This is a genomic window from Streptomyces rubrogriseus, assembly GCF_027947575.1.
Lineage (GTDB): Bacteria > Actinomycetota > Actinomycetes > Streptomycetales > Streptomycetaceae > Streptomyces > Streptomyces rubrogriseus.
Window position 1 is genome coordinate 683,164 of the sequence record NZ_CP116256.1, and the last position, 458,866, is coordinate 1,142,029.

Annotated in this window: 387 protein-coding genes, 8 tRNA genes, 3 rRNA genes, 1 other RNA gene, 9 pseudogenes and 2 riboswitches (2 of these 410 running past the window's edge); of the genes and pseudogenes, 221 read left to right on the forward strand and 187 right to left on the reverse strand. The window is 71.8% G+C overall.

Features of this window, described 5'->3' with window-relative positions; genetic code table 11:
* From Sru02f_RS02980 to Sru02f_RS02990, 3 genes are all read left to right on the forward strand, one after another.
* A protein-coding gene (locus Sru02f_RS02980) for an outer membrane protein assembly factor BamB family protein (protein ID WP_109034715.1) crosses the window boundary here: on the forward strand, positions 1–1,164 show its 3' portion. It extends 621 nt beyond the left edge of the window; the window shows 1,164 of its 1,785 coding nt (coding positions 622–1,785); its start codon lies off the left edge, out of view; the stop codon is at positions 1,162–1,164.
* Positions 1,165–1,592: 428 nt separating this feature from the next.
* Positions 1,593–3,080, forward strand: a complete 1,488-nt coding sequence (locus Sru02f_RS02985; protein WP_373103378.1) for an outer membrane protein assembly factor BamB family protein — start codon at positions 1,593–1,595, stop codon at positions 3,078–3,080.
* A 216-nt stretch (positions 3,081–3,296) separates the two neighbouring features.
* Positions 3,297–3,971, forward strand: coding sequence for a helix-turn-helix transcriptional regulator (locus tag Sru02f_RS02990; protein ID WP_109034711.1), 675 nt, complete (start codon positions 3,297–3,299; stop codon positions 3,969–3,971).
* Between the two features lie 395 nt (positions 3,972–4,366).
* Here the strand turns inward: Sru02f_RS02990 and Sru02f_RS02995 are convergent, their stop codons facing one another.
* Both Sru02f_RS02995 and Sru02f_RS03000 read right to left on the reverse strand, forming a co-directional pair.
* On the reverse strand, positions 4,367–4,675 hold the full coding sequence (locus tag Sru02f_RS02995; protein ID WP_109034709.1) for a hypothetical protein: 309 nt from the start codon (positions 4,673–4,675) through the stop codon (positions 4,367–4,369).
* Between the two features lie 21 nt (positions 4,676–4,696).
* On the reverse strand, positions 4,697–6,385 hold the full coding sequence (locus Sru02f_RS03000) for a sodium:solute symporter family protein (RefSeq protein ID WP_109034706.1): 1,689 nt from the start codon (positions 6,383–6,385) through the stop codon (positions 4,697–4,699).
* Between the two features lie 201 nt (positions 6,386–6,586).
* Here Sru02f_RS03000 and galT point away from each other — a divergent pair, with 201 nt between their 5' ends.
* The 3 genes from galT to galK are packed head-to-tail and all read left to right on the forward strand — an operon-like array spanning position 6,587 to position 9,809.
* Positions 6,587–7,648 carry a galactose-1-phosphate uridylyltransferase gene (gene galT / locus Sru02f_RS03005; protein WP_109034704.1) on the forward strand — a complete coding sequence of 354 codons (1,062 nt, stop codon included), beginning with the start codon at positions 6,587–6,589 and terminating at the stop codon, positions 7,646–7,648.
* Complete coding sequence (gene galE / locus Sru02f_RS03010; RefSeq protein ID WP_109034702.1) at positions 7,645–8,613, forward strand: UDP-glucose 4-epimerase GalE; 969 nt, start codon at positions 7,645–7,647, stop codon at positions 8,611–8,613. The genes galT and galE (Sru02f_RS03010) overlap by 4 nt, the downstream gene beginning before the upstream one ends.
* 32 nt (positions 8,614–8,645) lie before the next feature.
* Positions 8,646–9,809 carry a galactokinase gene (gene galK, locus Sru02f_RS03015; RefSeq protein WP_109034700.1) on the forward strand — a complete coding sequence of 388 codons (1,164 nt, stop codon included), beginning with the start codon at positions 8,646–8,648 and terminating at the stop codon, positions 9,807–9,809.
* A gap of 3 nt (positions 9,810–9,812) precedes the next feature.
* Here the strand turns inward: galK and Sru02f_RS03020 are convergent, their stop codons facing one another.
* Positions 9,813–10,268, reverse strand: a complete 456-nt coding sequence (locus tag Sru02f_RS03020; RefSeq protein WP_003975678.1) for a GNAT family N-acetyltransferase — start codon at positions 10,266–10,268, stop codon at positions 9,813–9,815.
* Positions 10,269–10,507: 239 nt separating this feature from the next.
* Here Sru02f_RS03020 and Sru02f_RS03025 point away from each other — a divergent pair, with 239 nt between their 5' ends.
* The gene (locus Sru02f_RS03025) at positions 10,508–11,287 is read left to right on the forward strand and encodes a response regulator transcription factor (protein ID WP_164277117.1); all 780 of its coding nucleotides are present in this window, start codon (positions 10,508–10,510) and stop codon (positions 11,285–11,287) included.
* Here the strand turns inward: Sru02f_RS03025 and tamR are convergent.
* On the reverse strand, positions 11,246–11,743 hold the full coding sequence (gene tamR, locus Sru02f_RS03030; protein WP_003975680.1) for a MarR family transcriptional regulator TamR: 498 nt from the start codon (positions 11,741–11,743) through the stop codon (positions 11,246–11,248). The two genes, Sru02f_RS03025 and tamR, sit on opposite strands and share 42 nt — an antisense overlap.
* Before the next feature lie 164 nt (positions 11,744–11,907).
* Between tamR and Sru02f_RS03035 the strand changes: the two genes are divergently transcribed.
* Positions 11,908–12,792 carry a trans-aconitate 2-methyltransferase gene (locus tag Sru02f_RS03035; protein ID WP_109034696.1) on the forward strand — a complete coding sequence of 295 codons (885 nt, stop codon included), beginning with the start codon at positions 11,908–11,910 and terminating at the stop codon, positions 12,790–12,792.
* Positions 12,789–13,166, forward strand: coding sequence for a VOC family protein (locus tag Sru02f_RS03040; protein WP_109034694.1), 378 nt, complete (start codon positions 12,789–12,791; stop codon positions 13,164–13,166). Before Sru02f_RS03035 ends, Sru02f_RS03040 begins: the two co-directional genes overlap by 4 nt.
* A gap of 12 nt (positions 13,167–13,178) precedes the next feature.
* On the opposite strand, the gene Sru02f_RS03045 is transcribed toward Sru02f_RS03040, so the two are convergent.
* Genes Sru02f_RS03045 through Sru02f_RS03055 form a run of 3 tightly spaced genes read right to left on the reverse strand, consistent with a single transcriptional unit; the run spans position 13,179 to position 16,078 of the window.
* Entirely contained in the window at positions 13,179–14,354 is a 1,176-nt protein-coding gene (locus Sru02f_RS03045; protein WP_109034692.1) for a CaiB/BaiF CoA transferase family protein, read from the reverse strand.
* Positions 14,355–14,393: 39 nt separating this feature from the next.
* A complete protein-coding gene (locus Sru02f_RS03050) occupies positions 14,394–15,071 on the reverse strand; it encodes a TetR/AcrR family transcriptional regulator (protein WP_109034690.1) in 678 nt (225 codons plus the stop codon).
* A complete protein-coding gene (locus tag Sru02f_RS03055) occupies positions 15,068–16,078 on the reverse strand; it encodes an acyl-CoA desaturase (RefSeq protein WP_109034688.1) in 1,011 nt (336 codons plus the stop codon). Before Sru02f_RS03055 ends, Sru02f_RS03050 begins: the two co-directional genes overlap by 4 nt.
* Before the next feature lie 305 nt (positions 16,079–16,383).
* On the opposite strand from Sru02f_RS03055, the gene ppc reads away from it, so the two are divergent.
* Positions 16,384–19,119, forward strand: coding sequence for a phosphoenolpyruvate carboxylase (gene ppc, locus Sru02f_RS03060; RefSeq protein ID WP_109034686.1), 2,736 nt, complete (start codon positions 16,384–16,386; stop codon positions 19,117–19,119).
* Between the two features lie 175 nt (positions 19,120–19,294).
* Here ppc and Sru02f_RS03065 read toward each other — a convergent pair whose 3' ends face one another.
* The 5 genes from Sru02f_RS03065 to glmU form a co-directional block, all read right to left on the reverse strand.
* Positions 19,295–19,801, reverse strand: a complete 507-nt coding sequence (locus Sru02f_RS03065; protein ID WP_109034684.1) for a hypothetical protein — start codon at positions 19,799–19,801, stop codon at positions 19,295–19,297.
* A gap of 52 nt (positions 19,802–19,853) precedes the next feature.
* The gene (gene pth, locus Sru02f_RS03070) at positions 19,854–20,456 is read right to left on the reverse strand and encodes an aminoacyl-tRNA hydrolase (protein WP_109034682.1); all 603 of its coding nucleotides are present in this window, start codon (positions 20,454–20,456) and stop codon (positions 19,854–19,856) included.
* A 106-nt stretch (positions 20,457–20,562) separates the two neighbouring features.
* Positions 20,563–21,159 (reverse strand): 50S ribosomal protein L25/general stress protein Ctc, encoded by a 597-nt coding sequence (locus tag Sru02f_RS03075; protein WP_109034680.1) that lies wholly within the window; start codon positions 21,157–21,159, stop codon positions 20,563–20,565.
* Between the two features lie 213 nt (positions 21,160–21,372).
* On the reverse strand, positions 21,373–22,347 hold the full coding sequence (locus Sru02f_RS03080) for a ribose-phosphate diphosphokinase (RefSeq protein WP_003975691.1): 975 nt from the start codon (positions 22,345–22,347) through the stop codon (positions 21,373–21,375).
* 131 nt (positions 22,348–22,478) lie between these two features.
* Positions 22,479–23,927: a bifunctional UDP-N-acetylglucosamine diphosphorylase/glucosamine-1-phosphate N-acetyltransferase GlmU gene (gene glmU / locus Sru02f_RS03085; RefSeq protein WP_109034678.1), complete on the reverse strand. Its 1,449-nt coding sequence runs from the start codon at positions 23,925–23,927 to the stop codon at positions 22,479–22,481.
* 398 nt (positions 23,928–24,325) lie between these two features.
* On the opposite strand from glmU, the gene Sru02f_RS03090 reads away from it, so the two are divergent.
* Positions 24,326–25,642 carry a sensor histidine kinase gene (locus Sru02f_RS03090; RefSeq protein WP_109034676.1) on the forward strand — a complete coding sequence of 439 codons (1,317 nt, stop codon included), beginning with the start codon at positions 24,326–24,328 and terminating at the stop codon, positions 25,640–25,642.
* Positions 25,643–25,656: 14 nt separating this feature from the next.
* Here Sru02f_RS03090 and Sru02f_RS03095 read toward each other — a convergent pair whose 3' ends face one another.
* Both Sru02f_RS03095 and Sru02f_RS03100 read right to left on the reverse strand, forming a co-directional pair.
* Entirely contained in the window at positions 25,657–26,151 is a 495-nt protein-coding gene (locus Sru02f_RS03095; RefSeq protein WP_109034675.1) for an SUKH-3 domain-containing protein, read from the reverse strand.
* A gap of 65 nt (positions 26,152–26,216) precedes the next feature.
* Entirely contained in the window at positions 26,217–26,747 is a 531-nt protein-coding gene (locus tag Sru02f_RS03100; RefSeq protein WP_109034672.1) for a YwqJ-related putative deaminase, read from the reverse strand.
* Positions 26,748–27,040: 293 nt separating this feature from the next.
* Here Sru02f_RS03100 and Sru02f_RS03105 point away from each other — a divergent pair, with 293 nt between their 5' ends.
* From Sru02f_RS03105 to Sru02f_RS03115, 3 genes and pseudogenes are all read left to right on the forward strand, one after another.
* Positions 27,041–28,039, forward strand: a complete 999-nt coding sequence (locus tag Sru02f_RS03105) for an SMI1/KNR4 family protein (protein WP_109034670.1) — start codon at positions 27,041–27,043, stop codon at positions 28,037–28,039.
* A 7-nt stretch (positions 28,040–28,046) separates the two neighbouring features.
* Positions 28,047–30,759: pseudogene (locus Sru02f_RS03110) on the forward strand (SUKH-4 family immunity protein).
* Between the two features lie 201 nt (positions 30,760–30,960).
* Positions 30,961–31,857, forward strand: coding sequence for a coiled-coil domain-containing protein (locus Sru02f_RS03115; protein WP_109035012.1), 897 nt, complete (start codon positions 30,961–30,963; stop codon positions 31,855–31,857).
* A gap of 131 nt (positions 31,858–31,988) precedes the next feature.
* Here Sru02f_RS03115 and Sru02f_RS03120 read toward each other — a convergent pair whose 3' ends face one another.
* Both Sru02f_RS03120 and Sru02f_RS03125 read right to left on the reverse strand, forming a co-directional pair.
* Positions 31,989–33,569, reverse strand: a complete 1,581-nt coding sequence (locus Sru02f_RS03120; RefSeq protein WP_109035010.1) for a sodium/solute symporter — start codon at positions 33,567–33,569, stop codon at positions 31,989–31,991.
* Between the two features lie 26 nt (positions 33,570–33,595).
* Positions 33,596–34,015, reverse strand: coding sequence for a DUF485 domain-containing protein (locus Sru02f_RS03125; protein WP_109034666.1), 420 nt, complete (start codon positions 34,013–34,015; stop codon positions 33,596–33,598).
* Positions 34,016–34,496: 481 nt separating this feature from the next.
* Between Sru02f_RS03125 and Sru02f_RS03130 the strand changes: the two genes are divergently transcribed.
* From Sru02f_RS03130 to mfd, 3 genes are all read left to right on the forward strand, one after another.
* Positions 34,497–35,285: an ABC transporter ATP-binding protein gene (locus Sru02f_RS03130; RefSeq protein WP_109034664.1), complete on the forward strand. Its 789-nt coding sequence runs from the start codon at positions 34,497–34,499 to the stop codon at positions 35,283–35,285.
* Positions 35,282–37,846: an ABC transporter permease gene (locus Sru02f_RS03135; RefSeq protein ID WP_109034662.1), complete on the forward strand. Its 2,565-nt coding sequence runs from the start codon at positions 35,282–35,284 to the stop codon at positions 37,844–37,846. Before Sru02f_RS03130 ends, Sru02f_RS03135 begins: the two co-directional genes overlap by 4 nt.
* 651 nt (positions 37,847–38,497) lie before the next feature.
* On the forward strand, positions 38,498–42,031 hold the full coding sequence (gene mfd, locus Sru02f_RS03140; RefSeq protein ID WP_109034659.1) for a transcription-repair coupling factor: 3,534 nt from the start codon (positions 38,498–38,500) through the stop codon (positions 42,029–42,031).
* 88 nt (positions 42,032–42,119) lie between these two features.
* Here the strand turns inward: mfd and Sru02f_RS03145 are convergent, their stop codons facing one another.
* On the reverse strand, positions 42,120–42,317 hold the full coding sequence (locus Sru02f_RS03145) for an antitoxin (protein ID WP_109034657.1): 198 nt from the start codon (positions 42,315–42,317) through the stop codon (positions 42,120–42,122).
* A 146-nt stretch (positions 42,318–42,463) separates the two neighbouring features.
* Between Sru02f_RS03145 and Sru02f_RS03150 the strand changes: the two genes are divergently transcribed.
* A complete protein-coding gene (locus Sru02f_RS03150) occupies positions 42,464–43,237 on the forward strand; it encodes an HNH endonuclease family protein (RefSeq protein WP_109034655.1) in 774 nt (257 codons plus the stop codon).
* A gap of 5 nt (positions 43,238–43,242) precedes the next feature.
* Here the strand turns inward: Sru02f_RS03150 and Sru02f_RS03155 are convergent, their stop codons facing one another.
* The 3 genes from Sru02f_RS03155 to Sru02f_RS03165 all read right to left on the reverse strand — a co-directional run bounded on the left by Sru02f_RS03155 (position 43,243) and on the right by Sru02f_RS03165 (position 44,880).
* On the reverse strand, positions 43,243–43,371 hold the full coding sequence (locus Sru02f_RS03155; protein WP_280524908.1) for a hypothetical protein: 129 nt from the start codon (positions 43,369–43,371) through the stop codon (positions 43,243–43,245).
* A 62-nt stretch (positions 43,372–43,433) separates the two neighbouring features.
* Positions 43,434–44,333, reverse strand: a complete 900-nt coding sequence (locus Sru02f_RS03160) for a hypothetical protein (RefSeq protein ID WP_109034653.1) — start codon at positions 44,331–44,333, stop codon at positions 43,434–43,436.
* Positions 44,334–44,382: 49 nt separating this feature from the next.
* Complete coding sequence (locus tag Sru02f_RS03165; protein WP_164279448.1) at positions 44,383–44,880, reverse strand: hypothetical protein; 498 nt, start codon at positions 44,878–44,880, stop codon at positions 44,383–44,385.
* Positions 44,881–45,084: 204 nt separating this feature from the next.
* Here Sru02f_RS03165 and Sru02f_RS03170 point away from each other — a divergent pair, with 204 nt between their 5' ends.
* The 14 genes and pseudogenes from Sru02f_RS03170 (at position 45,085) to Sru02f_RS03235 (ending at position 61,962) form a co-directional block, all read left to right on the forward strand.
* Entirely contained in the window at positions 45,085–47,124 is a 2,040-nt protein-coding gene (locus Sru02f_RS03170) for an N-6 DNA methylase (RefSeq protein ID WP_109034649.1), read from the forward strand.
* A gap of 138 nt (positions 47,125–47,262) precedes the next feature.
* Entirely contained in the window at positions 47,263–47,880 is a 618-nt protein-coding gene (locus Sru02f_RS03175; protein ID WP_109034647.1) for a hypothetical protein, read from the forward strand.
* 65 nt (positions 47,881–47,945) lie between these two features.
* Positions 47,946–49,408, forward strand: a pseudogene (gene pkaE / locus Sru02f_RS03180) (serine/threonine protein kinase PkaE).
* A 151-nt stretch (positions 49,409–49,559) separates the two neighbouring features.
* Positions 49,560–50,213 carry a SurA N-terminal domain-containing protein gene (locus Sru02f_RS03185; protein WP_109034643.1) on the forward strand — a complete coding sequence of 218 codons (654 nt, stop codon included), beginning with the start codon at positions 49,560–49,562 and terminating at the stop codon, positions 50,211–50,213.
* Positions 50,214–50,289: 76 nt separating this feature from the next.
* Positions 50,290–51,267 (forward strand): nucleoside triphosphate pyrophosphohydrolase, encoded by a 978-nt coding sequence (locus Sru02f_RS03190; protein ID WP_109034641.1) that lies wholly within the window; start codon positions 50,290–50,292, stop codon positions 51,265–51,267.
* Positions 51,264–52,565: a cytochrome P450 family protein gene (locus Sru02f_RS03195; RefSeq protein WP_109034639.1), complete on the forward strand. Its 1,302-nt coding sequence runs from the start codon at positions 51,264–51,266 to the stop codon at positions 52,563–52,565. Before Sru02f_RS03190 ends, Sru02f_RS03195 begins: the two co-directional genes overlap by 4 nt.
* A 143-nt stretch (positions 52,566–52,708) precedes the next feature.
* The gene (gene rpfC / locus Sru02f_RS03200) at positions 52,709–53,737 is read left to right on the forward strand and encodes a resuscitation-promoting factor protein RpfC (protein WP_109034637.1); all 1,029 of its coding nucleotides are present in this window, start codon (positions 52,709–52,711) and stop codon (positions 53,735–53,737) included.
* Between the two features lie 183 nt (positions 53,738–53,920).
* A riboswitch (cyclic di-AMP (ydaO/yuaA leader) is annotated at positions 53,921–54,087 on the forward strand.
* A gap of 3 nt (positions 54,088–54,090) precedes the next feature.
* Positions 54,091–54,819 (forward strand): resuscitation-promoting factor protein RpfA, encoded by a 729-nt coding sequence (gene rpfA / locus Sru02f_RS03205; protein WP_109034635.1) that lies wholly within the window; start codon positions 54,091–54,093, stop codon positions 54,817–54,819.
* 248 nt (positions 54,820–55,067) lie between these two features.
* Positions 55,068–56,348, forward strand: a complete 1,281-nt coding sequence (eno, locus tag Sru02f_RS03210) for a phosphopyruvate hydratase (protein WP_109035008.1) — start codon at positions 55,068–55,070, stop codon at positions 56,346–56,348.
* Between the two features lie 95 nt (positions 56,349–56,443).
* A complete protein-coding gene (gene divIC / locus Sru02f_RS03215; protein WP_003975716.1) occupies positions 56,444–56,926 on the forward strand; it encodes a cell division protein DivIC in 483 nt (160 codons plus the stop codon).
* Positions 56,927–57,002: 76 nt separating this feature from the next.
* On the forward strand, positions 57,003–57,599 hold the full coding sequence (locus Sru02f_RS03220; RefSeq protein WP_244941926.1) for a DUF501 domain-containing protein: 597 nt from the start codon (positions 57,003–57,005) through the stop codon (positions 57,597–57,599).
* The gene (locus Sru02f_RS03225; RefSeq protein ID WP_109034633.1) at positions 57,596–58,537 is read left to right on the forward strand and encodes a Ppx/GppA phosphatase family protein; all 942 of its coding nucleotides are present in this window, start codon (positions 57,596–57,598) and stop codon (positions 58,535–58,537) included. Before Sru02f_RS03220 ends, Sru02f_RS03225 begins: the two co-directional genes overlap by 4 nt.
* 454 nt (positions 58,538–58,991) lie before the next feature.
* On the forward strand, positions 58,992–60,407 hold the full coding sequence (locus Sru02f_RS03230; protein ID WP_109034631.1) for an NAD(P)/FAD-dependent oxidoreductase: 1,416 nt from the start codon (positions 58,992–58,994) through the stop codon (positions 60,405–60,407).
* A gap of 238 nt (positions 60,408–60,645) precedes the next feature.
* A complete protein-coding gene (locus Sru02f_RS03235; protein WP_109034629.1) occupies positions 60,646–61,962 on the forward strand; it encodes an SAM-dependent methyltransferase in 1,317 nt (438 codons plus the stop codon).
* A 73-nt stretch (positions 61,963–62,035) separates the two neighbouring features.
* Here Sru02f_RS03235 and Sru02f_RS03240 read toward each other — a convergent pair whose 3' ends face one another.
* Together Sru02f_RS03240 and Sru02f_RS03245 are read right to left on the reverse strand one after the other, a co-directional pair.
* Positions 62,036–64,567: an ABC transporter permease gene (locus Sru02f_RS03240; RefSeq protein ID WP_109034627.1), complete on the reverse strand. Its 2,532-nt coding sequence runs from the start codon at positions 64,565–64,567 to the stop codon at positions 62,036–62,038.
* 108 nt (positions 64,568–64,675) lie between these two features.
* Positions 64,676–65,446 (reverse strand): ABC transporter ATP-binding protein, encoded by a 771-nt coding sequence (locus tag Sru02f_RS03245; RefSeq protein ID WP_087790666.1) that lies wholly within the window; start codon positions 65,444–65,446, stop codon positions 64,676–64,678.
* A gap of 459 nt (positions 65,447–65,905) precedes the next feature.
* On the opposite strand from Sru02f_RS03245, the gene Sru02f_RS03250 reads away from it, so the two are divergent.
* The 3 genes from Sru02f_RS03250 to Sru02f_RS03260 all read left to right on the forward strand — a co-directional run bounded on the left by Sru02f_RS03250 (position 65,906) and on the right by Sru02f_RS03260 (position 68,449).
* Positions 65,906–65,992: transfer RNA gene (locus Sru02f_RS03250), tRNA-Leu, on the forward strand.
* A gap of 198 nt (positions 65,993–66,190) precedes the next feature.
* Positions 66,191–67,357: a 4-hydroxybenzoate 3-monooxygenase gene (locus tag Sru02f_RS03255; protein WP_109034623.1), complete on the forward strand. Its 1,167-nt coding sequence runs from the start codon at positions 66,191–66,193 to the stop codon at positions 67,355–67,357.
* Between the two features lie 168 nt (positions 67,358–67,525).
* Positions 67,526–68,449 (forward strand): Bax inhibitor-1/YccA family protein, encoded by a 924-nt coding sequence (locus Sru02f_RS03260; RefSeq protein ID WP_109034621.1) that lies wholly within the window; start codon positions 67,526–67,528, stop codon positions 68,447–68,449.
* 71 nt (positions 68,450–68,520) lie between these two features.
* Here Sru02f_RS03260 and Sru02f_RS03265 read toward each other — a convergent pair whose 3' ends face one another.
* Positions 68,521–68,751: a DUF4287 domain-containing protein gene (locus tag Sru02f_RS03265; protein WP_109034619.1), complete on the reverse strand. Its 231-nt coding sequence runs from the start codon at positions 68,749–68,751 to the stop codon at positions 68,521–68,523.
* A gap of 133 nt (positions 68,752–68,884) precedes the next feature.
* On the opposite strand from Sru02f_RS03265, the gene Sru02f_RS03270 reads away from it, so the two are divergent.
* Positions 68,885–69,166: a hypothetical protein gene (locus Sru02f_RS03270; RefSeq protein WP_016326412.1), complete on the forward strand. Its 282-nt coding sequence runs from the start codon at positions 68,885–68,887 to the stop codon at positions 69,164–69,166.
* 50 nt (positions 69,167–69,216) lie between these two features.
* Here the strand turns inward: Sru02f_RS03270 and Sru02f_RS03275 are convergent, their stop codons facing one another.
* The 3 genes from Sru02f_RS03275 to Sru02f_RS03285 form a co-directional block, all read right to left on the reverse strand.
* Complete coding sequence (locus tag Sru02f_RS03275; RefSeq protein WP_109034617.1) at positions 69,217–70,026, reverse strand: hypothetical protein; 810 nt, start codon at positions 70,024–70,026, stop codon at positions 69,217–69,219.
* 294 nt (positions 70,027–70,320) lie between these two features.
* Complete coding sequence (locus tag Sru02f_RS03280) at positions 70,321–71,541, reverse strand: acetyl-CoA C-acetyltransferase (RefSeq protein ID WP_109034615.1); 1,221 nt, start codon at positions 71,539–71,541, stop codon at positions 70,321–70,323.
* 220 nt (positions 71,542–71,761) lie between these two features.
* Positions 71,762–72,784, reverse strand: coding sequence for an SGNH/GDSL hydrolase family protein (locus tag Sru02f_RS03285; RefSeq protein ID WP_109034613.1), 1,023 nt, complete (start codon positions 72,782–72,784; stop codon positions 71,762–71,764).
* A 167-nt stretch (positions 72,785–72,951) separates the two neighbouring features.
* Here Sru02f_RS03285 and Sru02f_RS03290 point away from each other — a divergent pair, with 167 nt between their 5' ends.
* Positions 72,952–74,337 carry a cystathionine beta-synthase gene (locus Sru02f_RS03290; RefSeq protein WP_109034611.1) on the forward strand — a complete coding sequence of 462 codons (1,386 nt, stop codon included), beginning with the start codon at positions 72,952–72,954 and terminating at the stop codon, positions 74,335–74,337.
* Between the two features lie 451 nt (positions 74,338–74,788).
* On the opposite strand, the gene Sru02f_RS03295 is transcribed toward Sru02f_RS03290, so the two are convergent.
* Positions 74,789–75,223, reverse strand: coding sequence for a hypothetical protein (locus tag Sru02f_RS03295; protein WP_167469765.1), 435 nt, complete (start codon positions 75,221–75,223; stop codon positions 74,789–74,791).
* Positions 75,224–75,401: 178 nt separating this feature from the next.
* Here Sru02f_RS03295 and Sru02f_RS03300 point away from each other — a divergent pair, with 178 nt between their 5' ends.
* The 7 genes from Sru02f_RS03300 (at position 75,402) to Sru02f_RS03330 (ending at position 83,065) form a co-directional block, all read left to right on the forward strand.
* Positions 75,402–76,271 carry a MurR/RpiR family transcriptional regulator gene (locus Sru02f_RS03300; protein WP_109034607.1) on the forward strand — a complete coding sequence of 290 codons (870 nt, stop codon included), beginning with the start codon at positions 75,402–75,404 and terminating at the stop codon, positions 76,269–76,271.
* A gap of 170 nt (positions 76,272–76,441) precedes the next feature.
* Positions 76,442–77,029: a hypothetical protein gene (locus Sru02f_RS03305; protein ID WP_109034605.1), complete on the forward strand. Its 588-nt coding sequence runs from the start codon at positions 76,442–76,444 to the stop codon at positions 77,027–77,029.
* Between the two features lie 161 nt (positions 77,030–77,190).
* Positions 77,191–78,900, forward strand: coding sequence for a urocanate hydratase (gene hutU, locus Sru02f_RS03310; RefSeq protein ID WP_109034602.1), 1,710 nt, complete (start codon positions 77,191–77,193; stop codon positions 78,898–78,900).
* Positions 78,897–80,114, forward strand: coding sequence for an allantoate amidohydrolase (locus Sru02f_RS03315; protein ID WP_109034600.1), 1,218 nt, complete (start codon positions 78,897–78,899; stop codon positions 80,112–80,114). Before hutU ends, Sru02f_RS03315 begins: the two co-directional genes overlap by 4 nt.
* Positions 80,111–81,460, forward strand: a complete 1,350-nt coding sequence (locus tag Sru02f_RS03320) for a formimidoylglutamate deiminase (protein WP_109034598.1) — start codon at positions 80,111–80,113, stop codon at positions 81,458–81,460. Before Sru02f_RS03315 ends, Sru02f_RS03320 begins: the two co-directional genes overlap by 4 nt.
* 56 nt (positions 81,461–81,516) lie before the next feature.
* Positions 81,517–82,692 carry an imidazolonepropionase gene (gene hutI, locus Sru02f_RS03325; protein ID WP_109034595.1) on the forward strand — a complete coding sequence of 392 codons (1,176 nt, stop codon included), beginning with the start codon at positions 81,517–81,519 and terminating at the stop codon, positions 82,690–82,692.
* Between the two features lie 37 nt (positions 82,693–82,729).
* Positions 82,730–83,065: a hypothetical protein gene (locus Sru02f_RS03330; RefSeq protein WP_109034593.1), complete on the forward strand. Its 336-nt coding sequence runs from the start codon at positions 82,730–82,732 to the stop codon at positions 83,063–83,065.
* Positions 83,066–83,140: 75 nt separating this feature from the next.
* Here Sru02f_RS03330 and Sru02f_RS03335 read toward each other — a convergent pair whose 3' ends face one another.
* On the reverse strand, positions 83,141–84,052 hold the full coding sequence (locus tag Sru02f_RS03335; RefSeq protein WP_109035006.1) for an RNA polymerase sigma factor SigF: 912 nt from the start codon (positions 84,050–84,052) through the stop codon (positions 83,141–83,143).
* A 252-nt stretch (positions 84,053–84,304) separates the two neighbouring features.
* Between Sru02f_RS03335 and Sru02f_RS03340 the strand changes: the two genes are divergently transcribed.
* Both Sru02f_RS03340 and Sru02f_RS03345 read left to right on the forward strand, forming a co-directional pair.
* On the forward strand, positions 84,305–84,682 hold the full coding sequence (locus Sru02f_RS03340) for an STAS domain-containing protein (protein ID WP_109034591.1): 378 nt from the start codon (positions 84,305–84,307) through the stop codon (positions 84,680–84,682).
* 196 nt (positions 84,683–84,878) lie between these two features.
* Positions 84,879–85,385 carry an ATP-binding protein gene (locus Sru02f_RS03345; RefSeq protein WP_109034589.1) on the forward strand — a complete coding sequence of 169 codons (507 nt, stop codon included), beginning with the start codon at positions 84,879–84,881 and terminating at the stop codon, positions 85,383–85,385.
* Positions 85,386–85,856: 471 nt separating this feature from the next.
* Here the strand turns inward: Sru02f_RS03345 and Sru02f_RS03350 are convergent, their stop codons facing one another.
* On the reverse strand, positions 85,857–87,353 hold the full coding sequence (locus tag Sru02f_RS03350; protein WP_109034587.1) for an MFS transporter: 1,497 nt from the start codon (positions 87,351–87,353) through the stop codon (positions 85,857–85,859).
* A gap of 494 nt (positions 87,354–87,847) precedes the next feature.
* Here Sru02f_RS03350 and Sru02f_RS03355 point away from each other — a divergent pair, with 494 nt between their 5' ends.
* Entirely contained in the window at positions 87,848–88,525 is a 678-nt protein-coding gene (locus Sru02f_RS03355) for a response regulator transcription factor (RefSeq protein ID WP_109034585.1), read from the forward strand.
* A gap of 34 nt (positions 88,526–88,559) precedes the next feature.
* Positions 88,560–89,834 carry a two-component system sensor histidine kinase DraK gene (gene draK, locus Sru02f_RS03360; protein WP_109034583.1) on the forward strand — a complete coding sequence of 425 codons (1,275 nt, stop codon included), beginning with the start codon at positions 88,560–88,562 and terminating at the stop codon, positions 89,832–89,834.
* Positions 89,835–89,859: 25 nt separating this feature from the next.
* On the opposite strand, the gene Sru02f_RS03365 is transcribed toward draK, so the two are convergent.
* A complete protein-coding gene (locus Sru02f_RS03365) occupies positions 89,860–90,432 on the reverse strand; it encodes a GtrA family protein (protein ID WP_109034581.1) in 573 nt (190 codons plus the stop codon).
* Between the two features lie 84 nt (positions 90,433–90,516).
* On the opposite strand from Sru02f_RS03365, the gene Sru02f_RS03370 reads away from it, so the two are divergent.
* The 4 genes from Sru02f_RS03370 (at position 90,517) to Sru02f_RS03385 (ending at position 94,757) form a co-directional block, all read left to right on the forward strand.
* Positions 90,517–91,752: a 5-(carboxyamino)imidazole ribonucleotide synthase gene (locus tag Sru02f_RS03370; protein WP_109034579.1), complete on the forward strand. Its 1,236-nt coding sequence runs from the start codon at positions 90,517–90,519 to the stop codon at positions 91,750–91,752.
* On the forward strand, positions 91,749–92,291 hold the full coding sequence (gene purE, locus Sru02f_RS03375) for a 5-(carboxyamino)imidazole ribonucleotide mutase (RefSeq protein ID WP_109034577.1): 543 nt from the start codon (positions 91,749–91,751) through the stop codon (positions 92,289–92,291). The genes Sru02f_RS03370 and purE overlap by 4 nt, the downstream gene beginning before the upstream one ends.
* Before the next feature lie 14 nt (positions 92,292–92,305).
* Positions 92,306–93,508 carry a dipeptidase gene (locus Sru02f_RS03380; protein WP_109034575.1) on the forward strand — a complete coding sequence of 401 codons (1,203 nt, stop codon included), beginning with the start codon at positions 92,306–92,308 and terminating at the stop codon, positions 93,506–93,508.
* 118 nt (positions 93,509–93,626) lie between these two features.
* Positions 93,627–94,757 carry a dipeptidase gene (locus Sru02f_RS03385; RefSeq protein ID WP_109034573.1) on the forward strand — a complete coding sequence of 377 codons (1,131 nt, stop codon included), beginning with the start codon at positions 93,627–93,629 and terminating at the stop codon, positions 94,755–94,757.
* A 12-nt stretch (positions 94,758–94,769) separates the two neighbouring features.
* Here Sru02f_RS03385 and Sru02f_RS03390 read toward each other — a convergent pair whose 3' ends face one another.
* Both Sru02f_RS03390 and Sru02f_RS03395 read right to left on the reverse strand, forming a co-directional pair.
* Positions 94,770–95,162 carry a VOC family protein gene (locus Sru02f_RS03390; RefSeq protein ID WP_109034571.1) on the reverse strand — a complete coding sequence of 131 codons (393 nt, stop codon included), beginning with the start codon at positions 95,160–95,162 and terminating at the stop codon, positions 94,770–94,772.
* A gap of 30 nt (positions 95,163–95,192) precedes the next feature.
* Complete coding sequence (locus Sru02f_RS03395; protein WP_109034569.1) at positions 95,193–95,552, reverse strand: VOC family protein; 360 nt, start codon at positions 95,550–95,552, stop codon at positions 95,193–95,195.
* A gap of 111 nt (positions 95,553–95,663) precedes the next feature.
* On the opposite strand from Sru02f_RS03395, the gene Sru02f_RS03400 reads away from it, so the two are divergent.
* A complete protein-coding gene (locus Sru02f_RS03400; RefSeq protein WP_109034567.1) occupies positions 95,664–96,170 on the forward strand; it encodes a CGNR zinc finger domain-containing protein in 507 nt (168 codons plus the stop codon).
* Positions 96,171–96,276: 106 nt separating this feature from the next.
* On the opposite strand, the gene Sru02f_RS03405 is transcribed toward Sru02f_RS03400, so the two are convergent.
* On the reverse strand, positions 96,277–97,620 hold the full coding sequence (locus tag Sru02f_RS03405) for a UDP-glucose dehydrogenase family protein (protein ID WP_109034565.1): 1,344 nt from the start codon (positions 97,618–97,620) through the stop codon (positions 96,277–96,279).
* Positions 97,621–97,812: 192 nt separating this feature from the next.
* On the opposite strand from Sru02f_RS03405, the gene Sru02f_RS03410 reads away from it, so the two are divergent.
* Positions 97,813–98,970, forward strand: coding sequence for an acyl-CoA dehydrogenase (locus tag Sru02f_RS03410; RefSeq protein WP_109034564.1), 1,158 nt, complete (start codon positions 97,813–97,815; stop codon positions 98,968–98,970).
* 141 nt (positions 98,971–99,111) lie between these two features.
* Positions 99,112–100,152, forward strand: a complete 1,041-nt coding sequence (locus Sru02f_RS03415) for a vWA domain-containing protein (RefSeq protein WP_109034562.1) — start codon at positions 99,112–99,114, stop codon at positions 100,150–100,152.
* 44 nt (positions 100,153–100,196) lie between these two features.
* Here Sru02f_RS03415 and Sru02f_RS03420 read toward each other — a convergent pair whose 3' ends face one another.
* Positions 100,197–100,763, reverse strand: coding sequence for an acyl-CoA thioesterase (locus Sru02f_RS03420; protein WP_030873063.1), 567 nt, complete (start codon positions 100,761–100,763; stop codon positions 100,197–100,199).
* Between the two features lie 119 nt (positions 100,764–100,882).
* Between Sru02f_RS03420 and Sru02f_RS03425 the strand changes: the two genes are divergently transcribed.
* Positions 100,883–102,163 (forward strand): LCP family protein, encoded by a 1,281-nt coding sequence (locus Sru02f_RS03425; RefSeq protein ID WP_174855190.1) that lies wholly within the window; start codon positions 100,883–100,885, stop codon positions 102,161–102,163.
* Between the two features lie 29 nt (positions 102,164–102,192).
* On the opposite strand, the gene Sru02f_RS03430 is transcribed toward Sru02f_RS03425, so the two are convergent.
* From Sru02f_RS03430 to Sru02f_RS03460, 7 genes are all read right to left on the reverse strand, one after another.
* Positions 102,193–103,704, reverse strand: coding sequence for an LCP family protein (locus Sru02f_RS03430; protein WP_455431901.1), 1,512 nt, complete (start codon positions 103,702–103,704; stop codon positions 102,193–102,195).
* Positions 103,705–103,902: 198 nt separating this feature from the next.
* Positions 103,903–105,558, reverse strand: a complete 1,656-nt coding sequence (locus Sru02f_RS03435) for an LCP family protein (protein ID WP_109034556.1) — start codon at positions 105,556–105,558, stop codon at positions 103,903–103,905.
* A 77-nt stretch (positions 105,559–105,635) separates the two neighbouring features.
* On the reverse strand, positions 105,636–107,342 hold the full coding sequence (locus Sru02f_RS03440; protein WP_174855188.1) for an LCP family protein: 1,707 nt from the start codon (positions 107,340–107,342) through the stop codon (positions 105,636–105,638).
* Positions 107,343–107,548: 206 nt separating this feature from the next.
* On the reverse strand, positions 107,549–109,273 hold the full coding sequence (locus Sru02f_RS03445) for an LCP family protein (RefSeq protein ID WP_174855187.1): 1,725 nt from the start codon (positions 109,271–109,273) through the stop codon (positions 107,549–107,551).
* A gap of 167 nt (positions 109,274–109,440) precedes the next feature.
* Complete coding sequence (locus Sru02f_RS03450) at positions 109,441–111,171, reverse strand: LCP family protein (RefSeq protein WP_109034552.1); 1,731 nt, start codon at positions 111,169–111,171, stop codon at positions 109,441–109,443.
* Positions 111,172–111,437: 266 nt separating this feature from the next.
* Positions 111,438–112,628: an LCP family protein gene (locus tag Sru02f_RS03455; protein ID WP_109034550.1), complete on the reverse strand. Its 1,191-nt coding sequence runs from the start codon at positions 112,626–112,628 to the stop codon at positions 111,438–111,440.
* Between the two features lie 303 nt (positions 112,629–112,931).
* Positions 112,932–113,696, reverse strand: coding sequence for a TIGR03089 family protein (locus Sru02f_RS03460; protein WP_167469764.1), 765 nt, complete (start codon positions 113,694–113,696; stop codon positions 112,932–112,934).
* Positions 113,697–113,835: 139 nt separating this feature from the next.
* On the opposite strand from Sru02f_RS03460, the gene Sru02f_RS03465 reads away from it, so the two are divergent.
* Together Sru02f_RS03465 and manB are read left to right on the forward strand one after the other, a co-directional pair.
* Positions 113,836–115,086, forward strand: a complete 1,251-nt coding sequence (locus Sru02f_RS03465; RefSeq protein ID WP_109034546.1) for a peptidoglycan recognition protein family protein — start codon at positions 113,836–113,838, stop codon at positions 115,084–115,086.
* Between the two features lie 103 nt (positions 115,087–115,189).
* Positions 115,190–116,272, forward strand: a complete 1,083-nt coding sequence (gene manB, locus Sru02f_RS03470) for a mannose-1-phosphate guanylyltransferase (RefSeq protein ID WP_109034545.1) — start codon at positions 115,190–115,192, stop codon at positions 116,270–116,272.
* Between the two features lie 198 nt (positions 116,273–116,470).
* Here manB and Sru02f_RS03475 read toward each other — a convergent pair whose 3' ends face one another.
* From Sru02f_RS03475 to Sru02f_RS03490, 4 genes are all read right to left on the reverse strand, one after another.
* Complete coding sequence (locus tag Sru02f_RS03475) at positions 116,471–117,451, reverse strand: DNA-3-methyladenine glycosylase family protein (RefSeq protein ID WP_109034543.1); 981 nt, start codon at positions 117,449–117,451, stop codon at positions 116,471–116,473.
* Between the two features lie 98 nt (positions 117,452–117,549).
* On the reverse strand, positions 117,550–118,893 hold the full coding sequence (locus Sru02f_RS03480; RefSeq protein ID WP_109034542.1) for a coenzyme F420-0:L-glutamate ligase: 1,344 nt from the start codon (positions 118,891–118,893) through the stop codon (positions 117,550–117,552).
* Positions 118,890–119,849 (reverse strand): 2-phospho-L-lactate transferase, encoded by a 960-nt coding sequence (gene cofD / locus Sru02f_RS03485; protein ID WP_003975775.1) that lies wholly within the window; start codon positions 119,847–119,849, stop codon positions 118,890–118,892. Before cofD ends, Sru02f_RS03480 begins: the two co-directional genes overlap by 4 nt.
* 71 nt (positions 119,850–119,920) lie before the next feature.
* Positions 119,921–120,415, reverse strand: coding sequence for a cysteine dioxygenase (locus Sru02f_RS03490; protein ID WP_109034540.1), 495 nt, complete (start codon positions 120,413–120,415; stop codon positions 119,921–119,923).
* Between the two features lie 687 nt (positions 120,416–121,102).
* On the opposite strand from Sru02f_RS03490, the gene Sru02f_RS03495 reads away from it, so the two are divergent.
* The 3 genes from Sru02f_RS03495 (at position 121,103) to Sru02f_RS03505 (ending at position 126,875) form a co-directional block, all read left to right on the forward strand.
* Entirely contained in the window at positions 121,103–121,366 is a 264-nt protein-coding gene (locus Sru02f_RS03495) for a WhiB family transcriptional regulator (protein WP_003975777.1), read from the forward strand.
* Between the two features lie 188 nt (positions 121,367–121,554).
* A complete protein-coding gene (locus tag Sru02f_RS03500) occupies positions 121,555–125,370 on the forward strand; it encodes a glycosyltransferase (RefSeq protein ID WP_109034539.1) in 3,816 nt (1,271 codons plus the stop codon).
* The gene (locus Sru02f_RS03505) at positions 125,367–126,875 is read left to right on the forward strand and encodes a DUF5719 family protein (protein WP_109034537.1); all 1,509 of its coding nucleotides are present in this window, start codon (positions 125,367–125,369) and stop codon (positions 126,873–126,875) included. The genes Sru02f_RS03500 and Sru02f_RS03505 overlap by 4 nt, the downstream gene beginning before the upstream one ends.
* Before the next feature lie 28 nt (positions 126,876–126,903).
* Here Sru02f_RS03505 and Sru02f_RS03510 read toward each other — a convergent pair whose 3' ends face one another.
* Complete coding sequence (locus Sru02f_RS03510) at positions 126,904–127,356, reverse strand: metallopeptidase family protein (protein ID WP_063628643.1); 453 nt, start codon at positions 127,354–127,356, stop codon at positions 126,904–126,906.
* 294 nt (positions 127,357–127,650) lie between these two features.
* On the opposite strand from Sru02f_RS03510, the gene Sru02f_RS03515 reads away from it, so the two are divergent.
* From Sru02f_RS03515 to Sru02f_RS03555, 9 genes are all read left to right on the forward strand, one after another.
* Positions 127,651–128,073 (forward strand): DUF3499 domain-containing protein, encoded by a 423-nt coding sequence (locus Sru02f_RS03515; RefSeq protein WP_109034535.1) that lies wholly within the window; start codon positions 127,651–127,653, stop codon positions 128,071–128,073.
* A 149-nt stretch (positions 128,074–128,222) separates the two neighbouring features.
* Positions 128,223–129,839, forward strand: coding sequence for an L-lactate permease (locus Sru02f_RS03520; RefSeq protein WP_109035000.1), 1,617 nt, complete (start codon positions 128,223–128,225; stop codon positions 129,837–129,839).
* Positions 129,840–129,930: 91 nt separating this feature from the next.
* Entirely contained in the window at positions 129,931–131,295 is a 1,365-nt protein-coding gene (locus tag Sru02f_RS03525; RefSeq protein WP_109034533.1) for a phosphomannomutase/phosphoglucomutase, read from the forward strand.
* Between the two features lie 256 nt (positions 131,296–131,551).
* Positions 131,552–131,722: a Trm112 family protein gene (locus Sru02f_RS03530; RefSeq protein ID WP_061444380.1), complete on the forward strand. Its 171-nt coding sequence runs from the start codon at positions 131,552–131,554 to the stop codon at positions 131,720–131,722.
* An 87-nt stretch (positions 131,723–131,809) separates the two neighbouring features.
* The gene (locus Sru02f_RS03535) at positions 131,810–132,937 is read left to right on the forward strand and encodes an SIS domain-containing protein (RefSeq protein WP_109034532.1); all 1,128 of its coding nucleotides are present in this window, start codon (positions 131,810–131,812) and stop codon (positions 132,935–132,937) included.
* 50 nt (positions 132,938–132,987) lie between these two features.
* Complete coding sequence (gene manA, locus Sru02f_RS03540) at positions 132,988–134,139, forward strand: mannose-6-phosphate isomerase, class I (RefSeq protein ID WP_109034530.1); 1,152 nt, start codon at positions 132,988–132,990, stop codon at positions 134,137–134,139.
* A gap of 125 nt (positions 134,140–134,264) precedes the next feature.
* On the forward strand, positions 134,265–135,245 hold the full coding sequence (locus Sru02f_RS03545; protein ID WP_109034528.1) for a cation diffusion facilitator family transporter: 981 nt from the start codon (positions 134,265–134,267) through the stop codon (positions 135,243–135,245).
* Positions 135,246–135,525: 280 nt separating this feature from the next.
* Entirely contained in the window at positions 135,526–136,983 is a 1,458-nt protein-coding gene (ahcY, locus tag Sru02f_RS03550) for an adenosylhomocysteinase (protein WP_003975788.1), read from the forward strand.
* Positions 136,984–137,093: 110 nt separating this feature from the next.
* Positions 137,094–137,708, forward strand: coding sequence for a hypothetical protein (locus tag Sru02f_RS03555; protein WP_109034527.1), 615 nt, complete (start codon positions 137,094–137,096; stop codon positions 137,706–137,708).
* A gap of 20 nt (positions 137,709–137,728) precedes the next feature.
* Here Sru02f_RS03555 and Sru02f_RS03560 read toward each other — a convergent pair whose 3' ends face one another.
* A complete protein-coding gene (locus tag Sru02f_RS03560; protein WP_109034525.1) occupies positions 137,729–138,682 on the reverse strand; it encodes an RDD family protein in 954 nt (317 codons plus the stop codon).
* Between the two features lie 126 nt (positions 138,683–138,808).
* Between Sru02f_RS03560 and Sru02f_RS03565 the strand changes: the two genes are divergently transcribed.
* From Sru02f_RS03565 to rrf, 4 genes are all read left to right on the forward strand, one after another.
* Positions 138,809–139,816, forward strand: coding sequence for a stage II sporulation protein M (locus Sru02f_RS03565; RefSeq protein ID WP_109034523.1), 1,008 nt, complete (start codon positions 138,809–138,811; stop codon positions 139,814–139,816).
* Positions 139,817–140,375: 559 nt separating this feature from the next.
* Positions 140,376–141,903: ribosomal RNA gene (locus Sru02f_RS03570) — 16S ribosomal RNA — on the forward strand.
* A 274-nt stretch (positions 141,904–142,177) separates the two neighbouring features.
* Positions 142,178–145,297, forward strand: a 23S ribosomal RNA gene (locus Sru02f_RS03575).
* Between the two features lie 84 nt (positions 145,298–145,381).
* Positions 145,382–145,498, forward strand: a 5S ribosomal RNA gene (gene rrf, locus Sru02f_RS03580).
* The 16S, 23S and 5S rRNA genes sit together here, the layout of an rRNA operon.
* A gap of 104 nt (positions 145,499–145,602) precedes the next feature.
* On the opposite strand, the gene Sru02f_RS03585 is transcribed toward rrf, so the two are convergent.
* The 5 genes and pseudogenes from Sru02f_RS03585 to Sru02f_RS03605 form a co-directional block, all read right to left on the reverse strand.
* Positions 145,603–146,913: a DUF58 domain-containing protein gene (locus Sru02f_RS03585; RefSeq protein WP_109032598.1), complete on the reverse strand. Its 1,311-nt coding sequence runs from the start codon at positions 146,911–146,913 to the stop codon at positions 145,603–145,605.
* Positions 146,913–147,905, reverse strand: a complete 993-nt coding sequence (locus Sru02f_RS03590; protein ID WP_174855115.1) for an AAA family ATPase — start codon at positions 147,903–147,905, stop codon at positions 146,913–146,915. The genes Sru02f_RS03585 and Sru02f_RS03590 overlap by 1 nt, the downstream gene beginning before the upstream one ends.
* Entirely contained in the window at positions 147,902–149,119 is a 1,218-nt protein-coding gene (locus Sru02f_RS03595) for a DUF4350 domain-containing protein (RefSeq protein WP_167469613.1), read from the reverse strand. The genes Sru02f_RS03590 and Sru02f_RS03595 overlap by 4 nt, the downstream gene beginning before the upstream one ends.
* Positions 149,116–149,838: a DUF4129 domain-containing protein gene (locus tag Sru02f_RS03600; RefSeq protein WP_164279198.1), complete on the reverse strand. Its 723-nt coding sequence runs from the start codon at positions 149,836–149,838 to the stop codon at positions 149,116–149,118. Before Sru02f_RS03600 ends, Sru02f_RS03595 begins: the two co-directional genes overlap by 4 nt.
* A 34-nt stretch (positions 149,839–149,872) precedes the next feature.
* Positions 149,873–151,252: pseudogene (locus tag Sru02f_RS03605) on the reverse strand (glycerophosphoryl diester phosphodiesterase membrane domain-containing protein).
* A 140-nt stretch (positions 151,253–151,392) separates the two neighbouring features.
* Here Sru02f_RS03605 and mtnA point away from each other — a divergent pair.
* The 7 genes and pseudogenes from mtnA to Sru02f_RS03640 all read left to right on the forward strand — a co-directional run bounded on the left by mtnA (position 151,393) and on the right by Sru02f_RS03640 (position 160,316).
* Positions 151,393–152,535 (forward strand): S-methyl-5-thioribose-1-phosphate isomerase, encoded by a 1,143-nt coding sequence (gene mtnA / locus Sru02f_RS03610; protein WP_109032601.1) that lies wholly within the window; start codon positions 151,393–151,395, stop codon positions 152,533–152,535.
* A 4-nt stretch (positions 152,536–152,539) separates the two neighbouring features.
* On the forward strand, positions 152,540–153,229 hold the full coding sequence (gene mtrA, locus Sru02f_RS03615) for a two-component system response regulator MtrA (RefSeq protein ID WP_003975799.1): 690 nt from the start codon (positions 152,540–152,542) through the stop codon (positions 153,227–153,229).
* Position 153,230: 1 nt separating this feature from the next.
* The gene (gene mtrB / locus Sru02f_RS03620; RefSeq protein WP_109032602.1) at positions 153,231–155,306 is read left to right on the forward strand and encodes a two-component system sensor histidine kinase MtrB; all 2,076 of its coding nucleotides are present in this window, start codon (positions 153,231–153,233) and stop codon (positions 155,304–155,306) included.
* On the forward strand, positions 155,296–157,143 hold the full coding sequence (locus Sru02f_RS03625; protein WP_109032603.1) for an LpqB family beta-propeller domain-containing protein: 1,848 nt from the start codon (positions 155,296–155,298) through the stop codon (positions 157,141–157,143). Before mtrB ends, Sru02f_RS03625 begins: the two co-directional genes overlap by 11 nt.
* A gap of 218 nt (positions 157,144–157,361) precedes the next feature.
* Positions 157,362–158,323: pseudogene (locus Sru02f_RS03630) on the forward strand (ComF family protein).
* A gap of 313 nt (positions 158,324–158,636) precedes the next feature.
* Complete coding sequence (hpf, locus tag Sru02f_RS03635) at positions 158,637–159,329, forward strand: ribosome hibernation-promoting factor, HPF/YfiA family (RefSeq protein WP_016326377.1); 693 nt, start codon at positions 158,637–158,639, stop codon at positions 159,327–159,329.
* Positions 159,330–159,557: 228 nt separating this feature from the next.
* Positions 159,558–160,316, forward strand: coding sequence for a response regulator (locus Sru02f_RS03640; protein WP_109032606.1), 759 nt, complete (start codon positions 159,558–159,560; stop codon positions 160,314–160,316).
* A gap of 26 nt (positions 160,317–160,342) precedes the next feature.
* Here Sru02f_RS03640 and Sru02f_RS03645 read toward each other — a convergent pair whose 3' ends face one another.
* Both Sru02f_RS03645 and Sru02f_RS03650 read right to left on the reverse strand, forming a co-directional pair.
* A complete protein-coding gene (locus Sru02f_RS03645) occupies positions 160,343–161,518 on the reverse strand; it encodes a winged helix-turn-helix domain-containing protein (RefSeq protein WP_109032607.1) in 1,176 nt (391 codons plus the stop codon).
* Between the two features lie 86 nt (positions 161,519–161,604).
* Positions 161,605–162,180, reverse strand: a complete 576-nt coding sequence (locus Sru02f_RS03650) for a GNAT family N-acetyltransferase (protein WP_109032608.1) — start codon at positions 162,178–162,180, stop codon at positions 161,605–161,607.
* 280 nt (positions 162,181–162,460) lie between these two features.
* Between Sru02f_RS03650 and secA the strand changes: the two genes are divergently transcribed.
* Entirely contained in the window at positions 162,461–165,304 is a 2,844-nt protein-coding gene (gene secA, locus Sru02f_RS03655) for a preprotein translocase subunit SecA (protein WP_109032609.1), read from the forward strand.
* A gap of 127 nt (positions 165,305–165,431) precedes the next feature.
* Here secA and Sru02f_RS03660 read toward each other — a convergent pair whose 3' ends face one another.
* Entirely contained in the window at positions 165,432–165,701 is a 270-nt protein-coding gene (locus Sru02f_RS03660; protein WP_003975808.1) for an Rv3235 family protein, read from the reverse strand.
* Positions 165,702–166,890: 1,189 nt separating this feature from the next.
* On the opposite strand from Sru02f_RS03660, the gene Sru02f_RS03665 reads away from it, so the two are divergent.
* The 3 genes from Sru02f_RS03665 (at position 166,891) to Sru02f_RS03675 (ending at position 173,589) form a co-directional block, all read left to right on the forward strand.
* Entirely contained in the window at positions 166,891–167,394 is a 504-nt protein-coding gene (locus Sru02f_RS03665) for a DUF6912 family protein (protein WP_109032612.1), read from the forward strand.
* Between the two features lie 58 nt (positions 167,395–167,452).
* Positions 167,453–168,124: an HAD family hydrolase gene (locus Sru02f_RS03670; RefSeq protein WP_109032613.1), complete on the forward strand. Its 672-nt coding sequence runs from the start codon at positions 167,453–167,455 to the stop codon at positions 168,122–168,124.
* A 503-nt stretch (positions 168,125–168,627) separates the two neighbouring features.
* A complete protein-coding gene (locus tag Sru02f_RS03675; RefSeq protein WP_109032614.1) occupies positions 168,628–173,589 on the forward strand; it encodes an NAD-glutamate dehydrogenase in 4,962 nt (1,653 codons plus the stop codon).
* 210 nt (positions 173,590–173,799) lie between these two features.
* On the opposite strand, the gene Sru02f_RS03680 is transcribed toward Sru02f_RS03675, so the two are convergent.
* From Sru02f_RS03680 to Sru02f_RS03695, 4 genes are all read right to left on the reverse strand, one after another.
* On the reverse strand, positions 173,800–175,515 hold the full coding sequence (locus tag Sru02f_RS03680; RefSeq protein WP_109032615.1) for a glycosyltransferase family 2 protein: 1,716 nt from the start codon (positions 175,513–175,515) through the stop codon (positions 173,800–173,802).
* A complete protein-coding gene (locus Sru02f_RS03685; RefSeq protein WP_109032616.1) occupies positions 175,512–177,752 on the reverse strand; it encodes a CDP-glycerol glycerophosphotransferase family protein in 2,241 nt (746 codons plus the stop codon). The genes Sru02f_RS03680 and Sru02f_RS03685 overlap by 4 nt, the downstream gene beginning before the upstream one ends.
* Positions 177,753–177,883: 131 nt before the next feature.
* Entirely contained in the window at positions 177,884–178,774 is an 891-nt protein-coding gene (locus Sru02f_RS03690) for an ABC transporter ATP-binding protein (RefSeq protein WP_167469615.1), read from the reverse strand.
* Positions 178,767–179,723 carry an ABC transporter permease gene (locus tag Sru02f_RS03695; RefSeq protein ID WP_109032617.1) on the reverse strand — a complete coding sequence of 319 codons (957 nt, stop codon included), beginning with the start codon at positions 179,721–179,723 and terminating at the stop codon, positions 178,767–178,769. The genes Sru02f_RS03690 and Sru02f_RS03695 overlap by 8 nt, the downstream gene beginning before the upstream one ends.
* A gap of 172 nt (positions 179,724–179,895) precedes the next feature.
* On the opposite strand from Sru02f_RS03695, the gene Sru02f_RS03700 reads away from it, so the two are divergent.
* Positions 179,896–180,528 (forward strand): TetR/AcrR family transcriptional regulator, encoded by a 633-nt coding sequence (locus tag Sru02f_RS03700; protein ID WP_109032618.1) that lies wholly within the window; start codon positions 179,896–179,898, stop codon positions 180,526–180,528.
* Positions 180,529–180,568: 40 nt separating this feature from the next.
* Here the strand turns inward: Sru02f_RS03700 and Sru02f_RS03705 are convergent, their stop codons facing one another.
* Complete coding sequence (locus Sru02f_RS03705) at positions 180,569–181,105, reverse strand: nucleoside/nucleotide kinase family protein (protein WP_164272276.1); 537 nt, start codon at positions 181,103–181,105, stop codon at positions 180,569–180,571.
* 114 nt (positions 181,106–181,219) lie between these two features.
* Here Sru02f_RS03705 and Sru02f_RS03710 point away from each other — a divergent pair, with 114 nt between their 5' ends.
* The 4 genes from Sru02f_RS03710 to Sru02f_RS03725 all read left to right on the forward strand — a co-directional run bounded on the left by Sru02f_RS03710 (position 181,220) and on the right by Sru02f_RS03725 (position 183,484).
* Positions 181,220–181,615: a GNAT family N-acetyltransferase gene (locus Sru02f_RS03710; RefSeq protein WP_109032620.1), complete on the forward strand. Its 396-nt coding sequence runs from the start codon at positions 181,220–181,222 to the stop codon at positions 181,613–181,615.
* A gap of 22 nt (positions 181,616–181,637) precedes the next feature.
* Entirely contained in the window at positions 181,638–182,360 is a 723-nt protein-coding gene (locus Sru02f_RS03715) for a hypothetical protein (RefSeq protein WP_109032621.1), read from the forward strand.
* A gap of 78 nt (positions 182,361–182,438) precedes the next feature.
* The gene (locus tag Sru02f_RS03720; RefSeq protein WP_109032622.1) at positions 182,439–183,050 is read left to right on the forward strand and encodes a DinB family protein; all 612 of its coding nucleotides are present in this window, start codon (positions 182,439–182,441) and stop codon (positions 183,048–183,050) included.
* A complete protein-coding gene (locus tag Sru02f_RS03725) occupies positions 183,047–183,484 on the forward strand; it encodes a glutaredoxin domain-containing protein (protein ID WP_109032623.1) in 438 nt (145 codons plus the stop codon). The genes Sru02f_RS03720 and Sru02f_RS03725 overlap by 4 nt, the downstream gene beginning before the upstream one ends.
* 23 nt (positions 183,485–183,507) lie before the next feature.
* On the opposite strand, the gene galE (Sru02f_RS03730) is transcribed toward Sru02f_RS03725, so the two are convergent.
* Positions 183,508–184,488 (reverse strand): UDP-glucose 4-epimerase GalE, encoded by a 981-nt coding sequence (galE, locus tag Sru02f_RS03730; protein WP_109032624.1) that lies wholly within the window; start codon positions 184,486–184,488, stop codon positions 183,508–183,510.
* A 77-nt stretch (positions 184,489–184,565) separates the two neighbouring features.
* A complete protein-coding gene (locus Sru02f_RS03735) occupies positions 184,566–185,048 on the reverse strand; it encodes a MarR family winged helix-turn-helix transcriptional regulator (RefSeq protein WP_109032625.1) in 483 nt (160 codons plus the stop codon).
* Between the two features lie 139 nt (positions 185,049–185,187).
* Here Sru02f_RS03735 and Sru02f_RS03740 point away from each other — a divergent pair, with 139 nt between their 5' ends.
* Entirely contained in the window at positions 185,188–185,601 is a 414-nt protein-coding gene (locus Sru02f_RS03740; protein WP_003975825.1) for an organic hydroperoxide resistance protein, read from the forward strand.
* 38 nt (positions 185,602–185,639) lie between these two features.
* On the opposite strand, the gene Sru02f_RS03745 is transcribed toward Sru02f_RS03740, so the two are convergent.
* The 9 genes from Sru02f_RS03745 to Sru02f_RS03785 form a co-directional block, all read right to left on the reverse strand.
* Positions 185,640–187,193, reverse strand: a complete 1,554-nt coding sequence (locus tag Sru02f_RS03745) for a hypothetical protein (protein WP_109032626.1) — start codon at positions 187,191–187,193, stop codon at positions 185,640–185,642.
* A gap of 112 nt (positions 187,194–187,305) precedes the next feature.
* Positions 187,306–188,637 (reverse strand): hypothetical protein, encoded by a 1,332-nt coding sequence (locus Sru02f_RS03750; RefSeq protein ID WP_109032627.1) that lies wholly within the window; start codon positions 188,635–188,637, stop codon positions 187,306–187,308.
* Positions 188,634–190,871, reverse strand: coding sequence for a bifunctional glycosyltransferase/CDP-glycerol:glycerophosphate glycerophosphotransferase (locus Sru02f_RS03755; protein WP_109032628.1), 2,238 nt, complete (start codon positions 190,869–190,871; stop codon positions 188,634–188,636). Before Sru02f_RS03755 ends, Sru02f_RS03750 begins: the two co-directional genes overlap by 4 nt.
* Positions 190,872–190,878: 7 nt before the next feature.
* The gene (locus Sru02f_RS03760; RefSeq protein WP_109032629.1) at positions 190,879–193,089 is read right to left on the reverse strand and encodes a bifunctional glycosyltransferase/CDP-glycerol:glycerophosphate glycerophosphotransferase; all 2,211 of its coding nucleotides are present in this window, start codon (positions 193,087–193,089) and stop codon (positions 190,879–190,881) included.
* Positions 193,090–193,108: 19 nt separating this feature from the next.
* Entirely contained in the window at positions 193,109–195,394 is a 2,286-nt protein-coding gene (locus tag Sru02f_RS03765) for a bifunctional glycosyltransferase/CDP-glycerol:glycerophosphate glycerophosphotransferase (protein WP_174855117.1), read from the reverse strand.
* Positions 195,395–195,558: 164 nt separating this feature from the next.
* A complete protein-coding gene (locus Sru02f_RS03770; protein WP_109032631.1) occupies positions 195,559–196,476 on the reverse strand; it encodes a carbohydrate ABC transporter permease in 918 nt (305 codons plus the stop codon).
* Positions 196,473–197,828 carry a carbohydrate ABC transporter permease gene (locus tag Sru02f_RS03775; protein ID WP_167469616.1) on the reverse strand — a complete coding sequence of 452 codons (1,356 nt, stop codon included), beginning with the start codon at positions 197,826–197,828 and terminating at the stop codon, positions 196,473–196,475. Before Sru02f_RS03775 ends, Sru02f_RS03770 begins: the two co-directional genes overlap by 4 nt.
* Before the next feature lie 4 nt (positions 197,829–197,832).
* Positions 197,833–199,227, reverse strand: a complete 1,395-nt coding sequence (locus Sru02f_RS03780; RefSeq protein WP_109032632.1) for an ABC transporter substrate-binding protein — start codon at positions 199,225–199,227, stop codon at positions 197,833–197,835.
* Positions 199,228–199,420: 193 nt separating this feature from the next.
* On the reverse strand, positions 199,421–200,515 hold the full coding sequence (locus tag Sru02f_RS03785) for a hypothetical protein (protein ID WP_239106672.1): 1,095 nt from the start codon (positions 200,513–200,515) through the stop codon (positions 199,421–199,423).
* Between the two features lie 337 nt (positions 200,516–200,852).
* Here Sru02f_RS03785 and Sru02f_RS03790 point away from each other — a divergent pair, with 337 nt between their 5' ends.
* Positions 200,853–201,338: a hypothetical protein gene (locus tag Sru02f_RS03790; RefSeq protein WP_244941880.1), complete on the forward strand. Its 486-nt coding sequence runs from the start codon at positions 200,853–200,855 to the stop codon at positions 201,336–201,338.
* 40 nt (positions 201,339–201,378) lie between these two features.
* On the opposite strand, the pseudogene Sru02f_RS03795 reads toward Sru02f_RS03790, so the two are convergent.
* Positions 201,379–205,316: pseudogene (locus tag Sru02f_RS03795) on the reverse strand (FHA domain-containing protein).
* Between the two features lie 397 nt (positions 205,317–205,713).
* On the opposite strand from Sru02f_RS03795, the gene Sru02f_RS03800 reads away from it, so the two are divergent.
* The 4 genes from Sru02f_RS03800 to Sru02f_RS03815 all read left to right on the forward strand — a co-directional run bounded on the left by Sru02f_RS03800 (position 205,714) and on the right by Sru02f_RS03815 (position 211,075).
* The gene (locus Sru02f_RS03800) at positions 205,714–207,342 is read left to right on the forward strand and encodes a serine/threonine-protein kinase (RefSeq protein ID WP_109032636.1); all 1,629 of its coding nucleotides are present in this window, start codon (positions 205,714–205,716) and stop codon (positions 207,340–207,342) included.
* Positions 207,343–207,447: 105 nt separating this feature from the next.
* Positions 207,448–208,701 (forward strand): serine/threonine-protein kinase, encoded by a 1,254-nt coding sequence (locus Sru02f_RS03805; RefSeq protein WP_373103380.1) that lies wholly within the window; start codon positions 207,448–207,450, stop codon positions 208,699–208,701.
* Positions 208,702–208,778: 77 nt separating this feature from the next.
* Complete coding sequence (gene prfB, locus Sru02f_RS03810) at positions 208,779–209,885, forward strand: peptide chain release factor 2 (RefSeq protein WP_109032638.1); 1,107 nt, start codon at positions 208,779–208,781, stop codon at positions 209,883–209,885.
* 326 nt (positions 209,886–210,211) lie between these two features.
* Entirely contained in the window at positions 210,212–211,075 is an 864-nt protein-coding gene (locus Sru02f_RS03815) for a hypothetical protein (protein ID WP_109032639.1), read from the forward strand.
* A gap of 137 nt (positions 211,076–211,212) precedes the next feature.
* Here the strand turns inward: Sru02f_RS03815 and Sru02f_RS03820 are convergent, their stop codons facing one another.
* Positions 211,213–211,407 (reverse strand): hypothetical protein, encoded by a 195-nt coding sequence (locus tag Sru02f_RS03820; protein WP_109032640.1) that lies wholly within the window; start codon positions 211,405–211,407, stop codon positions 211,213–211,215.
* A 213-nt stretch (positions 211,408–211,620) separates the two neighbouring features.
* Between Sru02f_RS03820 and ftsE the strand changes: the two genes are divergently transcribed.
* The 5 genes from ftsE (at position 211,621) to ssrA (ending at position 215,564) form a co-directional block, all read left to right on the forward strand.
* On the forward strand, positions 211,621–212,310 hold the full coding sequence (ftsE, locus tag Sru02f_RS03825; protein WP_003975843.1) for a cell division ATP-binding protein FtsE: 690 nt from the start codon (positions 211,621–211,623) through the stop codon (positions 212,308–212,310).
* Between the two features lie 42 nt (positions 212,311–212,352).
* Positions 212,353–213,270, forward strand: a complete 918-nt coding sequence (gene ftsX, locus Sru02f_RS03830; protein WP_003975844.1) for a permease-like cell division protein FtsX — start codon at positions 212,353–212,355, stop codon at positions 213,268–213,270.
* A gap of 68 nt (positions 213,271–213,338) precedes the next feature.
* Positions 213,339–214,526: a S41 family peptidase gene (locus Sru02f_RS03835; RefSeq protein WP_174855118.1), complete on the forward strand. Its 1,188-nt coding sequence runs from the start codon at positions 213,339–213,341 to the stop codon at positions 214,524–214,526.
* Positions 214,527–214,572: 46 nt separating this feature from the next.
* On the forward strand, positions 214,573–215,052 hold the full coding sequence (gene smpB / locus Sru02f_RS03840) for an SsrA-binding protein SmpB (protein ID WP_007450171.1): 480 nt from the start codon (positions 214,573–214,575) through the stop codon (positions 215,050–215,052).
* Between the two features lie 113 nt (positions 215,053–215,165).
* Positions 215,166–215,564: a transfer-messenger RNA gene (ssrA, locus tag Sru02f_RS03845) on the forward strand.
* Between the two features lie 103 nt (positions 215,565–215,667).
* On the opposite strand, the gene Sru02f_RS03850 is transcribed toward ssrA, so the two are convergent.
* Positions 215,668–216,963, reverse strand: a complete 1,296-nt coding sequence (locus Sru02f_RS03850; protein WP_109032642.1) for an MFS transporter — start codon at positions 216,961–216,963, stop codon at positions 215,668–215,670.
* A gap of 83 nt (positions 216,964–217,046) precedes the next feature.
* Here Sru02f_RS03850 and stgR point away from each other — a divergent pair, with 83 nt between their 5' ends.
* From stgR to Sru02f_RS03885, 7 genes are all read left to right on the forward strand, one after another.
* Positions 217,047–218,018 carry a LysR family transcriptional regulator StgR gene (gene stgR / locus Sru02f_RS03855; RefSeq protein ID WP_109032643.1) on the forward strand — a complete coding sequence of 324 codons (972 nt, stop codon included), beginning with the start codon at positions 217,047–217,049 and terminating at the stop codon, positions 218,016–218,018.
* Between the two features lie 807 nt (positions 218,019–218,825).
* A complete protein-coding gene (locus Sru02f_RS03860) occupies positions 218,826–219,572 on the forward strand; it encodes a hypothetical protein (protein WP_373103382.1) in 747 nt (248 codons plus the stop codon).
* Complete coding sequence (locus tag Sru02f_RS03865) at positions 219,572–221,776, forward strand: polysaccharide deacetylase family protein (RefSeq protein ID WP_109032645.1); 2,205 nt, start codon at positions 219,572–219,574, stop codon at positions 221,774–221,776. Before Sru02f_RS03860 ends, Sru02f_RS03865 begins: the two co-directional genes overlap by 1 nt.
* A gap of 110 nt (positions 221,777–221,886) precedes the next feature.
* The gene (locus tag Sru02f_RS03870) at positions 221,887–223,119 is read left to right on the forward strand and encodes an acyltransferase family protein (protein WP_203695915.1); all 1,233 of its coding nucleotides are present in this window, start codon (positions 221,887–221,889) and stop codon (positions 223,117–223,119) included.
* Between the two features lie 81 nt (positions 223,120–223,200).
* The gene (locus Sru02f_RS03875; protein ID WP_109032646.1) at positions 223,201–224,166 is read left to right on the forward strand and encodes a hypothetical protein; all 966 of its coding nucleotides are present in this window, start codon (positions 223,201–223,203) and stop codon (positions 224,164–224,166) included.
* A 132-nt stretch (positions 224,167–224,298) separates the two neighbouring features.
* Entirely contained in the window at positions 224,299–225,657 is a 1,359-nt protein-coding gene (locus Sru02f_RS03880) for an MFS transporter (RefSeq protein ID WP_109032647.1), read from the forward strand.
* A 108-nt stretch (positions 225,658–225,765) separates the two neighbouring features.
* Entirely contained in the window at positions 225,766–226,962 is a 1,197-nt protein-coding gene (locus Sru02f_RS03885; RefSeq protein WP_109032648.1) for a uroporphyrinogen-III synthase, read from the forward strand.
* Between the two features lie 276 nt (positions 226,963–227,238).
* Here the strand turns inward: Sru02f_RS03885 and Sru02f_RS03890 are convergent, their stop codons facing one another.
* Positions 227,239–227,784 carry an anthrone oxygenase family protein gene (locus tag Sru02f_RS03890; protein WP_109032649.1) on the reverse strand — a complete coding sequence of 182 codons (546 nt, stop codon included), beginning with the start codon at positions 227,782–227,784 and terminating at the stop codon, positions 227,239–227,241.
* 215 nt (positions 227,785–227,999) lie between these two features.
* Between Sru02f_RS03890 and Sru02f_RS03895 the strand changes: the two genes are divergently transcribed.
* The 6 genes from Sru02f_RS03895 to Sru02f_RS03920 all read left to right on the forward strand — a co-directional run bounded on the left by Sru02f_RS03895 (position 228,000) and on the right by Sru02f_RS03920 (position 235,050).
* The gene (locus Sru02f_RS03895; protein WP_109032650.1) at positions 228,000–228,590 is read left to right on the forward strand and encodes a CGNR zinc finger domain-containing protein; all 591 of its coding nucleotides are present in this window, start codon (positions 228,000–228,002) and stop codon (positions 228,588–228,590) included.
* 184 nt (positions 228,591–228,774) lie between these two features.
* Positions 228,775–229,299: a sigma-70 family RNA polymerase sigma factor gene (locus Sru02f_RS03900; RefSeq protein ID WP_007450155.1), complete on the forward strand. Its 525-nt coding sequence runs from the start codon at positions 228,775–228,777 to the stop codon at positions 229,297–229,299.
* Between the two features lie 59 nt (positions 229,300–229,358).
* Positions 229,359–230,147, forward strand: coding sequence for an anti-sigma U factor RsuA (rsuA, locus tag Sru02f_RS03905; protein ID WP_109032651.1), 789 nt, complete (start codon positions 229,359–229,361; stop codon positions 230,145–230,147).
* 82 nt (positions 230,148–230,229) lie between these two features.
* On the forward strand, positions 230,230–232,566 hold the full coding sequence (locus Sru02f_RS03910) for a HelD family protein (RefSeq protein WP_164278492.1): 2,337 nt from the start codon (positions 230,230–230,232) through the stop codon (positions 232,564–232,566).
* Positions 232,567–233,000: 434 nt separating this feature from the next.
* A complete protein-coding gene (locus Sru02f_RS03915) occupies positions 233,001–234,416 on the forward strand; it encodes an NAD-dependent malic enzyme (RefSeq protein WP_109032652.1) in 1,416 nt (471 codons plus the stop codon).
* 352 nt (positions 234,417–234,768) lie between these two features.
* On the forward strand, positions 234,769–235,050 hold the full coding sequence (locus Sru02f_RS03920; protein ID WP_003950507.1) for an HU family DNA-binding protein: 282 nt from the start codon (positions 234,769–234,771) through the stop codon (positions 235,048–235,050).
* Positions 235,051–235,233: 183 nt separating this feature from the next.
* Here the strand turns inward: Sru02f_RS03920 and murA are convergent, their stop codons facing one another.
* A complete protein-coding gene (gene murA, locus Sru02f_RS03925; RefSeq protein WP_109032653.1) occupies positions 235,234–236,580 on the reverse strand; it encodes a UDP-N-acetylglucosamine 1-carboxyvinyltransferase in 1,347 nt (448 codons plus the stop codon).
* A 233-nt stretch (positions 236,581–236,813) separates the two neighbouring features.
* Here murA and Sru02f_RS03930 point away from each other — a divergent pair, with 233 nt between their 5' ends.
* From Sru02f_RS03930 to Sru02f_RS03975, 10 genes are all read left to right on the forward strand, one after another.
* Positions 236,814–237,386 carry a YqgE/AlgH family protein gene (locus Sru02f_RS03930; protein ID WP_042826249.1) on the forward strand — a complete coding sequence of 191 codons (573 nt, stop codon included), beginning with the start codon at positions 236,814–236,816 and terminating at the stop codon, positions 237,384–237,386.
* A 30-nt stretch (positions 237,387–237,416) separates the two neighbouring features.
* Entirely contained in the window at positions 237,417–237,701 is a 285-nt protein-coding gene (locus Sru02f_RS03935; RefSeq protein ID WP_030402030.1) for a DUF3039 domain-containing protein, read from the forward strand.
* Between the two features lie 242 nt (positions 237,702–237,943).
* Positions 237,944–239,242, forward strand: coding sequence for an extracellular solute-binding protein (locus Sru02f_RS03940; protein ID WP_109032654.1), 1,299 nt, complete (start codon positions 237,944–237,946; stop codon positions 239,240–239,242).
* Positions 239,239–240,204: a carbohydrate ABC transporter permease gene (locus Sru02f_RS03945; protein ID WP_164278494.1), complete on the forward strand. Its 966-nt coding sequence runs from the start codon at positions 239,239–239,241 to the stop codon at positions 240,202–240,204. The genes Sru02f_RS03940 and Sru02f_RS03945 overlap by 4 nt, the downstream gene beginning before the upstream one ends.
* Positions 240,201–241,046: a carbohydrate ABC transporter permease gene (locus Sru02f_RS03950; protein WP_109032656.1), complete on the forward strand. Its 846-nt coding sequence runs from the start codon at positions 240,201–240,203 to the stop codon at positions 241,044–241,046. Before Sru02f_RS03945 ends, Sru02f_RS03950 begins: the two co-directional genes overlap by 4 nt.
* A 4-nt stretch (positions 241,047–241,050) precedes the next feature.
* Positions 241,051–242,688, forward strand: coding sequence for a beta-N-acetylhexosaminidase (locus Sru02f_RS03955; protein WP_109032657.1), 1,638 nt, complete (start codon positions 241,051–241,053; stop codon positions 242,686–242,688).
* A gap of 242 nt (positions 242,689–242,930) precedes the next feature.
* On the forward strand, positions 242,931–243,824 hold the full coding sequence (locus tag Sru02f_RS03960) for an FAD binding domain-containing protein (protein ID WP_052841719.1): 894 nt from the start codon (positions 242,931–242,933) through the stop codon (positions 243,822–243,824).
* Positions 243,821–246,118, forward strand: coding sequence for a (2Fe-2S)-binding protein (locus tag Sru02f_RS03965; RefSeq protein ID WP_109032658.1), 2,298 nt, complete (start codon positions 243,821–243,823; stop codon positions 246,116–246,118). Before Sru02f_RS03960 ends, Sru02f_RS03965 begins: the two co-directional genes overlap by 4 nt.
* Positions 246,115–248,436 carry a xanthine dehydrogenase family protein molybdopterin-binding subunit gene (locus tag Sru02f_RS03970; protein ID WP_109032659.1) on the forward strand — a complete coding sequence of 774 codons (2,322 nt, stop codon included), beginning with the start codon at positions 246,115–246,117 and terminating at the stop codon, positions 248,434–248,436. The genes Sru02f_RS03965 and Sru02f_RS03970 overlap by 4 nt, the downstream gene beginning before the upstream one ends.
* 171 nt (positions 248,437–248,607) lie before the next feature.
* Positions 248,608–249,333 (forward strand): SUKH-4 family immunity protein, encoded by a 726-nt coding sequence (locus Sru02f_RS03975; RefSeq protein ID WP_280524900.1) that lies wholly within the window; start codon positions 248,608–248,610, stop codon positions 249,331–249,333.
* Here Sru02f_RS03975 and Sru02f_RS03980 read toward each other — a convergent pair.
* Positions 249,323–249,943 (reverse strand): hypothetical protein, encoded by a 621-nt coding sequence (locus Sru02f_RS03980; protein ID WP_244941881.1) that lies wholly within the window; start codon positions 249,941–249,943, stop codon positions 249,323–249,325. The genes Sru02f_RS03975 and Sru02f_RS03980 overlap by 11 nt on opposite strands.
* 188 nt (positions 249,944–250,131) lie before the next feature.
* On the opposite strand from Sru02f_RS03980, the pseudogene Sru02f_RS03985 reads away from it, so the two are divergent.
* Positions 250,132–250,596: pseudogene (locus Sru02f_RS03985) on the forward strand (VOC family protein).
* A gap of 33 nt (positions 250,597–250,629) precedes the next feature.
* Here Sru02f_RS03985 and Sru02f_RS03990 read toward each other — a convergent pair.
* From Sru02f_RS03990 to Sru02f_RS04000, 3 genes are all read right to left on the reverse strand, one after another.
* Positions 250,630–250,704, reverse strand: a tRNA-Cys gene (locus tag Sru02f_RS03990).
* Between the two features lie 154 nt (positions 250,705–250,858).
* Positions 250,859–251,245: an ATP-binding protein gene (locus tag Sru02f_RS03995; protein ID WP_109032661.1), complete on the reverse strand. Its 387-nt coding sequence runs from the start codon at positions 251,243–251,245 to the stop codon at positions 250,859–250,861.
* Positions 251,242–251,682, reverse strand: coding sequence for a hypothetical protein (locus tag Sru02f_RS04000; protein ID WP_244941882.1), 441 nt, complete (start codon positions 251,680–251,682; stop codon positions 251,242–251,244). Before Sru02f_RS04000 ends, Sru02f_RS03995 begins: the two co-directional genes overlap by 4 nt.
* Before the next feature lie 154 nt (positions 251,683–251,836).
* Between Sru02f_RS04000 and Sru02f_RS04005 the strand changes: the two genes are divergently transcribed.
* The 3 genes from Sru02f_RS04005 to Sru02f_RS04015 all read left to right on the forward strand — a co-directional run bounded on the left by Sru02f_RS04005 (position 251,837) and on the right by Sru02f_RS04015 (position 254,202).
* On the forward strand, positions 251,837–252,937 hold the full coding sequence (locus Sru02f_RS04005) for a helix-turn-helix domain-containing protein (RefSeq protein ID WP_109032662.1): 1,101 nt from the start codon (positions 251,837–251,839) through the stop codon (positions 252,935–252,937).
* 14 nt (positions 252,938–252,951) lie between these two features.
* Positions 252,952–253,620, forward strand: coding sequence for a YdcF family protein (locus Sru02f_RS04010; RefSeq protein ID WP_109032663.1), 669 nt, complete (start codon positions 252,952–252,954; stop codon positions 253,618–253,620).
* A 108-nt stretch (positions 253,621–253,728) separates the two neighbouring features.
* Complete coding sequence (locus tag Sru02f_RS04015; RefSeq protein WP_109032664.1) at positions 253,729–254,202, forward strand: WbqC family protein; 474 nt, start codon at positions 253,729–253,731, stop codon at positions 254,200–254,202.
* Here the strand turns inward: Sru02f_RS04015 and Sru02f_RS04020 are convergent.
* Positions 254,171–254,271, reverse strand: a tRNA-OTHER gene (locus Sru02f_RS04020). The two genes, Sru02f_RS04015 and Sru02f_RS04020, sit on opposite strands and share 32 nt — an antisense overlap.
* A gap of 195 nt (positions 254,272–254,466) precedes the next feature.
* On the opposite strand from Sru02f_RS04020, the gene Sru02f_RS04025 reads away from it, so the two are divergent.
* The 4 genes from Sru02f_RS04025 to Sru02f_RS04040 all read left to right on the forward strand — a co-directional run bounded on the left by Sru02f_RS04025 (position 254,467) and on the right by Sru02f_RS04040 (position 259,661).
* Positions 254,467–255,918 (forward strand): MFS transporter, encoded by a 1,452-nt coding sequence (locus tag Sru02f_RS04025; protein WP_109032665.1) that lies wholly within the window; start codon positions 254,467–254,469, stop codon positions 255,916–255,918.
* Positions 255,919–256,062: 144 nt separating this feature from the next.
* Positions 256,063–257,859 (forward strand): DEAD/DEAH box helicase, encoded by a 1,797-nt coding sequence (locus Sru02f_RS04030; protein WP_109032666.1) that lies wholly within the window; start codon positions 256,063–256,065, stop codon positions 257,857–257,859.
* Between the two features lie 301 nt (positions 257,860–258,160).
* The gene (locus Sru02f_RS04035; protein WP_109032667.1) at positions 258,161–258,823 is read left to right on the forward strand and encodes an IclR family transcriptional regulator; all 663 of its coding nucleotides are present in this window, start codon (positions 258,161–258,163) and stop codon (positions 258,821–258,823) included.
* Between the two features lie 58 nt (positions 258,824–258,881).
* The gene (locus Sru02f_RS04040) at positions 258,882–259,661 is read left to right on the forward strand and encodes a S16 family serine protease (protein ID WP_109032668.1); all 780 of its coding nucleotides are present in this window, start codon (positions 258,882–258,884) and stop codon (positions 259,659–259,661) included.
* Positions 259,662–259,687: 26 nt separating this feature from the next.
* Here the strand turns inward: Sru02f_RS04040 and Sru02f_RS04045 are convergent, their stop codons facing one another.
* The 5 genes from Sru02f_RS04045 to Sru02f_RS04065 are packed head-to-tail and all read right to left on the reverse strand — an operon-like array spanning position 259,688 to position 263,976.
* The gene (locus tag Sru02f_RS04045) at positions 259,688–260,656 is read right to left on the reverse strand and encodes a glycine betaine ABC transporter substrate-binding protein (protein ID WP_109032669.1); all 969 of its coding nucleotides are present in this window, start codon (positions 260,654–260,656) and stop codon (positions 259,688–259,690) included.
* Positions 260,653–261,525: an ABC transporter permease gene (locus Sru02f_RS04050; protein WP_109032670.1), complete on the reverse strand. Its 873-nt coding sequence runs from the start codon at positions 261,523–261,525 to the stop codon at positions 260,653–260,655. The genes Sru02f_RS04045 and Sru02f_RS04050 overlap by 4 nt, the downstream gene beginning before the upstream one ends.
* A complete protein-coding gene (locus tag Sru02f_RS04055; RefSeq protein ID WP_109032671.1) occupies positions 261,522–262,796 on the reverse strand; it encodes a betaine/proline/choline family ABC transporter ATP-binding protein in 1,275 nt (424 codons plus the stop codon). The genes Sru02f_RS04050 and Sru02f_RS04055 overlap by 4 nt, the downstream gene beginning before the upstream one ends.
* A 7-nt stretch (positions 262,797–262,803) precedes the next feature.
* On the reverse strand, positions 262,804–263,451 hold the full coding sequence (locus Sru02f_RS04060) for an ABC transporter permease (protein ID WP_003975880.1): 648 nt from the start codon (positions 263,449–263,451) through the stop codon (positions 262,804–262,806).
* A gap of 33 nt (positions 263,452–263,484) precedes the next feature.
* Positions 263,485–263,976: an Lrp/AsnC family transcriptional regulator gene (locus Sru02f_RS04065; RefSeq protein WP_109032672.1), complete on the reverse strand. Its 492-nt coding sequence runs from the start codon at positions 263,974–263,976 to the stop codon at positions 263,485–263,487.
* A 124-nt stretch (positions 263,977–264,100) separates the two neighbouring features.
* Here Sru02f_RS04065 and hppD point away from each other — a divergent pair, with 124 nt between their 5' ends.
* Entirely contained in the window at positions 264,101–265,246 is a 1,146-nt protein-coding gene (hppD, locus tag Sru02f_RS04070; RefSeq protein ID WP_102930144.1) for a 4-hydroxyphenylpyruvate dioxygenase, read from the forward strand.
* A 12-nt stretch (positions 265,247–265,258) separates the two neighbouring features.
* Here hppD and Sru02f_RS04075 read toward each other — a convergent pair whose 3' ends face one another.
* A complete protein-coding gene (locus Sru02f_RS04075) occupies positions 265,259–266,695 on the reverse strand; it encodes a tetratricopeptide repeat protein (protein ID WP_174855120.1) in 1,437 nt (478 codons plus the stop codon).
* Positions 266,696–266,786: 91 nt separating this feature from the next.
* On the opposite strand from Sru02f_RS04075, the gene Sru02f_RS04080 reads away from it, so the two are divergent.
* On the forward strand, positions 266,787–268,253 hold the full coding sequence (locus Sru02f_RS04080; RefSeq protein ID WP_109032673.1) for an FAD-binding oxidoreductase: 1,467 nt from the start codon (positions 266,787–266,789) through the stop codon (positions 268,251–268,253).
* Positions 268,254–268,266: 13 nt separating this feature from the next.
* Here Sru02f_RS04080 and Sru02f_RS04085 read toward each other — a convergent pair whose 3' ends face one another.
* On the reverse strand, positions 268,267–268,695 hold the full coding sequence (locus Sru02f_RS04085) for an SsgA family sporulation/cell division regulator (RefSeq protein ID WP_109032674.1): 429 nt from the start codon (positions 268,693–268,695) through the stop codon (positions 268,267–268,269).
* A 294-nt stretch (positions 268,696–268,989) separates the two neighbouring features.
* On the opposite strand from Sru02f_RS04085, the pseudogene Sru02f_RS04090 reads away from it, so the two are divergent.
* Positions 268,990–270,579: pseudogene (locus Sru02f_RS04090) on the forward strand (RDD family protein); the annotation flags it as partial.
* A gap of 257 nt (positions 270,580–270,836) precedes the next feature.
* On the forward strand, positions 270,837–271,517 hold the full coding sequence (locus Sru02f_RS04095) for an RDD family protein (RefSeq protein ID WP_164279138.1): 681 nt from the start codon (positions 270,837–270,839) through the stop codon (positions 271,515–271,517).
* A 13-nt stretch (positions 271,518–271,530) separates the two neighbouring features.
* Here Sru02f_RS04095 and Sru02f_RS04100 read toward each other — a convergent pair whose 3' ends face one another.
* The gene (locus tag Sru02f_RS04100; protein WP_239106797.1) at positions 271,531–271,824 is read right to left on the reverse strand and encodes a hypothetical protein; all 294 of its coding nucleotides are present in this window, start codon (positions 271,822–271,824) and stop codon (positions 271,531–271,533) included.
* Between the two features lie 437 nt (positions 271,825–272,261).
* On the opposite strand from Sru02f_RS04100, the gene Sru02f_RS04105 reads away from it, so the two are divergent.
* On the forward strand, positions 272,262–274,607 hold the full coding sequence (locus tag Sru02f_RS04105) for an immune inhibitor A domain-containing protein (protein ID WP_109032677.1): 2,346 nt from the start codon (positions 272,262–272,264) through the stop codon (positions 274,605–274,607).
* Between the two features lie 146 nt (positions 274,608–274,753).
* Positions 274,754–275,098: a hypothetical protein gene (locus Sru02f_RS04110; RefSeq protein WP_003975892.1), complete on the forward strand. Its 345-nt coding sequence runs from the start codon at positions 274,754–274,756 to the stop codon at positions 275,096–275,098.
* Positions 275,099–275,108: 10 nt separating this feature from the next.
* Here the strand turns inward: Sru02f_RS04110 and Sru02f_RS04115 are convergent, their stop codons facing one another.
* Positions 275,109–275,696 (reverse strand): nicotinamidase, encoded by a 588-nt coding sequence (locus Sru02f_RS04115; RefSeq protein ID WP_003975893.1) that lies wholly within the window; start codon positions 275,694–275,696, stop codon positions 275,109–275,111.
* 126 nt (positions 275,697–275,822) lie between these two features.
* Positions 275,823–277,169 carry a nicotinate phosphoribosyltransferase gene (locus Sru02f_RS04120; RefSeq protein ID WP_109032678.1) on the reverse strand — a complete coding sequence of 449 codons (1,347 nt, stop codon included), beginning with the start codon at positions 277,167–277,169 and terminating at the stop codon, positions 275,823–275,825.
* 109 nt (positions 277,170–277,278) lie between these two features.
* Here Sru02f_RS04120 and clpS point away from each other — a divergent pair, with 109 nt between their 5' ends.
* The 7 genes from clpS to Sru02f_RS04155 all read left to right on the forward strand — a co-directional run bounded on the left by clpS (position 277,279) and on the right by Sru02f_RS04155 (position 282,123).
* Positions 277,279–277,596, forward strand: a complete 318-nt coding sequence (clpS, locus tag Sru02f_RS04125; protein ID WP_003975895.1) for an ATP-dependent Clp protease adapter ClpS — start codon at positions 277,279–277,281, stop codon at positions 277,594–277,596.
* Between the two features lie 53 nt (positions 277,597–277,649).
* Positions 277,650–278,258 carry a DUF2017 domain-containing protein gene (locus Sru02f_RS04130; protein ID WP_007388576.1) on the forward strand — a complete coding sequence of 203 codons (609 nt, stop codon included), beginning with the start codon at positions 277,650–277,652 and terminating at the stop codon, positions 278,256–278,258.
* A gap of 351 nt (positions 278,259–278,609) precedes the next feature.
* Positions 278,610–280,046: an amino acid permease gene (locus Sru02f_RS04135; RefSeq protein ID WP_109032679.1), complete on the forward strand. Its 1,437-nt coding sequence runs from the start codon at positions 278,610–278,612 to the stop codon at positions 280,044–280,046.
* Between the two features lie 144 nt (positions 280,047–280,190).
* A complete protein-coding gene (locus tag Sru02f_RS04140; protein WP_109032680.1) occupies positions 280,191–280,613 on the forward strand; it encodes a M67 family metallopeptidase in 423 nt (140 codons plus the stop codon).
* A 79-nt stretch (positions 280,614–280,692) separates the two neighbouring features.
* Positions 280,693–280,788, forward strand: a complete 96-nt coding sequence (locus Sru02f_RS04145; protein ID WP_309546867.1) for a putative leader peptide — start codon at positions 280,693–280,695, stop codon at positions 280,786–280,788.
* Positions 280,789–280,887: 99 nt separating this feature from the next.
* Positions 280,888–281,166: a MoaD/ThiS family protein gene (locus tag Sru02f_RS04150; RefSeq protein WP_109032681.1), complete on the forward strand. Its 279-nt coding sequence runs from the start codon at positions 280,888–280,890 to the stop codon at positions 281,164–281,166.
* A gap of 6 nt (positions 281,167–281,172) precedes the next feature.
* Positions 281,173–282,123: a PLP-dependent cysteine synthase family protein gene (locus Sru02f_RS04155; RefSeq protein ID WP_102930555.1), complete on the forward strand. Its 951-nt coding sequence runs from the start codon at positions 281,173–281,175 to the stop codon at positions 282,121–282,123.
* A 48-nt stretch (positions 282,124–282,171) separates the two neighbouring features.
* On the opposite strand, the gene Sru02f_RS04160 is transcribed toward Sru02f_RS04155, so the two are convergent.
* A complete protein-coding gene (locus tag Sru02f_RS04160; RefSeq protein WP_109032682.1) occupies positions 282,172–282,333 on the reverse strand; it encodes a hypothetical protein in 162 nt (53 codons plus the stop codon).
* A gap of 204 nt (positions 282,334–282,537) precedes the next feature.
* On the opposite strand from Sru02f_RS04160, the gene Sru02f_RS04165 reads away from it, so the two are divergent.
* Positions 282,538–283,290 (forward strand): MBL fold metallo-hydrolase, encoded by a 753-nt coding sequence (locus Sru02f_RS04165; RefSeq protein WP_109032683.1) that lies wholly within the window; start codon positions 282,538–282,540, stop codon positions 283,288–283,290.
* Between the two features lie 86 nt (positions 283,291–283,376).
* On the opposite strand, the gene Sru02f_RS04170 is transcribed toward Sru02f_RS04165, so the two are convergent.
* Positions 283,377–284,627, reverse strand: coding sequence for a PTS transporter subunit EIIC (locus Sru02f_RS04170; protein WP_109032684.1), 1,251 nt, complete (start codon positions 284,625–284,627; stop codon positions 283,377–283,379).
* Positions 284,628–284,854: 227 nt separating this feature from the next.
* Complete coding sequence (locus Sru02f_RS04175) at positions 284,855–286,150, reverse strand: PTS transporter subunit EIIC (RefSeq protein WP_109032685.1); 1,296 nt, start codon at positions 286,148–286,150, stop codon at positions 284,855–284,857.
* A 158-nt stretch (positions 286,151–286,308) separates the two neighbouring features.
* On the opposite strand from Sru02f_RS04175, the gene Sru02f_RS04180 reads away from it, so the two are divergent.
* From Sru02f_RS04180 to rdgB, 4 genes are all read left to right on the forward strand, one after another.
* A complete protein-coding gene (locus tag Sru02f_RS04180) occupies positions 286,309–286,542 on the forward strand; it encodes a glucose PTS transporter subunit EIIB (RefSeq protein ID WP_109032686.1) in 234 nt (77 codons plus the stop codon).
* A 76-nt stretch (positions 286,543–286,618) separates the two neighbouring features.
* Complete coding sequence (rph, locus tag Sru02f_RS04185) at positions 286,619–287,356, forward strand: ribonuclease PH (RefSeq protein ID WP_109032687.1); 738 nt, start codon at positions 286,619–286,621, stop codon at positions 287,354–287,356.
* Between the two features lie 157 nt (positions 287,357–287,513).
* Positions 287,514–287,918: a hypothetical protein gene (locus Sru02f_RS04190; RefSeq protein WP_109032688.1), complete on the forward strand. Its 405-nt coding sequence runs from the start codon at positions 287,514–287,516 to the stop codon at positions 287,916–287,918.
* A gap of 46 nt (positions 287,919–287,964) precedes the next feature.
* Positions 287,965–288,567, forward strand: a complete 603-nt coding sequence (rdgB, locus tag Sru02f_RS04195; RefSeq protein ID WP_109032689.1) for an RdgB/HAM1 family non-canonical purine NTP pyrophosphatase — start codon at positions 287,965–287,967, stop codon at positions 288,565–288,567.
* Between the two features lie 55 nt (positions 288,568–288,622).
* On the opposite strand, the gene Sru02f_RS04200 is transcribed toward rdgB, so the two are convergent.
* From Sru02f_RS04200 to bcp, 4 genes are all read right to left on the reverse strand, one after another.
* Positions 288,623–288,698 (reverse strand) — tRNA-Leu (locus tag Sru02f_RS04200).
* A 15-nt stretch (positions 288,699–288,713) separates the two neighbouring features.
* Entirely contained in the window at positions 288,714–289,385 is a 672-nt protein-coding gene (locus Sru02f_RS04205; protein WP_167469620.1) for an HNH endonuclease signature motif containing protein, read from the reverse strand.
* Positions 289,382–290,032: an HNH endonuclease signature motif containing protein gene (locus Sru02f_RS04210; protein ID WP_109032690.1), complete on the reverse strand. Its 651-nt coding sequence runs from the start codon at positions 290,030–290,032 to the stop codon at positions 289,382–289,384. The genes Sru02f_RS04205 and Sru02f_RS04210 overlap by 4 nt, the downstream gene beginning before the upstream one ends.
* Before the next feature lie 132 nt (positions 290,033–290,164).
* Positions 290,165–290,632, reverse strand: a complete 468-nt coding sequence (gene bcp, locus Sru02f_RS04215) for a thioredoxin-dependent thiol peroxidase (RefSeq protein ID WP_109032691.1) — start codon at positions 290,630–290,632, stop codon at positions 290,165–290,167.
* 94 nt (positions 290,633–290,726) lie between these two features.
* On the opposite strand from bcp, the gene Sru02f_RS04220 reads away from it, so the two are divergent.
* From Sru02f_RS04220 to Sru02f_RS04230, 3 genes are all read left to right on the forward strand, one after another.
* Positions 290,727–291,059, forward strand: coding sequence for a DUF3618 domain-containing protein (locus tag Sru02f_RS04220; protein ID WP_109032692.1), 333 nt, complete (start codon positions 290,727–290,729; stop codon positions 291,057–291,059).
* 23 nt (positions 291,060–291,082) lie between these two features.
* Positions 291,083–291,439: a GroES family chaperonin gene (locus Sru02f_RS04225; RefSeq protein ID WP_003975911.1), complete on the forward strand. Its 357-nt coding sequence runs from the start codon at positions 291,083–291,085 to the stop codon at positions 291,437–291,439.
* Positions 291,440–291,500: 61 nt separating this feature from the next.
* A riboswitch (guanidine-III (ykkC-III) riboswitch) is annotated at positions 291,501–291,568 on the forward strand.
* A 31-nt stretch (positions 291,569–291,599) separates the two neighbouring features.
* Positions 291,600–291,920 (forward strand): DMT family transporter, encoded by a 321-nt coding sequence (locus Sru02f_RS04230; RefSeq protein ID WP_003975912.1) that lies wholly within the window; start codon positions 291,600–291,602, stop codon positions 291,918–291,920.
* Here Sru02f_RS04230 and Sru02f_RS04235 read toward each other — a convergent pair.
* Positions 291,914–294,382, reverse strand: coding sequence for a transglycosylase domain-containing protein (locus Sru02f_RS04235; protein WP_174855121.1), 2,469 nt, complete (start codon positions 294,380–294,382; stop codon positions 291,914–291,916). The genes Sru02f_RS04230 and Sru02f_RS04235 overlap by 7 nt on opposite strands.
* A gap of 194 nt (positions 294,383–294,576) precedes the next feature.
* On the opposite strand from Sru02f_RS04235, the gene Sru02f_RS04240 reads away from it, so the two are divergent.
* From Sru02f_RS04240 to Sru02f_RS04255, 4 genes are read left to right on the forward strand one after another with little or no spacing between them, the layout of a single operon-like run.
* On the forward strand, positions 294,577–295,383 hold the full coding sequence (locus Sru02f_RS04240) for an ABC transporter permease (RefSeq protein ID WP_109032693.1): 807 nt from the start codon (positions 294,577–294,579) through the stop codon (positions 295,381–295,383).
* A 1-nt stretch (position 295,384) separates the two neighbouring features.
* Positions 295,385–296,236, forward strand: a complete 852-nt coding sequence (locus tag Sru02f_RS04245; RefSeq protein WP_244941895.1) for an ABC transporter permease — start codon at positions 295,385–295,387, stop codon at positions 296,234–296,236.
* Between the two features lie 23 nt (positions 296,237–296,259).
* Entirely contained in the window at positions 296,260–297,312 is a 1,053-nt protein-coding gene (locus Sru02f_RS04250; protein WP_244941883.1) for an ABC transporter ATP-binding protein, read from the forward strand.
* A gap of 33 nt (positions 297,313–297,345) precedes the next feature.
* Positions 297,346–298,173, forward strand: coding sequence for a DUF1707 SHOCT-like domain-containing protein (locus Sru02f_RS04255; RefSeq protein WP_109032696.1), 828 nt, complete (start codon positions 297,346–297,348; stop codon positions 298,171–298,173).
* Positions 298,174–298,200: 27 nt separating this feature from the next.
* On the opposite strand, the gene Sru02f_RS04260 is transcribed toward Sru02f_RS04255, so the two are convergent.
* Positions 298,201–299,565, reverse strand: coding sequence for an SGNH/GDSL hydrolase family protein (locus Sru02f_RS04260; RefSeq protein ID WP_109032697.1), 1,365 nt, complete (start codon positions 299,563–299,565; stop codon positions 298,201–298,203).
* Positions 299,566–299,763: 198 nt separating this feature from the next.
* Here Sru02f_RS04260 and Sru02f_RS04265 point away from each other — a divergent pair, with 198 nt between their 5' ends.
* The 3 genes from Sru02f_RS04265 (at position 299,764) to Sru02f_RS04275 (ending at position 303,182) form a co-directional block, all read left to right on the forward strand.
* A complete protein-coding gene (locus Sru02f_RS04265) occupies positions 299,764–301,155 on the forward strand; it encodes a DUF445 domain-containing protein (protein ID WP_109032698.1) in 1,392 nt (463 codons plus the stop codon).
* 106 nt (positions 301,156–301,261) lie between these two features.
* Positions 301,262–302,776: an MFS transporter gene (locus Sru02f_RS04270; protein ID WP_109032699.1), complete on the forward strand. Its 1,515-nt coding sequence runs from the start codon at positions 301,262–301,264 to the stop codon at positions 302,774–302,776.
* A gap of 46 nt (positions 302,777–302,822) precedes the next feature.
* The gene (locus Sru02f_RS04275) at positions 302,823–303,182 is read left to right on the forward strand and encodes a VOC family protein (RefSeq protein WP_003975921.1); all 360 of its coding nucleotides are present in this window, start codon (positions 302,823–302,825) and stop codon (positions 303,180–303,182) included.
* Positions 303,183–303,197: 15 nt separating this feature from the next.
* Here the strand turns inward: Sru02f_RS04275 and Sru02f_RS04280 are convergent, their stop codons facing one another.
* A complete protein-coding gene (locus tag Sru02f_RS04280) occupies positions 303,198–303,500 on the reverse strand; it encodes a hypothetical protein (RefSeq protein WP_109032700.1) in 303 nt (100 codons plus the stop codon).
* 158 nt (positions 303,501–303,658) lie between these two features.
* On the opposite strand from Sru02f_RS04280, the gene Sru02f_RS04285 reads away from it, so the two are divergent.
* Entirely contained in the window at positions 303,659–304,543 is an 885-nt protein-coding gene (locus Sru02f_RS04285) for an alpha/beta fold hydrolase (protein ID WP_109032701.1), read from the forward strand.
* Between the two features lie 102 nt (positions 304,544–304,645).
* Positions 304,646–305,119, forward strand: coding sequence for a carboxymuconolactone decarboxylase family protein (locus tag Sru02f_RS04290; protein WP_109032702.1), 474 nt, complete (start codon positions 304,646–304,648; stop codon positions 305,117–305,119).
* Positions 305,120–305,185: 66 nt separating this feature from the next.
* Here the strand turns inward: Sru02f_RS04290 and Sru02f_RS04295 are convergent, their stop codons facing one another.
* The 7 genes from Sru02f_RS04295 to Sru02f_RS04325 all read right to left on the reverse strand — a co-directional run bounded on the left by Sru02f_RS04295 (position 305,186) and on the right by Sru02f_RS04325 (position 311,963).
* The gene (locus Sru02f_RS04295) at positions 305,186–306,412 is read right to left on the reverse strand and encodes a cytochrome P450 family protein (protein ID WP_109032703.1); all 1,227 of its coding nucleotides are present in this window, start codon (positions 306,410–306,412) and stop codon (positions 305,186–305,188) included.
* A gap of 11 nt (positions 306,413–306,423) precedes the next feature.
* On the reverse strand, positions 306,424–307,668 hold the full coding sequence (locus Sru02f_RS04300; RefSeq protein WP_109032704.1) for a cytochrome P450: 1,245 nt from the start codon (positions 307,666–307,668) through the stop codon (positions 306,424–306,426).
* A complete protein-coding gene (locus Sru02f_RS04305) occupies positions 307,665–308,213 on the reverse strand; it encodes a GTP-binding protein (RefSeq protein WP_109033076.1) in 549 nt (182 codons plus the stop codon). The genes Sru02f_RS04300 and Sru02f_RS04305 overlap by 4 nt, the downstream gene beginning before the upstream one ends.
* A gap of 112 nt (positions 308,214–308,325) precedes the next feature.
* The gene (locus tag Sru02f_RS04310; RefSeq protein WP_087809117.1) at positions 308,326–308,679 is read right to left on the reverse strand and encodes a DUF742 domain-containing protein; all 354 of its coding nucleotides are present in this window, start codon (positions 308,677–308,679) and stop codon (positions 308,326–308,328) included.
* Positions 308,676–309,098 carry a roadblock/LC7 domain-containing protein gene (locus tag Sru02f_RS04315; RefSeq protein WP_011028644.1) on the reverse strand — a complete coding sequence of 141 codons (423 nt, stop codon included), beginning with the start codon at positions 309,096–309,098 and terminating at the stop codon, positions 308,676–308,678. Before Sru02f_RS04315 ends, Sru02f_RS04310 begins: the two co-directional genes overlap by 4 nt.
* Before the next feature lie 241 nt (positions 309,099–309,339).
* Complete coding sequence (locus Sru02f_RS04320) at positions 309,340–310,785, reverse strand: ATP-binding protein (RefSeq protein WP_373103385.1); 1,446 nt, start codon at positions 310,783–310,785, stop codon at positions 309,340–309,342.
* Positions 310,786–311,270: 485 nt separating this feature from the next.
* A complete protein-coding gene (locus Sru02f_RS04325; protein ID WP_109032706.1) occupies positions 311,271–311,963 on the reverse strand; it encodes a TetR/AcrR family transcriptional regulator in 693 nt (230 codons plus the stop codon).
* A 125-nt stretch (positions 311,964–312,088) separates the two neighbouring features.
* On the opposite strand from Sru02f_RS04325, the gene Sru02f_RS04330 reads away from it, so the two are divergent.
* Entirely contained in the window at positions 312,089–312,982 is an 894-nt protein-coding gene (locus tag Sru02f_RS04330) for an SDR family oxidoreductase (protein WP_109032707.1), read from the forward strand.
* Positions 312,983–313,071: 89 nt separating this feature from the next.
* Here Sru02f_RS04330 and Sru02f_RS04335 read toward each other — a convergent pair whose 3' ends face one another.
* Positions 313,072–315,747, reverse strand: a complete 2,676-nt coding sequence (locus tag Sru02f_RS04335; RefSeq protein WP_244941885.1) for a hypothetical protein — start codon at positions 315,745–315,747, stop codon at positions 313,072–313,074.
* 170 nt (positions 315,748–315,917) lie between these two features.
* Entirely contained in the window at positions 315,918–316,304 is a 387-nt protein-coding gene (locus Sru02f_RS04340; RefSeq protein ID WP_109032709.1) for a winged helix-turn-helix transcriptional regulator, read from the reverse strand.
* Between the two features lie 106 nt (positions 316,305–316,410).
* Here Sru02f_RS04340 and Sru02f_RS04345 point away from each other — a divergent pair, with 106 nt between their 5' ends.
* On the forward strand, positions 316,411–317,250 hold the full coding sequence (locus Sru02f_RS04345) for an enoyl-CoA hydratase/isomerase family protein (RefSeq protein ID WP_109032710.1): 840 nt from the start codon (positions 316,411–316,413) through the stop codon (positions 317,248–317,250).
* 40 nt (positions 317,251–317,290) lie between these two features.
* Here Sru02f_RS04345 and Sru02f_RS04350 read toward each other — a convergent pair whose 3' ends face one another.
* On the reverse strand, positions 317,291–317,863 hold the full coding sequence (locus Sru02f_RS04350; RefSeq protein WP_174855122.1) for a GNAT family N-acetyltransferase: 573 nt from the start codon (positions 317,861–317,863) through the stop codon (positions 317,291–317,293).
* 92 nt (positions 317,864–317,955) lie between these two features.
* Entirely contained in the window at positions 317,956–318,387 is a 432-nt protein-coding gene (locus tag Sru02f_RS04355; protein WP_218030718.1) for a MerR family transcriptional regulator, read from the reverse strand.
* Positions 318,388–318,442: 55 nt separating this feature from the next.
* Between Sru02f_RS04355 and Sru02f_RS04360 the strand changes: the two genes are divergently transcribed.
* On the forward strand, positions 318,443–319,414 hold the full coding sequence (locus Sru02f_RS04360) for an SDR family NAD(P)-dependent oxidoreductase (protein ID WP_109032713.1): 972 nt from the start codon (positions 318,443–318,445) through the stop codon (positions 319,412–319,414).
* Between the two features lie 284 nt (positions 319,415–319,698).
* Entirely contained in the window at positions 319,699–320,208 is a 510-nt protein-coding gene (locus tag Sru02f_RS04365; protein ID WP_109032714.1) for a GNAT family N-acetyltransferase, read from the forward strand.
* Between the two features lie 48 nt (positions 320,209–320,256).
* On the opposite strand, the pseudogene Sru02f_RS04370 reads toward Sru02f_RS04365, so the two are convergent.
* A pseudogene (locus tag Sru02f_RS04370) lies at positions 320,257–320,730 on the reverse strand (ATP-grasp peptide maturase system methyltransferase); the annotation flags it as partial.
* Between Sru02f_RS04370 and Sru02f_RS04375 the strand changes: the two are divergent.
* The gene (locus Sru02f_RS04375) at positions 320,680–321,081 is read left to right on the forward strand and encodes a cyclic nucleotide-binding domain-containing protein (protein ID WP_167469612.1); all 402 of its coding nucleotides are present in this window, start codon (positions 320,680–320,682) and stop codon (positions 321,079–321,081) included. The pseudogene Sru02f_RS04370 and the gene Sru02f_RS04375 sit on opposite strands and share 51 nt — an antisense overlap.
* Before the next feature lie 496 nt (positions 321,082–321,577).
* Here Sru02f_RS04375 and Sru02f_RS04380 read toward each other — a convergent pair whose 3' ends face one another.
* Together Sru02f_RS04380 and Sru02f_RS04385 are read right to left on the reverse strand one after the other, a co-directional pair.
* Complete coding sequence (locus Sru02f_RS04380) at positions 321,578–321,793, reverse strand: DUF397 domain-containing protein (RefSeq protein ID WP_109032716.1); 216 nt, start codon at positions 321,791–321,793, stop codon at positions 321,578–321,580.
* Positions 321,794–322,639, reverse strand: coding sequence for a helix-turn-helix domain-containing protein (locus Sru02f_RS04385; RefSeq protein ID WP_109032717.1), 846 nt, complete (start codon positions 322,637–322,639; stop codon positions 321,794–321,796).
* A 215-nt stretch (positions 322,640–322,854) separates the two neighbouring features.
* Here Sru02f_RS04385 and Sru02f_RS04390 point away from each other — a divergent pair, with 215 nt between their 5' ends.
* Positions 322,855–323,478 carry an ATP-binding protein gene (locus tag Sru02f_RS04390; RefSeq protein ID WP_109032718.1) on the forward strand — a complete coding sequence of 208 codons (624 nt, stop codon included), beginning with the start codon at positions 322,855–322,857 and terminating at the stop codon, positions 323,476–323,478.
* Here Sru02f_RS04390 and Sru02f_RS04395 read toward each other — a convergent pair.
* The gene (locus Sru02f_RS04395) at positions 323,475–324,227 is read right to left on the reverse strand and encodes an HNH endonuclease (RefSeq protein WP_109032719.1); all 753 of its coding nucleotides are present in this window, start codon (positions 324,225–324,227) and stop codon (positions 323,475–323,477) included. The genes Sru02f_RS04390 and Sru02f_RS04395 overlap by 4 nt on opposite strands.
* Before the next feature lie 164 nt (positions 324,228–324,391).
* Between Sru02f_RS04395 and Sru02f_RS04400 the strand changes: the two genes are divergently transcribed.
* Positions 324,392–325,609, forward strand: coding sequence for a DNA cytosine methyltransferase (locus tag Sru02f_RS04400; RefSeq protein ID WP_109032720.1), 1,218 nt, complete (start codon positions 324,392–324,394; stop codon positions 325,607–325,609).
* On the opposite strand, the gene Sru02f_RS04405 is transcribed toward Sru02f_RS04400, so the two are convergent.
* The 5 genes from Sru02f_RS04405 to Sru02f_RS04425 form a co-directional block, all read right to left on the reverse strand.
* Positions 325,610–326,137: a very short patch repair endonuclease gene (locus tag Sru02f_RS04405; protein ID WP_280524901.1), complete on the reverse strand. Its 528-nt coding sequence runs from the start codon at positions 326,135–326,137 to the stop codon at positions 325,610–325,612. It lies immediately after the preceding gene.
* Positions 326,121–327,143, reverse strand: a complete 1,023-nt coding sequence (locus tag Sru02f_RS04410) for a NaeI family type II restriction endonuclease (protein ID WP_244941886.1) — start codon at positions 327,141–327,143, stop codon at positions 326,121–326,123. The genes Sru02f_RS04405 and Sru02f_RS04410 overlap by 17 nt, the downstream gene beginning before the upstream one ends.
* Positions 327,144–327,229: 86 nt before the next feature.
* The gene (locus Sru02f_RS04415; protein ID WP_109032723.1) at positions 327,230–330,208 is read right to left on the reverse strand and encodes a Z1 domain-containing protein; all 2,979 of its coding nucleotides are present in this window, start codon (positions 330,206–330,208) and stop codon (positions 327,230–327,232) included.
* Between the two features lie 52 nt (positions 330,209–330,260).
* Entirely contained in the window at positions 330,261–331,814 is a 1,554-nt protein-coding gene (locus Sru02f_RS04420) for an ATP-binding protein (protein ID WP_109032724.1), read from the reverse strand.
* A gap of 693 nt (positions 331,815–332,507) precedes the next feature.
* The gene (locus tag Sru02f_RS04425; protein ID WP_239106863.1) at positions 332,508–333,062 is read right to left on the reverse strand and encodes a hypothetical protein; all 555 of its coding nucleotides are present in this window, start codon (positions 333,060–333,062) and stop codon (positions 332,508–332,510) included.
* A 394-nt stretch (positions 333,063–333,456) separates the two neighbouring features.
* Here Sru02f_RS04425 and arr point away from each other — a divergent pair, with 394 nt between their 5' ends.
* Positions 333,457–333,867, forward strand: coding sequence for an NAD(+)--rifampin ADP-ribosyltransferase (gene arr, locus Sru02f_RS04430; RefSeq protein ID WP_109032725.1), 411 nt, complete (start codon positions 333,457–333,459; stop codon positions 333,865–333,867).
* 162 nt (positions 333,868–334,029) lie between these two features.
* On the opposite strand, the gene Sru02f_RS04435 is transcribed toward arr, so the two are convergent.
* The 3 genes from Sru02f_RS04435 to Sru02f_RS04445 form a co-directional block, all read right to left on the reverse strand.
* Positions 334,030–334,488: an SRPBCC family protein gene (locus Sru02f_RS04435; protein ID WP_109032726.1), complete on the reverse strand. Its 459-nt coding sequence runs from the start codon at positions 334,486–334,488 to the stop codon at positions 334,030–334,032.
* A 105-nt stretch (positions 334,489–334,593) separates the two neighbouring features.
* Positions 334,594–335,610, reverse strand: a complete 1,017-nt coding sequence (locus Sru02f_RS04440; protein ID WP_109032727.1) for an SEC-C domain-containing protein — start codon at positions 335,608–335,610, stop codon at positions 334,594–334,596.
* Between the two features lie 146 nt (positions 335,611–335,756).
* Positions 335,757–337,199, reverse strand: coding sequence for an MFS transporter (locus Sru02f_RS04445; RefSeq protein WP_109032728.1), 1,443 nt, complete (start codon positions 337,197–337,199; stop codon positions 335,757–335,759).
* 134 nt (positions 337,200–337,333) lie between these two features.
* On the opposite strand from Sru02f_RS04445, the gene Sru02f_RS04450 reads away from it, so the two are divergent.
* From Sru02f_RS04450 to Sru02f_RS04470, 5 genes are all read left to right on the forward strand, one after another.
* A complete protein-coding gene (locus Sru02f_RS04450; protein WP_167469622.1) occupies positions 337,334–337,870 on the forward strand; it encodes a winged helix-turn-helix transcriptional regulator in 537 nt (178 codons plus the stop codon).
* A 135-nt stretch (positions 337,871–338,005) separates the two neighbouring features.
* Positions 338,006–338,317 carry a DUF6412 domain-containing protein gene (locus Sru02f_RS04455; protein ID WP_109032730.1) on the forward strand — a complete coding sequence of 104 codons (312 nt, stop codon included), beginning with the start codon at positions 338,006–338,008 and terminating at the stop codon, positions 338,315–338,317.
* A 106-nt stretch (positions 338,318–338,423) separates the two neighbouring features.
* Positions 338,424–339,137, forward strand: a complete 714-nt coding sequence (locus tag Sru02f_RS04460; protein ID WP_109032731.1) for a YidC/Oxa1 family membrane protein insertase — start codon at positions 338,424–338,426, stop codon at positions 339,135–339,137.
* A 167-nt stretch (positions 339,138–339,304) separates the two neighbouring features.
* Positions 339,305–340,162: a fumarylacetoacetate hydrolase family protein gene (locus Sru02f_RS04465; protein ID WP_109032732.1), complete on the forward strand. Its 858-nt coding sequence runs from the start codon at positions 339,305–339,307 to the stop codon at positions 340,160–340,162.
* A gap of 161 nt (positions 340,163–340,323) precedes the next feature.
* Positions 340,324–342,930 (forward strand): SpaA isopeptide-forming pilin-related protein, encoded by a 2,607-nt coding sequence (locus Sru02f_RS04470; protein WP_159107549.1) that lies wholly within the window; start codon positions 340,324–340,326, stop codon positions 342,928–342,930.
* Positions 342,931–343,032: 102 nt separating this feature from the next.
* Here Sru02f_RS04470 and Sru02f_RS04475 read toward each other — a convergent pair whose 3' ends face one another.
* From Sru02f_RS04475 to Sru02f_RS04485, 3 genes are all read right to left on the reverse strand, one after another.
* Positions 343,033–343,905, reverse strand: a complete 873-nt coding sequence (locus tag Sru02f_RS04475; protein WP_109032733.1) for an LLM class F420-dependent oxidoreductase — start codon at positions 343,903–343,905, stop codon at positions 343,033–343,035.
* Between the two features lie 106 nt (positions 343,906–344,011).
* Positions 344,012–344,488, reverse strand: a complete 477-nt coding sequence (locus tag Sru02f_RS04480) for a heme-degrading domain-containing protein (protein WP_109032734.1) — start codon at positions 344,486–344,488, stop codon at positions 344,012–344,014.
* A complete protein-coding gene (locus tag Sru02f_RS04485; RefSeq protein ID WP_109032735.1) occupies positions 344,485–345,567 on the reverse strand; it encodes a Gfo/Idh/MocA family oxidoreductase in 1,083 nt (360 codons plus the stop codon). Before Sru02f_RS04485 ends, Sru02f_RS04480 begins: the two co-directional genes overlap by 4 nt.
* Positions 345,568–345,623: 56 nt before the next feature.
* On the opposite strand from Sru02f_RS04485, the pseudogene Sru02f_RS04490 reads away from it, so the two are divergent.
* Positions 345,624–346,795 (forward strand): annotated as a pseudogene (locus Sru02f_RS04490) (ROK family transcriptional regulator); the annotation flags it as partial.
* A gap of 215 nt (positions 346,796–347,010) precedes the next feature.
* On the opposite strand, the gene Sru02f_RS04495 reads toward Sru02f_RS04490, so the two are convergent.
* The gene (locus tag Sru02f_RS04495; protein ID WP_109032738.1) at positions 347,011–347,703 is read right to left on the reverse strand and encodes an SDR family oxidoreductase; all 693 of its coding nucleotides are present in this window, start codon (positions 347,701–347,703) and stop codon (positions 347,011–347,013) included.
* Positions 347,704–347,850: 147 nt separating this feature from the next.
* Between Sru02f_RS04495 and Sru02f_RS04500 the strand changes: the two genes are divergently transcribed.
* From Sru02f_RS04500 to Sru02f_RS04515, 4 genes are all read left to right on the forward strand, one after another.
* Positions 347,851–348,777 (forward strand): helix-turn-helix transcriptional regulator, encoded by a 927-nt coding sequence (locus Sru02f_RS04500; RefSeq protein WP_109032739.1) that lies wholly within the window; start codon positions 347,851–347,853, stop codon positions 348,775–348,777.
* Positions 348,778–348,852: 75 nt separating this feature from the next.
* Positions 348,853–349,632 carry an HAD-IIA family hydrolase gene (locus tag Sru02f_RS04505; protein WP_061444532.1) on the forward strand — a complete coding sequence of 260 codons (780 nt, stop codon included), beginning with the start codon at positions 348,853–348,855 and terminating at the stop codon, positions 349,630–349,632.
* A gap of 103 nt (positions 349,633–349,735) precedes the next feature.
* Positions 349,736–350,290 (forward strand): hypothetical protein, encoded by a 555-nt coding sequence (locus Sru02f_RS04510; RefSeq protein WP_109032740.1) that lies wholly within the window; start codon positions 349,736–349,738, stop codon positions 350,288–350,290.
* Between the two features lie 2 nt (positions 350,291–350,292).
* Positions 350,293–351,045 carry a class F sortase gene (locus Sru02f_RS04515; RefSeq protein WP_109032741.1) on the forward strand — a complete coding sequence of 251 codons (753 nt, stop codon included), beginning with the start codon at positions 350,293–350,295 and terminating at the stop codon, positions 351,043–351,045.
* On the opposite strand, the gene Sru02f_RS04520 is transcribed toward Sru02f_RS04515, so the two are convergent.
* Positions 351,035–351,928, reverse strand: coding sequence for a LysR family transcriptional regulator (locus Sru02f_RS04520; protein WP_109032742.1), 894 nt, complete (start codon positions 351,926–351,928; stop codon positions 351,035–351,037). The genes Sru02f_RS04515 and Sru02f_RS04520 overlap by 11 nt on opposite strands.
* Positions 351,929–352,044: 116 nt before the next feature.
* Between Sru02f_RS04520 and Sru02f_RS04525 the strand changes: the two genes are divergently transcribed.
* A complete protein-coding gene (locus tag Sru02f_RS04525) occupies positions 352,045–352,629 on the forward strand; it encodes a hypothetical protein (RefSeq protein WP_109032743.1) in 585 nt (194 codons plus the stop codon).
* An 81-nt stretch (positions 352,630–352,710) separates the two neighbouring features.
* Positions 352,711–353,736, forward strand: a complete 1,026-nt coding sequence (locus Sru02f_RS04530) for a glycoside hydrolase family 6 protein (RefSeq protein ID WP_164276904.1) — start codon at positions 352,711–352,713, stop codon at positions 353,734–353,736.
* Between the two features lie 75 nt (positions 353,737–353,811).
* Here Sru02f_RS04530 and glxA read toward each other — a convergent pair whose 3' ends face one another.
* From glxA to Sru02f_RS04545, 3 genes are all read right to left on the reverse strand, one after another.
* Positions 353,812–355,749 (reverse strand): radical copper oxidase GlxA, encoded by a 1,938-nt coding sequence (glxA, locus tag Sru02f_RS04535; protein ID WP_109032744.1) that lies wholly within the window; start codon positions 355,747–355,749, stop codon positions 353,812–353,814.
* Positions 355,746–357,707, reverse strand: a complete 1,962-nt coding sequence (locus Sru02f_RS04540; protein WP_109032745.1) for a glycosyltransferase family 2 protein — start codon at positions 357,705–357,707, stop codon at positions 355,746–355,748. Before Sru02f_RS04540 ends, glxA begins: the two co-directional genes overlap by 4 nt.
* Positions 357,708–357,999: 292 nt before the next feature.
* A tRNA-Lys gene (locus tag Sru02f_RS04545) sits at positions 358,000–358,073 on the reverse strand.
* Between the two features lie 197 nt (positions 358,074–358,270).
* Between Sru02f_RS04545 and Sru02f_RS04550 the strand changes: the two genes are divergently transcribed.
* From Sru02f_RS04550 to Sru02f_RS04560, 3 genes are all read left to right on the forward strand, one after another.
* A complete protein-coding gene (locus tag Sru02f_RS04550; RefSeq protein WP_109032746.1) occupies positions 358,271–359,332 on the forward strand; it encodes a peptidoglycan-binding protein in 1,062 nt (353 codons plus the stop codon).
* Between the two features lie 56 nt (positions 359,333–359,388).
* Positions 359,389–360,540: an SPFH domain-containing protein gene (locus Sru02f_RS04555; RefSeq protein ID WP_109032747.1), complete on the forward strand. Its 1,152-nt coding sequence runs from the start codon at positions 359,389–359,391 to the stop codon at positions 360,538–360,540.
* A 120-nt stretch (positions 360,541–360,660) separates the two neighbouring features.
* The gene (locus Sru02f_RS04560) at positions 360,661–361,266 is read left to right on the forward strand and encodes a lytic polysaccharide monooxygenase auxiliary activity family 9 protein (RefSeq protein WP_109032748.1); all 606 of its coding nucleotides are present in this window, start codon (positions 360,661–360,663) and stop codon (positions 361,264–361,266) included.
* 45 nt (positions 361,267–361,311) lie between these two features.
* On the opposite strand, the gene Sru02f_RS04565 is transcribed toward Sru02f_RS04560, so the two are convergent.
* From Sru02f_RS04565 to ehuB, 6 genes are all read right to left on the reverse strand, one after another.
* A tRNA-Lys gene (locus Sru02f_RS04565) sits at positions 361,312–361,385 on the reverse strand.
* Positions 361,386–361,488: 103 nt separating this feature from the next.
* Positions 361,489–362,247: an IclR family transcriptional regulator gene (locus Sru02f_RS04570; RefSeq protein WP_164277632.1), complete on the reverse strand. Its 759-nt coding sequence runs from the start codon at positions 362,245–362,247 to the stop codon at positions 361,489–361,491.
* A 181-nt stretch (positions 362,248–362,428) separates the two neighbouring features.
* Positions 362,429–363,214, reverse strand: coding sequence for an ectoine/hydroxyectoine ABC transporter ATP-binding protein EhuA (gene ehuA, locus Sru02f_RS04575; protein ID WP_059300561.1), 786 nt, complete (start codon positions 363,212–363,214; stop codon positions 362,429–362,431).
* Positions 363,204–363,854: an ectoine/hydroxyectoine ABC transporter permease subunit EhuD gene (ehuD, locus tag Sru02f_RS04580; RefSeq protein ID WP_109032750.1), complete on the reverse strand. Its 651-nt coding sequence runs from the start codon at positions 363,852–363,854 to the stop codon at positions 363,204–363,206. The genes ehuA and ehuD overlap by 11 nt, the downstream gene beginning before the upstream one ends.
* The gene (gene ehuC / locus Sru02f_RS04585; protein WP_109032751.1) at positions 363,851–364,552 is read right to left on the reverse strand and encodes an ectoine/hydroxyectoine ABC transporter permease subunit EhuC; all 702 of its coding nucleotides are present in this window, start codon (positions 364,550–364,552) and stop codon (positions 363,851–363,853) included. Before ehuC ends, ehuD begins: the two co-directional genes overlap by 4 nt.
* A complete protein-coding gene (gene ehuB, locus Sru02f_RS04590; protein ID WP_109032752.1) occupies positions 364,549–365,478 on the reverse strand; it encodes an ectoine/hydroxyectoine ABC transporter substrate-binding protein EhuB in 930 nt (309 codons plus the stop codon). The genes ehuC and ehuB overlap by 4 nt, the downstream gene beginning before the upstream one ends.
* 107 nt (positions 365,479–365,585) lie before the next feature.
* Between ehuB and Sru02f_RS04595 the strand changes: the two genes are divergently transcribed.
* Entirely contained in the window at positions 365,586–366,080 is a 495-nt protein-coding gene (locus tag Sru02f_RS04595; RefSeq protein WP_167469623.1) for a DUF3830 family protein, read from the forward strand.
* Here Sru02f_RS04595 and Sru02f_RS04600 read toward each other — a convergent pair.
* The 3 genes from Sru02f_RS04600 to Sru02f_RS04610 are packed head-to-tail and all read right to left on the reverse strand — an operon-like array spanning position 366,061 to position 369,004.
* On the reverse strand, positions 366,061–366,564 hold the full coding sequence (locus Sru02f_RS04600; protein WP_174855123.1) for a hypothetical protein: 504 nt from the start codon (positions 366,562–366,564) through the stop codon (positions 366,061–366,063). The genes Sru02f_RS04595 and Sru02f_RS04600 overlap by 20 nt on opposite strands.
* A 37-nt stretch (positions 366,565–366,601) precedes the next feature.
* Entirely contained in the window at positions 366,602–367,984 is a 1,383-nt protein-coding gene (locus Sru02f_RS04605) for an amidase (protein WP_109032754.1), read from the reverse strand.
* A gap of 36 nt (positions 367,985–368,020) precedes the next feature.
* Positions 368,021–369,004, reverse strand: a complete 984-nt coding sequence (locus tag Sru02f_RS04610; RefSeq protein ID WP_109032755.1) for a D-2-hydroxyacid dehydrogenase — start codon at positions 369,002–369,004, stop codon at positions 368,021–368,023.
* A 187-nt stretch (positions 369,005–369,191) separates the two neighbouring features.
* Here Sru02f_RS04610 and Sru02f_RS04615 point away from each other — a divergent pair, with 187 nt between their 5' ends.
* The 6 genes from Sru02f_RS04615 to Sru02f_RS04640 all read left to right on the forward strand — a co-directional run bounded on the left by Sru02f_RS04615 (position 369,192) and on the right by Sru02f_RS04640 (position 374,124).
* A complete protein-coding gene (locus Sru02f_RS04615) occupies positions 369,192–370,094 on the forward strand; it encodes a maleate cis-trans isomerase family protein (protein ID WP_109032756.1) in 903 nt (300 codons plus the stop codon).
* Positions 370,091–370,822 (forward strand): maleate cis-trans isomerase family protein, encoded by a 732-nt coding sequence (locus Sru02f_RS04620; RefSeq protein ID WP_109032757.1) that lies wholly within the window; start codon positions 370,091–370,093, stop codon positions 370,820–370,822. The genes Sru02f_RS04615 and Sru02f_RS04620 overlap by 4 nt, the downstream gene beginning before the upstream one ends.
* Before the next feature lie 415 nt (positions 370,823–371,237).
* Positions 371,238–372,803, forward strand: coding sequence for a pectate lyase family protein (locus Sru02f_RS04625; protein ID WP_109032758.1), 1,566 nt, complete (start codon positions 371,238–371,240; stop codon positions 372,801–372,803).
* Between the two features lie 150 nt (positions 372,804–372,953).
* A complete protein-coding gene (locus Sru02f_RS04630; RefSeq protein WP_109032759.1) occupies positions 372,954–373,301 on the forward strand; it encodes a hypothetical protein in 348 nt (115 codons plus the stop codon).
* Between the two features lie 147 nt (positions 373,302–373,448).
* Positions 373,449–374,060: a bifunctional DNA primase/polymerase gene (locus tag Sru02f_RS04635; RefSeq protein ID WP_109032760.1), complete on the forward strand. Its 612-nt coding sequence runs from the start codon at positions 373,449–373,451 to the stop codon at positions 374,058–374,060.
* A tRNA-Lys gene (locus tag Sru02f_RS04640) sits at positions 374,051–374,124 on the forward strand. Before Sru02f_RS04635 ends, Sru02f_RS04640 begins: the two co-directional genes overlap by 10 nt.
* Before the next feature lie 166 nt (positions 374,125–374,290).
* On the opposite strand, the gene Sru02f_RS04645 is transcribed toward Sru02f_RS04640, so the two are convergent.
* A complete protein-coding gene (locus Sru02f_RS04645; RefSeq protein WP_109032761.1) occupies positions 374,291–375,601 on the reverse strand; it encodes a M6 family metalloprotease domain-containing protein in 1,311 nt (436 codons plus the stop codon).
* Positions 375,602–375,885: 284 nt separating this feature from the next.
* Between Sru02f_RS04645 and Sru02f_RS04650 the strand changes: the two genes are divergently transcribed.
* Positions 375,886–377,778: a putative bifunctional diguanylate cyclase/phosphodiesterase gene (locus Sru02f_RS04650; RefSeq protein WP_109032762.1), complete on the forward strand. Its 1,893-nt coding sequence runs from the start codon at positions 375,886–375,888 to the stop codon at positions 377,776–377,778.
* On the opposite strand, the gene Sru02f_RS04655 is transcribed toward Sru02f_RS04650, so the two are convergent.
* Together Sru02f_RS04655 and Sru02f_RS04660 are read right to left on the reverse strand one after the other, a co-directional pair.
* Entirely contained in the window at positions 377,754–378,854 is a 1,101-nt protein-coding gene (locus tag Sru02f_RS04655; RefSeq protein WP_109032763.1) for an LLM class flavin-dependent oxidoreductase, read from the reverse strand. The two genes, Sru02f_RS04650 and Sru02f_RS04655, sit on opposite strands and share 25 nt — an antisense overlap.
* 98 nt (positions 378,855–378,952) lie before the next feature.
* Positions 378,953–379,546 carry a TetR/AcrR family transcriptional regulator gene (locus Sru02f_RS04660; protein WP_167469624.1) on the reverse strand — a complete coding sequence of 198 codons (594 nt, stop codon included), beginning with the start codon at positions 379,544–379,546 and terminating at the stop codon, positions 378,953–378,955.
* Between the two features lie 138 nt (positions 379,547–379,684).
* On the opposite strand from Sru02f_RS04660, the gene Sru02f_RS04665 reads away from it, so the two are divergent.
* Complete coding sequence (locus tag Sru02f_RS04665; RefSeq protein ID WP_109032764.1) at positions 379,685–380,539, forward strand: class I SAM-dependent methyltransferase; 855 nt, start codon at positions 379,685–379,687, stop codon at positions 380,537–380,539.
* A gap of 20 nt (positions 380,540–380,559) precedes the next feature.
* Here Sru02f_RS04665 and Sru02f_RS04670 read toward each other — a convergent pair whose 3' ends face one another.
* A complete protein-coding gene (locus Sru02f_RS04670) occupies positions 380,560–381,144 on the reverse strand; it encodes a dihydrofolate reductase family protein (RefSeq protein ID WP_109032765.1) in 585 nt (194 codons plus the stop codon).
* A gap of 62 nt (positions 381,145–381,206) precedes the next feature.
* Positions 381,207–382,457: an MFS transporter gene (locus Sru02f_RS04675; protein WP_109032766.1), complete on the reverse strand. Its 1,251-nt coding sequence runs from the start codon at positions 382,455–382,457 to the stop codon at positions 381,207–381,209.
* Between the two features lie 91 nt (positions 382,458–382,548).
* On the opposite strand from Sru02f_RS04675, the gene Sru02f_RS04680 reads away from it, so the two are divergent.
* Positions 382,549–382,875: an ArsR/SmtB family transcription factor gene (locus Sru02f_RS04680; RefSeq protein WP_109032767.1), complete on the forward strand. Its 327-nt coding sequence runs from the start codon at positions 382,549–382,551 to the stop codon at positions 382,873–382,875.
* 32 nt (positions 382,876–382,907) lie between these two features.
* Here the strand turns inward: Sru02f_RS04680 and Sru02f_RS04685 are convergent, their stop codons facing one another.
* A complete protein-coding gene (locus Sru02f_RS04685; protein ID WP_109032768.1) occupies positions 382,908–383,786 on the reverse strand; it encodes a helix-turn-helix transcriptional regulator in 879 nt (292 codons plus the stop codon).
* Positions 383,787–383,983: 197 nt separating this feature from the next.
* Here Sru02f_RS04685 and Sru02f_RS04690 point away from each other — a divergent pair, with 197 nt between their 5' ends.
* Positions 383,984–384,877 (forward strand): SDR family oxidoreductase, encoded by an 894-nt coding sequence (locus tag Sru02f_RS04690; protein ID WP_109032769.1) that lies wholly within the window; start codon positions 383,984–383,986, stop codon positions 384,875–384,877.
* Between the two features lie 12 nt (positions 384,878–384,889).
* Here the strand turns inward: Sru02f_RS04690 and Sru02f_RS04695 are convergent, their stop codons facing one another.
* A complete protein-coding gene (locus Sru02f_RS04695) occupies positions 384,890–385,744 on the reverse strand; it encodes an NmrA family NAD(P)-binding protein (RefSeq protein ID WP_109032770.1) in 855 nt (284 codons plus the stop codon).
* Positions 385,745–385,872: 128 nt separating this feature from the next.
* Here Sru02f_RS04695 and Sru02f_RS04700 point away from each other — a divergent pair, with 128 nt between their 5' ends.
* Positions 385,873–386,460: a TetR/AcrR family transcriptional regulator gene (locus Sru02f_RS04700; protein WP_109032771.1), complete on the forward strand. Its 588-nt coding sequence runs from the start codon at positions 385,873–385,875 to the stop codon at positions 386,458–386,460.
* On the opposite strand, the gene Sru02f_RS04705 is transcribed toward Sru02f_RS04700, so the two are convergent.
* The 5 genes from Sru02f_RS04705 to Sru02f_RS04725 form a co-directional block, all read right to left on the reverse strand.
* Complete coding sequence (locus Sru02f_RS04705; RefSeq protein WP_109032772.1) at positions 386,441–387,469, reverse strand: S66 family peptidase; 1,029 nt, start codon at positions 387,467–387,469, stop codon at positions 386,441–386,443. The two genes, Sru02f_RS04700 and Sru02f_RS04705, sit on opposite strands and share 20 nt — an antisense overlap.
* A 238-nt stretch (positions 387,470–387,707) precedes the next feature.
* Positions 387,708–389,069, reverse strand: coding sequence for an AAA family ATPase (locus tag Sru02f_RS04710; RefSeq protein WP_109032773.1), 1,362 nt, complete (start codon positions 389,067–389,069; stop codon positions 387,708–387,710).
* Positions 389,066–390,742, reverse strand: coding sequence for a hypothetical protein (locus Sru02f_RS04715; RefSeq protein ID WP_167469626.1), 1,677 nt, complete (start codon positions 390,740–390,742; stop codon positions 389,066–389,068). The genes Sru02f_RS04710 and Sru02f_RS04715 overlap by 4 nt, the downstream gene beginning before the upstream one ends.
* Entirely contained in the window at positions 390,733–391,986 is a 1,254-nt protein-coding gene (locus Sru02f_RS04720; RefSeq protein ID WP_373103388.1) for a hypothetical protein, read from the reverse strand. The genes Sru02f_RS04715 and Sru02f_RS04720 overlap by 10 nt, the downstream gene beginning before the upstream one ends.
* Complete coding sequence (locus tag Sru02f_RS04725; RefSeq protein WP_109032774.1) at positions 391,883–392,872, reverse strand: phosphatase PAP2 family protein; 990 nt, start codon at positions 392,870–392,872, stop codon at positions 391,883–391,885. Before Sru02f_RS04725 ends, Sru02f_RS04720 begins: the two co-directional genes overlap by 104 nt.
* A gap of 231 nt (positions 392,873–393,103) precedes the next feature.
* Between Sru02f_RS04725 and Sru02f_RS04730 the strand changes: the two genes are divergently transcribed.
* Positions 393,104–393,700, forward strand: coding sequence for a histidine phosphatase family protein (locus Sru02f_RS04730; RefSeq protein ID WP_109032775.1), 597 nt, complete (start codon positions 393,104–393,106; stop codon positions 393,698–393,700).
* Between the two features lie 321 nt (positions 393,701–394,021).
* On the opposite strand, the gene Sru02f_RS04735 is transcribed toward Sru02f_RS04730, so the two are convergent.
* Positions 394,022–395,461, reverse strand: coding sequence for a hypothetical protein (locus Sru02f_RS04735; RefSeq protein ID WP_109032776.1), 1,440 nt, complete (start codon positions 395,459–395,461; stop codon positions 394,022–394,024).
* A gap of 283 nt (positions 395,462–395,744) precedes the next feature.
* On the opposite strand from Sru02f_RS04735, the gene Sru02f_RS04740 reads away from it, so the two are divergent.
* Positions 395,745–396,125, forward strand: coding sequence for a hypothetical protein (locus Sru02f_RS04740; protein WP_164275947.1), 381 nt, complete (start codon positions 395,745–395,747; stop codon positions 396,123–396,125).
* Between the two features lie 48 nt (positions 396,126–396,173).
* Positions 396,174–397,043 carry a spermidine synthase gene (locus Sru02f_RS04745; protein WP_109032778.1) on the forward strand — a complete coding sequence of 290 codons (870 nt, stop codon included), beginning with the start codon at positions 396,174–396,176 and terminating at the stop codon, positions 397,041–397,043.
* Positions 397,044–397,065: 22 nt separating this feature from the next.
* On the opposite strand, the gene Sru02f_RS04750 is transcribed toward Sru02f_RS04745, so the two are convergent.
* Complete coding sequence (locus tag Sru02f_RS04750) at positions 397,066–397,638, reverse strand: hypothetical protein (protein WP_167469627.1); 573 nt, start codon at positions 397,636–397,638, stop codon at positions 397,066–397,068.
* 120 nt (positions 397,639–397,758) lie between these two features.
* Between Sru02f_RS04750 and Sru02f_RS04755 the strand changes: the two genes are divergently transcribed.
* From Sru02f_RS04755 to Sru02f_RS04765, 3 genes are all read left to right on the forward strand, one after another.
* Complete coding sequence (locus Sru02f_RS04755; RefSeq protein WP_164276689.1) at positions 397,759–398,463, forward strand: response regulator transcription factor; 705 nt, start codon at positions 397,759–397,761, stop codon at positions 398,461–398,463.
* Positions 398,460–399,878, forward strand: a complete 1,419-nt coding sequence (locus Sru02f_RS04760) for a sensor histidine kinase (RefSeq protein WP_109032781.1) — start codon at positions 398,460–398,462, stop codon at positions 399,876–399,878. Before Sru02f_RS04755 ends, Sru02f_RS04760 begins: the two co-directional genes overlap by 4 nt.
* Positions 399,879–400,038: 160 nt before the next feature.
* Positions 400,039–401,508 carry a glycoside hydrolase family 18 protein gene (locus Sru02f_RS04765; protein WP_109032782.1) on the forward strand — a complete coding sequence of 490 codons (1,470 nt, stop codon included), beginning with the start codon at positions 400,039–400,041 and terminating at the stop codon, positions 401,506–401,508.
* 114 nt (positions 401,509–401,622) lie between these two features.
* Here Sru02f_RS04765 and Sru02f_RS04770 read toward each other — a convergent pair whose 3' ends face one another.
* From Sru02f_RS04770 to Sru02f_RS04785, 4 genes are all read right to left on the reverse strand, one after another.
* Complete coding sequence (locus Sru02f_RS04770; RefSeq protein ID WP_109032783.1) at positions 401,623–403,062, reverse strand: GH1 family beta-glucosidase; 1,440 nt, start codon at positions 403,060–403,062, stop codon at positions 401,623–401,625.
* A 143-nt stretch (positions 403,063–403,205) separates the two neighbouring features.
* Positions 403,206–404,117 (reverse strand): carbohydrate ABC transporter permease, encoded by a 912-nt coding sequence (locus tag Sru02f_RS04775; protein ID WP_109032784.1) that lies wholly within the window; start codon positions 404,115–404,117, stop codon positions 403,206–403,208.
* A 12-nt stretch (positions 404,118–404,129) separates the two neighbouring features.
* Complete coding sequence (locus Sru02f_RS04780; RefSeq protein WP_003976004.1) at positions 404,130–405,143, reverse strand: carbohydrate ABC transporter permease; 1,014 nt, start codon at positions 405,141–405,143, stop codon at positions 404,130–404,132.
* Positions 405,144–405,148: 5 nt separating this feature from the next.
* The gene (locus tag Sru02f_RS04785; RefSeq protein WP_109032785.1) at positions 405,149–406,474 is read right to left on the reverse strand and encodes an ABC transporter substrate-binding protein; all 1,326 of its coding nucleotides are present in this window, start codon (positions 406,472–406,474) and stop codon (positions 405,149–405,151) included.
* Between the two features lie 365 nt (positions 406,475–406,839).
* Here Sru02f_RS04785 and Sru02f_RS04790 point away from each other — a divergent pair, with 365 nt between their 5' ends.
* The gene (locus Sru02f_RS04790; protein ID WP_109032786.1) at positions 406,840–407,895 is read left to right on the forward strand and encodes a LacI family DNA-binding transcriptional regulator; all 1,056 of its coding nucleotides are present in this window, start codon (positions 406,840–406,842) and stop codon (positions 407,893–407,895) included.
* 292 nt (positions 407,896–408,187) lie between these two features.
* Here Sru02f_RS04790 and Sru02f_RS04795 read toward each other — a convergent pair.
* From Sru02f_RS04795 to Sru02f_RS04810, 4 genes are all read right to left on the reverse strand, one after another.
* A tRNA-His gene (locus Sru02f_RS04795) sits at positions 408,188–408,260 on the reverse strand.
* A gap of 121 nt (positions 408,261–408,381) precedes the next feature.
* Positions 408,382–408,984 (reverse strand): oligoribonuclease, encoded by a 603-nt coding sequence (orn, locus tag Sru02f_RS04800; protein ID WP_059300531.1) that lies wholly within the window; start codon positions 408,982–408,984, stop codon positions 408,382–408,384.
* Positions 408,985–409,238: 254 nt separating this feature from the next.
* A complete protein-coding gene (locus Sru02f_RS04805; RefSeq protein WP_109032787.1) occupies positions 409,239–410,429 on the reverse strand; it encodes a helix-turn-helix domain-containing protein in 1,191 nt (396 codons plus the stop codon).
* Between the two features lie 386 nt (positions 410,430–410,815).
* Positions 410,816–411,115, reverse strand: coding sequence for a hypothetical protein (locus Sru02f_RS04810; RefSeq protein WP_164277231.1), 300 nt, complete (start codon positions 411,113–411,115; stop codon positions 410,816–410,818).
* Between the two features lie 303 nt (positions 411,116–411,418).
* On the opposite strand from Sru02f_RS04810, the gene Sru02f_RS04815 reads away from it, so the two are divergent.
* Complete coding sequence (locus Sru02f_RS04815; RefSeq protein ID WP_003976010.1) at positions 411,419–411,946, forward strand: universal stress protein; 528 nt, start codon at positions 411,419–411,421, stop codon at positions 411,944–411,946.
* Positions 411,947–411,961: 15 nt separating this feature from the next.
* Here Sru02f_RS04815 and glmS read toward each other — a convergent pair whose 3' ends face one another.
* The 3 genes from glmS to Sru02f_RS04830 all read right to left on the reverse strand — a co-directional run bounded on the left by glmS (position 411,962) and on the right by Sru02f_RS04830 (position 415,070).
* Positions 411,962–413,779 carry a glutamine--fructose-6-phosphate transaminase (isomerizing) gene (glmS, locus tag Sru02f_RS04820; RefSeq protein WP_109032789.1) on the reverse strand — a complete coding sequence of 606 codons (1,818 nt, stop codon included), beginning with the start codon at positions 413,777–413,779 and terminating at the stop codon, positions 411,962–411,964.
* Positions 413,780–413,830: 51 nt separating this feature from the next.
* Complete coding sequence (locus Sru02f_RS04825) at positions 413,831–414,088, reverse strand: hypothetical protein (RefSeq protein ID WP_003976012.1); 258 nt, start codon at positions 414,086–414,088, stop codon at positions 413,831–413,833.
* An 88-nt stretch (positions 414,089–414,176) separates the two neighbouring features.
* Positions 414,177–415,070: a DUF4429 domain-containing protein gene (locus Sru02f_RS04830; protein ID WP_109032790.1), complete on the reverse strand. Its 894-nt coding sequence runs from the start codon at positions 415,068–415,070 to the stop codon at positions 414,177–414,179.
* Positions 415,071–415,184: 114 nt separating this feature from the next.
* Between Sru02f_RS04830 and Sru02f_RS04835 the strand changes: the two genes are divergently transcribed.
* Positions 415,185–416,792 (forward strand): beta-N-acetylhexosaminidase, encoded by a 1,608-nt coding sequence (locus Sru02f_RS04835; RefSeq protein ID WP_109032791.1) that lies wholly within the window; start codon positions 415,185–415,187, stop codon positions 416,790–416,792.
* 75 nt (positions 416,793–416,867) lie between these two features.
* Here the strand turns inward: Sru02f_RS04835 and desD are convergent, their stop codons facing one another.
* From desD to Sru02f_RS04885, 10 genes are all read right to left on the reverse strand, one after another.
* Positions 416,868–418,646 carry a desferrioxamine E synthetase DesD gene (gene desD / locus Sru02f_RS04840; protein ID WP_109032792.1) on the reverse strand — a complete coding sequence of 593 codons (1,779 nt, stop codon included), beginning with the start codon at positions 418,644–418,646 and terminating at the stop codon, positions 416,868–416,870.
* The gene (locus Sru02f_RS04845) at positions 418,643–419,203 is read right to left on the reverse strand and encodes a GNAT family N-acetyltransferase (RefSeq protein WP_109032793.1); all 561 of its coding nucleotides are present in this window, start codon (positions 419,201–419,203) and stop codon (positions 418,643–418,645) included. Before Sru02f_RS04845 ends, desD begins: the two co-directional genes overlap by 4 nt.
* Complete coding sequence (locus tag Sru02f_RS04850) at positions 419,200–420,483, reverse strand: lysine N(6)-hydroxylase/L-ornithine N(5)-oxygenase family protein (protein ID WP_167469628.1); 1,284 nt, start codon at positions 420,481–420,483, stop codon at positions 419,200–419,202. The genes Sru02f_RS04845 and Sru02f_RS04850 overlap by 4 nt, the downstream gene beginning before the upstream one ends.
* Complete coding sequence (desA, locus tag Sru02f_RS04855; RefSeq protein WP_109032794.1) at positions 420,467–421,909, reverse strand: lysine decarboxylase DesA; 1,443 nt, start codon at positions 421,907–421,909, stop codon at positions 420,467–420,469. Before desA ends, Sru02f_RS04850 begins: the two co-directional genes overlap by 17 nt.
* A gap of 164 nt (positions 421,910–422,073) precedes the next feature.
* Positions 422,074–422,934, reverse strand: a complete 861-nt coding sequence (locus Sru02f_RS04860) for a siderophore-interacting protein (RefSeq protein ID WP_109032795.1) — start codon at positions 422,932–422,934, stop codon at positions 422,074–422,076.
* Between the two features lie 26 nt (positions 422,935–422,960).
* Positions 422,961–424,010: a siderophore-binding protein DesE gene (desE, locus tag Sru02f_RS04865; protein ID WP_109032796.1), complete on the reverse strand. Its 1,050-nt coding sequence runs from the start codon at positions 424,008–424,010 to the stop codon at positions 422,961–422,963.
* A gap of 129 nt (positions 424,011–424,139) precedes the next feature.
* Complete coding sequence (locus tag Sru02f_RS04870; protein ID WP_109033083.1) at positions 424,140–425,300, reverse strand: acyl-CoA dehydrogenase family protein; 1,161 nt, start codon at positions 425,298–425,300, stop codon at positions 424,140–424,142.
* Between the two features lie 5 nt (positions 425,301–425,305).
* A complete protein-coding gene (locus tag Sru02f_RS04875; protein ID WP_109032797.1) occupies positions 425,306–426,259 on the reverse strand; it encodes a hydroxymethylglutaryl-CoA lyase in 954 nt (317 codons plus the stop codon).
* Positions 426,256–428,202, reverse strand: coding sequence for an acetyl/propionyl/methylcrotonyl-CoA carboxylase subunit alpha (locus Sru02f_RS04880; RefSeq protein ID WP_109033084.1), 1,947 nt, complete (start codon positions 428,200–428,202; stop codon positions 426,256–426,258). Before Sru02f_RS04880 ends, Sru02f_RS04875 begins: the two co-directional genes overlap by 4 nt.
* 38 nt (positions 428,203–428,240) lie before the next feature.
* Positions 428,241–429,857 carry a carboxyl transferase domain-containing protein gene (locus tag Sru02f_RS04885; RefSeq protein WP_109032798.1) on the reverse strand — a complete coding sequence of 539 codons (1,617 nt, stop codon included), beginning with the start codon at positions 429,855–429,857 and terminating at the stop codon, positions 428,241–428,243.
* 97 nt (positions 429,858–429,954) lie between these two features.
* On the opposite strand from Sru02f_RS04885, the gene Sru02f_RS04890 reads away from it, so the two are divergent.
* The 4 genes from Sru02f_RS04890 to Sru02f_RS04905 all read left to right on the forward strand — a co-directional run bounded on the left by Sru02f_RS04890 (position 429,955) and on the right by Sru02f_RS04905 (position 433,706).
* A complete protein-coding gene (locus Sru02f_RS04890; protein WP_109032799.1) occupies positions 429,955–430,551 on the forward strand; it encodes an SACE_7040 family transcriptional regulator in 597 nt (198 codons plus the stop codon).
* Between the two features lie 128 nt (positions 430,552–430,679).
* Positions 430,680–431,837: an acyl-CoA dehydrogenase family protein gene (locus tag Sru02f_RS04895; RefSeq protein WP_102932860.1), complete on the forward strand. Its 1,158-nt coding sequence runs from the start codon at positions 430,680–430,682 to the stop codon at positions 431,835–431,837.
* A 10-nt stretch (positions 431,838–431,847) separates the two neighbouring features.
* On the forward strand, positions 431,848–432,720 hold the full coding sequence (locus tag Sru02f_RS04900) for an acyl-CoA thioesterase (protein ID WP_007449782.1): 873 nt from the start codon (positions 431,848–431,850) through the stop codon (positions 432,718–432,720).
* A gap of 5 nt (positions 432,721–432,725) precedes the next feature.
* Entirely contained in the window at positions 432,726–433,706 is a 981-nt protein-coding gene (locus tag Sru02f_RS04905; RefSeq protein WP_109032800.1) for a cation diffusion facilitator family transporter, read from the forward strand.
* 21 nt (positions 433,707–433,727) lie between these two features.
* On the opposite strand, the gene Sru02f_RS04910 is transcribed toward Sru02f_RS04905, so the two are convergent.
* A complete protein-coding gene (locus Sru02f_RS04910) occupies positions 433,728–434,516 on the reverse strand; it encodes a phosphatase (protein ID WP_109032801.1) in 789 nt (262 codons plus the stop codon).
* A 209-nt stretch (positions 434,517–434,725) separates the two neighbouring features.
* Between Sru02f_RS04910 and speB the strand changes: the two genes are divergently transcribed.
* Both speB and Sru02f_RS04920 read left to right on the forward strand, forming a co-directional pair.
* Positions 434,726–435,694, forward strand: a complete 969-nt coding sequence (gene speB / locus Sru02f_RS04915) for an agmatinase (RefSeq protein ID WP_109032802.1) — start codon at positions 434,726–434,728, stop codon at positions 435,692–435,694.
* Positions 435,691–437,382 (forward strand): thiamine pyrophosphate-binding protein, encoded by a 1,692-nt coding sequence (locus Sru02f_RS04920; RefSeq protein WP_109032803.1) that lies wholly within the window; start codon positions 435,691–435,693, stop codon positions 437,380–437,382. Before speB ends, Sru02f_RS04920 begins: the two co-directional genes overlap by 4 nt.
* A 13-nt stretch (positions 437,383–437,395) precedes the next feature.
* On the opposite strand, the gene Sru02f_RS04925 is transcribed toward Sru02f_RS04920, so the two are convergent.
* Positions 437,396–438,241, reverse strand: coding sequence for a helix-turn-helix domain-containing protein (locus tag Sru02f_RS04925; RefSeq protein ID WP_109032804.1), 846 nt, complete (start codon positions 438,239–438,241; stop codon positions 437,396–437,398).
* 111 nt (positions 438,242–438,352) lie between these two features.
* Between Sru02f_RS04925 and Sru02f_RS04930 the strand changes: the two genes are divergently transcribed.
* The gene (locus tag Sru02f_RS04930) at positions 438,353–438,949 is read left to right on the forward strand and encodes an NADPH-dependent FMN reductase (protein ID WP_109033085.1); all 597 of its coding nucleotides are present in this window, start codon (positions 438,353–438,355) and stop codon (positions 438,947–438,949) included.
* 6 nt (positions 438,950–438,955) lie between these two features.
* On the opposite strand, the gene Sru02f_RS04935 is transcribed toward Sru02f_RS04930, so the two are convergent.
* Together Sru02f_RS04935 and Sru02f_RS04940 are read right to left on the reverse strand one after the other, a co-directional pair.
* The gene (locus tag Sru02f_RS04935; protein ID WP_109032805.1) at positions 438,956–439,780 is read right to left on the reverse strand and encodes an endonuclease I family protein; all 825 of its coding nucleotides are present in this window, start codon (positions 439,778–439,780) and stop codon (positions 438,956–438,958) included.
* Between the two features lie 126 nt (positions 439,781–439,906).
* Complete coding sequence (locus Sru02f_RS04940; RefSeq protein WP_109032806.1) at positions 439,907–440,278, reverse strand: hypothetical protein; 372 nt, start codon at positions 440,276–440,278, stop codon at positions 439,907–439,909.
* Positions 440,279–440,368: 90 nt separating this feature from the next.
* Between Sru02f_RS04940 and Sru02f_RS04945 the strand changes: the two genes are divergently transcribed.
* The 4 genes from Sru02f_RS04945 (at position 440,369) to Sru02f_RS04960 (ending at position 447,202) form a co-directional block, all read left to right on the forward strand.
* Positions 440,369–441,367, forward strand: a complete 999-nt coding sequence (locus Sru02f_RS04945; RefSeq protein WP_167469629.1) for an esterase-like activity of phytase family protein — start codon at positions 440,369–440,371, stop codon at positions 441,365–441,367.
* 100 nt (positions 441,368–441,467) lie between these two features.
* Positions 441,468–445,199, forward strand: coding sequence for an ABC transporter ATP-binding protein (locus Sru02f_RS04950; RefSeq protein ID WP_109032808.1), 3,732 nt, complete (start codon positions 441,468–441,470; stop codon positions 445,197–445,199).
* 122 nt (positions 445,200–445,321) lie between these two features.
* Positions 445,322–445,714, forward strand: a complete 393-nt coding sequence (locus Sru02f_RS04955; RefSeq protein ID WP_109032809.1) for a hypothetical protein — start codon at positions 445,322–445,324, stop codon at positions 445,712–445,714.
* 63 nt (positions 445,715–445,777) lie between these two features.
* Entirely contained in the window at positions 445,778–447,202 is a 1,425-nt protein-coding gene (locus Sru02f_RS04960; RefSeq protein WP_109032810.1) for a S28 family serine protease, read from the forward strand.
* 37 nt (positions 447,203–447,239) lie between these two features.
* Here Sru02f_RS04960 and Sru02f_RS04965 read toward each other — a convergent pair whose 3' ends face one another.
* The 3 genes from Sru02f_RS04965 to Sru02f_RS04975 all read right to left on the reverse strand — a co-directional run bounded on the left by Sru02f_RS04965 (position 447,240) and on the right by Sru02f_RS04975 (position 450,990).
* Entirely contained in the window at positions 447,240–447,890 is a 651-nt protein-coding gene (locus Sru02f_RS04965) for a hypothetical protein (protein ID WP_109032811.1), read from the reverse strand.
* 115 nt (positions 447,891–448,005) lie between these two features.
* On the reverse strand, positions 448,006–449,853 hold the full coding sequence (locus Sru02f_RS04970; protein WP_109032812.1) for a glycoside hydrolase family 3 protein: 1,848 nt from the start codon (positions 449,851–449,853) through the stop codon (positions 448,006–448,008).
* Positions 449,854–450,048: 195 nt separating this feature from the next.
* Positions 450,049–450,990, reverse strand: a complete 942-nt coding sequence (locus Sru02f_RS04975) for a LysR family transcriptional regulator (protein WP_109032813.1) — start codon at positions 450,988–450,990, stop codon at positions 450,049–450,051.
* Between the two features lie 138 nt (positions 450,991–451,128).
* On the opposite strand from Sru02f_RS04975, the gene Sru02f_RS04980 reads away from it, so the two are divergent.
* A complete protein-coding gene (locus Sru02f_RS04980) occupies positions 451,129–452,097 on the forward strand; it encodes an EamA family transporter (RefSeq protein WP_109032814.1) in 969 nt (322 codons plus the stop codon).
* Here Sru02f_RS04980 and Sru02f_RS04985 read toward each other — a convergent pair.
* Together Sru02f_RS04985 and Sru02f_RS04990 are read right to left on the reverse strand one after the other, a co-directional pair.
* Positions 452,081–452,881, reverse strand: coding sequence for a sugar phosphate isomerase/epimerase family protein (locus tag Sru02f_RS04985; RefSeq protein WP_174855124.1), 801 nt, complete (start codon positions 452,879–452,881; stop codon positions 452,081–452,083). The two genes, Sru02f_RS04980 and Sru02f_RS04985, sit on opposite strands and share 17 nt — an antisense overlap.
* Before the next feature lie 169 nt (positions 452,882–453,050).
* On the reverse strand, positions 453,051–454,097 hold the full coding sequence (locus Sru02f_RS04990; protein WP_109032816.1) for a LacI family DNA-binding transcriptional regulator: 1,047 nt from the start codon (positions 454,095–454,097) through the stop codon (positions 453,051–453,053).
* A gap of 215 nt (positions 454,098–454,312) precedes the next feature.
* Here Sru02f_RS04990 and Sru02f_RS04995 point away from each other — a divergent pair, with 215 nt between their 5' ends.
* From Sru02f_RS04995 to Sru02f_RS05005, 3 genes are read left to right on the forward strand one after another with little or no spacing between them, the layout of a single operon-like run.
* On the forward strand, positions 454,313–455,464 hold the full coding sequence (locus Sru02f_RS04995) for a Gfo/Idh/MocA family protein (protein ID WP_164275044.1): 1,152 nt from the start codon (positions 454,313–454,315) through the stop codon (positions 455,462–455,464).
* A complete protein-coding gene (locus Sru02f_RS05000) occupies positions 455,461–456,654 on the forward strand; it encodes a dihydrodipicolinate synthase family protein (protein WP_109032817.1) in 1,194 nt (397 codons plus the stop codon). The genes Sru02f_RS04995 and Sru02f_RS05000 overlap by 4 nt, the downstream gene beginning before the upstream one ends.
* The gene (locus tag Sru02f_RS05005; protein WP_109032818.1) at positions 456,651–457,514 is read left to right on the forward strand and encodes a sugar phosphate isomerase/epimerase family protein; all 864 of its coding nucleotides are present in this window, start codon (positions 456,651–456,653) and stop codon (positions 457,512–457,514) included. The genes Sru02f_RS05000 and Sru02f_RS05005 overlap by 4 nt, the downstream gene beginning before the upstream one ends.
* Positions 457,515–457,688: 174 nt before the next feature.
* On the opposite strand, the gene rbsD is transcribed toward Sru02f_RS05005, so the two are convergent.
* Positions 457,689–458,078 carry a D-ribose pyranase gene (gene rbsD, locus Sru02f_RS05010; protein ID WP_109032819.1) on the reverse strand — a complete coding sequence of 130 codons (390 nt, stop codon included), beginning with the start codon at positions 458,076–458,078 and terminating at the stop codon, positions 457,689–457,691.
* Positions 458,075–458,866, reverse strand: the 3' portion of a protein-coding gene (locus Sru02f_RS05015) for a ribokinase (RefSeq protein WP_109032820.1). Its footprint extends 129 nt past the window's final position; only the last 792 of its 921 coding nucleotides appear in the window; its start codon lies off the right edge, out of view — the gene reads right to left on this strand; it ends in the stop codon at positions 458,075–458,077. The genes rbsD and Sru02f_RS05015 overlap by 4 nt, the downstream gene beginning before the upstream one ends.

Sequence of the window (458,866 nt, forward strand, 5' to 3'; positions counted from 1 at the left end):
CCCGACGCCCCCGGTTCCGGCGCCGACGCCAACGGCATGTGGATCACCGGCAAGGCAGCGGTGAAGGCGGCGTACAAGCAGGTCTTCGCCTACAACGTCGGCGACGGCAAGCCCACCTGGGACCCGATCGCCTTCCCGGAGAAGATCTGCGCGGTCACCCCGGAGAAGACGGCCGACGACAAGATCGTCGTCGCCTACATGAGCGGCTCCAGCGACCGCGCCAAGTGCAACAAGCTCCAGGAGATCGACCTCGCCACCGGCCAGAAGGGCTGGTCCGAGGAGGTCGCCGACGGCGACCTGTTCGACTCCACGCTCTCCCTCGAACTCTCGCTCAGCGGCAACACCATGATGGTCGGCCGCTCCCAGTCGGGCACCGCCTACGACGTCAAGAGCGGCAAGAAGCTGTACGAGAAGAAGAAGTACGGCGACGCCTGCTTCCCCGCCGGGTTCGCGGGCAGCGCGAACAAGCTCGTCCAGGTCGCCTCCTGCGGCGCCGGCGGCAACAACGCGCACGACGAGCTCCAGGGCCTCGACCCGAAGACCGGCAAGGTCCTGTGGACCTACAAGTACGAGAAGGGCTGGCGGATCGCCCGCGCCTACTCCGTCGACCCGCTGGTCGTCTACGCCACCAACGAGGACAAGAAGGTCTGGAACATCTCCAGCTTCACCTCCGGCGGCAAGGTCCAGGAACAGGTCGGCGTCGACGAGGACTTCGCCCCCGAGTGCGGCTGGGCCATCCTCGAACGCGACCTCCAGGGCTGCACGGGCGTGGCCGTCGCCGCGGGCACGCTCTACCTGCCGACCGAGGCGACCAGCGGCGCCAACGAGATCGTCGCGATCGACCTCGCCACCGGCAAGGAGAAGTGGCGCACCAAGTCCCCCGCGGACGAGTCGATGATGCCGCTGAAGGTCGAGGGCGACCAGCTCATCGCGTACGTCCAGCCGTCCTACGACGCGGGCGGTCAGATTGTGTCCATCCCGACCGGGGGCGGCAGCCACCAGCCCGCCAAGCTGCTGCAGAACCCGCAGGGCGTCGCGGACATCGAGAACAGCTTCTACTCCAAGGACATCGACTGGGTCGACGGGCGGTTCTTCATCTCCAGCACCCGCCTGACCGGGAACGACGAGTCGAAGGAGAAGTTGATGCTCGCCTACGGCAAGTGACCTCTTCTTCCTCCGCCTTCTCCGCCCTTTCTTCTGCCGTCGTCGTTTCGCGGCTCGTTCCGTCTCCGTCGTCTCCGCTCTCCGAGGTACTCACGCCATGACCCAGCCGCCTCCCCCGCCGCCCCACCAGCCCCCGCAGGGGGGCGGGTTCGGCCCGCCGCAGAACCAGCCGCCGCAGCCGCCCGCGCCGCAGACCCCGCCGCAGGCGCCCGCGGCTCCGGCCACCCCTGCCGGCGGGGCCGCCGCCGCAGCAGCCGGGGTACGGGTATCCGCAGACGCCGCCGCAGCCCCAGCCGGCCCAGCCGGGGTACGGGTATCCGGGGCAGCCCGGTCAGCCCGGTCAGCCCGGGGCGTATGGGCAGCCGACGCCGGTTTACGGGCAGCCCGGCCAGCCCGGTTACGGCTATCCGCAGCCGGCCACCATGCCCATGCAGCCGCAGGCCGCGGGAGGGGGCCGGAAGATCAACGCGCAGGTCGCGATCATCGTGTCCGCCGTCGTCGCGATCGCCCTGATCATCGGCGGCGGGGTCTGGTACGCCGGTTCCTCCGACGACGGGGGCAAGGACGACACCGCCGGCTCCAGTGGCGGTACGGGCGGCGACGGCGGTACGGACCAGAAGGGCGGCGACGGCGGCAAGGCCTCCGGCGCCGAGGAGAAGGCGCCCTCCGACCCGGCCGCCAAGGTGCTCTTCCAGGTCCCGATGCCCGCGGTGAGCAAGGAGGACGACAGCGTCGTCGTCTCCGGCTCGTGGCTCACCGACAAGGTGTACGCCAAGAGCGGCATCGCCGAGGTCAACGGGTACGACCCGGCCAAGGGCAGCAAGAAGTGGACGATCAAGCTGGACGGCCCCGTGTGCGCCGTCACCCGGCACGTCACCGACGACGACAAGACGGTGATCATCCACCAGCCCGCCATGCCGACCAAGGCCGAGCCCTCGCACGGCTGCACCCAGGTCGCGGTCCTCGACCTGGACGCCGGGAAGAAGGTGTGGACGAAGTCGGCCGGCGAGGGACCGATCTCCTTCGACAACGTCACGATCAGCGGTGACACCGTCGCCGCGGGCAGCAGCGACGGCGGCGTCGCCTTCGACATCGCCAAGGGCGACATCCTCTGGTCCCCGAAGACGACCGACACCTGCTACGACGCGGGCTACGGCGGCGGCGAGAAGCTGGTCGCGGTACGCAAGTGCGGCTCGTACGACGCCCGCCAGCTGAACATCCAGACCATCGACCCCAAGAGCGGGAAGGTGATCACCGAGTACAAGATGGCCAAGGGCATCGAGTACGCGGGCGTCGTGTCGACGAACCCGCTGGTCGTGGCCGCCGACGTCGGTGACTCCGCCGGGGACGGCAGCGGCATCTCGGACTTCTTCTCCATCGACAACAAGACCGGCAAGCTGCTCACCCGCATCTCGGCACCCGGCGACCAGTTCGCGGCCCGCTGCGACAGCATCACCAAGACCGAGAGCTGCAACGGGCTCGCGGCCGGCAACGGCAAGCTGTACATCGCGACCGAGGAGCACGAGAGCGGCGGCGAGTCGTACAGCCGGGTCAACGAGGTCGTCGCCTTCGACCTGACCACCGGGAAGCAGACCGGTCAGCGCGCGGACTCGGGCGAGGAGTACACGATCACCCCGCTGCGCATGGACGGCGGCAACGTGATCGCCTACAAGCGCCCGCCGTACGACAAGGGCGGCCAGGTCGTGAGCATCGACGGAGCGACGTTCAAGCAGACCACGCTGCTGGAGAACCCGGCGACGGAGGCGGTGCGGGACGTGGAGTCCAGCATGTCGCCGGACTACTCCGAGCTGATCTACTCGCAGGGGCGCCTGTTCATGTCGCAGGTGTACGCCAGCGAGCCGACGAGCGCGGACGAGAAGGAGTACCTGGCGATCGGGTTCGGCACCAGCGGGTGACGCCGTCGGTGTCCCCCGGGTGACCGTTCCGGCCCCGTCCCTGTCGCAGGGGCGGGGCCGGCCGCATTGCCGGGGATTTCGGCACTCCGGGGCGGTTCTCACCGGTAGGGGCAGCGCGAGGGCTGGCTAGCGTGTAGCTTCCGGGGGACATGCCGGGGGGTATGCCGGGGACCGGTGAACGGGCGAACGGGTGAATGGTGACTGGGGGGTTGCCGCATGGGAGTACGGCTCATGGTGGTCGACGATCACCGATTGCTCGCCGAGGCGCTGGCCTCGGCGCTGAAGCTGCGGGGGCACCGGGTGCTGGCCGCGGCGGCGCCGGCCGCGGGGGCGGCGGAGCTGGTGATCAGCCGGGCGCCGGAGGTGTGCCTGCTGGGGACGGCGACACCGGCGGAGCCGGGGAACTTCGATCCGGTGGTACGGATCAAGCGGGAGCGTCCGCAGGTGGCGGTGCTGGTGCTGGGCCCGGTGCCGAGCCCTCGCGGCATCGCGGCGGCGTTCGCGGCGGGGGCGTCGGGGTACGTGCGGCACGACGAGCGCATAGAGGGCGTCGAGCGGGCCATCATGAAGGCGCGGGCGGGGGAGGCGGCGGTGGCGCCGGCCTTGTTGCAGGGGGCGTTCGGTGAGCTGCTGAATCCCGTGGCCCAGCCCGACGACGAGGGGCAGCGGCTGTTGCAGATGCTCACGCCGCGGGAGGTGGAGGTGCTGGTGCGGGTCGCGGACGGCGAGGACACGCGGCTGATCGCGGCGGGGATGGGGATCGCTCCCTCGACGGCGCGCACGCATGTCCAGCGGGTGCTGATGAAGCTGGGCGTGGGGTCGCGGCTGGAGGCCGCGGCGTTGGCGGCGCGGACGGGGTTGCTGGACCGGGCGGGGGCCTCCGGCGGTTGAGCGGGGTGCCTGCGGCGGCCTGTGCGGGTTCGGTGGGGGTGCGCGTTGCGCGGTGTGTGCGGTGGGTGGGTCGGGGTCGCGCCGGGGGTGTCCGTCCTCGGAACGGCGCGGAATGGGTCACTTGAAGAGGCTCGGCGCGTTGACGCGCCAACCGCTGCGGGCGGACACCCCCCGACACGCCCCCTTCTCGCCGTACGCGGCTCTCCCGCCGCTCCGCCGTAGCTGCGGGCAGTCGTGCCGCTGGGGCGGCACGGGTGGGCGGTGGGGGTACCTCCCAGGCCGTTCAGGCACTGGGGGAGGCACCCCGCTACGCCGGGCCGCGTGCTCCTCGCGCCCGCACACACCCGGGGTGCCGGCCGCGCGCCGGTGTGCTCGGCGGCGTCACGGAGACACCGTCACTCCTTGCCGGCCTCCTCCAGCGGCGGCGTCGGCGGCGCCGTGGGCCTCAGCTTCAGCCAGGCCAGGAAGAAGAGCCCCAGGACCAGCATCCCGATCCCGGTCCAGAGGTTGATGTTCACCCCCTGCGCCTTGTCGATGTCGTCGTCGGACGCCACGAAGCCCGCGATCGTCACGATGACGCCGTAGATCACGAACAGCCCGCCGATGATCCGCCGGATGTCGAACAGCCGCGCGGCGGTGACGGACTTGGTCTCCAGCTCGGAGACCTCGTCCTGCAGGTTCTTGTCGGAGTAGGAATCAGACATGTTCTCTCAATCCTCCCGCGATCAGAACGAGAACGGGATGTAGCAGGCGGCGGCCAGGACGACCGCCCCCCAGCCCAGCAGCGCCGGCTTGCGGTACCACGCGTCGTCGCCCTTGGCGGGCGCCTCCGCCATGCCCGGGGAGGTGGTGCCGTACACCAGGCCCTGGAGGTCGGCGGTGGGCTTCGGCGCGGTGAACAGGGACACCGCGACCATGACCACCGCGCCGGCGACGAAGCCCGCGATCGCGGAGACGAAGTTGGCGCCCTGGTCGGAGGGGATGTCGATGATGCCCTGCTTGTAGATGACGAAGTAGTTCACCATCGCCGCGGTCGTGCCCGCGATCAGGCCCCAGAAGCCGGACTTCATCGACGCTCGCTTCCAGAACATGCCGATGATGAAGACCACGAACATCGGCACGTTGAAGAAGGAGAAGAGCGTCTGGAGGTAGCTCATGATGTTGGAGAAGGAGGAGGCCAGGAACGCCGTGCCGATGGAGGCGAGGACGCCGATCACCGTGATGAGGCGGCCGAAGCGGACGTAGTAGCCGTCCTCGCGGTCCTTCACCACGTACTTCTGCCAGATGTCGGTGGTGAAGACGGTGTTGAAGGAGGAGATGTTGGCCGCCATGCCGGCCATGAAGGCGGCCAGCAGGCCCGTCACCGCGATGCCGAGGACACCGTTGGGCAGCAGTTGCTGCATCAGGTACGGGATCGCGTCGTTGTACTGGAGGTCCGAGCCGGGGGTGCCGATCTTCGGGACCAGGACGGCGGCGACCAGGCCCGGGATCATGACGACGAAGACGATGAAGATCTTCGGGAAGGCCGCGATCAGGGGCGTGCGCTGGGCCGCCGAGAGGTTCTTCGCCGACAGGGCGCGCTGGACCTCGGCGAAGTTCGTCGTCCAGTAGCCGAAGGAGAGGACGAAGCCGAGGCCCAGGACGATGGTCAGCCAGTTGGCGCCCAGCGGGTTCTCGCTGCCGATGCCCGTGCCGCCCCACGCCGCCATGAAGTCGGAGCCGTGGGACTTGGAGAGGGAGTCGGACAGGCCGTCCCAGCCGCCGACCTTCTTCAGGCCCAGGATGGTGATCGGGATGAGGCCGGCCAGGATCACGAAGAACTGGAGGACCTCGTTGTAGATCGCCGAGGACAGGCCGCCCAGGGTGATGTACGCCAGGACGAAGAAGCCGGCCACCACGATGGCCACCCACTCCGGCCAGCCCAGCAGTGCCTCGACGACGATCGCGAGGGCGTAGAGGTTCACGCCGGCGATCAGGATGGCGGCGATGGCGAACAGGGCCGAACTGAGGAGGTGGGAGGCCTTGTCGAAGCGCAGGAGGAGGAACTCCGGGACCGAGCGGACCTTCGAGCCGTAGTAGAACGGCATCATCACCAGGCCGAGGAAGACCATCGCCGGGATGGCGCCGATCCAGTACCAGTGGGTCGTGTAGACGCCGTACTGGGCGCTGTTGGCGGCCATGCCGAGGATCTCGGTGGCACCCAGGTTGGCGGCGACGAAGGCGAGTCCGGTGACCCAGGCGGGCAGGGAACGGCCTGACAGGAAGAAGTCCAGGCTGGTCTTGACCGAACGCCGGGCGGCGAAGCCGATGCCCAGGACGACCACGAAGTAGATCCCGAGGATCGTGTAGTCGAGCCAGTTGGTGGGGAGTCGAAGCTCTGCGGCTAGGTATGTGGGGCTTGTGGGGGTTTGCATTAAGCACTCGCTTCGTTCGCGAACTGATCCGGAGCGGAACCTACGCCTCCGCGTTCAGTAATTGAACACTTTTGGTGATGAACTTTGTTTGATTGTGATGTGGCGCGGGGGTGGTGGGTTGTGATGTGTTATGTTTGATTGTGTTGGATGACTGACGGGCGTTCTGGTGACTGTCATGGGTGGGTGCAGAGGAGTGCGGCAGTGAAGAAGACCTCGACCCGGCTGGCCGACGGCCGCGAGCTGGTCTACTACGACCTGCGTGACGACACCGTGCGCGACGCCGTGGACCGCCGTCCGCTGGAGCGGACCGTCACCACGTCCGAGGTGCGTCGCGACCCGCTGCTCGGCGACTCCGTGGCCGTCGCCTCGCACCGGCAGGGGCGCACCTACCATCCGCCGGCCGACCAGTGCCCGCTGTGCCCGTCGGACGGGGAGCGGCTGAGCGAGATCCCTGACTCGGCCTATGACGTGGTGGTCTTCGAGAATCGCTTTCCCTCGCTGGCCGGTGACTCCGGGCGCTGCGAGGTCGTCTGCTTCACCTCCGACCACGACGCCTCCTTCGCCGACCTGAGCGAGGAGCAGGCCCGGCTGGTGCTGGACGCCTGGACGGACCGCACCTCCGAGCTGTCCCATCTGCCCTCCGTTGAACAGGTGTTCTGCTTCGAGAACCGGGGCGCCGAGATCGGGGTGACGCTGGGTCACCCGCACGGGCAGATCTACGCCTACCCGTTCACCACCCCCCGCACCGCCCTGATGCTCCGTTCACTCGCCGCCCACAAGGACGCGACGGGCGGGGGGAACCTGTTCGACGCCGTGCTGGAGGAGGAGCTGGCCGGTGAGCGGGTCGTCCTGGAGGGGGAACACTGGGCCGCCTTCGTGCCGTACGCGGCGCACTGGCCCTACGAGGTGCACCTCTACCCGAAGCGGCGGGTGCCCGATCTGCTCGGGCTCGACGAGGCGGCTCGCACAGAATTCCCCAAGGTCTACCTGGAGCTGCTGAGGCGCTTCGACCGGATCTTCGGCGCGGGCGAACCCCCGACCCCCTACATCGCGGCCTGGCACCAGGCGCCGTTCGGGCAGCTGGAGGAGTTCGAGGGTGTGACGCGCGACGACTTCGCGCTCCACCTGGAACTTTTCACTATCCGTCGTACGTCCGGCAAGCTGAAGTTCCTCGCGGGCTCCGAATCCGGCATGAACGTGTTCATCAACGACGTACCCCCGGAGCGCGCGGCCGAGCGACTGCGAGAGGTAGCGAGTTCATGAGCGGGAAGTACCTGGTGACAGGTGGTGCGGGATACGTCGGCAGCGTCGTCGCCCAGCACCTGGTGGAGGCGGGGCACGAGGTCGTCGTGCTCGACAATCTGTCGACCGGCTTCCGTGAGGGTGTGCCGGCGGGTGCCTCGTTCGTCGAGGGCGACATCCGCGACGCCGCCAAGTGGCTGGACGGCTCGTTCGACGGCGTGCTGCACTTCGCCGCCTTCTCCCAGGTCGGCGAGTCGGTCGTGAAGCCCGAGAAGTACTGGGACAACAACGTCGGTGGCACCATGGCGCTGCTGGAGGCCATGCGGGGCGCGGGTGTGCGGCGGCTCGTCTTCTCCTCCACGGCCGCCACGTACGGCGAGCCCGAGCAGGTTCCCATCGTCGAGTCCGCGCCGACGAAGCCCACCAACCCGTACGGCGCCTCGAAGCTGGCCGTCGACCACATGATCACCGGCGAGGCGGCGGCCCACGGGCTGGGCGCGGTCTCGCTGCGCTACTTCAACGTCGCGGGCGCGTACGGGGAGTACGGCGAGCGCCACGACCCCGAGTCGCATCTCATTCCGCTGGTCCTCCAGGTGGCGCAGGGCAGGCGGGAGGCCATCTCCGTCTACGGCGACGACTACCCGACGCCGGACGGGACCTGCGTGCGCGACTACATCCACGTCGCCGACCTCGCCGAGGCCCACCTGCTGGCCGTGGCGGCCGCCACCCCCGGCGAGCACCTCATCTGCAACCTGGGCAACGGGAACGGCTTCTCCGTCCGCGAGGTCGTCGAGACCGTGCGGCGGGTGACGGGCCACCCGATCCCCGAGGTCACGGCCCCGCGCCGGGGCGGCGACCCGGCGGTCCTGGTCGCGTCGGCCGGTACCGCCCGCGAGAAGCTGGGCTGGAACCCGTCCCGCGCGGACCTCGCGGGCATCGTGTCGGACGCGTGGGAGTTCGCGCAGCGGCGCGCGGGCCAGTACTAACCGCAGTCACCGGAAGGGCTAGGGGTCAGGGCATGGGCGAGGCTGTCGCGGGAACCGTCGGCGAGCGGTTCCGGGAGCTGTACGGGGCGGAGCCGGAGGGGGTGTGGGCGGCGCCGGGCCGGGTGAACCTCATCGGGGAGCACACCGACTACAACGACGGCTTCGTCATGCCCTTCGCCCTGCCGCACCAGGCCGTCGCCGCCGTCTCCCGGCGCGACGACGGCGTCCTGCGCCTGCACTCGGCCGACGTCGACGCCGGCCCGGTCGAGCTGCGCGTCGCCGACCTGACCCCCGGCTCGGACAAGTCCTGGACGGCGTACCCCTCGGGCGTCGTGTGGGCGCTGCGCGAGGCCGGACACGAGCTGACCGGTGCCGACGTCCACCTGGCCTCGACGGTCCCGTCGGGCGCGGGGCTCTCGTCCTCGGCGGCCCTGGAGGTCGTGCTGGCACTGGCGTTGAACGACCTGTACTCCCTCGGCCTGCGCGGCTGGCAGCTGGCCAGGCTGTGCCAGCGTGCGGAGAACGTCTACGTCGGCGCCCCCGTCGGCATCATGGACCAGACGGCCTCCGCCTGCTGCGAGGCGGGGCACGCCCTCTTCCTCGACACCCGCGACCTCTCCCAGCGGCAGATCCCCTTCGACCTCGCCGCCGAGGGCATGCGCCTGCTGGTCGTCGACACCCGGGTCAAGCACTCCCACAGCGAGGGCGAGTACGGCAAGCGCCGCGCGGGCTGCGAGAAGGGCGCCGCGCTGCTGGGCGTCGACGCGCTGCGCGACGTGCCGTACGCCGACCTGGACGCGGCGCTGGAGCGGCTGGGCGACGAGGAGGAGGTGCGCCGCCTGGTCCGGCACGTGGTGACCGAGGACGAGCGCGTCGAACGGGTGGTCGCGCTGCTGGAGTCCGGCGACACCCGGGCCATCGGACCCGTCCTGGTCGAGGGCCACGCCTCGCTGCGCGACGACTTCCGCATCTCCTGCCCCGAGCTCGACCTGGTCGTCGACACGGCCCTGGCCTCCGGCGCCCTCGGCGCCCGGATGACCGGCGGCGGCTTCGGCGGCTCGGCGATCGTCCTGGTGGAGGCCGCCGACGTGGACGCCGTCACCAAGGCGGTCGAGGACGCCTTCGCCGCGGCGGGCCTCAAGGGTCCGCGGGTCTTCGAGGCGGTGCCCTCGGCGGGGGCGCGGCGCCTGGTCTGACGGTCAGCCGAGCCGCTTCACCAGCGTGTACTCCGTGATCCCCGGCGGGTAGTCGGGGATCACGCACATGACGTCGTAGCCGCGTTTCGTGTAGAAGCCCGGGGCCTGGAAGTCCCAGGTCTCCACCCGGGCGGCGGCGCAGCCCCGTTCGGTGCGGGCGGTGCGCTCCGCCTCGTCGAGGAGGGCGGAGCCGAGGCCCGCGCCGCGGTGGCCGCCGTCCACCCACAGGTAGGTCACGTGGAGCCAGGTCGCCCAGGTGTGCCCGACCAGGCCGCCCGCCAGGCCACCGGTGGCGTCCAGCACCCACACGTGCAACGGGAATTCGCGTTCGTGAGGGGTTCCGCGCAGCGAACGCAGCACGGAGGAGGCCGCTGTGTTCGTCTCCCGCAGGCGGGTGCGCAGCAGATCGCGCCGTTCCCTGTCGACTTCTGTCACAAGACGAAACATGCGGCTCACCATAAACGTGCCGCGGAGTCAGTTCTGCAAAGAGCCTTCCCCTCCCGGCCCCCGCCCGTACTCTGATGAGCAGCACCGGTGGGGGCCGGTGCCGTTCAGGGGGCGAGACAGCCGGGTTCGACGCCCGGGAACAGCACAGCTGGACGCGGGCCCCGGCGTTCACCCGTGCCGGTGCCGTCGTCCGAGGACGGACAGACGATGGGTATCCCCTGCTCCTGGCGGAGCTCGGGGGAGGGGGTTTCGTGGTTCGTATCCGAGTCCTGGTCGTCGACGACCATCGCATCTTCGCCGAGTCGCTCGCGGCCGCCCTGGCCGCCGAGCCCGACGTCGACGTCTCCGCGGCCGGCAGCGGTCCGGCCGCACTGCGCTGCCTGGAGCGGGCCGCGTCCGAGGGGCGGCGGTTCGACGTGCTGCTCGTCGACGCCGACCTGGGCGGCCACCTGCCCGGCGTCCGGCCCGCCGTGCCCGTGCGGGACGGCAACGAGGACGGGCTGGTGGACGGGATCTCGCTGGTCGCCGGGGTGCGTTCGGGCCAGCCGGGCGTACGGACCGTCGTGCTCGCCGAGAAGGACGACCCGCGGCGGGCGGCCCTCGCGCTGGGGGCCGGGGCCTCGGGGTGGGTGGCCAAGGACTGCTCCCTGTCGCGGCTGCTCAGCGTCATCCGGGGCGTCCTGCGCGACGAGACGCATCTGCCGCCCGCCCTGCTCACCGGCGTCCTGCGCGAGCTGACCGCGGCCCGCAAGCACCGCACCGAGAGCGAGCTGCTGGTGGAGTCGCTGACCCCGCGCGAGCGCGAGGTGCTGCGCTGCATGGTCGCCGGGCTGGGCCGCAAGGCGGTCGCGGAGCGGCTGTACCTGTCTCCGCACACGGTCCGCACCCACATGCAGAACGTGCTGGGCAAGCTGGGCGTCCACTCCACCCTGGCCGCCGTGGCGCTGGCCCGCAGGGCCGGAGTGGGGCCGGCGGACCTGGACGGGCCCTCAGCCGGGGATGTTGTCGAACGGGGCGGTCAGCTGGCGTAGCAGCGCCGCCAGTTCGGTGCGCTGGGCGCGGGAGAGTTCGCCCAGGATCGCGCGCTCCTGGGCCAGCAGGCCGGCCAGCGACTGGTCGGCGCGGTCCCGGCCCTCGTCCGTGAGCCGGACCAGGACGCCGCGCCGGTCGCTGGGGTCGGGCAGGCGCTCCACCAGGCCCTTCTTCGCCAGCCGGTCGATCCGGTTGGTCATCGTGCCCGACGTGACCAGGGTCTGGGTGAGGAGCTGCCCCGGTGAGAGCTGGTAGGGGGTGCCCGCGCGGCGCAGGGCCGTCAGTACGTCGAACTCCCACGGCTCGAGATTGTGTTCGGAGAAGGCCAGCCGGCGTGCGCGGTCCAGGTGCCGGGCCAGCCTGCTGACGCGGCTCAGCACCTCGAGCGGTTCCACGTCGAGGTCCGGGCGCTCCCGGCGCCATGCTGCGACCAGCCGATCGACCTCGTCCTCCATGACGATCAGTGTAGTGGTTGTGTCGATGTGAAGTCTCTTGATGTCGACTCTCTCGATGTCAACTGTCTTGGCGGCTACTGTCTTGATGTCGACTGTCTTGACGTCGAGAGACTTTGCGGGTGACGCTGGGTACCCGTCCCGCACGGACACCCTCTGGAGGCTCCATGCCCGCCACCGCCCCCACCTGGGACCCCGCCCAGTACCTGCGCCACGCCGGCCACCGCGCCCGCCCCTTCACCGACCTCCTCGCCCGGATCCCGGACCTCCCCGCGGACCCGCCCCGCATCGCCGACCTCGGCTGCGGCCCCGGCAACGTCACCGTGCTGCTCGCCGACCGCTGGCCCACCGCCCGCATCACCGGCTACGACAACTCGCCCCGGATGCTCGAACGCGCCCGGCAGTACGCCGGCCCCACCTCCGGCGGCGGCCACCTCGACTTCGCCCCGGCCGACGCCCGCTCCTGGACCCCCGACGAGCCCTGCGACCTCCTCGTCAGCAACGCCACCCTCCAGTGGGTCCCCGGCCACGCCGACCTCTTCCCCGGCTGGATCGACCGACTCGCCCCCGGCGGCACCCTCGCCCTCCAGGTGCCCGGCAACTTCGACGCCCCCAGCCACCGCCTGATGCGCGAACTCGCCGACTCCCGGCGCTGGCGGGAGCGTCTGGCCGGTGTCCTGCGCCACGACGACGCCGTCCTCACCCCCGAGGGCTACCTGGCCCACCTGACCGCCGCCGGTTGCACCGCCGACGTGTGGGAGACGACGTACGTCCACCTGCTGCCCGGCGACGACGCCGTCCTCGACTGGGTCAAGGGGACGGGGCTGCGGCCCGTACTGGACGCCCTCGACGACGACCCGGCCGCCCGCGACGCCTTCGTCGACGAGTACCGGGCCGTCCTGCGCGCCGCCTACCCCGCCCAGGCGCACGGCACCCCCTTCCCCTTCCGCCGCGTCTTCGCCGTCGCACGGAAGCCCGCGGGGTCCGTGGGGTCCGTTGGGCCTGCGGGATCCGTGGGATCCGTGGGGCCCGCTCGGGAGGCAGGCCGATGATCACCGGTCTCGACCACGTGCAGCTCGCCGTGCCGCCCGGCGCGGAGGAGCCGCTGCGCGCCTTCTACACCGGCGTCCTCGGCATGACCGAGGTCCCCAAGCCGCCCGTGCTCGCCGCTCACGGCGGCTGCTGGTTCCAGGCCGGCGCCGTCCACCTCCACCTGGGCGTCGAGACGGCCGGCTTCCGGCCCGCCCGCAAGGCCCACCCCGGGCTGCGGGTCACCGGGATCGACGCGTACGCCGCCCGCCTGGAGGCCCACGGCACGCCCGTCACCTGGGACCACGACCTCCCCGGACACCGGCGCTTCTACTGCGCCGATCCCGTCGGCAACCGCCTGGAGTTCCTGGAACCGGACGGCCCCGCCCGCCCCTGACCCGGGCCGGGCTCACACCACGCCGTCCGCGGCGAGCGCGTCGATGTCCTCCTGCGACAGCCCGAGACCGCCGAGTACGGCGCGGGTGTGCTCGCCCAGCGCCGGGACCGCCTCCATGCGGGGCGCGTCCCCGGTCCATCCCGGCGGTGCCAGTGCCGGGACCGGGCCGGCCGGGGTGGGCACCTCGTGCAGGCGTCCGCGTGCGGCCAGCTGCGGGTGGTCCCACACCTCGGCGAGCGTGTTCACCCGCGCGTTGGCGAGGGGCACCGCGTCGAGCAGCTCGACCGCCTCGGCGGCGGTCAGCTGCGCGAACCGGGCCGCGATCAGCGCGCCCAGCTCCTCCCGGTGCGCGTTTCGGTCCGCGTTGGTGGCGTAGTGCGGATGCCCGGCCAGCTCCGGACGGTCCAGGAAGCCCGCGCAGAAGCCCTGCCACTCGCGCTCGTTCTGCACCGCCGTCATCACGACCTTCCCGTCGCCCGCCGTGAACGGGCCGTACGGATAGATCGTCGCGTGCGAGGCGCCCGCCCGCGGCGGCGGCCGGCCGCCCTCGAAGGCGTAGTACAGGGGAAAGCCCAGCCACTCCACGGTGGCCTCCAGCATCGACACGTCCAGGTGCGTGCCCCGTCCCGTCCGGCCGCGTTCGAGGAGCGCGGCGAGGACAGAGCTGTACGCGTACATCCCGGCGGCGACGTCCGACACCGGAATGCCCGCCTTGGCCATGTCGTCCGGCGTGCCGGTGACCGACAGCAGCCCCGACTCGGACTGCACCAGCAGGTCGTACGCCTTGCGGTCCGCGTAGGGGCCCGGCGCGCCGTAGCCGGAGATGTCGCACACGATCAGCTCCGGATGCGCGGCACGCAGCTCCCGCGCGCCCAGTCCGGCCCGCGCGGCCGCGCCCGGCGCCAGGTTCTGCAGGAAGACGTCCGCGTCCGCGATCAGCCTGCGCAGCAGCTCCAGGCCGCGCGGATCCTTGAAGTCCAGGGTGAGGGACTCCTTGTTGCGGTTGACCCACACGAAGTGCGAGCTGAGCCCCCGCACCCGGGTGTCGTACGCCCGCGCGAAGTCCCCCGTCCCCGGGCGCTCCACCTTGATCACCCGGGCGCCGAGGTCGGCGAGCTGACGGCTGGCGTAGGGCGCGGCGATCGCCTGCTCCAGCGCGACGACGGTGACTCCGCGCAGCGGTTGCATGCCCTCAGCCCTCAGTTCTCCGCCTCCAGTTCTCCGCCCTCAGCTCTTGCGGTGCCCTATCAGCCGCGGCTTCGGCTCCAGTCCGTCCAGGCCGTGCCACGCCAGGTTCACCAGGTGCGCCGCCACCTCCGCCTTCTTCGGGCGGCGCACGTCCAGCCACCACTGGCCGGTCAGCGCCACCATGCCGACCAGCGCCTGCGCGTAAAGCGGGGCCAGCTTGGCGTCGAAGCCGCGGCTCTTGAACTCGCGGCCCAGGATGTCCTCCACCTGGGTGGCGATGTCCGAGATGAGGGAGGCGAAGGTACCGGTCGACTGCGGGATGGGGGAGTCGCGGACCAGGATGCGGAAGCCGTCCGTGTACTCCTCGATGTAGTCCAGGAGCGCGAAGGCGGCCTGCTCGCACAGCTCACGCGGGTGACCGGCGGTCAGCGAGCCGGTCACCATGTCGAGCAGCCGCCGCATCTCGCGGTCCACGACGACCGCGTACAGGCCCTCCTTGCCGCCGAAGTGCTCGTAGACCACCGGCTTGGAGACCCCGGCCTTCGCCGCGATCTCCTCCACGGACGTGCCCTCGAAACCCTTCGCCGCGAAGAGGGTGCGGCCGATCTCCAGCAACTGCTGGCGTCGCTCGGCACCGGTCATCCGGGTGCGACGCGCTCGCCGCGGCTTCTCGTTGCCTGGGGTGCTGCTGGAGTCGGTCGCCACGGCGTCAATCATGCCGCCTTCGCCGTCTCCTTCCGGCGGCGGGCGCCGTCTTGATCCGTGTTGCGGCGCGAATCGATACGCGAGCGTGACGGCCAGCGCACGTCGTACGCCCACCCCAGCTGCTCGAACCAGCGGATCAGCCGGGCACTCGAATCGAGCTGCCCGCGCATCACCCCGTGCCGCGCCGAGGTCGGGTCCGCGTGGTGCAGGTTGTGCCAGGACTCGCCGCAGGACAGGATCGCCAGCCACCAGACGTTGCCCGAGCGGTCCCGGGACTTGAAGGGACGCTTGCCCACGGCGTGGCAGATCGAGTTGATCGACCAGGTCACGTGGTGCAGCAACGCCACCCGCACGAGTGAACCCCAGAAGAACCCGGTGAACGCGCCCCACCAGGACATCGTCACCAGTCCGCCGATCAGCGCGGGCAGCGCCAGGGACACCACGGTCCACAGGACGAACTGGCGGGAGACCGCCCGCAGCGCGGGGTCCTTGATCAGGTCCGGCGCGTACTTCTCCTGCGGCGTCTGCTCCTCGTCGAACATCCAGGCGATGTGGGCCCACCACAGGCCCTTGATCAGGGCGGGCACCGTCTCGCCGTACCGCCACGGCGAATGCGGGTCGCCCTCGTCGTCGGAGAACTTGTGGTGCTTGCGGTGGTCGGCCACCCAGCGGACCAGCGGCCCCTCGACGGCCATCGAGCCGGCGATCGCCAACGCGATCTTCAACGGCCGCTTCGCCTTGAAGGAACCGTGGGTGAAGTGGCGGTGGAACCCGATGGTGATGCCGTGGCAGCCCAGGAAGTAGAAGAAGACCAGCAGCCCCAGGTCCAGCCAGCTCACGCCCCAGCCCCACGCCAGTGGCACCGCCGCCACCAGCGCGAGGAACGGAAGGGTGATGAACAGCAGCAGCGTGATCTGCTCGATCGACCGCTTCTGCTCACCGCCCAGCGTGGCGGAGGGCGCCGCGGCGTCGCCTGCGGGCTGCGGAGCGTCTGGGATCACATCGGAACTCGTGGTCATGCGCGTCCCCTGTGGGGTCGAGGGTGGGGTCGTGTGGTGTGGCCGGTGCCGGGCTGCGGGAACCATGCACGGTTTTCCTACGGTTCCGTAACCTACGGCGACGTAAGTATGGCAGTGCGTGGCCGCGCGGCAAGAGCCCCAGAGCCTGCGCGTCCTGGCCGACACCTATCCTGGGAGTCGGTCGGACAGCGCGGTCCGCTCTGATTACTTCCCGGACGTCCGGCCCGGTAAGCGGCGCCCGCCGCGCGAGACGGCCGTCCGGGTTCCCTCCCAGACGAGCTTCAACACTGCAAGGAGCCGCACCTGTGAGCAGTGCCGACGACCAGACCACCACGACGACCAGCAGTGAACTGCGCGCCGACATCCGCCGGCTGGGTGATCTCCTCGGGGAGACCCTGGTCCGGCAGGAGGGCCCCGAGCTGCTGGAACTCGTCGAGAAGGTACGCCGACTCACCCGAGAGGACGGCGAGGCCGCCGCCGAACTGCTGCGCGGCACCGAACTGGAGACCGCCGCCAAGCTCGTCCGCGCCTTCTCCACCTACTTCCACCTCGCCAACGTCACCGAGCAGGTCCACCGGGGCCGCGAGCTGGGCGCCAAGCGCGCCGCCGAGGGCGGACTGCTCGCCCGTACGGCCGACCGGCTGAAGGACGCCGACCCCGAGCACCTGCGCGAGACGGTCCGCAACCTCAACGTGCGCCCCGTGTTCACCGCGCACCCCACCGAGGCCGCCCGCCGCTCCGTCCTCAACAAGCTGCGCCGCATCGCCGCCCTCCTGGACACCCCGGTCAACGAGGCCGACCGGCGCCGCCTCGACACCCGCCTCGCCGAGAACATCGACCTCGTCTGGCAGACCGACGAACTGCGCGTCGTACGCCCCGAGCCCGCCGACGAGGCCCGCAACGCCATCTACTACCTCGACGAGCTGCACCTCGGCGCCGTCGGCGACGTCCTGGAGGACCTGACGGCGGAGCTGGAGCGGGCCGGCGTCAAGCTCCCCGACGACACCCGCCCCCTCACCTTCGGCACCTGGATCGGCGGCGACCGCGACGGCAACCCCAACGTCACCCCCCAGGTGACCTGGGACGTCCTCATCCTCCAGCACGAACACGGCATCAACGACGCCCTGGAGATGATCGACGAGCTGCGCGGCTTCCTCTCCAACTCCATCCGGTACGCCGGTGCCACGGAGGAACTGCTCGCCTCGCTCCAGACCGACCTGGAGCGGCTCCCCGAGATCAGCCCCCGCTACAAGCGGCTGAACGCCGAGGAGCCCTACCGGCTCAAGGCCACCTGCATCCGCCAGAAGCTGGAGAACACCAAGCAGCGCCTCGCCAAGGGCACCCCCCACGAGGACGGCCGCGACTACCTGGGCACCGCCCAGCTCATCGACGACCTGCGCATCGTCCAGACCTCGCTGCGCGAACACCGCGGCGGCCTCTTCGCCGACGGGCGCCTCGCCCGCACCATCCGCACCCTGGCCGCCTTCGGCCTCCAGCTCGCCACCATGGACGTTCGCGAGCACGCCGACGCCCACCACCACGCCCTCGGCCAGCTCTTCGACCGGCTCGGCGAGGAGTCCTGGCGCTACGCCGACATGCCCCGCGAGTACCGCACCAAGCTCCTCGCCAAGGAACTGCGCTCCCGCAGGCCGCTGGCCCCCACCCCGGCGCCCGTCGACGCACCGGGCGAGAAGACCCTCGGCGTCTTCCAGACCGTCCGCCGCGCCCTGGAGGTCTTCGGCCCCGAGGTCATCGAGTCCTACATCATCTCCATGTGCCAGGGCGCCGACGACGTCTTCGCCGCGGCGGTGCTGGCCCGCGAGGCCGGGCTGATCGACCTGCACGCCGGCTGGGCGAAGATCGGCATCGTGCCGCTCCTGGAGACCACCGACGAGCTGAAGGCCGCCGACACCATCCTGGAGGACCTGCTCGCCGACCCCTCCTACCGGCGCCTGGTCGCGCTGCGCGGCGACGTCCAGGAGGTCATGCTCGGCTACTCCGACTCCTCCAAGTTCGGCGGCATCACCACCAGCCAGTGGGAGATCCACCGCGCCCAGCGCCGCCTGCGCGACGTCGCCCACCGCTACGGCGTACGGCTGCGCCTCTTCCACGGCCGCGGCGGCACCGTCGGCCGCGGCGGCGGCCCCACCCACGACGCGATCCTCGCCCAGCCCTGGGGCACCCTGGAGGGCGAGATCAAGGTCACCGAGCAGGGCGAGGTCATCTCCGACAAGTACCTCATCCCGGCCCTCGCCCGGGAGAACCTGGAGCTGACCGTCGCGGCCACCCTCCAGGCCTCCGCCCTGCACACCGCGCCCCGCCAGTCCGACGAGGCCCTCGCCCGCTGGGACGCCGCGATGGACGTCGTCTCCGACGCCGCCCACACCGCCTACCGGCACCTCGTCGAGGACCCCGACCTGCCGACCTACTTCCTGGCCTCCACCCCGGTCGACCAGCTCGCCGACCTGCACCTGGGCTCGCGGCCCTCCCGCCGCCCCGGCTCCGGCGTCTCGCTCGACGGACTGCGTGCCATCCCCTGGGTGTTCGGCTGGACCCAGTCCCGGCAGATCGTCCCCGGCTGGTACGGCGTCGGCTCCGGCCTCAAGGCGCTGCGCGAGGCCGGCCTGGACACCGTGCTCGACGAGATGCACCAGCAGTGGCACTTCTTCCGCAACTTCATCTCCAACGTCGAGATGACCCTCGCCAAGACCGACCTGCGCATCGCCCAGCACTACGTCGACACCCTCGTCCCGGACGAGCTCAAGCACGTCTTCGACACCATCAAGGCCGAGCACGAGCTGACCGTCGCCGAGGTCCTGCGCGTCACCGGCGAGAGTGAACTGCTGGACGCCGACCCGGTCCTCAAGCAGACCTTCGCCATCCGCGACGCCTACCTCGACCCCATCTCCTACCTCCAGGTCGCCCTCCTCGGCCGCCAGCGCGAGGAGGCAACCGCGGGCGCCGACCCCGACCCGCTCCTCGCCCGAGCCCTCCTCCTCACCGTCAACGGCGTAGCAGCGGGCCTCCGCAACACGGGCTGACAACAACTGCGGGCAGTCGTGCCGCTGGGGCGGCACGGGTGGGCGCAGGCGGCGCCCCTCAAGCGCCGGGCTGCGCGACTCACCCCGCGCCCACCCCCGGCGCCCCGCACGGGAAAACACCGGTGCCCCGAGCTCGTACAGAGCCCGGGGCACCCCCACGTCGTACGCCAAAACCTCACACCGCGAGGAACGCCGCCGTCAGCAGCCCAACCCCCACCCCCGCCATCCCCCAGGCCACCCGAGTCCGCCGCAACCCCCCGGCCACGACCACCGACGCAAGCAACAAAGCCCCACCCAACGGCACCCACGCGTACAGCACCCCGGCCGGCCCCGACCGCACCACCTCGTCACCGCCGGGCTTCACCACCACCGAATACGTCCGCCCCTTCGACACGGCGACCGAGTCCTCGATGACGACCCGCTCCCGCGGCTGCGACCCCGCCGACACCGGCGAGTATGGCCCGCTGCACGAACCGTCGGCGCAGCGCGTCACCTCGACCGTGCCCCGCTCCCGCCCCTTGGTCAGCAACACGTGCTGCGCGGTCCCCCAGGACGCCCACACACCCGCGATCAGGATCAGCGCCGCGACCGTACCCATCGACGCGACCCGGCCGAACCGCAGCACTGCGGACGAGGCCTGACGGGGACGGGCGGCGGCGGAGGCAGGCATGGCCGGGATCATTGGCCATACCTACGCGCCCGGTCAACTCACCCGTGCACCATCGACGGACAAGTCAGGAGTTGTACGCGCTCTGCGCCCGCTCGAGCCCCTCGATCACCAGGGCCTCCACCGCGTCCGCCGCCCGGTCCACGAAGTAGTCCAGCTCCTTGCGCTCCGTCGACGAGAAGTCCCGCAGCACGAAATCCGCCACCGGCATCCGCCCCGGCGGCCGCCCGATCCCGAACCGCACCCGGTGGTAGTCCGGGCCCAGCGACTTCGTGATCGACTTCAGGCCGTTGTGCCCGTTGTCCCCGCCGCCCAGCTTCAGCCGCAGCACGCCGTAGTCGATGTCCAGCTCGTCGTGCACCGCCACGATGTTGCCGACCGGGACCTTGTAGAAGTCCCGCAGCGCCGTCACCGGACCGCCCGACACGTTCATGAACGACATCGGCTTCGCCAGGATCACCCGCCGGTTGGCCGGCCCCGGCGGACCGATCCGCCCCTCGACCACCTGGGCCTGCGCCTTGCCGTGCCGCTTGAAGCGCGCCCCCATCCGCTCCGCCAGCAGGTCCGCCACCATGAAACCGACGTTGTGCCGGTTCGAGGCGTACTCGGGGCCCGGATTGCCGAGGCCGGCCACCAGCCACGGAGCGCCCGCGTCCGTCGTCACGTCCATGTCTCCTTCGTGTCCCTCGTACCCGTCCGTACCCGTCCACACATACGCGTCGGCCGCTGCCCCGCACGGGAACAGCGGCCGACCACACGATGACCTTCGGGGAGGATCAGGCCTCCGCGGCAGCCTCGCCCTCGCCCTCACCCTCGGCCGGGGCCTCCTCCGCCTGCGCGGACAGGACCTGCAGCACCACGGTGTCGCCGTCCACGTCCAGCTTCACGCCCGACGGCAGCGCGATGTCCTTGGCGTGGATCGAGGCACCGGCCTCCAGACCCGCCACCGACACGGTGACCTGCTGCGGGATGTGCGTGGCCTCGGCCTCGACCGGCAGCGCGTCCAGGACGTACTCCAGCAGGAACCCGCCCGGGGCCAGCTCGCCCTCGGCCTGCACCGGGATCTCGACCGACACGGTCTCGCCGCGCTTCACCAGCTGCAGGTCGACGTGCTCCAGGAAGCCCTTGATCGGGTCACGCTGGACCGACTTCGGGATCGCCAGCTCGTTGGTCTTGCCGTCGATGTCCAGCGCGATCAGCACGTTCGACGTACGCAGCGCCATCAGCAGCTCGTGACCCGGCAGGGTCAGGTGCAGCGGGTCCGAACCGTGGCCGTACAGAACGCCGGGGACCTTGTTGTCACGACGGATACGACGCGCGGCGCCCTTGCCGAACTCGGTACGGGACTCGGCGGTGAGCTTCACCTCGGCCATGATCACTCCTCGTAGAAAGACAGAAACGGACGTGGTCACCCGGCCACGAACGGCCTGCTACGAAGAGCGCGTCGATAACGGACAGCCACACCCGCGAACACGGGTACGGCCTCCCTCGCCGAGCAACTTCAGCAGTCTACTCGGAGAGGAAGGCCGTACCCAAAACGATCAACAGGCGGTACCGGAGCCTGCAGAACGGTTACTGCACAATGCTCACTGCTCGTCGAACAGGCTCGTCACCGAACCGTCCTCGAACACCTCACGCACCGCGCGCGCGATCGTCGGCGCGATCGACAGCACCGTGATCTTGTCCAGCTCCAGCTCGCTCGCCGACGGCAGCGTGTTCGTGAACACGAACTCGCTCACCTTCGAGTTCTTCAAACGGTCCGCCGCCGGACCCGACAGCACACCGTGCGTCGCCGTCACGATGACGTCCTCCGCACCGTGGGCGAACAGCGCGTCCGCCGCCGCACAGATCGTGCCACCCGTGTCGATCATGTCGTCCACCAGGACGCAGATGCGGCCCTTCACGTCACCCACGACCTCGTGCACCGTGACCTGGTTCGCCACGTCCTTGTCGCGCCGCTTGTGCACGATCGCCAACGGCGCGCCCAGACGGTCGCACCAGCGGTCCGCGACCCGCACCCGGCCCGCGTCCGGCGAGACCACCGTCAGCTTCGAACGGTCCACCTTCGCACCCACGTAGTCCGCCAGCAGCGGCAGCGCGAACAGGTGGTCCACCGGACCGTCGAAGAAGCCCTGGATCTGGTCCGTGTGCAGGTCCACGGCCAGGATTCGGTCGGCACCCGCGGTCTTCATCAGATCCGCGATCAGACGCGCCGAGATCGGTTCACGTCCACGGTGCTTCTTGTCCTGCCGCGCGTAACCGTAGAACGGCACGATGACGGTGATGGAGCGGGCCGACGCGCGCTTCAACGCGTCGATCATGATCAGCTGCTCCATGACCCACTTGTTGATCGGAGCCGTGTGGCTCTGGATCAGGAAACAGTCCGCACCACGCGCCGACTCCTGATACCGCACATAGATCTCACCGTTGGCGAAGTCGAAGGCCTTCGTCGGGACGACCCCGACACCCAGCTGCTGGGCGACCTCCTCGGCAAGCTCGGGGTGTGCGCGGCCGGAGAAGAACATCATCTTCTTCTCGCCGGTCGTCTTGATCCCGGTCACAGCACTTTCTCCTCAGAGGTTCGCAGCTGAGCTCATGGGCGCTCTCCCGACTGGCCGCGGGGGCGTCTCAGCTGGTGGGGTGCGGATGTGCACTTATCACGGTACGCCGTGTTCGACGCGCCGGTTTCCGGTCAGTCTTCGCCGCCCGCCTCGCGGGACACCGCCTCGGCCGCCTTCGCCGCCGCGCTCCCCGGACGCTTCCGGGCCACCCAACCCTCGATATTCCGCTGCTGGCCACGGGCCACGGCCAGCGAACCGGGCGGCACGTCCTTCGTGATCACCGAGCCGGCGGCGGTGTAGGCACCGTCCCCGACCGTGACAGGAGCCACAAACATGTTGTCCGAACCCGTACGGCAGTGCGAGCCGATCGTCGTGTGGTGCTTGTCCTGACCGTCGTAGTTCACGAACACACTCGCGGCACCGATGTTCGTGAAGTCCCCGACGGTCGCGTCACCCATGTAGGAGAGGTGCGGAACCTTCGTCCCCTCACCGATCGACGAGTTCTTCGCCTCGACGAACGTACCGATCTTCGACTTCAGCCCGAGCCGGGTACCCGGCCGCAGATACGCGTACGGACCCACGGACGCCTGCGGACCCACATGGGCACCGTTGGCCACCGTGTTGTCCACCCGCGCCCCGGCCTCCACCCGCGTGTCCGTGAGCCGCGTGTTCGGCCCGACCTCGCACCCCTCGGCGAGATGCGTGGCGCCGTGCAGCTGCGTACCCGGGTGCACGACCACGTCCTGCTCGAACGTCACCGTCACGTCCACCCACGTCGTCGCCGGATCCACCACCGTCACGCCGGCCAGCATCGCCCCGGTCAGCAGCCGGTCGTTGAGGATCCGGCGCGCCTCGGCGAGCTGCACACGGTTGTTGATCCCCGCGATCTCCCGGTGGTCCCCGGCCACCGACGCGCCCACCCGGTGCCCCGCCTCGCGCAGGATCCCGAGCACGTCCGTGAGGTACTCCTCGCCCTGGCTGTTGTCCGTCCGCACCTTGCCCAGCGCGTCCGCGAGCAACTGCCCGTCGAAGGCGAACACACCCGAGTTGATCTCCCGGATCGCCCGCTGCGACTCCGAGGCGTCCTTGTGCTCCACGATCGCCGTGACGGCACCCGAGGCACCGTCCCGCACGATCCGCCCGTACCCCGTCGCGTCCGGCACCTCGGCCGTCAGCACCGTCACGGCGTTCCCGTCGGAGGTGTGCGTGGCGGCGAGCGCCCTGAGCGTCTCGCCGGTCAGCAGCGGAGTGTCACCGCAGACCACCACCACGGTGCCGTCCACGGCACCGCCCAGCGCCTCCAGGCCCATCCGCACGGCGTGCCCGGTGCCGTTCTGCTGCTCCTGGACGGCGGTGCGTACGTCGGGGGCGACCTCGGCGAGGTGCGCGGTGACCTTCTCGCGGGCGTGCCCGACGACGGCGACCAGGTTCTCGGGGTCCAGCTCACCGGCGGCGGCGAGCACGTGCCCCACGAGGGACCGGCCGCACAGCTCGTGCAGGACCTTGGGTGTGGCCGACTTCATACGGGTGCCCTCACCCGCTGCGAGAACGACGACGGCTGCCGGGCGAATGGCGCTCACGGGATGCCCTTCGGCTGTTGAGGAGGTGGGGACATCCGCAGGATACCGGGGCGGTTTGTGGGGGACATGAGTGCGGGCCCCGACAGTGATGTCAGGGCCCGGAGGCAACAGCTCCCCCATCAGGATTTGAACCTGAACTTAAGGGACCAAAACCCTCAGTGCTGCCTGATTACACCATGGGGGATGGAACTCGGTCGAACCGGACATTCCGTCAGCTCGCCGAGGCGGCACCCCACACTATGCCGTACCGAATGCCTTCCGTGCGACGGTACAACTCGCCGTCCGGATCCCCTCGTCCACCGATCGGCGGCGAAGCTCGGGGCCTCGCGGGATATCGCGTCGTATCGTTTGTCGAAAGTCACCGGAAATGGGGCGCCCGGCGCCCGTAGGCTGGAGGCATGACCACGACGGGGGAAGACCACGTACCGGCCCGGGGTGGGCCTTGGTGGTGGGACAGGCGGCGCGGCGCGGTGCTCGATGTGAGCCTCGGGGTCGCGTCCGCGCTGGAGTGCGCGGCGGAGGGGGTTCCGTTCGCGCGGGACGCCGGGATTCCGTTGGCGATGGGGGTGGTGTTCGGGCTGCTGGCCGGTTCGGTGCTGGTGGTGCGGCGGAAGTGGCCGATCGCGGTGGTGCTGGTGGCTCTCGCCATCACGCCGGCCGAGATGGGTTTCCTGATGGGGGTCGTCGGTCTGTACACGCTGGCGGCGTGCGAGTTGCCGCGGCGGATCATCGGGGCCCTGGCCGGGATGTCGTTCGCGGGGACGTTGATCGTGACGTTCGTGCGGTTGCGGCAGGACATGGCCGGGGACGGCGTGGACCTGGGGAACTGGTTCTTCGCGTTCGCGGCGATCGGGTCGTCGCTGGGTCTGACCGCGCCGCCTTTGCTGCTGGGGTTGTACGTGGGGCAGCGGCGTCGGCTGATGGAGAGTCTGCGGGAGCGGGCGGACAGCCTGGAGCGTGAGTTGCAGTTGCTCGCGGAGCGGGCGGAGGAGCGCGCGGAGTGGGCGCGTGGTGAGGAGCGGACGCGGATCGCGCGGGAGATGCACGACGTGGTGGCGCACCGGGTGAGTCTGATGGTGGTGCACGCGGCGGCGTTGCAGGCGGTGGCGCGGAAGGATCCGGAGAAGGCGGTGAAGAACGCGGCCCTGGTGGGGGACATGGGGCGGCAGGCGCTGACGGAGCTGCGGGAGATGCTCGGGGTGCTGCGCAGTGGCGGGGTCGGTGCGCGGGCGGAGCGGGCGTCGGTGCCGTTGGCGGCGGTCGGGGTGGCTGCGGCTGCGGCGGCTTCGCGGGCGGCGGAGGACGGGGAGTCGTCGGACGGGCCGTGTCTGTCGGAGTTGGACGAGTTGATCGGGCAGTCGGAGGCGGCCGGGATGGCTGTGGATCTGTCGGTGGAGGGGGAGGTGCGGTTGTATGCGGCGGAGGTGGAGTCGACGGCGTTCCGGGTGGTGCAGGAGGCGTTGACGAACGTGCACAAGCACGCGGCGGGCGCGAAGACGTATGTGCGGTTGGCGCACCGGGTGTCGGAGATCGCGATGCAGGTGGAGAACGAGCCGCCGCCGGAGGTCTCGGCGGCGTCGTCGGCGCGGTTGCCGTCGGGTGGCAATGGGCTGGTGGGGATGAAGGAGCGGGTGGCCGCGTTGGGCGGGGTGTTCGTGTCGGGGCCGACGGATGCGGGGGGTTTCCGGGTGTCGGCGGTGATTCCGGCGTCGTAGCCGTGGGCCGGGCGTCAGTTCGCGGTGAGGCGGGTGGGCTGGGTGCCGGCGACGAGGGTGGCGAGGGCGGTGTCGATGGTGGGGCCGAGGTACCAGTCGCCGGTGTGGTCCAGGGCGTAGACGCGGCCTTCGGCGTCGATGGCGACGAGGGCCTGGCTGTCGGTCTCGGTGCCGAGGGGGCAGGTCTGGGTGCCGAGGGCGCGGCCGAGGTCGCCGAGGGTGCGGGCCATGTGGAGGCCGTGCAGGGGGTCCAGGTGCAGGGTGGCGGGGGCGATCTGGCGGCCGGGTCCGGTGGGTGCGATGTGCAGACCGCCGAATTCGGCCCAGGCCTCGACTGCGGCGGGGAAGACGGTGTGGCGGTGTCCTGCGGGTGAGGTGTGTTCGCGCAGGGTGTCGGCCCAGATCTCGGCCTGCTTGATGTCCCAGCGTCCGGGTTGCCAGCCGGCGTCGCGCAGTGCGGCGTCGACGGGGACGGGGAAGCGGGTGGTGGAGGTGCGGTCGGCTTGCATCGGCCCTTGGTTCGTTTCGGTCGGCTGGTTCGGCGCGATCTGAGTGATCTGCTCGATCTGCTCGGTCAGTCCTTCTCCGTCGCGGGGTCGACGACGCGGACGCCGAAGTGTGCGCTGAGGGCGGTGCAGGCGCGGCAGGGTGCGGCGAAGGCGCCGTGGAGGGGGTCGCCGTCCTCGCGGATGCGGCGGGTGGTGAGCTTGGCGTGTTTGAGTGCTTTGCGGGCTTCGCCGTTGGTCATGGGTTTTCGTGCGGCGCGTTTGCTGCGGGCGGCGTCGGCGGTGGCCAGGTGCCGTGAGATGAGGATCGTCTCGGCGCAGCGGCCGGTGTAACGGTCTCGTTGGCCGCTGGTGAGGGTGTCGAGGAAGTCCTGCACGAGGTGGTGCAGGGCGGGTGGCGTGTCGGCGCGCGTGGCGGTGCCGGTGAGGGTGGTGCCGCGTACGGAGAGGGCGGCGGCGACGGTCGGGAGTATGCCGTCGCGGCGGTGCCGGAGGGTGGGGGTCCGGAGGGTGTCGGTGCTGCTCCAGCCGATGCGTGGGTCGCCGCCGCGGGGGTCGTCGGACCGCCCGGTGTCGGGTCCCGTCTGTGTCGCACTCATGATCGTCTTCCCCTCCTGAGCATCCCCCCGAAGGTCACAGAGTGCCAAATCCCGGGGCTGCTGTGGAAGCTGGGGCGGGGTGACACGCCCGGGTATGGGCGGTGTGTCACGGGAGGGTGACGGCTGGTCACGGAAGTGGTGGTGTCGCGTGCCGGGTGCGGGGTCCGGCGCCGGTGACCCCTCTCGCCGTACCGCATAGGCTGTCGGCACCGCGCTCGCACGCGGTGAATCCAGACAGTGCAGGCAGATCAGACGGATCTGGCAGCAGACAGACGCCGCAGGGGGCAACCGCCATGACGACAGGTCGGCTCGGGCAAGCAGCCGCGCCGCCGAACGCGGCCTATGCCGGGCAGGTCGTGCATTTCCCGGATCCGGTGCGTGCGGCCCGTCACCCGAGAGGGGTACGGGTGGACGCGGGTGGTTACCCCGAGTTCTCGCCGTACGCGCGTGCGGTCGCGGAGATCGCGGATCCGCCGGAGGGGTTCGGGGTCGACGAGTTGCGGCTGACGGACTACGTGTCGGCGAACGCGGCCCTGTCGGCCTCGGGGCACGAGCTGTGGGACACGGTGCCCGCGGTGGCGACGCCGCACGGCTGGACGTGGCACCACGTGGCGGGTTCGCGGCGCATGGAGCTGGTTCCGGTCGAGGTGAAGGCGTTGCTGCGGCACCACGGCGGGATCTCGACGGCGGTGGTGGACCAGGGCAAGCGCGGCACGCGGCCGTTGCAGGAGACGCGTCCGGTGCACTTCGGTCTGCCGAAGTCGGGTGTGGCGGTCACGGAGCAGCAGGTGCAGGGCGTCGAGGAGGACCTCGGGTATCGGCTGCCGGGCGCCTACCGGTCGTTCCTGAAGGCGGCGGGCGGTTGTGCGCCGGTGGGTACGGCGCTCGACGCGGAGCTGGGGCTGCTGGTGGACCAGCCGTTCTTCACGGTGCGTGAGGAGGCGGCGGTCAACGACCTGGTCTATGTGAACAAGTGTCTGCGGGACCATCTGACGAAGGACTACCTGGGCGTCGCCTTCGTGCAGGGCGGTCTGCTCGCGGTGAAGGTGAAGGGCGAGCGGATCGGTTCGGTGTGGTTCTGCGCCTACGACGACGTGCGGGACGTGGATCCGTCGTGGCCGCCGGCGGATCGGGTGGAGCGGCTGCTGCTGCCCTGCGGTGAGGACTTCGACGCGTTCCTGTCCCGGCTGGCGGGTTCCCCGCCGGAGCTGGAGACGGTGGCGAACCTGATGGTGGACGGCGGTTTCGCGCGTGCGGTGCCCGTGACGGCGGCGTCTTCGGTGGGGGAGTGAGCTGACGATGGTGACGTTCGCGCAGGCGCAGGAGCGCGCGGAGGAGTGGGTCAACGGCGAGCTGCCGGCGTACCAGCACCGCGAGGTGCGGGTGCGGGAGTTCGACCTCGGGTTCGTGGTGTGGGCCGAGGACCGTGCGGACGGTCCCCGTTCGGACGGCGGCGCGCAGCGGCTGGTGATCGCCCGGGACAGTGGCGAGGCGACGCTGTGGCCGTCGCTTCCGGTGGGCGAGGTGATCCGCCGGTACGAGGAGGAGTACGGCCGTCCCGAGGAGGCGCAGGCGCCGGTCGCGGCGCCGGCGGCACGGGTGGACCTGAATCAGACGTCCTTCTTGTTGAGTCCGCCGGAGTGGTTGCAGGAGGCGGCGGACCGGATCGGTATTCCGGATCGCCGGCGGGGTGACGGCGAGGGTGGTGAGACCGGAGGTGCGGGCGGTTCCGGTGGTGCGCTTCCGCAGACGCAGGCCGGGGTGTCCTCGGCTCCGGCGGCGTCGGGGCCGTCTCCCGCGGAGGGTTCGTCCGGGAGTGGTGCGGGGTGGCCGGCGGCGAGCTCCGGGGCGTCTGCCGGGGGCTCCGGCGCGGGTGCGGGCGCGTCCGGTGCGCCGTATGCGCCGGGTGCCCCGAGTGCGCCGGGTGTGCCCGCCGGGGCGACGCCCTGGGCCGGGACGGACACCAACGCGGACGCCGGTGAGGACCGTTCGGTGCCGCTGCCGCAGACCGTGTTCGCGCCGCCGTTGAGCGGTGTCGACGACGACACGCCGCCGCCCTCGACGACGTCGGACGCCAAGACGGCCCTGATGTCGGGCGGCAGCGGGCTTCCGCCGACGGCGCTCTCGCCGGCGATCGGCGACCCGAACGCGCCGGGCGCGCCCGGCGGGGCGGGTACGCCGCCGCCCGTGGCCCCGACTCCGCCCCCGGCCCAGCCGCCCGCCGGTCCTGGGTCGCCCGCCACGCCGCCCCGGCCGCCCGCGCCGGACGCCGGGGACATCGCCGACGCCGCGACCAGCAAGGCGACGCCTCCGCCGCGCCGTGGCGGTGGTTCGTCCACGCCGCCGCCGAGTGCCCCGGGGTGCCGGGCGCGCGTCCGGGGAGCACGCCGGCGTCGGCGGGGACGCCCGCGCCGGGTGCCCCGGCGGGCGGCTACGTGCCGACGCAGCTGGTGTCGTCGCTCGGTCCCGAGGGCCCGGGCGGCCCGGGTACGCCGCCTCCGCCCAGTGCTCCTGGCACGCCGCCCGCGCCGGGTGCGACGCCTCCGCCGGGCGCTCCGGGGACCCCGCCTCCGCCGAGCGCGCCGAGCGCGCCGGGTGGGACGCCGCCGGGCGGGATGCACCACGCCGCCACGATGCTGGCCGACCCGGGCCGGACGGGCGGCGGTGCGCCTCAGCCCCCGGTCCCCCGGGACCGCCCAACCCCCTGGCCCGCCCGGGCCTCCCGGTGCCCCCGCCGCTCCAGCGGCGCCGGGCGCTCCGGGTGCGCCGGGCGTGCCTTCCGGTCCCGGCATGCCGCCGCCTCCCCGGCCGCTCCGGGTACGCCCGGCGCGCAGGGTTCCGCGGGGGCGCGGGCGGTGCCGTGCACCACGCGCAGACCGTGCTGGCCGCGCCCTCCCTGGGCGGTCCCGGCGGCATCGGCGCACCGCCGCCCCCGCCCGGCGCCGTACCCGCCCCGCCGGGTGCCGTACCGCCGCCGCCCGGGCAGCCCGTGCCGGGTCAGCCCCCGGCGTACGGCTACCCGCCGCAGCCCACCGGTCAGCCGACCGTCGGGCCCGGCTACCAGGCCGTGCTGCGCTACCGCGCCCAGGACGGCTCCGAGCAGCAGCTGATCCGGCGTTCCGCGCCGGGTACGCCGCACCCGGAGTGGCAGATGTTCCACGAGCTGCGCTCCATGAACGTGCCGCCGGACCAGGTCCTCGAACTCCACACCGAGCTGGAGTCGTGCGAGCTGCCGGGCGCGTACTGCGCGCGGATGATCCGGGAGCAGTGGCCGCAGGCGCGGATCACCTCGATCGCGCCGTACGGACTGGACCACGCGAGCCGGCAGCAGGGGATGCAGCAGCTGCTGGCGCACCAGGGCGAGCTGCACCAGGTGGCCGACGGACCGGCGCGTCCGACGCCGGTGCGCGCTCCGCTGCCGCAGGTGCAGCCCGCGCCGCCGGTTCCGCCGGAGGCCGTCGGGCAGGAGCTGGCCGGCGCGTTCGGCCCGGGGGTCTTCCGGTTCGAGCAGGCCGCGGTGTCCCGGCAGGGGGTGCCGCCGGTCGTGGCGCACACGCTGGTGGCCGCGGGTCTGCCGATGGACATGGGGCCGTTCTTCTGGGCGCAGGCCCAGCCGGGGCGGCCGGTGCCGACGTTGGCGGAGCTGGCGGCCGAGCGTGGTGTGCAGCCGGCCTCGGACGCGGGTTCGTACCTCGTCGTGGGCAGCGACTTCGGCCGGGCGATCTGCGTGCAGTACGGCACGGCGGCCATCGTGGCGGTGCCGGTGGAGGCCGGTCCGGGCGGTGCGCCCGTGCCGCCGCAGTTCGTGAACACGGGGCTGCCCGAGTTCGCGCGCTGCCTGGCGCTGCTGGGCCGGATGTGGCGGCTCAGGTTCGGGCTGAACCAGGAGCAGGCGGGTCGCTGGACGGTGGACTTCCAGGCGCAGTTGGCCGCGCTGGACCCGGCGGCGCTCGGCTCGCCGGAGAGCTGGTGGTCCGTGCTGCTGGAGCAGATGTGGGACGGGCTGCTGTGAGGCGTCCGCGCCGCTGACGTACCCGACGGGCGGGGCCCGGTCGACCTGTGAGTCGACCGGGCCCCGCCCTTTTGTGCGCGGTGTGTCGGATTATGTGGGCTTACGTCTGGTCCATAAAGTCGGTCAGGTCCGTGTAGGTCCCTGTGATGCGGCAGGTTTCACCACAAGCGGGACGCACAGGGTGATTGAGGGGTGATGGGCATGAGCGGTGCATCGGCGTCTCCCCACGGTTTCGCGACCGTGCGCGGGCGTGAGCGCGGTTACCGTCCGGAGCAGGTCGAGGCGTGCGTCGCGGCCCTCTCCGAGGAGCGCGACGCGGCCTGGGAGCGGGCCGCCCGGCTCACCGTGCTGGCCAGGGAGATGGAAGAGGACCTGGGAGACCTGGAGGAGGTGGTCGCGCAGCTCACCTCGCAGGACTACGAGGTGCTGGGGGAGCGGGCGCGAGAGCTGTTCCGGCTCGGTGAGGAGGAGGCCGCGGCGGTGCGCGAGCGGGCGCGCGGTGCCGCGCGGGAGCTGGTGGAGGAGGCGCGGGCGTACGCGGACGGCGTGCGGGAGGCGGCCCGGGCGCACGCCGATGCCGTACGGGCCGAGGCCGACGAACGGGCCCGGCAACTGCTGCTCGCGGCGCGCGCGGAGGCGGACGAGGCGCGCATCGGGGCGCGGCGCGAGGTGAAGGAGGGGCGCGCGGAGGCGTTGTCCGCGCTGCGCGAGATGCGCAGGCGCACCGCCGGGACGGCCGCCGAGCAGAGCAGGGAACTGGCCGAGCGCTGGGCCGCCGCGGAGCGGACCGAGGAGGAGCGCGCGCGGGCCCTGGACGCCCACCACGCGGAGCTGGTGGAGCGCGCGGAGCAGGGAGTGCGCGAGGCGGAGCAGGAACTGGCCGACGCCGGGGAGGCGGCCGCGCGGCGGCAGGAGGAGGCCCGGGACCGGGCGGCCGAGGTGGTCGCCGAGGCCCGGGCACGTCGTGAGCGCATCGCCCGCGACACGGAACGGGTGCTGCGTGAACACGGGGAGCGGTGGGACGAGTTGCAGGCCCACATGGCCTCCGTACGCAGCAGCCTTCATGCGCTGACGGGGCGTGCGGTGGAGGTGGAGTGACGCCCGCGCCGTGAGCCGGCCCGCTGCGTACGGCGCGCCGGGTGCCCCTCACTACGGCGCACCGGGTGCCCCTGGGTACGGCGCGCCGAGTCCCCGTGACTACGGCGCGCCGGGTGCCCATTGCCGTGCCGTCAGTCCCCCCTGCGTACCGCGCCCGCCAGGATCCAGCCCTCCACCGCCTCGTAGTGCCGGCGCTGCTCCTGCGCCTTGCGCCGGCCGGAGAGCATCGTGCCGAGCCAGCCGCAGGCGAAGCCCAGCGGGATGGAGACCAGGCCCGTCGTGGTGAACGGGAACCAGTTGAAGTCGGCCTCGGGGAAGGCGGACACCGGCGAGCCGGAGACCAGGTTGGTGCCCGGCATCAGCAGCAGCACGGCCAGCGAGCCCCCGATCAGGGTGCAGAGCAGTCCGGTCCGCGTGTAGCGGCGCCAGAAGAGGCCGTATACCAGGGCGGGTGCGATGGCCGAGGCGCCCAGGCAGAAGGACAGGGTCACCAGCGGCTGGAGGCTGCGGTGCTGGACGAGGGTGGCCAGGACGATCGCGGGGATGCCGACGGCCAGGGCGGAGACACGGGCGAGGGTCATCTCGCGGCGCGGTGACATCTCCCGCACCCGGGCGGCGAAGACGTCGTGGGCCAGCGAGTTGGCGCAGGCGAGGATCATGCCGCCGACGGAGGCGAGGAGGGTGAGGAAGACGGCCGTGGTGACGGTGGTGAAGAGGAACGTTTCCGCGGTGGAGACCTGCGCGCCGAAGGCCGCCTGGGAGCCCAGCAGGTAGGCGGTGTTGCCCTGCGGGTCGATCCCGGCGACGGCCGCCCGCCCCACCAGGGCCGTCGCACCGAAGCCGATCACCGTGACGACCAGCACGAACAGCGCCACGCCGGACACCGCCCAGGACATCGAGCGGCGCACCTGGCGGGCGGAGGAGGCGGTGTACATGCGCATGGTGACGTGGGGCAGGCAGGCGCCGCCGAGGACGACGGTGAGCTGCGAGGAGATCATGTCCGCGTCCGGGTGGGGGCCGCCCGCGAACTGGAGGCCGGAGTTCAGGAACGCCGACCCCACGCCGCTGTTGTCCGCGGCCGCGTCGAACAGTGCGGCGGGGTCCCAGTCGAAGCGGTGCAGGATCAGCGCGGCGACCACCAGGCCCGAGCCGAGCAGCATCACGATCTTGAGGATCTGGATGAGGGCGGTGCCCTTCATCCCGCCGATCGCCGCGTAACTGATCATCAGCGCGCCCAGGCCGATGATGCAGCCGGTCTGCAGGGACGCGCCGGAGAAGCCGAGGACGAAGGCGAGCAGTTGGCCGGTGCCCGCGAGCTGCACCAGCATCAGCGGCAGCAGCGCGGCGAGGGTCACGGCGCAGGCCGTCATGCGGACGGCGCGGCCCGGCATCCGGCGGGCGAGCGCGTCGCCCATGGTGAACCGGCCCGCGTTGCGCAGGGGTTCGGCCAGCAGGAACATCAGCAGCATCAGGGACAGCGCGGTGCTCAGCGCCAGGACGACCCCGTCGTGGCCGAAGAGGGCGACGACGCCGCCCGTGCCGAGCACGGACGCCGCCGAGATGTAGTCGCCGGCGATCGCGAGGCCGTTGCGCATGGGCGACAGGGAGCCGTACCCGGTGTAGAACTCGTCGAGGTCGTCCCGGTCCGGGCCGGTCATCACGCACAGGAGCAGCGTGACGGTGGCGACGGCCGTGAAGCCGACCAGGGACATCGTCTGGGCGTTGCCGCTGAACTCCGTCACCGTCCCGCCCCCCGCCGTGCGTCCAGCTCGGCCTCCTTGCGGATCCGGTCCGCGAGCGGGTCGACGCGGCGCCGTGCGGTGTGCTCGTACAGCGCGATCGCCAGCCAGGTGACGGGGAGCTGGGCCAGGGCGAGCAGCAGTCCGGTGGGCAGTCCGCCGGCGGCGGTGCCGGTCATCAGCCCGGGCGCGTACGCGGACAGCAGCAGGAAGAGGGTGAAGTAGCCGAGCGCGGCGAGCGTGGCGGTGCGCCGCTGCCGGCGGTAGGCGCTGCGCAGGATCCGCAGGTCGCTGTGGCGGCCCAACGGGTCGCGGCGGGAGGCGCGGTGGGCGTGGGACGTCGGGGCGTACGAGGGCGGGGGCGGGGGCGGGGGTGGTGGCGGGCGGTGCGGGTACGACGGGGACGGGTCGTGGGACATCCCGATTCTCCTTGCGCGGCTAGGGTCCGAGCGGTGGACCGCAGGAGGTGGGGGGCGGGAGCCAGGCACGTTACTCGCGGGTTGGGAAGCACGCTGCGTTTTGGCCGAACTGATCGGTCGGTATGTGCGCGGGTGGACGCACGATGCGTCTCAGGGTGGAGGGCGACCCCTAGACGCACTCCACCGAAGGGTGGACTGCCCTTAGGGGTACCTCCGTACTACGGGTCGGGGAGGGTTCGTACCGACGGAGGACGAGACGGGACCGGTGGCGTCCTTAATCTGGCTTTACGCCGCTGGGGGGCGGTGAACCGGACCCGCGGGGGTGGGGTTTTCCTCAGTAAAAGACTGCGCTGAACACCAGCGCGGACGGCCCCCGGTTCCGGACAGACTCTTCGAGACAGCAGCGAGACACCTGCGCGGCGGTACGACCGCCGCGCCGGGCACCGGCGGCTCACTCGATGACCGACATAGGAGACTTGACATGACATCGGCCGTAAGTATTCCCACGCACGGGAGCACTGGAGGGCGTACGGCCGTTGCCGCGCGAGCGCGGCAGGTCGTGAAGGCCTATGGATCGGGCGAGACCCGGGTGGTCGCCCTCGACCACGTGGACGTGGACATCGCACGCGGCCAGTTCACCGCGATCATGGGCCCCTCGGGGTCCGGCAAGTCCACGCTGATGCACTGCCTGGCCGGCCTGGACACCGTCACCGGCGGGCAGATCTACCTCGACGAGACCGAGATCACCGGCCTGAAGGACAAGAAGCTCACGCAGCTGCGCCGGGACCGGATCGGCTTCATCTTCCAGGCGTTCAACCTGCTCCCGACGCTCAACGCGATCGAGAACATCACGCTGCCCATGGACATCGCCGGCCGCAAGTACGACCGTGCGTGGCTGGACCGCGTCGTGGAGACCGTGGGGCTCGCCGGGCGGCTCAAGCACCGGCCCACCCAGCTCTCCGGCGGCCAGCAGCAGCGGGTCGCGGTGGCCCGGGCCCTGGCCGCCCAGCCCGAGATCATCTTCGGTGACGAGCCGACCGGAAACCTGGACTCGCGCGCCGGTGCCGAAGTCCTCGGCTTCCTGCGCCGGTCGGTCACCGAGCTGGGCCAGACCATCGTGATGGTCACCCACGACCCGGTGGCCGCCAGCTACGCGGACCGGGTGCTGTACCTCGCCGACGGCCGCATCGTGGACGAGATGTACAAGCCCACCGCGGAGGCCGTGCTGGACCGCATGAAGGACTTCGACGCCCGGGGGCGCACGTCATGACCGTCGTGAAGACCTCGATGCGCAACTTCTTCGCGCACAAGGGCCGCATGGCGCTCTCGGCGGTGGCGGTGCTGCTGTCGGTGGCGTTCGTGTGCGGCACCCTGGTGTTCACCGACACGATGAACACCACCTTCGACAAGCTCTTCGCGGTCACCTCCTCGGACGTGTCGGTGGCCCCGAAGGACGTCAAGGCCGAGGACACTCCGCAGAACGGGGTGCCCGAGTCGCTGCCGGCGTCAACGCTGGAGAAGATCCGTTCGGTCGACGGCGTGGAGTCCGTCGAGGGCGCGGTCGTCTCGATGAACGTGACCGTCGTCAACTCCGACAACGACAACGTCGGGGCCACCAGCGGCGCTCCCACCCTCGCCGGGAACTGGACCAAGAACGACCTGCGGTCCATGGAGATCACCTCGGGCCACGCCCCGCGCGGCCCGACCGAGACGATGGTCGACTCCGACACCGCCGACAAGCACGACCTGAAGATCGGCGACGAGCTGCGCACCATCGCGCAGACCGGCGACTTCAAGGCGAAGATCGTCGGCATCGCCTCCTTCACCGTGACCAACCCCGGTGCCGCGGTCGTCTACTTCGACACCGCCACCGCCCAGCGTGAACTGCTCGGCGGCGCGGACCGGTTCAGCCAGTTCAACGTCACCGCCGCCGCCGGTGTCACCGACGCGCAGCTCAAGCAGAACGTGTCCGGCGCCCTGGGGGACACGTTCAAGATCCAGACGGCCAAGGAGGCGTCCGACGAAGGACGCGAGGACGTCGGCGAGTTCATGGACGTCATCAAGTACGCCATGCTCGGCTTCGCCGGGATCGCGTTCCTGGTCGGCATCTTCCTGATCATCAACACCTTCTCCATGCTGGTCGCCCAGCGCACCCGCGAGATCGGCCTGATGCGGGCCATCGGCTCCTCCCGCCGGCAGGTCAACCGCTCGGTGCTGGTCGAGGCGCTCCTGCTCGGCGTGGTCGGCTCGATCCTCGGTGTCGCGGCGGGTGTCGGCATCGCCATCGGCCTGATGAAGCTGATGTCGGCGGCGGGCATGAACCTGTCCACCGACGACCTCACCATCAAGACGGCGACCCCCGTGACCGGCCTGATCCTCGGCGTCGTCGTCACCGTCCTGGCCGCCTACCTGCCGGCCCGCCGGGCCGGGAAGATCTCCCCGATGGCGGCCCTGCGCGACGCCGGCACCCCGGCCGACGTCAAGGCGGGCTGGATACGCGGCCTGATCGGCCTGGTACTCACCGGCTCCGGCGTCGCCGCCCTGCTCACGGCCGCCTCCGCCGACAAGGCGAGCGACGGCTCGATGATGCTCGGCGCGGGCATCGTGCTCTCCCTCATCGGCTTCGTCGTCATCGGCCCGCTGCTGGCCGGGTTCGTGGTGCGGGTGATCAGCGCGGTGCTGCTGCGGGCCTTCGGTCCCGTGGGCCGCCTGGCCGAGCGCAACGCCCTGCGCAACCCGCGCCGCACCGGTGCCACCGGCGCCGCCCTGATGATCGGCCTCGCACTGGTCGCCTGCCTCTCCGTCGTCGGCTCCTCCATGGTCGCCTCGGCCACCAGCGAGCTGGACAAGACGGTCGGCGCGGACTTCATCGTCCAGGGCAACCAGCGGATCGTGCCGCAGGCCGAGAAGGCCATGACCGGCACCCCCGGCCTGGAGCACGTCACCCGCTACAAGGTGCTCGACGCCACGCTGACCTCGCCCGACGGCAAGACGGACGACGACGGCGTCACCGCCGCCGACCCCACCTACGCCGAGGACGTGCGCCGCGCGACGACCGAGGGCAAGCTCTCCGCCGCCTACGGCACCGACGCCATGTCGGTCGGCTCGGACTACGCCGCCAAGCACGGCGTGCACGTCGGCGACACCCTCTCCGTCGCCTTCGAGGGCGGCGAGACCGCGAAGCTCAAGGTCGCCGCGATCACCAGCGACGACGTGGCCATCGACCAGGGCGCCCGGTACATCAGCATCGAGACGATGAAGAAGTACCTGCCGGCCGAGAACGTCCCGCCGAACATGATCATGTTCGCCAAGGCGAAGGACGGCCAGGCCGACCAGGCGTACGCCGCGCTGAAGAAGTCGCTGGACGCCTACCCGCAGTACCAGGTGGCCGACCAGACCGACTACAAGCAGGAGCTGAAGGACCAGATCGGCCAGCTGCTGAACATGGTCTACGGCCTGCTCGCCCTGGCGATCATCGTCGCCGTCCTCGGTGTGGTGAACACCCTGGCGCTGTCGGTGGTCGAGCGGACCCGGGAGATCGGCCTGATGCGGGCCATCGGCCTCTCCCGCCGCCAGCTGCGCCGCATGATCCGCATGGAGTCCGTGGTCATCGCCCTCTTCGGTGCCCTGCTCGGCCTCGGCCTGGGCATGGGCTGGGGTGCCACGGCCCAGAGGCTGCTCGCCCTGGAGGGCCTGAACGTCCTGGACATCCCCTGGCCGACGATCATCGGGGTCTTCATCGGCTCGGCCTTCGTGGGCCTGTTCGCCGCACTGGTCCCGGCCTTCCGGGCCGGCCGGATGAACGTCCTGAACGCCATCGCGACGGAGTAGCACCCGACCCGACAGCCACCGCACACGGGGGTTGCGGAGGAGGGCCCGGCGCCGACGTCCCACGGGACGAAGGCGCCGGGCCTTTTGCGATGCGGGGCCGGACTGCGACCTTCCATGCCCGGCGAGCCTCTCCTGCCCCGCGAGCCTGTGCTCTCCGCGAGCCTGTGCTCTCCGCGAGCCTGTGCTCTCCGCGAGCCTGCGCTCGTTCCGGAGCCTGTGCTCCCCGCGATCCTCCGCTCCCCGCAAGGCTCCGCTCGTCCCGGAGCCTCCGCCCCCGCGAGCCTCCTTTGCCGCGCGATCCTGCGCTCGTCCCGGAGCCTCTGCCCCGCGAGCCCTCCGCCCCGCCCGGCCCCTCCGCCCTTCGGAGCCCCCGCCCCCCCCGAGCCCTCCGAAGCTCCCCGAGCCCCCGAGTCGTCCGTCACCCTGGCGTTCGCCTTTCAGCCCACCGAGTCGGGTGGTGGGTGGGCGCAGGCCCGGGGGTCCAGGGGGCGGAGCCCCTGGTACGGCCACCGCGGCGCCGGCCACCACGCCCCCGGCGTCGTCCACAGCCCCCGACGCCCGCGCATGCGGAGACGTACGCTGGAGACACCCCGGCCCGCAGCGCGCGTCGGGCCCGTGGTGTTGTACACCCCCGCACGGAAAGCGCCCCGAATGAGCCTGCACGGTCTGCTCGACGCCGTAGTCAAGGACACCGCCCTCGCGGAAGCGATCACGGCGGCCGCAGACGGCAACCGCATGCACGTCGACCTGGTCGGCCCGCCCGCGGCCCGCCCCTTCGCGATCGCCGCCCTGGCCCGCGAGACGGGCCGCCCGGTGCTGGCGGTGACGGCGACGGGACGCGAGGCGGAGGACCTGGCGGCAGCCCTGCGCTCCCTGCTGCCCCCCGAGGGCATCGTGGAGTACCCGTCCTGGGAGACCCTCCCGCACGAGCGGCTCAGCCCCCGCAGCGACACCGTCGGCCGCCGCCTCGCCGTCCTGCGGCGCCTGGCCCACCCCCGCCCCGACGACCCCGAGACCGGCCCGGTCTCCGTCGTCGTCGCACCCGTACGCTCCGTGCTCCAGCCGCAGGTCAAGGGCCTGGGCGACCTGGAGCCCGTGGCGCTGCGCACCGGTCAGAGCGCCGACCTGGAAGAGATCGTCCAGGCCCTGGCGGCAGCGGCGTACGCGCGCGTCGAGCTGGTGGAGAAGCGCGGCGAGTTCGCCGTGCGCGGCGGCATCCTGGACGTCTTCCCGCCGACCGAGGAGCACCCGCTCCGGGTCGAGTTCTGGGGCGACGACGTCGAGGAGATCCGCTACTTCAAGGTCGCCGACCAGCGCTCCCTGGAGGTCGCCGAGCACGGTCTGTGGGCCCCGCCCTGCCGCGAGCTGCTGCTCACCGACGACGTGCGCGAGCGTGCCCGCGTCCTCGCCGAGGACCACCCCGAGCTGGGCGAGCTGCTGGGGAAGATCGCCGAGGGCATCGCGGTGGAGGGCATGGAGTCCCTGGCGCCCGTCCTCGTCGACGACATGGAACTGCTCCTCGACGTGCTGCCCAAGGGTTCGATGGCGCTGGTCTGCGACCCCGAGCGGGTCCGCACGCGGGCCGCCGACCTGGTGGCGACCTCGCAGGAGTTCCTCCAGGCGTCCTGGGCGGCCACCGCGGGCGGCGGCGAGGCCCCGATCGACGTGGACGCGGCCTCCCTGTGGTCCATCGCCGACGTCCGGGAACGGGCCCGCGAGCTGGACATGATGTGGTGGTCGGTCTCGCCGTTCGCCGCCGACGACGCGTTCGACGAGGCCGACACCCTCAAGCTCGGCATGCACGCCCCCGAGACCTACCGCGGCGACACCGCGAAGGCGCTGGCCGACACCAAGGGCTGGCTAGCCGACGGCTGGCGCGCGGTCTACCTCACCGAGGGCCACGGCCCCGCCTCCCGCACCGTCGAGGTCCTCGGCGGCGAGGGCATCGCCGCCCGCCTCGACAACGACCTCGAAGCCCTCAGCCCCTCCGTCGTGCACGTCTCCTGCGGCTCGATCGACCACGGCTTCGTCGACCCGGCGCTCAAGCTGGCGGTGCTCACCGAGACCGACCTGACCGGCCAGAAGGCCGCCGGGCGCGAGGGCGCGCGGATGCCGGCCCGGCGCCGCAAGACCATCGACCCGCTCACCCTGGAAACGGGCGACTACATCGTCCACGAGCAGCACGGCGTCGGCCGCTACATCGAGATGGTGCAGCGCACCGTCCAGGGCGCCACCCGCGAGTACCTGGTCGTGGAGTACGCGCCCGCCAAGCGCGGCCAGCCCGGCGACCGGCTGTACATCCCCACCGACCAGCTGGAGCAGATCACCAAGTACGTCGGTGGCGAGGCCCCCACCCTGCACCGCCTGGGCGGCGCCGACTGGACCAAGACCAAGGCTCGCGCCAAGAAGGCGGTCAAGGAGATCGCCGCCGACCTGATCAAGCTCTACAGCGCGCGGATGGCGGCGCCCGGTCACGCGTTCGGCTCGGACACCCCCTGGCAGCGCGAGCTGGAGGACGCCTTCCCCTACGCGGAGACGCCGGACCAGCTCACCACCATCGCCGAGGTCAAGGACGACATGGAGAAGACGGTCCCGATGGACCGCCTGATCTGCGGCGACGTCGGCTACGGCAAGACGGAGATCGCGGTCCGAGCGGCGTTCAAGGCGGTCCAGGACGGCAAGCAGGTCGCCGTGCTGGTCCCCACCACCCTGCTGGTGCAGCAGCACTTCGGGACCTTCAGCGAGCGCTACGCCCAGTTCCCCGTGAACGTGCGGGCGCTGTCCCGCTTCCAGAGCGACACCGAGTCGAAGGCGACCCTGGAGGGGCTGCGCGAGGGCTCGGTGGACATCGTCATCGGCACCCACCGCCTGTTCTCCTCGGAGACGAAGTTCAAGGACCTCGGCCTGGTCATCGTCGACGAGGAGCAGCGCTTCGGCGTCGAGCACAAGGAGCAGCTGAAGAAGCTGCGCGCCAACGTCGACGTGCTCACCATGTCCGCGACCCCCATCCCGCGCACCCTGGAGATGGCGGTCACCGGCATCCGTGAGATGTCCACGATCACCACCCCGCCGGAGGAGCGGCACCCGGTGCTGACCTTCGTCGGCCCCTACGAGCACAAGCAGATCGGCGCCGCGATCCGCCGCGAGCTGCTGCGCGAGGGCCAGGTCTTCTACATCCACAACCGGGTCGAGTCCATCGACCGCGCGGCGGCCAAACTGCGCGAGATCGTCCCCGAGGCCCGGATCGCCACCGCCCACGGCCAGATGTCGGAGCAGGCGCTGGAGCAGGTCGTCGTCGACTTCTGGGAGAAGAAGTTCGACGTGCTGGTCTCCACCACCATCGTCGAGTCCGGCATCGACATCTCCAACGCCAACACCCTCATCGTCGAGCGCGGCGACAACTTCGGCCTCAGCCAGCTCCACCAGCTGCGCGGCCGGGTCGGCCGTGGCCGCGAGCGCGGGTACGCCTACTTCCTGTACCCGCCGGAGAAGCCCCTGACGGAGACGGCGCACGAGCGGCTCGCCACCATCGCCCAGCACACCGAGATGGGCGCGGGCATGTACGTGGCGATGAAGGACCTGGAGATCCGCGGCGCGGGCAACCTGCTCGGCGGCGAGCAGTCCGGCCACATCGCCGGCGTCGGCTTCGACCTGTACGTGCGGATGGTCGGCGAGGCCGTGGCCGACTACCGGGCCTCCCTGGAGGGCGGCGTCGAGGAGGAGCCGCCGCTCGAGGTCAAGATCGAGCTGCCCGTCGACGCGCACGTCCCGCACGACTACGCGCCCGGCGAGCGGCTGCGCCTCCAGGCCTACCGGTCCATCGCCTCCGCCAACAGCGAGGAGGACGTCAAGGCCGTACGCGAGGAGCTGGTCGACCGCTACGGCAAGCTGCCGGAGCCGGTGGAGAACCTGCTGCTGGTCGCCGGTCTGCGCATGCTCGCGCGGGCGTGCGCCGTCGGCGAGATCGTGCTCCAGGGCAACAACATCCGCTTCGCGCCGGTTCAGTTGCGCGAGTCCCAGGAGCTGAGGCTCAAGCGGCTCTACCCCGGCAGTGTCATCAAGTCGGGTACGCACCAGGTGCTCGTGCCGCGCCCGAAGACCGCGAAGGTGGGCGGCAAGCCGCTGGTCGGGCGGGAACTGCTCGGCTGGGTGGGCGAGTTCCTGACCTCGATCCTCGGGTCGTAACCCGAGGTCCGGGCCGGCGCACGTCGAAGCCGTCCACGGGGACAGTTCCGTGGACGGCTTCGACGTGTCCGGGTACGGGGAGTGGCTTCTACTGCCGCTCCCGGCCGCCGCCCTGCTCGCGTCCGAAGCCGAGTTTGCCCTCGGCCTGCTGCTGCGCGGCGTCGACCTGCTTCTCGTACTTGCCGCCGGTCCGCTGGTTGACCTGGCGTTCGGCGGCGTCGGACATCTTCCTTGACTTGTCCTTGTCCTTGCCGGCCATGCTCTTCATCTTGTCGAGGATGCCCATGCAGAGCTCCTTCCGAGGCGTGACTCACTGTCGAAGGTACGACAGATATGTCTCGTGTGCCCACTAACGCCTACTTAAGGCCCCCTATGGGCCGGGCCGCTGCCTCGCTACGGTGGTGGCTGCGAACGGCAAGGGGAGGGGCGCACATGAGGCGGCACAGCAGGACCCGTACCGGTTGGGCCGCGGGGGCGGCCCTCGCCCTGGCCCTGGTGACCGGCTGCGAAGGCCTGGAGGCCGACGACGACGCCCCGGCCTCGGGCGGCGGCGCCGAGGCCCCCGCCGCGGGCCACGCCGTCAGCCCGCTGGACAACCCGGACGGCACCGAGCCGGGCCTCGCCCCGGTCGCGGGCGACAGCCCGCAGGCGGCCGCCCGCAAGCTGATCGACGGTCTGCGGACCAAGGGGCGCGGCCCGAAGACCGGGTACGACCGGGACGAGTTCGGCTACGCCTGGATGGACACCGCCGACGGCGTCCCACTCGCCCGCAACGGCTGCGACACCCGCAACGACCTGCTCAAACGCGACGGCCAGGAGGTCCGCTTCAAGTCCGGCTCGGACTGTGTGGTCATCGCGATGACGCTGGACGATCCGTACACCGGGACGAGCATCGAGTGGCGCAAGCAGAAGGCGAGCGAGGTCCAGATCGACCACGTCGTGCCGCTGTCCTACAGCTGGCAGATGGGCTCCTCGCGCTGGCCGGAGAACAAGCGCGAGCAGCTGGCCAACGACCCGCTCAACCTGCTCCCCGTCGAGGGCCGCGCCAACTCCGCCAAGCGCGACTCCGGCCCGGCCTCCTGGCTGCCGCCCGACAGGTCGATCCGGTGCGCGTACGCCGTCCGCTTCGCCCAGGTCGCGGTCAAGTACGAGCTGGCGGTGACGGAGGCGGACCGGGCGATGATGTCGAAGCAGTGCCAGGGCTGACGCGGCTACGGCGCCGGTGTGGTCAGCGCCGCGAGGGCGGGGCGGAGCAGCGCCGCGATCCGGTCGCCCGAGGCGTCCCGCGGGGGTGACGGACCGAGCAGCTGGTGCGACTGCTCGGACGGCTTCGGGGTCACGCGGCCCGGCGTGAGGGGCCCGGCTCCCGCAGCCCCGGGGTGAGGGACCCGGCTCCCGCGGCTCAGGCGCTCGTCCCGTCCAGGCCGTCCAGGTCGAGGACCTCTCCTGCGGGGGACTCGGCGGGCACCGGCTCGTCGTACCCGGTGAAGGACAGGGCGCCGGGCTCCTGCTTCGAGCCGCTCTCGAAGCGCAGCAGGTACGGCTTGCCCTCGGTGGCGACGTACACCGTGTTGCGCGTGGAGCCGTCCGTCTCGTACAGGGTGAACGCGGGCTTGCCGTCGACGGTGGTGGCCCTGCCGCGGGTCACCTTCGTCGGGGCGTCGTCGCCGCTGCCCCCGGCGTCCTCCAGCAGCTTGTCCAGGTCGCAGAAGCCGGCCATCTCCTTCGCGTCCGCGCCGTCGGCGGACATGCTGGTCCACCGTCCGGCCAGCAGCGACACGAGGGCCTCGGTGTCGGCCTGCGGCTCGCCCTTGCTCTGGGCCCGCAGGAACCGCTCGTCGTACTTCAGGTAGACCGTGTCGCCGGTCTTGATCAACTCGGCCTTGCCCTGGCCGTCCATGCCCATCGTCCCGGCGCAGTCGCCCCGCCGGTCCAGGGCGAGGTCGATCTCTATGGTGCCGCCGCTCTCGTCGTCGGGGACGCTGCCGGTCATGCGCAGCGAGCGCGCCCCGGTGGTGGCCTTCAGCGCCCGCTCGGATATCTCGGCGCCGGTCAGCCCGGCGAACGGCTCGTCCGGCGACGGTCCGGAGGCGGACGCGGACGCCTCTGCCGGCGCCGCGGTCGAGCCGGGTGCGCTGGCGGACGGCGACGCGGCCGAGGATCCGCCGGACGCGGTGGACCGGGCGGCCCCGTCGGACGTGCCGTCGCCGTCCTGGCCGGACTGGCAGCCGGTCAGGCAGGCGGTGGCGCCGGCGGCGAGGAGAAGAGCGGTGAGTGCGGTGCGGCGCGCGCGACGGCGCATGGTGGATCCCCCCAGGGATTCTCGGTGAACGGGGAGCGCGGTCCGGCGCTCAGAACTGGCCGTTGCCGAGCAGTTCGCCGTCGGCATCGTAGATCGTGACGAGGCCGTTCTCGCTGTCCTTCCAGTCGGCGAACGCGGAGGCGATGAGCTTGGCCGGACCGGTGCCGGAGCCCATGATGCCGCCGGTGAAGTCGGTGTAGACGTCGGCGGCGTCGAGGATGTCGTTCTGCTCGTCGGCGCCCTGCACCTTGGTGACGTGGGAGACGGCGTCCTTCTCCTTGGGCGTCCCGTTCTTCTGCACGAACGCCTTGAACTGCTCGGCCTGGGAGGCCTTCTCGACGGCCTTGTCCTCGGCGGGCTTCGCCTCGGAGGAGCCGTCCGTCTTCGCGCCGTCCGCGCCCGCGCCGTCCTGCTTCTCGCCCGCGCTCGCCGAGGTCCGGTCGTCGCTCTTGGCGTCGCCGTCCCCGTCGCCCGCGTTCGCCGACAGCGCGCCGATGACGGCGATCCCCACCACGGCGCCCAGCGCGATCTTGGTCTTCATGCCCATGACGTCAGTCCTCTCCCCAGAGACGATCGGTCGGCCGTGAACCGAAGCTTGCCGCTTCGGCCGGCCCGATGGGTCAATCAGACCAGAGCTTGTGAACCGAGTCAACACGGTTCACGAGGTCGTGCGAGTACACGATGTGAACGGAGTCGGATCGCGTTCATCGGTAGGATCGGCCCCACACACCAGGACGAGGGGGCCCCGAGCGTGCAGGAAAACGGGACAGAGGTGACCGCCGCCGGTATCGCGCGGCTCGCCGGCGTCGGCCGCGCCGCCGTCAGCAACTGGCGCCGTCGGCACGCGGACTTCCCCAGACCGGTCGGCGGCACCGAGACCAGCCCGTCCTTCGCCCTCGCCGACGTCGAGGCATGGCTGCGCGCCCAGGGCAAACTCGCCGAGGTCCCCCCGCGCGAACGTGTCTGGCAGCAACTGGCCGGCCACCCCGAGGGCCCGGTCGCCGCCCTGGTGCAGGCCGGCTGCGTCCTCCTGCTGATCCACGACCGCCCCACCCTCTGGCTGGACGCGAGCGCCGGCTCCGACGAACGCCTCGCCGACCTGCTGCCCGCCGCCCTCGACGAGGTGCTCGACGCCCGCTTCGGCACCGGCCCCCAGCGCGCCGTCACCACCCCGGCCGGCCCCCGGCTGCTCCCCTCCGCACCGCTCCTGCGCGGCGCCGCCGAACTCGCCGCCGGACCGGGCGCCCGCAAGGCGTACGAGTTCCTGCTCGGCCGGCACCTCGACGCCAATCCGCGGCAGTACACGCTCACCCCGGACCCGCTCGCCGACCTGATGGCCGAACTCGCCGGTCCCGCCCGCACGGTGCTCGACCCCGCCTGCGGCACCGGCTCCCTGCTCCGCGCCGCTGCCGCCACCACCCGGCCCGGGCAGGAGCTGTGCGGCCAGGACAGCGACCCCGCGCTGGCCGCCCTGACCGCACTGCGGCTCGCCCTGAGCACGGACGCCGCCGTGCGCATCGCCGCCGGTGACAGCCTGCGCGCCGACGCCCGCAGCGGCCTGCGCGCCGACGCCGCGCTGTGCCACCCGCCGTTCAACGAGCGCAACTGGGGCCACGACGAACTCGCCTACGACCCCCGCTGGGAGTACGGCTTCCCGGCCCGCACCGAGTCCGAGCTGGCCTGGGTGCAGCACGCCCTGGCCCGGGTCAGGGACGGCGGCACCGTCGTCGTCCTGATGCCGCCCGCCGCGGCCTCCCGCCGCTCCGGCCGCCGGGTCCGCGCCGACCTGCTGCGCCGGGGCGCGCTGCACGCCGTGATCGCCCTGCCGGCCGGCGCGGCACCGCCGTACAACCTCCCCCTGCACCTGTGGGTGCTGCGCCGGCCCGAGCGGGCGCCCGCGCAGCCCGGGGTGCTGCTCGCCGACACGGGGCAGTTCGCCGGAGAGGGACGCGGCGGGCCGGACTGGCGGTCCGTGCGGGACGCCGTACTCGACGCCTGGACCGCGTTCGACCGCACCGGCCGGCTCGACGACCGGCCGGGCCTCGCCCGCTGCCTGCCCGTCATCGAACTCCTCGACGACGACGTCGACCTGGCCCCCGCCCGCCACCTGCCGCCCCCCACCGCCACCGGCGGCACCGAACGGCTCACGGACGTACGCGAGCGCCTCGACGAGACCCTGCGCCTGACCGCGGAGCTGACCCCCGCGGCCCCCGGCACCGGACGCGCCGCACCGCGCAGGCCGCTCACCACCGTCGGTGAACTCGCCCGCGGCGGCGCCCTCGTGCTGCGCACCGGCACGAACGGCGGCCACGCGCGCGTGCCCCTGCTCACCGACCACGACGTCCTCACCGGCACCGGCCCCTCGGGCACCCTCCCGGAGGGCGACGAGGAACCCGTCCTGACCGAACCCGGTGACGTCGTCGTGCCCGTCCTCGGCGGCGGCTCCGTCGCGCGCGTGATCGACGCGGACACGGCCGGCGCCGCCCTCGGGCGCAACCTCGTGCTCCTGCGCCCCGACCCCGCCGCCCTCGACCCCTGGTTCCTCGCCGGGTTCCTGCGCGGCACCGCCAACCACCGGCAGGCCAGCAGCTACGCCTCCACCGCCACCCGCCTCGACGTACGCCGCCTCCAACTGCCCCGGCTGCCCCTCGACGCCCAGCGCGGCTACGGCGACCGCTTCCGCGCCCTCGACGAGTTCGAGCGCGCACTGCGCCTCGCGGGCCGCCTGGGGGAGCAACTGGTACGGGGCATGTACGACGGACTCACGGACGGCACGGTCGCCCCCGACTGAGCCGCCCGCGCGGGCCGAGTGACCAGGACGACAACGGTTCGGTACAACCCGGGGCCGCTCGTCCGTGTCGGCCTATACGCTCGACTCCGCACCGGTCGCCCGGCGCACGTCCCTCTCATCAGGTCTCCAGGAGAAGTCATGCACGGCCACGGCTATGCGCCGCCACCGCCGCCGCGCCGCCCCAGGACCGCGGTGCTGGTCCTGTCGCGCGTCTTCTTCGTGGCCCTGGCCCTGTTGAGCATCGGGTTCCTCGCCTGGATATCGACGCTGTACGCGGCCATCGTGAGCCGCCGGCCGCGCGACTGGTGGGTCTTCGCCGGGACCGCCGTCGCCCTGGTGGTCAGTTTCTGCTTCCTGGCCACCGACGACACCGACGACTTCAGCACCCCGGCCGGCACCACCGGCATGATCATCCTGCTGCTCAACGCCTGCGTCTGCGCCGGGTACTTCCTCTACGCCGACATCAGCCACCACCGGCGGCCGCCCCACCCCGGCCACGTCGTTGCGATGCCGCCGCCCCCGGCGGCCGGGTACGGGCACCCGCAGCCCTCGTACCCCTACGCTCCGCCGCCCGTTGCCGCCCCCGTGCAGACGCCGGTCCCGCCCTACCAGGCCTCGCCGCCGCAGCACCCCGCGGCGCCCGCCCGCATCGACCAGGTCCGCGCCGAACTCGACGAACTCAGCGACTACCTGCGCAACCACGACGGCCGCGGCGGCAGCGACGGCCGCGACGGCGGCCACCGGGGCGGAAGGTGACCGTGGCGGCCGGACGCGTCGTCGCCGGCCGGTACGAGCTGTCCACGCTCATCGGCCAGGGCGGCATGGGACAGGTCTGGACGGCCTACGACCGGCGCCTGGACCGGCGCGTGGCGGTGAAGCTGCTGCGCCCCGACAAGGTCGCCGGGGCGGAGGCCGACGAACTGCGCCGCCGGTTCGTGCGCGAGTGCCGCATCACCGCGCAGGTCGACCACCCCGGCCTGGTCACGGTGCACGACGCGGGCAGCGAGGGCGAGGAGCTGTTCCTCGTCATGCAGTACGTGGACGGCGCCGACCTCTCCGACCACCTCGCCGAGCACGACCCCTACCCGTGGCAGTGGGCCGTCGCGGTCGCCGCCCAGCTGTGCGCCGTCCTCAGCGCCGTGCACGCCGTGCCGATCGTCCACCGCGACCTCAAGCCGCGCAACGTCATGGTCAAGCAGGACGGCACCGTCACCGTCCTCGACCTCGGCGTCGCCTCCGTCATGGACGCCGACACCACCCGCCTCACCCACACCGGCACCCCCATCGGCTCGCCCGCCTACATGGCGCCCGAGCAGGCCATGGGCGGCGCCGTCGGCCCGTACACCGACCTGTACGCACTCGGCGTACTGCTGCACGAACTGCTCAGCGGCGACGTCCCGTTCGCGGGTTCCACGGCGCTCGGCGTACTGCACCGGCACCTGTACGAGCCCCCGCTGCCGGTGCGCCGCGTCCGCCCCGAGGTCCCGGAGGCGCTGGAAGCCCTGGTCCTGCGCCTGCTCGCCAAGGACCCGCAGCACCGCCCCGACTCCGCGCAGGAGGTCTACGAGCACCTCGCGCTGCTGCTGCCGGCGCTCGGCGTGCCCACCGGCGGCCCCCTGGACCCCACCCGCCCCTTCGTGCGCCCGCACGCCCCTGGCCCGACCGCGCCCGCACCCCCGCGCCGCAACCGGCCCCCGTAGCGCCCGCCGCCGAGGCCGCCAAGCCGGACGTCGCCCGCGCCGTCGACGACGTCAAGCGCCTCCTCGGCGAGGGCCGCATCACCCAGGCCGTCGACGTCCTCGGCGCGATCCTGCCCGCCGCCGCCGAACAGCACGGCGAACGCTCCCCGGTCGTGCGCACCCTGCGCAGGCAGTACGCGGCGACCCTCATGGACGACGGCCAGTACCGGCGCGCCCTGCCCGAACTGCGCCGCCTCGCCGACGAACGCGCCGCCGAGGCCGGCCAGGCCGACCCGCAGTGCCTGCGCCACCGCTACGACGCGGCCCAGTGCCTGGAACAGCTCGGCGAACCGGCCGCCGCCCTCGCCGAGTACCGGGCGCTGCTGCCGTACTACGAGAACCAGTACGTGGCCGGCGACCCCGACCTGGCCCACGACGTCCGCCGCCGCATCGGCCACCTCCTGCTCGCCCTCGGCGACCGCGCCGCCGCCCACGACACGCTGGCCCGGCTGCTGCACGACGTGGAGCGCGTCCACGGCCCGGGCCATCCGCTCGCGGCCGACGTCCGGCGCACGCTCCAGTGGCTGGGCCGGATGCACGGCTGACCCCCGCCGCCAAGCGGACCGGGCCCGAGGCGGTGCCCGAAGTCCTGATGAATCGTTGGTCCAATGGGTTGGCCAGAGCCGGGCCACTGCCTAACATCGATCATCGCAAGACTTTGTGCACCGTCGCACAATCTCCAAACGGGAGGTTCCCTTGCACCGCCGCAGCCGCCGTCGCCCCGCGCTTCTCCTCACCGCCGCGATCGCCGCAGCGGCCCCCCTGCTCGCCGCCTGCGGCAACGACGCGCATCCGGGCGCGGCGGCCGTCGTCGGCGACCAGCGGATCACCGTCGCCCAGCTGGAGAGCCGCGTCGACGAGGTGCGCGAGGCACAGCGCGCCGCCGTCCCGGACGACACCCAGTACCAGCAGGTCGTCGCCCGGACCGGCACCCTCACCCGCGACACCCTGCACGGCATGGTCCTCGACCGGGTCCTGCACCGCGCCGCCCAGGACGCCGGGGTGAGCGTCAGCCGCAAGGAAGTGCAGGACATGCGAGGCGAGCTGGAGAAGCAGGCCGGCGGTCCCGAGCAGCTGGAGACGGTCTGGCTCCAGCAGTACGGCGTCGCCCCCGACCGCCTCGACGACAACCTCCTCGTCCAGATCGAGGCCCAGAAGCTCGCCCAGAGCCTCGGCACCGACACCAGCCGCCCCGAGTTCTGGCAGGCCCTGTCCGAGGCCTCCAAGAAGCTCGACGTCGACCTCAACCCGCGCTACGGCGCCTGGGACGTCCAGAAGAGCAGCCGCGTCGACACCCGGACACCGTGGGTGCGGGAGATCACGGCCGCGGGGTCCCAGCAGCCGGCTTAGCGCCCCTGAGCAGCGGCGATACGGCCCCCTGTGGACAACTCGGGGGGCCGTCGGCGGCGTGCGTTAGGTTCGAGGAGTGAACGCAACCACCGCCGGCCCGACCACCCCCGACCAGGGCCGCATCGTCCTGCTCACCACCAGCCACCGCGTCGCCCCCGGCCTGCTGTCCTGGCCCGCCTGGCAGGCCCTGCGCACCGCCGACCGCGTCCTGTGTGCCGACGGAGCCCACCCCCAGCTGCCCTACCTGCGCGAGGCGGGGATACGGGTCGAGGAGACGGCCCCGACCGCCGAGGAACTGGTGGACGACTGCGCCGGCGGCCGTACCGCGGTGGTCGTCGCGACCGGCGAGGGCGAGCCCGCGCTCACCGACTCACTGGCCCGTCTCGCCGGCTCCGGACGGGTCCGGATGCCCGACCTCGAGCTGCTCCCCGCCTCCTACGACCTCCCGGGCGCCCGCCTCCTCGACCTCGTCCAGGTCATGGACCGCATCCGCCTCGAATGCCCCTGGTCCTCGCAGCGCACCCACAAGGGGCTGGCCAAGTACGCCATCGAGGAGGCGTACGAACTCGTCGAGGCCATCGAGGACGGCGACCGCGACGAGCTGCGGGAGGAGCTGGGAGACGTGCTCCTCCAGGTCGTCTTCCACGCCCGCATCGCCGAGGAGGACCCCGACGCCCCGTTCTCCGTGGACGACGTGGCCGGCACCATCGTCGACAAGCTCGTCCACCGCCACCCGCACGTCTTCGGCGACGAGACGGCCGACACCCCCGAGGAGGTCCGCGCCCACTGGCTGCGCACCAAGGCCGCCGAGAAGCAGCGCACCTCGGTCACCGAGGGCGTCCCCCTCGGCCAGCCCGGCCTGGCCCTCGCCGCCAAGCTCCACTCCCGGGTCCGCACCGCGGGCCTCGACGTCCCGCTGCCGACCGGCGAGGGCATCGGCTACGACCTGCTCGCCCTCGCCGCCCGCGCCGAGTCCGAGGGCACCGACCCCGAGGCGGCCCTGAGAGCGGCAGCCCGCGCCTACCGGGACGCGATCCGGGCGGTCGAGGGATGACCGGCAGCTCTTCCGCCCCGGTCCCCGAGCTGTTCAGCTGGGAGTTCGCGAGCGACCCTTACCCCGCCTACGCCTGGCTGCGCGAGCACGCCCCCGTGCACCGCACCCGGCTGCCCAGCGGAGTGGAGGCGTGGTTGGTCACCCGGTACGCCGACGCGAAAGAGGCGCTCGCCGACCCGCGGCTGTCCAAGAACCCGGCGCACCACGACGAGCCCGCGCACGCCAAGGGCAAGACCGGCATCCCGGGGGAGCGCAAGGCCGAGCTGATGACCCATCTGCTCAACATCGACCCGCCCGACCACACCAGGCTGCGACGACTGGTCAGCAAGGCGTTCACGCCCCGCCGCGTGGCCGAGTTCGCGCCCCGGGTGCAGGAGCTGGCCGACGGTCTCATCGACCGGTTCGCGGCCACCGGCTCCGCCGACCTGATCCACGATTTCGCCTTCCCGCTGCCCATCTACGCCATCTGCGACCTGCTCGGCGTCCCCCGCGAGGACCAGGACGACTTCCGGGACTGGGCGGGCATGATGATCCGTCACCAAGGGGGCCCGCGGGGCGGCGTCGCCCGGTCGGTGAAGAAGATGCGCGGCTACCTCGCCGACCTCATCCACCGCAAGCGCGCCGCGCTGCCGCCCGAGCCCGCCCCCGGCGAGGACCTCATCTCCGGTCTGATCCGCGCCTCCGACCACGGCGAGCACCTCACCGAGAACGAGGCCGCGGCCATGGCCTTCATCCTGCTCTTCGCGGGATTCGAAACCACCGTCAACCTGATCGGCAACGGCACCTACGCGCTGCTCACCCACCCCGGGCAGCGGGAGCGGCTGCAGACCTCGCTGGCCGCGGGGGAGCGCGGCCTGCTGGAGACCGGCGTCGAGGAACTTCTGCGCTACGACGGCCCGGTGGAGCTGGCCACCTGGCGCTTCGCCACCCGGCAGCTGACCATCGGCGGCCAGGACGTCGCGGCCGGCGACCCGGTCCTCGTCGTCCTGGCCGCCGCCGACCGGGACCCGGAGCGGTTCACCGACCCGGACACCCTGGACCTCGCCCGCCGCGACAGCCAGCACCTCGGGTACGGCCACGGCATCCACTACTGCCTCGGCGCCCCGCTCGCCCGGCTGGAGGGCCAGACGGCGCTGGCCACGCTGCTGACCCGGCTGCCGGACCTCCGTCTCGCCGCCGACCCGGCCGAACTCCGGTGGCGCGGCGGCCTCATCATGCGAGGTCTGCGCACCTTGCCCGTCTCGTTCACGCCGCCCGCGTCATCGGCCGGCAACGGTCCGTCGCCGACGCAAAAGTGACACGCGCTCACCTCTGTGATCTTCACGTGATCTGCGCGGCATGAACTTGTGACAAGCGATGATCTCCCTATACGTTCACGGATCAGCGTGGTGTCGAGCGTCATCCGCCGCGCGGTCCCCGTCGTCTCGTGAAAGGTCGTCGCATGCTCTCCGGGAACGGTCGTCACCGCCGCCCCCGCCAGGCACCCGCACTGGTCGTCGCCGCCGGAGTGACCGGCTCCGCCATCGCGATCCCGCTGCTCGGCGCCACCGGCGCGCACGCGGCCGACTCGGCGAACTGGGACCAGGTCGCCGAGTGCGAGACCGGCGGCGCCTGGAGCCAGAACAGCGGCAACGGCTACTACGGCGGCCTGCAGCTGTCCCAGGAGTCCTGGGAGCAGTACGGCGGTCTGGACTACGCCCCCAGCGCCGACCAGGCCAGTCGCTCCCAGCAGATAAGAATCGCCGAGAAGATACACGCGGCCCAGGGCATCGCCGCCTGGCCGACCTGCGGTCTGCTCGCCGGCCTGGGCAGCGGCTCCGGGGGCACGGGCGACGGCTCCGGCACGGCCGGTGACGGGGCGTCGGAAGGTTCGGACGCCTCGGGGGAGCAGGACACCACCAAGTCGTCCGAATCGCCCGCGACCACCGAAACGCCCGAGTCGTCCCAGTCATCCGAGTCGTCCGGCTCGTCCGAGGCGCCGGAGTCGACGTCCGGGGCGTCCTCTTCGTCCCCCTCGCCCTCTTCTTCGCCGTCTTCGTCGTCTGACACCCCGTCCGACGGTTCGAGCGGGGCGTCGGGCGACTCGTCCGACGGTGCGGACCAATCCGCCAAGCCGGACACTTCCGCCGAATCCGACCCCTCCGGCAGTGCCGAACGGCAGGGCACCGAGGGCTCGTCCGGCTCCGGCAAGCACCGCGGCGGCAGCGCGGACGAGGGTGCGACGGGAGAGGGCCGTACGGACCCGACGTCGGGCCGGCACGCCTCGCGCGACGGTGGCGAGCGAGAGGCCGGGGACGGGCGTTACGTCGTCCGCACCGGCGACAGCCTCTGGGCCATCGCCGACTCCCTTGACGTCGACGGCGGGTGGCACGCGCTCTACGCCGACAACGAGGCCGTCGTCGGCGCCGACCCCGACCACATCCTGCCCGGTCAGACGCTCACGGTCACGGGCGAATCGGGCGAAAAGTAGGGGGAGTTCGCGTCACGGTTAGAGACCGTATGTCCCTTTTGGATCTCGTGAGAGATAGGTCTCAGAAGCCGTGATCGTCTTTGAAAATCCGCGGAGCGCGTGTCTACGGTCATGACCGCTCGCCACCGCGGGCCCCGACAGCCGCAACGCCGAATCCTGCCAGCGGCCGTACGGGAACAGTCGTCGCGTCAAGCGCCGCAGGCAGGAGCGGGGGACCCAAGGTAAGCGCCGCACCGGGCAGTTGAGCCGGAGCGGCTAGGGGTGAAGCCGAGTTCCGGGAGGAACCCGGCCGGGCAACTCAACCGGCCCGAACCCGACAGCTCACCTCGCAGGCGTCGGTGAGGGGATCAACCATGCTGTTTTCCGGCAAGGGCAAGCACCGTCGCCCGTCCAAGGCCACCCGTGTCATCGCCGTCGCCGGCGTCACCGGTGCCGCCGTCGCCGCCCCGCTGATGGCGGCCGGCAACGCCTCCGCCGCCACCGCGTCCGAGTGGGACGCCGTCGCCCAGTGCGAGTCCGGCGGCAACTGGTCCATCAACACCGGCAACGGTTACTACGGCGGTCTGCAGTTCTCCGCCTCCACCTGGGCCGCCTACGGCGGTACGCAGTACGCCTCCACCGCCGACCAGGCGAGCAAGTCCCAGCAGATCCAGATCGCCGAGAAGGTGCTCGCCGGCCAGGGCAAGGGTGCCTGGCCGGTCTGCGGCACCGGCCTGTCGGGCGCCGCCTACACCGGTGGCGGCTCCGAGGACAGCGGCTCCGGCAGCTCCGAGGGCTCGCAGAGCCAGAGCAGCGGCTCCACCGCCGAGCGCTCCACCGAGCAGAAGGCCTCCCGCTCCGCCGAGCGCCCGGCCGCCGAGCCGAAGGCCGAGAAGCCCGCCAAGAAGACCGTCACCACCCCGACCGGCAAGAAGGTCGAGAAGGGCGACGGCGAGTACAAGGTCGTCAAGGGCGACACCCTCAGCTCGATCGCCGAGGAGCACGACGTCAAGGGCGGCTGGGCGAAGCTGTTCAAGCTGAACGACGACATCGTCGACGACGCCGACCTGATCTACCCGGGCCAGCAGCTGCACCTGAAGTAAGCGGCGGCGGTCCCGCGACTCCCGCCCCGGTGCGTGTTCCCCCGTACGCACCGGGGCGGGACTTTTCATGTTCCGCCTTTGTTCCGTTCTGAAACAATTTACTCTCGGTTCTGTCCAGCGGGTGGGCGATCGGCTGGCCGATCGCCCGGAGCCGGTTAGGCTCGGTCCCGCAGAGCCGTCGCGGTCCCGCGGGACCGCGACGGACCGAAGCGCCACAGTGAAGCGTCACATTGAAGAAGGAGATGCTCGTGCCGTCCATCGACGTCGTCGTAGCCCGGGAAATCCTGGACTCCCGAGGCAACCCCACGGTCGAGGTCGAGGTCGGCCTCGACGACGGCAGCACGGGTCGTGCCGCCGTTCCGTCCGGCGCCTCCACCGGTGCCTTCGAGGCCATCGAACTGCGTGACGGCGACCCGAGCCGTTACCTCGGCAAGGGCGTCGAGAAGGCCGTGCTGGCCGTCATCGAGCAGATCGGCCCGGAGCTGGTCGGCTACGACGCCACCGAGCAGCGCCTGATCGACCAGGCCATGTTCGACCTGGACGCCACCGACAACAAGGGCTCGCTCGGCGCCAACGCCATCCTCGGCGTCTCCCTCGCCGTCGCCCACGCCGCCTCCGAGGCCAGCGACCTGCCGCTCTTCCGCTACCTGGGCGGCCCGAACGCGCACCTGCTGCCGGTGCCGATGATGAACATCCTGAACGGCGGCTCGCACGCCGACTCCAACGTGGACATCCAGGAGTTCATGATCGCCCCGATCGGCGCGGAGTCCTTCTCCGAGGCGCTGCGCTGGGGTGCCGAGGTCTACCACACCCTCAAGAAGGTCCTGAAGAACAAGGGCCTGGCCACCGGCCTCGGCGACGAGGGCGGCTTCGCCCCGAACCTGGGCTCCAACCGCGAGGCCCTCGACCTCATCCTCGAGGCGATCAAGGAGGCCGGCTACACCCCCGGCGAGCAGATCGCCCTCGCGCTCGACGTCGCCGCGTCCGAGTTCTACAAGGACGGCTCCTACTCCTTCGAGGGCAAGGAGCGCACCGCCGCCGAGATGACCGAGTACTACGCCGAGCTGGTCGAGGCGTACCCGCTGGTCTCCATCGAGGACCCGCTGTTCGAGGACGACTGGGACGGCTGGAACACCATCACCGCCAAGCTCGGCGACAAGGTGCAGCTGGTCGGCGACGACCTGTTCGTCACCAACCCGGAGCGCCTGGCCCGCGGCATCGAGGAGAACTCGGCCAACGCCCTGCTCGTCAAGGTCAACCAGATCGGTTCGCTGACCGAGACCCTGGACGCCGTCGAGCTGGCCCAGCGCAACGGCTTCAAGTGCATGATGTCCCACCGCTCCGGCGAGACCGAGGACGTCACCATCGCCGACCTGGCCGTCGCCACCAACTGCGGCCAGATCAAGACCGGCGCCCCGGCCCGCTCCGAGCGCGTCGCCAAGTACAACCAGCTGCTGCGCATCGAGGAGATCCTCGACGACGCCGCGGTGTACGCCGGCCGCAGCGCCTTCCCGCGTTTCAAGGGCTGACGGCCCGGTAGAAGGCAGCGTCGTACGTACGTCCCCGTATCCGGTCCCGTACCGTGTGCGGGGACGTACGCGCGTGCACGGGAGGCGGAGACCAGATGGCCGTGAAGGACCGGGACCGTTTCTCCACCGCGACCAGGATCCGGATCATCGGGGAACAGACCGCGGCCCGGGTCTACCGCTCGCAGACCAAGCGCCAGGCCCGGCGCTCCCGGCTGACCGGCCGGGCCGCGCTGCTCGCGATGGTGCTCTGCTCGCTCGTCGTGGCGCTCGCCTACCCGATCCGGCAGTACGTCGCCCAGCGCGCCGAGATCGCCGATCTCCAGCGGGAGCAGCGGGAGACCCGGCAGCGGGTCGAGGACCTGCGCGACCTCAAGGCCCGCTGGCAGGACGACGCCTACGCCGAGCAGCAGGTCCGGCTGCGGCTGCACTACGTGATGCCGGGGGAGACGGGGTTCGTCGTCGTCGACCCGGAGGCGGCCGAGCAGACCCGCGCCCGGGCCGGCGCCGCCGACCGCCCCTGGTACCAGAACGTGTGGGACGGGGTCGACAAGGCCGACGCCGTCGCCCGCCGGCAGTGAACCCACCGCTCCGGCCGCTCCGACCGCTCCGACCGCTCCGGCAGTGACTCAACAGGAAGACCAGCAGAAGACAGTCATGCAGACTCCCCCGCCGACCACCCCGCGCACCGAGCCGACCGACGCGGACGTGGCGGCCTTCAAGCAGCAGCTCGGACGTCCGCCGCGCGGACTGCGGGCCATCGCGCACCGCTGCCCGTGCGGACAGCCCGACGTGGTGGAGACGGCACCGCGGCTGCCCGACGGCACGCCCTTCCCCACGCTGTACTACCTGACGTGTCCGAAGGCGGCCTCCGCCATCGGCACGCTGGAGGCGAACGGGGTGATGAAGGAGATGACCGAGCGGCTGGCCACCGACCCGGAGCTGGCCGCCGCCTACCGCGCCGCGCACGAGGACTACATCCGGCGCCGCGACGAGATCGAGGAGCTGACCGGCTTCCCGAGCGCGGGCGGCATGCCGGACCGGGTGAAGTGCCTGCACGTGCTGGTCGCCCACTCGCTGGCCGCCGGCCCCGGCGTCAACCCGCTGGGCGACGAGGCGATCGCGATGCTGCCCGAGTGGTGGCGCAAGGGCCCGTGCGTGACGCCCACCGAGCAGACCGACGAGACCGGCCGGACTGACCGGGCCGAGCAGACCGACGAGTCCGGCCGGACCGGCCAGGAGGACGCCCAGTGACCCGTGTCGCCGCCGTCGACTGCGGTACGAACTCCATCCGGCTGCTGGTGGCCGACGCCGACCCGGCCACGGGCGAGCTGACCGACCTGGACCGCCGCATGACCATCGTTCGGCTCGGCCAGGACGTCGACCGCACCGGTCGGCTCGCGCCCGAGGCACTGGAGCGGACCTTCGCCGCCTGCCGCGAGTACGCCGAGGTCGTCAAGGCGCACGGCGCCGAGCGGCTGCGCTTCGTCGCCACCTCCGCCTCCCGCGACGCGGAGAACCGGGACGACTTCGTGCGCGGCGTGCTGGACATCCTGGGCGTCGAGCCCGAGGTCATCTCGGGCGACCAGGAGGCCGAGTTCTCCTTCACCGGGGCGACGAAGGAGCTGACCGGCCGGGCCGACCTCGACAAGCCCTACCTGGTCGTCGACATCGGCGGCGGCTCCACCGAGTTCGTCGTGGGCGACGACCACGTGCGCGCCGCCCGCTCCGTGGACGTCGGCTGCGTCCGGATGACCGAGCGGCACCTGGTGCGCGACGGCGCGGTGACCGATCCGCCCACCGCGGAGCAGGTCGCCGCGATGCGGGCCGACATCGAGGCCGCCCTGGACCTGGCCGGGCGGACGGTGCCATTGGGGGAGGCGCGCACGCTGGTGGGTCTGGCCGGGTCGGTGACGACGGTGTCCGCGATCGCGCAGGAGCTGCCGGAGTACGACTCGGCCGCCATCCACCACTCCCGCGTCTCCCGCGACCGGGTCCGGGAGATCACCGACTGGCTGCTGGCCTCCACCCACGCCGAGCGCGCGGCGGTCCCGTCCATGCATCCGGGCCGGGTCGACGTGATCGCGGCCGGGTCACTCGTACTGCTGGCGATCATGGAGCGTACGGGCGCGGAGGAGGTCGTCGTGAGCGAGCACGACATCCTCGACGGCATCGCGTGGTCGATCGCGTAGGGCCCCTCCCCGGGGCGCTCGCGGTGGCGCCGCGGTGGCGGTACCGTCGGCGGTCTGAGCAGGACGGACGACGATTGAGCGGGTCCGGGGGGCCTTTCGGGGTCCCTCGGTGACGTCCCGTCGGGAAAGTTCGTGAAGTTCTTCACAAGGAATTGGGCCCCGTCGGACGACGAAAGCGCGCGCGTTGACCCTTTTGGGGTTTCAACTGCCCTTTGAACGTGTTCAGGTCGGTGTCGCGGAGGGGTCCCACGGGGTCCTCGCGGGAGGGTGGTCCACCGCTTCCGAAGCGCGGAGGTGCAGCTCACGCGGCATTGACAACGGGGTCCCCTGCGCGCTGGTTCCTTCGCCCACCATGATCTCCGTCACGTGGGTGGCGGATGGTAGCACAGCACCCACCGAAGCTTGTGAAGGGGCGCACGATCCACCCCCCTCAACCGGGTGGATACTCGATGGCATGAGCACCACGGAGCGTCCCAGGATCCTCGTAGTAGGCGGTGGGTACGTAGGCCTGTACGCAGCTCGACGCATCCAGAAGAAGATGCGTTACGGCGAGGCGACCGTCACCGTCGTCGACCCGCGGTCGTACATGACCTACCAGCCCTTCCTCCCCGAAGCCGCTGCCGGCAGCATCTCCCCGCGGCACGTCGTCGTCCCCCTGCGGCGCGTGCTTCCGAAGGCGGAGGTCCTCACCGGCCGGGTCACCACCATCGACCAGGACCGCAAGGTCGCCACCGTCGCGCCGCTGGTCGGCGAGGCGTACGAGCTGCCCTTCGACTACCTGGTCATCGCGATGGGCGCGGTCTCCCGCACCTTCCCGATCCCCGGCCTCGCCGAGCAGGGCATCGGCATGAAGGGCATCGAGGAGTCCATCGGCCTGCGCAACCACGTCCTGGAGCAGCTGGACAAGGCCGACTCCACCACCGACGAGGAGATCCGCCGCAAGGCGCTCACCTTCGTCTTCGTCGGCGGCGGCTTCGCCGGCGCGGAGACCATCGGTGAGGTCGAGGACATGGCCCGGGACGCGGCCAAGTACTACAACAACGTCTCCCGCGAGGACATGCGCTTCATCCTCGTGGACGCCGCCGACAAGATCCTCCCCGAGGTCGGCCCCAAGCTCGGCCAGTACGGCAAGGAGCACCTCGAGGGCCGCGGCGTCGAGGTCTACCTGTCCACCTCCATGGACTCCTGCGTCGACGGCCACGTGGTGCTGAAGAACGGGCTCGAGGTCGACTCCAACACCATCGTGTGGACGGCCGGCGTCAAGCCCAACCCGGCGCTGGCCCGCTTCGGCCTGCCGCTCGGCCCCCGCGGTCACGTCGACACCCAGGCGACCCTCCAGGTCCAGGGGACCGACTACATCTGGGCCGCGGGCGACAACGCCCAGGTGCCGGACCTCGTCGGCCGCAAGGCGGGCAACGAGAACGCCTGGTGCCCGCCGAACGCCCAGCACGCGCTGCGCCAGGCCAAGGTCCTCGGCGACAACGTGATCTCCGGCATGCGGGGCTTCCCGCAGAAGGAGTACAGCCACGCCAACAAGGGCGCGGTGGCGGGCCTCGGTCTGCACAAGGGCGTCGCGATGATCGTCATGGGCAAGATGAAGATCAAGCTCAAGGGCCGTCTCGCCTGGTACATGCACCGCGGCTACCACGGCATGGCCATGCCGACCTTCAACCGCAAGATCCGCGTCTTCGCGGACTGGACGCTCGGCATGTTCCTCAAGCGCGAGGTCGTCTCCCTCGGCGCGATGGAGACCCCGCGCGAGGAGTTCTACGAGGCCGCCAAGCCGGCCCCGAAGCCCGCCGCGGCGAAGGCCGCCGACGCCAAGCCGGCCGAGAAGGCGGCGGAGAAGACCGAGGCCAAGGCCTCCTGACCCCCGGTCGCTCCCGGCAGTACGCGCAGCAGTAGCAGTCCCTCGAAGGGGCCGTCCGCCATCCGTGGTGCGGACGGCCCCTTCGCGCTGCGCGCGTGCCGCACCCTCGGGGCGACAAATCCGTTGGTGTGTACAGCTATTTTGCCGAGTCGTAACGCGCGCCGGGGACTGTACGGCGGGCTCCCAGGTGTTTACGTGGTGTTGGACATTCCGGGATCGCTCGTCACGGAGGTACGCCATGGCTGACGCCGCGCTGCGGCTGCAGAACCTCTTCGAACAGTTGCTGGGAGCACCACTTCCGGTGCGCATCCGCGCCTGGGACGGTTCGCAGGCGGGGCCGCCGGGCGCGCCGACCCTCGTCGTCCGCAACCGCAGGGCCCTGCGCCGCCTGCTGTTCAAACCGGGTGAACTGGGCCTGGCCCGCGCCTGGGTGGCCGGCGACATCGACATCGACGGAGACCTCTACACCGCCCTCGGGCTGATGGCCGGCCTGATCTGGGAGCGCGGCGAGGACGCCCGCGGCCTGGTCGAGGCGCTCCGCGACCCGGAGGTCAGGGCCGCCGTACGCGGACTGGTGAAGCTCGCCGGGCCGCCGCTGCCGCCCGCCCCGCCGCCCGAGGAGGTCCGCCGGGCCCGCGGCCACCTGCACACCAAGCGCACCGACAAGCGGGCCATCAGCCACCACTACGACGTCGGCAACGACTTCTACGAACTCGTCCTCGGCCCCTCCATGGTCTACTCCTGCGCCTACTGGCCCGCCCCGCCGGCCGAGGGCGGCACCCTGGAGGACGCCCAGCGCGACAAGCTCGAACTCGTCAGCCGCAAGCTGGACCTGAGCCCCGGCCGGCGTCTTCTCGACGTCGGCTGCGGCTGGGGCTCGATGGCGATCCACGCGGCCCGCGAGCACGGGGTGAGCGTCGTCGGCGTGACCCTCTCCCAGGAACAGGCCGCCTACGCCCGCAAGCGCGTCGCCGACGAGGGGCTCACCGACCGGGTGGAGATCCGCGTCCAGGACTACCGGGACGTCGCGGACGGGCCGTACGACGCCATCTCCTCCATCGGCATGGCCGAGCACGTCGGCGCCGAGCGCTACCTGGAGTACGCCACCGACCTGCACAAGCTGCTCAAGCCCGGCGGCCGGCTGCTGAACCACCAGATCGCCCGCCGCCCGCAGCGGGACGAGTCCTCCTACAACGTCGACGAGTTCATCGACGCCTACGTCTTCCCCGACGGCGAACTGGCCCCCGTCGGCACCACCGTCACCCAACTGGAGCGCGCCGGGTTCGAGGTCCGCGACGTGGAGTCGATCCGCGAGCACTACGCGCTCACCCTGCGCCGCTGGGTCGCCAACCTGGAGTCCGACTGGGCGACCGCCGTCCGCCTCGTCAGCCCCGGCCGCGCCCGCGTCTGGCAGCTGTACATGGCCGCCTCCGCGCTCGCCTTCGAACGCAACCGGATCGGCGTCAACCAGGTCCTCGCGGTGAAGACGCCCGACTCGGGCGCCTCCGGACTGCCGCTGCGGGCCCGCGTGTGGGGCGCGCCCGGCCGGGCCTGACCCGCACACAGCCCAAAGGGCCGGGCCCCCGCGCGGGGAGCCCGGCCCTCGGTGTTCCGCGTCGCCGGCGAGATCACTCGGCCTTGATCGCGTTCAGCATGTTCAGCCGGGCGGCGTTGCGGGCCGGCCACAGGGCGGCCAGGACGCCCACCAGACCGGCCAGCACCACGAAGATCCCGATCCGGTCCCAGGGCAGGACCAGCGCGTACCCCGGGATGCTGTCCGCGACGGTCTCGCCGATCGCCCAGCCGAGGAAGGTGCCGAGTGCGATGCCGACCACCGCGCCGAACACCGAGATGACGACGGCCTCCAGCCGCACCATCCGCTTCACCCGGCGCCGGTCCAGACCGATCGCGCGCAGCATGCCGATCTCCTGCTGCCGTTCGAAGACGGACATCGCGAGGGTGTTGACGACGCCGAGGACCGCGATGATCAGGGCCATCGCCAGCAGGCCGTACATGACGTTCAGCAGGGTGTTGATGGCGCCGCCGAACTCGTCGCGGATGTCCTGCCGGTCCATCACGGTGATCGCGGGGTTGTCGCCGAGCGCGTCGACGAGGACCTTCTCGTTCGCCGCGGACTGGCCGCCGTCGACCTTCACGAAGATCTCCCGGATGGACGGCTTCGCCTCGTGCGGGGCCACCACCTTCCGGTCGACGAGGACGGGGGAGAGGAACTCGCTGTCCTTGTAGACGGCGCCGACCGTCAGCGTGGCCTTCTCGTCGTCGTCGAAGGTGACGGGGACGGTGTCGCCGGGCTTCCAGCCCCTGTTCTCGGCCGTCTTCTCGGCGACCGCGATCCGGCCCTGGGCCAGCGAGCCCGCGTCGCCGCTGACGACGTCGACGGTCAGGACCTTCTCGATGTCACCGGGGGTGACCGCCGAGGCGGACACGTAGTCGCCGTCGACCCGGAAGTAGGCGTCCTGCTGCGGCGACACCGCGGACACGCCGTCGGCCTTCTCCAGGGCCGTCAGCGCGGTCCGGTCGAGGTCGCCCCCGTTGGCCATCGAGACCATGTAGTCGGCCCTGATGTTGTCCGTGGTCATCTTGTCGATGGCCGCGCCGACCGTGACACCGAGCACCGACAGACCGGTCACCAGCGTCAGTCCGATCGCCAGCGCCGAGGCGGTGGCGCCGGTGCGGCGCGGGTTGCGGACCGCGTTCTGGCCGGCCAGCTTGCCCGCCACCCCGAAGGGGCCGACGAGCAGCGGACGGACGAGCGCGATCACGGGCCGGGACAGCAGCGGGATGAGGACGATCACGCCGATCAGCGCGAAGAACGCGCCCGCGCCGATGTACATCCGGCCGTCGTCGCCGCCGGCCGAGGCGCCGGCGACGATCCCCGCCGCACCGAGGGCGGTGATGGCGGCGCCGATGGAGTTGCGCACCACCAGCGACTTGGTGGTGGCCACCGCGTGGACGCTGTTCATGGCCGCCACCGGCGGGATCTTCGCGGCCCGGCGGCCGGGCAGCCAGGCGGCGAACACCGTGATCAGCACGCCCACCGCGAACGCCGCGACCACCGGCGTGGCGGACAGCACCAGCGGACCGGCCGGCATCTTCATGTCGAACGCGGCCATGCCGGAGCGCAGTCCGACGGCCAGACCGACGCCGAGGGCGAAGCCGACGGCCGAGGCCACCAGGCCCACCAGCGCGGCCTCGGCGAGCACCGAGCGGGTGATCTGCCTGCGGGACGCGCCGACGGCGCGCATCAGGGCGATCTCCTTGGTGCGCTGGGCGACCAGCATCGTGAAGGTGTTGGAGATCAGGAAGATCCCGACGAAGAGCGCGATGCCCGCGAAGCCGAGCAGGACCTGCTTGAGGTTGCCCATGCCCTGTTCGATCTGGTCGGCCTGCTCGTCGGCGAGTGCCCGGCCGGTCTGGGCCTCGGCGGTGTCCGGCAGCAGCGGCTCGACCGCCTTCAGGATCCGCGCGTCGTCGGCGCCGGGGGCGGCGGCGACGGTGGCGCTCTCGAAGTAGCCGGGCCGCAGGTACTGCTTCTGGGCGACGGCGGTGTCGAAGAGGACGAGGCTGCCGCCCGCGTTGACGGCGCCGTCCTCGGTGGTGAAGACACCGCTGAGGGTGTACTCCTTCACCGGGCCGTTGGTCGCGACGCGCACCCGGTCGCCGACCTCGTACTCGCCCTTGCCGGCGGACTCCTCGTCCAGGGCGATCTGGTCGTCCTGCACCGGGCCGGAGCCGTCGGTGAACGTGTACGCGGCGTCCTTGCCGTCCTTGCCGGGGGCGAAGTTGGAGCCCTTGTTGGACCAGCCGACGCCGATGAGCTTCCCGTCGGGGCCGGCGACCCCGGCGAAGCCCTCCACGCGGCCGTACACCCCGGCGACGCCGTCCACGGCGGAGATCTTGTCGAGGACCTCGTCGGAGAGGGCGTACTCCTCCTTGGGGTTGTCCGAGTCGGCGTACGAGGTGACGGCGACGGCGACGTCCTGGTAGCTCTTCGCCGACTGGTTGCGGAAGGCGTTGGAGAGGGTGTCGGCGAAGACCAGGGTGCCCGACACGAACGCCACGCCGAGCATCACGGCGAGCACGGTCATCAACAGCCTGGCCTTGTGCGCGAAGACGTTGCGCAAGGCGGTACGGAACATGGGGGTCTTCTCTGTCCAGACGTACGGGCGTACGGGGTACGGGGCGGGGGCGGGCCGACGGGGTCGGACGGGAGTGAACGGAAGCGGACGGGGAGCGGACCGGGAGCGTCAGCTGGTGCGGCCCTTGGCGTCGAACCGCTTCATGCGGTCGAGCACCGAGTCGGCCGTCGGCCCGTACAGTTCGTCGACGATGCGTCCGTCCGCGAGGAAGACCACCCGGTCCGCGTAGGCGGCGGCCACCGGGTCGTGGGTCACCATCACCACGGTCTGGCCCAGCTCCCGCACCGAGTTGCGCAGGAAGCCCAGCACCTCGGCGCCGGAACGGGAGTCGAGGTTGCCGGTCGGCTCGTCGCCGAAGATGATCTCCGGGCGGGAGGCCAGCGCCCGTGCCACGGCGACCCGCTGCTGCTGCCCGCCGGAGAGCTGGGCGGGCCGGTGCCCGAGGCGTCCGGACAGCCCGACCATCTGGATCACGGAGTCCACCCACTGCTTGTCCGGCTTGCGGCCCGCGATGTCCATCGGAAGGGTGATGTTCTCCAGCGCCGTCAGCGTCGGCAGCAGGTTGAACGCCTGGAAGATGAAGCCGATCTTGTCCCGGCGCAACTTGGTGAGCTGCTTGTCCTTGAGCGAGCCCAGCTCGGTCTCGCCGATGCGCACCGAGCCGGACGAGAAGGTGTCCAGGCCCGCGACGCAGTGCATCAGCGTGGACTTGCCGGAGCCGGAGGGGCCCATGATCGCGGTGAGCTCGGCCTGCCGGAAGTCGATGGAGACCCGGTCCAGGGCGACCACCTGGGTCTCGCCCTGGCCGTAGATCTTGGAAAGCTCCGTGGCGCGCGCGGCCACGAGGGTGGACCGGTCGGCGATGGGTGCGGTGGTCACGGGAAGGGCGCTCCTGTCGGTACGGCGTGTGCGGTCGGCACGGTGTGTGCCGGGCACGGTGTGTGCCGGGCACGGGGTGTGCGGTCGGCACCGTGTGTGCTCGGGGACGTAGTCCATCGTCCCGGCCGTACGGCGCCCTGTAGTCAGCCGCTGTTCCGGTTCAGGGGGGCGACTTCGGTCGGACGGGCCGGGCCGGTGTCATACCTGCGGATGACGGCCGACCCCGACGGCGGGGCGGGCGAGAACGGGGCGGGCGCCCTTGTCGAGACGGTGAAATCCCGTCATTCCGCATACAGCGCGGGCGGTCGCACGCAAGGCTGTTGGCATGTGCTGTTGGCCTGACCCGGTAACTGATGCTCCCTCAGGCGCCAATAAAATAAGACAACATCGGCCGTCCCGCCCGAGGCCGGGAGGAGCGTCCCGATAGGGTCAAGGCGCGCGAAGCGGAGCCCATGGCCTGCCCGGATGGTGGAATGCAGACACGGCGAGCTTAAACCTCGCTGCCCCTTCGAGGGCGTGCCGGTTCAAGTCCGGCTCCGGGCACCACCACCGACCGCCGCCGTACGCGAGCGTCGGCTGCTCCCGCGTTGATCCCGCCTCCAGTACCCCTCCGCGGACCGTTGACAGCGGTGCGCGTCGGACTGGAAACTCGGCAAGTACTGGTGAAGGAATTTTCACCACGCGAACATTGGCCTCTGCCGCTTGTTCGCGCAAGGCAACGACGCCGATCGAAGGGAACGACCGATGCGCACCACCGTCGGCATCATCGGGGCAGGCCCAGCCGGGCTCCTGCTGGCCCGGCTGCTGCACAACGCCGGGATCGACTCGGTCGTCCTGGAGAGCCGCGACCGTGCCTACGTCGAGCGCAGGCAGCGCGCCGGGATCCTGGAGCAGGGCACGGTGGACGTGCTGCGCGAGGCCGGGGCCGGGGAGCGGATGGACCGGGAGGGACTGCGCCACGACGGCATCGAGCTGAGGTTCGACCGCCGCCGCCACCGCGTCGACTTCCCGGCACTCACCGGCGGCAGGTCCGTCATGGTCTACGCCCAGACCGAGGTCTGCAAGGACCTCATCGCCCTCCAGCTCAAGGAGGGCGGCCCGCTGCTGTTCGAGACCGAGGCGCTGGCGGTGGAGGGCGCCGACACGGACCGGCCGCGCGTCCGCTTCCGGCGCGAGGGCGCCGAGGACGTGCTGGAGTGCGACTACGTCGTCGGCTGCGACGGCTTCTGGGGAGTGGCCCGGAGCGCGGTCCCGGACGGGCGCACCTTCGAGCGGACGTACCCCTTCTCCTGGCTCGGCATCCTCGCCGACGTCGCCCCCTCGCACGACGAACTGGTCTACGCCCGGCACGACCGCGGCTTCGCCCTGCTGTCCATGCGCTCCCCGTCCGTCTCCCGCCTCTACCTCCAGGTCCCCGCGGACACGGACGCCGACGGCTGGAGCGACGAGGAGATCTGGGACGAGCTGGAGCGCCGCTTCGAGACCGACGACTGGAGCCTCCGACGGGGCCCCATCACCCAGAAGTCGGTCACACCGATGCGCTCCTACGTCCACGAGCCCATGCGGCACGGCCGCCTCTTCCTGGCCGGCGACGCCGCGCACATCGTGCCGCCCACCGGAGCCAAGGGCCTCAACCTGGCCGTCGGCGACGTGGTGACCTTCGCGCGTGCGCTGGCCCACCGCACCGCGACCGGCTCCGACGAACTGCTCGACGCCTACTCCGCGACCTGTCTGCGCCGGGTCTGGCAGGCCGAGCGGTTCTCGTACGACATGACGACGCTGCTGCACACCGCCCCGGACGCCACGCCCTTCGAGGACCGGCTCCAGCTGGCCCGCCTCGACCGGATCGCCTCCTCCCGCGCCGCCGAGACCGACCTCGCCGAGGCCTACACCGGGTTCCCGATCGGGTGAGCGCCGCCCGGCGGCCCGCGCGACCCCGGCCGTGAGGGGAATCACTGATCGGCGTAGCGTGTTGAGTCGCAAGGCGAGGGAAAGATCCTCCCCAAGCAGTAGGGTCATTCCTTTGCCGTTCTATTACTCTTGAGCCAAGGCTGCGCCGTGTGGCCATGGAGGAGTGAAATGAGGAGCAGAAACCCGGTCTTCTCGCGACGGGGGTTCAGCCGCGACAACGGCTACGCGGGCTTCAACGCCGCGCCGCAGGCCGGGGGACCCGCCGTCGCCACGCAGGCCAACCCGTACGCGCAGGGCACCCAGGGCAACCCGTACGCCCAGCCGGCCGCCGGCAACCCGTACGCGCAGAACCCGTACGCCCAGCCGGACCAGCAGTTCGGCGCGCCGCCGCAGGCGCCCGCCACCACCGGCCGGATGACGATGGACGACGTCGTCATCCGCACGGCGAGCACGCTCGGCGTGCTCGTGGTGACGGCCGCGCTCGCGTGGGCGCTGCTGCCGGTGGACGACGCCAACATCAGCCGCTCGTACGGCATCGGTATCGGTGCCGCGCTGATCGGCATGGTCCTGGCGCTCGTCCAGTCCTTCAAGCGCAAGCCCACCCCGGCGCTGATCCTGTCCTACGCGGCGTTCGAGGGTGTCTTCCTCGGCGTCGTCTCCAGCGTCGTCGACAACCGCATCGCGGACGGCGCGGCCATGCAGGCCGTGATCGGCACGATGGCGGTCTTCGCCGGTGTGCTGATCGCCTACAAGGCGGGCTGGATCCGCGTCAACCGGCGCTTCTACGGCTTCGTGATGGCGGCCGCGCTCGGCTTCGTCTTCCTGATGATGGTGAACCTGCTGTTCGCCGTCTTCGGCGGCGGTGACGGCCTCGGCTTCCGCAGCGGCGCGCTCGGTGTCGTCTTCGGCATCGTCGGCATCATCCTCGGCGCGTGCTTCCTGGCCCTCGACTTCAAGCAGGTCGAGGACGGGCTCGCCTACGGCGCCCCGCGCGAGGAGGCCTGGTTCGCCGCCTTCGGCCTCACGCTGACGCTGGTCTGGATCTACCTGGAGTTCCTGCGCCTCATCGCGATCCTGAACAGCAACGACTAGCAGGACCGCACAGACGGAAGGGCCCCGGGCTTCGTGCCCGGGGCCCTTCGTCGTCGTCGGGCCGGCGCCGCTCAGCGCAGCTTGCGTGCGGCCCTTCTCAGGTCGTACTCGTGGACGATCGCCTTCGCGTGGCCGTAGGCGAGGTTGTGTTCGTGGCGGAGCCAGCTGACCTTCTCCTCGAAGCGGAAGAGGGCGGGGCCGTCCTCGACGGCGCGCAGCCAGTCGGAGATCTCACGGCCGGTGCACTGGGGGATACGGGCGAGCAGGTTGCGGTGGGTCTCCTCGGAGAAGACTTGGGACATCGGCGCCTCCGGGCGAAAGGGGATGTGAGCCGGTCCTTCAGGTCACCGTGCCTGAGCGTTCGCCCGTTGGCAACAGTCCCGGACGGCCGCGTACGCTCGCGCCGTGGTTGATACGACGCCTTTGACTCGTGCCGTGGACGACTTCGCCGACCGTCTGCGGGCCGCCCCGCAGAGCAGGCTGCAACGCGGCGCCGCCGCCGAGGCGCTCGGCCTGGCCAGGGAGTTGGCCCGGCGCGCCCAGCTCGTGGAGGAACCCGGGGCCGAGCCCCGTGAGATGCCGGACGCGGGCATGTTCGCCGCCGCCGACCAGATCGCCGTCGCCGCACACGACCTGGCCCTCGTCCTGGAGGACGAGGGCCAGGTGGAAGAAGCGGCGGCGCTGGTCGAGGAGGCCCGCAAGCGGGCCGGGGTCTGACGCGACCGGCGGGGCCGGGTCGACCGGCGTGACCGGCTCGACCGGCGCGACTACAGGGACGCGATGACGCGGTCCGCCAGGATGTACACGTTCTCCTCGCCGCACGCGAAGGTCAGCGTGTAGGCACCGGAGATGCCGGAGCCGCCGAGGAGGTACGGCGTCTGGCCCGAGCCGAGCGCCGCGGCCAGGCGCTCCGCGGTCTCGCGGTGGCCCGGGGTCATGCACAGGGTGGTGCCGTCGGCGAAGACGTACACGTCGAGGGTGCCCAGCGGACCCGGACGGACGTCGGCCAGCGCGACGCTCGACTCGGCCAGCCCCTCCAGGGTCGCCACGGTGCGGTCGTGGTCGTTCACGGCCGGGGACGGGTTCGGCACGAAGTCCGGGTGCGAGGGGTGCCGGCGGCGGGCGGCGGCCAGCTCGGCGGACTCCCTGGGACCGGCGTGACCCGCGTCCTGCGCGGACGGCTCGTCGGCGTCCGCGGCCGGCTCGGTCACCGGCTCCAGGCCCACGAGGTCCGCCTGGCGGGGCAGGAACAGCTCACTGTCGGACAGGCCGAGCAGCAGGGGCGCGTCGGACGCGTCCCGGGTCTCCTGGGCGGCCCAGAAGGCGCGCGCCTCGGCGAGCTCCCGCTCGCGCTCCTCGGCGAGCGCCTCCGCGACGGCGGCGCGTATCTCCTCCGCGTCGGCGGTGGTGCGGGCGGCGGGCACCCGGCCCCGCGTGGCGGTGGCCCGGCTCTCGGCCAGCTCGGCGCGCAAGGCGGTCACCTGGCGGCGCAGCACCAGGATGCTGCGCAGGACGGCGACGCCCACGGCGCCGGTGGCGGCCGTGGTGAGCAGCAGGGCGATCGGCATGGCGCTCACTGACGTACTCCCGGTTCAAAGTCGACCCCCGACTTCCTACATCAGCTTGAAGGGAGGACTAACCGTCTGTCAGTGCGTAACGTCACGAAACGGACAGGGCTTTGGGCCCGCGAGGTAGGGGTGGGGTTGGTCTGACCTGCGTAAATCCATGGGGCGGGAGAGGTAGGTCACATCCTGGGGGAGTTTGGGTCACAAAACGGCCCAGAACCCTGGGGTGAACGGGGTTCCGGGCCGAGTCGTCACACTGGGTCCGTGAGGCGCTACTGACGGTCCCTCAGTGCCCTTCGGCGGGGGTCAGCTCAGGCGCTCGATCACCATGGCCATGCCCTGGCCGCCGCCGACGCACATGGTCTCCAGGCCGAACTGCTTGTCGTGCGTCCGGAGGGAGTTGATCAGCGTGCCGGTGATGCGGGCGCCGGTCATGCCGAAGGGGTGGCCGACGGCGATGGCGCCGCCGTTGACGTTCAGCTTCTCCAGCGGGATGCCGAGGTCGCGGTAGGAGGGGATGACCTGCGCGGCGAACGCCTCGTTGATCTCGACCAGGTCGATGTCACCGACGGTCAGTCCGGCGCGGGACAGGGCCTGCTTGCTGGCCTCGACCGGGCCCAGGCCCATGATCTCGGGGGAGAGGCCGGAGACACCGGTGGAGACGATGCGGGCCAGCGGGGTCAGACCCAGCTCGCGGGCCTTGGTGTCGCTCATGATCACGAGGGCGGCGGCGCCGTCGTTGAGCGGGCAGCAGTTGCCGGCGGTGACCAGGCCGTCGGGGCGGAAGACCGGCTTGAGGCCCTGGACGCCCTCCAGGGTGACGCCGGCCCGGGGGCCGTCGTCCTTGCTGACGACCGTGCCGTCGGGCAGGGTCACCGGGGTGATCTCGCGCTCCCAGAAGCCGTTCTTGATGGCTTCCTCGGCGAGGTTCTGGGACCGGACGCCGAACTCGTCCATGTCCTGCCGGGTGATGCCCTTGGCGCGGGCGAGGTTCTCCGCGGTCTGGCCCATCGCGATGTACGGGTCGGGGACGAGGCCGTCCTCGCGCGGGTCGTGCCAGGTGGTGCCCTCCTGCTGGGCGACCTCCGCGGTGCGGGCCTCGGCCTCGGCGAAGAGCGGGTTGCGGGTGTCCGGGAGGCTGTCGGAGTTGCCCTTGGCGAACCGGGAGACCATCTCGACGCCGGCCGAGATGAAGACGTCGCCCTCACCGGCCTTGATGGCGTGCAGGGCCATGCGGGAGGTCTGCAGGGACGAGGAGCAGTACCGGGTGACGGTGCAGCCCGGCAGGTGGTCCATGCCCATCTCGACGGCGACGATCCGGCCGAGGTTGTTGCCCTGCTCGCCGCCGGGCAGGCCGCAGCCGAGCATCAGGTCGTCGATGTCCCGCGGGTCCAGCTCGGGGACCTTGGCGAGGGCCGCCTGGATGATCGTGGCGGCCAGGTCGTCGGGGCGCAGGTCCTTCAGGGAGCCCTTGAAGGCACGGCCGATGGGGGAACGGGCGGCAGAGACGATCACGGCTTCGGGCATCACGGCTCCAGTGGCGAGGCGAGGTAATCAGGCGGCTGCTGGGGAAGTTACCCGGCCGTATGGCCCGGGTCACGGCTATGGGCATGTGACATGGACCGCAACTGTCTAAGCGCTTGCTTTTGCCTCTGGCGGTCAGGCGGCGTACTCGTGCCGGGTGCTGTGGCGGGCGTACCAGGGGGCTGCGCCCCCCAGAACCCCCTCGGCCTGGGCGGACTCGTCCTCAGACGCCGGACGGGCTGGACGGTTCCGCCTCCGACACCCGGCGCCGCCTCCGGCGCTTCAGCAGTGCCCAGGGCCCGCGCGACCCCGTGGGCATCGCGGCAGCCACCTCCGTACCCGCCTCGGACGCCGCCTCCGCCGCCGCGCGCGCCACCGGCAGGAAGCCCTCGCGGCGCAGCGCGTCCGGGTGCTCCTCCTCGGCCGGCCACAGGCCGAGCGCGGCGCACACCGACGGCAGTACCGCCATCGCGGCGGTGGCGTACCCCTCGGCGGAGGGGTGGTAGTTGTCGGGGCCGAAGAGCTCCCGCGGGTTCTGCGCGAACTCCGGGCCCAGCAGGTCGCCCAGCGACACCGTGCGCCCGCCCTGCTCGACGGCGCCGATGGTCTGTGCCGCCGCGAGCTGCCGCGAGGCCCGCCGGGCCAGCCAGCGCAACGGCTGCCGCACCCGCTCGATCGTGCCCAGGTCCGGACAGGTGCCGACCACCACCTCCGCACCGGCCGTGCGCAGCCGCCGTACCGCCGAGGACAGGTGCCGCACCGAGCGGGTCGCCGGCATCCGGTGGGTGACGTCGTTGGCGCCGACCATGATCACGCAGATGTCGGGCACCCGGTCCGGATCCGCGAGCACCAGCGCCACCTGCCGGTCCAGGTCGTCGGAGCAGGCCCCCGGCTGGGCGACCGACCCCAGCCGCACCGGCCGCTCCGCCACCGCCGCGAGCCCGGACGCCAGCAGCGCGCCCGGTGTCTGCCCGGCCCGGTGCACGCCCTGCCCGGCGGCCGTGGAGTCGCCCAGCATCATCAGCCGCAGCGGCGGGTCGCCGGCCGTGGGCAGGGTGCCGCCGTACAGTCCCTGCGCGTTCGGCACCCGGGTCGGCGTGCCCACCCCCACCCGGCGTCTGGCCAGCTGCACCTCCGCCACCACCAGACCGACCGCCGCCGCTCCCGCCAGGCCGATGCCGCCGCCGCCGTACGCCGCGCCGGCCGCGATCCGCCGGGCCACCCGCGCCCTCGACATGCTCGTCATGCGTAGCCGCCACCTCCTCCAACCCGTACACCCACTCCTTGCCCCGTACGGACGGTCGCCCAATCCCAACGCAGGGTGAACGACCGTCACGGGGCACCCGCGGGCCCGCAGGCCATAGGCTGGCCGGACCGATATCGACCCTTCATTTGCGGCATCCGGAGACCACGGTGCAATTCCACGACTCGATGATCAGCCTCGTCGGCAACACCCCGCTGGTGCGGCTCAACAGCGTGACCAAGGGGATCAGGGCGACCGTCCTGGCCAAGGTGGAGTACTTCAACCCGGGCGGCTCGGTGAAGGACCGCATCGCCCTGCGCATGATCGAGGCTGCGGAGAAGAGCGGTGAGCTGCAGCCGGGCGGCACGATCGTCGAGCCGACCAGCGGCAACACCGGCGTCGGCCTCGCCATCGTGGCCCAGCAGAAGGGCTACAAGTGCATCTTCGTCTGCCCCGACAAGGTGTCCACCGACAAGATCAACGTGCTGCGCGCGTACGGCGCCGAGGTCGTCGTCTGCCCGACCGCCGTCGACCCCGAGCACCCCGACTCCTACTACAACGTCTCCGACCGGCTGGTCCGTGAGACCCCGGGCGCCTGGAAGCCGGACCAGTACTCCAACCCGAACAACCCGCTCTCCCACTACCACTCCACGGGCCCCGAGCTGTGGGAGCAGACCGAGGGGAGGATCACCCACTTCGTGGCCGGGGTCGGCACCGGCGGCACCATCTCCGGCACCGGCCGGTACCTGAAGGACGCCAGTGACGGCGCGGTCAAGGTGATCGGCGCCGACCCCGAGGGCTCCGTCTACTCCGGCGGCTCCGGGCGCCCCTACCTGGTCGAGGGCGTCGGCGAGGACTTCTGGCCGACGGCGTACGACCGCGAGGTCGCCGACGAGATCGTCGCCGTCTCCGACAAGGACTCCTTCCAGATGACCCGCCGCCTCGCCAAGGAGGAGGGCCTGCTGGTGGGCGGCTCCTGCGGCATGGCGGTCGTCGCGGCGCTGGAGGTGGCGGCGCGGCTCGGCGAGGACGACGTGGTGGTCGTCCTGCTGCCGGACAGCGGACGCGGCTACCTCAGCAAGATCTTCAACGACGAGTGGATGGCCGACTACGGCTTCCTGGAGGACGCGGGACCCAGCGCCCGCGTCGCGGAGGTCCTGAACCACAAGGAGGGCGGCCACATCCCCTCCCTCGTCCACATGCACCCGGACGAGACCGTCGGCCAGGCCATCGAGGTGCTGCGCGAGTACGGCGTCTCGCAGATGCCGATCGTCAAGCCCGGCGCCGGTCACCCGGACGTGATGGCCGCCGAGGTCGTCGGCTCGGTGGTGGAGCGCGAGCTGCTGGACGCGCTGTTCGCCAAGCGCGCCTCGCTGGAGGACCCGCTGGAGAAGCACATGTCCGCCCCGCTGCCCCAGGTCGGCTCCGGAGAGCCGGTCGCGGACCTGATGTCGGTGCTCGGCGGCGCCGACGCGGCGATCGTCCTCGTCGAGGGCAAGCCGACCGGTGTGGTGAGCCGGCAGGACCTGCTGTCCTTCCTCGCCAAGGGCAAGTAGGACGAGCAGGGCGCAGGACGGGCAGGGCACAGGACGGGCAGGGCACAGGACGGGCAGCGCCTGGGACGAGCAGGGCGGACGGGATCCGTGGTCGGCCGGTGATCTTCGTGGACTTCGCGGAAGTGGTACGCGCGCGTCATGTGCGCGCAGCAGTCGCTTAACACGGGACCGGCAGAGTAAGGGGCGTCGGCAGGGACTGGCGGAGGTACCTCCCAGGCGTTCAGCCCTGGGGGAGGCTCCCCGGTTCCGCCGGCGCCGAACGGCGTCACGGACCTTCCGGAGCGGCTCCCGGACCTCCAACGACGCCACGGACGCGCCGCCCCGGTCGTGAGGCCCGGCACCGCGCGCGTCCCCCGCGGGGACCGCCGTCGTCCCGCCCCCCAGCGATGGGGGTGCGGCGGTCCCCGCGCAGTCTTCCCCCGCTCCTGCCCGCCCTGCCGGGCGTCTTCTCTCAGTCCTCCCAGGCGTCGCCGCGTCCGGCGCGGCGGCGGTGCCCGAACAGGCCCGGGTTGGTGCGGGCGACCTGGACCACGTTGACCCCGACGATGCCCGCCCAGGCGACCAGCATCCCGGGCAGGTTCGCCACACCGCCGCCGATCGCGGACAGCGGGACCGCCAGCACCAGCGAGACGATGCCGAAGCCGAAGCGCTCGCCGAAGGTGTCCGTGGGCTTCGGCGACCGGCTGTCCCGGGCCGCCGTCATCTGCTGCTCGGCGAGCTGCCGGCGCACCCGGCGCTCCACCGCTCCGTCGATGCGCTGGTCGACCTTCTCCAGGAACGAGTCGACCAGTGCGGACTCGTACTCCTCGCCCAGCTCCCTGCGGGTCCGCAGGGTGGCGTCGAGTTCCTTCTTCAGGTCGGCGTCGCGTGCGTCCATTCCCGTCATGGATTCCACGGTAGGCAGCGGGGGCGCCGTCGGCACTGGGGACAACCCCCCGTTCTCGGCGGGGGCGGGCCGGTACGGGTCGGCGCCGCGGACCGGTACGGGTCGGCCCGCGGCGCCGCCTCGCTGTATAACGGTATGCAGAAGTCGGGGAGCGTGAATAGGTCGAGGGGGCCACGTCATGAACGGGACCGGCGGGACCAGCGGGGCGAGCGGGACCGACAGTCCGGCCGCGCGGCTGCAGACGCTCTTCGAGGGGCACCGGCTGACGCCGACCCAGCGGCGCATCGCGCACAGCATGGTGCGCCGCGCCTCCGACGTGCCCTTCCTGTCGAGCGTGGAGCTGGCCGAGCTGGCCGGGGTCAGCCAGCCGTCCGTGACCCGCTTCGCCGTCGCCCTCGGCTTCGACGGCTACCCGGCGCTGCGCCGGCACCTGCGCGAGGTCGCCCCCGCGGAACCGGTCGCGGACACCGGCGCCGTCAACGAGTACCAGCAGGCCGTGGCGGCCGAGATCGAGAACCTGCGGCATCTCGCCGAGGTGCTTGCCGACCCGGGGCCCGTGCGGGAGGCGGGCCGCCTGCTCGCCGCGAGTCGGCCGCTGCCGGTGCTCGGACTGCGGGCCGCCGCCGCCCAGGCACACGGCTTCGCCTACTTCGCCGCCAAGGTCCACCCGGACGTCCGGCTCCTCGGCGAGGGCGGCACGATGCTGCGCGACCGCATCGACGCCGCCGTCCGGGCCGGGGCGGGCACGCTGCTCTGCTTCGCCCTGCCCCGGCACCCGCGCGAGGTCGTCGAGGCGCTCGCGCACGCCAAGGAGGCCGGGCTCACGGTGGTGACCGTCGCCGACTCCGCCTTCGCGCCGGTCGCCAAGGTGTCCGACCTGCTGCTGCCCGCCGCCGTCGGCACCGGCCTCGCCTTCGACACCGCCTGCGCGCCGATGCTGCTCGGCCGGGTGCTCCTCGAGGCGATGTGCGACGACCTGCCGGACGCGCAGGCCCGGCTGGAGGAGTTCGACACCAAGGCCGCGGCGCGGGGACTCTTCGTGGACTGACCCGGCTGACCCGGCTGACCCGACTGGCCCGACTGACCCGGGAGCACCGCCGAGGTGGCCCGGACGGCGGACGGGTTCTCAGATTCGTCTCAGCTTGCCCCGTTACAGTGCGGCGCCTGACACACCCTTCAGACGCATCGCACAGGCAGGAACGGGACAGGAGGCAGGACGTGGCGCGCGGAGGACAGGTGGGACTGGCTCGGGTCGCCGTCGTCGTACGGGCGGGCGCCGCACCACTGTGGTGGCTGGGCGTCTTCGCGGCGGGCATCGGCGTGCTGGTGCCGGGGCTCACCGGACGCCGGATCGGTGTGCTGGCGGGCGCCGCCCTCTTCATCGTCGCCACGGCCGTCGTGGCGTGGGCGCGCCGGCGGCGCTACACGGCCCTGGCCGGTTCGGCGGTCCGCGCGGGCAAGCACGACGTGCTCCAGGACCGCGGGGTCACCGTACGCGACTGGCGCCGCGGCCACCGCTGGTGGCTGCTCCTGGCCTTCCTCGCCGCCCTCGGCAGCGCCTTCGCCCTGCCCGCCGCGGGCGGGCTGCTGCTGGCCGGCTGCGGTGCCGGGCTGTGGCTCAAGTCCGCCTGGATCGGCCGCCTCGAACAGGCCGGGGACGTCCTGCTGTGGGTCCGCGTGGACTGGCTCGCCGACAACGCGGGCCGCCCCGCGGGCAAGGCGGTCAAGGCCTATCGCAGCACCGGCATCGCGGCGGGCGACGCGGCACCGGGTGGAGCGAGGCGGAAGACGCCCGCGGCGGTCTGAGCGACGTCCGGCAGTTCGAGCGCGGGGCCCCCGACCGGGGGCCCCGCGCTCGTTTGCGGGCGGCGCGGGCCCGACCCTGTTGACTAGCTCTATTCAGGAGGCGAGGATATGAATATCCGTAGCAACAATCCGCCGGGAGCACAGCCACCAGGAGGCAGACCATGTCCGGACCTCGTCCCGTCCGAGCGCCACGCGGTACCGAGCCGAGCGCCCTGGGCTGGCAGCAGGAGGCCGCCCTGCGGATGCTGCAGAACAACCTCGACCCGGAGGTCGCCGAGCACCCCGACAAGCTCGTCGTCTACGGCGGCACGGGCAAGGCGGCCCGCGACTGGCGCTCCTTCGACGCGATGGTGCGGACCCTGCGCACCCTCAAGCAGGACGAGACGATGCTCGTCCAGTCCGGCCGCCCGGTCGGCGTCATGCAGACCCACGAGTGGGCCCCGCGCGTCCTCATCGCCAACTCCAACCTCGTCGGCGACTGGGCCAACTGGGAGGAGTTCCGCCGCCTGGAGGCCCTCGGCCTGACCATGTACGGGCAGATGACGGCCGGCTCCTGGATCTACATCGGCACCCAGGGCATCCTCCAGGGCACCTACGAGACCTTCGCCGCCGTCGCCGCCAAGAAGTTCGGCGGCACCCTGGCCGGGACCATCACCCTCACCGCAGGACTCGGCGGCATGGGCGGCGCCCAGCCCCTCGCGGTCACCATGAACGACGGCGTCGTGATCTGCGTCGACTGCGACCCGCGCGCCATCGACCGCCGCATCGAGCACCGCTACCTCGACGTGAAGGCCGACTCCCTCGACCACGCCCTCCAGCTGGCCACCGAGGCCCGCGACCGGCGCAAGCCGCTGTCCATCGGCGTCCTCGGCAACGCCGCCGAGCTGGTCCCGCAGCTCCTCGCCATGGGCGCCCCGATCGACATCGTCACCGACCAGACCTCGGCCCACGACCCGCTGGCCTACCTGCCCACCGGCATCGCCTTCGAGGACATGGCCGACGCCGCCGCCAAGGACCCGGCCGGCTTCACCACCCGGGCCCGCGAGTCCATGGCCCGGCACGTCGAGGCGATGGTCGGCTTCCAGGACGCCGGTGCCGAGGTCTTCGACTACGGCAACTCCATCCGCGGCGAGGCCCAGCTCGCCGGATACGACCGGGCCTTCGCCTTCCCCGGCTTCGTCCCCGCCTACATCCGCCCGCTGTTCTGCGAGGGCAAGGGCCCCTTCCGCTGGGCCGCCCTGTCCGGCGACCCCGCCGACATCGCCAAGACCGACAAGGCGATCCTCGACCTCTTCCCGGAGAACGAGTCGCTGGCCCGCTGGATCAAGATGGCGGGGGAGCGGGTCCACTTCCAGGGCCTGCCCGCCCGCATCTGCTGGCTCGGCTACGGCGAGCGCGACAAGGCCGGTGAGCGGTTCAACGACATGGTGGCGAGCGGTGAGCTGGCCGCCCCGATCGTCATCGGCCGCGACCACCTCGACTGCGGCTCCGTCGCCTCCCCGTACCGCGAGACCGAGGCGATGCTCGACGGCTCCGACGCCATCGCCGACTGGCCGCTGCTCAACGCCATGGTCAACGTGGCCTCCGGCGCCTCCTGGGTCTCCCTCCACCACGGCGGCGGCGTCGGCATGGGCCGCTCGATCCACGCCGGGCAGGTCACCGTCGCCGACGGCACCCCGCTCGCCGGGGAGAAGATCCGCCGGGTGCTCACCAACGACCCCGGCATGGGCGTCATCCGGCACGTCGACGCCGGGTACGACATCGCCGAGTCGGTGGCGGCCGAGCGCGCCGTGCGGGTACCGATGCGCGAAGGCCGCGAGGGTGCGGAGACGCCCGAGAGCGACACGGCGCGCGAGGGTGACGGCGCGTGAGCTTCCACAGCATGTGGGCGGAGCTGCTGCCGGTCGGCCGCAGCTCCGCCTCCGGCGGCTACCGCCGCTCCGCCTGGACCGGCGCCGACGCCGACTGCCGGACCTGGTTCCAGGAGCAGGCCGAGGCCCGCGGCCTGACCTACGAGACCGACCGCAACGGCAACCAGTGGGCCTGGCTCGGCGACCCGGCGGCCGGGAACGCCGTCGTCACCGGGTCCCACCTGGACTCCGTGCCCGACGGCGGCGCCTTCGACGGCCCCCTCGGCGTGGTCTCCGCCTTCGCCGCCCTGGACGAACTGCGCGGGCGGGGAGCGCGGTTCACCAGGCCGCTCGGCATCGTCAACTTCGGCGACGAGGAGGGCGCCCGCTTCGGCCTGGCCTGCGTCGGCTCCCGGCTGACCGCGGGCGCGCTCACCGTCGAGCAGGCGCACCGCCTCACCGACGGCGACGGCATCACCCTCCCGCGGGCCATGGAGTCCGCCGGGTACGACCCGGACTCCCTCGGGCCCGACCCCGAGCGGCTCGCCCGCATCGGCGCCTTCGTCGAACTCCACGTCGAGCAGGGCCGCGCCCTCGACCTGTCCGGCGACCGCATCGGCATCGCCTCCGCCATCTGGCCGCACGGCCGCTGGCGGTTCGACTTCCGGGGCGAGGCCAACCACGCCGGCACCACCCGTCTCACCGACCGGCACGACCCGATGCTGCCGTACGCCGAGACCGTCCTCGCCGCCCGCCGCGAGGCCGAACTCGCCGGTGCCGTCGCCACCTTCGGCAAGATCGGCGTGGAGCCCAACGGCGTCAACGCCGTCCCCTCCCTGGTACGCGGCTGGCTCGACTCCCGCGCCGCCGACCAGGAGAGCCTGGACACCGTGGTCACCGGCGTCGAGAAGGCCGCCCGCGAGTACGCCGCGGCCCAGGGCGTGGACCTCGACGTGGTCCGCGAGTCCTTCACGCCCGTCGTCGAGTTCGACCACGCCCTGCGCGACGAACTGGCCCGCATCCTCGGCACCGGGACGGAGCTGAAGGTGCCCGTCCTCGGCACCGGCGCCGGACACGACGCCGGAATCCTCTCCGACCGCATCCCGACCGCCATGCTGTTCGTACGCAACCCCACCGGCGTCTCGCACTCCCCGGCCGAGTACGCCGCCGAGGACGACTGCGTGGCCGGGGTGAACGCACTCGCCGACGTACTGGAAGGGCTGGCCTGCACGTGACCTCCTCCGAGCGGACCCGCACGTACTGGCTGGAGCACGCCTGGCTCGGCACCCATGTCGAGCCGGGCGTCGCCGTGGACGTGAGCGACGGCCGCATCGCCGCCGTTCACCAGGGCGTCGCCACCCCGCCGCCCGGCGCCGAGATCCTGCGCGGACTGACCCTGCCGGGACTGGCGAACGCGCACTCGCACGCCTTCCACCGCGCCCTGCGCGGCACCGTCCAGGTCGGCTCCGGAACCTTCTGGACCTGGCGCGAGGTCATGTACTCCGTCGCCGACCGGCTGACCCCGGACACCTACCACGCCCTCGCCCGCGCCGTGTACGCCGAGATGGCGCTGGCCGGCATCACCGCCGTCGGCGAGTTCCACTACGTGCACCACGCGCCCGGGGGCACCCCCTACGCCGACCCCAACGCGATGGGCGAGGCCCTGATCGAGGCCGCCGCCGAAGCCGGTGTCCGCATCACCCTCCTCGACACCTGCTACCTGTCCTCCGGCTTCGGCGAACCCCCCAACACCCACCAGCAACGCTTCTCCGACGGCACGGCGGAGTCCTGGGCCGAACGCTGTTCAGTTCTCAAGGAACGGGATCACGCACGGATCGGGGCCGCGATCCACTCCGTGCGGGCCGTGCCCGCGGACCAGTTGGCGACCGTGGCGCAGTGGGCCGAGACGCGGCGGGCCCCGCTGCATGTGCACCTGTCCGAGCAGACCGCCGAGAACGACGCCTGCCGCCAGGCCCACGGCCGCACCCCGACCCGCCTCCTCGCCGACCACGGCGTGCTCGGCCCCCGCACCACCGGCGTCCACAACACCCACCTCACCGACGAGGACATCGCGCTGCTCGGCGGCAGCCGCACCGGCACCTGCATGTGCCCCACCACGGAACGGGACCTGGCCGACGGCATCGGCCCCGCGGCCGCACTCCAGCGGGCGGGCTCGCCGCTCTCCCTCGGCTCCGACAGCCACGCCGTCGTCGACCTGCTGGAAGAGGCGCGCGCCATGGAGCTGAACGAACGCCTGCGCACCCGCGCCCGCGGCCACTGGACCGCCGCGGCCCTGCTGCGCGCCGCCACCGCCGACGGGCACGCCGCCCTCGGTTGGGACGACACCGGTCGCATCGAGGCCGGGGCCCGCGCCGACCTCGCGACGGTCGCGCTGGACTCGGTCAGGACAGCGGGGCCGCTGCCCAGGCTCGGCGCCGAGACGGCCGTATTCGCCGCGACGGCAGCGGACGTACGGCACACGGTCGTGGGCGGGCGGCACGTCGTACGCGACGGGGCGCACGCCCTCGTACCGGACGTGCCGCAGGCCCTCGCGCGGGCCGTCGAAGCCCTGCGCGCCTGACCACCGGCGCCCGCCCACGCCGCAGCCCCCGCCCCCACGAGGACACCAGGGACCCCATGAGCAGCAGCACCGTCATCACCAACATCGCCGCACTCGTCACCAACGACCCCTCCCTCGGCGACCACTCCCCGCTCGGTCTGGTCCGGGACGCGGCCGTCGTCATCGAAGGCGAACGGGTCGCGTGGACCGGTGAATCAAGCAAAGCACCCGCCACTGACAACCGGGTCGACGCCGAGGGCCGGGCGGTCCTTCCCGGCTTCGTGGACTCCCACTCCCACCTGCTCTTCGCGGGCGACCGCACCGAGGAGTTCAACGCCCGCATGTCCGGCCGCCCCTACAGCGCGGGCGGCATCCGCACCACCGTCGCCGCCACCCGCGCCGCGAGCGACGCGGAACTGGAGGCCGGTCTCACCCGTTACCTCGCCGAGGCCCTGCGCCAGGGCACCACGACCTTCGAGACCAAGTCCGGCTACGGCCTGACCACCGCCGACGAGTCCCGCGCCCTGCGCGTCGCCGCCCGCCACACCGACGAGGTCACCTTCCTCGGCGCCCACATCGTCGCCCCCGAACTCGCCGACGACCCCGCCGCCTACGTCGACCTGGTCACCGGCGAGATGCTCGACGCCTGCGCCCCGCACGCCCGCTGGATCGACGTGTTCTGCGAGCAGGGCGCCTTCGACGGCGACCAGGCCCGCGCCATCCTCACCGCGGGCAGGGCCAGGGGCCTGCACCCCCGCATCCACGCCAACCAGCTCTCCTACGGCCCCGGCGTCCAGCTCGCCGTCGAACTCGACGCCGCCAGCGCCGACCACTGCACCCACCTCACCGACGCCGACGTGGACGCACTCGCGAACAGCCGTACGGTCGCGACCCTGCTCCCCGGCGCCGAGTTCTCCACCCGCGCCCAGTGGCCGGACGCCCGGCGCCTGATCGACGCGGGTGCCACGGTGGCCCTCTCCACCGACTGCAACCCCGGCTCCTCCTTCACCTCCTCCGTCCCCTTCTGCGTCGCGCTCGCGGTGCGGGACATGGGGATGACGCCGGACGAGGCGGTCTGGTCGGCCACCGCGGGCGGCGCCGCGGCCCTGCGCCGCGAGGACGTCGGCCGCCTCGTCCCGGGGGCGTACGCCGACCTGACGCTGCTTGACGCCCCGAGCCACGTCCACCTGGCCTACCGGCCGGGGGTGCCGCTGGTCGCGGGAGTGTGGCGGCGGGGCGTACGTAAGGTGTGAGCGTACGAGCGTCGGTGGGAGCGGGGGGACGGGGCGGATGGCGAGGCACTGGCGGGCCTGGGGGGCGCCGTTCCTGGTGAACCTGCTGCTCGGCGTCCCGGCCGTGGTACCGATCTGGCTCGTCTGGTACGTGCTGGCGAACGGGCCGCTGGCCGAGTACGGCGGGCCCATGCGCAACCCGACGGAGAACGACGGCCTGCTGCCCATGCTGGTGGTCGTCGTCCCGGTGGTCGTGCTGTTCGGCCTCATCTGGTGGCTGGCCAACCAACCCCTACGACGCAGGACGACCCTCGCCCCGGGCTCCTTCTGGCTGCTGTGCGTCCTCGTGCCGTTCCTGCCGATGACGGCCGGGCTCATCGCCAGCCCTCCATGAACAGCCCGAAGGGGGGCGGCCCGGCTTCGGACCACCCCCCTGGAGGGCAAGCGACACCCGGTCAGGGTCCGAGGACTACTCCTCGACCGTGAGCCCCTTGCGCAGCCGTACGAGGGTCCGCGACAGCAGACGCGAGACGTGCATCTGGGAGATGCCCAGCTCCTCGCCGATCTCCGACTGGGTCATGCCGGCGACGAAACGCAGGGAGAGGATCTTCCGGTCCCGGGAAGGCAGCTCGGCGATCAGCGGCTTCAGCGACTCGACGTACTCGATGCCCTCGAGCCCGTGGTCCTCGTAGCCGATGCGGTCGGCGAGCGCGCCCTCCGCGTCGTCCTCCTCCGGCTGGGCGTCCAGCGAGGAGGCGGTGTAGGCGTTGGACGCCGCCATGCCCTCGACGACCTCGTCCTTGGACAGGCCGAGGTGCTCGGCCAACTCGGTCACCGTGGGGGCCCGGTCGAGGCGCTGGGCCAGCTCGTCGCCGGCCTTCGCCAGGTCGAGCCGCAGCTCCTGGAGGCGGCGCGGAACGCGCACGGACCACGAGGTGTCACGGAAGAAGCGCTTGATCTCGCCGATGATGGTCGGCATCGCGAACGTGGGGAACTCCACACCGCGCGACAGCTCGAAGCGGTCGATCGCCTTGATCAGGCCGATGGTGCCGACCTGGATGATGTCCTCCATCGGCTCGCTGCGCGAGCGGAAGCGGGAGGCGGCGAACTTGACCAGCGCGAGGTTCAGCTCGACGAGCGTGTTGCGTACGTACGCGTGCTCGTGGGTGCCTTCCTCCAGCGACTCCAGCCGCTCGAAGAGGGTCTTGGACAGGGCCCTGGCGTCCGCCGGAGCGACCTCGTCGTACGCGGGGATGTCCGGAAGCCCGGCGAGTGCGTCGTGGTCGACGACTGCGTCGTGGTGCTCGATGGGATCCAGATGTTCCGGAGGGAGTGTCGACGTCGCTTGGTGGGTACGCGATCCGTCGAGCCGGGGTGACATGATGTCCTCCATCGTTCTCGGCATACGGCTGCCGAAGCCAAATACGTGCACTGCGGTGTGCGGCGCCTCCAAAGCCGGCCGTGTCGGTTTACGTGTCCTACTAGCCCTACCGGGTTTACCGAGCCGACCGCAAGTGTGTTCTGTGCGGGTATGTCCGTTTGTGTGCGGTTGTTCGGGTGTCGGAGTGCGGTGGGAGGGCGTAGTGTTCGAGTGCGTCAGCAAGCAGTCACGACCTCGGGAGAGAGAAACGGCATGGACCGCGGGACGGTCGGCAGTGCCCAGTCGGGCCGGCTTCTGGTCGAGGTACGGGAAGAGGGACCCAGCGCCGTCGTGACCCCGGCGGGTGAGCTGGATCACCACACCGCCGATCTGTTGCGCGAGCCGCTGGAGGAATGTCTCGACAAGGGATTCAACCGGCTCGTCGTGGACTGCTCACGGCTGGAGTTCTGCGACTCCACGGGGCTCAACGTCCTGCTCGGCGCTCGGTTGAAAGCGGAAGCCGCGGGGGGCGGAGTGCATTTGGTGGCCATGCAGCCGGTAGTGGCGCGCGTGTTCGAGATCACGGGGGCCGAAGCGGTCTTCACCCTTCATGACACGCTTGCGGCCGCCCTGGCCGACGCGTCCGACTGAGCCCTCCTTGTCCGGCCGACGGAGGGGTGCGTGTGCTTCCCGGAGCGGGTGTTTTCACCCCGCGCCGGGTTTCGTGCGCAATACAGGGGTGTTCGTGCGATCCGGTCGGGCAGGAGACACCCTGAACCAGCTGTGTACGACATGGCTGTCTACGACTTTGAAACGTGAACTGGTGAATCGGTGAGGTGAAGCGCTGATGAGCACCACCCGGCCCTATCCGCCGGGCGACCGCGGCCCGGAGCCCGGCGGCGCTTCCGGGACGGCGTCCGCGCCCGCGTCCGGGGAGGGCGGCGGGCGGCAGTCCCGCAGGCTGAGCTTCGAGGACGCGAGCGGGGTCGTCCCGCTGGCCCGTGACTTCACCCGCGAGGCGCTGTACGCCTGGGGCTGGCTGCCCTCCGCCACCGCGGACCAGCGTGCCGCCGCGGAGGACGTCCTGCTCGTGGTCTCCGAGCTGGTCACCAACGCGTGTCTGCATGCCGAGGGTCCGGACGAGCTGTCGATCACCTGCGAGAAGAAGGTGATCCGGCTGGAGGTCTCCGACCGCGGTACGGGTCAGCCGGCGCCGCGGACCCCGCACCGCGCGGGGCGCCCCGGCGGGCACGGCATGTTCATCGTGCAGCGGCTCTGCCTGGACTGGGGCGTCGTACGGACGCCGGGCGTCGCGGGCAAGCGGGTGTGGGCGGAGCTGGGCGCCCCGGCGTAGGCCCGCGGCGCTCGGGCGGGTACCGCCCGTCCGCCCACCCGTCTCGGTCGGCCAGAAGGTCGCCGTCCCCGGGGCCGCGCTCCGGCCCGCGGAGCGGACTGCGCGCCTGCTCTCCGCGGACACAGCCGTCAGGCCAGACAGAATTCGTTGCCTTCCGGGTCCGACAGGTACGCCCCGTCGTCCCACTCGTCCTCCGGAACCTCGTGGTGGGCGGAACCGCTCCTCCCGGCTCCCGAACCCCGGGGGTGCGGGCTTCTCCGCACAGCCCAGCGCCGGCGCCCAGAACGCCGCCAGGCTCGCCGGGTTCGCGCAGTCGCTCGTCAAGCTCCACCTGGTCGCCATGAGTCCTTCCCCGGTCGGAGGACCGGACTGTTCCCCGCACCGCCGACGACCCCGCCCCAACGCCCGGAGGGCCACCCCATCCGCCGGATGAGGTGGCCCTCCGAAAAGAAGCGGGCGTGCCCGCAGGGCTCAGCGGACGTCGCCCATGAGTTCCTTGACGCGCTTGCGGTACATCCAGATCGCGACGCCCGCGACCACCGCGAGGGTGGCCTCCGCGGCGACGATGCCCGTCTTGTTGAGGTCGACGCCCGCGATGGAGAGCAGGCCGGTCGTGGCGTCACCGGCGGTGACGGCCAGGAACCAGACGCCCATCATCTGCGAGGCGTACTTCACCGGCGCCATCTTCGTCGTCACCGACAGGCCGACCGGGGAGAGCATCAGCTCGCCGCAGGTCTGGACGAAGTAGATCGCCACCAGCCACATGGCCGCGGCCTTGTGGCCGCCCTCGGCGATGCCCAGCGGGGCCAGGAAGAGGAAGAAGGACGCGCCGACCAGGACCAGACCGCCGCAGAACTTGACGACCGTGCTGGGCTCCTTGCCCCGGCGGTTGAGCGCCAGCCACACCGTGGCGAAGACCGGGGCCAGGGCCATGATGATGACCGGGTTGACCGACTGGTACCAGGAGACCGGGAAGCTCCAGCCGAAGACGCTGTTGTCGGCCGAGGAGTCGGCGAACAGCGACAGGGTCGAGCCGCCCTGGTCGTAGATCATCCAGAACACGGCGGCGGCGACGAAGAACCAGATGTACGCCGACATCTTGGACTGCTCGGCGCGGTCCAGGGACTTGTCGCGCTTGATGTTGGTCAGCACCAGCACCGGGATGATCACGCCGAGCAGGGTCAGCGGGACCAGGATCCAGTTCAGGGTGTAGTGGCCGGAGAAGCCGACGATCGCGTAGAAGACGACGGCCAGCGCGGCCCAGAAGGCGGCCTTGCGCAGCGTCGAGGTCTTCTCCTCGACGGACAGCGGCTTCGGGACCACGCTGGAGTGCGGGGCCAGGTGGCGGCTGCCGATCAGGAACTGGAGCACGCCCAGGCCCATGCCGACCGCGGCGAGCGCGAAGCCCAGGTGCCAGTTGACGTTCTCGCCGATGGTGCCGATGGTCAGCGGCGCGGCGAAGGCACCGAGGTTGATGCCCATGTAGAAGACGGTGAAGCCACCGTCGCGGCGCGGGTCGTCGGGGCCGTCGTAGAGCTGGCCGACCATCGTGGAGATGTTGGCCTTCAGCAGACCGGAGCCGATGGCGACCAGGCCGAGGCCCGCGTAGAAGGTGCCGGAGGACGGCAGCGCCAGCGTCAGGTGGCCCAGCATGATCACGCCGCCGGCGATGGCGACGGTCTTGCGGGGACCCCAGACGCGGTCGCCGAACCAGCCGCCCGGCATCGTGAGCAGGTACACCAGCGAGAGGTACACCGAGTAGATCGCGGTCGCGGTGCCGGCGCCGAGGCCGAGGCCACCCGGGGCGACGAGGTACAGCGGGAGCAGAGCCCTCATGCCGTAGTAGGAGAACCTCTCCCACATCTCGGTCATGAAGAGTGTGGCCAGTCCGCGGGGGTGGCCGAAGAAGGTCTTCTCGGTGCCGGGGGTGCCCGGGGTGACCGAGTCCTTCGTCAGGCTGGACGCCATGGTCGATCCTTGCTGGTCGGGACGCGCTCATGAGGCGATGCGCGCCCGGTGGGGGGCGGCCGGCACCGGCGGCCTTGCCCGCCCGTCCCACGCCTGAGGGATCCGCTCCGGATTGCGAAGCGGTGGGCGGCGGCCACCGGGATCCACGCCTCTGCGCGCGTCACTGCACGCGGTGAGGCCCGGCCACAGGTCATTCCTTTCAAGGCCGACGGTGGGGGTCGGCCCGCACACAAAAGAGACCTTCAGCGTCGAACTGTCGCCAAAGGTCCGCTGGGTGCTACAGGCGCTGATTCACCATACGGCAGGACACCGCCCGGTATGGAAGGACTTGAGACGCGGATCACAGGTAATAGTGGAACCGTGAACGATCTTTCGAAGGTTTCCTACAGGATGGCACCCCACAGCCGCAGGTCCGGACGCGGGGGCGGCGGGGCGGGGCGGTCCGCGGGGCGATCTTGCCCCGGGCGTTGCTCCGAGCGGTCTACCATCAGCCCATGACCCGTGTACTGCTCGCCGAGGACGACGCGTCCATCTCGGAGCCGCTGGCCCGCGCACTGCGCAGGGAAGGGTACGAGGTCGAGGTGCGTGAGGACGGACCCACCGCAGTCGACGCGGGGTTGCAGGGCGGCATCGACCTGGTGGTGCTGGACCTGGGCCTGCCGGGCATGGACGGACTCGAGGTCGCCCGCCGGCTGCGGTCCGAGGGCCACACCGTGCCGATCCTGATCCTGACCGCGCGCGCCGACGAGGTGGACACCGTCGTAGGCCTGGACGCGGGCGCCGACGACTACGTCACCAAGCCCTTCCGCCTCGCCGAGCTGCTCGCCCGGGTCCGGGCCCTGCTGCGGCGCGGTGCCGCCGAGCCGCCGCAGCCGCCCGCCACCCACGGTGTGCGCATCGACGTCGAGTCGCACCGGGCCTGGATGGGCGAGGAGGAGCTCCAGCTCACCGCGAAGGAGTTCGACCTGCTGCGGGTCCTGGTGCGCGACGCGGGCCGGGTCGTCACCCGCGACCAGCTGATGCGCGAGGTCTGGGACACCACCTGGTGGTCGTCGACCAAGACCCTCGACATGCACATCTCCTGGCTGCGCAAGAAGCTGGGCGACGACGCGGCCAACCCGCGCTACATCGCCACCGTGCGCGGCGTGGGCTTCCGTTTCGAGAAGAACTGAACGAGCCCCGAGAGGGCCTTGCGGGTAAGAGGACATGCGCCGTCGACTGATCCAGTCCACGCTCGCCGTGGTGCTCGTGGTGATCGCCGTCTTCGGCGTCTCGCTCGTCATCGTCGAGACCCGGACCATCAGCAGCACGGCCCAGGAACGGGTCGACCTGGAAGCGGTGCGGCTGGCCAGCATCGTCGACAGCCGGCTCATCGGCACCGGTTCCGTCGACGAGGACTTCCTGCGGGAGCAGATCCGCGACGCCCGGTACGCCGTGATCCGCATCCCCGGCGAGCCGGTCGTCGAGGTCGGCAGCGAGCCGACCGGCGACGTCCTCCAGGGCAGGGCCACCGGCGAGGAGGGCGAGACGGTCCTCGTCGAGGAGCCCAGCTCCTCCGTCACCCGGGAGGTCGGGCGGACCCTGCTGATCATCGGCCTGGTGGCGCTGCTCGCGGTGATCGCCGCCGTACTGCTGGCGATCCGGCAGGCCAACCGCCTCGCCTCCCCGCTCACCGACCTCGCCGAGACCGCCGAGCGCCTCGGCTCCGGCGACCCGCGCCCCCGGCACAAGCGGTACGGCGTCCCCGAGCTGGACCGGGTCGCGGACGTCCTGGACTCCTCCGCCGAGCGCATCGCCCGGATGCTCACCGCCGAGCGCCGACTGGCCGCCGACGCCTCCCACCAGCTGCGCACGCCGCTGACCGCGCTGTCGATGCGGCTGGAGGAGATCACCCTGACCGACGAGCCGGAGACGGTGAAGGAGGAGGCGACGATCGCGCTGTCCCAGGTGGAACGGCTGACGGACGTCGTGGACCGGCTGCTCACCAACTCCCGCGACCCGCGCAGCGGCTCCGCCGTCACCTTCGAGCTGGACGACGTCATCCAGCAGCAGATCGCCGAATGGCGCCCGGCCTACCGCGGCGAGGGGCGGGCCATCGTCAGCTCCGGCAAGCGCCATCTGACGGCCGTGGGCACCCCGGGCGCCGTGGCGCAGGTGCTGGCCGCGCTGATCGAGAACTCCCTGATGCACGGCGGCGGCACGGTGGCCCTGCGGACCCGGGTGACCGGCAACCAGGCCGTGGTCGAGGTCACCGACGAGGGCCCCGGCGTCCCGGGCGACCTGGGGGCGCGGATCTTCGAGCGCGCGATCAGCGGGCGCAACTCCACCGGCATCGGCCTCGCCGTCGCCCGCGACCTCGCGGAGGCGGACGGCGGCCGCCTGGAGCTGCTCCAGGGGCGTCCGCCGGTCTTCGGGCTGTTCCTGTCCCGCACGCCGCCGTCGAAGAAGTCCCCGGGGGACGGCGACCAGACGGTGCGCTGAGCGCGCCGGAGGAGGGGGAAGCGGGTCAGCGGTGGCCGGCGGGGGCGCCGTCCGGGCGGGGGAGCGCGGCCGGGTGCTCGTGCTCCAGGAAGGTCTCCGCCCGCGTCACCGGCTCCCGGGCGGGCAGCGCGCGGAAGACCCAGCTGCGGTACGACCAGAAGCGGAACAGCGTGCCGATCCCGATGCCGAGGAACTTGAAGATGTTGCTCTGCAACGGGCTGTCCCAGCCGAACCCGTACGTCGCCGTGTAGAGCACGCCGTTCTCGATGACCAGGCCGATGGCGCTGAACAGCAGGAACAGCGACATCTCGCGGGTCCGGCCGCTCTTGTCGCGGTCGCGGTAGGTGAAGTACCGGAAGCCCACGTAGTTGAAGGCGATCGCGACGACCGTGGCGACGATGCTGGCCCGCACCACCTGGAGGTCGGTGGTGTGCCGTACGAAGTTGAAGACGAGGAGGTTCACCAGCACCCCCGCGCCGCCCACGGCGCCGAACTTCACGACCTCGCGCACGAGCCGGTCGACCCGTTCCCGCATTCCGGCGCGCGGCGCCGCAGGAGTGGCGGGAGCAGTCTGAGCACCCGAGGAACCATGTTCCATGGTCGTGCAGGCCCCCGTCCGTCGGTTGGCGTCAATCCGTTCATGCTAACCACCCGGACGCGCGATCTTCCTGCGGACGGACCCATGGGCCGCGGAACGGGCGGCCACAGGGGCCGGAAACGGCGGGTAAACAGGTGGGCTCCGCGCGGCCGATACGCTAGGGGTGTGACGTTCCCCGTAGTCGGCATGGTCGGCGGTGGCCAGCTCGCTCGTATGACACACGAGGCGGGCATCCCGCTCGGCATCAGGTTCAAGCTTCTCAGTGACACTCCCCAGGACTCTGCGGCGCAGGTCGTGAACGAAGTCGTCGTCGGCGACTATCGCGATCTGGACACGTTGCGCGAGTTCGCGCGCGGCTGTGACGTGATCACCTTCGATCACGAGCATGTGCCGACCGAGCACCTCAAGGCCCTGGAGGCGGACGGCATCCCCGTCCGCCCCGGTCCCGAGGCGCTCGTGCACGCCCAGGACAAGGGCGTGATGCGCGCGAAGCTCGTCGCGATCGGCGTGCCCTGCCCGCGGCACCGGATCGTGCGCGATCCGGCCGACGTGGCCGCCTTCGCGGCGGAGGGCGCCGTCGACGGCGGCGACGGCTTCCCCGTCGTCCTCAAGACGGTCCGCGGCGGGTACGACGGCAAGGGCGTGTGGGTCGTGGACTCGGTGGCGGAGGCGGCCGAGCCCTTCCGCGCCGGGGTGCCCGTGCTGGCGGAGGAGAAGGTCGACTTCGTCCGCGAGCTGGCCGCCAACGTGGTCCGCTCCCCGCACGGCCAGGCGGTGGCCTACCCCGTCGTCGAGTCCCAGCAGGTCAACGGCGTATGCGACACGGTGATCGCCCCGGCGCCCGACCTCGACGAGGCACTGGCCCTGCGCGCCGAGGAGATGGCGCTCGGCATCGCCAAGGAGCTGGGCGTCGTCGGCCACCTCGCCGTCGAGCTGTTCCAGACCCGCGACGGCCGCGTCCTCGTCAACGAACTGGCGATGCGCCCGCACAACTCCGGCCACTGGACCATGGACGGCGCGATCACCTCGCAGTTCGCCAACCACGTCCGCGCGGTCCTCGACCTCCCGCTCGGCGACCCGCGCCCGCGCGCCAAGTGGACGGTGATGGTCAACGTCCTGGGCGGCGACTACCCGGACATGTACTCCGCGTACCTGCACTGCATGGCCCGCGACCCGCAGCTCAAGATCCACATGTACGGCAAGGACGTGAAGCCCGGCCGCAAGGTCGGCCACGTCAACACCTACGGCGACGACCTGGACGACGTGCTGGAGCGCGCCCGTCACGCTGCCGGCTACCTGAGAGGCACGATCACCGAATGAGCCAGCCCAGCCCGGTGAGCCCGGTCGTCGGCATCGTCATGGGGTCGGACTCCGACTGGCCCGTCATGGAGGCCGCCGCCAAGGCCCTCGACGAGTTCGAGGTCCCCTACGAGGTCGACGTCGTCTCCGCGCACCGCATGCCGCACGAGATGATCGCGTACGGCGAGCAGGCCGCCGGACGCGGCCTCAAGGCGATCATCGCCGGGGCCGGGGGCGCCGCCCACCTGCCCGGCATGCTCGCCTCGGTCACACCGCTGCCGGTCATCGGCGTCCCGGTGCCGCTGAAGTACCTGGACGGCATGGACAGCCTGCTCTCCATCGTGCAGATGCCGGCCGGCGTCCCGGTGGCCACGGTCTCCGTCGGCGGCGCCCGCAACGCCGGTCTGCTGGCCGCCCGTATCCTCGCCGCCCACGACGAGGAACTGCTCGGCCGGATGCGCGAGTTCCAGCAGGACCTCAACGACCAGGCCACCGAGAAGGGCAAGCGGCTGCGCACCAAGGTCGAGGGCTCCGCGGCCGGCTTCGGATTCGGAAAGTGACGGAAGGGACGCGGATGACATCGCTGGAGAAGGCCCGGGAACTGCTGCGCGAGTTCCCCGTCGTCGACGGGCACAACGACCTGCCCTGGGCCCTGCGCGAGCAGGTCCGCTACGACCTCGACGCCCGGGACATCGCCGCCGACCAGTCCGCCCACCTGCACACCGACCTGGCCCGGCTGCGCGCCGGCGGCGTCGGCGCGCAGTACTGGTCGGTGTACGTCCGCTCCGACCTGCCCGGCGCGGTGACGGCGACGCTGGAGCAGATCGACTGCGTACGGCGGCTGATCGACCGCCACCCCGGGGAGCTGCGGGCCGCGCTGACCGCCGCCGACATGGAGGCGGCCCGCGCCGAGGGCCGTATCGCCTCCCTCATGGGCGCCGAGGGCGGCCACTCCATCGACGACTCACTGGCCACGCTGCGCGCCCTGTACGCGCTCGGCGTGCGCTACATGACGCTCACCCACAACGACAACGTCGCGTGGGCGGACTCGGCGACCGACGAGCCCGGCGTCGGCGGACTGTCGGCCTTCGGCCGCGAGGTCGTGCGGGAGATGAACCGCGAGGGCATGCTGGTCGACCTCTCGCACGTCGCGGCGACGACGATGCGCGACGCGCTGGACACCTCCACCGCGCCGGTGATCTTCTCGCACTCGTCCTCCCGCGCGGTGTGCGACCACCCGCGCAACATCCCGGACGACGTCCTGGAGCGGCTGTCCGCCAACGGCGGCATGGCGATGGTGACGTTCGTGCCGAAGTTCGTGCTCCAGGCCGCGGTCGACTGGACCGCCGAGGCCGACGACAACATGCGCGCGCACGGCTTCCACCACCTCGACTCCAGTCCCGAGGCGATGAAGGTGCACGCCGCCTTCGAGGAGCGCCTCCCGCGCCCCGTCGCCACGGTGTCGACGGTCGCCGACCACCTCGACCACATGCGCGAGGTCGCCGGCGTCGACCACCTCGGCATCGGCGGCGACTACGACGGCACGCCCTTCACCCCGGACGGCCTCGGCGACGTCTCCGGCTACCCGAACCTGATCGCCGAGCTGCTCGACCGCGGCTGGTCCCAGTCCGACCTGGCCAAGCTGACCTGGAAGAACGCCGTCCGGGTACTCGACGCCGCCGAGGACGTGGCCCGGGGGCTTCAGGCGACGCGGGGGCCGTCCAACGCCACCATCGAGCAGCTGGACGGCACGGCCGCCGAGCAGCCGGGAGGCTGAGCCGCCCCGCTTCCGGCCGGGTGGGGCGCGCGTACCCCCGAACGCCCCACCCACCAGGAAGCCCTTTCCGCTCCGTGCGACGGTGGCCGTACCTCACGACGACCGTACGGAGCCCGTCATGGCAGACCTCCAGGACGACCTGCACACCGGTACCGAGTCCGGTGGGCTCGACGACCTGCCCGTGCCGCTCGCCGCGGAGGCCTTTCCGCCGGAGCCCTACGCTCCGGTGTCCGATCCCGACGACGAGCCGCTGACCCGGGCGCACGCCGTGCTGGCCGCCCATCCGGTCGCCGACGGCTGCAACGGGCTGCCCTGGGCGCTCAGGCACCTGCCCTGGTACGACCTGGAGCTGGGCGAGAGCGCCGTCGACACCGACGTGCCGCGGCTGCGCGAGGGACACGTGGGAGCGCTGCTGTGGTCGCTGCACCTGCCCGAGTCCCTCGACGGGGACCGTGCGGTCGGCGCCACGCTGGAACAGCTCGACCTGGTCAAGACGGTCGTGCGGGCCCACCCGGAGGGGCTGCGCCTGGCGTACGACGCGGGGCAGGCCATCGACGCCCGCAACTGCGGCCGGGTCGCCGTGCTGCCCGGTCCCGCGGGCGCCGCCGCCCTCGGCGACCGCCTCGGCATCCTGCGCTCCCTGCACGCCCTCGGCCTGCGCGTCCTGACGCTGTCCGGGGTGAGCTGGGCGAGCGAGGCGGGGCTGACCCGGTTCGGCGAGGAGGTCGTCCGGGAGATGAACCGGCTCGGTGTCGTCGCCGACCTCTCCGGCGCCTGTGCGGAGACCATCCGGCGTACCTTCGCGGTGTCCAAGGCGCCGGCGCTGTGCACCCGGTCCGCCGCCCGTGCGCTGCGCCCGCACCCCGCGAACCTCCCCGACGACCTGCTGGTGGAGCTGGGCGCGGCCGGCGGCCTGTGCATGGTGCCGCTGACCGCCGAGCAGACCGGTCCGACGGTCCGGGACGTCGCCGACCACCTCGACCACGTCCGCACGGTGGCCGGGCCGCAGAGCGTCGGCCTGTCCGGCACCTACGACACCGGCACCGCGCACCCGCTGGAGCTGGGCGACCCCTCCTGCTACCCCCGGCTGGTCGCCGAACTGCTCAGGCGTGGCTGGGACGAGGCGGACGTGGCCCTGCTGACCTGGGGCAACGTCCAGCGGGTCCTGCGTGCCGCGGCCTTCACCGCGAAGGCGGCCCAGCTGCGCCGGGAGCCGTCCACGGCGACCATCGCCGACCTGGACGGATAGTCCGCGCGAGCGTCACGTGTGCTCGATCCGGCAGAGGCAGAACGGATGCCCCGCCGGATCGGCGTACACCATGAAGTCCTTCTCCTCCCGGTCCTCCAGGTCCAGCGGCCGGGCACCCAGTGCGAGCACCCGCTCGTGCGCGGCGTCCATCTCGGCCCAGGTCGCCCCGCCGTCGAAGTCGAGGTGGAACTGCTGGGCGTTGCGGTCGGAGCGCGGCCACTCGGGCGGGGTGAGGTCCGAGGCCCGCTGGAAGGACAGGCGGGGTCCGCCGGGAACCTGGAGGACCACCCAGTCCGGGTCCGCCTCGTCGGGCGTGCCGCCCCCGACCGCCGCGTAGAAGCGGGCCAGCTCACGGGGGTCGGGACAGTCGACGACGACGGAACGGAAACGTGCCGCGGGTGCCATGGAGGTCCTCCGAGTGCTCGTGGGCCGGGCTCAGCAGGCGCAGAGGCAGAACGGGTGCCCGGCCGGGTCGGCGTAAACCCGGAAGGTACGGGTGCGGTCCTCCGCGTCCAGCGGACGCGCGCCCAGCTCCAGCACCGCCTTCTCGGCCGCGTCCAGGTCCTTCACGTCGAGGTCGAGGTGGAACTGCTGCGAGTCGTCGGGCGCGGGCCACTTCGGCGGCACGAACCCGGGGGCCGCCTGGAAGGCCAGCGCCCTTCCGCCCGGCAGCTTCAGGTCGACCCAGTCGCCCTCGCCCTCGACGGTGCCGCCGAGCACGCCGGCGTAGAAGCGGGCCAGTGCACGGGGCTCGGGACAGTCCAGGACGACGGGACCCAGTTCGGCGACAGCCATGACTTCCTCCTTGAAGTACGCGGTCTTCGGTCACCGGCACGGTTACCGGCACTATGCGGGTAACCGGTAACGGTTACTGCATGCTGCCGCATTGGCGGTAACGTCGCAAGCATGAGTGAGAGATCGCCCGCACCGGGCGGCCTGGGCCTGGTCGAGACCCTGGTGAACACGCTGGACCTCGAGACGGGCGCCGACTCGCTGGACACCGGGGAGGGCCGGGCGCGGCTCGGCCTGACGCAGGACGACGTACCCGCGGCCCGTGAGCTTCGCGAGTCCCTGCGCGCGACCCTGCTCGCCCACGCCGGCCACCCGCCGCACCGCGCGGTGACCCCGCTGGGGGAGCTGCTGGCGGCCGCCCCGCTGGTCGTCGCCGTCGACCCGGCCGACGGCTCCGCCGCCCTCGCCCCGGCCGGGGAGGGCTCCCTGACCGCCTGCGTCGCCGCCGCCGTCGCCCAGGCACTGGTGGCCGGCACCTGGAGCCGCTTCAAGGCGTGCGAGGCCGCCGACTGCCACTGGGCGTACTACGACCGCAGCCCGGCGGGACGCGGCCGCTGGTGTTCCATGCAGGTGTGCGGGGCCCGCGCCAAGATGCGCCGGTACCGGGCCAAGGAGTCGTAAACACCGCCCGCTTCACCGGCCGGCCGGCCGCGCCCTGGGGCACAATGCGACCGACGCCGGTTCGGCCGACTGAGCCTCGGCCGAACCGGCGTCGTCCGTGCCGTCGTCAGGCGGTCGGGCGGCCCATCGCGCGGTACGTCCAGCCGGCCTTCCGCCACAGTGCGGGGTCCAGGGCGTTGCGCCCGTCCAGGATCACCCGGGCCGCCGCCGCCTCGCCCAGCACCTCGGGGTCCAGCTCGCGGAACTCCCGCCACTCGGTGAGGTGCAGGACCACGTCCGCACCCCGCACCGCCTCCAGCGCCGTGTCGGCGTAGCCGAGGGTCGGGAAGAGCCGCCGGGCGTTGTCCATGCCCTTGGGGTCGTACACCGTCACCTGGGCGCCCTGGAGGTGCACCTGCCCGGCGACGTTCAGCGCGGGGGAGTCCCGCACGTCGTCCGAGTCGGGCTTGAAGGTGGCGCCGAGCACCGCGACGCGCTTGCCGAGGAAGGGGCCGCCGCCCAGCGCCTGCCGGGTCAGCTCCACCATCTGGCCGCGCTGGCGCATGTTGATGGAGTCGATCTCGCGCAGGAAGGTCAGCGCCTGGTCGGCGCCCAGCTCACCGGCGCGTGCCATGAACGCCCGGATGTCCTTCGGCAGACAGCCGCCGCCGAAGCCGATCCCGGCCCGCAGGAACTTCTTCCCGATCCGGTCGTCGTACCCGATCGCCTCCGCCAGCTTGGCGACGTCGCCGCCCGCCGCCTCGCAGACCTCCGCCATCGCGTTGATGAAGGAGATCTTGGTGGCGAGGAAGGAGTTCGCGGCGGTCTTCACCAGCTCGGCCGTCGGGAAGTCCGTGACGACGAACGGCGAGCCCTCCTCGATCGGCGTCGCGTACACCTCGCGCAGCAGCCGCTCGGCCCGCTCGCTGCGCACGCCGACCACCAGGCGGTCGGGGTGCAGGGTGTCCTCGACGGCGAAGCCCTCGCGCAGGAACTCCGGGTTCCAGGCCAGCTCGGCCCCGTCGCCGGCCGGCGCGTGCTCGGCCAGGTAGGCCGCCAGCCGGTCGGCGGAGCCCACCGGCACGGTCGACTTGCCGACGACCAGCGCGGGGCCGGTCAGGTGCGGCGCCAGGGAGGCCAGCGCGGAGTCGACGTACGACATGTCGCAGGCGTACTCGCCGTGCTTCTGCGGGGTGTTCACGCACAGGAAGTGCACGTCGCCGAAGGCCGCGACCTCGGCGAAGTCGGTGGTGAAGCGCAGCCGCCCGCTGGAGCCCTCGATCCCGGCGACGTGCTTGCCCAGCAGCTCCCGCAGACCGGGCTCGTACATCGGGACCTCGCCCCGCTGGAGCATCTCGATCTTCTCGGGCACCACGTCGAGACCCAGCACCTCGAAACCGAGCTCGGCCATGGCCGCCGCGTGGGTGGCGCCGAGATAGCCGGTACCGATCACGGTGATCTTCAGGGCCATGGATGCGCTCCAGAGGTGTACGGCACGGTTGCGCGCCCGAGCATATCCGGGGCGCCGGAAAAGCCTTTCGAGGGCTTTGGTCCGGCTGTCGTCAAGCTCACCTATCCACGGACCGGCCGGGGCTCTAAAATTTGGGTTACTTAACGGTAGTTAGCGTGCCCAGCATCACAGCGTTTTGGAGCGTGAGACACCTTGGCCGGATCGGCTGACTTCGACCTGTACCGCACGTCCGAGGAGCACGACATGCTCCGGGACGCCGTCCGCTCGCTGGCCGAGGCGAAGATCGCGCCGTACGCCGCCGCCGTGGACGAGGAGGCGCGCTTCCCGCAGGAGGCCCTGGACGCCCTCACCGCGAACGACCTGCACGCGGTGCACGTCCCCGAGGAGTACGGCGGCGCGGGCGCCGACGCCCTCGCCACGGTCATCGTGATCGAGGAGGTGGCCCGCGCCTGCGCGTCCTCCTCCCTCATCCCGGCCGTGAACAAGCTCGGCTCGCTCCCGGTGATCCTCTCCGGCTCCGAGGAGCTGAAGAAGAAGTACATGACCCCGCTCGCCAAGGGCGACGGCATGTTCTCCTACTGCCTCTCCGAGCCCGACGCGGGCTCGGACGCGGCCGGCATGAAGACCAAGGCCGTCCGCGACGGCGACTTCTGGGTGCTCAACGGCGTCAAGCGCTGGATCACCAACGCCGGCGTCAGCGAGTACTACACCGTCATGGCGGTCACCGACCCGAGCAAGCGCTCCAAGGGCATCTCCGCCTTCGTGGTCGAGAAGTCCGACGAGGGCGTCTCCTTCGGCGCCCCGGAGAAGAAGCTCGGCATCAAGGGCTCCCCGACCCGCGAGGTCTACCTCGACAACGTCCGCATCCCCGCCGACCGCATGATCGGCGCGGAGGGCACCGGCTTCGCCACCGCGATGAAGACGCTGGACCACACCCGCATCACCATCGCCGCCCAGGCCCTCGGCATCGCCCAGGGCGCCCTCGACTACGCCAAGGGCTACGTCAAGGAGCGCAAGCAGTTCGGCAAGCCGATCGCCGACTTCCAGGGCATCCAGTTCATGCTCGCCGACATGGCCATGAAGATCGAGGCCGCCCGCCAGCTCACCTACGCGGCGGCCGCCAAGTCGCAGCGCGGCGACAGCGACCTCACCTTCCAGGGCGCCGCCGCCAAGTGCTTCGCCTCCGACGTGGCCATGGAGGTCACCACGGACGCCGTCCAGCTGCTCGGCGGCTACGGCTACACCCGGGACTACCCGGTGGAGCGCATGATGCGCGACGCCAAGATCACGCAGATCTACGAGGGCACCAACCAGGTCCAGCGCATCGTCATGGCGCGCAACCTGCCGTAGCGGCAGGGGTCTTGTCAGCGAGGGGCGTCCGCCGGCCGGGCGCCCCTCGCTCGTCGTGACCCGTTGTCAGTGGTGGGTGAGACGGTGGATCCATCGAGTCGGGAAGCCGCCGAGCGGCAATCGGTAAGAGGGGGAGCCGCCATGCCCAGGAGCCAGAACTACATCAACCACGTCGCTCTCGTGCTGGACGCCAGTTCGTCCATGCGGCGCCTCAGTCACAAGGTGGTCGAGGTCGCCGACCAGCAGATCGCCTACCTGGCCCGCCGGTCGCAGGAGCTGGACCAGGAGACCCGCGTCACGGTGTACGTCTTCGCCGACCAGGTGGAGTGCGTCATCTACGACAAGGACGTGCTGCGGATGCCGTCGCTGAAGCAGATGTACCGGGTCGGCGGCATGACGGCGCTGCTGGCGGCCACGCTCAAGTCGCAGCGGGAGCTGGCGCAGACGGCCCAGCTGTACGGCGACCACAGCTTCCTGACCTTCGTCCTCACGGACGGACAGGAGAACGTGAGCCACCGCTGCCCGGACGCCCCCGCCAGGGACCCGCGCGCACTGGTCGAGGCCGTGTCCCGGATGATCGAGACCCAGGCGGACAACTGGACGCTGGCCGTCCTCGTGCCGGACCAGATGGGCAAGCGCGAGGCCATGCAGTACGGGTTCCCGAAGGACAACATCGCCATCTGGGACGCCACGAGCACCCAGGGTCTCGAGGAGGCCGGGCAGGTCATCCAGGAGGCCACCGAGAAGTTCATGGTGGGGCGCACCAAGGGCATCCGCGGGTCGCGGGCCGTGTTCTCCACGGGCGGGGACGCGGTCAACAAGGACACCATCAGGGCGGCCGGCCTCACGCCGGTGGAGTCGTCGAAGTACCAGCTGATCGACGTCACCCGGGACGTGGCGATCCGCGACTGGGTCGTCGAGCGCGGGCACACCTACCGCACCGGTGGTGCCTTCTACCAGCTGAGCAAGTCGGAGAAGGTCCAGCCGAAGAAGCAGATATCGGTGCTGGAGAAGAAGACGGACCGGGTGTACACGGGGCCCGAGGCCCGCGCCCTGCTCGGCCTGCCGGACGTGGAGGTCCGCATCAAGCCCGACCACAACGACGAATTCACGATCTTCGTGCAGAGCACGAGCGTGAACCGGAAGCTCGTACCGAACACGCGGCTCCTGCTCATGCTCTGACGCCGCCGGCGCCGTGGATGTCCAGGTGGCGCCCCGGGCGGAGGTCAGTCCTCGTACCCCTCCGCCACCCGCCGCTCCCGCAGTTCCATGATCGCCCGGCGGCGGGCCAGGCGGTGGGTGCGGCGGATCTGGGCCTCCTGGTAGCGCCGCTTGTCCTTCTCGGTCTCGGGCAGCACCGGCGGCACCGTGCGCGGCTTGCCGTCGGCGTCCACGGCCGCGAAGACCAGGTAGGCCGAGCCGACCTGGGTGGCCGGGGTGGACTCGTTCCAGCGCTCGGCCAGGACCCGGACGCCCACCTCCATGGAACTGCGGCCGGTCCAGTTGACCTGGGCCTTCACATGGACGAGGTCGCCGACGCGGACCGGTTCGAGGAACGCCATCTCGTCCATGGACGCGGTGACGGCGGGTCCGCCGGAGTGCCGTCCGGCCACGGCGCCCGCCGCGTCGTCGACGAGCTTCATGATCACACCGCCGTGCACCGTGCCCAGAAGGTTGGTGTCGCTGTGCGTCATGATGTGACTGAGGGTGGTGCGGGACGCCGAGGTCGGCTTGCCCGGGATCTCCGGGGCCGTCGACTGCGCGGCCGAGGCCTGTTCTGCCTGGTCTGTCATGGCCTCCACCTTATGCCGGGACCACAGCGGCGTGATTTTGTGTCGGGTTCGCAACAGCACTGCCCTGATTTTCCGACATACCTTGTAACGCCCACAGGGCGGCCCGGCACACTGGGCGCATGAATGATTGGCCCGAGGGATGGTCCGGTGACAACCGCGGCAGCGGATACGGACGCGGCAGCGCGAGCGCGCGGCCCGAGAGCGCACGTGTGATGCGTCAGGTCCGCCGTGGCGCGACGCCGCCGCCCGGCCCGGGCCCGTCGGCCCCGCCGTACGGCGCCGGGGTGCCCCAGCAGCCGTCGTACACCGACGGCCAGGGGTACGGCGGCGACGGGTACGACAGCGGCTACAACACCGGCCAGGTCTACGGCGGCGGTGGCGGCGGCCAGGGCCCCGGCCGCCAGGTCCGGGACCGGCCCGCGCCGGACTGGCGCCGCCGGATCAAGTGGACCGCGATCACGGTGGTGACCGTGCTGGTCGTCACCACCGTCGGCACCTACTTCTGGGCCGACTCCAAGCTCAACCGCGAGGTCGACCTGTCCAAGGTCATCGAGCGGCCCGAGGCGGGCGAGGGCACGAACTACCTGATCGTCGGCTCCGACAGCCGCGAGGGCATGACCGCCGACCAGAAGAAGGACCTGCACACCGGCTCCGCCGAGGGCAAACGCACCGACTCGATGATGATCCTGCACACCGGGGACAACGGGTCGACGCTGATCTCCCTGCCCCGCGACTCGGACGTGGAGATCCCGAGCTTCGTCGGCTCCGAGTCCGGCAAGGAGTACCCGGGCACCGGCCGGCACACCAAGCTGAACGCCGCCTACGCCGAGGACGGCCCCGAGCTGCTCGTGCGCACCATCGAGCACAACACCGGGCTGCGCCTGGACCACTACGTGGAGATCGGCTTCGCCGGCTTCGCCAACATCGTGGACGCGGTCGGCGGCGTCGAGATGGACATCCCGCAGGACATCAAGGACAAGAAGTCCGGTGCCGACTTCAAGAAGGGCAAGCAGACCCTGAACGGCGAGGAGGCCCTCGCCTTCGTCCGCACCCGGTACGCGCTGGCCGGCTCCGACCTGGACCGCACCAAGAACCAGCAGAAGTTCCTGTCGGCGCTGGCGAGCCAGGTGGCCACCCCGTCGACGGTCCTCAACCCGTTCAAGCTCTACCCGACCATGGGCGCCGGCCTGGACTCCCTGATCGTCGACAAGGACATGGGCCTGTTCGACCTGGCGAGCATGTTCTGGGCGATGAAGAGCGTCAGCGGCGGCGAGGGCACCTCGATGAACATGCCGATCTCGGGCAGCGTCGGCGGCAACCTGAAGTGGGACGACGCCAAGGTGAAGAAGCTCGTCGAGGAGCTGAAGAACGACGAGAAGGTCACCGTCTCCGGGAACTGAGCGGGCGCGCGCCGGGGGCCCGGCGTGCCTCACTCCTTGCCGCAGACCACCTCGTCGCCCCGCACCACCGTTCCCGACTCCTGCGGCGGGTCGGCCGGCCGTACCTTCGCCACCTTCCCGAAGTCGGCGCCCGCGATCACCTTCAGCGTGGCGCCCTGCCCCTTGACCGGCTTCAGCTCGCTGCCGGGCAGCGCGGCGGCCAGTGACTTCGCCGACTGGTCCCAGCGCGGGTCGTAGGCGACGACGGTCCGCTCGACCGCCCGGTCCGCGGCGTTCCTCGGTGCCTTGGTGGTACGGAACCCGGTCGCGGCCAGCGCGTCGTCCACCCGCTTGCCGAGCCCGGAGGTGCGGGTGCCGTTCTCCACCTGGACGCGGATCTGCTTCGGGTCCACCGGGACCCGCACCGGCGCCGGGCCCTTCGGCCTCGGTTTCGGCGCGGCCAGCGGCTTGTCCTCGCGCAGGGCGTCGAAGAGCCGTTCCGACTTGGCCGGGTCCCACTTCAGCGTCGAACCGACGCCCTTGACGGCGTATCCCATCTGTCCGATCGGCACGGTGGTGAACTCGGAGGACGACGGCGAGAAGTTCCGCATCGCCCGCCCGAGCGTCAGCAGCTCGTCGGTGCCGAAGCCCTGGTCGGCCCGGACCGAGCCGAGCACGGCCCGGGTGACGTCGCGGAACTTCAGCGGGTTCAGCAGGATCCCCGAGGAGGTCGCCCGGTCGATCAGGGCGGCCAGGAAGCGCTGCTGGCGCTTCATCCGGCTCAGGTCCGAGGCGCCGTCGAGGTGGCGGGCCCGCACGTACTGCAGCGCCTGCCCGCCCATCAGGGTGTGGGAGCCCGCCGGCAGGTCGAGTCCCGTGTAGCTGTCCTTGAGCGGCTGGACCGTGCAGATCCGCACCCCGCCGAGGACGTCCACGGTCTTCATGAAGCTGGTGAAGTCGACCTCCAGATAGTGGTCGATCTTCACCCGGGTCATGTTCTCCACGGTGCGGATCGTCAGCTGCGGGCCGCCCTCGGCATAGGCCGCGTTCAGCTTGATCGGGTGTCCCTTGTGGTGCTCACCGGTGGTGCGGTCGGTGTGGCCGGGCGTCTCGGCGTACGAGTCGCGCGGCAGGCTGACCACGCTCGCGCGCTCCCGGTCCTCCGAGATGTGCACGATCATGATCGTGTCGGTGCAGTGGCAGGGGGCGCCGCCCAGCCGGTACTTGCGCCGCTCCTCGTCGGTGATCTCGTCCCGGCCGTCGGTGCCGACCATCAGGACGTTCATGCCGTCGCCCGCCCGCGGCCGGTTCTTCATGTCCTTGAACGCGTCGAACCGCGAGATGTCCGAGTCCAGACTCGAGAGCACCGCGTGCCCGATGCCGGCGGAGGCGAGCACCACCACCGACAGCGCGGTCACCGCCCGCATGGCCCAGCGCGGCTTCTTCCGCCGTACGGGGGGCCTCGGCGGCCGCCCGGACGGCCGGGGCCCGCCGCGCTGCGGCGGGGGCCCGCCCCGGTCGGTCGAGGCCGGGACCCGGGACGAGCGGGGCGGCGTGGGCAAGGGGAACACCTCCGCGGGGACGGGGCCCTGGGCGTGGAGCGTGAGGCCGTACGTGGGATTCGTGAGCACCGTAGGCCCATACGATCTCCTGCCCGGGGCGGTGGCCCCGCGGCGCGCACCCGTGTCCCCCGTTCGCGGTAACGGCAGCGCCGGTGAAGGCCGGGGTACCGGCGACGGCCCCGTCCGCGGTGACGGCGGTCAGGACCAGGTGAACGCCGGGTTCACATGCATGCAGGCGCTGTCGTCCGCGCCGTTGAGGGCCTCGGCCGACTCGGGGGTCCGGTCGTCGCTCTGCGGCGCCCGGTACGCCGTGTCCTCGCGCCAGTCGGCGCCCACGACGAGCGTGACGCCGGAGACGTCCGTCGACCGCTTCACCGAACTCGCCGGGAGGCCGAGGGACTTGGCGACGCGGCGGGCGTCGCCCTCCAGGTCGGCGCTCGGGTAGCGGATCACCGTACGGTCCTCGCTCGGCAGCACCGACGGGTCCGCGACCGCCTTCGTGAAGCCCCGTTCCACCAGGAGCCCGGTGACGGTGTTCGCGCGTCCGGGGGCCGTGCCCAGTTCGTCGGTGCGGGTGCCGTTGCGGACCTGCACCGCGATCTCGTCGTCGGGTGCGGCCGGGTCGGCCGGGAGCTCCGGCTCCGCGTCGGGCTTCTTCTTCGCGTCCTTGCCGTCCAGCGCGATGTCCTCGCGCACCAGCCGGAACAACTGCTCCGCGTCCTCGGTCGGCTCCACGCGGGCGCCCACGTACCGGTTGGGCATCGTGGTCATGGTGATGCGCTCGGGCTTCACCTTCCGCAGCTCGTTGCTGAGGTCGTACAGCTTCTTGACGGAGTCCAGGTCCGGGTCGACGGTGAGTGCCTCGGTGGCCTCCTCGGCGAGCCTGCGCAGCCTGTTCGGGCTGCTGAGGGTCGCGTTCTCGCGCAGCACCCGGACCATCGAGTTCAGGTACATGTGCTGGGCCTTGGCGCGCGCCAGGTCGCTGCCGTCCTCGAAGCCGTACCGGGTGCGCAGCCACTGCAGGGCCTGCTCGCCCTTGACCGGGTGCGTGCCCTTCTCCAGCTTCAGACCGGAGCCGTGGCCCCCGGCGTCGCGCGAGTGGATGTTGGCGTCCACGCAGACCGGGACGCCGCCGACGGCGTCCGCCATCGAGACGACGCCCGCGAAGTCGACCATCACGAAGTGGTCGATGTGGATGCCGGTCAGCTCCTGCCAGGTGGCCACCGTGCAGCCGGGACCGCCGTGGCCGAGGCTCTGGTTGGTCATCACCCGGCCCTCGCTCGCCGGATAGACCTCGCCGTCGTCCGGGTCGGTGCACTTGGGTATCTCGAGCAGGGTGTCGCGCGGCATGCTGACCACCGACATGTTGCTGCGGTCCGCGGACAGGTGCACCAGCATCTGCACGTCCGCCAGCGGCGTGGAGCCGAACGTCTCGCGGGCGCCGCCGAGTTGCTGGTTCTCCTCGCTGTCCCGGGCGTCCGAGCCGATGACGAGGATGTTCAGCGGGGTCTGCCCGGCCGCGTTCGGCGTCGGCTTGGCGACCTTGTTGTCGCCCAGGTTCAGGGCGTCCTGCTTGATGTTGTCGTTGAGGTGCTCGTAGTAGAGGTAACCCGCTCCGGCCGTGCCGGCCAGGACCACGGCGAGCACCACCGCGGTCCAGCGCAGGACCCGCCGTCGCCGGCGCCGACCGGGGGCGCCGGGCTCGCTCCCGGTGCCGTCCTCGGTGCCGTCCTCGGTGTCGTCCTTGGCATCGTCGACACCGTTGTCGCCGTCCCCCCGGACGGTGTCCGCACGTTCGGGGGCGTCTGCCGCGCCCTCGTCCGTGTCCTCCCCCTGCACACTGCTCCGCGTCACTTCCGCGTCCCTCCCCGCCCCCGGGCCACCGCGTGGGCCCGTCGCCGCCCTGTCAGACGTACGACAGGCCCCTCAGGTCAACTGGCGCACAGCTTCTGGTCGGCCGTGGACTCGGTGTCCAGGTCCGGCTTCTTGACGGAGCCGTCGAGTTTGACGCCGGCGCCCTTGAAGTCCTTGCCGAGGGTGAGGGTCATGGTGGGCAGGCCCTGGGAGTTGGTGACGCTCTCGCCGGGCTTCATGGCGGCGCCGGACAGACCGAGGATCTCGGCGAGGGCGCGGGCCTGGTCGGCCTGGTCGGGGGCGTACTCCAGGGTGGTCTTCGCGATGTCGGCGGGGGCGTTGCCCGCGTTCTCGGACTTGGAGACCCCGGCCTGGGTCTGCAGGTAGGCCAGTTCCTGCTGGGCGCTGCCGGCGGGGGCGCCGCCGTTCATGACGCGGACCCGGACCTCACCGGGCTCGGACTTCTCGCCCTTGAGCCGGGCGGCGACCGCGGCCTTCTCCTTCTTTTCCTTCTGCTCGACCTCGGTGAAGGAGATGTCGTTCTTGATCATGTCGAAGACCTGGGGGCCCTTCGCCTCGTTCACGACCACCGTCGCCTTGACCTTCTCGGCGGGGTTGTCGATCACCGGCACCGTGGTGAACGTGATGTTCTTCGTCGGCACCTTCTTCAGCTCCAGGGCGATGTCCTTGAGCGTGCCCACCTTGCCGATGGCGCTGTCCACGGTGAGGGCCTTGGTCGCGGCCTCGGCGAGTTTCACCAGCTTGGTGGGGCTGGTGAGGGTGTCGCCGGAGGCCATCTTGCGCATGAGCGAGCCCAGGAACTGCTGCTGCACCTTGATGCGGTCCAGGTCTCCCTCGTTGCCGAAGGCGTGCCGGGTGCGGACGAAGGCCAGGGCCTGCTCGCCCTCGACCTTGGACTCGCCCGCGGGCAGCTTGAGATGGGACTTCGGATCGTCCACGGCGTGCTCCACGCACACGTCGACCCCGTCGACCGCCGTGGTCAGCGTCTTGACCGCGTTGAAGTCGGCCATCATGAAGTGGTCCGGCTTGATGCCGGTCGTCTCCGCCACCGTGCGCATCGTGCAGCCCGCGTCCCGGCCGAAGTCGCCGAGGCTCTGGTTGAAGCGGACGCCGGAGGTACCGGGGATGACCTTCTTCGTCCCGTCCTCCTGCGTCGTCTCGCAGTCGGGGATGTCGACGATCAGGTCGCGGGGGATGCTGAGCGCCGTGGCGTTGGAGCGGTCCTCGGCGACGTGCAGCAGGATGTTGGTGTCCGCGTGCCCGGCGCTGCCCTTGTCGCCGTAGCCCTCGTTGCCCTCACCGGTGCGCTTGTCGGTGCCGATGATGAGGATGTTGAAGGCCTCGTCCTTCTTGAAGCTGCTGCTTCCGGCGGTGCCCACGTCCGTCGTCGAGACGTTCCCCTCGAGGTGCTTGAGGTAGACGTAGCCGCCCACGCCGGCCACCAGGACGACGAAGGCCATGCTGCCGCCGGTCCACAGCAGGACCCGCTTGCCCCTGGACTTCTTCTTCTCCGGCCGGCGTCCGCGCCGTCCGGGCGCCGGCGCCTCGGGCTCCGGACGGCGCCGCCGCTGGGGCGGCACCTCACGGCCCGGAGCGGTCGTACGGCGCCCCGTCGCGCGGGGTCCGTCCGTGCGGGGCCCCGGGACGGGCGACTCCGGTGCGGAGGGGGACAGTCGCAGTTCGTATTCACCGGTCCGCGGATTCAGCACCCACTGGTCTGCGGGATCGACGTCGTCTGCCCGCCCACGTCCTTGCGCGTCCACGGTCTCCCAATCCTCCGTCGGGGGCCACGCGGCACCTTCCTCTGAAGGTGCCCGGTAAAGAGTCAACAAGTGCACGACGCCAGGGCGGACCTCGCGGCAGGGGGCACCGGAGCGCTCACACTATCCGCCCGGTTCGGCGTCGAACGACTCTGGTGTCACGATCGTCACCCCTACAACAGGGCATTCCCTCCTATTTTCGTGAACTCCTACCATCGGTAGGGCTTGTAGACGTCCATGCACTTGCTGGTGTCCGAGCCGTTGATGGCGTCGCTGGTCTCCGGCAGGTCTCCTGCCTCGGGCGTCTTCTGCTTCGGGTAGGACGTCCCCTCGCGCCAGTCAGCTCCCACGACGAGAGTGATCCCGGACACGTCGGTGGACTTGCGCACCGCGTTCGCGGGGATCCCCAGCGCCTCGGCGACGCGCCGCGCGTCGCCCGCCAACTCGTCGCTCGGGTACCGGACTACGGTCCGCTCCTCGGAGAGCGCCGCCGAGGTGTCCTTGACCGCCTTGGCGAAGCCCTTGTCCACCAGCGTCCCGGCGATGTCGCCGGCCCGGCCGGTGACCGGGCCGAGGGTGGCCGAGCGGGTGGCGTTCCGGACGAGGACGCCGATCTCGGAGTCGGCGGCGGGCTCGTCGGAGGGCTGCCCGGCGTCGCCCGGCGCGGCGGCGCCGTCTCCGGCGGCGTCCTTGCCGTCGGCCGTGCCCGAGCCCTTCTTCTCCTTCGTGCCCTTGTCGTCGAAGGACACGTCGTCGCGGAGCATCGCCCACATCTTGTCGGCGTCGGGGGCCGGAAGCAGGTGGTTCTCGTCCTCGGGGTCCTCGACGGTGGGGATCGTCGTCATGGTGAGGCGGTCCGTGGGCACCGTCTTGAGCTGCATGCCCAGGTCGTACAGCTTCTTCACGGTGCCGATCTCCTCGGAGACCGTCAGCGACTTCGTCGCGGCCTCGGCCAGGTCCATCAGCCTGCCCGCGTCCGTGAAGACGTTCTGGCTCTTCAGCGTGCGGATCATCGAGTTCATGTACATGTGCTGGGCCCGGGCCCGCAGCGGGTCGCTGCCCCAGGCGTGCCGGGTGCGCAGCCACTGCAACGCCTGCTCGCCCTCGACCTTCTTCCGGCCGGCCGTCATCTTCAGGCCGGAGCCGCCGGGCACGCCGGGCAGCGGGCGGTCCCACACGTTCTGGTTCACGCACACCTCGACCCCGCCGATGGCGTCCGCCATCGACACCACGCCCGCGAAGTCGATCGTCATCCAGTGGTCGATGTAGACCCCGGTGAGGTTCTCCCAGGTGGCCAGGGTGCAGCCGGCGCCGCCACGGGCCAGCGAGGTGTTGATGATGGCGTTGGTCGCCGGGAACCTCTCCCCGCTGTCGGGGTCCTTGCAGGCCGGGATGTCGACCCGGGTGTCCCGGGGGATGCTCACCACCGAGGCGCTCTTGCGGTCGGCGGACAGGTGGATCAGCATCTGCACGTCGGCCAGCGGCGGGTTGTCGCGGTGGTTCTTGCCGCCGCCCAGCGCCACGTTGGCGGCGGAGGCGCGGCTGTCGGAGCCGAGCAGCAGGATGTTCATCGGCGTCTGTCCGGCCGCGTTCGGCTCGGCCTTGTGCGCCTTGGAGTCGCCGCTGCTGCGCTCGCCCTTGTCGATGTTGCCGTTCAGGTGCTGGTAGTAGAGGTATCCGGCGCCGGCCGTGCCGAGTATCAGCACCGCGAGGGTCGTCGCGGACCATCGCAACGCCCGGTGCCGGCGCCCTCCCGCGCGCCGCCGCCCGGAGCGTCCGCCGTTGCCGCTGCTGCCGCTGGTGCCGTCCGAGCCGCCGTGCCCGGCCGTTCCCGTGCCGCCTTCGTCACGGCCGCGGTGTCCGGCTCGCCTGCCGCGGGCGTGCCGGACCGTGTCGGGTCGCGTTCCCTCCCCGCGCACACTGCTCTGCGTCATGCCTCTCCCACCCTCGGACCCGCGAACGTGCTCCCGCACGCGACCTGTTCGCACAGTTGGACGTACGAAGCCTCGCGTTGGCTGTACGACGCCCGGTGGTTTGTTCGCGGTTGGACCGGTCGACCGCTGGACTGTCGTACTGTCAGACGCGCGCGGGGCCCCTCAGGTCACTTCGCGCACTCGACCTTGTCCGCCGTGGACTTCTGGAGGTCCTCCGGTGCCTTCGCGGAGGTGGCGTCGAGCTTGACCCCGGCGCCCTTGAAGTCCTTGCCGAGGGTGAGGGTCATGGCGGGCAGGCCCTGGGAGTTGGTGACGCTCTCGCCGGGCTTCATGGCGGCGCCGGACAGACCGAGGATCTCGGCGAGGGCGCGGGCCTGGTCGGCCTGGTCGGGGGCGTACTCCAGGGTGGTCTTCGCGATGTCGGCGGGGGCGTTGCCCGCGTTCTCGGACTTGGTGACGCCCGCCTCGTTCTGGAGGTAGGTCAGCTCCCGCCCCGCGCTGCCGGACGAGGCGCCGCCGTTGAGGACGCGGACGCGGACCTCGGAGGGCTCGGACTTCTCGCCCTCCAGGCGGGCGGCGACCGCGGCCTCCTCCTTGTCCTTCTTCTCCTTCTCCTGCTTCTTGACCTCGGTGAAGGAGACGTCGTTCTTGACCATGTCGAAGACCTGCTGGGCGGGGCCGTCCTTGAGGACGACGGTCACCGGCGTCTTCTCGGCCGGGTTGTCCTTCACCGGGACCGTGGCGAAGGTGAGGTTCTTGGTGTCGAGCTTGCCCAGCTCCAGACCTAGGTCCTTCAGCTTGCCGATGCTCTTCAGCTTGGCGTCGACGGTCAGCGCGTCGGTGCCCGCCTCGGCCAGCTTCACCATCTTCGTCGGGCTGGTGAGCGTGTCGTTGGACTTCAGCTTGCGCATCAGCGAGCTGAGGAACTGCTGCTGGAGCTCGATACGGCTCAGGTCGCCGCCGAATCCGACGGAGTGCCGGGTGCGGACGAAAGCGAGCGCCTCCTCCCCTTCGACGGTGTGCTTGCCCGCCGAGAGGTTCAGATGCGAGTCGGGGTCGTCGATGTCCTTCGCCAGACAGACCTCGACCCCGCCGACCGCCGAGGAGAGGGTCTTGACCGCGTTGAAGTCGGCCACCATGAAGTTGTCGGGCGTGACGCCGGTCAGCTCGGTGACGGTCCGCATGGTGCAGCTGGGCGTACGGCCGCTCTGGCCGAGGCTGGTGTTGAAGCGGACGCTCGTGGAGCCCGGGATGACCTTCGTGCTCCCGTCCTCCTGCGTGGTCGGGCAGTCGGGGACGTCGACGATCAGGTCGCGCGGGATGCTGAGGGCGGTCGCGTTGGAGCGGTCCTTGGAGACGTGCAGCAGGAGCGTGGTGTCGGCGTGGCCCGCGCTGCCCTTGTCGCCGTAGCCGTCGTTGCCGGAACCGGTGCGCTTGTCCGTGCCGATCAGCAGGATGTTGATCGCCTGGTCCTTCTGGAACCCGCCGGTGCTCGCGCCGTCGTCGGGGAGGGCCTCGATGTTGTCGTTGAGGTGTTGCAGGTAGAGGTATCCGGCGGCGCCGACGGCGAGGACGACGAACGCCATCGTGCCGCCGGTCCACAGCAGGATCTTCTTGCCCCTCGACTTCTTCTTCGCCGGACGCCGACGATCGCGCCGGCCGGGGGGCGGTTCCTCGCCACCGCGCCGGCCGGGCGGCGGCTCCTCGGGCGTCGCGCGGCGTCTGCGGGGCGCGGGAACCTCGGGGGCCGGTGCGGAGGTGGCCCGGCGGGGCCTGGGGACGGGTGACTGCGGTGCGGAAGGGGGCAGTCGCAGTTCGTAGTCACCGGTGTCCGGATTGAGTACCCACTGGTCTGCGGGGTCGATGTCCTCCGCCCGCCCACGGCCTTGCGCGTCCACGGTTGTCCGAATCCTCCGTCGGGGCCACGCGGCGCCCTCCCCTCCGGGCGCCCGGTCTCGCTCACGTCAGTTCAGTGCGTGGCCGGGGCAGAAGTCCGCGGCCGGGTACACCGGATCGCTCACACTAACCGCCCTCTTCGGCGTAGGGCGACGGCAGTGACGCATTCCACGAACCTTACAACTGGGCAATCCGGCGCATTTCTCGGACAATTGTCCGCGCGTTCGTGTCCGCCTTGCGTGCGAGTGGCTCCTTCTTGGAATGCGCTTTACTCGCAGACGTCGTCGTCGGCGGTGTTCCCGCTGAACGTGGGCGCCGGGGAATCGGTGGCACGGGGTTCACCGGAATTCTCCGTACCGCCCGTCGAGTCCCGTCGGGAAGCCGTGACCGTCACGGGCTCGTCCGTGCGCAGGCGGGTGAACAGCTTCTCCGCGGCGGGCTGCACCAGCTGGTCCCGATTGGCGTCGCCCGAGTAGGACTCCCGGGGGACGGTCAGGAATTGCACACGCTCGGTGGGAATCCCGCGCAGCCCGCGCACAAGGTCGTACAGATCGCGCAGACTCGCCAGACCCGGATCCGTGGTGAGCGACGACGTGGCGGCGTCCAGAACGGGGTACAGCTTCACCGGATTCAGCAGCACGTCATTGCTCTGCACCTTGCTCACGAGCGCTCCCAGAAAACGCTGCTGCCGGTCCATCCGGTCGGTGTCGCTGCCGTCGCCGAGCGACTTCCGCGCCCGGACGTACCCGAGCGCCTGCTCCCCGTCGAGCGTTACCCGGCCCGCGGGCAGTTTCAGCTTGGCGTCCTTGTCGTCGACCGGCTTTCGCAGGCACACCTCGACGCCGTCGAGCGCGTCGACCATCTCCTTGAAACCCTCGAAGTCGACGACGACGTGGTGGTCGATCCGGATGCCGGTCAGCTTCTCCACCGTACGGATCGAGCATGCCGAACCGCCCGCGGCGAAGGCGTAGTTGAACTGCTGGAGCGCCGGTTCGGTGAGTGACCCGTCCGGCCGGTGGCAGCCGGGGACCTGCACCATCAGGTCGCGGGGGAGGGAGACTGCGGTGACGCTGTCCCGGCCCGCGGCCAGGTGCAGCAGGATGGTGGTGTCCGACCGCTCGGTCCCGGAGTCCCGCCCGTAGCGGGCGTTGCCGTCCCCGGCCCGCGAGTCCGACCCGATCAGCAGGACGTTCTGCGCGCCGCGCACCAGCGAGGTGGGCCGCTCCTTCTCGTACCGGGCGAGTTCGGCCGCGGCCGCCTCGTCCGCGGTGATGTTGCCGCTCAGCTTGGCGTACACCGCCCACCCGACGCCCACCGCGCCCCCGGCCAGCACGACGACCACGATCCCGGCGATCCCCATCCGCCGCCTGCGTCGCCGCCGCTTCAGCCCGGCCCCGCTCGCGGACGCCCCGTCCCCCGGGCCGCCGCCGGAGCCCGCCGTGCCCGCGTCATCGCCCACACCTGCCTCCGTCCACACCCGCACGCTGCTACGACCATGCCCCGAGCAGCCCCGAAGGACAGAACGCAGGTAGGCCGAACGGGCGGCCCCCTCCCCGCAACCTGCGGGCACGCAAGGCGCTCCGCCCCCAAGCTGCGGGCATTCGTGCCGCCTGGGGCGGCACGGGTGGGCGCAGGCGGCGCCCCGTCAGCGCCGGGCCGCGCACCCCACCCCGCGCCGCCACCGACGCCGGGCACCGGCCGGTACCGGTCACCGACTCGCCGGCGTCACCTCAACGCCGGTTCACCAGCCACCCGGCAAAACTCACCGCGCCGTCGCCGAAACCCGCTCCGCCTCGATCCGCTGATCCACCACACCCGCCCCCGCCAGCTCCAGATGCCGGCACAGCACCACCGACCCCCCACTCGCCAGCGGCCCGTACAACCCCGCGCTCAACCCCTCCCACGTGTCGTACGGCAACCCCGACAGAATCCGCACCCCCGGCCCGGTGAGCCCCAGCCCCGACGCCTCCGCCCGAGCCCGCTCCACGACCTCCGCCCCGCTGAACTCCCGCCCGGCCACGATCAGCGCCGGCGCCTCCGGGTCCACCGGCGCGTACGGCACGAACCGGTCCCCCTGCCCCGGCACCTCCACCGCGTAATCGGCGAAGCCCTCCGGCGGGGCCGGCGCGAACCGACCCCCCAGCGGCCGCAGCGCCAGCGCGATCCGCGCGCCCGAGCACGCCCGCGCCGCCTCCAGCGACTCCGGCTCCGGCCCGCTCACGACCACGTCCGCCGCCCCCGGATCACCCGCCACGTCGGCGACGACACCCACCGACGCGCACGCCAGCAGCCACACCGCCGTCTGCCAGTGCGCGGGCAGCAGCAGCGCCACCCGGTCGCATGGTTCGACGGAGAGTTCGTCCTGGAGCAGGTTGGCGGTCTTGGCCACCCAATTGGCGAAGGTGGCCACGGACAGTTCGACGCGTTCGCCCGTGGCGTCGTCGTAGAAGGTCACCAGGGGGCGTCCCGGGTCCGCGGCGAGCGCGGAACTCAGCAGGTCGGCAGGGGTGCGGTCGGTCGCGTTCACCCGCGCAAGCGTACGCGGGACGGTCAACGCGCACCGAGCGCACGGCGGACCGGGCCACCACCGGATCGGACCAGGACACCCTACGACCCGTCAGATTCCAAATGGACATATTTGTAAGACCATGTCCAATATCAGGGGCATGCGTGGATTCCTAGCTTCCTCGACCGGTGTCACGTGCGCGGCGGCCCTGGCCCTCCCGCTCGCCCCGCCCGCGGCAGCCGCCACCTCCTCGGCCCCACCCGCGACGAGTTCGACCGCACGGCCCGGCGCGTACGCCCCCGGCGGCACCCAGTCCCTCCCCCTCGCCCCCTTCGCCCGCGACCGTGCGCCCGGCGCACCCGGTGCGGCCGAACAGGGCCTGCGGCGCTCGGACGTACGGCGCTTCTCGCTCGTCGGCGTCGTCTGGGACAGCCCCGGGACCGAACTCCACGGTCGCGTCGAGGTCCGTACCCGTGCCACCGCCACCGGCGCCTGGTCCGGCTGGCAGGAACTGGAGACCCACAACGCCGACCACGCCGCCGACCCGGGCACCCCGGAGAGCGCATCGGGCCAGGTCCGCGGCGCCACCGCACCGCTGTGGGTGGGCGAGTCCGACGGCGTCGAGGTCCGGGTGCGGGCCGGGCACAAGCCCGGTGCCGCCCGGTCCGCCGCGCCACTACCCGCCGGTCTGCGCCTCGAACTCGTCGACCCCGGCAGGGACGCCCCGCCACCGACGAACCGTGCGCAAACCCGGACGGAACCCGCCGTACTCCCCGCGCTTCCCGCGCGACGGAAGGCCGGGCCGCACATCGGGCCCCGCCCGGCCATCACCACACGCCGCGGCTGGGGCGCCGACGAGAAGCTGCGCGAGAAGGGGTTCGTGTACACGAAGAAGGTCAAGACGGCCTTCGTGCACCACTCGGCCACCGGCAACAACTACCGCTGCTCGCAGGCACCGTCGGTCATCCGCGGCATCTACCGCTACCACGTGCGCAGCATGGGCTGGCGCGACCTCGGCTACAACTTCCTCGTCGACAAGTGCGGACACGTCTACGAGGGCCGGGCGGGCGGCGTGTCCAAGCCGGTGCTGGGCGCCCACACCCTGGGGTTCAACTCCAACAGCATGGGAATCGCCGTGCTCGGCACGTACGGCTCCAAGAAGCCGTCGTCGGCCGCGCTGAAGGCGATCGCCCGGCTCACCGCGTGGAAGGTCGGGCTCTACGGCATGAATCCGCGCGGGAAGACATACCTGAAGTCCGGGGGTGGCAACCTCTATCGAAAGGGCAAGAAAGTACGACTGAACGTCATCTCCGGTCACCGCGACGGCTTCGCGACGAACTGCCCCGGCACGAAGCTCTACGCCAGGCTCGGCACCGCCCGTTCGAAGGCGGCGCAGTACCAGGGCCGCTGAGGGCGGGCACCGCGCGGTCGTCGAAGGCACCGTGGAACGGTCTGCATACACTGGCCCGCCGAAAGACAGTTCGGCCGGTCCCGGCAGGAAGCAGAGACGACAGGTGACAGAAGCGATCCTCCTGGTCGGCGGCAAGGGCACGCGGCTGCGGCCGCTCACGGTGAACACGCCCAAACCCATGGTCCGGGCCGCCGGGGTGCCGTTCCTCACGCACCAGCTGGCGCGGGCCAAAGCGGCCGGCGTCGAACACATCGTGCTCGCGACGAGCTACCTGGCCGAGGTCTTCGAGCCGTACTTCGGTGACGGCTCGGCACTGGGCCTGCACCTCGAGTACGTCACGGAGGAGGAGCCGCTCGGCACCGGTGGTGCGATCCGCAACGTGGCGTCCCGGCTGCACTCGGGCCCCGACGAGCCGGTGCTGATCTTCAACGGCGACATCCTGACGGGCCTGGACATCGGGGCGCTGGTCCGCACCCACGAGACGACGGGCGCGGACGTCTCCCTGCACCTGACGCAGGTGACCGACCCGAGGGCGTACGGGCTGGTCCCCACGGACGACACGGGCCGGGTGCTCGCCTTCCTGGAGAAGCCCCAGACCCCCGAGGAGATCGTCACCGACCAGATCAACGCGGGGGCGTACGTCTTCCGCCGCTCCGTCATCGACACGATCCCGGCGGGCCGCCCGGTCTCGGTCGAACGCGAGACCTTCCCGGAACTCCTCGCCACCGGCGCGCACCTCCAGGGCATGGTCGACTCCACGTACTGGCTGGACCTGGGCACCCCGGCGGCCTTCGTCCGCGGCTCGGCCGACCTGGTCCTGGGCCGCGCCCCGTCCCCGGCCGTACCGGGGCGCTGCGGCGACCGCCTCGTGCTGCCGACGGCACAGGTCGCGCCCGACGCCAAGCTGACCGGCGGCACGGTGGTCGGCGAGGGCGCCTTCGTGGCGGAGGGGGCGCGCGTCTTCGGCAGCACGATCCTGCCGGGCGCCGTCATCGAGCCGGGGGCCGTCATCACCGACTCCCTCATCGGCACCCGCGCCCGCGTCGGCACCCGGTCGGTCCTCGCCGACACGGTCATCGGCGACGGCGCGGTCATCGGCGCCGACAACGAACTCCGCTCCGGCGCCCGAATCTGGTGCGACGCCCACATCCCCCCGGCATCCCTCCGCTTCTCACCGGACACGTGATCTCCCCGGTGCCGCCGTAGCTGGGGACAGTCGCGTGCCGCCATAGCTGCGGGCAATCGTGCCGCTGGGGCGGCACGGGTGGGCGATGGGGGTACCTCCCAGGCCGTTCAGGCACTGGGGGAGGCACCCCGCCACGCCGGGCTGCGCACCCACCCGCCGTCCACACCCACCCAGGGTGCGACGGGAACGCCGGACCAGCTACAACCGCTCGATCCCCCGCGGAGCCATCCGCGGCGCCCGCCTCCCCGGCACCCGCCCACTCAGCAACACCAACCGAGCCGCCCGATGCCGCTGCCCCGCATACGGCTCGAGCAGCCGCAGCATCTCCGCGTCGTCCGCATACCGGTCCCCACCCAGCGCGAACCCCACGATCCCCGGCAGATGCAGATCCCCCACCGTCACCGCGTCCGGCGCCCCATGACTGCGCTGCACGGTCTCCGCCGACGTCCACGGCCCCACCCCCGGAACGAGCTCCAGCCGCTCCCGCGCCGCCGCCGGCTCCATCCCCGCCGCCTCCTCCAGCCGCGCGGCGACCCGCACGGCCCGCAGGATCGTCGACGCCCGCTTGTCGTCCACCCCGGCCAGATGCCACTCCCAGGACGGGATCAGCGCCCACGTCCGCGCCGCCGGCATCACACACATCCGCCCGGGCGCGGGCCCCGGCGCCGGCTCGCCGAACTTCCGTACCAGCAGCCGCCACGCCTGGTACGCCTCCAGCGTCGTGACCTTCTGCTCCAGGATCGACGGGATCAACGACTCCAGCACCAGCCCGGTCCGCGTCAGCCGCAGCCCCGGCCGCCGATGGGCCGTGACCGCCAGCAGCCGGTGCCGAGGCACGAACGCGGACGGGTCGTCCTCGGCGCCCAGCATCAGCGGCAGGCGCTCCAGCAGCCACTCGGCCCCGGGCCCCCAGGCCTCGCCCCGTACCTCGCCGCCGCGCGCGGTGACCCGCAGCGTGCCCGGCCCGGCGGGCGTCCGGCCGGTCCGCCACACCGACCCGTCCGGCATCGTCCGGAACGTCGGATCGCCCGGCCCGCGCCGCAGCGGACCGAGCACCAGCCCCAGGTCCAGCGGCCCGTCCGGCGCCCACACCCGTACCCGGCCCGGCGCGAGCGCCTGCCGGGGTATCCCGTCGCGCACGACGGCGCGCGGGGGCCGGGGAGCGAAACGTCCTGCCACGAGTGAGGTCCTTGGGCGAATGGGGAAGAGGAGACGAGGAGAGAGGAGAGCTGAGACGAGGAGAAACGGAGAAGGGAGCCCCTACGAGGGTAGAGGGCTCACCGCACCTCGATGAACGCCTCCGCGTCCCGCTCCGGCCTTGCCTTCGGCTCCTCGGCGGGATGGCCGACCGCCACCGCCCCCATCGGGTCCCAGTCGCCCGGCAGCCCCAGCACCTCCCGCACGACGTCCCGGCAGAACATCGTCGAGGACACCCACGCGGAGCCCAGCCGCTCCCCGGCGAGCGCGACGAGCAGGTTCTGCACCCCTGCGCCGGTGGCGACCACGAACATCTCCCGCTCGGCCGCGTCGCGGCGCACGTCCCCGTAGGTGTGCGAGCCGTCCATGACCAGGCAGGGGACGACGAGGTAGGGCGCGTTGCGCAGGACGTCGCCGCGCCGCACGCGCTTGGCGACGGACTCCTCGCTCTTGCCGTCGCGCCGCAGGTCCGCGATCCAGGCGTCGCGCATCGCGTCGAGGAGCCGGGTGCGGGCCTCCCCGGACTCCAGGAGCACGAACCGCCACGGCGTCGTGTGGTGCGGCGCCGGCGCGGTCACCGCCGCGGCCACCGCCCGCCGTACGGCGCCGGGATCGACCGGCTCGTCCGTGAAGGCCCGCACCGTACGACGCTGGGTGACCGCCTGGCGCACCGCCTCCGAGGTGCCGAGGCGGAACATGTCGTCGCGCGCGCCGCGCACCATCGCCCGCGCGCCCTCGCCGTCGTCCTCGGCGACCACCTGCGGCAGCCCGCGCAGGACGGCGACGGGCAGGCCCGCGGCCTTGCCCTTGACCAGGTCGCCCGCGGCGGCCAGCTCGTCCGCGGTGGCGACGACGGTGGCGCCGAGCGGATTGCCGTACGCGTCCGTGCCGCCGCGCAGGTCGTCCAGGACGCGGACGCCCGCGGCACCGATCGCCACGTCCGTGAGCCCGGCCCGCCAGGGGCGCCCGAAGGTGTCGGTGACGATGACGCCGACGTCCACACCGAGCGTGTCGCGGAGTCCCTCGCGGATGCCGCGCGCGGAGGCGTCGGGGTCCTCGGGGAGCAGCAGTACGGTCCCGGCCGGGGTGTTGGAGGCGTCGACGCCCGCCGCCGCCATGACCAGGCCCTGGCGGTTCTCGACGATGCGCAGCGGGCCGCGCCGGGCCACCACCCGGACGGTCTCCGCGTCGATCGCGGCCTCCCGGTCGGCGGCCTCGACGACCCGGCCCTCGGCCTTGGACACGATCTTGGACGTGACGAGCAGCACGTCCCCGTCGGCCAGCGCGGGCTCGGCGGCCGCGATCAGCTTGGCCAGGTCGTCGCCGGGCCGCACCTCGGGCAGCCCGGGCAGCGCCCACACCCGGTAGCCGTCCCGGTCGGCGCCCCGGCGGCCGGGAGCGGCGTCGCGCGTCCCGTCGCTCATGCCTCCCGCACCTCCTCCGCCAGCGTCAGCGCCTCCCGGGCCATCTGCGCCGTCGCGTCGAGGTCGGTCATCATCAGCGGTACGGCGCGGCAGAGGACGCCGGCCGCCCTGACCCGGGTGACGGCGTCCGCGTCGACCGTGTCGACCAGCCAGCCGTCGAGCAGGCCCGAGCCGTAGTGCTCGGCGACCGCGGCGGCCGTGGACTCCACGCCGACCGCGGCGAGCACCTTGTCGGCCATCCCGCGCACGGGCGCGTCGCCGACGATGGGGGAGAGGCCCACCACCGGCACCCCGGCGTCGGCGATCGCCTCGCGGATGCCGGGCACGGCGAGGATCGTGCCGATGGAGACGACCGGGTTGGAGGGCGGGAAGAGGATCACGTCCGCCTCCCCGATGGCCTCCAGGACACCGGGGGCCGGCTTGGCCTGCTCGGCGCCGACCGGCACGACCGCCTCGGCGGGCACGGAGGCGCGCAGCCGCACCCAGTACTCCTGGAAGTGGACCGCCTTGCGCTCCCCGTCCAGCTCGACCGCGACATGCGTCTCCACGCGGTCGTCGGTCATCGGGATCAGGCGCACACCGGGCTTCCAGCGGTCGCACAGCGCCTCGGTCACCGCGCTCAGCGGAAAGCCCGCGGTGATCATCTGCGTCCGCACGATGTGCGTGGCGAAGTCGCGGTCGCCGAGGCCGAACCACTCGGGGCCGACGCCGTACGCCGCCAGTTCCTCCTTGAGGTGGAAGGTCTCGTCGGCCCGCCCCCAGCCCTGCTCCTCGTTGATGCCGCCGCCGAGCGTGTACATCACCGTGTCGAGGTCCGGGCAGACCTTCAGCCCGAAGAGGTGGATGTCGTCCCCGGTGTTGCCGATGACCGTGATGTCCGCGTCCGGCGCGGCCTGCCTGAGACCACGCAGGAACCGGGCACCACCGATGCCGCCTGCCAGAACCACAATGCGCATGGCCCCAGTCTTGCAGGCGGGTACGACAGTGCGTCAGCCAGTCGTCACCGCGTCAGCCAGTCGTCACCGCGTCAGCCGGTCGTGACCGCGGCGGCCGAGCACTGCGGGGAGTGCATGGGCATCTCGGTCAGGCCCGGGTAGTAGACGTGCAGGCTGACCGCCGGCTCCAGCGCGTCGTTGACCACCTCGTGCACGTACCCCGGCGCGAACACGCGCTGCGTACCGGCGTCCAACGCGCGCGTGCCGCGCTCCGTGCGCTCGGTGAGGGTGCCCTCCAGGACCGTCCACACGCCGGAGGAGGGGCCGTGGTCGTGGCGTCCGCTGCCCTGTCCCGGCAGCCAGGACAGCAGCCAGACCTCGTACCCGGGGCCGGTGCGCAGCCGGTGGTACCAGCGGGTCGTCGCGTCGTACCGGACGAGGTGGCCCCACTCGGAGCGGTCGGCGGCGACGGAGCGGAGCAGACCGGCGAACTCGGCGACGGTGGCCGGGTGCTCGCGCGGAGCCTGCAGCAGGTGGGGGACTTCGAGGATGTCGCCGGCGATCTGGAGGTCGCTGTCGCTGTTCATGGGTGCGGTGGTTCCTCAACGGAAGAGTGCGGCTGAGCGGAGCGAATGACGAAGCACGCCCTGGTGGGGCGGGAACGGAGCAGTCGAGTCGCGTGGACTCGGGGACAGCCGGAGCGCGGTTGGCTCAACAGCTGGAACAGCGGCAACAGCTACAGCGAGCGCGGGCAGCACCGTGGGACCCGGCGATGCGGGTCGAGGCGAGCACCAAGTTCGCGAGCATGCCCCCAAGGACAGCGGTTCACACAGGCACTGTCAACTCGATGACCGTTATGTGGGACATGTTTCACCTCATCCGGTTGATCGTCCTGCCGAAAGGTTTGCTCAGACGGCTTCCGGGACACATGGCGCACAAGCCGGGCGCACAACCCCCGTTGCGATCCCGTGATCCGAATGTGATCAGGTTCGCTTCGGCGCGTGTATCGGAACGGGATCGAACGCCGGGTCGTCCTTCCTGGTGCGGGCGCGAATCGGGGCGGGTGTCCCGGTGGACCTCATTGGTATGTCGAGGTTTATGGCGATTTGAACACTTACTGCATGGGCTTGGTTCCGCAGAGTGAATAAGGGGCCCAATAGCAGATCTCGGCTTGACTCGCCCGGAGCAGCACACTTGTAATTTCACTCGTGTCGTTCAGCCGGAATCGGTAACGGCTAGATCACGGGGACGCGAAAGACAGACGAGGGGCGCACATGACCGAGCTGGTGCAGCAACTGCTGGTCGACGACGCGGACGAGGAACTCGGCTGGCAGGAGCGCGCACTGTGCGCCCAGACCGACCCCGAGTCCTTCTTCCCCGAGAAGGGCGGCTCCACCCGCGAGGCCAAGAAGGTCTGCCTGGCCTGTGAGGTCCGCTCCGAATGCCTCGAGTACGCCCTTGCCAACGACGAGCGCTTCGGCATCTGGGGCGGCCTGTCCGAGAGGGAACGCCGCCGTCTCAAGAAGGCCGCGGTCTGAAAGCGCCGCCCGACGCGGCGGCGGAAACGGCCCGAACAGCGAGAACGGCCCGTCGCGGGTGGGTTGTCCACAGGCGGCGGGCCCTCTTGCTGCCCAGCCGATAGTGTGGGCGCTCGTCCGAGACGCCCCGCCACCCTCAACGGGCACGGGCGTCCACCGCAGTCCACCGAACCGGGGCCCGTACCTCGATGTCCGTGCAGAGTCACCCGGCAGCCCAGCAAGACCTCGCTGCCGCACCTGAGTTCCCGCGTCACGTGGTGACCGCGGTCCTCGTCGCCCACGACGGAGCCCGCTGGCTGCCCGACGCGCTCGCCGGGCTGCTGGGCCAGGAGCGCCCCGTCCAGTACGCCGTGGCCGCCGACACCGGCAGCGCCGACGACTCCTCCCGGCTGGTCGCCGAAGCCCTCGGCGACGACCGAGTGCTCCACCTCGCCCGGCGCACCGGCTTCGGCCAGGCCGTGGAGGAGGCCGCCCGCACCGCCCCCGTCCTCACCCCCGAGGACCTCCCGTACCTGAGGCGGCCCAGCGGCTGGGACCCCGTCACCCGCTCCTGGCGCGACGACGCCTACGACATGCCGGAGCTTCCCCACGGGGAACCGGTCCAGTGGCTGTGGCTGCTGCACGACGACTGCGCCCCCGAACCCGAGGCCCTCGCCCAGCTGCTGCGCGTCGTGGACACCGAGTACGAACTCGGCCGCGACGACGTCGCCGTCGTCGGCCCCAAACTGCGCGGCTGGTACGACCGCAGGCAGTTGCTGGAGGTCGGCGTCTCCATCGCCAACTCCGGCCGCCGCTGGACCGGCCTGGACCGCCGCGAGCAGGACCAGGGCCAGCACGACCACGTCAGGACCGTGCTGTCGGTGTCCACCGCCGGCATGCTGATCCGGCGCGACGTCTTCGAGCGGCTCGGCGGATTCGACCGCAGGCTGCCCCTGATGCGCGACGACGTCGACCTGTGCTGGCGCGCGCACGCCGCCGGACTGCGCGTCCTCGTCGCCCCGGAGGCGGTCGTCCGCCACGCCGAGGCGGCCTCGCGCGAACGCCGCGCCGTCGACTGCGCGGGGCGCACCACCGCCTCACCGCACAAGGTGGACAAGGCCGGCGCCGTCCACACCCTTTTGGTCAACGTCCGCACCGCCGTCCTGCCGTGGGTGCTGCTGCGCGTCGTCCTCGGCACGCTGCTGCGCACCGTCGCCTACCTCGTCGGCAAGGTTCCCGGTCAGGCCCTCGACGAGATCCGGGGCCTGCTGGGCGTCCTGCTGCGGCCCGAGCGGATCATCGCGGGCCGTCGCGAACGCGGCCGCCCGCAGGTCGAGAAGGACGAACTGCGGCCCCTGTTCCCGCCCCCGGGCGCGACCGTCCGGGCCACCGTCGAGCAGGTCGCGGGCGACCTCTTCGGCAGCTCGGACGCCGAGGCCGCCGCGGGCGCCGGACGGCACGGCGGGGGCATCGAGTCCGGACCGGGCGGCGACGACGCCGACTTCCTGGAGATCGAGCAGTTCGCCCGCCTCAAGCGCATCGCCCGCAAGCCCGGCCCGGTGCTCTTCCTGGTGCTGCTGCTCGTCTCGCTGGCCGCCTGCCGGGCGCTCCTCGGCGGCGGTGCCCTGGCGGGCGGCGCGCTGCTGCCCGCACCGGCCGGCGCCGGTGAGCTGTGGTCGCGGTACGTGGACGGCTGGCACACGGTCGGCGCCGGCGGCACCGCCTCCGCACCGCCCTACCTGGCGATCGTCGCCACCGTCGCCTCCCTGCTGCTCGGTTCCACCGGACTCGCCGTCACCCTGCTGATGGTCTGCTCGGTGCCGCTGGCCGGTGCCACCGCGTACTTCGCCTCCCGCCCGCTGGTCCCCTCCCGGCTGCTGCGCGCCTGGGCCGCCGTCGCCTACGCCTTCCTGCCCGCCGCCACCGGCGCGCTCGCCGGCGGCCGCATCGGCACCGCCGTCCTCGCCGTACTGCTGCCGCTCATCGCGCGCGCGGGCGTCGCGGCGGCCGGCCTGTCGGGCTCCTCCGGCGCCCGCGGCAGCTGGCGCGCCACCTGGGCGTACGCACTGCTCCTCACCGTCACCACCGCCTTCACGCCCGTGGTGTGGCCCGTGGCGCTGGTCCTCGGCATCGGGGTGCTCGCCCTGCGCCGCGGCGAGATCACGGCGTACGGGCCGCGCTTCCTCGCCCAGCTCGGCACCCCGCTGCTGCTGCTCGCCCCCTGGTCGTTGTCGCTGCTGCCGTTCGGCTTCTTCGACGAGGCCGGGCTCGAGTACGGCTCCTCGGCCGCCTCCGCCCTCGACCTGCTCGGCGCCAGCCCCGGCGGCCCCGGCACGGTGGGCGGGCTGCTCCTCCTCGGCATCGTGCTGGCCGCGCTGGCCGCCCTGCTGCGCTCCGAGCGGCAGTTGGGCGTCCGGACGGCCTGGGCCGTCGCCCTGGTGGCTCTGGTCTTCTCGGTGCTGTCCAACCGCTCGGCCTGGGCCGGCCCCGCCACCCTCGTCTACGGCATCGCCCTGCTGTCCGCCGCGACCCTCGGCGCCGACGGGGCGCGTTTCCGCGTGGCCGAGCAGAGCTTCGGCTGGCGCCAGCCGGTCGCCGCCCTGATCGCCCTCGCCTCGGCCCTCGGCCCGCTGATCGCCGCCGCCGGCTGGATGTTCGGCGGCGCCGACGGCCCCGTGGAGCGCCGCGATCCGGTGCAGGTGCCCGCGTTCGTCGCCGAGGAGAGCCACACCCGCGACCAGGCCCGCACCCTCGTCCTCGACAGCGACTCCGCCGCGCACGTGGGCTACATGCTGGTCCGCGGCTCCGGCGCCCGCCTCGGCGACGGCGAACTGGCCTCCGGCGACGGCGGGAACAGCACGCTGGACAAGGTCGTCGCCAACCTCGTGGCCGGCTCCGGCGCCGACCAGGCCGACCAGCTCGGCGGGTTCGCCGTGCGCTACGTGCTCGTGCACAAGGGCGCTCCCCGCGAGGTCATGCGCGTCCTGGACGCCACGCCCGGACTGAGCAGGCTCAGCCAGCAGGACGGCAGCGGACTGTGGCGGGTGGACCGGGAGGTCGCGCGCGCGACCATCGTCTCCGGCGACAAGGCCGCAGCCGGGAAATCCGGTGGCGGCGAGCCCGAGCCCGTGGCGGCCGGACCGGTGGAGATCCACACCGACATCAAGGGCGGCCCCGAGGGCCGTGTGCTGCGCCTCGCGGACACCGCCGCCGAGGGCTGGACCGCCACCCTGGACGGCAAGCCGCTCACCCGCACCACGGTCGACGGCTGGGCCCAGGGCTTCCAACTCCCCGCCTCCGGCGGTCGGCTGGACGTCACCTACGACGACCCGTTCACGCACACGGCCTGGCTGTGGGCGCAGGGACTCCTCGCCGTCGTCCTGGTCGTCCTCGCCCTGCCCGGCAGGCGCCGTGACGTCGACGACGACCTGCCCGACGAGCCGCTCGTCCCCGCCCAGCCCGTCGAGGGCGAAGGACGCCGGGCCCGGCGGCTGCGGGCCCAGGCCGAGGCGGAGGCCGAAGCCGAGGCCGGGGCCTTCGCGGAGGCGGACCCGGGCCCCGAGGCAGCGGGTGACGCCGCCGAGGTACCCGAAACACCGGTGCAGGCCCCCGTGCCGGTCCCGCAGCAGCAGGCGTACGGCGAATGGGACGCGACGGGCTACACCGGCGCCGGTTACGGCTCCTACGACGGCGGCTACGGCGGTGAGCAGTACCAGGGCGCCCAGCAGTACGACCCGGGCGCGTACGGACAGCAGCCGTACCAGGCGGCGGACCCGTACCAGGCGGACGCCTACCAGGGCGGTCACGGCGGCGAGGGCGGTCAGGGCGCGCAGTACGGGGCGGGGCAGTACGACCCCTACGCCTACGGCGACCCGGCGCAGGCTCAGGAGGGCGGGTACGACCCCGCCTACGACCAGTCGTACGGACAGGGCGGATACGACACGCCGTACGACCCTTCCCAGCCCCAGCAGCCCCAGCAGCCGCACGGCACGGGCAGTGAGCGTCCCGACGGGAGCCAGCAGTGAAGCGCACGACCCTGTCCCTGATCGCCTGTGCGACGGCGCTCGCCGCCGTCACCGGGTTCGCGGCGGTGTCCTCCCCGGAGGACTCCGGCACGGACACCGCCGCACCGGCCGCCCGGCTGCCCGTGGAGCGCACCAGTCTGCTGTGCCCGGCGCCCAGCACCTCCGACCTCGCCGAGACCGCGTACACGTCCTTCACGCCCGTCACGCAGGGCGCCGACGAGAAGGGCAGCGCCGCCCTCGTGGCGGCGGAGTCGGCCGACGCCAAGGACGGCGGAAAGTCCGACGAGAAGGGCGGGAAGGACGGCCGGCAGGAGAAGCCGGTCCTCCAGCCCAAGGCGCCCGGCACTCCCGTCGCCGGGAAGGCCACCGGCGCCGACACCCCCGCGTTCATCGGCACCGCCGAGGGAAGCAGCGCGCCCGGCTGGACGGTCCAGCAGACGACGGAGGTCGCCGCCGGGACGGGCCGGGGCCTACAGGGCGTCAACTGCACCGCGCCGGACACGGAGTTCTGGTTCCCGGGCGCCAGCACGGCGGCCGGCCGCACCGACTACGTGCACCTGACGAACCCCGACGACTCGGCGGCCGTCGTCGACATCGAGCTGTACGGCAAGGACGGAGTCCTCAAGTCCACGGTGGGGGAGGGCGTCACGGTGCCGCCGCACGGCAGCGAGTCCCTCCTGCTGTCCACGCTCAGCGACGTGAAGCAGACCGACCTGACCGTGCACGTCGGCGTGCGCAGCGGACGGCTCGGCGCCGCGGTGCAGGCCCTGGACGACAAGACCGGCGGCGACTGGCTGACCGCGGCCGCGGACCCGGCGGGCGACCTCGTACTGCCGGGCATCCCGAAGGACGCCACCGCCGTCCGCCTGGTGCTGTTCACGCCCGGCGGCACGGACGCCGACCTGAAGGTGCGGCTCGCCTCGCCGTCCGGGCTGATCACGCCCGCCGGTCATGAGACGGTGCACGTCAAGGCGGGCATGACCACCGGCGTCGACCTCGGTGAGGTCACCCGCGGCGAGGCGGGTTCGCTGGTGCTGACGCCGACGGACCGGTCCGTGCCGGTCGTGGCCGCGGTCCGGGTGGTGCGGGGCAAGGGCGACGAGCAGGAGTCCGCGTTCATCCCGGCCTCCGACCCGGTCGGTGCGCGCGCGACCGTCGCGGACAACCGCGCCAAGAGCACCACGCTGGCCCTCTCCGCGCCCGGCAAGGAGGCGCAGGTCAAGGTCACGGCGTCGGCGGGCACCGAGGGCGGCACGACGGCGACCAAGACGTACACGGTCAAGGCGGGCACCACCCAGAACGTCGACGCACCGGTTCCCGCGGGGCTCAAGGGCTCCTACGCGCTGACCGTCGAGACCGTCTCGGGCGGCCCGGTCCACGCGTCCCGCATCCTGACGGGTTCGGACGACGACGTGGCGGCGTTCACCGTCCAGACCCTCCCCGACGACCGGGGCACGGTCTCGGTGCCGAACGCGGACGAGGACCTGTCGGTGTTGCAGAAGTAGCGGCGGCGGGGCCGGGGCCCTCCGCCGCTCAGTCCTCCCCGTACCGCGGATCCACCGTCTCCGGCGTCAGCCCCAGCAGCTCCGCGACCTGCTCGACGACGACCTCGTGCACCAGCAGCGCCCGCTCGTCCCGCCCCTTGGTCCGGATCTCCACGGGTCGCCGGTAGACGACCACCCGCCCCCGCCGCCCGTCCCGCGAGGGCACCATGCCCCCGAGCGGGACCGCCTCGTCGTTCCAGGCCTCCCCGGCCTCGGCCGGGCGCGGCACGTCGAGGACGAGGAAGTCGATGTCGGCGAGCTGCGGCCAGCGCCGCTCCAGGCGCTCCACGGAGTCCTGCACCAGGTCCGCGAACACCTCGCCACGGCTCGCCGCGAGCGGCACCTGCGGGGGTGCGACCGGGCCGCGCATGCCCCGACCGTGGCGATCACGACGGCGGGGTCCTGGGCGGCCGGCATCACGGGGCGTCACGGGGTTGTCCATCACTGGTGAAGGGTAGTCCCCGCCGAGGGCGCGCGCCCGACCGCACACGCGCCGCGGGCGGCGTGGCAGCGGTGCGTTCCGCTTGTCGCCGGATGACCATTCCAGCCAAGGTTGGGCGCGATTCCGCATCTCTCCGCGACCGTGGAACTCAAGGTAAATGTCGTTGTTTGTATCGGGTCATGACCGCTTCCCGGGCCGCGCCGGGCCCCCCGAACCGGGGTCCGCGCAGGTCGAAGTGGCCTGTTCGGCAGGGTTCGTAGCACGTTTCACGCCACGACACGGGGGTGTGACCCGGTGGGGAGTCGTCGCGGCCCGCTCAAGAGTGCGGTACCGTCCAACATCGTGAGCCCTGTACGTCGCTGTTCGCGCACCGCCTGCGGCCGTCCCGCCGTCGCGACGCTGACGTACGTCTACGCCGACTCGACCGCGGTCCTCGGCCCGCTCGCCACCTACGCCGAACCCCACTGCTACGACCTGTGCGCCGAGCACTCCGAGCGCCTCACCGCCCCGCGCGGCTGGGAGGTCGTCCGCCTGCTCGACGGATCCGCCCCGGCCCGCCCCAGCGGTGACGACCTGGAAGCGCTTGCCAACGCGGTGCGCGAGGCGGCCCGGCCCCAGGAACGGGCGGCCGAGGCCGGCGGCGGCGCACGCACGGCCGACCCGATGGAGGTCGCGCGCCGCGGCCACCTGCGCGTGCTGCGCTCGCCGGACAACTGAGCCCCGTTCGAGGCACCCGCACCTTTCACTCGCAGTGGCCTCGGTCACATCCGTTGCTGCACACCCATTGACGCCTCCTTGTCGCGGACACGACCATTCCGGAAGCCGCGAGGAATCGCTTTCGCATGGCGGAATCCGGGGAGGCGTCCGTGTACGTGCAGGAACTGGAACCCGTCGCCGGTTCGCTCGGCCTGTCCGCCCTGGTGGCGGCCCTGCCACTGGTGATCGTCCTCGTGCTGCTGGGCGGCGTCCGCATGAAGGCGCACCTGGCGGGCCTCATCGGCCTCCTGGCCGCCGTACTGGTCGCCTGGCTCGCCTACGGCATGCCGCTCGACCAGACGGCCTCCAGCGCCGTCCAGGGAGCGGTTTTCGGCCTCTTCCCCATCCTGTGGATCGTCGTGAACGCCCTGTGGGTCTACCGGATGACCGTCCGCACCCGGCACTTCGACATCCTGCGCCGCTCCTTCGGCCGGCTGTCCGACGACCCCCGCATCCAGGCCCTCGTCGTCGCCTTCTGCTTCGGCGCCCTCCTGGAGGCCCTCGCCGGCTTCGGGGCGCCCGTCGCGATCTGCTCGGTCATGCTCGTCGCCCTCGGCTTCGACCCCGTACGCGCCGCCGTCGTCTCGCTGGTCGCCAACACCGCACCGGTCGCCTTCGGCGCGATGGGCACCCCGGTGGTGACGCTGGCCCAGGTCACCGGGCTGCCCCTGGACGACGTCGCCTCCGTGGTGGGCCGCCAGACGCCGCTGCTGGCCCTCGTCGTACCGCTGCTCCTGGTCGCCCTGGTGGACGGGCGGCGCGGACTGCGCGAGACCTGGATCCCCGCGCTGGCCTGCGGGGTCGCCTTCGCCGTCGCCCAGTTCGTCGCCTCCAACTACGTCTCCGCCCAGCTCGCCGACATCGCCGCCGCCCTGATCGGCGCCGGTGCGCTGGTCGCCGTACCGCACTCCCGCCGGCCCGCCGCCGAGCCCGTACGGGCGTCCGTGCTGACCGGCGCGCGCAGCGAGGAACTGGACGAGCGGGACCCCGCCCGCGAGGTCGTACGGGCGTATGCGCCGTACGCGCTGATCGTCGCCGTGTTCTCCGTGGCGCAGATCCCGGCGGTCAAGGACTGGCTGGCCAAGGCCACGCAGTCCTACGACTGGCCGTTCCTGGACGTGCTCGACCCCGAGGGCAAGCCGGTCGGCGGCAACGTCTTCTCCTGGCCGATCGTCTCCACCGGCGGCACGCTCGTGCTCTTCGCCGGGCTGGCCACCGCCGTCGTCCTCGGCGTGCACGCGCGCGTGGCGGTCAAGGAGTGGCTCGCGACCGTGCACGAACTGCGGTTCGCGATCCTCACCGTCACCTCGGTCCTCGCCCTCGCCTACGTCATGAACCTCTCCGGGCAGGCCGCCACCATCGGCCACTTCGTCGCCGCGGCCGGTGCCGGACTCGCCTTCCTCTCCCCGGTCCTCGGCTGGTTCGGCGTCGCCGTCTCCGGCTCCGACACCTCCGCCAACGCGCTCTTCGGCGCGCTCCAGGTGACCGCCGCGCGGGAGTCCGGCCTCTCGCCCGAGCTGCTGGCCGCCGCCAACAGCTCCGGCGGCGTCCTCGGCAAGATGATCTCCCCGCAGAACCTCACCATCGCCTGCGCCGCCGTCGGGCTCGCGGGCCGCGAGGGAGACCTGCTGCGCAAGGTGCTCCCCTGGAGCCTCGGCCTGTTGCTGGTCATGTGCCTGATCGTGGTCGGGCAGTCCACGGCGGTCCTCGGCTGGATGCTGCCCTGACGCTGCCCGGCCTCAGGGAACCGCCCGGGCGGTCCGCCGGTCCTTACGGGGTAGTTTGTGGGCTCCGACAGGACTTTCAGGAAGGTTGGCCGTGGCTGCTGATCTGTCGCAGATCGTGAAGGCGTACGACGTGCGCGGTGTCGTCCCGGACCAGTGGGACGAGTCGCTGGCCGAGCTGTTCGGCGCGGCCTTCGTCGAACTGACCGGCGCGGACGCCATCGTGGTCGGCCACGACATGCGGCCCTCGTCCCCCGGCCTGTCCGGCGCCTTCGCGCGCGGCGCGGCGGCCCGCGGCGCCGACGTGACCGGGATCGGCCTGTGCTCCACCGACCAGCTGTACTACGCCTCAGGCGCGCTCGGCCTGCCGGGCGCCATGTTCACGGCCTCGCACAACCCCGCCCGGTACAACGGCATCAAGCTGTGCCGCGCGGGCGCCGCCCCGGTCGGCCAGGACACCGGCCTCGCCGAGATCCGCGCCCTGGTGGAACGCTGGAGCGAGGTGGGCGCCCCGGAGCCGTCCGCCCGCCCCGGCACGGTGACCCGGCGCGACACCCTCGCCGACTACGCGGCCCACCTGCGCTCCCTGGTCGACCTCACCGGCATCCGGCCCCTCAAGGTCGTCGTCGACGCGGGCAACGGCATGGGCGGCCACACCGTCCCCACGGTCTTCGCCGGCCTGCCCCTCGACCTGGTGCCGATGTACTTCGAACTGGACGGCACCTTCCCCAACCACGAGGCCAACCCGCTCGACCCGGCCAACCTCGTCGACCTCCAGCGGCGCGTCCGCGAGGAGGGCGCCGACCTCGGTCTCGCCTTCGACGGCGACGCCGACCGCTGCTTCGTCGTCGACCAGGACGGCGAGCCGGTCTCCCCGTCCGCCGTCACCGCCCTCGTGGCCGCCCGCGAGCTGGCCCGCAACGGCGGCAAGGGCACGGTCATCCACAACCTGATCACCTCCTGGTCCGTCCCCGAGGTCGTACGGGAGAACGGCGGCACACCGGAACGCACGCGCGTGGGCCACTCCTTCATCAAGGCCGAGATGGCCAGGACCGGCGCCATCTTCGGCGGCGAGCACTCCGCGCACTACTACTTCCGGGACTTCTGGAACGCCGACACCGGCATGCTGGCCGCCCTCCACGTCCTCGCCGCCCTCGGCGAGCAGGACCGCCCGCTGTCCGCCCTGGTCGCCGCCTACGACCGCTACACCGGCTCCGGCGAGATCAACTCCACCGTCGATGACCAGCAGGCCCGCCTCGCCGCGATCCGGGCCGCCTACGAGGGCCGCGACGACGTCACCGTGGACGACCTGGACGGCCTCACCGTCCAGGCGCCCGACTGGTGGTTCAACGTCCGCCCCTCCAACACCGAGCCGCTGCTCCGCCTGAACGCGGAGGCCCGCGACGAGGCGACGATGACGAAGGTCAGGGACGAGGCCTTGGCGATCATCCGCGCCTAGCCGCAGCCGCGGACCTCGTGCAACTCCCCGGCCGCCGCTGCGGGCAGTCGTGCCGCTGGGGCGGCACGGGTGGGCGGTGGGGGTACCTCCCAGGCCGTTCAGGCACTGGGGGAGGCACCCCGCGAGCGCCGGGCCACGCGACCGCCTCCCCAGCACCAACGCCGGGTTCAAGATGGGCCACCCGCACGAGCCCCGCCCCGGCGGTACCCTGACCAGCACATCCACACAAGCCCCACCGCCCCCGAAGGGAACCCCCATGCCGCTCGAAGCCGGCCTCCTGGAGATCCTCGCCTGCCCCGCCTGCCACGCCCCCCTCGAGGAGCAGGACGCGGAGCTGATCTGCACCGGCCAGGACTGCGGCCTGGCCTACCCGGTGCGCGACGGCATCCCGGTCCTTCTCGTCGACGAGGCCCGCCGCCCCGAGTAACCGCCGGCCAGGCGACCGGCAACCCGGCGACGCCCCCGCGCACCCGCGCACTCGAACGAACGCCCCGGCGATCGGAGACCTGCCGCCATGCTCGACGAATCGCTCCTCGACGCCCCGGAGCGCCTCACCGAGGCCGACCACCGCGGCCTGCTCCGCGGCGCCGCCGAGGCCGGTGCCCGCGTCCGCACCGCCGCCCGGCACGCCGCCGAAGCCGGCGTCGGCAACCTCAAGCCGGACGGCCGCCCCCGCGCCGTACTGATCGCAGGGCCCGGCGCCGCCGCCACCCACGCCGCCGACCTCCTCGGCACCCTCGCAGGGGCGGGCAGCCCCGTCACCCGCCTCGCCCCCACCGGCGTCGCCCCCGCCGCGGGCGCCCTGCGCTGGGAACTGCCCGGCTGGGCCGGTTCCGTGGACCTCCTGCTGATCGCCACCCCCGACGGCGCCGAGCCAGGCCTGTCCCTCCTCGCCGAACAGGCCTACCGCAGGGGCTGCACGGTCGTCGCCGTAGCTCCCGCCCGCTCCCCGCTCAACGACGCGGTGAGCGCCTCCCGCGGCCTGTTCATCCCGATGGCGACCGCCCCCTACGACCACGACGAGCCCCTCGCCGGCGCCGCCCCCGGCGTGCTGTGGGCGCTGCTCACGCCACTCCTCGCCCTGCTGGACCGCACCGGCCTGCTCGAGGCGCCGCCCGAAGCCATCGACAAGGTCGCCGACCGCCTCGACCGGATCGCCGAACGCTGCGGGCCCGCCATCGTGACCTACAGCAACCCCGCCAAGACGCTGGCGTCCGAACTGGCCGAGTCCCTCCCCGTCGTCTGGACCGAGGGCACCTCCGCCGGACCCGCGGGCCGCCGCTTCGCGGCCGCCCTCGCCGAACTGTCCGGCACCCCCGCGGTCGTCGCCGACCTGCCCGAGGCGCTCGCCGCGCACAACGCACTGCTCTCCGGCCGGCTCGCCGCCGGCGCCGACCCCGACGACTTCTTCCGCGACCGCGTCGAGGAACCGCCCGCCCTCCACGCGCGCGTGGTCCTTCTGCGCGACCGCCCCAGCGGCGGCCTCACCGCCGCCCCCAACGCCCGTGACCTGGCCCTCGGCCACGACACACCGATCAGCGAACTGGAACCGGAAGAGGGCGGCGAACTGGAGACCCTCGCCGAACTGATCGCCATCACGGATTTCGCCGCCGTTTACCTGGCGCTCGCCTCGGGAGCCTGACCCAGGCGCAGCATCGCCCACGCACCAGCACGCACCGGCAGAGAGAGCCCATGGACCGCCTCGACAACACCGTCCGCCCCTACGCCTGGGGTTCCACCACCGCGATCCCGACCCTGCTCGGGACCGAGCCGACCGGCGAACCGCAGGCGGAGATGTGGATGGGCGCCCACCCCGGCGCCCCCTCCCGCACCGGCCGGGGCACCCTCGCCGAGGTCGTCGACGCCGACCCCGAGAAGGAACTGGGCACCGCCTCCGTGGCCAGGTTCGGCCCCCGACTGCCCTTCCTCCTCAAGCTCCTCGCCGCCGGCGCCCCGCTCTCCCTCCAGGTCCACCCCGACCTCGCCCAGGCCAGGGCCGGTTACGAGGACGAGGAGCGCCGGGGCGTCCCCCTGGACGCCCCGCACCGCAACTACAAGGACGCCAACCACAAGCCCGAACTGGTCTGCGCCCTCACCGACTTCGACGGCCTGTGCGGCTTCCGCGCCCCGGCCGAGACCGCCGACCTGCTCGACGGGCTCGGCGTCGCCTCCCTCAAGCCGTACGTCGACCTGCTGCGCGCCAACCCCGAGGACGCCGCCCTGCGCGAGGTCCTCACCGCGATCCTCACCGCCGACCCCGAGGAGATGTCCCGGACGGTCACCGAGACCGCGGCCGCCTGCGACCGCCTCGGCGGCGCCTACCGGCCGTACGCCGACATCGCCCACCACTACCCGGGCGACCCCGGCGTCCTCGCCGCGATGCTGCTCAACCACGTCCGGCTCCAGCCCGGCGAGGCCCTGTACCTCGGCGCCGGCATCCCGCACGCCTACCTCAACGGCCTCGGCGTCGAGATCATGGCCAACTCCGACAACGTCCTGCGCTGCGGCCTCACCCCCAAGCACGTCGACGTCCCCGAACTCCTGCGCATCGTCCGCTTCGAGGCCGGCGACCCCGGCATCCTGCGCCCGGAGGCGTCCCCCGACGGCGAAGAGGTCTACGACACCCCGATCGACGAGTTCCGCCTGAGCCGCTACGTCCTGCCCGAGGGCTCCGGCGCCCACGACCTCACCCTGCCCACCCCGCAGATCCTGCTCTGCACGGCGGGCACCGTACGGGCGGGCGAGCACGAACTGGCCCCCGGCCGCTCCGTCTTCGTCCCGGCGCACGAAAAGGCCGAAGTGTCCGGAACCGGCACGCTCTTCCGGGCCACCGTGCGCGTCTGACCCGGGTCTGAGGGACGTACGACGGGGCATCCGGCACGTCGGGGCCCGCGCGGGCTGCAACAATGGCGCACCGCAAAGGCGGGGCAAAGCCGGCCACAGTTGAAGTCGAAGGGACAACGCGACACATGAGCGCGTCAGGCGGTACCAAGGCGATCGTGGCGGCACTGCTCGCCAACCTCTCGATCGCGGTGGCGAAATTCGTGGCGTTCCTCTTCAGCGGATCGTCGTCGATGCTCGCCGAGTCCGTGCACTCCCTCGCCGACTCCGGCAACCAGGGCCTGCTGCTCCTGGGCGGCAAGCGCGCCCAGCGCGAGGCCACCCCGCAACACCCCTTCGGCTTCGGCCGCGAGCGCTACATCTACGCCTTCCTCGTCTCCATCGTGCTCTTCTCCGTCGGCGGCATGTTCGCCCTCTACGAGGGCTACGAGAAGATCAAGCACCCGCACGAACTGGAGCACTGGTACTGGCCGGTGGGCGTCCTGGTCTTCGCGATCATCGCCGAGGGCTTCTCCTTCCGGACCGCCATCAAGGAGTCCAACCCGCTGCGCGGCAAGAAGTCCTGGAAGGAGTTCATCCGCCACGCCAAGGCCCCGGAGCTGCCGGTCGTCCTCCTGGAGGACCTCGGCGCCCTGGTCGGCCTGATCCTCGCCCTCGGCGGCGTCGGTCTCGCCCTGCTCACCGGCGACGGCGTCTGGGACGGCATCGGCACCCTCTGCATCGGCATCCTGCTCATCCTGATCGCGCTGGTCCTCGCCGCCGAGACCAAGTCCCTGCTGCTCGGCGAGGCCGCAGGCGTCGAGGTGGTCCAGCAGATCGAGGCCGCGGTCGTCGCCGGCGACACCGTCACCGGCATCATCCACATGCGCACCCTCCACCTCGGCCCCGAGGAACTGCTCGTCGCCGCCAAGATCGCCGTCCGGCACGACGGCACGGCCACGGAGATCGCCTCCGCGATCGACGCCGCCGAGTCCCGTATCCGCGAGGCGGTCCCGATCGCCCGCGTCATCTACCTGGAACCGGACATCTACAGCGAGGCCGAGGCCACCAAGGGCCCCGACCCCGAGGCGACCCCCGGCGGCCCGACCGCCCCGCCCGCAGCCCACTGACCGCCGCCCGGCGCCCGTCATCACCCTGCGTGAACGTCCGGAAGTGTTCGGAGGCGGACTGGGGACGGCGGGCGCCCGCGGTGTAGCTTGGGACGGAGCCAGACGTCGCTGCTGATGGCGGTCGGGCGGTCCAGGACGGGCCGGCCGAGGGAGAGAGGGCCTCCGACGGACTGCGCTGCGCGTACGCGGGCATGCCTGTGTCCTCTTCCGGGCACCCCTGTGTCCGCCGCCGCGCAGGTCAGCCGTACCCACCTCGACCCAACCCGAGGAGCAGCCCGTAATGACGACTGTCGACAACCGACAGGACTTCAAGGTCGCCGACCTCTCCCTGGCCGCGTTCGGCCGCAAGGAGATCACCCTCGCCGAGCACGAGATGCCGGGCCTGATGGCGATCCGCAAGGAGTACGCCGAGGCCCAGCCGCTCGCCGGCGCCCGCGTCACCGGCTCCCTGCACATGACCGTGCAGACCGCCGTGCTCATCGAGACCCTCGTCGCCCTCGGCGCCGAGGTCCGCTGGGCCTCCTGCAACATCTTCTCCACCCAGGACCACGCGGCCGCCGCCATCGCCGTCGGCCCGAACGGCACGCCCGACAACCCGCAGGGCGTCCCCGTCTTCGCCTGGAAGGGCGAGACCCTCGAGGAGTACTGGTGGTGCACGGAGCAGGCGCTGACGTGGCCGAACACCCCCACCGGCGGCCCGAACATGATCCTGGACGACGGCGGTGACGCCACCCTCCTCGTCCACAAGGGCGTCGAGTACGAGAAGGACGGCAAGGTCCCCTCGGTCGACACCGCCGAGTCCGACGAGCACCGCGTCATCCTCGAACTGCTCACCCGCACGGTCGGCGAGAGCCCGCAGAAGTGGACCCAGCTGGCGTCCGAGATCCGCGGCGTGACCGAGGAGACCACGACCGGCGTCCACCGCCTGTACGAGATGCACCGCGACGGCACCCTGCTGTTCCCGGCGATCAACGTCAACGACGCGGTGACCAAGTCGAAGTTCGACAACAAGTACGGCTGCCGCCACTCCCTGATCGACGGCATCAACCGCGCCACCGACGTCCTGATCGGCGGCAAGACCGCCGTCGTCTGCGGCTACGGCGACGTCGGCAAGGGCTGCGCGGAGTCCCTGCGCGGCCAGGGCGCCCGGGTGATCATCACCGAGATCGACCCGATCTGCGCCCTGCAGGCGGCGATGGACGGCTTCCAGGTCACCACGCTGGACGAGGTCGTCGACAAGGCCGACATCTTCGTCACCACGACCGGCAACAAGGACATCATCATGGCCAAGGACATGGCCAAGATGAAGCACCAGGCCATCGTCGGCAACATCGGCCACTTCGACAACGAGATCGACATGGCCGGCCTCGCCCAGACCCCCGGCATCGTCAAGGACGAGGTCAAGCCGCAGGTCCACACCTGGACCTACCCCGACGGCAAGGTGCTGATCGTCCTGTCCGAGGGACGCCTGCTGAACCTGGGCAACGCCACCGGCCACCCGTCGTTCGTGATGTCCAACTCCTTCGCGGACCAGACCCTGGCCCAGATCGAGCTGTTCACCAAGCCCGACGAGTACCCGACCGACGTCTACGTGCTGCCCAAGCACCTGGACGAGAAGGTCGCCCGGCTCCACCTCGACTCCCTCGGCGTCAAGCTGACCACGCTCCGCCCGGAGCAGGCCGACTACATCGGCGTCAAGGTCGAGGGCCCCTACAAGGCGGACCACTACCGCTACTGAGTCACCGGTTCCTCCGAGGCAGGCCCCCGCACCCCCGTGCCGGGGGCCTGCCCCATTGGCGCCGCGGCCGCATCAGCGGCCCGACCAGCCCGTCACCACCCAGGACACCCATGCCCCGCGGCCGTTATTCGCTCCACGATCCGCACGACCACACCCCCCTCGCGGAAGAACACTTCCAATGCGCCCCCGGCCCCTCCGGCTGGCGCTACGTCTCCCGGCTGACCACGCCCACCGGGAACCACCAGGGCTCGGTCGACCTCGCCCTCGACGAACTCGGCCGCCCCATCCGCCTCGAACTGCACGCCGCCGACTGGCAGGTCCGCGGTGCCGCCATCGACGGCGTCACCTGGGTCCGGACCGACCCCACCGGAATCCACGCCACCGAAGGCAATGCGCGCGCCCACGCCTTCACCGGCACCTCCCCGGCCTTCCTCGTCGCCGTCGCCCGTCTCCTGCGCCTCACCCCCTCGGAATCAGCCACCCGCGTACGCCTCGTCGCCCTCACCGATCCGGTCCTCGCCCCCCGCACCGTGGACCAGTCCTGGGCCTTGCTGAACAGAGAAGCACACGCCACTGACAACGGCCCCCTCACCGTGGACGAATACCAGGTCACAGCCCTGGACACGGGCGAGCAGCACGCCGTGCACATCGCAGGCGACGTCGTGCTCGCGGCCCCCGGGATCGAACTGGAGGACCTGGAGACACCACCGTCGGTGTTCCCGTGAGCGGCCCCGGGCGGCCCTGCCTACGCCGGCGGCACGAACCCGGTACCCGGGCGACGGTCCGACGGCACATCCCGCGGCACCTCGAGGCCGCCACCGGGTGACGGCGTGGGCGACGGGGCAGCCGGCGGAGCGGTCGGCACAGGTGTCGGGGTTGTCGGTACAGCCGGCCGGGCGGACGGCGCGGGAGCCACGGGCACCGGCCCGGCAGCCCTCCCCTCCGCCGAAGCGCCGCCGAACGCCCGCCGGCCCTCCCGCGCCTGCCGTTCCTGCAGCACCGCCGCCAGGTAAGCGGGCGGCGGCACCTCCTGTGGCACCGGAGCCCCCGTACGCGCCGCCACGTCCGCGGCGAGCCGCTCGGCCATGGCCCAGCCGACCCGCGGATCCAGCTGCCCCATCCGTGCCAGGTACTGACGGACGGCAAGCCACAGATCGTCGGGCACCGCGGACAGGTCGAGCCCCGAGAACCGCCCCGCCAGCCAGGGTGGAGGCGGCGGCATGAAGCCCGCCGACGAGAACGGCACCCTCTCCCGCACGACGAGCGTGCCCGCGAACACGTCGCCGAGCCGCCGTCCCCGCGCCGACACCAGCGAGGCGACACAAGCGATGACGCCGAGCGTCATGAGGATCTCGATCACCCCGATCAAGCCCCGCACCAACGAGTGCCGGAACCGGATCGGCCCGCCGTCGTCCCGCACCACCCGCAGCCCGCACGCCATCTTCCCGAGCGACCGCCCGTGGCTCAGCGTCTCGACGGCGATCGGCCCGCCCACCAGTACGAGGACGAAGGTCGCGATCGACAGCGCGGTCTGGGCGGCCACGTCCAAGGACGCGGTGGCCACCATCAGGGCGACGGTCACCGCCACGTAGACGGCCACGGCCACCGCCAGATCGAGCAGGACGGCCAGTGCCCTGCTGGGCAGCCTCGCGGGGCGCAGCTCCAGCGCCACGGCCTCGCCCGTCACCAGCTCGCTCACGCCCGCCGTCCTTCCCCTGACTGCCCCCGTCCCCGCCAGTCTGCCAAGCTGAGGACGCACCGCGCCGCAGTACGACAAGCTGATCCACGACGAGCCGCCGACGATAGCCGAGGAGCAGGCACACCCATGGACCTCGACGTCTTCGTCTCCGCCCACCGCGCGGAGTGGGACCGCCTCGATGCCCTCCTCCGGCGCCGACGCCGGCTGACCGGTCCGGAGACGGACGAACTCGTCGCCCTCTACCAGCGCACGGCCACCCACCTGTCCCTGATCCAGTCCAGCGCGCCCGATCCCCAGCTGACCGGACGTCTCAGCCAACTGGTGGCTCGCGCGCGCAGTGTCGTGACAGGCACCCGACGCGCCTCCTGGCGCGACGTCACCCGGTTCCTGACCCAGCAGTTCCCGGCGGCCGTCTACCGCGCCCGCCACTGGTGGGTCCCCACCGCCCTCCTGTCGACCGCCGTCGCGGCCCTCCTGGGCTGGTGGATCGGGACCCACCCGGAGGTGCAGTCCACCATCGCCGCCCCGAGTGAACTGCGCGAGCTCACCCGCCCCGGCGGCCAGTACGAGACGTACTACTCGAGCAACCCGGCGGCCTCGTTCGCGGCACAGGTGTGGACGAACAACGCCTGGGCCGCCGCGCTCTGCCTCATCCTGGGCGTCTTCCTGGGGCTGCCCGTCATCTGGATCCTCTTCCAGAACATGCTCAACCTCGGTGTCGGCTTCGGTCTGATGTCGTCGGCCGGCCGCCTCGACACCTTCCTCGGCCTGGTCCTCCCGCACGGTCTGCTCGAACTGACGGCGGTGTTCGTCGCCGCGGGCACCGGCATGCGCCTGGGCTGGACCCTGATCGACCCGGGTCCTCGTACACGGCGCATCGCCCTCGCCGAGGAGGGCCGGGCCGCCCTCGGCATGGCGGTCGGCCTGGCCCTGGTCCTTTTCGTGTCCGGCGCCATCGAAGGTTTCGTCACCCCGTCCGGCCTGCCCACCTGGGCCCGCATCACCATCGGAGTCGTCGCCGAGCTGGCCTTCCTGGCCTACGTCTACGTTCTGGGCGGCCGTGCCGTGCGCGGCGGCGACACGGGTGACGTCGAGCCCGCCGAACGCAGCGCCACGGTGCCCACGGCCGCCTGATGTGCATCCACCCCTGGCGAGCTGCTAGTGTCCTCTTCGTTCCCGCAAGAGCCGTTGACACGGAGCGAGCGGGGAGGTAGATTCGAACAGTTGCCTGGAGACGGGTTCACCCCAGAGGGCAGCAGCGAACATCTACCAGCTTCTCCGAATCAACGAATTCGACGAAGCACTCTCCCGATGAATCGGAAACGAAGGCCGGTAAGACCGGCTCGGAAGTTCTGATAAAGTCGGAACCGCCGGAAAGGGAAACGCGAAAGCGGGAACCTGGAAAGCACCGAGGAAATCGGATCGGAAAGATCTGATAGAGTCGGAAACGCAAGACCGAAGGGAAGCGCCCGGAGGAAAGCCCGAGAGGGTGAGTACAAAGGCAGCGTCCGTTCCTTGAGAACTCAACAGCGTGCCAAAAGTCAACGCCAGATATGTTGATACCCCGACCTGATCGGATTCCTGATCGGGTTGAGGTTCCTTTGAAGTAACACAACAGCGAGGACGCTGTGAACCGTTGGATTATTCCTCCGACTGTTCCGCTCTCGTGGTGTCACCCGATTACGGGTAAACATTCACGGAGAGTTTGATCCTGGCTCAGGACGAACGCTGGCGGCGTGCTTAACACATGCAAGTCGAACGATGAACCACTTCGGTGGGGATTAGTGGCGAACGGGTGAGTAACACGTGGGCAATCTGCCCTGCACTCTGGGACAAGCCCTGGAAACGGGGTCTAATACCGGATACTGACCCTCGCAGGCATCTGCGAGGTTCGAAAGCTCCGGCGGTGCAGGATGAGCCCGCGGCCTATCAGCTTGTTGGTGAGGTAATGGCTCACCAAGGCGACGACGGGTAGCCGGCCTGAGAGGGCGACCGGCCACACTGGGACTGAGACACGGCCCAGACTCCTACGGGAGGCAGCAGTGGGGAATATTGCACAATGGGCGAAAGCCTGATGCAGCGACGCCGCGTGAGGGATGACGGCCTTCGGGTTGTAAACCTCTTTCAGCAGGGAAGAAGCGAAAGTGACGGTACCTGCAGAAGAAGCGCTTAGCTAACTACGTGCCAGCAGCCGCGGTAATACGTAGGGCGCAAGCGTTGTCCGGAATTATTGGGCGTAAAGAGCTCGTAGGCGGCTTGTCACGTCGGTTGTGAAAGCCCGGGGCTTAACCCCGGGTCTGCAGTCGATACGGGCAGGCTAGAGTTCGGTAGGGGAGATCGGAATTCCTGGTGTAGCGGTGAAATGCGCAGATATCAGGAGGAACACCGGTGGCGAAGGCGGATCTCTGGGCCGATACTGACGCTGAGGAGCGAAAGCGTGGGGAGCGAACAGGATTAGATACCCTGGTAGTCCACGCCGTAAACGGTGGGCACTAGGTGTGGGCAACATTCCACGTTGTCCGTGCCGCAGCTAACGCATTAAGTGCCCCGCCTGGGGAGTACGGCCGCAAGGCTAAAACTCAAAGGAATTGACGGGGGCCCGCACAAGCGGCGGAGCATGTGGCTTAATTCGACGCAACGCGAAGAACCTTACCAAGGCTTGACATACACCGGAAAGCATCAGAGATGGTGCCCCCCTTGTGGTCGGTGTACAGGTGGTGCATGGCTGTCGTCAGCTCGTGTCGTGAGATGTTGGGTTAAGTCCCGCAACGAGCGCAACCCTTGTCCCGTGTTGCCAGCAAGCCCTTCGGGGTGTTGGGGACTCACGGGAGACCGCCGGGGTCAACTCGGAGGAAGGTGGGGACGACGTCAAGTCATCATGCCCCTTATGTCTTGGGCTGCACACGTGCTACAATGGCCGGTACAATGAGCTGCGATACCGCAAGGTGGAGCGAATCTCAAAAAGCCGGTCTCAGTTCGGATTGGGGTCTGCAACTCGACCCCATGAAGTCGGAGTCGCTAGTAATCGCAGATCAGCATTGCTGCGGTGAATACGTTCCCGGGCCTTGTACACACCGCCCGTCACGTCACGAAAGTCGGTAACACCCGAAGCCGGTGGCCCAACCCCTTGTGGGAGGGAGCTGTCGAAGGTGGGACTGGCGATTGGGACGAAGTCGTAACAAGGTAGCCGTACCGGAAGGTGCGGCTGGATCACCTCCTTTCTAAGGAGCACATAGCCGACTGCAGGCAAATGTCCTGCACGGTTGCTCATGGGTGGAACGTTGACTACTCGGCACACTTGATCCTGATCTTCTCGTCAGTACTGCTTCGGCGTGGAACACGAGTGAGGGAAGGCAAGGGTGTCGGGCACGCTGTTGGGTATCTGAGGGAATGAATTTCCTTCAGTGCCGGCCCCAGTGCACTCGGGATGTAGGTTCCGGGGTGATGGGTGGTTGGTCGTTGTTTGAGAACTGCACAGTGGACGCGAGCATCTGTGGCCAAGTTTTTAAGGGCGCACGGTGGATGCCTTGGCACCAGGAACCGATGAAGGACGTGGGAGGCCACGATAGGCCCCGGGGAGTCGTCAACCAGGCTTTGATCCGGGGTGTCCGAATGGGGAAACCCGGCAGTCGTCATGGGCTGTCACCCGCTGCTGAACACATAGGCAGTGTGGAGGGAACGCGGGGAAGTGAAACATCTCAGTACCCGCAGGAAGAGAAAACAACCGTGATTCCGGGAGTAGTGGCGAGCGAAACCGGATGAGGCTAAACCGTATACGTGTGAGACCCGGCAGGGGTTGCGTGTGCGGGGTTGTGGGATCTCTCTTCTGTTGTCTGCCGGCAACAGGACGAGTCAGAAACCGTTGATGTAGGCGAAGGACATGCGAAAGGTCCGGCGTAGAGGGTAAGACCCCCGTAGTCGAAACGTCAGCGGCTCGTTTGAGAGACACCCAAGTAGCACGGGGCCCGAGAAATCCCGTGTGAATCTGGCGGGACCACCCGCTAAGCCTAAATATTCCCTGGTGACCGATAGCGGATAGTACCGTGAGGGAATGGTGAAAAGTACCGCGGGAGCGGAGTGAAATAGTACCTGAAACCGTGTGCCTACAAGCCGTGGGAGCGTCGGATACGTGCTTGCACGTATCTCGTGACTGCGTGCCTTTTGAAGAATGAGCCTGCGAGTTTGCGGTGTGTTGCGAGGTTAACCCGGGTGGGGAAGCCGTAGCGAAAGCGAGTCCGAACAGGGCGGTTCAGTAGCACGCTCAAGACCCGAAGCGGAGTGATCTAGCCATGGGCAGGTTGAAGCGGCTGTAAGAGGTCGTGGAGGACCGAACCCACCAGGGTTGAAAACCTGGGGGATGACCTGTGGTTAGGGGTGAAAGGCCAATCAAACTCCGTGATAGCTGGTTCTCCCCGAAATGCATTTAGGTGCAGCGTCGTGTGTTTCTTGCCGGAGGTAGAGCACTGGATAGGCGATGGGCCCTACCGGGTTACTGACCTTAGCCAAACTCCGAATGCCGGTAAGTGAGAGCGCGGCAGTGAGACTGTGGGGGATAAGCTCCATGGTCGAGAGGGAAACAGCCCAGAGCATCGACTAAGGCCCCTAAGCGTACGCTAAGTGGGAAAGGATGTGGAGTCGCACAGACAACCAGGAGGTTGGCTTAGAAGCAGCCACCCTTGAAAGAGTGCGTAATAGCTCACTGGTCTAGTGATTCCGCGCCGACAATGTAGCGGGGCTCAAGCGTACCGCCGAAGTCGTGTCATTGCAGCAATACGGCCAACGCTAGCTGTGATGGGTAGGGGAGCGTCGTGTGCCGGGTGAAGCAGCCGCGGAAGCGAGTTGTGGACGGTTCACGAGTGAGAATGCAGGCATGAGTAGCGATACAAACGTGAGAAACGTTTGCGCCGATTGACTAAGGGTTCCTGGGTCAAGCTGATCTGCCCAGGGTAAGTCGGGACCTAAGGCGAGGCCGACAGGCGTAGTCGATGGATAACCGGTTGATATTCCGGTACCCGCTGTGAAGCGTCAAACATCGAGCATCGTGATGCTAAGGCCGTGAAGCCGCCCTGATCTCTTCGGAGTTGAGGGGAGTGGTGGAGCCGCCGAACCAAGCGGTTAGTAGGTGAGTGATGGGGTGACGCAGGAAGGTAGTCCATCCCGGGCGGTGGTTGTCCCGGGGTAAGGGTGTAGGCCGTGCGGTAGGTAAATCCGTCGCACACGAGGCTGAGACCTGATGCCGAGCCGATTGTGGTGAAGTGGATGATCCTATGCTGTCGAGAAAAGCCTCTAGCGAGTTTCATGGCGGCCCGTACCCTAAACCGACTCAGGTGGTCAGGTAGAGAATACCGAGGCGTTCGGGTGAACTATGGTTAAGGAACTCGGCAAAATGCCCCCGTAACTTCGGGAGAAGGGGGGCCACACCCGGTGACCGGATTTACTCCGTGAGCTGGGGGTGGCCGCAGAGACCAGCGAGAAGCGACTGTTTACTAAAAACACAGGTCCGTGCGAAGCCGTAAGGCGATGTATACGGACTGACGCCTGCCCGGTGCTGGAACGTTAAGGGGACCGGTTAGCTCCATTTCGGTGGGGCGAAGCTGAGAACTTAAGCGCCAGTAAACGGCGGTGGTAACTATAACCATCCTAAGGTAGCGAAATTCCTTGTCGGGTAAGTTCCGACCTGCACGAATGGCGTAACGACTTCTCGACTGTCTCAACCATAGGCCCGGTGAAATTGCACTACGAGTAAAGATGCTCGTTTCGCGCAGCAGGACGGAAAGACCCCGGGACCTTTACTACAGTTTGATATTGGTGTTCGGTTCGGCTTGTGTAGGATAGCTGGGAGACTTTGAAGCTCGCACGCCAGTGTGGGTGGAGTCGTCGTTGAAATACCAGTCTGGTCGTGCTGGATGTCTAACCTGGGTCCGTGATCCGGATCAGGGACAGTGTCTGATGGGTAGTTTAACTGGGGCGGTTGCCTCCTAAAGAGTAACGGAGGCGCCCAAAGGTTCCCTCAGCCTGGTTGGCAATCAGGTGTTGAGTGTAAGTGCACAAGGGAGCTTGACTGTGAGACCGACGGGTCGAGCAGGGACGAAAGTCGGGACTAGTGATCCGGCGGTGGCTTGTGGAAGCGCCGTCGCTCAACGGATAAAAGGTACCCCGGGGATAACAGGCTGATCTTCCCCAAGAGTCCATATCGACGGGATGGTTTGGCACCTCGATGTCGGCTCGTCGCATCCTGGGGCTGGAGTCGGTCCCAAGGGTTGGGCTGTTCGCCCATTAAAGCGGTACGCGAGCTGGGTTTAGAACGTCGTGAGACAGTTCGGTCCCTATCCGCTGTGCGCGTAGGAGTCTTGAGAAGGGCTGTCCCTAGTACGAGAGGACCGGGACGGACGAACCTCTGGTGTGCCAGTTGTTCTGCCAAGGGCATGGCTGGTTGGCTACGTTCGGGAGGGATAACCGCTGAAAGCATCTAAGCGGGAAGCCTGCTTCGAGATGAGGACTCCCACCCCCTTGAGGGGTTAAGGCTCCCAGTAGACGACTGGGTTGATAGGCCGGATCTGGAAGCACCGTGAGGTGTGGAGGTGACCGGTACTAATAGGCCGAGGGCTTGTCCTCAGTTGCTCGCGTCCACTGTGTTGGTTCTGAAACCACGAACAACCCCACGTCCACAGCGTGGTGCGGTTGAGAGTTTCATAGTGTTTCGGTGGTCATAGCGTAGGGGAAACGCCCGGTTACATTTCGAACCCGGAAGCTAAGCCTTACAGCGCCGATGGTACTGCAGGGGGGACCCTGTGGGAGAGTAGGACGCCGCCGAACAATCATTGCGAGGAGACCCCGCACCGGGAACGGTGCGGGGTTTCCTGCGTTCAAGGGTCTTTGAACGGGACTAACAGGGCGGGGCCACAAGGCCCCGCCTTTTTCTATAGGCGGCCTGCGGCCTTGAGCTCCAGGTAGGCGTCCGCGAGTGCCGGAGGAAGCTCGTCCGGGGTCGCGTCGACGACCGTGACGCCGTGCCGGCGGAGCTGGTCGGCGATGTGGCGGCGCTCGGACTGAGCCTGTGCGGCCGCCGCGGCCTCGTACACGGCATCGGTGTGGCCGCGGGCTTCGGCCATGGCGGAGATGTGCGGGTCGGCCACCGAGGCCACGAGTACCGTGTGGCGCTGGGTCAGCTGTGGCAGGACGGGGAGCAGTCCCTCTTCGATCGGGGCCGCGTCGAGAGTCGTGAACAGGACGATCAGGGACCGGCGGGGGGCCGACCGCAGAGCGGTGGCGGTGAGGCCACGCGCATCGGTCTCCACCAGCTCCGGCTCCACGGTCGCCAGGGCGTTGACCAGGGAGGGAAGGAGGTCGCCCGCGGTGCGGCCCTGGAGGAGGGCGCGTACCCGGCGGTCGTAGGCGAGGAGGTCGACGCGGTCGCCCGCGCGGGAGGCCAGGGCGCCCAGGAGCAGGGCGGCGTCCATGCAGGCATCCAGGCGCGGCGCGTCTCCCACGCGACCGGCCGACGTACGGCCGGTGTCGAGTACGAGCAGGATGTGCCGGTCGCGTTCAGGGCGCCAGGTGCGTACGGCGACGGCGGAGTGGCGGGCCGTCGCGCGCCAGTCGATGGAACGGGTGTCGTCGCCCGGGACGTACTCGCGCAGGCTGTCGAACTCCGTGCCCTCGCCGCGGGTGAGGACGCTGGTGCGGCCGTCGAGTTCGCGGAGCCGGGACAGCTTGGAGGGGAGGTGCTTGCGGCTGGTGAACGGGGGGAGGACGCGGACGGTCCAGGGGACCCGATGGGTGCCCTGGCGGGTGAGGAGGCCCAGGGGGCCGTACGACCGGATCGTGACGCGGTCCGCGTGGCGGTCGCCGCGGCGGGTGGGGCGCAGGCGGGTGGTCACGCGGCGGCGTTCGCCGGCGGGCACGGTCAGGCTGTGACGGGAGGCCGCCGTCTCGGTGCCGGGCTGCCAGCTGCTGGGCGGCCAGGCGTCGCGCAGGCGGGCCCGGAGCGGGCGGCCCGAGGGGTTGGTGACCGTCAGGGTCACGTCGGCGGTGTCGCCCAGACGGGCGGAGGTGTCGCCGGAGCGGCTGAGACCGAGGCGGCGTACGGGGGCGGCCAGGGCGAAGTCGCAGGCGCAGGCCGCCGCCAGCGGGGCGTTGACGGCGAGGATGCCCGTCCAGCTGGGGTCCCAGATGCCGACGGGGACGGAGGCCAGGGCCGCGATGAGCGCGGCGCGTCCGGTGAGTGCCATCAACGGGGAACGGGGACGTGGGCGAGGATCGCGTTGATGACCGAGTCCGCGGTCACCCCCTCCATCTCGGCCTCCGGGCGGAGCTGGACGCGGTGCCGGAGGGTTGGGAGGGCCAGGGCCTTCACGTCGTCGGGGGTGACGTAGTCGCGGCCCGTGAGCCAGGCCCACGCGCGGGCGGTCGACAGCAGTGCCGTGGCGCCGCGCGGGGAGACGCCGAGAGTGAGCGACGGCGACTCACGGGTGGCACGGCAGATGTCGACGACGTAGGCGGTGATCTCCGGGGAGACGGTCGTCCTGGCGGCCTCCGCGCGGGCGGCCTCCAGGTCGGCGGCGCTCGCGACGGGGCGTACGCCGGCGGCGCGCAGGTCGCGCGGATCGAAGCCGGCCGCATGCCGGGCGAGGACGTCGATCTCGTCCTGGCGGGTGGGCAGGGGGACGGTGAGTTTGAGGAGGAAGCGGTCCAGCTGGGCTTCCGGGAGGGGGTAGGTGCCCTCGTACTCGACCGGGTTCTGGGTGGCCGCGACGAGGAAGGGCTCGGGGAGCGGGCGGGGCGTGCCGTCCACCGTGACCTGGCGTTCCTCCATGGCTTCGAGGAGGGAGGACTGGGTCTTCGGGGGCGTGCGGTTGATCTCGTCGGCGAGGAGGAGGTTGGTGAAGACCGGGCCCGGCTGGAAGGAGAACTCGGTGGTGCGGGCGTCGTAGATCAGGGATCCGGTGACGTCGCTCGGCATCAGGTCGGGGGTGAACTGGACGCGTTTGGTGTCGAGTTCGGTGGCCGCGGCGAGGGTGCGGACGAGCAGTGTCTTGGCGACCCCGGGGACGCCTTCGAGGAGGACGTGACCGCGGCAGAGCAGGGCTACGACGAGACCGGTCACGGCGGCGTCCTGGCCGACCACGGCCTTGGCGATCTCGGCGCGCAGGGCTTCGAGGGCGGCGCGGGCGTTGCCCGGGGCCGCGCTCTGCCCGGCGTTGTCAGTGGTCGGGTCCATCATGGACGGCGTACCTCTCTTTCGAGGGCGTCGAGTTGGTCGGCGAGTGCGATGAGGGCCGCGTCGTCGCCGGGCGGCGGGCCGAAGAGGAGGGTGTGCAGGGTCTGTCCGTCGCCGTGCGCGCCGTGGAGGTGGGCGGACAGGGCGGGGAGCAGGGACTCGGGCGAGTCTGCCTGGGCGACGGGGACGCCTACGAGAGGGGCGAGGCGGGTGCGGGTGGCGGAGCGAAGAGCGGTGGCGGCGCGGTCGCGGGCGTTCGCCTTGCGGTAGAGGCGGGCGCGGCCTTCGACGGTTTCGGAGGCGCGGATCGCGACGGGGAGTTTTTCGGGCACCAGGGGGCCGAGTCGGCGTGCCCGCCACAGGGCGGCGAGGGCGGCGGCGATGAAGAGTTGGAGGGTGCCCCAGAGCCAGCCGGACGGGAGCAGGTCGAAGAAGCCGCGCTCGTCGTCCGGGTCCGGGAGGTCGGAGAGGGAGGGGAGGTACCAGACCAGGTGGTCGCGGGAGCCGAGGAGTTGGAGGGCGAGCGAGGCGTTGCCGTGCTCGTCGAGGTGGTTGTTGAAGAGGATGTCGCGAGCGCCGAGGACGACGGTGTCGCCCGGGGGGCCCTCCGCGGACGCCTTCGCGGACGGGTCGGGGATGCGCAGGAGGGTGGCCAGGCGTCGGCTGGGGTAGCAGGCGTCGCCTTCGAGGTGGGTGCTGTAGCGGATGTCGCCCGTGTCGGCGCTGCCCGCGCGCCGTGCGGCGGGCAGGTCGCAGGCGGGGGCCAGCGTCGAGTCGACGCTGAGCGCGGGGTCGGCGGTGACGCCGGGGGCGAGGCGTTCGACGGCAGCGCCGCCGGGGGCGACCAGGACGGTGCGGCCACCGGAGCCGGTCGTCGCCGAGTGCAGTCCCGTCTGCTGGCGTTCCGTCAGGAGGTCGGGCACGGCGACCAGCAGGGTGGTGTCCGGGCCGGTCGCGGCCCGTGCTTCGGCCAGGGTGGTGACCACGCGCGTGGAGACCCCCCGGTCGGCGAGGAGTTCGGCGACGGCGCGGCTGCCGTAGGGGTCGGCGGAGCGCGGGTCGAGTTCTCCGTGCCGGGCGTCGGAGCGGACGACCGCGATGGCGACGGCGCCGACGAGCAGCAGGACGAGGGCGAGTGCGATGCCCCGCGCGCGGGTCCACACCTGGCGGGCGGTGGGCGAGGCCGCGGTGGTGGGGAGCGTGGCCTCGGTGGTCATTCGGCGGCTCCCCGGCGGGTGTCCCGGTCCGTGGCATCGCCTGTGCGGCTGCCGGCCGTGCTGCTCGCCAGGTGCGGCTTGCTGCGGTCCAGGTCGTGGTCGAGTTCGGTGAGGTGCCGGTACGACTCTTCGCTGCCGGGCCGGCCGCCGTACGCGACGTCGTCGAAGTCCCGGGCGGCGGTGCGCAGCCGGTCCCTGTGCGCGGGCAGGGCGTGGCCCGCCTCGGTGGCCGCCTCGTCGGCGGTGCGGCCGGGGCGGATGTCGAGCAGGGCGCGTTCCTCGAGGGCGCGGACGACGGCCCGCATGCGTTCCTGGACGGCCTGGCTCCAGTGTCCTTGGGCGGCGTGTGCCTGGGCGGCGGCGCGGTGGTCGGCGGAGCTGCGGGGGCGGTCGTCGAAGAGGGCGGGGGTGGAGACGGGTCCGCGGCGCGGGGTGCCCAGGCGCCACCAGAGGGCGCCCAGCGCCGCCAGGACGGCCACGACGACGACCACCAAGCCCAGCGTGCCCCCGGGTGTCGCGGTGGACGCCTTGCTGAACAGCTCCTCGATCCAGTCCCAGAAGGCGTTCAGGGCCCGCTGGAACCAGCTGGGGTCGTTCTCGTGGTACATCCGCTTGGACAGCTCGCGCCGCGCGGCGTCCCGCGCGGGGTCGCGCGGGATCGTCACCGGCGGTTCGTCGCCGGAGCGCGACACCGTTCGTGCGGCGGTGCGTGCCAGCACCTCCGTGAGAACTCCCCCCGCCGGACTCACCCCGTCAGCTCCCCGGGACGGCGCCGGAGGCACCGGAGCCCCGCGGGCCGGAGCCCTGGGTTCCGGCGGCGCGGGCCAGTTCGAGGTCGAGGGCCTCGCGGCGGATGCGCTGGTCGATGTAGAGCAGCACGGTCACGCCCGCCGTGATCGGGAAGGTGATCATGGAGCCGATCACCGAGCCGATACCGCTGACGACGAGGAACGTCCAGCCGAGGTCGCCGGTGCCGTCCAGGAAGCCGCCGACGCCGTCGCCGCCGAGGGTCGCGGCGAGGAAGGCGAAGGGGATCACGATGATCGACGCGACGACGTTGGCGATGACCGTGGCGAGCAGCTGGATACCGAAGACGCGCCACCAGGAGCCGCGCACCAGCTTCACCGAGCGGCCCATCGCCTTCTTGATGCCCTGCTTCTCCAGCATCAGCGCGGGGGACGCCAGCGAGAAGCGGACCATGAGCCAGACCGCGACGACGCCGCCCGCCACGAAGCCCAGGGCGGTCAGGGCCACTCCGGCCTCGCCGCCCGCGGTGGCGGTGACGAGGAGACCGGGTGTCATACCGGCCGTGACGAGTCCGGCGACGATGAGGAGCAGCAGGAGGATCAGGCCGAAAAGCTTCAGCACCTGCGGGCGGGCGTCGCGCCAGGCCTCGCCGGTGGTCACCGGCTTGCCGAGTACGGCGCGACTGGTGACGGTGGTGAGCAGGGCCGTGGCCAGTACGGTGCCGATCAGGGAGATCAGGAATATGACCCCCGAGTTGATCGTGGTCTCGGCCAGCGCGTCGCCGAGTTCGCTCAGGGTGGCGTCGGGGTCGTTGAGGGCCTCGCTGCCGGTGTCGTCCAGGACGAGGCCCTGGAGCAGCACGACGATGACCTCGGTGAAGATGGCGACGGTCAGGGAGATGCCGAGGACGGTGCGCCAGTAGGTGCGCATGGTGGAGACGGCGCCGTCGAGGATCTCGCCGACGCCGAGCGGGCGGAGCGGGATCACGCCGGGCTTGGCGGCGGGCGGTGGACCGCCCCAGCCGCCTCCCCAGCCACCGGGTCCACCGGGGGTGCCGTAGCCGCCGTAGCCCCTGCCCGGGCCGCCGTAGCCGCCTCCGGGGGGTCCGGGCGGTGGCGGGTGCCCCAGCCCGGGCCGGGCGGTGGGGAGGCGGGGCCTGGCCGCGGTCCGCGGGGCCGGTGGGAGCGGACCACTGGCCGGGGGCGGCTGCTCCTTGGACCACTTCGTGCCGGGGCTCGTCGGTTCCGCATCCGGCCGGTCCGCGGGCGGCGCGGGCTGGTCGGGGCCGGCGGGGCGGTCGGCGGGTTCGGCGGGGCCGGACGCGCCGGGCTCGTGCCCGTCGGACGGGGCGGATCCGGGCGATGCCCAGCCCGGAGTGTCGTTCATCGTCGCTCCTTCACGGTGCGCGTCCGCGGTCGCGGCGGCGGGTTGGCAGCCATCGTGCCATGGGGGCGTCGGGTGCGGACCGGGCACGGTAGGGGCTGCGCACCTTCAATTGTCCGTCGTACAGGGGGCAGACTGACCGCATGGCTGATCAGGACGCGCGAAACGGCGAGGACAAGCGGCCGACCGGGATACCGGCCCTTCGCTGGGAGGAACCCCCCGAGGGCCCGGTGCTGGTGCTGCTGGACCAGACCAGGCTGCCGGCCGAGGAGGTCGAGCTGGTCTGCACGGACCCGGCCGCGCTGGTGGAGGCGATCCGCTCGCTCGCCGTGCGCGGGGCGCCGCTGCTGGGCATCGCGGGCGGCTACGGCGTCGCGCTCGCCGCCGTACGGGGCTTCGAGGTCGAGGAGGCCGCGGCGGCGCTGGCGGGGGCGCGCCCGACCGCGGTGAACCTCGCCGTCGGGGTGCGCCGGGCGCAGGCCGCGCACCGGGAGGCGCTCGCCAGGACCGGTGACACCCGGCAGGCCGCTCAGGCGGCGCTGTCCGCGGCAAGGGCGCTGCACCGGGAGGACACCGAGGCCAGTGCCAGGATGGCCGCGCACGGACTCGCGCTGCTCGACGAGCTGCTGCCCGCCGGAGGACACCGGGTCCTCACGCACTGCAACACCGGTTCGCTGGTGTCGGGCGGTGAGGGGACCGCCTTCGCGGTGGCGCTCGCGGCACACCGGTCGGGACGGCTGCGACGCCTGTGGGTGGACGAAACGCGTCCCTTGCTGCAAGGTGCTCGCCTGACGGCATACGAGGCGGCCCGCAACGACATGGCGTACACCTTGCTCACCGACAACGCGGCGGGTTCGCTGTTCGCGGCGGGTGAGGTGGACGCGGTACTGATCGGCGCGGACCGCATCGCGGCCGACGGTTCGGTGGCGAACAAGGTGGGGAGCTATCCGCTCGCGGTGCTCGCGCGGTACCACCATGTGCCGTTCGTCGTGGTGGCTCCGGTCACGACGGTGGATCCGGACACGCCGGACGGGGCGTCCATCGAAGTGGAGCAGCGCCCCGGATATGAAGTGACCGAGGTCACAGCACCTCAGGTGCCGGTGGCGGGAGCGGGAGGCGGGATTCCGGTGGCACCCCTGGGGACCCAGGCGTACAACCCGGCGTTCGATGTGACTCCGCCCGAACTGGTGACGGCGATCGTCACCGAGGAGGGTGTGGTTTCGCCCGTGACGACCGAGGCCCTGGCCTCGCTGTGTGCCAGGTCACGCCAGGTAACGATTAGCTAATGGGATGATGTCGTTTATGAAGGGACGAGTCCTTGTCGTCGACGACGACACCGCACTGGCCGAGATGCTCGGCATTGTGCTGCGTGGTGAGGGTTTTGAGCCGTCTTTCGTAGCCGACGGCGACAAGGCGCTGGCCGCCTTCCGGGAGACCAAGCCGGACCTGGTGCTGCTCGACCTGATGCTGCCCGGCCGGGACGGCATCGAGGTGTGCCGCCTGATCAGGGCCGAGTCGGGGGTGCCGATCGTGATGCTGACGGCGAAGAGCGACACCGTCGACGTCGTGGTGGGTCTGGAGTCGGGCGCCGACGACTACATCGTGAAGCCGTTCAAGCCGAAGGAGCTGGTGGCCCGGATCCGGGCGCGGCTGCGGAGGTCTGAGGAACCGGCGCCGGAGCAGCTCGCCATAGGCGACCTGGTCATCGACGTGGCCGGTCACTCCGTGAAGCGGGACGGGCAGTCGATCGCGCTGACGCCGCTGGAGTTCGACCTGCTGGTGGCGCTGGCCCGCAAGCCGTGGCAGGTGTTCACGCGCGAGGTGCTCCTCGAGCAGGTCTGGGGCTACCGGCATGCCGCCGACACCCGCCTGGTCAACGTGCACGTCCAGCGGCTGCGCTCCAAGGTCGAGAAGGACCCGGAGAAGCCGGAGATCGTGGTGACCGTCCGCGGCGTCGGCTACAAGGCCGGACCGAGCTGACATGGACAGGGACAGTGCCGCTTCGGCGCCCGGGTCCGGGGCCCGCGCCGGACGGCCTGTCGGCCACCGGAGCGTCGGCTCCCGTCTCTTCGGCCGTGTGCTGGAGGGCGGGCTGCTCCACGGCGGGGTGCAGGGCAGCCCGGTGCTCCGCCTGTTCATGCGCTGGGTGCGCCGCCCCCTGCTGCCGGTCATGCGGCTGTGGCGGCGCAACATCCAGCTCAAGGTCGTCGCCACCACCCTGCTGATGTCGCTGGGCGTGGTGCTGCTGCTCGGCTTCGTGGTGATCGGGCAGGTCCGCAACGGGCTGCTGGACGCCAAGGTGAAGGCCTCCCAGAGCCAGGCCACCGGTGGTTTCACGGCGGCCAAGCAGAAGGCCGAGGAGGCGGCGAGCACCAACGGCGACGACGGCACCCCCGCGGACGGGCGTCCCTCGCAGAACGTCATCCAGTGGATGAGCGAGTTGGTGAAGTCGCTCTCCAGCGGTGGCCAGAGCGCTTTCGACGTGGTCACCCTCCCCATGGGCGGGGAGAGCGGCAGCGGACGCGGTCCGCGCGCCTCCGGATCGGTCGACTGGGCGGTGAGCGTCCCCGAGGCCCTGCGGGAGCGGATCGACGGCGACACCACGGCCGCCCAGAGCTACACCCGGATCGTCTACAACTCCGACCAGCCGTCCCAGCCGGGACTGGTCATCGGCAAGCAGGTCAACGACCCGAACGGCGAGCCGTACCAGCTGTACTACCTCTTCCCGCTCACCCAGGAGGAGAAGTCGCTCAGCCTGGTCAGGGGCACGCTGGCGACCGCCGGGCTCTTCGTGGTCGTGCTGCTCGGGGCCATCGCCTGGCTCGTGGTGCGCCAGGTCGTCACGCCGGTACGGATGGCGGCGAGCATCGCCGAGCGGCTGTCCGCGGGGCGTCTGCAGGAACGGATGAAGGTCACCGGCGAGGACGACATCGCCCGGCTCGGCGAGGCCTTCAACAAGATGGCGCAGAACCTCCAGCTCAAGATCAGCCAGCTGGAGGACCTGTCGCGGATGCAGCGGCGGTTCGTCTCCGACGTGTCGCACGAGCTGCGCACGCCGCTGACGACCGTGCGGATGGCGGCCGACGTCATTCACGACGCGCGCGTGGACTTCGATCCGGTGACCGCGCGGTCGGCCGAACTGCTCGCCGACCAGCTGGACCGGTTCGAGACGCTGCTCGCCGACCTGCTGGAGATCAGCCGCTTCGACGCGGGCGCCGCCGCGCTGGAGGCGGAGCCGATAGACCTCAGGGAGGTCGTACGGCGCGTCGTCAGCGGCGCGGAGCCGCTAGCCGAGCGCAAGGGCACGGGGATACGCGTGGTCGGCGACCAGCAGCCCGTCGTCGCCGAGGCGGACGCCCGGCGGGTCGAGCGCGTGCTGCGCAACCTCGTCGTCAACGCCGTCGAGCACGGCGAGGGCCGGGACGTCGTCGTCAAGCTCGCCGCGGCCGGGGGCGCCGTCGCCGTCGCGGTGCGCGACTACGGCGTCGGACTCAAGCCGGGCGAGGCCACCCGGGTCTTCAGCCGCTTCTGGCGGGCCGACCCGGCACGCGCGCGTACCACCGGCGGTACGGGGCTGGGGCTGTCGATCGCCCTGGAGGACGCGCGGCTGCACGGTGGCTGGCTGCAGGCCTGGGGCGAGCCCGGCGGTGGCTCGCAGTTCCGGCTGACGCTGCCCCGGACGGCGGACGAGCCGCTCAGGGGGTCGCCGATACCGCTGGAGCCGACGGACTCGCGCCGCAACCGCGGGCTCAACGACGCGGGCCTCGCCGACCCGGCGTCGGCGCGCGACGCGGACAAGTCGGTCGGCGTCCCGGCGCAGGTGCCGGCCGGGCAGGTCTCCGCGGTGTCCGCGCGGGGGCCGATAACGCCGCGGCAGGCCACGGTGGCACCCACGGCGGATCCGACGGCACTGCCGGGCAACGGCGCGCGCGTGGTGCCCAGGCCCGTGTCGGGGGCGCGGAGACAGGACGGTGGGCCGGCACCGGAGGCGGCGGGCCGCCAGGACGCCGGCCCCGAGGACTCGAGCAGGCAGGGGGAGGCATCTCGTGGGCGCTGACCGCGGGAGGGGCGGTCGGCGGAGGCCGGCACGCGTGGTGGCGTACGCCGTCGGCGGTGTCGTACTGCTGGCCGGATGCGCGGCCATGCCCGACAGCGGGGACCTCAGGGGCGTGGAGTCCACGCCCCGGCAGGACCCGCAGGTGCGGGTGTTCGCGATGCCGCCGCGGGAGGACGCCCCGCCCGCCGACATCGTGCAGGGCTTCCTGGAGGCGCTGACCAGCGACGATCCGCACTACGAGACGGCGCGCAAGTACCTGACCGGCGACGCCGCGAAAAACTGGCGGCCGGACGAGTCGGCGACGGTGCTCGCCGGCGGGCCGGGCACGGAGTCCGACCACTCGGGCAACCGCGAGGACGCCAACGACTACTCGGTCACCCTGACCGGCACCAGGGTCGCCACGGTCGACGCGCAGCAGTCGTACGCGCCGGCCGACGGCGTGTACCGCGAGTCGGTGCACCTCACCCGGGACGGCAAGTCCAAGCAGTGGCGTATCGATTCGCTGCCGCCGGGCGTCGTCATGGGCAAGTCGGACTTCCAGCGCAACTACATGTCGGTCAACCGGTACTACTTCGCCTCGAACACCCCGGTGCGGGCGGACGCCGAGACGGGACCGGTGCGGGAGCCGGCGGCCGTCGCCGACCCCGTCTACGTGCGCCGGCGCGTGGACCCGATGACCCAGGTGGTGCGTTCCCTGCTGAGCGGGCCGACGAGCCTGCTGGGCCCGGTGGTCAGGTCCAGCTTCCCGACCGGGACGGCACTGGCGAAGAACGCCGGCTCGCTGACCCCCGACGACCGCAGCAAGCTGACCGTTCCGCTGAACGACAAGGCGGCGCGGGCCGGCGCGGACAAGTGCGACGAGATGGCCGCGCAGCTCCTGTTCACGCTGCAGAACCTCACCCCGGCGGTGCAGGAGGTCGAGCTGCGCTCGGGCGGTGAGCAGTTGTGCTCGCTCTCCGAGGACCGCGCAGAGACGGTCGCTACGCGCGGCTCCGCGCAGCGGCCCGACTACCTGTACTTCGTCGACGACCAGGACCGCCTGGTACGGATCGCGGCCGGCAGCAACGGGACCCGGGCCGAACCCGTGCCCGGCCCGCTGGGCGAGGGTCAGCAGGCCCTTCGGTCGGTGGCGGTGTCGCGCGACGAGCACAGCGCGGCCGGGATCGGCCTCGACAACAAGTTGCTGTACGTCGGCTCGCTGGTGTCGGGAGGTTCGCTCGGCGACCCCGTGCTGGCAAGCCAGGGCAAGAAGGAGTCGGACCGGCTGACCCCGCCCAGCTGGGATGCGCAGGGCGACCTGTGGATCGCCGACCGCGACCCGGCCGACCCGCGGTTGCTGCTGCTGAAGGAGGGCGCGGGCGATCCGGTGGAGGTGCGGACCCCGGGCCTCGACGGGCGCGTCCAGGCCGTGCGGGTGGCCGCCGACGGGGTGCGGATCGCGCTCGTGGTGGAGAAGGACGGCAAGCGGTCGCTGCTCATCGGGCGGATCGAACGGGACGGGAAGGCGGGCGACGTGCCCGCGGTCACCGTGCTCGAACTGCGGTCCGCGACCCCCGAGCTGGAGGAGGTCACGGCCATGTCCTGGGCCGGGGACGCCCGGCTCGTCGTGGTGGGGCGCGAGCGCGGGGGCGTCCAGCAGATCGGGTACGTCCAGGTCGACGGCTCGACGCCGGAGGCATCGGTGCCCGCGGCCCTGACCGGCGTCAAGGAGATCGCCGCCACCGAGGACGAGCGGCTGCCGCTGGTGGCGTATTCGGAGGACCTCATCGTGCGGCTGCCGTCCGGGTTGCAGTGGCAGAAGGTGACGGAGGGGACCGCGCCGGTCTATCCGGGGTGAGGCGGTCCCGTCCGGCCGGGTGAGGCAGTCCCGTCCAGCGGGGTGGAGCGGTGTCGCCCAGCGGGGTGGAGCGGTTCCGCCCAGCGGGGTGGAGCGGTTCCGCCCAGCGGGGCTGAGGCGTCCGCCGTCTCGTGGCCCGGCGGGGTTTTCCACAGGGGGTCGGCCGACGTTTTCCACAGGCCTGGCGGGGTTTCGCAGGCAGGGGCACAGTGGTGGCCATGCGCGGATTGCGGACATGCCTGACACGGCGGACATGGCGACGGGGGTGGGCGGACCTCACGGACCTGGTGCTGCCCGCCGAGTGCGGGGGGTGCGGCACGGCTCGGGCGGTGCTGTGTCCCCGGTGCCGTACGGCGCTGAGCGGAGCCCCGCCACGCCGCGTGCGTCCGGAGCCGGAGCCTCCAGGCCTGCCCGCGGTTCACGCGGCGGCGCCGTACGCGGACGAGGTGCGGGCGGCGTTGCTGGCCCACAAGGAGCGGGGCGTGCTCGCCCTCACGGCACCGCTCGGAGTGGCTTTGGCGCAAGCGGTGCGGGCGGGTCTCCGGGAGGCGTGGACGGACGCGGGTGACGTGCGGACCGGTGCGGTGGGGGCCGGAGCGGCGAGGGCCGGAGCGGCGGGTCCCGCGCGGGGCAGGGGGCCGGTGCTGCTCGTGCCCGTGCCGTCGGCGCGCAGGGCGGTGCGGACGCGGGGGCACGATCCGGCGCGGCGGATCGCCCTCGCGGCGGCGGGGAGTTGCGGCGCACCGGGACGTCCGCCCGGGTGCTCGCCGTGCTGCGGCAGCGGTACGCCGTGGCCGACCAGTCGGGGCTCGACGCCCGGCGGCGGCTGGACAACCTCGCCGGCGCGCTGGCGGTGGTTCCGGGCGGTGCGGGGCCGCTGCGGGAGGGCGGGACGGTCGTCCTGGTCGACGACCTGATGACGACGGGGGCGTCGCTGGCCGAGGCGGCCCGTGCGGTGTGCGCCGCGACGGCCGCCGCCGTTGAGTCGCGGGCGGGGTCGGCTGCGTACGGGACGGCGAGATCGGCTGTGTATCCGGCCGCGGCAGGGGAAGGCAGAGAGGAACGGAAGACCGGGCCCCGAATGGCGGGTCCGTACGGAGGCGGTGGCGTGATCCGTGAAGCGATCTGCGCGGCAGTGGTCGCAGCTTCACCAGATTCTTTCGAAATAAACCGGAACTGACTGAGAACTTACGTCGTTGCAGGTAATGAGGGAGTCAATTCACCGGAACGGAGGTACGCCGCGGTAGAGGGTGACGACATCCGTCCGGGCGAGATATGTTCGGTTGTGAGGCAAAGCCGCAGGCCACACCTCTCAAATCCGAATGCCGTGCTGCGGGTTTTACCGTCATCACCCGCACCGGTGGAGTGGAGATCTCGCCCGCGGGGGAGGAGGTGGACGTCACCGAGTCCGAGGTTCCGGGATGGACCGGAACCTGGTGCAAAAGGGAGATGCTCCGCCGTCGAAGCGGAGCGATCCGGGAACGGAGTTCTGCGTGGACATCGTCGTCAAGGGCCGCAAGACCGAGGTGCCCGAGCGGTTCCGGAAGCACGTGGCCGAGAAGCTGAAGCTGGAGAAGATCCAGAAGCTCGATGGCAAGGTGATCAGCCTCGACGTCGAGGTGTCCAAGGAGCCGAACCCCCGGCAGGCCGACCGCTGCGACCGGGTGGAGATCACGCTCCGCTCCCGCGGTCCGGTGATCCGGGCGGAGGCGGCGGCGAGCGACCCCTACGCGGCGCTCGACCTGGCGGCGGAGAAGCTCGGCGCACGACTGCGCAAGCAGCACGACAAGCGCTTCTCGCGCCGCGGCGCACGCCGGATCTCGGCGGCCGAGGTCGCCGACCACGTACCCGGCGCGGCGACGCTCAACGGGAACGGCGACGTCGTCCCGACGGAGAAGCAGGACGGCGTACCCACCAAGAAGATCGGCTCGCTGGAGGTCCAGGGCGACGGTCCGCTCGTCGTCCGGGAGAAGACCCACGTGGCCGCACCCATGTCCCTCGACCAGGCGCTCTACGAGATGGAGCTGGTCGGGCACGACTTCTACCTGTTCGTCGACTCCGAGACGAAGGAGCCCAGCGTCGTCTACCGGCGGCACGCCTACGACTACGGCGTGATCCACCTGACCACGGACACGATGGTCACTCAGGCGCACGCCCCCGACGCGGGCGATGCGCTCGGCGGTTGACACACGCCGCCGGGTGACAGCGGTTCGGTGCCCCTGGAGCGCGTGTGCGCCCCCAGGGGCACCGGTGTGCGACGGTGCGCGAGGGTGTGCGACCCCAGAGCTGCCCGTTCGGTCACCCCGCTGTCCGCCGGGCATGGAATCATGGCGGCAACGGCCCAACCGGTGGGTCGTTGCTCTGGGTTGGCGGTGGCTCAGGACCACGTGCCACAGCCTTCAGGGGGAGGAACGATGGCGGACAGTTTCGGACCGATGCGGGGCGCGGGCGTCGACCACGGGATCGACGACGGGGTCGCCGGCATGGGCCCGGACGCGGGCTCCGCACGCGAGGAGCCGATCAGGGTGCTGGTCGTGGACGACCACGCCCTCTTCCGCCGCGGCCTGGAGATCGTGCTCGCGGCCGAGGAGGACATCCACGTCGTCGGAGAGGCCGGTGACGGCGCCGAGGCCGTGGAGAAGGCGGCCGACCTGCTGCCGGACATCGTCCTGATGGATGTGCGGATGCCCAAGCGGGGCGGTATCGAGGCCTGCACCTCCATCAAGGAGGTGGCCCCCAGTGCCAAGATCATCATGCTGACGATCAGCGACGAGGAGGCCGACCTCTACGACGCGATCAAGGCGGGCGCGACCGGTTATCTCCTCAAGGAGATCTCGACGGACGAGGTGGCCACCGCCATTCGCGCGGTGGCCGACGGACAGTCCCAGATCAGTCCGTCCATGGCCTCGAAACTGCTGACCGAGTTCAAGTCGATGATCCAGCGCACCGACGAACGCCGGCTGGTGCCCGCGCCGCGGCTCACGGATCGCGAGCTGGAGGTCCTCAAGCTCGTCGCCACGGGAATGAACAACCGGGACATCGCCAAGGAACTGTTCATTTCCGAGAACACCGTGAAGAACCACGTGCGCAACATCCTGGAGAAACTCCAGCTGCACTCCAGGATGGAGGCCGTGGTCTACGCGATGCGGGAGAAGATTCTCGAGATCCGGTGAGTCGGTGACCCGGTGAGCCGTTCCGGTCAGTCGAGCAGCCGGGCCAGCTCCCGGATGAGGGGTTCACGCAGATCGGGAGTCTCGACCCGCTCCACGCGTACGTTCGTGCAGTCCACCCAGCTCGCCGCCTCCACCAGTGCCTGGGCCACCGCCGGGGCCGCCTTCGGGCCGTCCAGCGTGACCTGCTTGGCGACCAGGGTGCGCCCCTCGCGGGCCGGGTCCACCCGGCCGACGAGCCGGCCGCCGGCCAGGACCGGCATCGCGAAGTAACCGTGCACCCGCTTCTGCCGGGGCACGTAGGCCTCCAGCCGGTGGGTGAAGCCGAAGATCCGCTCCGTGCGCGCCCGCTCCCAGATCAGCGAGTCGAAGGGGGAGAGCAGCGTCGTGCGGTGACGGCCGCGCGGGACCGTCTCCAGGGCCGCGGGGTCCGCCCAGGCAGGCCGGCCCCAGCCCGCCACCGTGACCGGCACCAGGCCCGAGTCGGCGATCACCGCGTCGACCTGCTCGGCCTTGAGACGGTGGTAGTCCGCGATGTCCGCGCGCGTGCCGACGCCCAGGGACTGGCCGGCCAGGCGGACCAGGCGGCGCAGGCACTCGGTGTCGTCCAGGTCGTCGTGCAGCAGCGCGGCCGGGACGGCGCGCTCGGCCAGGTCGTACACCCGCTTCCAGCCGCGGCGCTCCACGCACACCACCTCGCCGTACATGAGCGCGCGCTCGACGGCGACCTTCGTGCCCGACCAGTCCCACCACTCACTGGTCCTCTTAGCGCCGCCCAGGTCCGTCGCGGTGAGGGGGCCCTCCTCACGCAGCTGCTTCACCACGCGCTCGTAGTCGCCCTCGGGGAGGTGGTGGTTCCAGTGCGGGCGATTGCGGTACGCGCGGCGGCGGAAGGCGAAGTGCGGCCACTCCTCGATCGGGAGGATGCAGGCGGCGTGGGACCAGTACTCGAAGGCGTGGGTGTCCGTCCAGTAGGCGTCGTCGACGGTCCGGCGGCCGACCGCGCCGAGGCGGGCGTAGGGGATCAGCTCGTGGGAGCGGGCCAGGACCGAGATCGTGTCGAGCTGCACCGCGCCCAGGTGACGGAGGACGCCGCGGACGCCCGCGCGGCGGTCGGGGGCGCCGAGGAAACCCTGCGCGCGGAGGGCGAGGCGGCGGGCCTCGTCTGCGGACAGTTCCGTGGCGGGGGGCGGGAGGGTCGTCATACGTCCGCACGATAGGGGGTGGGTCTGACAGTGGGGAGCGCGGAGCCGGCCGCGGGTGCGGGGAGGTGGGCGCGGTGGCCCGGGGTTCAGGCGGCGTCGGGTGTCGGGAGGTACGGGGACGTGGACGGGAGGGCGAGGTCGCAGGGGAGGAGGGAGCCGATCCAGCAGTCGCGGCGGACGCCCTTGTTGTTGATCGCGGAGCGCAACGTGCCCTCCATGGCGAAGCCCGCGCGTTGGGCCACCGCGCGGGAGGCAGTGTTGCCGACCTCGGCGCGCCACTCCAGGCGGTCCACGGCCCGCTCGGTGAAGGCCCAGCGGGCGGCGGCGACGGCGGACTCGGTGACGTAGCCCCGGCCGCGGTGCTCCTTGGTGCCCCAGAACCCGATCTCACCGGTGCCCAGCGAGATCATCGTGACGGCGAGCATGCCCACCAGGTCCCCGGCCGGGAGGAAGAGGCCGAAGGTGAACATCGAGTCGTTCGCCCAGCCGTCGGGGACGATCTGCTCAGTGAAGCCCCGCGCATGCTCCGGGAGGTAGGGCGAGGGGATCGTCGTCCAGCGCTGGATGTCGGGATCCTGGGCGGCGGCGTGCACGGCCTCGGCGTCCCGGGGGCCGACCGTGCGCAGGACGAGGCGGTCGGTGGTGAGCGTGACGGGTTCCATCGGCCGATTCTGCGCGGCGGCCCCCACAGGCGCCAATATTTTTGCCGTGCGTGAACATCCGGTCACCTCTCGTGCGATTCGCGGGAAGGTGCGGCACCATCCGCGGGGCCCGGACGTTGAAAGGGGTGACAGCAGACAGGAATGCTGGACGCAAGGAGCGGACGGTCCTCGTCGCAGCAGGCCTCCCGGGGCAGCGGGGTCCTCGCATACGATGGCCGTTGCCCGATCCGTCACAGGAAACCGACCGTCCCAGGCCCGACCGGCAAGGAGACCAACCCCCGTGTCCGTCCTCTCGAAGCTCATGCGTGCAGGCGAAGGCAAGATCCTGCGCAAGCTGCACCGCATCGCGGACCAGGTCAACTCCATCGAAGAGGACTTCGCTGACCTCTCCGACGCCGAGCTGCGGGCCCTCACCGACGAGTACAAGCAGCGCTACGCCGACGGTGAGAGCCTTGACGACCTGCTGCCCGAAGCCTTCGCCACCGTCCGCGAGGCCGCCAAGCGCGTGCTGGGCCAGCGCCACTACGACGTGCAGATCATGGGCGGCGCCGCCCTCCACATGGGATACGTCGCGGAGATGAAGACCGGTGAGGGCAAGACCCTCGTCGGCACGCTGCCCGCCTATCTCAACGCCCTGTCCGGCGAGGGCGTGCACATCGTCACGGTCAACGACTACCTGGCCGAGCGCGACTCCGAGATGATGGGCCGCGTCCACAAGTTCCTCGGTCTGAACGTCGGCTGCATCCTCGCCAACCAGACGCCGGCCCAGCGCCGCGAGATGTACGGCTGCGACATCACCTACGGCACGAACAACGAGTTCGGCTTCGACTACCTGCGCGACAACATGGCGTGGTCCAAGGACGAGCTCGTCCAGCGCGGCCACAACTTCGCCATCGTCGACGAGGTCGACTCCATCCTCGTCGACGAGGCCCGGACGCCGCTGATCATCTCCGGCCCGGCCGACCAGGCCACCAAGTGGTACGGCGACTTCGCCAAGCTGGTGACCCGCCTGAAGAAGGGCGAGGCCGGCAACACCCTCAAGGGCATCGAGGAGACCGGCGACTACGAGGTCGACGAGAAGAAGCGCACCGTCGCCATCCACGAGTCGGGCGTGTCCAAGGTCGAGGACTGGCTGGGCATCGACAACCTCTACGAGTCGGTGAACACCCCGCTGGTCGGCTATCTGAACAACGCCATCAAGGCCAAGGAACTGTTCAAGAAGGACAAGGACTACGTCGTCCTCGACGGCGAAGTCATGATCGTCGACGAGCACACGGGCCGTATCCTCGCCGGCCGCCGCTACAACGAGGGCATGCACCAGGCGATCGAGGCGAAGGAAGGGGTGGACATCAAGGACGAGAACCAGACGCTCGCCACGATCACCCTCCAGAACTTCTTCCGCCTCTACAAGCGCCACGACCACGACGGCAAGGAACAGCCCGGCCTGTCCGGCATGACCGGTACGGCGATGACCGAGGCCGCCGAGTTCCACCAGATCTACAAGCTCGGTGTGGTGCCCATCCCGACCAACCGGCCGATGGTGCGCAAGGACCAGTCGGACCTGATCTACCGCACCGAGGTCGCCAAGTTCGAGGCCGTCGTCGACGACATCGAGGAGAAGCACCGCAAGGGCCAGCCGATCCTCGTCGGCACCACCTCGGTCGAGAAGTCCGAGTACCTCTCGCAGCAGCTCAGCAAGCGCGGCGTCCAGCACGAGGTGCTCAACGCCAAGCAGCACGACCGGGAGGCGACGATCGTCGCCCAGGCGGGCCGCAAGGGCTCCGTGACGGTGGCCACGAACATGGCCGGCCGCGGTACGGACATCAAGCTCGGCGGCAACCCCGAGGACCTCGCCGAGGCCGAGCTGCGCCAGCGCGGCCTCGACCCCGAGGAGCACATCGAGGAGTGGGCCGCGGCGCTGCCCGCCGCGCTGGAGCGGGCCGAGCAGGCGGTCAAGGCCGAGTTCGAAGAGGTCAAGGAGCTGGGCGGCCTCTACGTCCTGGGCACCGAGCGGCACGAGTCGCGGCGCATCGACAACCAGCTGCGCGGTCGCTCCGGCCGTCAGGGCGACCCGGGCGAGTCCCGCTTCTACCTCTCGCTGGGCGACGACCTGATGCGGCTGTTCAAGGCCCAGATGGTCGAGCGCGTGATGTCCATGGCGAACGTGCCGGACGACGTGCCGATCGAGAACAAGATGGTGACGCGTGCGATCGCGTCCGCCCAGTCGCAGGTCGAGACGCAGAACTTCGAGACCCGCAAGAACGTCCTGAAGTACGACGAGGTCCTCAACCGCCAGCGCGAGGTCATCTACGGCGAGCGTCGCCGCGTCCTGGAGGGCGAGGACCTGCAGGAGCAGATCCAGCACTTCACGAACGACACGATCGACGCCTACGTACAGGCCGAGACCGCCGAGGGCTTCCCCGAGGACTGGGACCTCGACCGGCTGTGGGGCGCCTTCAAGCAGCTCTACCCGGTGAAGGTCACCGTCGAGGAGCTGGAGGAGGCGGCGGGCGACCGGGCCGGACTGACCGCCGACTACATCGCGGAGTCCATCAAGGACGACGTCCAGGAGCAGTACGAGGCGCGGGAGAAGCAGCTCGGCTCCGAGATCATGCGCGAGCTGGAGCGCCGGGTCGTCCTGTCGGTCCTGGACCGCAAGTGGCGCGAGCACCTCTACGAGATGGACTACCTCCAGGAGGGCATCGGCCTGCGCGCGATGGCGCAGAAGGACCCGCTGGTCGAGTACCAGCGCGAGGGCTTCGACATGTTCCAGGCCATGATGGAGGGCATCAAGGAGGAGTCCGTCGGCTACCTGTTCAACCTGGAGGTCCAGGTCGAGCAGCAGGTCGAGGAGGTTCCGGTCGAGGACGCGGCGCCGTCGCTCGACAAGGGCGCGCAGGACGCGGTTCCGGCCCAGGCGGGCGCCCGTCCGGAGATCCGGGCCAAGGGCCTCGACGCGCCGCAGCGCCGTGACCTCCACTTCTCCGCGCCCACCGTGGACGGCGAGGGCGGTGTCGTCGAGGGCGAGTTCACCGACGGCGAGCCCGCCCAGGCCCAGTCCGACGGACTCACGCGCGCGGAGCGCCGCAAGCAGGCCAAGGGCGGGCGGCGCCGCAAGAAGTAACGGCGCGGTGCCCGTGGGCGCCGTGGCGGTGGGAAGGGCCGGTCACCCGGGGTGACCGGCCCTTCGGCCTGTCCTGGCGGCGGTCGGGTCCCCGGGCGGCCTTGGGCCGGCAGGCCGGCCGGGACGGTCAGTCGTCGTCCGCGCGGGTCCTGCGGGGGCCGCCCACTTCCACCGCCGTGCAGCGCCAGCGCAGGTCCCGGCCCCGCTCCAGGCGGAACGCCATGGCCCGCAGCCGGTCGCCCGCGCCGATGCGCGCGAAGACCTCCAGGGCGCCCGGCCGCGGCTCGAAGTACCCGATGTCGCGGACGACGGGGGAGGTGCCGCGGGTGCGCAGCGGGCCGCGTTCGGCGAGGTGGGCCAGGTCGTCGTAGGCCCGGCCGACGGTATGGCGGAGCATCGAGTGGACGGGGCGCCGACCGCTGAGGACGCCCAGCAGCAGCTCGGCGAAGTGGTCGGTGGGCCGCAGCTGTGGGACGGGCCGGCGAGGCGTCTGAGCGGGGACGACGGGCGCCGTGGAGGGCCGGGCGCTTCGGTGGCTCCCGGGCGCGATCCGCCCCCGGGAGGGGGCCGCGACAGGGGCCGAGGCGGCGCTCGCGGTACGGGCGGCGGCGGAGGCCGTGCCCGGACGGCCGTCGACGGTAGCCGTGGTCGGGCCGCCGGGGGCGAAGGCCGTGGTCGGCTCCGGCGCCGGACCCGTGGCGGGGGCGCCCGGGGTCCCGCGACCGGGGCGGGCCCAGCGCCCCGGCCGGGTCCGGCCGTGGGCGGGCGGGTGTCCGGCTGGCCGCGTCCGTGACCGCTGGGACCGGCCCGGAGACCCCGGCGGGCGCCCACCGGACGCCGCAGCACGCGCCCCGCGCGCCCCGGCCTGCGAGGCGGCACACCGCCCGGCGCACGGGTCGGGGCACCCCGGGTCCGCCGGACAGGGTGCCGCCGGGCCCGCTGGACGGGACGCCGCCGGGTCCGCCGGACCCGTGGAGGTCGCTGCCGCTGGGGCTACGGAGCGGAGCGCCGCCGGTCCCGCCGGGCGGCGTGGCCGCCGGGGCGTACGAGGGCGTCGCCCCCGGCCCGTACGACGACGTGGCCGCCGGCCCGTACGACGGCGAGGCTCCCGGGGCGTAGGAGGGCGTGGCACCTGGGGAGTGGACGGGCGTGGCACCGGGGGAGTGGACGGACGTGGCACCTGGGCCGCCGTAGGGCGGCGGCGGTGACGTGGGAGGGGATGCGGGAGCGGTGGGGCGGGGCTGGGTTCGGGTCATGACCTTGCGCATGGGGGTCCCCGTTCGGCGGCCCGGGTGATACCGGGCGGTAACTTCGCGGTCGGTGATCTTGTACGGGGTGGAGGGGCGGCGCGGCAAGGACGCGGGCGGTCGGGTCGAGGGGGTCGGGAGGTTCACCTATCAGAGTGATGCGGGGGAGCGGAGCGGCCGGGACCGCGGGGTGGGGAGGGTGAATTCCGGGACCGGGGTGGACGTGTCGGAGGCCACGGGTGGGGACTCGAAAGGGGACACCCGCACGTATCCTGAAAGCTCTTCCGCCGGGCCGCCGAGCGCTCCGGCGGTGTCCCCGACCACGAAAGCGGCAGACTCATGCGCGTCTACGTCCCCCTGACCCTGTCCGGCCTCGCCGAGGCGCACCGGGCGGGAGAACTGGGGACCGGGCCGCTCGTCGCCTACGCCGTCACACCGGCGCTGCGCGAGTGGTACCTGTCGGACGACATCGAGGAGCTGGAGTACGCCGCCCTCAACCGGGCCGCCCTGGCCTCGCTGCGCCTGCTGGCGGCCGACCCGGCCGGGGCGCGGCGCCGGGTCGTGGTCGCCGCGGACGTCCCCGACGGCGCCGCCGTGGCCGACCCGGACCGGGGGCTCGATCCGGCGGGGCTGGGCGAGGTCCGCCTCGCCGGACCGCTGCCGCTGGCCAAGGCGGCCGCGGTGCACGTCGACTCCGCCGACGCCGAGGCGGACGTGCGCGCCGCGGCCGAGGCCCTGGCCGCGGCGGACGGCGGGGACGACGACGCCCAGTTCGTCGTGGACGGCGCGGAGGACCACGAGCTGCTCTGGTACGCGACCCAGGAGCTCCCGAACCTGGTCTGAGCAGGAAGAACGTGCCGTGGTGTCCCGATTGTCAGTGGCGCCGGGTACGTTTTCGGGCATGGGGATGCAGACGGGCGCACACATCGTGTGGGACTGGAACGGCACGCTGTTCCACGACAACGACGCGATCATCGGAGCGACGAACGCGGCGTTCGCCGAGCTGGGGCTGGCGCCGATCACGCTGGAGCGTTACCGGGCGCTGTACTGCGTGCCGGTGCCGAAGTTCTACGAGCGGCTGCTGGGGCGGCTGCCCACCGACGCCGAGTGGGAGGTCATGGACGCGGCCTTCCAGCGCCACTACAGCATGCAGCGGAGCCGGTGCACGCTCGCGGACGGTGTCACGGAGCTGCTCGTCCGGTGGCGTTCGGCGGGTCGCAGCCAGTCGATCCTCAGCATGTACGGACACGACGAGCTGGTGCCGCTGGTCAAGGGCCTCGGGATCGAGACGCACTTCATACGCGTCGACGGCCGGACCGGGCCGTCCGGGGGCAGCAAGGCCGAGCACATGGTGCGGCACCTCGCGCAGCTGGCGCTGTCCGGAGTGGAGCCCGCTCGCACGGTGGTGATCGGGGACGCCGCCGACGACGCGGTGGCGGCGAGCCACGTGGGCGCCGGGGCGGTGCTCTACACCGGGGGGTCGCACAGCCGGGCCAGCCTCGAGGGGGTCGGGGTGCCGGTGGTGGACACGCTGGGAGAGGCCGTGGCGGTGGCGGAGCGGCTGGCGGGCTGACCCCGCCGTCCGGCAGCGGGGGCGTACCGGCACCTGGGCGTACCGGTCACCGGGGCGCGCCCGGCGCCGCGTCGTACCTGTGCGGAACGTCCAAGTTGTGGGCCCGGTTTTGTACACATGCGGCTCATGACGGGGAGCCCGTGCGGGGCGATAGCCTTGTGGCGTGATCAGCGCGATAGCTCGCGGGGGCACTGGTGCCCCTGCCCTGCGCCCGGCACTCACGGACGACATCCGTGGCCGGGCGGCGGTCGCTGATCCTCGCGGGCGGGACGGGGCATCGAAGACCCCCGGTACGGCGCCGCGCACTCCCCGGACGGTGACGGCGAGAGCGAAGTCACACCCGGTGGAAGCGGCGACATTGGCTGATATGCCCCCGCTCCTCTCACCTTGCGGCATAGCGTCGGAGCAGACCGGACACCCCGTGTCCCGACGTCATGCCGGAAGGCAGGAGACCGTACTTCCTTCTACGTCACGCAACGGCGCGCGACAGGAGTCAGAGGACAATGCAGACCAAGCTGGACGAAGCCAAGGCCGAGCTGCTCGAAAGGGCTGCGCGGGTAGCTGAGAACAGCCCGGTCGGGGGGCACCTACCGACCGGGACGACGGGCGAGGGAACTCCGGGCACCCCGGACGGCCCGGACGGCGCCCCGGACTACGCATCCGTGTTCGCGTTCCTCCAGCGCTACTACCGGCACACCGCCCCGGAGGACCTCGCCGACCGCGACCCGGTCGACATCTTCGGGGCCGCCGTCTCGCACTACCGGCTGGCCGAGAACCGCCCGCAGGGCACGGCGAACGTCCGGGTGCACACCCCGACGGTCGAGGAGAACGGCTGGACGTGCAGCCACTCCGTCGTCGAGGTGGTCACCGACGACATGCCCTTCCTCGTCGACTCCGTGACCAACGAGCTGACCCGCCAGGGCCGCGGCATCCACGTCGTCGTCCACCCGCAGATCGTGGTGCGGCGCGACATCGCCGGCAAGCTCGTCGAGGTGCTCGCCGGCCCGCCCGCCGCCGACCTGCCGCACGACGCGCACGTCGAGTCCTGGATCCACGTCGAGATCGACCGCGAGACCGACCGCGGCGACCTGAAGCAGATCACCGCCGACCTGCTGCGCGTCCTGAACGACGTCCGCGAGACCGTCGAGGACTGGGGCAAGATGCGGGACGCGGCCGTCCGCATCGCGGACCAGCTGTCGACCGAGGCCACCCCCGAGGACCTCCCCGCGCGCGAGCTGGAGGAGGCCCGCGAACTGCTGCGCTGGCTGGCCGACGACCACTTCACCTTCCTCGGCTACCGCGAGTACCAGCTGCGCGAGGACGACTCCCTCGCCGCCGTCGCCGGTACCGGCCTCGGCATCCTGCGCTCCGACCCGCACCACGCGGCCGACGAGAGCCACCCCGTCAGCCCGTCCTTCGAGCGGCTGCCCGCCGACGCCCGGGCCAAGGCCCGCGAGCACCGGCTGCTGGTGCTGACCAAGGCGAACAGCCGGGCCACCGTGCACCGGCCGTCGTACCTCGACTACGTCGGGGTCAAGAAGTTCGACGAGAACGGCAACGTCGTCGGCGAGCGGCGCTTCCTCGGACTCTTCTCCTCCGCCGCCTACACCGAGTCCGTCCGCCGGGTGCCGGTGGTGCGGCGCAAGGTGGAGGAGGTGCTGGAGCGGGCCGGCTTCTCGCCCAACAGCCATGACGGACGGGACCTGCTGCAGATCCTGGAGACGTACCCGCGCGACGAGATGTTCCAGACCTCCGTCGAGGAGCTGGAGCCGATCGTCACCTCCGTGCTCTACCTCCAGGAGCGGCGCCGCCTGCGCCTCTACCTGCGCCAGGACGAGTACGGCCGCTACTACTCGGCCCTCGTCTACCTCCCCCGCGACCGCTACACCACCGGTGTCCGGCTGCGGATCATCGACATCCTCAAGGAGGAGCTCGGCGGCACCAGCGTCGACTTCACGGCCTGGAACACCGAGTCGATCCTGTCCCGGCTGCACTTCGTGGTCCGGGTCCCGCAGGGCACCGAGCTGCCGCACCTGTCGGACTCCGACAAGGAGCGCGTCGAGGCCCGGCTCGTCGAGGCCGCCCGCTCCTGGGCCGATGGGTTCGGCGAGGCGCTGACCGCCGAGTTCGGCGAGGAACGCGCCGCGGAGCTGCTGCGCCACTACGGGTCAGCCTTCCCCGAGGGCTACAAGGCCGACCACGGCCCGCGCTCCGCCGTCGCCGACCTCGGCCACCTGGAGCAGCTCGACGAGGAGAAGACCTTCGCGCTGAGCCTGTACGAGCCGGTCGGCGCCGCGCCCGAGGAGCGGCGCTTCAAGATCTACCAGAAGGGCGGCTCGGTCTCCCTGTCCGCCGTGCTGCCGGTGCTCAGCCGGCTCGGCGTCGAGGTCACCGACGAGCGCCCCTACGAGCTGCGCTGCGCGGACCGCACCACGGCCTGGATCTACGACTTCGGCCTGCGGATGCCCAAGGCCCCGTCCGGCGGCGCCGACTACCTCGGCGACGACGCCCGCGAGCGCGTCCAGGACGCCTTCGCCGCCACCTGGACCGGCAAGGCGGAGAACGACGGCTTCAACGCCCTCGTGCTCAGCGCCGGACTGACCTGGCGCGAGGCGATGGTGCTGCGGGCGTACGCCAAGTACCTGCGGCAGGCCGGTTCGACGTTCAGCCAGGACTACATGGAGGACACCCTCCGCAACAACGTCCACACCACGCGCCTGCTCATCAACCTGTTCGAGGCGCGGATGGCGCCGGAGCGGCAGCGCGCCGGGCGGGAGATCGTCGACGCCCTGCTCGAAGAGGTCGATGCGGCCCTCGACCAGGTCGCCAGCCTCGACGAGGACCGGATCCTGCGGTCCTTCCTCACCGTCATCAAGGCGACGCTGCGGACGAACTTCTTCCAGGAGGCGGCGGGCGGCAAGCCGCACGACTACGTCTCCATGAAGTTCGACCCGCAGGCCATCCCCGACCTGCCCGCGCCGCGCCCGGCGTTCGAGATCTGGGTGTACTCGCCGCGCGTCGAGGGCGTGCACCTGCGCTTCGGCAAGGTCGCCCGCGGTGGTCTGCGCTGGTCGGACCGCCGCGAGGACTTCCGCACCGAGATCCTCGGCCTGGTCAAGGCGCAGATGGTGAAGAACACCGTCATCGTGCCGGTCGGCGCCAAGGGCGGCTTCGTCGCCAAGCAGCTGCCCGACCCGGGCGTCGACCGCGACGCGTGGATGGCGGAGGGCATCGCCAGCTACAAGACGTTCATCTCGGCGCTGCTCGACATCACCGACAACATGGTGGCCGGCGAGGTCGTGCACCCCGCCGACGTCGTCCGGCACGACGAGGACGACACCTACCTCGTGGTCGCCGCCGACAAGGGCACCGCGAAGTTCTCCGACATCGCCAACGAGGTCGCCGAGTCCTACAACTTCTGGCTGGGCGACGCCTTCGCCTCCGGCGGCAGCGCGGGCTACGACCACAAGGGCATGGGCATCACCGCCCGCGGCGCCTGGGAGTCCGTCAAGCGGCACTTCCGGGAGCTGGGCGTGGACACCCAGACCCAGGACTTCACGGTCGTCGGCATCGGCGACATGTCCGGTGACGTCTTCGGCAACGGCATGCTGCTCAGCGAGCACATCCGCCTGGTCGCCGCCTTCGACCACCGGCACATCTTCATCGACCCGACGCCGGACGCGGCCACCTCCTACGCCGAGCGCCGCCGGCTGTTCGAGCTGCCCCGCTCGTCCTGGGAGGACTACAACACCGAGCTGCTCTCGGCGGGCGGCGGGATCTTCCCGCGCACGGCCAAGTCCATCCCGGTCAACGCGCACGTCCGGGAGGCCCTCGGCATCGAGGCGGGCGTCACCAAGATGACCCCGGCCGAGCTGATGAAGGCGATCCTCAGCTCCCCGGTGGACCTGCTGTGGAACGGCGGCATCGGCACGTACGTCAAGGCGTCCACCGAGTCCAACGCGGACGTCGGCGACAAGGGCAACGACGCCATCCGCGTCGACGGCAAGGACCTGCGCGTCCAGGTCGTCGGCGAGGGCGGCAACCTGGGCCTGACCCAGCTGGGCCGGATCGAGTTCGCGCTCCAGGGCGGCCGGATCAACACCGACGCCATCGACAACAGCGCGGGCGTGGACACCTCCGACCACGAGGTGAACATCAAGATCCTGCTCAACGGTCTCGTCAAGGACGGCGACATGACCGTCAAGCAGCGCAACAAGCTGCTCGCCCAGATGACCGACGAGGTCGGCGCGCTGGTCCTGCGCAACAACTACGCGCAGAACACGGCGATCGCCAACGCGCTCGCGCAGTCCAAGGACATGCTCCACGCCCAGCAGCGCTTCATGCGGCACCTGGTCAGGGAGGGCCACCTCAACCGGGCGCTGGAGTTCCTGCCCACCGACCGCCAGATCCGCGAGCGGCTGAGCAGCGGACACGGTCTGACCGGCCCGGAGACGGCCGTGCTGCTGGCGTACACGAAGATCACGGTCGCCGAGGAGCTGCTGCACACCTCGCTGCCGGACGACCCGTACCTCAAGGGTCTGCTGCACGCCTACTTCCCGACGGCGCTGCGCGAGCAGTTCGCCGAGCAGGTCGACGGCCACCCGCTGCGCCGCGAGATCACGACGACCGTCCTGGTCAACGACACGGTCAACACGGGCGGTACGACGTATCTGCACCGGATGCGCGAGGAGACCGGCGCGTCGCTCGAGGAGATCGTGCGGGCGCAGACCGTGGCGCGGGCGATCTTCCGCTCCTCCCCGGTCTGGGACGCGGTGGAGGAGCTGGACACCAAGGTCGACGCCGCCGTCCAGACCCGGATCCGGCTGCACTCGCGCCGCCTGGTCGAGCGCGGCACGCGCTGGCTGCTCAACAACCGGCCGCAGCCGCTGGAGCTGGCCGAGACGGTGGACTTCTTCGCCGAGCGGGTCGAGCAGGTGTGGTCGCAGCTGCCGAAGCTGCTGCGCGGTGCGGACGCGGAGTGGTACCAGCACATCTACGACGAGCTGACCGGCGCCGGAGTCCCGGACGAGCCGGCGACGCGGGTGGCCGGGTTCTCCTCGGTCTTCGCGGCGCTGGACATCGTGTCGGTGGCCGACCGCATGGGCAAGGAGCCGCTGGACGTCGCGGAGGTGTACTACGACCTCGCCGACCGGCTGGGCGTCACCCAGCTGATGGACCGGATCAGTGACCTGCCGCGGGACGACCGCTGGCAGTCCATGGCCCGTGCGGCGATCCGCGAGGACCTGTACGCGGCGCACGCGGCGCTGACCGCGGACGTCCTGGCGGTGGGCAACGGGTCGTCGACGCCGGAGCAGCGGTTCAAGGCGTGGGAGGAGAAGAACGCGGCGATTCTCGGGCGGGCGCGGACCACGCTGGAGGAGATCCGGGGGTCGGACGCGTTTGATCTGTCCAACCTTTCGGTGGCCATGCGGACGATGCGGACGTTGCTGCGCACGCATTCGTAGGCGGGGCGGCGTTTTCGTCGTTGCTGTGAGAGGCGCCCTGGGCCGGGTTCGGTCCGGGGCGCCTTTCCGTCGCGCCCGGGGTGGGCGTGGACGCGGGGTGGGGGCGCAGCCCGGCGCTTACGGGGTGCCGCTGCGCCCACCCGTGCCGCCCCAGCGGCACGACTGCCCGCAGTTAGGGCGGCTACGACTGCCCGCAGGTACGGGGCCGGGTCAACGGAGGACGTTGGACACCAGGCGAGCTGCTCTTCGGGTTCTCGGGGTGGAGAGGCGGCGCGCGGCAGGGCGGAGGATCCTGGCCGTCGTGCCCACCGGCTGCCAGGTGATCTGGAGGCGGCCCGGGTTGTGGCCCTCCGGGCGGAGGGTGACGCGGTGCGGGGTGATGCCGGTGCGGTAGGGGACGCGGGCCGTGAGGGGCGGGAAGGCCAGTGGCGCCAGGAGGATGCCCGTGTGGGTGCGGCCGCGATGGCGCAGGCGGAGCACGGGATGGCGGGTGCCCGCGAAGCCGTGCGGGGGGAGACGGGCCGCCGCCAGGTCCAGGCGGACGCGGCCCTCGAAGAGCCCGGGGCGGACGGGCGAGAGGCGGAAGGGCACCGTGAGGCGCCTGCGGCCGGGGGAGAGGTGGAGCACCGCGCGCTGGGGGCCGACGGGGAGGCGCAGGGCCGGGTCGTAGGTGCGGACGGTGAGGTCGACCGAGGCACCGGGGCCACGCGTGATCTCCGTGATCTCGTGCCGGAGCAGGGCGGTGAAGAACGGACGGGTGTCCAGTTCCAGGTCGGTCAGGTCCAGCTCGCGCCGGGACTCGGGGGAGGCCGGGACCTCCTCGCCCCAGTACACGCGGCCGCTCTCCTCGTCCGGCGTCACCCGGCGCGGTGCCACGTCGTGGCCGAGGCCGCGGGCCGCCGTGCGCAGGTCGGACAGGCGCCGGTCGCGCAGCAGCCGCAGGACGACCCGTTCGGCGCGGGGCAGCCGGGCGCAGGCCCCCTCGGCGAGCGTGTCGAGGTAGGGGTTCATCAGGTCCGCGAAGGAGGCCAGCCAGGTGTCGTCCCGGTAGGGGAGGTCACCGGCGTACATCCGGAAGTCGTGCTTGAGGAACTTGAAGTCCTTGTCCTCGCGCAGCGCCTCGTGCCCGCTCTCGGCCAGGAACGCGTCGATGAGGCGCTGCACGTGGACGCGGTCGCGGACGTTGGTGAGCTTGTGCCGCTGGTTGGAGATGGAGGCGGAGTCGGCGGCCGCGTACGGGGCGATGTACCAGCGGTAGACCGGCTCGGGCACGACGGTGAACGTCTTGGCCAGGCAGTACGCCTGGGCCGAGAAGAGCTGGTCCTCGTAGTGGATGCCCTCGGGGAAGCGCAGGCCGTGCCGGTCGAGGAAGGCACGGGCGTACATCTTGCTGGTGGAGAGGTGCTCGAAGAACAGGCGCGGGTCGGCCTCGATGCCGTCCAGGGTGCGGCGTTCGGCGACCAGGTGCGGCATCCAGGTCGTGCGGCGTCCGCCGTCCACGCGGATGCGGTGCACGGCGCCCATGGCGAAGTCCAGGTCGCGTTCGCGGTGGGCGGCGAGCAGGACCTCGACGGCGCGTTCGGGGAGTTCGTCGTCGCTGTCCAGGAACATCAGGTACGGCGCCCGCGCGATCTCCAGGGCGCGGTTACGGGGGGCGCTGCACCCGCCGCTGTTCTCCGGCAGCCGGAGGTAGACGACCCGCGGATCGTGGGCGGCCAGTTCGCGGGCCACCTCCTCGGTCGCGTCGGTCGAGTGGTCGTCGCTGATGACGACCTCGATGTTCGCGTGGGTCTGGCGCAGCGCGGACGCGACCGCGCGGGGCAGGCGCTGGGCGTCGTTGTAGACGATGACCGTGACGGTGACGTCCGGGATCTCCGAAGGGAGGAGCGTGCCCGCGGCCGGGCTCGTGCTCGTGGCTGTCCTCATGACGAGGTCGCCTCCTCGGGGCTCGGGGCCGGGGTGCGGTCCTCGACCGGCAGGACCGGGGGCAGCGTCCGCTCGTCCTCGCCGAGGAAGACCCGGCGCACGACGCGTTCGGCGGCGCGGCCGTCGTCGTACTCGCAGAACCGGCGCCGGAAGGCGGTCCGGGCCTTCGTCGCGCGCTCGTCGTGCCAGGCGTCGGAGGTGAGGATCTCGGTCAGCTCCGCCTGGGTGCGGGCGACCGGTCCGGGGGCCTCGGCCATCAGGTCGAAGTAGACGCCGCGGGTGGTGCGGTAGGTCTCCCAGTCGTCGGCGTGGATGACGATCGGGCGGTCGAGGTTGGCGTAGTCGAACATGATCGACGAGTAGTCGGTGACCAGTGCGTCGGCGGCCAGGCACAGCTCCTCGACGGGTTCGTAGGAGGAGACGTCGACGAGGCGGCCGGTGCGGCGCAGGCCCGCGAGCGGGGCCGAGGGGGCGGCGGCGCTGTCGTAGAAGTAGTGCGCGCGCACCAGCAGAACCGTTTCTTCACCGAGCCGGTCGGCGAGGGCCGCGAGGTCCAGGCGCGGGGTCCAGCCGGCCTCGTAGTCGCGGTGGGTGGGCGCGTAGAGGACCGCGCGGCGGCCGGGTGCGATGCCGAGGCGCTCACGGGCCGCGCGGACCTCGGCGGGTCCGGCGGTGTAGTACACGTCGTTGCGCGGGTAGCCGTGGTCGAGGGAGAGGTGGCGGGACGGGTAGGCCCGCTGCCACATGCGGGTGGAGTGGCTGTTGGCGGAGACGCTGAAGTCCCACTTGTCGACGCGCTCGAGCAGCGCCTGGAAGTCCAGGCCGTGGGCGGCGGCCGGGTACGGCAGCTGGTCCACGCCCATGCGTTTGAGCGGGGTCCCGTGGTGGGTCTGGAGGTGGACGCTGCCGGGGCGTTTGACCACCGCGTCCGGGAAGTTGACGTTGTTGACCAGGTACTTGGCGCGGGCCAGCACCTCCCAGTAGCGGCGGGTGCCGGGCACCACGTGGTCGGTGCCGGGCGGCAGCAGGGCCGCGCCCTGCGCCGTGACCACCCACACCGGGTGGACGCCCGGGGCGAGTTCGGCGAGCTTGGCGGCGATCGCGGCCGGGTTGCAGGCCACCCCGCGGTTCCAGTACGCCGAGAAGACGGCGAGGTGCGGGTCGAGGGGGCGGGCCAGGGCGGCCCGGTACTGGACGGTGCGCAGCCGGGTGCCAGCCCGGCGTCTGCCGGTGCGCGCGGCGGAGCGCACCCCGCGGCGGGCGTGGCTGGCGGTCTGGAGGGCGCGGTACCTGCCGTAGGCGCCCTCCTCGAGCAGCGACCGGCGTACCCCCTCCAGCCCGGCCGGGCGCCGCAGGCCCTCGGGGCGGTGGCGACGGGCGGTCACCGACGCCCGGTGGAAGAACTCCCGCGCCACGTCGTCCGGCATTCCGGCGCGGGCGAAGGTGTGCAGGCAGTCGCGGATCATCAGGTCGTACAGGACGCCGTGGACGGCGGGCCGGTCGGCGGTGAGGCCCAGGAGCGCCTCGTAGCGGTCGACCAGTGCGTACCGCTGCGCCGCTGTGGGCGGGGGGAGGCTCTCGGGTCGCAGCCTGCGGTCCTCGTAGGCCGGGTGGGGCAGGCAGGCGACGCGGTCGGCGAGCAGCAGCGCGGCGTACGCGGCGAAGGGCTCGTCCTCGGTGGTCAGGAGCCGTTCGTGGGCCCGCCAGAAGCCGGCGCGCACGGCGCGGTTGCCGAGCAGCGGGGTGAGGCGGAGCAGCCCCGCGCGGTCGTCGAGGGCGAGGCCCTCCCCGGCGCGGCCCGCGCGGGCGAGGCGGGGTCCGTCGGGGGAGGGCAGACCCGAGGCCCGCCAGGAGCTGCGGACGTGGTCCAGGAGCAGGACCTCCACGGCGTCGGGGAGGGCACCGGCGCGCTCGGCGACGGCGGGCGGGGCGCCGACGGGCAGCCCGTCCTTGGCGTGCACGAAGTGCAGCCACCGGCCCCGCGCCCGGGCCGCCCCCGCCGAACGGGCCGCGGCGTCACCGGCTCCGTCCGGCAGGGGCAGCACGGTGAAGGCGGGGGCGTGCCGCTCGGCGACCTCCCGCGCCCAGTCCCCGACGGCGGCGACGATCACCTCGACGCCGGTGAGGGGATGGGCGTCCAGGGAGCCGAGGAGGGCGGGCAGGTGGTCCTGGACGTTGCGGCCGTGGACGATGACGCTGAGGTCGGGGGCCGTCTCGGACATCGCGGTGACGGACATCGCGGGGACTCCTTCGCCTTCTTCGCTCCCGGAGCACTCCTGTGGTCGACTGCTATTCGGTCATCGTGACATCAATCGGGCAAAAGGGTTAATTGTGAGTACGCCTCACGGGCGACGGCTGGACGGTGCGCTCACGCGGCTGTCGGCGTCTTCGGCGTCTTCGGTGCGGGTGCGGGTGCGGCCTTGGCCTGCGGCTTGGGTTTCGCCGCCGGGCCCGGGCCCGCGGTGAACTTCTCGTACTCCTTGAGGACCTCCTCGGTCGGCCCGTCCATCCGCAGTTCACCGCGCTCCAGCCACAGCACCCGGTCGCAGGTGTCGCGGATGGACTTGTTGCTGTGACTGACCAGGAACACCGTGCCGGCGTGCTTGCGCAGCTCCCGGATGCGTTGCTCGGACCGCTTCTGGAAGGAGCGGTCGCCGGTGGCCAGGGCCTCGTCGACGAGGAGGACGTCGTGATCCTTGGCGGCGGCGATGGAGAACCGCAGGCGGGCCGCCATGCCGGAGGAGTAGGTGCGCATCGGCAGGGTGATGAAGTCGCCCTTCTCGTTGATCCCGGAGAAGTCGACGATCTCCTGGTACCGCTCCCTGACCTGGGCGCGGGACATGCCCATCGCCAGACCGCCGAGGTACACGTTGCGCTCGCCGGTGAGGTCGTTCATCAGCGCGGCGTTGACGCCGAGCAGGGAGGGCTGCCCGTCGGTGTAGATGCGGCCGTTCTCCACGGGAAGCAGGCCCGCGACCGCCTTGAGCAGCGTCGACTTGCCCGAACCGTTGGTGCCGATCAGGCCGATGGCCTCGCCCCGGTACGCCACGAAGGACACCTTCTTCACGGCGTGCACCCGGCGCACGCCCGCGGCCTTCTCGGTCTTCTTGCGGCGCAGGATGCGGTTGAGGGCGGCGGTCGCGGTGCCGCGTCCGGCGCCGGTGCCGTTGACCCGGTAGACGATGTCGACGCCGTCGACGACGACGGTGGGCACGCGCTCGCCCGCCTGCTCGGCGGCAGTGCTGTTGTTGTCAGCCACGACCGTAGGTCTCCTCGGCCTTCCAGAAGTAGATGAAGCCGCCGATCCCGGCGACCAGGGCCCAGCCCACCGCGAGCGCCCACACGTGGGGCGGCAGCTGGCTGCCGCCGAAGGTGTCGATCAGGGCGAAGCGCATCAGGTCGATGTAGACGACGGCGGGGTTGAGCTGGAGGGCGGTGCCGACCCAGGACGGCAGGCCGCTGTCCGGGCCGGTCATGTGCTCGATGCTGAACATGACGCCCGAGGCGTACATCCAGGTGCGCAGCAGGAACGGCATCAGCTGGGCCATGTCGGGGATCTTCGAGCCCACCCGGGCCATGACCATCGCCACGCCCGCGTTGAAGAGGAACTGCAGCACCAGCGCCGGGAGGGCGAGCACCCAGGACGGGGCGGGCGGCACGCCGAAGGCCAGCAGGATCACGAGGAGCGCGGCCATCGAGAACAGCAGCTGCTGGAGCTGCTGGAGGCAGAACGACACCGGCAGCGCGGCGCGGGGGAAGTGCAGGGCGCGCACGAGGCCGAGGTTGCCGGAGATGGCGCGGGTGCCCGCCATGATCGAGCTCTGCGTGAACGTCCACACGAACACGCCGGTGACCAGGAACGGGACGAAGTCCTCCACGCCGCGCTTGGTGTCCATCAGCAGGCCGAAGATGAAGTAGTACACCGCCGCGTTGAGCAGCGGCGTCATCACCTGCCAGAGCTGGCCCAGCTTGGCCTGGCTGTACTGGGCGGTGAGCTTGGCGGTGGAGAAGGCGCCGATGAAGTGCCGGCGCGCCCACAGGTCGCGGACGTACCGGGGCAGGGAGGGGCGGGCGCCGCTGACCGTCAGTCCGTGCCGGGCGGCGAGCGCCGCGAGGTCGGTCCCGGCGGCGGCGCCGGATTCGGTGGTGAGGGGGGTGGCCTGGGCCGATGCCCGGGTCGGGGGAGGGGGGTCGAGGACCTGGCTCACATCCGGTGCTTTCGCTCGGGGGAGGGGGCGAGAGGGCGACGCCCGTCGTTCACCTGGGTGACCGTGTGTGTTCATTTACGTCGGGACGGCACCGTATCGTCGTGACGTGAGCGTAGGCCGTGGCAACGCCGGAACGCAACCGTTTCGTCGTTACGCCCTATGCTTGACCCGCATGACGACCAACGCCGCCGCCGACGAGCCGACGCCGCGCCCGCGCCGCCGGGCCCCCGCCGGGGCGGCGGTGCTCCGCGAGGACGTGACCGAGGCCATTCGCGCGGCGGTCTTCGAGGAGCTGGCGGCGGTCGGCTACGCCCGCATGTCCATCGAGGGCATCGCGCGCCGCGCGGGGGTCGGCAAGACTGCCGTCTACCGGCGCTGGCGCTCCAAGCTGCACCTGGTGCTCGACATCGTCTCCGCGCTCGCCGTGCAGGGCCTGCCCGCGCCGGACACCGGCTCCCTGGAGGGGGACCTGCGGCTGCTGTACGAGGTGACGTCCCGTGCCCTGCGCCACCCGGTGGCCTCGCAGATCATCCCCGACCTCCAGGCGGAGGCGGCCCGCAACGCCGACATCGCCCAGGCGCTGCAGAAGACCCTGCGGGAGGGCCAGGACGGCGTCGCCAGCAAGATCCTCGCGGCGGCGGCCGAACGCGGCGAGCTGGCCCCCGGCCTCGACACCGACCTGGCCCTCGACCTGATCTCGGGCCCGCTGTACTGGCGCTCGGTGGTCGTCCGCGGGCCCAAGCCGCCCAAGGGCTACCTGGGATCGCTGGCCCGGGCCACGGCGGAGGGGCTCAAGGCGCTCTGACCGGTCGGCGCCGAGCGGATCGAGGGCCGGTTCGGCCCCCTCACCAGCCGGCGAGCCGGACGACCTGCGCCGCGATGTCCGGCACCGCCCGGCCGTCCGTGGGTACCCGCACCGTGCCCACGGGGGCCTCCTCGGCCAGCCGCCGCGCCATGCGCAGACTCCGCTCGACGTGGACGCCGAGCTGCGATCCGGTCTCCCGCACGGCGAGCCGCTGCCGCACGGTGGCCTCGTCGGCGGTCAGCAGGACGCAGGTGACCCTGACCTCGTCCCCGCCCATGGCCCGACCGATCATCGGCGCCTCGAGGATGCTCACGGTGTTGGTGTAGAGCAGCCGGCGCTGACCGAGCGCCGCGTAGTTCGCCCACACCGCGGCGATGTTCCGCTCGGTGATCGCCGTGCGGTGCGGGTCGCCGTCGGGTGCGGGATGGATCTGGTCCATGCCGTCCCCCTCGATCAGGCAGTGCGCGGTCCCGGCCGCCCGCAGCAGCGCGGACACCTCCCAGCCGACGGTGCTCTTGCCGACGCCGGAGCCGCCGCCGATGAGCAACAGGTCGTAGGTGCCGGCTTCCTGGTCCATGTCGGCAGTGTGCGTCATGACCGGGCCGGAGGGCGCGCGAATCCGGTTTCTCCCCGAGCCGAGGGCCCGCCCGGCCCGGACCCGTCGGCATCCGAGCCGGCATACGATCGGACCGTGACGATCACCTACCGGTGGCGGGGAGACGTCGACAACGTGCTCCTCGGCGCGCTGCACGCCGACGGCTTCGGCCACCCGCCCGACGGGACCGACTGGCGGGCACAGCTGGAGCGGCACAGCCTCGGCTGGGTCTGCGCCTGGGAGAACGGCTCGCTGGTCGGCTTCGTCAACGTCGCCTGGGACGGCGGAGCACACGCCTTCCTCCTGGACACGGTGGTCGCCCGGCACTGCCGGTCACGCGGAGTCGGCGCCCAACTGGTCGCGGTCGCCGCCGACCAGGCCCGGGCGGCGGCGTGCGAATGGCTGCACGTCGACTTCGAGGACGACCTGCGCCCGTTCTACCTCGACGCATGCGGCTTCAGGGAAACGTCGGCAGGGCTCATCGCCCTGTGACGCCGCTGATCCAGTGGGAGGCATGGCTGTGAGCGACCGGCCGAGGACCAGCACGTTGACGCTGGAGCACCGGATCCCGCAGGACTGGACTGCCGACCCCTGGGCCGAGGTGCGGCCGCTGATCGACGGGGTGGACGTTCTGGGCGAGGTCCACCCGGCAGGGATGGCGCCCAGTTGCCGGAACTGGCGTGGGCCGGTGGAGAGTTGGCCGCTCGCGGTCACGGCGGTGCCGCGCAGGGTGCTGATCAGTGAGCCGACCTGCACCGTCGGCTGCTGCGGCGGCCTGTACGTCACCATGCGCCGGGAGGGCGGCCGGGTGATCTGGGACGCCTGGGAGAACACCGGCGACATCAACGCCGTGCCCGCGGAGGTCCACTTCGACGCGGCCCAGTACGAGGCCGAGTTGGCACGGGCCGCGGCGGACCGCGGTTGGGAGGAGCCGGTGGACACCGTGGCCCGGCTGCTGGAGCGGATCCTGGTGGACAGCGGCGGATTCGAGCGGTGGGGCTGCGTCCTCACGGGCGTCTGGCCCCGGCGCGAGGAGCCGGACGAGCCCGAGGAGCTGGCCCTCCCCGAGGGCGTCGACGTCGAGTTCAGCGCGTCCCCGGCCCCCGGAATGCCGGCCCGCTCCTACCGGTACGAGCTGCCGCTCACCCACGACCGGCCCCCGCAGGAGCAGGCCCGGCGGCTCGCCGCCGGCATCCTGGCGGACGATCCGCGCGAGAGCGCCGAGCGTGGCGCCTAGCGCGTGGCGAGCGCGTGGCGAGCGATCCCGCACCCCGGTGCGTGCCGGTTCCCCGGGCGGGAGCGGGAGACTGGCGCCATGACCCCGACAGATCCCAAGGCCGATCTCCGCCTCTACCTCCAGTCAGCCCGCGACGCCCTGCTCTGGAAGCTCGAAGGGCTCTCCGAGTACGACGTACGCCGCCCGGCGACGCCGACCGGTACCAACCTCCTCGGGCTGGTGAAGCATGCCGCCACCGTGGAACTGGGCTATCTCGGCGACACCTTCGGGCGGCCGTCCGGTGAGCCGTTGCCCTGGCTCGCCGACGGTGCCGGGCCCAACGCGGACATGTGGGTCACCGCCGACGAGTCACGCGCGTACGTCGTGGAGCTGTACCACCGGGCGTGGGCCCACGCGGACGCGACGATCGACGCGCTGGCGCTGGACACGGTCGGCAGGGTGCCGTGGTGGGACGAGGGGAAGGACGAGGTGACCCTGCACCACGCCGTCACCCGCGTGATCGCCGACACCCACCGGCACGCCGGTCATGCCGACATCGTCCGGGAACTGACGGACGGTGCCGTGGGCATGCGCGAGGACAACGCGGGTGTGCCGGCGGCCGACGCGGCGTGGTGGGAGACGTACCGGGACCGGGTCGAGCACGCCGCTCGGGAAGCCGGGCACCGCGAGACCCCGGGGCGGGCCCGATGAGGCGGGTGTGGACGGGCCCGGTACTGCTGCTGATCGCCGGGGCGGGGGCCGCGACCGGGCCGTTCGTGCAGGGGCGCCCGGGGACGGGTGCCGTGCTGTTGGTGGTGTTCGTGCTGCTGGCCGGGCTGACCTCGCCCCTGGTGTTCCCCAGGTCGGTCGGGGCGCTGGAGGCACGGCGGCGCAGTGCCGCGGACGGGCGGCCGGTGGTGTACTGGCGGCCGGGCTGCACCTACTGCCTGCGGCTGCGCCTCCGGCTGGGGCGCAGCGCTCGGCGGTTGCACTGGGTCGACATCTGGCGGGACGAGGCCGGGGCGGAGGCGGTGCGCGAGGTCAACGACGGCAACGAGACCGTGCCCACGCTGCTCGTGGCGGGCCGGGCCTACACCAATCCCGACCCGGCCTGGGTGCGCGAGCAGGTCTCCTCGACCCGGTGACGACCCGGTGACGACCCGGGGTGTCAGTCCCGCGCCGCTTCCGGGTGGAGCCGTACCCAGCCCGCCCACGCAGACGTGATCATGTCCTCGACGTCGTACTTGGCCTTCCAGCCCAGCTCGACGGCGGCGCGGTCGGCCGAGGCGACGACGCGCGCCGGGTCGCCGGGGCGGCGCGGGGTGACCGTCGGCGGCCGGTCGTAGCCGGTGACGGCGTTGATGCGGTCGATCATCTCGCGGACGGAGACGCCCTCGCCGCGGCCGATGTTCAGCGTGAGGGCGGTGCCGGGGGAGGACTGGAGTGCGCGGGCCGCGGCCACGTGGGCCTCGGCCAGGTCGACGACGTGGATGTAGTCGCGCACGCAGGTGCCGTCCGGCGTCGCGTAGTCGTCGCCGAAGATCCGGGGGGCCGCGGACTCCGTGAGCTTCTCGAAGACCATCGGGACGAGGTTGTAGACGCCGGTGTCGGCCAGGTCCGGGCCCGCCGCGCCCGCCACGTTGAAGTACCGCAGGGAGGCCGTGGCGAGGCCCGTGGCCTTGCCCGTGGCCCGGACCAGCCACTCGCCGGCCAGCTTGGTCTCGCCGTACGGCGACATCGGCACGCAGGGCGTCTCCTCGGTCACGAGGTCGACGTCGGGCATGCCGTACACCGCGGCGGAGGAGGAGAAGACGAAGGACGGCACCCCGGCTGCGGTGACCGCGTCCAGCAGGACGCGCAGGCCCTCCACGTTCTGCCGGTAGTAGTGCAGCGGCAGGTCCACCGACTCGCCGACCTGCTTCTTGGCGGCCAGGTGCACCACGCCGGTGACGGAGTGGTCGGCCAGGGCGCGGGCGACCCGCTCGCCGTCCAGGACCGAGCCCACCACCAGGGGCACACCGTCGGGCACGCGCTCGGCGATCCCCGTGGACAGGTCGTCGTAGACCACGGCCTTCTCGCCCGCTTCGGTCATCGCCCGTACGACGTGCGCCCCGATGTATCCGGCGCCGCCGGTGATCAGCCAGGTCATTGCGGCTGTCCCCTTCGTTCGGTGGTCCTTGGTAGCCATGATCCGTCATAGCGGCGCCCGCCGGGCGCCCGCACCCGTCAGGACGGTTCGGGTGCCGGACCGGTGCCGTACGCGTCCAGCGCCGCCGTGAGCCGGTCGAGGCGGGCGCGCAGGTCCTGGACCTCGGTCAGGTCCAGGCCGGTCGCCGCGGCGATCCGGCGGGGCACCTCGACGGCCCGCCCGCGCAGCGCCGCGCCCTCCCCGGTCAGCCGCACCTCCACCGACCGCTCGTCGCGCGTGCTGCGCTCGCGCCGGACCAGACCGGCCGCCTCCAGCCGCTTGAGCAGGGGCGACAGCGTGCCGGAGTCGAGGCGAAGGTGCTCCCCGAGCCTCTTCACGGGCAGCTCGCCGTGCTCCCACAGCACCAGCAGCACCAGGTACTGGGAGTAGGTGAGCCCGAGATCCTTGAGGACCACGCGGTAGACGCTGCCGAAGGCGCGCGACGCGGCGCTCAGCGAGAAGCAGATCTGCTGGTCCAGGCGGAGCCAGTCGGTTGCGGGCTCGGTCGCGGGCGTGGTCATGCGCTCCAGGGTAACCGACCGTCGTTGTCCGCGATTCAGTTGTACACAATCTAGTTGCGTGCAATCAAATGGCGTGCTCTACTTGTGGCTGTCAGGCACACAGACCCCCTCCCGAACTCCTGAAAGGGACGGTTCTCCCATGGACGCGCTCTACACCGCCGCCGCCACCGCCACCCACGGCCGCGACGGCCGCGCCGTCAGCTCCGACGGCACGCTCGACCTCGCCCTCGGCATCCCCGTCGAGATGGGCGGCAACGGGCAGGGCACCAACCCCGAGCAGCTCTTCGCGGCCGGGTACGCGGCCTGTTTCGGCAGCGCCCTCGGCGTGGTCGGCCGGGCGGCGAAGGTCGACGTCAGCGACGCCGCGGTGACCGCCGAGGTCGGCATCGGCAAGCAGGGCGAGGGCTTCGCGCTCGCCGTCACCCTCCGGGTCGAGCTGCCCGAGGGCCTCGACGAGGAGACCGGCCGCAAGCTGGTCGAGCAGGCCCACCAGGTCTGCCCCTACTCCAACGCCACCCGCGGCAACATCCCGGTCGACCTCGTCATCGAGTAGTCGCGGTCATCGAGTAGTCGCGCTCGCGCCGCAAGCGCTCACCCGACCCGCGCCAGCACCTCCCCCGTCCGCTCGCTCCACGCCACCACCACCGCCTCCTCGGGCACCGGGTGCCAGCGCGTCAGCAGCAGCCAGCGGACGTGGTAGCGGCGGACGACCGCGGCGCGCTCGGCGCGGGTCGAGCCGGGCGCCAGGTACGCCTTGACGGCGGCCGCCCGCCGCCCGCGCTCCCGCTCGTCCAGCGCCGGGTCCGGCCAGGCGGGCGCCGCGAGGTTCGGCCCGTACCCGGCGATGGCGTGCCCGGCGTAGTAGCCGTCGGTGATCACCACCTCGCCGGGGCCGATGTGCCGCGCCGCCCAGGTGTACGTCGGCCACTGCGGCGGCTGCTCGAAGCCGACCGGGTCCAGGGCCCGCGGCACCACCGCCCCCGCGTGCACCGCGAGGAACCCCAGCAGCGCACCGGCCGTCGCGGTCCGGCCCAGCGTCGTCCGCCACCGCCCCCACGGCCGGGGCGCGGCCAGCTCCACCGCTAGGGCGAACTGCAACGGCACCAGCGTGAGCCCGAGGATCCGGCCGTAGGTGTAGTGGCCGCTGAACCAGCCGTACGCCACCACCGCGCAGTCCAGCGCGAACATCAGCACCAGCGGGTCCCGGCGCGAGCGGCGTCCGCGCGCCCACAGGGCCGGCAGGCCGAGCAGGGCCAGCCAGAACTCCCCGGGCAGGTCGAGGTACAGGACCCGGTGCATGGCGTCCACGCTGTCGTCGCCGGCCAGCGCGAGCACGTCGAAGTACGGCCAGGCCGCCGCCGCCCCCACCGCCACGGCGCCGGCCAGCGCCCACCGCCCCACGACCGGCCCGCGCCACCCGTCCTGCCATCCGGCCACCAGCGCCACCGCGCCGAGCACCGCCGCCACCGAGGTGATGGGGTGGACGAGCAGGATCAGGCCGTACAGGACGCCCAGCGCCCCGTATCCGGGCAGGCCGCGCAGTCCGCTCGGCCCCACGTACCGCACCCGGCGCCCGTCCCGCGCCCGCGCCCCGGTCAGCGCCCAGGCCCAGAAGGCCAGCCCGATCGCGAAGGTCGACGGGTAGCCGAGGTTGCCCGTCATCGACATCAGCCCGAGGTAGCCGCTCCACCAGGCCCGCTCCGTGCCCCACAGCAGGGTCATCGCCCCCAGCGCCAGCACCGGCGCCCACGGGCGCGGGGTCAGTACCCGGACGAAGCGGTTCAGGCCGGTCAGCAGCACCAGCAGGTTCAGCGGCCCGGCGAGCCGCACCACCTCCCAGCCGCCCAGCCCGGTCAGCCGGGCGAACACGCCCTCGGCCACCGCGTACGGCGAGTAGTACGCGCTGCCCGCGCCCGGCAGGTCGGCCATCGGGTGACGCGGGTGGAGCAGGTCCGCCTTCAGGCGCTCGACGACGGCCGCGTGCTGGCCCGCGTCGCAGCACAGCGGCACCGCCCAGTACGCCAGCGTCATCACGAGGAAGAAGAGGAATCCGGCGACCTGGTAGGGGGTGGGGCGCCAGGCGCGTCCGCCGCGCAGTGCCGTCGCACCGCGCACGGGCCGCCGGACGAGGACGTCGGCGCTCACGAAGCAGAGGAGGTGTGGGGCATTCGGGACATTTGGCGTATGTTCCCGGTGGGGTCACCCCCGCCAATCGCTCACCGGTCCAAGTCACCCGGGCGGCGGACGCCCAGGACGCTCAGCCGACCGCGCCCGCCCGGTCCCGCTGCTCCTGCGCCGGCAGCGGCACCCGCCCGCCGCGCACCACCGGCTCCAGCAGCAGCGGCACCCCCACCACCGGCAGCAGCCACGCCAGCACGATCAGCCGCTCGCCCCAGATGTTGATGTCCGGGTGCCCGGCCTGGGTGAGGAGCCCGGTGCACGCCGCCGCCACCAGGAAGCCGCCGACCGCGCCCCCGCGCCGCAGCGCGCCGCACGCCCCGGCGGCCAGCGCCGCCACGAACAGCGGCTGCCACGCCTGCCGGCGCAGCCACTCCACCCAGAAGTTGCCCTGCAACTGCCAGAACTCCGGCCACGGATGCTTCCGGTCGGGGCGGTTGAAGTGATCGGTGAGCAGGTCCTGGAGGCTGTCCGCCTCGGACGGGTAGTGCAGCAGCCGGGCCAGCAGCAGGGTCGCGACCGCACCGGCCAGGCCGACGGCCGCCAGCGCCAGAACGTCCCGGGAGGCCGGACCGCCCCGGCCCCGCAGCCGCCGCGCCCGCCGCCGGTACCGCCGCAGGGCGATCACCCCGCCGGCCGCCGCCAGGCACAGGCCGAGGAACAGCGCCTGGGAGTGCTTGACCGTGAACAGGGCGAGCAGCGAACCGGCGACCACCGCCAGTCCGGCCCGGTTCCGCCCCGCCCGCAGCACCAGCGCGCAGCCCCAGACCGCCGCCAGGGTCAGCGCCATCAGCAGGCCCTCGGTCATCGGCCGCATCGCGGTCGTCCCGCACGGCAGCACGTAGTACAGCGCCTGCCCGGCCAGGGCGAGCGGCACCGGCACGGACAGGGTCCGCAGGATCAGGAAGACCAGGACGCCGCCCGCGCCCGCGATCACGACCCCCGCCGTCCACAGGCCCCACGTCACCCCGAAGGCCAGCACGAACGGCATCAGGAACGCCGGATAGCCCGGCCGCGCCTCGAAGATCGCCGTGAAGCGCTCCGACATGTACGGCACCGTGTGCCCGCCGGTCTGACCGGCCGCCAGCCGCGGCCGGACCACCGCCCACTCCTGCTTCCGGCACTCGGCCAGCACCTCACCGGTGGGGTCGGGGCGGTGGAAGCGGACCACGTGCACGCTCTGGTCCCGGCGGGCCCGCTCCGCCCGGCTCGCGCACACGTAGTCGATGGTGGCCGTCGCCGCCGCGCGCTTGCTCTCACCGGTCAGACTCAGGGCGTACGACAGGTAGTTCCTGGTGTCGGGGGTGTCCCGGCCGGTGACGTTCGCCAGCTGGAGCGCGGCGAACACGGCGGCCAGGAGCAGCACCCCGACGACGGCGCTCCGGCCGTCCACCCGGCTGCGGGGTCTCATGTGGAGGGCAGCAGGTCGCGTCCGGACGGGACGGCGCGGGCGCCGGGGACGCCGGAGGGCTCCGGCGCGGGCATCGGCTCGCCGAGCAGCAGCGTCCGCACCACCCGTTCGGCGGCCCTCCCGTCCTCGTACTCGCAGTACCGGGCGCGGAAGGACGCCCGAAGCCGCGCCGCCTCCTCGTCCCGCCAGGCCCCGGACGCCAGCAGCCACGCCAGCTCCCGGTAGGAGCGGGAGACGTGCCCGGGCGCCTCCTCGGTGATGTCGAAGTACGTGCCGCGGGTCGCCGAGTACGGGCCCCAGTCCTCGGCGTGGATCAGGATCGGGCGGTCCAGGAGGGCGTAGTCGAACATCAGGGCGGAGTAGTCGGTGATCAGCAGGTCCGAGGCGAGCATCAGGTCCTCGACGTGCGGTTCGTCCGTCGCGTCGACCACCACGCCCCGCCGGTGCAGCTCGGTGAGGCCCAGGCCGCGCGCCGGACCGGTGGCGAGGGACGGATGCAGGCGGACGAGCAGGGTGTGGCCCTCGCCCAGGTCGGCCGCGAGCCGGGCCACGTCGACGCGCTCGACGAGCCCGCCGCGCCGGTACTCCCGGCGGGTCGGCGCGTACAGCACGACGGTGTGGCCGTCGGGGACACCGAGCCGCTCGCGGACCCGCCGCCCGTCCTCGGGACCGGCGTTGACCAGGGCGTCGTTGCGCGGGCTGCCGGTGCGCGCGGAAGCGAAGTGGCAGGGGTAGGCCCGCTCCCAGACCCGCTCCGCGTACCGGCTCGCGACCAGGCTGTGGTCCCAGCGGTCGGCCCGGCGCAGCATCTGCGGCACGTCCAGCCCGTGCCGGGCGCCGGGCCGGTCCAGCAGGTCCACGCCCATGTGCTTGAGCGGCGTCCCCTGGTGGGTGTGGAGGTGGACGCTGCCGTCCCGCTTGGCCACCGTGCCGGGCCAGTTGACGTTGTTGACGAGGAACGCCGCCCGCTCGGTCACCCGCCGGTAGGCGGCACTGCCCAGGACCACGTGCTCGGTGCCCGGCGGCAGCAGCGCGGGGTCCGCCGCGCTCTCCTCGTCCCGCACCACCCACACCCCGCGCAGGTGCGGGGCGAGTTCACGGGCCGCGCGGTGGATCGCGGCGGGGTCGCCGAGCACGCCCCGGTGGGAGAAGGCCGAGTACACGACGAGGTCCGGGTCGAGGGGACGGCGCACGTGCACGGTGCTCGCCGTCCGGCGCAGCCGCCCGGCGGCCGCGGCGCGCGCCGGCCGGGTCCGGCGCTCCAGCTCCCGCACCGCCCTGCCGGACTGCCGGCGCACCAGGTAGGCGGCGTACGACCCCTCCAGCACCCGGAGTTCGGCCGGGATCGCCGCGCCCCCGGGCCGGTGGGCGCGGAACATCTCGGCGGTGCGGTGGAAGAACTCGGCCCGGTCGGAGGGCGGCAGCCGGTCCGGCTTGGACAGGATGTCCAGGCAGTGCTCGCCCATCTTGGCGTGCAGGAACGGCCGCCACCTGGCCGCCAGCTCCGGACGGGCGTCCAGGAAGGCGAAGACCCGCTCGTACTGCGCGTGGACGTCGAAGTGCTTGCGGCTGGTCGTGGACAGGATGTTGCCCTGGCGGCGCTGGCGGTAGTTCAGGCAGATGCGGTCCAGCGCGGCGATCCGCTCCGCGCTGAACATGACCGGGAAGGTCCAGGGCGTGTCCTCGTAGTAGCCCGGCGGGAAGGTGAAACCCTCCCGCTCGACGAAGTCGCGGCGGTAGACCTTGTTCCACACGACCATCAGCAGGTCGAGGATCTCGGGCTGCCCGGCCGCCGTGAACGTGCCGTCGCCCGCCTCCGCGAGCACCCGGGCCAGGACGTTGCGCCGGGTGCCGCCCCACCAGTAGGTGCGCGCGTAGTCGAAGACCAGCACGTCCGGGCCGTCCGTCTCCGCCAGCCGGTCGGCCATCGCGCGCAGGGCGCCCGGAGTGAGGGTGTCGTCGCTGTCGAGGAAGAAGAGGTAGTCGCCGGTGGCGAGCGGCAGCCCGGCGTTGCGGGCCCGGCCGAGTCCGGCGTTCTCCGCCAGGTGCAGCACGCGGACCCGGTCGTCGCGGGCCGCGTACTCGTCCAGGATCGCCCCCGAACCGTCCGGGGAGCAGTCGTCGACGGCGATCACCTCGATGTCCCGGAAGGACTGGTCCAGCACCGAGTCGAGGCACTCGCGCAGGAAGCCCTGCACCTTGAAGCAGGGGACGATGACGCTGAAGCGGGGCACGGCGGGGTCAGCTCCTCACGAGGGTGGCGGCGGCGGGGGCCGGAACGCGCTCCGCGAGCGGGAGCACCGGCGGCAGCGCCTCGGGCGGCTCGCCGAGCAGCACCCGGCGCACGACGCGCTCGGCGGCCCGGCCGTCGTCGAACTCGCAGAACCGCTCCCGGAAGGCCGCCCGCAGCGCCGTCGACTCCGGGCCCGCCCAGCCGCCGTCGGCGAAGACGCGGGCCAGCTCCTCGGGCGTGCGTGCCACCGGTCCCGGGGGCGCCGCCATCAGGTCGAAGTAGACGCCGCGGGTCTCCCGGTACACGTCCCAGTCGTCGGCGTACACGACGATCGGACGGTCCAGGTTGGCGTAGTCGAACATGATGGAGGAATAGTCGGTGACCAGCGCGTCCGCGGCCAGGCACACGTCCTCCGAGGAGCGGTGCCCGGTCACGTCGATGACCCGGCCGGTGCGCTCCCGGCTCCCGCCCCGGTCGTAGAAGTAGTGGGCGCGCAGCAGCACCACGACGTCCTCGCCGGCCGCCTCGCAGAACGCCTCCAGGTCCAGGCCGCCCGCGCCGAACCCGGTCTCCCAGTCCCGGTGCGTGGGCGCGTACAGGACCGCCGTCTTGCCCTCCGGGACGCCCAGTTTGCGCCGGACACGGGCCACGTCCCCGGCGGTCGCCGTGCAGTAGACGTCGTTGCGCGGGTAGCCGTACTCCAGGTGCTCGTACGAGCCGGGAAAGGCGCGCTCCCACATCTGGGTGGAGTGCCGGTTGGCGGACAGGTTGTAGTCCCAGCGGTCCACGCGGGCAAGGAGCTTGGTGAAGCTGCCGGTGGCCGCCGCCACCACCGGGTACGTCGACTGGTCCACGCCCATCGTCTTCAGCGGGGTGCCGTGCTGGGTCTGCAGGTGCACGCTGCCGGGGCGCTTGACCACGCCCTCGGCGAAGTTGGCGTTGTTCACCAGGTACGTGGCGCGGGCCAGCACCTCCCAGTACCGGTGGCTGCCGACGACCGCGTGGTCGACGCCCTCCGGCAGGGTGTGCGCCTGGTCCGGCTCGACCAGGAACACCGACCTCAGGTGCGGTGCGAGTTCGCGGGCCTTGGCGTGGATCGCGGCCGGGTTGCAGGCGTAGCCGCGGCCCCAGTAGGCGCAGTACACGACGAGGTTGGGGTCCAGCGGGCGGCGCAGGTGGCGGCGGTAGCGCAGGCGGGTGCGCAGCCCGCGCGGCCACGGCAGGCGGCGCAGGACGCCGGTCGCCGTCCGGTTGGCGGCGCGCAGTGCGCGGAAGGCGGTGTACGACCCCGACGCCAGCAGCCGGTGCTGCACGCCGAGCCGTCCGCCCGGCGGCCGGAAGCCCGCGGGGCGGTAGCGCCGGTACAGGCGGCTCGCCCGGCGGTAGAAGGCGCGGCGCCCCCGCCGGGTCAGGCGCCGGGGGTGGGTGGCCGTCTTGAGGACCGCCGCGAAGAGCTGCTCGAACAGCGGGCCGCGCCGCTCGGGCGGCAGGCCCCGCTCGACGGCGTGCGTGAGGGCGAGTTCGGCCTGGTCGAGCAGGTCCGCGTGGTGCTCGCCGGGCAGGTTCAGCCGGTTGCCCTGGCGCCGTACCCGGTGCCGTACGACCACCTCGCGCAGCACGGCCACCCGCTCGGCGCGCGCCGCGACCCGGGCGCCGAAGCCGACGTCCGTGAAGTGCCCGCCGGGGAAGTCGAGCCGGCGCTCGGCGAGGAAGGTGCGGCGGTGGACCGCGCTCCACGCGGGCAGGTGCACGCCGGTCAGGTGCGGGGCGCGGTCGGGGGCGAAGGCGCCGTCCGGGGTCCTCGCCAGCAGCGGTGCGGCCGGGTTGGTGGTCTCGCCCTCCCACCAGGGCACCCGCTCGTGCTCGAAGTACAGGACGTCGACACCGCCGGTGTCCGCCAGCCGCGCGTCCAGGGCCGCCAGCGCCCCCGGCACGAGGGTGTCGTCGCCGTCGAGGAACAGCAGGTACGCGCCGGTCGCCGCCCGCATCCCGGTGTTGCGCGCCCCGGCCAGACCCGCCGACGGCGGCGAGTGCACGGGCGTCACCCGGGAGTCCCGCTCGGCGTGCTCCCCGGCCACGTCCGCCGCGGCGCAGTCCGGGCCGTCGCAGACCGGGATCAGCTCGAAGTCGCCGAAGGACTGGCCGAGGACCGAGTCCAGGGCCTGGGAGAGGCGCCCCGCGACCCCATGGGACGGGACGATGATGCTGAAGCGGGGCATACTGCTCTTTCTCTCGGGTTCAGAGGCTGTCGGTGACGGTGCGCGGACCCGCCGGTTGCGGCACCGTGGTCAGCGGGGTCCGCGCGAGAGCCGCTGCGGCGGAGGGCGCGGGGCCGCGCCCGGCCGGCGGGACCACCGGCGGCAGGTCCGTCTCGCCCAGGACCACCCGGCGCACGACGCGCTCGGCGGCGCGGCCGTCGTCGTAGGGGCAGAACCGCTCGCGGAAGGCGGCCCGCAGCCGCGCCGACCGGGTGCCGTGCCAGTCGCCGCTCGCGAACACGCCGATCAGCTCGTCCTCGTCCCGCGCGATCGCGCCCGGCGGGAAGGAACGCAGGTCGACGTAGGTGCCGCGGGCCGCCTCGTACGCCTCCCGCTCGGCGGCGTGGAGCACGATCGGGCGGTCGAGGCCCGCGTAGTCGAACATCAGCGACGAGTAGTCGGTGACCAGGGCGTCCGAGGCCAGGCACAGCGACTCGACGTGCGGGTGGTCGCTGACGTCCAGCACCCGGCCGGCGGACGCGGCGAGCGGGCCGCCGTGCCGGGGGTGGGCGCGGGCCAGCACCACGAAGCGCGGGCCGAGGCGGCGCACGACGCGCTCCAGGTCCAGGGCGGAGCGCTGGGTGCGCCGGTAGTCGCGGTGGGTGGGCGCGTACAGGATCGCGACCGTGCCCTCGGGGACGCCGAGGGTCTCGCGCAGCCGGGCCACGTCCGCGGCCGTCGCCCGCTGGAGGACGTCGGTGCGCGGCTGGCCGTACTCCAGGGCGGTCCAGTCGCCCGGGTGGACGCGTTCCCAGGTCAGGGTGGAGTGGCGGTTGGCGGAGAGCACGTAGTCCCAGGAGTCGACCTCGCGCAGCAGCCGGGCGAAGTCGGTGCCCTGGGCGGCGGCCGGGCGCTCCTGGAGGTCCAGGCCCATGTGCTTGAGGGGCGTCCCGGCCTGCGTCTGGACCAGGACCTGCCCCCGCCGCCTGACCAGGCCCGGGCCGAAGGGCCCTTCGCGCACCAGGTAGCGGGAGCGGGCCAGCGCCGTCCAGTGGGCGGCCGTGCCCGGGGCCAGACGGCGGGTGCCGGGCGGCACGGTGTGGTGGTGCACCCGCTCGGCGGCCCACGCCGTGCGCACGTGCGGCGCCAGACGGCGGAACGCCTCCTCCAGCGCGCCCGGGTCGCGGCCGTACCCCCGGTCGCCCTCGACGGCGAAGACGGCCCGGTCGGCGCGGAGCGGGAGGCAGCGCTGGACGCGGTAGTGCAGGCGCAGGGCACCGGTCCGGGCCGCGCGCAGCAGTCCCGCGGCGACCCCCGCCGTACGGCGGCGCAGGGCCGACGCCAGCCGCAGGGCGCCGTAGGTGCGGCGCAGGCCGAGGCGGAGCAGGGCGTGGCGCAGCCGGACGGACAGCGGGGCGGGGGCGCCGGGGACCCGGTAGCGGCGGCAGTGGACCCGGGCCCGGCGCAGGAACTCGGCGCGCAGGGAGCGCGGCAGACGGCCGGGGCGGGTGTAGACCGTCGTGAGGTGGTCGGCCATGCGCCGGTACAGGAGCGGCCGCCAGCGGGCCAGCTCCTTGCGCGACTCCGGGTGCGTCTCCATGCGCGCGTCGAGGAACGCGAAGACGCGGTCGTACTGCGTGAAGACGTCCAGGTGGCGCTCGCCCGGCGTGCCCAGGATGCTGCCCCGCCGCCGCTGCCGGTAGTGGACGCAGACCCGGTCCAGGGTGGCGACGGAGCCCGCCGTCATCAGGACCGGATACGTCCACGGCGTGTCCTCGTAGTACCCCGGCGGGAAGGCGAAGCCCTCGCGCACGGCGAACTCCCGTCGCACCGCCTTGTTCCAGGCCACCATCAGCAGCTTCAGCAGCCCCGGCCGGTCGGCGAGCCGGAACGGCGCCGGGCCCTGCTCGGTGAGGTGCGCGGCGGCCTGGTTGCGGACCGTCTCGCCGGTCCAGTACGTGCGCGCGTAGTCGTAGACCAGGACGTCCGGCTCGCCGGTCTCCTTGATCCGGTCGGCGATGCCCCGCAGCGCGTGCGGGGTGAGGGTGTCGTCGCCGTCGAGGAAGACCAGGTAGTCGCCGCCCGCCCGTTCCATGCCGGCGTTGCGGGCCGGGCCCAGGCCCTCGTTGCGCGCCAGGCGTACGACGCGGACGCGCGGGTCGAGGGCCGCGAACTCGTCGGCGATCGCGCCGCAGGCGTCCGGCGAGCAGTCGTCGACCACGATCACCTCGAAGTCCGGGTACGACTGGGCCAGCACCGACTCCAGGCACGCGTGCAGATATGCCTGCACCTGGTACGCGGGCACGATGACACTGAACCTGGGCACGGGGACTTCCAACGGTCGGCGGGATCGGTGCGGGCGTTCTGCCCGGCAACGCCCGGTGGGCCCGCTTGGTTACGGTCCCCGGGGCATTCGGGGGACGTTGTGCCCGTACGGATGAGGGGGCGGGCCGGTGACCGGCCCGCCCCTCAAGGGTGTTGTCGCGGCGACTACTTGACGGCGCCCGCCATCACGCCGGAGACGAACTGCCGCTGGAACGCGAAGAACACGGCCAGCGGGATCACCATGGAGATGAACGCGCCCGGCGCGAGCACGTCGATGTTGTTGCCGAACTGCCGTACCTGGGTCTGCAGGGCGACCGTGATCGGCTGGCTCCCGGAGTCCGAGAAGATCAGCGCGACCAGCATGTCGTTCCACACCCACAGGAACTGGAAGATGCCCAGGCTCGCGATCGCGGGCCCGCCGAGCGGCATCACCACCCGCACGAACAGCCGCAGTTCGCCCGCGCCGTCCAGCCGGGCCGCCTCCAGCAGCTCCCTCGGGATCTCCGCGAAGAAGTTCCGCAGCAGGAACACCGCGAACGGCAGACCGAAACCGACGTGGAAGAGGATCACGCCGAGCATCGAACCGAACAGGCCGATCTTGCCGAAGAGTTCGGCGATCGGGATCAGGGCCACCTGCACGGGCACGACGAGCAGCCCGACCACCGCCAGGAACCACCAGTCGCGGCCCGGGAAGTCCATCCACGCGAACGCGTATCCGGCGAGCGCCCCGATGACCACGACCAGGACGGTCGCGGGGACGGTGATCAGCGCGGTGTTGAGGAGCGAGGAGGTGATGTCGCCGTTCTTCAGCAGCTCCTCGTAGCTCTGGAGGGTCAGCTGGGACGGCTCGGTGAAGACCTTCCACCAGCCGCTCGCCGCCATGTCCTCGGGCGTGCGCAGCGAGGACAGCAGCAGCCCGATCGTGGGTACCAGCCAGAACAGGCCCACCACGATCAGGAACACCCGGACGAGCCCGCCGCTGACCGCCTCGGCGAGCCGGGACGCGAGCGGCTGCCTGGCCTTGACGGCCGTCTCGGGCGGCCGGGTGGCCGCCGGGGTGAGGGAACCCGCGTCCGCGGTCATCGCCGCACCTCCCGCCGAAGTCGCCGTACGTTGAACCACATCACCGGGATGACCAGGAGCAGCAGGAACACCGCGATGGCGCTGGCGACGCCCGGCTGGTCCGAGGCGAAGCCCTTGCGGTACAGCTCCAGGGCGAGCACGTTCGCGTCGTCCTGGGAGGAGCCCGGGGCGATGATGAAGACCAGGTCGAAGACCTTCAGCACGTTGATCATCAGGGTGACGACGACGACCGCGAGGACCGGTGCCAGCAGGGGCACCGTGACCCGTCTGAAGACCTGCCACTCGTTGGCGCCGTCCACCCGGGCGGCCTCCAGGAGCTCCCGGGGCATGCCCGCGAGGCCCGCCGCGATCAGCACCATCGCGAAGCCCGCCCACATCCACACGTACGATCCGATGATCGCCGGGGTGACGAGGGAGGGGCCGAGCCAGTTCAGGCCGTTGTACGGCTCCTTGAAGTTGTCGGCGGGCAGTCTCAGCAGCGCCCCGTCGGCCGCCGCGGGCAGCGTGAAGGTGCCGTCCCCGGCCGCCGTGGTCGTCGCCACGACCTCGCCGTCCTTGACCGCCTCGATCTTCATCCCGGCGTAGCCCAGCTCGGCCGCGTCGACGCCGCCCAGCGTGCCGACGCCCTTGCCGCGGGTGAAGTCCTGCCAGGTGGTGCCGGTGACCTTCCCGTCCGCGGGCTCGGCGGTCGCGGCCTTCTTCGCGCCGTCGGGCATCAGGTCGGGGGCGACGCCCACCAGCGGCAGGACGACCGGGGTGCCCGCGGTCACCGGCTGCTTCGTGACGAACGCGCCGCCGCCCGCTGGCTCGAGCGGCGAGTCGCGGCCCGGGTGCGCCTTCGGGAACGCGGACGACTCGGCGAACGTGTCGTGCACCCCGACCCACACCGCGTTGGCGACGCCCTTGTCCGGGTCCTGGTCGTACACCAGCCGGAAGATGATGCCGGCCGCCAGCATCGAGATCGCCATCGGCATGAAGACGACCAGCTTGAACGCCGTGCCCCAGCGGATGCGTTCGGTCAGCACCGCGAAGATCAGGCCCAGCGCGGTGGCGACCGTCGGCGCGAACACCACCCAGATGACGTTGTTCTTCAGGGCGGTGCGGATGCCGTCGTCGGTGAAGAGCGTCTCGTAGTTGTCGAACCCGGCGAAGGAGTCGCCGGACTGGTCGTAGAAGCTGCGGATCAGCGAGTACCCGATCGGGTAGACCACGAGCGCGCCGAGCAGCACCAGGGCGGGCAGCAGGAACAGTGCCGCCACGGACCTGCGGGTGCCGGTCACGCTCTTGCGCGACTTCGGTGACTTGGGAGCGGCGGGGCCCTGTGAGGCTCCCGCCGCCGTGGCCGACGTCATCGCGTCAGCCGCCGTAGGCGGCGGCCGCGTCCGCCTCCAGCTTCGCCTGGGCACCCGCGACGTCCTTCGGGTTCTTCAGGAAGTCCTGGAGCGTCTTCCACTCGCCCTTGCCGGGGGTGCCGCCGAAGGCCTGCGGGGCCTGGTCCGACATGTCGAAGCGGAAGTCGTCACCGGCCGCGACCAGCGCCTCGGCGATCTTCTTCTGCACCTCGTTGGGGTAGACCGAGGAGTCGATGCTCTTGTTCGGCGAGAGGAACCCGCCGAGCTTCGCCTGGATCCCCGCCGCGTCCGGCGAGGCCAGCCAGGTGGCCAGCGCCTGCGCCGCCTTCGAGTCCTTGAAGACCACGGCCGCGTCGCCGCCGGACACCACCGGGGCGGTGTCGCCCACGGCCGGGAACGGGAACACCTTCGCGTCCGTGCCGACCTTCGCCTTCGTCTCACCGATGTTGACCTGGACGAAGTCGCCCTCGTAGACCATGCCCGCCTTGGGCTGGTCGCCGCCGGTGAAGGTCTGCGTCACCGAGGCCGGGAACTCGGTCTGGAGCGCGCCGGACGCGCCGCCCGCGACGAAGTCCTTCTTGCCCCAGATCTCCGCGAGCGTGGTGAGGGCCTCCTTCACGGACGGGTCCGTCCACTTGATCTCGTGCTTGGCGAGCTGGTCGTACTTCTCCGGACCCGCCTGCGAGAGGTAGACGTTCTCGAACCAGTCGGTGAGCGTCCAGCCGTCCGCGCCGCCCACCGAGAACGGGGTGACGCCCGAGTCGTAGACCATCTGGGCCGCGTTGAGCAGCTCGTCCCAGGTCTTGGGCTCGGCGGCGCCGGCGTTCTCGAAGACCTGGGCGTTGTACCAGATCAGCGACTTGTTGGCGGCCTTGTAGTACACGCCGTACTGCTTGCCGCCGACCTTGCCGATGTCCTGCCAGCCCTGCGAGTAGTTCTCGCCCAGCTCCTTGGTCGCCTCGGCGCCCAGCGGCTTGGCCCAGCCCTTGTCCACGGCCTGCTTGATGGCGCCGGGCTGCGGGAGCATCGCCACGTCCGGCGGGGCGCCGCCCGCGATCTTCGAGCCGAGGAAGTTGATGATCGGGTCCTGGGCGGGCACGAAGGTCACCTTGGCGCCGGTGCGCTTCTCGAACTCGGCGAGGACCTTCTTGAAGTTCTCCTGCTCGGTGCCGGTCCAGACGGCGGCGACCTCCAGGCTCTCGCCGTCCAGCTTCGGGAGGGTGACGGAGGCGCCCGGCTGCTTGCCGCCGCCCTTGTCGTCGCTGTCACCGCTGCCGTTGTCGTCGTCGCCGCCGCAGGCGGTGAGCGAGAGCGCGAGCGCTCCCGCGGCCAGGGCGGCTGCGGCCCGGGTGGTCCTCTTGACGGTTCCGCGTGTCCGGATGGTGCTGCTCGTGCGCATCACTGCCCCGTTCTTCGTTCCTCGTCGAACGCTCGGCGCTGTCCCGTGCGCTCTGGTGTACGCCAGGGGGGTGAGGGCGGCAAGGGCGCGTCCGCCGTCGAGCGGGGTTTCGTGACCGCGTCGTGACCGTGATCGGCACCGGGCGCGGGGTACGGGCGTCGTCGTCCGGGCTCCACCGCCTCGCGCCCCGTACTCAGTCGGTGCGTTCGCGGGGGGCGCCGCCGAGACGGTCCAGGTACGCGCGGCAGCGGGACTTCCAGTCGGACGGAGCCGAACCGGACAGGCAGGCGCGCAACAACTCGGCCACAGGACCCCCGAGGCCCAGCTCGGCGACGGCGTCCTCGTGTGCCTCCAAGCAGGCGGCGAGCCTGCGCTTGCAGCCCGCGTCGTCCAGGTCGAGCAGAGCCAGCGCCGCCACGGCGCCCGGCAGGTCGATGGCCATGACGATCGGGATCATCCGGCGGGCGACTCCCACATCGTCGGACGCGTTGGCGATGACGACGAGGTGCTCCAAGAACGCGGGATCGGCGGGCCGCGGCGTGTACAGCTGCTCCAACAACTCGAAGGAGAGCCGCTGGATCCCCTGCTCCGGGCTGGTCAGCAGGGCGTACAGGGGCTCCTCGTCCAACGCTGCGCGCGCCGCGAGTGCGCGGAGGGCCTGCTTGCGCTTGTGCTTCTCCTCGAACTCGTCCAGCACGATCCTCCTCGCGACCGCCAGATCGGTCATGGACAACCTGGAGGGCTCGGCGAAGAGGGGCACGGCGGACCCGCGGCGATTGCGCTCGCTCAGGTGACCGACGGCGATTCTGAAGAGCTGGGAAAGCTCACGCCGCAGGACGTCCCTGAACGAGTCGTCGGTGAAGGGCGCGACGGTGATCTGGCGTTCATGGTAAAGCTCGCGCAGCGTCATCACGAGATTCCTGTCCTGCTCCGACGGAATGACGGACAGCTCTACGGGAGGAGGAAAGGTCGAATGCAGGAAAAGGTATCTCTGGTGCGTTTTGTCGAGGCAGAGGACCAGGAACGGTTTACCGGACATCAGTGCCTCGCTCACCTCGGTCTCCCAGGTGATCCGGCCGATTTCCTCGACTATGACGAACACGCAGATGTCTGCGTCCTGGACGGATTCGCGAGAATTCTCGGTCCAGCTGGAAGTGGCGGAATTGATGTAGTTCACCGTCCCCGACAGGAAGTGCCGAGGGATTCCGCCGAAATCTTCCACGACCTTGACGAAGGCGTCCCGCACCCTCTCCGTGTCGGCGGCGCCGCACAGCATGATTTTCAGCATGACGCAGTGTGGCATGCGGTCGGGAACCCGGGACCCGCTTCCTGGGGCCCGCCCCTCCCGGTCATTTCTTTGCAGTACCGCCAACTCGACGGGGGCGTACGACATCTCACCCCCGGCCGTCGGGAAAACGCGTGTCGCCGGGCCGGCCGCATCGCACAATGAGCCCGTACCCGGCGGCCGGAGGGTGAGTGCGGTGGGGTCGAACGAGGAACTGTACGAGAAGTCGGTACTGGACGTCCCGAAACTGCAACGGTACGCGCGGAGGGTGGCGAAGGCGGTGCACTCGAAAGTGCCGATGGCCACTCATCAGGAATATGTGATGAGGCAGCGCCGGGAAGTGCGACGCAAAGGATGGTTCTCCAAGACGTCCGTGACGGTGTCGGAACGCTGTGCGCAAGGTCCCGCCCTCCGCTACTGGGAGCTGGGGAGAGTCGCCGACGAGACCTTCCGCAGGAGGGACGGCACGGACCTCTACGGGTACGTGCACATCAACTGGACCGGCGTGGACGACGGCAGCATGATCATTCTCCTGGAGGACGGCGAGCTGCGCCACGTCGCGTACTCGGTCCGGGACACAGGACCGCACTACCCGGTCCTGGAGATGGAGACGTCCCACACCGAGTGGAAGGTCGCCGCCATGCGGCCGCACGACTACCTGCTGCTGGACAGGCCCAACCTCGGACGCATGCGGGAGAAGACGTACTCCCGCAAGTCCGGCCTCCTGTACATGGAGGAGCTGCGGCCGAACTACCGCGTGACCGTGCCTCAGAAGGGCCTCGGCCTGTCTCTGGCGCTCAACCGCCTCCTGAAACGCGCCGGATGACCGTCGGCACGCATCCGCCGACCGGCCGCGGACCCCACGTCTAGAGCAGCGAAGGGACCTCGGCCGCCGAGACCTCCCGGGCCGCCCTCTCCAGGGCGCTGGCCAGCAGGGCCAAGTCGGTGGGTCCGTTGCCCAGTTCGCGGACGGGGCGGCGGGCGGGCGGGTCGCCCATGCGGTGCCACTCCAGGGGGACCACCGTGGGGCGCAGCGTCGCCGTGCGGGGGATGCGGCCCGTGACGCGGCCGCCTTGGAAGGCGGTGGTGCGTCCGTCGGGGCGGGCCAACCGCCCGCGTCCGGGCGCCGGTTCGTCCGGGCCCGACACCGGCGGGTCCAGGGTGACGCGCAGGGTCGCGCGCAGGGCGGGCTCCGTCCGGTCCGTACGGCCGTCGGGCGCGGTGGCGGCCACCAGGTGGACGCCGAGCCGCTCGCCCTCCCGCGCGACGGCCTCCAGCGCCCGCATCACCGACCCCGCCGTCGACCGCCCTGGGGAACCGAGCGGGGGAGTGACCAGGGCGTCGAGGTCGTCGACGACCACGACCAGGCGGGGCAGGGGCGGGACGGGACCGGTGCGGCGCCTGGCGGCGGCCGGGCGCAGCCGCAGGGTGGAGCTGGGCGGGGACTCCACGTCCCCGGAGTCGGAGACCGGCGCGGGCACCGCGGCCGCCGGGCCGCGCTGGGCGACGAGCCGGCCCGACACCTCGCGCCCGGTGTGCCACTCGGCGAAGTCCGACCGCCCGAGCAGCTCGGCGCGCCGCTTCAGTTCGGCGCTCAGGGACTGGGCGAACTCGCGCATCCGCACCGGGTCGTTGGCGGTGAGGTGCGTGGTGACGTGCGGTACGTCCGTGCACACGTGCAGGCCCTCGCCGCGGGCGCCGCCCGAACTCACGCTGTCCCGGCCGTCCATGAGGACGACGCCGAGCCGGTCGGGGCGCTCGGCCGAGGCGAGCGAGGCGACGAACGCCCGCAGCAGCTCGGTGCGGCCGCTCCCGGCGGGCCCCTCGATCAGCAGGTGCGGGCCCTCGGCGGCCAGGTCGGCCAGGACGGGGCCGCGCGGACCGGCGCCCAGCACGGCCTGCGCGCGTCCCCCGAGGGACTCGGTGTCGTCGGCCGCGGCGGCCCAGCGGGCCATCAGGGAGGCGGGGGTGGCGCGGGCCAGGCCCAGTTCGTCGAGGAGCCGGGCCGTCCGGGGAGCGGTGCGGACACGCGCGCGTGGTGTTCGCCGCCGTCCGCGGCGCTGTCCGTGCGCAGCGGGGCCAGGGCGCGCGCGAACCGCTCGGCCCAGGCCAGGGACACGGCGTCCACCGTGCAGAGGGTGCCGTGCCCGACCGGGCCGGCGGGCGCGGCCGGGGCGCCCGTACCCGGGTTCGTGCCCGTGCGGGCGACGCGCAGCAGCCGCAGGGTCGTCGCCACGTCGCCGCTGAGCAGCGCCACGGCGCCGCACTCCCGGAACACCGGCGACACCGCGCAGGCCGCCTCGTACGTCCGCGTCACCGGGGAGGTGGGGGAGGCGGCTGCGGTCTCGGCGAGGCACACGACATGCACACCGGCCCGCGGGCCCTCCAGGGCCAGCCGCGCCACCGCCTCGCGCACGTCGGCACCGCCGGGATCCCCGTCCACGACGACCACGGTGTACGGCCCGGTGAAGCCGCCCGCCGGGTCGGTGCCGTCGTCGGGGCGCGCCCAGGAGGGCTGCGGCCGGACGGTCCCCGTGGCCGCTGTGGTCGCTGTGGTCGCTGTGGCCGCTGTGGCGTCCTCGGCCGTGTCTTGGGGGCGGGCACCCGACCGGGCTTCGTCCCCGAGGTGGTCGTCCAGGCGGCGGAGCAGCTCGGCGGCGCGGGCCGTGGCCTGCTCGCGGTCGTGGGCCAGCAGCAGACGGCAGTCCTGGCCGTGTCCCGGGCGCACCTGGGGCAGCCAGCCCAGCCAGGACCACTCGGCGGTCCGCTCGGCGAGCGGGCGGGAGCGGTCCGCGCTGATCAGGACGATCTCCAGGGTGTCGGCGGAGTGCAGCGCGGCGAGCTGGGCCAGCACCGAGCGGGCCAGCCCGGTGAGCCGCTCGCGCGGACCCGCGAGGCCGAGCGCGCCGACCTCGCGCAGACCGGCGGTCACCGGCACCGCGGGCAGCGGGGCGTCGCCGCCCGGCGCCACCCGGTCGGCCGTACCGAGCCGCACGGTGAGCGCCTCCGGGTGGCCCGGGCCGCGCTCCCACAGCCGCGGCCCCGGTCCCAGCGCGGTCAGCAGCAGCGACGCGGGGTCCGGCCAGGTCTCCGGAGCGCCCGAGGTGCCGGGAGGGGACGCCGGGGCCGGGCCGGTCGCCGCCCCGTCGGACACGTACACGCCGGGTGCGGGGGCCTCCGGGGCACCTCCGCGCCCGCCGGTCAGCCGCCGCGCCCACGCCCCTATCCCCCCGCGCCTGCGCACCTCCTGCGGCACGTCGGTACCCCGCAGAGGAGTCCCCTTGCGTCCGGTGCGGGCGCCCGGAGCGCCGCCGCGTCCGGTGCGGGTGTCCGGGCTGGCGCCGTCCGCACCGCCGGGGGCGGCGGCGAGGCGGTGAGCCGTCGCACCGGTCGTGCTCGGGCGCGAATCCCCGGCTCCGGACGGGTCCGCGCGGAGGGCGCCCGCGTCGGCCGGGTCCGGGCCTGTCCGGTCCGGCCCGGAGAGGCCCTGGCCGTAGGAGGAGTCCCTGCCGCCCGGGTCCCTGTCGTACGCGTCCCTGCCGTGCGGGTCGCTCCCCGGTGTGACCGGGGCGGGAGCGCCGTATGCGCCCTTGCCGGGCCTGTCGGAGTGTGGATCGCCCGCACCGGACCCGCCGGTCGCGTACGCCCCCGCGCCCCGCGCGCCGCCGTGCGTCTCGCCCCCGGCGGGAGACTGCCGGGGCAGGCCCGCCGAGGGGCCGGTGCCGCGACTCTCGATGCGGGGTGCGCCGCCCTGGCCGGGGACCTGCGGCTGCTCGGCGGGTGCCGCGCCCCTGTCGTACCCCGACGTGCCGTACGCGTGGTGGGTGCGCCCGCGGGGCCGGACCGTCCCGTCCGGGCCGGTGCCGCGCGGCTCGGGGTCCGGTGCGGCTCCGTCCGCCGCCACGGACCCGCGCCCGTCCGGATCCCCCACCCGGCTGAATCCGCCCGGTCCGCCCGGTCCGCCCGGTCCGGCCTGTCCGTCCGGGCCGTTGGCGGGGCCGTGGCCCGGGCCCGTCGCGCGGGAGCGGCCGGCCGCGTCGCGCACCCGGACCTCCGCCCCGTCGGCCACACGCGCGTGGACCACCGCGTCGCCGTCCCCGGCCTCCGGCGAGGGCGTCCCCGGCCCGGACAGCCGTACGTGTCCCTCCCCGTCCGGTGTCGTCGCCACCCGCACCTCCGCCGCCGGCGGCACCGGCACGAGCCGCAGCGCGGACTCACCGATCCGCAGCAGCGCGCCCGGCGGGAAGCGCACCGGGCGGTCGCCCACGCGGGTGCCGTCCAGGGTGGTGCCGTTGGTGGAGCCGAGGTCGGCGACGGAGACGCGGGCGTCGGGACCGACGGTCACGGCGCAGTGCATGCGGGAGACGTCCGGGTCGTCGAGCGCGACGTCGGCGTCGGCCGAGCGGCCGAGCCGGATCTGACCGCCGTGCAGGAGGTGGACGCCGCCCGCGTCGGGGCCCGCGACCACGTGGAGCTGGGCGGGGACCTCCGCCGGCTCGGTGTGCGGGTCGGGCTCGCCCGGGGCGCCCAGGCAGAGCACGGCGCCGTCGATCAGCGGGGGCTCGCCCAGGGTGCTGCGCTGGGCGTCGAGCCGCTGCGCACCGGCGTACAGCACCACCTGGCCGGAGCCCGGTCCCTCGCCGGGGAGTGTCGCCGCCAGCGCGGAGGCGACCGCGGCCAGGGCCGTGCCGGCCGGGGCGGTGACGAGTACGTCACACCGCGCGGGGCGGTCCGCCGCCGGGACAGCCGAGGCAGCCGAAGCATGCGGGCCCAGCGGGTCTACGACGGTCAGCCGGATCTGCATCGCCGTAAGCGGTCCCTTCGCGCGGGCGCCCGCACGCCGGGACGGAAGCCGTCACCACGGTCCCCCACCGCGGACTTCCCCCACCGTCACACGAGCACGTCGGCCAGTACTGCACGCATCCTCGCACCTGCCACTGACAACGCGCCCGCCGCCGGCCGTCAAATGATCTTGATTGGTCGGCTCTGCCCCCAAAAATGCCTGACGGATGACCTGCGGATGATCGAATGCCGTCCGCTTGAGATCGGTCACGTGCGGGCAGCGGCAACCACGGGACCGGGTCGAGCGTCTTTCCTTCGAACGTGGTCCGGGGGGCGGCACTACAGTTGGGTCCGACTGGGACCGACCGGGTCTGGGACAGTGGGTCCGAACAGCCAGCAAGCAACTAGGAGCGCATGACGTGCGGCCGGTAGGCAGCAAGTACCTCCTCGAGGAGCCCCTCGGCCGCGGTGCCACGGGCACCGTATGGCGTGCCCGCCAGCGGGAGACCGCGGGCGCCGAGGCGGCCGTGGCCGGACAGCCCGGCGAGACCGTCGCGATCAAGGTCCTCAAGGAAGAGCTCGCGAGCGACGCCGACATCGTGATGCGCTTCCTGCGCGAGCGCTCGGTGCTGCTCCGGCTCACCCACCCCAACATCGTCCGGGTCCGCGACCTGGTCGTCGAGGGCGAGCTGCTGGCCCTGGTCATGGACCTCGTCGACGGACCGGACCTGCACCGGTACCTGCGCGAAAACGGGCCGCTCACCCCGGTTGCCGCGGCTCTGCTCACCGCGCAGATCGCCGACGCGCTGGCCGCGAGCCACGCCGACGGCGTCGTCCACCGCGACCTGAAGCCGGCCAACGTCCTGCTGAAGCAGACCGGCGGCGAGATGCACCCGATGCTGACCGACTTCGGCATCGCCCGCCTCGCCGACTCGCCCGGCCTCACCCGCACCCACGAATTCGTGGGCACGCCCGCGTACGTGGCGCCGGAGTCCGCCGAGGGCCGCCCGCAGACCTCCGCCGTCGACGTCTACGGCGCCGGCATCCTGCTCTACGAGCTGGTCACCGGCCGCCCCCCGTTCGGCGGGGGCTCCGCCCTGGAGGTGCTGCACCAGCACCTGAGCGCCGAACCGCGCCGCCCCTCCACCGTCCCCGACCCGCTGTGGACGGTCATCGAGCGCTGCCTGCGCAAGAACCCCGACGACCGCCCCAGCGCCGAGAACCTCGCCCGCGGCCTGCGCGTCGTCGCCGAGGGCATCGGCGTGCACGCGAACAGCGCGCAGATCGGCGCCGCGGAGAACGTGGGCGTGCTCCTGGCCCCCGACCCCGCGCCCGCCCAGGTCCCCGGCAGCCCCGACGCCGCCTACGACCCGAACGGCGCGACCAGCGTCCTGCCGCACACCTCGGGCCCGGCGGGCGCCGCCGACCCCACCGCCGTACTCCCGAGCACCGGGGCCCCCGACCCGACCGCCGTCATGCCGCCGGTGCCGCCGGGACAGCCCGGCGCCCCGGGACAGGGCGGGCCCGAGGACCCGCACCCCTGGCAGAACCAGCTGCGCGCCGCCCGCGACCGCAACGAGCAGACGCAGGTCCAGTACCTCGACCCGAACCAGGACCCGCTGCGCCGCCGCCCCCAGCGGCAGGTCTCCCGCCAGCCGCAGCAGCCCCGCCAGGCCCCGCAGGGCCCGCCGCCCCAGCAGCCCGGCTACGGCTACCCGCAGCAGCAACAGCCGCAGCGGTACGCCACCCCGCAGCCCCAGCAGCCGCAGCGGTACGCCCCGCCGCCCGCGCCCGAGCCGCAGCCGCCCCGGCGCGAACCCAGGCCGCCGCGGCAGCGCAGCGCCAACCCCATGCGCATCCCGGGCCTGGGCTGCCTCAAGGGGTGCCTGGTCACCGTCGTCATCCTGTTCGTGGCCGGCTGGCTCGTCTGGGAGCTGAGCCCGCTCCAGGACTGGATCGGCACCGGCAAGGGCTACTGGGACCAGCTCACCGACTGGTTCACCACCGTGACCGACTGGATCGGGGACCTGGGCGGCTCCGGAGGCTGAGTCTGGAGACTTGTCGACATCCGGAGGGTGATTTCCGCCTCCCTGGTGAAGGCCGGCTCCTCGGACGCGTACTTTTAGGCGCAACACGCGTCGGTAGGAGCAGTCTTGGCACGGAAGATCGGCAGCCGGTACACCGCCCACCAGATCCTCGGGCGGGGCAGCGCCGGCACGGTGTGGCTGGGCGAGGGGCCCGACGGTCCCGTCGCGATCAAACTGCTGCGCGAGGACCTGGCGTCCGACCAGGAACTCGTCTCGCGCTTCGTGCAGGAGCGCACCGCCCTGCTCGGCCTTGACCACCCGCACGTCGTCTCCGTGCGCGACCTGGTGGTCGACGGCAACGACCTCGCGCTGGTCATGGACCTGGTCCGCGGCACGGACCTGCGCACCCGCCTCGACCGGGAGCGGCGCCTGGCGCCCGAGGCCGCGGTGGCCGTCGTCGCCGACGTCGCCGACGGGCTGGCCGCCGCGCACGCCGCCGGGGTCGTGCACCGCGACGTCAAGCCGGAGAACGTGCTGCTCGACATGCAGGGCCCGCTCGGCCCCGGCGGCTCGCACCCGGCGCTGCTGACGGACTTCGGCGTGGCCAAGCTCATCGACACCCCGCGCCGCACCCGCGCCACGAAGATCATCGGCACGCCCGACTACCTGGCCCCGGAGATCGTCGAGGGCCTGCCCCCGCGCGCGGCGGTCGACATCTACGCGCTCGCCACGGTCCTGTACGAGCTGCTGGCCGGCTTCACGCCGTTCGGCGGCGGCCACCCCGGCGCGGTGCTGCGCCGCCACGTGACCGAGACCGTCGTCCCGCTCCCGGGCATCCCGGACGAGCTGTGGCAGCTCCTCGTCCAGTGCCTCGCCAAGGCCCCGGCCTCCCGGCTGCGCGCCTCCGAGCTGAGCGCCCGGCTGCGCGAGCTGCTGCCGATGCTCGCCGGAATGGCCCCGCTGGACGTGGACGAGCCCGACGCCGAGCAGCCGGAGGACGCCCCCGACGCGTCCGCGGCGTCCCCGGCCGCCCCCGTGTCCACCGCGGAACCGGTCCGGCGCCGGGGAGCGGTGCCCCTGGTGCCGGGGGCCAAGCCGGCCGACTCCAACCGCGACACCCACACCTCGATGCGCGTCCCCGCCCCCGACGAACTGGTCAGCGGCGCCCGCGGCACCGCCCGCGCCCCGCGCGCGTCGGGCGCCCCGCGCCCCGGCTCGGCCCGCAACCGCGCCGCCACGCGGCGCCGCCGGATCGCGGTGGGCGCGGGCGCCGTCGCCCTGGTGGCGGCGATCGGCGTCGGTACGTGGCTGGCCACGGGCGGTGACGAGGACGGCGGCGGACCCCAGGACACGCGGAACTCCGCACCCGCCTCCCCCTGAGGCCGGGCGCGGCACGGTCACCGCCGTCGGGCGACGGCCCGGCGAAGACCGCTGGACGGAGCCGTTACGCTGGATGCGTGGCAGTCGTCGATGTATCCGAAGAGCTGAAGTCCCTCTCCTCGACCATGGAGTCGATCGAGGCCGTCCTGGACCTCGACAGGCTGAGGGCAGACATCGCCGTGCTCGAGGAGCAGGCGGCCGCGCCCTCCCTGTGGGACGACCCGGAGGCGGCGCAGAAGATCACCAGCAAGCTCTCGCACCTCCAGGCCGAGGTGCGGAAGGCCGAGGCCCTGCGCGGCCGGATCGACGATCTCGGCGTGCTCTTCGAGATGGCCGAGGAGGAGGACGACCCGGACACCCGCGCCGAGGCCGAGTCCGAGCTCACGGCCGTCCGCAAGGCGCTGGACGAGATGGAGGTCCGCACCCTGCTCTCCGGCGAGTACGACGCGCGCGAGGCGCTCGTCAACATCCGCGCCGAGGCGGGTGGCGTGGACGCCGCCGACTTCGCCGAGAAGCTCCAGCGCATGTACCTGCGCTGGGCCGAGCAGCACGGCTACAAGACCGAGATCTACGAGACGTCGTACGCGGAGGAGGCCGGCATCAAGTCGACCACCTTCGCCGTGCAGTCGCCGTACGCCTACGGCACCCTCTCCGTCGAGCAGGGCACGCACCGGCTGGTGCGCATCTCGCCCTTCGACAACCAGGGGCGCCGCCAGACCTCCTTCGCGGGCGTCGAGATCCTTCCCGTGGTCGAGCAGACCGACCACATCGAGATCGACGAGTCCGAGCTGCGGGTGGACGTGTACCGGTCCTCCGGCCCCGGCGGCCAGGGCGTGAACACCACCGACTCGGCGGTGCGCCTGACCCACATCCCCACCGGCATCGTCGTCTCCTGCCAGAACGAGCGCTCCCAGATCCAGAACAAGGCCACCGCCATGAACGTCCTCCAGGCCAAGCTCCTGGAGCGGCGCCGCCAGGAGGAGCAGGCCAAGATGGACGCCCTCAAGGGTGACGGGGGCAACTCCTGGGGCAACCAGATGCGTTCGTACGTGCTGCACCCGTACCAGATGGTCAAGGACCTGCGCACGGAGCACGAAGTGGGCAACCCGGAGGCCGTGTTCAACGGCGAGATCGACGGTTTCCTTGAGGCCGGAATTCGCTGGCGCAAGCAGCGGGAGAAGTAACGCGAGGCGGAACCGCCGCTTTGTCGACAAGGCAACTGCCGCCCCTCCGGCGGCGGTTGCCTTTTCTCTGCCCTCCGTTCACCGGTGATGTCTGGGTTTTGCATCACACTCACACCCATTGTGTCCGGCATACGTCCCGTACCCGGACATCGCGTACGCAATGGCCTTGACGTTGCTTTGAACATTCGGAATGGTGAGGCGCGGCATGCGTATTTCTGGGGCGCATGTGAACCGGGGGGCTTGAGCACACATGCAGCCACCCCCGTCGATCACGGCCCCCGAGTGCGGCCTCGACGACTAAAACGGCTACTGGGGGTAGCAACTACATGACGAAGAAGACGCGCATCCGTGTCGCGCGCATAGCGGCCGGCGCCGTGATCGCGGCCGGTGCCTCCCTGACCGCCGCGGGTGCCGCCTCGGCGCTCGACATCGGCGTGAGCGCCAGCGCCGACGACCAGGGGCTCGGCCTCGGCGTAAGCGTCCAGGGCGGCGAGGAGGACGGCGGCCTGACCGAGGGCTCCAACGTCGGCGTGACCGAGGGCGGCGACAACGGCGGTTCCGGTGACGTCGGCGGCAACGGTGACGACGGTGGCGCTGGTGACGTCGGCGGCAACGGTGACGACGGTGGCGCTGGTGACGTCGGCGGCAACGGTGACGACGGTGGCGCCGGTGACGTCGGCGGCAACGGTGACGACGGTGGCGCCGGTGACGTCGGCGGCAACGGTGACGACGGTGGCGCCGGTGACGTCGGCGGCAACGGTGACGACGGTGGCGCCGGCGATGTCGGCGGCAACGGTGACAACGGCGGTTCCGGCGACAACGGCGGTTCCGGTGACGTCGGCGGCAACGGTGACAACGGCGGTTCCGGCGACAACGGCGGCAACGGCAACGGTGGCAACGGCAACGGCAACGGTGGCAACGCCGGCGGTGCCGGTGGCGGCGACAACACCACCCCCGACGGCGGCGGCAACGACAACGTCGCTCAGGAGGAGGGTTCCTCCGCGCTGACCGACACCGGCGAAGAGGCCCCGGCCTCCGACACCGCCGCCCAGGGCAACGGTGAGGAGCTCGCCGAGACCGGCGCCGCGGAGACCACGTTCCTGCTGGTCGGCGCCGCGACGATGATCGCCGGCGGCATCGGCTTCCGCTTCCTGCCGCGCCTGATGAACGGCCGCGGGGCAGCTGCCTGACGGTAGCCGTCCGCGCACGCACCGCACACGCGGAAAGAGGGGCCCGGAGCGTCACCGCTCCGGGCCCCTCCCGCGTCCTGGGTCACTCTCCGCGCCCGTCCGTGTCCTGGTGGGCCCCCAGGGCCGCTCCAGGGCCGTCAGACGGTCTGGTGGGCGAGCAGGGCCACCGCGGCGATCAGCACCGCCAGCAGCGCGATCAGCGTCGTCGGATTCAGCCCCGCGAAGAAGTTGCTCTCCTGCTGCAGCCGCTCGCGGTTGGCCCGGCAGACCGGGCACCTGCCCTCGCTCACGGGCGACGCGCAGTTCGCGCACACCAACCGGTCGTACGTCATGCGCTCACCCTCCTTGCCGCCGGCTCCCTCTGGACAACGCCCGCGACGACGCGAACGTTCCCCTTCCACTGTGCCAGGTTCCGAAGGGCCCCGCGCGCCCTCCCGTGGGGACAAAACGCGCAACTGATACGCAACCCCGACCGGTGACTGCGGTCGGCTCCCCGGTTCGCGTATGGTCACGCACATCTACCCCCGGCGACCCGTGGTGCATCCGTGATCCGATTCGACAACGTCTCCAAGGTCTACCCCAAACAGAGCCACCCAGCCCTCAGGGACGTCTCCCTGGAGGTCGAGAAGGGCGAGTTCGTCTTCCTCGTGGGGTCCTCCGGCTCCGGAAAGTCCACCTTCCTGCGACTGATCCTCCGCGAGGAGCGGTGCAGCCACGGACAGGTGCACGTCCTGGGGAAGGACCTCGCCCGCCTGTCCAACTGGAAGGTGCCGCAGATGCGGCGCCAGCTGGGGACGGTGTTCCAGGACTTCCGCCTGCTGCCGAACAAGACGGTCGGCGAGAACGTCGCCTTCGCCCAGGAGGTCATCGGCAAGTCCCGCGGTGAGATCCGCAAGTCCGTGCCGCAGGTCCTCGACCTCGTCGGACTCGGCGGCAAGGAGGACCGCAGGCCCGGCGAGCTGTCCGGCGGTGAGCAGCAGCGCGTCGCCATCGCGCGCGCCTTCGTCAACCGGCCCAAGCTGCTGATCGCCGACGAGCCCACGGGCAACCTCGACCCGCAGACCTCGGTCGGCATCATGAAGCTGCTCGACCGGATCAACCGGACGGGCACCACCGTGGTGATGGCCACGCACGACCAGAACATCGTGGACCAGATGCGCAAGCGCGTCATCGAGCTGGAGAAGGGCCGCCTCGTCCGTGACCAGGCACGCGGTGTCTACGGCTACCAGCACTGACGAGCCACTGACGACGAGGAACGAAAGGCTTAACGAGACGCCATGCGCGCCCAGTTCGTAGTCTCGGAGATCGGAGTCGGTCTTCGCCGCAATCTGACGATGACCTTCGCGGTCATCGTCTCGGTCGCCCTGTCCCTGGCCCTGTTCGGCGGTTCGCTGCTGATGAGCGACCAGGTCAACAACATGAAGGGCTACTGGTACGACAAGGTCAACGTCTCGGTCTTCCTCTGCAACAAGAGCGACGCCGAGTCCGACCCCAACTGCGCCAAGGGCGCGGTGACCGAGGACCAGAAGAAGCAGATCATGTCCGACCTCGACGAGATGGCCGTCGTCGAGAAGGTCACGTACGAGTCGCAGGACGAGGCGTACAAGCACTACAAGGAGCAGTTCGGCGACTCCCCGCTGGCCAGCTCCCTCACGCCGGACCAGATGCAGGAGTCGTACCGGATCAAGCTGCAGGACCCGGAGAAGTACCAGGTCATCGCGACCGCCTTCGACGGCCGGGACGGCGTGCAGTCCGTGCAGGACCAGAAGGGCATCCTGGACAACCTCTTCGGCCTGCTCAACGGCATGAACTGGGCCGCGCGCGCGGTGATGGCCCTGATGCTCGTCGTCGCCCTGATGCTGATCGTCAACACGGTGCGCGTCTCGGCGTTCAGCCGGCGCCGCGAGACCGGCATCATGCGCCTCGTCGGCGCGTCGGGCTTCTACATCCAGGCGCCGTTCATCATGGAGGCGGCGGTCGCCGGTCTCATCGGCGGCGGTGTCGCCTGCGGATTCCTGGTGATCGCCAGGTACTTCATCATCGATCACGGACTCGCGCTGTCCGAGAAGCTGAACCTGATCAACTTCATCGGCTGGGACGCCGTCCTGACGAAGCTGCCGCTCATCCTGGCCACGAGCCTGCTGATGCCCGCGTTGGCCGCGTTCTTCGCGTTGCGCAAGTACCTGAAGGTGTGACACATACCAAGAGGGCCGCGCGGTCGAGAGACCGTGCGGCCCTCACGCGTTGTCCTAGACTCACCGGCATGTCAGGTCGTGACCTGTTCTGTCAGCCCCGCCGCGTACGCCACGGGGCCGCCCTGACCTTGGTGTTCGCGAGCGTGCTCGTCGCGGGCGCGGCCTCGGGCACGCTGCCCGGGACGGACCGGAAGTCCGGGACAGGCACGGCCCGTTCGGCCGCCCCGGCCGGTCAACAGGCCCGCCACGACGACGTCGCCCGCGCGGCGGCCGAGGCCATGGCCGACGGCAAGTCCCCCGTGGAGGCCGCCGAACGCGCGGTCAGCCGCAGCGGGGACCGCTGGGGCGCCGTCTACTCCGAGGGCGAGTACGAGGAGTTGGAGGACGCCCTCGACGGCCGGTACACCGGCGTCGGGCTCTCCGCCCGCCGCGAGCGCGACGGCCGCATCGAGGTGACCCGGGTGCGCTCCGGGTCGCCCGCCGCCGAGGCCGGGATCCGGGAGGGCGACCGGCTGCGCAGTGTCGACGGCGAGCGGGTCGACGGACGGCCCGTCACCGAGGTCGTCTCCATACTGCGCGGCGACGGCGAGCGGGAGCCCGCCGGCACCGCCGTCCGGCTGGGACTGGAGCGCGGCACGCGCGCGTGGACCGAGACCGTACGCCGGGCCCGGCTGTCCACGGACCCCGTGACCGTCCGCACGCTCGCCGACGGCCTCACCGTCGTCAAGGTCACCTCCTTCACCAAGGGCGTCGGCGAGCAGGTGCGCGAGGCCGCGAACCGGGCGCCGTCCGGCGCCGGGGTCGTCCTCGACCTGCGCGGCAACTCCGGCGGCCTGGTCACCGAGGCCGTCACCGCCGCCTCCGCCTTCCTCGACGGCGGCCTGGTCGCCACCTACGACGTCGACGGCGACCAGCGGGCCCTGCACGCCGAAGCCGGCGGCGACACCACCAGACCCCTGGTCGCGCTCGTCGACGGCGGCACGATGAGCGCGGCCGAACTGCTCACCGGGGCCCTCCAGGACCGCGGCCGGGCGGTCGTCCTGGGGTCCCGCACCTTCGGCAAGGGCTCGGTGCAGATGCCGAGCCGGCTGCCCGGCGGCTCGGTGGCCGAGCTGACCGTCGGGCACTACCGCACTCCCTCGGGCCGTGGCGTGGACGGCGCGGGCATCACGCCCGACCTGGAGGTCGACCCGGCGGACCCGGCCGCCCTCGCGCGGGCCCGGACGGTGCTGAGCGGGCTGGGGCCGACCGCGTAATCGGCTTTCCGCAAGGCCCCTCCGTAGTGCCAAAATGGACCGCACTATGGCTAAGGAAAAAGGGCGCAAGCTGATCGCGCAGAACAAGAAGGCGCGGCACGACTACCAGATCCTCGACACCTACGAGGCCGGCCTCGTGCTGTCCGGTACCGAGGTGAAGTCGCTGCGCCAGGGGCGGGCCTCGCTGGTCGACGGGTTCGTGCAGCTGGACGGTCACGAGGCGTGGCTGCACAACGTGCACGTGCCCGAGTACAGCCAGGGCACCTGGACCAACCACAGCGCGCGGCGCAAGCGGAAGCTGCTGCTGCACCGGGTGGAGATCGACAAGCTGGAGTCGAAGTCCCAGGAGACCGGTCACACGATCGTGCCCCTGGCGCTCTACTTCAAGGACGGGCGGGCCAAGGTCGAGATCGCGCTGGCGCGCGGCAAGAAGGAGTACGACAAGCGGCAGACCCTCCGGGAGAAGCAGGACCGGCGCGAGGCGGAGCGGACGATCTCCGCGATCCGGCGCAAGCAGCGGGCCTGACGCCGCCCGCCGCCGGGAATAGGCTGGCACCCGTACGCGTTGGTCACGTACGATGGCACCTGCACCCCACAGAGGGTGCGAGCCCCTCTTCGGAGGACTTGAAAAATCAACATGGGGATGATCGGTTTCGACAGCGGCTGTCGAAGCAGGGGAAGCGTGTCGAGGAAGCGGCCATGATCTCGTAAACCACAGGCCGAAAAAATAATCGCCAACACCAAGCGCGATTCCTCCCAGCAGGCCTTCGCCCTCGCTGCCTGATCTCAGGTAGCGAAGCGAGCCTCCTACTAAGGGAGTGTCAGCCCGGGGCTGTTCCCGACCCGGATCCTGGCATCAGCTAGGGGACTAAACCTTGATCCCGGTCACGGGGTGAAGAGGGAAACCAAACAGTGACTGAGCCCGTCGGAGACTTGTCCGCGTGATCTCCGGGGCTGAGAAAATCGAAGCGGACTGCACACGGAGAAGCCCTGATTCCGCACCGTTGGACGCGGGTTCGATTCCCGCCATCTCCACGAGGTCGAGGGCGACGTGTGCTCGCGCGGTAAGCGCGAGCCACGTCGCCCTCGTCGTTTGCGCGGCTGCGCCGCGCGAGGCGGGGGCTCCGCCACCCGCACCCCCTCACCGGGTCCGTCTGGTCGGCAGCAGGGTCAGGAGGAGGGCCGTCGCGGCCGCCGTGACCGGGATGCCGTAGGCGGCGGTGGGGGAGGCGTGCTCCACCGTCCAGCCGCCCGCCGCGCTGCCGCAGGCGATGCCGCCGAGGAGGCCGGTCACCGCGAGGGTCATGCCCTCGTTCAGGCGGCCCTCCGGGGTGCGGTGCTGGACCAGCGTCATCGTGGTGACCATCGTCGGAGCCGTCGCCATCCCGCCGATCAGCAGGGTGAGCGCCAGCAGGGGCAGGGAGCCGCTGAGGGAGGCCGCGAGCAGCGGCAGGGTGAGCAGGGCCGTCATCGCGGCCACGCACCACGGCAGCCGGTGCTCGGGCGGCCCGGCGGGCCTGATCGCGCCGTAGAGCAGACCCGCCGCGCAGGAACCGGCCGCCTGCAACGCGAGGACCAGGCCGGCCGCCGCGCGGTGTCCCTGTGCGTCCGCGAACGCGATGGTGACGACCTCCATGGCGCCGAACACCCCGCCCATCGCCAGACACACCACCAGCAGCGACGGGATGCCCGGGGCCCGGAAGGGTGCCTTCGCCGTCGGTCGCGGGCGGGCCGGCGGCTCGGTCGCGCGCTGGGCGGTGAACAGCAGCATGCCGCTCACCAGCAGCACCACGCCCACCAGCGTGCCCGCCTCCGGGAACAGCGCGGTGCACAGGAACGCCGCGAGGACCGGCCCGAACATGTAGCAGAGTTCGTCCGTGGCCTGTTCGAAGGAGTTGGCGGTGTGCAGCGCGTCGGCGTCCCCCTCGAGCAGGTGGGCCCAGCGGGCGCGGGCCATGCCGCCGGTGTTGGGCGTCGTGGCGGTGGCGGCGTACGCGGCGAACAGGGTCCAGGCGGGTGCCCCGTACCGCACGCACAGCAGCAGGGCGACCGAGCCCAGCGCGGCGAACAGGGTGGCGGGCACGGCCACCCGCGCCTGGCCGTACCGGTCCACGAGCCGCGCGGTCCACGGGGCGACCAGCGCCGTCGCCGCCAGCCCGGTCGCGGTGACGGCGCCGGCGAGGGCGTACGAGCCCCGGGTGCCGGCGATCATCACGACGGCGCTGACGTTGAACATGCCCATGGGTAGCCGGGCGGCGAGATTCCCGATCGTGAACGCCCGGGCGCCGGGAGTGGACAGGAGCCGCCGGTACGGGCCGGGTGGCCGGCGCCGGACGCGGGGGCGGAAGTCGGCCGCGACCAGGGTGTCGGCGGTGACGGCCAGGACCGGGGAGGGCGGAGTGGGACGGGAGGGGTGCGCTGGGGTCGGCTGCGGCATGGGTCCACCGTCGCCCGGCGGCGATCAGGGGGTCCAACACCTTCTCCGTGGCCATTCACGCACCGCCGTTGTAAGTTCGCCGGATGCCCGCACCCACCCACCTCGACCCGCGCCTCCTGCGCGCCTTCGTCGCCGTCGCCGAGGAACTGCACTTCACCCGTGCCGCCGCCCGCCTCTACGTCGCCCAGCAGGCGCTCAGCAGGGACGTGCGGCGCCTGGAGCGGGAGTTGGGCGCCGAGCTGTTCGTCCGGACCACCCGGCAGGTGACGCCGACGGCCGACGGCGAGCGGCTGCTGCCGTACGCCCGCCGGGTCCTCCAGGCTCAGGAGGACCTGCTGGCCGCCTTCGGGCAGGCCCGCCCACTGCTGGTCGACCTCAACTCCCCGGGCCTGGTCACCGGCCGCCTGGTCCTGGAGCGGGCCCGGTCGCTCGCGCCCGAGCAGGAACTGATGGCGCGTTACGAGAGCGGACTGACCCACGCCGCCGGTGAACTGGTCGCGGGCCGCCTCGACGCCTCCTTCGGCCGCTTCGCGGGGCTGCCCGCGGCGCTGCGGGCGGGACTCGGCCACCAGCCGGTGCGCCACGAGCCCATGGCGGTCGTCCTGCCCGAGGGCCACCCGCTGGCCCGGCTGGAGCGGGTGCCGCTGTCCGCCCTCGCCGGAGAGACCGTGTACGCCGGGGCCGGCAACCCGCGCACGCCGGAGTGGACCGACCTCGCGCACCGCCTTTTCGAGGGACGCGGCATCCAGGTGGCGTCCCCCGTACCGCTGGCGGTCGGCGAGGAGGAGTTCCGGCGCATCATGGACAAGACGCGCAATCCCATCCTCGCCGTGGAGAGCTTTCCGGCCATGCCCTCGACCGTGGTGCGCCCGCTCGTCGACCCCGTGCCGCTCTCACCGGTGTCGCTCGTCTGGCGAAAGGGACTGGTGCATCCCGCGCTCGACGCGCTGCGCCGGGCAGCCGCGCAGGTCGCGACCGAAAACGGTTGGCTCGAGGCTCCCGGCGAAGGATGGATTCCGGCCGCCGACGCCGCTGTGATGTCCGTCCACAAGTGACACGCGGCAACCACACATCCTCCGCGTGCGCTACATTCTTTGCCTGAGCACGGTGTGATACAGGGGGCGCTCGAACCTGGTGGGGGCCGGTTCGGCCGACGGGTGCTCGGAGTCGTATGCGCACCCGGAAGTGTTCCGTGGGGGGAAGTGCGCGCGCGTGAAGAATTGGCAAAAAGACGCCCAACCGGAGTGGCCCGAGGTCGAGTCCGGGGCTCGTGATCTCTCGGAGGCTGGACGAGATGCTGACGCCACCGAGGTGCTGCCCCCTACCCGGGCCTTCCCGCCGGCCGGGGGACCCCCGATGACCGCGTCGGGCCCGGGGTGGTTCGGCGAATCCGGTGAGAGCCCGCGTGACCGCGGGAGTTCCGACGCCGACCGGACGCAGATCCTGGGTTCCCGAATAGGCGGCCGCGCGCCGGGCCCGGACCCGCTGGCCCAGGGGCGGATAACCTGGGGCAGAACCGACCCGGCCACGGCCGGACACGGCAACGCCGCCCCGGCGCCCGGGACCGGCCGCACCCCCGGCACCGGCCCGGACCCCGACCGGACGGACGTCCTCCCGTCGGCCGGTCCCGCCGCCCCGTTCCCGCCGACCCGTGCCTTCCCCGCACCGGCACCCGCCCCCACCCCCGCGCCCCTCCCCGTGCCGCCGTCTTCCCCGGCCCCGCCACCGCCGCACTCCGCGACCCCTGGCAGGAGACGCCGGACACGGACGACGACGCGGGCACCGGCACCGGCGCCGCCGGGCACACCCACGACCCGCACGAGGTCACCGTCCAGCTCGACGCCGTCCACCTCGGCGACGGCGTGCTCCTGCGGGCCGACAGCGGGCACCGCAAGCGGGGCCCCGAGGCCTCCGACGGGCCCGTCTTCGTCGACGCGTCGGGCCGCCGCAGCCGTCTCTACCGCCGCCTCGGCATCCTGGTCGGCATCGCCTGCGCGGTCTACGCCGTCGTCATCGTCTCCACGCTGCTCTCCGGCAACTCCGACGCGCCCTGGATGCCCGTGCCGGGCCAGGAGGAGGGCGCACCGGCCGGCCAGGTGGACACCAGCCCGGCGCCCTCGCAGTCGGCACAGCCGTCCGGCACCGCCAACGCCACCACCCCGCAGGCCACCCCCTCGGCCGACGCCGGCGCGACGACCGGACCGGGCGTCGAGGCACCCGCGTCCGGTACGTCCGGCGTGCCGGGCGGCAGCACGGGGCAGCCCGGCACGAGCGCCGACCCCGAGTCCTCGGCGACCGGCAGCGGCCAGAACCCGGGCGGCTCCGGTGCGACCGGCCCCGACCCGACGCAGTCCACCGAGGTGCCGCCGTCCACCGGCACGGACCCGTCGGCCCCGACCGGCGGCGGCGCCCCCTCCGGCGACCCGACCCAGCCCACCGGCGGCTCCACCACGGACACCGACCCGGGCGCGGGTGGCACCAACGCCAACGGCGCGGGCGCCCCGGACCCCGTCGCGGGTCCGCCCGGCACCTCCGTCGTGGCCGCCGAGTCGGCCGCCGGCACCTCCACGTCCCCCTCCCTTCCCCTGTCCCCGGAGAACACCCTCTGATGGCATCCAGCACCCGCCGTCACGGGGCCGCGCGCAGCGCCCGTGAGGGCTCCCGCCGTCGCCTGCCCTTGCGCCTGCTGCTTCCGCTGCTCGTCCTGGTCGCCCTGGTGGCGATGCTCATGCTGCGCGGATACGTGCACAGCGAGATCCTCGCCGACCACCGCGTCCAGCCGCCCGCCGCCACCGACAAGGTGCCGCAGAAGATCCTCGAGGGCGGCCCGGTCATCGACGTGCGGGGCGGCCGCACCGAGAGCCTGAGCGTGCCCGACCACCGGCTCGTCCTCACCTTCGACGACGGCCCGGACCCGACCTGGACCCCGCGGGTCCTCGACGTGCTCAAGAAGCACGACGCGCACGCGGTCTTCTTCGTCACCGGCACCATGGCCTCCCGCTACCCGGACCTCGTCGAGCGCATGGTCGACGAGGGCCACGAGGTGGGCCTGCACACCTTCAACCACCCCGACCTCTCCTTCCAGTCCAAGAAGCGCGTCGACTGGGAGCTGTCGCAGAACCAGCTGGCGATCACCGGCGCGGCCGGGGTGCGCACCTCGCTGTTCCGGCCGCCGTACTCCTCCTTCGCCGACGCCATGGACGACAAGTCCTGGCCGGTCACCGAGTACATCGGCAGCCGCGGCTACATCACCGTCGTCAACAACACCGACAGCGAGGACTGGAAGAAGCCCGGCGTCGACGAGATCATCCGCCGCGCCACGCCGCACGGCGGCAAGGGCGCCATCGTCCTGATGCACGACTCCGGCGGCGACCGCCACCAGACCGTGCAGGCCCTGGACAGGTTCCTGCCCGACCTGAAGAAGAAGGGCTACGAGTTCGACAACCTCACCGAGGCCCTGGACGTGCCCAGCGCCATGAGCCCGGTGACCGGCGCCGAACTCTGGAAGGGCCGGGCGTGGGTCTTCCTGGTCCAGGCCTCGGAGAAGCTCACCGACGGCCTGGTGGTGGGCCTGGCGGTGATCGGCACGCTGGTCATCGGACGCTTCGTGCTGATGCTGCTCCTGTCGGGCGTCCACGCCCGCCGGGTGCGCCGTCGGCGCTTCCGCTGGGGACCGGCGGTCACCGAACCCGTCACGGTGCTGGTCCCGGCGTACAACGAGGCCAAGTGCATCGAGAACACGGTGCGTTCCCTGGTGGCCAGCGACCACCCGGTCGAGGTCATCGTCATCGACGACGGTTCCAGCGACGGCACCGCCCGCATCGTGGAGGGCCTCGGCCTGCCCGGCGTCCGGGTGATCCGGCAGCTCAACGCGGGCAAGCCGGCCGCACTCAACCGGGGCCTGGCCAACGCCCGGTACGACATCGTCGTGATGATGGACGGCGACACCGTCTTCGAGCCGTCCACCGTCCGCGAACTCGTCCAGCCCTTCGGCGACCCCCGGGTGGGCGCCGTGGCGGGCAACGCGAAGGTCGGCAACAAGGACAGCCTCATCGGCGCCTGGCAGCACATCGAGTACGTGATGGGCTTCAACCTGGACCGCCGGATGTACGACGTCCTCGGCTGCATGCCGACCATCCCCGGAGCGGTCGGCGCCTTCCGCCGTTCCGCCCTGGAACCCATCGGCGGCATGAGCGACGACACGCTCGCCGAGGACACCGACGTCACCATGGCGCTGCACCGGGCCGGCTGGCGGGTGGTCTACGCCGAGAACGCCCGCGCCTGGACCGAGGCCCCGGAGTCCGTCGGCCAGCTGTGGTCCCAGCGCTACCGCTGGTCGTACGGCACCATGCAGGCCATCTGGAAGCACCGCCGCGCGGTGATCGAGAAGGGCCCCTCGGGCCGCTTCGGCCGGGTGGGCCTGCCCTTCGTCTCCCTGTTCATGGTCCTGGCCCCGTTGCTCGCCCCGCTGATCGACGTCTTCCTGCTCTACGGCCTGGTCTTCGGGCCGACCGAGAAGACGATCGTGGCCTGGCTGGGCGTCCTGGCCATCCAGGCGGTGTGCGCGGCGTACGCCTTCCGGCTCGACCGGGAGAAGCTGACCCCGCTCATCTCGCTGCCCCTCCAGCAGATCGTGTACCGCCAGATCATGTACGTGGTGCTGCTCCAGTCCTGGATCACGGCGCTCACCGGCGGCCGGCTGCGCTGGCAGAAGCTGCGGCGCAGCGGCGGTGTGTCCGCGCCGCCGCCCGGCGCCGACGGCGTGCCGCCCCAGCGGCGGTCCGGCGCCATGGACGGGAGGCCGGTCGGATGACCACCCCGCCGTACGACCCGATGCGACCGACCCCCGCACCCGGCCCGACCACGCCCTTCCCGACCACGCCCTTCCCAACCACGCCTGCCCCGCCCCGGAGCGCCCCGCACATGACCGCACCACCCCTCCACCCGCCCGTGGGCACTGACACCGACGTGCCGGTGGTGCCCCAGCAGAAGCAGGCCCGGCGCGCACCCGTGCGCGACCGGTACTTCGACCTGCTGCGGGCGGTGGCGCTCTTCCGGGTGGTCCTCTACCACCTGATGGGCTGGGCCTGGCTGCCGGTGGTGTTCCCGTCGATGGGCGTCATGTTCGCCCTCGCGGGCAACCTGATGGCCCGCAGCCTCAAGCGGCCCGCCGTCCAGGTCGTCCGCAGCCGCATGCGCCGCCTGCTGCCGCCGCTGTGGCTACTGGGCGTCGTGGGCGTGACCGGCATGGTGCTGCAGGGCTGGGGGCCGAACGAGGACGGGCACCCGGGCTGGTGGTGGTTCCACCTCCTCTACTGGGTCCTGCCGCTGAGCGACCCGCCCTTCGCCGAGAGCGTGCCGGGCATCCACGGCATCCTGGGCGAGGACTGGGCCGCGGAACTCGGCGGGCCGCTGTGGTACATCCGCGCCTACCTCTGGTACGTCCTGCTCTCGCCGGTGCTGCTGCGCGCGCTGCGCGCCCTGCCGTGGCTGACGATCCTCGCGCCGCTCGCCCTGTCGGCCGCCTTCCAGTTCGGCTACCTGAACCTGCCGGGCGAGCGCTTCCCGTCCGCGCTCACGGACTTCAGCACCTTCGGGGCCTGCTGGATCCTCGGCATGGCCCACCAGGAAGGCATCCTGAAACGGCTGCCGCGCTACGTCGTGCCCTCGGTGGCCCCGGTGATCGCCGCCCTGGGCCTGTGGTACGCCTTCCGGGAGGGCTTCAAGACCGGGTACGACCTGGACTCCATCCCCTTCGCGCAGGCCGTCTGGTCCTTCGCCACGGTGCTGCTGCTCCTGCACGTCAGCCCGTCGTGGACCGAGTGGCCGCGCCGGCTGCGCCGCTGGGACCGGCTGATCACCCTGCTCAACTCCCGCGCGGTGACGATCTACCTGTGGCACAACGTCTGCATCCTGATCGCGGCCACGCTGTGGGACCAGCTGTGGGGCTTCGAGGTCATGTACGAGAACGTCCCGTGGCTGCTGGAGAGCCCCTGGCCGGTCCTGGCCATCGCCTGGTTGCTGATCGGGAGCTGCATCGTCTGGTTCGGCTGGATGGAGGACGTGGCGGCCAAGCGCAGCCCCCAGCTGTGGCCGGACGGCGGGAAGCGCACGGCACCGAAGCAGCCCAGGGCCCGCGCCGCGCACCGGGGCTGACGCGTGTCGGCCCCCCGTGCGAGACTGCCCCGGTTGCGGGAGTGAACAGGGTGGCGTGAGCCGGTCAGGGGGAGCAGCGGGATGAGCAAGCGGCAGACGCGGAAGATGCTGGAGTTGATGGCGAGCGGGGAGCCGGTCCAGCTCACCAGCCGGATGTCCTCGGTGAAGAAGCTCGCCAAACTCGCCTTCGTCGCCCAGCAGTTCGGGTACGAATACGCCGACGTGCGCCAGAGCGGGGGGAACAACGCCGCGCTCACCATGCTGCTCGTCCCCGACCCGGGCCCGCAGGCCCGCACCCGGGCCGCGCAGAACTGGGCGCAGTACCCGAACGCCGGCGACGGCGTGTCGCTGCCGCCGCTCGTGCCGGACGCCTTCGAACTCCTCAAGGCCCGCATCAACTTCGACCTCACCGGCAAGAACGCCCAGAAGAACATGGGCTACGGCGCGCTCGGCGGCACCGTCGCGTGTGTGGTCATCGCCTTCCGCGAGGGCGGCTCGTCCGACGACTTCGTCATCTCCGGGATCATCTGGCTGGTCCTCATGGCGGCCCTGGGCATCGGCTTCCTCGTCACCCGCAAGCGCAACGCCAAGTTCGCCGCCCGGCTGCAGGCCGCCGGCTTCGTGCCGATGGCCGACGAGACGGGACGGGTGCGGTACCTGCCGCCCGGCGGGCAGCTGCCTGGGCACGGGAACCCGTTCGGTGCCGCGCCCGGCGGCTACGGACAGCCGGCCCCCGGCCAGTACGCCGCCCAGCCGCCGCAGCAGCAGCCGTACGGCGGGCCGCAGCAGGCCCAGCAGCCGTACGCCCCGCAGCCGGTTCCGCAGGCCCAGCAGCCCTACGGGGCTCCGCAGGCCCAGCAGGCCTACGCGCCCCCGCAGGTCCAGCAGCCGTATCCGCCCCAGCAGGCCCCGCAGCCGTACGGCCAGCCGCAGCAGCAGCCGTACGCGCCGCCGCAACCGCAGCAGCCGTACCCTCCGCAGGGCCAGCCGCCGCAGGGGCACCCGCAGCAGAACCCGCACTGGCAGCCCCGGCCCCCGCAGGGCTGACCGCGATCTCTCACCCCGCGTCCGTGCCGGGTGAGAGCGACGTTCCCTCCCGGTCATCCACAGCCCCACCGGCCTGAAACGCGTCCTGCCTAGCGTCGGTGCCACCGAGCTGTGGAGCACCGTGGAGGCGCGATGAAAGCCCGTGGCGGACGCTGGATCGAGCACTGGGATCCCGAGAACGAGACCTTCTGGAAGGAGACGGGACGGCGAACGGCCCGGCGGAACCTGTTCTTCTCCGTGCTCTCCGAGCACATCGGGTTCTCCGTCTGGACGCTGTGGTCCGTGCTGGTGCTCTTCATGGGCCCGGAGTACGGGCTGTCCCCGGCCGACAAGTTCCTGCTGACGTCCGTGGTGACCCTCGTCGGGGCCGTCGTACGGGTGCCGTACACCTTCGCCGTGGCCGTCTTCGGCGGACGGAACTGGACGGTCATCTCGGCGAGCATGCTGCTCGTGCCGACGCTCGCGGCCTTCGTCGTGATGGAGCCCGGGACGTCCTTCTCGACGTTCCTGCTGGTCGGGCTGCTGGCCGGGATCGGCGGCGGCAACTTCGCCTCCTCCATGACCAACATCAACGCCTTCTTCCCGCTCAGGGAGAAGGGCTGGGCGCTCGGCCTCAACGCCGGCGGCGGGAACGTCGGCGTGCCCGTCATCCAGCTCGTCGCGCTCGCGATCATCGGGGCGAGCGGCGGGCCCCGGGTGCTGCTCGGCATCTACATCCCGCTGATCCTCGTGGCCGCCGTCCTCGCCGCGCGCTTCATGGACAACCTCACCACGGTGAAGAACGACACCGGAGCGGCCAAGGACGCGGCCAGGGAGGCCCACACCTGGATCATGTCGGTGCTGTACGTCGGCACCTTCGGTTCCTTCATCGGCTACAGCTTCGCCTTCGGACAGGTGCTGACGACCCAGTTCGGGCGGACCCCGCTGCAGGCGGCCTATCTCACGTTCATCGGACCGCTGCTCGGTTCGCTCGTCCGCCCGCTGGGCGGCAGGCTCGCCGACCGGTACGGCGGTTCGCGGATCACCCTGTGGAACTTCGTCGCCATGGCCGCGGCCACCGCGGTCCTCGTCGTGACCAGCATGGAGAAGTCGCTGGCGCTGTTCGTAACCGTGTTCGTGGCGCTGTTCGTGCTCAGCGGGCTCGGCAACGGCTCGACGTTCAAGATGATCCCGCACATCTTCCACTCCAAGGCGCTGGCCCAGGGGCTGACGGGAGAGGCGGCCGTGCTGCACGGACGGCGGCTGTCGGGGGCGTCGATGGGGCTGATCGGCGCGGTGGGAGGTCTCGGGGGCGTCGGGATCAACCTCGCCTTCCGTCAGTCCTTCCTGTCCTCGGGCTCGGGCACCGGTGCCTTCGTCGCCTTCCTGGCCTGCTACGCCGTGTGCATCGCGGTGACCTGGTCGGTATACCTTCGCCGTCCCTCCGTGCGGGGCGGGACGGGGGTGGGACCGGCGGCGGAGGAGACCCGGCGCAGCTACGCCGAGGTGTGACGTAACACTGGTGACATGCGGCGGAACCGAGCCCGTCACGCACGGTTGACAGGCTCGGTCGCCACGTGACTGTGCACGTGGGCGTGAACGGATCGGAGCGCGGCGAGGATGGACGACGTAAGCGACGTGAGTGGCGCGGGCGGCGCGGGTGGCGCGGGCGACGGGGTGCGGCAGCCCGGCCACGGCCCGCTGGCCGGGTTCACCGTGGGCGTGACCGCCGCCCGCCGGGCCGACGAACTGGGCGCGCTGCTCGGGCGGCGCGGGGCCACCGTCGTGCACGCCCCGGCGCTGCGGATCGTGCCGCTGGCCGACGACGGCGAGCTGATGGCCGCGACCAAGCGGATCGTCGACCGGGCGCCGGACGTCGTCGTCGCCACCACCGCCATCGGGTTCCGGGGCTGGGTCGAGGCCGCCGACGGCTGGGGGCTCGGCGACGCCCTGCTGGAACGGCTGCGCACGGTGGAACTGCTGGCCCGCGGGCCCAAGGTCAAGGGCGCGGTACGGGCCGCCGGGCTGACCGAGCGGTGGTCACCCGCCTCGGAGTCCATGGCCGAGGTCCTGGACCGGCTCCTGGAACAGGGCGTGGCGGGCCGCCGGATCGCCGTACAACTGCACGGCGAGCCGCTGCCGGGGTTCGTGGAGGCGCTGCGGGAGGGCGGGGCCGAGGTGGTGGGCGTGCCCGTGTACCGGTGGCTGCCGCCGGAGGACCTCGGTCCGGTGGACCGGCTGCTGGACGCCGCGGTCTCGCGGGGCGTGGACGCCGTGACCTTCACCAGCGCGCCGGCCGCGGTGTCCCTGCTGGGCCGGGCCGAGGAGCGGGGCCTGCTGCCGGAGCTGCTCGCCGCGTTCGGTCACGACGTGCTGCCCGCCTGCGTCGGGCCGGTCACCGCGGTGCCGCTCCAGGCGCACGGCGTGGACACGGTCCAGCCCGAGCGCTTCCGGCTCGGGCCCCTCGTCCAGTTGCTGTGCCAGGAGCTGCCGGCCCGCGCCCGTGCCCTGCCCGTCGCCGGGCACCGGCTGGAGATCCGCGGACACGCGGTGCTCGTCGACGGGGAGCTGCGGACCGTGCCGCCCGCCGGCATGTCCCTGCTGCGCGCCCTCGCCCGGCGGCCCGGCTGGGTGGTGCCCCGCGCGGAGCTGCTGCGCGCCCTGCCGGGCACCGGCCGCGACGAACACGCCGTCGAGACGGCCATGGCCCGCCTGCGCACGTCCCTCGGCACCCCGAAGCTGATCCAGACGGTGGTCAAACGCGGCTACCGCCTCGCCCTGGACCCGGCCACGGACGCCAAGTACACGACCGACTGAGCCCCGCACGGCACGGCCGCCTCCAGGTCCGATGCGGCGCGGCGGCACGTGCGCCGGCCCCGGGCGCGGACCGGACGCCGGCGCGGCCGGTGATGCGCGGTGCGGGCCACGCACGATGCGGCTGACCGACGGCCACACCGCGGGCCCTGGCCCCCGGGCCGATCGGCAGACGGCACCGCCCACGACGCCGCGCCGGGCGCCCGTCGGCCGGCTGTACGCGAGGCCCCGGCCGCCCACCGGCGAGGGTGGGTGTCCGTCGGCGCCCGGTGCTCAGTGTCAGGTCCGGCGGGGCGCCGTGGGCTGCTGGGGTGTCCGGGGTGCGGACTGCGCCGGTCGTCGTCCCCGTGTCGTCAGGCCCGCGGCCAGGCAGGCCGTCGCCAGCGTCGAGAGCACGGCGCGTACGACGTTCCAGGCCACCCACGGGGCCTCGAACCGCTCGCGCAGCGCCGCCGGGTCGCCGGGGCGGGCCAGGGCGTCGTTGAGCGGGACGTTGCCGACCACGGTGACCAGGAACGCGAGCGCGTACGCCGCCGCGCCCGCCCAGATCCACCGGCTGCCCGGCAGCCCGCGCGACTGCCACCCGGCGAGGCCCGCGAGGGCGAGTGCGCCCATGAAGACCAGCAGGAACACCGGATTCTGGATCACGTCGTTGATGTCGCGCATCACGTCGACGTACACCCGGTCCTCGCTGCGCGCCAGCGCCGGCATCACGGCGCAGGCGAAGACGTAGAAGGCCCCGGCCATCAGTCCCGCGGCGACCGTGGCCGCGACCAGTACTCCGCCGGCGGCTCGGGACCGCCGTTCCCCGTTGATGTCTGTCATGCGTCCAGTCAACGGGCGCCGCGGCGCGCCGGACATGGCCCGGGCGCGCGGGCGCATACGCGAGCGTCCACGAGGGGGCGGTACGAGGGGTTCCGGGCGCGGGTGCGGGCAGGCACTGTAGAGGGGAGCGCTCCGCAAGCGGTCCGCGCGCGGTCTCCCTGCTCCCCTTTCCGGGCCCGTGCCTGAGCGGGCAAGCCCTAGGCGGTGACAGGAACATGGCACTGGGTACGGCCACCGACCCGTACGAGCTGCGGTTCGACACCGGGCGGATCAGTCTGGACCTCATCGCCACCACCCACCCCGCGGAACGCCTCGACTCCGTCGACGCCCTGCGCGCCTGGATCACCGGCTCCGGACTCGTCCCGCCCGGCACCCCGCTGACCCACGCCGACTGCTCCTGGCTGACCGGCTTCCGCGAACTGCGCGGCGAGACCGCCCGCTTGGTGCGCGGCCGCCCGGTACCCCGCAGCCGCCCCTACGAACTCGCCCTCGCCCGCGTCAACGAGCTCGCCCTCGCCGCACCACCCGCGCCCCGTGCGGTCCCCGGCGAGGACGGCACGCTGGTGCGGGAGCTGACCGGGCCACCGCGGTGCGCCGCGCTGCTCGGTGCGCTGGCCCGGGACGTCGTGGAACTGCTCACCGACCCCGTCGCGCGGGCGAGCCTCCGGCAGTGCGCGGGCGACAACTGCCCCATCGTGTACGTGGACACCTCCCGCGGCCGCCGCCGGCGCTGGTGCTCCAGCGAGGTCTGCGGCAACCGCGAGCGCGTCGCCCGGCACCGCCGCCGCGTCGCGCTGTCCCGGTAGGTCCGCCTGCGTCCCGTTCGTACCGCGCCTCCGAGAAATCCCTCATCTCGTTTTGAACACGCCGCACTTCGCGTCCGTACCGAATGGGCGAGCGACCGACTGGGGGAACCCCCGGACATCGGAGGTGGGCGTGCGCAAGGATTCCGTCGTGGCCAATGAACGTGGTGCGAGGGCCCGACATCGCATGTCGCAGTCGTCCTCGGAACCCGACGAGGAGCTGATGCGCGCGCTGTACCGCGAGCACGCCGGCCCCTTGCTGGCCTACGTGCTGCGGCTGGTCGCGGGGGACCGCCAGCGCGCCGAGGACGTCGTCCAGGAGACGCTCATCCGTGCCTGGAAGAACGCCGGTCAGCTCAACCGTGCGACCGGATCGGTACGCCCCTGGCTGGTGACGGTCGCACGTCGCATCGTCATCGACGGCCACCGCAGCCGGCAGGCCCGGCCGCAGGAGGTCGATCCGTCGCCGCTGGAGGTCATCCCCGCGGAGGACGAGATCGACAAGGCGCTGTGGCTGATGACGCTGTCGGACGCGCTCGACGACCTGACCCCGGCCCACCGGGAGGTCCTCGTCGAGACGTACTTCAAGGGGCGTACCGTCAATGAGGCGGCGCAGACACTGGGCATACCCAGCGGCACCGTTCGCTCCCGGGTGTTCTACGCCCTGCGTTCGATGAAGCTGGCTCTGGAGGAGCGGGGGGTGACGGCGTGATGAGCGGCTACGGGGGAGTACAGGGATTCGGCCCGGGGGACACGGGTAACTCTGTCCCCATGCAGGGAACACCGGCGCCGAACGAGCACGAGACCGTCGGCGCCTATGCCCTCGGGATCCTCGACGAGGCCGAGGCGACGGCCTTCGAGGCCCACCTCGCCACCTGCGAGTGGTGCGCCCAGCAGCTCGACGAGCTGGCCGGCATGGAGCCGATGATGGCGGCGCTCGCGGACCTGCCGGGCACCGGCACGCCCGCCGTCGCCGAGTCGCTCACCGTGAAGCCCAGCGCGCGGCTCTCGGAGAAGCTCGTCGACGAGGTCGCCGAACGCCGCGCGAGCAAACGCCGCCGCAACTTCTACCTGGTGGGCACCGCGGCCGCGCTGATCATCGGCGGCCCGTTCGCCGCCGTGGCGACCACCGGCGGCGGGGGCGGCGGCGGTGACGACGGCGGCGGCCGCAGGGCCGAGGCGACGCAGCAGGCCGCGAGCCCCGCCGAGTCCGCCTTCGCCGCGATGCCGGACCGGGTCACCGCCACCGACCCGGGCACGCAGGTCAGCGCGACCGTGGCCCTGGAGAAGAAGGCCTGGGGCACCGAAACGGTCCTGGAGCTGAAGAACCTCAAGGGCCCCCAGAAGTGCTCCCTGATCGCCGTCGGCAAGAACGGCGAGCGGGAGACGCTCACCTCCTGGTCGGTCCCCGACTGGGGCTACGGCATCCCGGGCGCCACCACCGAGAAGGCCAAGAAGCCGCTCTACGTGCACGGCGGCGCCGCCTTCGAACCCAACCAGATCTCCCACTTCGAGGTCATGACCTTCGACGGGAAGCGGCTCGTGGAGGTCGACGCGTAGCGCGGGCCGCAGGCGCGCCGTAGCTTCCCGGGCCCCCTTCGCGTATTTTTGACGGCTGCCCAGCACGTCAGAAGGGGGCCCGGTGGCCGCACAGGCTCAACAGGATTCAGCGGTCGACTCGGAGCACGAGCCCGTACGGAAGGACTCCGCACGGGAGGACTCCGTACGGGACCGAGAGATCGACGTGGAACAGGCGCACCTCGACCGGGTGTACCGACGTCTCGAGGAGAAGATCCACGAGGCCGAGTTCCTCATGCACGACGCCGCGCAGCGCGGCCACGTCGGCACGCCCGGCGCCCTCGCCGAGCGCGACGCGCAGGTCTTCCGGGCCGGCATCCACCTCAACCGCCTGAACAACGAGTTCGAGGACTTCCTGTTCGGCCGCATCGACCTGCTCCTCGGCAAGGACGGCAAGAAGGGCCCGGACGGCGCGTACACGGCCGTCGAGCCCGCCGAGGGCGCCCTCGGGCCCGACGGCACCGCCGACATCGCCGAGACCCTGCACATCGGCCGCATCGGCGTCCTGGACGAGGACTACGCGCCGCTGGTCATCGACTGGCGGGCGCCGGCCGCCGCCCCCTTCTACCGGTCCACGCCGGTCGACCCGGGCCGGGTCGTGCGCCGCCGGGTGATCCGCTCCAAGGGGCGGCGCGTCCTCGGCGTCGAGGACGACCTGATGCGGCCCGAGATCACGGCCCGGCTGGACGGCGAGGAGCTGGCCGTCGTCGGCGACGGCGCCCTGATGGCCGCCCTCGGCCAGGCCCGTACCCACTCCATGCGGGACATCGTGGCCTCCATCCAGGCCGAGCAGGACCGGGTGATCCGCGCCCCCGCCGCCTCGGTGACCTACGTCGAGGGCGGCCCCGGCACCGGCAAGACCGCCGTCGCACTGCACCGGGCGGCGTACCTGCTCTACCAGGACCGGCGCCGGTACGCGGGCGGCATCCTGATCGTCTCGCCGACGCCGCTGCTCGTGGCGTACACCGAGGGCGTGCTGCCCTCGCTGGGCGAGGAGGGGCAGGTCGCCATCCGCGCGATCGGTTCGCTGGCCGACGACGCGGCGGGCGCGGAGGCCACGCTGTACGACTCCCCGGCCACCGCCCGCGCCAAGGGCTCCGCCCGCATGCTCCGGGTCCTGCGCAGGGCCGCGCGCGGAGCGCTGGAGCCGGCCGACTCGCCGACGCTGCTCAGGGTCGTCGCCTTCGGCCGCCGCCTCGAACTGGAGGCCGAGGAACTGGCCGGCATCCGCCGCACCGTCCTCGGCGGCACCGCGCCCGTCAACCTGCTGCGTCCGCGCGCCCGCCGGCTGCTCCTGGACGCCCTGTGGGAGAAGTCGGGCGCCGGGGCCCGGCACAGCGATCCCGAGCTGGCCGCCGAGCTGCGCTCCTCCTTCGACGAGGACGTCAGCTCCGAGGACTCCTTCACCGGCTTCCTGGACGCCTGGTGGCCGGAGCTGACCCCGGGCGCCGTGCTGGCCGCCATGGCGGACGAGCGCCGCCTGGGCCGCTGGGCCCGGCGCGTGCTGAACCCGGGCGAGGTCCGCAAGGTGGCCCGGTCGCTGCGGCGCGAGGGCCACTCCGTGCACGACATCGCCCTGCTCGACGAGCTCCGGGCGATCGTCGGCACCCCGGCCCGCCCCCGCAAGCGGCGCGAGCAGGACCCGCTGGACCAGCTCACCGGCCTGGAGGAGCTGATGCCGCAGCGCGAGGAGACCCAGTGGGAGCGCGCCGAGCGCCTCGCGCAGGAGCGCACCGAGTACGCGCACGTCATCGTCGACGAGGCACAGGACCTCACCCCGATGCAGTGGCGGATGGTCGGCCGCCGCGGCCGGCACGCCACCTGGACGGTCGTCGGAGACCCGGCCCAGTCCTCCTGGTCCGACCCCGACGAGGCGGCCGCCGCCCGGGACGAGGCCCTCGGCAGCCGCCCGCGCCGCCGCTTCGAGCTGACCGTGAACTACCGCAACCCGGCCGAGATCGCCGAGCTGGCGGCGAAGGTCCTGGCGCTGGCCATGCCCGGCTCGCCGTCCCCGTCGGCCGTGCGCTCGACCGGCGTCGAACCGCGCTTCGCGGTGGTGGAGGAATCCCTCGCCCGCACGGTCCGCGCGGAGGCGGACCGGCTGCTCGGCCTCGTCGACGGCACCGTCGGCGTCGTGGTCGCCATGAACCGGCGCGAGGAGGCCCGGCGCTGGCTGGACGGGCTCGGCGACCGCGTGGTGGCGCTGGGCAGCCTGGAGGCCAAGGGCCTGGAGTACGACGCCACGGTCGTGGTCTCCCCGGCCGAGATCGCCGACGAGTCGCCCGCCGGACTGCGCGTGCTGTACGTCGCCCTGACCCGGGCCACCCAGCAGCTGACGGTCGTCTCCGGCGAACGGGACGAGCCGGACGCCTCGGGGATGCCGGATCTGCTGCGCGACTGAGCGCCGGGCCGGGGGAGCGGCCGCAGACGTGCGGAAGGCCCGCGCCGTGCGACGGCGCGGGCCTTCCGCTTCTGTTTAAGTGGCACCGACCCGCCATGCTCGCCTCGCGGCAAGTGGTCGCTCGTAGCGACGAAGGTTGGGCCCGGGGGCTTGGATCGAGCCGGTGCCACGTCCAAGGTAACAAACGATCCCCGCAAGACAATTCCCGTCCCGCGGGTTCCTTCGGCGATCCTGCCGCCATCGTGCCGCGTCCCCGTCCGAGTCTTCCGGCGGGCCTTCCCCCGACGGGGTACTTCTCGTATGGTGGAAGTCGTTTTCCGAAATCGGAGCGAACAAAAAGTTCGCAATCCGGGGCGGCTACCGCGTACCCAGTGGTAGGTGCGACGATCGGACGGCACAACCCAGTTACACGGTGAAAGCAGAGGAAGTCGGCCATGGCAACGGCGCCCAGCGTCTCCTACTCGATGACGGTCCGACTGGAGGTGCCCGCCGGCGGAACCGCCGTCTCGCAGCTCACCACGGCGGTGGAGTCCGCGGGCGGCTCGGTCACCGGCCTCGACGTCACGGCCTCGGGCCACGACAAGCTCCGTATCGACGTCACCATCGCGGCCGGCTCGACCGCCCACGCCGACGAGATCGTGGAGCAGCTGCGGGGCATCGAGGGCGTCAGCCTGGGCAAGGTCTCGGACCGTACCTTCCTCATGCACCTCGGCGGCAAGATCGAGATGCAGTCCAAGCACCCCATCCGCAACCGCGACGACCTGTCCATGGTCTACACGCCCGGTGTGGCGCGGGTCTGCATGGCGATCGCCGAGAACCCCGAGGACGCCCGGCGGCTGACCATCAAGCGCAACTCCGTTGCGGTCGTGACCGACGGCTCCGCCGTGCTGGGCCTGGGAAACATCGGCCCGAAGGCCGCGCTGCCGGTGATGGAGGGCAAGGCGGCCCTGTTCAAGCGGTTCGCCGGCATCGACGCCTGGCCGATCTGCCTGGACACCCAGGACACCGACGCGATCGTCGAGATCGTCAAGGCCATCGCGCCGGGCTTCGCCGGCATCAACCTGGAGGACATCTCGGCGCCCCGCTGCTTCGAGATCGAGGCCCGGCTGCGCGAGGCCCTGGACATCCCCGTCTTCCACGACGACCAGCACGGCACCGCCATCGTCGTCCTCGCCGCGCTGACCAACGCCCTGCGCGTGGTGGGCAAGGGCATCGAGAACGTACGGGTCGTCATGTCCGGTGCCGGCGCGGCCGGTACGGCCATCCTCAAGCTGCTGCTCGCCGCCGGCGTCAAGAACGCGGTCGTCGCCGACATCCACGGCGTCGTGCACACGGGCCGCGCGGACCTGGTGGACGCCGCGCCCGAGTCGGCCCTGCGCTGGATCGCCGACAACACCAACCCCGAGGGCCTCACCGGCACCCTCAAGGAGGCCGTGCACGGCGCCGACGTCTTCATCGGCGTCTCCGCCCCCAACGTCCTGGACGGCGAGGACGTGGCCGCCATGGCCGACGGCGCGATCGTGTTCGCGCTCGCGAACCCCGACCCCGAGGTGGACCCGGCGATCGCCCGGGAGACGGCCGCGGTCGTCGCCACCGGCCGCTCGGACTTCCCGAACCAGATCAACAACGTGCTGGTCTTCCCGGGCGTCTTCCGCGGCCTGCTGGACGCCCAGTCCCGCACCGTCAACACCGAGATGATGCTCGCGGCCGCCCACGCCCTCGCGGACGTGGTGACCGAGGACGAGATCAACCCGAACTACATCATCCCCAGCGTCTTCAACGACAAGGTCGCCGGTGCCGTCGCGGGCGCCGTGCGGGACGCGGCGAAGGCCGCCGGAGTGGTGGCGTAGTTCCCCCCGGCGGGGGAAGGCGGCCTGTGGCGTGGTGGTGAGGATCACCACGGCGGGCCGCCCCTCCGGCGCGTCGCGGGATGTCGGGCTTCGGATCGCCCTCTAGGGTTGCGCAAGGCTCAGGCCCTCTCGGCGTGTGACTCCCAAGGGTGTTCTCACGACTCCTGGGGGTGCCGGATTGGCTTTACCGCCGCAGGTGGAGGCAGGATGCCTCCCTGGGCGCGAGGGTCTGACGACCGACCCGGGTCCGGGGAATGTCAGAGGGCCCTGGCAGCATCGGCATCGCTGTGCCCAACATGCGGCTCCGCCGCGTGGCACGCCTCAACGGCAAGAAGAACACGGGAGTAACAACATGAACCGCAGTGAGCTGGTGGCCGCGCTGGCCGACCGCGCCGAGGTGACCCGCAAGGACGCCGACGCCGTGCTGGCCGCCTTCGCCGAGGTTGTCGGCGACATCGTCTCCAAGGGCGACGAGAAGGTCACCATCCCCGGCTTCCTGACCTTCGAGCGCACCCACCGTGCCGCTCGCACCGCCCGCAACCCGCAGACCGGCGAGCCGATCCAGATTCCGGCCGGCTACAGCGTCAAGGTCTCGGCGGGCTCCAAGCTCAAGGAAGCCGCCAAGGGCAAGTAGGCGCTCCGCCTGGAGTGCCGGGGACTGCGCGGATCGTTCGTTCGGGATGCGGTCGTTTCGCGGCTGCGGGCCGTTCGTGGCTGGTCGCGCAGTTCCCCGCGCCCCCTTCGGGGCGCTCGACTCAACGCCGATGGGGCGGTCACCCGGGTTCGGGTGACCGCCCCATCGGCGTGTCTGCGTGGGTCAGCCCAGGGCCTTGCCCGGGAGTTCCACCTTCGCGCCCAGCTCGACGAGCTTGTCCATGAAGTTCTCGTAGCCGCGGTTGATCAGGTCGATGCCGTGGACCCGGGAGGTGCCCTGGGCCGCGAGGGCGGCGATCAGGTACGAGAAGCCGCCGCGCAGGTCGGGGATGACCAGGTCGGCGCCCTCCAGCTTGGTCGGCCCGGAGACGACGGCCGAGTGCAGGAAGTTGCGCTGGCCGAAGCGGCAGTCGGAGCCGCCGAGGCACTCGCGGTAGAGCTGGATGTGGGCGCCCATCTGGTTGAGCGCGGAGGTGAAGCCCAGCCGGGACTCGTAGACCGTCTCGTGGACGATGGACAGGCCCGTGGCCTGGGTCAGTGCCACCACCAGGGGCTGCTGCCAGTCGGTCTGGAAGCCGGGGTGCACGTCCGTCTCCAGGGCGATGGACTTCAGCCGCCCGCCCGGGTGCCAGAAGCGGATGCCCTCGTCGTCGATCTCGAACGCCCCGCCCACCTTGCGGAAGGTGTTCAGGAACGTCATCATCGAGCGCTGCTGGGCCCCGCGGACATAGATGTTGCCCTCGGTGGCCAGCGCCGCGGAGGCCCAGGAGGCGGCCTCCAGGCGGTCCGAGAGGGCACGGTGGGTGTAGCCGCCCAGCTCGTCCACACCCGTGATGCGGATCGTGCGGTCGGTGTCCATGGCGATGATCGCGCCCATTTTCTGCAGGACGCAGATCAGGTCCTCGATCTCCGGCTCCACGGCCGCGTTGGACAGCTCCGTGACGCCCTCGGCGAGCACGGCGGTCAGCAGCACCTGCTCGGTCGCGCCGACGGACGGGTACGGCAGGTTGATCTTCGTACCGCGCAGTCGCTGCGGAGCCTCCAGGTACTGGCCGTCCGCCCGCTTCTCGATCTTCGCGCCGAACTGCCGCAGCACCTCGAAGTGGAAGTCGATGGGCCGGCCGCCGATGTCGCAGCCGCCCAGGCCCGGGATGAAGGCGTGCCCGAGGCGGTGCAGCAGCGGGCCGCAGAACAGGATCGGGATGCGCGACGAGCCCGCGTGGGCATCGATGTCGGCGACGTTCGCGCTCTCCACGTGGGAGGGGTCGAGGACCAGCTCGCCGGGCTCCTCGCCCGGACGGACGGTCACCCCGTGCAGTTGCAGCAGTCCGCGTACGACCCGCACGTCGCGGATGTCCGGCACGTTGCGCAGCCGGCTCGGCGCACTGCCCAGCAGGGCGGCCACCATGGCCTTCGGCACGAGGTTCTTCGCACCGCGAACCCGGATCTCGCCCTCCAGCGGGGTTCCGCCGTGGACAAGCAGTACGTCATCAGCGCCGTTGACGGTCATGAATCTCGCGTTCCGTGGGGTTGGGCAGGGGCCAGAAGGGAAAGGGTAATCGTCTTGTACCCCCCATCCATGCGCCTCCGCACGGTCCGGCAACGTCATGGATTTGTCACAACACGCGGTGTTCACCGGCGCGTACGGGGGGTCACGATCGAGGGACGTGCGCGGGTGCGTGTTCACTCCCGTGCCCCCGATTGCCTCCCCACCGGAGGGGAACATGCGGGATCATGTCTGGCATGACCGAGGTGTCCTCGCTCACGGGGCGACTGCTCGTGGCAACGCCCGCCCTGGCGGACCCGAACTTCGAGCGTGCGGTGGTGCTCCTCCTCGACCACGACGAGGAGGGCTCCCTCGGTGTCGTCCTCAACCGTCCCACGCCCGTCGACGTGGGCGACATCCTGGAGGACTGGGCGGACCTGGCCGGTGAGCCGGGCGTCGTCTTCCAGGGCGGCCCGGTGTCCCTGGACTCGGCCCTCGGCGTCGCCGTCGTCCCCGGCGGGGCGTCGGGCGAGCGGGCGCCGCTGGGCTGGCGCCGGGTGCACGGCGCGATCGGTCTGGTCGACCTGGAGGCGCCGCCGGAGCTGCTGGCGTCCGCCGTGGGCGCCCTGCGGATCTTCGCCGGGTACGCGGGCTGGGGGCCCGGCCAGCTGGAGGACGAGCTGACCGAGGGCGCCTGGTACGTGGTCGAGTCCGAGCCGGGCGACGTCTCCTCGCCGTTCCCCGAGAGACTCTGGCGCGAGGTGCTGCGCCGCCAGCGGGGCGACCTGGCGATGGTGGCGACCTATCCGGACGACCCTTCGCTCAACTGAAGCGTGTGAGCTTCAGTACCCTTGGCCGTTATGAGCACTCTCGAGCCCGAGCGCGGGACAGGTACGGGAACCCTCGTCGAGCCGACGCCGCAGACGTCCCACGGCGACGGCGATCACGAGCGCTTCGCGCATTACGTCCAGAAGGACAAGATCATGGCGAGCGCCCTCGACGGCACCCCCGTCGTGGCGCTGTGCGGCAAGGTCTGGGTACCGGGCCGGGACCCGAAGAAGTACCCCGTCTGCCCCATGTGCAAGGAGATCTACGAGTCCATGAGCGGCGGCGGGGACGAGGGCAAGGGCGGCGACAAGAAGTAGCGCCGGGCGCCGGGAAGCGGCGCCGCTTGCCCGTACAGACCTCTCAGATCTTCCCGAAGGCCCCCGGAGTGTGCCCGCGCGCACTCCGGGGGCCTTCGTGCGTCGGGGCTGATTAACAAAGAGGTTTACGAATTGGTTCAGACCTCTTGTGGACAGGTTCATGTCTCCCTACGCTCCTGGGTGTTGTGCAGAGCGAAACCGTCATTGCATATGTTGCAACGCACGCCCGGAGGAAAGACTCCATGAAGCTCGCCCCCCGCCTTGCCGTACTGCTGGCCGCGGCCGTCGTCGCCGCGACGGCCTGCGCACCCCAGGCGTCCGACAACTCCTCCTCCGGCAAGGACGAGAAGAGCGGCACCCTGCGCGTCTGGCTGTTCCAGGAGGTCAACAACAAGCCGAAGGAGAAGGTCGTCGACGCGGCCCTCGCCGACTTCGAGAAGGCGCACGCGGACACGAAGGTCACCGTGGAGTACATCCCGGTCGAGACCCGCGCCCAGCGCATCAAGGCCGCCTTCAACGACCCGAAGAGCGCCCCCGACGTCGTCGAGTTCGGCAACACCGACACCGCCGGTTACGTGAAGGACGGCGGACTCGCCGACATATCCAAGGAGTTCGCGGCCTGGGACGAGGCCAAGGACGCCGACCCCACCGCCCGCCAGTCGGTCACCGTGGACGGAAAGGTCTACGGCGCCCCCTACTTCGTCGGCGTCCGCGCCCTCTACTACCGCACCGACGTCTTCGACGAACTGGGCCTCGAGGCCCCCAGGACGCTGGCCGAACTGGCGTCCACCGCCAAGCAGGTCCGGGCCGCGAAGCCCGACCTCTACGGCCTCGCGGTCGGCGGCGCCTACACCTACGGCGCGATGCCGTTCATCTGGGCCAACGGCGGTGACATCGCCACCGGCAAGGGCGGCTCCTACGCCTCCGCCATCGACAGCGCCGCCGCCCAGAAGGGCATCAAGGCGTACACGTCCCTGTTCGGTGACGCCAACTGCCCCGCCGCCAAGTGCGCCGGCATGACCGGCAACGACACCGTCACCGCCTTCGCCTCCGGAAAGGCGGCCATGGCCATCGGCGGCGACTTCAGCCACCAGGCCATGGAGGCCGGTGCCGTGAAGGGCAAGTACGCGGTGGTGCCGCTGCCCGGCGTCGAGCCCGGCTCCATCGCCCCCGCCTTCGCGGGCGGCAACAACATCGGCGTCCTGAAGAGCACCTCGCACCGCACCCTCGCCGTCGACCTGATGAAGCGGCTCGCGTCCAAGAAGGCGCAGGGCGAACTGTTCGACGCGATGGGCTTCCTGCCGACCTTCACGGACGTACGGCAGCAGGTGGCGGCCAGGGAACCGTTCGTGAAGCCGTTCGTCGACACGCTCGCCGCGGGCACGAAGTTCGTCCCGGCGTCTCCCGCGTGGGCCACGATCGACTCCTCGCTGGTGCTGCCGACGATGTTCCAGGAGGTGGTCAGCGGCAAGAAGGACGTGGGCGCTGCCGCTGGGGACGCGGCTCGGAAGATGGACGACGCGTTTGGCTCCGCCGGATGACGGGTTCGCCTGTGAGCTCGGGGGGTGCGGTGCGTGGGCGGGTGACGGTGCGTCGTGGCTTGTCGCGCCGTTCCCCGCGCCCCTTCGGGCGCTCCTCCGCCACCCCCTGGATCTACCTTGCCCCGGCTCTTGTCGTTCTTGGGGGGTTGCTGGTCTACCCCGTTTATCAGCTTGGGCTGATCTCCTTTCTGGAGTACACGCAGGCCCAGGTCAGTGGTGGGGAGCCGGCGACCTTTCAGGGGTTCGGCAACTATGCCGAGCTGCTCGGGGACGGGGAGTTCTGGCGGGTGCTGCTCGCCACCGTCGTGTTCGCGGCCGCCTGCGTGGTGTCCACGCTGGCCGTCGGGTGCGCGCTCGCCGTGCTGCTGACGCGGGTGCGGGCCGTGCCGCGGCTGGCGTTGATGCTGGCGGGGCTGGGCGCGTGGGCGACCCCGGCGGTCACCGGGTCGACGGTCTGGCTGCTGCTGTTCGACCCGGACTTCGGGCCCGTCAACCGGATGCTGGGCCTCGGCGACCACTCCTGGACGTACGGGCGGTACAGCGCCTTCCTGCTCGTGCTGCTCGAAGTGGTCTGGTGCTCCTTCCCGTTCGTCATGGTGACCGTCTACGCCGGGATCCGGGCCGTACCGTCCGAGGTGCTGGAGGCCGCCGCGCTGGACGGGGCCTCGCAGTGGCGGATCTGGCGCTCGGTGCTCGCGCCGATGCTCCGGCCGATCCTGGTGGTCGTCACCATCCAGTCGGTCATCTGGGACTTCAAGGTCTTCACCCAGATCTACGTCATGACGAACGGCGGCGGCATCGCCGGCCAGAACATGGTCCTGAACGTCTACGCCTACCAGAAGGCCTTCGCGTCCTCGCAGTACAGCCTCGGCTCCGCGATCGGCGTGGTCATGCTGCTGATCCTGCTCGCGGTGACGCTGGTCTACCTGCGGCTGCTGCGCCGCCAGGGGGAGGAGCTGTGAATCCTGTGCGTGCGCGAGTGCGCCGTCCGTGGCGGCTCGCGGCCGAGGTGTCCGCGCTGCTGATCGCGGTGGTCGTCGCCTTCCCGCTGTACTGGATGGTGCTGAGCGCCTTCAAGCCGGCCGGGGAGATCGAGTCGAGCAAGCCCCGGCCCTGGACGCTGACCCCCTCGCTGGACTCCTTCCGGCGGGTGTTCGAACAGCAGGAATTCGGCCGCTACTTTCTCAACAGCCTGATCGTGGCGGGTTGTGTGGTGATCGCCTCGGCGTTGATCGCGTTCCTCGCGGCGACCGCGGTGACGCGATTCCGGTTCCGTTTCCGGACAACCCTGCTGATCATGTTCCTGGTGGCCCAGATGGTGCCCGTGGAGGCGCTCACGATCCCGCTGTTCTTCCTCATGCGGGACTTCGGCCAGCTGAACACGCTGGGTTCGCTGATCCTGCCCCACATCGCCTTCTCGCTGCCCTTCGCGATCTGGATGCTGCGGGGTTTCGTGAAAGCGGTGCCGGAGGCGCTGGAGGAGGCCGCCTACATCGACGGGGCGAGCCGGGCTCGCTTTCTGTGGCAGATCCTTTTCCCGCTGGTCCTGCCGGGTCTTGTGGCCACCAGCGTCTTCTCCTTCATCTCGACCTGGAACGACTTCCTGTTCGCCAAGTCGTTCATCATCAGTGACACCTCCCAGTCGACGCTGCCGATGGCGCTGCTGGTCTTCTACAAGCCGGACGATCCCGACTGGGGCGGCGTCATGGCCGCGTCCACGGTGATGACGATTCCGGTGCTGGTCTTCTTCGTACTGGTACAACGACGACTCGTCTCCGGCCTCGGCGGAGCGGTAAAGGACTGACAACGTGACGGACCTGACGGACGTGACGGACGCGACCGACGTGATTCCCCGGCCGCGGCACGCGGCGGCCCGGGACGCCTACTTCGACCTCGGCCCCGACACCCGGCTGGTGGCCGACGAGGGCGCCGGGCACACCGAGCGCTGGCTGCGCGCCACCCTGGGCGCGGCCACCGGCCTGCCGCTGGCGCCCGGTGAGGGGAGCGGCGGCGCCGTCCGGCTGTCCCTCGACGGGGAACTCGCCGACGAGGGCTACCGCCTCGACATCGCAACCGACGGCGTACGGCTCACCGGCGGCGGTCCCGCCGGACTCTTCTGGGGCGCCCAGACCCTGCGCCAGCTGCTCGGGCCGGACGCCTTCCGGCGCGCCCCGCTGCCCGGCCGCCGGTGGCGGCTGCCGCTGGGCCGCATCGAGGACGAGCCCCGATTCGGCTGGCGCGGACTGATGCTGGACGTCTCGCGGCACTTCATGCCGAAGGACGGCGTCCTGCGCCAGCTGGACCTGATGGCCGCCCACAAACTCAACGTCCTGCACTTCCACCTGACGGACGACCAGGGCTGGCGCATCGAGATCAAACGCCACCCGAAGCTCACCGGGACCGGCTCCTGGCGCTCCCGCACGAAATTCGGTCACCGGGCCTCGCCGCTGTGGGAGGACAAACCGCACGGCGGCTACTACACGCAGGAGGACATCCGGGAGATCGTCGCCTACGCGGCCGCGCGGCACATCACCGTCGTCCCCGAAATCGACGTGCCCGGACACTCGCAGGCGGCCATCGCGGCGTATCCGGAACTCGGCAACACCGATGTGATCGACACCACCGCGCTCTCCGTCTGGGACACCTGGGGCGTATCCCCGAACGTCCTCGCCCCAACCGAGAACACGCTGCGCTTCTACGAGGGCGTGTTCGAGGAAGTCCTGGAGCTTTTCCCCTCCGAGTTCGTCCACGTCGGCGGCGACGAATGCCCCAAGGACCAGTGGCGGGCCTCGGCCACCGCGCAGGCGCGGATGGCGGAACTCGGCCTCGCCGACGAGGACGAACTCCAGTCCTGGTTCATCCAGCACTTCGACACCTGGCTCGCCGAACGCGGACGCCGGCTCATCGGCTGGGACGAGATCCTGGAGGGCGGCCTCGCCAAGGGCGCGGCCGTCTCCTCCTGGCGCGGCTACGCGGGCGGGATCGCCGCCGCGCGCGCGGGGCACGACGTCGTGATGTGCCCCGAGCAGCAGGTGTACCTGAACTTCCGGGAGGACGGCGGCGAGGACGAGCCCGTGCCGATCGCCTTCGTACGCACCCTGGAGGACGTCTACCGGTTCGAGCCGGTTCCGGCGGAACTGACCCCGGAGGAATCCGGACACGTGATCGGCACCCAGGCGAACCTGTGGACCGAGGTGACGGAGAACCAGGAGCGGGTGGACTACCAGCTCTTCCCGCGGCTCGCCGCCTTCGCCGAGGTCGCCTGGAGCGACCTGCCCGCCCCGGCCGACCGGGACTACGCCGCCTTCGAGCGGCGGATGGCCACCCACTACCGGCGGCTCGACGCCCTGGGCGTCGCCTACCGTCCGCCGGCCGGTCCGCGGCCCTGGCAGCGGCGGCCCGGTGTGCTCGGCCGGCCGATGGACGGGCCGCCGCCGAACAAGTAAGAGAAACGCCCCTAAACGTCACCGAAGAGTGGCAACTCGCGCGCATCGCGTGTAACTCCGATCATCGGAGATCCCGTGCGAAAACGGACCATCTAGCCGACGAGGCGGGCGAATGCCTCCTAGCGGACCCCTGCGTTCGGGCCCTGCGAAGATGTGCCAGAGTTGCCACGTCCACCCTGTCAGGTCGTACCGTACGGCCACATGGGCGGGACCAGGTGGGACAGCGGGAAGGGGCAGTCGGTTTGACCACGCACGCACCGCAGGCGGCGCAGGCCGTCACGCTGCCCACGACACTGGACGAGGCCGTGGCGGCGCTCACCGCGATGCCCGCGGCCGTTCCGGTCGCGGGCGGCACCGACCTGATGGCGGCCGTCAACTCCGGGCAGCTCAGGCCCGCCGCACTGGTGGGTCTCGGCCGGATCAGCGAGATCCGCGGCTGGCAGTACCAGGACGGGCACGCGCTGCTCGGCGCGGGCCTCACCCATGCCCGCATGGGCCGCCCCGACTTCGCCGCGCTCATCCCGGCGCTCGCCGCCGCCGCGCGCGCCGCCGGACCGCCGCAGATCCGCAACGCCGGCACCCTCGGCGGCAACATCGCCTCGGCCGCCCCCACCGGGGACGCGCTGCCGGTGCTGGCCGCGCTGGAGGCGACGCTGATCATCGCGGGCCCGGACGGGGCCCGCCGGGAGATGCCGGTCTCGCACCTGCTGGCGGGCATGGAGATGCTCCGCGCGGGAGAACTCATCGGCTACGTGCGCGTGCCGCTGCTGCACGCGCCGCAGGTCTTCCTGAAGGCGACCGGCCGCACCGGACCCGGCCGCGCCACGGCCTCCGTGGCGCTGGTCCTGGACCCGGCCAGGCGCGGTGTGCGGTGCGCGGTGGGCGCCATCGCGCCGATGCCGCTGCGGCCCCTGGAGGCCGAGCAGTGGGTGGCCTCGCTCATCGACTGGGACAACGGCCGGGCCGTCGTGCCCGAGGCACTGCACGGCTTCGGCGAGTACGTCGCCGCGGCCTGCATCCCCGACGCGGCCCCGGACGAGGACGGCTCCGTGCCGCAACTTCCGCCCGCCGTACTGCACCTGCGGCGCACCGTCGCCGCGCTGGCCCGACGAGCACTGGGGAGGGCCCTGTCGTGACCGACGACCAGCACGGCGACCCGCACGGCGATCAGCACGGCCAGGGCACCCCACCGGGCGGCAGCCGCTGGGACCCGCTGCCCCAGGGCGACTACGACGACGGCGCCACCGCCTTCGTGAAGCTGCCCGAGGGAGGCGTGGACGCGCTCCTCGCCTCCTCCGACAGCCCGCTCGCCGCGCCCGGACACGGCTACGTGCCGCCCCAGATCACGGTCGCGCCCGCCACCACCGCCGGCACCGACCCCGCCGCCACCGGGTCCTGGGCCGCGCCGTCGGCACCGTCCGCGCCCGTGGACGGCGCCCAGTGGCAGGTCCCGGACGCCGGTCAGGGCCCCGCCGCCCACCAGGGGTACGGGGGGTACCCGGCCCAGCAGGACCCGTACGGCGGGGCCGCGCCCTACGACGTGAACGCCGGGCAGGGCGTCCCCGGGCACGACGACCGGTTCGCCTACCAGCCGGGTCCCACCGGACAGTGGGACTTCTCCCAGGCCGCGCAGGCCGCCCAGGCGTCCCAGGCCGAGGCGGACGCCGCGGCGGCCCGGCAGGCGTCCGGCCAGGACGTGACCGGGCAGTGGTCCATCCCAGTCGCGGACGGCGACCTGCCGGACGAGTCGGGCGAGTTCACCACGTCGTCCCTGGCCGAGCAGTGGGGCACCGGTGCCCCGGCCACCCTCCCCGGCGGCGCACCCGCGCCCTGGGCGACGCAGCCGGCCGGGCAGCCGTGGGGCGAGGACGCGCCGCGGACCGGACCGGCCGACGAGGAGCGACCCGCCGTCGGCGGGCACGCATACGGCACCACCGCGAGCGGACACGGGGAAGGGCACGACGCCGACGCGGGTCACCGTGCCGGCGCCGACCTGAGCGGGCACGGACACGGACACGGCCACGATTCCGGCGCCGACACGGGCCATGGCCCCGACGCCGCCGTCGGCCCGCACGGCCCCGTCCCGAACGCGCACGGACCCGGCTCCACCGCGAGCGGACACGGGGCAGGACACGGGCCCGGATCGGCCGCCGCCTCCGTGCACGGGCACGACCCCGCCGTGCGCCCGGACGGGCCCCGCCCCGCCGACGGTTCGTACGCCCAGGCGCCCGGTGTCGACACCGAGTCCGCGGCCGAAGGCGCCGGGGCCGGTCCCAGCGTACCGGCGCCCGACGGGACCCCCACGGGAAGCGGGACTGCCACCGACGGGCCCCGAGGGGCCGACGCGGCCCCTGAGGGCCCGGCAGGGCGTTCCGCGGGCCCCGGTGAGGAGGCGAGGGCCGGGTCCCGTCCGGAGGCCGCTGAAGGCCCCGTGACGGACCGGGCGCCGACCGGCGGCCGGGAGCGCGTGCCCGAGCCCGCCCGGGAACGGGAACACGGGCAGGCGCCCGCGGGAGAGCCGCGGCCCGAGTCCTCGGCCGCCCCCCAGGGCGTCCCGGCCGACTCGCCCGACCCGGCAGACTCGCCCGATCCGACCGACCCGGTCGACCCGGCTGATTCGATCGACCCGGCCGACCCGACCGGCCAGGGGACCGACGCGGCCGACGCCGGGAGCGACGCGGACGGCCCCGAGGCCGCCACCGAAGCTGCCCAGGAGCCGTCGGCGCCCGCCGGGCCGCAGGACGAGCACCCGCTCGCCTCCTACGTGCTGCGCGTCAACGGCGCCGACCGCCCCGTCACCGACGCCTGGATCGGCGAGTCGCTGCTGTACGTGCTGCGCGAGCGGCTCGGCCTCGCGGGCGCCAAGGACGGCTGCTCGCAGGGCGAGTGCGGCGCCTGCAACGTGCAGGTCGACGGGCGGCTCGTCGCCTCCTGCCTGGTCCCGTCCGTGACCGCGGCCGGCAGCGAGGTGCGCACCGTCGAGGGCCTGGCCACCGACGGACAGCCGTCGGACGTGCAGCGGGCGCTCGCCCGGCGCGGCGCCGTCCAGTGCGGCTTCTGCGTGCCCGGCATGGCGATGACCGTGCACAACCTCCTGGAGGGCAACCCGGCCCCGACCGAGCTGGAGGCCCGCCAGGCCCTGTGCGGCAACCTGTGCCGCTGCTCCGGCTACCGGGGCGTCCTGGAGGCGGTCCAGGAGGTCGTCGCCGAACGCGAGGCGCACGCCGACGCCGACGCGCACGCCGGACCGGACCCCGAGGAGCCCCGCATCCCGCACCAGGCCGGTCCCGGCGCGGGCGGCGTCAACCCGGCGGCGTTCGACGCACAGCCACCTCCCGGCGCGCAGGACGCTCCAGGACCGCACGACCGGCCGCCGTACGGCGACCACGGAGACCACGGCACCCACGGCCGGGACGGAGGCCACGCGTGAGCAACGACGCCGCGACTGCGGAGGCCGAGGGGACCGCCGAGGCGGCGACCCCCGTCCCCGACCCGATCCCGCACGGCCTCGGCGCGTCGCTGCCGCCCGCCGACGCCCGCGCCAAGACCGAGGGCACCTTCCCGTACGCCGCCGACCTGTGGGCCGAGGGCCTGCTGTGGGCCGCCGTGCTGCGCTCACCGCACCCGCGCGCCCGCATCGTGTCCATCGACACCACCCACGCGCGCGAGATGCCCGGCGTACGGGCGGTCGTCACGCACGAGGACGTGCCCGGCAGCCCGCTGCACGGCCGCGGTGGTCAGGCCGACCGTCCGGTGTTCGCCTCCGAGGCCGTACGCCACCACGGCGAGCCGCTCGCCGCCGTCGCCGCCGACCACCCGGACACCGCGCGGATGGCCGCCGCCGCCGTCATCGTCGAGTACGAGCTGCTCGACCCCGTCACCGACCCGGAACAGGCCTTCGAGGCCGAACCGCTGCACCCCGACGGCAACCTGATCCGGCACATCCCGCTGCGCCACGGCGACCCGGACGCGGCCGGCGAGATCGTCGTCGAGGGCCTGTACCGCATCGGCCGCCAGGACCCGGCCCCCATAGGAGCCGAGGCGGGTCTGGCCGTACCGCGCCCCGACGGCGGCGTGGAGCTGTACCTGGCCTCCACCGACCCGCACGGCGACCGCGACATCGCCGCCGCCTGCTACGGCCTGTCGCCCGAACAGGTGAAGATCGTCGTCACCGGGGTACCGGGCGCCACCGCCGACCGCGAGGACCAGGGCTTCCAGCTGCCGCTCGGACTGCTGGCGCTGAAGACCGGCTGCCCGGTGAAGCTGACCGCCACGCGCGAGGAGTCCTTCCTCGGGCACACCCACCGCCACCCCACCCTCCTGCGCTACCGCCACCACGCGGACGCCGAGGGCCGGATCGTGAAGGTCGAGGCGCAGATCCTGCTCGACGCGGGCGCCTACGCCGACACCTCCTCCGACGCCCTGGCGGCCGCGGTGGCCTTCGCCTGCGGCCCGTACGTCGTGCCGAACGCCTTCATCGAGGGCTGGGCGGTGCGCACCAACAACCCGCCCTCCGGCCATGTGCGCGGCGAGGGCGCGATGCAGGTCTGCGCCGCGTACGAGGCGCAGATGGACAAGGTCGCCAAGAAGCTCGGCCTGGACCCGGCCGAGGTGCGGCTGCGCAACGTCCTGGCCACCGGCGACGTGCTCCCCACCGGCCAGACGGTCACGTGTCCGGCGCCGGTCGCCGAACTCCTCCAGGCCGTCCGCGACTTCCCCCTCCCGGCCCTCCCCAAGGACACGCCCGAGGACGAGTGGCTGCTGCCCGGCGGCCCCGAGGGCGCGGGCGAACCGGGCGCGGTGCGCCGGGGCGTGGGCTACGGCATCGGCATGGTGCACATGCTCGGCGCCGAGGGCGCGGACGAGGTCTCCACGGCCACCGTGAAGGTCCAGGACGGCGTGGCCACGGTGCTGTGCGCGGCCGTCGAGACCGGCCAGGGCTTCACCACGCTGGCCCGGCAGATCGTGCAGGACACCCTCGGCGTCGACGAGGTGCAGGTGGCGCCCGTCGACACCGACCAGCCTCCGGCGGGCCCGGGCTGCCGCGGCCGCCACACGTGGGTGTCGGGCGGCGCGGTGGAACGGGCGGCCAAGATGGTCCGCACCCAGCTCCTCCAGCCGCTGGCCCACCAGTTCGGGATGTCCACCGAGCTGCTCCAGATCGCCGACGGCAAGATCACGTCCTACGACGGCGTGCTGTCGACGACGGTCACCGAGGCGCTGGACGGCAAGGAACTGTGGGCCACCGCCCAGTGCCGCCCGCACCCCACGGAGCCGCTCGACGAGGCCGGGCAGGGTGACGCGTTCGTCGGCATGGCCTTCTGCGCGATCCGCGCGGTGGTCGACGTCGACATCGAGATCGGCTCGGTACGCGTGGTGGAACTGGCCGTCGCCCAGGACGTCGGCCGCGTCCTGAACCCGGCCCAGCTGACCGCCCGTATCGAGGCGGGCGTCACCCAGGGCGTCGGCATCGCGCTCACGGAGAACCTCCGCACCCCCCGCGGCCTGATCCGCCACCCCGACCTGACCGGTTACGCCCTGCCGACCGCGCTGGACGCCCCGGACATCCGGATCGTGAAGCTCGTCGAGGAGCGTGACGTGGTCGCGCCCTTCGGCGCCAAGGCCGTCAGCGCGGTCCCGGTGGTGGCCTCCCCGGCGGCCGTCGCCTCCGCGGTGCGCGCGGCCACCGGACGCCCGGTGAACCGGCTCCCGATCCGCCCGCAGGCCGCGGTGGCCGCCGGTCACTGAGCGGCGGTCGACCCGCCCGCGCGCGTGAGGCAACGAGTGCGTCCTCCCGCGCGTCCTACGAGGTGAACGGGGTCATGCGCGGGCGCGTTGTCAGTGGTGGCGCGTAGTCTCCGAAGGAGCGCGAACGGCAGCCGCCGGCACGCGGACGGCCATACTTTCTCGGGGGAGACGATGCACGTGGTCACCGGCGGTACGACGATCACGCGGGGCGCGGATGCGGACGCCCGGCCGGCGGTTCCCTCGCTGGTGACCCGGGTCCGCCTCGCGACGACGGTGGAGGACCCGTCCTGGACCCGCGGCGCCGCCCGGCGGTCCCAGGCGAGCGGCGAGCGGCCGTCGCTGTGGAACACGTCCACCCTGATGAGCTGCCTGCTCCTGGCGGTGGGCCACCGTGCGGAGCCGGGTACCTCCCGGGACCTGCCGCCCCGGTTCCTGGACCGGGAGTTCGGCCGTCACCGGGTGACGCGCTTCGAGGACATCGACTTCCCGAGGACCCTCACCCACGAGCCCACCCGCCGCTTCCTGCGCGAGACGGGCCTGCCCGAGGACGCCCGTCCCTTCCGGCTGGACGCGGACGACCTGCCGCTGCCGACGCTCGCGGAGTACTGCGAGGAGCACCCGGACCACCCGGCCCCGCCCGGCGCGGACCACCTCGTACGCCTGGGACGCCTCGCGGACGGCGCCCACGTCGCCGTCGACGGCACGACGGGCGCCGTCCTGACGTGGAGGACCCCCGACGGCACCCTCCACCCCCTGGTCTCGGACGTCTCCGCCCTCGCCCTCACCCTCTGGGCACTGCGCCGGGCGGGCCGGTTGGAGGCCGTGGCGGAGACCGACGAAGCGGGCGCCGACAGGTGGTCGGCCCGGGGCCCGAGGTGCCGCGCCGTCAGCCGTTGAGCCCGGCGGAGGGCTCGTTGCCGTTCTGAGCCTGCTGCGACCGCTTGGCGAGCATCGAGGCCAGGTCTCGAATGCTGTCCTCGTCGATGTCACCCTTGTGTGCGGCCTTCTCCATGGTCCACAGCAGAGTGGTGCCGACCCGGGTCTGGGTCACGGCGCCGGGCTCGCCATGGAAGCCGGAGGTGCCGAGCCGGGCGTCGTGCTGGTCACCGATCGGGCCGAGCTTCAGGGTCCTGGCCTTTTGGCCCGTCACGCTGGCCTGGTTGTCGTAGTAGCCGTCCCAGAGCACGTCGTACGCGTCCTGGGCGGCCTTTTCGCTGTCGTAGGCGACGATCTGGAAGGTGACGGAAGCGGTGGGGCTCTCGCGCTGGAAGGTAGCTGCGCCGAAGAAACGGGAGTTCTCGCAGCCGGCGTTGCCATTGATGGGGCAGGCCTGCGAGCGGTAGAGCTCGTTCATCTCAATGGCTGTGGGCTGGAAGGACTGCTTCCAGCCCGTCATGACCTCGCCGTCCGGCAGCGTCAGGCCGACCTGTTCCTTCGTGAGCGCCGCCCTGCCGGTTGTGCTGTCGCTCTCCGGCGACTCTCCGCAACCGGTCAGCAGCAGTGCCACCGCGGCCCCCGCGTACCACCTGTACATTCTCCTGGTCATGTGACCACCCCCCGAGTCGGTCATCCTACGCGGACCGTCTGCGCGCGGGGCGTGCCGGTCTGCTCGCTACTGCCAGGGCCTGTCACGTCGTCGGGCCGCGCGTTTCCTGGCGGCTGTCCGGGTAGGTCGCACGCGTCAATAGGGGGCCGATGACGTCGATCAAAAAGCTCCAAGTCACCTTCGACTGCGCAGAACCCGAGCGCCTCGCTCGCTTCTGGTGCGAGGTGCTGGGGTACGTCGTACCGCCGCCGCCGGCGGGGTTTGCCACGTAGGACGATTTCAAGGGCTCGCAGCCGTCCGAGCGGCGGGATTCGTTATTCGCTTGCGTTGATCCCTCGGGTGTGGGCCCGCGGCTGTACTTTCAGCGCGTCCCCGAGGGAAAGGCCGCCAAGAATCGGGTCCATCTTGATGTGCGGGTCGGCACCGGACTCGTGGGTGAAGAGCGCCTCGCCGCACTTGAGGCGGAGTGCGCACGGCTGGTCCCGCTTGGCGCGGTACACGTGCAAACGCTGTACGACGGCAACGATGCGTGTATCCCGATGCTGGACATCGAGGGCAACGAGTTCTGTATCGACTGCGGGCCGCGAACGCGTCCTCGTTCTGTCCCCGCATGAGGGGGACCGCCGTCCGGCGGTACCCAGGGTGGGTGGAGGCCGTGGCGGGATTCGAACCCGCGTAACTCGCTTTGCAGGCGAGCCCCTGGGCCACTCGGGCACACGGCCGGGTCTGTGACTCGGTGCCTCGACGGTAGGCCGGGGCCGGGGAGGCGCTCAAGGGATCCGGGCGGGCCGCAACACGACTGCCATATGCCGTTCATGAACGCTCGCCCGAGCCGTGGGCACCCAGCCAAAGACCCGGTCCTGACGCGGTCGTACGTCATGCGATTTTGAAGCAGGACCAAACGATCTTTCCGAGCGGTGAGCGGTCCTGGACGCCCCAGCCGTCGGCGAGTGCTGCCACCAGGACAAGACCGCGTCCGGACAAGTCGGTGGCGGTGGTCTGACGAGGCTCGGGGCGTCGGCGGCGGCTGTCGTGCACCTCGAGGCGTACGACGCCGTCCTCGGCGTTGAGACGGACCAGGAACCCGTGGTCGGCGACAGTGCCGTGGACCAGTGCGTTCGTGGCGAGCTCGGAGACGCAGAGGCGGATGTCGTCGTGCCGTTCCGCCCAGCCCCAACCGGTCAGGGTCGTGGAGACGAAACCCCTCGCCTGCCCCACCGACTCGGGGCGTGCCTCGAAGAAGCGCTGCACCGTTTTGATCATTGCTGTCCTCGTGACTCGGTCTCCAGGAGGCGGATGGCTTCCGGGCTGTGGCAGTGGGTCACCGTGATGGAGGTGGCCGACGGGCATGTGGAGCGGGATCGGCGAACCAGCAGCAGCCGGGACCCGACGGCCTCGATCCGTCGGCCTCGTTCAGCGGCTATCGCCCTCGGGCCAAGGTGCGACAGGGCCGGGGCGAGCACCCCGTAGACGTCCGGCAGGGCCAACGCGTCCAGCAGGCCGGTGAAAGAGGCCGAGCCGGCGCCGGCGCCTGCCGTGCGTTCGGCGAAGATGCCGGACAACGTCAGCTCGTGGCCGAGGGAGTAATCGGCGAGCGAGGCGACCAGCGCCTCCCTCCGGGCTTCGGAGACGCGCACCAGCCGCAGAAATCCGTAGACGACAGGTCCGCTGACCAGGCGATGTTCCGTGAGAAGTTCCATAGGAGAGACCGTCCAAAGGGCCGACACGCGGTGACGTTCCTGAGCATGGAGGTCGTCGAACTCCCGGCCAATCACCTGCTGTTCTACTTTCGTCCTACTTCCGTCCCGCCCTTTCCCCTGCATCTGCTTCGATGGCGGTGGAAGGGAGCGAGGCGTGGCAACCGTGCACCACTGGACCGGTCTGGAGGCCAGGGCTCTGCGTCTCGCCCTGCGTCTGAGCGTGCGGGCTTTTGCCGAGCACCTCGGTGTGGCGGTCGCGACGGTCTCGAAGTGGGAAAGCAAGCGCGCGAAAACCGAGCCCAGACCCGACACCCAGGCCATCCTCGACACCGCCCTCGGACGTGCGGACGCTCCTGCCCACCTGCGCTTCGAGACTCTCCTCTCCGAGATGGCCAGCACTGTGCAGGGCGCTGGGCGGCGCGTCACTGCCGCCGGACCCCGAGCCTGGGAGTACGAATCGTGGGCCGACGACCTGGACCGCGTGGTGGTCGCCCTTTCCCGTCAGAATTTCGCCTTTGCCGACAGCCTGCTCAGCCGCTGGTTGGCGCGGTTCGATGCCCAGGGACTGGATGACAAGGGGCTGTATCTGTTTGCCCGCTCGACGGCACTGCTCGGTGACCTCAGGCGTGATCAAGGCTCCGTTCTCGGCCCACTCTCCGCCCAGCACTCCTACGCCGGTGCTCGCGCGGTCTTCACCCGGCTCGACATCCCGCGTCGTGTTGCCCAACTCGACCTTTCTCTTGCGGTGGTCACGGAAATGTCCGGCAGGCTGGAGGCAGCCGCCCGCCAATACGAAGGCCTCGCCGTCGACGACCGTCTTTCCCACCGTGACCGCGCCCGGGCCCGCCTGTGGGTGGGCACGGCGCTGAGCAAGAACGGTCGGCACGACTACGCGACCCGGGTCATGCAGGCCGCGACCCGAGACTTCGAGGCCCTCACCGAACCCGACGACTGGTCGGTGGCCCACCAGAAACTCGCCCTTGCCCGCCGTGGCGCCGGCGACCTCACCCAGGCCCTGCACTTCATCGACATCGCCCGCAGCAGCGGGACCACCGACTCACCGATGCAACGCGTACGGCTGGACACCGCCCACGGCCACGTCCTGCTCTCCGACACAGCGACGCGGGATGATGGGCTCCAGGTCCTTGATCAAGCCACCCGCACAGCCGCGCGGTACGGACTCGTGCACCAACTGCGCAGTATCGAGGGCATCAAGGCCATGAAGGAGGGGCCGATCGGCCCCCGGCGACGGTGACCAGGGAGAAACGCGTGAGCGACAAGCAGCAGGCCATCACCGAGAACCAGTGGCGTCGCGCCGCGCTCATCTGGGACTACCACCAGATGCACCACCAGCTGCGCCCCGCCGACGTGGCGATCGGGCTGGGCAGCCACGACCTCGGCGTCGCCACCCACTCCGCAGAGCTGTACCGCGCGGGGCTGTTCCCGACCCTGGTCTTCACCGGCGGCAACAGCCCCACCACCGCCGAGGTCTTCCCGCGCGGCGAGGCCGTCCACTTTCGCGAGCACGCCATCGACCTGGGCGTCCCCGCCGGGGCGATCCTGCTGGAACCGAACGCTGGTAACACGGGCCAGAACATCACCCTCTCCCGCGAGGTCCTCACCGACGCCGGCATCACTCCGACCACGGTGATGTTGGTTTCCAAGCCGTACATGGAGCGGAGGTCGTTCGCGACCGCCCGCAAGTTGTGGCCCGACGTCGAGGTCCTCTGCGCGTCGGAGCCGCTGGAGTTCGACGACTACGTGAAGTCCATCGGCGACGTGAAGCTCGTCCTGGACATGCTCGTCGGTGACCTCCAGCGGGTCATCGAGTATCCGAAGCTCGGATACGCCATTGAGCAGGAAGTACCGGAGGACGTGCGTGGAGCGTACGAGTCTCTCATCCGTGACGGCTTCACCAGCCGCCTCACCGCTTCCTGACCTGCCGGTATCGGGCGGGCTGTGCGCGGTTCACCAGCCCAACCTGTTTCCGAGACTGGCCACACTGGCCAAGCTCTTCGCGCGGACTACTGGATCGTCCTGGACGACGTGCAGTTCGCCCGCCGCGACTACCAGCACCGAGCACGCCTCGGCGCCCTCGACGAACCAAGCCGTCGGCAGTGGCTCACCGTCCCGACCCGCCTTCCCCAGGGCAGGCAGACTCTCATCCGGGACGCGTTGATCGTGGATCCCGGCATGGCCCGCCGGAAGACCATGGGGATGCTGCGCCAGCACTACGGAGCCGGCCCACACTGGCCGGCCCTCGCCGAACTGCTGGACAGGGTGCTGGACGCCTTCGACACGGGCAGGGTCGCCGCCGTCGCCACGGTCTCCCCCCGCCTACTGCTGGACCTGCTCGGCTGGCAGGGCCAAGGCCTGATCGGCAGCAACCTGCCCTCCCGGCCGGGACGCTGCGGAGACTTGTCTCGGACCAAGGCCTTTTGCTGTCCACTGCTTGACTGCTGCCTGCTTGCTCGCCTGGTCAGACGGCTGGAGGCCGGGGCGGGATTCGAACCCGCGTAACTCCCCGCGAGCGGAGCTCGCTGATGAATGCAGCGCAGGCGAGCCCCTGGGCCACTCGGGCACACGGCCGGGTCTGTGACTCGGTGCCTCGACGGTAGGCCGGGGCCGGGGAGGCGCTCAAGTGATCCGGGCGGGCCGCAACACGACTGCCATATGCCGTTCATGAACGCCCGCCCGGGCCGCCGGGTCGTACGACCAAGGTCCCGGTCCCGTACCGCCTCCCGACAGGGGTAAAAGCAGGTCGCGGCCCTTACTCTGGCGACCATGACCGTCCCTGAGCCCCGCGACACCGATGTCGCCGTCCCCGCCGAGCCCTCCGTCCCCGCCGCCGCCCCCGCCGAGACCGTGCTGAGCCGCGCCTACCGGGCGCTGAGCATCGGCATCGTCTCCGTCATCGTGCTGATCGCCTTCGAGGCGACGGCGGTCGGCACGGCGATGCCGGTGGCGGCGCGGGAGCTGGACGGGGTGTCGCTGTACGCGTTCGCGTTCTCGGGGTACTTCACGACCAGCCTGTTCGGGATGGTGCTCTCCGGGCAGTGGTCGGACCGGCGCGGGCCGCTGGCCCCGCTGACGACCGGCATCGCCTCCTTCGCGGCCGGGCTCGTGCTGTCCGGGACGGCGGGCGCGATGTGGCTGTTCATCCTCGGGCGGGCCGTGCAGGGGTTCGGCGGCGGCCTCGTGATCGTGGCGCTGTACGTCGTCGTCGGCCGGGCCTACCCGGAGCGGCTGCGGCCCGCGATCATGGCGGCGTTCGCGGCGGGCTGGGTGGTCCCGTCCGTCGTCGGACCGCTGGCCTCCGGCGCCGTGACCGAGCACCTCGGCTGGCGCTGGGTGTTCGTCGGCATCCCGGTGCTGGTCGTCGTCCCGCTGGCCCTCGCGCTGCCGCAGATACGCAGCCGCGCGTCCGGCCCCGTCGGGGGAGGGGACACCCCGGCCTCCTTCGACGGCCGCCGGATCCGCCTCGCCCTCGCCATCTCGCTGGGCGCGGGCCTGCTCCAGTACGCCGCCCAGGACCTGCGCCCGATCGCCCTGCTGCCGGGAGCCGTGGGCGTCGCGCTGCTCGTCCCCGCCGTCCTCGGCCTGCTGCCGCGCGGCACCTACCGGGCGGTGCGCGGCCTGCCCTCCGTGGTCCTGCTGCGCGGGGTGGCCGCGGGGTCGTTCATCGCCGCCGAGTCCTTCGTCCCGCTGATGCTGGTCACGCAGCGGGGGCTCAGCCCGACCCTGGCCGGACTCTCCCTGGCGGCCGGCGGCGCGACCTGGGCCGGCGGCTCGTGGCTCCAGTCCCGGCCGCGCCTGGAGCCGTACCGGGAGCGTCTGATGGCCCTCGGCATGCTCCTGGTCGCGGCGGCCATCACCACGGCCCCCAGCGTGCTGATCGACGCCGTCCCCGCCTGGACGGTGGCCGTCGCCTGGGCCTTCGGCTGCTTCGGCATGGGCCTGGTGATCTCCTCCACCAGCGTGCTCCTGCTCAAGCTCTCCGCCCCCGAGGAGGCCGGTACCAACTCCGCCGCCCTCCAGATCTCCGACGGCCTCTCCAACGTCGTCCTGCTGTCGGCCGGCGGCGCGGCCTTCGCGGCGCTCGGCGGCGGCACGGTCAGCCACACGGCCACCGAGGCGACCGGCTCCCACCCGGCCGCCTTCGCGGTGGTGTTCCTGCCGATGGCGGCGGTGGCGCTGGTCGGGGCGTGGGTGGCGACACGGGTGCGGGAGAAGTGAGCGCCGTGCGGCGGGCGGGGCGGTTGTGACGTCCGTCCCACCCGGGGGTGACCCGCCCCCGTGCGCGCGGTGATCGCTCCGGCCCGCCGGTAGGGTGGCCCGGTTGTCATACGTGGCCGAGCCGCTCTACCCCCTTCGGAGACCGTGACTACCACCGCCAGCTCCAGCACCTCGCACCACCTGTCCCCGGCCTTCCCCGGCCGTGCCCCCTGGGGCACCGCCGGCAAGCTGCGGGCCTGGCAGCAGGGGGCGATGGAGAAGTACCTCCAGGACCAGCCCCGGGACTTCCTGGCCGTCGCCACCCCCGGCGCCGGAAAGACGACCTTCGCGCTGACGCTGGCGTCCTGGCTGCTGCACCACCACGTCGTGCAGCAGGTGACCGTGGTCGCGCCGACCGAGCACCTGAAGAAGCAGTGGGCCGAGGCCGCCGCGCGGATAGGGATCAAGCTCGACCCCGAGTACAGCGCGGGCCCGCTCAGCCGCGAGTACCAGGGCATCGCCATCACCTACGCCGGCGTCGGCGTGCGCCCCATGCTGCACCGCAACCGCGTCGAGCAGCGCAAGACCCTCGTCATCCTCGACGAGATCCACCACGCCGGCGACTCCAAGTCCTGGGGCGAGGCCTGCCTGGAGGCGTTCGAGCCGGCCACCCGCCGCCTCGCGCTCACCGGCACGCCCTTCCGCTCCGACACCAACCCCATCCCCTTCGTGGCGTACGAGGAGGGCAACGACGGCATCCGCCGCTCCGCCGCCGACTACACCTACGGCTACGGCTCCGCGCTCTCCGACGGCGTCGTGCGCCCCGTCATCTTCATGAGCTACAGCGGCAACATGCGCTGGCGCACCAAGGCGGGCGACGAGATCGCCGCCCGGCTCGGCGAACCGATGACCAAGGACGCCGTCAGCCAGGCCTGGCGCACCGCGCTCGACCCGCGCGGCGAGTGGATGCCCGCCGTGCTGCGCGCCGCCGACCAGCGGCTCACCGAGGTCAGGAAGGCCATCCCGGACGCCGGGGCGCTCGTCATCGCCGCCGACCAGGACTCCGCCCGCGCCTACGCGAAGCTGATCCGCGAGATCACCGGCGACAAGGCCACCGTCGTACTGTCCGACGACGCGGGCGCCTCGAAGAACATCGACACCTTCAGCCAGGGCACCGACCGCTGGATGGTCGCCGTCCGCATGGTGTCCGAGGGCGTCGACGTGCCCCGCCTCGCGGTCGGCGTCTACGCCACCACCATCTCCACCCCCCTCTTCTTCGCCCAGGCGGTGGGCCGCTTCGTCCGTTCCCGCCGCCGCGGCGAGACCGCCTCCGTCTTCCTCCCCACCGTGCCCGACCTGCTCACCTTCGCCAACGAGATGGAGCGCGAGCGGGACCACGTCCTCGACAAGCCCAAGAAGGACGGCGAGGAGGACCCCTACGCCGAGTCCGAGAAGGAGATGGACGAGGCCAACCGGGAGCAGGACGAGGACACCGGCGAGCAGGAGCAGTTCGCCTTCGAGGCGCTGGAGTCCGAGGCCACCTTCGACCGGGTCATGTACAACGGCGCCGAGTTCGGCATGCAGGCCCACCCGGGCAGCGAGGAGGAGCAGGACTACCTCGGCATCCCGGGACTGCTGGAGCCCGACCAGGTGCAGCTGCTCCTCCAGAAGCGGCAGGCCCGGCAGATCGCGCACAGCCGCAAGAAGCCCGACGAAGAGGCCGACCTGCTCGAACTGCCCGCCGACCGCCGCCCGGTGGTCTCCCACAAGGAGTTGATGGAGCTGCGCAAGCAGCTCAACACCATGGTCGGCGCCTACGTCCACCAGAGCGGCAAACCGCACGGCGTGATCCACACCGAACTGCGCCGCGTGTGCGGCGGCCCGCCCAGCGCCGAGGCGACCGGCGGACAGCTCCGCCAGCGCATCGCCAAGGTCCAGGAGTGGGCGACGCGGATGAAGTGACGCGCGGCGCGCCGGTACCGAGGGCGTGCGCGGTACGTACTGGGACAAACACAGGCGGTTGATAACGGTTGGCGCCCGGATTCTGGACGGAGCCTTCCGCTGAGCGAACCGGGTCCTTTACTGTCCCGCTACGCACGCCCCGTGGCAGCGCCGCCGCGGAGCGCAGCCGTGAAGCGACTGGGCCCGGGACAAGGCCGGGCCGTCAGCCGATCGGCGGCCTCTGAAGCGCGTCACTGACGGGACTCGGTGACGCATCCGCCGCGATGAGGGCCGCCGACCTCACCACTAAGGAGTGGGCGTCGTGACCGCGGAGACCTCTCAGACGCTCGACCGGGGACTGCGCGTCCTCAAACTGCTGGCCGATACGGACCACGGGCTGACCGTCACCGAGCTGTCCCACAAACTGGGCGTCAACCGGACCGTCGTGTACCGGTTGCTCGCCACGCTGGAGCAGCACGCACTCGTACGCCGCGACCTGGGCGGCCGCGCCCGCGTCGGCCTCGGCGTACTGGGCCTGGGCCGCCAGGTGCACCCCCTGGTCCGCGAGGCCGCCATGCCGGCCCTGCGCGCGCTGGCCGAGGACATAGGGGCGACGGCCCACCTGACCCTGGTGGACGGCGCCGAGGCGCTGGCCGTCGCGGTCGTGGAACCGACCTGGACCGACTACCACGTCGCCTACCGCGCGGGCTTCCGCCACCCCCTGGAACGGGGCGCCGCGGGCAAGGCGATCCTGGCCGCCCGCCAGCCTCCCCGGCCCACCGCCGACGACGCCGTGGACGACCCCGGCTACACCCTCACCCACGGCGAGCTGGAGGCCGGCGCCTGCGGAGCGGCGGCCCCCCTGCTCGGCGTCACGGGGGTGGAGGGCAGCGTCGGCGTGGTGATGCTGGCCGACGTGGTCCCCGAACGGGTCGGCGAACGCGTGAAGCACGCCGCCCGGGAGGTGGCGGAGGCGCTGCGGTGAGACGGGGTCGTGCCCGGGCGTCGGAGCCACGGGGATCGCGCCACGTTAGATTGACTCCGTGCTCTCTCGTCTCACGCGTCCCCAGTTCCTCGCCGTCTGCGGTCTGCCCGTCGTGGCGCTGCTCGCGACCGCCCTGTTCGCGCCCCTGCCGTTCTCCGTGGCGCAGCCGGGGCTGACGGCCGACGTGCTGGGGAAGAACCGGGGCGCCGAGGTGATCACGATCAGCGGCGCGCCGACGCACGACACCAGCGGCCAGCTGCGGATGACGACGATCGAGGCGACCGGGCCGGACGCGAGCATCCACCTCGGGGACGTGCTCGGCAGCTGGTTCGACACCGACCGGGCCGTGATGCCGCGCGACGCCGTCTACCCGAGCGGCGACGACGTGAGCGAGATCGAGCAGTACAACCAGGAGCAGATGAAGGAGTCCCAGGACTCGGCCACCACGGCCGCGCTCCGCTACCTCCGGATGGACAAGGGCGACGTCGACGTCGAGCTCCGCCTGGAGGACGTCGGCGGACCCAGCGCCGGGCTGCTGTTCTCGCTCGGCATCGTCGACAAGCTCGGCGCCGGCGACCTCACCGGGGGCAAGGTCGTCGCGGGCACCGGGACCATCACCGACGGCGGCAAGGTCGGCGCCGTCGGCGGGGTGCCGCTCAAGACGCAGGCCGCCCGGCGGGACGGGGCCACCGTCTTCCTGGTGCCGAAGGCGGAGTGCTCGGACGCGCAGGCCGAGCTGCCGAAGGGGCTGCGGCTGATCCCGGTCACCACCCTCGAGGGCGCCGTCGACTCGCTGAAGGCGCTGGAGAGCGGCAAGGGCGACGTCCCGGCCTGCTGAGCGGCGCGCGCAATGCCCCGGCGGCGCTACCCCTCCTTCACGAAGCCCTTCGCCTTCATCCAGTCCAGCGCCACCTGGTGCGGGTCCTCGCCGTCCACGTCGACCTTCGCGTTCAGGGTCTGCGCCACGTCGTTGGTCAGCGCCTTCGTGACCGGGTCCAGGACCGACGCGATCGCCGGCCACTTCTTCAGGGTGGCCGTACGGACCATGGGCGCCGCGTTGTAGTTCGGGAAGAACTTCTTGTCGTCCTCCATCACCACCAGGTTCATGGACTTGATCCGCCCGTCGGTGGTGTACACCTCGCCGTAGGTGCAGGCGCCCTTAGCGGTCTGGGTGTAGATGATGCCGGTGTCCATCTGCGTGATGTTCCCGGCGGGCAGCGACATGCCGTACGCCTTCTCCAGGCCCGGCAGGCCGTCCGCGCGGTTGGCGAACTCGCCCTCCACGCACAGCGTCACCGCGCCCGGGTCCGACTTGGACAGGGCGGTGACCTCCGAGAGGGTCTTCGTCCGGTACTTCTTGTAGTTGGCCTGGTTCATCGCCAGCGCGTACGTGTTGTTCAGGCGGGCCGGCTCCAGCCACGTCAGCCCCTTCTTCGCGTCGGCCTCCTTCACCGCCTTCCACTGCTGCTCCGGGTCGGGGATCGGCTTGCTGTTGCCCAGGTAGGTGATCCACGCGGTGCCGGTGTACTCGTACGTGGCGTCGGCGTCGCCGTTCTCGACCGCCGCGCGGGTGCCGACCGAGCCCTGGATGCCGGTGCGGTCGAGCACCTCGGCCCCGGCCGCCTCGAAGGCGATGCCCATGATCGCGCCGAGGACCAGTTGCTCGGTGAACTCCTTCGAGGTGACCGTGAGATCGGCCCCGTCCAGCGGCTTCCCCTTGCCGATGGTCCCCGGTTCCACGTCGTCGACCATCGGGGAGCCGCTGGTCAGCCCGCACCCGGCGGAGGCGGAAAGGAGTGCGGCGGCCAGCGCCCAGCAGGTACGCCGTCTCATGCGCCCACCTCCAGTCCCCGCGGCCGCAGCAGCAGTTCGGCCAGCGAGGCCAGCCAGTCCACCAGCAGCGCCAGCGCGACGGTGAGGACCGAGCCCAGCACCAGCACCGGCATCCGCTGGCTGGTGATCCCGGTGGTGATCAGCACGCCCAGGCCACCGCCGCCGCCGAAGGTCGCCAGCGTCGCCGTACCGACGTTCAGGACGAGGGCCGTGCGCACGCCGGCCAGGATCAGCGGGACGGCCAGCGGGAGTTCCACCCGGGTGAGCACGCCCAGCGGGGACATCCCGATGCCGCGGGCCGCCTCCAGGAGCGTCGGGTCGTTCGCCTTCAGGCCGGCGATGGTGTTGGACAGGACGGGCAGGACGGCGTAGATGATGATGCCGATCAGGGCGGCCCGGCGGCCGATGCCCAGCCAGATCACCAGCAGCGCCAGCAGACCGATCGCCGGGGTCGCCTGGCCCATGTTGGCGAAGGCCATCGCGAACGGGGTGGCCTTCCGGAACGCCTTGCGGGTGAGCAGGATGCCCAGCGGGATCGCGATGATCAGCACGAAGAAGGTGGAGATCACCGTCAGCTGGACGTGCTGCCACAGGGCCTTGGTGACCTGGCCGTTGCCGAGGGCGTTCCGGCTGAGCGCGTCCAGGTCCGCCTGCCGGTACCACAGCCAGGTCGCCAGCAGTACGGCGATCAGGACGACCGGCAGGAAGGTCAGCTTGCGCCAGCCGACCCGGGGGCCCGCCGCCACCGGGGACGGCGCGGGCGCCCCGCCCCGCGCCCCGCCATCCTCCGCCTCGTCCCCGCCCTCGTCCCGGAAGGCGAGCCCCTTGACCTCGTGCTCGCCCTCGGGGCGGCGCGCGGAGCCGCTCACGCGCGGCCTCCGACCTCGCCGAAGCCCTCCTGCTCGGTGTGCGTCTGGGTGGCCCGGGTCTCCTCCAGGTCGTGCTGGTGCTCCAGCGCGTCCAGCCGGTCGGCCTCCAGCAGTTCGTGCACGGAGTTCATCAGCGTCTCCATGTCGACGACGCCCTCGTACGCGCCGCGCCGCCCGGTGACCGCGACCCGCCCCGCGTTGTCGGTGAGCACCGCCTCCAGCGCGTCCCGCAGCGTCGCGTCCCGGGTCACCGTGTCGTGGACCAGCGTCCCGGCCCGGGCCAGCGAGCCCCTGGCCCGCATCAGGTCGCCGCGCCGCAGCCACTTGTAGGGGCGTCCGCGCCGGTCCAGGAGCAGGATCTCGTTGGTGCCCGACTCCCGCAGCCGGTCGAAGATGTCCTGGAGCGGGTCCTCCACGGTCACCGTCGGGTAGTCCGTGATGCCCACGTCCCGCACCCGGGTCAGGTTCAGGCGCTTGAGGGCCGCGCCCGCGCCCACGAAGCCGGAGACGAAGTCGTCCGCCGGGTTGGTGAGGATCGCCTCCGGGGTGTCGAACTGCGCGATGTGCGAGCGTTCGCGGAGCACGGCGATCCGGTCGCCCAGCTTGATCGCCTCGTCGAAGTCGTGGGTGACGAAGACGATCGTCTTGTGCAGTTCGTGCTGGAGGCGGATCAGCTCGTCCTGGAGGTGGTCCCGGGTGATCGGGTCGACCGCACCGAACGGCTCGTCCATCAGCAGCACGGGCGGATCGGCCGCCAGCGCCCGCGCCACGCCCACCCGCTGCTGCTGGCCGCCGGAGAGCTGACGCGGATAGCGGCCGTGGAACTCCCCGGCGTCCAGGCCGACCAGGTCCAGCATCTCCTCCACCCGGTCCCGGATCCGCGCCTTCGACCAGCCGATCATCTTCGGTACGAGTGCGATGTTCTGGGCGACGGTCATGTGCGGGAAGAGACCGGAGGACTGGATCGCGTAGCCGACCTTGCGGCGCAGCTTCACCGGGTCGATGTCGGTGACGTCCTCGCCGTTGATGCGGATGCGGCCGCCGCTGGGCTCGATCAGCCGGTTGATCATCTTCAGGGTGGTGGACTTCCCGCAGCCCGAGGGGCCCACGAAGATGACCGTCTCCCCGGCCTTGATCTCCATCGACACGTTCTCGACGGCGGGCTGCGGATTGCCCGGGTAGCGCTTGGTGAGGGCCTCCAGCTCGATGGTCGCCCCGGTGGTGCCGCCGGACGCCTCGCCGCGGCCGTCGTCGGAAACGGAACCGGACACGGATGTCTCAGACACGGATCCCCCTCGGAATGGTCAGCCGTCCCAGCAGTACGTACGCCGCGTCGAACAGCAGGGCCAGGACGATGATCCCGAGCGTGCCCGCGAGGACCTGGTTGAGCGCGTTCTTGCTGCCCAGCGAGGCGATCCCGCGGAAGATCTCGTTGCCGAGGCCCGGCCCGGAGGCGTAGGCGGCGATCGCCGCGATGCCCATCAGCATCTGCGTGGAGACCCGGATGCCGGTCAGGATCGGCGGCCAGGCCAGCGGCAGCTCCACCCGCAGCAGCCGCGCCGGACGCGACATCCCGATGCCCTTGGCGGCGTCCACCAGCGCCGGGTCGACGCCGCGCAGGCCCACGATCGAGTTGCGCACGATCGGCAGCAGCCCGTACAGGGTCAGCGCGGTCACCGTCGGCGGCACGCCGAGCCCCAGGATCGGGATGAGCAGACCGATCATGGCCAGCGACGGGATGGTGAGGATGGCCGACGTGGACAGGGTGGCCACGTTCCCCGCCCAGTCGCTGCGGTAGGTGAGGACGCCGATCAGCACCCCGAGCAGGGTCGCCACGACCATGCACTGGAAGACCGCGCTGGCGTGCTGGTAGGCGTCGGCGAGCAGCTGCTGGTGGCGGCTGCCCAGGAAGTCCCAGAAGTTCACGTCCGCTCACCTCCGGGATCGGGCCGGCCGGCCTCAGTCGTGTCCGCCGCTGTCCCCGGCCGCCTGCTCCACCAGCGGGATGATCCGCAGCGGAACGGGGTTCTCCATGACGATCGCCGTGGCGGCCCGGACGATGCCATCAAAACCGACAACCCGGTCGATCACCCGCTGGAGATCGGCGTTCGAGCGGGCCACCAGGCGGCACAGCATGTCCCCGGTGCCGGTCGTGGTGTGCAGCTCCAGCACCTCCGGCACCGTCGCCAAGTGCGCCCGTACGTCGGCGCCTTGGCCCTGCCGGATCTCCAGCGTGGCGAACGCGGTGACCGGGTAGCCGAGGGCCGCCGGGTCCACTTCGGGTCCGAAGCCGCGTATGACTCCGTTCGACTGAAGCCGGTCGAGCCGCGCCTGCGCGGTGCCGCGCGCCACCCCGAGCCGTCGGGACATCTCCAGCACCCCGATCCGCGGCTCCCGCGCCAGCAGACCGATGATCCGCCCGTCCAGCCGGTCGATCCCCGTACCCGCCATCCCGCACCCTCCCTGCTGGTCATCCTGTACAGATCGCCCGCCCGCACCCGCACGTCACTGGTCATGTTGCCCACTGAAAACGCAAACTATTGCGCACCTTGCGAACAGGGGAGAACCTGCGGCTATGACGCAGACCACACACCACACTCCCGACACCGCCCGGCAGGCCGATCCCTTCCCGGTCAAGGGAATGGACGCGGTCGTCTTCGCCGTGGGCAACGCCAAGCAGGCCGCGCACTACTACTCCACCGCCTTCGGCATGAAGCTGGTCGCCTACTCCGGACCGGAGAACGGCAGCCGGGAGACCGCGAGCTACGTCCTGGAGAGCGGCTCCGCCCGCTTCGTGTTCACCTCGGTGATCAAGCCCTCGACGGACTGGGGCACCTTCCTCGCCCAGCACGTGGCCGAGCACGGCGACGGCGTCGTCGACCTCGCCATCGAGGTCCCGGACGCGCGCGCCGCCCACGCCTACGCCGTCGAGCACGGCGCCCGCTCGCTCGCCGAGCCGCACGAGGTCAAGGACGAGCACGGCACCGTCGTCCTCGCCGCCATCGCCACCTACGGCGAGACCCGGCACACCCTCGTCGAGCGCACCGGCTACGACGGCCCGTACCTGCCCGGGTACGTCGCCGCCAAGCCGATGGTCGCCCCGCCCGAGCAGCGCGTCTTCCAGGCCGTGGACCACTGCGTCGGCAACGTCGAACTCGGCCGCATGAACGAGTGGGTCGGCTTCTACAACAAGGTCATGGGCTTCACGAACATGAAGGAGTTCGTGGGCGACGACATCGCCACCGAGTACAGCGCGCTGATGTCGAAGGTCGTGGCCGACGGCACCCTCAAGGTGAAGTTCCCGATCAACGAGCCCGCCATCGCCAAGAAGAAGTCCCAGATCGACGAGTACCTGGAGTTCTACGGCGGCGCCGGCGTCCAGCACATCGCGCTGAACACCAACGACATCGTGGCGACCGTCCGGGCGATGAGGGCGGCCGGCGTCGAGTTCCTGGACACCCCCGACTCGTACTACGACACGCTCGGCGAGTGGGCCGGCGAGACCCGGGTGCCCGTCGACGTCCTGCGCGAGCTGAAGATCCTCGTCGACCGGGACGAGGACGGCTACCTGCTGCAGATCTTCACCAAGCCGGTCCAGGACCGTCCGACCGTCTTCTTCGAGATGATCGAGCGCCACGGCTCCATGGGCTTCGGCAAGGGCAATTTCAAGGCCCTGTTCGAGGCGATCGAGCGCGAGCAGGAGAAGCGCGGCAACCTCTGACCCGCACGGGCGTCAGTCGGGCGGGCCCTCCACCGGGGGCTCGCCCAGCTCCGCCAGCGCCCGCTTCGCCTCCGGCACCCGCAGCGGCGAGAAGTACGGGTTGATCGTCAGCGCCTCGCCGAGGTGCCGCCGGGCGGGCCCGTACCGCCCCAGCTCCTTCTCGATCACCCCCCGGTGGAAGACGTACAGCGCGCTGCGCACCCCGCCGCCCTTGTCGCCGTCGGTCGCGATCGTCGCGAACTCCAGCGCCTCCTCGTCCGCACCGGCGCGGTGCAGCGCCCAGCCCAGCGCGTCGGCGACCGCCGTCCCCGGCTGCCGCCCCCACTCCACCCGCAGCCGCTCCACCGCCGCCGCCGGATCGCCGTGGTCCGCGTCGAGCAGCCCCAGCACCAGCTGCTCGTCGGCCCCGGCCGCCTCCGCGCCCCGCGCCCGCTCCCGCAGCAGGTCGTACTCCACCCGCGCCGCCTGGCCGAGGCCCAGCGACTCGTACAGCTCGCCCAGCTCCAGCGCGTACTCCGGGCTGGGCCGCTTGGCCAGCGCCGCCTGGTACGCCGACAGCGCCTCCGTCGTCCGGCCCAGCGCCGCCAGGGCCCGGCCCTGCCCGGCCTGCGCGGCCCGTTGGTCGGGGTCGGTGCGCAGCGCCTCCTGGAAGAACCGCAGCGCCTCCTCCCGCTCCCCGCGCTCGAACGCCAGCCGCCCGGCCTGCTCCAGGTACGCCGCCCGCTCCGCCGGTGCCCCGGCGGCCGCCGCCGCGTCCGAGATCCGGGCCGCCGCGTCCTCCCGCCAGCCCCGGTCCCGGTAGACGGCCGCCGCCAGCGCGCCCACCGCCGCGGTACCCGGTCGCAGCTCCATCACCTTGTCCAGGGCCCGGCCCACGCCCTTGTCGTCGCCGAGCCCGGTGTACGCGCCGATCAGCACCGCGTGCGCCGTCCACCGCTTCGGCGCCGCCTGCACCGCGCTCTCGCCCCACTTCTTCGCCGCCGGGAAGTCCCGCCGCGCCACCGCCAGCGCCGCGAGCCCCTCCAGGGCCTGCGGGTTGCGCTTCGGCCCGGTCCGCAGCGAGGTGCGCAGCGCCTTCTCGGCCTTCGGCCAGTTCGCGCCGTCGGCCGTCCGGCGGCCCTGCTCCACGTACGCGGCGCCGAGCACCGCCCACGACGCCCCGTCCAGCGGATGCGCCCGCAGATGGGTCTCCCGGTCGCCGATCAGCGCCGCCAGGTCCGGCAGCGCGGCGGGCACGCCCGTGGTGACCGCCCCGCGCGCCAGCGCCGCGGGCCCCGGCGCGGGCGGAGGAGCGTCACCGGCCCCCCAGGGAAGCAGCACCAGCACCCCGCCGAGCACGGCGGCCCCGGCGACCGAGGCGATCAGCACCCGGCGCCCGCGGCGCGACCGCCGCCCGGGTGCCGGTGCCTCGCCCTGTTCCCGCCGGGTGAGCCTCTCCATGACCTCCATGGCGCTCACTGTGCGCCCATACGACGATCACACCGGGCAGGTGACGGCTGCCGCCCGCGGGGTTCACACCGATGGCCGTGGATGCGAGCCTGTGATCATGAGCCGTATCGAAGCGCCTCGCGACGAAGACGACGCAGCCGCGGCGGTCGACAGCACCCCCGGCGGCACCCCCGGCAGCCCCCTCGGCGACCGGAGCACCCTCGTCGACCGGCTGCTGGCCGGTCTGCCCGCCGGGTCCGTCCTCACCGATCCCGACGTCACGGCCTCCTACGCCAACGACATGGCGAGCTTCTGCCCGGCCGGCGCCCCCGCCGCGGTCGTCCTGCCGCGCACCGTGGAGGACGTCCAGCACGTCATGCGCACCGCCACCGAACTGCGCGTCCCGGTGGTCCCGCAGGGCGCCCGCACCGGCCTGTCCGGCGCGGCCAACGCCACCGACGGCTGCGTGGTCCTCTCCCTGACGAAGATGGACCGCATCCTGGAGATCAACCCGGTTGACCGGGTCGCCGTCGTCGAACCGGGCGTCGTCAACGCCACGCTCTCCCGCGCGGTGAACGAACACGGCCTCTACTACCCGCCGGACCCCTCCAGCTGGGAGATGTGCACCATCGGCGGCAACATCGGCACCGCCTCCGGCGGCCTGTGCTGCGTCAAGTACGGGGTGACCGCCGAGTACGTCCTCGGCCTCGACGTCGTCCTCGCCGACGGCCGTCTGATGTCCACCGGCCGCCGCACCGCCAAGGGCGTCGCCGGGTACGACCTCACCCGGCTCTTCGTGGGCTCCGAGGGCTCACTCGGCATCGTGGTGAAGGCGGTCCTCGGGCTGCGCCCCAAGCCGCCCGAGCAGCTGGTGCTGGCCGCCGAGTTCGGCTCCGCGTCCGCCGCCTGCGACGCGATCTGCCGGATCATGGAAGGGGGCCACGTCCCCTCCCTCCTCGAACTGATGGACCGTACGACCGTCAAGGCGGTCAACGACCTCGCCCACATGGGCCTGCCGGAGAGCACCGAGGCGCTCCTGCTCGCCGCCTTCGACACCACCGACCCGGCCGCCGACCTCGCCGCCGTGGGCGCCCTGTGCGAGGCCGCGGGCGCCACCCAGGTGGTCCCGGCCGAGGACGCCGCCGAGTCCGAACTCCTCCTCCAGGCCAGGCGCCTGGCCCTCACCGCCCTCGAAGCCGTCAAGGGCACCACGATGATCGACGACGTGTGCGTGCCCCGCTCCCGGCTCGGCGACATGCTGGAGGGCATCGACCGGGTCGCCGCGAAGTACGGGCTCACCATCGGGGTCTGCGCCCACGCGGGCGACGGCAACACCCACCCCACCGTCTGCTTCGACGCCCAGGACCCCGACGAGTCCCGGCGGGCCCGCGAGTCCTTCGACGAGATCATGGCGCTCGGCCTGGAACTCGGCGGCACCATCACCGGCGAGCACGGTGTGGGCGTCCTGAAGAAGGAGTGGCTGGCGCGGGAGATCGGCCCGGTGGGCCTGGAGATGCAGCGGGCCGTCAAGGAGGTCTTCGACCCGCTGGGCATCCTCAACCCGGGCAAGCTCTTCTGACCGCTGCCGCTCCTCACCTGGCGAGCAGCTCGGCCAGCCCGTCGTCGATCCCGAGCTGCGCGCCCTCGGTGCCCGGCGGCACCGCCCGCAGGGTCCGCTCCAGCCAGGCCGACACCTGGGGCGTGGGCGCCTCCAGGAGGGCGTCGCCGTCCGGGCTGCTCAGCGCGACCAGCACGACGCTGCGGCCCTCCGTCTTCGACGGCCACACCCGCACGTCCCCGTGCCCGGACGGCCGGAAGACGCCCTCCACCAGGAGGTCGCGGGCGAACGTCCAGTGCACCGGGTGGCCGGAGTCGATGTGGAAGGTGATGTGCACGGCGTAGGGATCGTCCGTGTGGTAGCCGAGCCTGGCCGGCACCGGGATGCCGCTGTCGGGCGACAGGATGAGCCTCAGCTCCAGTTCGCGCTCCACGACGGTGGGGCCGGTGGGGTTGGTGTGCATGGCGGGTTCCTCTCCCGAGTCTCGTACGTCCTTGCGTGGAGAGAGCGGCCCGGGCCCGGAGCATTACGCGGGTTCGGGGAACTTTTTTCCGCACCCCGGACCGGGGCTCGGCCCGGATGTGAAGGTCCCGGCACGAGGTTGCCCGGAAAGGGGCGGGTACGGCGGGACCGGCGGTGCGGATTGCGCCCGTCTGATAGATGTTGAGGCCCCCCTATCAACCCCCGAGCAGATACGGGACGACGGACATGAGCGCCCCAACCCCGGCCCCCGGCGACGACAGGCCCCGCGAGGGGTATTACCCGGACCCCTCCATTCCCGGATACGTCCGGTACTGGAACGGCGCCTCCTGGGTGGCGGGCACCAGCCGCCCCGCCCCCAAGGACGGGGAGCCGCTCGCGCCCCCGCCCGGCGCGCGGCCCTCCGTCGAGGAGACCGGCCCGCACTTCTTCGACGAGGACCCGGTCGAGGACCCGCCGCCCGCCGCCGCGTCCCAGCACGGCAGCCGTCCGGAGTCCGCCGCGGCCTGGACCGCCGACCGCTCCGCCCCGTCCGGTCCCGCCGACGCCCCGGAGCGGCGCGGCGCCTGGCCGGGCCCGGCACAGGGCGCGGACCCGCGGGTTCCGCACGCCCGGCAGGCGGCACCGCCCGCCGACGGTGCCGCGGGCGACCCGCGCGCGGGGCCGCGGGCTCCGGCGCGGCGGGCACGGCGGCGGGCTCAGGGGTTCGGCGGGCGGTGACCGACCCGCGCAGGGCGCCGCGGCCGCCTCCGGCACGGCGCGTCCGGACGCCCCGGCGGGCGCCGCGCCGGGCGGGGCGGAGGCCGAGGCCGGCAACACCTTCGTCTTCCGCCGGCCCACGGCGGGACGGCAGGACGCCCCGGCGCCCGCCGCCGCGCAGGACGAGGGCACCATGACCTTCCGCGCGGTCACCCCGCGCACGGGCCCGCGCCCCGGCGGCCCCGCTGCTTCCGGTCCCGCTTCGTCCGCTCCCGGTCCGCTTCCCGGCGCGGGTTCCGGTCCTGTGCCCGGCGCCGTCCCCGGCGCGGGTTCTGGTCCTGTGCCCGGCGCCGTCCCCGGCGCGGGTTCTGGTCCTGTGCCCGGCGCCGTCCCCGGTGCCGACTCCGGTTCCGGACCCGGCTTCGGTGCCGGCAAGGCCGCCGCCGCCCGGGCCGCCGCCGCGCAGGCGCCCCCGACGCCCGCCGCCCCCGCGGTGCCCCACCAGGCGCCCCCGCCGCAGCCCGCCGCCTCCGCGCCGGTCGCGGCGGGCGGCCCCGGCGGCGGCCAGACCTCCTGGGCGCAGCAGGTGCACCGGCTGGCCGGGGCGGGCGGGGACGAACAGCCCGTCGCACCGTGGAAGCCGCCGGTCGAGGACGTGTTCCAGGCCGCCGCCCGCCGCCAGGCCGCGGCCCGGCCCGCCGGGCTCGGCAAGCGGCTGGCCGCCCGGCTGATCGACACGGTGGTCCTCGGGGGCGTCACCGCCGTCGCCGCCGTACCCCTCGGCGTCAAGGCGGTCGACCACGTCAACGAGAAGATCGACGAGGCGAAGCTCTCCGGCGAGACCGTCACCGTCTGGCTGCTGGACGGCACCACGTCCACGTACCTGGGCATCGTGCTCGCGGTCCTGCTGCTCTTCGGCGTCGTCTACGAGGCGCTGCCGACCGCCAAGTGGGGCCGCACCCTGGGCAAGAAGCTGCTCGGGCTCGAGGTCCGGGACATCGAGGCCCACGAGCCGCCGGCCTTCGGCGCGGCCCTGCGCCGCTGGCTGGTCTACAGCGTCCCCGGCCTCCTCGCCGTCGGCGTGGTCGGCGTCGTGTGGTGCCTGTTCGACCGCCCCTGGCACCAGTGCTGGCACGACAAGGCCGCCAACACGTTTGTCGCGGGCTAGCTCGTGGGGTCGGGGTGAGCTGAGGTCTCGTCTTCGGCCGCGGGTGCGTTGTGGTTGCTCGCGCAGTCCCCGCGCCCCTTGAGGGACGTGCGCTGAACGCCCCTGAAAGGGGCGCGGGGAACCGCGCGACCAGCCCCGACGCGCCCGCAGCCGCCGACGACCCATCAGCCGCCCCCCGATGGCGTCGGACCGTACTCCGTCCCCTGGACGGACCCCCGCCGGATGCGCCGCGATAGACCCCGAGGTCCACTCGGGACATGAGCAGCGAACCGCCCCCCGGCTCCGGCGGGCAGCAGCCGCCGGACGACGACCCGCTGAGGAAGAACCCCTACGACAACCCGCCCCCGCCCCCCGGCGGAGGCGGCCCTTACGGCGGCCCCCCGCCCCCCGGCGGCGGAGGTCCCTACGGTGGGCCTCCGCCCGGCGGAGGGGGACCCTACGGCGGTGACCCGTACGGCGGTGGCGGCTACCCCGGTGATCCGTTGGCCGGGATGCCCCCGCTCGCCGACAGCGGACGCCGCACCCTCGCGCGGATCATCGACATGATCCTCGTGGGCATCGTGGTCTGGTTGCTCAGCTGGGCCTTCAACGTGCAGGAGTACACGGTGGACGGCGACGACGTCTCCGTCGGCAAGTCCTTCGGGCAGTCCGTGATCGCCGCCGTGCTCTACATCGCGTACGACACCTACATGACCACGCGGACGGGCCAGACCCTCGGCAAGAAGTGGCTCGGGATGCGGGTGGCCAACCTGGACAACGGCGCGACGCCCTCGGTGCAGACGTCGCTGATCCGCGCCCTGGTGCTGTGGATCCCGTTCGCGTTCTGCTGCGCCTGCGTGTGGACGATCATCGCGGGTGGCTGGAGCTTCTTCGACAAGCCCTACAAGCAGGGCCTGCACGACAAGGCGGCCAAGACGGTCGTGGTCAGCACGCGTTGACGGACCCGGACGCTCAGGCGGCCCGCCCGCGCGTCGCCTCGCCCGCACCCGCGGAGACCCGGGCCGCCGCGGGCACCCGCGCCGGTTCCCGGTCCGCGCCGAGGCGGTGGGGCGGCACGGCGGTCACCGCGCGCGTCCTGGGCTGGGGGACCGTCATGGCGACCAGCAGCCCGAGGGCGAGGGCCGCGACGGCGATGAGGGCGACTCCGGGACCCGAACTCGTCCGCGACAGCAGCAGCATGGCGAGTGTCGAGAAGATCACGGTGCACGTACCGTAGGCGAACTGTGCGGCAGTCGGACGGGGCATGGCCATCGTGTCCTCGGAAGGAAATCATGGGGGTGAGACAGGTTGTCGGCCTGGCTTTCCGCCGGTCTCCGGGCGTTCCGCCAAGCGACTCTAACCCGCTGTGTGCCCGAGCGGAACCGGTACTAAGCCCGACCTAACCGGCACGGCCGATGCACGGGGGGCGCACGGATTCATGACGTCCGGGAAGTGGACGGTCCCGCGCGCCCGTCGGGGCCGCCCGGAGCCCGCCGTACCCGGCGAAGGTCACGATCCGGTGTCCGCAAAGCGAACGGCGGCTCCGCATAGTGCACTTGTTCTGCTCAAGTCAAGGTCTGTCTTTTCCGGGGAACCTCTAGTCAAATGTCGTCACTTGACTACACGCGTTGAGCACGTGTGCGCGGACTATGCACTGTCCTTGGTCCCCCATCCGCGCGCGTGGACGCGGGGGAGGAACTCAAGTGACCAGAAGATCCTGGACGTTCAGAACGGCGGCGACCACCGTCGCATTCGCCGCGGCGGCCGCCACGTTCTCGGCGGCCGGTGTGGCGCAGGCGGACTCGCCGTCCCGGCCGGAGGCCGTGGACCGCCACGACCCCAGCCCGGACAAGACCACGCGCTCCCACGACCTCAAGGGCCCCCTGAGCGACACTCAGGCCGCCCAGCGTGAGGAAGCGCTCAAGCAGGTCATATCCGGCAACGCGTCGGTGAAGAAGAAGGACGGCTCCAACGTCGTCCAGCTGAAGAGCAAGAAGGGCGACGCCAAGTACGTCGAGCTGGGCCGGGAGAAGACCGACAAGATCTTCACCATCCTGGTCGAGTTCGGCGACAAGGTCGACAGCCGCTACGGCGGCGACGCCGGCCCGCTGCACAACGAGATAGCCAAGCCGAACCGCAAGACGGACAACTCCACGGCCTGGCAGGAGGACTACGACCAGGAGCACTTCCAGGACCTGTACTTCGGTTCCGGCAAGGGCGTCAACTCGGTCAAGACCTACTACGAGAAGCAGTCCTCCGGCCGCTACTCGGTCGACGGCGAGGTCTCCGACTGGGTCAAGGTCCCCTACAACGAGGCCCGCTACGGCTCCAACAAGTGCGACCCCGACAACTGCGCCTGGTACGCGGTGCAGGACGGCGTCACCGCCTGGGTCGCGGACCAGAAGGCGGCCGGCCGCACCGACGCCCAGATCAAGTCCCAGCTGGCCCAGTACGACCAGTGGGACCGCTACGACTTCGACGGCGACGGCGACTTCAACGAGCCCGACGGCTACATCGACCACTTCCAGATCGTGCACGCCGGCGAGGACGAGTCCGCGGGCGGCGGCGCGCAGGGCGAGGACGCCATCTGGGCCCACCGCTGGTACGCCTTCGGCACCGACGCCGGCGCCACCGGCCCCGCCGACAACAAGCTCGGCGGCACCCAGATCGGCGACACCGGCATCTGGGTCGGCGACTACACGATCCAGCCGGAGAACGGCGGACTCGGCGTCTACGCGCACGAGTACGGCCACGACCTCGGCCTGCCGGACCACTACGACACGGCCGGCGGCGACAACTCCACCGGCTTCTGGACGCTGATGTCGTCCGGCTCGTGGCTGGGCACCGGCCGCAACGAGATCGGCGACCTGCCCGGCGACATGAACGCCTGGGACAAGCTCCAGCTGGGCTGGCTGAACTACGACACCGCCAAGGCGGGCGTCAACTCCTGGCACAAGCTGGGCCTGGCCGAGTACAACACCAAGCACAAGCAGGGCCTGGTCGTCGAGCTGCCGAAGGAGGAGGTCACCACCGAGATCGTGACCCCCGCCGAGGGCGAGACCCAGTGGTGGAGCGGCAGCGGCAACGACCTCAAGAACACCCTGAGCCGCAGCGTCGACCTCACCGGCAAGTCGGCCGCCTCCCTCACCCTGGACGGCTGGTACGACATCGAGGCCGACTACGACTTCCTCTACACCGAGGTGTCCACCGACGGCGGCGCCAACTGGACCGCGATCGACGGCACCTTCGACGGGCTGCCGATCCAGCGCGACGGCAGTGACAAGCCCGCCCTGAGCGCCACCGTGGACGCCTACGGCAAGCTGGTCTACCCGCTGGACGCCTACGCCGGCAAGAAGATCGACCTGCGCTTCCGCTACCAGACCGACGGCGGCCTGGCCATGAAGGGCTTCACCGCCGACGAGATCGCGGTGACGGCCGACGGCGAGACGCTCTTCTCCGACAACGCGGAGACCGCGGACGACGCCTGGACTGCGGTCGGCTTCACCCGCAAGGGCGCCTCCTTCACCAAGGAGTACGCGCAGTACTACATCGCCGAGAACCGGCAGTACGTGTCGTACGACAAGACGCTGAAGACCGGCCCGTACAACTTCGGCTTCTCGGAGCGCCCGAACTGGGTCGAGCACTACGCGTACCAGAACGGCCTGCTGATCTGGAAGTGGGACACCTCCCAGGCGGACAACAACACCAGCCAGCACCCGGGCAAGGGCCTGGTCCTGCCGATCGACTCGCACCCGACCGCGCTGAAGTGGAAGGACGGCACGGTCATGCGCAACCGCATGCAGGCGTACGACTCGCCGTTCAGCCTCTACCGCACGGACGGCATGACGCTGCACAAGGCGGACGTCGCGAAGTACATTCCGGGCTCCAAGGGCGTCTCGGTCTTCAACGACCGCAAGAACGACTACTACGACCCGGCGAACCCGACCGGCGGTGTCAAGATCACTGACACCAACACGAAGATCAAGATCCTGAAGGAGGCCAAGAACGGCTCGACGATCGAGCTCGAGGTTGGCCCCGCGGGCAGGTAAATAGCATCTGCCCAGGTCAGAGCATGATCGGCGGTGACCCCCTGGCGGGTCGCCGCCGATCCGTGTTTAGGTGCGTCCTGTGGTTCTCTTATTGACACCGGGTCCGGCATCCGGACCGGCACAGGCTGACTCGGGGGTATGACCGCATGGCCGCAGGAGGTTTCTGCAAGCTGCCGAACGGCACGGTGGTGGTGGCACTGAACCTGCCCAGCCCCGCCCCGGCGAGCGCCGGCAGCGTGCGTTTTCTCGTCCACGCCCAGAACCGGGCGCGCGCCCTGACCAGGCTGCGCAACCTGGGGCTGCGCAGCGTCTACCTGCGGGGCAACGCGGCTCCGCCCACCCCGGACGAGATCACCGCGGTCCTGCACCACCCGGACGGCCTGATATGGCGCACGGCACCGGTGGCGGGCGCCGTGGGCGGCCCGGACCTGGTCCAGGAGCTGTGGCACCCGATCCGCGCCCTGCTCAGACGCCCGACCGCGCAGACGTAGGCGGAGCCGGCTACTGCACGACCGGCTTGCCGGACAGCTCCACGCCCGCCTCCCGCAGCTCCTCCAGCGCCCGCTCGGTGGTCTCCGCGGCCACCCCGGCGGTCAGGTCGAGCAGCACCTGCGTGCGGAAGCCCTCGCGGGCGGCGTCCAGGGCGGTGGCCCGTACGCAGTGGTCGGTGGCGATGCCCACGACGTCGACCTCGTCGATCTCGCGGGAGCGCAGCCACTCGGCGAGGCCCGTGCCGTTCTCGTCGGCGCCCTCGAAGCCGCTGTAGGCGGCCGCGTACGCGCCCTTGTCGAAGACGGCGTCTATCGCGCCGGAGGCGACGGCGGGGGCGAAGTTCGGGTGGAAGCCGACCCCCTCGGTGCCGGCCACGCAGTGCGCCGGCCAGGAGTGGACGTAGTCCGGGTTGTCGGCGAAGTGGCCGCCCGGCGCCACGTGGTGGTCGCGGGTGGCCACGACGTGGCGGTAGCCGGCGGGCGCCTGCCCGATCAGCTCGGTGATGGCGGCCGCCACGTCGGCACCGCCGGACACCGCGAGGCTGCCTCCCTCGCAGAAGTCGTTCTGCACGTCTACGACGATCAAGGCGCGGCGCATGGTCGGTGTCCTTCGACTGGGTGGACTGTGGGATGGGGGACGGACGGGACGGGGGACGGACGGGACGGGGGACGGACGGGACGGGGGACGCGGGGCTGATTCGGCCCTTGTGGGACCGCACCAGCTTTAGCTACCCGACCCCCCGTGCGCGTACTCCGTCGGAATGACGGGTTCCCCTCGGGAGAGCTGGGTGGCTGACAGCGGGAGGTTGGCGCGGGCGGCCGCGTGCCGGTCCCGGGCGGCGTCCAGCGGCTCGCGGGCGACGACCTCGCCGCCCTTGACCAGCTCGACCAGGAGCTGCCGGTCGGCCAGCGCGTCGGGCACCGGCCCGGTGCCGACCACCTCGGCCTCGGCGTGCCCGTCCGCGTCCAGGCGCCGGGCGGCCCACTTGCGGCCGCCGACCGAGGTCTTGCCGCCGCTGGACTTCTTGGCCACCGGCACCAGCGGCGCCCCCTCCGCGCCGGACTCGGCGCGGGCGACCAGCTTGTAGACCATCGAGGCCGTCGGGTGCCCGGAGCCGGTGACCAGCTGGGTGCCGACGCCGTAGGCGTCCACGGGCGCCGCCGCCAGCGAGGCGATGGCGTACTCGTCCAGGTCCGAGGTCACCACGATCTTCGTCTCCGTCGCGCCCAGCTCGTCGAGCTGCTGGCGCACCCGGTGGGCGACCAGCAGCAGGTCGCCGGAGTCGATGCGCACCGCGCCCAGCTCGGGCCCGGCCACCTCCACGGCCGTCCGGACCGCCTCGGCGACGTCGTAGGTGTCCACCAGGAGAGTGGTGTCCCGGCCCAGCGAATCCACCTGGGCGCGGAAGGCGTCCCGCTCGTTGTCGTGCAGCAGGGTGAAGGCGTGCGCGGAGGTGCCGACGGTGGGGATGTTGTAGCGGAAGCCGGCAGCCAGGTCGGAGGTGGTGGCGAAGCCGCCGACGTAGGCCGAGCGGGCGGCGGCCACGGCGGCCAGCTCGTGGGTGCGGCGGGCGCCCATCTCGATCAGCGGGCGCGGTCCGGCGGCGGAGGACATGCGGGAGGCGGCGGCCGCGATCGCCGAGTCGTGGTTGAGGATGGAGAGGATCACCGTCTCCAGCAGCACGCACTCGCCGAAGGTGCCCTCCACCCGCATGATCGGCGAGCCCGGGAAGTACACCTCGCCCTCGGGGTAGCCCCAGATGTCGCCGCTGAACCGGTACCGGGCGAGCCAGTCCAGGGTCTCTTCGTCGACGATGTCCTGCTCGCGCAGGAAGCGCAGCACGTCGGCGTCGAAGCGGAAGTTCTCCACCGCGTCCAGCACCCGCCCGGTGCCCGCCACCACGCCGTAGCGGCGGCCGTCCGGCAGCCGCCGGGTGAAGACCTCGAACACGCTGCGCCGCCCGGCCGTACCGGCCTTCAGGGCTGCCCGCAGCATGGTCAGCTCGTACTGGTCCGTGAAGAGCGCCGTAGAGGGGACGTCCACCGGCAGCCCAAGGTCCGCTGTGTTCATACGACGGATCGTACCCCCATTTCGTCACTCTGACGATTTCGATGTCCGTCCGGCCCCGGTGACGCCCGCCACAGGCCCGTTTGTGCGGGTGCCCCCCTGTGGTGGCAGCATGGGCTGTGTGACGGCAGCCGCACCCATGGAGATCGAGAAGACCGAGTCGGCGGAGGAGGTCTTCGCCGTACCCGAGCCCGACGTGCCCTGGGTGACGATCGTGCACAACGATCCCGTCAACCTCATGAGCTACGTGACGTACGTCTTCCAGTCGTACTTCGGCTACTCCAAGGACAAGGCCACCAAGCTCATGATGGACGTCCACCACAAGGGCCGGGCGGTCGTCTCCAGCGGCAGCCGGGAGGAGATGGAACGGGACGTACAGGCCATGCACGGCTACGGCCTGTGGGCCACCCTCCAGCAGGACCGGAAATGAGCCCGGAAACGACCCACGCCCGCCCGCAGGACGGAAGCAGCTGAATCGCCTTCATGCCCGGACAATTCGAACCGCTCCCCGGCGGCGGCGCGGCCGTCGCCCTCGACGACGTCGAGATCTCCATCATCCGCTCGCTGGCCGTGCAGCTCCTGGAGCTGATCGGCCCCGGGCCCGCCGAGGACGCCTCCGACGACCCGCTCGCCGAGCTGTTCGCCGAGGGCCCGAGCGAGCCGCCCTCCGACCCGGTGCTGCGCCGCCTGTTCCCGGACGCCTACGGCGACCCCGAGGGTGCCCCGCAGGCCCAGGAGGCCGAGGAGCAGCGGGCGCACTCCGCGGAGTTCCGCCGCTACACCGAGAACGACCTCAGGGCCGGCAAGCGGGACAACGCGCTGGCGGTGGTCCGCACCCTGGACGCCCTCTCCTCGGCGTCGGCGGGCGAGGAGGGCGCGGTGCTGAAACTGTCGCCCCAGGAGTCCCAGCAGTGGCTGCGTGCCCTGAACGACCTGCGCCTGGCGATCGGCTCCCGCCTGGAGATCGCCGACGAGGACGACACCGACCTGCTCTACCGGCTCCCGGACGAGGACCCGCGCAAGCCGATGGTGATGGCCTACCTGTGGCTCGGCGGGCTCCAGGAGTCGCTCGTCGCGACCCTTATGCCCTGAACGAGACCGTTTCGTCACTCTCCGTGTCCGCTCAGCGGGGCCTCAAATCCGGATAACGATCCCGTCAAAGCCGTGCCTCCTTTGTCCCGGAGGTGCGGCTTTCGTCCGCTTCTACCTGTGTGACACGTCACAGTCCACCCCTGTGATCAGCGCCGCCGTCGTGGTAAATCTTCACGACCGCCCGGCGAACACCACCCGAATGTTCGGCCGGGTGCGCCACCGAGCCGGCAGACCGCCGGCCAGGCACCGAGCGGGATGTGAGGCCCGCTCAGCTCCATCATCCGGGGGGATCGAGACCCGATCCGCGGCCGAGTCAAGGCCCGGGTCGGCATGGAGAAAGGCGCACCACACATGACCTCTGCGCAGGTCGACACGGACAAGGCCCCCGAAGAGGGCTACGAGCGCGGTCTCAACAGCCGCCAGGTCCAGATGATCGCGATCGGCGGCGCCATCGGCGTCGGTCTCTTCCTGGGCGCCGGGGCCAACATCGCCAAGGCCGGCCCCAGCATCATCCTCATGTACGCCCTCGCGGGTGTGATCATCTTCTTCATCATGCGGGCGCTCGGCGAGCTGCTCCTCTACCGACCCGTCTCCGGCTCCTTCGCCGAGTACTCGCGCGAGTTCCTCGGCCCCTTCTTCGGTTACTTCACCGGCTGGACGTACTGGCTGATGTGGGTGGTCACCGGCATGGCGGAACTCACCGCCGCCGCCATCTACATCCACTACTGGTTCCCGGACATCCCACAATGGGTCTCGGCCCTGGTCTTCCTGGTCCTGCTGTTCGTGGCCAACCTGATCTCGGTGAAGCTGTTCGGCGAGATCGAGTTCTGGTTCTCGATGGTCAAGGTCACCGCCATCATCGGCATGATCGTGATCGGCGTCGGCGTGCTCACCCTCGGCTTCAGCCAGGCCGGCGACACCGCCGCCGTCTCCAACCTGTGGGAGTTCGACGGCTTCTTCCCCAAGGGCATCGGCTCGTCCCTGATGACCCTCCAGGGCGTCATGTTCGCCTACCTCGCCGTCGAGCTGGTCGGCGTCACCGCCGGTGAGTCCGAGAACCCGGAGAAGACCCTCCCCAAGGCGATCAACACGCTGCCCTGGCGCATCGCCCTCTTCTACGTCGGCGCCCTCACCGTCATCCTGGCGGTGGTCAAGTGGACCGAGTTCGCCGAGGGCGTCAGTCCCTTCGTGGAGGCCTTCGCGGTCATCGGCATCCCGGCCGGCGCGGGCATCGTCAACTTCGTGGTGCTCACCGCCGCCCTGTCCTCCTGCAACTCCGGCATGTACTCCACGGGCCGGATGCTGCGCACCCTCGCGGACAACGGCGAGGCGCCCAGGATCTTCAACAAGCTGTCCTCGACGAAGACCCCGGCCATCGGCATCGCCGTCTCGGTGGTCTTCATGGCCATCGGCGTGGTCCTGAACTACCTGGTCCCGGAGAAGGCCTTCGGCTACGTGACCTCCGTCGCCACCGCCGCCGGCATCTGGACCTGGCTGATGATCCTGATCAGCCACGTGCGCTACCGCCGCAAGGTCGTCGCGGGCCGCCTGCCCGCCTCCTCCTTCCCGGCGCCGGGCGGCTCGGTGTGCTCCTACATCGCCATCGCCTTCCTCCTCTTCGTCACCTGCCTCATCGCCTACGACGCCGACGCCCGCGTCTGCCTGTACGTGATGGCCGGCTGGGCCGCCGCCCTCGGCATCGGCTGGTTCGTACTCAGGAGCCGCAACCCGCAGGTCACCACGCGGCGGCCCGGCGAGGACGAGCCGGAGCTCCAGAAGGTCAGCTGACCCGCGCGTTCGCGCGCACCGCGGACGTCCGGCCGCACGGGGTGCTCGTGGCACCCGGCGCGGCCACCGCTCAGGATGTCCGGCATGTGGGCCCGCCCGTACCACCCATCGGTACGAGCGGGCCCGTCTGCTTATCCTGGCCGCATGCTGACCATCACACAGGCCCTGTACGACCAGATCGTCGCCCACGCGCGCGAGGACCACCCCGACGAGGCGTGCGGCGTGGTGGCCGGTCCTGTCGGCGAGGGCCGCCCCGAGCGGTTCATCCCCATGCTCAACGCCGCCCGCTCGCCCACGTTCTACGAGTTCGACTCGCAGGACCTGCTCAAGCTCTACCGCGAGATGGACGACCGGGACGAGGAACCGGTGGTCATCTACCACTCCCACACCGCCACCGAGGCCCACCCCTCCCGCACCGACATCACCTACGCCAACGAGCCCGGCGCCCACTACGTCCTCGTCTCCACCGCGGACACCGACGGTGCCGGCGAGTTCCAGTTCCGCTCGTTCCGCATCGTGGAGGGAGAGGTCACGGAGGAGGAGGTCAAGGTCGTCGAGGCGTACTGATCTCGCACCGTGGACGGAAAGAGTCCATCAGGTGAGATCACACTCCGGAAGCCGGACCGGGAATCGATACGATGAGCCCATGGTTCTTCTCGACGTGAGCGAAAAGGCGCCGGGCACGCTGCTCGTGGCGCGCCTGCACGTCGACCTGTGCAGGCTGAAAAGCGCCATCTGTTGATCTTCGTCGCCGCCGTACGGCCGTGAGCCGCGGCGTGCTGACGTGTGCCGCCGCGCGCCCTCAGAACCCACGACAAACTTCCGACAGGAGCCCTCAGCCATGGCCATCGAGGTCCGCATCCCGACCATCCTCCGCCAGTACACCGACGGCCAGAAGGCGGTGGAGGGCACCGGGGACACCCTCGCCAAGCTCTTCGCCGACCTCGAGACCCGGCACACGGGCATCCAGGCCCGCATCGTCGACGGCGAGCAGCTGCGCCGCTTCGTCAACGTCTACCTCAACGACGAGGACGTCCGCTTCCTGGACGGCATCGACACCAAGCTCGCCGACGGCGACAGCATCACGATCCTGCCGGCGGTCGCCGGCGGCATGGCCTGATCGCCGATGCGCTACGACTCCCCGCTGGCCGCGGTGGGCAACACCCCCCTGGTGCGCCTGCCGCGGCTGTCGCCGTCCGACGACGTCCGCATCTGGGCCAAGCTGGAGGACCGCAACCCGACCGGCTCGATCAAGGACCGCCCCGCGCTCCACATGATCGAGCAGGCCGAGAAGGACGGCCGCCTCACCAAGGGCTGCACCATCCTGGAGCCGACCAGCGGAAACACCGGCATCTCCCTGGCCATGGCCGCCAGGCTCAAGGGCTACCGCATCGTCTGCGTCATGCCCGAGAACACCTCCCAGGAACGCCGGGACCTGCTCACCATGTGGGGCGCGGAGATCATCTCCTCTCCGGCCGCGGGCGGCTCCAACACCGCCGTACGCGTCGCCAAGGAACTCTCCGCCGAACACCCGGACTGGGTGATGCTCTACCAGTACGGCAACCCGGACAACGCCGGCGCCCACTACGCCGGCACCGGCCCGGAGATCCTCGCCGACCTGCCGTCGGTCACGCACTTCGTCGCGGGCCTCGGGACGACGGGGACGCTGATGGGCGTCGGCCGCTACCTGCGCGAGCACAAGCCGGACGTGAAGATCGTCGCCGCCGAACCGCGCTACGACGACCTGGTCTACGGCCTGCGCAACCTCGACGAGGGCTTCGTCCCCGAGCTGTACGACGCCTCCGTCCTCACCACCCGCTTCTCGGTGGGCTCCGCCGACGCGGTCACCCGCACCCGCGAGCTGCTCCAGCAGGAGGGCATCTTCGCGGGCGTCTCCACCGGCGCCGCCCTGCACGCCGCGATCGGCGTCGGGAAGAAGGCGGTCAAGGCGGGGGAGAGCGCGGACATCGTGTTCGTCGTCGCCGACGGCGGCTGGAAGTACCTGTCGACCGGCGTCTACACCGCCGAGACGACCGAGGCGGCCATCGAGACCCTCCACGGCCAGCTCTGGGCCTGACGGCTCCGCCCGGCGAACCGCCCCGCGACGTACGCGTCGCGGGGCGCTTCAGTTTTCGGGCCCCCGTCCGCCGGGCCCGTCCCGCCCTTCCGGGGGGCGCCGCCCCCTGCCTCGGGGCGGCCGCCGGCCCCGGCCCCAGCCGTCGACGAGCGTCGCCACGAGCGCGAGCAGCACCACCGCCGCGAAGACGAGCCACCAGGACGTGTCCATACCGACGACGGTACCGGCGCACGCCGCAGCCGCGCGCCCCTTCCGTGGCCCCGCACCCCCCGCTTCCAGCCGAACCGGTGATCCCACAGGTGAGTTCGCCCACAACGGCCCCTGGCGGAGGAGCGACCGCAGGTTTTGCGCCTTACGCTCGACGGACCGCACGACCCCCGTCTCTCCACACGCGCCAGCGGAGGTTTCTGCTTCATGAAGCTCACCGTCGTCGGCTGCTCGGGGTCGTTCCCGTCCGCGGAATCGGCCTGCTCGAGCTACCTCGTCGAGGCCGACGGCTTCCGGCTGCTCCTCGACATGGGCAACGGCGCCCTCGGCGAGTTGCAGCGCCACTGCGGTCTCTACGACCTCGACGCGATCTTCCTCAGCCATCTGCACGCCGACCACTGCATCGACATGTGCGCCTACTTCGTGGCGCGCTACTACCGGCACGACGGCGGCCGCTGCGCCCCGCTCCCGGTCTACGGACCCGAGGGCACCGAGCACCGGCTGACCACCGCCTACGCCGACACCCCCACGGCCTCCTCCATGAGCGAGGTGTTCGACTTCCACACGGTCAAGCCGTCCACCTTCGAGGTCGGCCCGTTCACCGTGCACACCGAGCGCGTCGCCCACCCCGTGGAGGCCTACGCCGTCCGCGTCGAGCACGGCGGCCGTTCACTGACGTACTCCGGCGACACGGGCGCCACCCCCGTGCTGGACGAACTCGCCCGGGACACCGACCTGTTCCTGTGCGAGGCCGCCTTCACGCACGGCAAGGAGAACATCCCCGACCTGCACCTCAACGGACGCGAGGCGGGACAGAGCGCCGCCCGGGCCGGCGCCCGGCGCCTGGTGCTCACCCACATCCCCCCGTGGACCGACCCCGCGGTCAACCTGGCCGACGCGCGCGAGGTGTACGACGGGACGGTGACGGTCGCCGCCGCGGGCGCGGTGTACGAGATCTGAGCCCGCGACACCCCGGCCACGACACGACGGAAAGGCCCCGGAACCTTCGCGGTTCCGGGGCCTTCGTCACGCCGTACGGCCGGGGCTCACGCCTTGGTGAGGTCCTCGACCTCCTCCTCGGGCTCGCGGCCCGGGGTCTTCAGGTTGAACTTGACGATCGCGAAGCGGAACGTCACGTAGTAGATCGCCGCGAACACCAGACCGATCGGGATGATCAGCCATGGCTTGGTGGCGAGGTGCCAGTTCAGCGCGTAGTCGATGAAACCGGCCGAGAAGTTGAACCCGGCGTGCACACCCAGGCCCCACGTGATCGCCATCGAGATCGCGGTGAGCACCGCGTGCAGCACGTACAGGACCGGCGCGATGAACATGAACGAGAACTCGATCGGCTCGGTCACACCGGTCACGAACGAGGTCGCGGCCAGGGAGACCATCATGCCGAGGACGGCCTTGCGGCGCTCCGGGCGGGCGGTGTGCGCCATGGCCAGGGCGGCGGCCGGCAGACCGAACATCATGATCGGGAAGAAGCCCGCCTGGAAGATGCCGGCGGAGGGGTCACCGGCCAGGAAGCGGGTGATGTCACCGTGCACGACGTCACCGGCGGAGTTGGTGAAGTCACCGAGCTGGAACCAGGCCACCGTGTTCACGAACTGGTGCATGCCGACCGGGATCAGCGCGCGGTTCACACCACCGAAGAGGGCCGCGCCGCCGGAGCCGAGGCCGGTCATCCACTCGCCGAAGTTCGAGATGCCGTCGCCGATGGGCTCCCAGACCAGACCGAAGAAGACACCCACGACGATGCCGACGAAGGCCATGATGATCGGCACCAGGCGACGGCCGTTGAAGAAGCCGAGCCAGTCCACCAGCTTCTTGCGGTGGTACCGCTGCCACAGCACGGCGGCGAGCAGACCCATGATGATGCCGCCGAGCACCCCCGGGTCGTTGTAGGTCGCGGCGACGTCCGCGCCGTCCTGGACCACCGCCTCGGTGACCGGGAAGGCCTCGAGCACCTTGCTGTAGACGAGGAAGCCGACCACCGCGGCCAGCGCGGTCGAGCCGTCGGCCTTCTTGGCGAAGCCGATGGCCACGCCTATGCAGAACAGGATCGGCAGCGAGCCGGTGAGGGCACCGCCCGCGTTGTTGAAGACGGCGGCGACCTTGTCCCAGCCGAGGCCGTCCGCGCCGAAGATGTCCGGCTGACCGAGACGGACCATGATGCCCGCCGCCGGAAGAACGGCGATCGGGAGCTGGAGGCTGCGTCCTACCTTCTGCAGCCCCTGGAAAAGACCGGATCCCCGCTTCTTTGCGGGGGCCGCCGTGTCGGTGGCGGTGCTCATGCTTCCTCCATCGGGTGGTGGTCTACACCACTCAGTGGTGTAGACCTGTTGTAGCACGATGAAGGCGGCGTAAGGAACCCGTGATTCCGCGACCGGACCGCTACGCGCAGTACCCGCCCAAGTCCCCTGATCACAGGCGCGGGAGCGCGCGGAGAAGGCCCCCGGACCGACGGTCCGGGGGCCTTCGCGAGACCACCCTCAAAGGGTACGTGAGGAACGGGAGAGGTCTACACCTTGGTGACGTCCTCCACCTCTTCCTCCGGTTCCCGCCCCGGGGTCTTCAGATCGAACTTCGTGATCGCAAACCGGAAGACCACGTAGTACACCACCGCGAAACACAGCCCGATCGGAATGATCACCCACGGCTTGGTCGCCAGGTTCCAGTTGATGACGTAGTCGATCAACCCCGCCGAGAAGCTGAACCCGTCCTTGACCCCCAGCGCCCACGTCACCGCCATCGACACACCCGTCAGCACCGCGTGCGCCGCGTACAAGAGGGGAGCGATGAACAGGAACGAGTACTCCAGCGGCTCCGTGATCCCCGTCACGAACGAGGTCAGCCCCACCGACAGCATCAGGCCACCGACCTCCTTGCGCCGGTGCGGCTTCGCACAGTGCGTGATCGCCAGCGCCGCCGCCGGCAGCGCGAACATCATGATCGGGAAGAAGCCGGTCGTGAACTGCCCCGCGTCCGGGTCGCCCGCCAGGAACATGTTGATGTCGCCGTGCACCACCGTGCCGTCCGGCTTCGTGTACGAACCGAACTGGAACCACATCGGCACGTTCAGGAACTGGTGCAGACCGATCACCAGCAACGCCCGGTTCGCCAGCCCGAACACCCCCGCGCCCCACGCGCCGATCCCGTTCAGCCAGTCGCTGAAGCTCTCCAGCGCGTCACCGATCGGCGGCCACACCCACAGGCACAGCGCCGCGAACACGATCGCCACGAACGCCATGATGATCGGCACCAGCCGGCGGCCGTTGAAGAAGCCCAGCCAGTCCACCAGCCTCGTCCGGTGGAAACGCTGCCAGAAGTACGCCGTCAGCAACCCCATCACGATGCCGCCGAACACCCCCGGATTCTGGAAGACGAACGCCGTCACCTCGCCCGAACCGTCGGTCACCTGGCAACCGATCTGCGGGACCACCTTCGACCCCTCCGGACAGTCCTCCGGAAACTGCCGCAGCACGTTGTAGTAGACGAGGAACCCCGCCACCGCCGCGAGCGCCGTCGAACCGTCCGCCTTCTTCGCCATCCCGATGGCCACGCCCACACAGAACAGCAGCGGCAGCCCCAGCGACCCGTCGAGCAGCGCGCCGCCCGCGCCCGTCATCACCTTCGAGACGTTCGTCCAGCCCAGGCCGTCGTCCCCGAACACGTCCGGCTGCCCCAGCCGGTTGAGAATGCCGGCCGCGGGCAGGACCGCGATGGGCAACTGAAGAGAGCGACCCATCTTCTGCAACCCTTGGAACGCCGTGTTCCAACGGGCGCGAGCGGGGCTGACCGCGCTGTCGGCACTCATCCGGTCTCCATCCGGTCGCCGGTACACTGGTGTAGACCAGTTGACAGACGGCACCGCCGTCGTGACGCCATCATTCGGTACGCACCGCATGACCGCTCGCGAAGATGGGCCAACTGTGGGTTACTGCGACAAAGCGGTCCGGATCAGGGAGAACGAACATGGCCAGCAAGGCTGAGAAGATCGTCGCCGGCCTCGGCGGCATCGACAACATCGACGAGGTCGAAGGCTGCATCACCCGCCTCCGCACCGAGGTCAAGGACGCTTCCAAGGTCGACGATGCCGCCCTCAAGGCCGCCGGCGCCCACGGCGTCGTCAAGATGGGCACCGCCATCCAGGTCGTCATCGGCACCGACGCCGACCCGATCGCCGCGGACATCGAAGACATGATGTGAGCCACCGGCTCACCGGCAAGGGGCCTTTCCCACTCCGGGACGGGCCCCTTCCCCATGGGCCGCTAGGCTCACCCGCATGTCACGAATCGACGGCCGCACCCCCCAGCAGCTCCGCCCCGTCACCATCGAACGCGGCTGGAGCAAGCACGCCGAAGGCTCCGTCCTCGTCTCCTTCGGCGACACCAAGGTCCTCTGCAACGCCTCCGTCACCGAAGGCGTCCCCCGCTGGCGCAAGGGCAGCGGCGAAGGCTGGGTCACCGCCGAGTACGCCATGCTTCCCCGCGCCACCAACACCCGCGGCGACCGCGAGTCCGTCAAGGGCCGCATCGGCGGCCGCACCCACGAGATCAGCCGCCTCATCGGCCGGTCCCTGCGCGCCGTCATCGACTACAAGGCACTCGGCGAGAACACCGTCGTCCTGGACTGCGACGTCCTCCAGGCCGACGGCGGCACCCGCACCGCCGCCATCACCGGCGCCTACGTCGCCCTCGCCGACGCCGTCGCCTGGGCCCAGGGCCGGAAGCTGATCAAGGCCAACCGCAAGCCCCTCACCGGCACCGTCTCCGCCGTCTCCGTCGGCATCGTCGACGGCACCCCGCTCCTCGACCTGCGCTACGAGGAAGACGTCCGCGCCGACACCGACATGAACGTCGTCTGCACCGGCGACGGCCGCTTCGTCGAGGTCCAGGGCACCGCCGAGGCCGAGCCCTTCGCCCGCGACGAGCTCAACACCCTGCTCGACCTCGCCACCGCCGGCTGCACGGAACTCGCCGACCTCCAGCGCAAGGCACTCGACGCGGCCCTCGAAAGGTAAAGCGAGTAAAGGGAACGCCAACGGCAGGCAACTGGGCCGCCCGCGGGCGCGTCCCTAGCAGTACAGCACCACGGGCGTACGGCAGACCTTGCCGTACGCCCGACGCCGCACCGCACACGGGCCGCCCGGCCCTGTCCCAAGGGGAGGACCGAGACCCATGGCCGCGAGCCGCCACCGCCGCCTTCGCCGCACCGTCACCGCCGTCGCCACCGTGGCGACCATCGCCCTGACGGCCGGCCTCACCACCGGCTGCGACGCCGTCGACAAGGCGCTCGACTGCGTACGCACGGCCGACGCGATAGCCGACAGCGTCACCGAACTCCAGCAGGCCGTGGAGAACGCGGACGACCCCACCCAGTGGGAGGAATCCCTCAACTCCATCGACAAGAACCTCGACAAGATCGGCGACCAGACCGACAACACCGACGTCAACCAGGCCGTCGACGACCTCGGCAAGGCAGTCGACAACGTCCGCACCTCGGTCGAGAACGGCGACGAGACCCCCGACCTCAGCCCCGTCACCGACGCCGCGGGCGAACTGACGAAGGTCTGCACGCCGTAGGGGAGGGCTCGGTCCGGCCGGGCGGGGGGTCCGGAATACTGACCCCATGACCCGCCTCATCCTCGCCACCCGCAACGCCGGGAAGATCACCGAACTGAGGGCCATCCTCGCCGACGCGGGCCTGCCGCACGACCTCGTCGGCGCGGACGCCTACCCGCACATCCCCGACGTCAAGGAAACCGGCGTCACCTTCGCCGAGAACGCCCTCCTCAAGGCCCACGCCCTCGCCCAGGCCACCGGCCTGCCCGCCGTCGCCGACGACTCCGGCCTCTGCGTCGACGTCCTGAACGGCGCCCCCGGCATCTTCTCCGCCCGCTGGGCCGGCCGCCACGGCGACGACCAGGCCAACCTGGACCTGTTGTTGGCCCAGATCGGCGACATCGCCGACGAACACCGGGGCGCGTACTTCGCCTGCGCGGCGGCTCTCGCCCTGCCCGACGGCACGGAGCGAGTGGTCGAGGGCCAACTGAAGGGCACCCTCCGCCACGCCCCGGCCGGCACGGGCGGCTTCGGCTACGACCCGATCCTCCAGCCGGACGGCGAGACCCGCACCTGCGCGGAACTGACGGCGGCGGAAAAGAACGCGATCAGCCACCGCGGCAAGGCGTTCCGGGCGCTGGTGCCGGTGGTGCGGGAGCTGTTGGGGTGACTGTGCGACAGGGCCCCGCACCATCGAATCGAAGGTACGGGGCTCCGTCGCCCTGTGGGCCCGGTGGGACTCGAACCCACGACACACCGGACCTAAACCGGCGCCCTCTTGGCCAGCTGGGGTACGGGCCCGCAGCGATGGCTACTCTACTGGGCGAGGTGCGTGATTCGTCGCCCTCCCCTGCACCAGGTGCTGGTGATCGCGTGGCAGTTGGGACAGAGCAAGCGCAGGTTTGCTCGTCGGTTGTCGTGCCAGTCCCCGTTGATGTGGTCGACCTCTAGTGTCATGGGTCTACCGAGCCACTCCGGGGCGACTCCGCACCTGGCGCACTTCTCGTCAACACCGACTTCGCGAAGCGCGCGGCGTAACAGGGAGGTTTTGGTTCGTTGACCGCCGTCCCGCCGGATCAGGATGTCCTCGGCGCACTTGGCCGTTGAGCTTGCCCTGCCTCGCTGATGTGCCTGCCCAAGAAAGTGGGACGTGTCGATGCCGTCCTCTGCGACCCACTGGTGAAACAGCCTGCGAGACCGGCCGTTGCTCGGTTTGCCCAAGGCATCTAGGGCACCTGCGATGGAAATCGCTCCCGCCACCGCTCCTCGTAGCTCATCAACGGTTGGCCTCGGGCACTGGGCTTTGCCCCGTCCCCGGCGGGGGAAGTGCGAGATGTCGATGTCAAAGTGCTCGAAGCGCTTGTACAGATAGCGACGGAGATTGCGGTAGGGCTGGGTGCCGAAGAAGGCGATGACCTCGTCGATGTCCGAACACCGGGCCGCGGCTTCGGCCATTCGCTCACCCGTGTACTGCGTGCCCGTGGTCACGCGGCGCGCCCCTTGCTGCGGCCCCGGTATGTGTCCGTCGTGGAGTGGCAGTTCGGGCAGAGCAACCGAAGATTCTCGATCCGGTTGTTTCGCCAGTTGCCGTCGATGTGGTCGACCTCGAGGGGGAGTGGTTCCCCGAGCCACACTGCCTCGATACCGCAGAGCGCGCAGCGCTCTTCCATGCCGAGTTCGCGCAGTGCCCTCTTTAGTCGGCTGCCCGGAATACGCCTGGCGCGGGCTGACGTGTCCTCGATGAAAATTTCCTCAGGGGCCCGGCGTCGCTGGTTGTGGCGCTGCCGTTCGGTGCGGACCGCCGACGTGAAGTGCGATGTGTCGATGCCGTAGGCCCTGATGCGCCGGGAGATGTTTGTGTGGTGCCCTCCCACCGGGTCCAGTCCGAGTCGACGTAGTACGTCATTGACGCTCACCGACTCGGCGACCACGGGTTCCAGGATCTCCCGTGTCCACTTCGCACCCTCGCGCCTGAAGTGCGAGACATCCACCCCCAGTTTCCTCATCCGATCGAGGATGTACCGCCGCTTCCAGCTCTTCGGATCCACCCCCAGCCGCACCAACGCCTCCGACAACGTCCCCGACTCCTGAGCCGCCTCCGTCAGCCGCTCCCGGCTGTACGCGCTCGCCACCATCGGATCCCCTCCGTTTCCGGCCACGCGTTCGTGGCCTCGTACGGAGTAACGAACCGGTTATCGGACAGTCACGTACGGCATGCGGAAGGGCCCGTACCGGAAAGGTCCGGTACGGGCCCGCCGAAGGGGACTTCAGATGCCGAGGTCCTTGATGATCTTGGCCACGTGGCCGGTGGCGCGGACGTTGTACAGGGCGCGTTCGACCTTGCCCTCCTCGTCGACGACGATGGTGGAGCGGATGACGCCCATGTAGGTGCGGCCGTAGTTCTTCTTCTCGCCGAAGGCGCCGTACGCGTCGAGGGCCTTCTTGTCCGGGTCGGCCAGGAGGGTGACCTTCAGGGACTCGGCCTCGCGGAACTTGGCCAGCTTCTCCGGCTTGTCGGGGGAGATGCCGATCACGTCGTACCCGGCGCCGGTCAGCAGCTCCAGGTTGTCCGTGAAGTCGCAGGCCTGCTTCGTGCAGCCGGGGGTAAGCGCGGCAGGGTAGAAGTAGACGATGACCTTGCGGCCCTTGTGGTCGGACAGGGACACCTCGTTGCCGTCGGCGTCCGGGAGGGTGAAGGCGGGGGCCGTGTCCCCGGGCTGGAGTCGCTCGCTCATCGATCCAGCGTAACGGGGGGTCCTGACAGTGCGGCGGGGCCCGGAGCTGACAGACTGTCCGGGACAGCGTCAGAGCGGACTTCGGAGGCGTACGGTGGCGGACACGTCGGACATCAGGACCCCGGCGCAGATCGAGGCGGACATCAAGCGCCGCCGCGAGGTGCTGGCCGAGACGCTCGACGAGCTCGGGATGCGGGTGCACCCGAAGACGATCGTCGACGATGCGAAGGCCAAGGTCGCCTCCAGTGTCGATCACACGCTGGGCCGGGCGTACGTCCAGGTCAATCGAGTGGTGAGCGACGTGAAGGCGCAGTTCGTGGACGAGGAGGGCGCCCCGCGGATGGAGCGGGTCGTGCCCGTCGCGCTGGTGGTGGTCGGGGTCGTGGGGCTGCTCGCTCTGGGCGGCACCCGGCGGCGGAAGCGCTGAGCGCGGGCAGGTAGGTTCAGGGCGTGAGCGCCAAGAGAAACGAGCACGGTCCCCAGGACGACAAGCTGCCCATCCGGATGCTGCACGACCGCGTGCTCGTGCGGCAGGACACCGGTGAGGGCGAGCGGCGTTCCGGGGGCGGCATCCTGATCCCCGCGACGGCGGCCGTCGGCAAGCGGCTGGCCTGGGCCGAGGTGGTCGCGGTCGGTCAGAACGTACGGACCGTGGAGCCGGGCGACCGGGTGCTGTACGACCCGGAGGACCGTGCCGAGGTCGAGGTGCGGGGTGTGGGTTACGTGCTCATGCGCGAGCGCGATCTGCACGCCGTGGCGGCGGACCGGTTCGAGGGGTCGGAGGACTCCACCGGGCTGTACCTCTGAATCACGGGGTCACGTCGGACTCAAGGGGCTGGTGATCAAGGTCACCAGCCCCTTTGTCCTGCCTTTGCTATCTTGGGAAGCACCCCGACGAGACGCGCCGTACCGGGCTGAAGGCAAAGACGACGCACCACCGTTCAGTTCGTTCACGGAGGTGCCTGTCATGGCGTGGGTCCTGTTGTTCGTCGCCGGTCTGCTCGAGGTCGGCTGGTCGATCGGGATGAAGTACACCGACGGTTTCACCCGGCTGTGGCCCAGTGTGTTCACGGGTGCCGGGATCGTCGCGAGCATGATGCTGCTGTCGTACGCGGCGCGGACGCTGCCCATCGGTACCGCCTACGGCGTGTGGGTGGGCATCGGTGCGGCCGGGGCGGCGGTGCTCGGCATGGTGGTGCTGGGGGAGCCCGCGACCGCCGCCCGGATCTTCTTCATCTGTCTGCTGCTGGTCGCCGTGGTGGGTCTGAAGGCGACCTCCGGTCACTGACGCCTGGGCGTGACGGGGATGCCGGGGAAGCCGGTGTTCGAGTCCCCTCCGCCCGCGCCGTCGGTGTCTCCGCCGCCCGGCCCGGTGCCGCCGTTCGAGGAGTCGTCGCCGCCCGAGTCGCCACCCGAGTCGCCGCCGCCCGTGGGGCCCGGCTCGGTGCTGGGGCCACCGGTGGACGGGGTGCCGCCGCCGGTCGACGGCGGGTCGGACTCGGTGCCGCCGTCGTCGCCGGGCGGGGTGCTGCCGCTGTCGGAGTCGCCGGGGGTCTGGGAGCCGGTGCCGTCCTCGTCGGCGTCGCCCGGTCCGTCGGAGGCCTCGCCGCTGCCGCTCTCGTCGCCGTCGCCCGGTTCGTCCGAGGCGTCGCTGCTCGGGGGCGCGGTGACGTCGGCGCCGTCCTGGAGCTGGAGGTCGAAGTCGGCGACCGGTTCGCCCTTGAGGGCGTTGCGGGTGTACTGGCTCCAGATCTCGGCGGGGGCGCCGCCGCCGTTGATACGGGCGAGGCCCATGGCGCCGTACAGGGGTTTGTGGGCGGCGGTCTTCGGGTCCTGGCCCATGACGGCGACGACGGTGGCCAGGTCGGGGGTGTAGCCGGCGAACCAGGCGGCGGTGTCCTCCTCGGCGGTGCCGGTCTTGCCCGCGGCGGGGCGCCCGGCGGCCTGGGCGGCGGTGGCGGTGCCGTTCTGGACGACGCTGCGCAGGACGGACGTGGTGGTGTCGGCGGACTCGCGGCTGACGGCCTGCTGCTCGCGCCGCTCGGGCAGCTCGACCTCCTGCTTGCCGTCCTTCGTGACCTTCTCGACCAGCGTGTAGGTGCTGTGCCTGCCGTGGTTGGCGAGGGTCGCGTAGGCCTCGGCCATGTCGAGGGGGCTGGCGGTGGCGACGCCGAGGGCGATGGAGGGGGAGGGGGTCAGCTCGGGGGTGTCGGGGGAGAGCCCGAGGTCGATCGCGGTCTGCTTGACCTTGTCGGAGCCGACGTCGACGGCCATCTGGGCGTACACGGCGTTGATGGACTTGTCGGTGGCCTCGCGGACGGTGACGTGGCCGTAGTCGCGGTGGTCCTCGTTCTCCGGGGCGTAGCGGCCGCCGCTCCAGCCCTGGACGGGGCGTTCGCTGGTGCCGTCGTAGCGGGTGTTGGGGTTGATCATCTGCCCGCTCTGCGTCTCGGAGTGGTTCTCCACGGCGGACGTGAACACGAAGGGCTTGAAGGTGGAGCCGACCTGGAAGTCACGGCGGACGGCGTTGGGCGTGTACTGCTTGACGTAGTCGATGCCGTTGTACATGGCGACGACCTTGCCGGTCTTCGGGTCGACGGAGGCGCCGCCGGCGCGGACGTAGCCGTCGACCTTGCGTTCCTTCTTGTCGAGCTGGGACATCAGCTTGTCGTCGACGGCCTTGACGAAGGCGTCCTGCTTGTCCTTCTGGAGGGTGGTGGTGATGCGGTAGCCGCCGCGGCCGAGTTCCTCCTCGTCGACGATGTCGTTCTCGATCAGGTACTTCTTGACGATGTTGACGACGTAGCCGCGCTGTCCGGACATGTTGGTGGAGATGGTGGACTGCTTGGGCTTGGGGAACTTCGCGGCGGCGCGTTCGGAGGGGCTGATCCAGCCCTTGTCGGCCATGCCGTTCATGACGTACTTCCAGCGGGCCTCGGCGGCGGGCCGGTTCTCCGGGTGGGCGACGACGTCGTACTGGCTGGGGGCGTTGAGCAGGGAGGCCAGGTAGGCGCCCTGGGCGGCGGTGAGGTCCTTGGCGTCGACGCCGAAGTAGGCCTGGGCGGCGGCCTGGATGCCGTAGGCGCCGCGGCCGAAGAAGCTGGTGTTGAGGTAGCCCTCGAGGATCTCGCTCTTGCTCTTCTCCCGGTCGAGCTTGATCGAGATGAAGAACTCCTTCACCTTGCGGGTGACGGTCTGGTCCTGGGCCAGGTAGTAGTTCTTGACGTACTGCTGGGTGATGGTGGAGCCGGACTGCTTGCCCTTGCCGGTGGCGGTGTTCCAGCCGGCCCGGACCATCGCCATGGGGTCGATGGCGGACTCGCTGTAGAAGTCGCGGTCCTCGGCGGCGAGGACGGCGTGCTGGGCGTCCTTGGAGATGCGGGCGAGGCCGACGCTCTCGCGGTTGACCTCGCCGTCGCGGGCGAGGACGCTGCCGTCGGCGTAGAGGTAGACGTTGGACTGCTTGGTGGCGAGCGCGTTGGCGGCGGGGATCTGCACGAGGTGGTAGCCGAGGAAGAAGCCGCCGACGATCAGCAGCAGGCCGACGACGACGGTGCTCAGCACGATGCGCCAGGTCGGGATCAGCCGGCGCCATCCGGTGCGCTTGGGCCGCTTGGGCTTCTTCGCCTTCCCGGGTTCCGCGGGCGCTCCGGACGTCGCCTGTTCCCCCGTCTGCCCCTCGCCGGCCGCCTGGGGCTCTCTCGGGGCCCGGCCCTGGTTCGGCGGCTGCGGCTGCGGCTCGTCGCTCATCTCGTGCACGGACTCCTGTTTCGGCTTCTGCTTCGCTTCGTACGGTTTTCGGAACGTCTGAGTTTCTTCTGGTGAAGACTCTCGCACCGCGGGTTCCGTTCCCACTCGACGGCACACCCGTGAAATTCCGTGGCAGGGGCCCCCGGGGGCGCACTAGGCTCCTGCGCTTTGGTGCCGGTCGGAGGGGGAGGGCTGTGAGTGCGGGCTCGGGGCGGTTGTACGTGGCCGTCGCGGCGGGGGGATTCCGACGGTACGCGACGTATCGGGCGGCCACCGCCGCCGGGGTGTTCACCAACACGGTCTTCGGTTTGATCCTGGTTTACACCTATCTGGCCCTGTGGGACGAGAAACCGCAGCTCGGAGGATACGACCAGGCGCAGGCCGTGACGTTCGTGTGGCTGGGGCAGGCGCTGCTGGCGGCGCTGGCGATCGGGGGCGGCGGGTTCGAGGACGAGTTGATGGAGCGCATCCGTACGGGTGATGTCGCCGTCGATCTGTACCGGCCGGTGGATCTTCAGCTGTGGTGGCTGGCGGCGGACGTGGGGCGGGCGGTGTTCCAGTTGCTGGGCCGCGGGGTGGTGCCGTTCGTGTTCGGGTCGCTGTTCTTCCCGGTGGCGCTGCCGCGGGAGGTGTCCGTGTGGGCGGCGTTCCTGGTGACGGTGGTGCTGGCGATGGTGGTGGGTTTCGCGCTGCGCTATCTGGTGGCGCTGTCGGCGTTCTGGCTGCTCGACGGCACCGGGGTGACGCAGATGGCGTGGTTGGCGGGGCTGTTCTGCTCGGGGATGCTGCTGCCGCTGAACGTGTTCCCGGGCGCGCTCGGCGACGTGGTGCGGGCGCTGCCGTGGTCGTCGCTGCTCCAGGGCCCGGCGGACGTGCTGCTGGGGGAGGCGGATCCGCTGGGGACGTATCTGTTCCAGGCGTCCTGGGCGGTGGCGCTGCTGGCGCTGGGGCGGCTGGTGCAGTCGGCGGCGACGCGACGGGTGGTGGTCCAGGGTGGCTGAGGTGGCCGAGGTGGCCGAGGCGGCCCGGACGGGGGTACGGCGCGGGCGCGTCGTCGAGGGGGTGCGCGCGTACGGGCTGATCGCCGGGATGTGGATCAGGTCGACGATGGCGTACCGGACGTCCTTCGTGCTGACGGCGTTCGGGAACTTCGCGATGACCGCGCTGGACTTCGTGGCGATCCTGCTGATGTTCTCCCGGGTGGACGCGCTGGGCGGCTACTCGCTGCCCGAGGTGGCGTTCCTGTACGGGCTGTCGGGGGTGTCGTTCGGGCTGGCCGACCTGGCGATCGGCTCCATGGAACGGCTGGGCCGCCGGGTGCGCGACGGCACGCTGGACACGCTGCTGGTGCGTCCGGCGCCGGTGCTGGCGCAGGTGGCGGCGGACCGGTTCGCGCTGCGCCGGCTCGGCCGGGTGGTGCAGGGGCTGCTGGTGCTCGGGTACGCGCTGGTGGTCGTCGACATCGACTGGACGGCGGCGAAGGTGCTGCTGCTGCCGGTGGCGCTGGTCAGCGGGGCGGGGATCTTCTGCGCGGTGTTCGTGGCGGCGGGGGCGTTCCAGTTCGCGGCGCAGGACGCCTCGGAGGTGGCCAACGCCTTCACCTACGGCGGTACGACGATGCTGCAGTACCCGCCGACCGTGTTCGCGCTCGACCTGGTGCGCGGGGCGACGTTCGTGCTGCCGCTGGCGTTCGTGAACTGGCTGCCGGCGAGCTATGTGCTGGGGCGGCCGTATCCGCTGGACCTGCCCGGGTGGGTGGCGTTCACGCCGCCGCTCGCGGCCGCTGCCTGCTGTGCACTGGCGGGGCTGGCCTGGCGGGCGGGCCTGCGTTCGTACCGGAGTACGGGGAGCTGAGGGAGCCGATGGAGAGGGCGGACATGGCGGAGACGGCGAGGACGGCTGACGCGGCGCACACGGCGGGACCGGGGGCTGCGGCGGAGGCGGACGCCGCGGCGGATGCGGACGCCGACGCCTTCATCGAACTGGACGGCGTCGAGAAGGTCTTCGACGTGCGCAAGAAGACGGGCTTCCTGAAGCGGGAGCGGCGACAGGTGCGGGCGGTGGACGGGCTGTCGTTCACGGTGTCGCGCGGCGAGATGGTCGGCTACATCGGCCCGAACGGCGCCGGGAAGTCGACGACGATCAAGATGCTCACCGGCATCCTGACGCCGAGCGGCGGCCGGCTGCGGGTGGCGGGCATCGACCCGTCCCGGGAGCGGATCCGGCTGGCGCACCGCATCGGGGTGGTGTTCGGGCAGCGGACGACGCTGTGGTGGGACCTGCCGCTGATCGACTCCTACCGGCTCATGCACCGCATGTACCGCATCCCGGACGCCCGTTACCGCGAGAACCTGGACCGCTGTGTCGAACTCCTCCAGCTCCAGGAGCTGCTCGACGTGCCGGTGCGGCAACTCTCCCTGGGGCAGCGGATGCGCGGCGACATCGCGGCGGCGCTGCTGCACGACCCGGAGGTGCTGTACCTGGACGAGCCGACGATCGGCCTGGACGTGGTGTCCAAGGCCAAGGTGCGGGGGTTCCTGCGGGACTTGAACGCCGAGCGCGGCACGACGGTGCTGCTGACCACACACGATCTCCAGGACATCGAGCAGCTCTGCTCGCGCGTGATGGTCATCGACCACGGGCGGCTGATGTACGACGGACCGCTGGAGGGTCTGCACGAGGCGGGGGAGAGCGAACGCACCCTGGTGGTGGACCTGGAACGGGAGTTGCCGCCGATCGAGGCGCCTGAGCCGGCCCGGGTGGTGCGGGTGGAGGGGCCGCGGCAGTGGCTGGCGTTCCCGGCGTCGGAGTCGGCGGCCGGGCTGGTGGCGGGGATCGCGGCCCGGTATCCGCTGGTGGACCTGTCGGTGCGGGAGCCGGACATCGAGTCGGTGATCGCGAAGATGTACGCGGAACGCGCGGGCGCGTAGTGTCCGGCGCGGTGACCTCGTAGGCTGCTGTACATGACCGACGACGCCCCGGAACTCCGCGCATCCGACGCCGACCGTGAACGAGTCGCCGAGGTCCTGCGCGACGCCCTCGCCGAGGGACGCCTGGACATGGCCGAGTTCGAGGAGCGGCTGGACGCCACCTACAGCGCGCGGACGTACGGGGACCTGGCGCCGATCACCCGTGACCTGCCGGTCGGCGGGGCGGGCGCGGCGCCCCGGGTGTCGATGACCAAGGAGCCCGAGCGGGACGGGGACTGGGCGGGGCGGATCACCGGCGGCGAGGGCTCGTCGACCTGGGCGGTCGCCGTGATGTCCGGCTTCCAGCGCAAGGGGCGCTGGACGGTGCCGAGGCGGTTCAACTGCTTCGCGTTCTGGGGCGGCGGGGAGATCGACCTGCGCGACGCGGACTTCGCGGCGGGGGAGGTCGTGATCAACTGCGTCGCGATCATGGGCGGGATGAACGTGGTCGTGCCGCCGGGCGTCGAGGTGGTCGTGCGCGGCATCGGCTTCATGGGCGGCTTCGACCACAGCGAGGAGGGCGTGCTCGGGGACCCGGGCGCCCCGCGCGTGGTCGTGACGGGCTTCGCCTTCTGGGGCGGCGTCGGCGTCGAGCGCAAGGTGACGCGGGCCGAGCGGCAGCGGCTGAAGGAGGAGCGCCGCCAGGAGAAGCTGGAGCGCCGCCAGGAACGCGAGCGGGAGCGGCTGGAGCGCGGCTCGGGCCGACGGGAGCTGGACGCCTCCCGCTCCGACGGCCACGGCCTGGATGGACTGCACGACCTGCACGGCGCCGGCCGCGAGCGGGAGCTGGAACGGGAGCGCGAGCGGCGCCGGGACACCTGAGCGCCGCCCTCCGCTCCGGCCGGTGCGCTACGCCTTGACCGGTGCGGCGCCCTTCAGCGCGGTCAGGTCGATGACCTCGCCCATGCGCGCGTACCCCTTGTCGCCGGGGTGCAGGTGGTCGCCGCTGTCGTAGTCGGAGCGCATCCGGCGCGGGTCGTACGGGTCGCGCAGGGCCTTGTCGAAGTCGACGACGGCGTCGAAGACCCGGCCGGAGCGGATCTCTTCGTTGACCTCCTGCCGCATCGTCTCGCGCGCCTCGGTGTAGCCGCCGTAGCCGCCGAACGGCGTGATCGTGGCGCCGACGACCCGCAGTCCCCGGGCGTGCGCCCGGTCGACGAGGGTGCGCAGGCCGGTGAGGATGCCGTCCCGGTCGGCCAGTTCCGGGCTGTTCAGGACGTCGTTGACGCCGAGGACGACGACGACGGCCTTGACATTGGTGCGTTCCAGCACGTCCCGTTCGAACCGGCTCAGTCCGCTCGGGTTGTCGGCCGGCCGCCCCGGCCTGCTGGTCAGGAGCCGGTTGCCGCTGATGCCCTCGTTGACGACGCTGTAGCGGGGGGTGTCCCGGCCGTCGCCCGCCGCCGCGTGCAGGCGCGCGGCGAGGACGTCGGTCCAGCGGCGGTTGGCGTCGCTCTTGGAGCGGGCGCCGTCGGTGATGGAGTCGCCGAACGCCACGACCGTGCCGTCGGCCTCGTGGCTCAGCACGTCGAGGGCGGTCAGGTAGCGCCAGTACGGCGTGGGGGTGGTGTACGCGACGGCGGTGACGTCCGCCGTGCGGTCGCCGTCGGCCAGGTAGCTGGTCTGCCGGGCCTGCGGGTGGTAGGTCACCGGCCCGGACGGGATGGGGGAGTACGTGGTGACCAGGACGTTCGCCCCGTAGGGGATGGCGATGCGGGCGGCGTCGCTCATCACCTGGCCGCCCGCCGGGATGATCACCCGGGCGCTGCCGCCGAAGGTGAGCCGGCGCATGGTGTCGGCGATCGCGGCGGCCGTGTCGGGGCCGGCGGCCAGGGCGATCGAGGCGTGCGTGACGGTCAGCGGCGACTGCCCGTACAGGTTCGAGAGGGTGATCCGCGCGCCGGTGCCGCCGACCGAGGTGTGCACGACGTTGCGCACGGAGCGGCCCGCCAGGCCGGTCGTCTCGGTGCCCGGCTCGGCCGCGGCCGGTGCGGTGGCCCAGGCGCCCACCCAGGCACCCGTGGACGCGGGGGCGGCGTCACCTCGTGGGAGACGGCCTCCGGCCTGCAACGCGTGGTCCCTGCTGCCGTCGTCCGCGGACGCTCCGGCGTATATGGCCGCGGAGATCGCCACTATCAGGGTGACGATCGCCGCGAGCAGGGCACGGTGCTTGGTGGGGGGCGCCCCCGCACCCCCGTCACGACCCCGGGTCATGCTGTGCTGTTCTCCTCGGGCGAGGGGAGCCCCGAGGCTCCGGTCCGATGAACCCATGATGCGTCATGGGCGGAGGAAAGGCCGCAGAAGCCGCGGGCGTTCCCCCTCCCGGACAGACGCCGGGAACTTGTGTTCCGTTCCGGGAGTCGGTCAGGAAGGGACAATGTGTGAGGGACGTATCAGCGAACGGTGGAGCGGATGGAACGCACGAAGGCGGAACTTCCCGAAGGCGCGGGGGGTACGGGTGGTTCCGGGGGTGCCGGGGAGGCCGCGGGGGCGGACACCGGAGGCGCGGCCGGGAGTGCCGGCGCGGTCCGCGACCGGGCGATGACGTCCTTCAGCCCCGCCGACGAGGTCAAGCGCCGCGGCGTGCGGCGGATGAAGCTCACCGCCACCGGCCTGCTGCTCTTCGTCGCCCTGGTCTACGTCCTGGCCGAGTGGGCCGCCCACCGGGGCGCGGGCGCCTGGGCGGGCTATGTGTCGGCCGCCGCCGAGGCCGGCATGGTCGGCGCGCTCGCCGACTGGTTCGCGGTCACCGCCCTCTTCCGCCATCCGCTCGGCATCCCCATCCCGCACACCGCGATCATCCCGAAGAAGAAGGACCAGCTGGGCGTCTCGCTGGGCGAGTTCGTCGGGGAGAACTTCCTCTCCGAGGCCGTCGTGCGCCAGCGGCTGCGCGCCGTCGGCATCGGCAGCCGTCTCGGCGCCTGGCTCGCCGTGCCCGAACACGCCGACCGGGTGACGGCCGAGCTGTCCGCCGCCCTGCGCGGCGCCCTGACCGTGCTGCGCGACTCCGACGTCCAGGCGGTGGTCGGCGAGGCGATCACGCGCCGGGCCGACGCCCAGGAGATCGCCCCCGGCATCGGCAAGATGCTGGACCGGGTCGTCTCCGACGGCGGTCACAAGCGCGCCGTCGACCTGATCGTCTCCCGCGCCCACGACTGGCTGATCCTGCACGGCGACTCCGTGATGGACGCCGTACAGGGCGGGGCGCCCGGCTGGACCCCCCGGTTCGTCGACCGGAAGATCGGCGACCGGGTCTACAAGGAGCTGCTGCGCTTCGTCACCGAGATGCGCGACATGCCCGCCCACCCGGCACGCGGCGCCCTGGACCGCTTCCTCACCGACTTCGCCGCCGACCTCCAGTCCGACACGGAGACCCGCGCGCGGGTGGAGCGGCTGAAGACCGAGGTGCTGGGCCGCGGCGAGGTCCAGGATCTGATCGCGTCCGCCTGGACGGCCGTACGGTCCATGATCGTCTCGGCGGCGGAGGACGAGCGCAGCGAACTGCGGCTCAGGGTGCGCGCCTCGCTGCTCTCCCTGGGAGCCCGGATGGCCTCCGACGCCAAGGTGCAGGCCAAGGTCGACGGCTGGGTGGAGGGCGCCGCGGTGTACGTGGTGACCACCTACCGCAAGGAGATCACCTCGCTGATCACCGACACCGTGGCGGGCTGGGACGCCGAGCACACCACGAAGAAGATCGAGGCGAACATCGGCCGCGACCTCCAGTTCATCCGCATCAACGGCACGGTGGTCGGCTCACTTGCCGGGCTGCTGATCTACACGGTCTCCCGCATCCTGGGGGCGTAGGGCTGCCGCGGGCGGCCCTGCGGCCTCCCGGCTCGGCGGGCTTGTTCCCTCCGGCGCCGGGCACACGTGAGGCGTTCGCTCGACGGAGAGCCGCCGGAGGGGTGCCATGACAGCAGAAGCGTCGTCGTCGGGCTCGGTGCCCGCCTCCACCGGGACGGTCACCACGGCCGTCCCGGCCCGCCTTGACCGGCTGCCCTGGTCGCGCTGGCACTGGATGATCGTGATCGGCCTCGGCACCGTCTGGATCCTGGACGGCCTGGAAGTCACGATCGTCGGCAACGTCGCCGGACGCATCGCCGAGGACGGCAGCGGCCTGGACATCAGCTCCGCCCAGATCACCGGCCTGGCCGCCGCCCTGTACGTGGCCGGGGCCTGCTCCGGTGCCCTGTTCTTCGGCTGGCTGACCGACCGGCACGGCCGCAAGAAGCTGTTCATGATCACGCTGGTGGTCTATCTGGCGGCCACCGCGCTGACCGCGGTCTCCTTCGAGTCCTGGTGGTTCTTCCTCTTCCGCTTCCTCACCGGCTTCGGCATCGGCGGCGAGTACGCGGCGATCAACTCCGCGATCGACGAGCTGATCCCGTCCCACTACCGGGGCCGGGTCGACCTCATCATCAACGGCAGCTACTGGCTCGGCGCGATCGGCGGCGCCCTGCTGTCCATCGTCATGCTGGACACCGACATCTTCGCCAAGGACGTCGGCTGGCGGCTCAGCTTCGCCCTCGGTGTGGTCCTGGGCCTGGTGGTGCTGCTGGTGCGGCGGCACGTCCCGGAGAGCCCACGCTGGCAGTTCATCCACGGCCAGGGCGAGAAGGCGGACACCCTCGTCTCCTCCGTCGAACGGGAGATCGAGCGGGAGAAGGGCGAGAAGCTGCCGCCGCCGGCCGGCGAGATCACCATCCACCAGCGCAAGTCCATCGGCTTCGGCCTGATCGCCAAGACCGTCTTCGGCCGCTACCCGCGCCGCGCGGTGCTCGGCCTGTCCCTCTTCATCGGCCAGGCCTTCCTGTACAACGCGATCACCTTCGGCTTCGGCACCATCCTCATCACCTTCTTCGACGTGCCGACCGGCAGCACCGGCTACTATTTCGCCGTCATCGCCGCGGGCAACTTCTGCGGCCCCCTGGTGCTCGGCCACCTCTTCGACACCGTCGGCCGCCGGATCATGATCTCCAGCACCTATCTGCTCTCCGGCATCCTGCTCTTCGGCACCGCCTGGCTCTTCGACCGGGGCTCGCTCACGGCGACGACCATGACGGCCTGCTGGTGCGTGGTGCTGTTCTTCGCCTCGGCGGGAGCCTCCAGCGCGTACCTGACGGTCTCCGAGATCTTCCCCATGGAGACCCGCGCCATGGCCATCGCCTTCTTCTACGCCCTCGGCACCGCCGCCGGCGGCATCAGCGGCCCGCTGCTCTTCGCCGACCTGACCGAGTCCGGCGTGGTCGGCGACACGGTCCTGGCCTTCCAGATCGGCGCCGGGCTGATGTGCGCGGCCGGCCTGGTCGCGGCGTTCCTGGCGGTGAAGGCGGAGCGCCGCTCGCTGGAGGACATCGCGGAGCCGCTGTCGACGGCGGCACCGGATACGCCGGGAACGGCGGGCCCCGGCGCGAAGACCGCGTAGCGTCACGCACGCCGGCCCGATGGGGCACCGACGTCGAGGAGACCCGATGAGCATCCGCAGAATCGTCCCCAACATCCATGTCGAGGCCGAGGGCCAGTGGAACACGAGCCGCGAGTTCTACGGCCTGCTCGGATTCGAGGAGGTCATGGACATGGGCTGGGTGACCACCCTGGCCTCCCCGTCCAACCCCACCGCCCAGATCAGCCTCTTCACCGAGGAGCGCACGGCGCCCGTCGTCCCCGACCTGAGCGTGGAGGTCGAGGACGTCGACGCGGTCTACGCCCAGGTGGTCGCGTCGGGCGCGGAGATCGTCCGGGAGCCGCAGGACGAGGAGTGGGGCGTGCGCCGCTTCTTCGTACGGGACCCGAATGGCCGGGTGATCAACGTGCTCACCCACCACGCCTGACCGGCGCCACCGCGCTCAGGAGCGCCGGTCGGCGACCGCCCACGAGGCCAGCGCCACGGCGCCCGCGGCACCGAACACGGCGGGCCAGGCGCCCACCTTCTTGGCCAGCGGGTGCGATCCCGCGAAACCGGCGACGTAGGCCGCCGTCAGCGCACCCGCGGCCTTCCCGCCGGCCCGGGCCCGCCACTGCTGCGCGGCGGCGGCCCCGGCGACGGCGAGCACGGCCCCGCCGAGCTGCCGCTTCTTCGTCCAGCGGGCCACGCCGTACCCGCCCACCAGGCCACCCGCGGCGACCACCGCGCTGGGAACCCTCGCCATGTCTGCCTCCCGATCCGACCGCGGCCGGACCTGCTCCGGCCGTACCGACTTGTCGGGACCGAGGCTAATCCCCGCCCCTTTCGGCCGAACACCGAGCCCTGATCCCGACACTTCCGGGTATCCGCTCCGTTGGGGAGACGAGCACCCGGAGGAGACCGATGACCGCGCAGCGCCCCCGCACCTACGACCCGCCCCGCCCCCGGACGGTCACCGTGGACGGCGCCCGCGTCGCCTGCTGGGAGTCCGGACCACCCGGCGCCGAACCCGTGGTCCTCCTGCACGGCTACCCCGCCGACCACCGGTGCTGGCGCCACCAGGTGCCCCCGCTGTCGGCCCGGCACCGGGTCATCACGCCGGACCTCCTCGGCTGGGGCGCCTCCGACCGCCCCCTGCACCTGTCCTTCGACTACGACACGGAGGTCGCCCGGGTCGGCCGGCTCCTCGACGCACTGGACCTGGACTCGGTGAACCTGGTCGGCCACGACTACGGCGGCTTCCTCTCGCTCGGCTTCACCCAGCAGCACCCGGGCCGGGTGCGCAGGCTGGCGCTCCTCAACACCCGCGCGCACGGCACCTTCACCCGCCGCTGGTACGCCGTGTTCGGCCTGCTCGGCCTCGTCGGACGCAGCCCCCTGCTCAGCCGCCCGGCCCGGCACCTGCCGTACGCCGCCCTCCACCGCCGTTCCCTCGCGCCGCTCGTCCGCGCCGGCCACCTCGACGCCCACGTCCTGGACGGCTACCTCGGCTGGATGGCCGCGCCCGAGGGCCGCCGCTGGCTGCTCCACTACTTCGGCGACTACCGCACCCCGGCCCGCCCCGAGCTGCACCGGCGGCTGTCCGGCATCACCTGCCCGACGGCCGTCGTCTGGGGCCGCGCGGACCCGTTCCTGAGCCCGGCGATCGCGACCGGGCTGGCCGGGTCGGTGCCCCGCGCCGAGCTGACGATGCTGGACGACGCGGGCCACTGGGTGATGGACGAACGCCCGGCCGCCGTGACGCGGGCGCTGGGCCGACTGCTGGAACGCACGACCCCGAACGGGTGAGACGCAGGTCACAACCGGGCCGTGGCGCGGCCTGTCACATCGCGCCGCCGGCGTCCGTCGTAGCTGTGTACGACCAACACGGCAACGACGGAGGAATCCACCATGGAAGCGCGTCTCAACCTGTTCGCCAACCCGCTCGCCGGCAAGCTGCTGCGGCACATCAACTCCGCGGGCAAGGCCGTGGGCGACTCGGCGCTGCCGGCCGCGACCCAGGAGCTGGTCAAGATCCGCGCCAGCCAGATCAACGGCTGCGGCTTCTGTCTCGACATGCACACCAAGGACGCCGCGAAGGCGGGCGAGACCTCGCTGCGCCTCAACCTGATCGCCGCCTGGCGGGAGGCCAAGGTGTTCACCGACGCGGAGCGCGCCGCCCTCGAACTGACCGAGCAGGGCACCCGCATCGCCGACGCCTCCGGCGGCGTCACCGACGAGGCCTGGGCGAACGCGGCCGAGCACTACGACGAGGAGCAGCTCACCGCCCTGGTCGGGCTGATCGCCGTCATCAACACCTACAACCGCCTGAACGTCATGACCCAGCAGCCGGCCGGCGACTACGAGCCGGGGATGTTCGGCTGAAGCCGGCACCCCGCGGCAGCAGTCCCGGCCACCCGGCCCCGGCCGCCCGGTCCCGTCGCCCGCCGCTCAGCCGGCGTGCAGCAGGACCGGGAGCCGCTGGTGGCCGTTGCTGATCAGGGAGGGCACGGACGGCAGCTCCTCGGCCGGATCGGCGAGGCGGAGGTCCGGGAAGCGGCCGAAGAGACTCTCCAGCGCGAGGGTCACCTCCATGCGGGCCAGCGGCGCGCCCAGGCAGAAGTGGACGCCGTGACCGAAGGCCAGGTGCTCCTTGACGGTGCGGGTCGCGTCGAAGGTGTCGGCGTCCTCGTGCCAGTCCGGATGGCGGTTGGCGGCGGCGTACGAGGCGAGGATCGGCTCCCCGCGGGCGATGGTCCGCCCGTCCGGCAGGGCGATGTCGGTGACCGCGTACCGCAGCGGCAGATGCTTGACCGCCGGTTCGTGGCGCAGCGTCTCCTCCACCACGTCCGCCCAGGTGACCTCGCCCTTGCGGACCAGCGCGAGCTGGTCGGGGCGGGTCAGCAGGGTGTGCACCGCCTGGTCGATGACGTTGACGGTGGTCTCGTACCCGGCGCTGATCATCAGCAGCAGGGTGTCGCGCAGCTCCTCGGGGGAGAGCCGGTCGCCGTCCCCCTCGTCGTCCCGCGCGGCTATGAGCAGGGAGGTCATGTCGTCGCCCGGCGTGGCGCGCTTGGCCGCGATGAGCTGGTCCAGCACCTCGTACAGGCGCGCGGTGTTGGCCTGGGCCTCGGCCTGGTCCAGGGTGGTGTCGAAGACGCCGTCCACGAGGGCGCGGAAGCCCTCGCGCCGGTCCTGGGGCACGCCCATGAGGTGACCGATCACCGCGATGGGCAGCGGGTAGGCCAGCTCCTGCCTGAGGTCCACCGGCTCACCGGCGGGAAGCTCGGCGAGCCGGTCGACGAGACCGGTCACCATCGCCTCGACGGCCGGCCGCATCGCGTCGACGCGACGGGCGCTGAAGGCGGGCGCCACCAGCCGGCGCAGCTTGCGGTGGTTGGGCCCGTACGCGGTGAACATGTTCTCCACCGCCACCCACAGGGCCAGCGGCCAGGTGCCGACGACCTCCCCGAAGGCGGGCCAGTGCGCCCGGGCGTCCTTGGAGACGTCGGAGCTGGTGAGCAGCTGCTTGAGGAGGACGGGGTCGCTGACCGACCAGGCCTGCACCCCGAGGACGTCCACCCAGGTGGCCGGACCGCCCTCCCGCAGGGTGCGGTGCTCGGTGTGGTGGTCGGCGCCGGTGGGGTCGAGGACGAGGGCGGGCTGCTGGGTCGCCATGGCCTGGCTCCTTAGTGTGCGGCTCGGTGCGCGGCGGGCTGCGCGGCGTGGAAGGTGACGGGCAGGGATTCGAGGGCGCGGTGGAACGGGCCGGGCCGCCAGGTCAGTTCGGCCGCCGGGCGGGCGAGGTCCGTCTCGGGGAGCGCGTCCAGGAGGTGGGTGACCGCGGTCTCGGCGATGAGGTAGGCGTGCGAGCGGGCGGGGCAGGTGTGCGGACCGGTGCTCCAGGCCAGGTGGGCGCGGTTGCCGCCGTGCTGTCCCCGGGGCACGCCCTCCGTGAGGGCCGGGTCGTTGTTCGCGGCCGCCATCGAGATCACCACCGGCTGGTCGGCCGGCAGCAGCACGCCCTCCACGTCGACGGGGTACGGGGGATAGGAGATGCAGTAGTTCGCCATCGGCGGGTCGGTGTAGAGCACGGCGTCGAGCGCGTCGCGCACCGTGGAGAGACCGGCGTGCAGGTCCGCGGAGAACTCCTCGTCGGTGAGGATCTTCAGGATCGTGTTGCTGATCAGGTTGGTCATGGGTTCGATCCCGGCGCCGTAGAGCGTGACGAGCTGGTGGCTCATCTCCTCGTCGGTCAGCTCGACGGGGTGCAGGGCCAGCCGGGACGTGATGTCGTCGCCCGGGTGGGTCCGGCGCAGGGTCACCAGGTCGGACACGGCCTGGGCGAGGATCAGGTTGCCCTGCTCGGCGTTGGTGGTGTCGAAGATCTTCGCCATGCCGTCGGCGATGCGCTGCCCGATCTCGTCCGGGCAGCCGAGCAGGGCGCTCAGCACCCGGAAGGCGATGGGGAAGGAGTACTGGGTGAGCAGGTCCGCCGAGCCGGCGGCGCGGAACCCGTCGATGGCGTCGGAGGCGACCTGCTCGACGAGGGCGCGCAGCCCGTGCTGGTCCACCTGGTCGATGGCGTGGGTGTTCGCGGACCGGTAGCGGGCGTGCTCGGCGCCGCCCGAGCGCAGCGCGTTGGGCCGCCACTCCATCATCGGCCGCACCGGGCAGGTCGCCGGGATCAGCTTCTCCCAGGCGCGCGGGTCGGCCGGGAAGTGCAGCGGGTCGTTCAGGATGCGGCGGGCCTGGTAGTAGCCGATCACCAGCGTCGCGGGGACGCCGGGCGCCAGGTCGACGGGGACGAGCGGGCCGTGGGTGCGGCGCATGCTCCGGTAGGCGGCGTGCGGGTCGGCGGCGAACTCCGGTGCGTACAGGGCGATTCGGCCCGGCCCTTGCGTCGGCGCGGTCTCGGTGGAGGGCAACGTCATCGGCGGGACTCCAGGAGGGCGGCTGAACGGTGCTCGGAGAGGTACTCCGTGAGCGTGATCAGGGCGTGCAGGGAGGAGGTGCGGTCACGGGCGTCGCAGTACGTCAGCGGCGTGGCCGGTTCCAGGGCCAGCGCCTCGCGCAGCTCGGCCTCGGGGTAACCCGGGGACCCGGGGAAGGTGTTGATGGCGACGGCGTACGGGATGCCCGCGCCGTCCAGCAGACCGAGGGCGTCGTGGGAGGCGTCCAGGTCGCGGGTGTCGGCCAGGACGAGGCAGCCGAGGGCGCCCTCGGCCAGGTCCTCCCACAGCGGTTGGAAGCGGGACTGCCCCGGCAGCCCGAACAGGTACAGCGCGAGCCGGCCGCCGGCCAGGTGGATGCGGCCGAAGTCCATCGCCACGGTGGTCGTCGTCTTGTGCGGGGTGCCGCGCAGATCGTCCACACCGGCGCTGGCCTGCGTGATCGGCTCCTCCATGCGCAGCGGCCGCACCTCCGAGACGCTGCCGATCAGCGTCGTCTTGCCGACGCCGAAGCCGCCCGCGACCACGATCTTGGCGGACCGGGTCACCGTGGCCGGGACGTAGGTGACGGGCGGGTCGGCCCGGTCGGCACCTTCGGCCCCGGCGGACTCGTCGGTCCGGCCGGTCCGGTCGGCCCCGTCAGACCAGGGAGCGAAGTCCACGGAGTACCTCCTGCAGCAGGTCGAAGTCGGGCTGGTCGTCGATCGCGGCGACCGGGCTGGAGAGGTGGCCGGAGTCCATCAGCGAGGAGACGAGGATGCGCACCGTGGAGGGCGGCAGCTCCAGCGCGGCGGCGATGTCGGCGACGGCCAGGCCGCCGTCCGCGCCGGCGAACAGCCGCATCACCCGGCGGGCGTCCGGGCCGAGGGTGTCCGTGGGACCGGTCGCGGCGATGACCACGCTCTCCAGGCGCACGTCCTCGCGCGCGCGGATCCGGCCCTGGGTGCGGACGTAGGGCCGGACCATGTCGGGATCGCGCCGCGGCCCGCTCATACCGGTCGGCCGCCGTCCGCGACCGGCACCCGCTCCTCCGTGGCCAGCTCGTGTCCCACCCGGGTGGCGAGCCGCACCATGTGGTGCGAGATCAGCCCGACGTCGGCGTCGGGGCCGGTCGTGCACACCGAGAGCATGGTGTTCTTCGCGGCGGTCGTCGTCAGGCCGATGCAGCCGACCGACTCGATCAGCAGCTGCCGCATCCCCGCGCCGCCGGTGAACTCGTCCCAGGCCTTGCCCGCCGCGCGCAGGGCCGCCGTCAGCGCGGCGAACTTCTCCCCGTCGTCCTGGCCGATCGTCTGGGTACGGGCCTTCAGCAGTCCGTCGCTGCTCATCAGCACGGCGTACCGGACGCCCTCGACGCTGCCGAGTTCCTGGTCCAGCAGCCAGCCCAGGCTGTTGGTGTGTGTGTCTTGCACGATCAGTGTCCTTCGTCGTCAGCGGCGTCGTGGGGGGTGGTGCGGGCGGCGGTGTGGGTCGCGGTGCCGGATGCGGGGCGGGTCGCGGTGCCGGCGGAGGCCGGAGAGGGCTGCTCCCCGTCCCGGCCGCGGCGGGTCCCGGCCGCCCAGGCGGCGGCGACGGCGGGGCGGCCGGGCTCGGTGTCGTCGGGGGCGGCCGGGCGCCGCGCGGGGGCGGGCGCGGCGGAGCGCCGGCGGACGGTCAGACCGCTGGCGGTGGTGGCGGAGGGCGCGGAGGTGGGGGTCGCCGGGTCGGGTACGGCCGCTGCGGCCGGGGTTCCGGCCGGGGTTCCGGCCGGGGTTCCGGCGGGGGTTCCGGCCGGGGACGTCGCGGGCGCGGCGACGGGCTCGCCCGGCGCGGCTGGCGCGGCGGGCCCGGCGACTGCCGCGGACGCCGGGACGCCGGCCTCGGGCACGGGCGCGGGCTCGACGGGGGCGCGGCCACCGCCTGGGCCACCGGACCCGCCGGGGCCGCCGGGGCCGCCGGACCGGCGGGGGCCGGTCGGGCCGCCTGGGCGGCAGGCCTCGGTGCCGGCTGGGCCGCCGCGGGGTCGACGATCAGGTTCTTCGGCAGGACGACCATGGCCCGGGTCCCCTGGTAGATGTTGGGCGCGGTCAGCTCGACGCGGAAGCCGTAGCTCTCCGCCAGCAGGGAGGCGACGCGCAGCCCGGTCTGGGGGTGGGCGCCCAGGCGCGTGATGTCGTCGCGCTGTTCGCCGGACATCACGTCGCTGGCCCACAGCAGCCGCTCGTCGTCCATGCGCAGTCCCGCGTCGTCCACGATCAGGAAGCACGCGTGGTGCCCCTGCTCAAGCGAGACGTGGACACTGGCGGCGGGCGGCGAGTAGCGCAGCGCGTTGTCCAGCAGTACGGCGAGCGCGTGCACGACCGCCTCCACGGCGCGGCCCTCGACCACCACGGACCCCATCTCGGGGTGCTTGATCCGCTCGTACCCCTCGATCCGGCCCATGGCCGCCCGCACGATGTCGGTCAGCGTGGTGGCGGGCCAGCGCCGGGACAGCTTGTCGCCGGCGAGCACGGAGTACCCCGACGCGGTGAGCAGCATCTGCTGCGTGAGGTGGTCGATCTCCACGAGCGTCGCGTACGCCTCGTCCGAGATGTGCCGCCGTACGCCCTGGCTGACGGCCCGGCCGAGCCGCGCGGAGCGGGCCACGACGTTGTTGGCGAAGCCGCGCACGGCGGCCCGGGCCACGCCGACGGACTCGCGGCGGGCCTGGGCGATCTGCCGCTCGGTGTCCTGCCGTACCCGCTCGGCCGCGTGCGCCGCGGCCCGTTCGGCGGCCGCCCGCTCCTCGGCCCGTACGTCGCCCACCGCCGAGGCCACCGCGCCGGGCACGGCACGCAGCCGCTCGGCGAGCGGGGTCCCGTCGAGCTGCGCCGGCACGAGCAGACCGCCCTCGGGGCCCGAGCCGCCGGGGCCGCCCTTCGCCACCGCCGGGATCACGGCGGCCGCGAGGTGTCCCACGCACTGCTCCGCCGCGACGAGTTGCAGGGTCAGCCGGTCGGCGTGCTCGCGCAGCTGCTCGCCGCGGCGCCGGGCCTGCCCGGCCTTGCGCCGGAAGTACCACGCGGCCCCGGCTCCGGCCACCGCCAGCACGGCGGTGGCGGTCACTATCAGTTCAGTCATCGAGTCCTCACGGATCGGAAGCCGTCGGTGTGGGCGAGGTGGCCGAGGCGGGCCGGCGCGCAGGGCGGGGCGCCGGCCGGCCCGATGACGACCGGGCTCTCAACAGGCCGGAGCGGACCGGTGTCTGCCACGGTCGTCCCGTGCCGCGGAGTCGGCCAGCGACGCGGTCGACGGCGAAGGCGCAGGACATGGATCTCCCGGGAACACGCGAGGGCCGGCACGAGCAGGGGGTGCCGATGACGCGGCCTCGAGACGGAGCGGGACCGCGCGTCCCGAGGCGCCTCGAACTCCCGTATCCGCGACCGGCGTTCGGCATACGGAAGGGGACCATACCGCTTGTGCTCACGTTGTGCTCATGCACGGTGCCGGACTCGTGATCACGGCTTGGAAGCGTCGGGGCTTTGGCGCGAAAAATGCGTCGATGACGACCGAACCACTGTGGCTGAAAAGGGAGTTGGCCCGCCGGACGAGGTCCTGATAGTGGCTCAGTCGGTGTCGGAGAGGCGCTTCAGCCACTCGCCGAGCAGCCGCTGCTCCGCCTCGCTCAGCACCGTCTGCTCGGGGAGCGTGGCGCGCAGCGCGCGGGCCGCGCCCTGCGGGCCGGCGTCCCGCACGGCCGGGCGCTCGTGGGTGACGGCGGCGACCATCGACTCGCGCAGGGTGGTGAACAGGGCCGGGTCGCGCCGGTCCTCGGGCAGGGAGAGCCAGGTGAGCACCGCGCCGCGCGCCGTGGCGTGGATGATCTGAGCAGCCAGCTCCTGGTCCACGCGGAGCCATCCGCCGGCGGCGAGCCGCCGCATGCGGGCCATCAGGATCTCCATGCCGGCCTTGAAGGCGGCCGAACCCGTCCGCGCCGGTTCGGTGTACATCAGCGTGTACAGCGCGGGATTGGCCAGACCGAACTCGACCGCCAGGTCCCAGCCGTCCCGCAGGTCCTCGATGGGGTCCGGCGGGTCGGGGTCGACGTGCTTGGTGGCGAGAAAGCTCGCGAAGCCGTGCTCGGCGACCGCGTCGAGCAGCCCGTCCTTGTCGCCGAACAGCCGGTAGATGGCCGGCGGCTGAAGCCCCGCCGCCTCGGCGACCGCCCGCGTGGTGACGGCGTCGCGGCCGCCGCGGGTCAGCAGGCCGATGGCGGCCTCGATGACCCGCTGCCGGGTCTGGTCGGAACGAGAGGGCATGCGGTCAACGATACCGCTTTGGTGTTGCCATCGTGATTATCGCTGTTACTGTTTAAGTGATTCCACTGGAAACAACGCAACCGGTGCACCCGGTGCGTGCAACAGCCTGAACACGGGAGCGCGTCATGATCATCGTTACCGGAGCCACCGGACAGCTGGGCCGTCGGACCGTCGAGCACCTGCTCGCCCGCGTGCCGGCGGAACAGGTCGGCGTCAGCGTCCGCGACCCGGGCCATCCGCGGGCGCGGGCCTTCGCCGACCAGGGGGTGCGGGTCCGGAGGGGCGACTTCACGGACGCCGGGAGCCTCGCCCACGCCTTCGAGGGTGCCGCCCAGGTCCTCGTCGTCTCCGTGGACAAACTGGGCGAGGAGTGCGTCGAGCAGCACCGCACCGCGATCGAGGCGGCCGTCACGGCGGGCGCCCGCCGCATCCTCTACACCAGTCAGATGGGGGCCGGCGCGGAGTCCCACTTCCAGGCCTGCCGCGACCACGCCGCCACCGAGGAGATCCTGCGCGGCTGCGGAGTCCCCTTCACCTCACTGCGCAACGGCTTCTACGCCGCCAGCGCGACGCGCTTCCTCGGTCACGCCCTGGAGACCGGCGAGATCCTGCTTCCCGCGGACGGCCCGGTCGCCTGGACCACGCACGCCGACCTCGCCGAGGCCACCGCCGCCGTCCTGGCCGACGAGGGCCGCATCGACGGTCCCACCCCGCCCCTCACCGCCTCGCGGGCGCTGACCTTCGACGACATCGCGGCCCTCGCCACCGAGGTGACGGGCCGGGAGTTCACGCGGAGCACCGCACCCGAGGCCGGTTTCCGCGACCAGCTGGTGGCCCAGGGCGTCCCCGAGCAGTACGCCGACCAGCTCCTCGGCATCTTCGCCGCCGCCCGCGCCGGCGAGTTCGCCACGACCGACCCGACGCTGGCCGCGCTGCTGGGCCGGGAGCCCGTCGGGATGCGGGAGGTGCTGGGGGAGGCGCTGCGGGGGGCGCCGGGCGGGCATCCGTCCGACGGCTGAGCGGGACGGCCCGGCTGCCCGGGCCGGCCGAGCGGGGCGGAAGCAGGGGGCCCGTATCGCCTGCTTCCCCCTGCTCCCGCCCCGCCGCGTCAACTGGAGGCGAGCTGGTCTGTGATCTCCTTGATCCACTCGGCCTTCTTCGCCGGTTGCCTGAGGCTCGCCTCCCACTCGGCCTCATCCATCTTGTGGTCCGTGTGACCGGCCTTGATCAAGGTCAGCAATTGCAGGGCGGAGGCGCGCAGGGCGGGATCGGTGTTCTCACGCGAGACCATGTTGTAGATCTTGTGTGCCGCCAGCTGGCGCTTGTACCTCGTGATCTTCTTCCAGAACTTCATGGCGTGCAGCAGCGAGTCCCCGGCGTCCTTGGCCGTCGGTATCGGCTCGCCCTCCGGCGTGTAGAGCTCGGGGTGGTGAGCCTCCTGGAACCGTCCGTAGGCCGCACTGCCCCCCTTGTAGGCGGCGGTGGTGAGAACGAGGCCCGCCCCTACCGCGGCAGTGATCCAGCCCGCGGGGTTGGACGCCAGAGCCCCGGTGGCGACGATGGCCACGGTGGCGATGCCGCCCGCTCCCTTGAGGCCCTCGCCCACGAAGCCGCCCCCCAGCTCCTTGGCCGCCTGGCTGACCTTCCTGCTCTTCGCGAGACTCGTGGCGAAGTTCAGGTCCTCCAGGTCCCGCGCGTTACTCAGGAAGTCGGCCTTGGCCCGGGCCTCGATCAGCGCCGCCTGCTCGTACGCGGCCCCGGCGGTCCTGATGCCTGCCGCCCACTGGTCCTCCGTACGGCCTTCGCGGTCGTTCCTCGCGCGCTCCACGGCTTCGCGGGCGAAACGGGCGTTCAGCTCGGCGGTGTTGGCCTCGGCCTCCAGTCGGAGCAGCCGTTTGGAGTGAGCCTCGTTGGCCTTCTGGAGCTGCCGCAGACCGTGGATCTTCTCGATCGCGCCCTTGGACTTGAAAGCGGCCCGGACGCTCTTGGCCACACCGGCGACACCGCTGAGCACCCCGCTCGCCTCGGCGGAGGCCGCGGTGCTTGCCACACCCTGCAGCTTGACCGCTTCCTTGGCGATGGTGCCGGCGTTGGCACCCGTACTGAGCACGCTCACGCCCGCGTCGGTCGCCTTGGTCTTCCCCTTCTTGTGCGCGTTGTGGTACCCGGCTCCGCTGCCCTTGTTCAGGGCCGTCCTCAGGTTCCTGAACGAATCCGCGACGCTGGCTCCGAAGGAGAGGAGTTCCGTGACGGCGCTCAGCGACGCGCCGGAGACCCCCGTGGCGGAGGCGTCGTGCTTCAGGGCTTCGGCGCCCGACCCGCCGCTCGTGTCAGGCTTCGGGGCGTTGGCGGCCATTTCGGTGGCCTCCTGGCCGAGGCCCGCGGCGGTGGGGGCCTGGACACCCTTGGCCAGGGCGTCCGTGGGATCGAGGAGCCGCTTGCCCTGGTCCGCGTTCTCGGCGACCGCCTTCAGACGGTCACTCCTGACCTCCGCCCTGGTGTCGGCGGCGGCGCGTTCCTCGGAGCGGCGTGCCTCCTCCTCCGCGGGGGGTGCCGTCTCCTCGGCGGGGGGCGCCGCTTCCTCGGTGGCGGTGGTGGCTGTGTCGTCCCCGGTCGTGTCGGTGCGTTCCCAGGTACCGGTGCCGAACTCGGCGTACCGGATGCCGGAGTCGGAGCCGCGTCGGGTGAGGTCGGCGTGGTCGGGGCGGACGTCGAGGTCCGAGCCGCGTCGCGTGCGGCCCGACGGGGTGAAGAGGGTCGCGAGTTCGGCGAGGCGTGCGTCTCTGGCCGCGCGCGCTTCCGGGGTGAGCGTGACTTCCTCGACGGCGGTGCGTGCTTCTTCCTCCTCTTCCACGGCGGTGCGCGCCGCCTCCTCCTCGACGCCGGCGGGTGTTGCTGTCGCCTCCACGACGGGCGGGCGTGCTTCCTCTTCGAGGCGGCGGCGCCGGTCCGCTTCGGCGGCCGCCTCCGCTTCGCGGCGCAGCCGGTCCTCTTCCGCCGCCGCTGCCTCGGCCGCCGCGACGCGCTCCCGTCCCTTGGCCGCCGCCGCCTCGGCCCCCGTGCGACGTCGTCGCTGTATCTCCGCCGCTTCCGCCGCGGCCGCTTCCGCTTCTTCGAGGCGGCGTGCCCCCTTGACCGCCGCCTCGCGTGCCGCCTTCTTCGCGGTACTGCGGGTCCGCGCCGTGGCTGCAGCGGCTTCCGCCCCCGCGCGCACGCGTCGTCGCGTTTCCGCCGCCTCTTCGGCCGCCGCCTTCTCTTCGGCGGCGCGCCTCGCGGCGGTGGCCTGTTCCCGGAGGGCCGGGTCGGCCTCCATGCCCCGGGTGCCGGACTCGGACCCGCGCCGGGCGGGACCCGCCGGGCCGGGCCGGGTGTCGGTGTCGGAGCCGCGTCGGGTGCGGCCCGAGGGCGTGAAGCCGGCCGCGAGGGCGGCGCGCCTCGCGGTGGTGGCCTGTTCCCGGAGGGCGGGGTCGACCTCCATGCCGTGGGCGCCGGACTCGGAGCCGCGCCGGGTGGGACCGGTGGCTCCGCGCCGGGCGCCGGGCGCGGAGCCGGGACGGGCGGTCTCGGTCCCCGGGGTCCGTTCCAGGGTCCTGCCCCTGGCGCGCTGCACCGTGGCGGACGTCGCCCGGTTGCCGGCGCTGGACTGGAGCCCGAGGAGGGCCTGCTCCGCCGAGGTCCCGGACCCGGACGAACTCCCGGCCCGCCCTTCCTCCCGACGCTGCCGGGCCGCTGCCAGGGCGGCTGCGGATGGCCGTTCGGAGGTGCGGTGGACAGGGGCGCTCATGGACATACCTCTCCTGCTGCCGGACCGGGCCACGCGAAGGTAGCCAGGGACGGCGAACAGCAGGGGTGCGGCAGGCGAACACGGCACGGACGCGTGCGGAACGTGCCAAGATCGCGCAGCGTCCCTCCCGTCGGCCCGCCCAGGTGGGATCAACGGGCCGACGGCCGTGCTCAGGTCCTGCTGTCGTAGGCCCGTCGGCAGTTCTGGATCTCCTCGCCGTGCTCGACGGTCCAGCTGTACAGATGCCCGAAGGGCTCGCGCAGGGACTCACCGAGCGCCGTGAGCGAGTACTCGACGCCGACCGGCGAGGTCGGCAGTACCCTTCGCTCGATCATTCCGTTCCGCTCCAGGCGGCGCAGAGTCTGGGTGAGGACGCGCTGCGTCACGCCCTCCAGGCGGCGTTTCAGCTCGTTGAAGCGCATGGGCCGCTCCAGGAGCGCCATGACCATCATCGACCACTTGTCCGCGATCTGGTCGAGGATCGGCCGGCTGGGGCAGTCCGCCCGGAAGACGACGGGTGCGCCCGCGGCAACGCCGTAGGGGTCGGTATCACTCATGATCCCTGGTTCTCCCGAAGTGCGTTCTTGACCGTCCCGAACGCGTCGCCGACGGTAGGTATGCATCGCAAACCTACATGTCTATCGACAACCGACGGAGATTCCCTTGAACACCCATGACTGGGCGACCCTGCGCGTGGACGTCGAAGACGGCGTCGCCCGGATAGTCCTCGACAACCCGCCGGTCAACGTCCTCGACGCGACGATGATGCGCGAACTGCGCACGGTGCTGGGCGCCTTCAGGGACGACGCGTCGATTCGGGTCGTCGTCTTCTCCAGCGCCGACCCGGAGTTCTTCCTCGCTCACGTGGACATGCGCATCGGAGAGCGGATGGACCTGCTGGCGGAACTCGCCGCGTCGAGCCCGGTGGACGACGTCAACGTCTTCCAGGCGATGGGCGAACTCCTGCGCCACCAGCCCCAGGTGACCATCGTCAAGCTCGCCGGGAAGGCCCGGGGAGGCGGGGCGGAGTTCGTGGCAGCCGCGGACATGGCCTTCGCCGCCGCCGAGACCGCCGGCATCGGCCAGATCGAGGCGCTGATGGGCATCGTCCCCGGCGGAGGAGGAACGCAGTACCTCCGTGAGCGCGTGGGCCGCAATCGTGCGCTGGAGGCGGTGCTCACCGCGGACCTCTTCGACGCCGAGACCGCGGCGGCCTACGGCTGGATCAACCGGGCGCTGCCGGCCGACCGGCTCGACGCGTACGTCGACCGCGTCGCCCGAGACATCGCCGCCCTGCCCGAAGGCGTCGTCGCAGCGGCCAAGCACGCGCTGCCCGCCGAACATCTCACGGACGGACTCTCCCGCGAGAACGAGGCCTGGGCCGCTCGGATCGCCCTGCCCTCCGTCCAGCACCTGATGGGACGCGGCCTGCGCGACGGGGCGCAGACCCCCGTGGGTGAACGCGACCTCGAGGCCCTGATGCGCGGAGCACAGCGCCGGTGAGGCGCACGACGACCGTCGCCCGAGGCAGCCCGAGGCCCGCTCAACGGGCGGCGCCCGGCGCGGCCGACGGCCGCCAGTCCCGCCTGATCAGCCCGTACACCCAGGAGTCGGACACCTCGCCGTCGACGACGCAGTCCTCCCGCAACGTCCCCTCGCGCACGAACCCGACCTTCTCCAGCACCCGGGCGGACGCCGCGTTGCGCGTGTCGGCCTCGGCCTGGACCCGGTTCAGGTCCAGTGTGCCGAAGGCCCACCGCAGCAGGGCGTGCGCGGCCTCCGTCGCATAGCCGTGGCCCCACATCGACTCGTCGAGGCAGTAGCCCAGCGACGCGCTGCGGTAGACCGGGTTCCACTCGACCAGGCAGCACCAGCCGACGAAGGCGCCGTCGGAGGCACGGTCGACGGCCACCCGTACGCCGGTGCCGTCGTCCGCCATCTTCCGGCACATCTCGACGAAGCGCCCGGCGCGGGCCCGGTCGGTCCACGGCGGGGAGTCCCAGTAGCGCATCACGTGCGCGCTGCTGTGCATGGCGTAGAGGAAGCCCGCGTCGTCCTCGGCGAAGGGCCGCAGCCGCAGGCGATCGGTGTCCAGGGTGGGGGTGGCCAGAGTCATGGCCGTCATCCTGCGCCCCCACGGGGCGGGCGCGACAGCGAATATCCGGCGGGGGCGCCACCGGAACGCCCGACCGGGCGCCCGCCACGACCTCAGGCCGTCGGGTCCCAGAGCCCACCGGCTTCGCCGCGCGCGAGGTGCTCGGCGTAGACACCGACCTTCCAGGCGATGACGGACCGGCACTCCTCCAGCGCCCTGATCTGTGCGTCGACGCGCCGTTGATGGGTGTCGAGCAACCGCAGGCGTTCCGCCTCGTTGCCCGGTCCCTGGCGCACCAGTTGGGCGAACTGCTTGAGGTCGGCCAGCGGCATGCCCGACTCGCGGAGCTTGACGCAGATCAGCAGCCAGTCGACGTCGAAGGAGCTGTACCGCCGTCTGCCGCCCGACGTGCGCCGTACCGGCCCGACGAGCAGACCCTCGCGCTCGTAGAAGCGCAGCGCGTGCACGCTCAGTCCGGTCCGTTCGGCCACCTCGCCGATGCTCAGCGACTGCTCGGACACTCCGGATACTTCGGTGCTGGCCACGCCGCTCACCCCGGGACTTGATCTAGACCTTGCTCTAGATCGTAGCGTCGGCGCCATGACCCACACCGAACAGCAGCCGCTCAACTCCCCCTTCTCCGCCGCCACCACCGCCGAGGACGTCATGACCGGCCACGACCTCTCGGGCGTGACCGCCGTGGTGACCGGGGGCTACTCCGGACTCGGCCTCGAAAGCACCCGGGCCCTGACGGCCGCCGGGGCCCGGGTCCTCGTTCCCGCCCGCCGCCCCGACACCGCCCGAGCCGCCCTGCGGGACGTGAAGGGCAGCGAGGTCGTCCCCATGGACCTGACCGACCTCGACGGCGTCCGTTCCGCCGCCGCGCACATCGGCGACCGGATCGACCGGATCGACCTCCTGATGACCGCCGCCGGAGTCATGGCCACCCCGGAGCGGCGGGTCGGGCCCGGATGGGAATTCCAGCTCGCCGCCAACCACTTCGGGCACTTCACGCTCGCCTGCGCGCTCTACCCGCTGCTGGCCGCCGCGGGCGGGGCGCGGGTCGTGGCGTACAGCTCCGCCGGACACGCCATGACCGACATCCGCCGGCACGACCCGCACTTCCGCACCGGCTACGACAAGTGGCTGGCCTACGGTCAGGCCAAGACCGCGAACGCCCTGTTCGCCGTGCACCTCGACACTCTCGGCAAGGACGACGGCGTCCGCGCGTTCGCCCTCCACCCCGGCAAGATCATCACCGGCCTCCAGCGGGAGATGACGCTCCGGGAACAGATCGACTCCGGCTGGGTGGACGAGCACGGCAACGTCGTCGCCGCCGACTTCAAGACCGCCTCCCAGGGTGCCGCCACCGGCCTGTGGGCCGCCACCTCCCCCCTCCTCGACGGCCGGGGCGGCCTCTACCTGGCGGACTGCGACGTCGCCCGCGTCTTCGCCCTCGACACCCCCATGGACGACAACGGCGTACGCCCGTACGCCGTCGACCCCGCCAACGCCGCCCGGCTCTGGGAGACGTCCCTCGCGGCAACGGGCGCGACGCCGCTGACCCGGTGACCCGGCGCACCGCCTAGGCCGGGCTCGGGCCGCCTCCGGGGCAAGGACCGCGGGCGCGGTCACTCTGCCAAGCCGCCCTGCGTGCCCGCGGCGGGCACGCCCCAGCGCTCACCGGCACCCCCGACCACGGCGGCTCCCGCCACCGGGGCCCCCGGCAGGCGGGAACGGCGGCCGTGGTGCGGTGGTTCCTGGCGCTGCGGTAGGGGGCCGCACTTCCGTCCCGGCCAGACGGCACAGGGGGGAATTCCGTTGTCGCACCCCCTCCGAGGTCGCATGCTTCGGCCATGACCTCCGAGGACCACACCCCCTGTGCCACCATCACCACGCGCGTCACCGTGCGTGACCTGCTGCCCCAGGACCTGCCGGCGTGCACCTGGTCCGGCTCGGCCACCCATCTACGCCACGTAGAGCGAGAGCTGACCCGCGCCGCGGCGGGCGAGGTGGACTACCTGGCCGTCTGCACTCCTGTGGACCTGCCGGTGGCGATCGGCGGCATCGACTACCAGGCCTCCGAGGAAGCCGGAACCATATGGCAGCTCGCCGTGCTGCCGGCGCTCCAGTCCTGCGGCCTGGGAACGCTGCTCATCCGCGCAGCCGAACAACGAATCCTTGACCGCGGGCTCCACCGGGCCGAACTCGCGGTCGAGGAGGACAACCCCCGGGCACGCGCCCTGTACGAGCGCCTTGGCTACGTCGCGTACGGCCGCGAACCGGACGCCTGGGACGAGGAGGGACCCGACGGATCGATCCGTCGCCACGAGACGATGTGCATCCGCATGCGAAAGAGCCTCTGACCCGTCCAGCGGCAACTCCGGGCACCGATCGGTCGACGACGACCCACCTCACCGGGCCTGCTGGGGCAGTCGCAGTCGCAGCCGCGGAAACCGTGCGTGCAGCAGCCGTGGTCCGTCGTCGTCCACCCGCAGGGTGAACGTCTCCGGTCCCGGCCGTCCCGCAGCGTCGAAGGCGTCGATGAGGTCCTCGATCCGGCTCCACAACTTCAGCGGTCCGCCTTCCCGCACACTCCACGTCCCACTGTCCGGGGTGAGCGTGGCGACCGACCCGGAGACCACGTCGATGAGGTGCGGCACCCCGTCGACCGTGACCATCTGCGCGTCCGGTACGGCCCCCTGGGCGAGGAACCGCAGGTGGAAGGCCTCCTCGGTCGCAGCCGTGAGCCGCTCCGGTGCGTGCCGCGCGGACCGGGGCGGCTCCTCGTGCAGCCCGGCGGCCCAGTCCGAGGGATTTCCGTACGCCGGTGCCGCATGGGTCCGGGCGGGCATGAAGGAGATGGTGCCTGGCAGCAAGGGGCCCTCGCCGACGCGGACCTCAGCGTCAGCGCGTACAAGCTGTTCCACAAGATGTGCGCCCTCCAGAATCACAAGGATCACGGCCTGGCCCTCGTGGAGAGCCAGGTGAAGTTCGCCGAGCAGGTGGGCATGTCGCAGGCTTCCGTCTCCCGCGGCCTCAAACAGCTCGCCGCTCAGGGCTTCATCTACCCCGACGGCCGCAACTGGCGTATCCGTCCCGACTTCGTCTTCAACGGCAACGGTGCGGCGCAGGGACAGGCGGTGCAGGGCATTCCGGCCGACGCGCCTGATCCGTATGACGGGAAGCGCGCCGACCTGAAAATCGTCGACGGTCAGGACGACGGCGGCCAGGCCTGAGGCTTCCCGGAGTACGGGTGGCCGGTGGATGCGGAGCTATTCGAGGACTCCGTCATCGGGCGTGATCGACGTGATCGCGACTCTCGGTGGAGGCGGGGCAGGCTTCTACACGTACGCCACAGTGAGCTTTGGTGCGTCACGTTCGAACGGTCACGGCAGCGATGACGTCGCTCGCTCGTCCCGACGGCCCGCTTCACTCGCATCGTGAGGTCGATGCCCTCCTGGACGGCTGTGTCGAAGTCAGGGTCCTGGTGCAGGCGGATACGGGCCCGGGTAATTCACGACTATTGCGGCCAGAGCCGTCAGGTTGACCTCTGGCGAGCCAGCACGCGCTGTAACTCCGTTTCGAAGGCTTCCTTGTCGCCGGGAACCCATGGCCTGCCGGCAGAGCGGCCCTCACGTCGCTGATCGTCATTCGAGCCAAGGGCGGTGATGCCTGGACCCTCACGCGGCGGTTCTCGGCCGAAGTGGAGCGGTGAGTGCGATCCGGCACCAGTCAGGAAGGCCTTCGAGAGCCGTTGCGCACTGACTCGACAAAGCAGTGCCAGGTCTGGGGTTGAACACTGAGTATCGGTCCGCCTGTGCACTTGGAGTCGCGTATCAAGGCGGCATGTGAGACGTACGCGCACTCGACGCACTCCGTTGTGTTTCCACCGCTATACGACGACTTGAACCACAGGGGGGCGGAGGCAGCCTGGAGGCCGGGGGGCATTCACAACTCCTTGCAGACGCGGTGCATCAGGGCGGACGAAGCTTCCATGTCCAACGCTTGTGCGCGAAGGTACTCGAACGCAAGCCTGTAGCGTTCCAGCTCTGCGTCCTTCTCCAGGAAGAGCGAGCCCGTGTGGAAGTCGACGTACACGACATCGAGAGCTGGCTCAGTGCCACCGATGATTACGAAGCTGCCGAGTGCGGCGGAGTGGGCTCCTTTGGAGAAGGGCAGCACCTGAAGCGTGACGTGGGAAGACTCGTTCGCTTCAAGTAGCCGGCTGAGCTGTTCCTTCATAGCCTTCGGTGACCCCACCACGCGGCGGATCACGGACTCGTCGAGGATCGCCCACAGTCGCGGCGGCTCCGCCCGGTTGAGGATCTCCTGTCGCTTCATACGGATGTCCACCAGGCGCTCGATCGCGGCCGGCGCCAAGGGCACCTCGTTCGCCATCTGCAGCGCGGTGCTGTACGCGCGGGTCTGCAGTAGGCCGGGGACGTAGACGCACGAGAAGTGGTTCTCGCGGACGGCTTCGTCCTCCAGCGTCAGCAGCAGGTTCATGCTCTCCGGGATGGAGTCGGCGAACGAACTCCACCAGCCTTGCTGTTTGGCGTCCTTGGCCAGCTTTACGACAGCGGCCCGCTCGGCGTCGGTCGCTCCGTACTCGCGGCACAGGGCATCCACGACGATCCACCTCACCGGGCCAGCTTGTGTCTCGTACCGGCTGACCGTCGCCTTCGATACACCTACCAGCTGTCCGGCTTCCTCCAGCGTAATCCCCGCGTGAGCGCGCAACTTACGTAGCGTTGCACCGAGTTGACGGCGGCGGGTAGTGGTCCTTGCGAGCATGCGACTCCTCTGCGCAGAACCCCCATGCACCTGCCCGGGGGCGTGAACAGGCTAGACATCGCGGCAGGCAGCTCACCATGAGATTCACCCGATCGAGATTGATGAGAAGTTACACCGCGAGATTTCTCTGTGCCATTCTCGGACTGCGGACCGCTACACAGTGCAATCGTAAGGACACGGTGAGCGCAGTTGAGTGTGGCGGGGGAGGAGTGCTCATGCCTGGTACCGACGTCACGGGGTGTGAACGTCGCTGTGTTCTGCCTTTTGAGGCAGTGCCGTCGGAAGTGCGGCTGCTTCGGAGAGCTGCCGTTGCTCAACTCACCCAGTGGGGTGCCGCGATGGCTTGCAGTGAGGCGCAAATCATCCTCACGGAACTGGCGACGAACGTCATCAAACACGTGGGCGAGGGAGCGTCGGCGACTCTGGTCCTGGAGTGGCAAGGCAGGCGGCTTCGCATGGAGATGCATGACAAGAGCGGATCGCTGCCCATCCTGCGAGCCGCCGACTGCGAAGCCGAATGCGGCCGTGGTCTGCACATGCTCGTGGCCATGTCGCTCGACTGGGGAACCATGGTCACGGCCGTGGGCAAGGCGGTCTGGTGCGAGATCGGACTGGGCTCCGAGGCGATGTGCCGTCGAGTCGAGCGTGCCGTGCTGGCTCTTGAGGCCTATCAGGGCTTCCGCGGCACGGTTCTGGAAGGGCGGCCCCACGAGGAGGCTTTGGAGGAGTCGGTGCCCGAGCTGATTGCCGACCTGCTGCACTGGGCATCAGGGCGCGGTTTGGCCCCGGATGACGTGCTGGACCAAGCCCAGATGCATTACGAAGCGGAAGCTGCCTAGTGTCCATTCGTCTCGTTGTTCGGCTTGCGCATCAGCTCCCGAAGGGCAGCAGGCGTGCGCCAGGTTTCTCCGGGACGGGCCCGGTGACACATGCGGTGGCAGTTCGCGCACAGGCACGCGAGGTCGTCCAGCCGGGTCTCTCCTGCTCCGGATATGTGAAGGGGGGTGAGGTGATGGACCTCGATGTAGTCCTCGCCCAGCTCTCCGTATGTGTCAGAGAAGCTGAACTCACAGACTTCGCATCGGAGTGCAGCGCCCTGTCGCCGAATGTGCTTGATCTTCTGGGCCCGGAGGCGAGGGTTTCGTTCGCGAGCAAGGGCACGCCGGACGAGGAGGCGCCCCTCAATGGCAGAGGCACCCGTTTCGTCGACTTCATCGGGTTGAGCCGGAAGCAGGTGCAGCTCGCCAGACCCGATGCCGTCCTCAATGGCCTGAGCAGCCTGGAGCATTTCAGCTTCCCGGGTGACGAAGGCTTGGATCATGAGCAGCGTTGGCCTGCCACACCGGGTTGCTCTGCCGGTGTAATTCGGGTGGTTTGTCGCGAAATCAGACGTCTTGCGGCTCACGCTGTCTGCAGACCTGAAGGATGGCATCGTGCGCGCGTGAGGTTCGTGCAGCGGCAGCGACCGAAGCAGTTCAGACAGCCTCTGGACCTCAAGGTCCCCCGTACGCAGCTCACGCCAGCCGTGCCGCACCACGAGCGCTCCGGCCAGCACGAGTTCGTCCTCACTCCAGGCAGGTATCCGCATGTGGAATATCGTATGAGTGTTCGTTGTCGTCTGAGACACGTACAGCGAACCGTGAGACGTACTGCAAACTTGGTCAGGTCTCGTTGTTGTCAGTGGGGTCTGTCACCCTCAGTGATGGTGGACTGCAAAGTGTGTCTGCCGCTGCACGACTGTAAGGAGGGGGCATGACCCGCACAACTGAACCGAAGCCCGCGACGGGGGAGCGAAGGGAACCCGCCTTCACGTCGATCGAAATCTGTGCAGGTGCCGGCGGTCAGGCCATCGGGCTGCATCAGGCCGGGTTCGGCCACCTCGCACTGGTGGAGATCGACGAGTATGCGGTCAAAACGCTACGCCTCAACATCGAAGACCATGAGGTGTGGTCCTGGGAGCGGGAGCACTGCGACGTCCTGTCGGCTGACGTCACGAAGTTCGAGCCCCGCCGGGACCTGGACAAGGGCGCCGACCTGCTAGCGGAGAAGGGGCTGGATCTCCTGGCCGGCGGTGTGCCGTGCCCGCCCTTCTCTCACGCGGGCAAGCAGTTGGGGAAGCACGACGAGCGAGATCTGTTTCCTCGCATGCTTCAACTGGTCGAGAAGCTGAAGCCTCGAGCCGTGATGATCGAGAACGTCCGAGGGATCATGGATCCGAAATTCTCGGATTACCGAGACTGGATCAGGGCTCGCCTTGAGGGAGGTACGTACCGAGCGGACGACGGACAGACCGTACGTGAGGATGGACTCGGATACACCGTCTGCAAGTGGGATGTTCTGGAGGCCAGCGACTTCGGCGTTCCTCAGCTTCGTCCGCGTGCCATCCTCGTCGCGTTCCGTGGTGACGTCATCGAGGACCTCAAGTATGAGTGGCCCGCGCCCACTCATGAGGATCCGGTCAGTGTCGCAGAGAGCCTTGAACCGTCCATGCGAGAGCGATACGGGCGGTACTTCAACGGCGTGCACGGGGAACGTGCCCGCGATCGGTTCGACCGCTGGCTTGAAAAGGCTCGCGAACGTGACGCCGAACTCAAAGGCAAGGGTGGAGGCATCGCTCCCACACTCGTCGGCGGCTCGAAGAAGCACGGTGGCGCGGACCTCGGCCCCAGTCGTGCCAAGGCGGCCTGGAAGCAACTCGGGATCTCGGGCATGGGCGTCGCCAACGACATCGAGACATGCGAGAAGAAGGCCAGCGAAGAGCGGGACCTCTTCAGGCCTGATGGGCCGATGCTCACGGTTCGGCAGGCTGCTATTATTCAGGGCTTCCCGCCGGAATGGGACTTCTCGGGTGGAAAGACTGCGCAGTACCGTCAGGTAGGGAACGCCTTCCCGCCGCCGGTGGCCCGAGCTGTCGGCAAGTCGATCATCGAGGTGCTCAAGGCGGCCCGAGAGCGTGATGGGAAGGACTGACTAGCTGCTCGGTGTCCCTTTGCGTCTGGCGTTGCGATGCCTTTCCACTTCTGCGGCGATGTGGGCGGCACATTCCTCCGGCGGTTCGTGTTCCCAGAACCGGAGCACCGTCCAGCCCTCCGCTGTGAGGCGCTGGTCGGTGTCCCGATCACGAGCCATGTTCCGCGTGACCTTGTCTGACCAGTAGCCAGAGTTGGTTTTGGGCGCTACGTAGTGCTCAGGGCATCCGTGCCAGTAGCAGCCGTCAACGAAGACAGCGACTTTCGCCGGGCGGAAGACCATGTCAGCTGTCCGGCGAAGCTTGGGAAGCGGTCGGGCAGCCACTCGATAGCGCAACCCCTGTGCGTGGACCAGTTGCCTGATCAGGCGTTCAGGTGTGGTGTCCCGGCTGCGGATCGCCTGCATGTTGCGCCGCCGCGCGGCCGAGGAAGCCCAGGAGCCGACGGGTGGTACCCAGGCGTCAGCGCCGACGGGCGCGTTTGCCTGCGTCTCCCTGTCGCTGTCTGCTTGGTCAGGCTTCTTCTTCACCAGTGACCCTCGGTAGACGTGGGGCCGGCATCGCCAGGTCGTCCGGCCCGGCAAGGACCCAGTGGCGCCCTTCCAGTTCAACAGATGGGCGGTCGGCATGGTAAGGCATGGCCTCAGCTACCCGGAAGCTTACAAATTCCCCTCGCTGGGGAACTTCTGCCCCGATGCGGCGTGCAATATCCTGATGTTTGCTATAAGGGCCCGCAATTACGATGCCCTCCTTGCGCAGCACCGTGCGTGCCCGTCCGTCACCTTCCCGTAGGCGCGCCATGTAGTCCAGCTGCTTTGCAGCGGTGCGGATGGCGCCGCGTCCGATACGGCGGTTCTGGACCCTTCGAAACAACTCGTTTACTCGCTGCTGCCCCTTGCGGGCCCCCTCAAGCAAAATCTGCTTGCGCGTAGCATCGTCTAGATGGAGCAGTACATTCTCGGGAAGTTTTTCCTCATGCCAGAGCCAGTGCACCTTATCCATGCGATGCTCCGCTTTCAGAGTCAGCTTCTTATCGCGGTTTCTGCCTGTGTTGAGCCATTCTTCGCGGACGCGGAAGATGCCGGCGCTCCACTGGCTCTTGAGGTCATCGGCCCATACGAGAAGGCATAGGTGACCCATGGCCTCAGGCGGTATCATCCATTTGCCGAAGTCCTGAGAGAACTTGCAGTCCACGTCCACGCCTAGAATTTTGTAATCCATGGGGTGCTCGCCGCGTGATCCTACGTCGGCACCGTCGTCGAATTTGAATTCGCGCTGCAAGTTGATCTCGACAAGAGTGCCCGCATGGGTTTTTTCAGTCTTGTAGAGGTCCTCCCATGCGTATCGGCCGGTCGCTTCTCCGTTCAGCAGTTGGTCGATCGTGTCGCGTAGGACTGCGGCGAATCTCTTACCGTCACGATCACGTGAGAGGATGTATTCGGCAACTCTCTTTACGTCGGAATCCTGCGCGATCGACTCGTGCTGCGCAATCCAACCAGCCGCTCGAGGGTTGGTGTCTTCGTCGAAGGGAAGCAATTCCGCTCCTAGGGTGTCGGTGGACGTGTTCAGCGAAACGTGTGCGGGCGCTGGCGCAGGACGGTGACGATGAGGCTGCCCTCCACTCATGAGGACTGCGGCACCGCCACGGTGGCCTCGGTGCTGAACCGTGAGTCCTTGGCCCGGAAGCGCACCAGACGGCGGTCTGCGTTGGTGGCTGACTTTGGCGGGATCAAGGTGAACGCCATGACGACCTTGGACGGGTCAGCCGCCCCGTTACGAACAGCCCCCCGGACGCTGTCGTTGCTGCCCCCCTCCACAACCGGGTAGATCAGCGCCACCCCAGTTCTGGGGCTGATCTTCCCTCCAGACCCGGCAGCAGCCTCGTTGATGAGCCGTTGTGCTGTGGTGCGATGCTCGACGCTGGCGATGCGGCCGAAGGAGCTCTTGCCGTCCTGAATACTCCGTCGGACGAGTGACAGTGGTGCCGAGCCAAGGACGCTGGCCTCGATGCGATTGTCCGAGGCGAGCCGAGGCGAAATGAGAAGCCAGTCATCGACCTTCGCGAGGGTGCCGTCGAGCTGGCGGAGGTAAGTCAGGTGCGGGTCGAAGTACTGGGGCCGCTCCCATTCCAGTTGGGACAGTACTCCGACCAGATCCCCATGTGCCAGCGTGGCCGTGAGTGCGGTGAACGTCCGGGTTAGTGTGCTTGAGGGATCGGGAGGATTGCTGAAGGACTGTGGTGTGCTGCCCAGTGCATGCAAGAGCGGTCGCCAGCGCTCGGTGTTGCGCTTGTTGGTGGCGCTGTTCAGCGGGTAGGCGGCAGGCTCGATGGGCCGGCCCGGGGACCGGATCTCTACGAGTTCTGCATTGAACATCTTGTTCCGTGCCGAGGGCTTCAGCCATGGCAGGTGCTGGGCTACCAAGGGTGGGATCTGTACGGGCGTGACCTGAGGCTTCCCGTCGACCACTTCGGAGTACTGGGCCAGCTGCTCCCGGAAGCTCTCCTCATCGCGACAGACGGCTTCGTATGCTTCGTAGAGGTCGACGTATTTGTCACGGCCAAAGGGCTCTTCACGGCCGATGTAGAGCCGAACAAGGTCTCGGTATCCAGGGCGGAAACCAAACCATCGCCCCATCTGCATGAGGGTGTCGGCTTGCTGAGTAGTTCGGCGGTAGTAGGTGATGGTGAGCCCTTCGACGGTGAAGCCGCGGGACAGCTTCGTACCACCCACGAGGATCTTCCAGACATTCGGCGTCCGGTCGAAATCAAGGTCGAGTTGGGCGAAGTAGCGGTCAGTGTCCCCGTTCACGACAACGACCGGATTGCCCCCGCTGCCGATGCGCTGGCGCGCGGCGTGGATATACGGACGCAGCTCGGCGTACGACGACGGTACGGGAAGGCTGCCTGCGCGTGCTGCTGTCACGGGCGCGAAGTCGGCTTCCCACAGTGTGGCAAGACGATCGTGTCCTGCCGCGGAGCTGTAGCCCGCCTGATGCCACAGTGAGTTGATACGAAGCGCCAGGTCGGCGTGATCATCCTGACGTACTGACTCGTGAGCGAGCATGGTGTGATGCCGGAAGGCTGCGCCGGGCACGCCATGGTCTGCCCGGTAGAGCTTCAGGGCGCCAGACAGAACGAAGGCATCCATGGCCTCCTGGAGTCTGTCGTCCGCTGCGTCGTAGATGCCCCGTACGTGCGCCTTCTCCTGTGAGTTGGCGTAAGTTCGCTCCTCTGCAGGGACAGGCGAGTTGAGATCGTGGAAGTCCTGGACACCCATGTACCCGTCCGGGCGTGGCAGCGAGATCAGAAAATCGCTGGGGAATATATCCATGTCGTCGCCAGGGTCGACGAAGACGTTGGCGAAGGGAGTCGCTGTGTAGCCCACATACTGGGCTCGCGGCAGCAGTCCCAAGAGCTTGGATATCAAACCGTTGATGGCGGTGCGCTCAGTGCTGCCACGTTCCCACTTCTTCGGGTCTGAAGTGTTCACTGATGCCTGATCAGACTCGTCATCGATGATGAGGGCCGGAAGCTCTCCCAGGATGCCGTGGATCTGCTTGAGATCTTTGACAAGCTTGGTGAGTACGGACTTGTTCTTTTTCACGACAAGGATTCTTGCCGCTGCGTGGTGAATGTTCGCCGGATCATGCAACGGGCGTGTGGGGATACGCTTCTCGAACTCCAGTGCTCGGATTCCCTGGGCAAGGCTCTTGTAGTCGTTCTCCCGTGTCGTCAGCCGCTCGATGTCGAACGCGCCCAGCGCGGACGGTCGGCCGCCGTGGCGCACGAACTCCGGCCAGCCTTCGTCGTCCCCCACGTAGTCCACGCCGACGAGGGAGTCCACGTCTGCGGCGTCAGCGCCACGCAGGATGTTCTCCTGGCCGATCAGTTCCATGTCCAGTCGCCGCTGGGTCTGGGCGCGAAGGAGGTTGAGGGTTCCGCCGAGAACGATGACGAGGCGGTACCCGGCATCAATGGCCTTGGCAGTTACTCCTGTGAAGTTTGCTGTCTTTCCGGACTGCACGTAGCCGACAACGAGGCCCTTCGCTTGCCGGGCGGATTCCTGCTCAGGATCAGTGAGGCGTTCGACGACTGAACAGCTCGCCTGGTTGAGGCTGGCGATGGCGGTCTCGGACCATCCTTTGTCACGGAGCTTCTGCTCGTAGGAGGTCCAGTAGAAGGATCTGGCCGCTGCCCGTTCAGGCGTGTACCACGGAGTGAACTCCCGGGTGATGACGGTCTCGCCCGGGACTTTGGCGACAGGGACCGCTTCATCCAATGCCTTGCGCAGTTCACTTCCGAATTGCAGGCGTTCGTACACCACGACGCGCCGCTCCTCGGTGCGGGCGCAGGTGTCTTCGCCCCATGAAGGATTGTCTGCGAAATCCCAGCTAGTAAGGTGACGGGACCAGAGCGCGATCAGGGTTTCGTCACCGCTGATGAGAAGCGACTGGAATAGTTCCTCTCCCAGGTCTGCATCCGGTTGACGGTCCTCTGCGGCGAGGGCTGCCCATCTCTGGAAGGGGCGCGGCAGGATACTCATACCCGCCAGGGCGTCGGCGTGAATGTCAAAGAGCACGCCAGGGGCAGTGTTGGTCATCTCTGTTCCTCGTTCAGGGGCCGGAGCGGGCGTGGAGTGAGAGTCGACTGGGTCAGTCTGCAGCCTGTGTCCGGCGGTCTTGTTGTGCTTGTACCGAGGTCAGAAGGATGGTGTTCCAGTAGTCCACACGGTCTTGTCGGCCTCGTTCCCACCGGCCGAGGCCGAAGCAGTCCTCAAGCAGGAGGTAGAGCAAGGCCTTCGTGAAGGGCGCGTCGTTGCTTCCCCCACGCTGTCCGTCGTTGAAATCACTTCGGAAGGCCTTGTTGAGCAGCACGGAGTTGTTCTCGCGGTCGAGATCAAAGAACTTGTCCCGCGGTAGCGTGGCCCAGGTGAAGGCGATCGGTTCTTCACCTGGCTTCTCTGGCAACTCCTCTTTGATGACTCGCTTGATCTTCGGGTCCATGCCTTTACCTGGAGGTGTCACGGGCCGACGGACGATCTCGGTGCGCTTCGCCCCGTCGCGGTACGCGGCTTCTGCGTCGCTGAGATACCCGTGAAAGGTCCCTCCAGACGCATCCAGAGCCTTCTCTACTCCGAGCGTGAAGGCGGGCGTGACAGTTACGCTCTCCTTCTTGACGTCAAGACTGAGCACACTGGTTTCGTGACTCGGAAGGTCGACTGCCACGCGAGCCAGCGCCAGGTGCCCCTCCGGGTTGCGGAGGCCGTTCCATCCGCCAGCTTGGACAAGTCGGTTGTTTCGGTAGAAGTAGAACCCCTGCCGGTCCGTGAGGGAACCGATCTGTCGGAACCCGGCCTGCTTCGACTTGGCTGGCCAGATGTGTGCCGTCAGCTGCACGTCGCCCAGGCCCTCTACAGGGGCTGTGAAGGAGCGGGGATACCGCGCCCTGCCAGGAACCCTGTAGCCGAAGGGGTCCAGTGCTTCGACAGCAATGTGGTCCACTTCCTCACCGAGGAGGTCCTCACCGCTGCTCACATCCCAGACTGCGATGTCGAGCTTGAGGCCATCCTGGAGAAAACGGTGCAGGTAGAGGCCGAGGTGTGTCTCCAGGCGGGCGATTGCCTTCGACAGGAACTGGTCGCTCTGGCCGGTCGTCACGGTCTCGAACACCCGCACCTGGTCCCAGCGCACAATCGTGCCGTGCCACTCGATGAGGCCGTCGTACCGGTCTACGAGTTCCTGGGCGTAGCGCGGGTCGACGGTGTCACAGCGAAAGCTGTCCTCAATTCCCTCTGCGGTGAGGCGACGCCCTGCGGCGCGGCTGCGCTTTGTACGGCTGACCACAGTGAGCGAGGCGGCGTGTGAGAGCGAAGCGGCCTTGAGGCCCGTGCCGTACATGCCGAGGGCGCCGTCGCCATACTCACGGCGTCGGCCCACTGTCATGGCACCGTCCAGCCCGGCATCGTCCATGCCGGTGCCGTTGTCGATGACCAGCAGAGTCAGGATTCGCTTGGCATCACGCAGGAAGTGCACGACGATCTTGTCGGCACCAGCGTCGATCGAGTTGTCGATCAGATCGGCCAGTGCAACCTCGAAGCCGTAGCCCTGGTTGGTCAACGCCTTGCCGTAGCCGGCGTCCGGGGGCAGATGGGTGCTGCCGGTCGTGGGGACCTCGTACTGCCAGACGGTCCCGGGCTCGTAGGGCATTGCGCTTCCTCTACACACAGGTCTGGGCCTGCTCAACGAGTGATGGGCCCTCCGGATCGGTTGGTTCATGTGACGGTACTGCAAAGATCGGACATAGAGGCAGTTGAACTATGAGGAAGGGTGGTTCGTCCATAATCCGTCCTGAGGAGGCGGTTGCTGACGCCTCTCTCCACCCGGCGAAGAGGACAACACCAACTGCCCGGACCGCGCGGTCAGCACCCCCGCCGTGGCCGCCACCGGCAGGACGAGGGTGATGAGCAGGTGAGGCAGGGAGTCGTCGCCCAGGATTCGGAAAGAACCCAAGGCCGTTGGCTCCCCTGGGTCTCGACCAGCCGACTGTAGCCGCCGGCCTAGGCGAGGATCTCGGTGAAGTGGGCCGGGGCCGGTGCTGGTTCTGGAAGACGAGGGGAGCTCGTTCGAGGGCCGTAGGCGGTGAGGTGTTGGCGCCAGTGGCCGCTGCGGAAGTGGGCGATGTTGCGTTCCAGGGCGGCGACGGGCCAAGTGGCGGGGGAGCCAGGCAGGTGACGCCGCTCGCGCTTGCCGACTCCACCTCTACTCATGATCCGAGGACTTGCAGGCCGCCCTCTCGGGCGAGTCGAGTTGATGGCCCGGTCGGGATCGCGGGATTGCTGGTGAGGGCCCGAGCGGCCGTAGCAAGTACGCGCCAGGCCTGCTCGGCAGCCGCTCGCCCTCTCACCTGGTCAGCGTGCCGTCAGGGGTTTCCTGTACCGAGACCTTCTTCGCCTGGCGGCCCAAGGCGCTGGACACGACGTTGCGGATACCGTCCGGGTCGTTCTTCTGCTCGGGGGCCGGGTCGGATTTCTCGATGGCGGTCTTCAAGTACGCGGGGTTCCACGACGAGATGGCGCCGCTGACGTCGATCCTCTCCACCCTGCTCTTGCCGACCTGTGCCTTGATCGCGGGCAGGATCTGGTCCGAGTACATGCCACCGGAGGCTTTGAACAGGCTGGCGTGACCGCCGACCTTTCCGCCGTCCCGGAGGTAGACGGTGATGGTCAGGCAGCTTGTGACCGAGGGGTAGGTGATCGTGCCGCCCGGGCCGACGCTCTTGACTTCTCCCTCGGCCACGCTCTTCGCCTCCGCCGTGCCGCCCGAAGCGCCGCCGCCGGCGTCGTCGTTCTCGGCGCGCTGGACGGGCAGGTGCGCGCCGCGTGGCCTGTGACCGGGGTCGGCCGCCACCGCGCGCGCTGTCGCGGCGTTGCCCGCCGAGCGCTGGAGGACGGTCACCGTCGACGGGCTCAGGGGGCCGGCCGTTGCTCGCGGCAGGTCACCGGCAGGGCCGACCGGGGCAGACGGCCGCGGTAGCCGGGCGGGTGTCCCTCCGGTCGATTCCCTGTCCATGCGTTCGTGCTGGTGCAAAGCGTCCCCCTCGGACGGCTCGGGCATGAGTTCACTCACCATGTCGCCCCGCCGTCGGGGCGCAAGATGCGCGGGGGCAGACAAGAGGGCACTCCGCGATGCTCCTCCGAAGGGCCGCGGCCACGGGTGATCCGTTGCAGGCCCTCGCGGACAGGGAAGTCGAGCAGTACCGCGTGGTCTCGTCGGTGCCGACGACCGGGATGCGCGCGCTGCGTCCGGGCTGTCCCGGCGGTGCGACGGCCCGGGTTGGTAACCTGCCGCAATGGACGAGGTGTTGGACGAGGGGCCGTTCTTCCACGGTACGAAGGCCGACCTGCGGATCGGGGACCACCTCACCGCCGGTTTCCCTTCGAACTACCGGCCCGAGATCCTGATGAACCACATCTACTTCACCGCGTTGCGTGACGGCGCGGGGCTCGCCGCCGAGCTTGCCGCCGGGGACGGGGAACCGCGGGTGTACGCCGTCGAGCCGACCGGGGAGTTCGAGAACGACCCGAACGTGACCGACAAGAAGTTCCCCGGCAATCCCACCCGCTCCTACCGGAGCACTCAGCCGCTCCGGGTCGTCGGCGAGGTCGTCGACTGGACGCGGCAGACGCCCGAAGCCCTCCAGGTGTGGCGGGAGCGGCTGGATGCGATGCGTCTGGAAGGGCGCGCCGAGATCATCAACTGATCCGGCCCCGAGGTGACGCCCGTCGGCGTGGCCCTGGCGCGGCCGCCGAGCCGCTGCGAGCGGCCGCACGGACGAGCGGGGCGAGGACACTTCACGGGGAAGTGTTCACGCCCCGGGACGTCGGTGTTCCACGGGCAGGGGGCGTGGCCGGGCGGAGATGCCTCAGCCCTTCGCCCCGGCCGCCAGGAACCCCGTCAAACCGTCCAGCAGCATCCCGCTGCCCTGCTCCGCGCCGTCCCGCTCCTCCGCCGTGTCGCAGGTCTGGCGCAGGGTGATCACGGTGTTGCGGGGGCCCTCCTCCGCGAGTTCCACGGTCATCGTCGCCGGGTCCGGGCGGCCCGGGACGTCCATGCCGATGGTCAGGGCGCGATGCTCGGCGACCTCGATGTAGGAGCCGGTCAGGGGGAACTCCGTGCCGTCCGGCGTGCGCATCGTGGCCTTCCAGGTGCCGCCGGGGCGGACGTCCATCTCCACGGAGCCGGGGACGGCGTAGGCCCACTGGGCGTACTGGTCGGGGGTGGTCCACGCCTGCCAGACCCGGGCCGCGGGGGCGTCCAGGGTGCGGGTGAGGGTGTAGGAGAAGCCGTTGCCCGCCGCGGTGGGCGTCTGGTCGGTGCTCATGTCGTCGTGTCTCCTCGGTGGCGGCGCCCCGCCCGCCGTGGGCGAGGCTCTCGCACCTGTAGACGACCGGCGGCGCCGGAACTCATCGGCCCCCGCGCCGGTTTCCTACTGACCGTGGCACTCCCCGTACGCCCGCCCCGACCCGCACCAGCAGTCCGCCCCGCGCTGCGGCGGCCACGCCACCGCGAGTCCCCGGGCCGCCAGCGTCGTCGCGTACTGCGGGAGCAGGACCGGGTCGGCCGGGGACGCGCCCTCCGACGCCGCGAAGGCCTCGTAGGAGGGGACCGTGCCCGGGACCACGCCCAGGTTCGGGGTGCCGGAGGAGGCCAGTTCGCGCAGGGCCGCCTCTATCGAGGCCAGGTGCTCCTCGTAGGTCGGGTACTCGGTGGCGAGGTCCGGGTACGCCTCGATCAGTTCCGTCAGCTCGGCGGCCGGCCAGTGGAGCATGGCCACCGGGAAGGGGCGGGACAGGGCCTCGCGGTAGGCGCCCAGCTCGGCGCGCAGGCGGAGGATCTCCGCCTCCAGGTCCGCCGGATTGTCCGAGCCCAGGGACCAGACGCGCTTCGGGTCGTGCAGCTCGTCCAGCGAGACCGGCATCGAGTGCAGGGTGTCGGCCAGGGTGTCCCACTCGTCGTGGGCCAGGCCCAGCATGCGGCGGACGCGGTGGCGGCCGTAGAGGAGGGGGTGGGTGGAGTACGGGGGCTCCGGTACGTCGGTGAGGAGCAGGCGGGCGCCCTCCGTGAACGTCTCGTGCGCCGCCTCCAGCTCGTCGTGGGACTCCAGGGCCTCGGCCGCGATCACCCAGGGGGCCGGGTCGCGCGGCGACGCCGCCCGCACGCCGTCGATGATCGCCCTGGCCTCCGCCTCGTGGTCGTACTCCCAGAGGTTCGACGCCTTCAGGGCGCGGACCAGGGACGGGTTGTCCAGCGGGACGGACGTCTCGGAGGACAGCAGGCGGTCGTAGAGCTTCGTCGCGGCGGGGCGGTCGCCGGACAGTTCCAGATGGGCGGCGGCGCGCAGGAGCAGGGCCTCGGCGTCCTCGGGGTAGAGGCCGGCGGTGCGTTCCAGGCGGGCCGCCTCGGCGGCGTGGTCGACGTTTTCGGCGGGCGTGTCGGGGCGCATGGGGGACACCGTACTGCCGTGAGGTGACCAGGGTCAGCCACGCGGGGGGCCGGAGGACGGGGGGAACGGCCCTGCCGGGCCCTGTCGGGCGACGCCGGGCGAGGCCGGTGCCCGCCCGGGCTCGCGCCGTGAACCCGCGTCGCCGGTCAGTGCCGCTCCCGCAGCGTCCCCACCAGCACCCCCGCCGCCACCGCCAGCCCCGCCGACACCCACAGCGCCACGTCCGTGCCCGCCCCCGGGCTGCCCGCCGACGTCGCGATCGCGATGGTCAGGGCGACCCCGGCGCACGAGCCGATGTACCGGAACGTCTGCTGCGCGCCCGAGCCCATCGCCGCGCGGGCCGCCGGTACCGACTCCACCGCGAGCAGCGGCAGCGCGGCGTTCAGCAGGCCGCTGCCGACGCCCGCCACCACCAGGCCGGGCAGCAGCCGGGCCCAGGAGCCCGCGCCGACCGCGCCGAGCATGGTCAGGACGCCGACCGCGTGCAGGGCGAAACCGAGGACCAGTTGGTGGCGGGGCGGGACGCGGTGGGCGATGCGGCGGACCTGGAGGGCCACCGCGAAGGCGAGACCGGCCCAGAGCAGCGAGAGCAGGGCCGTGTCCAGCGGGGACAGGCCGAGCGCCCGCTGGAGCACCGTCGGCAGGAAGCTGAAGAGGCCGATCACCGACAGGCCCGTGAACAGTCCGCCCGCGGAGGACGCCAGGAAGAGCGGACGGCGCAGCAGCGACAGGTCGATCATGGGAGTGGCCGCACGGCGCTCCAGTACGACGAACAGGGCGCCGAGGAGCACGGTCGCCGCCAGCAGCAGGCCCACCGGCGCCCGCAGCCACCCGTCCCGGCCCAGCGTCAGCGCCGCCACCAGCGCGACCAGCGCCGGTCCGAACGTCAGCGCCCCGGCGAAGTCCGGCCGGCCCGCCCGCGGCGAGCGCGACTCCGACAGGGCCCGCGCGCCGAGTCCCGCCACCACCAGGGCGGCGGCGCCGAGGACGCCGTGCGCCACCCGCCAGTCGGGGATCGCCCCGACGAGTACCGGGCCCACGGCTATCCCGCCGCTCACGAAGGCGCCCCACACGCCGGTCGCGCGCAGCCGTCCGGCCGGGGTCGGGAAGGCGTGGACGAGCAGGCCGAGGCTGCTGGCCAGCAGTGCCGCGCTCGCCGCGCCCTGGGCGATGCGGGCCAGCGTGAACAGCCAGGTCGTGGACGCGAAGGCGCCGAGGACGGTGGTGACGCCGAGGGCCAGCGTGCCGGAGACGAAGAGCCGGCGGCGCCCGTAGTCGTCGGCCAGGCTGCCGGCCACCAGGAGCAGGGCGGCGAGGCCCAGCGGGGTGCCGTTCAGCAGCCAGGCCTGGGCGGACAGCGAGGTGTGCAGGTCGGCGGCCGTCTCGGGGAGCGTGACCATCGGCGCGGTGAACGCCATCAGGGCCACGGCGGTGGCGGCGCTGGTCAGCGCGAGGGTGCGGCCCGGGTGCGGGGGCGGCGAGGCCCGTTCCGGCGGGGGAGCGGCGGCGGCCGGGGTCGCCGGGGTCCCGGTGGGCGCGGTGGTCGGGGGCGTCGGGGTCGTCGGGGAGTCCGTGCCGGTCTCGGTCATGGCTGGCCGTCCGCTCTGGGTTGGTTCGGTCCGCTCGGGGTTGGTTCGGTCAATGAACTGAGTCGGACGGCCCAACCTAGCACCGCTGGTTCGGTGAATGAACCGAGTAGGGAAAAGTGGCTACAGTGGACGGCATGGCACTGGGCAAGGACTACGCGACGCAGGAGTGCTCGATCGCCCGCGCACTGGAGGTCGTCGGCGAGCGGTGGACGCTGCTGGTGATCCGCGACGCGCTCTACGGCGTCCGGCGCTACAACGACTTCCTCGTCCACCTCGGCATCCCGCGCGCCGTCCTGGCCAACCGCCTCCAGGCGCTCACCGCCGAGGGAATCCTGGAGAAGCGCAGGTACCAGGAGTCGCCGCCCCGGGACGAGTACGTCCTGACCGACCGCGGCATCGCCCTGTGGCCCGCCCTGCGCGCGCTCGGCATCTGGGGGCGCGAGCAGCTCGGCGGCGAGCCGATGCGGACCTTCTGGCACGCCGACTGCGGCACCGAACTCAGTCCCCACGGCGCCTGCGCCACCTGCGGCACCCTCGTCGCCGTGCGCGACATCGACATGCGGCCGGGCCCCGGACTCGCCGCCGACCCGGCGGACCCGGTCAGCCGGGCACTGCTCGGTCCCCGGCGGCTGCTCCAGCCGATCGAGACCGAGCAGCCGGGCCCCGCATGACGGCGTCCCGCATGACGGCGTCCCGTAGGCCGTCCCGCATAGGCCGTCCCGCATAGGCCGTCCCGCATAGGCCGTCCCGTATAGGCCGGTCCTGTATAACTGGGGCAAACGCGCGTACGAGAGGGGGAGCAGCCGATGACCCGGAAACGGTCCGTTCCGCGCCCGCTCCTCGTCCTGCTGCTGGTCCTCCTGCCCGTCGCGCTCGTCGACGTCGGCAGCCTCTCCGCCACCGTCGCGCTCGCCGCGACCGCCGCGGTCGGTTCCGCGCTCGCCGTGTGCGCCGTCATCGCCGCCCGCTGCGCGCCCGCCGTGCCGCGCACCCGGGTGCGCACGGCCATCAGGGACCGGGACCTGCGTACGGCCTTCCTGCCCCAGCGCGATCCCGACGCCCCCGGCCGCCGCCGGCCCCGAGCGCCCGGACACGCCCTCCCGGCGACCGCCGCGTAGGGCACGCTTCACCCGAAGTCCCGGAAGCCACCCCCGCGCGGGGCGTGTCGTCATGCCGCGATCCCCTTGCCCGGCACGACGAGACCCTCGGAGGGCTCACCCACCCATGTCCGTTTTCGCCAGCCTGGTCGAGCACCTCGCCGACCTGCTCCAGCCGCTGTTCGGCGCCTCCGCCGCGGCCGCCGCCATCGTCCTGTTCACCGCCCTCGTACGGCTCCTCGTACACCCGCTCTCCCGGGCCGCCGCCCGCGGGCAGCAGGCGCGCACCCGACTCCAGCCGCGCATCGCCGAACTGCGCCGCAAGCACGCGAAGAACCCCGAGAAGCTCCAGCGGGCCGTGCTCGAACTGCACGCCGAGGAGAAGGTGTCCCCGCTGTCGGGGTGCCTGCCCAGCCTGTGCCAGATCCCCGCCTTCTTCCTGCTCTACCACCTCTTCTCCAGCTCGACGATCGGCGGCGAGGCCAACGGACTCCTCTCCCACCAGCTCCTGGCCGCCCCGCTCGGCGGGCGGTGGGCCGACGCGTTCGGGGACGGCGGGCTCCTCGGCGGGGCCGGACTCGTATACGCGGCGCTGTTCGCACTCGTCGCCGGGGTCGCCACCTTCAGCTACCGGCTCACCAGGCGGACGATGGCCGACCGGCCGGTGCTGCCCGCCGGTGACGCCGGAGCCGTGCCGGGGGTCGGCGCGATCACCCGGGTCATGCCGTTCATGTCCTTCTTCACGCTGGTCACCGTGGCCGTGGTGCCGCTGGCCGCCGCGCTCTACGTCGTCACCAGCACGACGTGGAGCGCCGTCGAGCGGGCCGTGCTCTACCGCTGAACGCGGCCCGGTCCGGTGCGTGCCTACGGTCCAGTACGTGAACGGGGTATTGCGGAGTGGAACCGGGCCTTGGAGGATCGACCAGTCCTCCGACGGCCGTCGCGTCGCTGCCGCACCCAGGTCGCGCGGCGTCGGGCGGGCTGCCCGCGATCGAGGAGTTGGGGATCATGAAGCTGTTGCGAGTCGGTACGGCGGGGTCGGAGCGGCCCGCGCTGCTCGACGCCGACGGGACCCTGCGAGACCTGTCGGGCGTCGTGACGGACATCGACGGCGAGCTGCTCGCCGACGAGGACGCGCTCGGCCGGATACGGTCCGCCGCCGAGGCCGGTGAGCTGCCCGCCCTGGACGGCACCGGGCTGCGCGTCGGGCCGCCGGTGGGACGCATCGGCAAGATCGTGTGCATCGGGCTGAACTACCACGACCACGCCCGCGAGACCGGGGCCGAGCCGCCCGCCGAACCGGTCGTCTTCTTCAAGGCGCCGGACACGGTGGTCGGGCCGCACGACACAGTGCTCGTGCCGCGCGGATCCACCAAGACCGACTGGGAGGTCGAGCTGGCGGTCGTCATCGGACGCACCGCCCGCTACCTGGAGTCGGCCGAGGAGGGGCTCGCGTGTGTCGCGGGGTACGCGGTCGCGCACGACGTGTCCGAGCGGGAGTTCCAGATCGAGCGCGGCGGCACCTGGGACAAGGGCAAGAACTGCGAGACCTTCAACCCGCTGGGCCCGTGGCTGGTGACCGCCGACGAGGTGCCCGACCCGCAGCGGCTGTCGCTGCGGCTGTGGGTGAACGGCGAACTGAAGCAGGACGGGACGACCGCGGAGCAGATCTTCCCCGTGGGGGAGGTCGTGCGGTACGTAAGCCGGTTCATGGTGCTGCGTCCCGGCGACGTCATCAACACCGGTACGCCCGCGGGCGTGGCGATGGGCCGGCCCGAGCCGAAGCCCTACCTGCGGGCGGGGGACGTGGTCGAGCTGGAGGTCGAGGGGCTGGGGCGGCAGCGGCAGGAACTCAAGGGGGCCTGAGCGCGGGGTCCGTCGGCGCGGGCGGCCCACCCGTGCGGGTGGCCCGCCCGCTTCGGCGGCGAGCCAGGTGGGTGCCCGGGCCGCGCCCGTTCGTGTGACGGTCGTCGGGCACGGGAATGTGCTGCGGGAGGCGCGGGCGGCCCGCGTGAAGCCTGTGGGCCATGCACTCCATCAGACAACGCATGGCCGCCCTCCGGCCCCGCCTGGGCCGGACCGGGCTGGCCTGCGCCCTCGTGGCGGGCCTCGCGCCCGCCCTGGTCGTCGGGGTCGGGGCCTCGCAGGCGCAGGCCGCCCCGTTGCCGGGCGGACTCGGGCCGTGTGCCGGGCGGCTGTGCCCGGACGAGTTCCCCGAGATCAACAACGGCTCGTTCGCCGGACGCGACAACGCCATCAACGTCTTCGCCGGTGACGACTTCCGCGTCCGGGGACGGGCCGCCGAGGCCGAGGGCCGGGTCGTCGTCCTCGACGACTTCGACATGAACAAGAGCGCGGGCGGCAGTGCCGTCTACGACATCGGCATCGCGGGCGTCGGCTCGCGGGTGCCGCCGCCGGACGGGGCGGACTTCCTGACCACCGGAAACGACATCACGGTCGCCCCGGGGCAGCGGCTGCTCGCCGACGGCGGCGTCGTCCGCTACGGCGGAACGGTGACCGGGACCGTGACCGGCGACCTCGAACACGACCCGGACGCCGCCGATCCCTACCTCGCGCTGCGCGACCAGCTCACCGTGGCCAGCCAGTGCTACGCGCGCGTGGACGGCGAGCTGAGGACCGCCACCGGCACGGCCGTCAACCAGGGCTACCAGACCCTGTTCACCGGCGACGGCACGTCCGCGCTCCAGGTGTTCAACGTGGACTTCGACCTCGCCGGCGCCTCCGGCGGGCAGCAGGGGATCGTCTTCCAGAACATCCCCGACGACGCGACCGTCCTGGTGAACATGCTCGGCTCCGAGCGCACCATCAACACCTACAGCGGGGGCATCGTCGACGCCACCGACTCGCTCAACGCCTACCGCGAGCGTCTGCTGTGGAACTTCCCCGACGCCACCACGGCGAACTTCGCCGGCACGGGCCAGTTCCAGGGCAGCGTGCTGGTCGGACCGCAGAACTCCATGTCGACGGTGTCGCTGCCCGGCATCAACGGGCGCTTCTTCAGCAGCGGTTCCATCACCCACACCAGCGAGCAGTCGGGCGTCGAGTTCCACGCCTACCCGTTCGACGGCGACCTCCCGGACTGCGGTGACGAGCCTCCCGGCCCCGGACCCGACCCGGTGACGGGTGAGGTGCGGGTCGAGAAGACGGACGCGGAGACCGGGGACGCGCTGGCCGGGGCCGAGTTCGAGCTGTGGGAGGAGACCAACGGGGTCGACGGTCTCCAGACCGGCGGTGCCAATCCGGACACGCAGGTGGGTGACGTCTGCACGACGGACACCGACGGCGTGTGCGCGCAGACGGTGGCGACCGGTACGTACTACTGGCGTGAGACGGCCGTGCCCGACGGTTACGAGCTGCCCGACCCCAACGTCTTCGGCCCGCTGGAGCTGACGGAGGACAACGCCGCGGGCGGCGTGCGGGTGGAGGCGCGGAACACCCCCGAGGACGAGCCCGGCCCGGTGACGGGGCAGGTGCGGGTCCTCAAGACCGACGCGGAGACCGGGGACGCGCTGGCCGGGGCCGAGTTCGAGCTGTGGGAGGAGACCAACGGGGTCGACGGTCTCCAGACCGGCGGTGCCAATCCGGACACGCAGGTGGGTGACGTCTGCACGACGGACACCGACGGCGAGTGCACCCGGACGGTGGCGACCGGTACGTACTACTGGCGTGAGACGGCCGCGCCCGACGGCTACGAGCTGCCCGACCCGAACGTCTTCGGCCCGCTGGTCCTGACGGAGGACAACGCCGCGGGCGGCGTGCAGGTCGAGGCCCGGAACACCGCCGGTGACGAGCCCGGCCCCGAGACCGGACAGGTCCGGATCAGGAAGATCGACGCCGAGTCGGGCGCCGTGCTGCCGGGAGCGGTCTTCGAGCTGTGGGAGGAGACCAACGGCGTCCAGGGTCTCCAGACCGACGGGGACGACCCCGACACCCGGATCGGCGGCACCTGTGTGACCGGCGTCCTGGGGCGGTGCGCGCGCACCGTGGAGGCCGGCACGTACTACTGGCGAGAGACGGCCGCGCCCGACGGCTACGAGCTGCCGGACCCCAACGTCTTCGGCCCACTGGTGCTGACCGAGGGGAACCTCGAAGGCGGCGTGCAGGTCGAGGCCGAGAACACCGCCGAGGACGAGCCCGGCCCGCCGCCCGGACCCGGCGACGAGGGCTCCATCGAGGTGGAGAAGACCGACGCGGGGAACGGCGGGCCGCTGGCCGGGGCGGAGTTCGAGCTGTGGGAGGAGACCAACGGCCTGGCCGGTCTCCAGACCTCCGGCGACAACGCCGACACCCTGGCCGGGGACTGCACCACCGACGCTTCCGGCGGCTGTCTCTTCGAGGACCTCGAACCCGGGTCGTACTACCTGCGGGAGACCGCCGTGCCCGAGGGGTACGAGCTGCCCGCGGACCCGGTGACCGGCCCGGTCAGGGTGACCGAGGCGAACGCCGAGGACGGCGTCACCGTGCGGATCGACAACGAACGCGAGGGCGACGACGGCGGCGACGGCCACGGCGGCTACGGCGACGACGGCGATCACGGGGGTGACGACGGGCACGACGGCGCCTCCGGCTACGGCTCGGGCCCCGGCGCCGGATCCGATTACGGAACCAAGTAGCGGCGGCGCGACCCGGACGCGCACCACGCCGGTCGCGGGGATCTCACCCCGCGGCCGGCGTTCGCGCGTTCACCTCACCCGCGACCTCACCCGCGCCCGCCGTCACGCCAGGAGCGCGGCGAGCCGGCGCCAGCCCTCCCGCGGGAGGCGGGCCATGTCGTCCTCCACCAGTTGGAGGGCCACATGATCGGCGCCCGCGGCGTGGAAGGCGTCGACGCGGGCGCGGATCGTGGCCTCGTCGCCCCAGGCGAACACGGCGTCGATGAGGCGGTCGCTGCCGCCGCCGGTCACGTCGTCGTCCGTGAAGCCGAGGTTCAGGAAGTTCTTCGTGTAGTTCGGCAGCTTCAGGTACATGGCGAGGTAGGCGCGGGCCGTCGCACGGGCACGGGACGGGTCCGAGTCGAGGACGACCTTGAACTCCGGGGCCAGCAGCGGGCCCTCGCCGAGCCGCTCGCGGGCCTGCGCGGTGTGCTCCGGGGTGACCAGGTACGGGATCGCGCCCGCCGCCCGGTCCCGGGACAGGTCCAGCATCTTCGGGCCGAGCGCCGCCAGCACCCGGTGCCCGGAGCGCATCCCGGCCCGGTCCAGCTCGTCCAGGTAGCCGACCATCGTCGAGTACGGGCGGCGGTACCCCTCCACGCGCGGGCCGTGGCTGACCCCTAGGCCGAGCACGAAGCGGCCCGGGTGCGAGACCTCCAGCTCGGCGAAGCCCGCCGCCGCCTCGGACGCGTTGTGCTCCCAGATGCTCTGGATGCTGGTGCCGACCACGATCCGCTCCGTCGCCCCGATCAGCGGGGCGGCGTGCCGGGCGGCGCTGTTGCCGCCGAGCCACAGGGCGCCGTAGCCGAGCCGCTCCAGTTCGGCGGCGGCCTCGGCGCGTTCCGCCGCGCCCGCCGGGTCCTCCGCGCGCAGCTGGGCGCTCCAGACGCCGTACCGTCCGACCGATTCCTTCAGGGAAGCCGTCGCCTCGTTCATCGCTTGCGATCCCTCCGGTGGGCACCGTGATCAACCTGCGTGTCTGCCTGCCAACCACGGGTACCCACCGCTGATTCCCCGACCACGCCGCCCGGGGCCGGCCGGGCTACTCGCCGAGGAAACGCTCCAGCGCCTCGACGACCAGCCGGTGGTCCTCCACCTGCGGCAGCCCGGAGACCGTCACCGCGCCGACGACGCCGACGCCGGCGACGGTGACCGGGAAGGAGCCGCCGTGCGCCGCGTACGTGTCGGGGTCGAGCCGCGAGGACTCCTCGAAGGTCGTGCCCTTGGCCCGGAAGCGCGCGCCGACCAGGTACGAGGCCGAGCCGTACCGCTCCACGACGCGGCGCTTGCGGGCGATCCAGACGTCGTTGTCGGGGGCCGAGCCGGGCAGCGCGGCGTGGAAGAGCTGCTGTCCGGCACGGTGGATGTCGATGGCGACCGGGGCCTCGCGCTCCCGGGCCAGTTCGACGAGCAGGGAGCCCAGCGCCCACGCGTCGTCGTTGGTGAACCGGCGGAAGACCAGACGGCGTTCCTGCTCCTCCAGCTCCGCGACGGTGGGGGTGGTCGGTGCGGTGCTCACAGGGCCACCACCACTCCGTCGCGGGCGGACCGGCGGGCCGCCTCCAGCACGTCCAGGGCGGCGGCCGCCTCCAGCGCGTCCACCGGGTTCGGGCCGCCCTCGCGCAGGGCCCTCGCCACCGCCGCGTAGTACGCGGGGTAGTCGCCCGCGACGGTCGCCGTCACCTGCCCGCCGCCGGTCAGCGGGGACTCCCCGGCGCCGACGCGGCCCCACAGCGACTCGTCCTCCTCGCCCCAGCCGGGGCCCGGCCGCTTGCCCTCGCGCAGCGCCGCCTCCTGCGGGTCGAGGCCGTGCTTGACGTAGCCCGCCTTCGAGCCGAGCACCCGGAAACGGGGGCCGAGCTGGGCGGCGGTGGAGGAGACGTAGAGGTGGGAGCGGACGCCGTTCGCGTGCGTGAGCGCGAGGAACGTGTCGTCGTCCGCCTCCGCGCCCGCCCGCCGGACCACGGACTCGGCGTACACCTGCGTGACCGGGCCGAAGAGGACCAGGGCCTGGTCGACGACGTGGCTGCCGAGGTCGTACAGGAGACCGCCGATCTCCGAGGGGTCGCCGGACTCGCGCCAGCCGCCCTTCGGCTTCGGCCGCCAGCGCTCGAAGCGGGACTCGAAGCGCCACACGTCGCCCAGCGCGTCCTCGGCGAGCAGCTCGCGCAGGGTGAGGAAGTCGTTGTCCCAGCGGCGGTTCTGGAAGACGGAGAGCAGCAGGCCGCGCTCCTCGGCCAGCGCGGCCAGCGCACGCGCCTCGGCCGCCGTGCCCGCCACCGGCTTGTCCACCACGACCGGCAGACCGGCCTGAAGGGCCCGGGTCGCGAGCGGCACGTGCGTCTTGTTCGGGGAGGCGACGACGACCAGGTCCAGCTCGCCGGCCCGGTCGAACAGCTCGTCGGGCGTGGCGACGGTCCGCACGTCCGGGAACTCGGCGCGAGCCTGCTGCTGCCGCTCCGGGTTCGAGGTGACGACCGTGTCCAGGGCCAGGCCCTCGGTGGCGGCGATCAGCGGGGCGTGGAAGACGGAGCCCGCGAGGCCGTAGCCGACGAGGCCGACGCGCAGCGGGGGAGTGCCGGGAGGGGTAGCAGTCATGCAACCTACTTTCGCAACGGTGTTGCCAAAGTGCAAGCGCCGGAGACAATGGGGGTGTGAACAGGACGATCGGCGGAGGCACGGCGGGCGGCGCCAATCTGCTCGCCCTGCGCAGCCACAACACCGCCCTGGTGCTCGGCCTGCTGCGCGGCGCCGGTGCCGGGGGGATCAGCCGGCTGGAGCTCGCCGAGCGCACGGGGCTCACCCCGCAGGCGGTCAGCAAGATCACCGCCCGGCTCCGGGGCGAGGGCCTGGCCGCCGAGGCCGGACGCCGCGCGTCCACCGGCGGCAAGCCGCGCACGGTGCTGCGCCTGGTGCCCGGGGCGGGCCACGCCCTCGGCGTCCACCTGGACCGCGACGAGCTGCGTGCGGTGCTGGTCGACCTCGACGGGGCCGTGGTGGCGGAGCGGCGCGCCCCGCTGGACCTGGGCGCGGGGGCGGAGACCGTGCTGGAGGGGTGGCGCGGGCGGCGGAGGAACTCGCGGCGGAGGGGCTGGCGCCTGCCGCCCAGCGGGGTGCGGGCGCTCGGCCGCCGGGCGGTGCTCTCGCCGCCGCTCCCACCCTCCTCGGGCTCGGGGCCGCCCTCCCGGGGCCGCTCGACCATGTCCGCGGTGTGCTGCACCGCGTCACCGGCTTCCCGGAGTGGGACGGCTACCCGCTGCGGGACGCGCTGGAGCGGCGGCTGGGCGTGCCGGTCGTCGTCGACAAGGACACCAACGCGGCGGCGCTCGGCCTCGCGGTCGGCGGCGCGGGGAACGAGGAGGGCGGGGGAGGCGCCGGGGCCGGGTCCTTCGCGTATCTGCACCTCGGTACGGGACTCGGCGCCGGGCTCGTCTTCGGCGGCGGCGTGCACCGGGGCGCCCGGACCGGCGCCGGGGAGTTCGGGCACCAGGTCGTCCAGCTCGACGGGCCGCCCTGCACCTGCGGCGCCCGGGGCTGCATAGAGGCCCTGTGCCTCGCCGCCGTCGCCCGCGGGGACCTCGCGGAGGCGGCGCGGGTGCTCGGCACGGGCGCCGCGAACCTCGCCGGGCTGCTGGACATCGACCAGGTGCTGCTGGGCGGCCGTACCGTCGCCGCCGCGCCCGAGGCCTTCGTCCACGGCGTCGGCGCGGTCCTCGACGCCCGCGCCCGGCGCGCGGGCGGTCACGACGGCGCCGTACCGGTGCGGCTCGCGCCGGGCGGCCCGCGCGGCGTCGCGGAGGGCGCGGCCCAACTCCTGCTCGCCCCCTCTTCGGCCACGCCAATGGCGGCTGACCGCCGTGCCCCCTCGCGCCGGAGCCGCCCCGCCGGCCCCGGCGCTCGCCCTGGCGTGCCGCGCCGCCACGGGACGGGCCGTCGGCGCGCACCTCGCACCGGGGCCGCCCGCTGGAGCGGGTGCGCACGCTCCACCGGGGCGACCGCTTCTCCTTCACCACCCACCTGCGCGGCTGACGAGCACCCTCGTCAGGCGGGCTGGCCCAGGGGCCGGACGGTCAGGGTGTTGAGGTCGACGCCCGCCGGCTGGTCGAGGGCGAAGCAGACGGCCTCGGCGACGGGCTGGGGAGGCAGGGCGAAGGAGGGAACGTCGGCGCCCTGCCAGAACGGGGTGTCGATCATGCCGGGGTTGACGAGCGTGACACCGATGCCGCGGGTCGTGGCGTGCAGGCGCAGGTTCTCGGCGAGTCCGGTGGTGGCCCACTTGGTGGCCGAGTAGAGGTTGGCGGGGGAGTTCTTCAACCCGGCGACGCTGCCGATGAGCACCAGCCGTCCGCCGGTGGCCTCGAGGTGGGGCAGGGTGGCGTGGGCCAGCAGCGCGGGGCCGAGGACGTTGGTGAGGACCATGGGCGACCACAGCGTCGGGTCGCCGTCCCCGACGGAGCCGCCGGACATGAACCCGGCGTTGGCCACCGCCGCGTCGAGGGCGCCGAAGTGCGCCACGGTACGGGTCACGGCCGACTCGGTGGCCTGCCAGTCCGCCGCGTCCGCGACCAGGCCGAGCAGCCGGTCGGGGTGACCGGCCTCGTCGAGGAAGGCCTTCAGCCGGCCCTCGTCGCGGCCGGTCACGGCCACGCGGTGGCCGCGGTCGAGGAGCAGCCGGGCGGTGTGGGCGCCGATACCACTGGTGGCGCCGGTGATCAGTACGGTCTTGCTGGTCATAGTCATGGTCATGCTCCCTGTGCGTGGAGGGGGATGACCCCACGAAAGCGGTGCCGTCGGAAGCGGACAAGGTCGCGTTTATGGGGGGTACGGACCCAACCTCCCTCCGTCCCCCGCCGTCGGCCGGACCATGGGTAGCGTGGACGGATGGACTCTCCGCCCGGCCGGCACAACCGCTCGGACATCCGCGACTTCCTCGTCAGCCGGCGCGCCAGGCTCACCCCGGAGCGGGTCGGACTGCCCACCGGTCCACGACGCCGGGTTCCGGGGCTGCGCCGCGAGGAGGTCGCGGCCCTCGCCGGCGTGAGCACCGAGTGGTACACGCGGCTGGAGAAGGGCCACGTCGGCGGCGTCTCCGAGGAGGTGCTGGAAGCGGTCGCGCGGGCCCTGCGCCTCGACGAGGACGAGCGCACCTACCTGCTCGACCTGGCCAGAGCGGCCCGCCCCGCCCGCCGCAGGTCGCCGTCGGCCCGCCGCAAGGACGTCGCGATCCCGCCCTCCGTCCAGTGGATGGTGGACTCCATGACCATGGCCCCCGCCTTCGTGCGCAGCGGCCGTCTGGACATCGTCGCGAGCAACGCGCTGTGCAGGGCCCTGTACGCACCCATGTTCGGCAGCGACACCACCCGCGACCGGGGCCGCGCCAATTTCCCCCGCTACTTCTTCCTCGACCCCGGCTCCCGCGACTTCTTCGTCGACTGGGAGGAAGGCGCGAGGGCCACGGTCGCCGTGCTCCGCGCCGAGGCCGGACGCGAACCCCACGACCGGGCCCTGCGCGAGCTGGTCGGCGAACTGGCCACGCTCAGCCCGGACTTCCGCACCATGTGGGCCAGTCACGACGTCCGCATCCGTCACGAAGGCGTCAAGCGGCTGGACCATCCCGAAGTCGGCCGCCTGGAGATGACCTTCCGCCAGCTGGACCTGCCCCTGCCCCAACGGGCCGTCCACGACCTGATCGTCTACACGGCCGAGCCGGGCACTCCCTGGGAGGACCGCCTCAAACTCCTCGCCAGTTGGGCAGCACCACGGGCCACGCCCGCGAAGCCCGCCTGGAAGGAAGCCACCGGAAGCTGAGACGGCCGTTCCCACAAGATCCCGCACTGTCTAGGCTGGGGCGCACGCAGGACCGCGCAGGCAGGAGACCCGCACATGGCAGACCGCAAGCCCATCGAGTCGTGGCTCACCGACATGGACGGGGTCCTCATCCACGAAGGCGTGCCGATCCCCGGCGCCGACGCCTTCATCAAGAGGCTCCGCGAGTCCGGCAAGCCCTTCCTGGTCCTGACCAACAACTCGATCTACACCCCGCGCGACCTGCACGCCCGGCTGCGCCGCATGGGGCTGGAAGTGCCGATCGAGTCCATCTGGACCTCGGCGCTGGCCACCGCCCAGTTCCTGGAGGACCAGCGGCCCGGCGGCTCGGCGTACGTCATCGGCGAGGCGGGACTGACCACGGCCCTGCACGACATCGGCTACATCCTCACCGACCACGACCCCGACTACGTGGTCCTCGGCGAGACCCGCACCTACTCCTTCGAGGCCATGACGAAGGCGGTACGGCTGATCAACGCCGGCGCCCGCTTCATCTGCACCAACCCCGACGAGACCGGCCCCTCCACCGAGGGGCCGCTCCCGGCGACCGGCGCGGTGGCCGCCCTGATCACCAAGGCGACCGGCAAGCAGCCGTACTTCGCGGGCAAGCCCAACCCGCTGATGATGCGCACCGGGCTCAACGCGATCGGCGCGCACTCCGAGACCAGCGCGATGATCGGCGACCGCATGGACACCGACGTGCTGGCCGGCATGGAGGCCGGGATGCAGACCTTCCTCGTGCTGACCGGTCTGACCCGGCCCGAGCAGGTCGAGAACTTCCCGTACCGCCCGTCCCAGGTGGTCGACTCCATCGCGGACCTCGTGGAACGGGTCTGAAACGCGGATTTCCTCCGCATGACCCGATTGGAGCAGCCTCGGGGCCGCGCAGGATGCGGTGCCGGGGCTCACGGGGGAGCCTCCAGGTAACTGGAGGTACACGATGGGCTCACTGAAAGTCACACTCTGTGCGGGTGCCGCGCTGGCCACCGCGTTGTGCGCACCGGCGGCCTACACCTACGCGGCCGACGGCGGCGGCGTCTCCGTGTCGCCGTCCTCGCCCGCCCCCGGCACCGCCGTCACGCTCCGCGTGCCCGACTGCACCGAGAAGACGGCCGTCGCCGTGTCCGCGGCCTTCGAGTCGGACGTACGGCTCAGCCTGGCCGCGGGGGACGGCGTCCTCGTCGGCTCCAGCCAGGTCCGCACCAGCGTGCGGGCCGGTGCGTACGCAGTGCAGGTCAAGTGCGGCGAGCAGGCGCGCAAGGGCACCATCACCGTCCACGACGAGCGGCGCCCGTCCACCCACGCCTCGCCCGTCGCCCCCGTCGACGCGGGCGGCGGCGGCACCGCGGAGCTGGCCGCGTCGGACGCCGGGGACGGGGCGCGCGTCGATCCCCCCGGCACGGCGCACACCGTGACCGGTCTGGTGCTCGCGGGCATCGCCGCCGTCGCCGTGGCACTGCGCAGCGTCCGCAGCCGGAGCCGCGGGACGGACTGACCATGTCCGAACAGGACGAGCAGGACACCGGACGGACGCCCGCGTCGGGGCCCGCGCGGGAGGCCGCCTCGGAGGCCACACCGCCGCCCGCTGCCCCCGGCGGGCGCCTGGTCACCGGCATCGCCTGGGTGGTGCTGCTCCTCGGGCTGTGGCTCTGGGGCCGCGAGGCCACCGACGTGCGCGAGGGCATATCGCGGCCGGCCACCGGGGACATGGCTGCCGCCGGGCGGCCCCCCGACGTCCCGCTGCCCCCGGCCCACGCGCCCCTCGACGACGCCCGGCCGCAGCGGCTCGACGTCCCCGGACTCGACATCGACGCCCCCGTCGTGGCCCGCGGTCTCGACGCCGAGGGCGCCATCGAACCACCGCCCTTCGACCAGCCCGGCACCGTCGGCTGGTACGCGGCCGGGGTCGCCCCCGGAGCCGCCGGGACCGCCCTGCTGGTCGGGCACGTCGACACCGAGACCCGGCCCGCCGTGTTCTACCGGCTCAGCACCCTCGAACCCGGCCAGACGATCCGGGTGGCCCGCGACGACGACGAGGTCGCCGAGTTCACCGTCGACGACGTCCAGGTCCTCACCCGCGACGGCTTCGACGCCCAGCAGGCCTACGGACCCCGCGACACGGGCCGCTCCGAGCTCCGCCTCATCACCTGCGGCGGCACCTTCGACCACACCACCGACAGCTACACGGCCAACGTCGTCGTCTCCGCCTACCTGACCGGAACCGGCTCCGCCGGCCACGTCACCCGGTGAGCGGTCCCGTGTCCCGGGCCGCCTTCGCGAGGGCACGGACCAGCGCCGTTTCCCCGGCCGTCGGCCAGATCAGGGCCCAGCTCGCCGTCGGAGCGTCGTACGGGCGGAGATAACGCAGGCCGCGCCACTGGTAATAGCGTGCGGCGTCGCCGTGGACGAGGCTGATCGCCCCGCCCGCCGCGACCACGGCGGCGAGCTCCTGGAACGAGGAGACCGTCGGGCCGCGCCGGGTGGGCCGGCCGCCGGGGGTGTGGGTGGGCACGAGCGTCTGCTGCCAGTACTCGGGGATGGCGGTGGCGGAGTGCGGCAGGGGCCAGTCGGCCAGGTCCTCCATGCTGACGGCGGCGCGGCGGGTGAGGGGGTGGTCGGTGGCGACCATGAGAAGCAGGGGTTCGGTCACGACGACCGGGCCGACGGTGAGATCCGGTTCACGGACCGGCAGCCAGGCGGTCGCCACGTCCACCGAGCCGTTCCGGAGCGGGCCGAAGGGGTCCGTGAAGATGACCTCCCGAATGCGCAGGGCGACCTCGGGGTGCCGGCTGCGGAACAGGTCGAGCAGGTGTGCGTGGTCGTGAGCCTGGGAACCGTGCAGGCCGAGAGTGAGCGTGCCGGTCGAGCCACGGGCGGCAGCGGTGGCCGCGCGGGTGCCGTCGAGTATCTGCTGGTAGCCCGCGCCGAGATCGCGCCGCAGTTGTGCGCCGATGGCGGTCAGTTCGACCTTGCGGCTGCTCCGGGCGAAGAGGGGCGCCCCGATCCTGCGCTCCTGCTTGGCGATCGACTGGCTCACCCGCGCCTGCGACACGTGCAGCCGGTCCGCGGTCCGGCCGAAGTGCAGCTCCTCGGCCAGCGTCAGGAAGATCTCGATGTCCCGCAGTTCCACCACTTGCCCCCGGTCCGTCAGCGATAACAGCTGGGTTATCAGACCATGTGCAGCGGGAGATTGTTCGCGCCCCTCCCGCCCCGCATCCTGGGTCGGACGCAGGGCGGCAAGGAGAAGAAATGCGGATGCGGGGCGTGGTCACGGTGGTTGCGGCGGTTCTGACGCTGACGGCGGTCGGCGGCTGCGGCGACGACGAGGGCGGCGGGAGTACGGGGGCCGGCGGCGGGGGCTACGGGCAGTCCGCGGGCAGCGGGGGACGGCTCATGGACACCGAGCCGCAAGGCCGTCCGAGCGCCCCCACCATGGCCGACATCGAGGCGTTCGTCAGCACCCGCACCACATGCACCGATCTGCACATGGAGGACCGGGACTCCGACCACGAGGACGACCCGGAGGCCGAGGCGACCGGCAAGCTGTGGGGCATCAAGGAGCGCGCCGTCTGCTGGGACGCGAAGCGCATGGGGGTCACGCTCATGTCCGTCGACGACATGAAGAGCTTCCAGACCCAGGCGCGCAAGCGCGGCCCCGCCGGGTACCTCGTCGGGGAGGACTTCGTCGTCACGGGTGGCCCCTCGACGCGGGCCGACCTCAGGGGGTCCGGGCTCCTCGCCCTCGTCTGCGACCCGGAGACCGAGATCCCCAGCGGCTACACGAAGGAGAAGGGCCTCGTGGACGGTTGCACGCTGACCGATTTCTTCTCCTGACGCCCGTCGACCGATGACCCCGTGGGCGCACGAGGCGTATGTCAGGATTGAGCCTCGGAACAGTGCACCCAGGGGGGTTGGATGTACGGCAGCAAGCCGGCCGGAAACATGTCCAGGAGGCGGGCTGCGTCGGCGGCGGCACTCGGAGCGGCGGCCCTGCTGCTCGCGGGCTGCTCCTCGTCCGGCGACGGGGACGACAAGGCCGCGGGCGCCGGGATCACCCAGCAGCCCAAGGAGACCGACCCCTTCTGGGTCAACCCGGACGGCAACGCGGCCCAGCAGGTCGCGTCCCTCGCCGACGCGGGCAAGAAGGACCAGGCCGAGGAGATCCGCAAGATCGCCCAGCAGCCGACCGGCGAGTGGATCAGCCCGGAGAACCCCGAGGAGCAGGCCCGCGGCTTCACCGAGGCCGCCGACGAGGCCGGCCGCACCGCGCTGCTCGTCCTCTACAACATCCCGCACCGCGACTGCGGCCAGTACTCCGAGGGCGGCGCCGCCGACGGCGACGCCTACCGGTCCTTCGTCGACGGCGTGGCCGAGGGCATCGGCGACCGTGCCGCCACCGTCGTCCTGGAACCGGACGCGGTGCTCCACCTCGTCGACGGCTGCACCCCGCAGGAGTTCCACGAGGAGCGCTACGACCTCCTCAAGGGCGCGGTCACCAAGCTCGGCGCCCTGAAGAACACCAAGGTGTACCTGGACGCGGGCAACGCCGGCTGGGGCCACCCCGACCAGATCTTCGACCCCCTGAAGCGGGCCGGCGTCGACCAGGCCGACGGCTTCGCGGTCAACGTGTCGAACTTCTACACCACAGAGGACTCCATCGCCTACGGCAAGCAGCTCTCCGCCAAGGTGGGCGGCAAGCCCTTCGTCATCGACACCAGCCGCAACGGCAACGGCCCCTACACCGAGGGCGCCCCGGACGAACGCTGGTGCAACCCCCCGGGCCGGGCCCTCGGCGAAACCCCGACGACGAAGACGGCCGACCCCCTGGTCGACGCCTACCTCTGGGTCAAGCGCCCGGGAGAGTCGGACGGCGAATGCAAGGGCGGCCCGAAGGCAGGCGAGTGGTACCCCGAGTACGCCCTGAAACTGGCGCAAGGATAAGAAACCTAAGGGGCGCGGGGAACTGCGCGACCAGCCACAGCGCTCCCGCACCCGACGTCACAACCCGTGGGAGCGCTACGGAACTCGCACCCACTCCGCCTTACTCGGCGTCCCCTCCCCGTCCGTCACGAACATCATGTACCACCCCGACTGAACCAGGTTCTTACCGGAGGGCACCGTCACCGTCAGCTTGTCCCCGTCCGCCTTGAAGTCCAGCGCGATCGACCGCTGATCCACGTCCGTGACGTGGGTCGACGCGCTCGGCCGGATCAGCCGCACCTTCTTGACCGTCGACGCCGCACGCGAGGTGAACGTCCCCGACTCGCCGCGCGCGATGGTCTGCGGGCCGCCGGACAGGTCGGGCCGCGAGTCGCGGTACAGGTACGGCGGCGTGTAGATCTCGATCCGCTGCTCGAACTTGCCCGGCTTGGTGTTGGCCTTGTCGGCGTAGAGCGAGTCCGAGCCGAAGAACATCAGGCGCCCGTCGGGCAGCAGGATGGACCCGGAGTGGTAGTTGCGCCCCACCAGCGGGTCGGCGACCCGCTCGAACTCGTTCGTGTCCGGGTGGTAGAGCCGCGCCTGGAGGATGTTGGAGTCGCCGCGGCCGCGGTAGTCCTGAGAGCCGCCGGAGACCAGCACGCTGTCGTCGGGCAGGATCGACGCCTGCGGGTAGCGCGTGCCCTTCTCCAGTGACGGTCCGTCGACGAACTTCGGGTCGTCCGCCTTGAGGTCGGCGATCCGGGTCTTCTCGCTGGACAGCTTGGACTCGCCGACCCCGCCGCCGCCGATCACCATGTACTTCTCGTCCTGCGCCGGGGGCAGCAGCACCGTGTTCGCCGTCTCCAGCATGTTCGCGTCGCTCATGCCGGGGACCTTGGTGAACTTGTTGGTCTCCACGTCCCAGACGCCCGGGGTGCGGCCCACGTCGTCGGGTCCGTACCCCGCGTTGGCGCCCGAGTAGAAGATCTTGCCGTTCTGCATCAGGAACAGCGCCGGGTACGTCGGGAACTGGCGGACCTTGTCGGTGTAGGTCCAGGCCTTGGTCTTCGGGTCGTAGACCTCGTTCTTGCCGGGGACCAGCTGGCCGATGTCGTCGAGGCCGGAGACGCTGAGGATCTTGCCGTCGCCCAGGGTGGTGAGCGTCGGGTACCAGCGGGCCTCGTGCATCGGGTCGACCTTGATGTACTTCTCGGCGACCGGGTCGAACTCGAAGGCGTCCCGGATGCCCTGGAAGTCCTTCTTGTCGAGAGCGAGCTTCTGCGCGATGCCGTACGTGTTGCGGGCGTCGGCACCCGACAGGCCCTGGATGCGGTAGTTGTCCTCCGTACCCGTCTCGTACGCGCTGCCGCTCTTCTGCGCCTCGACGTAGATCCGGCCGAGGCCCGGGTCGTTGCGCACGAACGCGCCGGTCGCCGGGTCGAAGACCTTCTCGGCGCGGGGCACCAGGACCGGGTCCTTGGAGACGAAGGTCTTGCCGTTCTCCTTGCCGGTGAACTTGGTGCCCGCCGGGAGGGTGATCGGCTTGTCCGGGTTCTCGTTGTGGACGACCATCAGGCCGCCGGCCTTGGTGACGTCGCCCTTGAGCTTCTCGTACCGCTTGGTGCCGCCCGCGATCAGCAGGTTGCCGTTGGCGAGCTGCGTGTGTCCGGTGCAGAACAGGTCGGACGGCGTCGGCACCTTCTTGATGGTGCCCTTGACGGGGTCCCAGATCCGGGTGTCGTACTGCTTGTCGTCGGAGTTGTCCTGGTTGTTGCCGGACCCGGCGACCATCAGCACCTTGCCGGTGCGCAGCAGTGCCGCGTGGATGGTGTTCTGCCGGTACTTCTCGGGAAACTCGATGATCTCCCACTTGCCGTTGGCGGCCTTGTACTCCGGCTGATTGATCTTGTACTGGTGGTATTTCTCGGTGCTGAAGCGGTAGAGCCACGGCCCGTTCATCCCGGCCAGCGCGACTACCACCGCCGTACCTATCGCGAAGCGACGGGCGCGGCGGCGGCCGGCACGGTCTTTCATTCCTTACGTCCCCCAAGTCCACCAAGGGCGATCTGCATGGTCTGGTCGTCTCCCCCGTCGGCGGGGGCGGCCCAGTCGGGCCTGTGCTGCGGCGCGTGCCGTCCGTACGGCGCCTGCTGCGGCGGGACCCGCGGTGCGGGCTCCGCCGCCGCGACCGGCGGTTGCTTCTTCGCCTTCCTCAGCTCGTGGCGCCAGGCGAACATCGGCGACGCGGTGATCAGCAGCGCGAACGTCGCCCAGATGATCATCGCGGGGTGCGAGTGGCCGTAGACGAAGCCGGCGGCGATCGAGCCACCGAAGATCACGATGAAGTACCAGTGGTACCGGAAGGTGCCGAACAGGGTGTCCGGGCTGGCCGAGTCGCCCTTCGGGGTCACCACGAACTTGCTCTTGCGGCGCAGCACGGAGTCGATGAGCGCCTTGGCGTACAGCGGCGCCGACAGCGCGGACATGATCATGCCGGCCACGCCGCCGGAGCCCTCCGGCTCGTGCGGGGAGACGTTGTGGCGGCGGTTCCAGACGTACAGGCCGATCTGGAGCGCGGAGGCGTTGCCGTAGAGCATCAGCCAGACCGCCGGGTCGATGTTGACGCCGGACGCGCCCAGGCCCAGGAACAGGCAGCAGCTCAGCGCCGCCAGGATCCAGTTCAGGGCCGACATCGGATAGAAGATGATCATCATCGTGTAGTTGAAGAGCTTGCTCGGCGGCAGCGAGTACCAGCCCTTCCAGTACTGCTTGAGGATCGTCTCGTACGTCCCGCGCGACCAGCGCATCTGCTGGGTGAAGAAGTCCGTCCAGGCGTTCGGGCCCTCGCCGACCGCGAGCACGTCCGGGGTGTAGACCGAGCGCCACTTGCGGCCCGTGACCGGGTTCTTGTGGCGGTGCATCTCGAAGCCGGTCGCCATGTCCTCGGTGATCGAGTCGTACAGGCCGCCGATCTGCTTGAGCGCCCTGATGCGCACCGCGTTGGAGGTGCCCACGAACATCGGCCCGCCGTAGCGGTTGCCGGCGCGCTGGATCAGCGCGTGGAAGAGGAACTGCTGCGACTCGGCGGCCTTGGTGATCGGGTTGTCGTAGTTGCCGTAGACCTGCGGGCCGATGACGAAGCCGACGTCCGGGTCGCGGAAGAAGCCGAGCATCCGCTCCAGGTAGTTGGGCAGCGGCACGTGGTCGGTGTCGACGGAGGCGAAGAAGTCGTAGTCGTCGCCGTGCGCCTCGAGCCAGGCGTTGTAGTTGCCGTGCTTGGTCTTGGCGCGGTGCGGGCCCTTCTTCCGGTTCCACTTCGCGACGCCCTTGCGGGAGAAGTGGTGCACGCCCAGGCGCGCGCACACCTCCTTCACCTCCGGGTCGTCGCCCTCGTCGAGGAGCCAGACGTGCATCAGACCGCGGTGGCGGATCTTCACGGCCGCCTCCAGGGTCTTCGTCACCATCTCCAGCGGCTCCTTGCCGGGCACGAAGGAGGTGAGGAAGGCGACCTTGGTGCCGGTCTCGGGCACCACCGGGACCGGGTCGCGGGCGACCAGGGTGGCGTGCGCGTTCGACAGCACGTTCAGGCAGCGGAACAGCTCGATCAGGCCGATCGCGACCAGCATCACGATGTCGAGCGCGGGCAGCCAGTCGAAGGCCACGTAGTCGCGCTCCGTCCAGTGCTCCGGCTGGAGCAGCCAGACCAGCAGCACCACCGACAGCAGCGGGGCGGCGGCCAGCATCAGGGCGACCCGGAGGCGGTGCGGCTCCTGCGAGATCAGCGAGCGGTACTGCACCCGGTACGGCTTGTTCGGGTCGGGCTGGGTGAGGGGGCCCGCGAGGCGGCTGTAGTGCTCGTAGTCGTACTTCGGCAGCGTCTTCTTTATCCGGCGGAACGAACCGGTGTTCCAGTTCCGGTGCCCGGGCACCCTGAGCTGGGTGGTCTGGGACGGGTCGTGGTCCGGCCCGGCGCCCGTCGGCGTCGACGTCATGAGTCATTCCCCCCACACGCGGGTCATGCGTGTTTCGTCGCTTCCTTCGCCTGCACCGGTCCCCCTCGACCGTCACGGACGTATCAGTGGTGGGTCACTGTCACCACGGCATGCACACCTTATATAGACATGGAATGGTGACCCCCGGTTGCATGATGCCCCCCTCGGCATCCCCTCGGCACCGGGCCCCAACCGGACCAGGGTTCTACGGCGTTCGTCATGATCGCAAGACGCCCCGGGCCCGGATACGCCGAAGGCCCCCCGTGTGATACGGAGGGCCTTCGACCGTCGGTGCGCCGCCAGGGACTCGAACCCCGGACCCGCTGATTAAGAGTCAGCTGCTCTAACCAACTGAGCTAGCGGCGCCTGCTGACCTGCACAACTCTACCCGACCCCGACCGGTGCTCCGGACCACGCCCGCGGCGCCCGCCGGGCCGCTCCCCCGGCCGGGTACATCATTCGGACCGTCAACATGCGCCTGCTGACGACAGTTGCGAAACTGACCGAGATGTACCGAACCGTACCGCCGCGGACCTGCCCACCGGGAGTGTGAGGGGAATCGCATGGAGACTCCCGTATTCGAGGAGATCGAGCCCGCGAGCGACTGCGACTGCGCCGGCTGCCGCCACTGGCGGCGGGTGCTGCCGCACGCCCCGGCGGGCGGCGCCCTCGCCCATCCGGCGGCGTACCGCACGCTGGTCGTGGCCACCGCCGCCGCATCGGCCACCGCCGTGTCCGTCCTCGGCGCGGGCGGGGCGGCGGCGCTTCCGGCGGCCGTCCACGCCGCCCACCGGCCGGGTGTTCCCGCGGGTGACGAGCCCGGCACTCCCCAGGGACCGCGGGCCCCGCTGCACGGCCCGGTCGGCCGGCCCGCGGCGCCCCCGGCCGGTGCGGACCTGGCCGGCATCACCCGTACCGAGATCATCGACCGGGCCAAGAGCTGGGTGGCCGCGAAGGTGCCGTACAGCATGACCGCCTACTGGTCCGACGGATACCGGCAGGACTGCTCGGGCTTCGTGTCGATGGCCTGGAAGCTGCCCGCCAACGAGTGGACGGGCAGCCTCGGCACGGTCGCCGACCGCATCACCAAGGAGGAGTTGCAGCCCGGCGACATCCTGCTCTTCCACAACGCGTCCGACCCCCAGAAGGGCTCCCACGTGGTGATCTTCGGCGGCTGGACGGACGGCACGCGCACCGCCTACACGGCGTACGAGCAGACCCCGCCGCACACCCGGAAGCTCGACACGCCCTACGCCTACTGGAGCAACTCCGCCCAGTACCTGCCGTACCGCTACAAGGGAGTCGCGGCGAGCGGCGCGGGCAAGGCGGGCGCGGCGGGCACCGGGCAGGCGCCGCCCGGGGCCGCGGGCCCCGCCTCGCACGGGGTGGCCGGATACCCGGGCCGGGCGATGTTCCGGCCGGGCGCGGACAACCCGTACGTCACCCGGCTCGGCAGGCAGCTGGTGCGGAAGGGATTCGGCACGTACTACACGAGGGGGCCGGGTCCGCGCTGGGGCGAGGCGGACCGACGGGGCGTCCAGGCCTTCCAGCGCGCCCAGGGCTGGCGCGGCGGAGCGGCGGACGGCTACCCGGGCCCGGAGACCTGGCGGCGGCTCTTCTCCTGAGCGCACCGGGGTGATCATCCGTTCATGACGCGTCTGGCGCGGAGGCTGGAGCACGCATGAGTACGACATCGTCAACGAACCCGGAGACCGCGCCGGCGGCACCGGAGGAGTCCGCGGCGACGGCCGGTCAACGGTCCGCCCGGCTCATCCACAACGAGGCCACCACCGAGATCCCCGTCCACCTGCTGTTCCGCGACGACCCCGATCCGGCGCCGGTACCGCTGCCGCCCGCGGTCGTCGCGCGCCGGCCGGGTCCGGGGGAGCGTACCGGGGCACGGCCGGGCGCGCGGCGCCCCGTCGCGGCGCGCCCGCGTCCGGCGCCTCAGGTCGACCCGGAGCTGACGGAGCGTCCGGGCCGGGTGCTGCCCGGCGCCGCGGGTGTGGCCGCGGGTCTGTGCGGGGCGGCCGGGTGCGCGGCCACCTCGTGGTGGGCGGGTCTGGTACCGCCGCTCGCGGCCCAGGCGCTGGGGCTGCCGGCGTACGCGGGTGCCGGTCTCGGGCCCGCGCAGTGGGCGGCGTACGCGGCCGCGGGGGCGCTCGGGATGTTCGGGTTCGGGGGACTGGCCCGGGGCCGGACCGGACGGGCCTGGGTGCTCGGTCTGTTCGGCCGCTACCGGGGGACGGTGCGGCGCACCGGCCTGATGTGGGTGAACCCGCTGCTGCTGCGCCGCCGGGTGGACGTGCGGCTGCGGCACTGGCGCAGCGAGCCGATGCCCGCGGCCGACGGCAACGGAGTGGCGCTGAGGGCGGTGACGCTGGTGGTGTGGCGGGTGCGGGACACCGCGAAGGCCACGCTGGGCGTCGAGGACCACGAGACGTATCTGCGCGAGTGCGTCGAGGCGGCGCTGGCCCGGGTCCCGGTCGAGCCGCTCGGCACGGTGCGCAGCTCGGCGGACGTGGCCGGCGACACGCTGACCCGGCTGGTGGCGGCGGACGCGGCGCCGGTCGGCCTGGAGGTGTTCTCGGTGCGGCCGGTCCGGGTGGAGTACGCCCCCGAGGTCGCCGCCGCGATGCACCGGCGCCGGATCGCGGCGCTGGACGCGGCGCAGCGGGCGAGCGTGCTCACCTCGGTGGTGGACTCCGTGGAGGACACGGTGACCCGGCTGACCATGCGCGGGCTGGTGGAGCTGGACGACTACGAGCGCAAGGTGCTCGTGAAGGACCTGACGGTGGCGTTCTGCGCGGGGCGCGGGGACACGGGGCACTGAACCGTTCCGCGTTTGGTATGGACATGTTCAATTGTCAGCAATAATCTGAGACTTGGTCTAGACCTGCACGGCTCACTGAACTTCCCCTGAACTTCCCCACACGTCACAGGGAGCAGCAGTATGCGCACAAGGACCAAGTTGTACGCGGCCGCGCTGGGCATGGCGACCACCGGAGCCCTCGTGCTCTCGTCCGGCGGTGCCAGCGGTCACGGCTACACCGACCTGCCCGTCAGCCGGCAGAAGGTGTGCCAGAACGGCACGGTCGGCGGATGCGGCGCCATCCAGTGGGAGCCGCAGAGCGTGGAGGGGCCCAAGGGCTTCCCGGCCTCCGGGCCGGCCGACGGAAAGATCTGTTCCGCGGGACACGGGTCGTTCGCCGCGCTCGACAGCCCCAAGCAGCCGAACGGCCAGGCGTGGCCGACCACCGGGGTGAACGGCGGGCAGAGCTACACCTTCCGCTGGCAGTTCACCGCCCGGCACGCCACGACCGACTTCAAGTACTACGTCACCAAGCCGGGCTGGAACCAGAACCACAACCTCGCCCGGTCCGACCTCAACCTCACCCCGTTCTTCACGGTGCCCTACGGCGGCAAGCAGCCCCCGGCCACGCTCTCCCACAGCGGCACCCTGCCGTCCGGGCTGAGCGGACACCACGTGATCCTCGCGGTGTGGACGGTCGCCGACACGGGCAACGCGTTCTACGCCTGCTCGGACGTCACCTTCTGAACGGCGGAAGGGCCCCCTCGCCGAGCGAGGGGGCCCTTCCTTCTGTGCGCCGCCAGGGACTCGAACCCCGGACCCGCTGATTAAGAGTCAGCTGCTCTAACCAACTGAGCTAGCGGCGCATGACTCCCGCCGTCCGCTTCCCGCGGTCGGCGACGACGAAAATACTACCCGGTCCCGGACAGTGCTCGTGACCAGCTCCGGGCCGGTCCGGCCGGAGGGGCCCTAGATCGCCAGCGACAGCAGCACCGGTGCCGCGCTCCGGTTCAGCTCGTCCGCGGCCCGGCGCAGCCGGTGCGCGTGCTCGACCGGGAGCGACAGGGCCAGGCAGCCCACGGAGGAACCGGCGGTGATCGGGACGGCCGCGCAGACCGTGCCCACCGCGTACTCCTGGAGGTCGAGGACGGGCACGGTGGCCGGCTGGGACTCCAGCCGGGACAGCAGCAGCTTGTCGCTGGTGATGGTGCGCGAGGTCAGGCGGGCCATCCGGTGCCGGGCCAGGTGGTCGCGGCGGCCCGCGTGGTCCAGCTGGGTCAGCAGGGACTTGCCCACCGCGGTGGCGTGCGCCGAGACGCGGAAGTCCACCCACTCGTTCACCCTGGGTGCGGCCGGGCTGTCGGCGTACTGGGTGACGCTCACCTCGCCGTCGACGTACCGGCTGATGTAGACGGCGGCGCCCACCGAGTCGCGCAGCCCCTCCAGGGTGCGCTGGAGCTTCTCGCGCAGCGCCTGCTCCCGGCCCTGGGCCGAGCCGAGGCGGGCCAGCGCCTCCCCGGTGACGTACGCGCCGTCGGCGGTCTGCTCGACGTATGCCTCGCGGCGCAGCATGCGCAGGAGCGTGGTCAGGCGCTCCGTGCCGATGCCGCTCTCGCGGGTGATCTCGGTGTCGGTGACACCGGAGGTGTGCCGTGCCACCGTCTCCAGGACGCGCAGGGCGTCCTCGGTCGAGTGGTGCGGCGCGGTCGGCTTGTGCTGCAGCGCCACGGTGGTCTCCCCCTGCGCTCGCTGGTGCATCCCTGTGTTCACGATAGCCGCCAAGAGGCTTCCCGTGAGGGGGTGTTGAGCGGATTTCGGGGCTCTCATCTGCGGCGCAGGCCCTCTGGCATATGCCGGTGGCCTGCCCCAACGTCCCGACCTCGGACGTTGGGGCGGCGGCGGCGCGCAATTACAGGACGGCGCTGAGAAACTCCCGCGTCCGGTCGTGCTCCGGCTCGCTGAAGATCTTCTCCGGCGCACCGGCCTCGATGACCCGGCCCGAGTCGAACATCAGGACCTGGTCCGAGATGTCCCGGGCGAAGTTCATCTCGTGGGTCACGCAGAGCATGGTGATGTCCGTGCTGCGGGCGATGTCCCGCAGCAGGTCCAGGACGCCCGCGACCAGCTCCGGGTCGAGCGCCGAGGTCACCTCGTCGAGCAGCAGCACCTTCGGGCGCATCGCCAGCGCCCGGGCTATCGCCACCCGCTGCTGCTGGCCGCCGGAGAGCTGGGCCGGCCGGGCGTCGCACTTGTCGGCCAGGCCCACCATGTCGAGCAGGCCCTTGGCCCGCTCCACGGCCTCGTCCTTGGACATCCCGAGGACCGTGACCGGCGCCTCGGTGATGTTGCGCAGGACGCTCATGTTCGGGAACAGGTTGAACTGCTGGAACACCATCCCGATCTGCTTGCGGACCTCGCGCCGCTCCTTCTCGGTCGCCGGGAAGAGCTTCTGCCCGTCCACGGTGATCGTGCCCTCGTCGGGCTTGAGGAGCGTCATCAGCAGTCTGAGGATCGTCGTCTTGCCCGAACCGGACGGGCCGATCAGGGTGACGTGCTTGCCGGCGTCGACGGAGAAGTCCAGGTGGTCGAGGACGGTGTTGTCCCCGAACCGCTTGGTGACCTGCTCCAGGCGGATCAGCTCGCCGGAGCTGCGCTCGGGGCTTTTCTCGGGGTTGGGAAGAGTGTCAGTGGGCAAGGCGTCGCTCCAGGGCTCGCAGGGCAAGGGAGGCCAGGTAGGAGATGATGATGAAGGCCACACCGATCACCGTCAGGGGCTCGGTGAACTGGAAGTTCTGCTGCGAGAACAGCCGCGCCTCGCCGAGCATCTCCAGCACCGTGATCGCCATCAGCAGCGGCGTGTCCTTCAGCATGGAGATCACGTAGTTGCCGAGGGCGGGCACCACCCGGCGGATCGCCTGCGGCAGGATGACCGCCGTCCAGGTCCGCGCGAGCGGCAGGTTCAGCGCCGTCGCGGCCTCCCACTGGCCGACCGGCACCCCCTCGATGCCGGCCCGGTAGACCTGCATCGTGTACGTCGAGTAGTGCAGGCCGATGGCGACCACACCGGTGGTGAGCGCCGAGAAGGTGATGTTCCACTCGGGCAGCACGTAGAACAGGAAGAACAGCTGCACCAGCAGCGGGGTGTTGCGGACGAACTCGGTGACCACGCCGACCGGCCAGGTCACCCAGCGGCTCGGCACCCGCATCAGCAGTGCCCACACCAGGCCGAGGCCGAACGAGACCAGCGAGCCGAGGACCAGGATCTGCAGGGTGACCAGCAGCCCGTCCCAGAAGTGCGGCATGAAGTCGGAGACCGCGCTCCAGTCCCATTTCACGACACACCACTTCCCTCAGGCACGCGCACGGCCGCCGTCTTCTTCTTCGGCGCCTTTCCGACGCCCGCCTTCAGCTTCTTCTCCAGGCCGCGCATCACCCGCGTGAGCAGGAAGGCGATCACGAAGTAGATCAGCAGGACGTACGTGTAGATCTCCGCGCTCTCCTGCAGCGCCAGGCGCACCAGGTTGGCGCTGAAGGCCAGGTCGCCCATGCCCATGATCGACACCAGGGCGGTGCCCTTGAGCAGCTCGATCAGCAGGTTGGAGAACGGCGGGATCATCTCCGGCACCGCCTGCGGCAGCAGGATCAGCTTCATCCGCTGCCAGGGCGTGAAGCTGAGCGCGATGCCGCCCTCCTTCTGCGCCGGGTCGACCGCGGCCAGCGAGCCGCGCACGATCTCGGAGCCGTACGCCCCGTAGGTCAGACCGAGCGCCAGCGTGCCCGCCCACATCGGCACCAGCTGCCAGCCGAAGGCGGGGGGCAGCACGAAGAAGACCCAGAAGATCATCACCAGCGCCGAGGTCCCGCGGAACACCTCGGTGTAGAAGCCCGCGAGGAAGCGGACGATCCACAGCCGGTGGGTGCGCGCGATGCCGACCACGAAGGAGACGGCCGTCGCCAGCAACGAGCTGAAGAAGAGCAGCTGGACGGTGACCCAGACGCCCTGGAGTACGAGTTCCCACAGTCCCGAGGTCATCCGCCGCAGAGCTCCTTCGCGGTCAGATCGGTCATCTCGTTCTGGGTGAAACCGAAGGGCTTGAGGATGCGCAGCAGTTCGCCGCTCTTCTTGAGCTTCTGGAGCTCGACGTTGAAGGCGTCCCGCAGGTTGGTCTCGTCCGGACGGAAGGCGAAGCCGCCGCCGTCGACGTGGGGCTTGCCGCCGACCAGCGGTGCGAAGGCCTCGGTCGCCTCGGCCTTGCTGGACTTCTTCACCACGTCACGGACGGTCAGCGCGGTCCCCGCGAAGACGTCCACGCGCCCGGACTCGACGGCGTTGAGTCCGGCCACCTGGTCGGGGACGATCAGGATGTCGTCCTCCTTGTACCCGTGCTCCACCGCGTAGGCGATCTCGGCGTAGCCGGTGCCGGTCGCGAACTTGGCCTTCTTCTTGACGACGTCCCGGTAGTTGTGCAGCCCGAGCGGATTGCCCTTGCGCACGATGTACGCGTCGAGCATCTGGTAGTCGGGGTCGGAGAAGATGACCTGCTCGCAGCGGTCGGGGTTGATGTACATCCCGGCCGCCACGACGTCGAACTGCTGGGACGCCAGGCCCGGGATGAGCGAGCCGAACTCCGTCGGCACGGGCTGCACCCGGTCCACTCCGAGCCGCTTGAAGATGACCTTCGCCAGCTCCGGGGCCTCGCCGGTCAACTCGCCGTTCTTGTCGATGTACCCGAAGGGGACCTCACCCGCGATGCCGAGCCGGGCCACGCCCTGGGCCCGCAGCCGGTCGAGCAGGTCGCCCCCCTTCACGTCGGAGGCGGTGGCCACCCGCGAGCAGCCGGCCGCCCCCAGCGCGCCGAGCGCCGCGACCCCCGCGAGCAGCGACCGGCGAGTGGGCCCGGCTGTCCTGGGCCTTTGGTCGGATATACCCCATGGAGGGGTTCTGTGTGGTGGAGCCATGGGCGCGCAGCTACCCGAAGGCGGGCAGGTTATGCCGATCTTTTTCAGTCCGATACATCGGCCCGGCACCCTTGACCGCGGGGCCGCGGGGCACTGCCATGGAGGGCATGGCTGATCGCTACATCGAAGTCTCGCTGGTCAAGCGCGGAATCACCTGCACGGCCCAACTGCTCGACGACCGGGCCCCGATCACCTGCGCGGCCGTCTGGGACGCGCTCCCCCTCGGCGGCGACGTGTACCACGCCAAATACGCCCGCAACGAGATCTACGCCCTTTTCCCGCCCTTCACGACATCCGAACCCCCACTGGAGAACCCGACGGTAACGCCCATTCCGGGCGACCTGTGCTATTTCGCCTTCGCGGGCGCCGAACTGGGCACGAAGGCGTACGGCTACGACCGCGAGGTCCGCCCCGGCACCACCCTCGTCGACCTCGCGCTCTTCTACGAGCGCAACAACCTGCTCCTCAACGGCGACGTCGGCTGGGTCCCCGGCACCGTCTGGGGCCGCATCACCGAGGGCCTCGACACCATGGCCGAGGCCTGCAACGACCTGTGGCGCACGGGAGCGGCGGGGGAGACGCTCAGCTTCCGCCGGGCGTAGCCGACGACACGGAGAACCCTTCACCGCCGTACAGCGACTCGTACTCGACCTCGATGACGAGCCGCCGGTCGATCAGAGCCCAGAACTCCCCGAGTCGGTCGGAACCGTTCGCGTCGGTTCCGTCCGACTCCAGGAGCACCAGAAACGTCTCCTGCCCCGCGAGCACGACGGAGCCCGCCCGCAGGGAGTACGTCTTCGGCCACAGGCCGGGTGCGAAGAGGGCCGGCTTGACCTCACGGTTCCACTCCCCGGCCACCTCCCCGTCCAGGAGAGCCGCGCTGCGCGTCACGACGGCCGGCCCCAGCCCGGCGTTGACGATCTTCAGGCCGACCCGGTCGTCCTGCCGTATCCGCCGGATCCGCAGCAGCGGTCTGACCGACTGCCGGTTGTGCAGACGGGTCGCCCTGGTCTGCGCCCAGCTGACCCAGAGCGAACCGAGCGCGACGACGGTGGCGGCGACGGCGATGACCGTCTCCGCGCTCACCGCCGGCCCCGGACCGTCACTCCGTCCCCCCGGACGGTCACGAGGCGGCGCCCGCTCCGTACAGCGCGTGCGCGGCCCGCAGGACCAGGTCGTCGCGGTGCCGGGCCGCGACGACCTGGAGGCCGACGGGCAGCCCGTCGCCGTCCGTCCCCACCGGCACCGTCGCCGCCGGCTGCTGCGTCAGGTTGAAGGGGTAGGTGAAGGGCGTCCACCCCGTCCACCGCCGGTACCCCGACCCCTTGGGCACCTCCACCCCCGCCTCGAACGCCGTGACCGGCAGCGTCGGCGTCACCAGCAGGTCGTACGACCCGTGGAACACGCCCATCCGCCGCCCCAGCTCCATCCGCACGTCCACCGCCGCCAGGTAGTCCAGCGCCGAGTACCGCGCCCCCGCCCCCACGATCTCCCGCAGCCCCGGGTCCAGCAGCTCCCGCTGCCCCGCCCGCAGGTGCTGCACCACCCGCGCCGCCCCGCTGAACCACAGGGTGTGGAAGGCGTCCACCGGGTCCGTGAAGTCGGGGTCGGCCTCCGTCACGTACGCGCCCAGCTCCGCCAGCCGCTCCACCGCCCGCCGCACCGCCCCGGCCACCGCCGGACGCACCGCCACCTGCCCGCCGAGCGAGGGCGAGTACGCCACCCGCAGCCCCCGCACCCCGCCCGACAGGGCCTCGGTGTACGACCCGGGCGCCGGGCCCAGCGCCGACCAGTCCCGGGCGTCCGGGGCGCCGACGACGTCCAGCATCAGCGCCGCGTCCGCCGCGTCCCGGGTCATCGGACCGACGTGCGCGAGGGTGCCGAACGCGCTCGCCGGGTACAGCGGCACCCGGCCGTACGTCGGTTTCAGGCCGAAGATGCCGCAGAAGGACGCCGGGATGCGCACACTGCCGCCGCCGTCCGTGCCCAGCGCCAGCGGCCCCGCCCCGAGCGCCACCGCCGCCGCCGCGCCGCCGCTGGAACCGCCCGCGGTGCGGGAGGGATCGTGCGGGTTCCGTGTCACGCCGGACAGGGGCGAGTCCGTCACGCCCTTCCAGCCGTACTCGGGAGTGGTGGTCTTGCCGACGAACACCGCGCCGTGCTCGCGCAGCCGCGCCACGGACGGCGCGTCCTCGTCCCAGGGGCCGTCCGGAGAGACGGCCCGGGAGCCGCGCAGGGTCGGCTGACCGCGCGTCAGCAGGATGTCCTTCACCGTGACCGGCACCCCGTCCAGCCGCCCGCACGGCTCCCCGCGGCGCCACCGCTCCTCGGCCCGCCGGGCCTGGTCCAGCGCCTCCTCGCCGGTCAGCCGGACGAACGCGTTCACCTCCGGCTGGATCCGTTCGGCCCGCTCCAGCACGGCCCGGGTCGCCTCAACGGGGCTGAAAGCGCCCTTGCGGTAGCCGTCGACGAGCTGTACGGCGGTCAGCTCGGTGAGGTCGGTCATGCGGCACCCTCCCGCGGGTCTCGGACGTCGGCGACGTCAGTGTCCGGGCACGTATCCACGCTTCTTGTCGACCACGTTGGCCAGCGGTTCGCCCGCCGCCCAGCTCTCGAACAACTCCACGAACTGCGCCCCCAGTTCGTCCCGCCAGCCGATCGTGTCCCCGCTCATGTGCGGCGAGACGATCAGCCCCGGCACCTCCCACAGGGCACTGTCCGGGCTCAGGGGCTCATGGCAAAGCACGTCCAGGGCGGCGCCCGCGATCCGGCGCGCGGTCAGCGCCTCGACCAGGTCGTCCTCGACGACCAGCTGGCCCCGCCCCACGTTCACGAACCGGGCCGAGGGCCGCAGCAGAGCGAACCGCCGGGCGTCGAACATGCCGCGCGTGTCGTCGGTGAGCGGCGCCGCCGCCACCACCCAGTCGGCCCCGGCCAGCAGCCGGTCCAGGTCCTCCGGGCCGTGCACACCCGGGCGTGCGGTGCGGCCGGCCAGCGCGGTGGTGATGCCGAGCGCCCCCAGCGTGCTCGCGATCGCCCGGCCGATGGGGCCGGAGCCCACGACGCAGGCGCGGGTTCCGGCCACCCGCGTCGACTCGCGGTGCCGCCAGGTCCGCTCGCCCTGGAGGCGCAGCGTGGTGGGCAGGTCCTTGGCCATCGCCAGCACGAGCGCGGCGACGTACTCGGCGATCGGCCGGTCGAAGACCCCGCGCGCGTTGGTCACCACCGTGTCCGACTCGGCCAGCTCCGGGCACATCAGATGGTCCACGCCGGCGCTCGCCGTGTGCACCCAGCGCGGTCGCGGACCGCCGCCCGGCCAGGCCTCGCGCACCGCGTGCGAGGCGAAGTCCCACACCAGCAGCACGTCGGCGTGCGGCAGCCGCTCCGCCAGCGTCGCCGCGTCGGCGTGCTCGACGCGGGCCCGGCCGGTCAGCCGGCCCAGCCGGGGCGGCGGTTCGGCGTCCAGGACGAGGAGGGTCGGCGGGGGAGTCGGCGCGGGCGCGGGTGTGCGCGGGGACGTGGTCATCGGCGGCCTGTCTCCGGTCGGTGGAAGCGGGTGCGGTTCAGGTGTTGACGCGGAAGTTAACCGGCTGTTGACCTGGGAGTGATGCGGGCGGATTGACCACGCTCGCACCGGAACCTACCTTCGTCAACACGGCCGTTCCTGACGGTGCGTTGCCCTCCCCTTTCTCAGTGTGAGGCCGGTGCGTGCCATGGACATCTCCTTTCTCGGCGGACCAGCTCCGCAACGCGGGGTCGGCGTGGTCGCCCCCTTCGACTTCGCACTCGATCGCGAGCTGTGGCGATGGGTGCCCGACGACGTGTCACTGCACATGACCCGGACCCCCTTCGTGCCCGTCGAGGTCAGTCTGGACCTCGCCCGGATGGTCAGCGAGCACGAAACCCTCGGCGAGGCGGTGCGCACCCTCAACGCCATCGCCCCCGAGGTCGTCGCCTACGCCTGCACCTCGGGCAGCTTCGTCGGCGGCATCACCGGGGAACGCGCCATGTGCGAGGCGATGACCTGGGCGGGCGCGGTCCCGTCCGTCACCACCTCCGGCGCCCTGCTCGACGCGCTGGCCGAGCTGGGCGTGCGCCGGGTCGCGCTGGTGACGCCGTACACCGTGTCCGTGACCCGGGCGCTGGAGGCGTACGTCGCCGAGGCGGGCGTCGCCGTCACGGGCTGCGCCTTCATGGGGCTCACCCGGCACATCTGGAAGGTGCCGTACCGCGACGTGGCCGACATGGCCCGCCAGGCCGTGCCCGCGCCGGGAGCGGCGGACGCCCTGTTCATCTCCTGCACCAACCTCCCCACCTACGACGTGATCCCCCAGCTGGAGGCGGAGCTGCGGATCCCGGTGATCTCGGCCAACCAAGTGACGATGTGGGCGGCGCTGCGCCGACTGGGTACCCCTGCGGTGGGGCCGTACCAGGCGCTGACCGATCCGGCCGCGCGCCTCGGCCCCGCGGCGACGGGCGCGGCGGGTCCCGCGGTGGTGGGGCCCGCGGGACCCGTCGACCCCGCGGTGGCGGGCCCGGTCGGACCCGCCGCGGTGGACATGCCGGGCGTCGGTGACGTCCCGGACACGGAACAGCAGCAGGAAGGGTGGACATGACAGCACTGGGATTCCTGTACCCGGGCCACTCCGGCGAGGACGACTACCCACGCATCGAGCAGCTCCTGGGCAGCGACATCCGGGTGGACCTGGTGCACACGGACATCGGCGAGGACGCCCACCGGGTGGACGCGCTCCTAGAGATGGGCTCGCCCGCGCGGCTGGAGGCGGGGGTGGCCGAGCTGCGGCTGGCCGGCGCCGACGCCGTGGTGTGGGCCTGCACCAGCGGCAGCTTCGTGCACGGCTGGGACGGCGCCCACGCGCAGGTGCGGGCCCTGGCCCAGGCTGCGGGCCTGCCGGCCTCGTCCACCTCGTTCGCCTTCGTGCACGCGGCGAAGGAGCTGGGGGTGCGCCGGGTCTCGATCGGCGCGACCTATCCGGACGACGTGGCGCGGCTCTTCGGGGACTTCCTCGGCGCCGCAGGCATCGAGGTGGCCGACGTCGTCAGCTCGGGCATCATCACGGCGGCGGAGGTCGGCACCTGGACCGAGGCGGAGGTGCTGGCGCTGGCCCGTGCGGCCGACCGTCCGGACGTGGAGGCGGTGCTCCTCCCGGACACGGCCCTGCACACGGCGGCGTACATCCCGGCCCTGGAGAAGGAGCTGGGCAAGCCGGTTCTCACCGCGAACCAGGTCACCATCTGGGAGGGCCTGCGCCTGGCCGACCGCCGGGTCAACGCGCCGGAACTGGGCGCGCTGTTCACCCGGGAGCCGGTGGTGCAGGCCTGAGTCAGGCCCGCGGCGGGTCGTGGCAGGCCCGCCGCACGGAAGAACCCCGGTCCCGCGTGAGCGGAACCGGGGTTCTCGTCGAGCGCTGGGCAGGCCTTGCACCTGCATTTCCCCACGGGAAGTGGGGCGTCTTTCCTTGGACCACCAACGCACTGCCTGCTGCGGGGAGTTGGCCCCCGTGATCAGGCAAGATGATCGTACCGCAGCTCCGGCCGGGGTGCACATCGAGCGGTGTCGGTTCAGGTAGCTGGACGTTGATCGCACATCTGAACCCCGAGATGCGTACCTGAACCCTTGTCAGCATCCGAAGCTCCCCCTATTCTCACGCCGAGAAAGCGCTTTCCGCCATCGAGTGAGTGACATGATCACGCCATGGTTCCGTTCCGGCATGTGAAGGCGAATGGGGAGACCGAGGATGAGACGACCAGTCGCGCTGCGACTCCAAGCGGCACTGGGCACACTGGCCCTCGCGGCCGCGGCCGGTGTGGTGCTGACGATGCCCGAGGCGGCGGCAGCGGCCGGCGGCGCCACCGGCTACGCGACCCAGAACGGCGGCACGACCGGCGGCGCGGGCGGGCAGACCGTCCGGGCCACCACCGGCACCGCGATCCACCAGGCCCTGTGCGGCCGGGCCAGCAGCAGCACCCCGATCACCATCGAGGTCGAGGGCACCATCAACCACGGCAACACCAGCAAGGTGTCGGGCGACAGCTGCAACACGGCGGCCGACAAGATCGAGCTGAAGCAGGTCAGCAACATCACGATCGTCGGGGTCGGGAACGGTGCCGTCTTCGACCAGCTGGGCATCCACATCCGGGAGTCGAGCAACATCATCATTCAGAACGTGACCGTCCGGAACGTCAAGAAGTCCGGCTCGCCCACCTCCAACGGCGGCGACGCCATCGGCATGGAGAGCGACGTCCGCAACGTCTGGGTCGACCACTCCACCCTGGAGGCCTCCGGCGGGGAGTCGGAGGGCTACGACGGCCTCTTCGACATGAAGGACAACACCCAGTACGTCACCCTGTCCTACAGCGTTCTGCGCAACTCCGGCCGGGGCGGGCTGATCGGGTCCAGCGAGAGTGACACCTCGAACGGGTACGTCACCTTCCACCACAACCTGTACGAGAACATCGACTCCCGCGCGCCCCTGCTGCGCGGCGGCACGGCGCACATGTACAACAACCACTACGTGAGCCTGAACAAGTCGGGGATCAACTCCCGCGCCGGCGCCAAGGCCAAGGTCGACAACAACTACTTCGAGGACTCCAAGGACGTCCTCGGCACCTTCTACACCGACGCGGCCGGCTCCTGGCAGGTCAGCGGCAACATCTTCGACAACGTGACCTGGTCCGAGCCCGGCGGGGACAACAACCCGGCCGGCCCCGACCTGCAGTCCAACACCACGGTGTCCATCCCGTACTCCTACAGCCTCGACGACGCCTCCTGCGTGCCGTCCGTGGTGAGCGGCACGGCGGGCGCGAACAAGGGCCTGAAGGTCTCGGACGGCAGCTGCACCCCGCAGAGCCCGGACCCGACCGACCCCACCGACCCGGACCCGACCGACCCGGACCCGACGGATCCGACCGACCCGGACCCGACCGATCCGCCGAGCGGGACCAACCTGAGCGTCGGGGCGGGCTCCGACGGCTCGTCCAAGGCGAGCGGCACCAGCTACGGCAACGTGCGCGACGGCGACCTCGGCACGTACTGGTCCCCGGCCGGCACGACCGGCTCCATCTCCGTGAAGTGGTCCTCCGCCACCACCGTCGGAAAGATCAACATCCGTGAGGCGGCGGGCTCCGAGGGCACCGTCGGCTCCTACCGCGTCGTCGACCACGACACCGGCGCCGTCCTGGCCTCCGGCAGCGGGGCGGGCGTGATCGGCTTCTCCCCGGTCTCGCTGGAGAAGATCACCTTCGAGATCACCGGCGCCTCCGGCACCCCGAGGATCGCCGAGTTCGAGACGTACGCGGGCTGACCCGGCCGGGCGGGCGGGGTGTGTCCGGATCGCGGCTCCGGGCACGCCCCGCCCTCTTGCGCGGGCGCGGGACAATGGACGGTGGCCCACTCCACCGGAGTGACCCCGCACCCGGGGACGGGCCGTCGTCACGCACGAGGAGGAGAAGACATGGCGGAGCCCACGCCGCGTCGGCACGAACCGCGGCTACGCCCCGCGCCCCTGCTCTTCGAGCCGGCGGAGGCGGCCGCCGATCCCGAGCACTTCTTCGACCTCGAGTCGATCGACGACCCCCGGGCGCTGCTCGAACGGGCCACCGAGCTGACCCACGCGTTCCGCGCGGCGGCGGACCGGGCGATGGAGTTCCAGGCGATCGCGGCGGCGCAGCTGGCCGACCCGAGGCGGTTCGACCGGCTGACGGCCGCGGACATCGCCGAACGCGCGGAGTGGACCGAGGACTACGCCAAGAAGATGGTGGAGTTCGGCCGCGACCTGATGCGCGGCGAATCGGCAGAGTGAGCCCGGGGGGCGGGTGGGGGTGGAACGCCGGAAGGGCGGAGGGCATATGCCAGGAGGCTGGGCAAGATACTCCCCTCCCGGTCGCCGTGTCCCGGTTTCCCGCAACCCAGCGGAGTGGGACCCTCACACCGGGTAGGTATTTGCGGTATGAGCAGCACACGCAACGCCACGCCCCATGCCTCGGACGTCACCTCGGACGGCGCCGCCTGGCTGGCCTCGGCGGGCGCGTACCCGCGCAGCACGCTCGCGCTCTGGGAGGAGCGGCCCGAGGCTCCGGTCGTCCTGCCCTGCGGCTCCGCCTTCGACGTGGTGAGCGCTCCCGCGATCTTCGGCCGCCGGATGCTGGACCGGCTGTGGGACGACGGCCCCGGGTCGGGCCCGGTGGCGGAGTTCCGCGGCCGGATGCTGCTGTTCGCCGCCCCGGGCACCGCCCAGCGGCTGCCGTCGCTGCTCGACTGGGAGGAGTGGAGCGCCCGCGGCCGGGAGGGCGGCCGTACGGGAGCGGTGCCGCCGCTGCTGTGCCACGGCGCCGGGGACGCGGTGACCGTCCCGGCACCGGCGGGCCCCGCCCCCGCGGATGCGCCGCCGCGCTCCGGGTCCCGCTGGCTCGTGGCGCCGGACACCCGCCAGCCGTGGCTGCCCGGCCCGGAGATCATGCTCTGGGCGGCCGTGCGGGCGGCCCGCGCGGCGGTGCGGATTTCGATTTTTCCTCCCGCCGACCAGGATGCTAAGGTCTACGACGTCAGCAGGCGCCGCTAGCTCAGTTGGTTAGAGCAGCTGACTCTTAATCAGCGGGTCCGGGGTTCGAGTCCCTGGCGGCGCACGTTGGCGATGGCGAGGCGTGTTCGCGGAAAGCGCGAACCGGCCTCGCCATCGTTGTTTTTGCGCGGCTTCGCCGCGCGTTGTGGGGGCTTCGCCACCCACACCCCGCGGCTCGGTGGGCCGGGGGGTGTGGCTTGGCCAAGGGTTCGTGTGGGCCGGGGGGCGGGTCACCCGGGGGTGATCTGTACGGTCCAGGTGCCTGATTCGGTGCGGTCTTCGACCTCTACGCGTACGCCGTCGCCCGGGACCGTGAAGCTTTCGCCGAGGGACACGGGAGCGTCGGCGAGCGGGGGGTAGACCGAGTCGGCCCAGCAGGCATCGGTGCCCGGGTGGGCGTCGACGACCTCGATCGGCCCGCCGCCCGACTCCGCCCCGCTGTGCACCCGGTACACCAGCACCCCCGCGCGGCAGGACGCCGCGTCGTTGCCGACCGGCGTGCGCACCTCGAAGGCGAGCGCGCTGCCCGCCCCCGTACGCACCACCGCCAGCTTCGTGCCCCGCCCGAGGCCGAAGGCCGGCGCGCCCGCGGCGCCGGTCACCACCACCCCGGGGCCCGCGCCCAGCGGCTCCAGCGTCAGCCGGGTCGGTTCGCCGCCCCGCACGCAGGCCACCTGCCGGGGCCGCAGCCAGCCCAGCTTCCACTTGTGCCAGCCGAACAGGTCCGGGGAGAGTCCGAACTGGCTGCCCATCAGGTCCCAGTCGCCGACGTGCGTGTCCCAGTCGCCCTCGCCGTCCGCCGGCCGGTGGTACAGGTCCGGCAGGTCGAAGACGTGCCCCGTCTCGTGGGCCAGGACCAGCCGGTCCGGCGGATGGTTCTCGAAGACCGTGACGACCCGCCGGATGTCCGTGCCGTCCGCCCGCAGCGGGGTGTCCAGGTTGACGACCTTCGTGGCGTCGGAGTCCACCCCGGGCGCGTCCGGGTCCGCGACGAAGTAGACGACGTCGTACCGGGAGAAGTCGACGTACCGGTCGGCCGCGGCCAGCGCGTCGCGCAGGTAGGCCGCCCGGTGCTCCGGGCTCCAGTCCCGCCGTATGGCGTACGACGTCGACGGGCTCGGCATCCGGATCCAGTCCCGCAGCGGGTGCGGGCGGAGCGTGAAGGCGCCGTAGGAGGCGCGCCGGAAGAAGTCGCCGGTGGCGGGGAAGTGGTCGGCGGCGAGTTCGGCCGGTGCCGTCAGGGGCTGGGAGTCGGGGAAGGACAGGAACACCATCACCGCGTCCAGGGCGCGGGCGGGCCGCGGATAGGTGGCGTTCCAGGTGTCCAGGCCCTCGGAGTGGTGCACGGCGGTGCGCTGGAGCGCGCAGGGCTCCGGGGAGAAGGGCTCGGCGACCGAGGGCGCGGTGATCAGGGAGGTCGCGGCGAGCGCCGACATCGTGGTGCACACCGCGGCGGTGCTGCGCAGCCTGGTCCGGGGGAACTGGCGCGGCACATGGACCTCCGGACGCGGTTGACGGGACACCGCACCCAGCTTGTGCATGATTGTCGTATTACGCCCTGTTCGCGTGCACCGGATGGGTGAGCCGTCCGGGATTTCGCAGGAGTTCTCCCGGGCGACTCCTCGAAGACACTCACGGAACGTCACAACTGGTCGGAGGGGTGACGGACCCGTCCAGGTGTGAGCAGAAACGATCTGCCGGAGGGGTCGCTCGGCCCGGAGCGCGGAACGGCGGCTGGAAGGGCCCGGTGTCAGCCTCTATGATCGGCACACTTTCCTGCACGAACAGAGCACGAACAGAGATCGAGGCACTGCGGGAGCGAGCGGTGAACGGAACCTCCGAAGGGCCGGCGCCCGCAGCGGATCTCGGCCCGGCCGTTACAGAGAGTGATGAAGGCCTGGCTCCTCGTGCCGTGCGTACGGAGCCCCCGGCCTACCGGTCGGTGTTCACCACGGCCCCGCTCGCCATGGCCGTCGTCGACGCCGAGGGCCTGGTCGTCAGCGCCAACGACACCCTGGGCACCCTGCTGGGCACCGACCCGGACGCGCTGGCCGGGTCCGTGGCGGCCGACCTCGTCGACCTCGCCTCCGACGCCGGCACCTGGCACGCGTACCGCGAGGTGCTGCGCGGCCACCGGTCCCGGCTGCGCTGCACCAGACGGCTGAAGCGGGCCGACGGGCACTCCCTGTGGGCGCAGGTGACGGTCGAGCCACTGGCCGCCGGTGACTCCGGTGACAGCGCGGACGGGGGCGCCCCGGGCCTGCTGCTCTCCGTCGCCGACGTCAGCGCCCGGCGCGAGCTCCAGGCCCGGCTGCGCCACCTCCAGATGCACGACCCGGTGACCCGGCTGCCCAACCGAGCCCTGTTCTTCGAACGGCTGACCGCCGCGCTGGAGGCCGAGTCGTACGAGCACGGCGGCACCGGCCGGATCGGCGTGTGCTACCTGGACCTGGACGGCTTCAAGGCCGTCAACGACACCCACGGCCACCGCGTCGGCGACCGGCTCCTGGCCGCCGTGGCCGAACGGCTCACCAGGTGTGCGGAGGAGGCGGCCCACGCCCGGTCCGGCGCCCCGCTGGTGGCCCGGCTCGGCGGCGACGAGTTCGCCCTCCTGGTGGAGGACTCCACCGGCACCGACCAGCTCGCCGACCTGGCCGGGGCGGTCCTCGCGGCCCTCCAGCCGCCGTTCGAACTCGCCGACCGGCGCCTTTCGGTCACCGCCTCGGTGGGCGTCGTCGAACGCCACACCGCCGGCACCACCCCCACCGCCCTGATGCAGGCCGCCGACACCACCCTGTACTGGGCCAAGGCGGACGGCCGGGCCCGCTGGACCCTGTTCGACCCCGAGCGCAACGCCAACCGCATGACCCGCCAGGCGCTGGCCGCCACGCTCCGCCCCGCCATCGAACGCGGCGAGTTCGCCCTCGAGTACCAGCCGCTGGTCGGCATGGAGGACGGCCGGGTGCGGGGCGTCGAGGCGCTCATCCGCTGGAATCATCCTCAGTTCGGCGTACTTGCGCCGAATCGGTTCATCGCACTGGCGGAGGAGGATGGTTCGATCGTTCCCCTCGGCCGCTGGATCCTGCGCACCGCCTGCCACCAGGCCCGCCGCTGGCAGCTGGCCCATCCGGACGAGCCGCCGATCTTCGTCAGCGTCAACGTGGCGGTCCGCCAGGTCTGGGACTCCGACCTGGTGGCGGACGTGGCCCGCACCCTGGAGGAGACGGGCCTCGCCCCGGAGCTGCTCCAGCTGGAGCTGACGGAGTCGGCGGTGATGGGCTCCGCGGGGCGCCCGCTCCAGGTCCTCAAGGCGCTCAGCGACATGGGCGTCCACATCGCCATCGACGACTTCGGCACCGGCTACTCGAACCTGGCCTACCTCAGCCGGCTGCCGGTCTCGGTGCTGAAGCTGGACGGCGCGTTCGTCCGGGGCTTCCAGTACGAGGCCGCGGCCTCCGGCACGGCCGGGGCCGCCAATCCGGCCGACGAGGTCATCGTCGAGGCGATGGTCCAGCTCGCCCACCGCCTCGGCCTGACCGTCACCGCCGAGTGCGTGGAGACCTCGGACCAGGCGACCCGCCTGCGCCGCATCGGCTGCGACACCGGCCAGGGCTGGCTGTACTCCCGGCCGGTGGCGCCGGACCGCATCTCCGCGCTGCTGGGCCACCCGGAACCCGGCGGCCCCGCCGGGGTTCAGGCGGGCGTCGGCAACCCGTAGGCGTCGGCGATCAGCTCGTAGGAGCGCAGGCGTACGTCGCCGCCGTGGGCGTTGGCGGTGAGCATCAGCTCGTCGGCGCCGGTGCGCTTCTGCAGGTCGTCGAGGCCGGCCCGCACCTCGTCGGCGGTGCCGTGGATGACGTTGGCGTTCCAGGACTGGATGAAGTCCTGCTCCATCGGGCTGAAGTCGTACGCCTCGGCCTCCTCCGGCGTCGGCACCAGCCCCGGGCGCCCGGTGCGCAGCCGGACCATGTTCAGCGCGGCCGCCAGCACCTGCCTCCGGGCCTCCTTCGCGTCGTCGGTGGCGAGCGCGGAGACGCCGATGAGGGCGTACGGCGCGTCCAGGACGGCGGACGGCCGGAAGGACTCGCGGTACAGGTCGAGGGCGGGGATCGTGTTCTGCGCCGAGAAGTGGTGCGCGAAGGCGAACGGCAGCCCGAGGGTGCCGGCCAGCCGCGCGCTGAACCCGGAGGAGCCGAGCAGCCACACCGGCGGCCGGTGCGCCGACTGCACGCCCCCGGGCGAGGTGGCCTGCACGGGCCCGGGCACGGCGTGGATACGGGCGTAGGGGTGCCCGTCCGGGAAGTCGTCGTCCAGGAACCGGATCAGCTCCGCCAGCTGCTGCGGGAAGTCGTCGGCGCCCTCGTTCAGCCGGTCGGTGCGGCGCAGCGCGGCGGCGGTGGCCCCGTCGGTGCCCGGGGCCCGCCCGAGCCCGAGGTCCACCCGCCCCGGCGCCATCGCCTCCAGCGTCCCGAACTGCTCGGCGATGACGAGCGGCGCGTGGTTGGGCAGCATGACGCCGCCCGACCCGAGCCGGATGCGGTCGGTGTGGGCCGCCAGGTGGGCGAGGATCACCGCGGGGGAGGAGGAGGCGACGCCGGGCATGGAGTGGTGCTCGGCGACCCAGTAGCGCTGGAACCCGCGCGCCTCGGCGAGCCGCACGATGTCCACGCCGGTCCGCAGCGCGTCCGTGGCGGTCCGGCCCGCCCCGACGGTCACCAGGTCCAGTACGGAGAGGGGGACGGGAGCGGTGCCGTGGGCGGTGCCCCGGATCTCCTCTGCGGCGTCTGCGGGCATGGTGGGGTGCCTCCTGTGCTTGACGTGGTCGTACACGCGGTCGTACGTGGGTCGCTTCGCGAGGTAACAGGAGGGGGTCTCCGGTTATTCCCGGCGGTTCACGACGCCGGGGCGTTCACCAGCGTGGCGATCAGGCGGGTCACCAGCGGGCGCGGGTCGGGTGCGTCCGGCCGGCCGGTCATCAGGAGATGGTGGGCGGTGCCGACGACGGCGAGGGCCACCGAGGGCGGGTCGACGGTCCGCGCCACGCGGCCCAGCCCCCGCTCGGCCTCCAGGTAGTCGGCGATCGCGTCCTGGATCGCGGTGAAGCCCGGTGCGCCCTTCTCCAGCGCCTCGCGGATGCCCAGCGCGGCGGCCGGGCGGGTCATGGCGAGGCCGGACAGGGCGAGGCCGCCGGAGTCGAACAGGGCGAGAGCGACGGTGTTCAGGTTGTGCTCCACCGTGCCGTGCCCGGCGATCCCGGACAGGGCCCGCGCCTTCGTCGCCGTCTTCGCGAACCGGTCCAGGCACAGCTCGGCCACGAATCCGTCGAACCCGGCGAAGTGCGCGTGCAGCAGCCCCTTGGCGCAGCCCGCTTCGGTGGTGACCGCCCGGCTGGTGAGCGCGCCGGGGCCGTCCCGCTCCACGATGCGCTCGGCCGCCGCGAAGAGCCGCTCGCGTACGTCCGGTGTCGCCACTCCGCGCGGTGCCATGGGCCTCTCATTCGTCCCGGATCGGTCGCCCCGGCTGGGCTCGCCCCCGTGGATGGTAACGGGGATTGCGGGGTTTGGGCACTTGCCCATACTGTTTGGGCGCACGCCCATTCTCCGTCGTTCGCCTGGGAGGCACCTGTGCCGGACATCGTCAACACCGAGCAGGCTCAAGCGTGGAACGGCCCTGAGGGAGCCCACTGGGCGCGCAACCAGGACCGCTGGAACGCCGTGAACGAGGGCTTCGACGAGCCCCTCCTCGACGCCGCCGGCATCACCGGAGAAGACCGGGTCCTCGACCTCGGCTGCGGCTCGGGCCAGACCACGCGGCGCGCCGCGCTGCGGGCGCCCCGAGGACACGCGCTGGGTCTCGACCTGTCCGGCCCGATGCTGACCGAGGCCAGGAGCCGCGCCGAGCGGGAAGGCGTCGCGAACGTCTCCTTCGCGCAGGGCGACGCGCAGGTGCACCCCTTCGGGGCGGGGGCGTTCGACGCGGCGGTCAGCCGCTACGGGGTGATGTTCTTCGCCGACCCCGTGGCCGCCTTCGGCAACGTCGGCCGGGCGCTGCGGCCCGGGGGACGCCTGGCGTTCGTCTGCCCGGCCGACGCGGCGCTGAACGGCTGGGTCACGGCGATGGCGTCACTGCGCGAGGTCCTGCCGGTGGGCGATTTCGGACAGCCCGGGCTGCCCGGCATGTTCTCCCTGGCCGCCGCGGACCGCATCGGCGACGTCCTCACCGCGGCGGGTTTCGTCGCCATCGACGTCAACCAGGTCCAGGCATACGGGACGTGGGGCCGGGACGCCGAGGACGCGGCGGGGTTCCTCCTGGGCACGGGCCCCGGCCGCCACCTCATGGAACGGGCCGACCCGACCGCGCGGGCCCGCGCCCGCGGCATCCTGACGGACCATCTGCGCACGCACGAGGCGGCTGACGGCACGGTCCGGCTCCTCAGCACGTCCTGGCTGACCACGGCGACCCGCCCGGCCGCCGCATGACCGGGGCGCGCCGAAGGGCTTCAGGGCCGGGGTGAGTTCCGGGGGGTCACCCGGTGGCGGAGGTAGGCGACGTGGGAGCCGAAGGTGCGGCTCTCGACGAGTTCGAGGTTCACCCGGCGCCCGTGGTGGGGGAAGAAGGGGGTGCCGCCGCCGACCAGTACCGGGTGGAGCATGGTCCGGTACTCGTCGATCAGGTCGGCGGCGGCCGCCTCGGCGGCGAGGGTCGCGCCGCCGATCGCGATGTCGCCGTCGCCGGGCTCGGCCCGCAGGCGCTCGATCTCCTCCGTCAGGGTGCCGGAGGCCAGGCGTGTGTTGGTGCCCCGCACCGTCGTCAGCGTCCTGGAGAACACCACCTTCGGGAGCGCCTTCCACAGCGCGGCCCACTCCAGCTCCGCGGCGTCGAGCGACTCGTCCCGGTCGGCGGTCTCCCAGTACAGCATCGTCTCGTACAGGCGGCGCCCCAGCAGGTGGGCGCCGGTCCCGCGGATCTCGTCGGTCCAGAACCGGAAGACCTCCTCGGCCGGGTCCGACCAGTCGATGGCTCCGTGCGGGTCGACGATGTAGCCGTCGAGGGACGTGTTCATCGAATAGGTCACGCTGCGCATCGGCGGGCCTCCTCGGTAGCCGTTCGGGTTCGACGGTACGGCTCCGTACGGGCGGGCGCCGGTCAGTCGACGGTGCTCGCCTCCCGTACGTCCGTTCGCGGCGCCGGTACGGCCTCGGCGTGCCGGCGCCGGCGTTCCAGTACCCGCTCGACGACCACGGCGGAGAAGCAGAGCAGCGCCGTGAGCACGGAGAAGACGAAGAAGACCGTGGTGTCGGCCCAGACCGTCGCGCCGACGCCGACGAGGAGGGTGGGCGTGATGAGTGCGCCGTACGCGAGCAGGTAGAACATCGACATGACGGCCCCGCGCCGTTCGGCGGGGATGGCGGCGGTGAGGTGGCGCAGGGAGCCGCCGAAGGCGAGCCCGTAGGCGCCGCCCTGGAGGGCGACGGTGACGACGATGACGACGGCGTTGCCGGTGGCGAAGGCGCCCACTCCGGCCAGCATGAGCACGGCGAGCGCGGTGTCGCCGGCGAGTGCGACCGTGCGTGCCGGCCGGCGGGCGCTGAGGATCTGGGTGCACGCGGCGGCGAGGGTCACGGCCGCGATGACGACGCCGCCGAAGAACGGGCCGTCCACGTTCGCGGCGTCGGCGGCGATCGAGGGTTCCAGTGAGAAGCAGACCCCGAGCACGGCCCAGGCGGCGCCGGCGCCGAGCACGGAGAAGGTGAAGCGTCCGCGCATCTCCGCGGGCACCTGCGGACGCGGGATTCCCAGGGGCGCATTGCCGGGCGAGGGGTGGGGTTCGCGCATCACCAGGAGGAGGACCAGCAGGACGAGGCCGATCAGCGCGTCGGTGAGGTACGGCAGGAGCAAGGGGTGGAAGCCGGTCTGGGCGAGGGCCGCGGTGCCGAGTGCGGCGGCGGCGATACCGATGTTGAACGCGATGGCGGTCAGCGTCCCGCTGCGTGCCGCCCGCTCGGGGCGCACGTCCAGCAGGGCGGCTCCGCCGACCACGACGATCGCGCCGATGCCCAGGCCGTTGAGCATCCGGGCCACGACGAGGTACGCGGGCCCCGCGGCGAACACGAAGACGGCGAGCCCGGCGAGCAGCAGCAGGACGGCGACGAGGAGCACGGGCCGGCGGCCGTACCGGTCGGAGAGGGCGCCGGACAGGAGGATCGCGACGACCGCGACGGCCCCGTAGGCGGCGAAGATGACGGTGGTGAGGACGGGAGGGTAGTCCCACTTCTCGGCGTACAGCGAGTAGAGCGGTGACGGGATGGCGGAGGTCGCCTGCCCGAGCATGAGGAGGACGAGGAGGGCCGGGTAGCTCCATGACTGGGGGCGGCGGCCCTGGGAGAGTTCCCGCACGAGGACTCCAGGGGAAAGAGAAGTATGATGTGCGTCGTACTTCGAGGATGCTAAGGAGAAGTATGATGCTCGTCAAACTTGGTGGTGTCTGATGCCGCCCTGGGAGATCCCTTCCGACCAGCTGCCGCCCGTCGCCGCGGTCCAGAAGCTGCTGCGCGCACTCGCGGATCCGGTACGCCTGGAGATGGTCCGCCGCCTGGCGGCGGACCCGGCCGGTGAAGCGCCCTGCTCCGACCTCTACGAGGGTCTGAACAAGTCCACCGCGACGCACCACTTCAAGATCCTGGTGGAGGCGGGCGCCTTCCGCCCGGTCATGGTCGGCCCCTACCGGGGCCACCGCTTGCGGCGTGACGCCTTGCAGGAGGCGGCACCCGGCCTGCTGGACGCGCTGATGGGGGCGCTGGCCCGGCAGGACTGAAGGCGGTGCGGAGCCGCCCCCGGCGTGCCGGGTCAGTCGTGCGACCGCTTCGGGGTCGTCGGGGGTCGTGTGAGTGTCCACGAGGCCAGCAGGCTCAGTGCCTGGGCGGACGCCGACCCCGGCTCGGTCGTGTAGAGGAACAGGGTGGTTTCGCTGTCGCCGGGGAGCGCGAGCGTTTCGTACTCCACGGTGAGTTCGCCGACCAAGGGGTGCAGAAGCCGCTTGGAACCATGGGTGCGCTGGTGCACGCGGTGCTGGCGCCACCAGCGGTCGAAGTCCTCGCTCCGCTCCCTCAGCTCGGTGACGAGCGCCCCCGTGGCCTGCCGGTCCGACTCGCGGACCGCGTCCAGGCGCAGGTTCTCCACCGCGGCGCGGGCCTGGACTTCCCAGTCGACGAACAGGTCGCGCGCGTCCTGGTCGAGGAAGAGCCAGCGGGTGTAGTTGCGCTCGGCGGCCGGCATGGCGTCGAAGTCCGCGAACAGGGCCCTGGCCATGCGGTTGGCACCCAGGACGGCGGACTGCCGCCCCAGGGCGAGGGCGGGGACGGCGGTGTCCAGGGAATCCAGCAGCCGATGGAGCCCGGGGCGCAGCCGCTGCACGCTGGGCGGGCGCGACGGGCGGCCGGTGGCGGTGATGCCCACGAGATCCTTGAGATGGGCAAGGCCTGCCTCGTCCAGTCCCAGGGCGTGGCCGACGGCCTCGACCACGGCGGGGGACGGGTTGATGGACCGGCCCTGCTCGAGGCGGGCGTAGTAGTCGGCGGACACTCCGGACAGGCGGGCGACTTCCTCCCGCCGGAGTCCGGGTACGCGCCGGACGCGGCCGTCCGGCGGCAGCCCTGCCCGCTCGGGGTCGCACTGGGCGCGGGAGCGCCTGAGGAAGTCCGCCAGCTCGCGGTTGTTGGGGGCCATGGAAGCAGTCTGTCCCGCGAGGAACAGCGACGGCCTCCCCAGGGGAGGTCTGTCGGTCCTACCTTCACGCGGCCTAGGGCGCGCAGGGCCTGCCATGGCTCTCGGAGCAGCTCTTTCGCGGCCCAGGATCGAGTCAGCGCCGGACCGGCCGACCCGGACCGGCTTCCCGTCGCGGCATCCACGGAAGAGGGGCACTCATGCCTGGCATCACCACTCCCACCACCACTTCGACCACCACTTCGACCACCACTCCCGCCACCTGGTTCGTCACCGGCGCCTCTCGCGGACTGGGGCTGGAGCTGGTGAGGCAACTGCTCGCCCGGGGCGGCAACGTGGCCGCCACCACCCGCTCCGCCGAGCGCCTGACCGCCGCGCTCGGGAGCACGGCCGACACCAGCCGGCTGCTCGCGCTGACCGTCGACCTGACGGACGAGGCCCAGGTCAAGAGCGCCGTGGACCGGACGGCCGAGCGATTCGGACGCCTGGACGTCGTCGTCAACAACGCGGGCTACGGCTTCCTCGCCGCCGTGGAGGAGACCAGCGCCGAGGACGTGCGGAACATGTTCGACGTGCAGGTCGCCGGGGTGTGGAACGTGCTGCGCGCCGCGCTCCCCATCCTGCGTGAGCAGCGCGCGGGACGGGTCATCAACGTCTCCTCGATCCTGGGCCTGACCACGATGCCCGGCTGGGCGCTGTACTGCGCGGGCAAGTTCGCACTCGAAGGGCTGAGCGAGGCCCTCGCCGCCGAGGTCGCGGACTTCGGCATCGAGGTCACCGTCGTCGAGCCCGGCTACTTCCGCACGTCCTTCCTCACCCCGGACTCACTGGCCCTGCCCAGCGAGACCACCGAGCACTACCCGGCGGTGCGGGCCATGGTCGAGGACCACCTCGGGCTTCAGGGGCAGCAGCTCGGCGACCCGGTCAAGGGGGCCGCCGCCATCATCGAGCGCGCCGGGATCGAGGACGGCCCCCTGCGCCAGCTGCTGGGCTCCGACGCGCACGCCTTCGCCACCGCGAAGGTCGACGCCCTGCGGGCCGACCTCGACGCGACCGCCGCCTCCGCCCCCGCCACCGACTTCCCCGCAGCCTGAGCCGGGCGGGCTTCAGGCGGGGATGGCGGCTGCGAGCCGGTCCGCGGCGGTGCGGGGCTCGCGGCCGAGGAGTTCGGCCATCAGGGGGTCGGCCTCGGCGAAGTAGCCCGCGCGGGCTGCCTGGTAGTAGGTGAGCATGAGCCGGGCCATCTGCTCCGGCACGCCGGTCGCGACCTGGTCGGCGATCCACCGGTCGTCGTCCAGGACGACGCGCTCGATGGTGCGACCGGTGAGGTCGGAGGCGATCTCGGCGAGATCGTCGAAGGTGAGGGCGGCACGCGCGGTGAGGTTCACCGGGCCGTCGAAGCGCCGGTCGCCGGCGAGGACGGCCGCGGTGGCCTCGGCGGTGTCGGCACGGTCGGTGTACGGGACGGGGCCGTCCTCGGGCTTTGCGATCACGCCGGTCCGCTGCCAGGGGCCGAGGACCTGGTCGAGCGGACCGTAGGCGCCGTTGCGCAGCGCGGTCCAGGCGACTCCGGAGTCGGCGAGGACCGCCTCGGTGGCGACGTGGAAGTCCGACGGCCGGTACGGGTTGCCGGGGACGGCGCCCTGCTGGCTCGTGTAGAGGATCCGGTCGGCACCGGCCTCGACCGCGGCTTCGACGGCGCGGCGATGCAGGCCGACCAGGTCGGCGGCCGGGTCGTTGCCGGAGACCAGAAGCACCTGCTCGGCACCGGCGAACGAGTCGCGCAGCGCGGCCGGGTCCTCGTAGGAGCCCTGCCGCACGCGCACGCCGCGGTCGGCGAAGTGCTGCGCCTTGGCGACGTCGCGGACGCTGACGCCGACCTGGTCGGCGGGTACGCGCTTGAGGAGGTGCTCGACGGTGGCGCCGCCCAGCCCACCGGTGGCGCCGGTGACAACGATCATGTTCCTGACCTTCCGCATAAGTTGACCATGCAGGTCACTTTCTCTTGCGCGGCCGACCGTAGGTAAGCTGACTCCCCGAGTCAAGTTGTGCTGGTGAGTGCCAGTGACAGGAAGAGACGGTGAGGGCCATGGCCGGTGCGGTGCCTCCGGAACCCCGGCTGCGCGCCGACGCGCGGCGCAATTCCGAGCAGATCCGCTCCGCCGCGATCGGCGCCTTCCAGGGACAGGGCCTGACCGTGCCGCTGGAGGAGGTCGCCAAGGCGGCAGGGGTGAGCAAGGCCACGATCTTCAACCGGTTCGGCGGCCGGGTCGGGCTCATCGACGCCGTCATCGAGGAGGTCGTCGCGAGTGAGCTGTTCGCCGTCGTCGACCGCACGCGGACCATCGACGACGGCGGCGAGCGGATCGCGTACTACCTCACCGCGATCCGCGACCTCCAGTACCGTCAGCCCGCCTTCAACGACGTCCTGTTGCAGACGTATCCGCACTCGGAGCAGCTCATGGAGATCTGCCGGGTCGGAAGCCGGGCCAACGAGGAGATCGTCGCGGCGGCGCGGGCCCGCGGTGCGCTGCGGCCGGAGTTCACGGCGGGCGACCTCCACGCACTCGTCCGCGACAACGCCCTCGCCCTCAAGCACGGCGAGCGGCCCGCCCGGGAGGACTACGACCGCCGCACCAGGTACCTGCTGGACGGCATCAGGCCAGCGTCTGGGTGATTTCGCTCCGCGTCGACGTGCGGGTCAGGCGGCCGTGCGCGCCGTTGACGAGCGGCAGGTAGGGCGGGACGTGGCCGCACTCCACGTCGGCGACGATCGGCACCCCCAGCGGGCCGAGCGCGTCCAGCACGGCCTGGTGCTGGGAGAGCGAGGGGACGCCCGGGGCCGAGGTCCGGCCGACCAGTACCGCGTTCGCGGCGTCGAAGAAGCCGGCCAGCCGCATGCCGTGCAGGTTGCGGCAGATGGCCAGGGCGTCGTCGCCGCAGGCCTCCACGTACACCAGGAGCCCCTCGGGCGCCGCGGTCCGGGCGAAGGCGGACGTGTCCAGGCACCCGGACCCCGTGAGGTTGCAGAGCGTCTCGATGCAGCCGCCGATCAGCCGGCCCTCGACCTCGACGTCTCCGCCGCCGTCCAGCCGGGTCCAGCCGCCGGGGGTGTCGAGCGTGTACTCCCGGGCGTCCGGGTGGAGCGCGTAGTCGTCCCAGCCGGTGGTCCGGTGGCGGCCCGGCGGCGTCTGGGTGAACCGGTGGCCCCGGGGCGCGCTGACGATGTCGAACCAGGAGACCAGCCCGTCGGGGGTCCGGTACGGGGTGTCCATGAGGTTGTTGCCGTGCACGGTCGCCGTGCCGGTGAGGAGCGTCAGCGGGGTCATCAGGGTCGACAGGTCCGAGTAGCCCACGAGCCAGGTCGGTTCGGCCTCGCGCAGCCGGTCCCAGTCGAGCAGCGGCAGGAGGTCGATGGCCAGGTCGCCGCCCCACGGCGGCACCACCGCCCTGATGCCGGGGTCGGTCAGCATCCGCGTCAGTTCGGCCGCGCGCTCGGGAGCGGAGGCGCTGACGTGCCCGGAGCCGTCCAGGCACGCTCCGACGACCACCTCGTATCCGCGTGCCTCCACGTCGCGGATCGCCACGTTCAGGCGTTCGCGGAGCTTCTCGGGAACTCCGCTGGACGGCGAGGTGACGGCGACACGGTCTCCTGGGCGCAGGGGGCGCGGGTATCGAACGGGCATGCGGTGGATTCTGGCACGTCGGCGTCCCCGCGGGCAGGCGGATTTCCGCGCCCCGGCGGTCGTGACGACCGCGCCGACGGGTGGTGGCAACGGTCCCGTCGGGCGGTGTCGTCACGGCGACGAGAGCGCGGGACCGGCGGCGACGGTGGTGCCGGGCCGGTTCACCGACCCGGTCGGGGTGACCCGGTGCCGCCGGAAGTCTCCCGTGTCCGTTCGCCGGTCTGCCGGAACCCCTCCGTCAGGGCCGCCAGGCCGTCCGGTGCTCCGCGAGATGGGCCAGCACCGCGTGGTTCGCCTCCCAGCCGTCCGGGAACTTCACCAGCGTTCCCAACTGGACCGGTTCCGTGGACGGGTAGTCGTCCAGCAGGCCGCCCACGCCCTCGCGGCAGACCACGATGCACGCGTGCCGGTGCCGGGAGGCCAGGACGCACAGGCGGCCGGTCTCCAGGTGGAAGGCGGTGGCGTCGGGGCGGCCGGAGAGCGGGTGCAGCACGACCGTGACGTCGTACTCGCGGCCCTGGAGGCGGTTGGCCGTGTCCACGGTCACGTCGTGCACGCCCAGGTCCACCAGTGCCGCGCGGACCGCCGCCGCCTGGTCCCGGTGCGCGGTGCCGACGGCGATGCGGGCGGCGGTGAGCGGAGCGGGGTCGGGCGAGCGCTCGGAAATCGCCCGGCCCGCACGGTCGAGGAGGCGCCGGACCACCGCCGCCACCGCACGCACCGCCTCCGGGTCGGTGCGCGGGGTGTGCCGGGCCGGAAGCTCCAGCAGGCCCCAGCCCGAGGCGGCGGCCTCGTCGATCACCCGGTCGGGACCCGAGCCGTCCGACGGCACCGCGAAGGCCAGGCTCCGGTCGCCGTGGCCCGTGCCGCTGCGGAACGGCGTGTACGGGTAGAAGGCGTCCGAGACCAGGCGGGCCGCCGACGCCGGGAGCCGCCAGGAGACCGGCAGTCGGTGCTGGGGCAGGCCCGGGTTGTGGGCGAGGAGGGTCGTCACGGCCGAGGACGACGGGTCGTAGGCCAGGCCCGCCCACTGCTCGCTGCCCACCGTCGCGAACGGGTCCAGCTGACCGGGGTCGCCCACGAACAGCGCCCGCTCGAAGAGCCCGGCGACCGCGAGCAGGGAGTCCGAGCGCATCTGGTACGCCTCGTCGACGATCGCGTGCCGCCACGGCTCGTCCACCTTCACGTGCGCCCACTTCGCCGCCGTGGACAGCACGACGGCCTGCCCGGCGAGATCGGCGGCCTTCGCCGACTTGCGTACGTTCCCCAACGCGTCGAGCGCCTTGTCGTACGGGTCGGCGTCGCTGCTGTGCAGGCGGCCCACCGGAAGGTCCGGGTTCTTCTCGGCCAGACGCAGCACCAGGTCGTCCACCTGGGCGTTGGTCTGCGCCACCACCATCAGGGGGCGGCCCGCCTCGGCCAGCTCCAGCGCCGCCCGCACCACGAGCGTGGACTTCCCGGCGCCGGGCGGGGAGTCGACGACGACACCGCGCTCGGTGCCGTGCAGGGTGTCGTGGAGGATCGCCGCGGTGGCGCGGGCGGCCTCGGCGCCCGGGTCGAAGGAGGCGGGGGCGGATGCGGAGAGGGCCTCGGCGGTCACAGCACGTCCTCCTCGGTCTGGGCGTCGGCGGCCTCCGGCACGGCCGACTCACCGGGCGGGCCGCCGTGCGTCCACGGCGTCTGCTCCGGGTCGGGGAGCTTCGCGCCGCCCCGCTGCTCGTGCTCGAAGAGCGTGAAGCAGACCAGGTCGCCCTTCTCCGGCACCGACCCCGCCTCGGGCTCCTTGCCGCGGCCCATCTTGTCCATGATCCTGAGGACCACCGTGCCGTCGTCGGTGCCGGTCCCCTCGGCGGGGTCGGCGGGACCGGCGGGGCCGCCGGCCGGGGCCGCCGGTCCGACGTACTCGGCCGTCTGCGGCTTGCCGCCCAGCGATCGGTAGACCTTCACCCGCTCGCCCAGGTACGGGCGGTCGTCTGTGCGGACCGTGACCAGCGGGCGCGGACTGGGCCGCTTGCTCTCGCTGTACGCCATCACCACGTCCACGACCTCGCCCGCGAACGCCTCCCCGGACAGCCGCCGCCCGGCCATCACCAGCGGATCGTCCAGCGCCTCCTGGGCCTCCAGACGGGCCTGCTCGCGCTCGCGCGTGGCCAGCTTGTTCGCCGCCGTCACGGCGTCGTCGCGGCGCGGCTGCGGGGGCTCACCGGCCAGGATCCGGTCGCGGTGCGAGGTGAACGACCAGCGGTCGCGGGTCCAGCGCTCCTCGGCGTGCGCCCCTTCGGGCAGCGCCCGCAGCAGGTCCAGGCCGCGCCACACCGCGTCCCAGGTGGGCCGGGTACGGCTCTCGACCAGGGCGCGGATCTCCCGCTCCGCGGCCGTGAGAGCACCGAGCCGGTCGTCGGCCTCCAGGCCGTCCTCGGCGGCGGCCAGCGCCGTGCGGGCGCGGTCGTAGCGCTCGATGGCGGGGGCCAGGAGCTTGTTGTCGAAGGCCGGGTCGGTCGCCGGGCCCGCGGGCGGACACAGCAGCTGGCCGTCGGCGTCGCGGGCCAGCTCCGCGCGGCGGGCGGCCTCCGCACCGGTCGGGGGCGGCTCCTGCGGGTCCCGCTGGTCCAGCGGGTCCTGCGGTGCGATCCACGCCAGCAGGGCGCCCAGGTGCTGGTCCTCCAGCGTGGACTGCCCGGTCGCCCAGTGCCGGCCCAGCAGGTCGGTCATGGCGAGCAGGAGGGAGGAGCCGGGCACACGGGCCCGCTCGCCGTAGTGGGTCAGCCACCGGCCCAGCAGCGGCACCCGCGGCGGCGCGGGGTGCGGGGTCTCCGGGTCCTGTTCCGCCGTACGCCGAAAACGCATGGACCGGCCCAGCAGCCGTACGAAGTCGACGCCCGCGCGGCTCGGCACGACCAGCTGCGCGGCGTCCGCGCACAGGTCGACCTCGACCTTGACCCGCTTGCCGGTCTCCGGGTCGGTCTCGGTGCGTTCGGCGGCCTCGACGCTCTCCGCGTACGCCTCGACGTGGGGCAGCACGATGCCGGCCAGCTCGGCGAGGAACGCGAAGCGCAGGTCGCGGTCGCGGGGCTGCGGCACGACCAGCAGGTGCGGTGCGTCCCGGTCGGTGCCGACCAGCGCTCCGAGCGGGGCCCCGGCCTCACCGGCGGTGATCAGCGGTACGAAGACGAGCGGACGGTCCGACAGGTGCCGGTGCCGGACGGTGGCGGCGGGCTGGGCCCGGCCGGTGCGCACCGCCTCCAGCCGGGCGAGGGTGGTGATCAGTGACACGCGGACACCCCGCCGGCCCCGCTACCGCCACCCGCCGCCGCGCCACTCGCTGCCGCGCCGCCGGCCGCACCGGCCGTCGCGAGCGCCTCCGCACGGAGCCGGGCCGCTCTGCGCAACGCGGCGACCGCCGGGTCGTCCGGGTCACCGGCCTCCCCGCGGGCCGCGGCCAGCACGTCCTCGACCGTGGAAAGACCGCCCAGCTCGGCCCGTACCGGACGGCCCAGGCAGGTGACCGCACCGGCTTCGCGGGACCGGGCCCGACAGTGGAAGGCCAGCTCGCACGCGGACAGGCACTCGGGCGCGTACGTCGCCGGGACCGCCTCGACTGCCGCCGTCAGCTCCTCGGCCGGCAGCTCGGGGGAGAAGCAGACGCCCTCCGGGAGCGCGTCGGCGATCTCCTCGATGCGGGTCAGCCGGGCCAGCTGGCGGTCGGTGACGGCGCGCTGCTTGCGCACGTCGACGGCGGACGCGGTGGGCAGGTTGGAGAAGTCCCTGGGGCAGACGAGCAGGACGCGGTGGCGCACGCGCGGGGCCGGGTCGAGGCGGGCGGCGACCCGCTCCAGCGCCAGCACGTACACCGCGGCCTGCCGCGCGGCGGCGCCGACCTTCGCCGGATCGGCGGAGCCGTCCAGCATGGGGAAGGACTTGATCTCGACGACCGTCCAACCGCCGTCCGGATGCACCACCACGGCGTCCGGCTCCAGGAAGGCGGGGGAACCGGCGACCTCCAGGGCGAGCATGGGATGGTCGAGCAGCGTCCACGTGCCGGGCGTGCCGGTGGCCTCGCGCAACGCCAGCGACGTCCGCGCCGCACGCCCCTCCGGGCCGGTCGCGGACAGGTCGGGCACCCGCACCGGAGCCTCGGCGGGGGACTCGGCACCCCGGTCCAGCCTCTCGTGCACGAGCCGCAGCAACTCGGCGCCGCCGTCCGCCTTCACCCTCGCCTCGAAGGCGTTCCCCCGTGTGAAGGCGAACTGGGACTGCCCGAAGACCGACGGCGAGCCCAGCGCACTGGCCAGGGACGCCTTGTCCACGCCCGCCCCGTCGAGGATCGCGCGCCGACGGCACCCCGGGTTGGCGGCGAGGGCGGCCAGCGCCCGGGCGTCCAGCGCCTTGGCGGGTACGTCGGGACCGCGCAGCTCAGCGAGCCGGTGCCGGAGTCTCGTCCCCCGCGTCCGAGGGGGCGGGGTCCGGCTCGGCTCCGGCTCCGAACCGCTGCTCGCGCTGCCGTGGAAATCGCTCACCCGCGGAAGTCTGGCATCCGCCACTGACAATCGCGGAACCCGCGCCGTCCCGGGCCGAGGCCGGGGCGGGCACGGCGGCATTCGCGGAGCCGGCCGCGGCCGGGGCGAAACGGGCCGGGAGCCGGGTCCGCATCCGCGCCGCTGCGCGCAGCACGAACGGCGTCAGCAACAGTCCCGCGCCCATCACGGCCGCACCGGCGACGGCGTCCAGGAAGTAGTGGTTCGCGGTGCCCATCACCACGATCGTGGTCCCCAGGGGATAGACGACGGCGGCCACCTTCGCCGTGCGCGTGCCGCCGTGGCGCCACAGCATCACCCCGCACCACAGCGCCCAGCCCACGTGCAGGCTCGGCATCGCCGCGTACTGGTTGGTCATCCCGCCCATGCCGCGCGGCGCGCTCGCCGCCCCACCCCACCAGCCGTACGAGCTGTACTGGGCCATCGTGTCGACGAACCCGTGACCGGCGTCCAGCAGCCGGGGCGGGCAGGTCGGCAGCAGCGTGAAGCCGATGAGACCGATGAACGTCGACGTCATCAGCCAGGTGCGGGCGGCCCGGTAGCGCACCGCGCGGGAGCGGAAGAGCCAGATCAGGATCGCCGGGGTGACCACGTAGTGCAGCGACGCGTACCAGAAGTCCGCCGGTACACCGATCCAGGGCTCGCGCGTGAAGAGGCGGTTGAGGGGGTGCTCCGCGTTGAGGTAGAGCGCCTTCTCGATGTCCAGGATGGCCAGGCCGTGGTCGACGGCGTCGGAGACGTCGCCCCGCACGAGCAGACGTCCCGCGCTGTAGCAGGCGTACACGAGGACGATGAGCGGCAGCTCCGTCCACCAGCGCAGCCGAGGGTGCGGGGCCGCCTCGGTGCCCGGTGTCTCGGTGTGCGGCAATCCGATCGCCCTCCCCCTTCTCTTCGCTACCTGCTTCTCGGTCACTCTGCTTCTCGGTCACTCGTGCGCCTGGACGGACACGGGCGAGCCACTCTACGGCCTCGCCGTGATCGCTCGGCCAAGCGCCCTCGGACCGGAAAGACGCGGGCGCAGCCCGTCGGGTTGCCCGCACGGACGGTACGGGATGATGGAGGGGTCCCCCTCAGACATTTCTCCCGGAAAGGCCTCTTCATGGCACCGCGCATTCTGCTGGCCCGGCACGGACAGACGGAGTGGTCGCTGTCCGGCAGACACACCGGCAGGACCGACGTGCCGCTCCTGGAGGAGGGCCGGCGCGGCGCGAAGCTGCTCGGCGAGCGGCTGCACCGGGCGCCGTGGGACGGGCTGGAGGGCGTGGAGGTGCGGACCAGTCCGCTGGTGCGCGCGAGCGAGACCTGCGAGCTGGCGGGTTTCGGGGAGCGCGCACGCGCGTGGGACACGCTGATGGAGTGGGACTACGGGGCGTACGAGGGCATGACGCCGGAGCAGATCCAGGCCGTGCGGCCGGGCTGGCTGATCTGGCGGGACGGGGCCCCCGAGGGGGAGGGAGTGGCGGACGTCACGGCGCGCGCGGACGAGGTGGTGGCGTGGGCGCGGGAGGCGGAGCGGGACGTGCTCGTCTTCGCCCACGGGCACGTTCTGCGGGCGATCGGGGCGCGGTGGCTGGGGCTGCCGGTGTCCTTCGGAGCGCGGATACGGCTCAATCCGACGTCGCTGTCGGTGCTGGGGTGGGCGTACGGGGAGCCGGCGGTGGAGAGCTGGAACGATCTGGGGCACCTGGTCGGCTGACGGCCGGTGCCGGTGCCGGTGCCGGCGTCGGTGCAGGTGTCGGCGCCAGTGCCCGCGCTGGTTTTTGCGGTGCCCGGCGTCGGGGCTGGGCGAGGGTTGGGAGCGCGGCCCGGCGTTGCGGGGTGCCTCCCCCACTCTCGGCTTCGCTCGAGCGGGGGGACCCCCACCGCCCACCCGTGCTGCCTGGAGGTACCTCCCAGGCCGTTCAGGCACTGGGGGAGGCACGACTGCCCGCAGCAGCGGGGGAGGGGGGCAGGACTGCCCGCTGCTGCGACGGCTGGGGATGGTCCGCAGTGGCGGCCGGGGTGTGGCTGGTTGGGGTTATGCCGGTCTCGGCAGCGCTGAGTGGCGGTCCAGGAAGGTGGAGACTCCTGAGGCGCGGCGGTGGGGGAGGAGGACCCGGGCCGTCCCGGCCAGCATCGTGTGGATGCGGGAGGACTGGACCTCGCCCAGCAGGTCGAGCACCCGCATGCCCGCCCCCGCCGCCTCGTCGGGGCGGCCGCCCCGGGCCAGGTCGTCCGCCAGCTCCGCCGAGTACAGCGCGAGGTTCCGGGTGAAGTGCGGGTCCTGGAGATCCGCCGCCCGCCGCGCGTGCCGGGCCGCCCGCGGCCAGTCGCCCAGGGTGGACCAGCACTGCGCCTCGAGCCCCTCCAGCTCGGCCTCGCCGTAGAAGCTCATCCACTCCGGGTCGGTGTCCGAGGGGCCCCGTTCGAAGAAGGTCTGCGCGCGGACCAGCGCCTGCTCGCAGCCGACGCGGTCCGCGAGGCCCGCCCAGCCGCCCGCCTCGCGCAGCGCCAGCAGGGACATCAGCCGGGCCGAGCCCAGCGGGCGGGCGGCGCGCTGCGCGGCCTGGGCCGCCCGCACCGCCTCGCGCGGGCGGCCGGCGTCGCGGGCCAGGAACGCCATGTTGCAGAAGGCGTGCGCCTCGAGGCCGGCGTCGCCGTTCATCCGGGCGGTGGCGAGGGCCTCGGCGTAGTGGGAGCGCGCGTCGTCGAAGCGCCCCGAGTCGTGCGCCAGCCAGCCCACGGAGATCGCCAGTTCACCAGCGCCCGTGTAGAGCCGGTCCGCGGTCGCCTGCCGGGACACGCCGGCGTCCAGGAGCGCGTACGCGGTGCGCAGCGGGGCCGCCGCGCGCCGGTAGAGACCGTCCGCGCCGTGCCGGTCGTCGAGCAGCCGGATCCGGCGGACGGCTTCTTCGAGGGCGCCAGCCTCGCCCGTCCCGGCCCGGCGCGCGGGGCGCCCGGCCGCCGCGGCGTCGAGGGCGAGCCCCAGGGGGCCGAGTGAGGCGGCGGCCACCGTGGCACCGCTCGTCATGAATGCGCGACGCAGCACGTCGCTCTCCTCGTTGTTGTCGTGCGTTTCGTACAGGTCTTGCGCGTCCCGGACGTCTTGCGTGTCCCGGACGTCTTGCGTGTCATGCGTCTCATACGGCTCACCCGCCCCTCGCGACTCACCCGGGGTGTGCGCCTGCCGTCCGCGTACCGACGAACGGGGCGCGAACCCCAGGTCGGTGAGCGTGCGGCCGGGGAACATGTGCAGGAACACCCGCTCGTACGCGTAGTTGGGGCAGCGGATCTCGCCCGCCTCGACCCGGCCGACGTAGCGCGCGTCACAGCTGACCCGCTCGCCGATCTCGCGCGCGGCCCGGCGGACCGCCGCAGCGAACTCCGCCGGGGAGCGCTTGCCGCGCAACCGCCTGAAGGCGAGGTTCGGCCGCGGGGGCCGTTCGGGCTGGGCGGAGGTCACCGTTGACGACGCCATGGCCGGGTCCTCTCGTGCGAACCGTCGAACCATGCCGGGAAAGGGCGAGTAGGACTGGCGGCCCTGTTTCCGGCGAGCAAGAACGTACCGGCTGTGACGGAGCGGCCACGCGCTGTTTGGCTACAAACCGGATATCTCATCCACGATCTGCCATGAAGTGCCATCCTTTGCGGCGGCCCCCGGCCGTAGCCGTTGACGGCCCGCCGCGTTGAACCGGGTGGACCGGGAGGCCCCCGATTCCCGAACCGCTCGCCCGAGGAGGAGTTCCGTGGTGGAGGCCGGGATGGACACCAGCGTCAGCGTTCCCCCCTGCGACGCCTGCGACGTCGTCACCGTGCCGACCCGGCAGGGTCTGGAGGCGGTCGACATCCTCCGGCGGGGAGCCGGTGAGGGGGTGGGCCCGGTGCTCCACGACGGCGGCTGCGACACCCTGGGATTCCTGGTGCCGCCGGGCACCGCCGCCGCCTGGGACGTGCCGGGCAGCACCTGCATGGAGACGGACGGCCGCGGGCTGCGCATCGTGCCGGCGCCCGAGCCGCCCGTGGAGGGCTCCGACTGGCTGCTGCCGCCCGGCGAGGCGGACCTGGCGACCGACCCCGCCGTGCTGCGGGCCGCGCTGGGCGAGGCGGCCCGGCTGATCAGGGCCGCGGACAGCTGCCGCTGACCACCCCGTCCGGTCTTCGGGGGCCGACCGCGGTCCGATAATGGGCGGATGGGAAAGTCCAGGAACGCCCGCCGCGGGCGCGCTGCCGCCGAAGCCGTCGTCGAGGACGTCGACGGAGGACGCGCCGAGCTGGTGCCCGACCGGGACCGGCCGCGGGCCTGGACGCTGCTGATCGACGGTGCCCCGCAGTCGCACGTCGACCTCGACGACCCGGCGTACCTCTCCTTCGAGTACCAGCGCCGCATCGGCCACGTCATCGACCTGACCGCCCCGCCCGGCAGACCCCTGCGGGCCGTCCACCTCGGCGGCGGCGCCCTCACCCTCGCCCGTTACGTCGCCGCCACCCGCCCCCGCTCCACCCAGCAGGTCGTCGAGCGGGACGCCGCCCTCGTCCAACTGGTCCGGCGGGAGCTGCCGCTGGACCCCGGCGCGCGGATCCGGGTGCGCTCCACCGACGCCCGCGCCGGGCTGGCCAAGGTGCCAGACGGCTGGGCGGACCTCGTCGTCGCGGACGTCTTCGGCGGGGCCCGCACCCCGGCCCACCTGACCTCCACCGAGTTCCTCGACGAGGTGCGGCGCGCGCTCGCGCCCGGCGGGGTCTACGCCGCCAACCTGGCCGACGGCCCGCCGCTCGCCCACCTGCGCGGTCAGATCGCCACCGCGGCCGCCCGGTTCGCCGAACTCGCCCTCGTCGCCGACCCGGCCGTACTGCGCGGCAAACGCTTCGGCAACGCGATCCTGGTCGCCGCCGACCACCCGCTGCCGGTCGCCGAACTCACCCGCCGGGCCGCCTCCGACCCGCACCCCGCGCGCGTGGAGCACGGCCGTGCGCTCACCGACTTCACCGGCGGCGCCCACCCCGTGACGGACGCGGCGGCGGTGGACTCGCCCGCGCCGCCGGAGTCCGTGTTCAAGTGAGCCGGTACCGGAGCGGTCCGGTTCAGTAGCTGCCGATCTCCACCCGCGGCGGTCCGTCGTGCCAGGTGCAGAACACCGAGACCCGGTCCGCGCCCGAGGTGAACTCCACCCGGATCCACGACTCCGTCTTCCACACCTGCATCGACCAGCCCGTCCCGGGTGTCGCCGACACCAGCGACGCGGACGACGTCCCGAGGTCGAAGACCGCGCGGCCCCCGTCGGTGTCGTAGCTCTTGACGTCACCGGACGTGTCGGGAGCGGGGCCGGCCGGGTCCTCGGGCGGTGCGGTGGACGGCGTGGTGGGCGCCGGGGCGGGGCCGGGTTCGCGCGACGTCCCGCTCGGCGTCGGCGACGCGCTGCCCGGCGTCGGCGACGTCGAGGGGGCGGGCGAGGGCCGGCTGGTGGACGACGCCAGGGACTCCCCGTCGTCGCCCTCCCCGTCCCGTACGCTCGCGTCGGCCGCCGTGATGGGCAGCGCGCGGGGGGCGTCGTAGGCCGTGCCCGCCATCACCGTGTGGACGCCCCACCACGACAGGGTGACCGCGGCGCCGGTGGCGAGCAGCCAGGCGATCACGTGGACGAGTCCTCTGCGCATCGCGGCCATACTGCCTCACCCGCCCCACGCGTGTCGCGCGAACGGGGGTGTGACGCCGAGCCCGGCGGAGTTGTCCACAGGCCCGGACCGGGTTGGTCCGCATGGCGTACGGTGCCGCCCATGGCAAGTGTGCTCGTGGTCGAGGACGACCAGTTCGTACGCTCGGCGCTCATCCGGCAGCTGACCGACGCCTCGCACACCGTGCGCAGCGTGGGCACGGCACTGGAGGCGCTGCGCGAGGTCGCCCATTTCCGGTTCGACGTGGTGATCCTGGACCTCGGACTGCCCGACCTGGACGGCTCCGAGGCGCTGAAGATGCTGCGCGGCATCACCGACGTCCCGGTGATCGTCGCCACCGCCCGGGACGACGAGGCGGAGGTCGTACGGCTGTTGAACGCGGGCGCGGACGACTACCTCACCAAGCCGTTCTCCGTCGAGCACCTGTCAGCCAGGATGGCGGCCGTGCTGCGCCGCGCGCGCGGCGGCCCCGCGGAGGCGGCGCCGCCGACCGTCCTGCGGGTCGGCGGCCTCACCGTCGACCCGCTGCGCCGCCAGGCCGAACTGGACGGCGCGGTCCTGGACCTGACCCGCCGCGAGTTCGACCTGCTGGCCTTCCTGGCCGGCCGCCCCGGGGTCGTCGTGCCCCGCAAGGAACTGCTCGCCGAGGTCTGGCAGCAGTCCTACGGCGACGACCAGACCATCGACGTCCACCTGTCCTGGCTGCGGCGCAAACTGGGCGAGACCGCGGCTCGGCCGCGCTATCTGCACACCCTGCGCGGCGTCGGCGTGAAGCTGGAACCACCGCGACTGGAGCCACCACGATGAGATGGGCCCTGGTCAAGGTCTCGCTGGCGGTCACCGCGATGGTCGTGGTCGCCTTCGCCGTGCCGCTCGGACTCGTCATCCGGGAGATGGCCCGCGACCGCGCCTTCTCCAACGCCGAACGGGAGGCCGCCGCCGTCGCCCCGGCGCTGTCCATCACCACCGACCGCGAGCAGCTGGAACGCGTCGTCGCCTCCGCCGGTTCGGACGCCGGGATGGCCGTGCACATACCGGCGCCCGGGGACCGGAGCGGCGGCGCCACCGACATCGGACGGCAGCGGGCGACCGACGAGGACATCGCCGCCGTACGGCGGATGGGGCGGGCCTCCACCACCGAGGTGGGCGGCGGCTCCACCCTGCTCCAGCCGGTCGCGCTCAGCTCCGGCGAGATCGCCGTCGTCGAGGTGTACGTGCCCGAGTCCGAGGTGACCAACGGCGTCGGCACGGCCTGGGCGGTGCTCGCCGCGGTCGGCGCCGCCCTGATCGTCGGCTCGGTCGCGGTCGCCGACCGGCTGGGCGTCCGGATGGTGCAGCCGGCCCGGCGCCTGGTCGAGGGCGCGCACGAGCTGGGGGAGGGCAGGCTCGGCGCGCGGGTGCCCGTGGAGGGACCGGACGAACTGCGGCGCGCCGCGGTCGCGTTCAACTCCATGGCCGACCAGGTCGTCCAGCTCCTCGCCAACGAACGGGAGCTGGCCGCCGACCTGTCCCACCGCCTGCGCACCCCGCTGACCGTGCTGCGCCTCAACGCGGCCTCGCTCGGCGACGGACCCGCCGCCGAGCAGACCCGGGCCGCCGTCGAACAGCTGGAGCGCGAGGTCGACACGATCATCCGCACCGCCCGGGACGCCAAGCCGCAGACGGCCGTCGCCGGGCCCGGCGCCGGGTGCGACGCGGCCGAGGTGGTCCGCGAGCGGATGGGGTTCTGGTCGGCACTGGCCGAGGACGAGGGCCGCAAGTGGCGGGTGGCCGGGGCCGACCGGCCGGTGCGCATACCCGTGGCCCGTACCGACCTGGCCGCCTCCCTCGACGCGCTGCTCGGCAACGTCTTCCGGCACACCGCCGAGGGCACCGCCTTCGCCGTCGACCTGCACAACGGCGAGGACGCGGTGATCGTGCTCGTCTCCGACGCCGGCACCGGCATCGCGGACCCGGAGGCGGCGATGGCCCGCGGCCGGGGTTCGGGCGCCGACGGGTCGACCGGGCTCGGCCTGGACATCGTGCGCCGGATGGCGGAGTCGACCGGCGGTGACGTCCGCATCGGCGCCTCCGTGCTGGGCGGTACCGAGGTGCGGATCTGGATCCAGCTGGACGGGCGGACGGCTCCGGCCCGGCGCGGGCACCGGGGTGCCGTACGCCGACGCAGGCAGAGCCGTGCACCGGCTCCGGCACCGGCGGCCCCGGCCGGCCGCGACCATTAATCGGTCCCGATCCCTTCCTTAAGCCCACCCTAAGATCGCCAACCCCCGCCCGGATCAGGCTCTTTGCCCGATTCCGGATCGCTAGCGTGCTGCCGCACCCCCACCCCGCCCCCGCCGGCCCTCCGCCGGGGGCACCGTGAACATCGAAGGCAGGCACGTCATGCGCACGCACCGACGCAAGGTCAGTGGCAGGAACAAGGCGATCGGCGCCCTCGTCGCGGCGGCCGTGGCCGGTGGCGGGGCGCTGCTGTTCACCAGCACCGCCCAGGCGGCCTCGGTCGGTGCCGCGTACACCAAGACCAGCGAGTGGTCGACGGGCTACACCGCGCAGTACGTCGTCACCAACAACAGCGGGCAGCCGAAGGCCGACTGGACCCTGGAGTTCGACCTGCCCTCCGGTGCGAAGCTCGGCTCGCTGTGGAACGCCGAGTCGAAGACGGCCGGGCAGCACGTCACCGTGACGCCGCCCAAGTGGGACACGGACGGGCTGAGGGCCGGCGAGTCGGTCACGGTCGGCTTCGTCGTCAACGGCACCGCCGACCCGACCGGTTGCCTCGTCGACGACGCCGCGTGCTCGACGGACGACGGCGCCACCCCCGAGCCCGGCGGCCGCCCCACCGATCCCCCGGCCCCGACGCCCACCCCGACCCCCACGGCAACCGGCGGCACGGAGCCGACGCCGACCGGCACTCCCACCACTCCGGCGCCCACCGGCACCCCGGGCGACGGAACCGCAGCGGGCGCCGGATTCGCGCCGTACGTCGACACCTCCCTCTACCCGGCCTTCGACCTGCTCGCGCACTCCGCGGCGACCGGCGTCAAGGAGTACAACCTCGCCTTCGTGACCGACGGCGGCGGCTGCACCCCCAAGTGGGGCGGCGTCACCGACCTCGGCGGCGACGCGGTGGCGAACCAGATAGGCGACCTGCGCGCGAAGGGCGGCGACGTCCGGGTCTCCTTCGGCGGCGCCTCCGGCTCCGAACTGGGCACCACCTGCACGTCGGCCGACGCGCTGGCGGCGGCGTACGGCAAGGTCGTCGACGCCTACCGGCTCACCAAGGTCGACTTCGACGTCGAGGGCGGGGCGCTGCCCGACACGGCCGCCAACACCCGCCGCGCCCAGGCGATCGCCGCGCTCCAGAAGCAGCACCCCGGCCTGGACGTCTCCTTCACCCTCCCGGTGATGCCCGAGGGCCTCACCCAGGTGGGCGTCGACCTGCTCGCCGACGCGAAGAAGAACGGCGTGGACATCGACGCCGTCAACATCATGGCGATGGACTACGGCCCCGCGTACAGCGGCGACATGGGCACCTACGCCGAGCAGGCCGCCACCGCCACCCAGGCGCAGATCAAGGGCGTCCTCGGCCTGTCCGACGCGGACGCCTGGAAGACGGTCGCCGTCACGCCGATGATCGGCGTCAACGACGTCGCCTCCGAGGTCTTCAAGGTCGACGACGCCACCCAGCTCGTCGAGTTCGCGAAGTCCAAGGGCCTGGGCGCCCTGTCCATGTGGTCCGCCACCCGCGACAAGGCCTGCCCGGGCGGTCCGAAGCCGTCGGCCGACGCCACCTGCAGCTCCGTGGACCAGGAGCCGAACGCCTTCGCCAAGGCCCTCGCCGCCTACAAGTAGGGCAGGGCTCCCTCACCGTAGGGCCGGGCCCCACACCGGCCCTACGCGCGGGGCGCGGCATCCCCCGTGGGATGCCGCGCCCCGCCACCGCCTGGGTGCCGACTCCCCGAGGGGCTACTCGACGGCGTCCACCGGCGGCAGCGTCCCCGTGCGGGCCGCCCGCCCGAACCACAGGGCGCTCGACTTCGGGGTGCGCTGCTGGGAGGCGTAGTCGACGTACACGGCGCCGAAGCGCTTCTCGTAGCCGTACGCCCACTCGAAGTTGTCCAGCAGGGACCACAGGTAGTAGCCGCGGACGTCCGCACCGTCGGCGATGGCCTGCCGCACCGCGGTGAGGTGGCCGTTCAGGTAGGCGACCCGGTCGGGGTCGTGCACCGTGCCGTCCGCGCCGGGCTTGTCGTCGTAGGCGGCGCCGTTCTCGCTGATGTACAGCGGCATGCCGGGGGCCTCGCGGTCGTACCGCATGATCAGCTCGTGCAGGCCGGTCGGGTCGACGCTCCAGCCCATCTCGGTGCGCTCGCCGGGCGGCTGGTGGAAGGCCACGTCGTCCGCGGCGGGCCAGGGCGAGTGGTCGCTCGCGCCGTGGCCGTCGGCGCGGGGGGCACGCGAGTCGGCGTCGGCCGCCGACACCACCGTCGGCGTGTAGTAGTTGAGGCAGATCGCGTCGATCGGCTGGCGGATCTGGCCCAGGTCGCCGTCCTGGACGAACGACCAGTCGGTGAGCGGCGCCGTCGCCTCCAGCAGGGTCTGCGGGTAGGCGCCGTGCAGGATCGGACCGTGGAAGATCCCGCCGGACAGGTCGTCGATCTTCCGCGCCGCCGCCAGGTCCGCCGGGCTCTGCGACAGCGGCCGCACGACGGACGTGTTGAGGCTGATCGCCACCGAGTTGCGGGCCGGCATCACCGAACGCAGCGCGACCGTGCCGAGGCCGTGCGCCAGGTTCAGGTGGTGCGCGGCGCGCAGCGCGGCCGCCGGGTCGGTGCGGCCGGGGGCGTGCACACCGGAGGCGTAGCCCAGGAAGGCGGCGCACCACGGCTCGTTGAGCGTGATCCACTGCTCCACCCGGTCGCCGAGCGCCTCGCCCACGATCTGCGCGTACTCGGCGAACCGGTACGCCGTGTCCCGCTCGGGCCAGCCGCCCGCGTCCTCCAGCTCCTGCGGCAGGTCCCAGTGGTAGAGGGTGACGGCCGGCTTGATCCCGGCGGCCAGCAGCTCGTCCACCAGGCGGCGGTAGAAGTCCAGGCCGCGCTGGACGGCGGGGCCGCGGCCGGTCGGCTGCACCCGGGGCCAGGAGATGGAGAAGCGGTAGGCACCGAGGCCCAGGTCCTTCATCAGCGCCACGTCGTCGCGGTAGCGGTGGTAGTGGTCGACGGCGACGTCACCGGTGTCCCCGCCGGCCGTCTTCCCGGGGGTGTGGCTGAAGGTGTCCCAGATCGACGGGGTGCGGCCGTCCTCCCGTACCGCGCCCTCGATCTGGTACGCCGAGGTGGCGGCGCCCCACAGGAAGGCGGGGGGGAAGGTCACCGGGGTCACCGGCGTTGCGGACTCAAGCATGGAAGCGCTCCCATAGCAGGTCGTGGCGGGTCCGGGCGGGTCCCGGGGGGACCGGCCGGAGGACCGACGCGCTGGACCGACGAGTAAGAAGGACGAGGGGGGAAGGGGGGCCGGGGCGGTGGCCCGGCCCCGGGGGTGAGGGGTCAGCCCTTGACGGCGCCCTGCATGATGCCGCCCACGATCTGCTTGCCGAAGATCGCGAACACCAGCAGCAGCGGCAGCGTGCCCAGCAGCGCACCGGCCATGATCAGGGACTGGTCCGGGGTGTAGCCGCGGCCCAGCCCGGCGAGCGCGACCTGCACGGTCGGACTGCCGTTCTGCGTCAGCACCAGGAACGGCCACAGGAAGTCGTTCCAGGACTGCACGAACATCAGCATGCCGAGCACGGCCATCGCGGGCCGCGCCGCCGGGAACACCACGTGCCACATGACACGCCAGCTGCTGGCGCCGTCCACGCGCGCCGCCTCGATGATCTCGTCCGGCAACGCCTGGAGCAGGTACTGCCGCATGAAGAACACGCCGAACGCGTTCACCAGGGACGGCAGGATCACCGCCTGCAACTGGTCGGACCAGTCCAGCTTCGCGACCATCATGTACAGCGGGATGATGCTGAGCTGCGGCGGCACCATCATCGTGCCGATGACGATCAGCATCAGCGCGTTGCGCCCGCGGAAGCGCAGCTTGGCGAAGGCGAACCCGGCGACCGTCGACAGGAAGACGATGGTGCACGCCGAGATCCCGGCCACGATGGTGGTGTTGAGGAACGCCTCGCCGAGGTTGGCGTCGTTCCAGGCGATCTCGAGCTTGTCGAACAGGTTGCCGCCGAACCAGAGGGGCGGCGGCGTCTGGGCGAGCCGCTGGTTGTCGCGCGAGGCGGCGATCGCCGTCCACACCAGCGGGAACAGCGAGCCGATGGTGAACAGGGCGAGGATGATGTAGGCGACCGGCCCGGCGTGCAGCGTGCCGCCGGCCCGGGATGCCTTGGAGCGTCGTCGGCCCCGCCGGGACGGCTCGGGTGCCGCGTCGGCCGGGGGTTTCGTCATGGTCGTCGTCACGGCCGGTTCTCCTTAACTACTGGCGCGCAGCCGGCGCGAGATGACGGCGTTGAGGATCCCGATCACGATCAGGATCAGGAACATCGCCCAGGCGATCGCGGAGGCGCGGCCCAGGTGCTGGTTGACCCAGCCCTGCTCGTACAGGTACAGGCCGAGCGTCTGGAACTGGTGCTGGGAGCCGCCCGAGGCGCCCTTGTTGGCGTCGAAGAGCAGCGGTTCGCCGAAGACCTGCGAGGCGCCGATGGTCGACACGACGACCGTGAACAGGATCGTGGGACGCAGCGAGGGCAGCGTGACGTGGATGAACTGCCGCCAGCGGCTGGCGCCGTCCAGCGCCGCCGACTCGTACAGGTCCTGCGGGATCGCCTGCATCGCGGCCAGGTAGATCAGCGCGTTGTATCCGGTCCAGCGCCAGATGACGATGGTGGACACGGCGAACTTGGACGACCACGAGCCGTTCTGCCAGTCGATCTTGTCCAGGCCCACCAGGTCGAGGACCCAGTTGATCATGCCGTAGTCCCGGCCGAAGAGCAGCACGAAGACCAGCGAGGCCGCGGCGATCGACGTCGCGTACGGCGCCAGCATCACGACCCGGTAGAAGGTCGAGGCGCGCAGCTTGTAGTTGAGGATGTGCGCGAGGCCCATCGCCATCAGCAGCTGCGGCACCGTCGAGATGACGCCGATCCACAGCGTGTTCTTCGCGGCGTTCCAGAAGAACTCGTCGTCGAAGATCCGGGTGTAGTTGTCCAGACCCGTCCACTGCATGTCGGTGGGCGCGGTCAGCTCCACCGTGTGCAGCGAGGCCCAGCCGGTGTAGATCAGCGGGAACAGGCCGAAGGCGAGGAAGAGCAGGAAGAACGGTGAGACGAACGCGTACGGGCTCCAGCGCATGTCCCGCTGCCAGCGGCGGGAGAGCTTGGCCCGCTTCCTGCGGTCCGCCTCCGCGGACGCCCTGCCGCCGGGCGGGCGGCCCGGGGCCGCGCCCCCCTTGACGGGGGACGCGGCGGTGTCGTGCCGGGTGGTCATTCCGGTCACTTCTCCAGGTTGTTGTCGATGGTCTTCACGGCGTTGTCCCACGCGTCCTCGGCCGACTTGCCCTGGGTGACGAGGATGACGCCGTTGTCGGTCAGACCCTGCTGGACGATCTGGTCCTTCGGGCCGATCACCTGGGTCGGGATCTGCTCCGCGGCCTTGGCGAACAGCTCGCCGATCGGCGCGTCACCGGTCATGTCGTTCTTGCCGCCGGTCACCTGCGGGAGCTTGTACGCGGCGGGCGCGCTCGGGAAGCTGCCCATCTTGGAGAAGAGCTTGGCCTGCTGCTCGGGGGCGGTCAGCCAGGTGACCAGCTTCTGGGCCTCCTTCACGTGCTTGCCGCCCTTGGGCACGCCCAGGAAGGTGCCGCCCCAGTTGCCGGCCTTCGGGGCCTGGGCGACGTCCCACTTGCCGGCGGAGTCCGGCTGGGACTTGGCCTTGATGGTGCCGAGCATCCACGGCGGGCAGGCGACGGTGGCGAACAGGCTGTTGGAGATGGTCTGGTCCCAGGCCGGCTGGAACTGCGTCTGCGACTGGACCAGTCCCTTCTCGGCCGCCTCGGCGGTCAGGTCGAAGGCGTCCTTGACGGCCGGGTTGGTCTTGTAGATGACCTTGCCGGAGGCGTCGTAGAACTTCTCGTCCTCACTGCTGAGGACGGCGTTGATCAGACCGCCGGGGGAGTCCATGAAGTAGGTGTCCTTGCCGGCACCCTTCTTGTACTTCTCGCCGGCCTCGATGAACTTGTTCCAGTCACCGGCCCACAGCTTGGAGACCTCTTCGCGGTCGGTCGGCAGGCCGGCCTTCTCGAACAGGTCCTTGCGGTAGCAGATGGCCATCGGGCCGATGTCGGTGCCGAGGCCGATCGTGGCGCCGTCCTTGGTGGTGGCCTGCTGCCACTTCCAGTCGAGCCAGTTGCTCTTCTGGACGCCCGCGGCCTTGGACATGTCCTCGAACTTGTCCGCCTGGGTGGCGACGACCTCGGCGATGTTGCCGACCTCTATCGCCTGCACGTCCTGGAGGCCGCTGTTGGTGGTGAGGTGGTTCACCAGGGCGGGGTAGTAGTTCTCGTTCCGCTCGGTGACGTTCTCCTCGATGTTGATGTCCGGGTTGAGCTTCTCGTACTCGTCGTAGAGACCGGCTTCCTTGAAGCCCATCGTCCCGAACAGACCGAGGGTGATGGTGGTCTTGCCGCTGCTGTCGCCCGACGACGAGCTGTCCTCGTCGTTCCCGTCGTCGGCACAGCCGGCCAGCAGCCCGGCGCCCAGCGACGCGATGGCCGCCATGACCACCACTCTGCGGGCCGATCCTCTGCGTGCTGCTCGCATTGCGTCCTCCTGTTGCCCTGACGTGCCGACCCCCCGGCCAACTGCATGGTTGGACCCGCTGCTTCATGTGGTGCGTTCGTCGCTGCGGCTCGGGCGTGGAACGTGCGGGATGTGTATGTGCCAGGTAGTGTGGGAGCGCTCCCACAAGTGATGTGTTGAAGAGTCGTCGGTCCGGGCGGGGGTGTCAAGGGAACGGACGCGACGAATTGCGTTCAGTTATCGGCCTGTTAACTGGACGTTGCGAGCGGCGCGGAGACGCCCCCCGTACGCCGGGGGAGGGGCCGGAGTCGGTCATTACACCCGACCGGCCTGTTAAATTCCAGGCCAGCCGCAGAGTGCGGGGGTGACGACGGGAGGCGGAGCCGATGGCAAGCCACGGAGTGCGTGGTCGGAGCGGTGGCCGGCCCACCCTCGAAGAAGTGGCGGCACGCGCGGGCGTCGGCCGCGGCACGGTCTCCCGCGTGATCAACGGCTCCCCCCGGGTCAGCGACGCGACCCGGGCGGCCGTCGAGGCGGCGGTCGCGGAGCTGGGTTACGTCCCGAACACGGCGGCCCGTGCGCTGGCGGCCAACCGTACGGACGCGATCGCCCTGGTGGTGCCGGAACCGGAGACCCGGTTCTTCGCGGAGCCCTACTTCTCGGACATGCTGAAGGGCGTCGGCTCCGAGCTGTCCGAGACCGAGATGCAGCTGCTGCTGATATTCGCGGGCAGCGACCGGGAGCGGGAGCGGCTCGCCCAGTACCTGGCGGCGCACCGGGTGGACGGCGTCCTGCTGGTCTCGGTGCACGCCGACGACCCGCTGCCCGACCTGCTGACCCAGCTGGAGATCCCCGCGGTGATCAGCGGTCCCCGCTCGGCCGCGGAGCCGCTGGCCTCGGTGGACTCGGACAACTACGGCGGCGCCCGCTCGGCCGTCGAGCACCTGCTGTCCCGGGGGCGCGGCCGCGTCGCCCACATCACCGGTCACCTCGCCGTCTACGGCGCGCAGCGACGCGTCGACGGCTACCGCGACGCCCTGCGCGAGGCGGGCCACGAGGTGGACGAGGGACTGATCGAGCCGGGCGACTTCACCGAGGAGGGCGGGCGCCGCGCGATGGCGGAGCTGCTGCGCCGCCACCCCGACATCGACGCGGTCTTCGCCGCCTCCGACGTCACCGCGGCGGGCGCCGGCCAGGTCCTGCGCGAGGCGGGTCGGCGCATCCCGGACGACGTGGCGCTGGTCGGCTACGACGACTCGGCCATCGCCCGCCACATGGAGCCGCCGCTGACCAGCGTGCGCCAGCCCATCGAGGAGATGGGCCGCGCGATGATCGACCTGCTGCTGACCGAGATCGCCGACCGCCGCCCGGCCGCCTCGCGCGGCCTGGAACGCCACCAGGTGGTGCTGGCGACGGAACTGGTGGAGCGCAGGTCGTCGTAAGCGGGTGCGCCCCCCGGCAACCGCCGGCGGGGCGCGTCCCTCGGTCACCGCCACCGCCACCGCAGACGACGCCCGGGCCGCCACCACCGACGTGCCGCCCGGCGCGGCGGGGCGGCGATCCTCGGCGTGCCGGTGGAGCGTACGCAGCTGCTGCTGGTCGACCTCGCAGGGTCGGCACTCGTGGGCGCGGTGCTCCTGCTCGGCGCGGGCTCTGGGCGGGGGCCGACTGCCGGAAGCTCCCGGAACGCCGTCAGCCGGTGACCTTCGTGAAGGTCACCGGCTGACGGATCAGGGTGAGTGACGGGACTTGAACCCGCGGCATCCTGGACCACAACCAGGTGCTCTACCAGCTGAGCTACACCCACCAAGGCCGGTGCTCGAATCCCGCGTGGCGGGTTTCCCGACCGGCTGAGAAAAAGTGTACAGGGTCCGAAGGGGTGCTCGCGCCCGGCTTTCCGGACGTCGCCAGCCGGCGGGCCCGCGCCCCTAACCGGCGGATACGACGTGCTTCGCGGCGATCGCCCGGGCCGTGTCGGAGTCGGGGCCGGGCTGCGGGACGAAGACCGCCTCCCGGTAGTAGCGCAGTTCGGCGATGGACTCGCGGATGTCGGCCAGCGCCCGGTGGTTGCCGTTCTTCTCGGGGCTGTTGAAGTACGCCCGCGGATACCAGCGGCGGGCCAGCTCCTTGATCGAGGAGACGTCGACGATCCGGTAGTGGAGGTAGCCCTCCAGCGTCGCCATGTCCCGCAGCAGGAAGCCGCGGTCGGTGCCGACCGAGTTGCCGCACAGCGGCGCCTTGCCCGGCTCCTTCACGTGCTCCCGCACATAGGCCAGGACCTGCGCCTCGGCGTCCGCCAGGGTCGTGCCGCCGTCCAGCTCGGCGAGCAGCCCGGACGCGGTGTGCATCTCGCGCACCACCTCCGGCATCGTCTCCAGGGCCCGGTCCGGCGGGCGGATGACGATGTCGACGCCCTCGCCGAGGATGTTCAGCTCGGAGTCGGTGACGAGGGCGGCAACCTCGATGAGCGCGTCGTCGGACAGCGAGAGGCCGGTCATCTCGCAGTCGATCCACACCATGCGATCGTTCATGCGGGCCACTTTACGGTGGGTGCCTGTTTATCGGGCCCCCGGCGTCGGTGCGGGCGTCACGGGGGCTGCCGCCCCCGAACCCCCGCTCCGGCCCTGAACGGGCCTCGTCCTCAAACGCCGGACGGGCTGAGTTGCCCTGCCCGGCATCGGACGGGAACGCCGAAGGGGCTGAGTGTGCCCCGCCCGGTACCGGACGTGAACGCCGGACGGGCCGAGTGTGCCCGTCCGGCGTTCAAGGGAGCCGTCTGCTCACCTCACGGCGCGCTGCGCTGGCCCGGCACGCTCGCCGCGCCCGCCGGCATCGGGGTGGCGGTGCGGCGGGTCTGGAACGGGACCGCGTTCTCCGGGGCGAGGGCGGCCGGCGGGTCGGACGGGGGCAGCGGACGGGAGGCGGCCGCGGTGTCCGGGTCCGGCTGGCGGTCGCCCTGGGGACGGCGCGCCCGGTAGGCCGCCCGGTAGGCGGCCGGGGACGAGCCCAGCTGGCGGCGGAAGTGGCCGCGCAGGGCCACCGGGGAGCGGAAGCCGCAGCGCCCGGCGACCTCGTCCACCGAGTAGTCCGACGTCTCCAGCAGCCGCTGCGCCTGGAGCACCCGCTGGGTGATCAGCCACTGGAGCGGGGCGCTGCCCGTCAGCGAGCGGAACCGGCGGTCGAAGGTGCGGCGGCTCATGTAGGCGCGCGCGGCCAGCGTCTCCACGTCGAACTGCTCGTGGAGGTGCTCCAGCGCCCAGGCGACGACCTCGGCGAGCGGGTCGGCGCCGATCTCCTCCGGTAAAGACCTGTCGAGGTAGCGCTCCTGGCCGCCGCTGCGGCGCGGGGGGACCACCAGTCGGCGGGCCAGCGCGCCGGCCGCCTCGTTGCCGTGGTCCGTGCGCACGATGTGCAGGCACAGGTCGATCCCGGCCGCGGTGCCCGCGGACGTCAGCACGTCGCCGTCGTCCACGAAGAGCTCGCGCGGGTCGACGTGCACCGACGGATAGCGCTTGGCCAGCGTCGGCGCGTACATCCAGTGCGTGGTGGCGGGGCGGCCGTCCAGCAGGCCGGCCGCCGCGAGGACGAAGGCGCCCGTGCACAGTCCGACTATGCGCGCCCCCTCCTCGTGCGCCCTGCGCAGTGCGTCGAGTGCCTCCTCCGGCGGCGGCGAGGTGATCGACCGCCAGGCCGGCACGACGACCGTGCCCGCGCGCGAGATCGCCTCCAGCCCCTGCGGCGCGGTGAGTTCCAGGCCGCCCGTGGTCCGCAGCGGGCCGTCCTCGCCGGCGCACACCAGCAGCCGGTAACGCGGCACGCCGGCGTCCTGGCGGTCGATCCCGAACACCGACAGCGGTATGGAACTCTCGAAGATGGGGCCGCCGCTGAACAGCAGCACCGCGACGATCTCCTTGCGGCGGCGCCCGGACAGCTTCCGGGCCGCGGCTTCCGGCGCGGCGGTGGAGTCGTGGCTCATACTGCTAAGCCCCCCTCGGTGGTCGCGGCGCCCTTCACCCTTCGGGTCTGTCGCTCCAACACGTTTCCCCTCGGTCCTGCACGAGTCCCCCGCCGTAGACGGTCAAGATCGAATCTACTGTGTCCCGCCGAGCCGAGGTGGCCGGTTCGGCACTTGGGACATTGTCGACATGGCAACTTGGCGTGAAGCAGTCGATCACGAAGCGTTGCACTCCCGGGCGCCCCAGGGAAGTGCGCCTTGTGTCAGTGGCCAATCCCCGTAGGGTGCGAGGGGGGCCCAAGACCCTTTCCGTGCAGGTGGAACGGGGGTTTGGGGGTGGTGAGGGGCGTGGATGCGCCACCTGCGGAAGTTGGCTGAAAAGAAGCGGAACTGTGCGCGGAAACCGGTCAGTCGACCGGTGCTTTTTCCCCAGCGTGCCGCCCGCCCCTGCGTGCCTGCCGCCCGCGTCCGCGCGCCCGCTGCCGGGCCGCCACCCGCTCGGAACGCCGCAGCAGCAGACGGCAGGCGGCGGTGACGGCGGCCAGGCCGAAGGCCGTGCCGGCGGCGCCCGCGAGGGAGGCGCCGTACCAGAGGAGCGCCACCGGGACGAGGAAGCAGCTGAACGCCGCCCAGCGGACGAGATCGGTGACGCCGTCCCGGTCGGGTGCGCCGGACGTCGGGTCGGCGGGACGGTGCGGTCCTGACACGGGTGCTCCCTGGGGTGGCGGCACGGGGATCAACGCCCGTGAGCCGCGTCGGTCACGACGGGACACGACCGGTCACGGACAGTTGAATCCTGTGCAAACCGCCTGTACAGAGCAGCAACCATTGCGTTACGGGCGCCCTCTCGGGCATGCTCCGGTGAATCCCGCGGGGGACCCCCTGCGAGATCTGGGCGAAGGAGGCGTGCCGCCGTACCCTTGGGGGTATGGGGTTGGGAAGACCATTCCCGGACACAGCTCCGCCGCACACTGTTGTCCCCCATAGAGGATAAAAACGCCGAGACAGCCATGGCCGGTCACGAATTCTTCGAACCCGCGGACCGCAAGCGGCCCGTCGCCGAACCTACGGCGGCCGAGCCCCTGGCGGCCGAAGAGCCACGCCAGTCGTGCGACCCAGCCTTCAAGCACGGTGTCGTCGTCGGCTTCGACGGCTCGACGTCCAGCGAGCGCGCCCTCGCCTACGCCATCGGCATGGCCTCGCGGTTGGGCTCCGGCCTGGTCATCGTGCATGTCGCCAACCGGCTGCCCACCACCGTGTGGGCCGGCTGCGAACCCCCGGTCTTCGTGGACGTGCCCGACCACCGCACCGAGGTGCTCGGTCTGGAGCTGGCGTGCGCGGACTACCTCGCCGAGGTGTCCTGGATCCTGGTCGAGCGCGGCGGCGACATCTGCCACGAGCTCGAAGAGGTGGGGCGGGAGTACGAGGCCGACGCCATCGTCGTCGGCTCCAGCCACGGACTGGTCGGCCGCCTCTTCGGCTCCGTCGCGGGCCGCCTCGCCAAGCGTGCGAAGCGGCCCGTGGTCGTCATCCCCTGACGTCGCGGGACGGGGCTACTCCACCGTCACGGACTTGGCGAGGTTGCGGGGCTTGTCGATGTCCCGGCCCAGGGCCAGGGCCGTGTGGTACGCGAGGAGCTGGAGCGGGATGCCCATGAGGATCGGGTCCAGCTCGTCCTCGTTCTTCGGGACGACGATCGTGTGGTCGGCCTTCTCCTGCTCCTGGTGGGCCACGGCGAGGATCTGACCGCTGCGCGCCTTGATCTCCTCCAGGGCCGCGCGGTTCTTCTCCAGCAGGTCGTCGTCCGGCACGATCGCGACCGTCGGCAGGGCCGGCTCGATCAGGGCGAGCGGGCCGTGCTTCAGCTCGGAGGCCGGGTAGGCCTCGGCGTGGATGTAGGAGACCTCCTTGAGCTTCAGGGAAGCCTCGCGGGCGACTGGGTAGCCCCGGACGCGGCCGATGAAGAGCATCGAGCGGGCCTCGGCGTACTGCGCGGCCAGCTGCTTGACGTCCTCCTCCTGCTTCAGCATCTCCTCGATCTGCGCGGGCAGCTTGCGCAGCCCCTCGATGATCCGCTTGCCGTCGCGCACGGAGAGGTCGCGGGTGCGGCCCAGGTGCAGGGCGAGCAGCGCGAAGGCGACGCAGGTGTTGGTGAAGCACTTGGTCGACACCACGCAGACCTCGGGGCCGGCGTGCACGTACATGCCGCCGTCGGCCTCGCGGGCGATCGCCGAGCCCACGACGTTGACGATGCCGAGGACCCGGGCGCCCTTGCGCTTCAGCTCCTGCACGGCGGCCAGCACGTCGTAGGTCTCGCCGGACTGGGAGACGGCGATGTACAGGGTGTCGGGGTCGACGACCGCGTTGCGGTAGCGGAACTCGGAGGCAGGCTCGGCGTCCGCGGGGATGCGGGCCAGCTCCTCGATCATCTGGGCGCCGATCTGGCCCGCGTGGTACGAGGTGCCGCAGCCGAGGATCTTCACGCGGCGCACGGCACGCGCGTCGCGGGCGTCCAGGTTGAGGCCGCCGAGGTGCACGGTGGAGAAGCGGTCGTCGATCCGGCCGCGCAGCACGCGGTCCACGGCCTCGGCCTGCTCGTGGATCTCCTTGTGCATGTAGGTGTCGTGGCCGCCCATGTCGTAGGAGGCGGCCTCCCACTCCACGGTGGTGGGCTCCGACGTGGTGCGGGTGCCCTCGGTGGTGTAGGTGCGGAAGTCGTCGGCCTTGAGGGTGGCCATCTCGCCGTCGTCGAGCGTGACTATCTGCCGGGTGTGGGCGACCAGCGCGGCGATGTCCGAGGCGACGAACATCTCCTTCTCGCCGATGCCGAGGACGACCGGCGAGCCGTTGCGGGCGACGACGATGCGCTCGGGGAAGTCGGCGTGCATCACGGCGATGCCGTACGTGCCCTCGATGACGCGCAGGGTCTCGCGGACCTTGTCCTCGAGCTTGACGGCCTCGGAGCGGGCGATGAGGTGGACGAGGACCTCGGTGTCGGTCTCGGAGAGGAACTCGACGCCGTCCGCCTCCAGCTTGCGGCGCAGGTCGGCGGCGTTGTCGATGATGCCGTTGTGGACGACGGCGACCTTGTTGTCGGCCGACATGTGCGGGTGGGCGTTCACGTCGGAGGGGGCGCCGTGGGTGGCCCAGCGGGTGTGGGCGATGCCGGTGGTGCCCTTGAAGCGCGCCGGGACCTTGGCCTCCAGGTCGCGCACCCGGCCCTTGGCCTTGACCATCCTGAGGCCGGCCGCCTTCGGGGAGGTCACGACGATGCCCGCCGAGTCGTACCCGCGGTACTCCAGGCGCTGGAGGCCCTCCAGGAGCAGGGGCGCGACGTCACGCTTGCCGATGTATCCGACGATTCCGCACATGTATACGTAAACCTCGTGTCTCTCTTCGGCCTCTCGGCCGTGGCCGGCCTCTCAGCCGTAGACGATGCGGCGCAGCTGACGGAGCGACAGCTCCGGTGGTGCGACCGCCCGGTATTTCAGTTCCGCCTCGATCCGTTCGAAGATCGTCGCGTTCACCAGGCCCTGGGCCTGGAGCTCGCGGTGGCGGCGACGGACGTACTCCTCGGTCGTCTCGTCGAAGTAGGCGAGCACGTCCTGGACCACGCGCAGCGCCTCGCCCCGGCTCAGGGGGGTGGACCGCGTCAGATGATCAACGAGTTCGTCGTGCACCCGGTAGATCCTGGGGTAAGGGAGACGCTTGTGCAAGAATCCTGCCCGATATCGGGCAGGCGTGACGGCTCCAGTGTCACTCCTTGGCCTACATCCGCTTCAGTACGGCCTGCTTGGCCAGGGTGAACTCCTCGTCCGTCAGCACCCCGGAGCGGTGCAGGTCGCCCAGCTCCCGCAGCCGGCGCAGCAGCGCGTCGTGATCGTCCTCGGCGGTCGGTGCGGGTGCGGGCGCGGGTGCGGAGGTCTCGTCGGCCGCGCGGGCCTCCTCCAGGGCCGCGCGGGCGGCCGGGTGCGGGAGGCGGGCCTGTACGGCCGCGGCCACCAGGGCCATCAGCGGGTCCCGCTTGAAGCCCCACAGCTCCACCGCGTTGGGGTCGTACTTCGGCGGCACCTTGCCCGGCGCCGCCCGCACGGTGAAGCGCAGGTGGCCGTTCTCCAGGCCGGCCGACGGCTGCCACTCCACCGCGACGATGTCCGCGAGGGGCAGGGTGCGCGGACCGGCGGCCGACTTGGCGTCCTCCGCCTGCCACTTCCACTCCAGGCGTACCTGCTCGCCGTCGAAGTGCGCGATGCCGTCCCCGGCCGACACCGACAGCGGCACCGAGGGCCCCGGCAGCAGGTAGGCGTCCACCGGGCCGGACGGGACCTGGTCGAGGAGCAGCGCGTTGCGCACCTCGTCCACGAAGTACTCGGCCACCCCGTACCGGTCGGACTCCACGAGGAGCTGGTACGGGTCGTGCGGCTCGGTCAGCCGGCCGCCCGCCGCGTGCAGCAACGGGTCGGCGCCGTCCCGCAGCCGCAGCCTGAGCCGCCCCGACTTCTTCCCCTGCTCGAACGATATGCCCGCCAACGCCGCGAGGGGTACGAGCAGTTCACCCAGTTCCCTGCGGAGCAGACTGACGTTCTTGTCCCGCCCGGGTGTCAACCGCAGGGCGTCGCCGTCGAAGACCCACGTACCGTCCTTCTGGATGATTTCCGCCATGCGGGGATTGTTTCATCGCGCCCGTGGGCGGTGATGGTGCGGGAGAGTGGTCCCCACCCGTCCCCAACCTCCGTCCCCGACCCCCTGATTGCACGCCTCGCGAAGGGAGCGCACGTGAGACCTCATCGACGGCACCACAGAACGACTCCCCGCATGACCCGGCTGCTGGGATCGCTGCTGCTGGTGGCGGCGGTCGGCGCCATGACCACCGGCGCCGCCCCGGTCCGGAAGACGGCCGCGGAACCGACCCCCCTGGACCGGGTGATCCCGGCCCCCGCCTCGGTCGACCCCGGCGGCGCCCCGTACCGCATCACCCGCGGCACCCACATCCGCGTGGACGACTCCCGCGAGGCCCGCCGCGTCGGCGACTACCTCGCGGACCTGCTGCGGCCCGCCACCGGCTACCGGCTGCCCGTCACCTCCCACGGTCGGGGCGGCATACGACTGCGCCTGGCCGAGGGCCCGTACGGCGACGAGGGCTACCGCCTCGACAGCGGACGCGAGGGCGTCACCATCACCGCCCGCAAGGCCGCCGGGCTCTTCCACGGCGTCCAGACGCTGCGTCAGCTGCTGCCCGCCGCCGTCGAGAAGGACTCCGCGCAGCCCGGCCCCTGGCTGGTCGCGGGCGGCACCATCGAGGACACCCCGCGCTACGCCTGGCGCAGCGCCATGCTCGACGTCTCCCGGCACTTCTTCGGCGTCGACGAGGTCAAGCGTTACATCGACCGCGTCGCCCTCTACAAGTACAACAAGCTCCACCTGCACCTGAGCGACGACCAGGGCTGGCGCATCGCCATCGACTCCTGGCCGCGCCTGGCGACCTACGGCGGCTCCACCGAGGTCGGTGGCGGCCCCGGCGGCTACTACACCAAGGCGGACTACACGGAGATCGTCCGCTACGCGGCCTCCCGCCACCTGGAGGTCGTGCCCGAGATCGACATGCCCGGCCACACCAACGCCGCCCTCGCCTCCTACGCCGAGCTGAACTGCGACGGCGTGGCACCCCCGCTCTACACCGGCACCAAGGTCGGCTTCAGCACGCTGTGCGTGGACAAGGACGTCACCTACGACTTCGTGGACGACGTCCTCGGTGAACTCGCCGCGCTCACCCCCGGCCGCTACCTGCACATCGGCGGCGACGAGGCGCACTCCACGCCGCAGGTCGACTTCGTGGCGTTCATGAAGCGGGTGCAGCCGGTCGTCGGCAAGTACGGCAAGACGGTCGTCGGCTGGCACCAACTGGCCGGCGCCGAACCGGTCGAGGGCGCGCTCGTCCAGTACTGGGGCCTGGACCGCACCAGCGACGCCGAGAAGGCCCAGGTCGCCGAGGCCGCCAGGAACGGCACCGGGCTGATCCTCTCCCCGGCCGACCGGACGTACCTGGACATGAAGTACACCAAGGACACCCCGCTCGGCCTGTCCTGGGCGGGCTACGTCGAGGTGCAGCGGTCCTACGACTGGGACCCGGCCGCCTATCTGCCGGGCGCCCCGGCCGAGGCCGTCCGCGGGGTCGAGGCCCCGCTGTGGACGGAGACCCTGTCCGACCCGGACCAGCTGGACTTCATGGCCTTCCCGAGGCTGCCGGGCGTCGCCGAGCTGGGCTGGTCCCCGGCGTCGACGCACGACTGGGACACCTACAAGGTGCGGCTCGCCGAACAGGCACCGCGCTGGGAGGCGATGGGGATCGACTACTACCACTCGCCGCAGGTGCCCTGGACCTGACCCGGACGGCACGACGGGCACCCCGGAGGACCGTCTCCGGGGCGCCCGCCCGTTCGTGGGGCCGGTGGTCGGTGGCTACCGGCCCGCCAGGGGGTTCCTCAGGGTGCCGACGAGCTGGAGCGCGCCGGACGGGTCGGCCAGGTCCACCATCTGCCGGTTGTCGCGCAGCTGGAGCCGGTTGAGGCAGGACAGCGCGAACCCGGGCGCGAACATGTCGTACCGCTCGAACTTGTCGGCCAGCTCCGGCACCGACTCCTGGTACTCCCGGGTGACCTCGGCGACCGTCCGCCAGAAGGCGTCCTCCGTGACGATCCCCTCCTCCGCCAGGTTCGCGGCCAGGAAGCGGAAGAAGCAGTCGAAGACGTCCGTGAAGATCGACAGGAGCTTCTTGTCCTCCGGCACGTCCACCGCGATCCGGGCGACCTCCGGCGGCAGCACCGCGTCCGGGTCCATCACCGCGATCTCCTCGGCGATGTCCTTGTAGATCGCCCGCCGCACCACGCCGTCCTCGAGGACGAGGATGACGTTCTCGCCGTGCGGCATGTACACCAGGTCGTAGGCGTAGAAGCTGTGCAGCAGCGGGACGTAGTAGGCCCGCAGGTAGTGCCGCAGCCACTCGGTGGGCGTGAGCCCGGACCGCTCGATCAGCGCACCCGCGAAGGAGGCGCCCTCGTGGTCGACGTGCACGAGGGAGGCCATGGTGGCGAGGGTCTCCCCGTCCCGGAGGGACGGCACGGGGCTCTCCCGCCACAGGGCCGCCAGCATCTTGCGGTACGGCGAGTAGCGGTCGGTGGCCCGCTCGTACTCCAGGTGCCGGTAGCCGACGGCCGCCCGCTCCCGGATGATGCTCAGCCCCGTCTCCTTCAGTACCGGGTCGCCCTCGATCAGCCGGGCGAGCCAGTCGTTGATGGCCGGGGTGGCCTCCATGTAGGCCGCCGACAGACCGCGCATGAAGCCCATGTTGAGGACGGACAGGGCCGTCTTCACGTAGTGCTTCTCGGGGTGCGAGGCGTTGAAGAAGGTGCGGATGGACTGCTGGGCCAGGTACTCGTCGTCACCCTCACCCAGGCAGACCAGGTGCCCGCGGGCGACCTCGGCGGCGAAGGTGACGGTGAGCTTGTTCCACCACTGCCAGGGGTGCACCGGGATGAGGAGGTAGTCGGCCGGGTCCAGGCCGCGCCCGCGCAGCACGCCGTGGAAGCGGTCGACGGTCCCCTCGCCCAGCTCGTCCCGGACGAAGGACTCGTACTCGATGCCCACGCCCGCAGTGAACGCCGCCCGCGAGCGGTGCGCGGCCAGCCACACCAGCCGGACCGGGCTCGCGGTCTCGGGGGCGTACGACAGGTACTCGTGGATGCCGAAGCCGAGGCGCCCGTTGTTGGCGACGAAGCAGGGGTGGCCCTCGGTCATGCCGGTCTCGACGGCCTGGAAGTCTCCGCTCCGGGCCAGCTCGGCGGAGGTGAGCTGCGGCTTGGTCAGCTTGTAGCAGGTGCCGGAGAGGGTGGAGGAGATCTCCTCCAGGTAGACCGGGAGGATCTCGTCGCTCAGACCCAGGGTCTGCTTCAGCTCGACGAAGAAGTCCAGCGCGGCGAGCGGCAGTTCGGCGCCGTCGCGGTGGCGGGTGACGGAGGCGGCGTCGACCTGCCAGTGGTCCAGGGCGCGGACGGTGGCGGTGAAGCGGTACGCGGTCAGGCCGTCGTCGCTGCGGACGACGTACGCGTCCCCGTCGGGCTCCCGCTCCGGGCTCAGCAGCCGCTCGTGGGTGAACTCGGCCAGCGCCTTGCGGATCAGGAGGCGGTTGGCCCGCTCCCAGTGTTCGGGGGTCAGGTGGGCGACGGCGTCGGCGAGGGTCATGCGGACACCGCCTTCGCGAACTGCTCGCGGGTGCAGAAGCTCAGCAAGGCCTTCTTCTCCGGCTTCTGGATCTCGCGCTCGGGCACGAATCCGACGGCTGCGTTCAGGGCGTGCACGGCGGTGTTGGTGACGTCCGGTTCGACGACCACCCGCCGGGTCGCCGGGTCGGCGAACAGCTCGGTCATCACGGCGGTGATCACGGCGCGGGTGAAGCCGTGCACGGGCCGGTCGGTCGGCGCGACCAGGAAGTGCATGCCGACGTCGCCCGGCTCGGGCTCGTACAGCCCGACCAGTTCCCGGTGGGCGGGGTCGTAGCGCTCCATCAGGAAGGCCGGGTCCCCGTCGTGCAGGCCGACGTGGGCCTGCTGGTGCTCGTCGGCGGCCAGCTCCATGTAGGCCCGCTCGACGTCCACCAGCCGGGCGTCCTGCATCATCCAGAACGCGGACTTGGGGTGGGTGAGCCAGCCGTGCAGCAGCTCGGCGTCGGTCAGCGGGTCGACGGGGCGCAGGGTCAGCGCCCCGACGGCGGTGGCGGCGGTGGTGCTCGTACGGCTCATGCGGCGAACTCCTGGAACGCGATCGTCCGCTCGACCGGGTAGTACTCGCGGCCGAGCAGCTCCCGGACGATGCAGCTGTTGCGGTAGGCGCCCATGCCCAGGTCGGGGCTGGTGACGCTGTGCGCGTGGACCCCCGCGTTCTGCAGGAACACGCCGCCTCCCGTGACGTCGACGGCGTAGTTGCGGCCGATGTCGAAGTTGCCGCGGGAGTCGTAGCGCAGGCGGTCCCGGACGGGCTTGAGGAACTCCGGCTCGGTGTACCGGTAGCCGGTCGCGAGGACCAGGCCCTCGGTCTCGATCTCGAAGTCCGTGCCCTGCTCCTCCTGGCGGAACCCGAGCGTGTACGTGCCGTCCGTATACCGGGCGCTGGTCAGCGCCGAGTTGGTGAGCAGGCGGGTGGGGACCGGGCCGCCGAGCCGTTTCCGGTAGAGCAGGTCGAAGATCTCGTTGATCAGATCGCCGTCGATGCCCTTGAACAGGCCCTTCTGCTCGGCCGTGAGGCGGTAGCGGGTGTCCTCGGGCAGCGCGTGGTAGTAGTCCACGTACTCCGGGGAGGTCATCTCCAGGGTGAGCTTGGTGTATTCGAGCGGGAAGAACCGCGGGGAGCGGGTCACCCAGTTCAGCCGGTAGCCGTGGACGTCGATCTCGCCCAGCAGGTCCTGGTAGATCTCGGCGGCGGACTGGCCGCTGCCGACCAGTGTGATCGACTTCTTCTTCACCAGCTCCGCACGCTGCTGGACGTACCGGCTGTTGTGGAGGAAGTCGCCGGCCAGGCCCCGGCAGGCGTCCGGGATGTGCGGCGGGGTGCCGGTGCCCAGGACGAGGCGGCGGGCGCGGTAGGTGTCGCCGGAGGTGGTGGCGACGGCGTACAGCTCCTCGCGCTCGTCGTACGTCACCTCGGTGACCGTGGTGGAGAAGCGGACGCTGCTCAGTTTGTGCGCGGCCCAGCGGCAGTAGTCGTCGTACTCGACGCGCAGCGGGTAGAAGTTCTCCCGGATGTAGAACGAGTAGAGGCGGCCCTGCTCCTTCAGGTAGTTCAGGAAGGAGTACGGCGAGGTCGGGTCGGCGAGCGTCACCAGGTCCGACATGAACGGGGTCTGGAGGTGGGCGCCGTCCAGGAACATCCCGGCGTGCCACTCGAAGTCCGGCTTGGACTCCAGGAAGACGCCGTTCAGCTCGGCGATGGGCTCGGTGAGGCAGGCGAGGCCGAGGTTGAAGGGGCCGAGACCGATGCCCACGAAGTCGTAGGTGGTCTGCGGGGCTTCAGGAAGCGCGGTCAAGGGAGTCTCCCAGGTACTGCTCGGCGTGGCCGGCGATCAGGTCGAGGACGGCGGCGATGTCGGCCGGGGTCGTCTCGGGGTTGAGCAGGGTGAACTTCAGGTAGTGGCGACCGGCGACCTTGGTGCCCGCGACCACGGCGTCGCCGGACGCGAACAGGGCCTTGCGGGCGTAGAGGTTGGCGCGGTCGATCTCGGCGGGGTCGGTGACGTCCGCCGGGATGTGGCGGAAGACCAGCGTGGACAGCGACGGCTGGACCACGACGTCGAAGCGCGGGTCGGCGGCGAGCAGTTTCCACCCCTCGGCGGCCAGGTCGCACACCTCGTCGAAGAGTTCGCCGATGCCGTCGGCGCCCATCACGCGCAGCGTCATCCACAGCTTGAGCGCGTCGAAGCGGCGGGTGGTCTGGAGGGACTTGTCCACCTGGTTGGGGATTCGTTCCTGCACCATGCGGCGCGGGTTGAGGTACTCCGCGTGGTAGGTGGCGTGGCGCAGGGTGGCCGCGTCCCGGACCAGCACGGCCGACGAACTCACCGGCTGGAAGAAGGACTTGTGGTAGTCCACGGTGACCGAGTCGGCCCGCTCGATGCCGTCGATGCGGTCCCGGTACTTCAGGGAGGCGAGCAGCCCGCAGCCGTAGGCCGCGTCCACGTGCATCCACACGCCGTACTGCTCGCACAGTCCGGCGATCTCCGGCAGCGGGTCGATGGAGCCGAAGTCGGTGGTGCCGCCGGTGGCGACGACGGCCATGGGGACCAGGCCGTCCTGCGCGCAGCGCTCCAGCTCGCGGGCGAGGGTGACGGTCTGCATCCGCTTGTCGCGGTCGACGGGGATCGACACGACGGCGTCGGGGCCGAGGCCGAGCAGTTTCGCGGACTTCCTGACGCTGAAGTGGCTGGCCTCGGAGGCGAAGATCCGCAAGGAGGTGAAGTCCTCGGCCTTCGCCTCCTCGCGGGCGAGGAGCAGCGCCTGGAGATTGGACTGGGTGCCGCCGGAGGTGAACACGCCGTCGGCCGCCGGGCCGAGGCCGATCCGGTCGCAGGTCCAGTCGATCAGCTTCCGCTCGATGAGCGTGCCGCCGGCCGACTGGTCCCAGGTGTCCAGGGAGGAGTTGACGGCGGACAGGACCGCCTCGCCGAGCAGCGCCGGTATGACGACCGGGCAGTTGAGGTGGGCGAGGTAGCGGGGGTGGTGGAAGTAGACGGCGTCGCGGAGGTAGACGTCCTCCAGCTCGTCGAGGGCCGCGGCCGTGTCGTGCAGCGGCTCGTCGAGGTCGATCCCGTCGATGCGGGGGGAGAGGGCGTCGACCGTGATGCCGGTGAACGGACGGTCGGTGGTGGCGAGTTTGGCGGCCACCCGCTCGACTCCTTCGGTCACGGAGCGGCGGTACTGCTCCGCGGTGGTGTCGTTGAGCAGGTGCGAACGCATGTGGGGGTCCTCCGGTGGGGACGGTCCGAGAGGGGTGGGGAGGGCCGGAGCCCTCGATTCGACTTAGGTGAGCCTAACCTAAGTCGAGTCGATCAAACGCGTGCCAGTGGGTGACCGCTGTCACTCACGCCCCCTCCGTGCGGCCGGGTGGGGCGGGCGAGGTCTCAGCCCTGCTCGCGGAGTTGTTCCTCCGTCAGGCCGCGGCGCCAGTAGCCGACGAAGGTGACGCGCCGTCGGTCGACGCCGCGCTCGCCCACGAAGTGCCGCCGCAGCTGCTTGACGCAGCCGGACTCGCCCGCGATCCAGACGTAGGGGTGTGCGGCGGGCGGCAGTTGGGCGGCCCGGAGGGTGGCGAGGGTCGCCTCGGGCCCGACGGCGTCGTCCCCGACCAGCCAGGTGATCTCGGCGTCCGCGGCCGTCCGCGGGTCCTGCACGTCCTCGGCGTGCGGCACCTGAAGCCAGACCCGCGCGCGGGTGCCGGCCGGCAGTGCCTCCACGATGGCGCAGGCGGCGGGTACGGCGGTCTCGTCGCCCCAGATCACCACCAGGTCGGTGTCCTCGGGCGGCCGGAAGCGGATCGCCCGGTTGTCGGCGACCGCCGGGCCGAGCAGCAGCACGCGGTCGCCGGGGGCGGCGTCGGCGGCCCAGCGGGCGGCGGGGCCTGCCTGGATCCCCGAGTTCGGTTCGAGGCCGTGCAGGACGAAGTCGACGTCGATCTCGGCGGTGTGCCCGTCGTCGTCCCGGCGCAGCGATCGCAGCGTGTACGAGCGCATCACCGCCCGCACGTCCTCCGGCAGTTCCCGCCAGCCCTGCCACCAGCCGTCGCCCATCTCGACGGGGACCGCGGGCTCGGCCTGCCCCGGATGCGGCAGGAACAGCGACAGGGACTGGTCCTGCCCGTCGGAGTGGAAGTCGCGCAGGTCGGGCCCCGCGAAGGTGACCCGGGCCAGGGACGGTCCGAGCCGCCGCGTCCCTGCGACCTGGAGGGAGAAGAAACGGAACGGGGCGGCCACGGCCGTCGTCATGGAGGGCTCCGGGGAAAGGGGGCGGGTCAGCCGACCTTCTTGGCGTTCTCGATCGCCTCGGCCAGGTTGTCCAGCAGGGGCGTGCACTTGTCGTAGGACAGGATCGGCTCGGGGGAGCGGGCGATGACCTGGCCGGCCTTGACCGCGGGGAGCTGCTTCCAGGTGCCCTCGGTGATGTCCGCGGGCTGGATGGTCGAGGCGCGGTCGTCCATGATGATGACGTCGGCCGGGTACTTGTCGACGTTCTCCCAGCTCAGGGACTCGAACCAGCCGCCGGTCGCCTTCTTGGCGTCCTCGGAGGGCTCGACGAAGTTCACGCCGAGGGCCTTGAAGTACTCCAGGTCCACCGAGAGGTTGGTGCCGGAGACGTAGAACAGGTCGGGGCTCGCGGAGCCGGCCAGCACCCGGATCTCCGGCTTGGCCTTGGCGGCGGCGCGCAGCCGGGCGGCGGCCTTGTCGAAGGCGGCCTTGGCGTCGGTGACCTTCTTGGCCTTCAGGTCCGCGCCGAGCGACTCGGCCAGCTCCCACATGCGCTGGAGCGGCTGGGTGAGCTGGCGGTCGAAGACCGAGATCGCGACGCTCGGCGCGAGCTTGGCGATCTTGTCCTTCGACTCCTCCGGGACGGACCAGAGGGTGCCCGCGGTGTCGAACGTCGTGGTGATGAGCACTTCCGGGGCGAGGGAGGCGTACTTCTCGACGTTGAGCTTGCCCCACTCGTTGCCGAGCACGGTGACCTTGTCGACGTCGAGGTCGCCGGCCTGCACGTCGGGCTTGCCGTCCTTGGTGGTGGTCGGGCCGAAGACGCCCTTGACCTCGACGCCGTAGTCGAAGAGGGCGGCGGCGACACCCGTGAAGGCGACGATGTTCGCCGGCACCTTGTCCAGCTTGACGGTCGTGCCGCGGTCGTCCTTGAAGGTCCAGGGGCCGGACTCGGCGGCGCCGTCCGACCCGTCGCCCGCTCCGCCGCTCTTGCCGTCGTCGTCGCCGCAGGCCGCGAGCACGGCGCCGAGGCCGAGGGCGCCGCCGGCGGCGAGGATTCCGCGGCGGGTCGGGTGGGTAGCGCTGGCGTTGGACATGGTGGTGGCTGCCTTCGAACGGTGCGGAGCGTCGCGCCCTGCGGGACAATTCGAAGGTAGGTTAGCCTAACCTCAGATCTTGTCCAGGGGTGGGGCCGGTGCGGCGCCCACCCCCGGCGCCTCGGAGCCTCAGCCCACCAGCCCCAACTCCCGTGCGATCAGCATCCGCTGGACCTCGCTGGTGCCCTCGCCGATCTCCAGGATCTTCGCGTCCCGCCACATGCGGGCCACCGGGTACTCGTTCATGAAACCGTAGCCGCCGTGGACCTGGGTGGCGTCCCGGGCGTTGTCCACCGCGACCGTCGACGAGTACAGCTTCGCCAGCGCCGCCTCCTTCTTGAACGGCTCGCCCGCCACCAGCCGCGAGGCCGCGTCCCGCCAGGCGAGGCGGGCCGTGTGGGCCTTCATCTCCATGTCGGCGATCTTGAACTGGATGGCCTGGTTGGCGCCGATGGGCCTGCCGAAGGCGTGACGTTCCTTCGCGTAGGCGACCGACTCGTCCACACAGCCCTGCGCGAGCCCCGTGCCCAGTGCGGCGATCGCCACCCGGCCCTCGTCCAGGATGCGCAGGAACTGCGCGTAGCCGCGCCCCAGCTCGCCCAGCAGGTTCGCCGCCGGGACCCGGACGTCGGCGAAGGACAGCTCACGGGTGTCCGAAGCGTTCCAGCCGACCTTCGAGTACGGGGCGGCCACCGTGAAGCCCGGCGTGCCCGACGGGACGATGATCGACGAGATCAGCGGGCGGCCGTCCGGCTTGCGGCCGGTCACCGCCGTGACCGTGACCAGGCCCGTGATGTCCGTGCCGGAGTTGGTGATGAAGCACTTGGTGCCGTTGACGACCCATTCGTTCGTGGCCTCGTCCAGGCGGGCCGTCGTACGGGTCGCGCCCGCGTCGCTGCCGCCGTCCGGCTCGGTGAGGCCGAACGCGCCCAGGATCTCGCCCGAGCAGAGGCGGGGCAGCCACTCGCGCTTCTGCTCCTCGGTGCCGAACAGGTGCAGCGGCATCGCGCCCAGCGAGACACCCGCCTCCAGGGTGATCGCCACCGACGAGTCGACCCGGGCCAGCTCCTCCAGGGCCACGCCCAGGGCGAAGTAGTCGCCGCCCATGCCGCCGTACTCCTCCGGGAACGGCAGCCCGAACAGGCCCATGCGGCCCATCTCGCGGACGATCTCGTACGGGAACTCGTGCCGCTCGTAGAAGTCGCCGATCTTCGGCGCCACCACGTCGTGCGCGAACTGTTCGACCGTGCGGCGCAGTTCTTCCAGTTCGGGGGAGAGCTTGTGGTCCATGGTGTTCACGACTCCTGGTGGGAGAGGGCTCGAACGGTGCGGGACGGGCTCGGTCGGCCCAGGTGCGCGGCCATCCAGACGCTTGTGGCGACGAGACGGCCGAGGTCGACCCCGGTGTCGATGCCGAGGCCCCGCAGCATCCACACGAGGTCTTCGGTGGCGAGATTGCCGGTGGCGGACTTCGCGAAGGGGCAGCCGCCCAGCCCGCCGGCCGAGGCGTCGACCGTGGTGACGCCCCGCTGGAGCGCGGCCAGCGTGTTGGCCAGGGCCTGGCCGTAGGTGTCGTGGAAGTGGACACCCAGCGCCGAGACCGGCACGCCCGCCTCGGTCAGCGCGGCGAGCAGGGCCGTCACATGGCCCGGGGTCGCCACCCCGATGGTGTCGCCGAGGCTCAGCTCGTCGCAGCCCATGTCCAGCAGGGCCCGGCAGACCCGCACCACCTGGGGGACGGCGACCGGGCCCTCCCACGGGTCGCCGAAGCACATCGAGAGGTAGCCCCGTACCCGGACGTCGTCGCCCTGCCCCTTCGCCCGGGTCACCACGGGCTCGAACATGGCCAGCGCCTCGTCCACCGTGCGGTTGAGGTTGGCCTTGGCGAAGGACTCGGTCGCGCTGGCGAACACCGCGACCCGGCGCGCGCCGAGCGCGAGGGCCCGGTCCAGGCCGCGTTCGTTCGGCACCAGCACCGGCAGCTCCACCGGCAGGTCGGAGATCCGCGGGTACAGGTCCTCGGCGTCGGCCAGCTGGGGGACCCACTTGGGGTGGACGAAGCTCGTCGCCTCGATCGTGGTCAGGCCCGTGCCGGCCAGCCGGCGGATGAACTCCGCCTTGACGGCCGTCGGCACGGTCGCCTTCTCGTTCTGGAGACCGTCGCGCGCGCCGACCTCGTGGATGCGGACGCGGGCGGGCAGGCCCTCGGCCGGTACGGGCATGGGCAGGCCCAGTTCCGGGGTGTTCACGCCGTCTCCTCCTTCGCGTCCGCGTCGTCGGTGGGTGCGATGACCGCGAGCACCTGGTCCATGGCGACGGTCGTGCCCGGCGCCACGTCCAGCTCGGCGACGGTGCCCGCGTGCGGGGCGGAGATGACGTGCTCCATCTTCATCGCCTCCACCACCAGCAGGCTCTGCCCGGCGCTCACCTCGTCGCCGACGGCGACCTTCACCACCGTCACCGTGCCCGGCATCGGCGCGGTCAGCGAGTCGGCGCCCGCGTGGGCGGACCGGTTGAGGGAGGCGGCCACCGGGTCGTGGTCGCGCACCTGCCAGGCGTCGCCGTCGCGGCCCAGCCAGTCGGCGGCGCGGTGGAAGGTGTGCCGGACGCCGTCCAGGGTGACCGTGACCCGGTCCCCGGTGACGGTGTGGGTGCCGCGCGGGGTGTGTTCCACCGGGTCGGTGACCCGCAGGTGGAAGGCGACCGCCTTGGGCTCGCCGCCCATCCGCCAGCCGCTCGGCACCGAGAACGGGTCCGTCCAGCCGTCCCCGCGCGGACGCAGCGCCTCCAGCCGTACGGCCGCCGCCGCCTCGTACACCGCCTCCGGTACGTCGGTGGCGACCAGGCCGTCGACCTCGCGCTCCACCAGCCCCGTGTCCAGCTCGCCCGCCACCACCGCCGGGTGCGCGAGCAGCCGCCGCAGGAACCCGGCGTTGGTCTGCACGCCCAGGGTGACCGTCCCGGCCAGCGCCGCCCGGAGCCTGCGCAGCGCGGTCTCCCGGTCGGGGCCGTACGCGATCACCTTGGACAGCATCGGGTCGTACAGGCTGCCGACCTCGGTGCCCTCGCTGAGCCCCGAGTCGGTGCGCACGCCGTCGCCCTCGGGCTCGCGCAGCCGCAGCACCGTGCCGCCGGAGGGCAGGAAGCCGCGCGCCGGGTCCTCGGCGCACAGCCGGGCCTCGATCGCGTGCCCGGTCAGCCGTACGTCCTCCTGCCCGAACCCGAGCGGCTCGCCCGCCGCCACCCGCAGCTGCCACTCCACCAGGTCCAGGCCGGTCACCAGCTCGGTCACCGGGTGCTCGACCTGGAGACGGGTGTTCATCTCCATGAAGTAGTACTGGGAGGGGTCGCTCCCGGGCACGATGAACTCCACCGTGCCCGCGCCCCGGTAGCCGCAGGAGCGGGCCGCCTGCACGGCCGCCTCGCCCATCGCCGCCCGGGTCGCCTCGTCCAGCAGGACGCTGGGCGCCTCCTCGATCACCTTCTGGTGGCGGCGCTGGAGCGAGCACTCGCGCTCGCCCAGGTGCACCACGCCCCCGTGGCCGTCGGCCAGTACCTGGATCTCGATGTGCCGGGGGCGGTCGATCCACCGCTCCACCAGCAGCGTGTCGTCGCCGAAGGAGGCACGGGCCTCACGGCGCGCGGCGGCGATCTCGTCGGCCAGCACCGCCGCGTCCCGCACCAGCCGCATGCCCTTGCCGCCACCGCCCGCCGACGGCTTGAGCAGCACCGGGGTGCCGATCTCAAGGGCGGCGTCGGCGAGCTGCTCGTCGGTGAGCCCGCTGCCGCTGGAGCCGGGGACGACCGGCACCCCGGCCGCCCGCACCGTCTCCTTGGCGCGGATCTTGTCGCCCATCAGGGCGATCGCGTCGGCGGACGGTCCGATGAAGACCAGCCCCGCCTCCTCGCAGGCCCGCGCGAAACCCGCGTTCTCGGCGAGGAAGCCGTACCCCGGGTGGACGGCCTGCGCCCCCGTCCGGGCCGCCGCCTCCAGCAGCCGCTCGACGGACAGATAGCTCTCCGTCGCGGGCGGCGGGCCGATCCGTACCGCGTCGTCCGCCTCCCGCACGTGCCGTGCGTCCGCGTCGGCGTCGGAGAAGACCGCCACCGAGCGCACGCCCATCGAGCGCAGCGTCCGGATGACGCGGACGGCGATCTCGCCGCGGTTGGCGACGAGCACGGTGTCGAACATGCGCGGCGTGTCCTTCGTGTTGTCCATGGGTCCCCTCCTCACATCCGGAAGACGCCGAACTGGGGCTCGCCCAGCGGCGCGTTGGCACACGCGGTCAGGGCCAGGCCCAGCACCTGCCGGGTGTCGGCGGGCTCGATGACGCCGTCGTCCCACAGGCGGGCGGTCGCGTAGTAGGCGTTGCCCTGGCGCTCGTACTGGGCGCGGACTGGTGCCTTGAAGGACTCCTCCTCCTCGGCCGGCCACTCCTCGCCGCGCCCCTCCAGCTGGTCCCGCTTGACCGTGGCCAGCACGGACGCGGCCTGCTCGCCGCCCATCACGGAGATCTTGGCGTTGGGCCACATCCACAGGAAGCGCGGCGAATACGCCCGCCCGCACATCGAGTAGTTCCCCGCGCCGTACGAGCCGCCGACGACCACCGTCAGCTTCGGCACGCGCGTGCACGCCACCGCCGTCACCATCTTGGCGCCGTGCTTGGCGATGCCACCGGCCTCGTAGTCCCGCCCCACCATGAACCCGGAGATGTTCTGCAGGAACACCAGCGGGATGCCGCGCTGGTCGCACAGCTCGATGAAGTGGGCGCCCTTCTGGGCCGACTCGGAGAACAGGATGCCGTTGTTGGCGACGATGCCGACCGGGTGGCCGTGGATCCGGGCGAAGCCGGTGACCAGGGTCTGCCCGTACTCGGACTTGAACTCGGCGAACCGGGAGCCGTCCACCACGCGCGCGATGACCTCGCGGACGTCGTAGGGGGTGCGCGAGTCGACCGGCACCGCGCCGTACAGCCCCTGCGGGTCCACCTTCGGCTCGACGGCCGCCTCCACGCCCCAGGGGAGGGTGCCGCGCTCCGGCAGGGTGGAGACGATCTGCCGCACGATGCGCAGGGCGTGCGGGTCGTCCTCGGCGAGGTGGTCGGTCACGCCGGACACCCGCGAGTGGACCTCGCCGCCGCCCAGCTCCTCCGCCGTGACGACCTCGCCGGTGGCCGCCTTCACCAGCGGCGGGCCGCCCAGGAAGATCGTGCCCTGATTGCGGACGATCACCGCCTCGTCGCTCATCGCCGGGACGTACGCGCCGCCGGCCGTGCAGGAACCGAGGACGGCGGCGATCTGCGGGATGCCGGCGCCGGACATCCGGGCCTGGTTGTAGAAGATCCGCCCGAAGTGCTCGCGGTCCGGGAAGACCTCGTCCTGCATGGGCAGGAAGGCGCCTCCCGAGTCGACGAGGTAGAGGCACGGCAGCCGGTTCTCCAGCGCCACCTCCTGCGCCCGCAGGTGCTTCTTCACGGTCATCGGGTAGTACGTGCCGCCCTTGACGGTGGCGTCGTTCGCCACGATCACGCACTCCCGGCCGCTGACCCGGCCGATCCCGGCGATCACGCCGGCGGCCGGGGCCGCCCCGTCGTAGAGCCCGTCGGCGGCGAGCGGCGCCAGCTCCAGGAACGGCGAGCCCGGATCGAGCAGCGTGTCCACGCGGTCGCGCGGCAGCAGCTTGCCGCGCGCGGTGTGCCGGGCCCGCGCCCGCTCGCCGCCGCCCAACCGGGCCGCCGCGAGCTTGGCGCGCAGTTCCTGAACGAGGGCGGCGTGCGCCTCCTCGTTGGCCCGAAAGGCCTCCGCGGCGGGGTCTGCCGCCGTCGTCAGCTCCGGTGCCTCGTGCATCCTGCGGTCCCCTCACCCAGTGGTCGACCAGTTAATGAGCGTTAACGCATTTCCTTCAGGTTAACGACCGCTAACCCGCCTGTCTAGAATCGACTTCATGGCCACCAGAACCGACGCCCCCACCCGCCGCGAGCAGATCCTGAAGGAGGCCGCCCGGCTCTTCGCCGAGCGCGGCTTCCACGGGGTGGGCGTCGACGAGATAGGCGCCGCGGTCGGCATCAGCGGCCCCGGCCTCTACCGGCACTTCCCCGGCAAGGACGCGATGCTCGCCGAGCTGCTGGTCGGGATCAGCGACTCGCTGCTGACCGGGGCCAAGCGGCGGCTGGCGGAGGACGGGGCGGCCGGCTCCGAGGCGGTCCTCGACTCGCTCATCGAGGGGCACATCGACTTCGCGCTCGACGACCGCCCGCTCATCACCCTGCACGACCGCGAGCTGGACCGCCTCCGGGACGCCGACCGCAAGATGGTGCGGCAGTTGCAGCGGCAGTACGTGGAGCTGTGGGTCGGGGTGCTCCGGGAGGTCTACCCGGCGGTCGCCGAGCCCGCCGCCCGCTCCGCCGTCCACTCGGTCTTCGGCCTCCTGAACTCCACCCCCCACCTGGGCCGCCCCGGCTCCCTGCCCGGCCGCGCGGTGACGGCGTCCCTGCTGCACCGGATGGCGCGGGGGGCGTTCGCGGCGGTGGGGGAGGTGTAGCGGGCGGCGCTCCCGGGGCGGGGGAGTGACGAGGGTTACCCGCGTCCCGGTCTGGACGCCTTCGGCTACCCGCCGGTACGGTGATATCTGAGCAAGCGCTTAGATATTCGTACCCTGGAGGTGGCGCGGTGCGCCGTACGGTGTTCAACGAGGACCACGAGGCGTTCCGGGAGACCCTCCGCGCCTTCATCGAGGCCGAGGTCGTCCCCGTCTACGACGACTGGTTCGCCGCGGGCCAGGCGCCGCGCGAGTTCTACTACAAGCTCGGCGAGCTGGGCATCTTCGGCATCAACGTGCCCGAGGAGTTCGGTGGCGCCGGCATGGACAGCCACAAGTTCGAGGCCGTCCTCTACGAGGAGACCGCCCGCGCGGGCGTCCAGTTCGGCGGCTCCGGCGTCCACGTGCTGCTCGCCCTGCCCTACATCAACATGCTGGCCACCGACGAGCAGAAGAAGCGCTACCTGCCGAAGTTCGTCACCGGCGAGGAGATGTGGGCCATCGCGATGACGGAGCCCGGCACCGGCTCCGACCTCGCCGGCATGAAGTCCACCGCCAAGCTTTCCGAGGACGGCACCCACTACGTCCTCAACGGCGCCAAGACCTTCATCACCGGCGGCGTGCACGCCGACAAGGTCATCGTCTGCGCCCGCACCGCCGCGCCCACCGCCGAGGACCGCCGCCACGGCATCTCCCTGTTCGCCGTGGACACCAAGTCCGAGGGCTACTCCGTCGGCCGCAAGCTGGACAAGCTGGGCCTGCGCACCTCCGACACCGCCGAGCTGGCCTTCGTCGACGTCAAGGTCCCCGTCGAGGACCTGCTCGGCGAGGAGAACAAGGGCTTCTACTACCTCGGCCACAACCTGGCCTCCGAGCGCTGGGGCATCGCCTTCGGCGCCTACGCGCAGGCCAAGGCCGCCGTCCGGTTCGCCAAGCAGTACGTGCAGGACCGCACCGTCTTCGGCAAGCCGGTCGCCCACTTCCAGAACACCAAGTTCGAGCTGGCCGCCTGCCAGGCCGAGGTGGACGCCGCCGAGGCCGTCGTCGACCGCGCCACCGAGGCCCTGGACGCCGGCGAGCTGACCCCCGCCGAGGCCGCCAGCGCCAAGCTGTTCTGCACCGAGGTCGCCCACCGCGTCATCGACCGCTGCCTCCAGCTGCACGGCGGCTACGGCTACATGAACGAGTACCCGATCGCCCGCCTGTACGCGGACAACCGCGTCAACCGCATCTACGGCGGCACCAGCGAGATCATGAAGTCGATCATCGCGAAGAACATGGGCCTGTAGACCACAGGTCATGAGCGAAGCACTCCAGTCCCTCCTCGACCTGCTCGACCTCGAGCGGATCGAGGAGGACATCTACCGCGGCCGCTCCCGGTCCGCCGTCGTCCCCCGGGTCTTCGGCGGGCAGGTGGCGGCCCAGGCCATGGTCGCCGCCGGCCGCACGGTCCCCGAGGACCGGCACGCGCACTCCCTGCACGCGTACTTCCTGCGCCCCGGCGACCCCGGCGCCCCGATCGTCTACAACGTCGACCGGCTGCGCGACGGCCGCTCCTTCACCACCCGCCGCGTCGTCGCCGTCCAGCACGGCAAGCCGATCTTCACCCTGTCGGCGTCCTTCCAGACGTACGAGGAGGGCCTCGACCACCAGGCCCCGATGCCGCCCGCACCGGATCCGGCGACCCTCCCCACCGGCGAGGAGCGGCTGCGCGGCTACCCGCACCTGCCCGCCGAGACGGTCGAGCGCTTCCTGGAGGCGCGCGCCGCCGTCGACCTGCGCTACGTCGACGACCCGCCCTTCGGCGACTTCGGCACCCCGCGCGAACCGCACTCCCAGGTGTGGTTCCGCACCAACGGCAAGCTCGCGGACGACCCCCTGCTGCACGTCGTCCTCGCCACCTACGTATCCGACATGACCCTCCTCGACTCGGTCCTGCTCGCGCACGGCCGCGGCGGCTGGGCCGTCGGCGACGTCGTCGGGGCCTCGCTCGACCACGCCATGTGGTTCCACCGGCCCTTCCGCGCCGACGAATGGCTGCTGTACGACCAGCAGTCGCCGTCCGCGTCCGGCGGCCGGGGCCTGGGCCAGGCCCGCATCCACACCCAGGACGGGCGGCTCGCCGTCTCGGTCGTCCAGGAAGGCGTGGTCCGCGTCCCTCGGGAACACTGAGGGGCATGGCGGACACAGGGGACACGGCCGAGGCGGAGAAGAACGGCGACAGCACCTTCACGGTGCTCGTCGCCGCCTTCGCCAATCTGGGCATCGCCGTCGCCAAGGCGGTGGCCGGCGTGATCAGCGGCTCCAGCGCCATGCTGTCCGAGGCGGCGCACTCGGTCGCCGACACCGTCACCGAGGTGCTGCTGCTGACCTCCCTCAAGCGCAGCGTGCGCCCCGCCGACGAGGACCACCCCCTCGGCCACGGCCCCGAACGGTACGTCTGGGCGCTGCTCGCCGCCGTCGCCACCTTCGTCGGCGGCGCCGTCTTCTCCCTCTACGACGGCATCCACACCCTCACCCACGGCGAGGACCTCGGCGACCCGCTGGTCTCGTACATCGTCCTGGCCGTCGCCTTCGTCCTGGAGGGCTACTCGCTGCGCACCGGCCTCAGGCAGGTCCGCGGCGAGGCCGCCCACCACCGGGTCTCCTTCGGGCGCTACCTGCGCCGCACCCCCGACACCGCCGTGAAGGCCGTCGTCATGGAGGACTCCGCCGCGCTGGCCGGCCTGCTGCTCGCCGCGGGCGGACTGCTCGGCGGACAGCTCACCGGCTCCGGCGTCTGGGACGCCGTCGCCTCGCTGTGCATCGGCGCGCTGCTCCTGTACGTCGCCTGGGTGCTGGGCCGCTCCAACGTCGAGTTCCTCGTCGGCCGCCCCCTGTCGCGCTCCGTGCGGGACCGGATCCGGGCGGAGTTGGTGGCCGTCGAGCACATCGAGGCCGTACTGGAGCTGACCACCCTCGTGCAGGGGCCGAGCGAGGCCCTGGTCGCCGCCAAGGTCGACTTCCGGGACGTGTCGACGGCGGCGCAGATCGAGTGGGCGTGCGAGCGGGCCGAGCAGCGGCTGCGCGAGGAGTTCCCGATCGTGCGCCGGGTCTACCTGGACCCGACGCCGGGTTTCGCGCAGCGCCGCTCGGAGGGCCTCAACCCCTGGCCCTAGGGTTCGGCCGAGAGGCGGCTACTACTTCAGCCCCGCCTCCGTCAGCAGGTACGCCGTCATCGGGTCGTAGTAGCGCGGGCTGACCACGTGGTCGTCCAGCGGCACCGCCACCTGGAGGGTGCCCTCGGACTCGGCGAGGAAGAGGGCCGGGTCGTTGCAGTCCGCGTAGCCGACCGAGTCCACGCCGTGCTGGGCGGCACAACCGGCCCAGCCGTGGTCGGCGACCACCAGGTCCGGCAGCGGGCGGCCCTCGCGCTCCAGACCGGTCAGGATCGCCTTCATCGGCTCGCCCGAGTGGGTGTGCCACAGCGAGGCCCCGTGCTCCAGCACCGAGACGTCCGCGAACTGCTGGACGTACCCCTCCTCCGTGGTCAGCCCCTCCGGGATCACGACGATCTCGCAGCCCGCCTCGCGCAGCGCGGCGGCCGTGGCGCGGTGCACGTCGAGCAGCCCGCCCGGGTGACCGGTGGCGAACAGCACCCGCTGCCCGCCGTCGGCCGCCTTGCGCAGCCGCCCCGCCATCCGCTCCAGCGCCGAAATGGTCAGCTCGGGATCGATGGTGTCCTGGCCGTACCGGTGCTCGGGGTCGTCGTTGACGCCGACCCGCTCCGCCATCACCGCGAGCACGTCCTGCTCGTCGCTCCACCGGTCGCCCAGTTCCAGACCGAGCCAGAAGCCCCGGTCGCCGTTGGCCAGCTTCCGGTAGTGGGAGAGGTTGTTCTCGCGGGGCGTGGCGACGTCGCCCGCGATACGCGTTCTGACGAGGTGCTCGGCGAGTTCGGCGCGGCTGGGTGTCCCGGGTATCGGCATGGCTCCATTGTGTAGCAGCCCGGGTCCGGGCAGCAGCCGGTCCCGGCGGGATAGCCGATTCCTCCAGTCCCCGGGGCGCGTATGGACGAGATGTACATGTCGCGGCCCGGTTTCGGCCATCTAGTCTGCGACGACCGACTGCCCCGCTCACCAGTACAGTCGGACGGCAGCAGTACATACGCGACGAAGCGTAAGAAGGAAGGCAGTGCATGAGCAGCAACGAGACGCCCCGCGGTCCCGTCGACTCCTCCCGGATCCCGCGCTACGCCGGGCCCGCGACCTTCGCCCGGCTCCCGCGCCTGGACGAGGTCGGCGCCGCCGACGTCGCCGTCGTGGGCGTGCCGTTCGACTCGGGCGTCTCCTACCGGCCCGGCGCCCGCTTCGGCGGCAACGCCATCCGCGAGGCCTCCCGCCTGCTGCGCCCCTACAACCCGGCGCAGGACGCCTCCCCCTTCGCCCTCGCCCAGGTCGCGGACGGCGGCGACATCGCCGTGAACCCGTTCAACATCCACGAGGCCGTCGAGACCATCGAGGCCGCCGCCGACGACCTCCTCGGCACCGGCGCCCGGCTGATGACCCTGGGCGGCGACCACACCATCGCCCTGCCGCTGCTCCGCTCGGTCGCCAAGAAGCACGGCCCCGTCGCCCTGCTCCACTTCGACGCCCACCTGGACACCTGGGACACCTACTTCGGCGCCGAGTACACGCACGGCACCCCCTTCCGGCGCGCGGTGGAGGAGGGCGTCCTCGACACCTCCGCCCTCTCCCACGTCGGCACCCGCGGCCCGCTGTACGGCAAGAAGGACCTCACCGACGACGAGAAGATGGGCTTCGGCATCGTCACGTCGGCGGACGTCTACCGCCGCGGCGCCGACGAGATCGCCGACCAGCTCAGGCAGCGCATCGGGGACCGTCCGCTGTACATCTCCATCGACATCGACTGCCTCGACCCCGCGCACGCCCCCGGCACCGGCACCCCCGAGGCCGGCGGCATGACCTCCCGCGAGCTGCTGGAGATCCTGCGCGGCCTGGCCTCCTGCAACCTGGTCTCCGCCGACGTCGTCGAGGTGGCTCCCGCCTACGACCACGCGGAGATCACGTCGGTGGCCGCGTCCCACACCGCCTACGAACTGACCACGATCATGTCCCGCCAGATCGCAGAGGCCCGCGCGAAGTGACCCACGACCACGACCTGGTACTCCGTCCGACCGCCGCCCAGACGGAGGCCGCCCTGAACCCTCCCGGCGGCCGCACCGGCGGGGACCTGGTCGTGGAGTCCCTGGCCGCGCTGGGCGCGACCACCGTCTTCGGCCTGCCCGGCCAGCACGCCCTCGGCGTGTTCGACGCCCTGCGCCGCTCCGACCTGCGCTACGTCGGCCTGCGGGTGGAGAACAACGCCGGGTTCGCCGCCGACGCCTACGGCCGGATCACCGGCGAGGCCGCCCCGCTGCTGCTGTCCACCGGTCCGGGAGCCCTCACCTCCCTGGCCGCGCTCCAGGAGGCGCGGGCGGCCTCCGCGCCCGTCCTGGCCATCTGCGGCCAGGTCCCCACGGCGGGCCTCGGCGGCGGCCGCCACGGCCACCTGCACGAACTTCCCGACCAGGCCGCGTCCTTCCGCGGCGTGGTGAAGTCCGTCCACACGGTCCGCACCCAGTCCCAGATCCCGTCCGCGATCGCCGAGGCGTGGACGTCGGCACTGACCGTCCCGCACGGCCCGGTGTGGGTGGAGATCCCGCAGGACGTCCTCCTGGCCGAGACGGCCATCCCGGTCGTGACCGGCGGCGACACCTTCCCCGAGGAACTGCCCCCGCGCCCCGAACTGACCGCGGTCGCCGCCGACCTGCTGTCCCGCGCGGAGCGCCCCGCGATCATCGCGGGCGGCGGCGTCGTCCGGGCCGACGCGTCGAAGAAGCTCCGGCAGCTCGCGGAACGCCTCCAGGCCCCCGTCGTCACGACCTTCGGCGGCAAGGGCGCCTTCCCCTGGACGCACCCCCTCTCCCTCCAGTCCTGGCTGGAGGACCGCCACACCACGGACTTCCTGGAGGACGCCGACGTCCTCCTCGTCGTCGGCTCCGGTCTCGGCGAACTCTCCTCGAACTACCACACGTTCAAGCCCCGCGGCCGGGTGATCCAGATCGAGGCCGACCTCGGCAAGCTGGAGTCCAACCACCCGGCCCTCGGCATCCACGCCGACGCCCGCCTCGCCCTCCAGGCGCTGCTGGAGACGGTGGGCGAGCGCACCGACCCGGCCGCCCCGGAGCGGGTGAGCGGGGTACTGGACAAGGTCCGCGCCCGCATCGCCGCCCAGGAACTCACCCTGGAACAGGACGTCCTCGCCGCCGTGCGCAAGGCCCTCCCGCCCCGCGCCCCCTCCTTCTGGGACATGACCGTCCTGGCCTACTGGGCCTGGTCCGCCTTCGACGCGAAGGCCCCGAACACCATGCACTCCGCCCAGGGTGCCGGCGGCCTCGGCTACGGCCTCCCGGCCGCCCTGGGAGCAGCGGTCGCCGACCCCACCCACCCGGTGCTGGCCGTCTCCGGCGACGGCGGCGCCCTGTACTCCGTCGCCGAGCTGGCCACCGCCCGGCAGTACGGCCTGAACGTCACCTGGCTGATCGTCGACGACGGCGGCTACGGCATCCTGCGCGCGTACATGAACGACGCCTTCGGCACTCCGACGCCCACGGCGACGGACCTGCCGGGCCCCGACTTCGTCGCCCTGGCCGAGTCGTTCGGGGTGCCGGGCGTGCGGACGTCCCCGGAGACCCTGGAGACGGACCTCGCCAAGGCCCTGGCCGCACCGGGCCCTTCGGTGGTCGTCCTCCCGGCCGTACTGCGGATGTTCGCGCCGACGCACCGGGGCTGAGCGCCCGGCGCCGCTACGAGATCGCGCGCAGCCGGGGGCGGTCCTCCCCCGCCCGGTCCCGCAGCCGCTCGACGGCGGCCGCCGTCTCCTCGTCCGCGGGGAGCATGACGACGAGCTGCTGCGCGTCCGAGGCGAGGTCCAGTGTCTCGCGGCGCAGCCGCAGCTCGCACCCGCCGGGGTGGCCGATCCGCAGCACACCACGCGGCGGTACCACGTGCCGGTTCATGCGCCGGGTGAAGTCGGGACCGGCGAGGGGCGCCAGCTCCGCGGTGAACCACTCCGCGTTCTCGATCTTCGGGCCGAGCCACAGATCGAACGCCTGCTCGTCGGCCACGTCGTCCCAGGCGACGAAGAACTTTCTGGCACGGGCGTCGGTGAAGACGTACCGGGTGAGGTTCGGTTCGCCCGCCTCCAGCAGACCCGAGCCTTCCGTCACGGTCCCGAAGGTGGCGGTCCACGCGAGGATGTCGCCGAGCCGGTTGGTCACCATGGCGATGCCCGGCTCCAGGAGGCGCAGGGTCTCCAGGACGGAGGGGCGTACCTCCCGGCTCGGTGGCTCGGGGCGCGCGTGGGCGGTGCACTCCCCGCCGGTGATCTTCGACAGGTAGCGCAGGTGTCCGCGTTCCGCCGGGCCCAGGGCGAGCGCGTCGGCGAGCGCGTTCAGCACGGCGACCGAGGGATTGCGGTCCCGGCCCTGCTCGATACGGGTCAGATACTCGACGCTGATCCCGGCCCGCGCCGCGACGTCCGACCGCCGCAGCCCCGGCGACCTGCGACGACCGTGATCGGGCAGCCCCAACGCCTGAGGCTGGATGCTGTCACGCCTGGTCCGGACGAAGTCCCCCAACGGTGTCCCCATGCGGTGAGCCTACGGCGTCTCCTGCCACCCGCGGCCCCCTCAGGGTGGCCCTGTCGGGGCCAGCCTGAGCGCGGTCTGGCTGTGCCCTCGGCGGCCGTCGAGAGTGGCGGCATGGACATCAACAAGCACAAGCTCGTGATCGTCGTCGGAAGCGTCCGTGAGGGCCGGTTCGGTCCCGTGGTGGGTTCCTGGGTCGCCGAACAGGCCCGTCGGCACGGCGGGTTCGAGGTGGAGGTCGTCGACCTGGCCGACATCGACATCCCTCTCACCCTGCCGGCGGAGTCGCCCAAGTACGCGGGCGACTCCTACCCGCGACCGGCCGGCATGGCCGCGCTCACCTCGGCCCTGGCGGGCGCCGACGCGTTCGTCGTGGTCACGCCCGAGTACAACCACAGCTATCCGGCGTCCCTGAAGGCGGCCATCGACTGGCACTTCACCCAGTGGACGGCCAAGCCGGTCGCCTTCGTCAGCTACGGCGGTGCGGCGGGCGGCCGGCACGCGGTGCTCCACCTGGAGAACGTGCTGACCGAACTGCACGCGGTGACGATCCGTGACGGACTTGCCTTCCCGAACTACTTCACCGCGTGGCAGGAGGGACAACCGGTCGACGAAGCGGCCCCCGGATACGCCAAGACCCTGCTGGAGCAGCTCGCGTGGTGGGCGGGGGCGCTCCGCACGGCCCGTGCGGCCGCCCCCTACCCGGCGTGAGGCGGCCTACCAGATCGACTCCACCCACTCCGGGTGGTCGACGAACGGGTTGCGGTTGTGCTGGTACTCGTCGTAGATGACCTGGTTGCGCCGCTCCTCGAAGGCGTCCGGCGGGTCCTCGTCGTTCCACGCCTTCAGTACCGAGAGCTTGCCGATGTACGGGTTGCTGCCGTTGTCGACCTGGCCGTTGACCTCCAGGTCGGCGAAGCCGTCGCCGCCCTCGTAGCGGACCGCCATGTAGAAGATCATGCGGGCCACGTCGCCCTTGACGGCGTCGCGCGGCTCGAAGGAGTCGGAGTCGGTGAGACTGCCGCCGCCCTCGCTGACCGCGCTGCCGCCGTTGTCGAAGTCCTTGTTGCCCCGGACGCTGTTGACCCGGACGTCCGAGGGGCGCAGGTGGTGGATGTCCGTGCCGGGTCCGGTCGAGGTGCCGAAGTCGCCGTGGGACTTGGCCCACACGTGCTCGCGGTTCCAGTCGCCGGTGTCGCCGCCGTTGAGCGACTTGCTGCGGGAGACGCCCGAGTAGAGCAGGATCACGTTCCCGCTGTCGTCCGGGTCCTCGTCGGTGGCCTTGAGCGCGTCCCAGACCGCCGAGTACGACAGCTTCGTCTGGTCGCTGATGATGGTGTGCAGGGCGGACTTGAGGCTGTCGCCGGTCTTCCCGACCGCGTCCTTGTAGTACGTCGAGTCGTAGTCCGATGCCGTGGTGGCCGCCGATGCGGCCGTCGCCGTGGCCGGGGTCGCGGTCAGCGAGGGGGCGGCGAGTCCGGCGAGGACGGCGGCCGTGGCGAGGGCCGCCGCCTTCCGGCGGCGGGTGCGTATCGCGAGCATGTGGGGTGTCCGATCTACGCGTGTGGAGTCCTGCGGTAGATCGAGCGTGACATGGACATGTGGGAGGTGGGGTGTACGGAGAGTGGCGATTGCGTGACGACGTCGCGCGCCGGGGCCGGTCCGCCGTCACTCGACCAGTTCGGGGTAAGCCTCCTTGAGCTCGGCGAGCTGGGCGCGGTAACCGGCGTTGAATTCGGCCAGTCCGCGTTCGCCGAGGTTCTTGTCGAAGGCGACGCTCTGCCTGGGCACCAGGGCGGGCATCGCGCGGAACATCTCGCCGACCGCCTTCGCGTGCCGCCCCTTCTGGACGGTGGCCACCAGGTCGTTGAAGAGGTCCAGCTTCAGGGCCTGGACGCGTTCCCTCGGACTGTCCTGCCCAGCGAACTCCTCGTCGCCGACCGGCTTCGGCCCGGAAGGCTCGGTGAAGGACTTCAGCACCCGCATCGTCGCGTACAGCCGACCGGCCAGCTTGTGGTCGCTTTCGTTCTGCTCCGGCATGGCTCATTACTTGCCACCGGTACGCCGCCGAACCCTGCCCTTGGCAAAACGGCCAACTCCTGGCCATTCCTCCCGCCTATGGTTTCGGCCATGCGTCCGAGAATGCTCCGCACCTCCCTCGCCACCCTCACCGCGGGCCTCGCGGCGGCCGGCTGCCTCGTCGCCGCCGGACCGGCCGCCGCCGCGCAAGACGGGCCGCCCCGGCACGCCTGCTCGCCCACCGTCTCCCTGACCGGTTACTCCGACGTCCTCGACAAGGCGACGTACGACGGCACGTACGTCGGAAACCTCTCCGCCCTCGCCCCCGTCCGGCGCGGCGCCCTGGCCGCGCTCTCCGACCGCTCGTCCCTCTTCCGGCTGGACGCGCGCACCCTGAAGCCGCGGGGTGTCGTCACGCTCGCCGACGAGAGCGGCGCCGCCCTCGACTCCGAGGGACTGGTCGCCGACCCGGACGGCACCTACCTGGTCTCCTCCGAGACCGAGCCGTCCGTCCGCCGCTACTCGCACACCGGCGAGCTGCTCGGCCGGCTGCCCGTGCCCGACGACCTGCGCACCGCCCCCGAGGGCCGGGCGAGGGCCAACGGCAGCTTCGAGGGGCTGACGCTCCTGCCGGGCGGCCGGACCCTGCTCGCCTCGATGGAGTACCCGCTCGACGGCGACCCGGCCGACCTGGTCCGTTTCCAGACCTGGCAGCGGACGCGGCACGGCGACTTCCGGCTCGGAGCCCAGTACACCTACCGGACGGACCCCGGCCTCGGCGTCTCCGAGGTCACCGCCGCCCCCGACGGGCACCTGCTCGTCCTGGAGCGCGGTTTCACCGCCGGCGTCGGCAACACGGTCCGCCTCCACCTGGCCGACCGGCCCGGCCGCGGCACCGCACTCCGCAAGCGGCTCCTCGCCGACCTCGCCGACTGCCCCGCCCTCGGCGCCACGGCCAAGCAGCCCCAGCCCAGTCCCCTCCTCGACAACTTCGAGGGGATGGCCGTGACCGGCCGCTCCGGGGGCCGCCTGGAGGTGCTGGTCGTCAGCGACGACAACCAGAACGACGTACAGACCACCCGCTTCCTCAGGCTCCGCGTACGCGCCTGAGCACCCGGCCGATTGTTGCGGCGGGATGAAATCCCCGCTCGCAGGCGTTGGTGCCTTCCGGTAGATCAGGTGAGCAGGACGACCGACCGGAGGGCACGGCGTGGACGCGCAACGGGGCTGGGTGCGACGACTGGCGGGCTACGCCTGGCGCTATCCCAAGGACGTCGTCCTCGCCCTCGGGGCCTCGCTGGGCGGCATGGCCGTCATGGCCTTCGTGCCCCTGATCACCAAGGTGATCATCGACGACGTGATCGGCGACAAGACCAGGGACATGGCCGTCTGGGCCGGTCTCCTGATCGGCGCCGCGGCCGTCGTCTACGGCCTCACCTACATCCGCCGGTACTACGGCGGCCGGCTCGCCCTCGACGTCCAGCACGACCTGCGCACCGACATGTACGGGACGATCACCCGGCTGGACGGGCGGCGGCAGGACGAGCTGTCCACGGGGCAGGTGGTCGGGCGGGCGACCAGCGACCTCCAGCTGATCCAGGGCCTGCTGTTCATGCTGCCGATGACCATCGGGAACGTCCTGCTCTTCCTGATCTCCCTGGTGATCATGGCGTGGCTGTCCCTGCCGCTCACCCTGGTCGCGCTGGCCGTCGCCCCCGCCCTGTGGTTCATCGCCCGCCGCAGCCGCACCCGGCTGCACCCCGCCACCTGGTACGCGCAGGCGCAGGCCGCCGCCGTCGCCGGGGTGGTCGACGGCTCGGTGAGCGGCGTACGCGTGGTGAAGGGCTTCGGGCAGGAGGAGCAGGAGACCGGGAAGCTCAGGGAGGTCGGACGCAAGCTCTTCGCGGGGCGGCTGCGCACCATCAGGCTGAACGCCACCTACACCCCGGCCCTCCAGGCCGTCCCCGCGCTCGGCCAGGTCGCCATGCTCGCCCTCGGCGGCTGGCTGGCCGTCCGCGGGCACATCACCCTCGGCACCTTCGTCGCCTTCTCCACCTACCTCGCCCAGCTGGTCGGCCCGGTCCGGATGCTCGCCATGGTGCTCACCGTCGGCCAGCAGGCCCGGGCCGGCACCGAGCGCGTCCTGGAGCTGATCGACACCGAGCCGGCCATCGAGGACGGCACCAAGACCCTGCCGGCCGACGCGCCCGCGACCGTCGAGTTCGACGACGTCGCCTTCGGCTACGACACGGGCGACGGGGAGCCGCGGCCGGTCCTGGACGGGCTCTCCTTCGAGATCCGCGCCGGGGAGACCCTCGCCGTCGTCGGCTCCTCCGGCTCCGGCAAGTCCACCGTCTCGCTGCTCGTGCCGCGCTTCTACGACGTGACGCGCGGCGCCGTCCTCGTCGGCGGCCACGACGTGCGCGAGCTGACCCTCGACTCGCTGCGGGCCGCCGTCGGCCTGGTGCCCGAGGACTCCTTCCTCTTCTCCGACACCGTCCGCGCCAACATCGCCTACGGCCGCCCGGACGCCACCGACGAGGAGGTCGAGGCCGCCGCGCGGGCCGCCCAGGCCCACGGGTTCATCACCGAGCTGCCCGAGGGCTACGGCACGACCGTCGGCGAACACGGGCTCACCCTCTCCGGCGGCCAGCGCCAGCGCGTCGCGCTCGCCCGGGCGATCCTCACCGACCCCCGGCTGCTGGTCCTCGACGACGCCACGTCCGCCGTGGACGCCCGGGTGGAGCACGAGATCCACGAGGCGCTGAAGCAGGTCATGCGGGGCCGCACCACGCTCCTCATCGCCCACCGCCGCTCCACCCTCGGCCTCGCCGACCGCATCGCCGTCCTCGACCGCGGCCGCCTCGCCGACCTCGGCACCCACGAGGAGCTCCAGGAACGCTCCGCCCTCTACCGGCGGCTGCTCACCGACCCCGACGAGCTGGGCGGCGTCTCGCCCGGCCACACCCGCCCCGCCGAGCAGACCGAGGACACCTCCGTACGCGACGAGCTGGACGCCGAGTTCGACGCCGAGCGCGGCGTCACGCCCCGGCTCTGGACCGGCGACCGCGCGCCCAAGGACACCGCCCTCGCCGGCACCCCGGCCACCCCGGAGCTGCTCGCCCAGGTCGACGCGCTGCCCCCGGCGAACGGCACCCCGGACATCGACGAGCAGCAGGCGGTCCGCCCCGAGTCGTCGTACGGCCTGCGGCGTCTGCTGCGCGGCTTCCGCACGCCGCTGCTGATCAGCCTCGCCCTGGTGGCGGTGGACGCGGGCATGGGCCTGCTGCTGCCGGTGCTGATCCGCAACGGCATCGACGACGGCGTCACCCGGGCCGCCCTCGGCGCGGTGTGGGCGTCCTCGCTGCTCGGCCTGGTCGCGGTACTCGCCCAGTGGGCGGCGCAGACCGGCGAGATCCGCATGACCGGCCGGACCGGCGAGCGGATCCTGTACTCGCTCCGTCTGAAGATCTTCGCCCAGCTCCAGCGGCTCGGCCTCGACTACTACGAGCGCGAGCTGACCGGCCGGATCATGACCCGGATGACGACGGACGTGGACGCGCTGTCGACGTTCCTGCAGACCGGCCTCGTCACCGCCTTCGTCTCGGTGGTCACCTTCTTCGGCATCATGGTCGCCCTGCTGGTGATCGACGTGCAGCTCGCCCTGATCGTCTTCGCGACCCTGCCGCCGCTGATCATCGCCACGTACTACTTCCGCAGGGCCAGCGTGAAGGCCTACGAACTCGCCCGCGAGCGGGTGTCCACGGTCAACGCGGACCTCCAGGAGTCGGTCGCGGGCCTCAGGATCGTGCAGGCCTTCCGGCGCGAGCGGGACGGCGGCCGGCGGTTCGCCGAGCACAGCGACAGCTACCGGCAGGCCCGCATCCGCGGACAGTGGCTGATCTCGATCTACTTCCCGTTCGTGCAGCTGCTGTCGTCGGCCGCCGCGGCGGCGGTGCTGGTCGTGGGCGGCGCGCGGATCGACGACGCGACGCTGACGACCGGCGCGCTGGTGGCGTACCTGCTCTACATCGACCTGTTCTTCGCACCGGTCCAGCAGCTCTCCCAGGTCTTCGACGGCTACCAGCAGGCGTCCGTCTCGCTGGGCCGTATCCAGGAGCTGCTGCGCGAGCCGACCTCGACGCGGGCCGCCGAGCAGCCCTCCGAGGTCACAGGCCTGCGCGGCGAGATCGCCTTCGAGGACGTGCACTTCCGGTACGGCGACGATGAAGAGGCCCTCACCGGCATCGACCTCAGCATCCCGGCCGGGCAGACCGTCGCCTTCGTCGGCGAGACCGGCGCGGGCAAGTCGACCCTGGTGAAGCTGGTGGCCCGGTTCTACGACCCGACCGGCGGCCGGGTCACCGTCGACGGGCAGGACCTGCGCGCCCTCGACCTCACCTCCTACCGGCACCGGCTGGGCGTCGTCCCGCAGGAGGCGTACCTCTTCCCCGGCACCGTCCGCGACGCCATCGCCTACGGCCGTCCGGACGCCACCGACGCCCAGGTGGAGGCGGCGGCGCGGGCGGTCGGCGCGCACGAGATGATCGCCACGCTCACCGGCGGCTACCTCCACGAGGTCGCCGAGCGGGGCCGCAACCTCTCCGCCGGGCAGCGGCAGCTGATCGCGCTGGCCCGCGCCGAGCTGGTCGACCCGGACGTGCTGCTCCTCGACGAGGCGACGGCGGCCCTCGACCTGGCCACCGAGGCACAGGTCAACCAGGCCACCGACCGCATAGCGGGACGCCGTACGACGCTCGTCGTCGCCCACCGGCTGACCACGGCCGCCCGCGCGGACCGGGTCGTCGTCATGGACGGCGGCCGGGTCGCCGAGGACGGCACGCACGACGAACTGCTGGCCCTCGACGGACGGTACGCGCGGCTGTGGCGGACCTTCGTCGGCGCGGCCGAACCGGAGGAGCCGGTCGGCGCGCTGCGCTGACGGGCGTGTCTGACGGGCGCGTCTGTCGGGTGCGTCCGTCGGGCGCGCGCAACCGTGCGACAGGTGTACTGCGTCCGTACATCCGTACATCGTCAGTGATCGCCCTACGGAGGGGGACCGCAGTGGGCCGGGCCGGTGCCGCAACTCGCCGTCGGCTGGCGCTCGGCACGGCCGTGCTGAGCGCCGCCGCGCTGCTCGCCGTCGCGATGCCGCAGGAGGCACAGGCCGCCACGGGGTGCCCCGGCCGCAAGGTGCGCACCCTGTCCTTCGCCACCGGGTCCGTCCTGGTGTACAAACGCGGCGGCTACGTCTGTGCCGTCACGGTCCCCAAGAAGCCGGGCACGAAGCGGCAGATGTCCGTCGGCGTGCAGGCTCGGGGCGGGCGGGCGGTCGTGGACTCGGGCCGGTTCGCCTACCGCGCCGGACCGGTGACCGTGCACGCCGGAAACCGCTGCGTGCGGGTGACCGGCAAGGTGGCCAAGTCCTCGGTCGGCTCCGGCTGGATCCTCTGCTGACTCTGGTGTCGCGGGAGTTGCTCCGATAGCTTCCGGCGGACATCAGTTTCACAGGGAGGGTGCATGCGCAAGGCGCTCAGATGGCTGCTGGCGCTCGTGGTGCTCATAGGCACCGTCAGCACGGCGGGCGCGGCCACCGCCGCCGAGCCGAAGGCCGTCGACATCAAGGACCGGCTGCTGTCCATACCGGGCATGAGCCTGATCGAGGAGAAGCCGTACACCGGCTACCGCTTCTTCGTCCTCAACTACACCCAGCCGGTGGACCACCGGCGCCCGTCCAAGGGCACGTTCCAGCAGCGGATCACCGTGCTGCACAAGGACGTGGACCGCCCGACGGTCTTCTACACCGGCGGCTACAACGTCTCCACGAACCCCAGCCGGCGCGAGCCGACCCAGATCGTGGACGGCAACCAGGTCTCCATGGAGTACCGCTACTTCACGCCGTCCCGGCCCGCCCCGAGCGACTGGTCCAAGCTGGACATCTGGCAGGCCGCCAGCGACCAGCACCGCATCTTCGAGGCCCTGAAGCCGGTCTACTCCAAGAAGTGGATCTCCACCGGCGGCTCCAAGGGCGGCATGACCGCCACCTACTACGAGCGCTTCTACCCACGTGACATGGACGGCGTCGTCGCCTACGTCGCCCCCAACGACGTGGTGAACCGCGAGGACTCGGCCTACGACCGCTTCTTCGCCCGCGTCGGCACCGAGGAGTGCCGCGACAAGCTCAACGGCGTGCAGCGCGAGGCGCTGGTGCGCCGGGCGCCGCTGGAGAAGAAGTACGCGGCGTACGCGGCCGAGAACGGCTACACCTTCGACACCATCGGCAGCCTCGACCGCGCCTACGAGGCCGTCGTCCTCGACTACGTGTGGGGCTTCTGGCAGTACAGCACCCTCGCCGACTGCGCCGACATCCCGGCCGACGCGAAGAACGCCACCGACGAGGCGATCTGGGGCTCGGTCGACGCGATCTCCGGCTTCTCCGCCTACACGGACCAGGGCCTGGAGACGTACACGCCGTACTACTACCAGGCGGGCACCCAGCTGGGCGCGCCGACGATCCACTTCCCGCACATCGAGAAGAAGTACATCCGCTACGGCTACCAGCCGCCGCGCAACTTCGTGCCCCGCTCGATCCCGATGAAGTTCGAGCCGTGGGCGATGCGGGACGTCGACACCTGGGTGAAGCACAACGCCCGGCACATGCTGTTCGTGTACGGCGAGAACGACCCGTGGGGTGCCGAGCCCTTCCGCCTCGGCCACGGCGCGCGTGACTCCTACGTCATGACCGCGCCCGGCATGAACCACGGTGCGAACGTGGCCGGTCTGGTGCCCGACCAGAAGGCACGGGCCACGGCGCGCATCCTGGACTGGGCGGGCGTCGCCCCGGCCAAGGTCCAGGAGAACCCGTCGGCGGCCAGGCCGCTGGCGACGTTCGACGCCAGGCTGGACCAGCGGGACGTCGAGCGCGAGCCGGCGCTGCGCCCGTAGGGCCCGCTCCTCCGGCACGGTGACTGTGCCCGGCCGCTCACAGCGGCCGGGCACAGCCCACCGGGCGCTCGCCGCCGAGCCGGACGTACAGACCGGTCGAGGCCGGGCACTGAGCCCGGGTGGCGACCGCCTCGACCACCTTGAACTGCGGTGCGTACTCGCCCCCGCCGTCGCAGGCCGCCTCGCGGACCTTGCCGCCGCCGATGTCGTGGACGCAGTCGCCGACGACGGTGCGCGGACCGCCTCCGCCGCCCGGATCACCGGGATGCGGCGGCTGCAACTTGCGCATGCAGGCGTACCCGCGGGGCACGGCCCCGTCACCGTCCTCGTCGCCGGACGGCCGCCGCTCGCTGATGTGCAGGACGAAGTCTGTGGTGGCGGGGCACGGCGGCCCGTTGCCGGCGCGGCCGTCCTCCCGGGCCGTCACCCGGGCCGCCGCCCGCTCGCTGTCGCAGGGCACCTCGGTGGGCGCGACCGCGCCGAACGAACTGCACTCGCCCACCGCCAGGAACACCGCCCCGTACCCGGACGGCCGCACCCCGGCCGCCGCGGTGTCCGCCGCCGTGCCCCGCTCCGCCGGGCCCCGGCAGCCCGTCAGCGGCAGGAGGCACAGCGCGGCGCACAGCGCGGCGCGCGGTACCGCGCGCAGCAGGGCGTGCACGCCTGCGGCTGCCCGTCGCTCACGCATCGTCGCCCCCCGGATCCCCGGTCCAGCGTGGCCCGCCGCAGCGGGCGCACACCAGACGCGCGGGAGGCTCTGCGCACGGGCGAGGGAGCGCCCCCGGCGCGTGTCGCAGGCCGCGCTACGACCGGTAGGTCAGCCCGTGTCCGAGCGGGAGGAGCACCGTGCCCGGGTCGTCCGCGCGCACCACCGGCACCGGCAGCTTCCCGCGCGGCCGCACCCGCCCGGCGATCACCCGGGCCGCCGCGCGCACCTCCACGTCGGTCCAGGAGTACGCGGCGAGGAAGGCGGGAACGCCGGGGAGCTGGGCGACGTCGTACGGGTTGCGGACGGCGACCGCGACGACCGGCTTCCCGGTCTCCAGCAGCCGGGTGACCAGGGTGCGCTGGCTGCTGCCCGCGGTCACGTTGTACGTGGCGACGACCACCGCGTCGGCGTCCCCGGCCGCGGCGACGGCGCGGTCGATCACGGCGGCGGAGGGCGCGGTGCCGGTGGACAGGGCGGTGGCCGTGAAGCCCAGCTCCGTCAGCGCGCCCGCCAGTACACCGGTGGGCGGCCCGGTCGTGCCCGACGGCGAGGCCGGATCGGCGCCCACCACCAGCAGCCTGCGGTGTTCGCGGCGCGAAAGCGGCAGCAGCCGCTCCTCGTTGACCAGCAGCGTCGTGGTCCGCTCCGCGATCCGGTCGGCCGCGGCCAGGTGCGCCCGGGTGCCGACGGTCCGGTCGACGTCCCGGCGGCTGGTGTACGCGTCCCGGAACAGCCCCAGCTTGGCCTTCAGCCGCAGCACGCGCAGGATCGATTCGTCCAGCCGCGCCTCGGTGAGTTCGCCCTCCCGTACGGCCGTCAGGACGGCGTTCCAGGCGAGCGGCAGGTCCGGCGGGTTGAGCAGCTGGTCGACACCGGCCTTCAGCGCCAGCACCGGCACCCGCGCGTCGCCGTACTTCGTCCGAACGCCCTCCATGCCGAGGGAGTCGGTGACCACGACCCCGTCGTACCCCAGCTCCTCGCGCAGGATGCCGGTGAGGATCGGACGGGAGAGGGTGGCCGGGTCGCCGGAGTCGTCGAGCGCCGGGACCATCAGGTGGGCGGTCATGATGGCGTCGATGCCGGCCTCGACCGCCGCGCGGAAGGGCGGCGCGTCCAGCTCCTCCCACTGCTCCCGGCTGTGCGTGATGACCGGGAAGCCGGTGTGGCTGTCGGTGGCGGTGTCGCCGTGCCCCGGGAAGTGCTTGGCGCACGCGGCCACACCGGACCGCTGATACCCCGCCACCTCGGCCGCCACCAGCTCCGCCACCGCGTCCGGGTCGGCGCCGAAGGACCGTACGCCGATCACGGGGTTGGCCGGGTTGACGTTCACGTCGGCGACGGGGGAGTAGTCCTGGCGGATGCCCAGGGCGTGCAGCTCGGCGCCCGCGATCCGGCCGAGCGTACGGGCGTCGGACCGCGACCCGCCCGCCCCGACGGCCATCGCGCCCGGGAAGAGGGTGGCGGGCTCGCCCACGCGGGCCACTATGCCGTGCTCCTGGTCGGTCGAGATGAGCACGGGCAGACCGCGCGGCTGCTCCAGTGAGGCCTTCTGGATGCCGTTGGACAGGTCGGCGATCTGGTGCGGGTCGCGGGTGTTGTGCGCCCAGGCGAAGTAGATGATGCCGCCGACCCGGTACCTGGCGACCAGCTCGGCGGCGGTGCGGACGCCGATCTCCTCGAGGTTGGCGTCGATGTCGGCCTGGTCGGGGTCGGTGGCGGAGTGGCCGTAGACCCGCATGACGAAGAGCTGGCCGACCTTCTCCTCCAGCGTCATGCGGGAGATCAGGCCGCGGAGTTTGTCGTCGTCGGGCCTGCGGGCGTCGGCGTAGGCCGTACCGCCCCCGGCCGCGAGGGCCGCGGTGACGACCGCGGTGGCGGTGAGGACGGTACGTCTGGAGGGCTGTGCGGTGCTTCCCGTGCCGGCCGTGCTGCTGTGGTGCACGTGCGCTCCTTCCGGAGAGCTGGTGAAGGAAACTGCCAAGGAGTCACCAATATCCGGGAAGTTTCTGCCAGTCAAGGGACCGCACACGAGTCGCCCGAAGCGAGGCGAGGCGCCCGCCGGGGGTCGTGAGTGCGGCCAGGCGCTTAGCAGGCGCCTGCCCTCTGAGGACCCGCCGGGCGTGCGGCCGGTGCGGGGTCAGACGTGGGCGGCGGCCTGGCGTGGCGGGCTGGTGCGGGCCGCGACCGTCGGCCAGTGGGCCCGTAGCGTGCGGACCGTTTCCGCGATGGCCGGGCGGCGGGCCGCGCCGGTGCGCCACAGGGCGTACAGCCGCCGTACCGGCATCGGGTCTAGCGGCACCTCCACCACTCCCGCCGGGAGCGGGCCGCGCCCCAGCCGGGGGATGAGGGCGACTCCGAGGCCGGCCGCGACCAGCGCGACGAGGGTCGGGTTCTCGTCCGCCTGGTGGACGATGTCCGGCTCGTGGCCGGCGCCCCGCAGTGTGCGCATCAGCCAGTCGTGGCAGACCCGTCCGGGCGGCTGGCAGATCCACCGCTCCCCGCCCAGCTCGTCCCGCCGTACGGCCGTCCGGCCCGCGAACCGGTGGCCCTCGGGCACCAGCAGGTCGCACAGGTCCTCGCCGACCGGCGCCTGCTCCACCCCGGCCGGGGCCGGCAGCGGGGCGATGTCCCAGTCGTGGGCCACCACCAGGTCCACGGCGCCCTTGGCCACCAGGTCCACGGACAGGTGCGGGTCGACCTCGGTGAGCCGCGCGTCCAGCCCGGGATGCCGTACCGCCAGGTCGGCGAGGACGGACGGCAGCAGCCCGCGCGCCGCCGACGCGAACGCGGCGATGGTCAGCCGCCCCGACGGGACCCCGCGCCGCTCCTCGAGGCGGGTCTCCGCCCGCTCCACGATGGCCAGCAACTGCGCGGCCGCCTCCACCAGTTGCCAGGCCTCGTCGGTGAGCCGGACCCCGCGCCCCTCCCGTTCCAGGAGCACCGTCCTGGTCTCGCGCTCCAGCTTGGCGATCTGCTGCGACACGGCGGACGGCGTGAACCCGAGCGCTGCGGCGGCCGCTCCGACCGTCCCGTGCACGGACACGGCGTGCAGGGCGCGCAGGCGCTGGAGGTCGAGCATGACGGCTCCCGAGGTCGAGACGAGGGGCGGCGTATCCGGAAAGCATCGGCAGCGCCGCCAAAGCGTTAGCAGTGCTTCATCCAACCATGCACCAATCATCGCTGGTGCTGAACGGTCCTCTCGGCCGATCCTCGACCCATGCGACCTTCCCACCTCCTCCTCGCCGTGCTCGTCGCCGCCGTCTGGGGCGTGAACTTCACGGTCATCGAGATCGGCCTCGACCACTTCCCGCCGCTCCTCTTCTCCGCCCTGCGCTTCCTGGCGGCCGCCCTGCCGGCCGTCTTCCTGGTGGGCCGTCCCAAGGTCGCCTGGAAGTGGATCGTGGCGGTGGGACTGGTGCTCGGCGTGGCCAAGTTCGGCCTGGTCTTCGTGGGCATGGACGCGGGCATGCCCGCCGGACTGTCGTCCCTCGTCCTTCAGATCCAGGCGGTGTTCACCGCGGTGATCGCCGCGGCGGTCCTCGGCGAACGCCCCTCCCGGGTCCAGGCCCTGGGCATGCTGGTCGCCCTGGGCGGCATCGGCGTGGCCGCGGTCGACGAGGGCACCTCGGGCCCCCTGGGCGCGTTCCTGATGGTGATCGGCGCCGCGGCGGCATGGGGCGTGTCCAACGTCCTGACCCGCAAGGCGTCCCCGCCGGACGCGCTGAACTTCATGGTGTGGGTCTCCACCGTCCCCGTGCTGCCCCTGCTGGCCCTCTCCCTGCTCACCGAGGGCCCCGCCGAGGACCTCGCGGCCCTGCGCGCCCTGGACTGGCAGGGCACGGGCACGATCCTCTTCGTCGCCTGGGTCTCGACCGTCTTCGGCTTCGGCGCCTGGGGCTGGCTGCTGCGCCGTCACCCCGCTTCGACGGTCGCGCCGTTCTCCCTCCTGGTGCCGGTCTTCGGCATGTCCTCGGCCGCCCTCTTCCTCGGCGAGTCGGTGACCCCCCTGCGCTGGTGCGCGGCGGCCCTGCTGGTGGGCGGGGTGGCGCTGACGACACTCACCCCGGCACGCCGCAGCACCGTCCCCGCGGCGACGGCGACGGCGACGGCGACGGCGACTGTGACGGTGACTGCGGACGAGGGAGAGCCGGTGGCGGTGCCGGCCCTGCTCAGGCCGCGTCCGTGAGCAGCCGGGCGAGGTGCTCGCGGCCCGGTCCCAGCAGCTCGGGCAACGGGGCGGCCGACTCGTACCACCGCTTCTCGTACTCCCAGCACAGCCAGCCGTCCCAGCCGTGCCGGGACAGCACGTCCACCACCTCGGTGAGCGGCAGCACCCCGGCGCCCAGCGCCAGCGGCGTGGTGTCCTCGGCGGAGGCGATGTCCTTGACCTGGACGTAGCCGAGGTGCGGGGAGAGCGCCGCGTAGGTCTCGGAGGGCTGCTCGCCGCCCAGCCAGGTGTGCATCACGTCCCACAGGGCGCCGGCCCGCAGATGCCCGACCGGGCCGAGGACGCGCATCGCGTCGGCGCCGGTGCGGTGCGAGTCGTGGGTCTCCAGCAGGATGCTCACGCCGCGCTCGGCGGCGTACTCGGCGGCGGTGCCCAGTCGCCGGGCGGCCGTCTCGTCGGCCTCCTCGGCACTCTGCTCGGTGCCGCCGCCGGGGAAGACCCGGACGTAGGGGGCGCCCAGGTCGCGGGCGAGGTCGAGCAGGCCGCGGATCTCGGCGAGGACCGGTTCGTCGTCGCCGGGCGCGGCGACCCGCGCGTACCCGGCCACGCCGAGCGGTTCGACGCCGGCCGCCCTGAACTCAGCCGCCACCGCGGCCCGTTCGTCCGGGCACAGGCCCGGATGGACCGGTTCCTCCGGGTGGGCGCGCAACTCGACACCGTGGTAGCCGTGCGCGGTCGCGAGCCCCAGCACGTCGGCCAGGGGCAGTCCGGGAACACCGAGAGTGGAGAACGCCAGCTTCATGCCCACGGAGCGTACCCGCGATCACCGGCCCGCATGTCGACGCAGGCCGGGACTCTTAGCCCGTCCGGCGCTTGAGGACGAGGCCGTCCAGGCCGAAGCGGGGGTCTGGGGGCGGCAGCCCCGGCAACGCCCACACCGACGCGGGCCCACCGCGAAACCAACGGTCCGTTCAAGACCGCGGCCCTCCGGAGGACCCCCGTACCATCAACTCCCCCCGCACCGTCGCGATCCCGCCCACCGGCGCGTCCTCCCGCCCCATCGCGACCCGCCCCGCCCGCGCCCCCGCCTCCGCCAGCGGCAGCCGGACCGTCGTCAGCGCGGGCACCGCGTCGATGCTGAACGGCAGGTCGTCGAAGCCGGCCACGGACACGTCGTCCGGGATCCGCAGCCCCGAGTCGCGCAGCGCCGCGCAGGCGCCCAGCGCGACGGTGTCGTTCGCGGCGACGACCGCGGTCAGCGTCGGGTCCCTGCGCAGCAGTTCCAGCGTCGCCTCGTAACCGGCCTCCCGGTCGTAGCGGCCGTGGACGGTCCAGCGGGGGTCCTCCTCGATGCCGTGCGCGGCGAGCGCGGTGCGGTGGCCCTCCAGCCGGTGCCGCGTCGTGGTCCGTTCCTCCGGGCCCGCGATGTAGCCGAGCCGCCGGTGCCCCAGCCCGATCAGGTGCTCGGTCAGCTCCCGCCCGCCCCCGCGGTTGTCGAAGGTGAGCGCGATCGCCCCGGTGTCCGGCGCCGGCGGCCGTCCGCACAGCACCACCCGCGTCCCGGCCTCGACCAGCCTGCGCAGCTTCGCCGCCACGGCCGCCTGGTGGGCCTCGTCCTCCATCGCGCCGCCGGTCAGCACGACCGCCGCCGCCCGCTGGCGCTGGAGCAGCGTGAGGTAGGTCAGCTCGCGCTCCGGGGTGCCGCCGGTGTTGCAGACCACGGCGAGTCTCTCGCCGCCCGCTCTGCCGCCGGGTCCGCCGATCTCGGACTGGACGGCGCCGGCCATGATGCCGAAGAACGGGTCGGCGATGTCGTTGACGAGGATGCCCACCAGGTCGGACGTGGCCGCCGCCAGCGCGCTCGCCGGGCCGTTGAGCACGTAGTCCAGCTCGTCGACGGCCTTGAGCACCCGCTCCCGGGTGGAGGCGGCCACCGGATAGTTGCCGTTCAGCACGCGCGACACCGTCGCGGGGGAGACCTGGGCGCGGGCCGCCACGTCCGCCAGTGTCACCGTCATGTCCTCGTCCTCCGCATCGCGGGTGTGCCGAACGCCGTCCCGGGTGACCTTACGGCCACCGCCCGCCGACGTTCGCCCCCTCGAACAACTCGCCCCGGCCGCGGTCTTGTCCAGACCACCGGTCACAGGCTAGCTTCGTTCTACATAGAAAGCGCTTGCTGTACGGCTCGAGCTCGATCCGCGGCTTGCGGCATGGCTCGTACGAAGGGAATGACGTGACACGCAAGACGGTGCGTATCGCCATGAACGGTGTGACCGGACGCATGGGCTACCGCCAGCACCTCGTCCGCTCCATCCTGGCCCTGCGCGAACAGGGCGGCCTCGACCTCGGCGACGGCACCGTGCTGTGGCCGGAGCCGGTCCTGGTCGGCCGCCGCGAGCACGCGCTGCGGGCGCTGGCCGAACGCCACGGACTCGACCACATCTCCACGGACCTCGACGCGGTCCTCGCCGACGACGGCATCGACATCTACTTCGACGCCCAGGTGACCTCGGCCCGCGAGGAGGCGATCAAGAAGGCGATCGCCGCGGGCAAGCACGTCTACACCGAGAAGCCCACCGCCACCGGCCTGGACGGCGCCCTGGAACTCGCCCGCCTCGCCCGGGCCAAGGGCATCAAGCACGGCGTCGTCCAGGACAAGCTCTTCCTGCCCGGCCTGCTCAAGCTCAAGCGCCTCATCGACGGCGGCTTCTTCGGCCGGATCCTGTCCGTGCGCGGCGAGTTCGGCTACTGGGTCTTCGAGGGCGACTGGCAGGAGGCGCAGCGCCCGTCCTGGAACTACCGCAGCGAGGACGGCGGCGGCATCGTCGTCGACATGTTCCCGCACTGGGAGTACGTGCTGCACGAGCTGTTCGGCCGCGTGAGGTCCGTCCAGGCCCTCACCGCCACCCACATCCCCGAGCGCTGGGACGAGAAGGGCAAGCCCTACGACGCCACCGCCGACGACGCCGCCTACGGCGTCTTCGAACTGGACGGCGGCGCGATCGCGCAGATCAACTCGTCCTGGGCGGTTCGCGTCAACCGCGACGAACTGGTCGAGTTCCAGGTCGACGGCACCGAGGGCTCGGCCGTCGCGGGACTGCGGGGCTGCCGCGTCCAGCACCGCTCCGCCACCCCCAAGCCGGTGTGGAACCCGGACATCCCCGCCACCGAGGTCTTCCGCGACCAGTGGCAGGAGGTCCCGGACAACGGCGAGTTCGACAACGGCTTCAAGGCGCAGTGGGAGCTGTTCCTCAAGCACGTCTACGCCGACGCCCCCTACCAGTGGGACCTGCTGGCCGGTGCCCGCGGCGTCCAGCTCGCCGAGCTGGGCCTGAGGTCCTCGGCCGAGGGCCGCCGCCTCGACGTGCCGGAGATCGCGCTGTGACCCTCCACCTGCCGAGCGCCGACGGCACCCTGCGCGCCTACGAACCCCGCCAGGAGCCGTCGCACAGCGCCCCGCCGAGCGGGGCAGGCGCGGGAAGCACCGGGAGCGCGGGAAGCGCTTTCACCTCCCGTACGGTCTTCTCCGCCGCGCACGTCGTCGCCGACCCGTACGCGGACATCACCCCCGACGGGCCCGCCGCCGTCGACTGGGACGCCACCCTCGCCTTCCGTCGCCACCTGTGGTCCCACGGACTCGGCGTCGCCGAGGCGATGGACACCGCCCAGCGCGGCATGGGCCTGGACTGGCCCACGGCGGCGGAACTGATCCGCCGCTCCGCCGCCGAGGCGAAGGCGGCCGGCGGCCGCATCGCCTGCGGCGTCGGCACGGACCAGCTGACCGCCCCGACCGTCACCCTCGCCGAGGTCCGGTCGGCCTACGAGGAACAGCTCGCCCTCGTCGAGGAGTCGGGCGCCCGGGCCATCCTCATGGCCTCCCGCGCCCTCGCCGCCACCGCGCAGGGGCCGGACGACTACCTGGAGGTCTACGGCCACCTGCTCCGCCAGGCCGCCGAACCCGTGATCCTGCACTGGCTGGGCCCGATGTTCGACCCGGCCCTGGAGGGCTACTGGGGCTCGTCCGACCTGGACGCGGCGACCGACACCTTCCTGGAGGTCATCGCCGCCCACCCCGACAAGGTCGACGGCATCAAGGTCTCCCTGCTGGACGCGCAGCGCGAGATCGACCTGCGCCGCCGCCTGCCGCGGGGCGTGCGCTGCTACACCGGAGACGACTTCAACTACCCGGAGCTGATCGCGGGCGACGAGCAGGGCTTCAGCCACGCCCTGCTCGGCATCTTCGACCCCCTGGGCCCACTGGCCGCCGAGGCGGTCCGGGTGCTCGACACCGGGGACACGGACGGCTTCCGCGCCCTGCTCGACCCCACCGTCGAACTCTCCCGCCACCTCTTCCGGGCACCCACCCGCTACTACAAGACGGGCGTGGTCTTCCTGGCCTGGCTGTCCGGCCACCAGAGCCACTTCACGATGGTCGGCGGCCTCCAGTCGGCCCGCTCCCTGCCGCACCTCGCCCGCGCCTACGAACTCGCCGACGGACTCGGTCTGTTCCCCGATCCGAAGCTGGCCGAGGAGCGCATGCGGAACCTGCTCGCGCTGTACGGAGTGAACCGATGAGCGACACCGGCCTGACGCGCTTCAGCATCAACCAGATGACGGTCAAGCAGCTCTCGCTGCCCGAACTGACCGCGGCCTGCGCCGAACTGGGCATCGGCAACGTGGGCCTGTGGCGCGAACCCGTGCAGGCCTACGGCGTCGAGGCCGCCGCCAAGCTGGTCCGCGACGCGGGCCTCACCGTCACCACCCTGTGCCGCGGCGGCTTCCTCACGGCGCTCGACCCCGCCGAACGCGCCAGGGCGCTGGCCGACAACCGCCGCGCCGTCGACGAGGCCGCCGCCCTCGGCACCGACACCCTCGTCCTGGTCTCGGGCGGCCTCCCGGCCGGCGACAAGGACCTGCGCGCCGCCCGCGAGCGCATCGCGGACGCGCTGGCGGAGCTGGGCCCGTACGCCGAACGGCACGGCGTGCGCCTGGCCATCGAACCGCTCCACCCCATGTACGCCGCCGACCGCTGCGTGGTCTCCACCCTCGCCCAGGCCCTGGACCTCGCCGAACGCTTCCCGGCCCGGCAGGTCGGTGTCACCGTCGACACGTACCACATCTGGTGGGACGACCGGGCGCCCGAGCAGATCGCCCGGGCCGGCGCGGGCGGCCGCATCCACACCTTCCAGCTCGCCGACTGGACGACCCCGCTGCCCGAGGGCGTCCTCAACGGCCGCGGCCAGATCGGGGACGGCGCGATCGACATGCGGGAGTGGAAGGGGTACGTCGAGGCGGCCGGATACACCGGCGCCATCGAGGTCGAGCTGTTCAACGAGGGGCTGTGGGCACGGGACGGACGGGAGGTGCTCGCCGAGACGGCGGCCCGGTTCGCCGCGCACGCGGGCGACGCCGCGGACCAGCCGCCCGGAAAATAATCCCGGCGACCCGTACAACCCTTCCGCCCTGCGGCGGGTCGTACCTGGCATCGGAACTCCCGTGGGGGTACCCGGGGGGGAAATACCACGGAGTTCCGAAGGGGAGGGGAAACCCGAGAGGGCCCGGTCGGCGACCGGGCCCTCTCAAACTTCTCCCCACCGGTCCTCGGACCCTCAGAAGAAGACCCCGCACCGCAGCAGCACATTGGCGTACGGCCGCGCCTCCCCGGTGCGCACGATCAGCCGCGCGCCCGCCGACAGCTCCTTGAGCCGCTCGTGCGGGACGAGTTCGAGTGCGGGGAAGAGCCCGTCGAGCAGTGCGGCGCACTCGGCGTTCGCCTCCCGGACCTCCGTCGCCGCCGTCGCGCCCTCGACGACCAGCTCGGCGAGCAGGCCGTCCACCACCTCCGCGAACGGCGGCACCCCGGCCCGGAAGGCCAGGTCGACGACGCGCGGCCCGTCCGGAACGGGCATGCCCGCGTCGCACACCAGGACGCCGTCCCCGTGGCCCAGCTCGGCGAGCGCACCCGCGAGGTGGCGGTTGAGTATGCCTGCCTTCTTCACAGCGCCCCGGCCTCCAGTGCCTCGGCCTCCGCCGCCGTCGGGTACGACTCCTGCGCCCCCGCCTTCGTGACCGCCGCCGCGCCCACCCGGGCCGCGTACGCCGCCGCGTCGGCGAGCGACGCGCCGGTGCCGAGCCGCCAGGCCAGCGCGGCGGTGAACGCGTCACCGGCGCCCGTCGTGTCCACGGCGTCCACCTTCACCGACGGCACCCGGACCACGCCGCCGGCCGCCGACGCGACCAGCGCGCCCTCGGCGCCCAGCGTCACGACCACCGAGCGCGGCCCCTTGGCCAGCAGGACGCGCGCCCAGTCCTCGGGGCGCTCGCCGACCAGGGAGTCGCCGAGGATCACCTTCGCCTCGTGCTCGTTGACGATCAGCGGGTCGCAGGCGGCCAGCACCTCCTGCGGAAGCGGCCGCGGCGGCGACGGGTTCAGCACGAAACGGCTGTCCGGCGCGAGCGAGCGGACCACCTCCACGACCGTCTCCAGCGGGATCTCCAACTGCGTGGAGACCACCCGGGAGGCGTGGAAGAGGCTGGCCGCGGCCCGGACGTCGCCCGGCGCCAGCCGGCCGTTGGCGCCCGGCGAGACCACGATGCTGTTGTCCCCGGACGGGTCGACGGTGATCAGCGCGACGCCGGTCGGGGCGCCGCCCACCAGCACGCCGACCGTGTCGACACCGGCCGCCCGCTGCGAGTCCAGCAGCAGCCGCCCGTAGTCGTCGTCGCCCACCCGGGCCAGCAGGGCCGTACGGGCGCCGAGCCGGGCGGCGGCGACGGCCTGGTTGCC

Bases quoted from the DNA above. Each gene is read 5' to 3' on its own strand.
- Sru02f_RS02985 (WP_373103378.1), top strand. From the start codon at position 1,593: ATGCAGCCGCAGGCCGCGGGAGGGGGCCGGAAGATCAACGCGCAGGTC.
- Sru02f_RS02990 (WP_109034711.1), top strand. From the start codon at position 3,297: ATGGGAGTACGGCTCATGGTGGTCGACGATCACCGATTGCTCGCCGAG.
- Sru02f_RS02995 (WP_109034709.1), bottom strand. From the start codon at position 4,675: ATGTCTGATTCCTACTCCGACAAGAACCTGCAGGACGAGGTCTCCGAG.
- Sru02f_RS03000 (WP_109034706.1), bottom strand. From the start codon at position 6,385: ATGCAAACCCCCACAAGCCCCACATACCTAGCCGCAGAGCTTCGACTC.
- galE (WP_109034702.1), top strand. From the start codon at position 7,645: ATGAGCGGGAAGTACCTGGTGACAGGTGGTGCGGGATACGTCGGCAGC.
- galK (WP_109034700.1), top strand. From the start codon at position 8,646: ATGGGCGAGGCTGTCGCGGGAACCGTCGGCGAGCGGTTCCGGGAGCTG.
- Sru02f_RS03020 (WP_003975678.1), bottom strand. From the start codon at position 10,268: ATGGTGAGCCGCATGTTTCGTCTTGTGACAGAAGTCGACAGGGAACGG.
- tamR (WP_003975680.1), bottom strand. From the start codon at position 11,743: ATGGAGGACGAGGTCGATCGGCTGGTCGCAGCATGGCGCCGGGAGCGC.
- Sru02f_RS03035 (WP_109034696.1), top strand. From the start codon at position 11,908: ATGCCCGCCACCGCCCCCACCTGGGACCCCGCCCAGTACCTGCGCCAC.
- Sru02f_RS03040 (WP_109034694.1), top strand. From the start codon at position 12,789: ATGATCACCGGTCTCGACCACGTGCAGCTCGCCGTGCCGCCCGGCGCG.
- Sru02f_RS03045 (WP_109034692.1), bottom strand. From the start codon at position 14,354: ATGCAACCGCTGCGCGGAGTCACCGTCGTCGCGCTGGAGCAGGCGATC.
- Sru02f_RS03050 (WP_109034690.1), bottom strand. From the start codon at position 15,071: ATGATTGACGCCGTGGCGACCGACTCCAGCAGCACCCCAGGCAACGAG.
- Sru02f_RS03055 (WP_109034688.1), bottom strand. From the start codon at position 16,078: ATGACCACGAGTTCCGATGTGATCCCAGACGCTCCGCAGCCCGCAGGC.
- Sru02f_RS03065 (WP_109034684.1), bottom strand. From the start codon at position 19,801: ATGATCCCGGCCATGCCTGCCTCCGCCGCCGCCCGTCCCCGTCAGGCC.
- pth (WP_109034682.1), bottom strand. From the start codon at position 20,456: ATGGACGTGACGACGGACGCGGGCGCTCCGTGGCTGGTGGCCGGCCTC.
- Sru02f_RS03075 (WP_109034680.1), bottom strand. From the start codon at position 21,159: ATGGCCGAGGTGAAGCTCACCGCCGAGTCCCGTACCGAGTTCGGCAAG.
- Sru02f_RS03090 (WP_109034676.1), top strand. From the start codon at position 24,326: ATGACCACGACGGGGGAAGACCACGTACCGGCCCGGGGTGGGCCTTGG.
- Sru02f_RS03095 (WP_109034675.1), bottom strand. From the start codon at position 26,151: ATGCAAGCCGACCGCACCTCCACCACCCGCTTCCCCGTCCCCGTCGAC.
- Sru02f_RS03100 (WP_109034672.1), bottom strand. From the start codon at position 26,747: ATGAGTGCGACACAGACGGGACCCGACACCGGGCGGTCCGACGACCCC.
- Sru02f_RS03105 (WP_109034670.1), top strand. From the start codon at position 27,041: ATGACGACAGGTCGGCTCGGGCAAGCAGCCGCGCCGCCGAACGCGGCC.
- Sru02f_RS03115 (WP_109035012.1), top strand. From the start codon at position 30,961: ATGAGCGGTGCATCGGCGTCTCCCCACGGTTTCGCGACCGTGCGCGGG.
- Sru02f_RS03120 (WP_109035010.1), bottom strand. From the start codon at position 33,569: ATGTCCCTGGTCGGCTTCACGGCCGTCGCCACCGTCACGCTGCTCCTG.
- Sru02f_RS03125 (WP_109034666.1), bottom strand. From the start codon at position 34,015: ATGTCCCACGACCCGTCCCCGTCGTACCCGCACCGCCCGCCACCACCC.
- Sru02f_RS03130 (WP_109034664.1), top strand. From the start codon at position 34,497: ATGACATCGGCCGTAAGTATTCCCACGCACGGGAGCACTGGAGGGCGT.
- Sru02f_RS03135 (WP_109034662.1), top strand. From the start codon at position 35,282: ATGACCGTCGTGAAGACCTCGATGCGCAACTTCTTCGCGCACAAGGGC.
- mfd (WP_109034659.1), top strand. From the start codon at position 38,498: ATGAGCCTGCACGGTCTGCTCGACGCCGTAGTCAAGGACACCGCCCTC.
- Sru02f_RS03145 (WP_109034657.1), bottom strand. From the start codon at position 42,317: ATGGGCATCCTCGACAAGATGAAGAGCATGGCCGGCAAGGACAAGGAC.
- Sru02f_RS03150 (WP_109034655.1), top strand. From the start codon at position 42,464: ATGAGGCGGCACAGCAGGACCCGTACCGGTTGGGCCGCGGGGGCGGCC.
- Sru02f_RS03160 (WP_109034653.1), bottom strand. From the start codon at position 44,333: ATGCGCCGTCGCGCGCGCCGCACCGCACTCACCGCTCTTCTCCTCGCC.
- Sru02f_RS03165 (WP_164279448.1), bottom strand. From the start codon at position 44,880: ATGGGCATGAAGACCAAGATCGCGCTGGGCGCCGTGGTGGGGATCGCC.
- Sru02f_RS03175 (WP_109034647.1), top strand. From the start codon at position 47,263: ATGCACGGCCACGGCTATGCGCCGCCACCGCCGCCGCGCCGCCCCAGG.
- Sru02f_RS03195 (WP_109034639.1), top strand. From the start codon at position 51,264: ATGACCGGCAGCTCTTCCGCCCCGGTCCCCGAGCTGTTCAGCTGGGAG.
- rpfC (WP_109034637.1), top strand. From the start codon at position 52,709: ATGCTCTCCGGGAACGGTCGTCACCGCCGCCCCCGCCAGGCACCCGCA.
- rpfA (WP_109034635.1), top strand. From the start codon at position 54,091: ATGCTGTTTTCCGGCAAGGGCAAGCACCGTCGCCCGTCCAAGGCCACC.
- divIC (WP_003975716.1), top strand. From the start codon at position 56,444: ATGGCCGTGAAGGACCGGGACCGTTTCTCCACCGCGACCAGGATCCGG.
- Sru02f_RS03220 (WP_244941926.1), top strand. From the start codon at position 57,003: ATGCAGACTCCCCCGCCGACCACCCCGCGCACCGAGCCGACCGACGCG.
- Sru02f_RS03230 (WP_109034631.1), top strand. From the start codon at position 58,992: ATGAGCACCACGGAGCGTCCCAGGATCCTCGTAGTAGGCGGTGGGTAC.
- Sru02f_RS03235 (WP_109034629.1), top strand. From the start codon at position 60,646: ATGGCTGACGCCGCGCTGCGGCTGCAGAACCTCTTCGAACAGTTGCTG.
- Sru02f_RS03240 (WP_109034627.1), bottom strand. From the start codon at position 64,567: ATGTTCCGTACCGCCTTGCGCAACGTCTTCGCGCACAAGGCCAGGCTG.
- Sru02f_RS03255 (WP_109034623.1), top strand. From the start codon at position 66,191: ATGCGCACCACCGTCGGCATCATCGGGGCAGGCCCAGCCGGGCTCCTG.
- Sru02f_RS03260 (WP_109034621.1), top strand. From the start codon at position 67,526: ATGAGGAGCAGAAACCCGGTCTTCTCGCGACGGGGGTTCAGCCGCGAC.
- Sru02f_RS03265 (WP_109034619.1), bottom strand. From the start codon at position 68,751: ATGTCCCAAGTCTTCTCCGAGGAGACCCACCGCAACCTGCTCGCCCGT.
- Sru02f_RS03280 (WP_109034615.1), bottom strand. From the start codon at position 71,541: ATGCCCGAAGCCGTGATCGTCTCTGCCGCCCGTTCCCCCATCGGCCGT.
- Sru02f_RS03285 (WP_109034613.1), bottom strand. From the start codon at position 72,784: ATGACGAGCATGTCGAGGGCGCGGGTGGCCCGGCGGATCGCGGCCGGC.
- Sru02f_RS03295 (WP_167469765.1), bottom strand. From the start codon at position 75,223: ATGACGGGAATGGACGCACGCGACGCCGACCTGAAGAAGGAACTCGAC.
- Sru02f_RS03300 (WP_109034607.1), top strand. From the start codon at position 75,402: ATGAACGGGACCGGCGGGACCAGCGGGGCGAGCGGGACCGACAGTCCG.
- hutU (WP_109034602.1), top strand. From the start codon at position 77,191: ATGTCCGGACCTCGTCCCGTCCGAGCGCCACGCGGTACCGAGCCGAGC.
- hutI (WP_109034595.1), top strand. From the start codon at position 81,517: ATGAGCAGCAGCACCGTCATCACCAACATCGCCGCACTCGTCACCAAC.
- Sru02f_RS03330 (WP_109034593.1), top strand. From the start codon at position 82,730: ATGGCGAGGCACTGGCGGGCCTGGGGGGCGCCGTTCCTGGTGAACCTG.
- Sru02f_RS03335 (WP_109035006.1), bottom strand. From the start codon at position 84,052: ATGTCACCCCGGCTCGACGGATCGCGTACCCACCAAGCGACGTCGACA.
- Sru02f_RS03340 (WP_109034591.1), top strand. From the start codon at position 84,305: ATGGACCGCGGGACGGTCGGCAGTGCCCAGTCGGGCCGGCTTCTGGTC.
- Sru02f_RS03345 (WP_109034589.1), top strand. From the start codon at position 84,879: ATGAGCACCACCCGGCCCTATCCGCCGGGCGACCGCGGCCCGGAGCCC.
- Sru02f_RS03350 (WP_109034587.1), bottom strand. From the start codon at position 87,353: ATGGCGTCCAGCCTGACGAAGGACTCGGTCACCCCGGGCACCCCCGGC.
- Sru02f_RS03355 (WP_109034585.1), top strand. From the start codon at position 87,848: ATGACCCGTGTACTGCTCGCCGAGGACGACGCGTCCATCTCGGAGCCG.
- draK (WP_109034583.1), top strand. From the start codon at position 88,560: ATGCGCCGTCGACTGATCCAGTCCACGCTCGCCGTGGTGCTCGTGGTG.
- Sru02f_RS03365 (WP_109034581.1), bottom strand. From the start codon at position 90,432: ATGGAACATGGTTCCTCGGGTGCTCAGACTGCTCCCGCCACTCCTGCG.
- Sru02f_RS03370 (WP_109034579.1), top strand. From the start codon at position 90,517: ATGGGCCGCGGAACGGGCGGCCACAGGGGCCGGAAACGGCGGGTAAAC.
- purE (WP_109034577.1), top strand. From the start codon at position 91,749: ATGAGCCAGCCCAGCCCGGTGAGCCCGGTCGTCGGCATCGTCATGGGG.
- Sru02f_RS03380 (WP_109034575.1), top strand. From the start codon at position 92,306: ATGACATCGCTGGAGAAGGCCCGGGAACTGCTGCGCGAGTTCCCCGTC.
- Sru02f_RS03385 (WP_109034573.1), top strand. From the start codon at position 93,627: ATGGCAGACCTCCAGGACGACCTGCACACCGGTACCGAGTCCGGTGGG.
- Sru02f_RS03390 (WP_109034571.1), bottom strand. From the start codon at position 95,162: ATGGCACCCGCGGCACGTTTCCGTTCCGTCGTCGTCGACTGTCCCGAC.
- Sru02f_RS03395 (WP_109034569.1), bottom strand. From the start codon at position 95,552: ATGGCTGTCGCCGAACTGGGTCCCGTCGTCCTGGACTGTCCCGAGCCC.
- Sru02f_RS03400 (WP_109034567.1), top strand. From the start codon at position 95,664: ATGAGTGAGAGATCGCCCGCACCGGGCGGCCTGGGCCTGGTCGAGACC.
- Sru02f_RS03405 (WP_109034565.1), bottom strand. From the start codon at position 97,620: ATGGCCCTGAAGATCACCGTGATCGGTACCGGCTATCTCGGCGCCACC.
- Sru02f_RS03415 (WP_109034562.1), top strand. From the start codon at position 99,112: ATGCCCAGGAGCCAGAACTACATCAACCACGTCGCTCTCGTGCTGGAC.
- Sru02f_RS03420 (WP_030873063.1), bottom strand. From the start codon at position 100,763: ATGACAGACCAGGCAGAACAGGCCTCGGCCGCGCAGTCGACGGCCCCG.
- Sru02f_RS03425 (WP_174855190.1), top strand. From the start codon at position 100,883: ATGAATGATTGGCCCGAGGGATGGTCCGGTGACAACCGCGGCAGCGGA.
- Sru02f_RS03445 (WP_174855187.1), bottom strand. From the start codon at position 109,273: ATGACGCAGAGCAGTGTGCGCGGGGAGGGAACGCGACCCGACACGGTC.
- Sru02f_RS03465 (WP_109034546.1), top strand. From the start codon at position 113,836: ATGCGTGGATTCCTAGCTTCCTCGACCGGTGTCACGTGCGCGGCGGCC.
- Sru02f_RS03480 (WP_109034542.1), bottom strand. From the start codon at position 118,893: ATGAGCGACGGGACGCGCGACGCCGCTCCCGGCCGCCGGGGCGCCGAC.
- cofD (WP_003975775.1), bottom strand. From the start codon at position 119,849: ATGCGCATTGTGGTTCTGGCAGGCGGCATCGGTGGTGCCCGGTTCCTG.
- Sru02f_RS03490 (WP_109034540.1), bottom strand. From the start codon at position 120,415: ATGAACAGCGACAGCGACCTCCAGATCGCCGGCGACATCCTCGAAGTC.
- Sru02f_RS03495 (WP_003975777.1), top strand. From the start codon at position 121,103: ATGACCGAGCTGGTGCAGCAACTGCTGGTCGACGACGCGGACGAGGAA.
- Sru02f_RS03500 (WP_109034539.1), top strand. From the start codon at position 121,555: ATGTCCGTGCAGAGTCACCCGGCAGCCCAGCAAGACCTCGCTGCCGCA.
- Sru02f_RS03510 (WP_063628643.1), bottom strand. From the start codon at position 127,356: ATGGACAACCCCGTGACGCCCCGTGATGCCGGCCGCCCAGGACCCCGC.
- Sru02f_RS03530 (WP_061444380.1), top strand. From the start codon at position 131,552: ATGCCGCTCGAAGCCGGCCTCCTGGAGATCCTCGCCTGCCCCGCCTGC.
- Sru02f_RS03535 (WP_109034532.1), top strand. From the start codon at position 131,810: ATGCTCGACGAATCGCTCCTCGACGCCCCGGAGCGCCTCACCGAGGCC.
- manA (WP_109034530.1), top strand. From the start codon at position 132,988: ATGGACCGCCTCGACAACACCGTCCGCCCCTACGCCTGGGGTTCCACC.
- Sru02f_RS03545 (WP_109034528.1), top strand. From the start codon at position 134,265: ATGAGCGCGTCAGGCGGTACCAAGGCGATCGTGGCGGCACTGCTCGCC.
- ahcY (WP_003975788.1), top strand. From the start codon at position 135,526: ATGACGACTGTCGACAACCGACAGGACTTCAAGGTCGCCGACCTCTCC.
- Sru02f_RS03555 (WP_109034527.1), top strand. From the start codon at position 137,094: ATGCCCCGCGGCCGTTATTCGCTCCACGATCCGCACGACCACACCCCC.
- Sru02f_RS03565 (WP_109034523.1), top strand. From the start codon at position 138,809: ATGGACCTCGACGTCTTCGTCTCCGCCCACCGCGCGGAGTGGGACCGC.
- Sru02f_RS03585 (WP_109032598.1), bottom strand. From the start codon at position 146,913: ATGGCACTCACCGGACGCGCCGCGCTCATCGCGGCCCTGGCCTCCGTC.
- Sru02f_RS03590 (WP_174855115.1), bottom strand. From the start codon at position 147,905: ATGATGGACCCGACCACTGACAACGCCGGGCAGAGCGCGGCCCCGGGC.
- Sru02f_RS03595 (WP_167469613.1), bottom strand. From the start codon at position 149,119: ATGACCACCGAGGCCACGCTCCCCACCACCGCGGCCTCGCCCACCGCC.
- mtnA (WP_109032601.1), top strand. From the start codon at position 151,393: ATGGCTGATCAGGACGCGCGAAACGGCGAGGACAAGCGGCCGACCGGG.
- mtrA (WP_003975799.1), top strand. From the start codon at position 152,540: ATGATGTCGTTTATGAAGGGACGAGTCCTTGTCGTCGACGACGACACC.
- mtrB (WP_109032602.1), top strand. From the start codon at position 153,231: ATGGACAGGGACAGTGCCGCTTCGGCGCCCGGGTCCGGGGCCCGCGCC.
- Sru02f_RS03640 (WP_109032606.1), top strand. From the start codon at position 159,558: ATGGCGGACAGTTTCGGACCGATGCGGGGCGCGGGCGTCGACCACGGG.
- Sru02f_RS03645 (WP_109032607.1), bottom strand. From the start codon at position 161,518: ATGACGACCCTCCCGCCCCCCGCCACGGAACTGTCCGCAGACGAGGCC.
- Sru02f_RS03650 (WP_109032608.1), bottom strand. From the start codon at position 162,180: ATGGAACCCGTCACGCTCACCACCGACCGCCTCGTCCTGCGCACGGTC.
- Sru02f_RS03660 (WP_003975808.1), bottom strand. From the start codon at position 165,701: ATGCTCCGCCATACCGTCGGCCGGGCCTACGACGACCTGGCCCACCTC.
- Sru02f_RS03665 (WP_109032612.1), top strand. From the start codon at position 166,891: ATGCGCGTCTACGTCCCCCTGACCCTGTCCGGCCTCGCCGAGGCGCAC.
- Sru02f_RS03670 (WP_109032613.1), top strand. From the start codon at position 167,453: ATGGGGATGCAGACGGGCGCACACATCGTGTGGGACTGGAACGGCACG.
- Sru02f_RS03675 (WP_109032614.1), top strand. From the start codon at position 168,628: ATGCAGACCAAGCTGGACGAAGCCAAGGCCGAGCTGCTCGAAAGGGCT.
- Sru02f_RS03680 (WP_109032615.1), bottom strand. From the start codon at position 175,515: ATGAGGACAGCCACGAGCACGAGCCCGGCCGCGGGCACGCTCCTCCCT.
- Sru02f_RS03685 (WP_109032616.1), bottom strand. From the start codon at position 177,752: ATGTCCGTCACCGCGATGTCCGAGACGGCCCCCGACCTCAGCGTCATC.
- Sru02f_RS03700 (WP_109032618.1), top strand. From the start codon at position 179,896: ATGACGACCAACGCCGCCGCCGACGAGCCGACGCCGCGCCCGCGCCGC.
- Sru02f_RS03705 (WP_164272276.1), bottom strand. From the start codon at position 181,105: ATGGACCAGGAAGCCGGCACCTACGACCTGTTGCTCATCGGCGGCGGC.
- Sru02f_RS03715 (WP_109032621.1), top strand. From the start codon at position 181,638: ATGGCTGTGAGCGACCGGCCGAGGACCAGCACGTTGACGCTGGAGCAC.
- Sru02f_RS03720 (WP_109032622.1), top strand. From the start codon at position 182,439: ATGACCCCGACAGATCCCAAGGCCGATCTCCGCCTCTACCTCCAGTCA.
- Sru02f_RS03725 (WP_109032623.1), top strand. From the start codon at position 183,047: ATGAGGCGGGTGTGGACGGGCCCGGTACTGCTGCTGATCGCCGGGGCG.
- galE (WP_109032624.1), bottom strand. From the start codon at position 184,488: ATGACCTGGCTGATCACCGGCGGCGCCGGATACATCGGGGCGCACGTC.
- Sru02f_RS03735 (WP_109032625.1), bottom strand. From the start codon at position 185,048: ATGACCACGCCCGCGACCGAGCCCGCAACCGACTGGCTCCGCCTGGAC.
- Sru02f_RS03740 (WP_003975825.1), top strand. From the start codon at position 185,188: ATGGACGCGCTCTACACCGCCGCCGCCACCGCCACCCACGGCCGCGAC.
- Sru02f_RS03750 (WP_109032627.1), bottom strand. From the start codon at position 188,637: ATGAGACCCCGCAGCCGGGTGGACGGCCGGAGCGCCGTCGTCGGGGTG.
- Sru02f_RS03760 (WP_109032629.1), bottom strand. From the start codon at position 193,089: ATGCCCCGCTTCAGCATCATCGTCCCGTCCCATGGGGTCGCGGGGCGC.
- Sru02f_RS03770 (WP_109032631.1), bottom strand. From the start codon at position 196,476: ATGACCGCGGACGCGGGTTCCCTCACCCCGGCGGCCACCCGGCCGCCC.
- Sru02f_RS03775 (WP_167469616.1), bottom strand. From the start codon at position 197,828: ATGACGTCGGCCACGGCGGCGGGAGCCTCACAGGGCCCCGCCGCTCCC.
- Sru02f_RS03780 (WP_109032632.1), bottom strand. From the start codon at position 199,227: ATGCGCACGAGCAGCACCATCCGGACACGCGGAACCGTCAAGAGGACC.
- Sru02f_RS03785 (WP_239106672.1), bottom strand. From the start codon at position 200,515: ATGCTGAAAATCATGCTGTGCGGCGCCGCCGACACGGAGAGGGTGCGG.
- Sru02f_RS03815 (WP_109032639.1), top strand. From the start codon at position 210,212: ATGACGAAGAAGACGCGCATCCGTGTCGCGCGCATAGCGGCCGGCGCC.
- Sru02f_RS03820 (WP_109032640.1), bottom strand. From the start codon at position 211,407: ATGACGTACGACCGGTTGGTGTGCGCGAACTGCGCGTCGCCCGTGAGC.
- ftsX (WP_003975844.1), top strand. From the start codon at position 212,353: ATGCGCGCCCAGTTCGTAGTCTCGGAGATCGGAGTCGGTCTTCGCCGC.
- Sru02f_RS03835 (WP_174855118.1), top strand. From the start codon at position 213,339: ATGTCAGGTCGTGACCTGTTCTGTCAGCCCCGCCGCGTACGCCACGGG.
- smpB (WP_007450171.1), top strand. From the start codon at position 214,573: ATGGCTAAGGAAAAAGGGCGCAAGCTGATCGCGCAGAACAAGAAGGCG.
- Sru02f_RS03850 (WP_109032642.1), bottom strand. From the start codon at position 216,963: ATGCCGCAGCCGACCCCAGCGCACCCCTCCCGTCCCACTCCGCCCTCC.
- stgR (WP_109032643.1), top strand. From the start codon at position 217,047: ATGCCCGCACCCACCCACCTCGACCCGCGCCTCCTGCGCGCCTTCGTC.
- Sru02f_RS03865 (WP_109032645.1), top strand. From the start codon at position 219,572: ATGGCATCCAGCACCCGCCGTCACGGGGCCGCGCGCAGCGCCCGTGAG.
- Sru02f_RS03870 (WP_203695915.1), top strand. From the start codon at position 221,887: ATGACCGCACCACCCCTCCACCCGCCCGTGGGCACTGACACCGACGTG.
- Sru02f_RS03875 (WP_109032646.1), top strand. From the start codon at position 223,201: ATGAGCAAGCGGCAGACGCGGAAGATGCTGGAGTTGATGGCGAGCGGG.
- Sru02f_RS03880 (WP_109032647.1), top strand. From the start codon at position 224,299: ATGAAAGCCCGTGGCGGACGCTGGATCGAGCACTGGGATCCCGAGAAC.
- Sru02f_RS03885 (WP_109032648.1), top strand. From the start codon at position 225,766: ATGGACGACGTAAGCGACGTGAGTGGCGCGGGCGGCGCGGGTGGCGCG.
- Sru02f_RS03890 (WP_109032649.1), bottom strand. From the start codon at position 227,784: ATGACAGACATCAACGGGGAACGGCGGTCCCGAGCCGCCGGCGGAGTA.
- Sru02f_RS03895 (WP_109032650.1), top strand. From the start codon at position 228,000: ATGGCACTGGGTACGGCCACCGACCCGTACGAGCTGCGGTTCGACACC.
- Sru02f_RS03900 (WP_007450155.1), top strand. From the start codon at position 228,775: ATGTCGCAGTCGTCCTCGGAACCCGACGAGGAGCTGATGCGCGCGCTG.
- rsuA (WP_109032651.1), top strand. From the start codon at position 229,359: ATGCAGGGAACACCGGCGCCGAACGAGCACGAGACCGTCGGCGCCTAT.
- Sru02f_RS03915 (WP_109032652.1), top strand. From the start codon at position 233,001: ATGGCAACGGCGCCCAGCGTCTCCTACTCGATGACGGTCCGACTGGAG.
- Sru02f_RS03920 (WP_003950507.1), top strand. From the start codon at position 234,769: ATGAACCGCAGTGAGCTGGTGGCCGCGCTGGCCGACCGCGCCGAGGTG.
- murA (WP_109032653.1), bottom strand. From the start codon at position 236,580: ATGACCGTCAACGGCGCTGATGACGTACTGCTTGTCCACGGCGGAACC.
- Sru02f_RS03930 (WP_042826249.1), top strand. From the start codon at position 236,814: ATGACCGAGGTGTCCTCGCTCACGGGGCGACTGCTCGTGGCAACGCCC.
- Sru02f_RS03935 (WP_030402030.1), top strand. From the start codon at position 237,417: ATGAGCACTCTCGAGCCCGAGCGCGGGACAGGTACGGGAACCCTCGTC.
- Sru02f_RS03940 (WP_109032654.1), top strand. From the start codon at position 237,944: ATGAAGCTCGCCCCCCGCCTTGCCGTACTGCTGGCCGCGGCCGTCGTC.
- Sru02f_RS03945 (WP_164278494.1), top strand. From the start codon at position 239,239: ATGACGGGTTCGCCTGTGAGCTCGGGGGGTGCGGTGCGTGGGCGGGTG.
- Sru02f_RS03975 (WP_280524900.1), top strand. From the start codon at position 248,608: ATGCACGTGGTCACCGGCGGTACGACGATCACGCGGGGCGCGGATGCG.
- Sru02f_RS03995 (WP_109032661.1), bottom strand. From the start codon at position 251,245: ATGATCAAAACGGTGCAGCGCTTCTTCGAGGCACGCCCCGAGTCGGTG.
- Sru02f_RS04000 (WP_244941882.1), bottom strand. From the start codon at position 251,682: ATGGAACTTCTCACGGAACATCGCCTGGTCAGCGGACCTGTCGTCTAC.
- Sru02f_RS04025 (WP_109032665.1), top strand. From the start codon at position 254,467: ATGACCGTCCCTGAGCCCCGCGACACCGATGTCGCCGTCCCCGCCGAG.
- Sru02f_RS04045 (WP_109032669.1), bottom strand. From the start codon at position 260,656: ATGAGACGGCGTACCTGCTGGGCGCTGGCCGCCGCACTCCTTTCCGCC.
- Sru02f_RS04065 (WP_109032672.1), bottom strand. From the start codon at position 263,976: ATGGCGGGTACGGGGATCGACCGGCTGGACGGGCGGATCATCGGTCTG.
- hppD (WP_102930144.1), top strand. From the start codon at position 264,101: ATGACGCAGACCACACACCACACTCCCGACACCGCCCGGCAGGCCGAT.
- Sru02f_RS04075 (WP_174855120.1), bottom strand. From the start codon at position 266,695: ATGGAGGTCATGGAGAGGCTCACCCGGCGGGAACAGGGCGAGGCACCG.
- Sru02f_RS04085 (WP_109032674.1), bottom strand. From the start codon at position 268,695: ATGCACACCAACCCCACCGGCCCCACCGTCGTGGAGCGCGAACTGGAG.
- Sru02f_RS04095 (WP_164279138.1), top strand. From the start codon at position 270,837: ATGAGCAGCGAACCGCCCCCCGGCTCCGGCGGGCAGCAGCCGCCGGAC.
- Sru02f_RS04100 (WP_239106797.1), bottom strand. From the start codon at position 271,824: ATGCCCCGTCCGACTGCCGCACAGTTCGCCTACGGTACGTGCACCGTG.
- Sru02f_RS04110 (WP_003975892.1), top strand. From the start codon at position 274,754: ATGGCCGCAGGAGGTTTCTGCAAGCTGCCGAACGGCACGGTGGTGGTG.
- Sru02f_RS04115 (WP_003975893.1), bottom strand. From the start codon at position 275,696: ATGCGCCGCGCCTTGATCGTCGTAGACGTGCAGAACGACTTCTGCGAG.
- Sru02f_RS04120 (WP_109032678.1), bottom strand. From the start codon at position 277,169: ATGAACACAGCGGACCTTGGGCTGCCGGTGGACGTCCCCTCTACGGCG.
- clpS (WP_003975895.1), top strand. From the start codon at position 277,279: ATGGGCTGTGTGACGGCAGCCGCACCCATGGAGATCGAGAAGACCGAG.
- Sru02f_RS04130 (WP_007388576.1), top strand. From the start codon at position 277,650: ATGCCCGGACAATTCGAACCGCTCCCCGGCGGCGGCGCGGCCGTCGCC.
- Sru02f_RS04135 (WP_109032679.1), top strand. From the start codon at position 278,610: ATGACCTCTGCGCAGGTCGACACGGACAAGGCCCCCGAAGAGGGCTAC.
- Sru02f_RS04140 (WP_109032680.1), top strand. From the start codon at position 280,191: ATGCTGACCATCACACAGGCCCTGTACGACCAGATCGTCGCCCACGCG.
- Sru02f_RS04145 (WP_309546867.1), top strand. From the start codon at position 280,693: ATGGTTCTTCTCGACGTGAGCGAAAAGGCGCCGGGCACGCTGCTCGTG.
- Sru02f_RS04150 (WP_109032681.1), top strand. From the start codon at position 280,888: ATGGCCATCGAGGTCCGCATCCCGACCATCCTCCGCCAGTACACCGAC.
- Sru02f_RS04155 (WP_102930555.1), top strand. From the start codon at position 281,173: ATGCGCTACGACTCCCCGCTGGCCGCGGTGGGCAACACCCCCCTGGTG.
- Sru02f_RS04160 (WP_109032682.1), bottom strand. From the start codon at position 282,333: ATGGACACGTCCTGGTGGCTCGTCTTCGCGGCGGTGGTGCTGCTCGCG.
- Sru02f_RS04165 (WP_109032683.1), top strand. From the start codon at position 282,538: ATGAAGCTCACCGTCGTCGGCTGCTCGGGGTCGTTCCCGTCCGCGGAA.
- Sru02f_RS04170 (WP_109032684.1), bottom strand. From the start codon at position 284,627: ATGAGCACCGCCACCGACACGGCGGCCCCCGCAAAGAAGCGGGGATCC.
- Sru02f_RS04175 (WP_109032685.1), bottom strand. From the start codon at position 286,150: ATGAGTGCCGACAGCGCGGTCAGCCCCGCTCGCGCCCGTTGGAACACG.
- Sru02f_RS04180 (WP_109032686.1), top strand. From the start codon at position 286,309: ATGGCCAGCAAGGCTGAGAAGATCGTCGCCGGCCTCGGCGGCATCGAC.
- rph (WP_109032687.1), top strand. From the start codon at position 286,619: ATGTCACGAATCGACGGCCGCACCCCCCAGCAGCTCCGCCCCGTCACC.
- Sru02f_RS04190 (WP_109032688.1), top strand. From the start codon at position 287,514: ATGGCCGCGAGCCGCCACCGCCGCCTTCGCCGCACCGTCACCGCCGTC.
- rdgB (WP_109032689.1), top strand. From the start codon at position 287,965: ATGACCCGCCTCATCCTCGCCACCCGCAACGCCGGGAAGATCACCGAA.
- Sru02f_RS04210 (WP_109032690.1), bottom strand. From the start codon at position 290,032: ATGGTGGCGAGCGCGTACAGCCGGGAGCGGCTGACGGAGGCGGCTCAG.
- bcp (WP_109032691.1), bottom strand. From the start codon at position 290,632: ATGAGCGAGCGACTCCAGCCCGGGGACACGGCCCCCGCCTTCACCCTC.
- Sru02f_RS04230 (WP_003975912.1), top strand. From the start codon at position 291,600: ATGGCGTGGGTCCTGTTGTTCGTCGCCGGTCTGCTCGAGGTCGGCTGG.
- Sru02f_RS04235 (WP_174855121.1), bottom strand. From the start codon at position 294,382: ATGAGCGACGAGCCGCAGCCGCAGCCGCCGAACCAGGGCCGGGCCCCG.
- Sru02f_RS04250 (WP_244941883.1), top strand. From the start codon at position 296,260: ATGGCGGAGACGGCGAGGACGGCTGACGCGGCGCACACGGCGGGACCG.
- Sru02f_RS04255 (WP_109032696.1), top strand. From the start codon at position 297,346: ATGACCGACGACGCCCCGGAACTCCGCGCATCCGACGCCGACCGTGAA.
- Sru02f_RS04260 (WP_109032697.1), bottom strand. From the start codon at position 299,565: ATGACCCGGGGTCGTGACGGGGGTGCGGGGGCGCCCCCCACCAAGCAC.
- Sru02f_RS04265 (WP_109032698.1), top strand. From the start codon at position 299,764: ATGGAACGCACGAAGGCGGAACTTCCCGAAGGCGCGGGGGGTACGGGT.
- Sru02f_RS04270 (WP_109032699.1), top strand. From the start codon at position 301,262: ATGACAGCAGAAGCGTCGTCGTCGGGCTCGGTGCCCGCCTCCACCGGG.
- Sru02f_RS04275 (WP_003975921.1), top strand. From the start codon at position 302,823: ATGAGCATCCGCAGAATCGTCCCCAACATCCATGTCGAGGCCGAGGGC.
- Sru02f_RS04280 (WP_109032700.1), bottom strand. From the start codon at position 303,500: ATGGCGAGGGTTCCCAGCGCGGTGGTCGCCGCGGGTGGCCTGGTGGGC.
- Sru02f_RS04285 (WP_109032701.1), top strand. From the start codon at position 303,659: ATGACCGCGCAGCGCCCCCGCACCTACGACCCGCCCCGCCCCCGGACG.
- Sru02f_RS04290 (WP_109032702.1), top strand. From the start codon at position 304,646: ATGGAAGCGCGTCTCAACCTGTTCGCCAACCCGCTCGCCGGCAAGCTG.
- Sru02f_RS04295 (WP_109032703.1), bottom strand. From the start codon at position 306,412: ATGGCGACCCAGCAGCCCGCCCTCGTCCTCGACCCCACCGGCGCCGAC.
- Sru02f_RS04300 (WP_109032704.1), bottom strand. From the start codon at position 307,668: ATGACGTTGCCCTCCACCGAGACCGCGCCGACGCAAGGGCCGGGCCGA.
- Sru02f_RS04310 (WP_087809117.1), bottom strand. From the start codon at position 308,679: ATGAGCGGGCCGCGGCGCGATCCCGACATGGTCCGGCCCTACGTCCGC.
- Sru02f_RS04320 (WP_373103385.1), bottom strand. From the start codon at position 310,785: ATGACTGAACTGATAGTGACCGCCACCGCCGTGCTGGCGGTGGCCGGA.
- Sru02f_RS04325 (WP_109032706.1), bottom strand. From the start codon at position 311,963: ATGCCCTCTCGTTCCGACCAGACCCGGCAGCGGGTCATCGAGGCCGCC.
- Sru02f_RS04330 (WP_109032707.1), top strand. From the start codon at position 312,089: ATGATCATCGTTACCGGAGCCACCGGACAGCTGGGCCGTCGGACCGTC.
- Sru02f_RS04335 (WP_244941885.1), bottom strand. From the start codon at position 315,747: ATGAGCGCCCCTGTCCACCGCACCTCCGAACGGCCATCCGCAGCCGCC.
- Sru02f_RS04340 (WP_109032709.1), bottom strand. From the start codon at position 316,304: ATGAGTGATACCGACCCCTACGGCGTTGCCGCGGGCGCACCCGTCGTC.
- Sru02f_RS04350 (WP_174855122.1), bottom strand. From the start codon at position 317,863: ATGACTCTGGCCACCCCCACCCTGGACACCGATCGCCTGCGGCTGCGG.
- Sru02f_RS04360 (WP_109032713.1), top strand. From the start codon at position 318,443: ATGACCCACACCGAACAGCAGCCGCTCAACTCCCCCTTCTCCGCCGCC.
- Sru02f_RS04365 (WP_109032714.1), top strand. From the start codon at position 319,699: ATGACCTCCGAGGACCACACCCCCTGTGCCACCATCACCACGCGCGTC.
- Sru02f_RS04375 (WP_167469612.1), top strand. From the start codon at position 320,680: ATGGGTCCGGGCGGGCATGAAGGAGATGGTGCCTGGCAGCAAGGGGCC.
- Sru02f_RS04380 (WP_109032716.1), bottom strand. From the start codon at position 321,793: ATGCCCCCCGGCCTCCAGGCTGCCTCCGCCCCCCTGTGGTTCAAGTCG.
- Sru02f_RS04385 (WP_109032717.1), bottom strand. From the start codon at position 322,639: ATGCTCGCAAGGACCACTACCCGCCGCCGTCAACTCGGTGCAACGCTA.
- Sru02f_RS04390 (WP_109032718.1), top strand. From the start codon at position 322,855: ATGCCTGGTACCGACGTCACGGGGTGTGAACGTCGCTGTGTTCTGCCT.
- Sru02f_RS04395 (WP_109032719.1), bottom strand. From the start codon at position 324,227: ATGCGGATACCTGCCTGGAGTGAGGACGAACTCGTGCTGGCCGGAGCG.
- Sru02f_RS04400 (WP_109032720.1), top strand. From the start codon at position 324,392: ATGACCCGCACAACTGAACCGAAGCCCGCGACGGGGGAGCGAAGGGAA.
- Sru02f_RS04415 (WP_109032723.1), bottom strand. From the start codon at position 330,208: ATGACCAACACTGCCCCTGGCGTGCTCTTTGACATTCACGCCGACGCC.
- Sru02f_RS04420 (WP_109032724.1), bottom strand. From the start codon at position 331,814: ATGCCCTACGAGCCCGGGACCGTCTGGCAGTACGAGGTCCCCACGACC.
- arr (WP_109032725.1), top strand. From the start codon at position 333,457: ATGGACGAGGTGTTGGACGAGGGGCCGTTCTTCCACGGTACGAAGGCC.
- Sru02f_RS04435 (WP_109032726.1), bottom strand. From the start codon at position 334,488: ATGAGCACCGACCAGACGCCCACCGCGGCGGGCAACGGCTTCTCCTAC.
- Sru02f_RS04440 (WP_109032727.1), bottom strand. From the start codon at position 335,610: ATGCGCCCCGACACGCCCGCCGAAAACGTCGACCACGCCGCCGAGGCG.
- Sru02f_RS04445 (WP_109032728.1), bottom strand. From the start codon at position 337,199: ATGACCGAGACCGGCACGGACTCCCCGACGACCCCGACGCCCCCGACC.
- Sru02f_RS04450 (WP_167469622.1), top strand. From the start codon at position 337,334: ATGGCACTGGGCAAGGACTACGCGACGCAGGAGTGCTCGATCGCCCGC.
- Sru02f_RS04455 (WP_109032730.1), top strand. From the start codon at position 338,006: ATGACCCGGAAACGGTCCGTTCCGCGCCCGCTCCTCGTCCTGCTGCTG.
- Sru02f_RS04460 (WP_109032731.1), top strand. From the start codon at position 338,424: ATGTCCGTTTTCGCCAGCCTGGTCGAGCACCTCGCCGACCTGCTCCAG.
- Sru02f_RS04465 (WP_109032732.1), top strand. From the start codon at position 339,305: ATGAAGCTGTTGCGAGTCGGTACGGCGGGGTCGGAGCGGCCCGCGCTG.
- Sru02f_RS04470 (WP_159107549.1), top strand. From the start codon at position 340,324: ATGCACTCCATCAGACAACGCATGGCCGCCCTCCGGCCCCGCCTGGGC.
- Sru02f_RS04475 (WP_109032733.1), bottom strand. From the start codon at position 343,905: ATGAACGAGGCGACGGCTTCCCTGAAGGAATCGGTCGGACGGTACGGC.
- Sru02f_RS04485 (WP_109032735.1), bottom strand. From the start codon at position 345,567: ATGACTGCTACCCCTCCCGGCACTCCCCCGCTGCGCGTCGGCCTCGTC.
- Sru02f_RS04495 (WP_109032738.1), bottom strand. From the start codon at position 347,703: ATGACCAGCAAGACCGTACTGATCACCGGCGCCACCAGTGGTATCGGC.
- Sru02f_RS04500 (WP_109032739.1), top strand. From the start codon at position 347,851: ATGGACTCTCCGCCCGGCCGGCACAACCGCTCGGACATCCGCGACTTC.
- Sru02f_RS04505 (WP_061444532.1), top strand. From the start codon at position 348,853: ATGGCAGACCGCAAGCCCATCGAGTCGTGGCTCACCGACATGGACGGG.
- Sru02f_RS04510 (WP_109032740.1), top strand. From the start codon at position 349,736: ATGGGCTCACTGAAAGTCACACTCTGTGCGGGTGCCGCGCTGGCCACC.
- Sru02f_RS04515 (WP_109032741.1), top strand. From the start codon at position 350,293: ATGTCCGAACAGGACGAGCAGGACACCGGACGGACGCCCGCGTCGGGG.
- Sru02f_RS04525 (WP_109032743.1), top strand. From the start codon at position 352,045: ATGCGGATGCGGGGCGTGGTCACGGTGGTTGCGGCGGTTCTGACGCTG.
- Sru02f_RS04530 (WP_164276904.1), top strand. From the start codon at position 352,711: ATGTACGGCAGCAAGCCGGCCGGAAACATGTCCAGGAGGCGGGCTGCG.
- glxA (WP_109032744.1), bottom strand. From the start codon at position 355,749: ATGAAAGACCGTGCCGGCCGCCGCCGCGCCCGTCGCTTCGCGATAGGT.
- Sru02f_RS04540 (WP_109032745.1), bottom strand. From the start codon at position 357,707: ATGACGTCGACGCCGACGGGCGCCGGGCCGGACCACGACCCGTCCCAG.
- Sru02f_RS04550 (WP_109032746.1), top strand. From the start codon at position 358,271: ATGGAGACTCCCGTATTCGAGGAGATCGAGCCCGCGAGCGACTGCGAC.
- Sru02f_RS04555 (WP_109032747.1), top strand. From the start codon at position 359,389: ATGAGTACGACATCGTCAACGAACCCGGAGACCGCGCCGGCGGCACCG.
- Sru02f_RS04560 (WP_109032748.1), top strand. From the start codon at position 360,661: ATGCGCACAAGGACCAAGTTGTACGCGGCCGCGCTGGGCATGGCGACC.
- ehuC (WP_109032751.1), bottom strand. From the start codon at position 364,552: ATGACCTCGGGACTGTGGGAACTCGTACTCCAGGGCGTCTGGGTCACC.
- ehuB (WP_109032752.1), bottom strand. From the start codon at position 365,478: ATGGCTCCACCACACAGAACCCCTCCATGGGGTATATCCGACCAAAGG.
- Sru02f_RS04595 (WP_167469623.1), top strand. From the start codon at position 365,586: ATGGCTGATCGCTACATCGAAGTCTCGCTGGTCAAGCGCGGAATCACC.
- Sru02f_RS04605 (WP_109032754.1), bottom strand. From the start codon at position 367,984: ATGACCGACCTCACCGAGCTGACCGCCGTACAGCTCGTCGACGGCTAC.
- Sru02f_RS04610 (WP_109032755.1), bottom strand. From the start codon at position 369,004: ATGACCACGTCCCCGCGCACACCCGCGCCCGCGCCGACTCCCCCGCCG.
- Sru02f_RS04615 (WP_109032756.1), top strand. From the start codon at position 369,192: ATGGACATCTCCTTTCTCGGCGGACCAGCTCCGCAACGCGGGGTCGGC.
- Sru02f_RS04620 (WP_109032757.1), top strand. From the start codon at position 370,091: ATGACAGCACTGGGATTCCTGTACCCGGGCCACTCCGGCGAGGACGAC.
- Sru02f_RS04625 (WP_109032758.1), top strand. From the start codon at position 371,238: ATGAGACGACCAGTCGCGCTGCGACTCCAAGCGGCACTGGGCACACTG.
- Sru02f_RS04630 (WP_109032759.1), top strand. From the start codon at position 372,954: ATGGCGGAGCCCACGCCGCGTCGGCACGAACCGCGGCTACGCCCCGCG.
- Sru02f_RS04635 (WP_109032760.1), top strand. From the start codon at position 373,449: ATGAGCAGCACACGCAACGCCACGCCCCATGCCTCGGACGTCACCTCG.
- Sru02f_RS04645 (WP_109032761.1), bottom strand. From the start codon at position 375,601: ATGCACAAGCTGGGTGCGGTGTCCCGTCAACCGCGTCCGGAGGTCCAT.
- Sru02f_RS04655 (WP_109032763.1), bottom strand. From the start codon at position 378,854: ATGCCCGCAGACGCCGCAGAGGAGATCCGGGGCACCGCCCACGGCACC.
- Sru02f_RS04660 (WP_167469624.1), bottom strand. From the start codon at position 379,546: ATGGCACCGCGCGGAGTGGCGACACCGGACGTACGCGAGCGGCTCTTC.
- Sru02f_RS04670 (WP_109032765.1), bottom strand. From the start codon at position 381,144: ATGCGCAGCGTGACCTATTCGATGAACACGTCCCTCGACGGCTACATC.
- Sru02f_RS04680 (WP_109032767.1), top strand. From the start codon at position 382,549: ATGCCGCCCTGGGAGATCCCTTCCGACCAGCTGCCGCCCGTCGCCGCG.
- Sru02f_RS04685 (WP_109032768.1), bottom strand. From the start codon at position 383,786: ATGGCCCCCAACAACCGCGAGCTGGCGGACTTCCTCAGGCGCTCCCGC.
- Sru02f_RS04690 (WP_109032769.1), top strand. From the start codon at position 383,984: ATGCCTGGCATCACCACTCCCACCACCACTTCGACCACCACTTCGACC.
- Sru02f_RS04695 (WP_109032770.1), bottom strand. From the start codon at position 385,744: ATGATCGTTGTCACCGGCGCCACCGGTGGGCTGGGCGGCGCCACCGTC.
- Sru02f_RS04700 (WP_109032771.1), top strand. From the start codon at position 385,873: ATGGCCGGTGCGGTGCCTCCGGAACCCCGGCTGCGCGCCGACGCGCGG.
- Sru02f_RS04705 (WP_109032772.1), bottom strand. From the start codon at position 387,469: ATGCCCGTTCGATACCCGCGCCCCCTGCGCCCAGGAGACCGTGTCGCC.
- Sru02f_RS04730 (WP_109032775.1), top strand. From the start codon at position 393,104: ATGGCACCGCGCATTCTGCTGGCCCGGCACGGACAGACGGAGTGGTCG.
- Sru02f_RS04735 (WP_109032776.1), bottom strand. From the start codon at position 395,461: ATGGCGTCGTCAACGGTGACCTCCGCCCAGCCCGAACGGCCCCCGCGG.
- Sru02f_RS04740 (WP_164275947.1), top strand. From the start codon at position 395,745: ATGGACACCAGCGTCAGCGTTCCCCCCTGCGACGCCTGCGACGTCGTC.
- Sru02f_RS04745 (WP_109032778.1), top strand. From the start codon at position 396,174: ATGGGAAAGTCCAGGAACGCCCGCCGCGGGCGCGCTGCCGCCGAAGCC.
- Sru02f_RS04750 (WP_167469627.1), bottom strand. From the start codon at position 397,638: ATGCGCAGAGGACTCGTCCACGTGATCGCCTGGCTGCTCGCCACCGGC.
- Sru02f_RS04755 (WP_164276689.1), top strand. From the start codon at position 397,759: ATGGCAAGTGTGCTCGTGGTCGAGGACGACCAGTTCGTACGCTCGGCG.
- Sru02f_RS04760 (WP_109032781.1), top strand. From the start codon at position 398,460: ATGAGATGGGCCCTGGTCAAGGTCTCGCTGGCGGTCACCGCGATGGTC.
- Sru02f_RS04765 (WP_109032782.1), top strand. From the start codon at position 400,039: ATGCGCACGCACCGACGCAAGGTCAGTGGCAGGAACAAGGCGATCGGC.
- Sru02f_RS04770 (WP_109032783.1), bottom strand. From the start codon at position 403,062: ATGCTTGAGTCCGCAACGCCGGTGACCCCGGTGACCTTCCCCCCCGCC.
- Sru02f_RS04780 (WP_003976004.1), bottom strand. From the start codon at position 405,143: ATGACCACCCGGCACGACACCGCCGCGTCCCCCGTCAAGGGGGGCGCG.
- Sru02f_RS04785 (WP_109032785.1), bottom strand. From the start codon at position 406,474: ATGCGAGCAGCACGCAGAGGATCGGCCCGCAGAGTGGTGGTCATGGCG.
- Sru02f_RS04790 (WP_109032786.1), top strand. From the start codon at position 406,840: ATGGCAAGCCACGGAGTGCGTGGTCGGAGCGGTGGCCGGCCCACCCTC.
- orn (WP_059300531.1), bottom strand. From the start codon at position 408,984: ATGAACGATCGCATGGTGTGGATCGACTGCGAGATGACCGGCCTCTCG.
- Sru02f_RS04805 (WP_109032787.1), bottom strand. From the start codon at position 410,429: ATGAGCCACGACTCCACCGCCGCGCCGGAAGCCGCGGCCCGGAAGCTG.
- Sru02f_RS04815 (WP_003976010.1), top strand. From the start codon at position 411,419: ATGGCCGGTCACGAATTCTTCGAACCCGCGGACCGCAAGCGGCCCGTC.
- glmS (WP_109032789.1), bottom strand. From the start codon at position 413,779: ATGTGCGGAATCGTCGGATACATCGGCAAGCGTGACGTCGCGCCCCTG.
- Sru02f_RS04830 (WP_109032790.1), bottom strand. From the start codon at position 415,070: ATGGCGGAAATCATCCAGAAGGACGGTACGTGGGTCTTCGACGGCGAC.
- desD (WP_109032792.1), bottom strand. From the start codon at position 418,646: ATGACCCTCGCCGACGCCGTCGCCCACCTGACCCCCGAACACTGGGAG.
- Sru02f_RS04845 (WP_109032793.1), bottom strand. From the start codon at position 419,203: ATGAGCCGTACGAGCACCACCGCCGCCACCGCCGTCGGGGCGCTGACC.
- desA (WP_109032794.1), bottom strand. From the start codon at position 421,909: ATGCGTTCGCACCTGCTCAACGACACCACCGCGGAGCAGTACCGCCGC.
- Sru02f_RS04860 (WP_109032795.1), bottom strand. From the start codon at position 422,934: ATGACGACGGCCGTGGCCGCCCCGTTCCGTTTCTTCTCCCTCCAGGTC.
- desE (WP_109032796.1), bottom strand. From the start codon at position 424,010: ATGTCCAACGCCAGCGCTACCCACCCGACCCGCCGCGGAATCCTCGCC.
- Sru02f_RS04870 (WP_109033083.1), bottom strand. From the start codon at position 425,300: ATGGACCACAAGCTCTCCCCCGAACTGGAAGAACTGCGCCGCACGGTC.
- Sru02f_RS04880 (WP_109033084.1), bottom strand. From the start codon at position 428,202: ATGTTCGACACCGTGCTCGTCGCCAACCGCGGCGAGATCGCCGTCCGC.
- Sru02f_RS04885 (WP_109032798.1), bottom strand. From the start codon at position 429,857: ATGCACGAGGCACCGGAGCTGACGACGGCGGCAGACCCCGCCGCGGAG.
- Sru02f_RS04890 (WP_109032799.1), top strand. From the start codon at position 429,955: ATGGCCACCAGAACCGACGCCCCCACCCGCCGCGAGCAGATCCTGAAG.
- Sru02f_RS04900 (WP_007449782.1), top strand. From the start codon at position 431,848: ATGAGCGAAGCACTCCAGTCCCTCCTCGACCTGCTCGACCTCGAGCGG.
- Sru02f_RS04905 (WP_109032800.1), top strand. From the start codon at position 432,726: ATGGCGGACACAGGGGACACGGCCGAGGCGGAGAAGAACGGCGACAGC.
- Sru02f_RS04910 (WP_109032801.1), bottom strand. From the start codon at position 434,516: ATGCCGATACCCGGGACACCCAGCCGCGCCGAACTCGCCGAGCACCTC.
- speB (WP_109032802.1), top strand. From the start codon at position 434,726: ATGAGCAGCAACGAGACGCCCCGCGGTCCCGTCGACTCCTCCCGGATC.
- Sru02f_RS04925 (WP_109032804.1), bottom strand. From the start codon at position 438,241: ATGGGGACACCGTTGGGGGACTTCGTCCGGACCAGGCGTGACAGCATC.
- Sru02f_RS04930 (WP_109033085.1), top strand. From the start codon at position 438,353: ATGGACATCAACAAGCACAAGCTCGTGATCGTCGTCGGAAGCGTCCGT.
- Sru02f_RS04935 (WP_109032805.1), bottom strand. From the start codon at position 439,780: ATGCTCGCGATACGCACCCGCCGCCGGAAGGCGGCGGCCCTCGCCACG.
- Sru02f_RS04940 (WP_109032806.1), bottom strand. From the start codon at position 440,278: ATGCCGGAGCAGAACGAAAGCGACCACAAGCTGGCCGGTCGGCTGTAC.
- Sru02f_RS04945 (WP_167469629.1), top strand. From the start codon at position 440,369: ATGCGTCCGAGAATGCTCCGCACCTCCCTCGCCACCCTCACCGCGGGC.
- Sru02f_RS04960 (WP_109032810.1), top strand. From the start codon at position 445,778: ATGCGCAAGGCGCTCAGATGGCTGCTGGCGCTCGTGGTGCTCATAGGC.
- Sru02f_RS04965 (WP_109032811.1), bottom strand. From the start codon at position 447,890: ATGCGTGAGCGACGGGCAGCCGCAGGCGTGCACGCCCTGCTGCGCGCG.
- Sru02f_RS04975 (WP_109032813.1), bottom strand. From the start codon at position 450,990: ATGCTCGACCTCCAGCGCCTGCGCGCCCTGCACGCCGTGTCCGTGCAC.
- Sru02f_RS04980 (WP_109032814.1), top strand. From the start codon at position 451,129: ATGCGACCTTCCCACCTCCTCCTCGCCGTGCTCGTCGCCGCCGTCTGG.
- Sru02f_RS04985 (WP_174855124.1), bottom strand. From the start codon at position 452,881: ATGAAGCTGGCGTTCTCCACTCTCGGTGTTCCCGGACTGCCCCTGGCC.
- Sru02f_RS04990 (WP_109032816.1), bottom strand. From the start codon at position 454,097: ATGACGGTGACACTGGCGGACGTGGCGGCCCGCGCCCAGGTCTCCCCC.
- Sru02f_RS05005 (WP_109032818.1), top strand. From the start codon at position 456,651: ATGAGCGACACCGGCCTGACGCGCTTCAGCATCAACCAGATGACGGTC.